A 451448-nucleotide genomic window follows, 5' to 3' on the forward strand; every position below is an offset into this window, starting at 1 on the left:
CCCGCTCGTGGCCCATGGCGACGACGCCCAGGCACGCCGCCTGCGCGACATCGGCGCCATGGCCCGCTTCGTGCCGGACGAGGCATCGCGCCGGCTGCGCGCGATGGAGTGGGAAATGGCCACCGCCCCCGCGGCGCTGCGGACGGAATTCCTGTACCACTACAGCACCGCCGAGCGCGGCATCGGTGACCTGACGCATGCGCTGACCCTGGCCGACCAGCTCGTCACGTATGGCCGGCGCAACCATGACAACGTCGCCCTGGCGAAAGGCCTGATCGGGCGCGCCAACACGCTTTATTTGCGGGAAGAACTGGCCGCGTCGCATGCGACGGCGTTCGAGGCGGAACGGGTCGCGCTGGCGACGGACGACGTCCCGACGAAGGTGCTGGCGACGATCGCCGCCGGGCAATCGTTCCAGGAGGAGGGCAATTATCCGGAGGCGCTGGCGAAACTGCATGCCGCCGTCGACATGGCACGTCACGTCAAGGATGACGCCGCCCCGCTGGCCAGTGCGCTGCACACGCTGGTGCAGCTGTACCTGAACACGGGCGATTTCGACAAGGGGTGGGAGGCGCAGCGGGAAGCGCTGGCCGTGGCCAGGCAGATGGCCTCTCCGGGCCATATCGCGACGGCGCTGGGCGACGAGTTCGCGCTGGCCGTCGAGCAGAAAGCGTTCGCGCGGGCCCGGCGCGCCCTGTTCGAGGAACTCGCCCTCGAACGCAGCATGGGCGCCCGCCAGATGGTGGCGACCACGCTAGTCAACCTGTCGGATTGCTACCTGAAGGAGGGCCGGTTCCACGAGGCCCAGACGTATGCCGCGCAGGCGCTGGAGGCCGCCCTCGACGCCAGGAGCAACAACGACGTCGCCACGGCCCGCGTCAACCTGGGCCAGGCGCTGCTCGGGCAAGGCCACCTGGCCGAGGGCAAGCGGCACTTCGAAGCCGGCCTCGCGACCTATGAAAAGCAGGGCGACAAGCCCGAACTGCTGGCGGTGCTGCGCGAGTATGGCTACGCGCTGGAGCATGCCGGCGACTACAAGGGCGCCGTCGACGCGTACAACCGCGAGCGCAAGCTGTCGAGCGAGATCTTCGACGAGCAGCGCCAGAAGGCGTTGATGGAGCTGCAGCAGAAGTACGAGGCCGAGAACAAGCAGCGCCGGATCGACGCGCTGCGCCAGGAGAACCGGGCCACGAAGGCGGAGCTGGACAACCGCCGGCTGCATCAACGCATCTGGTGGATGCTCGCCATCGTCTTCGGGCTGGCGTCGGTGGTCGTCGGCCTGCTGTACCGGAAAGTGCGCCGCGCCAACGCCGAGCTGGAAGAGAAGAACCAGCAATTGAAACGGCAGGGCGCGCTCGATCCGCTCACGCTGCTGTACAACCGCCGCCACTTCCAGGAATTCATGGCCCGGACCGGCAACGAGCGCCGCACGGGCGGCGACGGGACCGTTGGGGGCTTGTTCCTGCTGGACGTCGACCGGTTCAAGGACATCAACGACACGCTGGGCCATGCGGCCGGCGACGCCGTGCTGAAGACCGTTGCGCACAACCTGCGCCTGGCACTCCGCGAGACCGACATGATCGTGCGCTGGGGCGGCGAGGAATTCCTCGTGTTCGTGCCGTCGGTCGCGCGCGACGGCCTGGACGAGGTGGCGCTGCGCATCCTGCACGGCATCTCGTCGCATGTCGCCGAGCATCGGGGTACGGTCGTGCCTGTGAGCGTCTCCGTCGGGTTCGCGCCGTTTCCAGTGGCGCTCGGTGGGACGGCGCTGACCTGGGAACAGGTCGTCAATCTCGCGGACATGGCCTTGTACCAGGCCAAGGCGCGCGGCCGCAACTGCGCGTGCGGCGTGCTCGGCTTTCCCGACGGCGCCCCGGCGACGCTGGAGCCGATCGAGCGCGACCTGGAAGAGGCCTGGCGCCAGGGATGGGTCGACCTGTCGGTGGTGCCGGGCGACGTCGAGTACACGATGCCGGTGCGGTCGCGCGCGTGACGCTTGTCCTCCTGTTCAGCCACCCGGCAGGTCGCGCTCGAGTTCGGCGACTTGCGCCAGCCAGCGCGCGACGACATCCAGCTCGTCCGGCGTGAACCCGGCTGTCAGGCGCGCGTTCAGGTCCCGCAGCATGGCGTGGGCCTGGCGGCTCGCGTCCTGCCCCTGCGCGGTCAGGCGCACGCGCGTGACGCGCCGGTCTGCGTCGTCATCCACGCGCTCGATCAGGTCGGCCGCCTGCATCCGCTTGGACAGGTTCGTGACGGCGGCCGGCGCCACCTGCAGTCCCTTCGCGATGTCGCCGACCGTGGCGGGCTCCCCGCGCGACGCGAGCAGGAACAGCAGGCCCGCCTGCGCCGAACTGATGCCGTCCCAGGCTTGCGGGCGCGTCTCGATCCAGCGCTGCAGCACTTTCTGCGCGCGGTTCAGCAAGAAGACGAAACGGGGCGGTTTTTTCGCTGCCGTCATCGCGCCGTTTCCTTAACGGGGCAGTGCGCCAGCAGCCAGTCGGCCACCTGCGGCCAGAGCGTGGGCGCGCACTGGCGGCGGAAAAAGCCCATGTGTCCGATGGCGGGCAGGCGGGCGTCGCGCGGGGCGACCTGGCGCCGCTCCATGCGCGCATTGACGAGCGGTTGCACGAGGATGGAGATGGCGCGCGGATTGGCCCACGGATCGTCGTCGAAGCCGAGCACGAGCAGCGGCACCCGCACACGCGCCATGCGCCGGCGCGCATCCATCGTTGCGTCGTCGAGGAAATAGCCGGGCAGGGTCGTCCAGCGGCTCCATTGCAGCATCACCGTGCGCGGCAGGTCTTCGCCGAGGCCGATCCGGCGGCCCGGCATGTAGCCGAGCACCCGGCACAGGACGGGCGCGAGCAGCCGCATCACGCACCACACCCGGGCCCGCTCGACGGCGCCGCGGATCGTGCGCGTGACGCCCGCATGCGACGCGACGAGCACGCCAGCCGTCAGCATCCCGGTGGCGGACGACAGCGCGATCGCATGCCCGCCGACGCTGTGCCCGACGGCCAGCAGCGGCAGTCCCGGAAAGCGCGCGGCCGCCCAGCGCGTGACGGCCGCGTTGTCGTCCTCCATCCACTCGGCCATCGTCACGGTGCACTGCCGCAGGTCGCGCGGGCGCGAGCGGCCCGTGCCGCGGTAGTCGTACGTCAGCACATGCAGGCCCAGGCCGTGCAGGTAGTGCGCGAACGCCTCGTAGTAGCGCTGCGTGACGGCGGTGGCTGGGTGCAGCAGCACGACGGCGCGGGGATCGGGCGCCTGCCACAGCGTCGCGGCGATCGTGTCCGAGCCGGAGAGGGGAATGGTGACGGATTCCATGGGGGGGGCGGGTATTTAGTTAACGTGTTAACTAATTTAGCGGCCGGCACGGGCATCGTCAATGCCGGAATTAGAGGCCCTCGTCCACAGGCTTGCCCAGGCGCTGTTGCCAAGAACCGGGGTCAGAGCCCGGTTTTAATCAATTTCCTCGAGGCTCAACAGGTTTGCTTTATGGATCTTGCCAAAAAAAGGGCTCTGACCCCGGTTTTCCAAAACAAAACCCGGCACGTGGCCGGGTCTTGTGGTTGAGGCGCTGCCGCGCGTCAGTGGAAGTGCTCGTTCCCCGCCGGGGTGTCTTCCGGCATTTCGGCATGGACGAGCTCGCCGCTCGGGTCGGCGAACAGCGGTGCGCCGCAGTCGTCGCAGTACTCCGCGACATAGCGTTCGCCGATGCGCTTGACGTGGGTGATGCCGACCTCGTTCAGGTGCTTGACGATCTCGTCCAGCGGCGCGAGAGGACGGTCGCCGCCGCCGGCCGGGCCTTCCATCGGCGTGCCGTCCTCGTCTTCCTGGCCGTACAGCGGCCAGACGATGCCGTAGACGACGTCCGGCGACTGGCGCAACGTGAAGCCGACGCGGTATTCGTCGACCTGGCTGTCGTTGACTTCGTCGCCGAAGCCGGCCACGACCGCGCGCAGGTCGTTCGGTTCGACACCCAGCGTATTGGTCAGGTAGTGGACCGCGGCGCGGATCGATACCGGCCGGATCAGTTTATCGGCCTCGCGGCACGCGACGTAATACGCTTCCGGCAGCAGCAGATCGACGCCGCAGCCCGGCAGCAGGCGCGCGATGTTCGGGCCGGCCTGGGCGCGCCATTGCTCGAGGCAGTTCTCGCGCTCCGCTTCGAAATTGATGTGGTGCTGCGGTTCCTGCCAGCGGAACAGCGGGGCGCCCACCGGGGCCACGACGGCCACGAGCAGGTAGCGCGTGTCGGCCAGGAATTGCGACGTGTCCGGGCCGGGCGCGGCCGGCTTCACCGTCGAGCCCTTGTGGGCGGCGGCGGCGAGCTTGTGCGTCAGGCCATAGGTCTCGGCATGGGTGCGCGGCAACTGGTCGATCGAGTACAAGGTCGGCGCGATGGCCAGCTTCGTGTTGTCGGCCAGCAGATGGGCGGAGAAGTGCGCCGTCAGCGTGTTCAGGATGTCGCCGGGGATCGTGCCGGACGCGATCGAGAAACGGGTCCAGGCCAGGATCGGCGCAGCCACGAGCAGCACCTGCCACGTGGTCTCGGTACCGTCCTTGGCCTGCTCGGTCATCGTCGAGGACTCGCTGACCGCCTCGACGCCATCCATCAGGACGTCGTAGACCGCGAGGTCGCCCTTGAACAGGACGTTGAGGGCGGCGTCGATGCTGTCCTGGTGGTTCGTCTTGAGCAGCTTCTGCAGCTGCGTGTCGAGGTTGCGTTCCCAGGTCCGTTCTTCAACGCGGCTGGCGGCCTGCACGATGGCGTTGCTGATGCTGATGAGACGCTGGCTTTCTGCCGAAAGTTTGGGTGAGTCTTTGGAAGGGCGACGCATACGCTTGAGGAGTCTCTTCAGTAAGGTGATTCGTATTCTTGGTTGACATCTCGGGTCATGATAAACCCTTATCCCCGACATTGTAGTTGATTCGCCCACCCCCCAGTAACACGACGGCAAGATTGCCGGCGTCGCATTCCTGCCTCACCCCCGTATTTATCGGCCTTTGTGCTTGCTAAAAGTACTAATCAGAATCATAATGCGAATCGTTCTCATTCATGATCCTGCTTACGACGGCGCAACGAGATGCCCGGCAGGTCACAGCCCCCACACCATGACCACCAAGAAAAACAACACCTTCATCACCAGCCGCAAGCATGCCCGCACGTTGCCGGCCCCGGCACTGGCCATGCTCGCGTCGCTGGCGCTGCCCGCCGTTGCCCATGCCGGTCCGGACGTCACCCCGGATCCCACGATCCCGAGCGTCCAGGTGATGGGTGCCAACCAGCAGCAGCCCACCTCGGCCAACACCAAATTCACCGCACCGCTGCTCGACACGCCGAAATCCGTCACGATCGTGCCGGCCGAGGTCATCGCGCAGACGGGCGCCACGTCGCTGACGGATGCGCTGCGCACCGTGCCCGGCATTACCATCGGCGCGGCCGAAGGCGGCAACCCGGTCGGCGACAACATGTTTATTCGCGGCTACAACGCCCAGACGGACACGTACATCGACGGCATCCGCGACGCCGGTTCGCAGTCGCGCGAGATCTTCGCCGTGGAGCAGGTCGAAGTCGTGAAGGGCCCGAACTCGGCGCTGGGCGGCCGCTCGTCGGCCGGCGGCGGCGTCAACCTGATCACGAAGACGGCGCAGTCGTATGACTTCAACCATGCCAGCATCGGCCTCGGCACGGACAAATACCGCCGCATCACGGGCGACTTCAACCGCAACATCGGCAGCAACAGCGCGTTCCGCCTGAACGTGATGGCGCACGAGAACGACGTGCCGGGCCGCGACGTCGTCGGCGGCAAGCGCTGGGGCGTGGCGCCGACCGTGACGTTCGGCCTGACCGGTCCGACGCGCGCCATCGTCAGCGTCTACCACCTGACCTCGCACGAGATCCCGGACACGGGCATCCCGTTCAACAACCCGGTCACGACCGGCACCAACGTGTCGAAGAACGGCAACGGTACCCCGTTCAACGTCGACCGCTCGACGTTCTACGGCCTCGCCAACCGCGACTTCCGCGACACGAAGAGCGACATCGCGACGATCGACCTGCGCCACGAACTGGCCAATGGCATCACGCTGCGCAACGTCACGCGCTACGGCAAGTCGAACAACGACTACGTGTGGACCCAGCCGGACGACTCGAAGGGCAACACGGTCCTGTACGGCACCGTCTGGCGCCGCGCCAACACCCGCGCGACGGAGACCCGCACGGCGTCGAACGTGTCGAGCATCTCGGGCAAGTTCGACACGGCCGCCATCAAGCATGCGTACAACGCGGGCATCGAGTTCGACCGCGAGACGACCGACCGCGCCGCCTACGTCTTCACGCCGGGCACGAACAACCCGCTGACGAACACGTTCACCTGCCCGACATCGGGCGCCGCGACGCTGTACAACTGCACGACGCTCGTCGATCCGAATCCGTACGATCCATGGGTCTATACCCGCGCCTTGTCGGGCGCGCTGACGCACGTGAACACGAAGACGAAGGCTGCGTACGCGTTCGACACGATCGAATTCAACCCGCAATGGCAAGTGAACCTGGGTGCGCGCTACGACGACTTCCAGACGACGCTGAACACGCTGGCGACGTCGTCGACGGCAGCCGTGACGGCGCACGTCGACAGCACGTTCTGGAGCTGGCAGACGGGCCTCGTCTACAAGCCGGCGTCGAACGGCAGCATCTACCTGGCCTACGCGACGTCGGCGACCCCGCCGGGCAACGACGGCGGCGACGGCCTGGACGCGCTCACGGTGGCCGTGCAGAACCTGCAGCCGCAGCGCAGCAAGAACTTCGAGCTGGGCACCAAGTGGGACGTGATGCCGGGCGGGCGCCTGTCGCTGACGGCGGCCGTCTTCAAGAGCACGATGAACAATGCCCGCGTGACGGCGCCGGACGGCACGACGCAGAACGTCGGCCGCAAGGAAATCAGGGGCGTCGAGCTGGGCTTCTCGGGCAAGCTGTCGTCGCAGTGGAGCGTGTTCGGCGGCTATACGTACCTGGACGCGGAAATCGCGGACAACGGCTACCTGAACATCGGCACGACCGCGAAACCCGTGTACGTCGTCTCGCCGTACAACGGCAACCGCTTCCCGACGACGCCCAAGCACTCGGCCTCGCTGTGGACGACGTATGCCGCCACGAAGGAGCTGACGTTCGGCATGGGCCTGAACTCGATGGCCATGGTGTACGCGAACGTCAACAACAACAAGTGGGTGCCGGGCTATACCCGCTTCGACGCGATGGCCAGCTACGCGCTGAACAAGGACGTCAGCCTGCAGTTGAATGTGCAGAACCTGACCGACAAGCTGTACTTCGACAAGGTCTCGTCGCCGCACTATGCCGGCGTGGGCCCGGGCCGCTCGGCCACCCTGTCGGCCAACGTCAAGTTCTGATTGGGAGGCGCAGTCCATGCTGCTCCATATTCCGGGCGTGCTGACCGCGGACCAGGTGAAGGCCATACGCGCGCGCCTGGATGCGACGGACTGGATCGACGGCCGCGCGAGCGTCGGGAGCCAGGGCGCGCAGGTCAAGCGCAACCGCCAGCTGGCGGAAGGCTCGCCGCTCGCGCTGGAACTGGGCCAGGTCGTGAGCGCCGCGCTGATGGCGAACCCGCTGTTCTTTTCGAGCGTGCTCCCGCTGCGCATCCTGCCGCCGTTCTTCAACAGCTACGCGGGCGGGGAGCACTACGGCCTGCACATCGACGGCGCCATCCGCGCGCAGCGGGGCGGATCACCCGTGCGCTCGGACGTCTCGTGCACCGTGTTCCTGAGCGATCCGGACGAGTACGACGGCGGCGAGCTGACGGTCGTCGACACGTACGGCACGCACGAAGTGAAGCTGCCGGCGGGCGATGCGATCGTCTATCCGTCGACGAGCGTGCACGAGGTGAAGCCGGTGACGCGCGGCGAGCGCGTGGCGTCGTTCCTGTGGGTGCAGAGCATGGTGCGCGACGACTGGAAGCGGGCGATGCTGCTGGAGCTGGATACCAATATCCAGGCCTTGCGCGCGAAGCATGGCGATGGGGCGGAGATGGTGGCGCTCACGGGGCATTATCACAACCTGCTCCGGATGTGGGCGGAAACCTAAGAGGGCAGGGCAGGGGTCAGAGCCCGGTGTTTCTTTTGGGGCTCTGACCCCGGTGTTTATCGGCGCCGCGTCTGGACACCGGGGTCAGAGCACAACCAGCAACACCGTGCTCTGACCCCTCTGCTGGCGATTACGCTGCCAGCAACTGCCGCAGCACGAACGGCAGAATGCCGCCATGCTTGTAGTAATCCACTTCGATCGGCGTATCGATGCGCAGCAGGACCGAGGTTTCCCTGGTCGAGCCGTCGGCGCGGTGGATCACGAGGGTCGCCTGCATCTGCGGACGGATCTCGCCTTCCAGGCCCTTCAGGTCATAGGTCTCGTTGCCGGTGATGCCCAGGGTGTCGACGCTGTCGTCGCCCAGGAACTGCAGCGGCAGCACGCCCATGCCGACCAGGTTCGAACGGTGGATGCGCTCGAACGAACGGGCGATCACGGCTTTGACGCCCAGCAGTTGGGTGCCCTTGGCGGCCCAGTCGCGCGAGGAGCCGGTGCCGTACTCTTCGCCCGCGAAGATCATCGTCGGGGTGCCTTCCGCGATGTACTTCATGGCCGCGTCGTAGATCGACAGCTGTTCGCCGCTCGGCTGGTGGATCGTGATGCCGCCTTCGACCGCCGAACCGTCGGCCTTCGGCGGGATCATCCTGTTCTTGATGCGGACGTTCGCGAACGTACCGCGCATCATGATCTCGTGGTTGCCGCGGCGCGAGCCGTACGAGTTGAAGTCGGCCTTGATGACGCCGTGGTCCTTCAGCCATTTACCGGCCGGACCGTCTTCCTTGATCGAACCGGCCGGGGAGATGTGGTCGGTGGTGATCGAGTCGCCGAACACGCCCAGCGCGCGCGCATTGGCGATGTCGGCGGCGGCCGCCTTCGGGGTCATCTCGAAGTCGCCGAAGAACGGCGGCTCGGCGATGTAGGTCGACTCCGGCCAGTCGTAGACCTGGCCCGATACCGACGACACGGCTTCCCACAGCGCGCCCGGGTTGCCCTTGACGTCGGCGTAGTTGGCCTTGAAGACGTCCGAGTTCATCGCGAGCTTCATCAGGTCGTGGATCTCCTGCGAGGTCGGCCAGATGTCGCCCAGGTAGACGTCGACGCCGTCCGCGCCCTTGCCGACCGGTTCCGTCATCAGGTCGCGCGTGACGTTGCCGGCGATCGCGTAGGCGACGACCAGCGGCGGCGAGGCCAGGAAGTTGGAGCGGATGTTCGGGTGGATGCGCGCTTCGAAGTTGCGGTTGCCCGACAGGACGGCGGCGGCGATGATGTCGTTCGACGTGATCGCGGCGTTCAGTTCCGGGGTCAGGTCGCCGGCGTTGCCGATGCAGGTGGTGCAGCCGTAGGCGGTCAAGCCGAAGCCCAGCTGCGTCAGGTAAGGCAGCAGGCCGGCCGCTTCCAGGTAGTTGGTGACGACGCGCGAGCCCGGCGCCAGCGACGACTTGATGTGCGGTGCGACGGTCAGGCCTTTTTCGACGGCCTTCTTGGCCAGCAGGCCCGCGGCCAGCATCACGCTCGGGTTCGACGTGTTGGTGCACGACGTGATCGCGGCGATCAGCACGTCGCCGTTCTTCACGCGCACGCCGTTGGTCGTTTCGTACACCTTCGACAGGTCTTCCGGCGACTTGTTGAAGCCGTTTTCGCTCGTCGGCTTGGAGAACAGCTCGGCGAAGTTGTGCTTCACGTTGCCCAGTTCGATGCGGTCCTGCGGGCGCTTCGGGCCGGCCAGCGACGGGGTGACGGTCGACAGGTCAAGGTGCAGCACGCGGGTGTAGTCGATCTCGCCTTCCTTCGGGATGCCGAACAGTTGCTGGGCCTTGAAGTAGTTCTCGAAGGCGGCCAGTTCTTCTTCCGTGCGGCCGGTGCCGCGGAAGTAGTCGACGGTCTTCTCGTCGACCGGGAAGAAGCCCATCGTCGCGCCGTATTCCGGTGCCATGTTGCCGATGGTGGCGCGGTCGGTGGTCGACAGCGAGGCGGTGCCTTCGCCGAAGAATTCCACGAACTTGCCGACGACTTTTTCCTTGCGCAGCATCTCGGTGATGGTCAGCACCAGGTCGGTCGCGGTGCAGCCTTCGCGCAGCACGCCGGTCAGGTTGACGCCGATGACGTCCGGGGTCAGGAAGTAGACCGGCTGGCCCAGCATGCCGGCTTCCGCCTCGATGCCGCCCACGCCCCAGCCCACGACGCCGACGCCGTTGATCATGGTGGTGTGCGAGTCCGTGCCGACCAGGGTGTCCGGGTAGTACATCGAACCGTTCTTCATCACGCCGCGCGCGAGGTATTCCAGGTTGACCTGGTGGACGATGCCGAAGCCCGGGGGCACGACGCCGAACGTGTCGAACGCCTGCATGCCCCACTTCATGAACTGGTAGCGCTCGTTATTGCGCTGGAACTCGATCTTCATGTTCAGGTCGAGCGCGTCCGGAGTGCGGAAGTGGTCGATCGTGACCGAGTGGTCGACGACCAGGTCCACCGGGACGAGCGGCTCGATCTTCTTCGGATCGGCGCCGGTCTTGGCGGCCACGTTGCGCATCGCGGCCAGGTCGGCCAGCAGCGGCACGCCGGTGAAGTCCTGCAGGACGACGCGGGCGACGACGAACGGGATCTCTTCGGTGCGGGCGGCGGTCGGGGCCCAGTTCGCCAGCTGGCGGACGTGTTCTTCGGTCACCTTCTTGCCGTCGCAGTTGCGCAGCACGGATTCGAGGACGATACGGATCGACACCGGCAGGCGCGACAGGTTCACGCCCAGCGACTCGGCCAGGGCCGGCAGCGAGTGGAACTGGCCGGTCTGTCCGCCCGCGAGCGGGAATTCCTTCAGCGTATTCAACGTGTTCTGAGACATTCAATTCTCCTTTGTGAGGATTTTGTTGTTGCTTCGTCAAACTGTTTCATGCCGTCGCCCCCGCGGAGGCGGGGGCAAGTACTGGCGCCACCGGAACGCTACATTGGGTCCCTGCCTGCGCAGGGACGACGTGCGGGCGTTCCGGCCCGCACATCAGCTTTTCGGTTCGGCCGGCGCCGAGGCCACCACAGGCGGGTTGGCCTGCTCGGCGTCCTTGCATTCGTTGGCCAGCTGGCGGCTCTGCTTCGAATCGAGCAGGATGCCCTTCGACGGGATGCCGATCCAGACCAGGCCGAGTTTCGCGTTCTCGTAGCGCTGCGCGCCCGTGGTCGTGCCCACCTTGTCCATGCGGCGCAGGTGGTTCTTCCAGCGCAGCGCGATGTGGCTGTCGTCCATCAGGTTGCGGTAGATGGTGACCTTGTTGTTCAACTCGCAAGAATACTCGGCCATCGTCGTGTCGGTGACGTCCGGTTCGGGCTCGTTGTCGACGACCTCTTGCTTAGTGTCCTCTTTTTTCGCCTTTTTATGCTTGGAGGATTTTGCCTTTTGTTTCAGGACTTTGGTCGCTTTGGGATGGGTTTCGGCGGCAGTCGCCGTTGCGCAAAGACCGGCGGCCGCGAGCGCAAAGGCACAGGCGGCTGCGATTTGATTCAGAGTGATGGCCATCAGATGGATTCCGGTTGATTGACGAGTGCCGCCGCGGCATCCGGCAGCGCAAGGCCGGCCAGCTTCGCGCGCTGCAACACCGTCCAATAATATCGGTAGCTGGCGCGGTCGTGCAAGCGGCCACCGTGGGCAATCGGACCCCAGTCCTTCGCCATGGCCGCGGTCAGGATGCTCGTCGCGTCGTTCACCTCCGCGAGGCGCGGCGTGAATGCCTTGACGATCGGCTTGATCTGGTCGGGGTGGATGCTCCACATGCGCGTAAAGCCGAATTCGGCGGCGGCGCGCTGGGCGTCGTTGGCGACGACGGCGCTGTCCTTGATCTCGGTCGTCACATTATGCGAAGGGACTTTGTCATGCGCATGACATGCCGCAACCATCTCCAGCTTCGCCCGGACGACGAGCGGATGGGTAAATTGACCCGGCGTACGCATCGCGGCGGCCGGTACCGCACCGTAGTGGGCCGAGACGAAATCCATGATGCCGAACGACAGGCTTTCGACCTGGGGCAGGGCGGCGATGGCGTACACGTCGTGCAGGGCGCCGTGCGTTTCGATCAATACGTGCAGCGGGAGAAAGTGACGGCCGGCCTTCGCGGCGGCCTGGTTGACCAGCTCTTGCGCGCGCACGACGTCTTCGAGGCTGTTCGGCTTGGGCAGGACGACGTAGGCGAGCTTGTGCGCGGCGGCGCCGACGATGATCTCGACGTCCTGCGCGAAGTGGGGGCTCCCGACGTCGTGCAGGCGGGCGCCGATGCGGTTGTAGCGGTTGTCGTCGCTGTTGATGAGCGCCGCGACCAGTTCCGCGTGCGCGCGCTCGTTGCCGGCGCTGGCGCCGTCTTCACAGTCGAAGGTGATGTCGAAAATGGGACCAAGCTCTTGTTGCAGGGCCATCGATTTGCGCATCAGCTTCTCGCTGCCGGCATAGTGGTCGCAGGCAGGGAGCAGCAGCGGCTGGCGTTGGCCCTGGAATAAAACCTCGGAAGGATGCATGGTGGTTCCGAAAAAAACGGCGGCGCGCCGATGCGCGCCGCCGTTGTGGAATTACTGGCCCAGCAGGTGAGCGACGCCTGCGCGCTCTTCGTTCAGTTCGTTCAGGGTCAGGTTGATGCGCTCTTGCGAGAACGCGTCGATGTCCAGGCCTTGCACGATCTTGTACTCGCCGTTCTCGGTGGTCACCGGGAAGCCGAAGACGATGCCTTCCGGAATGCCGTACGAACCGTCCGACGGCACGCCCATCGTGGTCCACTTGCCGTTGGTGCCCAGCACCCAGTCACGCACGTGGTCGATGGCGGCGTTGGCGGCCGAAGCAGCCGACGAGGCGCCGCGGGCGTCGATGATGGCGGCGCCGCGCTTGCCGACGGTCGGCAGGAACGTGTTGGCGTTCCATTCCTGGTCGTTGATCAGGTCCTTGACCGACTTGCCGTTGACCGTTGCGAAACGGTAGTCGGCGTACATGGTCGGCGAGTGGTTGCCCCAGACGACCATCTGCTCGATGTCGCCGACGGCAGTGCCGGTCTTGGCGGCGACTTGCGACAGGGCGCGGTTGTGGTCCAGGCGCAGCATGGCGGTGAAGTTCTTGGCCGGCAGGTTCGGGGCCGATTTCATCGCGATGTGGGCGTTGGTGTTGGCCGGGTTGCCGACCACCAGGACTTTCACGTCGCGCGACGCGACGGCGTCCAGTGCCTTGCCCTGCACCGTGAAGATCTGGGCGTTGGCTTCCAGCAGGTCTTTACGCTCCATGCCCGGGCCGCGCGGACGGGCGCCGACCAGCAGGGCGACGTCCGCGTCCTTGAATGCGGTCATCGGGTCGCTGTGGGCGGTCATGCCGGCCAGCAGCGGGAATGCGCAGTCTTCCAGTTCCATCATGACGCCTTTCAGCGCCTTCTGTGCTTTTTCGTTGTCGATCTCGAGCAGCTGCAGAATGACCGGCTGGTCCTTGCCCAGCATGTCGCCGTTGGCGATGCGGAACAGCAGGGAATAGCCGATCTGGCCGGCCGCGCCGGTAACGGCAACGCGCTTAGGGGTTTTAGCCATGATGAATCTCCAAAGTGGGAAAGAAAAACGGGGCGACGCAGAGGATACGCCAGTTTGGGAAAACTGCAATCATACCAAAAGCACTACCCACGAGCCGGGCGTGCGACGGTTGCCGACAGGCGGGGCGCCCACGCTCGATCGATCGCGAGTGTATGCCCGTACGATTCCATCTGTCAATTCATATCATATGTCTTATATAAGACACATAATCTGAGGGTTTCTCCACTGGACGGACAATGGGATTTATGAAAAAATCGATGTCTATGAACCCAGCCCCGTCCAATCCGAACAGCAATGGCGCCACGACTACGAGCGCCGGCAGCGCTGTCGGCGGCGCGGCGCCTTCCCCCACATTCTCTCCACTTTACCAGCAGATCAAGGCGCTCATCACGCAGAGCCTGCAGTCCGGCGAATGGAAACCGGGCGAGCTGATCCCCAGCGAAGTCGAGCTGGCCGGCCGCTACAAGGTCAGCCAGGGCACCGTGCGCAAGGCCATCGACGAGCTTGCCGCCGAGCACCTCGTCGTGCGCCGCCAGGGTAAAGGTACGTTCGTCGCGACCCACAACGAGGCGCGCGCCCACTTCCGTTTCCTCAAGCTGATGCCCGACGAGGGCGTCCCCCAGCATTTCGATCACGAATACCTCGAGGTGAAGCGCATCCGTGCGCCGGCCGAGGTGGCGCGCCTGCTCGACCTGAAATCGGGCGACGCGGTCGTCTATATCAAACGGCTGATGAGCGACGGCGGCGCGCCGACGATCCTGGAAGAACTCTGGCTGCCGGGGCAGTTGTTCAAGGGACTGACGGCCGAGCGTCTCGCGGAATACAAGGGCCCGATGTATGGACTGTTCGAATCGGAATTCGGCACGCGCATGATCCGCGCGTCGGAAAAGATCCGGGCGGTAGCGGCCGATGCACCGACGGCGCAGGCGTTGAAAGTACCGGAAGGAACGCCGCTGCTGTGCGCGGACCGGGTGTCGTTCACCTATGGAGACAAGGCGGTCGAGTTGCGGCGCGGGCTGTATCTGACCTCCAAGCATCATTACCAAAACGAATTGTCGTGAATTGTTTTTGCGGCGGATCTATGCTGCTGCATGAATCGCTTGCAGCGATTACAATGCCTTGATTTTGGGCAAGCGTCGAAGAGCAACCCGGCGTAGTCCGGAGTCAATATAAATAAACGCTTTAAGGGAGGTGTTCCAATGTCCGAAGCCGTGAAGAACGCGCAAAAAAGAGGGCAGCCGATCCGTAATGTGAACATTACGGATATCACGATGAACTACAAGCAGCCGCCGTCGGCCATCGTGTCGATCCTGCACCGTATCAGCGGCTTCGTGCTGTTCCTCTTCCTGCCGTTCCTGCTCTACCTGTTCGAGCAGAGCATCCGTTCCGAGATCTCGTTCGCGCACTTCGCCGGGATCGTCAGCCATCCGTTCACGAAGATCGTCATCCTGGGCCTGTCCTGGGGCTACCTGCACCACTTCTGCGCCGGCATCCGCCACCTGTTCATGGACAACCACATGGCCCTGGACAAGGACGCGGCGCAGCGCACCGCGCGTTACGTGCTCGTCGTCGCCCTGGCGCTGACCCTGCTGGTCGCTCTCAAACTGTTCGGAGTGTTTTGATCATGGCTACCCCCAAGAATATCGGACAGCGCCGCCTCGTCGTCGGCGCGCACTACGGCATGCGCGACTGGCTCGCCCAGCGCGTCACCGCCATCGTGATGGTCATCTTCACCGTCATCCTGCTGGTCTCGTTCCTGACCGGCCAAAACTTCACCTACGAAGGCTGGGCCGGCCTGTTCGCCCGCCAGTGGTTCAAGCTTTTCACGATGGTCACGTTCTTCGGCCTGTTCTACCACGTGTGGGTGGGCATCCGTGACATCTGGATGGACTACGTCAAACCGGTCGGCATCCGCCTGACCCTGCAGATCGCCACGGTGCTCTGGCTGCTCGCCTGCGCCGCCTGGACTGTGCAAATTCTCTGGAGCGTGTAATCGTGGCAGCAATCAACACCAACATCCCCGTCCGCCATTTCGACGTCGTCATCGTCGGCGCCGGCGGCTCCGGCCTGCGCGCGGCGCTGCAACTGTCCGAAGCGGGCCTGAACGTGGCCGTGCTGTCGAAAGTGTTCCCGACCCGCTCGCACACGGTCGCGGCGCAGGGCGGCATCGGCGCATCCCTCGGCAACATGAGCGAGGACGACTGGTACTGGCACATGTTCGACACCGTCAAGGGGTCGGACTACCTGGGTGACCAGGACGCCATCGAATTCATGTGCCGCGAAGCCCCGAAGGTCGTGTACGAGCTGGAACACTTCGGCATGCCGTTCGACCGCAACCCGGACGGCACGATCTATCAGCGTCCGTTCGGCGGCCACACCGCCAACTTCGGCGAGAAGCCGGTGCAGCGCGCCTGCGCCGCGGCCGACCGTACCGGCCACGCGCTGCTGCACACGCTGTATCAACGTAACGTCCGCTCGCGCACGCACTTCTTCGTCGAATGGCAGGCGCTGGACCTGGTCCGCAATGCCGACGGCGACGTCCTCGGCGTCGTCGCGCTGGAGATGGAAACGGGCGACGTCATGATGCTGCAGGCGAAAACGACCGTGTTCGCCACGGGCGGCGCGGGCCGTATCTTCGCCGCGTCGACCAACGCCTTCATCAACACCGGCGACGGCCTCGGCATGGCGGCACGTGCCGGCATCCCGCTGCAGGACATGGAGTTCTGGCAGTTCCACCCGACCGGCGTGGCCGGCGCGGGCGTGCTGATCACGGAAGGCGTGCGCGGCGAGGGCGGTATCCTCATCAACAGCAACGGCGAACGCTTCATGGAGCGCTACGCGCCGACCCTGAAAGACCTGGCGCCGCGCGACTTCGTCTCGCGCTCGATGGACCAGGAAATCAAGGAAGGCCGCGGCGTGGGCCCGAACAAGGACCACGTGCTGCTGGACCTGCGCCACATCGGCGCGGACACGATCCGCAAGCGCCTGCCGTCGATTCTCGAGATCGGCCACAAGTTCGCCAACGTCGACGCGACCAAGGAACCGATCCCCGTCGTCCCGACCATCCACTACCAGATGGGCGGCATCCCGACCAACATCCACGGCCAGGTCGTCACGCCTGACGGTACCGGTTCGCAAAAGGTCGTCAACGGCCTGTACGCGATCGGCGAATGCTCGTGCGTGTCGGTGCACGGCGCGAACCGCCTGGGCACGAACTCGCTGCTGGACCTGGTGGTCTTCGGCCGCGCGGCCGGCAACCACATCGTCGCGCAGAACCTGAAGGAGCAGGGCAACCGCGCGCTGCCGAAGGATTTTGCCGACTACGCGCTGGGCCGCCTGAACCGCCTGGAAAATTCCACCGGCGGCGAGAAGGTGCAGGACGTGGCCAACGCGATCCGCGCGACGATGCAGAAGCACTGCGGCGTGTTCCGCACGCAGGCGCTGATGGACGAAGGCGTCAAGGAAATCATGGCCCTGGACGAGCGCCGCAAGCACGTCTCGTTCAAGGACAAGTCGAAGGTGTTCAACACGGCGCGCATCGAAGCGATCGAGCTGGACAACCTGATCGAAGTGGCCAAGGCGACCGTCGTGTCGGCTGCGGCGCGCAAGGAATCGCGCGGCGCCCACGCCCACAGCGACTACGAGCAGCGCGACGACGTGAACTGGATGAAGCACACCCTGTTCTACTCGGAAGGCAACCGTCTCGACTACAAGCCGGTGGTGACCAAGCCGCTCACCGTCGACACGTTCAAACCGAAGCCCCGCACGTTCTAACTAGGTACGAAATAATGGCACGCACAGTCCACCTGAAGATTTACCGCTACGATCCGGACAAGGATTCGAAGCCCTATATGCAAGACGTCACCGTCGAGCTGAAAGACACCGACAAGATGCTGCTGGACGCGCTGCAGCGCATCAAGGCCGACGTCGACGACTCGCTCGCGCTGCGCCGCTCGTGCCGCGAAGGCGTGTGCGGTTCGGACGCGATGAACATCAACGGCAAGAACGGCCTGGCCTGCACGACGAACCTGAACGAGCTGACGCAGCCGATCGTGCTGCGTCCGCTGCCGGGCCTGCCGGTCATCCGCGACCTGATCGTGGACATGACCAACTTCTTCAAGCAGTACCACTCGATCAAGCCGTATTTGATCAACGACTCGATCCCGCCTGAAAAGGAGCGTCTGCAGTCGCCGGAAGAGCGTGAAGAACTCGACGGCGTGTACGAGTGCATCCTGTGCGCGTGCTGCTCGACGTCGTGCCCGTCGTTCTGGTGGAACCCGGACAAGTTCGTCGGTCCGGCCGGCCTGCTGCAGGCGTACCGCTTCATCGCCGACTCGCGCGACGAGGCAACGAACGAGCGCCTGGACAACCTGGAAGACCCGTACCGCCTGTTCCGCTGCCACTCGATCATGAATTGCACGGACGTGTGCCCGAAGGGTTTGAACCCGAACAAGGCCATCGGCAAGATCAAGGAATTGCTGGTACGCCGCGCGATCTAAACCCGGCTCATCGAACCGAAACAGTAAAACTACCGTACTGCCGGCCTCCGGCAGCCGGAGTATAGTGTTGACCCAACAACGGACTCTAGTGTGAATACGCATCAATCCGACCCCGCCAACCGTGCCCGCCTGCGCTGGCGCGCCCGCCGCGGCCTGCTCGAGAACGACCTGATCCTCACGCGCTTCCTGGATGCGCATGAAGAAACCATGACGGACGAGGAAGTCGATGCGCTGACCCGTCTGCTGGACCTGGCGGATAACCCGCTGATGGACCTGCTGCTGGGCCGCGCCGAGCCCGAAGGCGAGGTCGACCTCCCGCACGTCCGCGCCCTGGTGGCGCGGCTGCGGCAAGCCTGAGCGAAACCGGAAGATTTCGTTTTATTTTGTCTTGTAGACTCACCTCCCAAAGAAGGAAGTGCCATGAACATCTCTGATACCAAAGCCACCCTGTCGTTCTCGGACGGCAGCCCATCGGTAGACATGCCGATCTACAAAGGCACGATCGGCCCGGACGTCATCGACATCCGCAAGCTGTACGGCCAGACCGGCAAGTTCACCTATGACCCTGGCTTCATGTCGACCGCCGCCTGCCAGTCGGCCATCACCTACATCGATGGCGACAAGGGCGAGCTGCTGTACCGCGGCTACCCGATCGAGCAACTGGCCGTCAACTGCGACTTCCTGGAGACCTGCTACCTGCTGCTGAACGGCGAACTGCCGAACGCCAAGCAGAAGGAAGAATTCGTCGCCACCGTGACCAAGCACACGATGGTCCACGAGCAGATGCAATTCTTCTTCCGCGGCTTCCGCCGCGACGCGCACCCGATGTCGGTGCTGGTCGGTACCGTCGGCGCCCTGGCGTCGTTCTACCACGACTCGCTGGACATCAACGATGCCAAGCAGCGCGAGATCTCGGCCATCCGCCTGATCGCCAAGCTGCCGACCCTCGTCGCCATGGCATACAAGTACTCGATCGGCCAGCCGTTCGTGTACCCGCGCAACGACCTGTCGTACAGCGCGAACTTCATGCGCATGATGTTCGGTAACCCGTGCGAAGAGTACAAGGTCAACGACGTCCTCGTCCGCGCCCTGGACCGCATCCTGATCCTGCACGCCGACCACGAGCAGAACGCATCGACCTCGACCGTCCGCCTGGCCGGTTCGTCGGGCGCCAACCCGTTCGCCTGTATCGCAGCCGGTATCGCCTGCCTGTGGGGCCCGGCACACGGCGGCGCGAACGAAGCCGCACTGAACATGCTGAAGGAAATCGGCTCGGTCGAGAACATCCCGGCCTTCATCGAGAAGGTCAAGGACAAGAACTCGGGCGTGAAGCTGATGGGCTTCGGTCACCGCGTGTACAAGAACTTCGACCCGCGCGCCAAGCTGATGCGCGAAACCTGCCACGAAGTGCTGAACGAACTGGGCCTGCAGGACGACCCGCTGTTCAAGCTGGCGATGGAACTGGAAAAGATCGCCCTGAACGACGACTACTTCGTGTCGCGCAAGCTGTACCCGAACGTCGACTTCTACTCGGGCATCGTGCAGTCGGCCCTGGGCATCCCGGTCTCGCTGTTCACCGGTATCTTCGCGATGGCCCGTACCATCGGCTGGATCGCCCAGTGGAACGAGATGATCGCCGATCCGGAACAGAAGATCGGCCGTCCGCGCCAGCTGTTCGTCGGTTCGACGGTCCGCGACGTGCCGACCATCGACAAGCGTTAATCGACGTATCCCGTCGTCGGAAAGCGAGTCTGCGGGCTCGCTTTTTTTACGCCTTCGTATAAAATATACGGTGTATAAATAAGGAGACTTCATGACGACCGGACACGTATTCATCGCCACGAGCCTGGACGGCTACATCGCGCGCCCCGACGGCGACATCGGCTGGCTGCTCGCCCGCGACGACCCGAACGAAGACCACGGCTACGATGCGTTCATCGCCGACAAGGACGCGATCGTGATGGGCCGCGGCAGCTACGAGAAGGTGGCGACGTTCGACACCTGGCCGTACGACCGGCCGGTGCTCGTGCTGTCGCGCCAACTGGCCGGTACGCCCGTTCCCGACCGCCTGCGCGGCAAGGTGCGTTTCGCGGACCTGTCACCGCCCGATGCCATGCGCGCCCTGGAGCAGGAGGGCGTCCGCCGGGTCTACGTGGACGGCGGCCAGGTCGTGCAGGCATTCCTGCGCGCCGGGCTGATCGAGGACATGGTCATCACGACCGTGCCCGTCCTGATCGGGGCGGGCCGGCCGCTGTTCGGGGCACTCCCGGCCGACCGCGACCTGGCCCTCGTCGCCAGCCGCAGCTTCCCGTCGGGCCTCGTGCAATCCACGTACCGCGTGCTGCCATGACGCGCCCGCGCGGCCGGCCCGCGCGCGGGCAGGGCGTCACGCGCGACGCCATCCTGGATGCCGCGCTGGACCTGCTGGACGAGGATGGCGACGCCGGCCTGACGATGCGCGCGCTGGCGGCGCGGCTGGGCGTGACGCCGATGAGCCTGTATCACCACGTGACCGACCGTGCCGGGCTGTTGCGGGCGTTGTCGGACCGGTTGTATGGCGACGTGCTGGAGGGTGTCGACGCGGCCGCCGGTCCCATCGACGGGATCCGGACGCTGCTGACGCGCTATCACGACGCCGTCGTCGCGCACCCGCAGCTGACGCTCGCGATCTTTGCCGAGCCGGCGGCCTTCGCCGGCGCGAGCCGTGAGATCACGGACCGCCTGACTGCGCTGCTCGCGGCCGTCACGCCGGCGCACCTGTTGTGGCGCGATATCCTCGTCGACCACGCGCACGGCAGCGGCCTTGCGCTCATCGCCGCGCGCGCCGACGCGGCGCGCGTGGACGCGTTGCGGGAGGCGTACCGTCAGGCGCTGGACTGCCTGCAGGCGTCATTCAGTCGACGTTGACCAGGGACCCGACCGCATCGATGAAGCGCTGCCGGACCGGCGCGGGGCTGAACTGCTGGACGAAGCGCCACGCGCCCAGGGCGTACTCACCATAGCCGCCGGCGCCTGCCGGCCGCCACGCGGGGGAGCGGACCTGCGCGATATCCGCGGCAAGCGCACGGGCAAGGGCATCGACATCGCCGGTCGGCACCAGGTTGGCAAGGCCACCCGTCACGGCCGGCGTGTTCGAATTGTCGTACGTGATGACCTTGCAGCCGGCGGCCAGCGCTTCCACGATCGGGACGCAGAAGCCTTCGTGGCGGGTCGGCAGCACGAACACGTCGGCATCGCGCAGGATCCGTTCCTTGTCGTCTTCCGGTGCGTCCCCGTGCAGGCGCACGACGATGCGGTCGCCGGCATCGCGGGGCAGGTTGGTGGCCGCCGCCCGCATCATGTCGAGCAGTGCAGGGTCCGAAAACGCGACGTTGGCGACGACGTCCAGCGCCAGGCGGACGTCGGGCCCCGTTTGCGCGAGTACCTGGCGGAGCGCCGCCAGCAGATCCTGCGGGCCTTTCGACCCGACCAGCCGTCCGACGAAGGCGAGACGGACGATGCCGTCGCCGGCACTGGGCTTGTCCGGCACCGGCGCCGGCGGACTGGCGACGGCGAGCGGCAGCACGGTGGCGGGGGTCTCGATGCGCGCCGCGCGCAGCACGTCGAGGTTGATCGCGCTGTCGCACAACACGTGGTCCGCGAACGCGATGTTGGCCATTTGCCGGAACGAGCGGTCGATCGTCTCGTGCTGCGCCGAAGCCACCAGGTGTTTCGGCGTGATGTTGTGGAAGGCCACCACGCGCCGCGCGCCGCGTGGCACGACGGGCAGCAGGTCGAACAGCGTGTAGTAGATGCCGAAATGGAAAAGGACCAGGTCGCTTTGCTGGAAGTGCGCGTCGAACGCCACGTCGGACAGCGCGCCCACCGCGTGACACGCCACCCCGGGCTGGTCGCAGGCGTGGGCATACAGGCGCACATCGTGCCCCGCGGCGCGCAGCCAGCGGTACTGGTCGGCGATGGCGTTCGAAATCGCGTCGTGGCGGACGCAGACGCCGTGGATCAACGACACCTTCATGCCGCTTGCGGGGCGAAGCGCCCACGAGCCAGATCGTACAGCGGCATGCTGGACTGCGCCATGCGCGCCGCGGTGAAATGCTGGACGAACCGCGCGCGGCCGGCCGCGCCCAGCGCCGCGCGCCGCGGCGCGGAAGCGGCGAGATCCAGGATCGCGCCGGCCAGCGCGCCGCAGTCGCCGGGCGGCACGAGGATACCGTTGAGGCCGTCGACGACCACTTCCGGCATGCCGCCGGCGCGGCAGCCGATCACCGGTTTGCCTTCCCGCATGGCTTCGAGGAATACCAGCCCGAACGACTCGAAGCGGCTCGGCGCCACGAACACGTCGCAGTCGCGGTAGGCGGCCCGCAGCGTCGCGTCGTCGACGCGGCCTTCGAACACGACCCGGTCCGCCCAGCGCCGCAGATGTCCTTGCGCGCGCCAGGCGTCCAGGTAGCTGGTGCGCTCTCCGGGCCGGGGAATCGTGTTGTCGCCCAGGATGCGGAAACGGATCGACGGATGCGCGGCCAGCACCTGCGGAATCGCGGCGAGCAGCACGTCGATGCCCTTGCGCGCTTCATGCCTGCCGACGAACAGCACGTCGATGCGTCCGCCCCGGGTCGGGGGCGGCGGCGCGGCGGCCACATCCGGCATCCCGAGCGGGACCGTCATCACGGCGGCGGGATCGAACCGGAATCCGTACGCCTGTTCGATGTCGCGGCGGATGGCCTGGCTGATCGCACGCACCGCATGCGAGCCGCGCATCAGCTCCTGTTCCAGCGCCAGCATCGGCGTGCCGAAATCCGTCATCCAGCGCGCGTCATTGCGCAGGCCGGGATGTTCCTGCAGCCAGAAATGCAGGGTGGTTTGCAGACTCGTGACCAGTGGCCAGCCGCCATCGAGCAGCAGTGCGGCACCCTCCGTGTCCCAGATGGGCGCCTCGACCACGTCGATGGGACGCAGGCTGGCGATGCGGCGCGTCTCCGCCAGCGCCGTCGCGCACCAGTCCCAGACGGCTCGCGGAATCGCGCGCGCGACCGCGGCCGGCGTGCGTGCGCAGCGCTGCACGGCCATGCGATGCATCCAGACCCCGTTCTCCAGGCTCACCTCGTTGGCGCCTTCCGTGATGACGTGCACCTGGTGCCCCGCCTGCGCCAGTGCTTCGGCCAGGTCGCGGTAGAAGACGGCAATGCCGCCGCGGTGCCCGGGAGGATAGTCGCGCGACACCAACACCACCGTGCGCGCGCCGGGATGCGCGCGCGTCGCGAACGGCAGGAAGTCGCCCGGCAGTGGCGAACACGTGTTCGGATCGATGCCCGGGCGGCACCTTTCCAGGCCGCGGCGCAGGCCTGTTTCCCCGGCGCGGACCGCCGCCCCATCGAAGTCGTCGAGCGCCGCCGGCGGCAGGCGGCCGGTGGCGACCAGGTGGACGACGTCGGCGCGCCGCGCGGCGACCCGTTCCCCATGCAGGCGCTCGATGTGCGCGAGCGGGACATAGGCGAGGCCGTGCCTGATCGAAAAATACAGCGAATTCTTCAGGATCGGATACGACGCAACGGTGAGCTGCGCCGCGTCGCGTACCGCGTTCGGCGCGGCATCGTGGTGCACATACGCGTCGGGAAGCTGCCGGATCAGGAAGCCCGCATCGATCAGGCGGCAGCAGACGTCGGTCTCGTCGAGATAGTATTCGATCTCCTCGTCGAAGCCGCCCACCTCCAGCAGCGCGGTGCGCCGGAACGATGCGTTGGTCCCCTGCAGGTAGGGAAAGCGGAACGAGCCCGGAAAGCACAGCGACGGGCTCGCGCCCGAGGCGCGCCAGTCGGTCTCGGCCAGCCGTGTCGCGGTCGCATACCGGTACTGGAACGTGTAGCCGCTGCGGTCGCATACGATGCCGCCGGCCCCGCCGACCTGCGGATCGGCATAGGCGGCCGCCAGGTGGGTCAGCCATTCCGGCTCGGGAATCGCGTCATCGTCGATGAACGCCACCACGTCGCCGCGCGCCATGCGGATACCGATGTTGCGCGACATCGACAGGTTGGCGACGGGGCAGGTCCCGGTGCGGATCCGCGATCCCCATTCAGCAAGCACTTGCGCGGTGTCGTCGGTGCATGGCCCCTGGACGACGATGACTTCGAACTGTCCGGCGTAGCGAAGATGCGGCAGGCTCGCCAGCACGCGCCGCAGCAGGGACGCGCGGTTCAGCGTATTGATGACGATGGAAAAGGACGTCATTGCCCGAGCTGCCGCTCCAGGCGTTCCAGCCGCGTCCGCAACTCGGCCAGTTCACGCGTGAGCCCGCGCAGCGTCACCGGAAGCGACTGGGCGAGGTTTTCGGGATCCTGCAGCACGGCCAGGGTGCGGGCGTTCAGGTCGGACATCGTGTGCAGCAGTGCCGGCAGCTGTTCCGTCGCGAAGCGGTGCTGCCGATCATGGTGTTCCGGCAGTCGGATCAACGCCACCAGTATGCGGACGAGGCGGCCCACGACGGGCCAGCCCGCCAGGGTGTGTACGATGCGTCGCAGTGATGCTGCCATGAAGAGCGATCATAGAAAATTGTCAACTGCGCAATATTAACGTAATCAGCTGTCCATCATGCAGCACTGGATCACGATTCCGGGCTGCGTCAGCGCGAATGAAAAAGGCCGCCGGATCGCCCCGGCGGCCTTGGCATGTCCACGTTATCGATGAATGATCAGACGGCGTAATACGCCTCGACCGTACCTTTCAGCTTGATCAGCATCGGGCGGCCCTTGCGGTCCAGGGTCTTGCCGGCGGCGACCTTGATCCAGCCTTCGCTCAGGCAGTATTCCTCGACGTCCGTGCGTTCCTTGCCGTTGAAACGGATGCCGACCGGGTGCTTGAAGACTTCCGCGTCATGGTGCGGGCTCTTCGGGTCGATGGACAGGCGGTCGGGCAGGGGGGGGAGTTGGGTAGTATCGTTCATGGCGGGAATTATCCACGATTCCGCGCGCACGCGCGAGCACCGCGTGCTCCGTCCCGGTGGACGCAATTGCACCATTTCGCTATGCTCGGCCGAAGGGCATCCGATCCTGGCCACATGAGGACATCAAGACCATGGAATCGCTCATCCTCGCCTGCTGCCTGTTCGTGGCCGGCCTCGCGCATGCAGCCGGCGTCGACCCGGCCCTCGCGCAGCAGGTCAATGCGTTCGTCGACGGCTGGCACGACGACGCCGCGCACGCGCGCATGCGCTACTTCGACAAGATGGCGCCGGACGGCGTTTACATCGGCACGGACCGCACCGAACTGTGGCAGCGCGACGCGTTCCGCGAGTGGGGCCGCAAATACTTCGAGGGCAAGCAGGCCGCGTGGGTCTTTCATCCCACGCGGCGCAATGTCTACGCGACGGCGGATGGATCGATGATCTGGTTCGACGAATTGCTCGACACGGAACACATGGGCCATTGCATGGCCAGCGGCGTCATCCGCAGGACGCCGGCCGGGTTCGAGATCGTGCATTACCAGCTGTCGCTGGCGGTGCCGAACGAGGCGGCCAAGAAGGTGATCGAGGTCGTGAAGGCCGTCGAAGCCAGGTAGTCCGACCCCTGCTGATTGTGGATATCCCGTAGAGATACGCTTCCGGCATTGATTTAGTTCGACGATATTACTATTATCATTCAATCCAAATAAACATTTTTGCAATACGTCGTAGCGTGGAGCAAGTAATCGGGAGCGTAGTGAAAGGAATTGTCTTTAATTTGTTGGAAGAGGCCGTCAGCAGCACATACGGCGACGCCGCGTGGGATCGGCTGCTCGATGCGGCAGGACTGGAAGGCGCCTATACATCGCTCGGCAGTTACGACGACGCCGAGATTGCGGCCCTGGTGCGTACGGCAGCGGACGCCCTGGACATACCGGAAGATACCGTGTTGCGCTGGTTTGGACGCAGGGCGATGCCGCTGCTGGCGCGGCGTTACCCGGCGATCTTCGACAGCCATGCGAACGTGCGCAGCTTCCTGCTGAGCCTGAACAACATCATTCATCCCGAGGTCTGCAAGCTCTATCCCGGCGCGCGGACGCCCGTCTTCGCTTTCGATACGAGCGTCGCCGGCGTGCTGAAGATCGGCTACGACTCCCCCCGCCGCTTGTGTGCGCTTGCCGATGGGTTCATGCACGGCGCCGCCACGCTTTTCGGCGAGCGGATCGAGCTCGAACAGCACGAATGCATGCACCGCGGCGATCGCCGCTGCGAGTTCCACGTGCGCTTCGAGCCGGCATGAACGGGCTCGACAAGACGGAAGCCGCAGCGGAGATCGCCCGCCTCCAGCGGCGCGTGCGGCGCGAAGCGGCCGCGCGCCATGAAGCCGAGGCGATCGCCGAGCGGGGCCTGCGTGATTTGTACCAGCGGCAGCAAGAAATTGCCCTGCTGGAGAGTATCGCGGTGGCCGCCAACGAGGCGGACGACGTCCATGCCGCGATGGGGCGCGCGCTCGAGGCAATGTGCCGTTATGTGAGTTCGCCCCTCGGCACCCTGTGGCTGGTGTCGGGACCGCGAGGGCAGGAGCGGCTCAACGCCACCGGCATCTGGTATGACGAGGCTGCGCGCAACGGGGCCAGTCCGGTCCAGGAACTGCGTACGCGCACCGACGCCGACATGTTCGCGCCCGGCGTCGGGCTGCCAGGGCGGGTCGCGCTGAGCGGCAGGCCGGAATGGGTGGCCACCGATGGCACGGGCACGGTCGAGCTGCCGCGCCTGCCACTGATCGTCGGCGCGGGGTTTGCTTCGCTCGTCGCGTTTCCGGTGATGATCGCCAGCGAAGTGGTCGCGGTGGTCAAGTTTTTCAGCCGCAAGCGCGAGGCGCCGGACGAATCGCTGCTGCGCCTGATGGCCCAGGTCGGCACGCAGCTCGGCCGCGTGTTCGAGCGCTGCCGCGCGCGGGACAAGCTCATGCACAATGCGCTGCACGATCCCCTGACGCAGCTGGGCAACCGCAGGCTGTTCCTGGAACGTCTCGAGCACCTGCTGCAGCGCACGCGGCGCAAGCCGGGCGACCATTTCGCCGTGCTGTTCGTGGACCTGGACCGCTTCAAGTCGATCAACGACGGCCTGGGACACCAGTGCGGCGACCAGTTGATCATCGCTGCGGCCCGGCGACTGTCGGCCTGCCTGCGCCAGAACGACATGGTGGCGCGCGATGTCGCGTTCGCGCACGAACACCTGGTCGCGCGTCTCGGCGGCGATGAATTCGTGATTCTGCTCGACCAGGTCGGCAGCGCCGAACATGCGATCCTGGTCGCGGAGCGCATCATGAGCGTGCTGGCCGAACCCTTCGACGTGGCCGATCAGCGCGTGTTCGTGACCGCCAGCGTGGGCATCACCCTGAGCGCGACCGGCTACGCCCACGTCGAGGACATCGTGCGCGATGCCGACATCGCGATGTACCACGCCAAACGCACGGGGCGCGCGCGCTGGATGATGTTCGACCAGGCCATGCAGCGGGCTGCCGTGAGCCGCCTGCGGATGGAAGCCGATCTGCGCTACGCGATGGACCGCCGGGAGTTCTTCCTGGAGTACCAGCCGATCGTTGCCCCGCTCGACGGCCGGGTGCGCGGTTTCGAAGCCCTGCTGCGGTGGCGCCATCCGGTACATGGCCTCGTGCCGCCGGCCCGGTTCATCCCGATCCTCGAAGAAACCGGCCTGATCGAGCCGATCGGCGCATGGGTGCTGGGGGAGGCGTGCCGCCAGCTGCGCGACTGGCAGCAGGCCTTCGACATGCACCTGACGATGAGCGTGAACGTGTCGGCGGTCCAGTTCACGGACGAGGGCCTCGTCGGCGTGGTGACGCATGTGCTGGCCGAGACGGGCATCGCGCCCGCCACGCTCAAGCTCGAGCTGACCGAAACCGCCGTGATGGCGGACGCCGAAAGGGCACTGGCCGCGTTCGCGCAATTGAAGGCGCTGGGCGTGCGGGTCAGCCTGGACGATTTCGGCACCGGCTACTCGTCGCTCAGCTACCTGCGCCGCCTGCCGATCGACACGCTGAAGATCGACCGCTCGTTCGTCAGCAAGCTCGATTGCCACGACGACAAGCGCCAGATCGTCGAGGTGGTCCTGACGCTGGCCCGCGCGCTCGGCATGGACGTGGTGGCGGAAGGCGTGGAGACCGAAGCCGAGCTGGCGCTGTTGCGCGAGATGGGCAGCGACCTCGTGCAGGGCTATTATTACTACCGCCCCCTTGCTACGGAGCCCGCCACGCGGGTACTGGCCGGGCAGTTCGGATCAGAATAACTCGAGGTTGTGCGGCGCCGACGGCGGCGGCGATTTCTTCACGGGCGTCTTCGGCGCAGCCCATGCCTTCATCTCTTCCGCCGGATAAGGCCGCAGGAAGCTGCGTGCCAGCTCCGGATCGCGGCAGTGCAGCCACGCGTCGACGTCGCTCGGCGGCAGCACGACGAGCGCGCGCTTTTCGTCGTCTGGCTTGTGGAAGCGCCGCATCAGCGGATGATCGTCCGCGTTGATCGTGATCTGCGTGAACGACGCCGCGATCGTCCCGTCGGCCTCCGACCACTCGCGCCACAGGCCCGCCACGAAGAACACGCCGTCGTCCCGCATGCCGATGCCGAAGCGTTCGGCGCGGCCGCTCTCGTAGTTGGGCTCATAAAAACAGGTCATCGGCACGGCGCACAACTGGGTACGGCGCCAGGCCGGGGCGAACGAGCGCTTTTCGCCCAGCGATTCGGCGCGCGCGTTCATCGTGTCGAACGGTTTGACACCGGCCGGGATGTGGCGGCGCGGGACCATGCCGTAGCTCGCGAGCTGCAGCACGCGTTCGCCGTCCGGCCCCGCGCGCACGATCGGGGCCGTGTAATCCTTCCACGTTTCGCTGGGCCAGTCCCAGTCGCGGTACAGGTCGACGAGGGTGCCGAGCACCATGTCGAGTTGTTCGGGCAGCGGAGGGCGGTAGTTGACGCACATGGCGCTAGTTTGACATAAAAACGCCCTTTAAAAGCGGTAGCGCGCGCTGACCAGCACCGTGCGCGGCTCGCCCGGCATGTTGTAGTCGTTGGCGCCGCTGTGCGCGGACACGAAATAAGTCCGGTTGAGCAGATTGCGCACCGTGACCGTGACGTCGACCTTGCCGCTGTCGTAGCCGGCGCCGAGCTGCAGGACGCCATAGCCCGGCAGTGTCGTCAGGTCGTCCGGCGACGCATAGCGGCTCGATTCCGCGCGGCCGCCGGCGGCGACCCAGAAGTGGCCGTCGAGGCGGTGCTTGATCCACGCGTTGAACGTGTGGCGCGGCGTGAGCGCGGCCGTGTTGCCTTCGAACGGCTTGCCGGCCGACGTCAGTTCCGTCGAGTCCTCGATGGTGCCGCGCATGTTCGCATAGCCGGCGATCGCATCCCAGCCCGGCGCGATCTCGCCCATGAAGCTCAGTTCCAGGCCGCGCGTGCGCTGGCGGCCGACGGGCAGCGAGAAGTTCGTGTTGGCCGGATCGGCGACCTGGATGTTCGATTGGGTCATGTCGAACAGCGCCGCGGTCAGGCTCGAACGGGCACTGAGGTCGAGCTTCACGCCCGCTTCCTTGTTGACGGTCTGCGTGGGCTTCAGGGTGTCGCTGTTGGCGCGGAACGTGAACGAGTCCGCGATCGGCTGGAACGAGCGGTTCCACGAGGCGTAGACGGCCACGCGGCTCGCGGGCTGGTACACGGCGCCCAGGCGCGGCGACCAGGTATCGTCCGTGCGCTGCAGGTCGATGTTCTTCGCCGTGCGGTCGTCGCGGTCCTGCTTCAGGCGGTCGTAGCGCACGCCGGCCAGGACTTTCCATTCCGGCGTCAGCGCCACGAGGTCCTGCAGGTACAGGCCAGCGATGTCGACGCGGTTTTGGTTATCCGCGCCGGGTGCGACGCTATCCGGCAGCACCGGCAGGTCGACGAGCACGGGGTGGAACAGGTTGTACGTCGCCACGTTGTTGCGCGAGCGGAGCACCTCGCTCTTGTTCTGGCGGCCGAGTTCCACGCCGTACAGCAGCTTGTGGTTCGTCGCGCCCCAGTCGACGGTCTGGGAGAGTTCGTTCTGCAGGTAGCGGCCGTCCTCGTCGCGCAGGCGGTGGCTCTGGCCGATGGAGACGGTCGGGTTGGCGCCGTCCTTGATGGTACCGATCGACGTGTAGTTCCGGTCGAGCGCGTAGTCGTACGCGCGCAGCACCGTGTGCAGCTTCAGGTCGGGCGTGAACGCGTGGTCGAGCGTCGCGGTGGCGCTTTTCACGTCGCTTTGCACGAATGCGCGCGCGGTGGCGTTCGCGGCGCCGAAATAGGTCTCGACCGGCACGTCGACGGGGCGGCCGTGGTAGCTGGGCACGCCCTGGTCGGCCAGGCGCTTGTCGTGCAGGTAGTCGGCTTGCAGGGTCAGCGTCGTGGCGGGCGACAGCCTGAACGTGGCCGACGGCGCGAGGGCCTGGCGGCGCAGGAAGTAGCGGTCGCGGAAGCCGGTCGAGTCTTCGACCGCACCCGTCATCCGGAACAGGGCGTCCTTGTCGTCGTTGGCCGCGCCGACGTCGAACTCGCCGCGGCGCTGTCCGTGCGAACCGAGCGTGACGCCCGCTTCGAGGAGCGGATCCGCGAGCGGCTTCTTCGTCACGCGGTTGACGAGGCCACCCGCCGAGCCGCGGCCATACAGCACGGAAGCCGGCCCCTTGAGCACTTCGACGCGTTCGATGTTGGAGAGGTCGCGGAAGTACAGCGCGTCGTCGCGCACGCCGTCCACGAACTGGTCGCTGATGGCGGAAAAGCCGCGGATCGTCACCTGGTCGCGCTGGCCGTCGCCGACGGAGAACGACAGGCCCGGCACGTTTTGCAGCGCGTCCTGCAGCGACAGCGCGTTCTGGTCGTGCAGCACGACGGCCGGCACCACGTTGACGGTCTGCGGAATGTCGCGCAGCGGCACGTTGATCTTGGTGGCGGTGTTGGTCTCGGTGACTTCGTACGAGCCGGTGTCGATCTTCCGGTCGCGGATGACGACTTCCGGCATCGCGGGTTCTTCGGCACGGACCGGCGTCCACACGCTGCAGGCGAGGGCGACGAGGCAGGGGAGGGGGCGCAGTACTTGTTTCATGATGTTCCTGTTGTTGTTTGAAGGTGTTGGAAATTGGACGAGCGAGTCCGGATCGCGCGCATGCCGATGGCGGCAACGGCGTACAGCAAGGCGACGGTCCAGAACATGGCGGACAGCGGCACCCACGCGAGCGCGAGGCCGCCCGCGCCGGCGCCGACGAGCGCGCCGGCCTTGGCGGCGCCGTTGCCGGCGCCGAGTACGCGGCCCTGTTGGTCGTCCGCCGCTTCGCGCGAGAGCAGGCCGTAAAAGACGGGCAGCAGCGCGGCGAGGCACACGCCCCAAAGCACGCGCGCCAGCACGAACACGGCGATGTTCGTCGCGAGGGCCTGCACCGCGATGATGGCGACGCAGGTCCAGAGAATCCATTCGACCTGCGCGAGCACGCGTGCATGCGCCAGGTGCGCGAAGCGCCGGGCCCAGAACGGCGCGGCCACGCACAGGCCGAGCGCCGTGCCGGCATAGCACAGGCCCGTCACGCGGTTCGATACGTGCAGGACTTCGTCGGCATACAGGCCGAAGAACGTCTGCGGCATCATCTTCCCGGCCTGCACCAGCACGATGCCGAGCAGCAGGCCATGCAGCCCGGCCGGCAGCGCCGCCTTCCGCTCACGCACGCCGGAGGACCGCGTGGCCGGCGGCGCGACGGCCGGCAGGACAAACGAGGCCAGCGCCGCGCACAGCAGGCACGCCGCACCGGCCCACACGTTCACGCTGGTAAAACCCTGGGCATCGAACAGCCAGCCACCGATCACCGGACCTGTCACGGAGCCGATGGCCGTCGCGGCCTGCAGCTGCGCCATCAGTGCGCCGCGCGCCGCGCGCGTCACGAGCCGCGCGCCATAGGCCTGAGCCGCCGCGATGTAGCCGGCGAGGGCGCCCTGCAGCAGGCGCACGGACAGGATGACGGCCACGCTGTCCGTCGCCGCGATCCACCACTGCGTGGCCGCCAGCGCGAGCAGCGCGCGCAGCAGCATCGGCTTGTGGCCGACCCTGTCGCCGAGGCGGCCCCACCACGGCGTCGTGCACATCGCCATGGCCATCGGGCCCGCGTAGGCGATGGCGCTGACCCACGCCAGCGCGTGCGGCGACAGCTCGCCCACGCGGCGCAGGTGCAGGGGCCAGAACGGGCCGCTCATCTCCATGGCGCCCATCGCCACGAGCTGCAGCGCGAACAGCCAGCGCGTGGTGGTCATGCGAGCGGATTGGGCATGGTGCCGTGCACGTCGTCCTGCGTATCGGACAGGCGCATGCGCAGGAACGCTTTCGCGGGCCACTCATGCTCCAGCAGCGCCGCGCGTTCGGCGTGCCAGCGGGCCGCGTCGACGCGGCCGCGCAAGGCCGTGAACACGGCGTCGATCTCGCGCCGCAGGACGTCCCAGAACGGATGCTCGGGATGGCCGTACGCGCGCGCCAGCAGCAGCGCCAGTTCGGACAGGTGGCACAACAGCACGGCGTGCAGCAGCTTGTCGCGCACGGGTCCGTCGTCCTCGTACACGGTGGCGCCGGCGCGGTAGGCGTCGATCGCGAGGCCCGCGCCGCGCAGGGTGGGGCCGTGGATGCGCAGGTCGCCGAAGTCGCGCGCGAGCAGCTGCACGGGCGCGTAGTCCGCGTCGAGCATGATGAAGCTGTTCTGCTGGTGCGCTTCGAACGCGATGCCGTACACCAGATACGCGGACAGCAGAGCCGTCAGCACGGTGCGCGCGTGGCGCTCGAAGTACGCGACGGCGCCCGCGGCATGGTCGCCGTATGCGAGCGCGACGGCCTCCGTGACGAGCGGCCGGCCGCTGAACGGCGATTCCGCGAACAGGGCACCGACGGGGACCGGGAAGCGCGCGCCGTCCGCCTTCGCCATCGGATTGGCGCGGTACAGGATCGCCAGGTGGCGCGCGCGGTCATCGATGCCGTCCGGGTCGAGGTAGTAGAGGCCGACATCCTCGCGCACGATGTCGAGCGTGCCGCCGAAGCGCGCTTCGGCGTCGAGGATCGTCGCGAGCAGGCGCGTGATGCGCGGTCCCATCACGGCGGACTTCGGCGACACGGTCCGCTGCACGCTCGTCAGGCGCAGCGACACCGGCAGCTTCAGGTGCGGCAAGGTCGGCGAACCGGCCGGGACGACGGTGCGGAACGACATGGTCGGGGTCGCGTCGAGCGCCACGTCGTCCGGCAGGAGCAGGTCGCCGCGCGCGATCTCGGCCGCGAATTTTTCCGGGATCACCCTGCCGGCCTGGAAGGGATGCAGCGGCAGCGGGAGCCAGTCGGAAGGCGACTTGCCCAGCGCCGCCAGGGCGACTTTCCAGCGCAGCAGCGGCTGCGGGAAGTGCCGGCCGAACCACGCGAGGTAGTCGCCGTCGCCGGTCGAGAAGGTGACGTGCGCCTTGTCCGCGCGGATCGCGGCCAGCGGCACGGCCAGCGTCGGCTGGAATTCCGGCGACAGGGCCGTGACCTCGTCCGCGGACAATCCCAGCTTGGTCTTGAACGTGGGATGCCACGGATGGCCCAGCGTGCCCCATTGCTCCAGCAGCAGGGCGGGATTCGCATGGCCGGACTTGCGCAGCGCGGCGATGAAATGGGTGTCGGCCTTACCCAGTTCGGCGCGCAGCGCCCGCGCCCAGCCGCGGCGGTAGCCGAGGCACAGCACGTCGTTGGCGAGGCTGTTGTCGAGTTCGTGGATGAGCCGTTGGAGGTCCGCGCCCTGGCCCGGCAGGGAGGGCGCCACGCAGGCCAGCAGCGCCGCCGCGTGCACGACGGGTTGCGGCCGTTCCCCGGTCGCGTAGTACGACACGCCCCCGGCCAGCCGGCAATCGCCGATGCGGCCGAGGCTCAGGCCCTCGAAACGCAGCATGCCCTGTTGCGCCCACAGCGGCAGCCACGATACCGCGCCCTCCGTGATCAGCTGGTCCCGGTTCAGGAGGCGTTCGCGGAACAGGGCCTGCAATGTTCTCTGCAGGCTGCGCCGGCGGGCGTCGGACGAGGCCAGCTCGGCGGCAACGGCGTCCAGGGCGTGATCGACGGGGTTGAGCAGTTTCGGTATCGCGTTCATCGGCTTGCCTTCTCAATAACGACGGGAACGCAGCATAACGTAAACGCGAATCATTCTCAATACGATTCTCAATATTGCCCGATATGGATCAAGGCAGGGGCGTATGTTATGGTTGCGCCGATGAACACCCGATCCAACGGCGGCTACGTCGGCCGCTTCGCTCCATCGCCCACGGGCCCGCTGCACGCGGGGTCGCTGGTCGCCGCGTTGGCCAGTTATCTGGATGCGCGCGCCCACCACGGCACCTGGCTGATCCGCATCGAAGACATCGACGAGGGCCGCAGCGTGCCCGGCGCCGCCGGGGAGATCCTCGACCTGCTGCACCGGCTGGGCATGGAGTCCGACCGCGAGGTCGTGTGGCAGAGCCGCCGCAAGCACTTGTACGAGGCCGCGTACGACCGCCTCGCCGGCCACGTCTACCCGTGCGGCTGCAACCGCCGCGAGATCGCCGATTCGCGCCTGGGCGTCGCGCCCGACGGCGCCGCCATCTACCCGGGCACGTGCCGCCACGGCCTCGCGCCGGGCCGCAGTCCGCGCAGCCTGCGCCTGCGCGTGTCGGAGGCGGGCGAGGACGTGATCACATTCCAGGACCGCGTGGCCGGCGTCGTCACGCAGCGGCTGGCCAGCGAGTCGGGCGACTTCGTCTTGAAGCGCGCGGATGGCTACTGGGCTTACCAGCTGGCCGTCGTCGTGGACGATGCGGAGCAGGGCGTGACGGACGTCGTGCGCGGCGCCGACCTGCTCGATTCCACGCCGCGCCAGATCTTCCTGCAGCGGCTGTTGGACGTGCCGACGCCGCGCTACCTGCACGTGCCGGTGGTGCGCAATGCGAATGGCGAAAAACTGTCGAAGCAGACGGGGGCGCTGGCCGTGCGGCCGGGGGACGAAGAAGCTGCAGTGGCCGCGTTGCGGCAATCGGCGGGGTTTCTCGGGCTGGAAGTGGGCGAGCCAGGGTCGCTGGAAGCATTCTGGCGGGTCGCGGTGCCCGCGTGGGCGGCGTTGCATGTAAGTTGATGCCTCCCCGCATCAACCATCCATCTCACACCATCGGCCGTCTCCGGCTCATCCACATCAACCCGGCGAGACCCACGGCCAGCATCGACCACTCGGCCGTCTCCGGCACGGGCGGTGCGGCCACCAGCCAGCCGCGGAGTTCCCCGTTCGGATAGAGACTCGTGTGGATGTTGACGTAGGCCTCGTTGGCGTTGATGGCGTCGATGAGGGCCGTTTCGGCACTCGACGCCGTGCCGCCGTGCGTGCTCACGAAGGCGGGATCGTAGGACATCGCGTCATCCAGCGGGATGGCCTTGCTGTAGGTGCCCGCGGTGACACCCATCGGGAAGTCCTGGAACGGCACCGCCACGGGTGCCACGCCCGTGAAGGCCGTGCCGGTGCAGCAATGGATATGGGCATCCGTGGTGGTGCCGTCCAGGTCGCGGAACGGCATGTCGACGAACATTTCCTTCCCGCCCAGGTCGATCGTCACGAGGCTGGTGCCGGGCGAGGGGTTGGGCGGGATTTCCAGCGCCCCGGTGGCGACGGCCCGGTAGCTCGGGTCGGCCGGCGCGGCGCCGGCGGGCACGGCGACGGCGGTGGATGCCGCTGCCAGTGCGAGTACGGACAGAACACGTTTCATGGAGTACCTCCTGTTAAACAAAAGTCCTGCGCGCACCCCGTCCTGGGGTGCTGACTAAAAACTTAGCACTGAAGACATGGGCGGCCTCACACCATACGGTTGAGATAGTGCCCGCGGGCGACTGAGATTAGGAAAGCTTGGCATAATCGGCAACTGATCCTAATTGACATCATTCATGCGCTATCTTTACAGCATCTTTACGCTTCTCACTATTTCCTCCATCGCCCACGCCCAGGACGCGTCCCTGCTGGCCGGTGCGATGCGCGCCGACACGGATGCCGGCAATTCCTCGTTCGCGGTCAACGTCGGCTATACGCAGCACCTGCACAAGTACTTCTCGGTGAGCGCCGATTACCTGAACGAAGGCCATCCGAAGCTCCACCACCGCGACGGTCTCGGCGCCCAGCTGTGGGCGCATACGGCCGTCCCGCAACGGGGCTGGTCGTTCGGCGCCGGCTTCGGTCCCTACTATTACTTCGACACGACGACGGGCAACGGCTCCCTGGGCGACTACCGCAATGAGCACGGCTGGGGCCAGCTGATGAGCGTGAACGCGGTCTACCACCTGCATTCGCGCGCCTACGTCGAGGCACGCCTGTCGCATACGCACGGCATCGCGTCGCACGACAGCTCGATGCTGATGGTCGGCATGGGCTACGAACTGGGCAGCGTGCCGCGCCCGATCCGGCTGGAAAACGCCGACCGCGGCGACAACCTCGTCATGCTGCTCACGGGGCGCTCGATCGTGAACAGCTTCAAGTCGGAGACGTCGACGTCGACGGGCCTGGAGTATCGGCGCACGTTCACGCCGAATGTCGAGGGCAGCGTCATCCTGATGAATGAAGGGAAGGTGGACGCGGCCGAGCGCAAGGGCGTCTCGGCCCAGGTGTGGCTGCTGCGCCCGTTCACCGAGCGCACCGTGCTGGAGATGGGCTTCGGCGCCTACGCCATGCGCGACCAGCTCGACCGCACCGATCCCCACGCGGCGCGCGAGAACCACGTGGCGCCGATCGCGTCGATCGGCATGCGCTACCGCATCGACGACCACTGGCGCGGCCAGCTCACGTGGAGCCGCGTCATCACGAATTACGAGCGCGATTCCGACGTGTTCCTGCTCGGCGCCGGCTACGCGTTTTGATGGTCAGGTGCGCACCGGATCCGTGGCCAGCGGCCGCTTCATGATCGTGATGCTGCCGTCGGCCTCGAGGAAGGCGCACTGCATCTCGTGCTGCGCGCAATCGGCCTGGCGCAGGGCCTGCCGGACGTCCGACTCGCCCACGCGATTGCGGCGCAGGACCTTGTCGAAGAACACGCCATCGCGGCCGATGAGCAGCGAGTCGCCGTCCAGCAGGGATTCCATGCGATGGCTGTTGGCTGCGAGCATCCCGATACCCGCGTTCAGCACGATCAGCGTGGCCGCGATGATCAGGCCGCCGCTGACGGAATCGTCGCCGCCCGACAAGCCGTTCGACACAGCGGTTGACTGTTCGCTGGGGAACGTTGTGCGCCCTACAGCTTGCCGATCTGCCGGTCGATGGCCTTGCGCGCCCGTTCGCTGCGTTCGCTGTAGCGGTCGGTCAGGTAGTCCGTGCGGCCGCGCAGCAGCAGCGTGAATTTGTAGAGTTCCTCCATCACGTCGACGAGGCGGTCGTAGTAGGCGGACGGGCGCATGCGGCCGGCGTCGTCGAATTCCTTGTACGCCATCGGCACCGACGACTGGTTCGGGATCGTGAACATGCGCATCCAGCGTCCCAGCAGGCGCAGCGTGTTGACCACGTTGAACGATTGCGAACCGCCGCAGACCTGCATCACGGCGAGCGTGCGTCCCTGGCTGGGCCGCACCGCGCCCTGTTCGAGCGGAATCCAGTCGATCTGGTTCTTCATGACGGCCGTGACGGCGCCGTGGCGTTCCGGGCTGCACCACACCTGGCCCTCGGACCACAGGCACAGCTCGCGCAGTTCCACGACCTTCGGATGCGTCTCCGGCACGCTGCCGACCATCGGCAACGCCATCGGATCGAAGATCTTCACGTCGGCGCCGAAGTGTTCGAGGATGCGTGCCGCTTCGTACGTGAGGAAGCGGCTGAACGAGCGCTCGCGCAGCGAGCCGTACAGCATCAGGATGCGCGGCGGATGATTGAGACTGCCGACGGGTTCCAGCTTGGCTTGTGTGGGCAGGTCGAGGCGTTCGAAATCGATGTTGGGCAGGTTGTCCATGATGGGTCGTGTCAGGAAAGCCGCAGCGCCAGCGCGGCCAGCGTCACGAGCAGGATCGGCAGGGTCAGCACGATGCCGGTGCGGAAGTACTGGCCCCAGGAAATACGGATGCCCTTGTCCGCCAGCACGTGCAGCCACAACAGCGTGGCCAGGCTGCCGATGGGCGTGATCTTCGGACCGAGGTCGCAGCCGATCACGTTGGCATACACCATCGCCTCGCGCACGGCGCCGGTGGCGGGAACGGCGTCGATCGCCAGTGCGCCGACCAGCACGGTGGGCATGTTGTTCATGACGGAAGACAGCAGGGCGGTCGCGAATCCGGTGCCGAGCGCGGCGCCCCAGGTGCCGTGCGCCGCGCTGCGCGCCAGCAGCGCCGTCAGGCCGTCCGTGAGGCCGGCGTTGCGCAAGCCGTAGACCACCAGGTACATCCCCAGCGAGAACACGACGACCTGCCATGGGGCACCCCGCAGCACGGCGCGCACGGAAATGACATGGCCGCGCGCCGCGACGGCCAGCAGCACGAGGGCGCCCGCCGCGGCGACCGCGCTGATGGGCACGCCCGCGCGCTCCAGCCAGAAGAAGCCTGCCAGCAGCAGCGCCAGCACATACCAGCCGGCGATGAAGGTCGCGCGGTCGCGGATGGCCTCATGCGGGCGCTTGAGCTGGGCGAGGTCGTAGCGGGCGGGCAGGTCGCGGCCGAAGTACGCGACGAGCGCGGCGAGCGTCGCCAGCACCGCGACGATATCGACCGGCACCATGACGGCCGCGTAGCGCGCGAAGCCGATGCCGAAATAATCCGCGGACACGATGTTGACGAGGTTCGACACGACCAGCGGCAGGCTGGACGTGTCGGCGATGAAGCCGGCCGCCATCACGCACGCGAGCGTGGCGCGCGGCGGGAAGCGCAGCGCGGCCAGCATCGCGATCACGATCGGCGTGAGGATCAGCGCCGCGCCATCGTTCGCGAACAGCGCCGCGACGGCCGCGCCGAGCAGCACCAGCAGCACGAACAGCCGCCGGCCGTACCCGCCGCCCCAGCGCGCCACGTGCAGCGCGGCCCATTCGAAGAATCCGGCGCGGTCGAGCAGCAGGCTGATGACGATGATGGCCACGAACGCGCCGGTGGCGTTCCAGACGATGTGCCAGACGACCGGGATGTCGTCCACGCGGACCACGCCCGCGAGCAGCGCGACGGCGGCGCCGGCGGCGGCGCTCCAGCCGATGCCGAGACCGCGCGGCTGCCAGATGACGAGGACCAGCGTGGCGAGAAAGATGAGCAGCGCCGGCAGCATCACGGTGCGAGGACGCCGATGCGATCAAGTTCCGCCTTGAATGCCGCGCGGTCACCGGCCAGCCGGTCGAGCGGCAGCGCCAGGAAGGCCTCGATGCGGGCACGCAGGATCGCGTAGGCCTCCTCGAACGCGGCGCCGATCTCGTCCTCCGTGCCGGTCACGTGGCTCGGATCCTCCACGCCCCAGTGCGTGCGCAGCACTTGTCCGAGGTAAGCCGGACACGTTTCGCCGGCCGCGCTGTCGCACACGGTGACGACGATGTCCGGCGTGACGGGGAGAATGTCCCACGACTTGCTGTAATAGCCGTCGGTCGGAATGCCCTTGGCGGCCAGCAGGGCGAGTGCCCGTGCGTTCAGCCGTCCCGTCGGGTGGCTGCCGGCGCTGACGGCGTGCCAGCCGGCGGGTGCCAGGTGGTTGAAGACGGCTTCGCTGATGAGCGAGCGGCAAGAGTTGCCGGTGCAGAGGAAGAGTACGTTCATGGTCATGGTCATGGGAGTCAGCAGCAGAAGGTGTCGCGCGAGCAGGGCGTGCCGCCGCAGCAGTTTTCGGTCAGGAAGCCGACAAGGGCGTTCATCGCGTCGAAGCGGGCGGCATAGATGACGAAGCGGCCCTCCTGGCGCGGGACGACGAGGCCGGCGTGGGTCAGCTCCTTCAGGTGGAACGACAGCGACGAGGGCGGGACGCCCAGCGCTTCCGCGATCCTGCTGGCCGCAAGTCCGTTCGGCCCCGCCTGCACGAGGAGCCGGAAGGTCGCCAGCCGCGATTCCTGCGCGAGGGCGGCGAGGGCTGCCACCGCTTCCTTGTTGTCCATGGTCGCTCCGATTTTCAATTCGATATTTCGATTATAGTCGAAATGACTTGACATGGTCGAGTGCGGGAATCTATTCTGTATTCGTCGAATAACGAATAAAGGAGAGAACGACAATGGACACGAACGAACGACAACAAACGGTCGCGGTGCTGGGCGCCGGTCCGGTGGGCCTCGCGGCCGCGGCCCACCTGGTCGCGCGCGGCCTGGCGCCGCTGGTGTTCGAAGCGGGCGCGGCGCCGGGCGCGAACCTCGCGACCTATCGGCATGTGCGCCTGTTCTCGCCATGGCGGTACGACGTGGACAAGGCCGCGCGCCAGCTGCTGGAGCGCCACGGGTGGACGGCGCCGGCTCCCGACGCCCTGCCGACCGCCGGCGAACTGCTCGACGACTATCTGGCGCCGCTGGCCGCCACGCCCGAGATCGCGCCGCACCTGTTGTTCGGCCACCGCGTCACCGCGCTCACGCGCGTCGGCTTCGACAAGGTGAAAACGAAGGGCCGCGAGCGTGCTCCGTTCGTCATCCGCGCCGACACGGCCGCCGGCCCGCGCGCGTACCTGGCCGACGCGGTGATCGATGCGACCGGCACGTGGTGGCATCCGAACCCGCTGGGGGCGGACGGCATTCCCGCGCTTGGCGAAGCGGCGCTGGCCGCTCGCATCGATTATGGCATTCCCGATGTGCTGGGGGCCGCTCGCGCCCGGTTCGCGGGGAAGCGGATCCTCGTCGTGGGCGCCGGACACTCCGCGGCCGGCACGCTGCTCGCGCTGGCCCGGCTGGCGCAGGACGACCCGGCAACGCGCATCGTCTGGGCAACGCGCGGCAGCCGGCTCGACCGGGTATTCGGCGGCGGCGCCGCGGACGGCTTGCCGGCGCGCGGCGAGCTGGGGCTGCGCCTCAAGGCCCTGCGCGACGCGGGCGGCCTGGTATTGCGCCAGGACTTCCGCATCCAGGCCCTGGACGAAATCGATGGGCGGCTGCGGGTGACGGGGGCCCCGGTGGACGGCACGGTGCCGGTGATCGACGGCATCGACCGGATCGTCTGCGCGGCAGGTGCCCGGCCCGACCTGGGCCTGGGCCGGGAACTGCGCGTACGCCACGATCCCTGGCTCGAGAGCACGGATGCGCTGGCGCCGCTGATCGATCCCAACGAACACAGTTGCGGCACCGTCCGGCCGCACGGACACCGCGAGCTGGCGCACCCGGAGCCCGGCTATTACGTCGTCGGCGCCAAGAGTTACGGCCGCGCGCCGAACTTCCTGCTGGCGACCGGATATGAGCAGGTGCGTTCCGTCGTCGCCGCGCTGGCGGGCGACCTGGCGGCCGCCGACGACGTCCAGCTCGACCTGCCGGAAACGGGCGTCTGCAACACGCGGCTGGCCTTCGACGACGCCGCGCCAGGGCCGGCGGACGGGTGCTGCGGCGTGGCCCCGGCGGCGGCCGCCGCCTGCTGCGTGCCGGCGCCGGCCGCGGGCGGTGCGTGCGGTTGCCGTCATCCCGCCCCGACGGGCTGCTGCGCCTGACCGGAGTCCGCATGCGCCGCCCATCGACGACCGTCGGCATCCTCGCCGTGACCCAGATCGTGTCCTGGGGTTCGCTGTATTACGCCTTCACCATCCTGGCGCCCGGCATCCGGCGCGACCTCGGCCTCGCGCCGGAGGTGGTGTTCGGCGCGTTCTCGTGGGCGCTGCTCGTCGCCGGGCTGGCCGCCACGCCGGTCGGCATCCTGCTGGACCGTTACGGCGGCCGCGCCATCATGGCGGGCGGCTCGTTCCTGTGTTTCCTGGGGCTGGCCTGGCTCGGCCGCTGCACGGGCGCGGTGTCGTACTACGCCGCCTGGACGCTGGTCGGCCTGGCGATGGCGCTGACGCTGTACGAAGCCGCGTTCGCGACGATCCAGCGGCAACTCGATAGCGGGGCAAGGCAGGCCATGTCGACGCTGACGCTGTTCGGCGGCTTCGCCAGCACGCTGTTCTGGCCGTTGACGGCGTGGCTGCAGGCGTCGCATGGATGGCGCGACACGTACCTGTCGTACGGGATCGTGCAACTCGTCGTGTGCATGCCGCTGCACCTGGGCCTTGGCGCCAGCGCGCCCGCAGTGACACGCGTCGGTCCGGCACGCGGACACACGCTGGCGGAAGCCGTGCGGCATCCCGCGTTCTGGACGCTGGCGCTGGCATTCGCGGCGAATACCTGTGTCTTCTCGGCGCTGGCGGTCCACCTGATTACGCTGTTCGAACGTCTTGGCCAGGCGAGGGAGACTGCGGTGCTGCTGGCCGCGCTGATCGGTCCGATGCAGGTGGCCGGACGCGTGGGCGAGATGGCGTTCGCGCGGCACACGGCACCGCAAACGGTCGGCAAGGTGACGTTCGCGCTGCTGCCGGCGGGCCTGGCCGTCATCGCGCTGGGCGGTGCGCAGGCCTGGGCGGTGGCCGCGTTCTGCGTGCTGTATGGGTTGAGCAACGGCGTCCTCACGATCCTGCGCGGATCGTTGCCGCGGGCGCTGTTCGGCCGCGACCACTACGGCGCCATCGCGGGCGCCATGGCCGGGCCGGCATTGCTGTCGAAGGCGGCGGGACCGTTGATCGCGGCCGCGCTGCTGGGCCGCGCCGACGGTCCCGCCCTGCTGCTGGCCGCGCTGCTGGCCATGTCGCTCGCGTCCCTCGCGTTCTACCTGCGCGCAGTCGCGCCGGACAAAACTTTTGACAAGCATCCCGCCTGACGTCTATCCTGCGTTCGCCCAACCACGAACGCACCATGTCCAAGTCCTGCTGCCCCCCGGCGACCGCTCGCGCCCGTACGACGGAATTCGATGCCGACGACCTCGCGCGCATGTGCAAGGCGCTGTCGCATCCCGCGCGCGTCCAGCTGCTGCGGCACCTGATCGATCACGGCGAGTGCTATTTCGGGAACCTGGCCGACGTGTTGCCGCTGGCGCCGTCGACGATCTCGCAGCATGTCACGATCCTGAAGGAGGCCGGCCTGATCGAAGGCTCGGCGGACGTGCAACGGGTCTGCTATTGCGTCAACCGGGACCGGCTGCAGCAGCTCAAGCAGGCGATCGGGGCACTTTAACCCTGTCCGTCCCTGGCCAGGTTCAGTTCCCAATAACCCACGTCGACCCAGCGGCCGAACTTCATGCCGACTTCCGAGAAGTGGGCCACCTTGCGGAAGCCCAGCGCTTCGTGCAGGCCGACGCTGCCGGCGTTCGGCTGGGCGATGCCGCCGATCACCAGGCGCAGTTCGCGCTTGCGCAACTCGTCCAGCAGCGCGCCGTACAGGACCCGCCCCAGCCCCCGGCCGGTGCAATCCTTGTCCAGGTAGACGGTGCTCTCGACCGAATGGCGATAGGCCGGCCGCACGCGCCACTTCGTCGCGTACGCATACCCGGCGAGCGTGCCGTCGACTTCCAGCACGAGCCACGGCAGGCCGGCGGCGCCGACGTCGGCGATGCGCTGGGCCATCTCCGGTTCGCTCACCGCGTCTTCCTCGAAACTGACCGTCGTCGTCGTGACATAGTGGTTGTAGATGGCGCAGATGCGGGCGGCGTCGGCGGGCGTGGCGGGGCGGATGCGGGTGGCCGTCATGCTTGCGGCTCCTGCCCGGCAAGGTCCGGACGACGCGCCTCCCACGCCGCCAGCGCTTCCTTGTAATTGGCAAGCAGCATCTGGTAGACGTCGAAGATGCAGTTCGGGCAGCCGGAGCCGCAGCAATCTTCCAGCGCGGGTTCGATGGGCGGCAGCGGCCGCGGGTCGGGCAGGGGTGTGACGGGATCGGACATGCGGGGCAGCATACCGCAAACGCGCCCCGCGCGTCGAGTAGGCCTATCCGTTCAGCTCATAGCTGCGCAGCACGAACACCGTCTTGCCGTTGCGCTTCGTGCAGACGCCTTTCATCACTTCGCCCCCGCCCAGGTCCCATGTGAGGGCGCTGCCGGCCGGTTTGCCGGCGCAGGCCGCGTGCGCCTCGGCCGGGACCGGCGGCAACTTCGGTGGCGGCGGCGGTGCGGGAACGGCCGGGACGCCGGGCACGGCCGGGATGGGCGGCAGCGCGGGTGGGACGCCGGCTTCGCCCACGTCCGGGACGGGCGGTGCGGGCGGGGCCGGTGGCGCGGGAGGCGCTGGCGGGGCAGGGGGCACGGGCGGGGCCTTGCACTTGCCGGTGGCCGTCTTGCAGTGGATGCTCACGTGGACGTGCTCGTCCGTGGTCTGCGCCAGCGCCGGCAGCATGACGGCGCCCAGCAGGATGCCGAGGGTGGTGGCTTTCATAGTCTTCTCCTTGTCGTGGCCCGCACGACGCGGCGGGCCATGTCGGTATCGTGCATGCCGATTGTGGAGAAAAAATGAAGATCGCCTGTCAAAGATCGAAGCGGTAGCCGAGCCCGTAGATCGAACGGATGGCGTCCACGCCCGGCAGCGCGGCGTCGAGCTTGCGCCTGAGGTTCTTGACGTGGGTGTCGATGGCGCGGTCCGTCACGTCGAGGCTCGCGTTGCCCTCGCGCGCGAGGTCGAGCAGCTGGGCGCGCGAAAAGACCTGGCCGGGGCGGCGCGCCAGCGCGGCCAGGATGCCGTATTCGGTCGGCGTCAGGTCGAGCGGCTTGCCGTGGACGGCGATGCGGCGGGCGAGCGTGTCGACGGCGACGACCGGCGCGGGACGCCCCGCGCGGCGCAGGATCGCCTTGATGCGGGCGACGAGTTCGCGCGGGCTGAACGGCTTGCACAGGTAATCATCGGCGCCCGCGTCGAGGCCCAGCAGGCGGTCGATTTCTTCCACGCGCGCCGTCACCATCACGACGGGCAGGTCGGCCAGCAGCGGGTTCGCATCGGCCCGCAGCGCACGGCACAGGGACAGCCCGTCGAGCCCCGGCAGCATCAGGTCCAGCACGACCAGCGCCGGCGGATCGCGCCGCAACGCCTCCAGCGCGGCCGCGCCGTCCTCGAACACCTCGGCCGCGTAGCCGGCCGCGCGCGCATAGTCGGCCACCAGCGCGGCCAGTTCCGGCTCGTCTTCGACGATGACGATGCGCCCGCTCATGCCGGGTCGCCCGCGCGCGGCAGCGCGATCGTGGCGCGCAGGCCGCCGGACGGCGCGTGCGCGAAGGCGAGCGTGCCGCCCTGGGCTTCCACGAGGCGCCGGCACAGCGCGAGCCCGAGGCCGGCGCCGCCGTGGGCGCGGCTGCGCGACGCGTCCACCCGATAGAAACGGTCGCCGAGGTGCGCCAGCGCGTCGTCCGGGACGCCGGGCGCGCTGTCGTCCAGGTGCAGCCGGATGCCGCGGCCGTCCGCATGCGCATGCAGGTGGACGCGGCCGCCGGCCGCCGTGTAGCGCAGGCTGTTCTCGAACAGGTTGGCGAGCACCTGGCGCATGCGGTCGGGGTCCGCCATCACTTGCGCGGCGGCCGGGCCGGGGCCGAGATCGAGCGCGAGGCCGGCTTGCGCGAAGCGCTCCTCGAAGCCGCGCGCCTCGGCGCACGCGAGCGTCCACAGGTCGAGCGCGACCGGCTTGCACTCGAGCGCGCCGACGTCGGCGCGCGCCAGCGCGTACAGCTCGTCGATCAGTTTATTCAGCGCGAGCACCTGGCGCAGCATCGCGTCGAGGGTGTCCGGCGTGGCGCTGCGCACGCCGTCCTGCAGCGCTTCCAGCTGGGCGCGCAGCACGGCCAGCGGCGTGCGCAGTTCGTGCGACGTGTCCGCGACCCATTGGCGGCGCGCCTGCTCCGCGCCGGCCAGCCGGGCCGCGAGGGCGTTGAAGTGGCGCGCGAGGTCGCCCAGTTCGTCGCTGCGCCGCGCGGGGAGGCGCAGGTCGAAATGGCCCTCGGACAGTGTCCGGCTGCCCGCCGCCAGTTGCCGGATCGGGCTGCGGAAGTGGCGCGCCAGCAGCATGGCGGCGACGGCGCTGAGGGCCACCGCGAGCGCGACGATCTGCCACAGGCTGCTGGTCAGTTGCTGCAGGAAGGCATAGCCCAGCGCGTCGCCGGGACGGGCGTCGCGGACCACGGCCAGGTAGCCGACCGTGCGGCCATTCACCTCCACCGCGCGCCGGACCGTGGCGGCGTCGGGGCCCGGACGGCGGCCGGCGAGCCACGCGCCCCGCGCGTCGAGCAGCGAGACGCGGCGCGCCAGCGGCAGCGGCAGCGGGCCCCGGTTTGGAACCTCGGGCAGGCCGGGCACGACGGGGACGTCATGCACGCGCGGGCCGGGCAGCGGCGGCAGCGGCGGGGCCGGCGGTGCGGGCGGCGCGGGCGGCGCAGGGGGCACGGGCGCGACCGGCGTGACGGAAGGTAATCCATCCTCGCGCAGCCGCTGCAGGCGCGCGAGCTCCTGCGCGATCCAGTCCTGGCGGTCGGTGGCGGGAATGAAACCCCAGCCGTTGCCGGCGCGGTAACGGCGCGCGAGCGTGGTTGACAGCTCTTCCAGGCGGTCCAGTTCGATGCCGGCGGCGTAGTCGCCGAAGCTGGCCACCACGTTCTGGCGCAGCAGGAATACGGCGCAGGCGGCCACGGCGAGGATCGCCAGCAGGACCGAGGCAAACAAGCGATGACCGATCGAGAACTTCAAGGCGGAATGGGAAGGAATTGGCGAAGAGACATTTTAGGATAATTAAGTGTGGTAAATACGACGTGATAGCGCGCGTCTACCCGATTTGGCTGGACAGCCTATTGATTTTTCGCGAATGATGACATGTGTCCAGAATGCAGCTATATTTTCCTCTAATAAAAAATCGGCCGGTGAACCAATAGAGCCGACTACCCGGGAGACAAGTTATGTTGAATTGGTTGAAAACGACGCTCATACCGTCCGCGTCGGCGTTCGCGCCAACCGGACGGTCCGGCATGACGGCCCGCGTGCGCAGCCTCGTGCTGAATGCGCGCGACGGCAGCATCCGCACGGCGATCAACGCGGCGCGCCTGCGCAAGGAGGTCGACCAGTCGCTCGACAAGGCGCGCCAGCAGTACACCGCGTCGCGCGAGCTGGCGGCGTCGGCGCGCGAGGTGACGGCCCTGTCGGCCAGCGTGAAGGCCGGTACGGACGACATCGCGGGGACGGCGGGCCGTAACCTGGCCGTGGCGCGCGCGTCGATGGACGAGTTGTCGCACCTGGAAGCGCGCATGCGCGCGATCGAGGAAAAAGTGGATGGTTTCGCGCGCACCGTCGGGCAGCTGGACCACCATGCCCGCTCGATCAGCGAGTTCGGCGGCATCATCCAGCGCATCGCCAACCAGACCAACCTCCTGGCCATCAACGCCGCGATCGAAGCGGCGCGCGCGGGCGAAGCCGGCCGCGGTTTCGCCGTCGTCGCGGCCGAGGTGCGGCGCCTGTCGCAGCTGGTCAACGAAGAGACGACCAAGATCGCGGGCGTCAACAGCGAGATGCGCACGCTCGTCGAGTCGACCACCGGCGCCACCCAGGAGATCCTGGAAGGCGTGAACGTGTCGGCCCGCGAGGTCGGCCTGGCCGCCGGCCACTTCAAGACCTTCGTCGCCGATTTCGAGCGCATGACGGGCACCGTCAACGAGATGGCCGTCGCGATGCAGTCGCTGGACAGCATCAGCCAGTCGATCGGCCGCCAGGTCACGGACATGGCGACGAATGCGTCGGAGACGGGTAAATCGATGGCCGACGCGTCGCGCCGCGTCGACGAAGTGCGCGCGACGACCGAGGAAATGCAGGGCGTGCTGGCCGAGTTCCGCACGGGCGGCACGACGTTCGACGGCCTCGTGGAAGCGACGACGCAGCTGCGCGACGCCGTCGGCCGCTGCCTCGCGGGCCACCTGGCGCGCGGCGTGGACATCTTCGACCAGACCTACCGGCCGATCGAAGGTTCGGATCCGCCGCGCTTCACGACGGGCTACGACCGCGCCGTCGAGCGCGACCTGCAGGCGCTGTACGACCGCGTCCTGTCCGACCTGCCGGGGTGCACGTATGCGCTGGCGGTCGACAACAAGGGTTATGCGCCCACGCACAACGGCAAGTTCTCGCAGACCCCGACGGGCCGGCGCGACCACGATCTCGTCTACTGCCGCAATAAACGCATCTTCGACGACCCGGTGGGCGCGAAGCTGGCCGCGAACCGCAAGCCGTTCCTGTTCCAGACCTATCTGCGCGATACGGGGGAGGTGATCAACGACCTGTCCATGCCGCTCGAGATCGGCGGCCGGCATTGGGGGGCGGTGCGGGTCGGGTTCGATTCGTCGAAACTCTAAACACGTCGTTCCCGCGCAGGCGGGAACCCAATTTGCACGCGCTATCGCTGCACATGCAGAACTTGGATCCCCGCCTGCGCGGGGATGACGTTTGGGGTGTGGGGTGCGGCGCGGGTCGGGTTCGATTCGTCGAAACTCTGGAATCCCGTCGTTCCCGCGCAGGCGGGAACCCATAATGAAGCACCGAAGTCACTCAGCATGGATTCCCGCGTGCGCGGGAATGACGGGTGGTCAGAACTTGTAGTTGTACGCCAGGCCAAGCAACTGCATGCGGGTCTTCCACGTGCCGCGGGTCGTCTCGCCGTTGCCGGTGCAGCCCGTCATCACCGGATTGCAGTTGTTCGTGTAGTTGCCGCTCGCGTCGTTGAAGTGCAGCCAGCTGTACGCCAGGTCCAGCGACGAGGCCGGGGTCAGCTTCCAGTTCGCGCCGAACGACAGTTGCAGGCGGTCGGCGTCCGGCAGCGCCGCGTGGCGGAGCAGGTCGCCGCGGACCGGGGCGTCGTCGTGCGCGATGCCGCCACGCAGGGTCACGGCGTCGTTCAGCGCATAGTTCGCGCCCAGCGCCACGCGCACGGTGTTCTTCCACTGCTGGCGGATCACGAGGTCGCCTTCGTTGGTGCCGACGAACTGGATGTCGATGTCCTGCATGCGCGAGTTGCGCGTCCACGTCACGTCGGCCATGCCGGCCCATTTCGCATCGAACTGGTGGAAGGCGTTCAGCGACAGCGTCTCCGGCGTGCTGACGTCCACGCGCGCCGCGGAATTCGCGTGGTGCGAGGCGCCCTGCAGCACCTTGTTGACGACGGCGTCGCTCGTCACCGTCGAGAAGTCCCACAGCGCGCCGCCTTTCAGTTCATGCTTGATCGACGAGCGGTAGGCGATGCCGAAACGGGTATCCGGCGTCGGCGCGTACAGATAGCCCACGTTGAAGCCATAGCCCCAGTCCTTGCCGTCCACGCCCGCGTGCGCGTCGCCGGCCGTCGGAAGCAGCGCCGGGTTGCCGCCCAGCGCAGCGATCTGGCGCACCAGCGCGGCGCTGCTGCCGGCGGCCTGCGCGGCGGCGATCGAGCCCGGCACGTCCACGCCCTGGCGCAGGCTCGCCTTCATGTGTTCGATGTCCATGCCGAAGCCGAAGCTGTGCTGCTCGGAGAGCTTGAACGCCACCGACGGGTTGATGTTGATCGATTCCAGCTTGATGTTGGTGAGCGAGTAGCGGCCCGACCAGTTGTCGTCGTAATCCAGCTTGGTGCCGTACGGGACGAACACGCCGACACCGGCCGTCCACTGGTTGTCGATCCTCTGGCTGTAGTACAGCGTCGGGGCGGCCACGACGCTCGGCGCGTAGTCGTCCTGCGCCTTCACGCCGCCCGTGGACGTCCTGGTGAAGCGGGTCGAGCCGGCATCCTGGAACGTCGAGTGCGGGACGACGGCGGTGATGCCGCCGACGATCTGGCGCCCTTCCAGGCGCGACATGCCGGCCGGGTTGGCGAAGATGGTGGATGCGTCGGCGGCTTCGGCGCCGTTGGCTTCCGCCGTGCCCTGGGCGGACACGCTCTGGGAGCCGAAGCGGTAGCCGGAAGCGGTCGCGTCGAGCGACGCGCCCAGGGCCAGGGCGACGAGCAGGGTCAGGTGTTTCTGGTTCATCGGTCTCACTCCAAGTATCGATTCTGAGCCCGCCCCCGGGCCGGAAAGGCCGGGGTCGGCGGGAGCCGAAGCATACACTATTTCGTACGACCGTTCTATTTTTGCTCGCTTCGGTTGCGTAACGGACACAGGTCAGGACCGCAGCAGGCGCAGGTCGACGATGCGGTAGCTGGCCTGTTCGCGCCCCTCGCCCGTCATGATGAACGCGCCGGCACCGAGACGGTACAACTGCCCGCCACCGGCCGGGATCATCACGTGCACGCGCGCGGCCACGCACGCGACGCGGCGCTCGCCCGCGCGCACGACCAGCACCTGGCCTTCTTCCGCCGGCACGTGGTTCGGCCGGCGCAGGTCGACGACGGGAATGGCCCGATCTCCCCAGCGCATCGTCGCGCCGGGCGTGTCGACCAGCGGCAGCACCCGCTCCAGCGCGTCGAGCGGCGTGGCGGCGAGGCCGTCCGCGTCGAACACGACGTAGGCGGTGTCGTTCCGCTTGCCGGCGCTCGGCTGCGCCGGGGCCGCGGCGTGCGCGGACCGCGACAGCCCCGCCTCGGGACGGCGCGCGAACAGCGCCGCCACGTCGACCAGCCGGACCTCGGCGCCATCGTCGTCGTAGACCGTCGCGGCCGGAGCGAAATCCGCCAGGCGCAGGGTCGCGCGCACGGGTACGCCGAGCGCGAGGCCGTCGTGTTCGAGCACGGCGAGCAGGCCCGCGCCGACGTCTCCGAGAACGGGATCGACCGCGGCCGGCGGCACGATCGCCAGGTGCCGGCCGCGCCACGTGCACCACGCGCCGTCGCCGATCGCGGCGCGTGACGGCATCGCGATCACTTCGGCGAGCGCTCCGGCCGGCACGCCCAGGCGCAGCGTGCCCGCATCGAGCACGGCATACGTGCGCCTGTCATGCGCGGCCGGCAGCGGCGGCGCGTCCGTCATCGTTACCGCGCCGCCGTGCCACGCGCAGGCCAGCGCGGCGAGCCTGCCGACGTCCAGGACGCTGAGGACGCGTCCCGTTTCCGGCGAGCGCGCGACGCTGTGGAACACCTCGTCCGCATCGTCGTCGTGATGCAGGCGCGTGATGCCGTCCGGCGCTACGTCCACCAGGCCGCCGACGGCCGATACGCGCAGGCCCAGCATGCGGTCGCCGTCGCGCAGGACCAGGATGCGTGTGTGCGGTCCGTCCCGCCGTTCGCCGGTGCCGACCCAGCGCGCGAGGTCGACGACGGGCACCAGCACGCCGCCGTGGTCCACGACGCCGGCCAGCGCGCCCGTGCGGCGGGGCGGTACTGCCAATGCATCCGGCTGCGGCAGCGCCTGCACGACGGCGTCCGCCGCGATGCCGACATCCACGGCGTCGATGCGCACTTCTGCGAGGCGCATGTCAGTGCTCCGTCGCGACGCGTTCCAGCTCGGCCAGCAGCGCGGACGCGTCGCGCGTCGCGTTGGCCTGCGCGCTCGTCGAGGCATGGATGCGGGCGATCGATTCGCTCGTCGCCGCGACCGAGCGCACGATGCGGCCGAACGCGTCTTCCACGTCGCCGGCGAGGCGCGTGCCTTCGCCCACGCGGGTGGCCGTCCCGTTGATCAGCTTCGCGATCTCGCGCGCCGCCAGCGCGGATTTCTCGGCCAGCTTGCGCACCTCGTTGGCGACGACGGAAAAGCCGGTGCCGTGCTCGCCCGCGCGCGCCGCCTCGATCGCCGCGTTGAACGCGAGGAGGTGCGTCTGGCTGGCGATGTCGCTGATCGTGTCGATGATCTCGTGCACGTCGTCGGAGGATTTCTGGATCGCGAGGATCGCATCCTTCGAGCGCGCCAGCAGGGTGCTGCCTTCGGCGGCCTGGTCGCGCGTCTGCACCGCCAGGCCGGCCGACTGCTGCGAACCCTGGGCGATGGAGGCGATCGATTGCGACAGCTCGGCCAGCACCGCGGACATCGCCTTGATCTTGGCGCCGAGCTGCTCTTCGCGGTGCACCTGTTCCGTCACGTCCATCGCGAACTTGATGACTTTATAGGGCTTGCCGTCGGCGTCGAGGATCGGGTTGTACGTGGCCTGGATCCAGATGTCGGCGCCGTGCTTGCCGCGGCGGCGGAAGCGGCCGGACTGGAACTGGCCGCGCGCCAGGTCGGACCAGAAGTTGCGGTATCCGGCGCTCTGGATGAGCGCCTCGTCGCAGAACATGCTGTGATGGCGGCCGACCACTTCGTCCGCGAGATAGCCCATCGTGCGCAGGAAGTTGTCGTTCGCGGCCAGCACGTTGCCGTGCAGGTCGAACTCGATCACGGCCTGCGAGCGGCCGATGGCGTCCAGCTTGCCGCGGCTCTCGGCGGCGAGCGCCTTGCGCGCCGTGATGTCGGTGGCGAACTTGACGATCTTGACCGGCTTGCCGTCGGCGTCGAAGACCGGGTTGTACGCGGCGAGGATCCACACGGTCCGGCCGTCCTTCGTCACGCGGCGGTACTCGCCGCTGTCGGCCTGGCCGCGCCCGAGCCGTTCCCAGAACGCGAGGTACCCGGCCGAGCGCGCGTGCTCCGGCAGGCAGAACATGCGGTGGTGGCGCCCGCGCACCTCGTCGAGCGTATAACCCGTCACGGCGAGGAAGTTGTCGTTCGCGTGCAGCACATTGCCCTGCAAATCGAATTCGATGACGGCCTGGGTGCGGTCGATCGCGGCCATCTTGCCCTCGAAGTCGATGTTGCGCAGCTTGGCCGCCGTGATGTCGGTGGCGAACTTGACGACCTTCGCGGGTTTGCCGTCCGCATCGAGGACCGGATTGTACGTGGCGTGGATCCACACCGGGCTGCCGTCGCGGGTCACGCGCTTGAACTCGCCCGCGTGGTATTCGCCCGCGGCCAAGTGCTTCCAGAAGTCGCGGTAAGCCTGCGAGCGCACGTACTCCGGTTCGCAGAACATCGCATGCGGCTGCCCGACGACTTCGTGCAGCTCGTAGCCGAGCGCGTCGAGGAAGTTCTGGTTGGCGTGCAGGATGCGGCCGTCGAGACCGAATTCGATCACGGCCTGGGCGCGGTTGATGGCATCCAGCGCGGCGTGGGCAAGGTCATCCCGGGAGGTGACCGGGGCAGGGGCGATCATATGCATGGCTTCTCGTGGTGGCGTCATGATGTTCATAATATTTCCATGTGGAAATCCATTTGGTGATTTAATCATTTTTCACATGAGAATGCGAGAGAATTTTGACGAATTCGATTATTTGTTGCGCCGTACTTACCGCACAAGGCGAGGTTTCCATTGACGGGTTGCCATATGGTCATTAGCATCGGGATGCATTCCATACCCACAACAAGGAGACACCATGCCACGCCCGACCCTGCCATCCCTGCTCGTGTTAGCGCTAACTACCATCGCCTCCGCCGCGCACGCCGCCAGCGGTCCCGTCGTGACGACGGACACCGGCAAGGTCCAGGGCGCCGTCGACAAGGGCGTGGCCAGCTGGAAGGGCATCCCGTTTGCGGCGCCGCCGGTCGGCGACCTGCGCTGGCGCGCGCCGCAGCCGGCGGCTGCGTGGTCCGGCGTGCGCGCGGCGACGGAATACGGCCATGACTGCATGCAGCTCCCATTCCCCAGCGACGCCGCGCCGCTCGGCACGCCGCCGGCCGAGGATTGCCTGTACGTGAACGTGTGGCGTCCCGCGAAGGCGAAAGCGTCCGCGAAGCTGCCGGTGATCGTGTGGATCTATGGCGGGGGCTTCGTCAACGGCGGGTCGTCGCCGCCGACGTATTCCGGTGCCGCGCTGGCGAAGCAGGGCGTCGTGCTGGTCAGCTTCAACTATCGCCTCGGCCGTTTCGGCTTCTTCGCCCATCCCCAGTTGACGCAGCATGCAAAGGACGAACCGCTCGGGAATTACGGGTACATGGACCAGCTGGCCGCGTTGCAGTGGGTCAAGCGCAACGTGGCGGCGTTCGGCGGCGATGCATCCAACGTGACGATCATCGGCGAATCGGCCGGCGGCATGTCCGTCAACGCGTTGCTGACATCACCGCAGACGCAGGGCCTGTTCGCGAAGGCGGTCGTGCTGTCCGGCGGCGACGGCAAGTCGGCCGATCCGGGGCTGGCTGCCGTCGAGCAGATCGGCGTGAATTTCGCGACGGCCAAGGGCATCGCGGCGGACGATCCGCAGGCGCTGGATAAACTGCGCGCGCTGCCGGCCGAGCAAATCGTCGACGGCATGAACCTGGCCAACCGTGCGCCGCAGAATCCGGCCACGTATGCGGGGCCGTTCGCGGACGGCAAGGTGGCCGTCGAGTCGGGCGCCGCGTTCGCGTCCGGCCGCTTTGCGAAAGTCCCCGTGATGATCGGCGCGACGAGTGCCGACATCGGCGGCAAGACTGGCTTCATGGTCGCGGGCGCGCGCAGCCTCGCGGGCCGCCTCGCCGCGCAGGGTGTGCCCGTGTACGCATACCGCTTCTCGTACGTGGCCGACAGCATCGGCAAGACGGGCGCGCAGCACGCGAGCGACATCCCGTATTTCTTCGACACGGTCGACGTCAAGTACGGCGACGCCGTCACGAAGAAGGACGTGGCGATGGGCCGCGCGATGAGCGCCTACCTCGTGAACTTCGCGAAGAAGGGCGACCCGAACGGCCGCAAGCTGCCCGCGTGGCCGCGCTATGCGGGCGACAAGGACGTGATCATGGATTTTGGCGCGGACGGCAAGCCGGTCGCGCTGCGCGATCCGTGGGGATCCGAGATCGACGCGACGACCGTGGCGGCAGGCGGTCAATAAACGTCGCGGCGGTAGCGGCCTTCGTTTGTCAGCCCGTCGAGCGCTTGCGCGCCGAGGATGCCTTGCAGCGCCTCGTGCACGCCGCCGGCCATGCCTTGCAGGCTGCCGCAGACATAGATCGCGGCGCCGCGCTCGACCCACTCGCGCAGCCGGTCGGCGCGGTCGCGCAGCACGTCCTGCACGTAGCGGCGCTCGGCCTGGTCGCGCGAGAACGCGAGGTCCAGGTACGCCAGGTCGCCGTCCTCGCGCCATGCCTGCAGTTCGGCGCGCAGCAGGAAATCGTGGATCTGGTTGCGCTCGCCGAACAGCAGCCAGTTATCGGTCCGGCCCGCGGCGATGCGCGCCTTGAGCAGGCCGCGCAGGCCGGCCAGGCCGCTGCCGTTGCCGATGGCGATCAGGGGCCGTCCCATGTTCGCGCCGAGACGGAAGCGCTCGTGCGCGCGCAGGCGCAGGCGCACGACGTCTGCCTGCCCACATAACCAGCCGGACGCCGCACCGGCACTTCCATCGTCGCGCCGCTGCAGGCGCACGAGCAGTTCGAGCCGGCCCTCCATCGGCAGCGATGCGATCGAGTATTCGCGCGGGTGCTCGGGATCCGCCGGCGGGCTGACCTGGGCGAGGTCGCCCGCTTCCCACGCCGGCAGCGCGCCGCCGACGGGTTCGAGCGCGACGCGGTACAACGGTGCGCCCGCGCTGCCGGGATTTTCCAGCGTGCGCGCGACGATGCGCCAGTTGCCGTACGCGGGCGCGTCCCAGTCCGGGGCGTCGTCCGTGCCGGCCAGGCGGCCCACGTGGTGCTGCCATTCCGCCAGCGCTTTGGCATCGCCGCGGTCGACGTCGATGCGGTCGAACAGGCGCGTCGCGCCCTGTTGCGCGAGCCAGGCGTCCAGCGCGCGGCCGAAGCCGCAGTAATTCGCGTAATTCCTGTCGCCCAGCGCGAGCACGGCGTAGTGCAGGTGGGACAGGTCGAGACCGGCCGCCATCAACCGGCCCGCGAACGGCGCGGCCGTGTCGGGCGCGTCGCCTTCGCCGTACGTGCTGGCGATGAACAGCACGCGCGTGGCGGAGGCGAGGCGGTCGCGGTCGAGCGCGGAGATGCAGACGGCGCGCGCGGCCAGGCCGCCCGTCGCCAGCAGTTCCGCGCTGCGTCTCGCGAGCATTTCCGCGCTGCCGGTCTGGCTGGCGTGGACGACGAGCCAGTCCGCGCCCTTGACGTCCATGGCGGCACTGTTGCGGTGGGTGCGCCACATGCGGTACGACAGCCCGAGCCAGCCCAGGGACAGGGCCAGCGCGCCGGCGAGGCGCAGCGGTTCCGCCGTCATTGCAGCAGCGCCTTCCAGGCCGGGGTCACGATTTCGTCCAGCGTGCCAGCGCGCCGCACGAGGACCCGAGCCGCCAGCGCGCGCGCCTCGGCGAACGCGACGCCGTCGTCCGGACCGAGTACGGCGAGGACGGTCGACAGCGCGTCGGCTTCCATGCACGTGGGCGCCAGCACGGTCACGGAAGCGACGTCGTTGGCGACGGGCCGGCCCGTGCGCGGGTCCAGCGTGTGCGACACGCGGCGCGCGCCGTGTTCGAAATACTGGCGGTAGTCGCCGGACGTCGCGATGGACAAGCCGTGCAGCGCGACGACGGCCTGCGGCGTGGCGCTATCGGGAACGCCTTCGATCTCCACCCACCACGGATGCCCGTCCGGCTTCACGCCCGCGCCGCGCAATTCGCCGCCCACCTCGACGAGGTAGTGGTGGAGCCCCCGCCGCTCGAGGCATTGCGCGAGGCGGTCGACGGCATGACCCTTCGCGATGGAGGACAGGTCGAGCCGGAGACCGCCCGGCTGCAGCAGCCGGCGCCCGTCGCGGTCGAACGACAGGCGCGCCGCGGCGCGTTGATCCAGCGTTTGCCCGATGGCGGCGTCGACCGGCGCATAGAACCCCGTGTGATCGTAGCGCCGCGCGGCGCCGAAGCCCCACAGGTCGACGAGGGCGCCCGCAGCCGGATCGTATGCGCCGCCGCTGGCCATGTGCGCCCACAGCGCGTAGTCGATCACGTCGAAGAATTGCGCGGGCAGGTCGACCCACGTGCCGGCCGGCGCGCGGTTGTAGCGCGACAGCAGCGAGTCGGGCTCCCAATGGCTCATCTGGGCGACGATCGCATCCAGTTCGGCCTGCAGCGCCGGGCGCGGATCGTCGATGCGGCCGGCGGCGACGCTGACCGTCCACGTCGTCCCCATGCTCGCGCCTTCGAACGTGTGGATCCGGCTGCCCGGCGGCGGCACGGCCGGGGCGAGGTCGAGCGGAATGAGGACGGCGCGTTCGGTCAAGGTCACTCCGGCAGGATCTCGAAGGTGGCCGAGTAGCTGTAGCGCTTCGCCGGGCCGTCCAGGCCGCGCGGCGCGTTGGCCGGATACGCGGCGCTCAGCCAGTACATGTTCGGCGCGGGCAGGGTAAAACTGGCGTCGCCGTTCGCGTCCGTCGTCAGGCGCACTTCGTTCAGCGTGCCGCGGTATTTCACGCCGCCCGGGATCAGGCTGAACGGGAAATTCGCGAGCGGCTTGCCGTCCAGCTGGAAGCGGAACTTCGCTGTTTCGCCGGCGCGCAGTTCGGTCGGATTCGTCAGCGCGACCAGTTCCAGGCCCGAACCCGTCGGCTTCAGCGCGGCCGCCGTCGGCTTGTTCAGCGTGACGAACGTGTCCTGGCGCTGCACCATCGTCATGCTGCGCACGTCCGTGGCGCCGGCCGGGATTTCATCCTTGACGGTCTGCTCGGTGGCGCGGAAGCGCTTCGTCTCGCCGTTCAGTTTATAGGCGCCCATCACGTTCACGGCGGCCAGGGTGACGCGGTAGGTGCCGTCCTTCGGCAACCGGATGTCGACGGTGGAGCGGTGCTTGCCGAGCGTCGCGGCCGGCGCCGGGGCCGTGTTGCCGTCCGGGTCGGTGACCGTGAGGCCGTCCAGCTTCTGCGGCATGAAGTCCGTCTCGAACAGGCCTTCCGAGATGGCGGCGTCGATGGTCGCCCACGCTTCGCCGCGGTCGGATTCGATGAGGCTCGTGTTCGGGATCATCCACGGACGGTGCGCCTGCGCGACGCAGGCGATGCCGGCCAGGGCGAGGGCGATGGCGATCTGCTTGATGTGCATGCTGGACTCCTTACTTGATGCTGAGCGACACGGCGCCCAGTTCTTCCTTGCCGGCGAAGGCGGCGGCCACGTTCGATTTCGGCTCCCAGTGGAACGGCACGCGCACGAGTTCGCGGCCGCCCGCTTCGCGCGCCGCTTCGACGACGAGCTTGTAGTCGCCGGCAGGCAGCTTGTCCAGGCCGGCGCGGGCGGCCGGGATGGTCAATGTCTGCACGCCCGCCGTGCGCGTCGCGCCGCTCACGCCGTCCATCGGCAGCGTGACGTCGCGGCCGGCCTTGCGCCACCACGTGCGCAGGTCCTTGACCCACTTGGTGCCCGCGTTGTCGCGCTTCTTGACGTCGTACAGCACCGCCAGCGTGTTGGCGACGCTCTGGTCCGCGCGCTCGATCCAGATCGCGACGTAGGGCTTGTGGTACTCCGCCACGTTCAGCTGCGGCAGTTCGAACTTGACGGTGAGGTCGGCGGCCATCGCCCAGCTCGAGGCGAGCGGCAGGGTCAGGGCGAGCGAGTGGGACAGTTTCATGTCGGCTTTCGATGGATGGATTAATGAACGAACAGCAGGGCCAGCACGATCGGCAGCACGATGCCGAGGCCGATCACGGGCCATGTCGACGGCCGGTTGGCCGCGTGGTATTTCAGGATCAGGAAACCGGTGACGCAGAACACGACGCAGGCGATGGCGAAGATGTCGATGAACCAGCCCCACACGGGACCGGCGTTGCGGCCCTTGTGCATGTCGTTCAGCCACGAGATCCAGCCGCGGTCGGTCGATTCGTATTCGGCATTGCCGTCCGCGCCGATGCGCAGCCACGCGTCGCCGCCGGGGCGGGGCAGGGCGACGTAGGCGTCTTCCTCGCTCCATTCGGCGCGCACGCCGCGCACCTGCACGGGGAACGTCTGCTCGGCCCAGTCCGCCAGGGGGGCGGGCAGGGGGACGTTGGCGTCGGCATGGCCGGCGGCGAATTCCTCGATCTGCGTGCGCAGCGCCGGGGGCAGGGTGGCCTTCTGGCGCGTGACGGCCGGCTTCGCTTCGATCTGGGACGCGTGGTTCAGGGTAAAACCCGTGATGGCGAACAGCAGCATGGCCATCAGGCACAGGGCGGAACTGATCCAGTGCCATTGATGCAACTGGCGCAGGAATGTGGCACGCCGCGCGGCGGGCAGCGCGGTGGAGGTGGGGGATGTGGAGCCGGTCGGGAGCATGCGCAAATGATAACGATTATCATTTAGATGGTCAACCGCTGGTTCATGATTTAGTTGACAAGGTGAAAAAAAGTAATATCGGAATGAATAAAATGTCGTTGCAGGGTCAGCGGCGGCCGAATCCTTGCGTTACAATGTCGTGCGCCAATGGGCAGGTCGGTTGCATTGATTTGCCTTTAGAGTCCTTCCCCCACAACTTGATATGAAGTAAGTGCGATCCGCTAACCGGTCAGGCCGTGTCGCGGAAGGTTAGATTAACCCGCCCTAAAATCGCGAAACGCGAAGAAAGGTGAGCAAGAATGATGCAACAATATAACGCCAACTCGTACCTGTTCGGCGGTAATGCGCCGTACGTGGAAGAGTTGTACGAAGCGTACCTGAACAATCCGGGCTCCGTGCCGGACAACTGGCGCGCCTATTTCGACGCGATGCAGCACATGCCCGCCGTCGACGGTACCGCCAAGCCGGACGTGGATCACTCGTCCGTGATCGCTTCGTTCGCCGAACGCGCCAAGCAGGGCCCGATCCGCACCGTGACCGCATCGCCGGACGCTGAACTCGGCCGCAAGCGCGTCGCCGTGACCCAGTTGATCGCCGCTTACCGCTACCTCGGCTCGCGCTGGGCCAACCTGGACCCGCTGCAGCGCCAGGAACGTCCGCCGATCCCGGAACTGGATCCGGCCTTCTACGGCTTCACCGAAGCCGACCTGGACACCAAGTTCAACATCAGCAACACCTATTTCGGCCAGGAAGACGCATCGCTGCGCGACCTGCTGAACATGTTGCGCGACACCTACTGCCGTTCCATCGGCGCAGAATTCATGTACGTCAGCGATCCGACCGAGAAGCGCTGGCTGCAGGAGAAGCTCGAGTCGATCCGTTCGACCCCGACCTTCACCGCTGAAAAGAAAAAACACATCCTCGAGCGCCTGACCGCGGCCGAAGGCCTGGAGCGCTACCTCCACACCAAGTACGTCGGCGCCAAGCGCTTCTCGCTGGAAGGCGGCGAATCGTTCATCGCCTCGATGGACGAAGTGATCCGCCGCGCCGGCGAGCACGGCGTGCAGGAAATCGTCATCGGCATGGCCCACCGCGGCCGCCTGAACGTGCTGGTCAACACGCTGGGCAAGGCCCCGTCCGACCTGTTCGAGGAATTCGAAGGCAAGCACGCCGACGACCTGCCGGCCGGCGACGTCAAATACCACCAGGGCTTCTCGAGCGACATCTCGACCCCGGGCGGCCCGGTCCACCTGTCGCTGGCGTTCAACCCGTCGCACCTGGAAATCGTCAACCCGGTCGTGGAAGGTTCCGTCAAGGCACGCATGGAGCGCCGCGGCGACCGCCTCGGCAAGGAAGTCCTGCCGATCCTCGTGCACGGCGACGCCGCGTTCGCGGGCCAGGGCGTCGTGATGGAAACGCTGAACCTGGCGCAGACCCGCGGCTACGGCACGGGCGGCACGGTCCACATCGTCATCAACAACCAGATCGGCTTCACCACGTCCGACCCGCGCGACGCGCGCTCGACACTGTACTGCACCGACGTCGTCAAGATGATCGAGGCGCCGGTGCTGCACGTGAACGCGGACGATCCGGAAGCCGTCGTGCTGGCCTCGCAGCTGGCGATGGACTACCGCACCGAGTTCCATAAAGACATCGTCGTCGACGTGATCTGCTACCGCAAGCTGGGCCACAACGAGCAGGACACGCCGGCTCTCACCCAGCCGCTGATGTACAAGAAGATCGCCAAGCACCCGGGCACCCGCAAGCTGTACGCGGACAAGCTGGCCGCGCAGGGCACCATCGCCGCCGACGGCGGCGACCAGCTCGTGGCCGCGTACCGCAACGCGATGGACGCCGGCAAGCACACCGTCGACCCGGTCCTGACCGACTTCAAGAACAAGTACGCCGTCGACTGGGCGCCGTTCCTGAACAAGAAGTGGACGGACGCCGCCGACACCGCCGTGCCGCTGACCGAGCTGAAACGCCTGGCCCAGCGCATCACGACCGTGCCGGAAAACTTCAAGCTGCACTCGCTCGTCGAGAAAGTGCTGGCCGACCGCTCCAAGATGGGCCAGGGCGAGCTGAACCTCGACTGGGGCATGGGCGAACACCTGGCCTACGCGTCGCTGCTGGCCTCGGGTTACGCCGTCCGCCTGTCGGGTCAGGACGCCGGCCGCGGCACCTTCGTGCACCGTCACGCCGTGCTGCACGACCAGAACCGCGAGCGCTGGGACCAGGGCATCTACCTGCCGCTGGCGAACGTGTCGGACAACCAGGCCAACTTCACCGTCATCGACTCCGTGCTGTCGGAAGAAGCGGTGCTGGGCTTCGAATACGGCTATTCGACCGCCGAGCCGAACACGCTGACGATCTGGGAAGGCCAGTTCGGCGACTTCGTGAACGGTGCGCAGGTCGTAATCGACCAGTTCATCGCGTCGGGCGAAGTGAAGTGGGGCCGCGCGTCGGGTCTCGTCATGATGCTGCCGCACGGCTACGAAGGCCAGGGTCCGGAGCACTCGTCGGCCCGTATCGAGCGCTTCCTGCAACTGTCCGCCGACCACAACATGCAAGTCGTGCAGCCGACCACGGCCGCGCAGATCTTCCACCTGCTGCGCCGCCAGATGGTGCGCCAGTTCCGCAAGCCGCTCGTCATCTTCACGCCGAAGTCGCTGCTGCGTAACAAGGACGCCGGCTCGCCGCTGACCGACCTGGCCAAGGGCGGCTTCCAGACCGTCATCGGCGAACTGGACGACAAGATCGACGCCAACAAGGTCAAGCGCGTGATCGTCTGCTCGGGCAAGGTGTACTACGACCTGGTCAATGCACGCAAGACCCGCGGCACGACGGACACGGCCATCCTCCGCGTCGAGCAGCTGTACCCGTTCCCGCACAAGGCGTTCCAGGCTGAACTGAAGAAGTTCCCGAACGCTACCGAAGTGGTGTGGACGCAGGACGAGCCGCAGAACCAGGGCCCGTGGTTCCAGATCCAGCACAACGTGTTCGAAAGCATGGAAGCAGGCCAGCGCCTGGCATACGCCGGCCGTCCGGCTTCCGCGTCGCCGGCTGTCGGCTACACCGACAAGCACGTGGCGCAGCAGAAGGAACTGCTGGACACCGCGTTCTCGAAGTTGAAGGGTTTTGTCCTGACCAAATAAGCAGCGATCATTGACCCCGCGCCCGTGGCGCGGGGTTTTTTGCACAGAATACAAAAACGGAGTTTTCTAAATGGCACAAATCGAAGTCAAGGTCCCCCAATTGTCGGAATCGGTCGCCGAAGCGACCCTGCTGTCGTGGCACAAGAAAGTCGGCGAAGCCGTTTCGCGCGACGAGAACCTGATCGACATCGAGACCGACAAGGTGGTCCTGGAACTGCCGGCACCGGCTGCCGGCGTGATCGTGCAAATCATCAAGAACGACGGCGGTACCGTCGTCTCGGGTGAAGTCATCGCCATCATCGACACCGAAGCCTCGGCCGGCGTGAGCCCGCTGCAGGTGACCACTGCGCCGGCTGCCGCTGCCGAAGCCGCTGCCGCACCGGCTGCCGCCGCTGCCGCCACCGGCTCGAAAGGCGACGTCGCCATGCCGGCCGCCGCCAAGATCCTGGCCGATAACAACCTGACCGCCGCCGACGCCACCGGCACCGGCCGTGACGGCCGCGTGACCAAGGGCGATGCCCTGGCCGCCGTCGCCAACAAGCCTGCCGTCGCCGCACCGGCACCGCTGCAGCAGCAAGCACCGAAGGCAGCCCTGCCGCAAGTCGCAACCCCGGTCGCGAACCTGGGCGACCGTCCGGAAGAGCGCGTGCCGATGAGCCGCCTGCGCGCCCGTATCGCCGAGCGCCTGCTGCAGTCGCAGTCGACCAACGCCATCCTGACGACGTTCAACGAAGTCAACATGGCACCGGTCATGGAAATGCGCGCCAAGTACAAGGACAAGTTCGAGAAAGAGCACGGCGTCAAGCTGGGCTTCATGTCCTTCTTCGTCAAGGCCGCCGTCGCCGCGCTGAAGAAGTACCCGATCCTGAACGCGTCGGTCGACGGTAACGACATCATCTACCACGGCTACTTCGACATCGGTATCGCCGTCGGTTCGCCGCGCGGCCTGGTCGTCCCGATCCTGCGCAACGCCGACCAGATGTCGATCGCCGAGATCGAGAAGAAGATCGGCGAATTCGGCCAGAAAGCCAAGGACGGCAAGCTGACGCTGGAAGACCTGACCGGCGGTACGTTCTCGATCTCGAACGGCGGCACCTTCGGTTCGATGCTGTCGACCCCGATCATCAACCCGCCGCAGTCGGCGATCCTGGGCGTGCACGCGACCAAGGACCGCGCCGTCGTCGAGAATGGCCAGATCGTCATCCGCCCGATGAACTACCTGGCGATGTCGTACGACCACCGCATCATCGACGGCCGCGAAGCCGTCCTGGGCCTGGTCGCGATGAAGGACGCGCTGGAAGATCCGGCCCGCCTGCTGCTCGACCTGTAATTCACGAACGGGGGCGCGCCCGCCTGGTGCGCCCGTGCGTGTGTCTGATGGAAGGGAATGATCATGATCTCCGATGAAATCAAGCGTTTGCACGAACTGCACCAGGCCGGCGCATTGACCGACGCCGAATTCGAACAGGCGAAGGCGAAGGTATTGTCCGGCGCCTCGTCGACCGTGAACCTGAACAAGAGCGCGAATGCCGACGGTTCGTTCGCGTCCGAGCTGAACACCTTGCGCCGCTCGCGCACCGACCGCTGGCTGGGCGGTGTCTGCGGCGGCCTGGCGCAAGTGTCGGGCGTGGATGCGTGGGTATGGCGGCTCGTGTTCGCGCTGTTCACCATCACGTTCGGGTTCGGGATCGTGATTTACCTGTTGTTGTGGATTTTCGTCCCAGAAGAATAACGTGACATGGGCGGTGCGCCGTCCATGCCGCGACATCAAGGAATCGATTAATGAGCACTGAAAAACAATTCGACGTCGTCGTGATCGGCGGCGGTCCTGGCGGCTACGTGGCCGCGATCCGCGCAGCGCAGCTGGGCTTCAAGACCGCCTGCATCGACGAATGGCAGAACGCCAAGGGCGGCCCGGCACTGGGCGGCACCTGCACCAACGTCGGCTGCATCCCGTCGAAGGCACTGCTGCAATCGTCGGAACACTTCGAGCACGCCGGCCACGCGTTCGCCGAGCACGGCATCGACGTCGCCGGTCTCTCGCTGAACCTGGGCCAGATGCTCAAGCGCAAAGAGGGCGTCGTCAAGGCCAATAACGACGGCATCGTCTACCTGTTCAAGAAGAACAAGGTCACCTTCTTCCACGGCCGCGGCACGTTCGCCGGCAAGGCAGGCGAAGGCTACACCATCAACGTGTCGGGCCCGACCACCGATTCGATCACCGCGAAGAACGTGATCATCGCGACCGGCTCGAACGCCCGCGAACTGCCGGGCGCAGCGTTCGACGAGAAAGTCATCCTGTCGAACACCGGCGCGCTGACCGTCGACGCCGTCCCGGCCAGGCTGGGCGTCATCGGCGCCGGCGTGATCGGCCTGGAGATGGGTTCCGTGTGGCGCCGCCTGGGTGCCAAGGTCACCGTGCTGGAAGGCCTGCCGACGTTCCTGGGCGCGGTCGACGAGCAGATCGCCAAGGAAGCGCACAAGCTGTTCACCAAGCAGGGCCTGGACATCCAGCTGGGCGTGAAGATCAACAGCGTGACCAAGGGCGACAACAGCGTCACCGTGGACTACGCCGATGCAGCGGGCGCCGCGAAGAGCGAAACGTTCGACCGCCTGATCATCTCGATCGGCCGCGTGCCGAACACCAACGGCCTCGGCATCGAGACCGTCGGCGTGCAGCTGGACGAGCGCGGCTTCGTGGCCGTCGACGACGAATGTCGCACCAACGTCCCGGGCATCTGGGCCGTGGGCGACGTCGTGCGCGGCCCGATGCTGGCGCACAAGGCGGAAGAAGAGGGTGTTGCCGTTGCCGAGCGCATCGCCGGCCAGCACGGTCACGTCAACTTCAACACGATCCCGTGGGTCATCTACACCTCGCCGGAAATCGCGTGGGTCGGCAAGACCGAGCAGCAGCTCAAGAAGGAAGGCGTCGCGTACAAGGCCGGCACGTTCCCGTTCATGGCCAACGGCCGTGCACGCGCGCTGGGCGACACGTCGGGCATGGTGAAATTCCTGGCCGACGCGACGACCGACGAAATCCTGGGCGTCCACATCGTGGGCCCGGTCGCGTCGGAGCTGATCTCGGAAGCCGTCGTCGCGATGGAATTCCGCGCGTCGTCGGAAGACATCGCCCGCATCTGCCACGCCCACCCGTCGCTGTCCGAAGCGACCAAGGAAGCCGCGCTCGCCGTCGACAAGCGTTCGCTGAACTTCTAATACTTGTATGACCGGGCTCCGGCCCGATTGGGGGTGGACGGCATCGCTGTCCACCCCCATCTTTATGCGGCTCTTTTCATGAACGTCCAAGAGTACTACCAGCACGCGCTGACCGAGCGCGGATTCAAGTCCGATCCCGCGCAGCAGCGCGCCGTCGACCGCCTGCAGGAGGCGTACGACGACTGGGTCGCGTACAAGTCGCAGCGCTCGTCCGCGTTCAAGCGCCTGATCAACCGTCCCGACGTCCCGCAGGGCGTCTACATGTGGGGCGGCGTCGGCCGCGGCAAGTCCTTCCTCATGGACAGCTTCTACTCGGTGGTGCCGGTCGTGCGCAAGACGCGCCTGCACTTCCACGAATTCATGCGCGCCGTGCACCGCCAGCTCGACGAGCTGAAAGGCGTGGAAGACCCGCTGATCGAGGTCGCCAGGCGCATCTCGAAGAAATACCGCCTGATCTGCTTCGACGAATTCCACGTGAACGACGTGGCCGACGCGATGATCATGTACAACCTGCTGTCCGCGCTGTTCGCCAACGGCGTGTCGTTCGTGATGACGTCGAACTACGATCCGGACAAGCTGTACCCGGACGGCCTGCACCGCGACCGCATGCTGCCCACGATCGCGCTGATCAAGGACAAGCTGGACGTCATGAACGTCGACGCCGGCATCGATTACCGCCACCGCGCGCTGGAACAGGTGCAGGCCTATTACACGCCGCTGGGCGCGGCCTCCGACCACGCCTTACGCGAGACGTATGCGAAAGTCGCCGACACGGCCGACGAGGATCCGCGCGTGCACATCGAACAGCGCGAGCTGCGTGCGCTGCGGCGTGCCGGCGGCGTGATCTGGTTCGATTTCGCCACCTTGTGCGGCGGCCCGCGTTCGCAGAACGACTACCTGGAACTCTCCAGCCAGTTCCACACCGTGATCCTGTCGGGCGTGCCGCGCATGTCGGCCGCGATGTCGTCGGAGGCGCGCCGCTTCACGTGGCTGATCGACGTGTTCTACGATCACAAGGTCAAGCTGATCATGTCGGCCGAGGTCGAGCCGGAGCTGCTGTACACCGAGGGTGCGATGTCGAACGAGTTCCATCGCACGGTGTCGCGTATCATTGAGATGCAGTCGCGTGAATACATGCTCGCCGAGCGGCGCGGCGTGGCCGACTCGCTGGCCTGAACGATCAAAGGAACCGAATGAAAGCAGACTTCGTCACAGACACCCGTATCCGCATGCGCACGCTCGCCGTGGCGCTGTCCGCCGCGCTGCTGGCCGCGTGCGCCAGCCAGGACGTGGTGCCGCGCGAGGTGCCGCCGCCGCCCGTGACGTCCGTCGCGCAGGCCGACCAGCAACTGGCCGCCGTCGCGCGCGAGCGGGCCGCGATCGAGGCCCGCTTCGCGGAACGGGAACGCGTCTGCTACGACAAGTTTTTCGTGAATAATTGCCTCGACGAGGCGAAGGAACGCCGCCGCAGCGCACTCGCCGCCCAGCGCGCGATCGAGGTGCAGGCCGAACACTTCAAGCGCCAGGCGGTCGTCGAGGAGCGCGACCGCAACCTGGCCGAAGCGGAACGCCGCTTCAAGGAGCAGGAGGCGCGCATGGCGGCCGAACCGCCGAAGCCCGCAGCGGAGCCGACGCCGGCGCCGGCGCCGGCGCCGCGCAAGGCGGTCGCGCCCGAGCGCATGGCCGAGCGCGACGCCCGCCTGCGCGCGCAGAAGCAGCAGGAAGCGGCGAACGCCGGCAAGCGCGCGCAGAACGTGCGCGACTACGAGGAACGCAAAGCGCAGTCGGAAGAACGGCAGCGCAAGGTTGCGCAGCGCAAGGCGGAGAAGGCGGCGAAGGCCGCGCAAGAGGCCGAGGACGGCAAGAAGTAGGGTGGACGGCCCTCCGCCCACGCGTGACGTTCGCGTTACGTTGCCTTACGGCCGATCGAGCACAGGCTTGACCAGCTTCACGATGGCCATGCTGCAGTTCCCGCCCTTGCCCTGCGAGCGCTCGCCGGCCTTGTTGATCAGCATCTCCGACGCCTGACGGGGGCTCGACTTCGCGGTCACGGCACCCAGTTCGGCATCCGTGAAGAAATGCCACAGGCCGTCCGAGCACAGCAGGAAAACATCGTTCGCCGCGAGATCGAGGCGCTGGCCGAACGTGATGAACGGCTCCTTGCGGCTATTGCCCATCACATTCAGCAACAGCTTGGACTTGCGGTGGTTCTTCGCGGCGTCCGGCGGCAGGCGGTCGCTCGACACGAGGTGCTCGACATAGGCCGCGTCGCTCGTGCGCGCCAGGCACTTGCCGTCGTGAAAGTAATACAGGCGCGAATCGCCCACGTGGGCCCAGACGGCCTCGCCATGCGGCGTGAGGACCAGGCCGACGAAGCTGGCGTGCGCATGGGCCTGTGTCGCGACGACATTCATGTTGATGACCAGATGGGTTTCCTGCACGATGTCGCGCAACAATTGCTGCAGGCGCTCGACAGACGGGCGGTCGCCCGGCTTGAATTCGTCGAACACCTGTTTGGCGGTGTGCAGGACCTGTTCCGCGCCGGCCGCGCCGGCAATGCCGTCGGACAGCACGGCCAGGACGTAACCGGGCGCGCGGGCGCCCGTCATGAGCGCGACCCGGTCGTTCTGCTGGGGGCGGTTACCGATATGCTGCGCGGTTCCCGCTTCTAACTTGTATGAGGTCATAAACGTGGCTTTCCGATACCGCCATGCCGGACTTTGTTGGCGGCAACGGCGGTGTAGTTTAAACTATGCACCGGTTTGCACTGGAGTTGCAAGCCGTAACAATGAATAGCGCCGCCCCGAGCCAGCGGGCATGCGTCTTCCCACCCCTTTACGCTTAACTGTTCGGAAATGCCTAACATGATCGACGTCCAGGAGATCCACCGCCGTATCATTGAACTCGACGTGGAACATCGCGACCTCGACGCTGTCATCGACATGCTGACCCGCGACGGTCACGCCGACCAGTTGCAGTTGCGACGTCTGAAGAAACGCAAGCTGCAGTTGAAGGACCACATCACACTGCTGAAAATGCAGTTGGTGCCGGACGTTCCGGCATAAGCCCACGTTTTTTAAGCAGTCTCATTTTGACCGATCGCCTCCCCTTGTCCGAGTCCGACCTCGACGCCGACCTCGACGCCGCGCCCGCGCCTTCCGAACCTGCCGGCAAGTACGACGCCGAAGTCGACCGCATCTTCGGCGCCGGTGGCCCGCTCGCGCCCGCGGTCGGCACGTTCAAGCCGCGCCAGTCGCAGACCGAGATGGCGAAGGCGATCGCGCACGCGATCAGCGAGCAGGGCACGCTGATCGCCGAGGCCGGCACGGGCACGGGCAAGACGTTCGCCTACCTCGTTCCCGCGCTGCTGTGGGGCGGCAAGACGATCATCTCGACCGGCACCAAGAACCTGCAGGACCAGCTGTTTTCGCGCGACATCCCGACCGTGCGCGCGGCATTGCGCGCCCCCGTCTCGGTGGCGCTGCTGAAGGGCCGTTCGAACTACCTTTGCCACTACCATCTGGAACGCACGCTGTCGAACGGCCGCCTGACGTCGCGCGACGATGTCGGCCATCTGCGCGAGATCTCGCGTTTCATCAAGATGAGCCAGTCGGGCGACAAGGCCGAGTTGACGAAGGTCCCGGAAACGGCGTCCGTGTGGAACCTCGTGACGTCCACGCGCGAAAACTGCGTGGGCCAGGAGTGCCAGTACTACCAGGACTGTTTCGTGATGAAGGCGCGCCGCGAAGCGCAGCAGGCCGACGTCGTCGTCGTCAACCACCACCTGTTCTTCGCCGACGTGGCGCTGAAGGAAGGCGGCATGGCCGAACTGCTGCCGTCCGCCAACACGATCATCTTCGACGAGGCGCACCAGTTGCCGGAAGTGGCCACGCTGTTCTTCGGCACGACCGTGTCGACGGGCCAGGTGCTGGAACTGTGCCGCGACGTGCTGGCCGAAGGCCTCGCGCACGCGCGCGGCGGCGTGGACTGGGCGAAGGTCGTGACCGTCGTCGAGAAGGCCGCGCGCGACCTGCGCCTGACGTTCCCGGAAGGCGGCACGCGCTTGTCCCTGCCGCAGATCCCGCCCAGCTCGGAATTCTTCCCGGCGCTGGAAAAGCTGAAGGAAGAACTGGAAGGCCTGATCGACGTGCTGGAAGCACAGGCCGAGCGCGCCGAGACGATCGAGCAGTGCCGCGTGCGCGCCGTCGAGCTGCTGGAACAGTACAAGGCGTGGAAATCCGAGCCGAAGAAGGGGAAGGAAGTCGACGGGGCGCACCATGCGGGCGACGATGCCGTGCTGTGGGTCGAGGCGTTTTCCTCGTCGCTGCAATTGCACAAGACGCCGCTGTCGATCGCGCCGATCTTCGCCGGCCAGCGCGCCGGCACGCCGCGCAGCTGGATCTTCACGTCCGCCACGCTCGCGGTGAAGAACGATTTCAAGCATTTCACTGCCCAGCTCGGCATGACGGGCGAACCCGCGCAGAGCTGGCCGAGCCCGTTCAACTACCAGGAGCAGGGCATCCTGTACGTGCCGACCGGCCTGCCGGAACCGAACACGTTCGGCTACACGGACGCGGTCGTCGACATGGCGCTGCCCGTGATCGAAGCGGCGGGCGGCCGCTGCTTCTTCCTGTGCACGACGATCCGCGCCGTCAACCGCGTGGCCGAGCGCCTGCGCGAGGAATTCGCCGCGCGCGGCCTCGACTTCCCCCTGTTCGTGCAGGGCGAACGGGGCCGCACGGAATTGCTGGACTCGTTCCGCAACGCGGGCAATGCCGTGCTGGTCGGCAGCCAGAGTTTCTGGGAAGGCGTCGACGTGCGCGGCGAGGCGCTGTCGCTCGTCATCATCGACAAGCTACCGTTTGCGCCGCCCGACGACCCCGTGCTGGCCGCGCGCATCGAAGTGATGGAAAAGAAGGGCATGAACGGTTTCGTTCACCACACCTTGCCGGAAGCTATCATCAACCTGAAGCAGGGCGCCGGGCGCCTGATCCGCGACGTCGAGGATCGGGGCGTGCTGATGCTGTGCGATCCGCGGGTGATCAGCAAGCCGTATGGGCGGCGGATCTGGCAGAGTTTGCCGCCGTTTCGGCGCACGCGGGTGCAGGCGGAGGTGATCGAGTTTTTTGCGACTTCGAATTCGCCGCGGGGTACGGATTCGGGGTCAGAGCCCTAAAAAAGCAAATTCGGGCTCTGACCCCTGGCTTACGAATCTGCCGCGGAGTCGGAGATTCGGGGTCAGAGCCCTAAAAAAGCAAATTCGGGCTCTGACCCCCGGCTTCGTTTCGCTTTACCCCTCTGCTTCGTTTTACGCTACCTTTGGGCTCGCCTCGCGGTACGCCGCGCAGCGGCTCCGCTTTCGCTTGTGTTCCCACAACATGCAGGATGGGTGACTTGTTTAGAGTCACACAGGCCCGGCCGGTGGCAGACTTCAAGGGGGAGCAATGGCGATACGTTATGGCTGCTTTTTCAGCTATGCCCATGGGCGGCACGAGCTGATGCAGCGCTTCAAGGCCACGCTGGCCGATGCACTGCGCTGTTACCTCGAACCGTATTTCGACAACGAAGACGAACTGTTCATCGACACCGAGCAACTCGGCGGCGGTGACGACCTCGACCGCAAGATCGCCCGCGCGCTGTGCGAAAGCGCGTGCATGGTGCTGATCTACACGCCCAAATACGAAGCCCATCCCTACACCCGGCGCGAGTACGCCGCGATGCGCCTGATCGAAGCCGAGCGCAGCTCGTGGTACACGCTGCCCAGCCAGCTGATCATTCCCGTGATCATGACGCAGCACCCCGTCAGCCTGCCGCCGCAGATCAGCGAATCCACGTTCTACGTCGACTTCTCGCGCTTCACGATGGCCACGGCCGACCTGAAGTCGAACCCCGATTTCCTGCCGGACATCGACAAGATGGTCCGGCGCATCGTCACGCATTACCAATACCAGAAAAAAACCATGCCGCCGGCGCATGACTGCAACCAATTCGTGCTTCCCGCTGTCCCACCCGCATGGCGTGAGTTACCGGATCCAACCTTCCCAAAAAAATGAGGAGCCTTATGGAAACCAACCGCATCACCGCAGTACCGGCCGGTCAGGCCGGCGAGGTGACGACGTTCTACTCCTACGACAGCGCACCCGTGCGCAGCCTTGCGCTGGCCCATGCCGCCTGGCTGCTTGCCGGGCGCGCGCATGCGAAGACACCGGTGCTGATGATCGACTGGGACCTGGAAGCCCCCGGCCTGCATCACTATTTTTCCCGCGCGGACGATGGGCAGCACGCCAGCGGCCTGCTCGAACTGTTCGAGAGTTGCCGCGAGCAACTGCACGGCAATACGTCGAACGACGACGCCGAGGCGCTGGCCGCGCGCGTGCTCGACACGCTGGACTGGGACGACTACATCGTCCGCGTCGACGACAGCCGTCCGCTGTACCTGATGCGCGCCGGCCGCTTCGACGACAGCTATGGCGAGCGCGTCGACCGGCTCGACTGGGACGCGCTGTTCTGCGCGTGCCCCGCGCTGTTCCGCACGTTCGCGGCGCAGGTGGCACGGCGCTTCGCCCACGTGCTGATCGATTGCCGCAGCGGCCGCTCGGCGGCGGCCAGCGTCTGCACCGCGCTGTTGCCGGACAAGATAGTCGGCGTGTTTACGCCCGACGCGCGCAGCCTGGACGGCCTGCAGGGCGTCGTCGCGCGCGCGCTCGATTACCGCTGCAGCCACGAGGACGAACAGCGGCCGCTGCTCGTCTATCCGCTGCCCTGTCCGGTCGACGGCACCGGCGAAGGGCGGTTGCGCTGGCGCTTCGGCGACGCGCCACGGAGTCCATCCGGCTACCAGGCCCGGCTGGAACGGATGCTGGCCGAGTGCTATGGCCTGTCCAGCGTCGCGCTCGACAGCTACCTCGACGAGGTACAGCTGCCCCAGGCGGCCGTCAGCGGCATGGCGCCGGCCGGCGGCCGGGCCCAGGCGGGCGAGCACGACCGGCTGGGGCCGCAGCGCGCCGTCGAAGCGCTGCTCGAATGGCTCGAGCCCGGTCATTTCCCGTGGCGCCCGTTGCCCGAGGTGCGGCTCGTGCAGGCCGTCGAATCGCTGCGCGAACGGGCCGCCGATCCGCAGGCCCCGAGCCTCGTACGCGAACTGGCCCGGCTGGCCCAATTGTATTTAGGGCAACAAGGCGAACTGGAGGCCGCACGCCGCATCGAGCAGCACGTGATCGCGCTGGAGCAGGGCCTGCACGCCATGGAGGAGGGCAAGCGCGGCCACGGCGCGCCGCGCCGCGCCGGCGAACCATCGCCGGATGCGCTGGACGACAAGCTGTCGCGCCTGCAGGAACTGATCGACAGCCGCAGTCCCCGCGAGGCGCGGGCACTGGCGGACAGCCTGCGCTCGACGATCCTGCGGCCGAGTGTGGCGCATCCGCTACGACGGCGCGGCGCCGCGATGATCAAGCAGGTCTACCTGCAGGAAGGCGACAAGGACGCGCTGCTGGCCTTCACCCTGGACGAGGTCTCGTCCCTCGAAGGCGCCCTGATCCAGGCGGCGGAAGGGCGTCCGCTGGTGGCGGGCTGACGTCGCGGCGGGGCGTGCGGCGGCGCGTCCGGGGGGGCAATAAATGTGACGTCCGATTGGTCGATCTAGCCGTTGCTTCAGGTAAAATCGCAGGATGCGTATCCTTATCAGTAACGACGACGGCTATCTCGCCCCCGGCATCAACGCCCTGGCCGATGCGCTCGCGACAGTCGCCGACATCGTGGTGGTCGCGCCCGACAGCAATCGCTCGGGCGCGTCGAACTCGTTGTCGCTGGACCGTCCGCTGTCGGTGTCGAAGGCTGCCAATGGGTTTTATTTCGTCAACGGCACCCCCACCGACTGCGTGCACATCGCGTTGACGGGGATGCTCGACGTCCGCCCGGACCTGGTCGTCTCCGGCATCAACAACGGCCAGAACATGGGCGACGACACGCTGTACTCCGGCACGGTGGCGGCGGCGACGGAAGCCTATCTGTTTGGGATCCCGGCCATCGCCTTTTCCCAGGTGCATGGCGGCTGGGCGGAGGTGGAAGCGGCCGCGCGGGTGGCGCGCGACATCGTGCTGCGCCGTTTCGAGATGCTGGACACGCCGTTTTTGCTGAACGTAAATATCCCGAACCTGCCGTACGAACAGGTGGGACCGCTCGTGCCGACCCGCCTGGGCCGGCGTCACCAGGCCGAGCCCGTCATCCGCGGCCAGGATCCGCGCGGGCGCGAGATCTTCTGGATCGGCGCGCCGGGCGCCTGCCGCGACGCGGGCGAAGGCACGGATTTCCACGCGACGAGCCAGGGCTGCGTGTCGGTGACGCCCCTGCAGGTCGACCTCACGCACCGCGACCAGCTGGACCTGCTGCGGCGAGGGCTTGGATGAGCGAAAAGCGCAGCCAGTTTCCCCTGCCGCTCTCGTCCGTGACGGGCGGCGGCACCCGAAAGCCCGCTGCGCCGGCGCCGGTCGCCACGCCGCAGACGGCGACCCAGAACGCGCGCAACAGCCAGGCGCAGCCGCCCGGCGGTCACCGTGGCGCGCCGGCCGGCGTGGCGGGCACGACCAAACCTTCGCAGCCGCAACAGACCGTCGTCCGGTCCGACCTGGCGGCAACGGAAGCGCCGCGCCGTGCGATGGCGGCCCGGGCCGCGCGCCAGGGCGTCAAGGACCCGCAGGTGCTGGCCGCGCTGGAAATCGTGCCGCGTCATATGTTCGTCGAGCCGGGCATGCTGGCCCAGGCGTATGTCGACATCTCGCTGCCGATCGGCCACAACCAGACGATTTCGCAGCCGTACATCGTCGCGCGCATGATCGAGTTGCTCAAGGACAGTAAGAAGCCGCTGCACCGCGTGCTCGAGATCGGCACGGGGTGCGGCTACCAGGCCGCCGTGCTGTCGTGCGTGGCGCAGGAGGTGTATTCCATCGAGCGCATCAAGCCGTTACATGAGCTGGCGAAGGCCAATCTGCGCCCGTTGCGTATCGCCAATCTGCGCTTGCAGTACGGAGATGGTATGCTAGGGCTCCCGCAGGTGGCCCCGTTCGACGGCATCATCCTGGCGGCGGCCGGTCTCGAGGTGCCGCGTGCATTGCTCGAGCAGATGGCCATTGGCGCCCGCCTGGTGGCGCCCGTCGGTGCTCAGGTCCAGCACCTGCAGCGCATTACCCGTACCGGCAAGGCGGAATGGACCAGCGAAACGCTGGAAGCCTGCCATTTTGTCCCGCTGCGGCCAGGCATCGCTTGAATGCCAGTTGTTGTAAAAGAATTATAGAGAGAATGAAACTTACGCCCCGCTTAGCCCTGTTGACCCTTAGTCTCGGCATCCTGTCCGCCTGCAGCACCGAGACCCGCGTAGCCCCCGTGATCGACCGTCCGGCTCCGACCGCATCCAGCTTCCGTCCCCGCCCGCAACCGGCCCCGGTGCCGGCCGCCGAGGAGTCGAAGCCCGACGCGCGCGGGACCTATACCGTGCGGCGCGGCGACACCTTGCTGAAGATCGCCCTCGACCACGGCCAGAATTACCGCGACCTCGTCGCCTGGAACAACCTGGCCGATCCGGACGACATCAAGGTCGGCCAGGTGCTGAAAGTGGCGCCGTCCGAGCGTAACGGCAACGGCGTCGTGACGTCGCCGATCGCGATGCCGGGTGCCGAGAAGGCGCCGGCCGTGCCGAAGAAGACGGAGCCGAACGGCGCCAAGAAGCCGTACAGCGAATCGAACCTGGCCGCGAAAGAAGACAATCCGAAGGCGGAAAAAGTGATCTCGGCGGGCGTGACCGCGGGCACCACCGTCACCGCGAACGACGACGAAAAACTGAGCTGGATGTGGCCGTCCGACGGCAAGATCATCGCCACCTTCGACGAAGGCAAGAACAAGGGCATCGACATCGCCGGCAAGATGGGCCAGCAGGTGATGGCCGCGGGTTCCGGGAAGGTGATGTACGCCGGCAGCGGCATCCGCGGATATGGTAATCTCGTGATTGTTAAGCACAGCAACAGCCTGTTGTCGGCATATGCGCACAACCGCACCATCCTGGTGAAGGAAGGTCAGAACGTGACCAAGGGCCAGGCGATCGCGGAGATGGGCGATTCCGATGCCGACACCGTCAAACTGCATTTCGAGATACGCCAGCAGGGCAAGCCGGTCGACCCGGCCAAGTTCCTGCCCAGTCGCTAGAGAGAGCCGATGACCTTGCCCGCCGACCCGCTGGACAACGACACGCCGGAAGAGAATCCGGATGAACCGCTGGACGACGGCGGGTTCGGGGCGGACGGCGTCGACCGTGCCGAGATGCTGCCGGAAGGCGCGGCGACGGCCGTCGTCGACACCGTCGACGAGCTCAAGAGCGTCCTGCAGGCCGAGCTCTCGACGGACACCACCCAGCATTACCTGAACCGCATCGGCGCCAAGCCGCTGCTCACGGCCGAACAGGAAGTGCACTACGCGACCCTGGCCAAGGCGGGCGACTTCAATGCGCGCCAGAAGATGATCGAGCATAACCTGCGACTCGTCGTCTCCATCGCCAAGCACTACATCAACCGCGGCGTCGTGCTGCTCGACCTCATCGAGGAAGGCAACATCGGCCTGATGCGCGCGATCGACAAGTTCGAGCCGGAGCGCGGCTTCCGCTTTTCCACCTACGCGACCTGGTGGATCCGCCAGAGCATCGAGCGCGCGATCATGAACCAGGCCCGCACCGTGCGCCTGCCCGTGCACATGGTGCGCGAGTTGAACCAGGTGCTGCGCGCGAAATACCACCTGGAGGCCCAGCACCACGACGGCAAGGAAGCGAGCGCGGAAGACATCGCCAGCCTCGTCGGCCGGCCCGTGGAAGAAGTGCAGGACATCCTCGCGCTGTCCGAACACGCGACATCGCTCGACGCCCCGCTCGACAACGATCCGCAGAGCAGCCTGATGGACATGCTGCCGGACGAGGGCGACGTCAGCCCGGACACCCACGCGGAGCAGCACGAAATGACGGTGCTCGTGCGCGACTGGCTGCAGAAGCTGCCCGACAAGCAGCGCCTTGTCGTGATGCGCCGCTTCGGTCTCGACAACGACGACCCGGCCACGCTCGAAACGCTGGCCGAGGAGATGGGCGTGACGCGCGAACGGGTGCGCCAGATCCAGCAGGAGGCCCTCGTCAAACTGAAACGGGCGATGGCCGCCCGTGGCGTCGTCCGCGATTCCTTGCTATGATGCCCGGCTGGCCGGAATGGCCACGAAATCGTCATTCCCGCGCAGGCGGGAATCCATACTGAGCAACCGCAGCCGACACGCAGGCGTTCCGGCTCCGCGATCGTCACCATGGGTCCCCGCTTTCGCGAGGACGACGTCGTTTGGTTGTGCGGTATTCCGACCGCCGTCTTCCCCGATTCTGCTTTCTTCTATCCCATGCAAGAAACCTTCATCAACATCAAATCCCTCGACATGGACGCGCGCGGCGTCGGCCACCTGGAGAACGAGGACGGCACGCAAGGCAAAGTGATCTTCGTCGAAGGCGCGCTGCCGGGCGAGCGCGTCAGCTTCGAGACCCTGCGCAAGAAGAAGAACTGGGAATCGGGCCGCATGGTCACGCTGCAGAAGGCGTCGTCGATGCGCGTCGAACCGAAATGCCCGCACTTCTGGCACTGCGGTGGCTGCTCGATGCAGCACCTGGAGCCGTCGGCGCAGGTCGCGATGAAGCAGCGCGTCCTGGAAGACAACCTGTGGCACATCGGGAAGACGAAGGCCGAGAACATCATGCGCCCGATGTACGGCCCCACGTGGGACTACCGCTACCGCGCGCGCCTGTCGGTGCGCTACGTGGCCAAGAAGGGCACGGTGCTGGTCGGCTTCCACGAGCGCCACTCGTCGTACGTGGCCGACATGACGAGCTGCGAGATCCTGCCGGACCACCTGTCCGCCATGCTCGTGCCGCTGCGCGAACTGGTGGGTGCGCTGTCGATCTACCAGCAGATGCCGCAGATCGAGATCGCCGTCGGCGAAGAGACGACCGTGCTCGTGCTGCGCATCATGGCGCCGTTGAGCCCCGCGGACGAGACGCTGGTGAAAGCGTTTGCCGACCAGTGGCACATCCAGTGGTGGCTGCAGCCGAAAGGCCCGGACACCGCCGCGCCGTACTACCCCCTGGGCAAGGAACTGTACTACACGCTGCCGGAATTCGGCATCAGGATGCCGTTCAAGCCGACCGACTTCACGCAGGTGAACCACCAGATCAACCGCCTGCTGGTGCACAAGGCGTTGACCCTGCTCGAGGTGCAGCCGGGCGACCGCGTGGCCGACCTGTTCTGCGGCCTCGGCAACTTCACCTTGCCGCTGGCGACGCAGGCGCGCGAAGTCGTCGGCATCGAGGGCAGCACGGCGCTGACGACACGCGCGCTGGAAAACGCCAAGGCCAACGGCCTGGCCGACAAGACGACGTTCTACACGCGCAACCTGTTCGAGGTGACGAAGGACGACCTGATCGCGCTCGGTAAATTCGACCGCATGCTGGTCGACCCGCCGCGCGACGGCGCCGGCGCGCTGGCGATCGCGCTGGCCGAACTGCGCCTGACGCAGCCGGACCTGCTGCCGCAGCGGATCGTGTACGTGTCGTGCAGCCCGTCGACCCTGGCGCGCGATGCCGGCATCCTGACGCACCGCGCCGGTTACGTGCTCAAGAAGGCGGGTGTGGCGAACATGTTCCCGCACACGTCGCACGTGGAATCGATCGGCGTGTTCGAGCGCCTCGAGAACTTCCAGCCGCGCGAATTCGCGGCGCCGGACGTCGCCGACAACGCGTCAGCGGGCGGCGACGCGGTCCAGTAACGCGAACAGGCCGGCCGGATCGACCGGCTTGACGAAATAACTGTCGAAGCCGGCATACGCCGCGCTGGCCTGGTCCGATTGCTGGCCATACCCGGTGATGGCGACGAGCGTCGCCTCAATGCAGCCGGGCACCTTGCGCAGCCGGCGCGCCAGTTCGTAGCCGTTCATGCCGGGCAGGCCGATGTCGAGCAGGAACGCGTCGTAATGCGCCTGCGCGGCACGTTCCAGTGCCTCGCCCGGGTGGTGCATCACCGTCACGTGGTGGCCGCCCGATTCCAGCAACAGGCCCAGGGTCATCGCCGCGTCGACGTTATCGTCCACCAGCATCAGCGACAGTCCGCGCGCCGCGCCCGGTGCCGCGGGACCGGCCGCGGCCGTGCCGCCGGCGGGTGCGGCGGCGTTGTGCAGCCGCGGCAGGCGGACCGTGAATTCGCAGCCGAGGTTGCGGCCTTCGCTGGCCGCCGTCACCATCCCACCGTGCAGTTCCACGAGACTCTTCACCAGCGCGAGGCCGAGCCCGAGGCCGCCCTGCGAGCGGTCCGGCGTGCGCTCCGCCTGGGAAAATAAATCGAATACGGTCGGCAGCAGTTCGGCGGAGATGCCGATGCCGTTGTCCGACACGGTCACGAGCACCTGCTCGGGCGTGATGCCCATCCAGATCGACAGCCGGCCGCCTTCGTGCGTGTACTTCGCCGCGTTGTTCAGGAGGTTCGCGATCACCTGCACGAGGCGCTTCGGATCGCCTTCGACGATGGCCGGTTCCGTCGACAAATGCAGTGCCAGCTGGTGGCGGCGCGCCTCGATCAGCGGCCGCACCTGCTCCACCGCGTCGCCGATCACGCGGCGCAGGTCGACCTCCTCGCGCGTCAGCACGACGAGCCCGCGCGTGACGCGCGAAACGTCGAGCAGGTCGTCGATCAGGCCCGTCATGTGTGCCACCTGGCGCGCGATGATGGCGCTCGTGCGCTCCACGCGGACATTGTCCGGCGGGCCCAGGTTCAGCAGTTGCGCGGCGGCCGAGATCGGCGCCAGCGGGTTACGCAGCTCGTGCGCCAGCATCGCGAGGAATTCGTCCTTGCGGCGGTCGGCGAGGCGCAGCGCGTCTTCCGCGCGCACGCGCTCGACGGCGCTCCACGCGCGCTCGGCGACGTCCTCGATCAGGCGCACGATGTCGGCGCTCCACACGCGCGGCAGGTTGTCGTTGATGAAGAGGCAGCTCGTCAGCGCGCCATTGCGGTTCAGCGGCACGACGACGGCGGAGCGGATCTGCAGCGCCGCGTAGTTCGGCCACACGTCGGGGCCGCTCGTGCGCGGGTCGCGCTGCAGGTCGCTCGACACCCACGTGCCCAGGCTCAGCGTGCTGAAATTCGCCACGCCGAACAGCGCGGCGGGGAAGGTGCCGTTCAGCTCGGCGACGATGCCGTCCGTGTAGTTCGAGTGGAAGGTCACCAGCTGCTTGTCGGCGTCGTAGTCGCCGTACAGCACGCGGCTGGCCTGCAGGAAGCGGCCCAGCATGGCGCCCGTCTGGACGAAGATCTGCGACGGGTCGTTCAGGCGGCGCAGCAGGTCCGACACTTCGAGCCGGAATTCGTTCATGTCGAGCAGCGTCGTCTGGCGCGCGACGGCGTCGCGCAAGGCCTGTTCGGCGCGCACGCGGTCCAGCGCTTCCCAGCTGCGCTCGGCGATGTCGGCGGCGAGGCGCTGCGCTTCCTCGTCCCAGTCGCGCGTCTGGGTGGAATAGCCGACGAGGGCCGCCACGAGCTGGCCGCGCCTGACCTTGGGCACGACGAGGATCGCGCGCGCGCCCGCGGCCGCGTAGCGCTCGCCGCGCGCGGGCAGGCGCGGGTCGGCCGTCGCGTCGCGCACGGCCAGCGGCGAACCCGTGCGCAGCAGGGCCAGCGCCTGCGGGCCGAAATCGTCGAGGCGGGCGCGCCGGCCGATGAGAGGCGTGCCCGTGTCGCGGGCCCAGTCGTGCATCACTTCGAAGCTGCCGTCTTCCTCGTCCGTTTCGACATAGCAGGCGCGCTCGAGTTCCAGATGCTTGCCGAGCAAGGTGCACGACCCTTCGATGATGTCGGACGGGTGGTGCAGGCGGCGCAGGCTGTCGACCACCTGCAGCTGCACGGCGTGGCGCCGCTCCAGTTGCACGCGCTGGGTCGTCTCGCTCGTCACGCACAGCATGCCGCGCACGGTGCCGGCATCGTCGCGCACCGGAGAATAGGCCAGCGTGAACCAGGCGTTGTACGGCTTGCCGTTGCGGTCGATCGGGCTCGGCACGTCCTCGCCGTACGTGGCGTGGCCCGCGAGGGCGCGTTCGACCAGCGGCTTCAGGCCGGGCCAGCGGTCGGGCCAGACCTGCGCCAGTGGGCGGCCGAGCGAAGCGGGATGGGTGCCGTCGAGGAGAGGGATGAAGGCGGCGTTGTACAGCAGCGCCAGGTGCGGGCCCCAGGCGAGGTACATGGGGAATTCGGATTCGAGGATCAGGCTGACCGCATTGCGCAATGCGGGGCTCCAGCGGTCCGGCGGGCCGAGTGGGGACGCCGACCAGTCATGGACGTGGTAACCGGCGCGGACGGCGCCGGTGCTGCCGAGGAGATGAAAGTCGCGCGTCGCTGCTTCCATGCCGATCGCTTCCGAGTCCGAAAGCGGTCATTTTATGCGCAAATGCATAAGCTGGAACGGCCATGAAAAAAAATACATTTTCCGCGCGAGAAACTCCGTTGATACCTGGAGAACAAAATGTCTCCGAAGGACCATTTGCGGCGGCAAACGTACAGCTGATGCCTAGGGGATGGGGCTTGATGGCAAGACTATAACGGACGTCCCGCCCGCGTGGCGCACGGGACGTCAATACGTCATCGCGTTACGGCGGGCTCCCCGTGCCCCCGATGGTCGTCAGAACTTCGCGCGCACGCCGAACGTGATGTTCCGCCCCGGCAGCGGCGCAATATCCTTCAGCAGCGACGTGGCCAGGCGGATGTCTTCGTTGAGCAGGTTCTTTGCCGTCACGAAATACGTCAGATCGACGTGTTCGAGCTTCTGCGTGTACGAGACATTGGCATTGACCTGGTTGTACGACGGCGTCGTGGACGTCTCGAACGCCGCGAGGCGGTCCTGGCCGCGGGCGTGCGTCCAGTCGAGGCCGGCGCGCCAGTGCGGCTGGCGGTAGCCGATCGCGGCGCCCACGCGGTCGGCCGGCTGCAGCGGCAGGTTGCCGGCGTCGTCGAGGTAGCCGCGCGACGTGTCCGCGAACACGCGGCCGTTCCAGCCCATGCCGATCTGGTTCCACGTCATCTCCGCTTCCGCCCCCTGGACGTGCGCCTTCGCCTGCTGGAACAGGCGCTGGCGGAAATCGCCGCCCGGGTTGCCGTCCTCGTCGAACGACGCGTCCATGACGCGGCCGTAGATGAAGTTGTTGACGTTGTTGCGGTACGCGTTCACGCGCCAGCGCAGCAGGCCGCTCGTCTTTTGCAGCGACAGCTCGATGTTGCGCGAGCTTTCCTTTTGCAGGTTCGGATCGCCCACGTCGAACGTGAGCGTGGCGTCGTGCGGGCCGCCCGAATACAGTTCCTCCGTCGCGGGCGCACGCTGCGCGTACGACACCGTCGCGCCGGCCGAATAACCCTTCGTGAACGGCCACAGCGCGCCGATCGAGCCGGAGCCCAGGTCGAAGGTGCGCTCACGGTTGGACACCGGTTTGCGGTCGACGTTTTCATAGCGCAGGCCCGCGTTCCAACGCAGCGGACCTTGGCGCCATTCCTCGACGAGGAAAACGGCCTGCGTCGTCGAATGCGTGACGGGCACGGTGTCCGGCCCGCCTTCCGCGCTCAGCGCCGAGAAGTGCGTGTTTTCCGTCTGCATGCCGAACGTGCCGTGCAGGCCCAGGGCCGTGATCGGCTTGTGCGTCAGCTCGACGCGCGATTCGAACGATTTATTGGAGAACAGCGTGGCCGGCACGCCGTCGTCCAGTTCGGCGTGGTGGTAGTCCGTGTAGCCGGCCTTGACGCGCGCGCTCTCGAAGCCGGCGAGCGGGTTCTTGACGACGCTGTCGAAGTCGTAGCGGTTCTGGCGCTGGTCGATGTGCGATCCCTCGTTGGTCGGGATGCCATAGAAATTCGTCAGGTGCGAAGCCGACAGGCCCGCATAGCCCCAGTCGTCGATGTACGAACCGCCGATGCCGATGTTGCGCTCCTTCGTGTCGGAATTCGGCAGCCGGTTCATGCGCGACGTGGGGTCGTTCACCACGCGCAGGTCGGGGATCTGGAAGTCGTCCGTGTTGCGCATGTTGCCGTCGAGGTGCAGGCCGATCTTGCCGACGGATCCGTCCAGGGTGCCGGACATGTCCTTGCCGTTGTCGACGGTGCTGAGGCGCGTCTCGACCTGGCCCGTCAACTTCGGTTCCAGCGCCGTCGGGATGCGTTCGTTGACGACGTTGACGAGGCCGCCGATGGCGCCCGAGCCGTACAGCAGGGCGGCGGGGCCGCGCAGGATCTCGATCTGGCGCGCGACGGCACCTTCGGACGCGACGGCGTGGTCGTTCGACAGGCCGGACACGTCCGACGTCGCCATCCCGTTTTCCAGCATTTTCACGCGCGAACCTTCCATGCCGCGGATGATGGGGCGCGACGCGCCAGCGCCGAACGCGGACGCGGACACGCCCAGTTCGTTCTGCAGCGTCTCGCCCAGCGAGCTGCCGACCTTGTCGCGCAACTCGTCGCCTGCGAGCACTTTGGCCGGCGTGAGGATCTGGTCGCCTTCGCCGTTGCGCAGCGGGCTGGCGGTGACGACGACTTGCTGGATCTTGCCGTCGTTGATGGTTTCTTGATCGTCTGCGCGGACGGCCGGGTGGAAGGCGAGCAGGAGCGCGCTGGCGAGCAGCGTACGTTCGATTTTCATGGTTTTCTACAATCTCAAGCGAATGGATAACGGCCCATACCGCCGGGACGCGCCGGGCGGTACGGAAAAAGCGGGAGCGTTATCGGGCTTGAGGCGGCGCGCGCGACTGGAACGGGCAGGCCGTGAGCAGGCAGATGCCTGGCGTGGCCGGCACGGCGGGCGCGGCATAGGCCAGCTCGGCCGGGACGAATTGCCGCAGCGTGGATGGCAGCGCGAACGCGATCTGGGCGCTGGCCGCGCACTGGCCGCACAGGTCATGCAGGCCGGGCTTGGGCAGCTTGCCGGTGCCGTCGTCGTCCGCGTCGGCGCTGACCTGCTGGACGAGCGTGTTGCCGGCCTCGGTCCAGTGGGTATAGCCGTGCGCGAGCGACAACTGCTGCGAAACGAGCAGCAGCAGCGACAGCAATACGTGGACCAGGCTACGGGACATGGGGGACGGGGTCGAAAGCGAACGGATATTGTACGCAGGGGCGTTCGGTTCTGACAATCATACTTTCAGTAAGGTCCTTAAGCTCAATTAAATTCGGGGTCAGAGCACATTTCGGAACAAATTCGGGGTCAGAGTACTTTTCGGCGCACAATCTTCGAGGCAAGTTTCCGCTGCGTGCTGCAGTTGGATGCGGCGGCCGCATGGCGGTGGTACGGCTCGGCGTTACGTTTTCGTTGTGAGCCAGGACATTGATCAGAAATGTGCTCTGACCCCGAATTTTTAGAAAAATGTGCTCTGACCCCGAATTGGGGCAATAAAAAACCGGCCCGCAGGCCGGCTCTTCGATGCGAGCGGATGGATCAGTCGCGGTTGCCGAAGCCGATGCCCAGCAGTTGCAGCAGGCTCGTGAACACGTTGTAGATGTCCAGGTAGATGGCCAGCGTCGCGCTGATGTAGTTGGTCTCGCCGCCGTTCACGATCCGGTTCACGTCGAACAGGATGAAGGCCGAGAAGATCACCATCGCGAGCACCGACACGACCAGCATCAGCGCCGGCAGGTGCAGGAAGATGTTGGCCAGGCCGGCCAGGATCACGACGATGGCGCCGGCGAACAGCCAGCTGCCCATGCCCGAGAAGTCGCGCTTGGACACGGTCGCGATCGTCGCCATCGTGGCGAACACGGCCGCAGTGCCGGCGAACGCGGTCATGATCAGCGTGCCGCCGTTGGAAAAGCCGAGCGTGAAGCGCAGCAGCGGCGTCAGCCACAAGCCCATGAAGAACGTGAAGGCGAGCAGGATCGGTACGCCGGCCGCCGAGTTCTTGGTCTTCTCGATCGCGAAAATGAAGCCGAACGCGATCGCGAGGAACAGGATCACGCCCATGCCGCTGGCAAAGATCGGCAGGGCCATTTGCAGGCCGATATAGGCGCCGAACACCGTCGGGATCATGGACAGTGCCAGCAACCAGTAAGTGTTGCGCAGCACGCGGTGACGCGTGGCCTGGATGGCCGAGACGTCGTAGGTTTTCTGCAGGCTGGGAATCATAATGCCTCCGTTGGAAGAAATCGCTTTGCTCCCCATATGGGGACGGGACCCGGCGTCAACAGGGGGGGGTGTGCTGGAAACGCAAGTTTTAAGTCTTGCCTAAGGTCCAGCGCGCACCCTGCCATGGACGAGGTCGAACCGATGTCACTGTATCATCCGCGGTCGCCCCGACGCAATATCGGTGGCAGCCAGGATGTATGGTAAAATAGAAGGTTGATTGAGTTCCCAAATCTCGATTTAAACCTTTCTTTTTATTGGAGTTTTTAAATGGCAATCGAACGCACCCTGTCGATCATCAAACCTGACGCAGTCGCTAAAAACGTGATCGGCCAAATCTACAGCCGTTTCGAAGGCGCAGGCCTGAAGATCGTCGCTGCCCGTATGGCCCAGCTGTCGCGCGCCGAAGCCGAAGGTTTCTACGCTGTCCACAAAGAGCGTCCGTTCTTCAAGGATCTGGTCGACTTCATGGTCTCGGGCCCGGTCATGATCCAGGTGCTGGAAGGCGAGAACGCGATTGCCAAGAACCGCGAACTGATGGGCGCAACCGATCCGAAGAAGGCCGACAAGGGCACCATCCGCGCCGACTTCGCCGACTCGATCGACGCCAACGCCGTGCACGGTTCGGACGCTGCCGAGACCGCCGCTGTCGAGATCGCTTACTACTTCCCGGCCCTGAACGTCTACTCGCGTTAATCTTCGTAGCAAATTTTTTGTGTTGATCAGCCTCGTGCTGATTTAACATCGCAATATCCCGCTCGCCCATGCTCGAAGAGCCCGGCGGGCGGGACTTATTTTGAAGGCACAGGATTCAATCATGGCAACTCTCACCAACTTGCTGGACTTCGATCCCGCGCAGCTCGTCGCTTACTGCGCCGAGTTGGGGGAGAAGCCGTTCCGCGCGAAACAGCTGCAGCGCTGGATCCACCAGTTCGGCGTCGCCGATTTCGACGACATGACCGACCTGGCGAAGTCGCTGCGCGAAAAGCTCAAGACGCGCGCCGAAGTGCGTGCGCCGGCGATCATCAGCGACCACACGTCGAGCGACGGCACCCGCAAGTGGCTCGTCGACGTGGGCAACGGCAACGCCGTCGAAACCGTGTTCATTCCGGAAGAGACGCGCGGCACGCTGTGCATCTCCACGCAGGCCGGCTGCGCCGTCAACTGCCGCTTCTGCTCGACGGGCAAGCAGGGCTTCAACCGCAACCTCTCCGTGTCCGAGATCATCGGCCAGCTGTGGATGGCCGAGTTCGAGCTGCGCCGCACGAAGGGCATCGAGCCGGGGCCGAAAGGCGAGCGCCAGATCACGAACGTCGTCATGATGGGCATGGGCGAGCCGCTGTTGAACTTCGACCCGACCGTCACCGCATTGAAATTGATGCTGGACGATAATGCGTACGGCCTGTCGCGCCGCCGCGTGACCGTGTCGACGTCGGGCGTCGTGCCGAACATGGACAAGCTGTCGCAGGAATGCCCGGTGGCGCTGGCCGTGTCGCTGCACGGTTCGAACGACCCGCTGCGCGACATGCTCGTGCCGCTGAACAAGAAATACCCGCTGCGCGAGTTGATGGCCGCGTGCAAGCGCTACCTGGAATTTGCCCCGCGCGACTTCATCACGTTCGAATACTGCATGCTGGACGGGGTGAACGACACGGACGAGCATGCGCGCGAACTGGTCGCCCTCGTCAACGACCCGGTCGTCGGCGTGTCGTGCAAGTTCAACCTGATTCCGTTCAATCCGTTCCCCGAATCCGGCCTCGTGCGCTCGAAGAACCCGCGCATCAAGGCGTTCGCGCAGGTGCTGATGGATGCCGGCCTCGTCACGACGATCCGCAAGACGCGCGGCGACGACATCGACGCCGCCTGCGGCCAGCTGGCGGGCGAGGTCAAGGACCGTACCCGCGTGAACGAGCGCATGAGCAAGATGACGGAATACCAGCAGAAATTCGGCCCGAACTTCGGCAAGATCGTGGAGATCTCGTCCTGATGGCGCGGCTGTCCGGACGCGTCGCCTGCGCACTCGCTGTGCCGTTGCTGTTGTCGGCATGCGCCGGCAATGGCGGCATCGCGGGCGAACCGCATGAGCTCAAGACGCTGTCCGACCAGACGGCCGCGGAAAAACGCGCCCAGATCCGCCTGCAACTGGCGGTGGGCTATTACCAGGAGCGCAAGTACGAGATCGCGCTGGACGAGGTGAAGCAGGCCATTGCCGCGGACCCGGACGATGCGGATGCGTACGGCGTGCGCGCCCTGATCTACACGGCGATGAACGAAAACCGTCTCGCCGACGAGAACTACCGGCACGCGCTGCGCCTGGCGCCGCGCAATCCGGACCTGTCGAACAATTACGGGCTGTTCCTGTGCGATGCCGGCGGCAAGCCGGCGGAGGCCATGGGCTATTTTGACGCGGCGCTGAAGAATCCAAATTACGCGACGCCGGTCAAAGCCATGGTGAACGCAGGTAACTGCAGCCTGAAGATGAAGAACGTCGACGCGGCCGAGCGCTATCTGCTCGACGCCCTGCGTTACGATCCCGACCTGCCGGCGACGAGCGCCGGCCTGGCCCGGGTGTATTTCGAGCGGCGCGATGTCACCCGCGCCGGGTTTTTCATTAACCGCCTGACGGAGACAGCGAAGCTCGACACGCTGTCGGCCGACGTGCTGTGGCTGGCCATCCGGGTCAAGCACATGCTCGGCGACCGGGCCACGGAAGCTTCGCTGGCGGCGCAGTTGCGCAAGCGCTTCCCCGGTTCGCCCGAGTACGCGGCCTTCGAGCGCGGTGCATTTAGTGAGTGAGACAACGACAATGAGTTCCGAGCGTGCAGATCAGCCGGCGACGCCCGACAACCAACCGCCTGTGCACGGTGTCCCCGGCCAGGTCCTGGCCAGGCAGCGCGAGGCGATGGGGTGGTCGGTCGAGCAGGTGGCCGACCAGTTGAAACTGGCGGTGCGCCAGGTCATCGCCCTGGAGGCGGGCGATTACGCGTCCCTGCCGAGTCCGGCCGTGACCCGTGGGTTCGTGCGGGCCTACGCCAAGCTGGTGAAGGTCGATCCGGCGCCGCTGGTGGCCCAGATCGCCATGGAGACCGAGCCCGCGCCCGATACGAGCGCCGTCACGGCGAACCGCCGTCCGACGCCGACGTCGTTCTCCCAATCGAAATTCCCGAGCCATGGCAAGCGTTCGTCGCTGCCGCTGGGGATGATCGCGGGCGCCGTCGTGGTCGTCGTGGCTGCCGCTGCCGCGGCGTGGCACTTCGGCTTCGTGCCGGGCAGCCAGCACGCCGAAACGGGTACCACCGTGGTCACGCCGGTCACGCCGGCCTCGACCGGTGCCTCGACCGAGGCCGCCAACGGCAGCTCCGTCGAGGTCCTGCAGAATCCGGCCGTGCCGCTGATTTCCGTGCCGGGTTCGAGCGCGAGCGCATCGGCGCCGGCAACGACTGCCGCACCGGGTGCCGTCGTCAATGTGCCGGGTACGGCCGCGACCGGCGCGCCGCCGACGACTGTTCCCACGGCACCGGCCGCGGCGCCGGGCGCCACGTCGCCTGCAACACCGACGCCGGCCGCGGCGGCGGCGACCGCGCCGGCTGCGCCGACGCCAGCCGCCGCCGGCGCCAACGCCCTCGTGCTGAACGTGCGCGAGGATTCGTGGATCGAAGTCCGTCCGGCCAAGGGCGGCGCGCCGCTGTTCTCGCGCCTCGTCAAGGGTGGCAGCACGGAGACGGTCAGCGTCGACCAGCCGGTGCGCGTCACGGTCGGCAATCCGGGCGGCGTCACGGCCACGCTGCGCGGCGCGGCAGTCGCCCTGCCGCAAGTGCCGGGCAAGACGATCTCCCGCGTGAATTTGCAGTAAGAACGGAAGCAACGAGATGACTCTTTCGAACAACGCCAACGACCCGATCGGTTCCGGCCCGCTGGCGCGCCGCGCCAGCCGCGGCGTGGTCGTACGGCATGGCGCGCGCAAGGTGATCGTCGGTGGCGATGCCCCGGTCGTCGTGCAGTCGATGACGAACACGGACACGGCCGACGTGATCGGCACCGCCATCCAGGTCAAGGAACTGGCGCGTGCCGGTTCCGAGATCGTGCGCATTACCGTGAACACGCCGGAAGCGGCGGCCGCCGTGCCGGCGATCCGCGAACAGCTCGACAGGATGGACGTCGACGTCCCCCTCGTCGGCGACTTCCACTACAATGGCCACCTGCTGCTGCGCGATTATCCCGAGTGCGCGCAGGCGCTGTCGAAATACCGCATCAATCCGGGCAACGTGGGGCAAGGCGCCAAGCGCGACACCCAGTTCGCCCAGATGATCGAAACCGCGATCCGCTACGACAAGCCGGTGCGCATCGGCGTCAACTGGGGCAGCCTCGACCAGGCGCTGCTCGCCCGCATCATGGACGAGAACGCCGCCCGCGCGCAGCCGTGGAGCGCGCAGTCCGTCATGTACGAAGCGCTGATCACGTCGGCGATCGAGAACGCGCAGCGCGCCGAAGAAATTGGTATGCGGCGCGACCAGATCGTCCTGTCGTGCAAGGTGTCGGGCGTGCAGGACCTGATCGCCGTCTACCGCGAACTCGCGAAGCGCTGCGACTATGCACTGCACCTGGGCCTGACGGAAGCGGGCATGGGCAGCAAGGGCATCGTCGCGTCGACGGCTGCGCTGTCCGTGCTGCTGCAGGAAGGGATCGGCGACACGATCCGCATCTCGCTGACGCCGGAACCGGGCGGCGACCGCACGAAGGAAGTGGTTGTCGGCCAGGAAATCCTGCAGACGATGGGCCTCCGCAAGTTCACGCCGATGGTGATCGCGTGCCCGGGCTGCGGCCGCACGACGTCGACCGTGTTCCAGGAACTGGCCGACAACATCCAGACCTTCCTGCGCGAGCAGATGCCGGAATGGAAGAAGACCTACCCGGGCGTCGAAGCGATGAACGTGGCCGTGATGGGCTGCATCGTGAACGGGCCGGGCGAGTCGAAGCACGCGAACATCGGCATCTCGCTGCCGGGCACGGGCGAATCGCCGGCGGCCCCGGTCTTTGTGGATGGGCAAAAGGTCGCTACACTGCGGGGCGAGCGGATCGTGGATGAGTTCAAGACGATCGTGCTCGAGTACGTACAAAAGAAATACGGCTAATAACGTCGTTCCCGCGAAAGCGGGAACCCATACTGAGCATCTTTAGTCACCTCAGCATGGATCCCCGCTTTCGCGGGGACGACGGAAACGGAAAATAGAAATGTCCGAGAAAAAAGAGAAAATCGTCGCCATCAAAGGCATGAACGACATCCTGCCGGCCGACGCGCCGCTGTGGGAACTGTTCGAAAACACCGCGGAATCCGTGCTGAAGAGCTACGGCTACCAGAAGATCGTCACCCCGATCGTCGAAGAGACGGGCCTGTTCGCGCGCGCCATCGGCGCCGTCACCGACATCGTCGAGAAGGAGATGTATTCCTTCACCGATTCGATGAACGGCGACCAGCTGACCCTGCGTCCCGAAGGCACGGCCGGCGTCGTGCGCGCCGTCGTCGAGCACAACCTGGCCTACGACGGTCCGAAGCGCCTGTGGTACAAGGGCCCGATGTTCCGCCACGAGCGTCCGCAGCGCGGCCGCTACCGCCAGTTCTTCCAGTTCGGCGCGGAAGCCATCGGCTTCTCCGGCCCGGACATCGACGCGGAACTGATCATGCTGTGCCGCCGCCTGTGGGACGACCTAGGCCTCGACAACATCCGCCTCGAACTGAACTCGATCGGCAACGCGGAAGAGCGCCAGCGCCACCGCGCCGACCTGATCGCCTACTTCGAAGCGAACATCGACGTCCTCGACGCCGAAGCCAAGCGCCGCCTGCACGCGAACCCGCTGCGCATCCTGGACACGAAGAACCCGGCGATGCAGGACCTCGTCAACAACGCGCCGAAGCTGCTGGACTACCTGGGCGGCGAATCGCTCGCGCACTTCGAGGGACTCAAGCAGATCCTGGATGCCAACAATGTCCAGTACACGGTCAACCCGCGTCTCGTGCGCGGCCTCGATTACTACAACCGCACCGTGTTCGAGTGGGTCACGGACATGCTGGGCGCGCAGGGCACCGTCTGCGCGGGCGGCCGCTACGATCCGCTGATCGAGACCTTCGGCGGCAAGCCGACGCCGGGCATCGGCTTCGCGATGGGCATCGAGCGCCTGATCGAGCTGATGAAGGCGCAGGGCGAACCCGCCGAGCCGGCCCAGTGTGACGTCTACCTCGTGCACCAGGGTGAAGACGCGCAGATGAAGGCGTTCATCCTCGGCGAGCGCATCCGCGACGCGGGCCTGGACGTCGTCCTGCACTGCGCGACCCCGGCCGGCGCGGGCAGCTTCAAGAGCCAGATGAAGAAGGCCGACGGTTCGGGCGCCGCGTTCGCCGTGATCATCGGCGAGGACGAGGTCAACAACGGCGTCGTCGCCGTGAAATCGCTGCGTGACAGCGAAGGCGGCCAGCAGCAGACGAGCGTGCCGTTCGACGAAGCCGTCGACTTCATCGTCGACCAGATCGTCGGTGGCCACGATCACGACCACGATCACGACCACGTGCACTACCATCCATAATTACGAACCCGCGCCGACACGCGGGAACTTCCCGAACCCGCGCAGACACGCGGGAACTTCCCAACACGATAACGAAGAAGACGAACGTCCATGGCATACGATCTCGAAGAACAAGAACAGATAGCCAATTTCAAGGCCTTCTGGGACCGCTTTGGCAACCTGATTACCTGGGTGCTGATCATCGCGCTGGGTGGCTACGCCGCCTGGAACTTCTGGGGCTCGCATCAGCGCTCGCAGGCTGCGGAAGCGTCCGGCCTGTATGACGGCCTGACCGAAGCGATCCAGGCGAAGGATGCGGCCAAGGTCCAGCGCATCACGGGCGACATCGAGAACAAGTTCGGCTCGACCGCCTATGCCCCGATGGCCGCGCTGGCCGCCGCCAAGGCCGCGTTCGACGCGAACGACCTGAAAACCGCGAAGGCCCAGCTGCAATGGGCGGTCGATCATGGCGACGACGAGTACAAGGCCATCGCGAAGCTGCGCCTGTCCGGCGTGCTGCTGGACGAGAAAGCGTTCGACCAGGCGCTGGCGCTGCTGAACGGCGAGTTCCCGGCGCAGTTCGCGGCCGAGGTGCAGGACCGCAAGGGCGACGTCCTCGTCGCGCAGAACAAGCTGGCGGAAGCCCGCGCGGCGTACCAGGCGGCGCTCGACAAGATGGAGAAGAACCATCCGGGTCGCCAGGTCGTGCAGGTCAAGCTGGACGCCATTGGCGGTTCGGCACCGGCGCAGAAAGCGGCAGCGTAAAATAACAATTCCGTCATTCCCGCGCAGGCGGGAATCCATACTGAGTTTCAGAATTCGATACGTCGCACATGTCGCGACTTCGGTAAATCAGCATGGGTTCCCGCTTCCGCGGGAACGACGTATTCAAGAACAAGGTAAATAAGACATGCGTATTACCCGGAAGCTCGTTGGTGTCGGTATGTTCGCCCTGATGGCGGGCTGCTCCTCGCTCAATCCGTTCGCGTCCAAACCGAAGGGCAACCAGCCCACGCCGCTGGTCGACCTGAAAGGTTCGATGGCCGTGCGCACGGCGTGGAAGCTGGAAGTCGGCAAGTCGCAGAGCTATATGTTCTCGCCCGCCATCGCCGACAACACCATCATCGCGGCCGGGGGCGACGGCACCATCGTGCGCGCGGAAGCGGCCACCGGCCGCCAGATCTGGCGCACGAAGGCCGGCATGGACCTGACGGCGGGCGTCGGCACGGACGGCAGCGTCATCGTGCTGGGCGGCGCCAAGGGCATGCTGCTGGCGTTCGACATGGACGGCAAGAAGCTGTGGGATGCCCAGCTGTCTTCCGAGATCCTCTCGTCGCCGGTCGTGGGCCAGGGCATCGTCGTCGCGCGCAGCATCGACAACCGCATCGTCGGCTACGACGCGAAGACGGGCCAGAAGAAGTGGACCGTGCAGCGCAACGCACCGGCGCTCACGCTGCGCCTCGCGCCGGGCATGGTTATCCACGACAAGGACGTGCTGGTTGCACAGCCGGGCGGCAAGCTGATGTCGCTGATCCTCGCCACCGGCGCGCCGCGCTGGGAGATCGAGGTCGGCGTCGCCCGCGGCGCGACGGAACTGGAGCGCGTCACCGACATGGGCGGCACGCCGGTCGTCATCGACAACGACGTGTGCGCCGTGTCGTACCAGGGCCGCGTCGGCTGCTTCGACCTGGCCACGGGCAGCCCGCGCTGGACCCGCGACCTGTCGTCGGAAGTCGGCGTCGCCGCGGACCAGCGCTTCGTCTTCGTCCCGGACGACAAGGGCGCCCTCTACGCGTACAACCGCGACAGCGGCACGAGCGCGTGGAAGAACGACAAGCTGGCCTACCGCCGCCTGTCCACGCCGGTGTCGTACGGCCGTGCCGTCGCCGTCGGCGACTACCAGGGTTACGTGCACTTCCTGTCGCGCGAGGACGGCTCGTTCCTGTCCCGCGCCGCCACGGACGGCAGCGCCATCGAATCCACGCCGCTGGTCGTCGGTTCGAACCTGATTTTTCAAACACAAAATGGAACCGTGACCGCCATCGCGGTCGAATAAGATTCAATGAAGCCGGTAATCGCACTCGTAGGTCGTCCCAACGTCGGAAAGTCGACCTTATTCAATCGCATGACCCGCTCGCGCGACGCGCTGGTGGCGGACTTGCCCGGCCTGACGCGCGACCGCCACTACGGCGAAGGGCGCATGGGCGAACGTCCGTTCCTGGTCATCGATACCGGCGGTTTCGAGCCGGTCGCCAAGGAAGGCATCATGCACGAGATGGCGCTGCAGACGCGCCAGGCCGTCGCCGAGGCGGATATCGTCATGTTCATCGTGGACGGCCGCCAGGGTCTCACGCCGCACGACAAGACCATCACGGACTTCCTGCGCAAGTCGGGCCGCAAGGTCATGCTCGTCGTGAACAAGAGCGAGGGCATGAAGTACACGTCCGTCACCGCCGACTTCTATGAGCTGGGCATGGGCGATCCGTACGTGATCTCCGCCGCCCACGGCGACGGCGTGCTGGACCTCGTCAACGAGGCCATCGACGTCGCCGTCCAGCAGCGTCCGGAGGAAGCCGAGGAGTTCGATCCGGCCGACTACGGCGTCAAGATCGCGCTGGTCGGCCGTCCGAACGTCGGCAAGTCCACGCTGATCAACACCCTTGTCGGCGAGCAGCGCGTGATCGCGTTCGACATGCCGGGCACCACGCGCGACTCGATCGAAGTCCCGTTCGAAAAGGGCGGCAAGCACTACACGCTGATCGACACGGCCGGCATCCGCCGCCGCGGCAAGGTGTTCGAGGCCATCGAGAAGTTCTCGGTCGTGAAGACGCTGCAGTCGATCTCGGAAGCGAACGTCGTCGTGCTGATGCTGGACGCGCAGCAGGACATCTCCGAGCAGGACGCGCACATCGCCGGCTTCATCCTGGAGACGGGCCGCGCGCTCGTCGTCGCCGTCAACAAGTGGGACGGCCTGACGTCCGACGTGCGCGACCAGGTCAAGAACGACATCGACCGCAAGCTGAACTTCCTCGACTTCGCGGAGACGAAATTCATCTCGGCGCTGAAGGGCACCGGCATCAACCACCTGATGAAGGCGATCGACACGGCGTACGCCGCGGCGACCGCGAAGCTGTCCACGCCGCGCCTGACGCGCGCGCTGCAGGAAGCGATCGAGAAGCAGGAGCCGAAGCGCAAGGGCAGCACCCGTCCGAAGATGCGTTACGCGCACCAGGGCGGCCAGAACCCGCCGATCATCGTCATCCACGGCAATGCGCTGGATGGCGTCACGGAACCGTACAAGCGTTACCTGGAAAAGCATTTCCGCGATACGTTCGATCTCATTGGCACGCCGCTGCGCATCGAGCTCAAGAGCGGCAAGAATCCGTTCGCCAAGGAATAACCATAATGCGTGAAAACCATTTGTGTTAAATGTTTTTCACGCGTGCGAGGCACTTTTTAAGCCAGCTTTAACCATAGCAGTACGACAAAAAAGAGCAAAACAGGTTACAGTTAGCTTGGGCGAACATTCACAGCTTGAGAATGTTGGCGCAGCCACTTGAAATCCGGCATCCCGCCACAATTTTTATACGACAACAACATCACGGAGCTGTCATGAGCAACAAAGGGCAACTGTTACAAGACCCATTCCTCAACGCCTTGCGCAAAGAGCACGTCCCCGTCTCGATCTACCTGGTCAACGGGATCAAGCTCCAGGGCCACATCGAGTCCTTCGACCAGTACGTCGTCCTCCTGCGTAACACCGTCACCCAGATGGTGTACAAGCATGCGATCTCTACCGTCGTTCCGGCCCGTGCGGTCAATCTCAACCTCGAACAAGACGCCGAGTGAGGTCGATGGCTGACGTTTCCGGCAACATCATGCGCGCCGCCCTGGTCGGTATCGATTTCAACGCTGGCGATTTCAAAGCCAGCCTGGAAGAACTGGCCCTGCTGGCGCGCTCGGCTGGGGCCGAACCGATCAGCACGATCACAGCAAAGCGCAACAGTCCCGATCCTGCGTATTTCGTCGGCAGCGGCAAGGCCGACGAAATCGCGCAGGCCGTTCTCGCCGACAAGGTCGAGATCGTCATTTTCAACCACGCCCTGTCGCCCGCCCAGCAGCGTAACCTGGAGCGGCGGCTCAATGTGCGCGTGGTCGACCGTACCAGCCTGATCCTCGACATCTTCGCGCAGCGCGCGCAGAGCCACGAGGGCAAGCTGCAGGTCGAACTGGCCCAGCTGCAGCACCTGGCCACGCGCCTGATCCGCGGCTGGACCCACCTGGAACGCCAGAAGGGCGGTATCGGCCTGCGCGGTCCCGGTGAAACCCAGCTCGAGACCGACCGCCGCCTCATCGGCGAGCGCGTCAAGATGCTGCGCACCCGTCTCACCAAGCTGCGCAAGCAGCACGAGACCCAGCGCCGTTCGCGCGGGCGCAACCAGACTTTCTCGGTGTCGCTCGTCGGCTATACCAACGCCGGCAAGTCGACCCTGTTCAACACCCTGACGAAGGCCGGGGTGTACGTCGCGAACCAGCTGTTCGCAACGCTCGACACGACGTCGCGCCGCCTGTACCTCGGTCCGGATACCGGCAACGTGGTCGTGTCCGATACGGTCGGTTTCGTGCGCGAACTGCCGCACCAGCTGGTCGCCGCTTTCCGCGCCACGCTGGAAGAAACCATCCACGCCGACCTGCTGCTGCACGTCGTCGACGGTGCTTCTCCCGTGCGGATGGAGCAGATCGAGCAGGTCAACGAGGTCCTGCGCGAGATCGGCGCCGACCATATCCCGCAAATCCTGGTCTGGAACAAGATCGATGCGGCCGGCCTCGAGCCGGAGATCGAGCGTGATGAATATGGTAAGATCAGCCGCGTTTTCATCAGCGCCAGGAGCGGCGCCGGCCTCGATCTGCTGCGCGACGCGATCGTCGAGGCGGCCGGCAGCCCGGCCGTTGTGCCGGTTGTCGACGAGCACCCCGACCTCATGCCCGCGACTCCCCATCCCGGACCACACTAGTCTATGCTTGTTTCTCTGATCAAACGGATCGGCGTGCGGCTCGCGCCGACCGGTCGTCACGCCGGCGCGCGCAAGGCCGGCGTGCCTCTTTTTTCCCTCAATGATCCGCGCTGGGGCCACAACCCCAAGTCGAACGAGGGCCGCCGTCCGAACAATAACAACAAGAACGACAACGACGGTCCGCCCGACCTCGACCAGCTGTGGCGCGATTTCAACCAGCGCCTCAACAAGCTGTTCGGCGGCAAGCGCGGCGGCGACGGCGGTCCGTTCCGTCCGGACGCGCGGGGCGTCGGCCTCACGGCCACCGTCGTCGGCGCCATCGCCCTCCTGATCTGGCTTGCCAGCGGCGCGTTCATCGTGCAGGAAGGGCAGGTCGGCATCGTCACGACGTTCGGCCGGCTGTCGCACGTCACGGGCGCCGGCTTCAACTGGCGCTGGCCCGCGCCGTTCCAGTCGCACGAGACCGTCAACACGGCGCAAGTGCAGACGACCGAGATCGGCTACCGCGCCAATGTGCGCAACAAGCAGCCGAGCGAAGCGCTGATGCTGACGGGCGACGAGAACATCGTCGACGTCCAGTTCTCCGTGCAGTACAAGATCAAGGACCCGGTCGCGTGGGTGTTCAACAACCGCGACCAGGTCGAGACCATCCGTGACTCGGCCGAGACCGTCGTGCGCGAACTCGTCGGCCAGAACAAGATGGACACCGTCCTGTACACGGGCCGCGACAAGCTGGCGGCGGAAGCGCGCGAAGCGATCCAGCGCCTGGCCGACCGCTACAAGATGGGCGCGGAGATCGTCGGCGTGACGATGCAGTCCGTGCAGCCGCCCGACCAGGTCGCCGCCGCGTTCGAGGACGCCGGCAAGGCGCAGGAAGAGCGTGTCCGTGCCCGCAGCGAAGCGCAGGCGTTTGCCGACGAGGTCATCCCGCAGGCGAAGGGCAAGGCCGCCCGCTTGCTGCAGGATGCCGAGGCGTACCGCGCCAGCGTGGTGAGCGTCGCGACCGGCAACGCCGCGCGCTTCGACAAGATCGTGGCCGAGTATGCGAAAGCCCCGGCCGTCACGCGCGACCGCATGTATATCGAGACGATGCAGCAAATCCTTTCCAGCACCAGCAAGGTCATGATCGACGCCAAGAGCGGCAACAACACGATCTACCTGCCGCTCGACCGCCTGCTGGCCCAGTCGACGGCCAACGAGGCGGCGCGCGGCGCCAATTCCGGTCCGATGATGGCACCGCAGCAGAACCCGGCGCAGCCGCAGGCGCAGCAGCCGGCGCAGCAGCCGGCGCCGGCCCAGGCGCAACCGCAGCCGCAGCCGCAGACGGAAGTCTCGGCCGGCGAATCGAACCGCACGCGCGACCTGCGCAGCCGCGACACCGGCCGCGAACGGGAGAGCCGCTGATGAGCCGCCTGTTAGCCAGCCTGATCGGCGCCGCCATCGCGGTGGCGCTCGTGTCGTCGTCCGTGTTCGTCGTCGACCAGCACCGTTACGCCGTCGTGTACGCGCTCGGCGAACTGCGCGAGGTCATCCAGGAACCGGGCCTGAACATCAAGGCGCCGCCGCCGTTCCAGAACGTCGTCTTCCTCGATAAACGCCTGCAGACGCTCGACACGCCCGACGGCGAGCGCTTCCTGACGGCGGAAAAGAAGGACCTGCTCGTCGATGCGTTCGTGAAATGGCGCATCGTGAATCCGCGCCAGTACGTGATCGCCATCGGCAGCAACGCCGACCGCGGCGGCGAGCGCCTGAACCAGCTCGTGCGCAATGCGCTCACGGCCGAGATCGGCAAACGCAACCTGGCCGACGTGCTGACGGGCGGCAAGCGCACGGACGTGGCGAATGCCGTGCGCGCCGACCTGGCCCCGGAAGCGAAAGACCTCGGCGTGGAAGTCGTCGACGTGCACCTGAAGCGTATCGACTTCATCGACCAGGTCAACAATGCCGTGTACGAACGCATGAAGGCCGACCGCGTGCGCGTGGCGAACGAACTGCGCGCGACGGGCGTGGCCGAGGCGGAGACGATCCGTGCCGACGCCGAGCGCCAGCGCAGCGTGATCCTCGCCGACGCCCAGCGCGACGCCGAGACGATCAAGGGAGAAGGCGATGCGCAGGCGTCGCAGATCTATGCCCAGTCGTTCGGCAAGAATCCGGAGTTCTACCGGTTCTACCGCTCGATGGAAGCGTACAAGGCCACGTTCAAGGGCCGCAACGACGTGATCGTGATCGACTCGAACTCCGAGTTCTTCAAGTATTTCAAGGGTCCGGGCGCGGGTAAGTGAGCGCGCAACAAGCGCGAACGTGCGGCGTCCATCGTGGAGTATCGGCAACGTTGGCATTCGTTTCATCGCCAACCGCCCCGCGTTTTCGGTTAAAATCGTCGATTCGGCGGAATGAACGCGTGCAAAGCCGCGTTCATGCTGCCCGAATGTTGTCCGACTTTTAATAACCCGACCCGCTTTGCCCATGCCCACCTGGCTCCTGCCCGAGAATATCGCCGACGTCCTGCCGTCCGAAGCGCGCAAGATCGAAGAGCTGCGCCGTCTGATGCTCGACACCTTCCGTACCTACGGCTACGAACTCGTGATGCCGCCGCTGCTAGAATACGTCGATTCGCTGCTGGCCGGCGCCGGACAGGATACCGATCTCCGCACCTTCAAGCTCGTCGATTCGATGAGCGGCCGCCTGCTCGGCCTGCGCGCCGACATGACGACGCAGGTCGCCCGCATCGACGCGCACCTGTTGAACCGCGACACCGTCACCCGCCTGTGCTATGCCGGCAGCGTGCTGCACACGCAGCCGTCCGGCCTGCACGCGACCCGCGAGCCGCTGCAGATCGGCGCGGAGATCTATGGCCACGCCGGCCTCGAAGCGGACGCGGAGATCCAGGAACTGGCGCTGGCGTCGCTCGCGCTGGCCGGCTTCGAACAGCCGCGCCTGGACCTGTCGCACGTCGGCGTGCTGCGCGCGATCCTCGCCGAGGATGCCGCCGCCAAGCGCGACGAGCAGCTGCTGTACTCGCTGCTGCGCTCGAAGGACGTCCCGGGCCTGCAAGAGGCAACGGTAAGCTACAACGAACAAACCCGCGCCGCGCTGCTGGCGCTGCCGAACCTGTACGGCGACATCGACGTGCTGGCGCGCGCAAAAGACGTGCTGCCGGCGCTGCCGGGGATCGCCCGCGCGCTGGCGGAACTCGCCGCGCTGGCCGGTTCCGCGCTGGGCCGCGCCCAGATCGCGATCGACCTCGCCGACCTGCGCGGCTACCAGTACGAAAGCGGCGCCATGTTCGCGCTGTACGTGCCGGGCCTGCCGAACGCGGTGGCCAGGGGCGGACGCTACGACCACGTGGGCGAAGCCTTCGGCCGCGCGCGTCCGGCCACGGGCTTCTCGCTCGACCTGCGCGAACTGGCCCGGCTGCTGCCGACGGCCGAGCGCAAGCACTCCATTCGTGCCCCCTGGGGCAACGCGCCCGAGCTGCGCGAAAAAATCGCTGAACTGCGCAAAGCGGGCGAAGTGGTGATCCAGTCCATGCCGGGTCACGACAATGTACAGGACGAGTTCGAGTGCGACCGTGTGCTCGTCCTCGAACAAGGAAATTGGATTCTCAAAAACTTAGGTTAATGATGTCAAATACTGCTAAGAACGTCGTTGTCATCGGCACCCAGTGGGGCGATGAAGGCAAGGGTAAGATCGTCGACTGGCTGACCGACCATGCCGCCGGCGTGGTGCGTTTCCAGGGCGGCCACAACGCCGGCCACACGCTGGTGATCAAGGGCCAGAAGACCGCGCTGCAACTGATCCCGTCGGGCATCATGCGCGAAGGCGTGGCCTGCTACATCGGCAACGGCGTCGTCGTCTCCGTACCGGACGTGATGCGCGAGATCGACAAGCTGGAAGCGGCCGGCGTGGAAGTCGCGTCGCGCCTGAAGATCTCGGAAGCCTGCCCGGTCATCCTGCCTTACCACGTCGCCATCGACGTCGCCCGCGAAGCGAAGCGCGGCGTCAACAAGATCGGCACGACGGGCAAGGGCATCGGCCCGGCCTACGAAGACAAGGTCGCGCGCCGCGCGATCCGCATCGCCGACCTGCTGAACGAAACCCGTTTTGCCGAGAAGCTGCGCGAGAACCTGGAATACCATAACTTCGTGCTGACCGGCTTCCTGGGCGGCCAGGCGCTGGACTTCCAGAAGGTGTACGACGATGCGATGGCCCTCGTGCCGCGCCTGCGTCCGATGGTCGGCGACGTGTCGTCCGCGCTGTATGCGACGCACAACGCCGGCGGCCACCTGCTGTTCGAAGGCGCGCAAGGCTCGCTGCTGGACGTCGACCACGGCACGTACCCGTTCGTCACCTCGTCGAACTGCGTGGCCGGCAACGCCGCCGCCGGTTCGGGCGTCGGTCCGGGCATGCTGCACTACATCATGGGCATCACCAAGGCCTACACGACCCGCGTGGGTTCGGGCCCGTTCCCGTCGGAACTGCCGACGGACGCCGGCGTGGGCGAACACCTGTCGCGCATCGGCCACGAGTTCGGCACCGTGACGGGCCGCGCCCGCCGCTGCGGCTGGTTCGACGCCGCGCTGCTGCGCCGCTCCGTGCAGATCAACGGCGTGTCGGGCATGTGCCTGACCAAGCTGGACGTGCTGGACGGCCTGGACACGCTGAAGCTGTGCACCGGCTACAAGATCGACGGCCGCGACGTCGACATCTTCCCGGTCGGCGCGGAAGAAGCCGCGGCCTGCGTGCCGGTGTACGAAGAGATGCCGGGCTGGACGGGCACCACCGTCGGCGCCAAGTCGATGGACGAACTGCCGGCCAATGCGCGTGCGTACATCAAGCGCATCGAAGAACTGGTCGGCGTCCCGGTGGACATGGTGTCGACCGGTCCGGATCGCGAAGAAACCATCGTGCTGCGCCACCCGTTCGCAGCCTGATATCGAAACATCGTCCCCGCCGCGCCACCCGTGGGGTGGGGACATCAGTCACAAGCAGAAGTTAGCCATAAGCAAAAACTAGGATAATCCAAATGACGACGCCTTCCTCGACCGACAAGGACCTGTGGGTCTCCTGGGATGAATACAACCGCCTGATCGAGCGCCTGGCGCTCAAGGTGTACGAATCGAACTGGAAGTTCGACATGGTGCTGTGCCTCGCGCGCGGCGGCGTGCGCCCGGGCGACGCGATCTCGCGCATTTTCGACGTGCCGCTGGCGATCCTGTCGACCAGTTCGTACCGCGAAGAAGCGGGCACGAAGCAGGGCGACCTGGACATCGCCAAGTACATGACGATGACCAAGGGCCCGCTGGCCGGCCGCATCCTGCTGGTCGACGACCTGGCCGATTCGGGCGTCACCCTGATGCGCGTGCGCGAGCACCTGCAGGAGAACTACCAGGACGTCACGGAAGTGCGTTCGGCCGTCATCTGGGTCAAGGGCACGTCGTCGATCAAGCCGGATTACCACCTGGTCGACCTGCCGCACAATCCGTGGATCCACCAGCCGTTCGAAGACTACGATGGCCTGCGTCCGCACCAGCTGTCGTCGTGGCTGAAGAAGTTCGAACAGAACTGATTCGGGCAGATGCGAAACGAGAAGGGCGACACCGCGGTGCCGCCCTTTTTCATTTGATCGGTTAAGATCACACCTGCCATAACAATAACAACGTCCCATGACCCAGAGCTTCTTCCAGACCTTCATCCTGCTGCTGCTGGTCACCGACCCCTTCGGCAACGTCCCCCTGTTCGTGACGGCGCTGAAGGACGTGGCCCCGGCCCGCCGCCCGCGCATCGTCGTGCGCGAATGCGCCATCGCCTTTCTCCTGCTGCTGCTGTTCATGTTCTTCGGCCGCCACTTCCTCGCGGCGCTGCAGCTGACCGACATCTCGCTGCGCATCGGCGGCAGCGTCATCCTGCTGATCATCGCGATCCGCATGATCTTCCCGCATCCGGACGGCGTGCTCGGCCGCAGCGAAGGCGGCGAGCCGTTCATCGTGCCGCTCGCGATTCCCGCGCTGGCCGGGCCGTCCGCGCTGGCCACCGTGCTGCTGTTCACGTCGCAGTCGGTGGAGGAGGTGATGGTACACGTGGCCGCGCTGGCGGCCGTCGCCATCATCTGGCTCGCCGTCTTCCTCGGCGCCGAGCGCCTGCAGAAGGTGCTGGGCACCCAGGTCATGACGGCGTTCGAGCGCCTGATGGGCCTGATCCTGACCGCGATGTCGATCGAGATGCTGCTGGGCGGCGTGCGCGCCTTCGTCAAGACTTTATAACCTCAAGGATTCAACATGACCCCGATGATCCGCGCCGGTTTCCTCGGCCTCGCACTCGCGCTGTCCCTCGCCGCCTGCAAGCGCCGGGAAGAGGCGCCGGCCGCCCCGGTGAAGGCCGACACCTCCGCCATCGGCTTCCAGAAGATCGACACGACCGCCGGCACGGGCGCCGAAGCCAGGGCCGGCTCCCACGTCACCGTCAACTACACGGGCTGGCTGTACCTGCCGGACGCGCCCGACCACCACGGCGAGAAATTCGACAGCTCCATCGGCCGCAAGCCGTTCACGTTCCGCCTCGGCAGCGGCATGGTGATCCCGGGCTGGGACCAGGGCGTCGACGGCATGAAGGTGGGCGGCAAGCGCACGCTCGTCATTCCCGCCGCGCTGGGCTATGGCGCGGAAGGCGCGGGCCCGATCCCGCCGAACGCCAACCTGATCTTCGACGTCGAACTGCTCGACGTGCAATAAGCCGCAGCGCATGCACGCCTGGATGCACCACCCGCGGGGCGAGCTGGCCGAGGCCCTGCACGGCATCGGCTTCTATTCGACCGTGGACGAGCCGTGGCCGCCGGCGCAGCCGCAGCTGAACCGGTTTCCGGCGATGGTGTACTGCAGCCTGAACTTTTTCACGGAGGGCGCCGCCGCGCTGCCCGGCGGCGACGGCGAATTGCGCGCCATGTCCGACCTGATCGTGTCCGGGCCGCGCACGCGGCCGATTGCGTCGCTCACGCTCGCGCCGCTGCGCACGGTCGGCATCGTGCTGTATCCGGATGCCTTCGCGTTGCTGACGGGGCTCTCCCCGGCGGCGCTCCAGGACCGCAACGACCCCGCCGACGGCCTGCTCGACGACACCTGGGCGGACTGGCCGCAGGCACTGCGCGCGTGCGCCGACGACGCCGCGCAGGCGGCGTGGATCGAAGCGCGGCTGGGCGAGCGCTGGCACGCCGTGCGCGGACGCTGGGATGCGGAGCTCGGCGCCAGCCTGCGCAGCATCGCCGCCAGTGCGCCCGAGCTGGGCGTCGGCGCGCGCCAGACGCAGCGGCAATACCGGGCCCGCGTCGGCCTGAGCCCCGCGCAGGCGCGCCGCCTGCAGCGCATGAACGCGGCCGTGTATGCGTTGCGCGACCCGCATGCGCCGGCGCGCTCGCTCGCGGACCTGGCCGCGGAACTGGGCTATGCCGACCAGGCCCACATGGCGCGCGAACTGCGCGAGCTGGCCTTCTTGCCGCCGTCGCGGCTGGAAGCGCATATCGAGACCGATCCCGAATACTGGCCCTATCGGCTGTGATGTCGGGTTTATACAAGCCGGGCTGACGTCCGCCGGCGACAATCGTGCCTTTCCGAACGAGGCACGACCATGAAGATCACCTTTCTCACCTACGGCACCGAAGGCGATACCCGGCCGCTGCTGGCGCTGGCGCGCGAAGTCGTCGACCGCGGCCACGCGACGCACCTGCTGGCCGACGTCGCGGGCGCCCCGCGCGCGCAGACCCTCGGCATTCCGTTCACCGCACTGGCCGGCGACATGCGCGGCGCGTTCCAGCCGGGCGGCGCATTCGGCGCGCTGCTGAAGGATGGCGCCAGCATGTCCCGCCTGATGCGCGCCTGCGCGACGCTCGCGCGCGACAACACGCTGCCGTGGATGGAAGCGGCGTGTACGGCCGCGCGCGGCAGCGACCTGATCGTGTATTCGGGACTTGCCGGCTTCGTCGGCCTCGCGGTGGCGGAGGGGCTCGGCATCCCGTGCATCGGCGCCGCGATGTGGCCGATGACGCCCACGGGCGAATTCGCGCCGCCGTTCCTGAACATGCACCGCCTGCCGGGCTGGGCCAATATGCTGGCCCACCGCGCGTTCGAACGGATGGCGTGGTCGATGTTCGGCCCGGAACTGAACCGTGCCCGCGCGCGGGTGTTCGGCGCCCCGCCGCGCCAGCAACCCTGGCGCGACATGCCGCTGCTCGTCGGCTGCTCCCCCACGTTGCTGGCGCGCCCGGCCGACTGGCCGCCGAACGTCGCGGTCACGGGCGTCTGGCAGTTGCCGGCGGGGGAGGGCTTTACACCGCCGCGCGCGTTACTGGACTTCCTGGCGGCCGGGCCTGCGCCCGTCTACATCGGCTTCGGCAGCATGGCGGGCATCGCCCAGGGCACGCTGGTCGATGCGATCGCGGCAGTGGCCAGCGGGCGGCGCGTGCTGTTCCATCCGGGCTGGAGCGGCATCGATTCATCCCGCCTGCCGCCCGACGTGTTCGTGCTGGACGACACGCCGCACGACTGGCTGTTCCCGCGCACGGCGCTCGTCGTGCATCACGGCGGCGCGGGCACGAGCCACGCCGCGGCGCGTGCGGGCGTGCCGTCCGTCGTCGTGCCGTTCGCCGGCGACCAGTTCTTCTGGGCGCGGCGCATGGCGCTGCGCGGGATCGCCGCGGCCTGTCCGGCGGCCGGGCTCGACAGCGCGCGCCTCGTGCAGGCCGTGGCCGCGGCATCGCAGCCGGCCATGCGGGAGGAAGCGCGGCGCGTGGGGCAGGCGATGCGGGAAGAGGACGGCGTGCGGACGGCCGTCGATCTGCTACTGGGGGCGCACATTTGTACAAATGCTAAATAAAATTGCACTTTGGAAATCCGAATGGCTATAATTTCCAGATCAATTATAAATACCGAGAGAGTCCATGAGCCATTCCCGTGCAGTCGTTTTCATCGATCCCGCCATCGCCGGCTGGGAAGACATCGCCGCCTCCGCTGGCCACGCACGGGTCGTCGTGCTGGATGACGAACAGGATGGCCTGCTCCAGATCGCCGCCGCGCTGGCGGCCGAGCGCGACCTGGCCGCCATCCACATCGTCTCGCACGGCAGCGCCGGCCGGATCGTGCTGGGCAGCACGGTCGTGACCGCCGGCGTGCTCGCGCATCATGCCGGCGCGCTCGCGACGATCGGCCGCAGCCTGGCCGCGGCGGGCGACATCCTGCTGTACGGCTGCGAAGTCGGCCAGGGCGCGGCCGGCGCAGCCTTCCTGGAGCAGCTGTCCGACTACACGGGCAGCGACGTGGCGGCGTCGACCGGCCTGACCGGTGCGGCCGCGCTGGGCGGCGACTGGCATCTGGAAGCGCACGTGGGCACGATCACGGCCCGGCCGCTGGCGGCGCCGGCCTTTGCCGGCACGCTGGCGCTCGTCGGCGGCACCGTCAATAACGACCGCCTGGTCGGCACCGCGGGCGCGGATTCGATGACGGGCGGCGCCGGCGACGACGTCCTCGTCGGCAGCGCCGGCAACGACACGATGGATGGCGGCGCCAACGGCGCGTACGGCGACACCGTCGACTATTCGGCCGGCCCGGCCGGCGTGTCGGTCAACCTGGCAGCGGGCACCGCCAGGGACAATTGGGGCAACACGGACACGCTGGTCGGCATCGAGCACATCACCGGCTCCGCATTCGCCGATACACTGGTCGGCTCGGCCGGCCAGAACTGGTTCCGCCCGGGCAAGGGCAACGACACCGTCAACGGCGGCGGCGGCGACGACGTCGTCATGTACGAGGGCATCACCACCAGCGTCACCATCAACCTGCGGACCGGCGTCGCCACCGGCGCGGACGTCGGCAGCGACACGCTGACCGGCATCCGCAACATCCACACGGGCGCGGGCGCGGACATCATCCAGTTGTCGGACCAGGGCGGCTACGTGTTCGCGCGCGGCGGCAACGACAGGATCACGGGCGGCAACGCCAGCGACACCTTCTTTGGCGGCAGCGGCAACGACACGATCGACGGCGGCGCCGGCCGCGACACGGCCAACTACATGGACGACACCTTCGACGGCACCGTGAACGTGGCGGTCACGGGGCTGGGCGTCAAGGTCAACCTCGCCACCGGCATCGCGACGGACAACTGGGGCCACACGGATACGCTCCTGAACATCGAAGACGTGTCCGGCTCGCGCTTCGGCGACGCCATCACGGGCAATGCGGTCGACAACAACCTGCGCGGCGAGGATGGCAACGACACGATCTCCGGCGATGCCGGCAACGACTGGCTCGACGGCGGCAACGGTGCCGACAGCATGGTGGGCGGCCTCGGCTTCGACCAGCTGACGGGCGGCGCCGGCAACGACACGCTCGACGGCGGCGCCGACCGCGACCGCGTCAACTACAACAACGAGTATCCCGGCACCGGGCTCACCGGCAAGGGCGTGGCGGTGAACCTGGTCACGGGCGTGGCGACCGACAACTGGGGCAACACGGACAAGCTCGTCAGCATCGAGGACGTGTCCGGTTCGCGCTATGCCGACACGCTGACCGGCAACGCGGCCGACAACAGCCTGAACGGCGACGACGGCAACGACACGATCTCCGGCGACGCCGGCAGCGACTGGCTCGACGGCGGCAACGGTGTCGACAGCCTGCTGGGCGGCCTCGGCATGGACCAGCTGTCGGGCGGCGCCGGCAACGACACGATCGACGGCGGCGCCGACCGCGACCGCGTCACCTATTTCAACGACTACGGCACCATCGCGCCGACGGGCAAGGGCGTCATCGTCAACCTGGCGACCGGTAGCGCGACCGACAACTGGGGCAACGTCGACAAGCTCGTCGGCATCGAGGACGTGTCCGGCTCGCGCTACGGCGACGTCCTGACCGGCAACGCGGCTGACAACAGCCTGAACGGCGACGACGGCAACGACACGATCACCGGCGATGCCGGCAACGACTGGCTCGACGGCGGCAACGGTGCCGACAGCCTGCTGGGCGGCCTCGGCATGGACCAACTGTCGGGCGGCGCCGGCAACGACACGATCGACGGCGGCGCCGACCGCGACCGCGTCACCTATTTCAACGACTACGGCACCATCGCGCCGACGGGCAAGGGCGTCATCGTCAACCTGGCGACCGGTAGCGCGACCGACAACTGGGGCAACACGGACAAGCTCGTCGGCATCGAGGACGTGTCCGGCTCGCGCTACGGCGACGTCCTGACCGGCAACGCGGCCGACAACAGCCTGAACGGCGACGACGGCAACGACACGATCTCCGGCGATGCCGGCAACGACTGGCTCGACGGCGGCAACGGTGCCGACAGCATGGCGGGCGGCGCCGGGTTCGACCAGCTGACGGGCGGCGCCGGCAACGACACGCTCGACGGCGGCGCCGACCACGACCGCGTCAACTACAACTACGAGTACCCCGTTACCGGACTTACCGGCAAGGGCGTGACGGTCAATCTCGCAACGGGTGTCGCCATCGACAACTGGGGTAATACGGACAAGCTCGTCGGCATCGAAGAGGTGACCGGCTCCCGCTTCGCCGACGTCATCACGGGCGACGCGCAGGATAACTACCTGTGGGGCGAAGAAGGCAACGACAGCATCGCGGGTGCCGGCGGTTCGGACATGCTGACCGGGAACAGCGGCAACGACACGCTGGACGGCGGCGACGGCCGCGACCGCGCCAATTACTCGGACGACTACCGCGGCCCGGCACCCACCGGCAAGGGCGTGGCGGTGAACCTGGTCACGGGCGTGGCGACCGACAACTGGGGCAACACGGACAAGCTCGTCAGCATCGAGGACGTGTCCGGTTCGCGCTATGCCGACACGCTGACCGGCAACGCGGCCGACAACAGCCTGAACGGCGACGACGGCAACGACACGATCTCCGGCGACGCCGGCAACGACTGGCTCGACGCGGGCGCGGGCAGCGACAGCCTGCTGGGCGGCCTGGGCATGGACCAGCTGTCGGGCGGCGCCGGCAACGATACGATCGACGGCGGCGCCGACCGCGACCGCGTCACCTATTTCAACGACTTCGGCGCCATCGCGCCGACGGGCAAGGGCGTCATCGTCAACCTGGCGACCGGTAGCGCGACCGACAACTGGGGCAACACGGACAAGCTCGTCAGCATCGAGGACGTGTCCGGCTCGCGCTACGGCGACGTCCTGACCGGCGACGCCAACGACAACAGTTTCTACGGCGACGACGGCAACGATACGCTCACCGGCGGCGCGGGCAACGACTGGCTCGACGCCGGCGCCGGCAACGACAGCCTGCTGGGCGGCATCGGTACGGACCAACTGTCCGGCGGCGCGGGCAACGACACGATCGACGGCGGCGATGGCCGCGACAACGTCATCTACGACAACGACTACGGCAGCATCGCGCCGACCGGGAAGGGCGTCGTCGTCAACCTGGCGACCGGTGTCGCGACCGACAACTGGGGCAACACAGACAAGCTCGTCGGCATCGAAGCCGTCGCCGGTTCGCGCTATGGCGACTTCATCACGGGCAGCGCGGGCGACAACGACCTGTTCGGCCAGGACGGCAACGACACGCTGGCGGGCGGCGACGGCAACGACTGGCTCGACGGCGGCAACGGCAGCGACGTCCTGCAGGGCGGCAGCGGCGTCGACGCGTTCGCGGGCGGGACCGGCAACGACACGATCGACGGCGGCGACGGCCGCGACCTCGTCTCGTACACCAACGACTACGGCGCACTCCCGATCACCGGCGCGGGCGTGAAAGTCAACCTGGCCACCAGCGTCGCGACCGACAACTGGGGCAACACCGATACGCTCGTCAGCATCGAGGATGTGTCGGGTTCGCGCTTCGCCGACAAGCTGACCGGCAATGGCGCCGACAATGCCCTGATGGGCGGCGCCGGCGACGACGTGCTCGCGGGCGGCGGCGGTGCCGACCGGCTCAACGGCGATGCCGGCGACGACACCCTGGACGGCGGGAGCGGCAGCGACACGCTGGGCGGCGGCGACGGCAGCGACACGTACTACGTCGACAATGCCGGCGACATCGTGATCGAGACCAACGCATCCGCGGCGGGCGGGATCGACGAGGTCGTGGCGTCGGCCAGCCATGTGCTGGGCCTCAACGTCGAGAACCTGATCCTGCTGGGCGGGACCATCAACGGCACCGGCAATGCGCTGGCCAACCTGATCATCGCCGGTTCCGGCGTAAACGCGATCGACGGCGGCGCGGGCATCGACACGCTGTCGTTCGAAACGGCCACCACGTCCGGCACTGCCGGTGTCACGCTGGCATTGGGCGCGGCCGGCGTGAAGACGACTGCGGCGGGGATCTCCGGCGCGGACACCGTGGTCAACATCGAAAACCTGATCGGGTCGGACTACAACGACACCCTGTCCGGCAACGCCGGCGTCAACGTCATCCATGGCGGCGAGGGCAGCGACGTCCTCAACGGCATGGGCGGCAACGACGTGCTGTTCGGCGGCGCGGGCAGCGACGCGTTCGTCTTCACGACGGCGCTGAGCGCCACGGCCAATGTCGTCCGGATCGAGGACTTCTCGAAAGGGGAGGACAAGCTCCGGCTGGAAAACGCGATCTTCACGAAGCTGGCGGCCACGGGGACGCTCGGTGCCAACAATTTCAGGGTGATCGGTTCGGCGGCCCTCGATGCGGACGACTACATCCAGTACGACAAGGCCAGCGGCGCCCTGTACTACGACGCGGACGGTTCGGGTGCGGGCGCGGCCGTCAAGTTCGCCATCGTCGGCGTCAACCTGGCGCTGGCCAGCACGGACTTCATGGTGATCTGAGGCAGAGCGGGCCGGTTCCCGCGGACTTCCTGGGTATATACTGGACCATCGTTGCCCGATGACCAGTCCAGGAACCGTGGGTCCCCAATGAACCAGTCGCTCTCCCGCCCGACGAGGATCAGCTATTACCTGATCATCCTGTTGCTGCTGGCGACGCCGGCGCTGCTGGTCTGGCAGCACTACGGGATGGTCAGGACCATCGAGATCTCGCCCGGCCAGCCGCACGGCGCCCGGGTCGCGGACGACCGGCCCGAATTGGGCGGCAACTCGGTGGGCATCCTGGAGCGCACCCCCGATGCGATCGTCATGCGGTGCGCGCTGGGCACGGCCGCGACTTACGGCTTCTGCAAGCTGCAGTTCCTGCTGGGCCGGCCCGGCAAGGGGATCGATCTGTCCGGGTTCGACTCGATCGATTTCGACCTGCGCTACATGGGGCGGTCGCCGCGTATCATCAAGCTGCACCTGATGAATTTCGAGCCGGAGTTCTCCACCCTCGGCGACTGGAATTCGCAGCGCTTCAACGAAGCGGAAATCGACTTGTCGCGGCAGGCGACCCCGTTCACGATTCCGATGAACGTCCTGCGCACCGCCGACTGGTGGCGCAGCACGCACAAGATCCCGCTGTCCAAGAGCTATCCCCGGCTCGACCGCGTGACGGCCGTGGAATTGTCGACGGGCGCCGTCCCGCAGGGGCAGACCATCACGCTCGAGGTGCGCTCGCTCCGCTTCCACGGCAAGTGGATCTCGAAGACGGCGCTGCTCATGGGCCTGGTGTTCGCCTGGATCGCCTGCGGCATCCTCGGCCTGTCGCTGGGCCTGCTGCATTTCCGGGACAGCCTGTCCGCCACCAAGTCGCGGCTGGAACACCTGGCCGCCGTCGACCGCGAACGCAAGGCGGCCGAGGCGGCGCGCGAGGCGGCGCTGGCCGAGGCCGTCGGCCTCGCGCGCCAGCGCAGCAATTTTCTCGCGCAGATGAGCCATGAATTGCGCACCCCGCTCAACGCCATCATCGGCTATGCGCAATTGCTCAAGCGCGACAGGCACCTGTTGAACGACCGGCAGGCCACCGGCCTCGCCACCATCCACGAAAGCGGCCAGCACCTGCTCACCCTCATCAACGACATCCTGGACCTGGCGCGGGTCGAGGCTGGCAGGATGGTGCTGTATCCGGCCGCGGCCCACCTCGGCACATTCCTGCAGGTGGTCGTCGACATCATGCGCGTGAAGGCCGAGGAGAAGGGCCTGGCGTTCGAGTACGCGCTCGCGCCCGACGTGCCGGCCGCCGTGACGATCGACGAGACCCGCCTGCGCCAGGTGCTCCTCAACCTGCTCGGCAACGCGGTGAAATTCACCGATCGCGGGACGGTCTCGCTGCGGGTGGCGCGCGTGCCGGCGGCAAGCGGGGACGACGCCTGCGTACGGCTGCGCTTCGAGGTGGCCGACACCGGCATCGGCATGAGCGCGCAACAGCTCGGCCGCCTGTTTCGCCCGTTCGAACAGGTGGCCGACGTGCCGCGGCGCGCCGGCGGCACGGGCCTGGGCCTGGCCATCAGCCAGCAACTGGTGCGCCTGATGGGCGGCACCATCGGCGTCGCCAGCGAACCGGACAAGGGCAGCACGTTCTGGTTCGAACTCGCCGCGCCGGTCGCCACCGGCAGCCCGGCCAGTGCGCGGTCGCAGCGCACGATCATCGGCTATGAAGGCGAGCGCAAGCGCTTGCTGATCGTCGACGACGTCCCGCAGAACCGCGCGATGCTCGTCGACCTGCTGCAGGCCGTGGGCTTCGTCGTGGCCGCGGCCGAGAACGGCCTCGAATGCCTCGCCCTGCTCGACAGCTTCAAACCCGACCTGATCGTGATGGACGTCATGATGCCTGTCATCGACGGCAACGAGACGACGCGGCGGATCCGCCAGATGCCGGCGTGGAGCCGGGTGCCCGTCATCGCCGTGACGGCCGGCGCGAGCCCCGAGGACGAAGCGCGGTGCCGGGAAGCGGGCGCCGACGCCTTCGTGCCCAAGCCGGTCGAGCACGACGTCCTGCTGCGCGCCATCGGCACACAGCTGGGCCTGGCGTGGATCACCGGCCCGGCTGCGCCGGACGCGCCGCCGGAGGAGGAAGAGGCCGCGCTCGTCGTCCCGCCCACCGAAGAGATCGAGGTGCTGTGGCAGCTGGTGCGGATCGGGAACATGCGCAAGATCCGCGAACAGGCCGGCTACCTGCGGACGCTCGACCCGTCCTATGCGCCGTTTGCCGACCACCTCGATGCGCTCGCGCGGGGCTATCACTCGAAGGACCTGGCCGCGTTCGTGGCCCGCTACCGGACCGAGGACGTCGTGCGGCCGGCGGTTTGACGACAAACAAATACAATGTGTCGGAAAAATTTACATCAGTGCAATTATTCCGAAACAAAAATCCGGCAAAAATGAAACAAGCGTTTGATTAATTAAAGAAATAACTCTTGGTTACAGTTAATGGCATACCCCTTGCTTGACTGCGGATGAGCCTGCTGGTGCCCGGCGGGATCTTCAACAATCGACAGGGAGTCCGCTTTGAGAACGCTTTCCGCCATTGCTGTAGCCATCGGCGTGCTGACCACGTCGCTGGCGTACGGCGCCACGACCTCCACCCAGTTCCACCTCGACCGCGACGCGCGCATCGTCGACCTGGGCCTCGCGCCCCAGTCGGAAGTGCGCCAGATCACGCTGTCGCTGGCGGTGAAAAACGCCGCCGCGATGGACGCGCACGCGGCGTCCATCGTCGACCCGTCCAGCCCGAACTACCGCAAATTCCTGACGCCGGCGCAGGTCGGCAGCCTGTACGGCCAGGACGCCACGTCCATCGCCCAGGTGGTGAACTTCCTGCAGTCCCAGGGCCTGACGGTCACGAAAGTCTATGCGAACAACCTGCTGATTTCCGCGAAGGGCACGAATGCGCAACTGGCCGCCGTGTTCGGCAGTCCGATCCATGCCTACCAGTCGCTGGGCCGCAAGTACGAAGCGCCGGCGGGCGCGACCGCGGTGCCCGCCAATTTGTCCGGCATCGTCAAGGCCGTGCACGGCCTGAACGGCCGTCCGCTCTTCCACAGCAATATCGTGCGCCAGCCGGCCTCGGGCGTGGCGACCGGCGAGTCGAAGCTCGTGCCGAGCCGCATCCCGACCGCGAACGCCGCGGCCGCATCCTTGCCGGGCGAGTACACGGTACGGGACCTGGCCGCCAAATACAACGTGACGCCGCTGTATTCGGCCGGCGTGACGGGCGCCGGCAAGACCATCGGCATCGCCACCCTGGCCGGCTATCGCCAGTCCGATGCGTACGGCTACTGGAATGCGCTGGGGCTGAACGTGGCGCCGAACCGCATCACCGACGTGCTGGTCGACGGCGGCCCGCTGCCGGATGACGGTCCGGGCAGCGACGGCGCCGGCGAGTCCACGCTCGACATCGAGCAATCGGGCGGCGTGGCACCGGGCGCGAACATCCGCGTCTACCTGGCGCCGAACCAGGGTAATGGTTTCCTGGACATGTTCGCCACGGCCGTCGACGAGAACATCGTCGACACGCTGTCCGTGAGCTGGGGCGCCGCCGAAGTCTTCAACGGCCCCGAGGACCTGGCCGTCTTCCACGCCGTGTTCGTCCAGGCCGCGCTGCAGGGCATTCCCGTGATCGCCGCCTCGGGCGACGCCGGCGCCTTCGACATCAACAGCGTGCTGCCGTATCCCGCCTGCACGACCCTGCTGACGACCGATCACCCGGCGTCCGACACGGCCGTCCTCGCGGCGGGCGGCACGACCCTGCCGCACACGCAGGTGCACAAGTACGGCAACATCACGATCCCGACCGAGCGCGCGTGGGCGTGGGACTACCTGCGCAACTACATCACGCAGTACTACGGCCAGACCACGTATTACACGGATTACTTTCCGGTGGGCGGCGGTGGCGGCGTGAGCGTGGACTTCGGCCGGCCGTCGTACCAGAACAACCTGGCCGGCGTCGCGTCGACCTCGGCGGCGCAAAGCCTGTACTGCAAGGCGTCCGTGCTGGGCGATCCGGGCACGGGCTACGAATGGCTGATCGACCTGCCGCCCGCCGTCCCGGGCCGCAACCTGCCGGACGTGTCGCTCAACGCCGACCCGTACAGCGGCTACCTCGTGTACTTCGAAGGGAAGTGGGGTTCGGGCAGCGGCGGCACGAGCTTCGTCGCGCCGCAACTGAACGGCATCTTCACCCTGATCGCGGCCGGCAAGAACGACCGCCTGGGCCTGCTGCATCCGCAACTGTACGGCGCCTTCAAGACCTATGGCTACGGCGCGAAATCGCCGTTCCGCGCGATCACGGCCGGCACGAATCTCTACTACAAGAGCACGAACACGTTCAATCCGGCGACGGGCCTCGGCTCGCTCGACGTGACGAACCTCGCGCGCGCATTCGGCGTGAATCTGTGAACCCTTCAGGAATAACCAAATGAAATCGATCAAGCACATGCTGTTCGGCCTCGTCCTCGCGACCTGCGCCGTCTTCAACGCCTCCGCCACGCCGACGTACAGCGACATGTTCTTCGTCGTGCCCGAGTTCGGCCCGACCACGACCCAGACCTGGGAGTTCGGCATCTCGGCACCCGGCGCCCTGGCCGGCGAGACGTTCGAGTTCGACTTCCTGTTCAACACGCCGCCCGAACCCGCATGGTTCTCGTTCGTCGTGTTCCCGGACCTTGCCGGCTCGATCGCCTTCACCGACCTCGGCTTCTTCGCTGGCGACCTCTTCACGCCGATCGACGCGCTGAGCCTGAGCCTGGCGAGCGAGCTGGCGCAAGGTGCGGGCTGGATCACGAGCGGCACGTATGACCTGCGCCTGGCCGGCACGTTCCTCGTCGACGGCGCCGGCTTCACGGGGCGTGCGGAGTCCGACATTCCGGAACCCGTGAGCCTGGCGCTGGTGGGGCTCGGCCTGGCCGGGATGGTGGGGGTGCGGCGGCGCAAGGCGGTCGAGGAAGCGGCTTGATGTGAAGGCCCTCACTCGACACCGCTGCCCGACCCTTCGACGAGCACCGGCGCCCGATAACCCGGCGGCTTGTCGCCGACCCGGGACCCGCCGTACATCATCCCTTGCATCGCGTTCGTGAAGAAATAGTAGGGGAAGGGCGTCACGGGCTTGCTGGCCTCGTCAAGCCGCCTGGCCAGATCGAAGGGGAGTTCGAAGTCGAGCGCCCCGAGGTTCGTGTCGAGCTGCTCCGGCCGCGACGCGCCCACGATCACGCTGGCCACCCCCGGACGGTTCGCCACCCAGTTCAGGGCGACTTGCGCCGGCGGCCGGCCGATTTCATTGGCCACTTGCTCCAGCGTGTCGAGGATCTGGAAGTTGCGTTCCGTGAGGTGCTGGAAGGCCGGGTTCCCATTGCCTTGCATGGCGGCGAGGCGTCCATCGGCGAGCGCATCGCGGCGGTAGCGTCCGGCCAGCAGGCCGCTCGCCAGCGGGCTCCATACGGTGATGCCCATGCCGAGCTCGGTGGCCAGGCGCGTGTATTCGTGTTCGATGTTGCGCTCGACGAGCGAATACTGCAGTTGCAGTGCCGAGACCGGTTCATGGCCGCGCCATTCCGCCAGCGTCTGGGCGCGCGCCGCATACCAGGCGGGCACGTCCGACAGGCCGATGTGGCGAATCTTGCCGGCACGGACGAGATCGTCGAGCGTGCGCATCACTTCTTCCACCGGCGTCAGCTGGTCCCAGGCGTGTACGTAAAACACGTCGAGGTAATCCGTCTGCAGGCGCTTGAGCGAGCCTTCGACCGCGCGCAGCAGGTTCTTGCGGCCGTTGCCGCCGCCATTCGGATTCGCGGCCGCCAGGTTGAACGTGTATTTGCTCGCCAGCACGAGTTCGTCACGCGAACCGCTGGCCTTGATGAATTCGCCCAGCCACGTTTCGCTCGTGCCGTTCGTGTACACGTCGGCCGTGTCGATGAAATTGCCGCCGCGGTCGCGATAGAGATTGAAGACCGTCTCGGCCGCCGACTTGTCGGCGCCCCAGCCCCATTCCGTTCCAAACGTCATCGCGCCCAGCGACAAACGGCTGACGCGCAGGCCCGTACGGCCAAGAGTGTAGTAGACCGGCTGATTCATTTCGTTCTCCTCGTTGGTGGATGAACAGAAGAATAGCGGGCTCGATAAGGGAGAAAAACTGGGATAATCTTCAGTCCTTATTAAGTGCTGCTTCATAATGAAACTAACGCAACTGGATGGCCTGGTGGCGTTCGCCACCGTGGCAAAGCAGGGCAATTTCACGGCCGCGGCCGCGCTGCTGGAAGTGACCCCGTCGGCCGTCAGCCAGACGGTGCGGCAACTCGAGGAACGGCTGGGCGTGCGGTTATTGAACCGGACGACGCGCAGCGTGAGCCTGACGGAAGCGGGCGAGCAATTTCTCGCGCGCGTGGGCCCGGCCGTCGCCGAGCTCACGCAGGCTGCCGCCGAGCTGGACGACTACCGCCGCGGCGCCAGCGGCACCTTGCGACTGAACATGTCGCACATCGTCTACGTCGCCTGGCTGCGCCCGCTGCTGCCGGGCTTCCTCGCGCGTCACCCCGGTATCAAGGTCGAGCTCGACCTGGACGACGGCTTCGTCGACATCGTGGCCGGCGGATTCGACGCGGGCGTGCGCCTGGGCGAGTCGGTCCAGGTCGACATGGTGACCGTGCCGCTGACGCGGCAGGAGAAGATCTGCATGGTCGCCTCGCCGGACTATGTGGCACGGCGCGGCCTGCCGGCCTCCATCGAGGAATTGCAGCAGCACGACTGCATCCGGTTCCGCTTCCGCAAGAGCAATGCGATCTACCGGTGGGAGGTGATGCGCGACGAGCAAATGATCGAGGTGGAAGTGAACGGGCCGTTGATCGTGACGAGCAGCATCTCGATGGCCAGCTCGGCACTCGACGGCATCGGCATCGCCTACGTGTTCGTCCGGCAAGTGGAAGCCGACATCGCGGCGGGCCGGCTCGTACCCGTGCTGCCGGCGTGCTGGCCGACGTTCACGGGGTTTCATTTGTATTACCCGACACGAAAACAAATGCCCGCGAAGTTGCGAGCATTTATCGACTACTGCGCGGACCAATTGCTCTAGTTTATTTGCCCAGCTCATTCCATGGAGCGGCGGCCCGACGGCTTGCGTGGTGTCAAAAGCCTAATTCGGTCCGCATAGGAGTATCTCATTTCGTATCATTCCGGGTCATGTAACATTTAGTTGTTACTGCGTAATGCAACGCCTGTTTCAGTGCCGTTTGGTAATTCAAGCGAACACGTCCATGTTAAATAGCGTCAGAGTGTTTTTCCAGGGCGAATTCAACCGCAATGTTGCCACCCTGGTGACGGGAACGGGGCTCGCGCAGCTTATTCCACTTGCGGTCACACCGATCCTGGCGCACCTTTATCCGCCGGAGCAATTCGGCGTGCTCGCACTCTTTGTCTCGGTCGTATCAAGCTTGTCCGCGCTGGCCACGGGCCGTTATGAATTCGCGATCATGCTGCCGCGTAAGGATGTCGACGCCACCAATATTGCGGCATTGTCGATCACGATCAGCCTGATTGTCGGCGCCAGCCTGTTTGTAGTCGCCTGCCTATTGCACAAGCCGATATCGACAGCCTTGGAAAACGAATCGATGTCGGTGTGGCTGTATATCGTTCCCTTGGCAGTTTTTCTGAATGGTATTTACTCGACTCTAAAATACTGGAGCAATCGCCACAAACTGTATTTTTTGATTGCGCATCGGCAAGTGCTTCATAGCGGCGGGACGTCGGCCGTGCAGCTCGGCCTCGGGCTGCTCCACGCCGGCGCCGGCGGACTGGTGATCGGAAGCGTGTCCGGCCAGGCCCTGGCGGCGGGCATGATGGCGAGCATGGTGCGGCGCCATTCTCCACGGTTCTGGCGCGGCATTAACAAACGCAAGATGCTGGCGCTGGCGAAGCGTTACCGAAGCTGTCCGCAATACCTTGTCCCGGCCCATACGCTGGGTGCGGTATCGGTCCAGCTGCCCACGATATTCATCAATGCCGCGTTCGGTCTGGCGGCGTCCGGATATTTCATGCTGGCCGAGCGGGCGGTCGGGATGCCGCTGTCACTGGTATCGGGCTCGATCGGGGATGTTTTCAGGCAGGAAATCAGCGAGGCTTTTCTGGCAGGGCAACGTTGCAGAGAAATATTCATTTCGACACTCAAAAAACTTTTGACGGTTGCGACACCTCCTTTTGTACTCCTGTTGTTTTTTGCCCCTTCTTTGTTTGCGCTGGTATTCGGTGAAAAGTGGCGTGTTGCGGGCGAATATGCCCGGCTAATGTGCCCGATGTTTTACCTGCGTTTCATCAGTAACCCTTTGAGCCTGGTTGCGATAATCGCGCAGAAGAATCGATTCGAATTTGTGTGGCAGGTAGGTATGTTGCTATGCCTGATGGTCGTGGCGGCAACACATTATGTCATTCACCTGGACGCGAAAATATACATCGTTGGCTTCGTGATTATCTACAGCGTATTTGATCTCGCGAACCTTTTTGCTTCATATAAATTTGCCTGCGATGGCGACTGGCGGGAGTCCGGCAGCCGAATGCCCTGATCGGCTCCGCAGTTTCAATCGTTGTTTGATGACGGAGGCAAGGCAATGGATGCAGTCATTCAAGAGTTGAACGGGACAGAAGGCGAGAATACGCAACACCGGTCCGCTGCGCTGCTGAACAAAGCCGAGTATCGAAACCTGTGCGCAGCCGAGCCGTCGATCCCGATTTTTTCGCATGCCTGGTGGCTCGACGCGGTGGCGGGGCCGGACGGCTGGGACGTCGCGCTCGCGAAGGTGAATGGGCGGATCGTCGGTGCCATGCCGTTCTGCATGACCCGGCGCTATGGCATGAAGGTGATCCAGCAACCGCCTTTGACACCGGTACTCGGGCCGTGGATACGGGGCGACCAGGGCAGCCCCATTACCCGACTGAGCAACCAGCAAAAAATCATGCAGTCGCTGATCGAGCAGTTGCCCTGGTTCGACCATTTCAGCCAGGCCTGGAACAAGGATTTGTCGAACTGGCTGCCGTTTTACTGGAACGGCTTCAGCCAGTCGACTGAATACACCTACGTCGTTCCCGGGCTGGACGACCTCGATGGCGTCTGGAGCAGGTTCGACCCCACCCGCCGCAAACATTGCAGGACAGCCGTCGAGCGGCACAATTTGCGGGTGCGCGACGACCTGCCGCTCGACGCGTTCCTGGCCCTGCACCGGATGACGATCGAAAGCCGCGGCGTCGCGCAGGCGTTCACCGACGATTGCCTGCGCCGCCTGGACGCCGCGTGCGTCGAACACAAGCGCCGCAAGCTCCACATCGTTGTCGACGAGGCTGGCCGGCATTGCTCCGCGACCTATACGGTCTGGGACGACAATTGTGCGTACGCGTTGTTAAAGGGTTCCGACCCCGACATGCACCACACCCAGGCGCCCAGTGTCTGCCAATGGGAAGCCATCAAGTTCAGCGCCACGGTTGCCCCGAAATACGATTTTCTCGGGAATATGAACCCGTCGATCGAACCCTATGTCCGCAGCTTCGGGACGGAGCAGACGCCGGTATTCACCATCACCAAAACCCCCTCGCGCCTGCTGCGCCTGCGCCGCGGCCTGATCGCGGCGCTCGCCGGCGGACGCCAGGAACGCCTCATTCACCGAAAGCCAGCCCGATGACGACCATCCCGCCCAAGGCGCCTGCACAGGCCACGAGCGACATTGCCTCGCCGAAGGACACGTACCGCCGGTTCTGCGCCCAGGAATCTTCGCTGCCCCTGTTTTCGCGCGACTGGTGGCTGGACGCGGCAGTGGGTCGGAACGGCTGGGATGTCGCGCTCGTCAAGAAAGGCAGCGAAGTACTCGCGGCGATGCCGTATGCGATCCGCAGCCGCTACGGCATGAACATCGTCACGCAGCCCGCGCTGACGCCCATGCTCGGCCCCTGGCTGCGGCCGACCGGGGGCAGGCAGGCGGCGCAGCTGAGCAACGACAAGGAAGTCATGCAGGCGCTGATCGATCAGCTGCCCCGTTTCGATCACTTCGCGCAGACCTGGCATCCCGGCGTCCGGAACTGGCAGCCTTTCTTCTGGAACGGCTTCCGGCAAACCACGTACTACACCTTCGTTTTGCCCGAGTTGACGGACATGGACAAATTGTGGGCCGGGTTCGAAGGCAAGACCCGCCGCGCCATCACCAAGGCCCAGAAGCAACACCAACTGCAGGTCCGCAGCGATGTCCCGCTCGACCTGCTTCTCGACCTGAACCGCAAGACGTTTGCGCGCCAGGGCCTGCTTCCACCGTATCCCGACGACTTCGTCCGGCGCATCGACGCCGCCTGCCGGGAGCGCGGTTGCAGCAGGGTGTTCTGCGCGATCGATCCCGACGGCGCCCCGCATGCGGCCTGCTACATCGTCTGGGACGAGCACAGCGCCTACGGCCTGATCTCGGGCACCGACCCCGCCTACCGCGAAAGCCAGGCCAACAGTCTTTGCGTATGGGAGTCGCTCCTCCACGCCGCCGGCGTGACGCGCGCATACAACTTCTCCGGCTCGATGATCGAGCCTTTCGAAGGCTACCTGCGCGGCTTCGGCGGCAACCATGTCCCGTATTTTCACATCAGCAAAACCCCGTCGCGGCTGCTGACCCTGCGCCAAGGCCTGTTGTCACTCACGGGGAAACACTGATGCTGCGTATCTCACTGCCGGAAAGCCAGCGTCCTGAGCGCAGCTGGATCTGCGACGTCCTGCTCGGAGAATTCCTGGGGCTCGATGTCGAACTCGCGTTCGACCACGGGGACACGGTACGCATCAGCGCGGCCGGCAGGACGCTAAGTCTGCCGGACGTCTTCTTTGCCGGGGCGGCGAGCCCGGAGGCAACGCCGCAGCGCTGGATCGTCGCCCGCAGCGGTCTCGATGCGCGCCTGTGCGAGGCCAGCGTTCCGGTGCTGTTCGGCGCTCCCGGGTTCACGATCGACGCCGGCGGCAATGCCGCGCTGGCGCTCGATGTCTTCGGATCGGCATTCTTCATGCTCGCGCGCTACGAGGAATCGGTGAGTCCCGCGCGCGACGGGCATGCGCGTTTCCCCGCCAGCCAGTCGCTCGCCGTGCGCCAGGGCTTCCTCGACCGCCCGATCGTGGACGAGTACGTCGAGATCCTGTGGGCGGCCATCCACCGGCTGTGGCCTACGCTCGTCAGGAAGCGACGCGTCGCGCGCAAGCTGATCAGCTGCGACGTCGACCTGCCGTTCGATCCGGCGTGCGCATCGATCGGGCGTCTCGGCAAGCGGCTGGTTGGGCGCGCGGTACGGGAGCGGTCGCTGAGTGCGTTATGCGCAACCGCCGGCAACTACTGGGCCGTCAGGCGCGGGAACCAGGCACGGGACCCTTACTGGCAGGCGTTGTCGTGGATGATGGATGTGAACGAGAAGGCCGGCAACCAGGTCACGTTCAACTTCATTCCCGAGCGGACCGACGGCGCCATGGACCATGCGCCGGGCATCGACGATGGGCGCATGCGCGCGCTGCTGCGCGCCGTGCACGCGCGCGGCCACCTGGTCGGCATTCACCCCGGCTATCGCACCTACCGGCATCCGGACACGTTTGCGCGCTCGGCCGCGGCCCTGCGGCGCGCCATCGACGAGGAAGGCATCCGCCAGGACGAACTGGGCGGGCGCCAGCACTACCTGCGCTGGGACGTGCGGACCACGCCGCAGTTGTGGGCAGCGAACGGGCTGACTTACGACAGCACCCTGTCTTACCCGACGGTCGCCGGGTTTCGCACGGGAACCTGTCGCGAATACACGATGTACGACCTGGTCGGGCGCCGGCCGCTCACTGTGAAGCAACGGCCGCTGGTCGTCATGGAAAACGCGGTGATCGACGACCCCAACATGGGACTGGGCCATGGCGACCACGCACTGGCCGCGATGCGGCGCTACAAACAGAGGTGCGCCCGTGTCGATGGCGACTTCACGCTGCTCTGGCATAACTCGTCGTTCGCTGGCGAAGACGACCGGGCGATGTATTGCGACCTCATCCAATAGGCGAGCCGAGCATGTCCGCCACCTGTGCTCCTTCGGCCAGCATCGCCAGCACGCCCGGCAAGGCGGGGCCGGCGCGGCTCGCGTTCCTGCTGCTGTTCCCTGGCTTTTTTTTCTACCAGACGCTGATCGGCATGGGGGTGATGGGGGCCTTCGTGGGCGGGTATTTTTCGGTCGTCTCCATCGGGCTGTTTCCGCCGCTCGCCTATATGTATTACCTGGCAATCAGGGCGTCCGGCTACCGTATCGCGCCGACGGATCTGCAGTTCGGCTTTTTCCTGTTCTATTTTTTGGTGGTCGTGGCGATCAACGCGGCCTTTGGCGCCAATCCCACGATCGTGAAGACGCACCTGTTGTCGATTCTCTATTTCATCAACATCTACCTGATCTTCAAACACAGCGACTTTTCAGAGCGCAAGACGATCGCGACGACGCTGGCCGCGCTCCTGCTGATGTCGGCGACCGTATTCTTCTTGTCGCGGGACGGCAGTTTCCAGCCCGGGCAGTTCGGCGATCCGGCGAGTCCGGACAGTGTGGCGACCTACCAGGAGCTCGCCCGCTCCTACGTCCTCACCTTCGTGACGGTCATCTGTTTCACTCGCGTGCTGGCGGCCCGGCTGGTCCTGTATGCCATCGCTGCCGCGGCCCTGTTCCTGAACGGTGCGCGCAGCGAGCTGGTGGCGGCGCTGACCCTGTTTCCGATCATCGAACTGTATCGCGCGAAGCACTGGCTACCCTTTCTGTACCTGGTGCTGCTCGTGTCCGGCCTGGCCAGCATCGATCCCAGGTTCCTGGCGACGCATTTTCCTGAAAGCCGGGTGTGGGAATTATTCAACCTCTCCCAGTCGTCGTCAGCGAGCGCCAGGCACGAGCTCACCGAACACGCGCTGCGCACGATCGCGGATAACCCGGTACTGGGCGCATACGCCAGTTATCCGCCTGGCGGGTATTCGCACAACATCCTGTCGGCCTGGGTCGATCTCGGCTTGTTCGGCTTTGTCTACATGCTGTTCATGCTGGGACGCACCGCGGTCGGGCTGTGTTCCCGCGGTTGGCTGGCACGGCCCAGGTCAGGCCAGTTCCTGCTGGCATGGTCACTGATCTGCATCTCGTTGCTCCTGCTGGTGACCGCCAAGACGTTCGACGACATGTTCACCGGCGCCGCGATGGGTGCTTACGCGAACTATCGAAACACCAGGCGGCCGCCGGGAAGCCGCCGATAACGTAGAAGGGGAGAGACCTTGATCAACATTCACCTGTATCCGTCGCCGTTCCTGAACGAGAGCCGGATCCTGCGCGAGGCCTGTACGCTGTCCCGGTTGGCGCTGTTCGACCGCATCGACCTGGTCGGCGTGGGACGGGAGGGCCTGCCGGCGCTCGAGGATCTACAGGACAATATCCGGATCGTGCGCGTCGGACAGCGCAGCGGCGACCGCCTGCTTGGCAAGCTGAGGCGCACCGGTGACTGGACCCGCGCGGTCTACCTGCGCTATCGCGACGATAAACTCGGGTGCATCAACTGCCACAGTATCGCCACGCTGCCGCTCGGCGTCCTGCTGAAGCGCGCCACCGGCGCCAGGCTGGTGTATGACGCCCACGAACTGGAGACGGAGACCAATGGCCTTGGCGGTCTGCGCAAGTGCCTTACCCGGTGGGCCGAACGCGCCCTGATCCGGCACGCCGATCATTGCATCTTCGTCGGGCAAGCGATCGAACAATGGTATGTGCGCAAGTACGCTTTGCGCAACGTTACGGTGCTTTACAACTGCCCGCCGCGCCGCAGCGTGAACCCGGCCGATTATTTCCGCAAGGCGTATTCGATCGACGCCGGCACGCCGATCTTTCTCTACCAGGGCTTCATCGGCGAGGGCCGCGGGATCCGCAACCTGGTCGAAGCGTTTGCCGGCCTGGCCGGACGCGCGGCGCTGGTCGTGATGGGGTACGGCCCGCTGGCGGACTGGATTGCCGGAGAGGCGGCGCGCCATGGGGACATCCATTACCACCCGGCGGTTGCGCCGGAGCGCCTGCTCGATTACACCGCGGCGGCCGATTTCGGGCTGTCGGTCATCGAGGCCACGTCGCTCAGCTACGAGTACTGCATGCCGAACAAGCTGTTCGAGTACGTGATGGCGCGCAAGCCGGTGCTGGTCTCGCCGACCCGCGAGCAGAGCGAGTTCGTGCGCAGGCACGGGATCGGCGAAGTGACGAGCGACGCCTCGGCGGCGGCGATCCGCGACGGCGTGCTGCGCCTGCTCACGCGCGACCAGCGCGACCTGCAGGATGCGCTGGTGCGAACCGCGGACGAATATTGCTGGGAAGGGCAAGAGGCGAAGCTCGAGATCGTCTATCTGCATGCGCTGGGCATGCGTTCGCGCAGGTACGGCCAGGGCCACCAGGGCGAGGTGCGGCATGATCTCTGTCATTGACTACGGCGTCTGCAATCTCGGGTCGATGCTCAACATGCTGCGCAAGGTTGGCGCCGAGGCGGAGCTGGTGTCGACCGCCGCGGCGCTCGAGCGGGCCGGGAAGCTCGTCCTGCCCGGCGTGGGAGCCTTCGACAATGGCATCGGCGCCCTGCGGGAGCGCGGGCTGGCCGATGCACTGCGCAAGCGGGTACTCCAGGACAAAGTCCCCCTGCTGGGCGTGTGCCTCGGCATGCAAATGCTGGGCCGGCGCAGCGAAGAGGGCGGCATGGAGGGCCTGGACCTGATCGATGCCGAAGCGCGCCGCTTCCGGTTTGCGCCGGACAGCAGGAACAAGGTCCCGCACATGGGCTGGAACCTGTTGGCGCCGCGCCGCGACGGCCCGCTGCTGTGCGAGCTGGCGACCCGCTCACGATTTTACTTCTGCCACTCGTACCACCTGGTCTGCGCCGATCCCGGCGACGTGCTGGCCACCGCCGACTACGGCGGCGAGTTCGTCGCGGTGCTCCAGCACGACAATGTGTACGGAGTGCAATTTCATCCTGAGAAGAGCCATCGCTTCGGCATGGCGCTGCTGCACAACTTCGCGGAGCTGTGATGTTGCACCCACGTGTGATTCCCTGCCTGCTGATGCGTAACGGCGGCCTCGTCAAGACGGTCAAATTCAAGAACGCCCGCTACGTCGGCGACCCGATCAATGCCGTGCGGATCTTCAACGAGAAGGAAGTCGACGAGGTGGTGTTCCTCGACATCGGCAGCGCCGGCGCGCGCACCGCGCCCGACTTCGATTTGCTGGCCGACATAGCCAGCGAGGCCTTCATGCCGTTTTCGTACGGCGGCGGCATTACCAGCATCGGGCAGGTGAAACGGCTGTACGCGCTCGGCGTCGAGAAAGTCGTGCTCAACACCGCGGCGGCCGACCAGCCGCGCCTGGTGTCGGAAGCTGCCGCGCTGGCAGGCAGCTCCGGGGTCGTGGTGTCGATGGACGTACGCCGCAGCTGGCTGGGCGCTTATACGGTCTGCGTGGCCGGCGGCACGCGCAACCTGAAGCGCGAACCGGCCGCATATGCGCGCGCCATGGAACAGCTCGGCGCCGGCGAAATCCTCCTCAACGCGATCGACCGCGACGGCATGCGGGAAGGCTACGATCTCGAGCTGGTACGGCAGGTGAGCGAGGCGGTGTCGATCCCGGTGGTGGTCGCCGGCGGCGCGGGAGAGGTGCGGCACTTCCGCGAAGCCACCGAAGCCGGTGCGTCCGCACTGGCGGCCGGCAGCATGTTCGTTTTTCACGGCAAGCACAACGCCGTGTTGATTACGTATCCCGAGTACGAAGAACTGGACAAGGTATTCAAATGACGTCGATTACGGAACACTACAACTATTCGGCCGTGCCGGACCAGGCCTACCGGGTTTGCACCCGCTGCATCATGAACACGGCGGCGGACCGCAGTATCAGCTTCGATGAAATGGGCCTGTGCAGTCACTGTCAGCGCTACGACCGGCTGGTGAGCGCGCGCCGGCTGCAGGGCGAGCAGGGGCGCGAAGCGTTGCAGGCGCTGGTCGAGCGCATCAAGGCAGCCGGCCGCGGACGCGAGTACGACTGTATCGTTGGCGTCAGCGGCGGCGTGGACAGTACCTACGTGGCCTGGCTGGTCAAGCAGCACGGGCTGCGCCCGCTGGCGGTACACTTCGACAATGGCTGGAATTCCGAACTGGCGACCAGGAACATCGAGCTGGTGCTGCGCAATCTCGGCATCGACCTGCATACCCATGTCGTCGACTGGGAAGAGTTCCGCGACCTGCAGCTCGCCTTCCTCAAGGCGTCGACGCCGGATGGGGAGATCCCGACCGACCATGCGATCGGCGCCTTGCTGTGGAAACAGGCGGCATCGCGGGGCATCAAGTACATCATATCGGGGATGAATTTCGCCACCGAATCGATCAGCGTGCCGGAATGGTCGTACGGGCATTCCGACTGGCGCTTCATCAAGGACATCCATCGCCGCTTCGGCAGCGTAAAGCTGAAGACCTACCCGCGCTTCAGTCTGTTCTACCTGTTTTACGCCAACATCCTGCGCGGCACGCGCATCGTGTCCATCCTCAACTACGTCGATTACGACAAGGACGAGGCCATGGCTTTGCTGAGCAGCCAGCTTGGCTGGAAGGGCTACGGGGGCAAGCACCACGAATCGATCTACACGCGCTTCTACCAGGGCTATATCCTGCCGCGCAAATTCGGCGTCGACAAACGGTATGGCCACCTGTCGGACCTGATCAATGCCGGACAGATCAGCCGGGCGCAGGCGCTCGCGGAAATGCAGCGGCCGCCCTACCCGGAAGAGCTGCAGCAGCAAGACCTGGCCTATGTGGCGAAGAAGCTGCGCCTATCGACAGAGCAGTTTGCGGAAATCATGGGTGCGCCGGTCAAGTCATTCAGGGACTATCGCAACCTGTACGGCGTGGTGCAGTTCCTGCGTAATGCGGTCAACGCGCTGCGCAAGCGCCACCTTTACCCGCGTTAGGCAGGGACGGCGCTTGCCACGATGCTTGCAATCGGCGCCCCGACTAGGCGTCGTTGTCGTCGGTTGAGGTTTCCAGCCGAACTTCGCCGAGGCCGATGACTTGGCCTGTCGGACCCTGTTCACCGTCGACCCGTACAAACGAGACGGAGAGCAGGCCGATCCTGGACGCCGCTCCGGCAAATACGGCGCGTCTGATCCGGTAACGCAACCGGACAGGATTCCCGTGGTGCGCGGCGCCGCTGATTTCGAAGGCGCCGAGGGTACCGATGGCAATGGACTGCGATTTGCTGGAAGCGTCCGGCGAGAGGTTCAGGATGACCCGATAGTAGTAGCCGCCCAGTTTTCCAGCGTCGGTGATCACGACGTTATCGAGAACAACCTGGACGGAACGATAGCGTTGCGGGCTGGCGCGCAGGGAGGTGGCGGCCCCGGTCCCGATTTGCGCCAAGGCCCGCATGTGTTCCGAGTCTACCGGCAACTGCACACTGATCGACCTGTCATCAAGGCTGACATCGAGCGCGCCGCCGATCGCGAACGTCTGATCGCTCGTCTGCCGTGACGGCGATATCCTGAATGAACCGAGCGGCGGCTGCGTTCCCACCGTTTCGTTCGGCGTCGCCTGCACGAGATCGGGGGACGAGAGCGCGGATCGGGCCGACGGTAGCCTGGTCGGGAAGCTCTCGTTCTGGTAGCGGTATCCCAAAGTCGTCCGGGTGCCGTAGGTGGACGACCGCGGCATCGTCAACGAACTCGTGTAGATATGCGACCCGGACCAGTAAGCGCTGCCGAGGGCCGGCATCTTCCGTCCGTTGCCGGCACTCACCCAGGCCACCCAGAGGCGGTCGACATTGGCATGGTGCAGCCAGAAAATCGGGTCCGTCGGCGACAGCATATCGGACATCACGCCGCCAATGATGTTGTGGACCAGGTTGTGAGGTGCCGATTCGAAACTGGGCTCGAATGCGTTGGCGCTATTCGTCGGAAAGTTAATGAGGCTTGAAGAAAACGGCGCCATGCTCAGGGCTTGCCGTACATTATTGTTGACACGGGAAACGTAGAGTGGATTGCCCCCGTTCGGATTCGTGAATTCGGCTGGCAATGTTGGGTTCGTATAGTAATCCCAATACGGGAGAACAAGTTGAGAGTCGCCCGAAACTGCGCGTATCTGGCGCTCGAAATAATAGATGTAGCCACGGTGCCATGCGAAGAAGTACGGAATGGAATGCGGGCAGCGGTTCAGGTGAATGTTCGTCCAGAAAGACCAGCTCTTGGGATCGGTGGCCGTCGTGTTGCTTTTCATAAGCTTCACCGCTCGCAGGAATGCATCATAATGCGGCGTCGTCTTGAACGCCTGCCATTCCGGGCGAATCATTAATGTCGTCTGGCCAAATGCTTTTGGGAGCATTGCCGATGCGCCGAGCAACATCACGGATCGCTGCATAAAATTTCTTCTGCCCATCAGATCATGCCTCATCATGAGCTCCTTGAAATACCTACATATCTCGAATTGCCTCGCCCTTTGCAAAATTATTGGCAATATATTTCCGCCAATTGCATATCATTTCTACTGAAATGCAATCTTTACGTTATTCTCACTATTTGCGGATTTTTTGATTGGCTTCATGTGTTCCAGAAGCGTGATATGACTTGATGAATTGCGTGCCTGTGCACTTCGAATTCCGATTACACTGACGTTTTTTCGCAATTCACGAAAGCCATATGAAAACACCCTACGAGCCTGGGCTTCGTAGGGTGTGACAATAGAGCGGTCCCGACAGGTTTATTTGGCGTTCGTCTCGTAGGCGCCCATGTCGATGTAATAGCCACGGGCCTTGCCGTCGAAGTCGGTATGGGGCGCGTAAGAGGTCTGGCCCCTGTTGATGGCCGGCGAGGTGGTCTTCAGGCGATAGTTGCCGCCACCGTTGGAGAGGTAGCTGACGAACTGCGGATCGGTGCCGATGATGCCGGTCCTGGTGGCGCTGCTCGGGCTGGCCAGGTCGAAGTTCGTGCGGTTCGCATACACCAGGTTGTTGGCGACGCTGTTGCCGACGTCTTCGGACGCGATCGGACCCTGGATGCCGCCGCCGTTCGCATAGATGATGTTGTTGTGGATCTGGATGCCGCGGGTCGGGCAGCCGTTGTTGTACGCTTCCTTGCAGCCGCCGAAATACACGCCATAGCCGAGGTTGGCGAACAGGGTGTTATTCATGACCAGGATGTTGTGGTCGTCATGGCCCATGTTGATGCCCTGGCTCGTCCCGTTGACCACGTTGTTGATGATCTTGCCCGACGACGAGTGGTAGATGCCCTGGATCCAGCCGCAGCCACCGCCGACATTGTTCACCCTGTTGCCGATGATGTCATAGTTGCTGTAGGCCTTACCGCGGCCCTGGTCGGCGACGATGCCGCCGCCCCCGCGGTTGTCGCAGCCGGAGGCCATCGCAACGTCGTGGATCCAGCTGTTCTTGACCGACGAATTGCCGCCATTCAGATAGATGCCGACACGCGCGGTGGTGCTGCCGGCGCCATTGAACTGGAAGCCGTCGATATCCGTATAGCCGCCCCGGGCGGTCCACATCGTATAGGCGCTGCCGGCCGGACGCAGGATCGCGCCGTACTTCGTGTCCGAAACGAAGCGGATGCGCGCGGACGAAGTGCCGTTCACGGTCGAGGTGATGGTCTCCGTGTAGGTGCCGGGCGCCACGTGGACCGTATAGCCGGGTCGTGCCAGGTTGGCGGCGCGCTGGATGGTGCGCAGCGGGGCGCTGCTCGACGTGCCGGTGTTCGTGTCCCTGCCTGCGGTCGACACATAGAGGTCGGCGGCCGAGGCGACGGTACAAGTCATCATTGCGACTGCAAAACCAGTCAGCAGGGGGGCGGTCAAAGCGTTGTTTGCGAACGAAAAAGTTTTCAAGGGAAAGCCACTCATCAATAAACGAAGGAGTAACTTTGACGAGGGGAAACTGCCAAAGTTCAACGTTTCGCGAAATAAATTTCCCTGAGTAATAGTTTTTCTACAGAAGTTTCTCGTGCGATATATGTGTGGTCTGATCAAAAACTTGGATGGCCCTGACGCCGTGTTCGACAACAGCGGCGTCCTTTTGAACCGGCGAGCATGGCGCTGATTGACAATCGATAAAGGCCGTGCTGGCGAAGGTCGGGAAAATAGGTGAGGTTCCCAGCTTCGGATCATTTTTCGGAATGTACATGGCTCACCACACTGAATCGACTCGCATTCAATTGCAAGGCAGAATCGCCACTTGGCTGAGACGGCCGCTCGCCCATAAGCTGCGTTCGCTTTCGAACAAGGCAGCGGGTGGAGTAAACTGGATGGAGGACCAGCTGTTCGAAAAATGGCATGGCCTCGACTGCAGCGGTTTTATCGATGGGCACGAACTCGAAACCAGTTATTCGTCGGCGCGCGCGCACTCACGGGCCTACCAGGCCGTTACCTGCGTGGCGATTCGGGCATTGCTCAATGAGGCAATGAAGACCGGCATCGTATTCGACCAGTTCATCGATCTCGGCTCGGGCAAGGGAAAGGCGTGCTTTTATGCTGCCGCCAACTACCGGTTTCGACGGCTCGTCGGCGTCGAGTTTTCGGAGCCGCTGGTGCAGGCAGCGGACCGTAACGTCAAGAAATTTGGTGCCGACAATATCTGCTTCGTCAACGCTGACGCAGCCAGTTTCTCACTTCCGGCCGGAAATAATCTGGTCTACCTGTTCAACCCATTTGGCGAGGCGATTCTGCTCGAATTCCTGAAAAACAATATGGACAAGTTCAGGCGGAGCCAGTCGATCATCGCCTACGCCAACGACAAGCACCGGTTGTGCCTCGCAAAAGCCGGTTTTGTCACGCTCTTCAGGAACCAGGATTCCCAGAGCTCGCTGCACCAATACCTGTAAAGCAAAAGCGGCCTCGACGTTGTCGGCCCCCGGCGCGCCGAACGCCTGCTGCTTGAGAACGTGCAACTGGTCGCGTACCTGCGCCGCCTTTTCGTACCCGAGGTTCTTCGCGTGGCCGACCATGAGTTTTTCGAGGCGCCTGGTCTCTTTCGATGCAGCACGGCCACGAGCGACACCTCCGGCAAGTCGAGACCCTCGCGCAGCAGGTTGATCCCGATGACGACGTCGAACGTGCCGAGGCGCAGGTCGCGCAGGATTTCCACCCGCTCCACCGTGTCGATGTCGCTGTGCAGGTAGCGCACCTTGAGCAGCAAACGGTTGAGTGGCCCCGCTTTGCTATAAATATGCATTTAATTTGCATATTTAAAACGATCGGGCTACACTTCACCTGTATAGATATTTCCTAGCGGCATTAATCCGGTTCTGGTTTCAGGAGTTCCATGATGAATATCGACAAGTTCAAGCACCAGCATGTAGCTATCCTCGATGGCATCGCGCGTTTGCGCGAGGCCGTGCAGGCCGGCATCGCGGGCAACGCCGACGACATTGCCACGGGCATCGTCAAGATCAGCGGCGTGATCAAACTGCATCTCGCTATCGAGGACACGGTGCTGTATCCCGCCGTCGCCGAGAGCGCCGACCGCAAGCTCGCACGGCTGGGCGAGTCCTACCAGCGCGAGATGAACGGCATCGCCGGCGAGTATTTCGCGTTCGCGTCGCGCTGGAACCTGCCGGCACGGTTGAAGGCCGATCCCGAAGGTTTCCGCGCCGACGCGAACCGCGTTCTGCGCGTCCTGTTCGATCGCATGCGGCGCGAGGACACCGAGTTCTATCCGGCGATCGACGCGGCCGCAGGGGCCATCTGAGCCACAGTGATTGCGGCGGTCCCAGGCATGAAAAAACGGCTCCGCAGAGCCGTTTCGCTGGATACCGGGCGCAAGCCCTTACTTGCCGAGGATAGACACGACGTTGTCCGCCCCCGGCGCCCCGAATGCCTGCTGCTTGAGCACGTGCAACTGGTCGCGTACCTGCGCCGCCTTTTCGAACTCGAGGTTCTTCGCGTGGTCGACCATGAGTTTTTCGAGGCGCTTGATCTCTTTCGAAATCTGCTTCTCGCTCATGCCCTCGACCTTGGCCGCTTCTTCCGACAAGCCGTTGTCGTTCAGCATCGCCTTCTGCGCGGCCGCGCTGTAGACGCCGTCGATCATTTCCTTGATCTTCTTCTGCACGCCCTTCGGGGTGATGCCGTTCGCTTCGTTGAACGCGATCTGCTTGGCACGGCGGCGTTCCGTCTCGTCGATCGCGCGCTTCATCGAATCCGTGATCTGGTCCGCGTACAGGATCGCCACGCCGTTCAGGTTACGCGCCGCGCGGCCGATGGTCTGGATCAGCGAGCGTTCCGAACGCAGGAAACCTTCCTTGTCGGCGTCCAGCACGGCCACGAGCGACACCTCCGGCAAGTCGAGACCCTCGCGCAGCAGGTTGATGCCGACGACGACGTCGAACGTGCCCAGGCGCAGGTCGCGCAGGATTTCCACCCGCTCCACCGTGTCGATGTCGCTGTGCAGGTAGCGCACCTTGATGCCGTGGTCGGACAGGTATTCCGTCAGCTGCTCGGCCATGCGCTTGGTCAGCGTGGTGACGAGCACGCGCTCGTCCTTCTTGATGCGGTCCGTGATCTCGCCCATCAGGTCGTCCACCTGCGAACGCGCGGGTTTCACGATGACCTGCGGGTCGACGAGGCCCGTCGGGCGCACGACCTGCTCGACGACGTTGTCGGCTTTTTGCTTTTCGTAGTCGGCCGGCGTCGCGGAGACGAAGATACACTGGCGCATCTTGTTCTCGAATTCCGAGAATTTCAAAGGCCGGTTGTCGAGCGCGGAGGGCAGGCGGAATCCGTAGTCGACGAGGTTCACCTTGCGCGACCGGTCGCCGTTGTACATGGCGTTCAGCTGGCCGATCATCACGTGCGACTCGTCCATGAACATGAGCGCGTCTTTCGGCAGATAGTCGATCAGCGTCGGCGGCGGTTCGCCCGGCATCGAGCCGGACAGGTGGCGCGAGTAGTTCTCGATGCCTTTGGTAAAACCGACTTCGGCCAGCATCTCGAGGTCGAAGCGCGTGCGCTGTTCGAGGCGTTGTTCTTCCAGCAGCTTGCCCTGCTGGCGGAATTCCTCGAGGCGGTCGCGCAGCTCGGCCTTGATGGAATCGACGGCCTTCAGCACGGTGGCGCGGCCGGTGACGTAGTGCGAGCCCGGGTACACCGTGAAGCGCGGGATCTTCTGGCGCACTTTACCCGTCAGCGGATCGAACAGTTGCAGCGATTCGATTTCGTCGTCGAACATCTCGACGCGGATCGCGAGCTCGGCGTGTTCGGCCGGGAAGATGTCGATGGTGTCGCCGCGCACGCGGAACGTGCCGCGCGCGAAGTCCATTTCGTTGCGCGTGTACTGCATCTGGATCAGGCGCGCGATGACGTCGCGCTGCGCGACCTTGTCGCCCGTGCGCAACGTGAGAATCATCTTGTGATACTCGTTCGGATTACCGATACCGTAGATGGCCGAGACGGTCGCCACGATGACGACGTCGCGCCGCTCCATCAGCGACTTCGTGCACGACAAACGCATCTGTTCGATGTGCTCGTTGATCGACGAGTCCTTTTCGATGAACAGGTCGCGCTGCGGCACGTACGCTTCCGGCTGGTAATAGTCGTAATACGAGACAAAATACTCGACGGCATTCTGCGGGAAGAACTCGCGGAACTCCGCGTACAGCTGGGCCGCGAGGGTCTTGTTCGGGGCGAACACGATCGCCGGACGGCCGGCTCTAGCGATCACGTTGGCCATCGTATAAGTCTTGCCGGAACCGGTCACGCCGAGCAGCGTCTGGTACATCAGGCCGTCCTCGATGCCTTCCACCAGGCCATCGATCGCCGTGGGCTGGTCGCCCGCGGGCGGGAAGGGCTGGTGCAGCTTGAACGGGGAATCCGGGAACGTGATGACGGTAGGTGCTGGTGAATTTGCAACCGATAAATCTGCCATTGGATCAGACCTTTGCTAGAATGAGAATCCGCCTGCGACCGAGCAACTCTCGAGGTCGCTGTCTATACAACCGCTGCGAAACCCAGCCGACAAACCAAGTTTATCACGATGAATTCCCCAGCTACTGCCAGCATCTTCAGCGCCATCGCCATGGCTCCCCGCGATCCGATCCTCGGCATCACCGAGGCCTTCAATGCAGACACCAACCCCGCCAAGATCAATCTGGGCGTGGGCGTCTACTACGATGACAACGGGAAAGTGCCGCTGCTGGAATGCGTGCAGAAAGCGGAAGCGAAGTTGATGGAACAACCGACGCCGCGTACCTACCTGCCGATCGAAGGCCTGGGTGCGTACGACAAGGCTGTGCAAGAACTCGTATTTGGTGCCGACAGCGCCGTAATTCAAGAGAAACGTGCAGTCACGGTGCAAGCCCTGGGCGGCACCGGCGCACTGAAGATCGGCGCCGACTTCCTGAAGCGCTTCTCGCCGGATTCGCAAGTCTACATCAGCGACCCGAGCTGGGAAAACCACCGCGCCCTGTTCGAAAGCGCCGGCTTCACCGTCAACAACTACGCCTACTACGACGCAGCCACGCACGGCGTCAACTTCGAAGGCATGCTGGCTGCGCTGAAAGCGATGCCGGAAGGCGCCATCGTCGTCCTGCACGCCTGCTGCCACAACCCGACCGGCGCCGAGCTGAACGCCGACCAGTGGGGCCAGGTGATCGAGGTCGTGCGTGCCAACAACCTGATCCCGTTCCTCGACATGGCCTACCAGGGCTTCGGCGACGGCATCGCGGAAGACGGCGCTGTCGTCCGCCGCTTCACCGCTACCCCCGGCCCGCTGCTCGTGTCGAACTCGTTCTCGAAGTCGTTCTCGCTGTACGGCGAGCGCGTGGGCGCGCTGTCCGTCGTCGCATCGACCGCGGAAGAGGCTGCCCGCCTGCTGTCGCAGCTGAAGCGCATCGTCCGCACCAACTACTCGAACCCGCCGACGCACGGCGGCAAGGTCGTCGCGACCGTCCTGTCCACGCCGGAACTGCGCCAGCTTTGGGAAGACGAGCTGGCCGGCATGCGCGTCCGCATCAAGCAGATGCGCGACGAGCTGGTCAAGAAGCTGGCCGAAAAGGCACCGGGCTCGGACTTCCAGTTCGTGCGCAAGCAGGTCGGCATGTTCTCGTACTCGGGCCTGACGAAGGAGCAGGTCGAGAAGCTGCGCGCCGAATCGATCTATGCCGTGGACACCGGCCGCATCTGCGTGGCCGCGCTGAACTCGAAGAACATCGATCGCGTCGTTGACGCCATCGCAAAAGTTCTCTAAAATCGCGGCCTTCCGTTAAGCAATTATTGTTAGCGGATCAGGGGCATTGAAGAGCCGTCGCGAGCGGCAGCAGTTCCGGTCGAGAAGCGCAGCCGTACTTACGGTACGGCGAGCATCGCAGACCGGAAATGCAACGCGCAGCAGGCTATTCAAGCCCCCACTACTCCCTGATAGCTCAGTCGGTAGAGCGACGGACTGTTAATCCGCAGGTCCCTGGTTCGAGTCCAGGTCGGGGAGCCAGATTTTCGCACGGTTGGCCTGCCAACTTTGCAAGCCGTTGGTGAGCGGCTATAATACGAACACCTATTCCCTGATAGCTCAGTCGGTAGAGCGACGGACTGTTAATCCGCAGGTCCCTGGTTCGAGTCCAGGTCGGGGAGCCAGAATTTCGGAAGGGGCATCGAGCGATCGATGCCCCTTTTCCGTTATCGGCCCGATACCGGCTTCACTTTCGACGCCGCCTCCAGCGCCCGTGCACGCGCCGTCTCGACATCCTCCGCCGTCGCCAGCGCCACGCCCATGCGGCGGCGCGCGAAGGACGCCGGCTTGCCGAACAGGCGGATGTCGCTGCCCGGCACGCGCAGCGCGTCGGCCACGCCTTCGAACGCGATGCCCGCTTCCTCCAGCTGGCCGTAGATCACGGCGGACGCACCCGGCGCGCGCAGCGCCGTGTTCACGGGCAGGCCGAGGATCGCCTTGGCGTGCAGCTCGAATTCGCTCTGAACCTGCGTCGCCATCGTCACCATGCCGGTGTCGTGCGGGCGCGGGCTCACTTCCGAGAACCACACCATGTCGCCCTTGACGAACAGCTCGACGCCGAACACGCCCTGGCCGCCCAGGTTCGCCGTGACCTTCCCGGCGACCTCCTGCGCGCGCTGCAGCGCGAGCGGAGCCATCGGCTGCGGCTGCCACGATTCGACGTAGTCGCCATGCACCTGCTTGTGGCCGATCGGCTCGCAGAAGCGCGTTTCGACGTTGCCATCCGCACCGATCGCGCGCACGGTCAGCAAGGTGATCTCGTAATCGAAGTCGATGAAGCCTTCGACGATCACGCGGCCCGCATCCACACGCCCGCCGGACGCGGCGTAGTTCCAGGCGCCCTCGACGTCGGCGGCGCTGTCCAGCTTCGACTGGCCCTTGCCCGACGACGACATCACGGGTTTCACGACGTTCGGAAAGCCGATCTCGGCGCAGGCGGCCTCGAGCTCGTCGAGGCTGGACGCGAAGCGGTACGGCGACGTGGCCAGGCCCAGTTCCTCGGCGGCGAGGCGGCGGATGCCTTCGCGGTTCATCGTCAGCTGCGCGGCGCGCGCGGTCGGGATGCAGATGATCGTCCCGGCCGCTTCCAGCTCGGCCAGCTTCGCGGTCGCGATCGCCTCGATCTCCGGCACGACGAGGTCGGGCTGCTCCCGCTCGATCAGCGCGGCGAGGGCGGCGCCGTCCGTCATGTCGATGACGTGCGCGCGGTGCGCGACCTGGTGGCCGGGCGCGTTCGGGTAGCGGTCGACGGCGATCACTTCGATGCCGAGACGTTGCAGCGCGATGATGACTTCCTTGCCGAGCTCGCCGGAGCCGAGCAGCATGACTTTGGTTGCGGAAGGGGAGAGGGGAGTGCCGAGGGTGGTCATTGGTCAGTGGGGGGCAGGTCGGGAAGAGGGCGACTATAGCAAACAGTATCGCCGGGCGCACGCCGCGGGCGTGATTTGGCAATTCCTGGATTCCTGCTATAATATTGCCTCAATTCCCTGATAGCTCAGTCGGTAGAGCGACGGACTGTTAATCCGCAGGTCCCTGGTTCGAGTCCAGGTCGGGGAGCCAGAATTCGAAAGGCCGCGCACTCATTTTATTGAAGCGCGGCCTTTTTCATTTCCGCCGCACGATGACGAATCAATCCCCGCTCGCCGCGCGCGACGCCGCCCGTATCGACCGCTACGCCGCCACCGCCGACACGGACGGCTGGCTGCACCCCGTCCACCAGGCCCTGATCCACCACCGCGGCTGGCTGCGCATGCTGGCGCCGCGCGCGGTCGGCGGGGAAGAGCGGCCGCTGCCGGACGTCGTGCGGCTGGAAGAAGCGATCGCGCGCGTCGACGGCAGCGTCGGCTGGACCGTCACGCTGTGCGCCGGCGCCGGCTGGTTCGCGGGGTTCCTGCCGCCGCACCTGGCCCGCGCGATCCTGGCCACGCCCCGCGCCTGCCTGGCGGGCAGCGGCGCCCCGACGGGCCACGCGGACCGCGAGGGTGACGGCTGGCGCGTCGAGGGAGAATGGGACTACGCGAGCGGCGCGCCGATGGCCACGCATTTCACGTTCAACGCCTTCCTGCGCGCGGACGGCCGGCCGCTGCTCGCTGCGGATGGCCAGCCGCGCATCCAGGCGTTCGTGGTGCCGAAGGAGATCGTCGAGATCGTGCCCCGCTGGCGCAGCATCGGCCTGCGCGCGACGGCGTCGCACGCCTACCGCATCCGCGGCGCGTGGGTCCATGCCGACCACGGCTTCGTGATCGACCCGGCCGCTGCGCGCGAGCAGGGGCCACTGTACCGTTTTCCATTTCTCCCGTTCGCCTTCGTCACGCTGGCCGCGAACGTGGCCGGGATGGCGTCCCACTTCGTCGACCTGGCCCATGCCTGCATCGCGCGCCGGCGCAACCGGTTCGGCGCCCGGAACGAGCTGTTGATCGACGTGCCCGCCGTGCGCGCCGTGCTGGATGATGCCCGCGGCAGGCTGGATGACGTGCGTGCGCGCTTCTACGCCTTGCTCGACGCGACGTGGTCCGACGTCGTCGCCGGCGCCGACGTCGCGGACGAACAGGCCGCGCAAATGCAGGCACTGGCACAGGAGTGGGTCGCCGCGTCGCGCCACGCCGTCGACACGCTGTACCCGTACTGCGGCCTCGTGGCGGCCAGCGCGGACAGCGCCATCAACCGCGTCTGGCGCGACTTCCATACGGCATCGCAACACGCGCTATTGCTGCCGCAGAGCTGAGCCGCTATAATGCGGCCTCCTTTCCCTGATAGCTCAGTCGGTAGAGCGACGGACTGTTAATCCGCAGGTCCCTGGTTCGAGTCCAGGTCGGGGAGCCAGAATTCAAAATGGGCGTCGAGAAATCGATGCCCATTTTCGTTTTTGCCCGCCCCAGCAGGAAACAAAAAAACGAGCGAAAATAACGACTTACGTTATCCCGAGATCGTTTCCCAATGTCTACTGCAGCTTCGCCAACATTCCCCCGCGGCGCCGACGTCAACCCGAAACCGCTCGGCGTCGCGTTGTTGCTCATCGTCCTCGGCGCGTGGTATCTCGCGCAGACCGTCGGTGCGAAGCACGCCGCCTTGTTCGTCGTCGGCGCGCTGCTCGGCCTCGCGCTGTACCACGCCGCTTTCGGCTTCACGTCCGCGTGGCGCGTCTTCATCGCGGACGGCCGCGGCGCCGGCCTGCGCGCGCAGATGATCATGCTCGCCGTCGGCGTCGCGCTGTTCTTTCCGGCACTGTCCGCCGGCACCCTGTTTGGCAATCCCGTCAATGGGCTCGTGTCGCCCGCGGGCACGTCCGTGATCGTCGGCGCGTTCATGTTCGGCATCGGCATGCAGCTGGGCGGCGGTTGCGCGTCCGGCACGCTCTACACGGTCGGCGGCGGCAGCACGCGCATGATCGTGACCCTGCTTGCGTTCATCGCCGGTTCCGTCATCGCGACGGCGCACATGCCGTTCTGGACGTCGCTGCCGCAACTGAAACCGGTCTCGCTCGTGAAGACGCTGGGCCTGGCGCCCGCGCTGCTGCTCAACTGGGCCGTGTTCGCGCTGATCGCGTACGTCACCGTCGTCGTCGAGAAGCGCCGGCACGGCCGCCTCGTCGACCCGACCGTGCGGCCCGCGCACGCGTCGCCGTGGCTGCACGGGCCGTGGCCGCTGGTGGCCGGCGCCGTCGCGCTCGTCGTGCTGAATTTCGCGACGCTCGCGCTGTCCGGCCGGCCGTGGGGCGTGACGTCCGCGTTCGCGCTGTGGGGCGCCAAGGCCGCGCAGGCGATCGGCGTCGACACGGCGAGCTGGACGTACTGGTCGACGAAGGCGAACGCCGCGGCGCTGGCCGCGCCCGTGTCGCACGACGTGACGTCCGTGATGGACATCGGCATCGTGCTGGGCGCGATGCTGGCGGCGGCGCTGGCGGGCCGCTATGCACCCGTATGGCGCGTGCCGCTGCGCTCGCTCCTCGCGGCCGTCGTCGGCGGACTGATGCTCGGCTATGGCGCGCGCCTCGCGTACGGCTGCAACATCGGCGCCTACTTCAGCGGCATCGTGTCGGGCAGCCTGCACGGCTGGCTGTGGCTCGTGGCCGCCTTCGTCGGCAACGTGTTCGGTACGCGGCTGCGTCCGCTGTTCGGGCTCGAGGTCGAGCGGGTGAAACCGAGCGGCTGCTGAGGCCGGTCCGCTGCACGCTTCGCCGGACAGGCCTACAATCGATCCTTTGCCGTCAGGATCGAGCATGCAAGCAGCAGTCAATACAACACCTCTCGAACAGGACGGATTACCAGCGGGCCCGCGCACCTGGGCCATCCTTGCCCTCGCGCTCGGCGTGGGCATGTCATCCCTCGATACCGCCATCGCCAACACCGCGCTGCCCGCGATGGCGCAGCAATTGCACGCCACGCCGGCCGACTCCGTGTGGATCGTGAATGCCTACCAGCTGGCCATGGTCGCCACCTTGCTGCCGATCGCGGCGCTGGGCGAAACCATCGGCTACCGCCGCGTCTACGTGGCCGGCATGGCCCTGTTCACGGTGGCCTCGCTCGCGTGCGCGCTCGCGTGGTCGCTGCCCGTGCTGATCGCCGCGCGCCTGTTCCAGGGCCTCGGGGCCAGCGCCATCATGGGCGTCAACACGGCGCTGCTGCGCGCCACGTATCCGGCAAAACTGCTGGGACGCGGCTTCGGCACCAATGCCCTCGTCGTCGCGGTCGGCTTCGCGCTCGGGCCGAGCCTCGCGTCGATCATCCTTGCCGCATCGTCGTGGCAATGGCTATTTGGTATTAACGTCGTGCCCGGCATCGTCGCGTTCTTCATGGCGCGCAAGGTGCTGCCGGAAACGCGCCGCGCGACCCACCGCGTGGACCGGCTCGCCGGCGTCTACAACGTCGTCGCGTTTTCGATGGCCGTGCTGGCGCTGGGCGATGCCGCGCACCGTGTGGACATGAAGACGTTGCTGCCGGAGGCATTGATCGCCCTGGTGTTCTTCGTCCTGCTGCTGCGCCGCGAGCGTGGCCACCCGGCGCCGCTGTTGCCGGTGGACCTGTTCCGCCGTCCCTTGTTCGCGCTGTCGACCATCACCGCCATCTGCACGTTCGCCGCGCAGGCGCTCGCATTCGTCGCGCTGCCGTTCTTTTTCGAGACGACGCTCGGCCGTTCGCCCGTCGAGACGGGCTTCCTGATGACGCCGTGGCCCGTGATGGTCGGCGTGATGGCGCCCGTCGCCGGACGATTGAGCGACCGGTATTCGCCGGGGCTGCTGGGCGGCATCGGCCTGTTGATCCTCGCGGCCGGCCTGGTCACGATGATGAGCCTGCCGGCAGCGCCGTCCGCCTTCGACATCGGCTGGCGCATGGCCCTCTGCGGCATCGGCTTCGGCTTTTTCCAGGCGCCGAACGTGAAGGCGATCATGAGCAGCGCGCCGGGCTCGCGCGCCGGCAGCGCCAGCGGCATGGTCGCCACCGCGCGCCTGACGGGCCAGGCGACGGGCGCCGCGCTCGTCGCGTTCTGCCTTACCATCTCTCACGTACGCGGACCATGGTTCGCGCTCGGCATCGCCGCCGCGTTCTCGTTCGCGGCCAGCGTGGCCAGTTTCTCGCGCCTGGTCGTCGCGGCACCGGCCGTGTGAGCTTCACCATTCAAGAAAGAAAACAGATGACACGACGTTTCAAGATCGCCGCCATCGCGGGCGACGGCATCGGCAAGGAAGTCCTGCCGGAAGGCCTGAAGGTATTGGCGGCCGCGGCCGAGCGCTTCGGCCTGCAGCTCGAGTTCACGCATTTTCCGTGGGCCAGCTGCGACTGGTACATCCAGCACGGCGAGATGATGCCGCCGGACTGGAAAGCGCAATTGTCCGGCATGGACGCCATCTATTTCGGCGCCGTCGGCTGGCCCGCGCTGGTGCCCGACCATATCTCGCTGTGGGGCTCGCTGCTCAAGTTCCGCCGCGAATTCGACCAGTACATCAACCTGCGCCCGGTACGCCTGTTCGAAGGCGTGCCGTGCCCGCTGGCCGGCCGCAAGCCGGGCGACATCGACTTTTTCGTCGTGCGCGAAAACACGGAAGGCGAGTACACGAACCTGGGCGGCGTGATGTTCCCGGACACCGAGCGCGAGATGGTGATCCAGGAATCCGTGTTCACGCGTTACGGCACCGACCGCGTGCTGCAGTATGCGTTCGAGCTCGCGAACGCGCGCCAGCGCAAGCATGTGACGGTGGCGACCAAGTCGAACGGCATCGCCATCAGCATGCCGTGGTGGGACGGCCGCGCGGACGCCATCCACGCCGAGTACCCGGACGTCACCGTCGACAAGCAGCACATCGACATCCTGACGGCCCGCTTCGTGTTGCAGCCCGACCGGTTCGACGTCGTCGTGGCGTCGAATCTGTTCGGGGACATCCTGTCCGACCTCGGCCCCGCGTGCACGGGCACGATCGGCCTGGCGCCGTCCGGCAACCTGAACCCGGACCGCACGTTCCCGTCGCTGTTCGAACCCGTGCACGGCTCCGCGCCGGACATCGCCGGCAAGGGCATCGCCAACCCCATCGCGATGATCTGGTCGGGCGCGATGATGCTGTCGTTCCTCGCCGCCGGCCCCGATCCGGATCCGCGCTGCGGCGAGGCGCACGATGCGATCGTGGCCGCGATCGAGGACGTGCTGCGCGCAGGACCGCGCACGGGCGACCTGGGCGGCACGGCGACGACGGTCGAGGTGGGCGACGCCATCGCGGCGCGCGTGCGCGGCTGATCATGCTTTAAACGGGCACGGCCGCCCCGATATACGAAACATGGCGCGCCGTTCCCGCATTCCCGACTTCGATTTTCCTGCCCACCCCGCTGCGGCGGACAGCCCGTGTCCGCTGTGCGGCCGGCCGCTCGGTACGGTCAACATCGACCGGCATCACCTGATCCCGAAGTCGCTGAAGGGCAGGGAGCAGTTCCCCATCCACAAGATTTGTCATCGCAAGATCCATGCGACGTTTTCCGAGCGCGAATTGCTGCGTACCTATCACACTTGGGATGTGCTCAAGGAGGACGGCGATATCCGGGCGTTCATCGAGTGGGTGATGAAGAAGCCGCCGGAGTTTTATGCGCGGACGTTCACGTCGAATACCAAGAAGAGCCGCTGAGCAAAGTCTTCCGTTATCAGGATGACATCGATTATGTCGCACGATTGAATCGGAACTCTCCCCTGTCGTGCTTGGTGTTAAAATCGGACATTACTTTTTTGCAATTCTGGTTCCTTTTTTAATGCCGCTACTTCCGCAGTTGCAATGAACCAAGAAGACTCCAACGCCTGCTCGGTTCTCCTGATCGACGACGAACCCTTTGCCGAGGACATCATCTCCCACGGCATGAAGGGATGCGCCTCGTATGCGCTGCGCTATGCCCGCGACCCCGGCATGGCGGTCGAATTGGCCAAGGAAATCGGCGCGACGGTCGTGCTCGTCGACCTGCGCATGCCTGAGATCGACGGCTTCGAAGTCACGCGCCGCCTGCGCGCGGACAAGGACACCGAGCACATTCCCGTCATCCTGCTGTCGTCCGAAGAAGATCCCGAGATCAAGGCGAAAGCGTTCGCGCTCGGCGCCAACGACTACCTCGTCAAGTGGCCCGATCCGCGCGAACTCGTCGCGCGCGTGCGCTACCACAGCGATGCGTGCATCGCGCGGCGCCAGCGCGATGCGGCGTTCGTGTCGCTGCGTCTCAGCCAGGAGCAGCTGGCCGCTAGCCAGTCGGCGCTGTACCAGGCGCAGAAGATGGAGGCGATCGGCCAGCTGACGGGCGGCGTCGCGCACGATTTCAACAATGTGCTGCAGATCATCGGCGGCAATTTGCAGCTGCTGAAGCTGGTGGGCAACCTGAACGATGCCGGCAAGGCGCGCGTCGACATGGCGCTGGCCGGCGTGGAGCGCGGGGCCAGGCTGTCGTCGCACCTGCTCGCCTTTGCCCGCCGCCAGCCGCTGCAGGCCGTCGTGATCAATCCTGGCCATTTGCTGCGCGAGATGGACGACATGATGCGCCGCGTGCTCGGTCCACGCGCGCGCGTCGTGACCGACATTTCGGCAAGCCTGGGCAGCACGCTCGTCGATCCGAACCAGCTCAACAACGTGCTGCTGAACCTTGCGATCAATGCGCGCGATGCGATGGCGGGCGGCGGCACGCTGACGATCCGCGCGGCCAATGCCGGGCCCGACGGCGTGTTGCCGACCGAAGTGCCGCGCGGCCATTATGTGCTGATCGAAGTGGCGGACACGGGCAAGGGCATGGCACCCGAAGTGCTGGAGCGCGCGTTCGAGCCGTTCTTCACGACCAAGCCGACGGGACAGGGAACGGGCCTGGGCCTGTCGATGGCGTACGGGTTCGTCAAGCAGTCCGGCGGCGAGATCGTGCTGAGGAGCGAGCCGGGCAAGGGCACCAGCGTACGCATCTACCTGCCGCGCAGCGAGGCCGAGCCGCAGCACGCGGAACAGGCGCCGACGGCGCCGCTTTTGGGTGGCATCGAGACGATCCTCGTCGTCGAGGACGAGGAAGACGTGCGCAGCACGACCTGCGGCATCCTGTCCGCGCTCGGCTACAAGGTGCTGGAGGCGCCGGATGCGGCGAAGGCCGTGGAGATCGTCGAGCGCGGCCAGCATATCGACCTCGTGTTCACGGACGTGATCATGCCGGGCCCGGTGAGCAGCCTGCAACTGGGCGAGGTGGTGCGTGCGCGCCTGCCGCAGGCGCAGATTCTATACACGTCGGGCTATGCGGAGGGCGTGCTGGCGCACGAAGGGAAGCTGGAGGCGTCCGTCAACCTGTTGCAGAAGCCTTACCACCCGGACGCGCTCAGCGCGCGCATCCGGCATTTGCTACGCCGTAGGGCGGGCACCCCTGTGCCCACGCGTAACGATGCGTGACGCGAACATTCGCGTTGGCACGGATCGTTACTTGTTGGGCTTGATGTAGCGCTGCGACCCCGGCGGCGGTTCGTTCAGCACGGCCCAGAAAATGCCCAGGTCCGCGATCGCGCGCACGAATTCCGTGAAATCCACCGGCTTGACGACGTAGGCATTCACGCCCAGCTCGTAGCTGCGCACGAGGTCCTGCTCTTCCTTCGACGACGTCAGCATCACCACCGGCAGGGGCTTGAGCCCGTCCGTGCTGCGGACTTCGCGCAGGACTTCCAATCCATCCACTTTCGGCAACTTCAGGTCGAGCAGGACGACGGCTGGATTGCCGGCCGCGCGCGACGCGTATTCGCCGCGGCGGTGCAGGTAGTCCAGCGCTTCGGCGCCGTCGCGCACGATGATGACCTGGTTGGCGAGCTGGCTCTTGGACAGCGCGATCAGCGTGAGTTCGAGATCGTTCGGGTTGTCTTCGACCAGCAGGATGGGTTTGAGCATGGATGTCTTCGTAAACTTTCAATGAGATGAGTCTGGCTTGGGCAGCGCGAACGAGAACGTCGCGCCTTCGCCCTGCACGGAGTCGGCCCAGACGCGGCCGTTGTGGCGCTCGACGATGCGGCGCACGTTCGCCAGGCCGATGCCCGTCCCCTGGAAATCTTCCATCCGGTGCAGGCGCTGGAATACGCCGAACAGCTTGTGCACGTATTCCATGTTGAAGCCGGCGCCGTTGTCCGCCACGTGGAAGACCGTCTCGTGCGGATGGTCTTCGGCGGAGATGCGGATCACGGCCGGATCGCGCTGGCCCGTGAACTTGACGGCATTGGCCAGCAGGTTGAACAGGGCCAGGTGCAGGAACGTCGGGTCGGCCCAGGCTTCCGGCAGCGTGCCGATGTTCCACTCGATGTTGCGGCCGCGCGTTTCCAGCGCCAGCTTGTCGCGGCAGGAGGCGACGAGGTCGTGCATGTCGACCGTCGTCGGGCGCAGCGAGGCGCGGCCCATCTGCGAGAAGGACAGCAGGTCGTCGACGAGCTTGCCGGCCAGGCGCGCGGCTTCCTTGATGTTCTTGAGGAAGCGCTGGCGCTGCTGGGCGTCCTCGTCGCCGGCCGATTCGAGCAGCAGGTCGGCAAAGCCGACGATGTGGCGCAGCGGCGCGCGCAGGTCGTGCGACACGGAGTACGAGAACGCTTCCAGTTCCTTGTTCGCGCGGCCCAGTTCCTCGGCCAATTCGGCCATCTGCTCCGCGCGTTCGAGCGCGATGCCGAGGAGGGCGGTGCGGAATTCCAGCGCCATCTCGATCTCGCCCTGGTGCCACGGCTGGCTCGTGCCGAGGATCGTCTCGCGCCACGCTTCGAAGCTCGTGCGCGGCGACAGCTGCGTGGGCGTGGCGCCGGACCCGGCGCCCGGCGTGGGCACTTTCCCGTGCGGATTGCCCGCCCACTCGATCGTGTGCACCCACTCGGGACGGAACCACAGCAGGTAGTGCTTGTGGATGCGCGAGATCGGCATCGCGAGCAGGCCGCTGGCGTTGCGCGCGATGCGCGCCGCCGGCGGATACTGCGCGGACAGTTTATCGCTGTGGAACACGTCGCCGTGGTCGTGCAGCGTGAGCCAGTCGACGAGGGCGCGGATGTCGTCTTCCTCCGGCGTGTCGCCGTACGTGAGGACGCGGTCGTCGACCATGATCGCCGCGCCCGACGCGCGCGCGAAGCGCAGCAGGTCCGGGAACACATTGGCCAGGTTCTCGACGAAGTCGCTGCCCTGCGTGAGGCCGGCCAGCATCGACACCATCGTGCGCCGCACGTCGAGGCGGAACTGCAGGTCGGCCGCGTCCTCGCGCGATTCGATGCACAGCGCGAGGATCTGGCCCAGCTGCTCGCACGCCGTGCGCTTTTCGAAGGTGACCGGGGTCGGTTCTTCGTTATGGCACGAGACCAGGCCCCACAGCTTGCCCTTGACCATCAGCGACACGGACATCGACGCCAGCGTGTTCATGTTGCGCATGTATTGCAGGTGCACGGGCGACACGCTGCGCAGCGCCGCGAACGACAAATCGTTCGGCCGGCCCGTGACGGGGTTCAGCGCCGGCACGAGCGGGGCGGGCACGTAGGTCGCGTCCTGGATCAGGCGGATGCGCGACAGCCTGTACAGCTCGCGCGCCTGCGCCGGGATGTCGGACGCGGGAAAGTGCTGCCCCATGTACGAGTGACAGCGTTCGTCGCGCGCTTCCGCCATCACGTGGCCGTGGCCGTCCGCGTCGAACCGGTAGACGAGCACACGCCCGAAACCCGTCACGGAGCGGATGTGCTGGCACGCCAGGCTCGCCAGCGCTTCGATGCCGGTCGCGTCGTTCACCTTCAGCAGGAAGTCGCCGATCAGCGGGTACAAGTGGCGGAAATCCGCCGCTTCCGCGCGGTCGACGGCTTCGAATTCGGCGATGGTCACGCCATCCCATTTGTGGGCCAGCACGTCGAAGTGGTGGCCGTTGGCCGTCGTGATCGTGCCGACGTAGTACGGACGCGGACCCAGGTCGGCCGCCAGCTCGGGCGCGATACGCTGCGCCGCCGCGGCGCCGATCACGTCCGCCAGCGGCTGCCCGACGGCGTCCCCCGCCGCGACGCCGGTCCAGTCGCCCAGGTTGGCGCTGGCCTGCAGCACGGCCAGGTCGGGCGCGAGCGTCAGCAGGAAACCGTGCGGCTGGATGCTGCCGGGCGTGCGGATCGGTTCCTTGTCGCAGGTCGACAGGTCGAGGACGGGTACGGTGGCGGCCTGGGTCATGGGTGGTCAACGGCGTCGGAAACGTCGGGTTGCAAGTGCAGCATTTTACATTGAAAAGCTGGGCGTCCGTCCGGCGTTCATACAACGATACCTCATCGATTCGCGCGAATCCGGCGAATTGCGCGGGTGTGTTGATGGCCTTGTCGCCGTAGAAATGGGAAATTCGACGACAGCCGTCATTACCTGGGAGGTAATCGCCGCGCCGCACGCCGCCGGGCACACTGGCTCCAACGTCAACCACCGAAGGAGACCATCATGACCCTGCAGCGACACACCCGCGCCTACACCGCCGCCCCGAACACCATCATCGCGGGCGACGTCAACCTGTACTACCGCGACTGGGGCCGCGGCCGGCCCGTGCTGTTCGTGGCCGGCTGGTCGATGTGCTCCGATTCCTGGGGCTACCAGATGATGGTGTTGTGCCGCCAGGGCCTGCGCTGCATCGCCTTCGACCGGCGCGGCCACGGCCGCTCGTCCGACCCGGGCGGCGGCTACGACCTCGACACGCTCGCCGACGACATCGCGGCCGTCATCGAAGCCCTCGACCTGCGCGACGTCGTGCTGGTCGGGCATTCGATGGGCTGCAACGAGATCGTCCGCTACCTCACGCGCCACGGCAGCGCGCGGGTGACGCAGGTCGCGCTGCTCGGGCCGATGACGCCGGGCATCACACTGTCCGCATCGAATCCGCACGGGGTCGACCCCGCGCTGCTGCAACAGTTCCGCAGCACGCAGCTGCTGCACGACTTCCCGCGCTGGATCGAGGAGAACGTCGAGCCGTTCGTGCCCGGCGCCGGCCCGCGCATGCGCGACTGGCTCGCGCAGATGGCCCTGCAATGCTCGCTCCAGGCGCTGCACGATTGCCACCTCTGCGTGGAGGCGTCAAGCATGGAGGCGGAGCTGGAAGCCGTCGACGTGCCCGTGCTCCTGATCGCCGGTGCACTCGACGTCTCCGCGCCGCTGGAGCTGACCGCGCGCCGCACCGCCGCCCTCGTGCCGGACTGCCGCCTCGTCGTCCACGAAGACGCCGCGCACGGCATGTTCCTCACGCACGTGGAGCAGGTCAATGGCGAGTTGCTTGAGTTCATCCGTGCGGAGGTCTAAATTGACGCTTTTACATCAACAGGGGATCACGATGCAGGATGGACACGCGGACGCGCGCGGCGACGGCTACTTCAGCGACTTCGGCTCGGCGCTGCGCTACTGGCGCACGCGGCGCGGCTACAGCCAGCTGCGTCTTGCCGTGGATGGCGGCGTCTCGCAGCGGCACCTGAGTTTCCTGGAGAGCGGACGGGCGCAGCCGAGCCGCGACCTGGTCCTGAAACTCGGCATCGTGCTCGACGTGCCATTGCGCCAGAGAAACGCGATGCTGCTCGCCGCCGGTTTCGCGCCCGCCTACCAGGAGCGCAACCTGTCCGATCCGGAACTGTTGTCCGTGATGCAGGCGCTCGACTTCATGCTGCGCCAGCAGGCGCCGTTTCCGGCCCTCGTCGTGGACCGGCTGTGGAATCTCGTGATGTTCAACGAGCCCGCCGCCGGCTTCATGAAGTGGCTGCTGGGCCTGCCGCCGGACGCGGCCATCCCGCGCGACGGCTCCATCAACGTGCTGCGCCTGATGCTCGACCCGAACGGGCTGCGGCCGCGCCTCGTCAACTGGGAGGCCGTGTGCGCGGACAGCCTGTTGTGGATCCAGCGGGAAGCGATGGCGGACGGGCCGGGCAGCGAGGCGACGGCGCTGCTGGCCGAACTGTCCGCGTTGCCCGGGATGGCGGGACTGTCCGACGGCCACGTGCCGAACCTCGACCGGCGCGCGCTGCCGTTCCTGCCGCTGACGATCGCCCACGAGGGTGTGGAACTGAACCTGTTCACGACGATCACGACGCTCGGCACGCCGCACGACGTCACTGTGCACGAGTTGCGGCTGGAATCGTTTTTTCCGGCCGACGGTACGACGGCGGCATGGTTCCGCGAAAATTTTGCGGTGTAATAACACTCATCAATTCCGGTGATTTTTGGTGAAGATGCATCGTCAATGCAAGTTTTCTTGCCCAATAAAATCCTAAAATTGACAATGTGAAATTCGTTAATCGCAACGCGCGCAAGGCTTTTTCCTGCGGTGTATGATGACCCGGTTTTGACCCTATTCCGAGCGCATTCAGCCGTAGTAAATGAACGACCTGACCCCCACGCAATCCTGGCCCGACGAGCGGCGCTACCAGTACCTGATCTCCGGGATCAGCGACTACGCCATCTACATGCTCGATCCGAACGGTTACGTCAGCAGCTGGAATGCCGGCGCCAACCGGTTCAAGGGCTATGTTGCGCAAGAGATCCTGGGCGAGCACTTCTCGCGCTTCTACACGCCGGAGGACCGCGAAGCGGGGAAGCCCGCGCGGGCGCTGGCGATCGCGCTCGCGGAGGGCAAGTACGAGGCCGAGGGCTGGCGCGTGCGCAAGGACGGCTCGCGGTTCTGGGCGCACGTGGTGATCGATCCGATCTACAACGAGGAAGGCGTCCTGCTCGGCTTCGCGAAGGTGACGCGCGACGTCACCGAGCGCAAGCGCGCCGAGGATGCGCTGCGGGAAAGCGAGCAGCGCTTCCGCCTGCTCGTGAACGGTGTCACTGACTATGCGCTGTTCATGCTGTCGCCGGAAGGCACCGTCACCAACTGGAACCCGGGCGCCGAGCGCATCAAGGGTTATCGCCAGGAAGAGATCGTCGGCAGCCATTTCTCGCGCTTCTATACGCCGGAGGACCAGGCCGCGGGCATCCCGAAGCGCGCGCTGGACACGGCCGCCGCGGCGGGCCGCTACGAGTCCGAGGGCTGGCGCGTGCGCAAGGACGGCTCGCGGTTCTGGGCCCATGCCGTGCTCGACGCCGTCCGCGACGACGACGGCGAACTGCTCGGCTTCGCCAAGATCACGCGCGACCTGACGGAAAAGAAGAAGGCCGACGAGGCGCTGGAAAAGGCCAGCATCGCGTTGTACCAGGCGCAGAAGATGGAATCCATCGGCCAGCTCACGGGCGGCGTCGCGCACGATTTCAACAACCTGTTGTCGGTGCTGTCCAGCGGCATCGAGGTGCTGAACCTGCAGCGGGGCGAGGGCGATGCGCGCACGCTGGAATCGATGCGGCGCGCGATCGACCGCGGCGCGCGCCTGACGCAGCAACTGCTCGCGTTCGCGCGCCAGCAGCCGCTGCAGGCGGAAACGCGCAACCTCAATGCCGTCATTCGCGGCTTCGAGACCGTGCTGCGCCGCGCCGGCAATCCGTCCATCGATTTCGTGATCGACCTCGATCGCAAGGCCCACAATGCGCTGATCGACAGCGCCCGCTTCGAGTCGGCGCTGCTGAATCTCGTCGTCAACGCGCGCGACGCGATGCCGGAGGGCGGCCGCCTCGTCATCGCGACGGGCAATATCGTGGCGGACGGCCAGCATCCGGCCGGCCTCGCGCCGGGCGAATACGTGCGTGTGACCGTCAGCGACACGGGCACCGGCATGCCGCCGGACGTCGTGGCGCGCGCCTTCGAACCCTTCTTCACGACGAAGGAAGTGGGTAAGGGCACGGGCCTGGGCCTGTCGCAGGTCTACGGCTTCATCAAGCAGTCGGGCGGCGAGGTTGCCATCGACAGCATGCCGGGCGAAGGCACGACGATCGCGATCTACCTGCCGGCCGTCGTCAATCCCGCCGAGGAGGCACAGGCCGAGCACACGGAGCGCGTCCTCATCGTCGAGGACGAGCCGGACCTGATGGACGTGGCCGCGTCGCTGTTCACGAGCATGGGCTACGAGGTCGTCACGGCCGCCAGCGGGCAGGAAGCGATCGACGTGATGGAACAGCGCGACATCGACATCCTGTTCACCGACGTCGTGATGCCAAACGGCATGAACGGCATCGAGCTGGCCAGCTACACGCGCGAGCATTATCCGGCCACCAAGATCATGCTCGCGTCCGGCTATCCGCTGCCGGCCCTCAAGCAGCGGCATGGCGTCGACCTCAACGAGTTCGCGTTCGTCAACAAGCCGTATCGGCTGTCGGACCTGGCGCGGACCTTGCGGTCTGCGATGTGATTACAAGCCGAAGATGATGTCGCTGATCCGCTCGTAGATCGGGTCGGCCGACGGCCCGTTATTCGGCCAGTTCAAGATATCGAAATGGTCGTAGCCGCGGTAATTGCCGAGGAAATTCCACGTCCCCTTGACGGCCTTGCCGTCGTAGTCGCGCACCGGATGGCCGCTCGGCGCGCGCATGCTCACCGTGTTGACCACGCCATCGTTCGGAAACCATGCGCTGTCGATGCGCACGCGGCCCGGCGCGTTCTGTGTGTACGAGCCCATGCCCGGCTGGGCCAGCGAGCCGACGATCCATTCGCCGGCGAACAGCTTGAAGTACGGGATCATGTCCGCGCGCGGATACTGGAACTGGACGTTCTGTACGGGCGCGAGCACGCGGTCCGTGCCGTTGCAGCACCAGGCGCCGGCTTCCGTCGCCAGCGTCCCCACCGAAAAATAATAGACCGACGGCGACGTCAGCGCCCAGCGGTTGAATTCGCGCGCGCCGTCCGGCGCCAGTTCCCAGTGGGCCAGTTCGTTGTCGAGGATGTCGCGCAATGGACTGCGCAGGTTCGGCAGCACGTCCACTACGGCATCGCGCAACGTGGTGCCGTCGTGCGGCGCGGAGATCGTCACGACGCTCCTGATCCAGCCGACCTTGCCGCCTTTATAAAGTTCGCCGCCGCCCTCGTCGCCGTCGGGCGAGCCGTGTTCCAGCAACTGGACCAGGGCGCGGATCGTCGTGCCGCCCTGGCTGTGGCCGATCATGTGGACCGGGTGCGCGGCATCCCATTGCGGGTAGAACGCGAGCGGGTAGTTTTCCGGATTGTTGGCGGGGTCCGCGGCCCAGCATTTGCCGGCCGGCTTCTGTGCCTGGCCGGGATAGCCGTAGCGCGCCACGTGGTGGGCGCCATAGTCGACGCAGCCACCCTTGATCTGGGCATACAGCTCGGCGGCGCGGTCCCAGTTCGACGCGATCGCGCCCACCTGGGCCGTGAAGACGGTGTGCGGGCCGTGGTAGACGGTCAGGTGCGCGGCGATGTTGCCGTAGCCGCCCCAGTACAGGAAGCTGCCGAGCGGATGCGATTCCGGCCCGAAGCCGAGGACGCCGTGCACGAGCACGACGGGATCGTTGTTGGTGGCGCGCGCGGGCGTGCCCAGCAAGGCGGCAAGCGCCAGCAGCGCGCAGGCGCAGGACTTCGTCAGTCGCAACATGTGACTCTCCATTGGACGTGGCGAGCCCATTGTCGGTTTGATATGCGGCACAGAGTTTGCGCTGCCTCGACCGGGACGACGAAACGGCTGCTGCAATGCAACAAAATGGCGTCGGTGTGGCTTGTGCGCACTATACCGCCGCACATTGTGCAACGCGAGGTTAGTTCGCCGCCGTCATGCCCGCCGCATTGCCCACCGCGCCATCGCCCGGCGTGGCCGGGGCCGGCGCATTGGATGCCGTGACGGCAGCCTTCTCGGCCAGGTCCGGGTTCCACACGACGTGCTCGTCCACCGAATACAGGCGGCACGGCTTGTCGCTCTTGGCCGAGCAGGTGGCCAGGGCGCGGGCTTCCGGATCCTCGCCTTCCTCGGCCCAGCACCAGGCGCCGCTGGGCGACACGGCAAACGCGCGCGGCGTCATCTTGGTCAGGTATTCGCGGTAGGCGCGCTTGCCGTTCTCGGACAGGAACGGCACGGCCTCGATGTCCTCGATACCGGCGAAGTTCGTCGCCTGCGGCTGCGGCGGTTCCGGCACCTTGTACACGACCCTGGTCGGCATGCCGATCTGCTGCAGGAAGTGCATCGTGTCGGCCAGCCATACCTTTTGGCCGTCGCGGCTGGCCAGCATTCCATGCGAATCTCGCTTGAACGGGGCGTACTCGACGAGCTGGGCGCGGCCGCCGGCCTGTTCGAACGCGTCGTGCATGCGCGCCACGAGTTCCGGCGAGAACAGCGAATCGTTCTGGCCGTACATCCACAGGCTCGGCAGCTTGTTCTGCGACCCGTACTCGGCGAAGGCCGACACGAGGGCCGAGCGCCAGCCGCAGCCGTTGCTGTCGTCGCGCAGGCCGCCCGCGAAGTTGATCAGGCCGCGCACGCCCGGCAGGTCCTCGGTGCCGAGCGCCATCGTCGCGAGGCCGCCGTACGACTGGCCGGCGACAACGATATGGTCCGCGTCGACCCACTTCTGCGCACGCGCGTATTCGAGGGTGTCCTTGATGTCCTCGGCCTGGGTGTAGCCGTTGGCCGTCATGTCGCAGCCATGGTCGCGGTAATAGCCCGTCGAGTTGGCGAAGCCCTGGCGCATCGGCACCATCACGGCATAGCCGCGTTCCACGAAGGCGTGGGCCATGTGGTAGAAGCGGTCGCGCGGCTGCAGGTTCGGGTGACCCGGATCCTTGCCGTGGTTGACGATGATGAGCGGGAAGGGCCCTGGGCCGTTCGGCTGGAACACGGTCGTTTCCAGGCGGGCCTGATGGTCCTGGCCGGCCGGGATCAGGACGATGTGCTCGTTGATCCGATAGTCGAGCTGAAGCTCTTGTTCGATGGCGAGACCCGGCAGCAGGGCCAGGGCGGCAATGAAGGCGGACGTCAGTTTGCGAACGGAAGGGCGGACTTTAAGCATGGAAGACTCTGGAGCGACACCGGGTTTGCACTTTTCCCCGAGAACTGATTGCCTCGCGGAATGAATTGATTCTAAGCACGGTGATTTCTCAGAGCAATGTCCAATTAACCAAATCTCGAACTAAATCTTCACGTGTGGCCACATTTGCCATAACAGGCAGATAATCTGGATGGCCAACGATTGGGATACCCATGTTTAACTGACATGAATACCGACGACCCCGACGACCCCGACGACCGTTTTCTGCAAGCGCTGCAAGGCAGCGCGCGCGCCTGGCGCCTCGCGCTCGAACGCCACCTGAAGGCGAACGGGCTGACGATGGCCGGCTGGAACGCGCTGACGGCCGTGGCGGACAGCCCCGAACCGCCGTCGCAGCGGGAACTGGCGCGCCGGCTCGGCGTGGACGGCGCCACGCTCGTGACGACCCTCGACCGCCTCGTCGCGGGCGGCCTCGTGCGGCGCGATTCGGAGCCGGACGACCGCCGCGTCAAGCGCATCGCGCTCACGCCGCAGGGCGAGGCGGTGGCGCGCCGCGTCCACGCGGAAGCGGATACGCTGCGGCGCCTGACGGTCGCGCGGCTGGATGCCGGCGCCATGGCGGCGGCGGCGGCCGTGCTGGAAGACCTGCAGCGGCTGCTGGAGAACCCATGAGCGACGCCGACTACGCGCCGCGCCAGTGGCATCCCGACGAGCGTCCCACGCTGCCGGGCGGACCATCGTTTCCGAGGCACTCGACGCCGCGCCGCATCGCCTATTTCCTGGTCGGCACGCTCGTGACCATCACGGGCGGCCTCGGCAACGCGCTCGTCACCGTCAACCTCGTCAACCTGCAGGGCACGCTGGGCGTCTTCGCGGCCGAAGTCAACTGGCTGCCGACGGCCTACGTCATGACCAATGTGTCGATGAATCTGTTGCTGGTGAAATTCCGCCAGCAATTCGGCCTGCGCGCGTTCACCGAGTTCTTCCTCGTGCTGTATGCCCTGATCACGTTCGCGCACCTGTTCGTCAACGACCTGGGCTCCGCGATCGCCGTGCGCGCGGCCCACGGCATGGCGGGCGCGGCCCTGTCGACGCTGGGCCTGTACTACAGCCTGCAGGCTTTCAAAAAGGAGTGGCGGCCGCGCGGCATCGTGATCTCGACCGGCATCGCGCAGCTGGCCCAGCCGATCGCCTACATCTTTTCCAGGAGCCTGCTGCAGATCGCGGAATGGCGCGGGTTGTATCTGTTCGAGCTCGGGCTCACGCTGGTCACCCTGGCCGCCGTGTTGTGGCTGAAGCTGCCGCCGGGCGACCGCTTCAGGGCGTTCCGGCCGGCGGATTTCCTCACGTTCTCGCTGTTCGCGCCCGGCATGGCGCTGCTGTGCGCGGCGCTCACGTTCGGCCGCGTGCTGTGGTGGACGGAGAATGCATGGGTGGGCATCGCGCTGGCCGTGTCCATCGTGCTGCTGCTGGCCGCGATCTGCGTCGAGCACAACCGCGACAACCCCCTGCTGAATATCCGCTGGCTGACCAACGGGATGATCCTGCGCCTGTCCATCGCGCTGATGCTCGTGCGCGTCGTGCTGTCGGAGCAGAGCGTGGGCGCCGTCGGCTTCCTGCGCCTCGTGGGCCTGAACAACGACGAGATGCAGACGCTGTTCATCGTCATCCTGCTCGCGACCATCCTCGGCATCGTCGTTTCGGTGCTGGTCACCCGGCCGCCGCACCTGATGGCGCCGCAGGTGGTGGCGCTGTTGATCATGGCGCTGGGCGCATGGATCGATTCGAACGCGACCAACGCCACGCGCCCCGCCCAGATGTACGTGAGCCAGGGTCTGCTGGCGTTCGGCGGCGTGATGTTCCTCGGGCCATTGCTGCTTACGCTGCTCGGGTCCGTGATCGCCAATCCCGCGAACCTGATCAGCTTTTCCGTGCTGTTCGGCCTGACGCAGAACCTGGGCGGACTGATCGGCTCGTCGCTGCTGGGCACGTTCCAGGTGATGCGCGAAAAATACCACTCGTCCGTGCTGGCCGAGCAGCTGAGTTCGCTCGATCCGCTCGTCGCCGCGCGCATCCAGCAGTACGGGGCGGCGTACGCGCGCCAGCTGGCGGACCCGTCCGCGCGCACGCGCCAGGGCATCTCCGTGCTGACGCAGACGGCCGCGCGGGAAGCCAACATCCTCGCCTACAACGACGTGTTCCTCTTGATTTCCATCATCGCCACTCTGTTGGCCGCGTGGATCTTCGGCCGTTCGCTGTGGCTGAAATACGTAGCGCCGCCACCGCCGGCGCCGGTGCCGGTGCCTGCGCCGCCCGAGCCGACCGATTCGCCGATCGCCGTCCCATCCGGCGACCGCCGCACGGCGCCGCGTCCGCCCCAGCCGACGCCGGCCGTCCCAACCTGAATCGAGCCCCGACCATGCCGGAAACGACGACAACCCAACAAACATCGAACCGCCACGTCATCGTGAGCGGCCTGCTGTTCGCCTTCATCGCGCTGATCGGCGTCCTGATCGTGCTGTATGCCTGGAACCTGCCGCCGTTCCACAGCGCGCTGCAGACGACGGAGAACGCGCTGGTGCGGGGGCAGGTGACGATCATCAGTCCGCAACTGTCCGGCTACATCGTCGAAGTGGACGTGCAGGATTACCAGGTGGTCCACCAGGGCCAGCTGCTGATGCGCATCGACGACCGCATCTACCAGCAGAGACTGGACCAGGCCAAGGCCCAGCTGGCGACCACGCGCGCCGCGCTGGCGAACTTCGCGCAAAGCCGCGGCACGGCCAGCGCCACCATCCAGCAGAACCAGGCCGCCGTCGCCAACGCGGCTGCCCAGGCGCAGCGCGCGAATGCCGACCTGAAACGCGTGGAAGAACTGGCGGCCGACGGCTCGCTGTCCGCGCGCGAACGCGACGCCGCCCGCGCCACCCGCGCGCAGACCGTCGCCGCGGCCGAGCAGGCACGCGCGGCACTGGAGATCTCGCGCCAGAACCTGCGCACCGTGGAGGTCAACCGCGCGTCGCTGGACGCGGCGGTCGCGAACGCGGAGGCGGCCGTGCGGCTGGCCGAGATCGACCTGTCCAATACCCGCATCGTCGCGCCGCGCGACGGCCAGCTGGGGCAGGTCAGCGTGCGCCTCGGCGCGTTCGTCAACGCGGGCGCCCAGCTGACGGCGCTCGTGCCGCAGACGATGTGGGTCGTGGCCAACATGAAGGAGACGCAGATGGCCGACGTCCGGCTGGGCCAGCCCGTTACGTTCACCGTCGACGCGCTGAATCACGCGAAGCTGCGCGGCCACGTCGAGCAGATCTCCCCGGCCACGGGGTCCGAGTTTTCCGTGATCGTGCCGGACAATGCGACGGGTAACTTCGTCAAGATCGCCCAGCGGATTCCGGTCCGCATCAGCATCGACCCGAACCAGGAACTGGCCACACGGCTGCGGCCCGGGATGTCGGTGGTGGCCAGCATCGACACGAAGGCCGGTAGGGTGGGCGCCCCCGCGCCCACGCGTACGCCCGGGTCCACGGGGAACGCTCGATGAAGCGGGGGCTCATGCTCGCCATCTGCGCCGCGCTGCTGGCCGGCTGCCGCATCCCCGTGCCGCCGCCGCCGCAGGCGACCTTGAACGTGCCGCCCGCGTGGCGGGGCCAGGTCGGGCCGGGCGCGCCCGTCGAACGGGACTGGTGGCATGCGTTCGCCGATCCCGCGCTGGACCGCCTCGTCGCGCAGGCGCTGGAACGCAACAACGACGTGCGCACGGCGCAGGCGCGGCTGCAGGAATACCGGGCGCGCGTCCAGGTGGCGCGCGCGGCCGAGCAGCCTACGTTGTCGGTCGGCTTCACGCCCACCCGGGCGCGCGTGATCGGGCCGTTCGGCACGCCGATCGATACGACGTCGCTGCAGGGCGCGTTCCAGGCCGCCTATGAGCTCGATCCGTTCGGCCGCACGGCCAGCCTGACGGAAGCGTCGCGGCTGGACTACGCCGCGCAACAGGCGGCGGCGGACGCGACGGCGCTGTCGGTGGCGGCGAACACGGCGTCCGGTTATTTGAACCTGCGCGGCCTCGACGCCCAGCTGGACCTCGCCCGCGCCACCCTGGCATCGCGCCAGCGCTCGCTGGACCTGGCGCGGCGCCAGTTCGAGGTCGGCTACAGCTCGCGCCTGGAATTGTCGCAGGCCGAGGCCGAGTACCGCGCGACGGCCGCCGTCGTGCCGCAGCTGGAGCGGGCGATCGCGCAGCAGGAAAACGCCCTCGACGTCCTCGCCGGCGCCAATCCCGGCCCCGTCGGACGCGGCACCGAACTGACGCGCCTCAACGCGCCCGCGATCCAGCCGGCGCTGCCGTCCGAACTGCTGCGCCGGCGGCCCGACATCGCGTCGGCCGAACGCGCGCTGGCCGCGGCCGACGCGAGCCTCGCGGCCGCGCGCGACCAGATGCTGCCTACTCTACGCCTGACGGCGTCGCTGGGTGCGTACGCGAACGATTTGCCGACGTTGCTGTCATCCCCGACAAGGTTGTGGAGCGTGGGCGGCAGCGTGCTGGCACCGCTGTTCGACGCGGGGCGGCTGCGCGCCCAGGCCGAGATCAGCGCCTCGCTGCGCGACCGCGCCGTGTTCGCGTACGAAGCGGCCGTGCGCAATGCGTTCGCCGACACGGAGAACGCGCTGACATCCGTGCAGCGCCTGCGCGAGCAGCTGGACGAGGCGGAGGCGCGCCGGGTGGCCACAAGCGAGGTGCTGAGGATCGCCCACAACCGCTACCGCAACGGCTATTCGTCGTACCTGGAAGAGCTGGACGCCCAGCGCAACGCCTTCGCCGCGGAGAACGCCGCGTTGCAGCTGCGCGCCGCCTGGCTGCAGGCCCACGTCGACCTGTACCGCGCGCTGGGCGGCGGCTGGCATCAATAACGACCATGGAGGAGCGCACATGATCAAGATCGGAATCATCGTCGGGAGCACCCGGCCGGGCCGCAAGGCGCTGGACGTGGCGCGCTGGGTGCTGGACATCGCGGGCATGCGCGCGGACGCCGTGTTCGAGTTGGTCGACATCCAGGATTTCAACCTGCCGCTGCTGGACGAGCCGGTGCCGCCATCGCTGGGGCAGTATTCTCAGCCGCACACCAGGGCCTGGGCCGCCGCCATCGCCGGCTTTGACGGCTACGTGTTCGTCACGCCCGAGTACAACCACGGCACGTCCGGCGCGCTGAAGAACGCCATCGATTTCCTGTACAAGGAGTGGAACAACAAGGCCGCGGGCTTCGTCGGCTACGGCAGCGCGGGCGGCGCGCGCGCCATCGAGAGCCTGCGCCTCGTGATGGGCGAGCTGATGGTGGCCGACGTGCGCGCGCAGGTGATGCTGTCGCTGCGCACCGACTTCGAGAATGGCACGACCTTCAATCCGGCCGGGCACCACGAGCAGTCCGTGGATGCCATGCTGGACCAGGTGGTGGCGTGGAGCCGGGCGCTCAGGACCGTGCGACCGGATGCGCCCGTCACCTCGGACGATGCGCCGCATACCGGCCAGCGCATGGGCAGCCAGTGACGGCCTGGCGGCGGCGTTACAATCGGCGTCCATGACCGCTTCATCCTCTTCCACAAGGCGCGCAACCTGCGCCGCCTGCCTGCGCGCGCAGAGCGCCTGCATCTGCCACTGGGTGCGGCCGCTGTCCAGCCGTGTCGACTTGCTGATCCTGCAACATCCGCTCGAGGTGCGCAACGCCAAGAACAGTGCGCGGCTGCTGCATCTCTGCTTGCCCGGCAGCCGCCTCGAAGTGGGCGAGACGTTCGCTGATCTGCAGGCGCTGCTGCACGCGGATGGGCGGGTGCCCGTGCTGCTGTATCCCGAAACGCCCGGCTTCGTGCCGCCCGTGCTCGCACCGGCGCCGCCGGAACGGCTGCGGCTCGTCGTGCTGGACGCCACCTGGCGCAAGAGCCGCAAGATGCTCCACGTTAATCCTGAGCTGCAACGCCTGCCCCGGTTGGCGCTGCATGACGTGCCCGCGTCGGCTTATCGGATCCGCAAGGCGCATGCGCCGCACCAGTTGTCGACACTGGAAGCGGCCGCGCTGGCACTTGGCCAAATGGAAAGCGACGCCGACGCGTACCGGCCTCTACTGCAGGCGTTTGACGGTTTTGTGCAACAACAAGCTGTTCTTTTTTGGTGCTTGAACCCATCCTGACATCGGCGTACTATACTGTATAAACATACAGTACTTAAGGAGCGCCGTGTGAATCGGGTCAACAAAGCAAACGCAAGTCGGGCGGTCAGCCAGGTGGTGTTGCCGTTCCCGCAAAAGTCCGCCGAGGTCGTGCCCATCCACGGGCCAATCAAAGGTCGTGGCGCCGTCACCAATCTTCAAGGCCGCTACGAAGTGAACGGCCGCGAGCGGTTCGACGACGGCTGGACCGTGCCTGGCGTAAAGGACGAGGCACCGGCGCCCCTCAAGACGACTGTCACTGACGAGATCGCCAAATCGATCCTCAGCCGCAACACGTCGCCGGATATCCCGTTCAGCGTGTCGCTGAACCCGTACCGGGGCTGCGAGCACGGCTGCATCTACTGCTTCGCGCGGCCGACGCACGCCTACCTGGGCCTGTCGCCGGGTCTCGATTTCGAGAGCCGTTTGTACGCCAAGGTGAACGCGGCCGACCTGCTGCGGCGCGAGCTGGCACGGCCGGGCTATGTCCCGGAAAACATTGCCATCGGCGTCAACACCGACGCGTACCAGCCTTGCGAACGCGAGCGCCGCCTCACGCGCGAGGTGCTGGAAGTGCTGGGCGAATGCAACCACCCGTATGGCCTGATCACGAAGTCGTCGCTGATCGAACGCGACATCGACCTGATCGCGCCGATGGCCGAGAAGGGCCTGGCCTGCGCCGCGATCACCCTGACGACGCTGGACGGCGAAATCTCGCGCACGCTCGAGCCCCGTGCGGCCGCGCCCGCCCGCCGCCTGCGCGCGATCCGGACGCTGACGGAAGCCGGCATCCCCGTCAGCGTGAGCGTCGCGCCGATCATCCCGTTCATCACGGAACCGGAAATCGAGCGCATCCTGGAAGCCGCGAAGGACGCCGGCGCCGTCGGCGCGCACTACACGGTGCTGCGCATGCCGTGGGAAGTGAACCCGCTGTTCCAGCAATGGCTGCACGCCCACTTCCCCGACCGCGCCCAGCGCGTGATGAACCGCATCCGCGACATGCGCGGCGGCAAGGACTACGACAGTGACTTCAGCAAACGCATGACGGGCGAAGGCATCTGGGCCGACCTGATTCGCCAGCGCTTCACGAAGGCCATCAAGCGTCTGGGCCTGGATGGCTATATGGGGCGCTTCCACAAGCTGGACGGCTCGCAGTTCAAGCGGCCGCTCGTGGTGCCGAAGACGATCGTCAAGCCGACCAGCGCGGCGGCGGCGCAGATGGATCTGTTTTAAACGTTCGCCGTCGTGTCCGACGGCGTCAGCGACAGCACGTGCGCTGCGACGGCGCGACCGTGCAGGTTGAGTCGGTTGCGCGCGAGACATTCATGCACGGCCCCGGCCTTGCGGGCAACGCCGAGGCTGGGCAGGTTGCCGTCCGCGACGACGATTTCGACCCGCGACTGGCCCAGGTGCTCGAACGCATGACGCGACAGCGCCCGGATGGCCGCCAGTGCCGCGCCCTCGCCCTGGGCCGAGGTACGCACCCAGTAGCCGAGGTTGCAGAAGCCGTGCAGGCGATTGAACTGGTTGAGGCCGGCCGCGCCGACGTAGTGCCGGCCGTCCGGCAGGAAAATGCCGAACTCGTGCGCGCTGCCATCGGCACGCGCGGCATCGCAGAACGCGATCCAGGCCAGCGCATCGGCATCGTCGTAGGCGGCATGGGCCCAGGGCATCCACGGTCCGAGGCTCGCCATCGATTCGCGGACGGCGGCTGCCATCGCCGGCGCATCGTCCGCGACGAGGGGGCGCAGCAGGAAACCGTCGGCGTGGATGGGCTGTATCATGTGAGCATGATAACCGGTCAGTTGTAGGGATGCAGGCTCTCGGCTACGATTGCGTTCTTGATATCGGCGGATCGGCAGGCGGAATATGGTGGAGCAAGGCGGCACGGTGCAGCGCATCGTCTTCGTGGGCGCGGAATCGACGGGCAAGTCGACGTTGTCCGAGCACCTGGCACGTGCCTACAACACGGTCGCGGTGCCCGAGATCGGCTGACACTGCTGCGCTGCGCCCACGAATGCCGCGCGCGCTATGCCTACGTTCGTCTGCGCGGACGACATCCCGTACGAGGAACAGGACGTGCGCGAGAACGAGGCGTGGCGCGGACGCATCCAGCGACTCGTGCTCAAGGATCTCGACGCCCGCCGCATCCCGTACACGGTTGTGCAGGGCAGCGTGGAAGAACGGGCGCGCCAGGTGCGCCGCGTGCTCGACCAAGCCGATTAAACGATCGTGCCCGGTAACTCGATGCCGTGCAGGCGCCGGAACAGCTTCAGCGCGAAGCCGTCCGTCATCCCGGAAATATAGTCGGTCGCCCCGAGCAGGCGCGCGTACAGCGTCGTGCCGCGGCTGAATTGCTGCGGGATGATTTGCGCGATCTTGCGGTCGGCCGCCGACCGGTCCGCTTCCGGCTTGACGAGCGCCGGCACGATCTTGCCCAGCAGCCCGCCGAGGATCTCGAAACCGGCCGCTTCGATCTGCAGCACGGACGGCGTCGCATAGATCCGCTCGCGCGACAGCGTGGCAATCGCCTTCAGCCCGGGAGCGAAGCGCGATGCACCGGCGAGGTCCTGCTCGAAACGGCCGTCCATGATCGCGTCGTAATGCTCGCGGAAGACCTCCAGCGCGGCGCCGATGAGATGGCCGATGGCTCGGGCGCGCAGGTATTCCACGCGGCCCGTGTCGTCGGCCAGTTGCCGGTAGGACGGGCTCGCGGCCGCGCCGCCCGGGAAGGCGAGGGGCCACAGCAATTGGCGCGCCTCGTCGAAGGACACGCGGCCCAGGCGGTGACCATCCTCCAGGTCGACGATGCCGTAGCAGATGTCGTCCGCGGCTTCCATCACGAAGGCGAGCGGATGGCGTGTCCAGGCGCCCGGGCCCTTGCGCACGAGGCCGACCCGGGTGGCGACCCGTTCGGCCGTTGCCGCGTCGTCCGCGAAGTAGCCGAATTTCTTTTCGCTGATCGTGTCCCTGGCCGACGGCAGGTCGGAGGCGCGCGGGTATTTCATGAACGCGGCGAGCACGGCATAGGTGAGCTGGAAGCCGCCATGGTCGACGGCATTCTGCAGACGCGTGACGAGGCGGAAGCCCTGGGCGTTGCCCTCGAAGCGCAGGAAATCCTGGCGTTCGCGCTCGTTGAGGTCGGTCAGCCAGCGTTCTTTGTGCTCGGCGAACCATGACTGGATCGCAGCTTCGCCCGAGTGGCCGAACGGCGGGTTGCCGATGTCGTGGGCGAGGCAGGCGGCCGCCACGATGCTGCCGAAGTCCTGCGGCGCCATCGACAACGCCGGTTCGCGCTCCTTGATGAATTCGCCGCACAGCATGCCCAGCGAACGGCCCACCGACGACACTTCGATGCTGTGCGTGAGGCGCGTGCGCACGTAATCGCTGTCCGATAGCGGGAACACCTGCGTCTTGTCCTGCAGGCGCCGGAACGCGCTCGAATACACGAGCCGGTCCCAGTCGCGCATATATTCGGTACGGCTGCCGCCGTCGCCCCGGTCATCCTCGCGGCCCAGGCGCATCGTCGACACCAGGCGGTCCCATTCCATCGGCATCTTGTCTCCAGAAATTGTTCGATGGTGCAGTGTAGCGCCGTCGCGCACAAAATGGTTGACATCATCAACTTCGTTATATATCTTACGATGTATCTTACGATATAGGGAAGCGATTATGCCGCACCATCATCCACATCATCACCACCATCATCACGACCACGAGCACGCGGGGTTCGCACCGCACCACCGGCATGGTCCCGGCGGTCCCGGCGGTCACCATGGCCGGGGCCGCGGTCCGGGCGGCTTCGGCTTTTCCGACGACGGCGGGCTGCCGCGCGGCCGCAAGCTGTCGTCGGACGATCTGCAATTGCTGCTCCTCGCCCTCATCGCCGAACAACCGAGCCATGGCTACGAGCTCATCCGGGCATTGGAAGCCCGCTCGGGCGGCTTCTACGTGCCGAGCCCCGGCATGATGTATCCGGCGCTCGCCGCGATGGAAGACCTGGGCTGGGTGACCATCGAGCTCGAAGGCACGCGCAAGCGCTACGCCCTGTCGGACGACGGCCGCGCCCATCTGGACGCGAACCGCGAACACGTCGACATGCTGCTCGCCCGGCTGCAGGAGGCCGCGCGCAAGATGGAATTGATGCGCAGCGCGCTCGCCGAAGGGGACGAGGGGCCGGGCGGACGCGGTGCGTTCAGTGCCGAGTTGCACGACGCGCGCCACGCACTCAAGCGGGCACTGGCCTCGCGGGCGGGCGCATCCGCCGAGGAGCAGCAGCGCATCGCCGCCATCCTGATGCGCGCGGCGGCCGAGATCGAGCAGGGCGGCGCAGCCGGCTGAAGCTCAGCCCGCGAGTGCACCGGGCAGCCGCCGGGGCGTGCCGCGACGCATTCGCAGCCCCGGACGCTCGACCGCCACGTACAGCAGCGCCGCCATGGCCAGCGACGCCCCGTTGTACAGGACGAACGCGGCGAACGGTGCGTTCGCCGCCAGATCGCCCACCACGCCGTCTAGCCACGCGTACACCTGGCGATGCGTCAGGTACAGGCTGAACGCGAGCAGGGCGACCATGCGGACGCCCGGCAGCGCCCGGCATCCGAGCGGCGTACGAGGACTCAGCGCACCGAGCAGTAGGCAGGCACAGCCGAGGGCGACGAGCGGATAGAGAAAAACGGCACCGCCACGGGCAAGCACATCGACCCGCGTGGCTGCAACAAGCAGCGCCAGGCCCGCGCCGAGCAGCACCCATCCGTGCGCCAGCACGCGCGTCCACCAGGCTGGACGGAACGCGCGCAAGGCAGCCAGCAGGACGCCGGCCAGCAACCCGTCGATCCGCGTCCACGTCGGGCTGTAGATCCTGCCGACATAGCCCGCGACCGCGCGCGCTGCGTCTGCGCCCGGCGCGAGATGCGGCGCGATCGCATGCCGCCATTCCCAGTCGCGCAACAGCATGCCGGCACCGAATAGCAGGGCGGCGCCGGCGCCTGTCGCGAGCACGCCCGGCATCCGTCCGCGGCGCGCCAGCAGCCATCCGGCCAGTGGAAACAGCAGGTAGAAATGCTCCTCGACGCACAGCGACCAGGCGTGTGAATACGCCCGCTGCGTGAGGTGGTCGGGAAGGACGTTCATGGTGAAGGTGAGGAATTGCCAGACGGGCGGCATCGCCTCGGCCTCGCGCCATGCCGGCAGCGCGAGATACAGTGCCAGCACCGCGAGGTAGGCCGGCAGGATGCGCCACGCCCGGCTGACGACGAAGCCCGCCCAGTCCGGCGTGCGGCCGGCCGCCAGGTCGCGCAGTACGGGCCACCCGATCAGGTAGCCGCTGAGCACGAAGAACAGGTCGACACCCATCCAGCCATGCTGCCCGGGGCCTGTGACGTCGATGCCGTGGCTGGACAGGTGGTACAGCATGACGACGCCGATGGCGATGGCGCGCAGCAGGTCGAGGCCGGGCGCGCGGGGCGACGGCGAGCGCGACGTCGGAATGGGTGATGGATGCATGGCGCGCAAGTCTACCTGAGCGCAAGGCGTCAAGACTCGGCAATCATCACGGCGTCGTCGGCGAGTGCGTTGGCGGTCGCGACCAGCCTGTCGTATGCTGGCGCCGATTCCATTTCTCCTGTTCACATCATGTCTCGCGATACGATCGTCGACACCAGCAAACTACTGAGCTACGTGCTGCGCCATCGCCCGGACAGCATCGGCCTTCAGCTCGATGCCAACGGCTGGGCCGATGTAGACGCGCTGCTGCAGCGTCTGGCCGAACATGGCAGGCCGGTCGCGCGCGAACTGCTCGATCGCGTCGTCGCGAACAACGACAAGCAGCGTTTCGCGTTCGATGCCACCCGTACCCGCATCCGCGCCAGCCAGGGGCACTCGATCCAGGTCGACCTGGCCCTGCAGCCGGCGCAGCCGCCGGACGTGCTGTACCACGGCACGGCGAGCCGCTTCCTGAAGTCGATCCTCGCGTCGGGCCTGCGTGCCGGCAACCGCCAGCACGTGCACCTGTCGGGCGACGTCGGCACCGCCCGCCGCGTCGGTGCACGCTACGGCTTTCCCGTCATCCTGCGCGTCGACACGGCCCGCATGCGCGTGGATGGCGCCGTGTTCTACCGCTCGGACAACGGCGTCTGGCTGACTGGTCCCGTGGCGCCGCGCTACCTGCGCGTGCTGGACGGGAACGGCCGCGGCGGCGATTGACGAGCGGCTCAGCGCTCGTTGGTCGCCGCAGCCAGCAGTTCGGCCGTGTCGTCCGCCCCCATCCTGCGCGCCGCGTCGAGGATCGCATTGCCGTCCGCGTCCAGGCGGAACGGGTCGGCGCCGCGCGCCAGCAGCAGGCGGACGATATCCCCGCGGTTGAACATCGCGGCGAACATCAGCGCCGTCTTGCCGTTCGGGCCCGCGTGGTCGACCGCCGCGCCGTGGTCCAGCAGCAGGGTCGCGATCGCCAGGTCCCCCTTGAAGGCGGCGCCGGCCAGCGGGGTCTGGCCGGCGTCGTTCATGATTTCCGGATCGGCGCCGTGCTCCAGCAGTACCCGCGCCGCGTCCGCATGGCCGTGGTAGCAGGCCAGCATCAAGAGACTGTCGCCGCGTTCGTTGCGCAGGTTGGGCGGCAGGCCCTGGCCCAGCAGCGTCGCCAGTTCGGCGGCCTCACCGGTGCGCGCGAAGTGGAAGACCTTGCGCACGAAGGCCAGCGTGTCTTCGTCGAGTTCGCTGGCCGATGGCGGATGAGGCGGTGGTTGCATCATGGTCTCCTGTGCTTGAAAGCTCGACAGGATTAGAACATAAAGCTGCCGGGCGCACCGCGGCGCCGGGTTCGCGCGATATCAAATCCGGCGTTGGAACTCTTCCAGGTGCCGTTCGATCTCAAACACATGCGGGTCGGGCTTGCCGAGTGCGCGCAGGGCCTTGGCCAGTTCCAGCAGGTATTCGCTGTTCGGTCCGCTCGGGCCGCGCGCGGTGGCGATCTGTAGCGCAATGTCGCGCTCACTCGCCGGACCGAGGTACGCGGCGTTCTCGTGCGTGGCGATGTAGACGAGGCCTTCGGTGGCGCTCCCATCCTCGAAGCGGATGTCGGTCGCCAGGCGCAGGTAGCCGTTCTTTTCGCGGTAGTCGAGGTGTGCGAATTCCTCGGGCGTGACGAGGTAGGCCATGCCGTGGCACGTCGCGTCCGGGTCCGGCACCAGGGTCACGACCCGGCCCGGCGCAGTCTCGGTGCCGCGGTGGTCGTGCGAGCCTTGCCAGAAGCGCCGCGTCCATCCCGTGATGCTGGCGGGGCGCCGCTCGATGTAGGGGAAGTCGGCCTTGAAGATGAGGGAGCCGTAGCCGAACAGCCAGACACTGGCGTGGTTGTCGAACCTGTCCATGCGCTGATTGATCGCGATGGTGTTATGGGACATCGATGAAAGGAGGTTGCGTGGAGGAAGCTGCATTCTAGCGCGGCCGTTCGGCGGCGTCAGGCGCGTGGCCGCAATGCGCCCGCGGGATTGTCGGCCGCGCCGACCCAGTCGAACAGGAACGCGATGAAGGCGGCCGCGGCCGGCGACAGCGACCGCTGTTCGCGTGTGTAGACAAAGAAGCGGCGCGTCAGCACGGGCGCGTCGAGCGGCAGCATGCGCAGGCCGTGCAGGCGCACGAGCGGGGCGGCGTAAGGCATGCAGACGGTGACGCCCAGGCCGGATGCCACCATGGCCAGCGCGGTGGTCATGTACGTGACTTCGTGGGCCGGCCGCAGCGTCAGGTCGCGCAGCGTATCCGCGCCGCCGGCCTTGGCGTCGGCGGCGCCGGTGGTCATGTTCGCCAGCAGCCGCTCCGTGAACTGGCCGCGCAAGGTGATCAGCGGATGCGCGGCCAGGTCGCTCCAGCCGAGCCGGCGGCGCTTCGCCAGCGCATGATCGGGCGGCAGCACCGCTTCGAACGGCATCTCCATCAGCTCGCGTGCTTCCAGTTGCGGGGCGCCGTCGCGTTCCGGGCCGATGCCGAAGTCCGTCTCGCCGGACAGCACGCGCGTCGTGACGGCCTCGACCGGCGAATCGGACAGGCTGATGCGGATGTCCGGGTAGCGCGTGCGCCACGCGGCGATCACCTGCGGGAGCAGGGTGCAGGCCATCAATTGAGGCACGGCCACGCGCACGATGCCCTTCCTGAGCTGCGCCTGGTCCGCAATGTTCGCAAGCGCACGGTCGAGATCGTCGATCATCTGGCTGAATAGGGGGTACAGCTCGTTCCCCGTTTCGGTCAAGGCGATACGCCGTGTGCTGCGGTCGACGACGCGGACGCCGAGCGTCTGTTCCAGCTCTTTGATCAAACCGGACAAGGCCGACTGTGTTACGTGCATGTACTGCGCGGCAAGCGTAAAGTTACCGGTCTTTGCCAGGGCAACGAGGGCGCGCATCTGGCGCAGGGTAGGATTCATCAGAAAATCCGATAAATAGAGCGGAAAATATTGTTTGTATGATAGTCCGTTTTAATTTTTAATGGCGGAAACACTTAATCGTTGAAGGAAACGCCATGAAACTCGCTACCCTGAAGTCGGGCGGGCGCGACGGCACGCTCGTCGTCGTCAGCCGGGACCTGGTCACCTGCCAGGCGGTGCCCAGGATCGCCCGCACCCTGCAGCAGGCGCTGGACGACTGGGACCACGTCGCGCCGAAGCTGCGCCAGGTCTATGAGCAACTGAATGCCGGCACGGCCGCCGGGGCGGAATCCTTCATCGAGGAAGAGTGCGCGTCGCCGCTGCCGCGCGCCTACCAGTGGGCCGACGGCTCCGCCTACATCAACCACGTGGAACTCGTGCGCAAGGCGCGCGGCGCGCAGGTGCCGCCGTCGTTCTATACGGATCCGCTGATGTACCAGGGCGGCTCGGATTCCTTCGTCGGCCCGTGCGACCCGATCGCCGTGCTGTCCGAGGAGTGGGGCGTCGACCTGGAAGCGGAAGTGGCGGTCGTGACGGGCGATGTGCCGATGGGCGCTACCGTGGAGCAGGCAGCCCGGGCCATCCGCCTCGTCATGCTGGTCAACGACGTCTCCCTGCGCAACCTGATTCCGAAGGAGCTGGAAAAGGGCTTCGGCTTCTTCCAGTCCAAGCCGGCCAGCGCGTTCTCCCCGGTGGCCGTGACACCGGACGAACTCGGCGATGCCTGGCGCGACAGCAAGCTGCACCTCCCGCTGCTGGTGACGTTGAACGATCAGCCGTTCGGCCGTCCCAACGCGGGCGACGACATGACGTTCAGCTTCGCGCAACTGGTCGCGCACGCCGCGAAGACGCGCGAACTGGCAGCCGGTTCCATCATCGGCTCGGGCACGGTGTCGAACAAGCAGGGCAGCCTGCATGGATCGAGCATCGCCAACGGCGGCGTGGGGTATTGCTGCCTGGCGGAGCTGCGTATGTACGAGACGATCGAACAGGGCGCGCCGGCCACGCCTTTCCTGCGCTTCGGCGATACTGTCCGTATCGAGATGCTCGATGCCGACGGCGCCAGCGTGTTCGGCGCCATCGACCAGGAGGTAGCACACTATCACGGGAGGAAGGAATGAAGCTCTATACCTATTTCCGCAGTTCGGCCGCATACCGGGTGCGTATCGCGCTCAACCTGAAGGGGCTGAAGTACGACGCGGTTCCGGTGCACCTTTTGCGTGGCGGCGGCGAGCAGCTGCAAGAGAACTACGTCAAGATGAATCCCAGCGGTCTCGTCCCCACCTTCCAGGACGACTACATCACGCTGACGCAGTCGATGGCCATCCTCGAATACCTCGAGGACGAATACCCGCAGGTGCCGCTGCTGCCGAAGGATGCTTCCGGCCGCGCGCGCGTGCGCGAGCTCGCGCAGATTATTGCCTGCGACATCCATCCTGTGAACAATCTCCGCGTGCTCCGCTACCTCGTCGAGGACCTCGGCCTGTCGGAAGAGATCAAGACGCAGTGGTACCGCCACTGGCTCGTGGGCGGCCTCGACGTGCTGGAGAAGCACCTGGCGCGCGACCCGAGCGCGGGCCCGCTGTGTCACGGCTACCTGCCGACGATTGCCGACTGCTTCCTCGTGCCGCAGGTGTTCAATGCGCAGCGCCACGGCATCGACGTTGCCGTCTATCCGAACATCGCGCGCATCAACGCGGCGTGCATCGAACTGCCCGCCTTCGTGGCGGCGCATCCGTCCAACCAGCCGGACGCCGAGTAAAGCGAACCGGCTGATCGAAGACGCGGCGCTGCTCAATGCCGCGTCTGCGAGCCGCGCGTCGAGCGGTCCGGCTCGGCCGGCGTGGAAATCTCTTCCAGCGTGTGGTCGATGCCGGCCGAATGCTTGGCCGCCATGTCGCCAAGGGAAACGATGCCGATCACTTCCTGCGACTGCTCGTCGACGACGGGCACGCGGCGGATCTGCACGTCGCCCATCTGGCCCAGCACCTCGTCCACTGTCTGGTTCGGCGCGCAGGTGCGCACGTCGGTGCTCATCACGTCGCCCACGCGTGTCCGATCCGGGGCCTGGCCGGCCGCCGTCGAGCGGACCGTGATGTCGCGGTCGGTGATCATGCCGACGAGCTTTTGGCCATCGAGCACGGGGATCGACCCCACGTTCAATTCATCCATCATCTGCGCGGCGCGCTGCACGGTTTCCTGTGGCGAAATGCTTTGCACGTCGCGGGTCATCACATCCTGAATGGTCTGCATTTGAACTCCTCCTGATGTTCACACGGCGATGCATGATGCACGCTTTCGCGAAGATCGGACGCTACGTTGACTCGCGGAACAGTCCGTGAATACAGGCCTTGTGCGAAGCCGGCTCGGCTACAATCTGCGGCTCTTTGACTCGCAATGACACCATGCCTATTCCCGCGCCCATCCTCGAAGCCTTGCAGCGCGCCGACGCCTCCTGGCGCCCCCATCTGATCACCGGTCTCGACGCGATGATGCGCGCGACGCCGGATTACCTGCCGGACCTCGCCAACGATCAATACCTGCCGACCGGCGGCCGCCTCTTCGCGGCGTTCGCACTGCCGTTGCCCAACGTGCGCTACGTGCTCGTGGGGGAGGGGCCGTATCCGCGCGAGGAGAGCGCGACCGGCGTGTGCTTCATGGATGGTGCGGTCGGACCATTGTGGTCGGAGACGGGCCTGTCGAAGCCCGTCAACCGCGCGACGTCGCTGCGCAACTTCATGAAGATGCTGCTCGTGGCCGAGGGCCGCCTGAGCGAGGACGACACGGGCGGCGCGGCATTGGCCCCGGTCGCGAAGGCGGCGCAAACGGATGGCTCGATCCAGACCCTGGCCGAGCTGCAGGACAACCTGCTCGGCCACGGGTTCCTGTTATTGAATGCGGCCCTCGTGTTCCGCAAGCACGTGCCGCCGGTCCAGGAAGCGCGTGCGTGGGTACCGTTCCAGCGCGCCGTGTTCGCCGCACTGGCGGAACGGGCCGACAAGCCGACGCTGGTCCTGTGGGGCAAGATCGCGGAGCAATTGAACAAGGTGCCGGAGACGGCCGGCCTCCCGCAGATCCACGCCGAGCACCCGTACAACCTGTCGTTCATCCGCCACGAAGGCATGCAGACACTGTTCGGCCCGATGCATTTGCTGCACCGCCGTTAAATTCGGGGTCAGAGCACATTTTTGCGCAATTGATCCAATGCCATTCGACTGGATGAGGGCAGGAGGGGCGGCCACGATTTCGAAGCAGCTACCATGTCGTCGGCTGACCGAAGCGCCAATGCCCGGCGCGAATCTTGGCGGAAAGACATTGCCAAAAAAAGGGCTCTGACCCCGAATTGTCGATGCGTTTGCTGCACCGCGGCTAAAAAAGAGGGGGCCAAGCAAAGGCTGGCGAAATACGCTATACTTGACTAAATCGATCAACTAATCAGGTTTTTCTCAACGTCCCGCAGGACAGATGAAAACGTGACGGGTTGAAGAGAAGCAAGATTTTAACACTGTCTGGAAAACAACCGGGGTTCTGATGCGTCTGACCACCAAAGGCCGTTTTGCTGTTACCGCGATGATCGACCTCGCCCTGCGCCAGGGCAATGGTCCGGTCACGCTGTCGGGCATCAGCCAGCGCCAGGCTATTTCGCTGTCGTACCTGGAGCAATTGTTCGGCAAGCTGCGCCGCCACGAGATCGTCGAGTCGGTGCGCGGCCCGGGCGGCGGCTACAGCCTCGCGCGCAGCGCCGACAAGGTCACTGTCGCCGACATCATCATCGCCGTCGACGAGCCGATCGATGCGACCCAGTGCGGCGGCAAGGAAAACTGTCATGGCGCCGATGCCGCCAGCGGCACGCGCTGCATGACCCACGAACTGTGGGCCACGCTGAATGCGAAGATGGTCGATTTCCTTGACTCGGTGACCTTGCAGGATCTCGTCGACCAGCAGAAGCAGAAAGAACAGAACGTCGTGGTGATGCACCGCCACGCGCCGTCGGACAATACTGAAGCTAAGCATATTGGAGTGAACTGATGAACGCGCCCTTGGACAAAAAAATCGAGCAGAGCTTCGTGACTGCGCCGCATTTCCCGATCTACATGGATTACTCGGCCACGACGCCGATCGATCCGCGCGTGGCGGACAAGATGATTCCGTACCTGCGCGAGCAGTTCGGCAACCCGGCGTCGCGCAGCCACGCTTACGGCTGGAGCGCCGAGGCGGCCGTCGAGGAGGCGCGCGCGCAAGTCGCGGCGCTCGTCGGCGCCGATCCGCGCGAGATCATCTGGACCTCGGGCGCGACCGAATCGAACAACCTCGCGATCAAGGGCGCGGCGCAGTTCTACAAGTCGAAGGGCAAGCACATCATCACGGTCAAGACCGAGCACAAGGCCGTGCTGGATACCGTGCGCGAACTGGAACGCCAGGGCTTCGAGGCGACTTACCTGGAACCGCAGGACAATGGCCTGATCACGCTGGAGCAGCTGGAAGCGGCGATGCGTCCGGACACGATCCTCGTCTCCGTCATGCTCGTGAATAACGAGATCGGCGTGGTCCAGCCGATCAGGGAAATCGGCGAGCTGTGCCGCAAGAAGGGCATCATCTTCCACAGCGACGCGGCGCAGGCCACCGGCAAGGTCGAGATCAACCTGGAAGAGCTGAAGGTCGACCTGATGAGTTTCAGCGCGCACAAGACCTACGGTCCGAAGGGCATCGGCGCGCTGTACGTGCGCCGCAAGCCGCGCGTGCGCCTGGAAGCGCAGATGCACGGCGGCGGCCACGAGCGCGGCCTGCGTTCGGGCACGCTGGCACCGCACCAGATCGTCGGCATGGGCGAGGCCTTCCGCATCGCCAAGGAAGAGATGGATACCGAGCTCGCGCGCATCAAGGCGCTGCGCGACCGCCTGGCCAAGGGCCTGCTGGAGATCGAAGAGGTCTACATCAACGGCGACATGGAACACCGCGTCCCGCACAACCTGAACGTCTCCTTCAACTTCGTCGAAGGCGAATCGCTGATCATGGCCGTCAAGGACATCGCCGTGTCGTCGGGTTCGGCCTGCACCTCGGCGTCGCTGGAACCGTCGTACGTGCTGCGCGCCCTGGGCCGCAGCGATGAACTGGCGCACAGCTCGATCCGCTTCACGATCGGCCGCTTCACGACCGAGGAAGACATCGACTTCGCCATCAAGCTGCTGAAGGAAAAAGTCGGCAAGCTGCGCGAACTGTCGCCGCTGTGGGAAATGCACAAGGATGGCATTGACCTGAACTCGATCCAGTGGGCAGCCCACTAATTCAACGAACAGAACACCAAGGAGCACTACCATGGCATATTCCGACAAGGTCCTGGACCACTACGAAAACCCGCGCAACGTCGGCTCGTTCGACAAGAATTCCGACGACGTCGGCACCGGCATGGTCGGCGCACCGGCCTGCGGCGACGTGATGAAGCTGCAGATCAAGGTGAACGAAGCCGGCGTGATCGAAGACGCGAAATTCAAGACGTACGGCTGCGGCTCGGCGATCGCATCGAGCTCGCTCGTGACCGAGTGGGTGAAAGGCAAGTCGCTGGACGAGGCACTGTCCATCAAGAACACGCAGATCGCCGAGGAACTGGCGCTGCCGCCGGTGAAGATCCACTGCTCGATCCTGGCCGAAGACGCCATCAAGGCGGCTGTCGCCGACTACAAGACCAAGCACGCGACCGAAAAAGCGTAACGTCGTAACCCCAAGCTGGAGAGTGAAATGGCTGTGACCCTGACCGAAAAAGCCGCAAAGCACATCAACCGTTACCTCGAACGCCGGGGCAAGGGCGTGGGCCTGCGTTTCGGCGTGCGCACGACCGGCTGCTCCGGCCTGGCCTACAAGCTGGAATACGTCGACGAAGCCAGCCCCGAAGACGCCGTCTTCGAATCGCACGGCGTGAAGGTCTTCGTCGATCCGAAGAGCCTGGCGTATATCGACGGCACCGAGCTCGATTTCGCCCGCGAAGGCCTGAACGAAGGCTTCCGCTTCAACAACCCGAACGTCAAGGACAATTGCGGTTGCGGCGAAAGCTTCCGCGTCTGACCGGGAGCGCCGGAACGTGCAAAACCATTTCGAGCTGTTCCAGCTGCCGGCCAGGTTCGACGTCGACATGGACGCGCTGGACGCGGCTTACCGCGAGGTCCAGGGCCGCGTCCATCCGGACCGTTTCGTGAACGCGAGCGACGCGGAAAAACGCGTCGCGATGCAATGGGCGACGCGCGCCAACGAGGCCTATCAAACGCTGAAGAGTCCCATGTTGCGCGCGCGCTACCTGTGCGAGCTGAATGGCGTCGACCTGCAGACCGAGTCGAACACCGCGATGCCGATGGACTTCCTGATGGAGCAGATGGAGCTGCGCGAAGCGCTGTCCGACGCGCGCGACGCGAAGGATGCCGGCGCGCTCGACGAGCTCGATGCGCGCATCCGCGGCGAGCGCAAGCAGCGCCTGGCGCAGGTCGGCAAGCTGCTCGACGCCGGGGACTACCCGCAGGCGGCGCAGGGCGTGCGGGCGCTGATGTTCCTCGACAAGTTCGGCGACGAATTGCATTACGCGTTCGAGGCATTAGAGTCGTAGCGCGGCACGCCGTGCCCACGCGCGTAGGGTGCCCACCCAACGCGCCGCGAACGTATCCAATAATAAAACCAGGTAACACGACCATGGCACTACTGCAGATCTCCGAACCCGGCATGTCGACCGCGCCGCACCAGCACCGGCTGGCGGTGGGCATCGACCTGGGCACCACCAATTCCCTCGTCGCGACCGTGCGTCATTCGATCCCGGAAGTGCTGACCGACGAGGACGGCCGCTCGCTGCTGCCGTCGATCGTGCGCTACCTCCCGAACGGCCACGCCAACATCGGCTACAAGGCCATGGCGGCCCGCACCACCGATCCGAAGAACACCATCGTCTCCGTCAAGCGCTTCATGGGCCGCGGCCTGAAGGATATCGCCCACGTCGAGAACCTGCCCTACGATTTCGTCGATGGTGGCCGCGAAGGCGGTCACGGGATGGTCCAGGTGAAAACCGTCGCGGGCGTGAAGTCGCCGGTGGAGGTCTCCGCGCAGATCCTGGCCACGTTGCGCCAGACCGCGGAAGATGCGCTGGGCGATGAACTCGTCGGCGCCGTCATCACCGTCCCCGCGTACTTCGACGACGCGCAGCGCCAGGCGACGAAGGATGCGGCCCAGCTGGCCGGCCTGAACGTGCTGCGCCTGCTGTCCGAGCCGACGGCCGCCGCCATCGCGTATGGCCTCGACCACGGCAAGGAAGGCGTGTTCGCCGTGTACGACCTGGGCGGCGGCACGTTCGACATCTCGATCCTCAAGCTGTCGAAAGGCGTGTTCGAAGTGCTGTCCACGGGCGGCGATTCCGCGCTCGGCGGCGACGACTTCGACCAGCGCCTGTTCTGCTACATCACCCAGCAGGCCGGCCTCGCGCCGCTGTCGGAAGTCGACACCGCCACGCTGATGGTCAAGGCGCGCCAGGCCAAGGAACTGCTGTCGACGAACGAAGAGACCACCGTCGAGGCGATCCTGAAATCGGGCGAGGTCGTGCAGGTGACGATCACCGCGAAGACCTTCGCCGAGATCACGCAGCCGCTCGTCGCGAAGACGATGAACGCCGTGCGCAAGGCGATGCGCGATGCGAACGTGTCCGTGGAAGACGTCGATGGCGTCGTGCTCGTCGGCGGCGCCACGCGCATGCCGCACATCCGCCGCGCCGTCGGCGACTTCTTTAAAACGATCCCGCACGCGAACATCGACCCGGACAAGGTCGTCGCGCTGGGCGCCGCCATCCAGGCGAACCTCCTCGCGGGCAACCGCGCGGCCGGCGACGACTGGCTGCTGCTGGACGTGATCCCGCTGTCGCTGGGCATCGAGACGATGGGCGGCCTGGTCGAGAAGATCATCCCGCGCAACTCCACGATCCCGTGCGCCCGTGCGCAGGAATTCACGACGTTCAAGGATGGCCAGACGGCCCTGGCCGTGCACGTGGTGCAGGGCGAGCGCGAGCTCGTGTCCGACTGCCGTTCGCTGGCGCGCTTCGAACTGCGCGGCATCCCGCCGATGGCGGCCGGCGCGGCGCGCATCCGCGTCACGTACCAGGTCGATGCGGACGGGTTGCTGTCCGTGGCGGCGCGCGAGATGCGCTCCGGCGTGGAAGCGTCGATCACCGTGAAGCCGTCGTACGGCCTCGGCGACGACGAGGTCGCGCGCATGCTGCAGGATTCGTACAACTCGGCGCAAGTGGACATGGTCGCGCGCGCGCTGCGCGAGGAACAGGTCGAGGCCGAGCGCATCCTGCTGGCCACGCAATCCGCGCTCGACACCGACGTCGAACTGCTGAACGCCGAAGAGCAGGACACGATCGCGCAACTGATGCAGGGCGTGCGCGACGCGGCGGCGCGCTCGAACGATACGTCCATCGACGCGGACTCGCGTCAGAACGTACTGCACGACGCGGTGCAGGCGCTGGCGCGCGGCACCGAGGAATTCGCCGCGCGGCGCATGGACAAGAGCGTGCGCAAGGTGTTGGCAGGAAAAGCGCTCGATCAGGTTTAAACTCGAACGGTAAAACAACGTCGTTCCCGCGGAGGCGGGAACCCAAGCTGAGCATCAGGAATCGCAACGTGTGCGGTATCGCGGGTGCACCGACTTCGGAAACTCAACTTGGATCCCCGCCTGCGCGGGGATGACGGTTTTAGGGGTGCGGACCGAGATCGGCACCCCAGAACAAACAAACACAAGAGGTCAAGAAGTGCCACAAATCGTCATCCTCCCCCATCCCGTCTTCTGCCCCGAAGGCGCCGTGCTCGAAGGCCAGAGCGGCAAGTCGATCTGCGACACGCTGCTCGAGCACGACATCGAGATCGAACACGCCTGCGACCGCGTGTGCGCATGCACCACGTGCCACGTGATCGTGCGCGAAGGCTTCGATTCGCTGAACGAGCAGGAGGAAAAGGAAGAGGACATGCTCGACAAGGCCTGGGGCCTCGAGCCGAACTCGCGCCTGTCCTGCCAGGCCATCATCGCCGACGAAGACCTCGTCGTCGAGATCCCGAAGTACACGATCAACCACGCAGCCGAGAACCACTGATCACGACGGGGGACACATGAAGTGGACCGATGTCACGGCCATCGCCGAGGCCTTGTACGAACAGCACCCGGACGTCGATCCGGCCACCGTGCGCTTCGTCGACCTGCATAACTGGGTCGTCGCGCTGGACGGCTTCGACGACGACCGCACGCGCGGCGGCGAGCGCGTATTGGAAGCCATACAGGCAGCCTGGATAGATGAAGCCCGCTAAAAAAGAAGCCCCCACGATTTACCAACAAGCCCCGGAAATCAAGCCGGGGCAGTCGATCGAACTGCTGAAGGAACTGCATATCCTCACGCGCGACGGCAAGCTGAACCAGGACAGCCGCCGCAAACTGAAGCAGGTCTACCACCTCGTCCAGTTCATCGAGCCCTTGCTGAAGGATGTCGGGGAAAGTGCGACCGTGGTCGACCACGGCGCCGGCAAGTCCTACCTCGGCTTCATCCTGTACGACCTGTTCTTCAAGGGCAGGGAGAACGGCGGCCATATCTACGGCATCGAGACGCGCGAGGAACTCGTGCAGAAGTCGACCGAGCTGGCGGCGCGCCTGGGCTTCCCGGGCATGTCGTTCCTGAACCTGTCCGTCGCGGAGTCCACCGGGTCCGACAAGCTGCCGGCCACGATCGACGTGGTGACGGCGCTCCACGCCTGCAACACGGCGACGGACGACGCCATCGATTTCGCACTGAAGAAGCACGCGAAGCACATCGTGCTGGTGCCGTGCTGCCAGGCCGAAGTCGCATCCGTGCTGCGCAAGAATAAAGGCAAGGACCTGGGCCGCAGCGCGCTGACGGAAATCTGGCGCCACCCGATCCACACGCGCGAATTCGGCAGCCAGATCACGAACGTGCTGCGCTGCCTGCAGCTGGAGGCGCACGGCTACCAGGTCACCGTCACGGAACTGGTGGGCTGGGAACACTCGATGAAGAACGAGCTGATCGTCGCCACCTATAAAAACCTGCCGCGCCGCCGGCCGGCCGAGCGCCTGCAGCAGGTGCTGGCCGAAGTCGGCCTCGAGGAACTCTCTTCGCGTTTCTATACCGGACCAACGACAAGCGAGTCAACGACAAGCGAGCCAACGACATGAGCGACCACCACGACCGCTGGATCGACCTGCGCAGCGACACCGTCACCCAACCGTCCGCCGCGATGCGCGCCGCGATGGCCGATGCGGCCGTCGGCGACGACGTCTACGCCGACGACCCCACCGTCAACCGCCTGCAGGACTTCGCGGCCGAACTGTTCGGTTTCGAAGCCGGCCTGTTCGCGCCGAGCGGCACGCAAACGAACCTCATCGCGCTGATGACGCATTGCGGCCGCGGCGACGAATACCTCGTCGGCCAGGAAGCCCACACGTACAAGTACGAAGGCGGCGGCGCCGCGGTGCTGGGTTCGATCCAGCCGCAGCCGATCGCCAACCAGCCGGACGGTTCGATCGCAATCTCCGACATCGCCGCGTACATCAAGCCGGACGACATGCACTTCGCGCGCACCCGCGTGCTGGCGCTGGAAAACACGATCGGAGGCCGCGTGCTGCCGCGCGACTACGTGAAGGCGGCGACGGATCTCGCGCATGCGAAGGGCCTGGTCACGCACCTGGACGGCGCCCGCGTCTGCAACGCCGCAGTCAAGCAGGGCATCTCGCTGCGGGAGGCGGCGGCCGGTTTCGACACCGTGTCCGTGTGCCTGTCGAAGGGTCTCGGCGCGCCGGTCGGCTCCGTGCTGCTCGGACCCAGGGCGTTCATCGAGCAGGGCAAGCGCTGGCGCAAGATGCTGGGCGGCGGCATGCGCCAGGCCGGCGTCATCGCGGCCGCGGCGCATTACGCGCTGGAGCACAATGTCGAGCGCCTCGCCGAGGACCATCAACATGCGGCCGACCTGTCCGCCGGCCTCGCGCGCATCGAGCAGCTCACGGTGACGGCGCCGCAGACGAACATTTTCTACGTCGAGATCCCACAAGCCGCGTGCGCGCAGCTGGCAGAGGCGTTGAGCCGCCAGGGCATCCGCGCCTCGATCGGCCCGCATACGCGCCTCGTGACGCACCTGGACGTGACGGCCGTGGATGTGAAGACGACCATCGCCGCGTTCGAAGCGTTCTTCCGCGACTGGAAAGCACAATGAGTGACGAAGGAATCCGCCTCGCCAAGCGCGTGGCCGAAACGGTGCCGTGCTCGCGCGGCGAAGCCGAACGTTATATCGCAGGCGGCTGGGTGACGGTCGACGGGGACGTCGTCGAAGATCCCGCGACGCGCGTTACCTCGGCGCAGACGGTGGCGCTGCTGCCGGGCGCCGAACCCGTCGAACCGGCGCCGGTGACGATCCTGCTGCACAAGCCGGCCGGCGTCGATGCGGCCGGGGCTCTCGCGCTGATCGCGCCCGAGACGCTGGCCGCAATGCCCAACGCACCGGGTTTGCGTTATCTGCGCCGGCATCTGTCGCGGCTGACGATCGTCACGCCGCTGGAACCGGAAGCGAGCGGCCTGCTCGTGTTGAGCCAGGATTGGCGCGTGACGCGCAAGCTGGTCGAGGACGGCGCGCGCGTCGAACAGGAGTATGTGGCCGAAGTGACGGGCGCCATCGCCGACGATGGTCTCGCCCGGCTGAACGCGAGCATGCGCGTGCAGGGCCGGGCGACCGTGCCGCTGAAGGCGAGCTGGCAAAGCGAGGCGCGGCTGCGCCTGGCCGGCAAGGACGTTCGGCCCGGGCAGGTCGAAGCGATGTGCGCCGAGGTCGGCTTGACCGTCAAGTCGCTGCGCCGGCTGCGCATCGGGCGCGTGGCGCTGGGCCAGCTGCCGGTTGGGCGCTGGCGGTATCTGCACGAGGCCGAACGGTTCTGACTTGCCGGAAAGGCAACCCCTCCTGTACACTGCGTCGCGCGCGCCTGGCGCTACAGAGAGGATCAATGGATGAAGTTCGGTAAGCTGCTTCTGCCCGTGCTGTCGCTATGGACGGGCGTCGTCCTGGCCGCGGGCGTCGATCCGCTGACGGTCGACATCGACGCGCGCGACGCGCTGCGTTTCGCGAGTCTCATGCAGGATGGCGCCGTGCCGACGGCCGATGCGTTGCAGCGCGGTTATCTGGATGGGGCTGGGCCCGGCGTCAAGGTCTTCACGCCGGCGCCGCGGATCATCGACGCGCAGCGCCTGGCAAAGACGGTCGCCGCGCATCCCGACAGCTACCGCTACGCGATCCGCGAATGCCTGCCGCAGCTGCCGGCCCTGCGCAGCGACCTGCGCGCGATCTATCTCGCGTTTGCGGGCCTGGTGCCGGAACGCCCGCTGCCCGCCATCGACGTCGTCTTCGGCGCCCGCACGTCGGGCGGCACGGCCAGCGGCGACAGGCAGGTGCTCGGCCTCGAAGTAATCTGTGCGCCCGGGACGACGCCCGAGCAGTTCCGCACCGCGATGCGCGGCTTCTTTGCGCACGAAACGGTCCACACCTGGCAGGACGGCGACACACCGGCGAAACTGGCCGATTTCCTTCTGGGCCAGGCCTTGACGGAGGGCGTCGCCGACTATCTCGCGACGCTCGTCACGGGCGCGATTCCCCATCAGGACCGCGACGCCTGGGCACGTCCGCAGGAAGCCTGGCTGTGGCAGGAATTCCAGCGCGACCGCGAAGCGATCCGGGGCGGTGGCGATGTCAACAGGCTGGTCGCGAGTCCCCACTTCCGCCGCTGGTTCGCGAACTGCGGTTCCGCGCCCGAGGGCTGGCCGTGCGAAGCCGGCTACTGGGTCGGCATGCGCATCGCCGAAGCATACGTGGCGCGCGCGTCCGACAAGCGCGCCGCGATCCGTGAACTCATCGAATTGCGCGATCCCGGCGCGATCCTCAAGGCCAGCGGCTACGGCAGGTAAGCCGTTCAGGCGACGAATCCGCCATCGATCGTCAACGACGCCCCGTTGACATACCCCGCCTCGTTCCCGACGAGGTAAGCCACCAGCCCCGCGATCTCGGCATCCTGCCCCATCCTCCCCACCGGGATCTGCGCGCGCAGGTAGGCGCGCACGGATTCGTCCGTGACGATCTCCGTCTCCGTCGGCCCCGGCTGCACATTGTTCACGGTGATGCCGCGCGGACCGAGGTCGCGCGCGAGCCCGCGCGTGAGGCCGGCCACGGCCGCCTTGCTCATCGCGTACAACGCCACGCCCGGGCTGCCCGCGCGGTCCGCCACCATGCTGCCGATGTTGACGATGCGGCCGCCATCCCGCATATGCGGCGCGGCCGCCTGCGTGGCGACGAACAGGGCGCGCACGTTGACGGCGGCGATGCGGTCGTAGTCTTCCAGCGTGGTCTCGGCGAGGTCCTTGTGGATGAGGATGCCCGCGCTGTTGACGAGGATGTCGATGCGGCCGAACTGTGCCGCGACGCCCGCGATGGCCTGCCGCAGCGCCTGTGCGTCGGCGCTGTCCGCGCGCAGGGGCAGGGCGTGGCCGCCGGCGGCGTCGATGCTTGCTGCCAGTTCCAATGCGCGGTCGTGCGCGCTGACGTAGGTGAACGCGACGGTGGCGCCGTTGGCCGCGAGGCGGCGGACGATGGCGGCGCCGATGCCGCGCGAGCCGCCCGTGACGAATGCGATCTTGCCGGTGAGGGAGGTCATGGCGATCCTTTCTTGACTGATTGGTCCAAAATGGAGAATCGATTATACTTCCATTCTGGACTGACTAGTCAAGATTAAAAAACATGGCGAGAACGAAGGTATTCGATCCGGCCGCAGCGCTCGATGCGGCGGTGCGGGTGTTCTGGGAGCAGGGGTACGAGGCGACGTCCACGGACGACCTGGTGCGCGCGATGGGCATCGGCCGCCAGAGCATGTACGACACGTTCGGCGACAAGAAGCAGCTCTATCTGGCCGCGCTCACGCATTACACGGACACGGGTGGCGCGGCGCTGAAGCACCGTCTTGCGGCGGGGCGGTCGCCGTTGGGCGCATTGGAAGCGTTCCTGCGCGAGATCGCCGGCGCGGATGCGGCCCTGCGCGCGCGCGGCTGCCTCAGCGTCAATGCCATCGCCGAATTCGGGCAGGCCGACGCCGACGTGCAGGCGCTCGTCGAGCGCTCGCAGCGGGTGACGGAAGACATCTTCGCGGAGGTGCTGACGCGCGCGCGCCAGGCGGGCGAACTGGCGGCCGGGCTCGATCCGGCGGCGGCCGCGCACTTCATCCACACGGCCGTCCGCGGCATGCGCATCAGCGCGAAGGCAGGCGCCGACGCCGCGCAGCTCGGTGCGACGGTCGATTTCGTCATCGCCGCACTGAAAGCGCGCGCGGCGCCCGTCGCGGAAGTCTGAGCGTCAGCTGTCCGTCCTGCCCGCCGCGTCGATCAGGTTGTCGCGCAATTGCACGATGGCCTTCTGCAGCTGCGGGAATTCTTCCGGACCGAGGCCGGACGCGGCGACCGTCTGCTTGCCGAATCCAAGTCCCTTCTCGCGCAGCGCGCGGCCCGCGTCCGTGAGCGAGATGCGGACGTTGCGCTCGTCTTCCTTGTCGCGCTCGCGGCGCACATAGCCCATCGCTTCCAGCCGCTTGAGCATCGGCGTTACCGTGCTCGGTTCGAGGAACAGCTTTTCGCTCAAGGCCTTGACCGTCTGCCGGTCCTGTTCCCATAGCGCGATGATCGCCAGGTATTGCGGATAGGTGAGGCCCAGCGCGTCCAGCACGGGCTTGTACACGCGCGAGTAAGCCAGATTGGTCGAGTAGATGGCAAAGCACATGAAGTCCGCCATGCGGGCAGCTTGGGCGCGGGCGTCTTTATCGTCAGGCATGATTATCTAGAAAATTATCGCGATAACGATTATCGTACTTGAAATCCGCCAATCGTGCAGGTCACGGCAGGGTCAGCCGCGCCTCCAGCCCGCCCTCCGGCCGGTTGTGCAAGGTGAGCGTCCCGCCGAGACTCCCCGCGAGCTGGCGCGCGATCGCCAGGCCGAGCCCGGTGCCGCCCGTGTCGCGGTTGCGCGATGCCTCCAGCCGGAAGAACGGCTCGAACACGGCTTCCAGCTGCCCGGCGGGGATGCCGGGACCGTTGTCCAGCACGCGGATGAGGACTGCGCCCTGGCTGTCGCGCCCGACGACGATGTCGGCCCCGCCGCCGTAGCGCAACGCGTTGTCGACGAGGTTGCCGATGATCCGCCGCAGCGCTTTCGGACGCGTGTGCACCGGTGCACCGATGCGGCCTTCGAGGTTCACGGCGCTGCCCGCGTCGCGGTAATCCAGCACGAGGCTGTCGAGCTGGGCGTCGAGGTCGATGGCGCGCGCCGGCTCGCGTTCGCCGTGCATCGCGCGCGCGTAGCCGATGCCGTCCTTGACGAGGCCTTGCAGCTCTTCCAGGTCGGCACGCAGGCGCGGCTGCTGGGCTTCGTCGTCCATCATGTCCACGCGCAGGCGCATGCGCGTGATCGGCGTCTGCAGGTCGTGCGAGATGGCGGCCAGGATGCGCACGCGCTCGTCGACGTACGCGGCGATGCGCTTTTGCATGGCGTTGAACGCGCGCGCCGAGCGCAACACTTCCGACGGGCCGCGTTCCGGCAGCTCGACGGGGCGCAGGTCCGGCCCGAGCGCATCGGCCGCCTCGGCCAGCACGCGCAGCGGACGCACGGCCTGGCGCACCGCGAACCAGCAGCACGCGGCGAGGATCGCCAGCTGCGCCGCGAGCATGTACGGCAGCCATGGCGACAGCGGCACGCCGCGCATCGGCAGCACGTCGATGGTCAGCGGCGCACCGTCCGACAGGCGCAGGTGCACCTGCATGCGGCCCTCGTTCCCGAGGCCGTTCACGGACAGCGGATAGCTGCGGCCGATGCCCTGTTCGATCGAGTGCGCGATCTGCGCCGACAGCTTCTCGTCCGGCATCGCGCCCACCGTTTCGCCCGGCCCGAGGATGAAGCGGTAGCTGCGCCGCGCGAGGCGCGGCAGCCAGGCCGGGCGCTCGGCCGCCGGCAGCAGGTCGAGCAGGGCGACGGAGCTCGCGACTTCGCGTTCCACATACCCCATCATCAGGTTCGTCGTCGCCTGGTCGCGTTCCGTGAACGTGAGCGCGACGGACAGGCCCTGCGCGACTGCGAGGCCAGCGAACAGGATCAATGCGAGGCGTGCGTACAGGCTCCGTGGCCAAGGGATGGCCGACCGCGGTTTCATGTCCGGCCTTCCAGGATCGTCACCTCGGCCGAGAACACATAGCCCTCGTTGCGCAGGGTCTTGATGTAGCGGGGTTCGCGCGCGCCGTCGCCCAGGCGCTGGCGCAGGCGGCTCACGAGCAGGTCGATCGAGCGGTCGAAGAATTCCGCGTCGTTGCCGTGCGTGAGGCCCATCAGCTGGTCGCGCGACAGCACGCGCTGCGGGTGGTCGAGGAATACGCGCAGCAGGCGGTATTCCGCACCGCTCATCGCGACTTCGACGCCGTCCGCATCGAGCAAATGGCGGCCGACCGTGTCGAGGCGCCAGTCGCCGAACGCGATCAGTTTCGCGGCCTCCGTCACCTGCAGGTTCGGCGGCAGCATGCGCGTGCGGCGCAGCACGGCGCGGATGCGGGCCAGCAGTTCGCGCACGGCGAACGGCTTCGGCACGTAGTCGTCGGCACCGAGTTCCAGGCCGACGACGCGGTCCGTCTCGTCGTCGCGCGCCGTCAGCATCACGATCGGGACCGCGCGGTGCTTCCCCGCGCGCAGTTCGCGGCACAAGGTGAGGCCGTCCTCGCCGGGCATCATGATGTCGAGCAGGATCAGGTCGGGCGTCGCCTGCATCAGCGCGTTTCTCATCTCGCGGCCGTTGGCGGCCAGGGTGACGCGCAGCCCCTGCTTTTCCAGATAGGCGCCGACCAGTTCGCGGATGCCGCGGTCGTCGTCGACGACCAGGACGTGATCGGACTCGTTCATGGGTTCTCCTTCGTTGGTTGCAGGGCTACTGTAGCGCGACGTCGCGGCGTCATTATGTCCGAATGTGTCGGGGGCCGGACAGGACACATGGCCTGACAAAAATGGGAGGTTGCGGACACATCGCGTACACACCGCGGGCGTCCAATGGCGTCTCACACAACAAGGAGGCTCCCATGACCAACCCGATCGAATCCCCGCTTGCCCTGCTGGCCGGCCTGGCCACGGTGGCGTCGCCGTGCGTGCTGCCCGTGCTGCCGTTTCTGCTCGGCGCGACCGTGGAACAGTCGAGCCGCCGCCGTCCGCTCTTGATCGTGGCCGGCTTCGTACTGTCGTTTTCCGCGTTCGCGCTGGCGCTGGGCGCCGTGTCGAGCGCGGCGCAGCTGGCGCAGGAGACGCTGCGGAATATCGCGATCGTGCTGCTGGGTGTATCGGGCCTGCTGCGCATCTGGTCGCGGCCGTGGGACCTGCTCGTCGACGCCGTCCGCCCGCTGTGGGCGAAGCTGCGCGGCACCGGCGCCGTCCCGAAGCAGAGCGGCGCGTTCGTGCTGGGCCTGTCATTGGGCGCCGTGTGGACGCCGTGCGCCGGTCCCGTCCTCGCCTCGATCCTCGCCCTCGTCGTGCAGGCGCACGATCCCGGCAAGGCCGTGCGGCTCGTCGGCCTGTATGCGCTCGGTGCCGCGCTGCCGATGCTGGCGCTGATCCACGGCGGCCAGGCCATCGTCCAGCGGGTGCGCGGCGTGGCCCGCCATGCGGTGGCCCTGCAGCGCGCGTTCGGCGTGCTCGTGCTGGCCAGCGCGGCCGCGATCTGGTTCCAGGTCGACACACAGATCGCCGCCCACGTCCCGTCCATCTTCCCAACCCTGTAAGGAGTTCACCATGAAAATCCGTTCGCTCGTCCTCGCTGCCGCTTTCATCGCTGGCGGCGCACATGCAGCACCCGCACCGGAATTCGCCGGCATCGACAACTGGATCAACAGCGCGCCTTTGAGCATGCAGCAGCTGCGCGGCAAGGTGATGCTCGTGGATTTCTGGACCTACGACTGCATCAACTGCCAGCACGTGCTGCCGTACGTGAAAGGCTGGCACCAGAAGTACAAGGACCAGGGACTGGTCGTCGTCGGCGTGCACACGCCGGAATACGGTTTCGAGCGCAACCTGAACAACCTCAAGACGGCCGTGCAGCGCAACGGGATTACGTTCCCGGTCGCGCAGGACAACCGGTATGCCACCTGGAGCGCGTACAACAACCAGTTCTGGCCGGCGTTCTACCTCGTCGACAAGAAGGGCGAAGTGGTTTACACGCACTTCGGCGAAGGCGATTATGCGCAGACCGAGGCGACGATCCGCAAGCTGCTGGCGCAGCAGTGATTACGCCGCTTCGACGGGGGCGGCGGTCTTCACCTGCTTCGGCAGCTGCACCAGGCGGGTGCCGGCCAGGCGGTCGTGCAGGAACTGGCGGTCGCGGTCGAGGAAGGCCGTGAGACCCCACGCCAGCACGCCGACGGCGACGGCCGCGCCGATCTGGGCCTTGTCCTTCAGGCCCAGTGCCGTGCAGGCGAGGAGGGCGGGCAGGAACCAGCCCCAGGCCAGCAGGTAGCGCACGATGGCGATGCGCAACGGCAGGCGCGCGCCGCCGGTGGTGACGACCTGCATGCGCCACGTCTTCATCGCGAGGGTGTGGCCGCTGTTGGTCCAGCCCCAGGTGAAATACGCGCCGGTGACGACGAACAGCCAGACCTTCATCGCGTACTGGAACACGGGCGCGTGATTGTTGCGCGTGACGATGAGGAACAGCGCCACCGCCAGCATCTCCACCGCCAGCAACAGGAAGGTCTCGTAGACCATCGCGGTCAGGCGGCGCTTTATGGTCGGAGTCATGCTGGGGGTGTCGTGCATGGCGATCCTGTCTAGGCGTTGTTCGGCGTGATGCCCCAGTTGGCCGGGACCTGCTTTTCCGGCTCCGGTGCGGGCTGGGGATTGGCGGGCGGCTGCACCGGTGCGGGCTGCACGGGCGCCGGGGGCGGCGGCGGCGTCACGCACGGCGGGGCGGCCGAGACGGTGTTCTTGATCATGCCGGCCGGGCACGACGTCGCGCCCTGGCCCAGCGGTGCGACGACCTTGCCGTTGGCCTGGGACGGCACGACGCGGGGCGTCTTGCGGGCCGTGGCCGAGGCGGCCAGTTTCTTTTTCTGTTCTTCCGGCAGTTGCAGGTAGCTTTCCCACGTGGCGTTCTTTTGCTCGGGGGCGATCTTGCGGGTGCGCGTATAGGTTTCGCGCGCCAGCTCGCGCTGCTCGGGCGTCAGCTTGGCCCATGCGCGCATGCGTTCGTGCACGCGCTGCTGCTCTTCCGGTTTCAGCGTGGCGAAGCGGTTCGCGAGCTGCAGCCACTTCTGCTTGCGCACGCTATCCATCTGGTCCCATTCGGCCTGCAGCGGCTGTAGGGCCACCTGCTGGGCCGGCGTCAGGCTGCGCCACAGGGACTTGTCGCCGCCTTTGTGGCTGCCGGTGGCCGGTTTGGCGGGCTGGGCAGGCGCAGCGTCGGCCGCCGCGTCACGCGTGGCCGGGCCCGATGCCGGAAGGAAGCCGCCTTGCTGATGGAGGGTCAGTGCGGCCGCGCCAACGAGCACGACGGCGGCGGCGGCGCCGGCAATCTTGAGCTTGTTAGCCGTCATCCTTTACTGGGCTCGCTGCGGCTGTTGCTGTGCTTGCTGCTGTTGCGCCAGGTAAGCGTTGAAGCCGTGGTCGGTGTAGGCGGTCAGGGGCAGGTCGTCGGACAGCACGGCCGCATCCAGCTCGGCCAGCTCGGCCGCACGCTGCTCGCGTTCGTACTGGTACACGCCGACCATGCCGGCCGCCATCAGCAGCAGCGGCGCGACGACGGCGGCACGTGCCACCCACTGCATCGAGAACAGCGCGCCCAGGTCGAACGACGCACGCTGCTGCTTCGCACGGGCTGGCGCATCGGCAGCATGTGCTTTTTTTCGCGCGAGCGCGGCCGCGCGGGCGGCGGCGAGGCGGTCGGTCGTCGAGGCCGGCAGGTTGTCGAGGTTCTCGTTCAGGGCGTGGCGGATCTTGTACGCCAGGTTGATGTCGTCGGTGTTCATAATTTAATTCCCTTGGCCTCCAGGGCTTTTTGCAGGGAATGCGTAGCGCGAGAACAATGTGTTTTTACACTGCCCTCGGAGCATCCCATCGCTTGGGCCGTCTCGGCCACATCCATGTCCTGCCAGTAACGCATGAGGAACGCTTCCCGTTGACGCGCCGGGAGTTTTTGTATCTCTTCCTCGATCAGGCGCAGGGTTTCCGCACGTTCGACCTGATCCGCGCTCGACTCCGCGGCGGACGTTCCTTCTTCGGCCTCATAAGATGCCAGTATATCAAAATCCTCGTCGTCGTCGTCCCGGCGGCCGAGGCCTCCGAAGAGGCTGACCCAGGTATTCCTGACCTTTTCGCGGCGGAAGTAATCGAGGATGGTGTTCTGCAGGATGCGCTGGAAAAGCATCGGCAATTCGGCCAGGGGCTTGTCGCCGTATTTCTCCGCGAGCTTGATCATGGCGTCCTGAACGATGTCGAGCGCTGCCTCGTCCTTGCGGACCGCGTACGCCGCCTGCTTGAAGGCGCGCCGCTCGACACTCTCGAGGAAGTCGTTGAGTTCTTTATCAGTGGCCATGCGATAAGTGGTGGGCGCCACAGGTACGTTGCCTGTGGCTTTTCGGAAAACTGTCGAATGCTAGCAAAAATTATGGATGACCGCACCCGAAACCGGCAGGCTGGCGTGTACGTAGTTTCCCGGGGTGCCTGCAAGCAAAGTTGCCATTCTGCTTTTAAAATGGCTGAATCGACATCGTGACGGAGACAATCAGATGATGCGCATCCTCGGCAAGGCAAGCTCGATCAACGTCCGCAAGGTCTTGTGGACCGCCAGCGAACTCGGCATCGCGTTCGAGCGCGAAGACTGGGGCAGCGGCTTCCGCTCCACGCAGGAACCGGAATTCCTCGCGCTGAATCCGAACGCGATGGTGCCGGTGCTGGTCGATGGCGACGTCGTGCTGTGGGAGTCGAACACGATCTGCCGCTACCTGGCCACGCGCCATGGCGATGGCCGCCTGCTGCCGGCCGAGGCGCTGGCCCGCGCGAAGGTGGAGCAGTGGATGGACTGGCAGGCGACGGAATTGAACAATGCGTGGCGCTACGCGTTCATGGGCCTGGTGCGGGGCAGCCCCGCGCACCAGGATCCGGTGCAGATCGCCGCCGGCATCGCCGGCTGGAACCGCCAGATGGGCCTGCTCGAGCGGCACCTGGAAACGGCGGGCGACTACGTGGCGGGCGGGGCGTTCTCGCTGGCCGACGTCGTGCTGGGCCTGTCCACGCACCGCTGGCGCAAGACGCCGATGGACGAGCGTCCCGACTATCCCGCCATCGCCGCGTGGATGGCTCGGCTGGAAGCACGTCCCATGGCCCGCGCGTGGCTGCCGGACAATATTGTGTGAAAGCGCGCTTGAAAAAATCATTATTTATCTTGACCAGAATGGTGCAACGCAGTAAGGTATGGAACGCTTTGCACCCCCGAAGCTTATTGTCAAGCCAGCTTGTCACACAAAGTCAACCTCGGCATGACGCGCTTTCACAATGTAGGCAGTTTGCTCCAACCCGTGCCACAAGCGCGAGAGATTCGCATTCCGCTACAGTAACTCAAGCTGAACGAGTTGCGTCCAGCGCCGGTTCGTAAGGATCCTACGGCATCCTGAAAGATCGACGTGACCGCAGAGAGAAGGGAAGCATGAGCACTGTTGCGTGACACGTATCTCGTCAGGGACGAGCATCCGATCAATCTCCCTATGGGTTTTGAAAGGAACGTATCATGAGTAACGACGCAGCAGCTCCCATCACGGGCGCTGAGATCGTAGTCCGTTGCCTGGCGGAAGAGGGCGTGAAACACGTCTTCGGTTACCCCGGCGGTGCGGTTCTCTACATCTACGACGCCATCTTCAAGCAGGACAAATTCCAGCACATCCTGGTACGCCACGAGCAGGCAGCCGTGCACGCGGCCGACGCGTATTCGCGCAGCTCGAACGAAGTGGGCGTATGCCTGGTCACGTCCGGTCCGGGCGTCACCAATGCCGTCACCGGCCTCTCCACCGCATACATGGATTCGATTCCGATGGTCGTGATTTCCGGCCAGGTTCCGACCAATGCGATCGGCCAGGACGCATTCCAGGAATGCGACACCGTGGGCATCACGCGCCCGGTGGTGAAACACAATTTCCTCGTCAAGGACGTCAAAGACCTTGCCGATACCATCAAGAAAGCCTTCTATATCGCACGCACCGGCCGTCCGGGCCCGGTCCTCGTCGATATCCCGAAGGACGTGAGCATGCAGAAGGCGACGTACTCGTACCCGAAAGAGGTCGAGATGCGTTCCTACCGCCCCGTCGACAAGGGCCACGCCGGCCAGATCCGCAAGGCGGTGCAGCTGCTGCTGGCGGCCGAGCGTCCGATGATCTACACGGGCGGCGGCGTCATTCTCGCCAATGCGTCGAACGAACTGAACAAGCTGGTCGACAAGCTCGGCTTCCCGGTCACGAACACGCTGATGGGCCTGGGCGCCTACCGCGCCACCGACAGGAAATTCGTCGGCATGCCGGGCATGCACGGCACCTACGAAGCGAACATGGCGATGCAGCACTGCGACGTCCTGATCGCCATCGGCGCCCGCTTCGACGACCGCGTGATCGGCAACCCGAAGCACTTCGCGTCGAACCCGCGCAAGATCATCCACATCGACATCGACCCGTCGTCGATCTCGAAGCGCGTGAAAGTGGACATCCCGATCGTCGGCAACGTCAAGGACGTGCTGGTCGAACTGCTGTCGCAGCTGGATGCCGCCGAGCAGCGTCCGAACCCGGCCGTGCAGAAGTGGTGGCAGCAGATCGAGGACTGGCGCGGCCGCGAGTGCCTGCGCTATGCGACCTCGGATGAGCTGATCAAGCCGCAGTCCGTCGTCGAGAAAGTGTGGGAAGTCACCGGCGGCGACGCGTTCATCACGTCGGACGTGGGCCAGCACCAGATGTGGGCCGCGCAATACTACCCGTTCGACAAGCCGCGCCGCTGGATCAATTCCGGTGGCCTGGGCACGATGGGCGTGGGCCTGCCGTACGCGATGGGCGTGCAGATGGCGAATCCGGGTGCGACCGTGGCCTGCATCACGGGCGAGGGTTCGATCCAGATGAACATCCAGGAACTCGCGACCTGCAAGCAGTATCACCTGACGCCGAAGATCATCCTCCTGAACAACCGCTTCCTGGGCATGGTGCGCCAGTGGCAGGAACTCGACTACGGCTCGCGTTATTCCGAGTCGTACATGGATTCCCTGCCGGACTTCGAGAAGCTGGCCGAGGCCTATGGCCACGTCGGCATGCGCATCGAGAAGCCGGGCGACGTCGACGGCGCGCTGCGCGAAGCGTTCGCCATGAAGGACCGCCTGGTGTTCATGAACTTCATTACCGACCGCAGCGAAAACGTCTGGCCGATGGTCAAGACGGGTAAGGGCCTGTCGGAAATGCTGCTCGGATCGGAGGACCTGTAATGCGACACATCATCTCCGTCCTGCTGGAAAACGAAGCCGGCGCGCTGTCGCGCGTGGTGGGCCTGTTCTCGGCACGCGGCTACAACATCGAGACGCTGACCGTGGCGCCGACCGAAGACGCTACCCTGTCGCGCATGACCATCGTGACGACGGGTTCGGACGACATCATCGAGCAGATTACCAAGCACCTGAACCGCCTCATCGAGGTGGTGAAGGTGGTCGACCTGACCGAAGGCCAGCACATCGAGCGCGAGCTCATGCTGATCAAGGTGAGGGCAGTCGGCAAGGAACGCGAAGAAATGAAGCGCACCGCCGACATCTTCCGCGGCCGCATCATCGACGTGACGGAAAAAACGTACACGATCGAACTGACGGGCGCGAAGACGAAGCTGGATGCCTTCATCGACGCCATCGACCGCGCCTCGATCCTCGAAACCGTCCGCACGGGCGGTTCCGGCATCGGCCGCGGCGAGCGCATCCTCAAGGTTTGACGCTGGCGATATATTCGGTGGACCTCGTGTCCACCAAACAAAATAACGAAACACGAAAAGCACAGGATTAAAAAATGAAAGTTTTCTACGACAAAGACTGCGACCTCTCCCTCATCAAAGGCAAGAATGTCGCCATCATCGGCTACGGCTCGCAAGGCCACGCACACGCCCAGAACCTGACGGAATCGGGCGTCAACGTCACCGTCGGCCTGCGCCGCGGCGGCGCATCGTGGGGCAAGGTCGAACAGGCCGGCATCAAGGTCGCTGAAGTCAACGAGGCAGTGAAAGCCGCCGACGTCGTCATGATCCTGCTGCCGGACGAAAACATCGCCGACGTGTACAAGAACAACGTCGAGCCGAACATCAAGCAGGGCGCCGTGCTGGCGTTCGCGCACGGCTTCAACGTGCACTACGGCCAGGTCGTGCCGCGCGCCGACCTCGACGTGATCATGGTCGCACCGAAGGCCCCGGGCCACACCGTGCGCGGTACCTATCGCCAGGGTGGCGGCGTGCCGCACCTGGTCGCCGTCTACCAGGACAAGTCCGGCGCAGCCCGCGACATCGCCCTGTCGTACGCAATGGCCAACGGTGGCGGCAAGGCCGGCATCATCGAAACCAACTTCCGTGAAGAAACCGAAACCGACCTGTTCGGCGAGCAGGCCGTGCTGTGCGGCGGTGCCGTCGAGCTGATCAAGGCCGGCTTCGAGACGCTGGTGGAAGCCGGCTACGCGCCGGAAATGGCTTACTTCGAGTGCCTGCACGAGCTGAAGCTGATCGTCGACCTGATCTACGAAGGCGGCATCGCCAACATGAACTACTCGATCTCGAACAACGCGGAATACGGCGAATACGTCACCGGCCCGCGCGTCGTGACCGAAGACACCAAGAACGCGATGCGCGCTGTCCTGAAGGACATCCAGACCGGCGAATACGCCAAGTCGTTCATCCTGGAAAACAAGGCCGGCGCCCCGACCCTGATCTCGCGTCGCCGCCTGAACGCCGAGCACCAGATCGAGCAGGTCGGCGCACAGCTGCGCGCGATGATGCCGTGGATCGCCAAGAACAAGCTGGTCGACCAGTCGAAGAACTGATCGGCATTCCCGGCTGAATGAAAATCGCCTCGCTTGCCGGGGCGATTTTTTTTGTGTCCTTCGTTTGCAATCATTTGCAACTTTCCATTACATAAACTCGACTTTCGCGTCAAACCGGTTATCGTTCTCGTGCCGCGGCAATACGCCGTGAAGAATCAAGGAGAACAACAATGTCCATCAAAAAACTCGTCCTGTTGACCGCGCTGAGCGCCGCACTGTCCGCGCAAGCCCAGACCGCGCCCGCCACGAGCGGCACCCTGGTCATCGTGCCCGCGTTCGGCGAAGTGAAGCATGCCAACGACGAGGCGACCGTCACCTTCGCCGTCGAGGAGCAGGACAAGGACCGCGCGGCGGCCACCGCCCGCGTCAACCAGAAGATGAAGCAGGGCACGGACATCGTGCGCCGCGAGGATCCTCAGGCGGAACTCAAAACGGTCGGCTATTACACCTATCCCGTCTACCCGGAAGTGCCGGACGGCCCGCGTCCGCTGGCGAACCCCGCCGCGCGCCGCGTCCCGATCGGCTGGCGCGTGGGCCAGTACCTGGAAGTGAAGACGCGCAACCTGCAGGCGCTGCCGAAGACGGCCGCGGCCGCGCAGAAAGTCGTCAACCTGAACGGCATCGACTACCACCTGAGCCCGGAGCTGCAGAAACGCCTGGACGACGAGCGCATCGCCGCCACGTACCGCAACCTCAATGAGCGCATCGCCTCGATCGCGCGCGCGATGGGCCGCAACGTGAATGATGCCGTCATCGACACGGTCGATTTCGAAGGCAGCGGCAATTACGCGGGCGGCCAGGCCGAGGCCGCGGCACCGCAGATGATGCGCATGTCGGCCAAGCGCGCGGACATGGCCGAGATGCCCGAGCCGAGCTTCGAGCCGGGCGAGACGACCTTGCAGATGCGCCTGGTCGGCAAGGTGAAATTCCGCTGACGGTAGCCGTTCGCTAACAGAGGTGCGCGGACACTATAATGGCGGGGTCCGCGCCTCCTCGGTGCATTGTTGAGAAAAAGAAACCTATGCCGACACTACCCCGACGCCGCAAACCCGGCGCCATCAAGGCGCCCCGCTTCGCCCGCTTCAGCCGCGTCCGCAAGACGGATGCCGCCGCATCCCGCCCGCGCCGGGGCATCTACCTGCTGCCGAACGCCTTCACGACGGCCGCGCTGTTCGGCGGCTTCTACGCGATCGTGATGGCGATGAACCAGCGCTTCGACCACGCCTGCTGGGCCGTGTTCATCGCGATGGTGCTGGACAGCCTGGACGGCCGCGTCGCCCGCCTGACGAACACGCAATCGGAGTTCGGCGCGCAGTACGACAGCCTGTCGGACATGGTGTCGTTCGGCGCCGCGCCGGCCCTGGTCATCTACGAATGGTCGCTGCGCGGCCTGGGCAAGCTGGGCTGGATCGCCGCGTTCGTGTACTGCGCCGGCGCCGCATTGCGCCTGGCCCGCTTCAACACGAACATCGAGGTCGTCGACAAGCGCTTTTTCCAGGGCTTGCCGAGCCCGGCCGCGGCTGCGTTGGTCGTCGGCTTCGTGATGATGATGACGGACCCGGACATCAACGTCAGCGCGCGCAAGGTCGACTGGATCTCGTGGGGCATCGCGCTGTTCGCGGGCCTGACGATGGTGACCAATGTCCCGTTCTACAGCTTCAAGGACGTCAATTTCCGCAAGTCGGTGCCGTTCATCGTCGTGTTCCTGATCGCGCTCGCGCTGGCGCTGCTGGCGATCGACCCGCCGAAGGTGTTGTGGCCGCTGTTCGTCGTGTATGGCCTGTCGGGTTATGCCGTGTACCTGTACCGGCTCGCGAAAGGCAAGCCCGTCAGCATCATCCAGACGGATGAAGAGACGCTCGATCCGAGCGAGCGCCGCTGAAAAAAACGCCCCTCGCGGGGCGTTGTCATTTCTACGGCCGGTCAGCCGGCTTTCGCCGCCGACTTGCCCTGCTGGCCCACGTGCGCGTCCGCCTGCACGCTGCCGCGGAACGTGTCGTCATGCGCGCCGTTGCCTGCGCTCTGCAGATTGCCGCGGTGGACGCTGCCGTTCTGGAACGGGTCGCGGAAATTCTTCAGCGTGTCCTGCTGCGTGCGCAGGCTGCTTTGCGTTTCTTCGGAGGCGACGCGCGCCACCTCGTCGGCCAGCGTGCGTGCGGTGCGCGACGTCTCCTGCACGTGCTGCTCGGCCACGCGGGCCAGGTCGACCTGGGAATCGGCGACGACGCGCGACAGGTGCTGCTGGTAAGCGCGCAGCTTGTCCGCGGCCGGCTGGGCGCGCGACGCGGCGGCCGAGATGATGTCGGTCGGGTGGTTCGTCGTCAGCAGCTGCTGGCCGGCGATGTTGCTTTCTTCGAGCAGGGTCTGGCTCAACTGGATGTTGGCGTCGATGAGATGCTGGATCGAACGCGACATCGATTTCGACATGTCGTTGAGGAACGCAACCTGTGCGTCCAGGTGCGAGCGAACGGCGGGCGTGACGGACTGGGAAAACAGGAACATGGGTGACCTCGTGAAAGTGGATCCGCTTCGGAAAGTGCGCTTCGGGAGCGCGACGTCAGGCTCGCCGATTTCGATGACATTCCGATGACAGGTCCAATCGTGCGCGTGGCGCACGAGCCACTTCAATCGCGCGCCGTGCGCCATTCCTGCGAGCTGGGCGTCGATTCGTGCTCCGGGCAATTGGTCTGCCTCCACTTGCCGTGCTTCTCGATCATGTCGATGCTCGTCGTCGGCGCGCGCTCCGTCATGCAATAGGTGCCGCCGCCCGCGATCACGCGCTCGCGGCGTGCGCCGTCGCCCGTGTTGTTGACGAGTTCCGCCACCTTCGGCGCCTGGTACCACGCATTCGGCGCCATGTCGGCCGCGGCCTGGATGCCCCTGCGCAGGCGGATCTGCGGGCTGTCCGGCGGGGCGACGATATACGGATTGTTTTCCTTGCGCAGCGCGCGGTCGATGGCGCCGACGTCGCGCCGGGCGCGTTCCAGCATGGCGGCGCCGGCGGACGGCGCCGGCGCTGCCGCGGGCGTGCTCGCGGCGGCGGGCGTGTCGGCCGGCGGCGGCGCGGCGGCGGGTGCGGCCGGCACGGTCACGCGGGGCAGGGTGATCGCACCTGCGCGCGGCGCCACCTGCGGGCGCGCGGGCGCCTGTTCCTCTTGTTCGCGCCGCGGCTGGGGCGCGGCGGGCGCCGGCAGCCGTATCCACTGGATCGTCGAGCGCGGCGGTTCGGGCGTGACGGCGGGCGGATGGCGCGTCATCTGCCAGCCCAGGACCAGGACGGCATGCACGACGAGGGTGACCGCGATGCCGACGTGGCGGCGGTCGCGCGGCGGGAGCAGGGCGGGTGCGGTGGCGATCATGTCGGCCCAGTATAGCCAGCGCCGATCGCCACATCCTCACACATTGTTGCGCTGCCGGCGCGGATCAGCGGCGGCGGAAACGGTCGTCGTACAGCGGGTCGGGCCCGTTGAGCATCTGGCGCACGACGCCCTGCGCATCGAAGTGCACGTTCATCATCGAGTTCCACACTCCCGCTTCCTTGTAGCGGTACGACCAGACTTCGTAGTCGTGCGCGTACACCCGCGACACCTCGGCGGGACGGCCGAAATTGCGCAGGATGTCGTCCTTGGTCCACCGGTCGACTTTGACCTTGCCGAAGTTCTCGCTCGTGAGGACCTGGTCGTACGAGACGAGGCGGCCGTCCGGGCCGATGCGCGCCATGTACTGGAACTGGCCCATCGGCTGGCCACGGTATTCGAGTACCTGGCCGCCGGCGGGATCCGGATAGACGGCGTTCGGCTGCCCGAGCTGCGCGGTGACGGCGGTCAGCGGCGCCCCGATCGGCGGCGGCTGGCGCAATATCGTCGTGCAGCCTGACAGGACCAGCGCCAGGGCGGTCGCGCACAGGGTCGAACGGAGCGGGGTCATCATCGCGATCTCCTGGGTTACAGGCCCTTCGAACGGTCGTCGAGCAGCGGATCCGGTGTGTCGTCCGTGCGCCGTACTTCGCCGCGGACGTTGAAATAGATGTTCCTGTACGAGTTCCAGATGCCGTCCTGCTTGTAGCGGTACGACCAGACTTCGTCACCCGTCGCGCGGTCGCGCGAGACTTCGGCGGGGCGGCCGAAGGTGCGCAGGACGTCGTCCTTCGTCCAGCGCGCCGGCTGCACCTTGGCGAAGTTCTCGCTGGTGAGCGCCTGCTCGTACGCCACGAGGCGGCCGTCGGCGCCGATGTGTGCCATGTGGTTGTACTGGCCCATCGGCTGGCCGCGGTATTCCAGCACCTGGCCGCCGGCGGGATCGGGGTAGACGGCGTCCGGCTTGCCCAGCTTCGCGGTCACGTCGGCCAGCGGCGTGCCGGCCGGCGGCGTGCGGTTGAAGGTCGAGCAGGCGGACAGGGACAGGGCGATGCCCAGGACGGCGGCGGTGCGGATGAGAGTGATTTTCATGTATTTACGGTTCAGCGGGCATGCCATTGTGGCATCGCCAACCTCCCGATTTTAACGGAAGCGGCGGAAAAACTGGCCTCGCCCGCGCTTTTCCCATATACTTCCCGGTCTTGGCCTCCGGGCCAGGTTTTTTATCAATTCACGGTGCGCTGGGTTCCGACTCTTGCACCGCATGTGAAAGGCAACATCATGACCGTAGAAAACATCAACAAGGCCGCGATCATCGCGGACAACGCACGCGGCGACAAAGACACCGGTTCGCCGGAAGTCCAGGTTGCACTGCTGACCGCCCGCATCAACGAACTGAACGGCCACTTCAAGGAACACCAGAAGGATCACCACTCCCGTCGTGGCCTGATCATGATGGTCAACCGTCGTAAGAGTCTGCTGGCTTACCTGAAGGCCAAGGATCTGAACCGTTACCGCGACCTGATCGCCAAACTCGGCCTGCGTAAGTAATCAGCAGTTCCCGAGCATTGCGCCAGACGGCCCAAGCTTCGAAATGCCTGCGTCAGTTTCACTGTCGCGGGCATTTTTCGTTTTGGCCGTCGTTGAGTTTTTCTTTGAAGTAAGTCGGGGTCAGAGCACAACCGTGAACACCGTGCTCCGACCCCGGAGGAAAAAATGTAGTTGAGGTGAACGACAGCGCCTGAAAATCTGTCGGCAAATAGAAAGGGATTACCCATGTTTAACAAAGTTACGAAAACCTTCCAGTACGGCGACCATACCGTCACCCTCGAGACCGGCGAAATCGCCCGTCAAGCCAGTGGCGCCGTCCTCGTGTCGGTCGAAGACACCGTCGTCCTTGCGACCGTCGTGGCCAAGAAGGATGCCAAGCCAGGCCAGGATTTCTTCCCGCTGACCGTCGACTACATCGAGAAGAGCTACGCCGCGGGCAAGATCCCCGGCGGCTTCTTCAAGCGTGAAGGCCGTCCGTCGGAGAAGGAAACGCTGACGTCGCGCCTGATCGACCGTCCGATCCGTCCGCTGTTCCCGGAAGGCTATCTGAACGAAGTCCAGGTAATCATCCACGTCCTGTCCGTCAATCCGGAAATCGATCCGGACATCCCGTCGATGATCGGTGCCTCGGCCGCCCTGTGCGTGGCCGGCATCCCGTTCAACGGCCCGATCGGCGCCGCCCGCGTCGGTTACGCGAACGGCCAGTACATCCTGAACCCGACCACCACCCAGCTCAAGACCTCGCAGATGGACCTGGTCGTCGCCGGTACCGAGCACGCCGTGCTGATGGTCGAATCCGAAGCGCAGCAACTGTCGGAAGAAATCATGCTGGGCGCGGTCGTCTACGGCCACGAGCAGATGAAGGCCGTCATCGACGCGATCCACGCGCTGGTCGAAGAAGGCGGCAAGCCGGAAGTCGAATGGGCGCCGGCACCGAAGAACGAAGAGCTGATCGCCCGCGTCACCGCGATTGCTGAAGGCAAGATCCGCGAAGCCTACCAGGTCCGCGACAAGCAGGCCCGTACGCAGAAGCTGAAGGAAACGACCGCGCTGGTGCTGGCCGAGCTGGGCGAAGGCGTCGACAGCGTCGAAGTCGGCAACATCCTGTTCGACATGGAAGCCAAGGTCGTGCGTTCGCAGATCCTGGAAGGCGAGCCGCGCATCGACGGCCGCGACACCCGCACCGTGCGTCCGATCTCGATCCGCACGAGCGTCCTGCCGCGCACCCACGGTTCCGCGCTGTTCACCCGCGGCGAAACCCAGGCCCTCGTGATCGCCACGCTGGGCACCGGCCGCGACAGCCAGAAGATCGACGCGCTGATGGGCGAGTACACCGACGACTTCATGATGCACTACAACATGCCCCCGTTCGCCACCGGTGAAACCGGCCGCGTGGGCACGCCGAAGCGCCGCGAAATCGGCCACGGCCGCCTGGCCAAGCGCGCGCTGGTCGCCGCGCTGCCGTCGCCGGAAGAGTTCAGCTACTCGGTCCGCCTGGTGTCGGAAATCACCGAGTCGAACGGTTCCTCGTCGATGGCCTCCGTCTGCGGCGGCTGCCTGGCACTGATGGACGCGGGCGTCCCGATGAAGGCCCACGTGGCCGGCATCGCGATGGGCCTGATCAAGGAAGGCGGCAAGTTTGCCGTCCTGACCGACATCCTGGGCGATGAAGACCACCTGGGCGACATGGACTTCAAGGTCGCCGGCACCACCGCGGGCATCACCGCGCTGCAGATGGACATCAAGATCCAGGGCATCACCAAGGAAATCATGCAGGTGGCACTGGCGCAAGCCAAGGAAGCGCGCCAGCACATCCTGGTCGAGATGCAGAAGGCCGTGCCGTCCGTGAAGACGGAACTGTCCGACTTCGCCCCGCGCCTGATCACCATCAAGATCAATCCGGAGAAGATCCGTGACGTGATCGGCAAGGGCGGCGCCGTCATCCGCGCGCTGACCGAAGAAACCGGCACGCAGATCGACATCACCGACGAAGGCATCGTGACCATCGCGTCGGTCGACGCCGCCGCCGGCCAGGAAGCCAAGCGCCGTATCGAAGAGCTGACCGCATCGGTCGAAGTGGGCAAGACCTACGACGGTACCGTGCTGAAGCTGCTGGACTTCGGCGCCATCGTCCAGGTCATGCCGGGCAAGGACGGCCTGCTGCACATCTCGCAGATCGCCAACGAGCGTGTGAACGCCGTCGCCGACTACCTGAAGGAAGGCCAGCAAGTGCGCGTGAAGGTCCTCGAGACCGACGAGCGCGGCCGCCTGAAGCTGTCGATGAAGGCAGCGGCTGCGGATGACGCGGCGGCAGCGGCGCAGTAAGCCGCTGCCGGCTGTTCAGCCAAGTAAAACCGCCAGTGCGTGAGCCTGGCGGTTTTTTTTATGCGAATCGCAAGCATGGTTAATAGTGCCAAATTCGGTACTGGATTTAGGTATGCCGTGTTACGATGCCGTCATCGACTGTGGAGGCCTCATGAACGTTGTGCAAAATATTCAACCCATCAGCTTCCTGAAAACGAACACGAGCGATGTCGTCAAGCAGGTGCAGGAGACGCGCGAGCCGGTGCTGATCACCGTGAACGGCAAGGTACAGGCCGTTATCCAGGATCCCTTGAGCTACCAGACAATGCAGGACCAGCTGACGATGCTCCGCATTCTTGCGCATGGCCAGAAGCAAATCGAACAGGGCAAAGTGACCGATCATGATGATCTGTTCGCGCAGTTCGAGGCGGAAGACAGGGAAAGCTGAACGACCTCATGCAAATTATCTGGACCGATGCCGCGCGCGACGATCTTCTCGAGATCCGCGAATACCTGAAGCGTTCCCAGTCTCCGGCATTCGTCAAAAAGGTAACGGAACAGATCCGCGATGAGGTCGGGTCACTCAAGGAGTGGCCTTCCAGGGGCCTCCTTGTGCAGGAACTGGAGGAGCTTCAACTGGATCAGTATCGCGAGCTTCTCGCGGGGCAGCATCGCATCATCTTCGAGCGCGCGAGTGAAGCGTTGTACGTTCACATCGTCTGCCATGCGAGGCGCGATCTCGAGGCGCTGCTGCGGCGCCGGCTGTTGGCGGGGTAGGTGGTTCGTCTGCCGGTAAAAAAAACGCCAGTGCGTGAACCTGGCGTTTTTTTTCGTCCGGTGCGGGCATTTTGCGCATCAGGCCGCCAGCTTGGCTTTCTGCGCAGCGGTCAGGCGCTTGCCGACGATGACGATCGTGATGGCCGGGCCGGTCGGCGCGGTCGGGGCGGCGGCGCGGGCTGCCACTTGCAGCGGCGCGACGGGGGCGGCGAAGGTGTTCGAGACGCTCACGGCCACGACCAGGGCTGCGAGGAAGATGGCTTCCATGTTTTTAGCGATGTTCATTCTCTGTTCTCCGTTTCGTTTGACTGTAAGCACATTATCGGAACCGATGAGATATAAATCCAATTTCAAGTTCAAATACTCGGCATTACTTCTGGGAATGTCTTGTCGGGCGAACACAGGTTAGATATCACGATAGCGAATAATTTGATCGAAGTTCATGAATAAACACATGGCCACGGAACCGTCGGCCCGCGCCCGTGCACATATGCCCAGTGCCGACCAGGCAAGCAACGACTGGACATCATGGACAAACTCTTCTTCATCCAACACTTTTTCTCCAAGAACCCGCCGGGGAAACCCGACCGGCATCCGGCCTTCGCGTCGTTGAGCGACGGGCAGCTGGTGGCGACATCGCGCGGTCCGGCCGCGCGTCGCCATGAGGACGATGTCGATTGGGGCCGCATGCGGGGCCTGCCCAGAAAAGGCGGAGAGACGCCATAACCACACATCCGAGGGGCGCAAACTTGCAAGATGACGCCGGCACTGCCCGGATCACCGCGCTGCTGCGCGAACTGGTCGCGCTGACCGGCCAGGACGAGGGCGGCGTGCCGGTCCTCGAGCTCCGGTTCGGCGACATCCTGACCCGTACCGCCCTGCATGCGCGGGACAAGAGTCACCTCGTGGTCACGGCAATGTTGCCGCCGTGCGGTGACGGGGGATACCCGCCGCCGCATGTGGGGGACCTGGAAATCCTCCGGGACGCGGACGACGGCCGCTACATCGGCTTGCGCATGGTGCCCGTCGGCGCGCTGCCGGACGAATGCAGCGTGATGGATGCGATCCTCGCGACGTCCGACATGGCATCGGCCTGGATGGCGGCGTGGCGCCGGCGCGCCTAGTCGGCGGGGGCGGCCAGGCGGTTCGCGAAGAGGACGCGCGCCTCCAGTCCGGTGACCGCGCCCGCCATACCGCAGTTGCACAGGGTGAGTTCCGCGTGCATCGAGTCGGCGATTTCGGCGCAGATCGCGAGGCCCAGGCCGCCGCCTTTCGAACTGTGGGCGGCGGCGAACGGTTCGAACACGCGCATCTCCTGCTGGTCGGGGATGCCGGGACCGGAATCCCAGACGCACAGCAGGGCACCGTCGTCGAGAGGCGCCACACGAATGCCGAGGCGGGACTCGGCCGGCGTGTGGCGGATCGCGTTGTGCAACAGGTTCGACACCATTTCGGCGGCCATCCAGTGACGGCCCTCGACCCAGACGTTGCCGGCGTCCAGCTCGAAATCGAGGTTCTTGTCCGAGATTAGCGGCGACAGGTCGATCGCCACGTCGCGCGCCACGTCCGCCAGGTTGCACCGCTCGCGCGTGGACTTGCCCCGCAATTGCTCGATCCGGGCGAGCGACAGCAGCTGGTTCGCCAGCTTGGTCGCGCGCTCGACCGTCGAACGCATTTCGCGCAGCGCGAGTTCCGGCTCGATGTCGCCGCTCAGCCCCGATTGCAGCTGCGTCTGCAGCACGGCCAGCGGCGTGCGCAGCTGGTGCGACGCGTTCGCCACGAAGTGCTGCTGCAGGTCGACGATCCGGTGCAGCCGGCCCATCAACTGGTTCAGGGCCGCCACCACCGGCCGCAGTTCGCGCGGCGCGGACGCGCAGTGGAGTGCCGACAGGTCGTCCTCATGGCGCGCATCGAGTTGCGTGCGCAGGCTGTCGAGCGGGCGCAAGGCCAGCGTGACGACGGCCATCGTCACGCCGGCCACGACCGCAAGCAACAGCGTCTGCCCAAGCACCGCACTCCACAGAATGTCGCGCGCCACCTCGCGGCGATACGACAGCGGTTCGGCGATCTGGATGATCAGATCGTCTTCCGGGTGCTGCAGTTTCGATGGTTGCGCCAGCGCGGCCACGCGCACCGGGGCGCTGCCATAGGTGCTCTCGTACACCTTCAGCAGGGTGGGCGCTTTCGGCCACCGCGCGCCGCCGGGGCGGAACGTCGGCAAGTCCTGATCGCCGGCGATATACCTGCCGTTCCGGTCGCTGATCTTGTAAATCATCCGGGTGGAAAACCCGGCTTCGTAGACTTCCAGGGAGGCGAAGGCCACGTTGGTGAGCAGGTGACCATCCTCCACCGCGATATTGTTGCCGATCGAATACGCGGTGGTCACCAGCATGCGGTCGTAGGCGGTGTTGGCCGAATCGAGCGCATGCAAGTACAAATGAATGGCGTTGAGGACGATGAACAGGGCGATCGGCGCCAGGATGCCGGCCAGCAGATAGCGGCGCAGCGAACGGTCGCGCAGCGCGAACTTCATGCGGGCCGCGCGGTTTCGGGTCGCAGGAGGTAGCCGACGCCGCGCAACGTCATGATCTCGGTCTGGGTCGCCATCAGCTTCTTGCGCAGGCGGTGGATGACCACCTCGATGGCCTCGACCTGGACGTTGGCGTCGTCGGGAAAGACCACCTGCAGCAGGCGTTCGCGATTGACGGCGTGGCCCGGGCGGGCGATCAACGCCTTCAGCAGGGCCTGCTCGCGGGGCGTGAATTCGAGCGGGGCCTCGCCGTTGTAGAACGCGCCCGAACTGCGTTCGAAGCGCAGCCTCCCGCATTTCTGCATCGACTCTTCCCCATTTCCCTTGCGCCGCAGCTGAGCGTGGATCCGCGCCTCCAGCTCTTCCAGGTCGAACGGCTTGGCGAGGTAGTCGTCGGCGCCGGCGTTCAGGCCCGCGACCCGGTCGCCCACGGCGCCCCGCGCGGTCAGCACGATGATCGGGACGCCGATCGACAGGGCGCGGGTGCGCTGGAGGATGTGCAGGCCGTCCAGGTTGGGAATGTTCAGGTCGAGGATGACCAGGTCGTTCGTTTCTTCGCGGATCTGGCGGAAGGCATGCGTGCCATCGGCGCAGGTGGTGACCTGGAAACCGCGTTTGTCGAGTGCGCGGGCCAGCGCTTTCGACATGTCGGCGTCGTCTTCCACAAGCAGGATTTTCATAGATCGTCGGGTCGTTGAGTAGTCGGAATACCGCGAACACTGCTGTTACATCCCGGAATTTACTTGTGCACGAGAAAAAATGGAAGGCGAATGAACTTTCCGGACGGAAAAAGGTACTTACTGAAAGCCAATTGAAAGGAGGCTGAAAGCCAGCCGCAAGATTGGCGCCGTTTTGCGGCACTGCAATATCGCAATTTAAAAATTGCTTCAATACACTGCGTCCAAGTCGAGCGTCACGCCGTCCCCCCCCGGCGGGCACATCGATGCAGGGCCGGCCGTGCGAAGGTCCGCACAGCCGGCTTCCATAACGAGGGATGGGCGCTTACCCGAGCGCCTTACAGGAGATGAAATGAAAAAAAATATGATCAGTGGTATCGCCCTGGCGGCGTCGATGGTGTGCATGTCGGCGGCGTACGCCGAGCCGATCATGGCGGCGGGTCCGGTGCATTTTGCGGTCTCCGGCGTGGGCGATGCCCAGTTCGAGTACGTCGACGCGGTCGACGCCGCGGTGCCGGCCCAGGACAAGCGCGGCCGCTTCCGGGTCAGCAACGTCAGTTCCGAGCTGGCCTTCCGCGCCTCGGTGGACCTGGGCAACGGCATGACCGGCCTGGCCAACTTCACCACCGGTATTGCCGCCGACAACGGCAACGCCAACACCACCGGCGGCATGTTCGGCAGCGCGAAGGACGTGTATGTCGGCATCGCGTTCGCCGACGTCGGTACCGTGAAGCTGGGCCGGATGACGGCGGCGGCACGCTGGAACAGCGGCACCGCCGACTTCTCGCCGATGGGCGCGGGCCTGCAGGACGACCAGGGCATGCTGTCCGGCGCCAGCGGCCAGTCGGCCGTCGGTCCGCAGTTCAACGTCCGCTTCGACAACACGCTCGCGTTCGAATCGGCCAGTTTCGGCGGCCTGTCGGCGCGCGTCTATTACAGCGCCAACGAAGGCAAGAGCGCCGTGGGCACGACCAACAGCCCGCACCTGAACGACGGCAGCTTCAGCCTCGGCCTGCAGTACGTCCACGGCCCGCTCGAGCTGCGCGTGTCGGGCGAACAGCGCAACGACAAGGGCACGCTGAACGGCACCAACGACCACAACACGCGCGACCGCGACTTCCGCTTCGGCATGCGCTACACCCTGCCGGACGGCACCATCCTCGGCCTGGGCCACGACCGCATGCGCCTGTCGGACGCCAACGCCACCGGCACGGCGAAAAGCCTGCTGACCAAGCACGGCACCGTCATCTCCGCCAGGCACGCCTTCGGCAAGCACGTCGTGTACGGCGGCTATGGCGTGGGCAGCGACGTCCACTGCGAGTACGGCAACGGCGCCGCCTGCAACGGCAACGATACGGGCGCCCGCAACGCCGTCATCGCCTACCAGTACGTGTTCAACAAACAGATGATGTTCGAAACCTTCGCCGCCATCGTCAAGAACGAGGCGCGCGGCCGTTATGACTTCGATTCCGGCGGCGTCGGCCCTGCCACCGGCGCGCAGTCGCGCGCCATCGGCGCCGGCCTGCGCTACGCCTTCTAAGCCATTCCCGGCAGTACTTAAAACGGAGACAACATGAAACGATTTATCGTGGGCGCCCTCGGGGCTCCCCTGCTGGCGCTCGCCGCCGGCCCGGCCAGCGCCGCTGGCGGCACCCTGAATCTGATCTGCGGCGTGCAGGTCGAATGGTGCAACCTGGTGCAGACCACGTTCTCGCGCGAGACCGGCATCAAGGTCAACATGGTGCAAAAGGGCGCCGGCGAAGCGCTGGCGCAGATCGCCGCCGAAAGCGCCAATCCGAAAACCGACGTGTGGTTCGGCGGCACGGGCGATCCGCACCTGCAGGCGGCCGAGAAGGACCTGACCCTGGCCTACCAGTCCCCCAACATCAACCTGTTGCGCGACTGGGCGGTGGAGCAGGCCAAGCAGGCCAAGTACAAGACGGTCGGCCTGTATTCCGGTCCGCTCGGGTTCGCCTACAACACCGAGTTGATGGCGAAGAAAAAGCTGCCGGTCCCGATGTGCTGGATGGACCTGATCCAGCCGCAGTACAAGGGCGAGATCCAGATGGCCAATCCGAATTCCTCGGGGACCGCCTACATGGCGATCGCCACCCTCGTCCAGCTCACGGGCGAAGACAAGGCATTCGAGTACCTGAAGAAGCTGCACAAGAACATCAGCCAGTACCCGCGCTCCGGCACCGGGCCGCTGAAGAACGTGTCGCATGGCGAGAACACGATCTCGATCAGTTTCGTGCACGACGTGCCGGGCGAAGTCATCCAGGGTTTCCCGGTGAAGAGCGTGACGCCGTGCGAAGGGACCGGCTACGAAATCGGATCGATGTCGATCGTCAAGGGCGCGCGCAATCTCGCCAACGCCAAGCGGTTCTACGACTGGGCGCTGACCGCGAAGGCGCAGGAACTCGGTGCGGCGGCCAAGCAGTTCCAGCTCCCCTCGAACAAGGCCGCGAAAGTCGATCCGCGGGTGCCGGACGTCTCGCACATCAAGTTGATCAACTACGACTTCGCGAAGTACGGCAAGGCGACCGAACGCAAGCGTCTGCTCGAGCGCTGGGAAAAGGAAGTCAACGGCGATTGACGCCGGTGCCACCGAGGGAGCGGTGCCCCACCGGCACCGCTCCGATTGCAATATTTGGCCCCGGCCTGGGGATCGGAAAACAATCATGAAACAAAAAACCTGGTTTGGCGGTGTCCCGGGATGCTGGGCCATGCTCGCCATCGCGGCGTCGGGACTACTGCCCTGGTACGGTGTGCCTGACGATTTCAAGTGGCTGCGCGACTTCGGCGCGATCTTCAGCGACGTCGGCGCGGCCAACGCCTGGCTGCAGGCCGCTGCGTTCCAGCGTCCGTGGCTGTTCCTGCCCCTGGTCGCGCCCGTCGTCGCGCTGGGCGGCCTGCTCCTCCGTGCGCGGCGCGCACAGGCGTTCGTCCTGCTGGGCAGCGCCGGGGTGGGGTTGGCCGGCATGCTCGGCGCGGGCTACGCGATCGGCGTGCAAGGCTGGGTGTGGCCGTCGCTGCAGGCGGGCGCGCTCGAGCTCGCGGTCGGCCAGTTCGGATTCGGCTGGGGCGCGGCGATCGTGCTGGTGTCCCTGCTGGTGCTGCTGGGGGTGGGACTCGCCCGCCTCGGCTATTTCCAGGGTAACGAATTCGTCGCCGGCGCCGTCGTCCTGTGCGCCGCCGCCTTGATCCTGTTCATCGCCGAGCCGGTGCTCAAATCGCTGAGCGGCGCCCTGTTCGACGAAGCCGGGCAGCTCAGCGCGACCGAGGCCTGGGCGCGCCTGTCCAGTTCGCGCGTGTGGAGCCTGCGCTGCGTCAGCGGGGCGCAAAGCTGCGGCGTGGCGTGGAATACGCTGGGCCTGGCATTGGCCACCGCCACCGGCACCACGGTCCTGGGCACCTTGCTGGCGCTGCTGACCGAGCGCGCGCTGGTACGCGCCAGGCCGCTGGTGCGCGTGATGTCGATCCTGCCCATCGTGACGCCGCCGTTCGTGGTGGGCCTGGGCCTGATCCTGCTGTTCGGACGCGCCGGACTCGTCAACGAGGCGCTGGAACAATTGTTTGGGCTGGAGCCCTCGCGCTGGTTCTACAGCGCCAAAGGGGTGTGGCTGGCCCAGATGATCGCGTTCACGCCGATCTCGTACCTGATGATGCGCGGCGTCACGCAAGCCATCGCGCCCACGCTCGAGGAGGCGGCGCAAACCCTGCGCGCCAAGCCGATGTACGCGTTCATCTCGATCACGCTGCCGCTGCTCGGGCCCGGCCTGGCCAACGCCTTCCTGGTCGGCTTCATCGAGTCGATGAGCGACTTCGGCAATCCGATCGTCGTGGGCGGGCAGTTCTCCGTGCTCTCGACCGAGATCTTCTTCGCCATCGTCGGCGCGCAGATCGATCCGGGGCGCGCCGCGTCGTTGGCGCTGATCCTCAGCGCGTTCGCGCTCGCCGTCTTCGTCCTCCAGCGCAAGGCGCTCGGCAAGGGCAGCTATACCAGCATGTCGGGCAAGGGCGACAACGGCATTCCGCCCGCGCTGCCCACGCCGGTCCGCCGCGTCGCCATGGGTGTGGCCGTGCCATGGCTCGCCTTCACCGCCATCATCTACCTGTTCGCGTTCGCCGGCGGTTTCGTCAAGCTGTGGGGACGCGACTTCAGCCTGACGTTCCAGCACTTCCACACCGCGTTCGGCATCGACTGGAACGGCGGCTTCGCGCTGACCGGCGCCGCGTGGCAATCGCTGCTGACGACGTTGCGCCTCGCCGGCGCGGCCGCGCCGGTGACGGCCCTGTTCGGCCTGCTCGTCGCCTACCTGCTGGCCCGCGTCAAGTTCCGCGGCCAGAACGCGTTCGAGTTCGGCGCCTTGCTGGCCTTCGCGGTCCCCGGCACCGTGCTGGGCGTGGCGTACGTCACGGCATTCAACGTGCCGCCGTTCGAACTGACCGGCACCGGCCTGATCATCATGGTGTGCTTCGTGTTCCGTAACCTGCCGGTCAGCATCCGCGCCGGCACGGCCGCGTTCAAGCAGATCGACAAGAGCCTCGACGAGGCGTCGAGCATGCTGGGCGCGTCGACGCCGACCACCCTGCGCCGCGTCATTCTTCCGCTGCTGCGCCCGGCGCTGGTCACGTCGCTCGTGTATTCCTTCGTGCGCGCCATGACGACCGTGTCGTCCGTGATCTTCCTGGTGAGCGCCGAGAACGAGCTGGCCACCACCTTCATCATCGGCCGGGTCGGCAACGGCGAGTACGGCGTGGCGCTGGCCTATTGCACGGTGCTGACGCTCTTGATGCTCGCCGCCACCGGGCTCATCCAATGGATGGTGGGGGAGCGCTCGCTGGGACGCCGCAAGCGCCAGCAGGAACAGCAGGAAGACACGGCGCAGGCAGCGCCGGTGATCTCATAACGAACAAAAACGAGGAGCCATCATGAAGCCCGGAATCGAATTCAAGAACATCACCAAGGCCTACACCAAGAACGGCGCCCTGGCGGTCAAAGGCATCAACTTCACGGTGCCGAAGGGCACCCTGACGACCCTGCTCGGCCCCTCGGGCTGCGGCAAGACCACGACCCTGCGCATGATCGCCGGCCTGGAAAGCCCGACCGGCGGCCAGATCCTGATCGACGGCGTCGACGTGACCACCCTGTCGGCGGCGGAGCGCAACGTCAGCCTGGTCTTCCAGAGCTACGCGCTGTTCCCGCACATGAATATTTTCAATAACGTCGCGTACGGCCTGACGGTGGCCGGCGTGGACCGCGAGCGCACGAAGGAACGCGTCAACGCCGCGCTCGACACGGTGGGGTTGAAAGGTTTCGGCACGCGCTGGCCGGGCGAGTTGTCCGGCGGTCAGCAGCAGCGCGTGGCGTTGGCGCGCGCTCTCGTGCTGGAGCCGGCCGTGCTGCTGTTCGACGAACCGCTGTCGAACCTGGACGCGCGGCTGCGGCGCCAGATGCGCGACGAAATCCGCGCGTTGCAGCAGCGCCTGCAACTGACCGTGGCCTACGTCACGCACGACCAGAGCGAAGCGCTGGCGGTGTCGGACCAGATCATCGTCATGCGCGACGGGCTGATCGCGCAGGCGGGCTCGCCATCGGACCTGTACGAACGCCCCAACAGCGAGTTCGTGGCCGGCTTCATGGGCGAGGCCCTGCTGTTGCCGGCCAATGTGACCCATGGCGGCGAGGTGCAGCTGGGGCCGCTCTCCTGGCGCGCGCCGGATGCCGTTCCCACTGGACGGGCGCTCGTGGCGGTGCGGCCCGAGGCGTGGATCGTCGGCGATCTCGGCCAGTACGGGCTGGCGGCCAGGGTGCGCAAGGCCACCTATCTCGGCGGCTTCTACGAGTACACGCTGGATACCGAAATCGGCGAGCTGTTCGTCGTCTGCCCCCACGTCGACCGGTCGCGCAACGTGGCCGACCCGGTCAGCCTGGGCATACACCAACGCGGCGTGTCGGTGCTGCGCGCGTGACGGCCTGTTGACATTCACCGCCACCGGGAGAGCTCTCATGCGCGCAATCGTCAATCTTCATATCGGCGCGAGGCTCGCGCTGGGTTTCGGCCTCGTCCTGTTGTGTGCAAGTGCCTTGCTCGGCATCGGGCTCGGCAACATGGGCGTATTGCAGAGCGATACCGAGCACATCGTCGGCAGCCGCCTGGTCAGCCTGAACGGCGCGCTGCGGATGCGGCATGCCGGCGCGGAGATCGCGCTGGCCATGCGCCGGATCGCCGCGCCCACGGATGGGAAAGAGGGCACCGACGCGGCCGCCGCGCTGGTGCGCCTGCTGGGCGACTACGACGAGGCCGAGCGGGCCTTGCAGCATGGCGCGGTCGACGCGGACGCCCTGGCCGAGGTGCGCCGGCGCAAGCAGGCGTTGATGCCGTCGCTGCGGAATATCCAGTCCACCGCCGCGTCGGGCAATCTGTTCGATGCGGCCGTGATGCTGAAAACCGATTTCGCGCCCAGGTACGCGGGCTGGATCGACGCGCTCGACACCCTGGCCAATGCCGAGCAGGACGCCATGGCGCGCACCCGCGACCACTCGCGCACGCGCTACCGCACGGCGCAAGTCCACATGCTCGGCGCCGGCCTGGCGATGCTGCTCCTCGGCGCGCTGTGCGCGGTGTACATCACGCGGTCGATCACCACGCCGCTGCGGCGCGCGGCGCGCATCGCCGACACCATCGCCGGCGGCGATCTCCACGTGGCGATCGACACCGGCGGCAAGGACGAGGCGGGCCAGCTGATGCGCGCCCTGAAGCTCATGCAGCAGAACCTGTTCGCGGCGATCGCGCAGATCACCGCCGGCAGCGAGCACGTGCTCGTGGCGTCGCGCCAGATCGCCGAGGGCAACCTGGATTTGTCGACGCGCACCGAACAGCAGGCGGGCACGCTCCGCCAGACCACCGCCGCCATGGCGCGCCTGGAGGACACGGTCGGCGGCAACGCCGAGAATGCGCGGCAGGCACAGGAACTGAGCACGGCCGCGTACGCCTGCGCGCAGCGCGGCAGCGAGGTGGCCGCGCGCGTGTCGGACACGATGGGGTCGATCAAGGCAAGTTCGGACAGGATCGTCGACATCACCACGGTCATCAATTCAATCGCGTTCCAGACCAATATCCTCGCCCTCAACGCGGCCGTCGAGGCGGCCCGCGCCGGTGAGGCCGGCCGCGGTTTCGCCGTGGTGGCGGCGGAGATCCGGGAACTGGCGCAGCGTTCGGCCGGGGCGGCGCGGCAGATCGATACGCTGATTCGCGACTCGGTGACCCAGGTCGACGCCGGCCATGCGCTGGTCGGCGAGTCCGCCGCGACCATGGACCAGATCGTCAAGGCCGTGCGCCGCGTTGCCGAGCTGGTCAGTCAGATTTCCGCGGCCAGCGCCGAGCAGGGTGCGAGCATCGGCGGGATCAGCGTCGCGATCGGCCTGATGAACGGGATGACGGAGCAGAATGCCGCGCTCGTCGGCGAAGCTGCCGCGGCCGCGGAAAGTTTGCGTGAACAATCGGCCCGGCTGGCCGAGGCGGTGGCCCGCTTCCATATTGCCGGAACAAGCGCGACGCAGGCGGCACCGCAGCGCCAGATTACGTCGCGGCGATTGAATCTCAATACAGCCGATTGTCCTGTCGCGGAATAAAAATCCGTATTCGGCGACTGACATGCATATTTGCCAGTCGACAAAAAAAGATATCAACATTATCTCGCGAACGATGTCGGATTTATATCCCCTGATATTCAAAAGTATATACAAGGATAAAATATGGGGCGGGCGAAAGTTATTCAGCCATCTCGCCAGGGACTGCCCGCCCGGGTCGCGTTGCGGCGAGTCGTGGGAAGTGTGCGGACTGCCGTCGGACGATTCGCTGGTGAAAAATGGCGCGCTGGCCGGTACTTCGCTTTCGGCTTTACTGATGGATTATCGGGAATGCCTTGTCGGGAAAACCCCGTATGCGCGCTTTGGTAATCGTTTTCCCTTGCTCGTCAAATTCATCGACGCCGCCGACGATTTATCGATCCAGGTGCATCCCGGCGATGTGCTGGCCGGTATGAAACACGATTCGCCGGGAAAAACGGAAATGTGGTACGTGATCCAGGCCGATCCCGGCGCGACGCTGATTGCCGGGTTCAATCGGCCAGTCAGTGCCGCCCTGTGCCGCGAAAGATTCGAATGCGGCCGGGTCGACGACATCCTGAACCGTCACGCCGTCGCGGCGGGCGACGTGTTTTTCCTGCCCGCCGGCAGGGTCCACGCCATAGGGAAGGGCGTCCTGATCGCCGAGATCCAGCAGGCGTCCGACGTGACCTACCGGATCCATGACTACGACCGCGTCGACGCGAATGGACGCCGGCGCGCGCTGGACACGGACAACGCCATCGCCGCACTGGATGTCGGTGCCGATCAGGATTGCAGGCTCGCGTATCAGGAAATCCTGAATGCGCCTGCCCGCCTCGTGCACTGCGAGCATTTCACGGCCGATATATTGGCGTGTTCCGAAACGGTCGTGCGGAATTACGCGTTCGACTCGTTCGTTATCCATGTCTGCGTACATGGAGCCTATACGATCGATTATGGCCGGGGGCGGCTGGACGTGCGTATCGGCGATTGCGTCCTGATTCCCGCGGCAATTGAATCCGTCAATCTGGAAACAGAATCGGGATTCAAGTTACTGGAGTGTTTTATCGTTTAAGTTTTTTCGCGGTTTCCCTCTTTTTGGGTCGTATTCGGCCCTGTCTGTCCTTATCGCTTTTACCGGCGAGGCGCATTTATTTACTAAACAAGGTTCATGCTGTGGCGATAATGCGTCATTCCTTAAAAAGCATTGAGCTTTATCAAAAAATCTTGAGTTTATTTTTGTGCCCGAGGTAGACTACGCAACGAATTAATTGTTTCCTTGCCGAAATTTTCTCGCTTCCAGCATGACTGAATCCGGTTCGTGTTGGAGCGGATTTCGGCGAATTGCCGCGCCGATGTCGAGCGAGCGAAAAGCGCATCGAATACCGTGAGAAACCATAGCCGGAAGCATTTTGAGCCGGCATTGGGCGGCTAAAAAGTGGTAGGAGTTACAATGATGTTGTGCGCTAACATTTTCTGTCCCGGCCTTGGGACGAGCTCGAGATTCTGGCGGCGCGGGACGCTGGCGCTGATGACGGCGACCACGGTGGCGACGTCGCTCTGGGCACCTGCCGCGCACGCCGCAGTCCCGGCGGGCTGGAAGGACCACGGCTTCGCACTCGATACCGCCGGCATGCCACTGCACCAGGTGCTGGAGCGGTTCGCCACCGAGTACGGCGTGGAGGTCGTGTTCGACGTGCCGGATCGCGCCGTGAAACAAGAAACCCTGCGCGCGAGTGGCGGCGCCGACCTGCTGGACCGGTTGGCGCAGGCCTGCCGCTTCCGCTGGTTCGTCTACGGCGACACGCTGCATATCGTTCCCCGCGAAGACAATGTGTCGATGCGCCTCGAGCTTGGCGCGAACGCCGTGCGGGATGCCAGGGGCGTGCTGGCCGGCGTGGGTTTGTACGAGAGCCGCTTCGGCTGGGTGGAACTGCCGAAGGAAGGCGCCGTCGTCATCAGCGGGCCGCGCGAGTACGTCCGCCTGGCGCGCGAGGTCCTGGTGCCCGCCCGGCCAGGCGACGCCATGAACGACATGCAGCCGATGGTGTTCCGCCTGAAGTACGCCGGCGCGACCGACCGCGTGATCACCGCCCGCGGCAGGACGGAAACCATCCCCGGCATGAAGACGATCCTGTCGAACCTGCTGGTCGGGCAGCCGGCCTCCGCCTCCGTGCAGGCCGCCGACGCCGGCCATCCGCGCATCGACGCCGACCCCTCGCTTAACGCCGTCATCATCCACGACGCGGCCGGCAAGCGCGCCATGTACCAGGCACTCATCGAGCAGCTCGACGTGTTGCCGCGCCAGGTCGAAATCGACGCGCTGATCGTCGACGTCGACCGGGACAAGCTGCCCGGCCTGGTCGCCGGCGCGGCGCCCGCGGCGCCCGGGGCGACGCTGCTGGTCAACGATGCCGCCGGCCTGGTCGCCAGGCTGAAAGCGCTGGAAGCCAGCGGCGATGCGCGCATCGTGGCCACGCCGGGCGCGCTGACGCTGAACAACGTGGCCGCCGTGCTGGACCTGCGCCAGTCGCGCTACATCCCGCTGGTCGGCGAGCGCGTCGCCGACGTGGCCGAAGTGAGCGCCGGGACGCTGCTGCGGGTCGTGCCGCGCCTCGTCGACGATGGCGGCACCCGCGTGCGGCTGGACGTCGACATCGAGGACGGCAACCTGGGCAGCGGCACCGACGCGCAAGTCACCCGTTCGACCCTCAGTGCGCTGGCCATCGTCGACGTGCAGCAGATGCTGATGATCGGCGGCTACGGGACGGAGGCGATGTCCGGCGACCGCGCATCCCCGTCATTGCTGGGCAACCTGTTCGGCCACAAGGACACGCCGGGAACCCGGCGCGAGCGCCTGTACCTGATCACGCCGCGCCTGGCCGGCGGCACGCCGGCGCAGGCCGCAGCCGAACCGGCTGCGGCGCCGCAGCCGCAGCCGCTTGCTTCCGCGCCCGTGCCCGCACCTGTGCCGCCCGCCCCGGCGGCGGTGCCGGCGCCCGCGCCGGCCGCGGCCGCAGTCGCGCCGGTCGCCGCCGCGGTCGTGCCGGTGCGCGCGGCGCCCGTCGCGCCCCCGCCACCGCCCGAGCCGACCTGGGCCGTGTTGCAAAGCGATAAAACCCTGAACGGGACACTGCAACGGTGGGCGGCCGGCGCCGGCTGGCAACTGATGTGGGAACTGCCCGTCGATTACGCCGTCGCGGTGCGCACCGAACTGCACGGTTCCTTTGCCGACGCCGTCGGCATGGTGGTGAAGAGCATGGAGGGAGCGGACGTGCCGATGAAGGCGATTTTCTACGACGGCAACAAGGTGCTGCGGATCGTTGCGAAAGGAACCGAACCATGATGACCAGGCGCTTGCATGCGGTGTTGCCCCTGCTGCTGCTGTCGGCGTGCGGCGGCATGTCGGCCCGGCTGGACAAGACCATCGACGACACCGGCGGCCAGGTGGCCACCCTCGTCAGGGACACCGGCCATACCGCGAACGGTGTCGTGGCCAGGGCGCCGTCGTCGGTCAGCCACGAATCCGGCATCTGGCTCGGCAAGGACGTCGTCAAGCTGGGGCAGCCCGCGTTGCCGAAGATCTTTTTCGAGAACGCGGTGTTCGACAAGACGGTCGCGTCGCTGGCCGAGCTGGCGGAACGGATCAGCGTGCGCACCGGCCTGCCGGTGAAGGTGACGCCCGACGCGCTGGACGTCGCCGCGGGCATGCGTAGTACGCCAGCCGGCGCCGCCGTGCCGCTGCCGCCGGGCGGCGTGGGCGATGCCCGTACCTATGCCGGCCCGCCGTCCGCGCGCGGTGGCGGAGTCCGCATCTACTACACGAACGGCAACCTGCGCGGCCTGCTCGACACGGCGGCGGCGCGCTTCGGCGTGTCGTGGAAATATGTTGACGGCACGATCCAGTTTTTCCATACGGAGTCGCGCACCTTCCAGATCAACACGCTGCCCGGCGATTCGACGTTCAACGCCAGCGTCACCAGCGGCGCCACGTCGAGCCCGGGCACCGGCGCCGGCACCGGCGGCGCCGCGGGGCGGGCGGCGGTGCGGGCACGACGAATGGCGTGACCGCCAACAACAGCCAGAACACGGCGGTGGCGTCCAAGCTGTCGGTCTACGGCAGCATCGAAAGCGTCATCAAGGCCATGTTGTCGAGCTACGGCAAGGTGGTCATCTCGCCGGCGACCGGGTCGATCACGGTGGTCGACACGCCCGACACGCTCGACCGGGTGGCCGCATACATCGAAAACGAGAACCGGACGCTCGAGCGCCAGGTGGTCATCAACGTCACCGTCCTGTCGGTCAGCCTGAACGACAGCGAAGACTACGGCATCAACTGGAACCTGGTGTACACGACCCTGCGCCAGAAATACGGGCTCACCAGCGCGCCGTTCGCGCTGGACGGGACCCGGTTCTCCGCCGGTGTGCTGGGCGATTCGCGCTTCGCGGGCAGCACGGCGATCATCGACGCCCTGTCGAAGCAGGGCAAGGTGCGGCGCCAGACCACCGCGTCGGTGATCACGCTGAACAACCAGGTGGTGCCGCTGCAGGTGGCCAAGCAGACGTCCTACCTGCAGCAATCGCAGACGACGGTGGTGCCCCAGGTCGGCACCACCACGACGCTGATTCCGGGCACCGTCACGTCGGGTTTCAACATGAGCATCCTGCCGCACGTGCTGGCCAACGGCACGGTGCTGCTGCAGTTCTCGACCGACATCTCCGCGCTGAACACGATCCGCGAAGTGCAGAGCGGCGGCAGCAAGATCGAGACGCCGGAAATCGATACCCGCAATTTCCTGCAGCGCGTGGCGATGAAATCGAACGAGACGCTGATCATCAGCGGGTTCGAGCAGACCGACGACAACCTCGACCGCCAGGGCGTGGGCAGCGCACGCAACGTCGCGCTCGGCGGCGGCATCAAGGCGGCCAGCGCCAAGGAATCCATCGTGATCCTGATCACCCCCACGACGGTCGGCCCCTGACGCGAAGCGATCCGGCATCATGGCCATCCACATCATCCAGATCGAAAAGCACCGGTTCGTGTGCGGCCTGTTCTGGCAGTCGCTGTCGCGGCCGCGCGAACTGGCCAGGGAGGCGCGCGAACTGGGCGCGAAGATCGACTCCGACCTGTACGTGCTGCGCACCGACCAGTCGACCGCGCAGGCGGGCTTCGGCCAGAGCGCGGACGGGGCGCGCCGCGGCATGTTCTCGCTGGGCGCGATCATCTCGAAGACGCTGGCGCTCGAAGGCGCCTACTTCGACGGCGAGAAGCAGCGGGTCCACAACTGGCTCGCCGCGCTCAGGCTGCCGGACGGCATGTGGGCCTATTTCGCGGCGCGCGACGCGAACTTCCTGCCGAACGGCGATTTCGCCGGCACCCGCGAGGAAGTCATGGAGCGCCTGCACAGCGACTATGGCCTGGGCGGCTGGAACGTCGTCCTCGGCGATGCCGAACTGGCCGACTACGGCTTCCACAACTTCGAGGCGCGCACCGTCGAGAGCTTCATCCCGCACCGCAAGGACGGCCGGATCCGCGCGCACCGCTGGTGGGGCCTGCAGCCCGTGCACACCCGCGGCAATCGCTGGCCGGCACTGGCGGCGGCCGTCCTCGCCCTGGCGCTCGCCGGGGGCTGGGTCCATGTCCAGCGCCTGCGGGCCGAGCAGCGGGCCGCGCAGGCGGCCGAAGAAGCGCGCATCGCCGAGCGCCAGGCCGTGCTGCGGCGGGCGGCGCCGTCCGTACAGCCGCCGCCGTGGGGCGGTAAGCCGACGCCGACGAGCCTGGCCAGGGCCTGCGTCGATGGACTGGGCCATCTTGCCGCCGGCGGCTGGCTGCTCGACGAGTACGTCTGCACCGCCGACACGGCCAGCTACGCATGGTCGCGCCACGGTTCCACGCTGGACCTGCTGCGTGCCGAGGTGCCGGATGCCGTGTTCGACCTGGGCGGCGAGAAGGCCACCCTGGCCGTGCCGCTCCGGCTCGAACGGCGCCCGCCCGAGGCGCTGCTCGAACGCCGCGCATTGATGGAACCGATCATCTCCGAACTGCAACACATGGGCATCGCATTCAGGATCGCCAGCGTGCCTCCGGCCGCGGCGACGCAGCAGGCGCAGACGCAGACCCGGCCGCCCGCGCCGCAGTGGCAGGCGTATTCGTTCAGCTGCGACAGCCAGGGGCTGTTGCCCACGGCCCTGGCCGAACTGCTGGACCGGCCCGGCGTGCGTATCGACCGGATCGTCAACCGGGCCGGTCACTGGTCAATCGAAGGAGTCATGTATGTCAAATAAATCCCTCTGGTGCGCGCTGCTCGTGTCCCTGCTCGGCTGCGCCCACGCGTACGCCGATCCCACCGCCGAAAAGCTGAGCCGGATCGAAGGCGAGACGCTGCTGCTGAAGGCGCGCGAACGCCAGCTCGACGTGCAGGGCAGCATCCTCATGAAGCAGAACCAGATCGCCACGATCCAGGCGGCCACCACAGCGCTCACGCATGCGCCCGGCGCCGGCGATCCGCAGGTACGCGGCGTCGAGGGCGTGGGGCGCGCGGTGTTCGCGACTCTGCAACTGGGCGACGGCACCGTCATCGAGGTGCAGCCCGGCGACATGTTGCCGAAAGGGATGCGGGTGGTGTCGATCGCGCCGGGCAACGTCATCGTCAGCAAGGGCAAACAGCGGGTCCGCCTGGCGCAGGCGGCGCCGCCCCAGCTGCAATTCGGATCCGCCTTGCCGCTGCCGCCCGCGGTCCCGGGCCCGCCGCCGGGCCTGCCCGCAGGGAGCGCGCGATGAACCTGCTCGCGTTGGACCGGGCGGAAGCGCGCGCCACCGGACGGAGCGAACAGCAGGGCGGCGTCGGCGACATCGGCACAGCCGCCGTGCTGAGCGGCGCGGGCACGTTCGAGGCGAGCGCCGAGGAGCGCAAGCTGCTGTGCCTGCTGAGCGACGGCCGCCTGCTCGTCGCCGAGGGACAGAGCCTGAACCGCCACGTGCTGTCGTACATCGCGCGGCTGGAAAAGATGCGCCGGCCATTCCAGGTGACGTTCTCCCGGATCGAGGTCATCGCCCGCGCCTACCAGGGCGGCGGGAGTGCGCAGCCGCAGCACGAACACTCGCTCATGCAGGTGACGGCCAAGGACCTGCTCAACCGGGCCTGCCAGGCGCGCGCGTCCGACATCCATATCCGCGTCCGCAAGGATTGCACGGAGACGTGGTTCCGCATCCATAACGACCTGGTGCCGAAGGGCGTGCAGACGCGCGAATACGGCGAGCGCCTGCTGGCGACGCTGTACGGGGCGATGACGTCGGTGTCCGACAATTCGTACAAGCCGATGGAGCGCCAGGACGCCGCGATTTCCGACCGCGACAAGCTGCCGCCCGGGCTGTACGGCGTGCGCATCGCCACCGCGCCCACCAGCGAAGGCGCCGTCATGGTGCTGCGCCTGCTGTACAACGACGCCGGCGACAACGTCGACCTGCGCCCGCTCGGCTTCAGCGAGACGCACGCCGGCATGCTCCAGCAGATCAAGGAGCAGCCGATCGGGATGAACATCATCAGCGGTCCCACCGGATCGGGGAAATCGACCACGCTGCAGCGCATCCTGTCCGGCGAAATCATCGAGGCGGGCGGCAAACTGCACGTGCTGACCGTCGAAGACCCCGTGGAATACCCGATCGAGGGCGCGGTGCAGACGGCCGTGACCAATGCCAGCACGGAAGCGGACCGCGCGCGCCAGTTCTCGGCCGCGATCTCGAACGCGATGCGGCTCGATCCCGACGTCATCATGATCGGCGAAATCCGCGATGCGGCGTCGGCGCAGAACGCGCTGCGCGCGGCGATGACGGGCCACCAGGTGTGGACGACGGTGCATGCCAACAGCGCGCTGGCGATCGTCGACCGGCTGCTCGATCTCGGCCTGCCGATGAGCCTGGTGGCGGACCACACGATCATCACGAGCCTGATCAGCCAGCGCCTCGTCAAGGTGCTGTGCCCGCATTGCAGCCGGCCGCTGGTGGACGCGCCGGAGGCGCTGCCGCCGGCGCTGTACGCCCGCGTCCGGCAAGCGGTGGGCGGCGCGCTGCCGCGCGTGCGCGTGACCGGCGACGGTTGCGAGCATTGCGCCATGCAGGGCACGGTGGGGCGGTCGGTGCTGGCGGAAGTCATCGTGCCGGACGCCCAGTTCTTCAAACTCATCCGGGCCGGCGACAAATGCGCGGCGGTCGCGTACTGGCTCGAGCACCTGGACGGCCGCACGATGCTGGGCCACGCGATCGACAAGGTCGCGGCCGGCCAGATCGATCCGCGCATGGCGGAAAAAGTGGTCGGCCACCTCGCGGCGCCGGGATCCCGGCTGGAGGTGGTCCATGCGGTTTGACGTCACGCGCGCCTGGGCGAAGACCCAGTTCTCGGCGGCGGCGCGCGTGCGCCTGTACCGCAAGATCGCCAAGATGCTCACCAACGGCCTGCCTTTGCTGCGGATCCTGGAAGTCCTGCGCGAACGGGCGTCGGACAATGGCCGCAAGCCGCAGGAGCCGCTGGCGATCGTGCTCGACGATTGCCGCCGGCAGGTGCAGAACGGCCGGATGCTGTCGGAAAGCCTGGAAGGCTGGGCGCCGCGGCCGGAACGCATGATCCTGCTGGCCGGCGAACAGTCCGGCAACGTGGAGGCCGCGCTGCTGGCCGTCGTCGACGTCGTGCAGGCGCAGCAGCGCATCAAGGCGGTCATCGTCGGCGGGCTCGTCTACCCATGCGCGATCCTGGCGCTGATCCTCGTCTACGTCTACCTGTTCGGCACGAAGGTCATTCCCGAGTTCACCCGCATCACCGACCCGACGAACTGGCATGGCGCCGCCAGGTCGCTGTACGTCATGTCCGAGGTGGTCCAGCACTGGATGCTCGCCATCGTCGGCGCGCTGGCGCTCGTCGCGGGCGGCGTCGCCGCGGCGCTGCCGCGCTGGCGCGGCAACCTGCGCGTGTTCGCCGACCGCTTCGCGCCGTTCTCGATCTACCGGCTGGTCGTGGGCAGCGGCTTCCTGCTGGCGTTCTCGGCCTTGCAGACGGCCGGCGTCACGGTCGAGAAGTCGCTCAGCCGCCTGTCCGACATGGCCGACCCGTGGCTGCGCGAACGCCTCGACGGCGCGCTGCTGGGGGTGCGTTCCGGCCTCAACTGCGGTGAAGCCATGCGCAACGCCGGTTACGGTTTCCCGTCGGCCGAAGTGATCGACGACCTGTGCGTGTACGCCGAGTTCCGCGGATTCGGCGAGGCGCTCAAGGTGCTGGCCGACGAATGGCGGGAAGAGGGGATCGAGCAGATTTCCAATCAGATGAAGATCCTGAACGGCGTCGCCATCCTCGTGATGGCCGCCGTGATCGGCTGGTTGGTGACGGGTTTCTTCGGCATCCAGCACGAGATCGCAACGATGACACGCGCAGTACATTGATTACACCATAAGGAGATACGACATGTTTGCCACCATGCCCCAACGCCGCGCCCGCCTCGCCCGCCTGCACCGCCAGCGCGGCGCCTCGCTGCTGGAAGCCATCGCCTACCTGGGCGTCGCCGCCATCGTGGTGCTCGCCGCGGTATCGCTGCTGCAGAATGCCTTCGGCAGCGCGCGGGCTAATCAGACCACGGAAGAGCTCACGGGCTTGCGCACCACCCTGCGCAAGATGTATTCGGGCCAGCCCTACAAAGACGCCGAGATGCTGAAAAACATGATTACCGCGAAAGCCATCCCGGGCACGCTGTCGGTCTCCAGCGACGGTGCGGCGATCAACAACACGTGGGGCGGCACCGTGACCCCCACGTCCGCGGACGACGCTACGTTCACCATCACCTACACCAACGTACCGCCGGACGTGTGCATGACCGTCGTCAGCGGAGCGACCGGCTGGACAAAGATTGCCGATGGCGCCGGAAACAATCCAATCACCGTGTTTCCCGCCGCAGCGGCCAGCGCCGCGAAGCTGTGCGGCGCGGCGGCGAATACGGTCGCATTCACGGCGAACTGAGTCTGAGTAAATGTGGGCCGTCCTGATCATGGTCGTCATGGTCGCGCTCGGTGGCTGGTACGGCTGGCCGGCCGAACAGCGGCGCGAGGCCGTGGTCCGGCAACAGGCCGACGACGATGCCGGGACCATGGCGGTCTACCGGGAAGCGGTGATGGCGTACTTCAAGGCGAACAACGTCACCGACACCAGCGTGAGCCTGGCCGGCCTGAAGGGGGCCGGCGTGCTGCCGGCGTGGTCGAAACTGGCGACCAGCCCGACGGTGGCGTGGACGAATTACCGCGACGGCGCGGGGCAGATCTACATTTTCCCCGCCGCGGCGGGCGCGCGGCCGATCGTCGCGGAACTGTTGGCGCTGTCGCGCAACTCACTCAACGTCGGCGTCTACCGGGCGGCGGACCATACGCTGTTTTCGCCCGTGGACGGGACGCGCATCGCGCTGCCGACGCTGGGCGACGCCGTCATCCCGGACGGCGCGCCGGTGTGGCTGGCGCAGGCACCCTGCGATTGAGGAAACAACGATGAACACGATGCGGCGGCAGCGCGGCATGACCCTGATCGAAGTGTTGGCGGCGCTCGCCATCGCGTCGGCGCTGCTGGTCGGCCTGGCCAGCATGATCGGCGATTCGATCGAAGAAGTGAAGGAACAGCAGGCCGCCCTGCAGCAGGCGCAGGTCGTGGCGGCCGCGTCCAGGTATGTCGCGGCGAATTACAGCGACCTCGTCGCCAGCACGGGCGGGGGCGCCGTGACGGCCGTCACCGTGGCGCAGCTGACCGCGGCCGGCTTCATGCCTGCCGGCTTTGCCGCGACCAACCCTTACCAGCAAGCGGCATGCGTGCTCGTGCGCCAGGGCACGCCGGGCCGGCTCGACGCGCTGGTGGCCGGCTACGGCGGCACCGCGATACCGGACCGCGCCATCGCGGCGGTGGCCATGATGGCGGGGCAGGGCGGCGGCTACATCAGCGCCGCGCAGCCCGCCACGGCGCGCGGATCGTCCTGGGCACTCGCCACCGCCGCCTACCAGGGTGTGGCCTGCGGCGGCGCGACGGTCCTGAACGGCAGCGCCGGCCACGATGGCGGCCACCTCGTGTCGGGCCTGTTCTACGACGGGCCGGGCCAGTTGTCGACCGATTTCCTCTACCGCGACGTGGTTCCCGGACGTCCGCAGCTGAACCGGATGAACACGCCGCTGGGATTCGCCGGGACCGCCCTGGTGACGCTGGGCACGGCATGCGGCGGCGCGGCGGCCATTGGGATCGACAGCGCGAGCCGGACGGTGGCGACGTGCGGGGCCGACGGCCTGTGGCAGGCGGTGTCGACGTGGAAGGCGCCGGTGGCCAATTTCGCCGACCTGCCCGCGACGGGCAACACGACCGGCGACGTGCGGATGGTCACCGCGTTGAACCGCGGCTTCACCTATTCCGGCAGCGCGTGGGTGGCACTGGCCGTCGACGAGAAGGACGATCTGCACGTGCCCGGCACGGTGTACGGTGACACGGCCGTCGTCAGTGGCGGTACCGTGACGGCGGAACAGACGGTGACGTCGAACCACGGCGGGATCAAGGGCGACTGGGTCGTCGGCAGGAACTGGATGGAGGGCCCCACGGTGTATCTCAATCAAGCCATCGTGGCGGGCACGCCCTGCAATATCCCGAATCCGGACGGCAGCATCACGTACAACATCGGCTCGGTCAAGAAAGATGCGAACGGCGTCCTGCTCTCGTGCCAGCCGCCGGATAACGTCTTCAAATACCTGAACGGAACGCTGACCCCATGAGCGGCATATCCACACCGCGCCGCGCGGCGGCAACCCTCGCGTGCGTGCTCGCGTGCGGCCACGCACAGGCATGCTGGGAGGACGCCGGCGCGCGCTACGGCGTCAACCCCTACCTGCTGTATGCCATCGCCAAGACGGAATCGGGCTTGAATCCCACTGCGATCGGCCCGAAGAACAAGAACGGTTCCTACGATATCGGGCTCATGCAGATCAACAGCAGCTGGCTGCCGACCCTGCGCCGGTACGGCATCGGCGAGGCCGAGTTGATGGATGCCTGCACGAACATCGAGGTCGGGGCGTGGATCCTGTCGGGGAAGATGCAGAAGCTGGGCAATTCATGGACCGCCGTCGGCGCCTACAACGCCGGCAAGCCCGAGCTGCGCATCGCTTACGCGAAAAAAGTCTATCGCAACCTGCCGCGCGCGGCCCTCGAGGCCCAGCGCTGACCGGTTTGCGCCGCATACATCATTGTTGAGACGTTCGCGCGGCCGCGCGCATGACCTTGGAAGTTGATATGAAAACGATTTCGTCGACGATAACACCGATCAGCGACCGCCCGGCAGCCGGGACCGCGTCCACCGCCAAGCCCGAGACCAGCCGCGCGCCGAAGCGCACGTTCGGGTTTTCCTTGCCGGTGCTGGGCCGGCGCCCGAAGACGCAGCCGCCCGCGGCGAACGTACAGGCGCCGCTGCAGCGGCTGGAACAGTTCAGCGCCCGGCACGCGCAGACGCAGGCGCCTGTGCCGGAGCGGGGCACGCTGGCGGACCTGCTGCAAGCGGACAAGTCGCCGACGCTGGCGGAACTGATGCGGGCGGATGACGACGCCCACGCCGCGTCCGCGTCCACGCCCGTGCCCGCGGCGCCGGCCGCGCGCCCGAAGACATTCGGCAAACTGGCGTCGGGGCCGAAGATCGACTGCATGGCGGACACGCTGACGTCGATCGACCGCCTGGACGAGCAGCAAGTGTCGCAGATCACGGAAGCGCTCGGCATGGGCCCCGCGGCCGCGCCCGGCCGCGAGCGGGACGCCCAGCTGAAAGCCGCGGGCCGCCTGCTGCGCGCGCCGCTGGATCTCCATCCGCCCGCGCCGGACAGCGCGGCGATCGGCCGGACGCAATTCGGCCGGGGCATGCCGCCCGACGTGCTCGCCTCGCTGTCCCGGGCGGCCAGGGCGGCCAATTGCTTCGTCACCGAGCGCCAGGTCGCCGGTCCCGACGGGAAGACGGTGAACATGCTGCAGGTGCATTTCGCGAACCGGGGCGACCAGGAAGGCGAGCCGCTCGCGTCCCAGCCGGACTCGGTCAACTACCATGCCGTGCAACGGCTGGCGGCGCGCTTTGCCGAAGCGCTGTCCCCGATCGTCCGGACCGACGACAGGGAGTACCGGATCGAGCACGTGGCGTGCTTCCGCACGCAGGGCGGCAGCGCCGACGTGTTCGCGGATCAACTCGCCCGGCAGATGCCGATGACGTACCAGCCCGCACGTATCGAACTGACTTCGGATCACTACCTGGACGCTTCCATACGCACGTCGCGCCTGTTCAGCCTGCTGCCTGCGGGCGAGCGGGAACAGCTGGTGCGTGCGGCCCACGTCGCGCACATGGTGTGGGACGAGCAGGTCGGCATGGACGAGCACGGCAACCAGCGGCTCGAGGTGCGCGTGATGTTCGGCGGCACACAGAACATGCGCGACGTCAAGCAGGCCTTCAGCAGCATCGGCCAGTCGGTGGGCAAGGTGTTCAAGGCGAACCACGAGGCGGCCGTGCTGGTGGCGAAGGCGGTCGACGACGCCTATGCCAAGGGGCGGAACGTGAAGTTCGAGTACATCGCGGGCGGATCGATGGGCGGCGCGAGCGCGCAGCTGTTCGCCGCCGCGGTCGAGAGCCGCGTGAAACTGTACGACCCGGCGCCGCTGATCCTGTTCGACCCGCAACTGCCGAACGAGGCCCAGGCCAGGCATGCCATCAAGGACGGCAAGCTCGGCTACGACTATGCCAAACCGCGCGGCATCGCCATCACGCTCGACTATGCGGAGCGTTCGCGCAAGAGCCTGATGGGACGCATGAAAGGGCTGGGCTTCAAGTCGCCCGGCCTGGTGCGCCTGAAGCTGGGCCTGAGCGCGTACGACCGCACCAAGTACCTGCCCGACGGCGGGACGGAACTGCGCCCGCCGCGCACGTCCGGGCCGCCGGGCATGGGCTACCATGCGGATCCGGGCCTGTACAAGAGGGCGCTCAACCGGTTCACCGGGATGGTGGGGTTGCGGCGCTGAACCTGCGCTCAGCCGACGTCGGCCTGCTTGCCCAGCACGAGGAGCAGCAGCGCCATCCGGACCAGGATACTGTTCGCCGCCTGGCGGAAATAAGCGGCGTTCGGCAGGCTGTCGACGTCCGTGTGCAGTTCGTCGATCCGGGGCAGGGGATGCAGGATTACCGTGTCCTTGCGGCAGCGCGATTCCACTTTGGCGCGGGTCAGCACGTAGCTGCCGCGCACGGTCGCCCTCACTTTCGCGTCGGCGATCCGTTCGTCCTGGATGCGCGTCAGGTAGACCACGTCGGCCTCCTCCAGCGCGGCGTCCAGGTTGCTCGTCCGGATCGCCTGGCATCCCATGTCGCGCACGCCGCGGAGGATCGCGCCGGGAATCTGGAGTTCGGGCGGCGCGACGAACAGGAACCGCACGCCCGCATGGAGACACAGCAGGTTGACGAGGGAAGGCACGCAGCGCCCGAACTTCAGGTCGCCCACCACGGCGATCGTCATGCCGTCGACGCCGCGCCCGGGCCGTTCCTCGAGGATCGTGAACAAATCCTGCAGCGCCTGCGTGGGATGCTCGCCATTGCCGTCGCCGGCATTGATGACCGGCACGCTCGACACGGCGGCCGCTTCGGCGGCGGCGCCGCGCTGGTGATGCCGCATCACGATCACGTCGCAATAGGATTGGATCATGGTGATCGTGTCGGCCAGCGACTCGCCCTTGGCCAGCGACGAGTTGACGGTCCCGGTCGTGCTGTTGACCTGGCCGCCGAGGCGCATGAACGCGCTGGCGAAACTCATCCGCGTGCGCGTGCTGGGCTCGAAGAACAGGTTGCCGAGGATGTAGCCGTCGAGGACGTTGCTCCTGGCCTGGCGCGCGGCGATGGGCTTCATCCGGCGCGCCAGGTCGAACAGGGTGTCCAGCCCCGCAAGGTCGAACTGGTTCACTGAAACGATACTGCGGTTCTCGAATTCCAAGGCATACTCCGTTGTCCGCCGGGCCGGTCAACCGCGCATTCTGGAGGAAAACATCGGCGGCATGTGCGGACCGACAGCGGATTGACGGCCAAGTGACAGGAAAATGCAAGACTTCCCGTCCGCCGGACGGCTGGTCAGCCAAGGACAGCCGCGCTATACTCAAGCAAGTCCTACATTACCCAGGTGCATCATGTCCGACGACTTTTCGATATCCCGTGAATTACTGGAGGAGCTGATCTCCCTCGTCAATTCCGGCCAGAGCTTCTCGGATATTCACATCGAGCAGGACATGCCCGTGATGATCAAGTCGCCGCGCGGATGGCGCCAGGTCGGCACGGAACCGGTCACGCTCGAGGACATGCTGCCCGTACTGAACGCCATCGACGAGGATTGGGAAGACAAGATCGTCGAGAGCGCGATCGACCGGCCGTTCATCCTCACCGACTACCGGCTGCGTTGCAACGTGTTCCGCTCGTCGTCCGGTTCGAAGACGACCATTTCGATCCGCCGCCTGCCGCTGCGCCCCATCGCGCTGGACCAGACCGGCCTGCCGCACTATGTCAAGACGGTGCTCGAGGCGACCCGCGGGATCATCCTGATCACGGGGCCGACCGGCTCGGGCAAGACGACGACGATCGCCTCGATGCTCGACCAGATCAATGCGACGCGCAGCGCCCACATCATCACGATCGAGGAGCCGATCGAATACCAGCTGCGGCGCAAGCAGTCGATCATCTCGCAAAAGGAAGTCCCGGCCGACACGGCCACGTTCTCGTCCGGCCTGCGCGAAGCGCTGCGCCAGAAGCCGGACGTGCTGATGGTGGGCGAGATCCGCGATTTCGACACGGCCGACACCGTGCTGCACGCCGGCGAATCCGGCCACCTCGTGCTCGCGACGATGCACACCAACAGCGCGGTCAGCGCGATCTCCAAGCTGCTGGGTTTCTTCCCTGCCGAACAGCGCGAGCAGCGCGCGGCCGGGCTGTCGAATTCCCTGGTCGCGGTGATTTTCCAGACCCTGCTGCCGAACGAGCAGGGCGACGACGTCGTGCTCGCCTACGAAATGGTGTTCAACAATAACCAGCAGGTGGCACAGTACATCGCCGACCCCGGCAAGCTGCACCTGATCGCCGACTTCATGCGCCGCAAGGAGGACAGCATGTCGCGCAGCCTGAACGACGTCCTGGTCCAGCTGATCGCGAAAAAGGCGATCAACGTGAAGGATGCCATGCGCGCCACCTACAACCGTCTCGAGCTGCACGAGATGGCCAACGCCAAGCGCTGACGCGCGCGCCCGGCTTCGCTCCCGGCGGCGCGGCTTCGCCCGCCCCGCCCGCCGGCCCCTCATGTGCCGTCATCCTGTCGAGGGGCACTCCCTCAACCAACCGTACAGGTACCGACATGAGCACATGCGTGCATTCCCATTATTCCCCACAGGCGTTTCCCGATTTCCCCAAGGCCCCGGCGGGGCCGTCGCCGCAGCAGCAGACGGACGAGTGGATCAAGCGGCTCGAACACTTGTCCGTCAAGCTGAAGCAGAAGGTCAGGGACGACGACCACGAGCATGGGCACAAGCGCAAGGCCAGTCTGCCGGCCGCGCCCTATCATGATGCCGACGGCGAACCGGAAACCAGGCGCAAGAAGTCATCCAAATCGGCGTCCAAATCGGCGTCCAAACCAACATCCAAACCGCCGGCGGACACCAGCGTGCCTGCCGGCGCCAGACCGGAACGCGGCCAGCCGATGCCGAAGCCGACCGGCATCGTCGACGTCGACAAGCCGATCATCGTGAAGGCCGGCGAGACCTTCGACGGCGGCGGCAAGTACTACCGGCCGACGAAGGCGATCGGCGACGGTTCCCAGAGCGAGCACCAGCAGCCGGTGTTCATCCTCGAGCCGGGGGCGACGCTGAAGAACGTCCAGTACTCGGGCGGCGACGGCATCCACCTGATCGGCGACGCCCACCTCGACCACGTCGTCAACCGCGACATCGGCGAGGATGCCATCACGATCGACGGCGAGAAGAACCGCATCCATGACGCGAAGCTGTCCGGCATGTCGGTCGACGACATCCCGAAAGGGCCGGCGAAAGTCGTCATCACGAACAGCTCGTTCTACAACGGTTCCGACAAGGTGGTGCAGGACAATGGCGACGCCGAGGTGCTGATGAAGAACGTCTACGTGAACGGCGCCGGCAAGCTGTTCCGCACGAACGGCGGCCAGCCGATCACGAGCAGGTTGACGGTGCAGGATTCGACGTTCGAGAACGTCAAGGAATCGCTGTTCCGCACCGATTCGAAGACGTCGAGCGCCAGTTTCTCGAATGTCGACGATGGGGGGATGAAGGTGGTGGCATTGACGCCGGATGCCGCGCAGGTCAGCGGGACCCGCAAGGTGTCGTACAAGCCGTATGCGGGATGAGGCGGAAGCGGGCGGCGCGCAAGCGTCGCCCGCGCGGGGCGGGACTAGAACTTGTCGGGATCGTCTTCGTTCATTTCGGCGCGGCGCCGCTTGGCGCCTTGCAGGATCTTCTGCAGCATCATGATGCCGAGCGTGCCGATGGCCTGGTCCAGCGCGTCCTGGTCGGCCTTGTCCTTGTCTTTGTCCTTGCTCTTGTCCTTCGTCTTGTCGGTCTTCTCCGGCTTCTCTGGCGGCGAAGGCGGTTTGCTGCCGGTCCTGCTCGTGGATGTCATGTCGTCCTCCTGAACATGTTGGTGGTGAGTGATGGGGAAAGGTCCTGGCTCAGGCGCGCAGCCAGACATAATCGCCGCGTGCGAGGTTCTCGAACATGTCGTCGCGCGCCTTGAAAATGTTGTCGCGCCAGTAGCGCCCGTGTTCGACGTAGTGGTCGATCAAGCCGAGTAGCCACTTGCCGTCGACCTCGTCGTTGAGTGCCACGCGGGCAATCAGGACGATGGCGCCGGTCTCGACTTCCAGGCCGAGCTGCGCCTGGTCCTGAGCGTAGACGGCGAGGTTCGCTTCGAGCAGCAGGCGGAACACCCGCAGCGTCCGGCCCGCGGTGACGACGCCGTACTGGAACGTCACGTACACCGCATCGCCGTCTTCCTCGAAGTGGTCGATCGCCACGTCGAAGCTGTCGATGTCGAGCACGCCGCGCGCGAGCACCTCGTCGGCGCCGGGCACGTCGCGCAGTGCGCAGATTTCGCGGATCAGTTCATCGCGTCGTTCGAGGCTCATCGTTCGTTTTCCGTCGCACAGGTGAAAAAAAAGCCGGCCGGGAGCGGGTTGCGGCTCCCGGCCGGCGCGCCATGCGCGGCCCGATGGCGCGCCGTGGACGTTACTGGACGATGTCCTTCGCCGCCTTCAGGCCCATCGTGCTGATTTTGGCGTGCAGGGTGGCCAGGTTGATCGCGTTTTCGGCTGCTGCGGCGGCTTCGATCGCTGCGATTTGGGCGCCGGTGTTCAGAACTACGGGTGCGTCTGCCATGATGTTTCTCCTGAAAGTAAGTGGATCACTGCTGGATATGCGTGCGGCAGTACCGCACACGCTGGTTTGCCGGCTGTGCGCTTGGCACATGGCTGGCGGAACTACTGGATCGCCAGGCGGCACAACTGTGCCGCGGCGCGGAATCCATCGGCCACCGCGCGCCCGGCCTGGGCTTCGGTGCTTGCCGTGTCGGTCGAGCGCGCGGCGCACGCATCGGCCAGGTCGTCGAGGGCCTGCGCCGCGGCGCGGACCTCGTGGTGGCGGCGGGCCTGGCTGCCTGCCTGGGGCAGGTCGTCGAGCACGTCGATCAATCCTTCGGTCATGACTTCGTACATTGCGGTCTCCTTATTGCAAGGTGGTGTTGCCGGAAGCGTCGGCCAGGAAATTCTTGGTGCCGTCGCTCGATTCGATGTAGCGCACGCTGTCGGCATTCAGGGCCGAATCGACCTTGCCCGCGACCGCCAGTTCGTCGATGCGCTCGACCTTGACCCCGACCGTGAGCGGCAGCGGCGCCATGTCGTTGCGGAAGCGCTCGACCACGTCGCGCACCGCGCCGGGCTGGCGCGCCGTGCCGGTGACCTCGAAGCGCCCGGCACCGGCGTAGCGCACCTTGACGTTCGGCTCGTGTAACGATTCGGCCAGTTCGCGGGCGATGTCGTCGGCCGGCTTGACCTGCCAGCGCAGGCGGCTGCCGGCGACGCCGCGCAGGCTGGCGTGCGCCCTGCGGGCCGCCGCGCCGTTCGCCACGATGCCGCTGACGACGAAGCCGTGAGCCTGCTCGCGCAGCTCGATGCCGGGTTCCTGCAGGCGGTCGAGCGCGCCCCGCACGTCGCGCAGGCTGGCCTGCGCGAGCGGATGAGTGGCTGCCTGCGACGCGGTGCCCACGGTCAGCGCCAGGGCGCCCGCGCCGAGGGACCCGACCAGCATCGCCACCAGTCCGGTGCGCATCCACGAGGCGCGCGGGGCCGGCGGAACGGTCACCGGTTCGTCCGCGGCGGCATCGGCGGCGGCCGGCGCGGCGAGCATCGTCTCGAGCAGCTGCACGTCCGACGGCCACAGTGCATCGTCCGGGCCGGCGCACAGCACCACGTCGCCGAAGCGGCGCGGGGTGAAATCGTCGAGCGTGGACGGGGCATCGGCCGCGCCAGCGGCGGCGATCGTGACCCGGTCTTGTGCGTCGGTTGCCAGTTGCATGGTGCCCTCGTTCCAGTCTTGAATCAGGATGTCGGCCGTTGCTTCCGCGCCGATCGACATCGTCGTTGGATTCAACTTTATCCGGGCGCCGGCGTGGAAGCCGGTCAGGATGCGAAGTTCTTTGGTCATGAGCGAATCTCCTTGTTCAATGTGATGCGGTTGCGGCGGCGCTTACCAGCCGCGGCCGCGGCGGATCAGGGCGGCGAGCGCGGATACGCCGAGTGCGCGGCCTTCGCTCGTCCGGCGGCGGCCCAGGTTCAGCAGGACGATCGGCAGCAGCAGGTTGACCGACTCCTCGGCGTCCGTCAGCGGGCGTTTCGGGCCGGCCGGCCTGGCCGCGACCACCAGGCGGTCACGCACGTCGGCCAGCGTGGTGGGGCGCGCGCGCTCGGCCTCCGGGAGCGCGAGGAATTCGCGCACGATGGCCAGGATCGGGTACGTGGGGCTGGCGGCCGGGGCCGCGCCCGGCGCGGCGGTGCGCTGGGCCGCGGCGGACAGTGCCAGCAGCGCGCGTTCGGCGCGGGCCTGCGCATCCTTGCTCGCCGCCGCGGCGCGCCATTGCATGAGCAGGCGCGTGGCGTCGCGCGCCGGGCGCGCCACCGCGCGTATCGTCCAGCGGGGAGCGCTGTGCGCCGCGTCGTCGGCGGCGGCCTGCTGCCGTGCGAAGCCGCCGGCGCCGCCGGGGTCGCGCCCCTGCGACGACGACTGCTGGTCGCGCGCGCCGCGTTCGCCGGTCTTCGCCACCTGCTGGTCGTCGCGCACCAGGTGCTGCTCGAGCATCATCAGCAGGTCTTCGCTTTCGGCGCTCAGGTCGGTGCCGTGCGGATTGTCGGCGTCGCGCTTCTTGCGTCCGGCGGCGCGACGGGCGACCGTCTGGCCGAGCCGGGGGCGGCGCGGTTGCGGCAACAGCGGCTGCAGTCCCTGCGGCGCGGGCTGGTCGGTCTGGGTGGCCGGCCGGGGCGTGTCCGGCGCGGCGGCGGGGAGGGGCGGCAGCCAGCCGCCGCCGATGCGCTGGATGCTCATACGAACATGACCTCCCACAGGCTGCGCGCGAAGCTCAGCACCGCCATGCCGCCCCATGGCGCGCTGACCATGATGGCGACGGTGACGATCACCAGTTTCACGCTTTGCGAAATGCTGGAATCCTGCAGCGACGTGATCGCCTGCAGGAAGGCGACGACGAGGCCCGTGAGTGCGGCCACGGCGACGGCCGGCAGGGACACCATCAGGCACAGCTTCAGCGCCTGGGCGGTCAGGTGGGTGAGGTTATCGTATTCCATGACGTCACTTGTAGGTGGAGATCAGGCCGTGGACCAGCATCGACCAGCCATCGAGCGAGACGAACAGCAGCAGCTTGAACGGAATCGCCACGTTCGTCGGACTGACCTGCGACAGGCCGAGCGCCATCAGCACGTTCGCGACGACGAGGTCGATCACGATGAACGACAGGTACAGCAGGAAACCGATCTTGAAGGCGGCCGTGAGTTCGCTCAGGATGAACGCCGGCGCCAGCACGATCAGGTCGTCTTCCTTGAGTTCGGCCGCGCGCCCGGGCGGCCAGATCTGGCGCGCCGAGCGCAGGAAGAAGGCCTTCTCGCGCTCCGTCGCATGGGCCTTCAGGAAGGCCCGGAAGGGCTCGCGCCCGGCGTCGAGCAGCGGCATGACCTGGGCCCCGGCCGCCGTTTCGCCCGGCAGGTGCGCGCGGTGCATGGCGTCCATGCCGACCGGCGCCATCACGAAGCACGTCACGATCAGGGCGACGCCGTTCAGGACCGAGTTGGGCGGCACGCCCTGCAGCCCGAGCGCGTTGCGCAGGAGGCCCAGCACCACCACGATCTTGGTGTAGGACGTGACCACCATCGCCACGAACGGCAGGACCGCCAGCGCGAGCGCGGCGACCAGCAGCGAACCGACGTCAGGCGCGGCGTTCATCGGCGTTCGCGATTCGGCGGATGTGCAGGCCGAGCTGGTCGCCGATGGCGACGAGCTCCCCGAAGGCCAGGGTCTGGCCGTGCGCCACGAGCCGGATGTCGGCGTCGGCCAGCGCGACCGGCAACGTGAGGATATAGCCCGGCTGCAGGGCGGCGATCTGCCCGATCGGCAGGTTCACCGTCACCACTTCGATGTGGACCGGCAGTTCGACGTCGCTGACGTCGAGCGGGGAGGAGGCGGCATCCGGCGCGGCGCGCAGGGACAGGTCGGGATCGTGGTTCATGGCGTAGGGACTGCTCTCCAGGATGACGTTGCGGGAATCGATGCGCGCGTGCGCATGGACGGCGTGACCGTTGGCGGCGCCCCACAGCAGGGTCGCCTGGCCGAGCGTCGCGTGCGGCGCGAAGCCCGGGGCCGCTGGCCACCCGAGCAGCACGTCGCCCGGACGCAGCGTGCGCAGCAGCGCGGGCGTGGCGTGGCGGGTGCGCAGGCGCAGCCGGGTCGGCAGGGCCAGCGCCGCCAGCGCCGGGGTCAGGACGCCGCGGCCGCGCGGGCCGATGCGCTCCACCAGCGCGGCGGCCCGCGCGGCGGACACGCCGGCCACGGTGGCGCCCGTAGTGACCCCGGTGGCGGCCCCGGTGGCGGCGCCGTCGTGGTCGTATTCGAGGTGCAGCACGCCGGTGCGCGAGGCGGACGGCGCGGCGAGGCGCACGTCCCGTACCGCCGGCCGCGTGGCGCCATGGCGCGCCAGCGCCGCCAGCGGGCCGGCCAGGTACAGGCTGGCCACGGCGGCGCGGCACGCCGCCTCCGGTTCGAGGGCGATCGCCTCGAAGGCGGCGCCGGCGTCGACGTGGACGTGCAGCTCGCCCTGGTCGCAAGCGACGGTCAACTGCGCGGTCTTGCCGGCACGCGGCGGTCGCTCGGGCACGGCCCGCACGGTGCCATGCAGCGCGCCGCGGGCGTCGTACAGGGCGCGTGCCAGGCTGGCCAGCGCCGGCGTGTAGCGGCGCAGGCTGTCCGCCAGCGGGGTCGTTGCCGTTGTGGTTTGCATGGGCTTCCTCAGATCACTTCCAGGTGGACGGTGACATGGACCGCGATATGCGCGCCGAGGCGCGCTTCCAGACGGCTGCGCAATGCGGCGCCGTTGTCACAGATTAGCTGGCGGGCCCCGGTGTCGCGGGTGTCGAAGCGAAGCGATAGCGTGCCGTCCGAAAGCACCAGGTGCAGGCGGGTGCCAGGCAGGATGGCCGGATCGAGTTCGACCACGACCTCCCAGCGCCCGCCGGCGTGTTCGAGCGCGGGGCCGGTGCAAAAACGGGCGATGCGTTCGGCCAGCCGATCGGCCACCAGGTCGGCCTGCGCGGCGCGGGCGCAGTGGGCGACGAGCCGGGCGCCGAGGGCCCGGATCGAGTCGTCCGGGCCGGCGCCGGGCAGCCGCGGGCGCGGCGGCGGAGGCAGGGCGCCGCCATGGTTCGGCGCATTGCCGTCGCCGCCGTCCCGTTCCTGGCCGGCCTCGCCGTCGTCGTCGTGCGCGCCGTCGTCGTCGGCGGGCCGGTCACGCTCCAGCGCCTGGCGCGCCTGGTCGAGCAGCTGGCCGAAGCGCGCTTCGGCCGCCGCTGGTTGCGCCACCACGATGCGCAGTTCGCGCGGCGAGCGGATGCGGGTCATCGGGGCCTCCCGTTACAGGCCGAGCTGGCCGACCGGGCGCAGGTCGATGTCGCCCAGTTCCTGGAACGAATACACCTGCAGCCACGCCAGTCGCTGCGCGATCATGCGCCGGAAATAGCGCCGGATGTCCATCGACGTGACGACCGCGAGATTCGGCGGCGGATTGGCGCCGACCAGGCGTTCCAGCGAAGCCAGCAACTGGTCGATCTGCTGCGGTTCCAGGGTCAGGTAATTGCCCGCCGGGGTCTGCTTGATCGCCTGGCGGATGGTCTGTTCGACTTCGACGTCGAGCACGATCGCCGGCAGCTGGCCGCCGCCGGCGGCGCGGTGGGCGATGAAGCGGCCCAGGTCGCCGCGCACGTATTCGGTGAGCAGCAACAGGTCTTTTTCCTTGGCGCCCCAGTTCACGAGGCTCTCGAGGATGGCGCGCTGGTTGCGGATCGGCACGTGTTCCTCGAGCAGGCGCTTGAGGACCTCGGCGATGCGCAGCACCGGCATGACTTTCTGCACTTCGGCCACGAGGCCCGGATACTCGGTGCCGACCCGGTCGAGGATCCACTGGGTTTCCTGGACGCCGATGAACAGGTGCGCATGCTCCCGCACCGCCACGCCCACGGCGTCGGCCAGCGCGCGCTCGGCGCGCTCCGGCCTGGCTGGCAACTCGAGCGCGGGCTGCGGCACGTCGTGCAGCATGATCTCGACCGCCATGCCGGCGAGGGAATCGGTCGTCCACACGGCGGCGCGCGGGAACGGCAGCCCCAGCTCGTCGACGAGGACGGCGCGGACGGCCGCGAATGCACGGTTCAGCTCGGCGGCATCGAGGCGGTCGGCGAGCGCCGGCGACAGGCGCACGGACAGCGGCGCGGAAAACGCCGGCGCCTGCGCGGCGATGGTCGGGGCCTGGCCCTTGGCGCCGTCGGCGCGCAGCGCGGTCAGTTCCGGGCCGGCGGCCGGCTGTTGGTCGAGCACCTGCTTGCCCATGATGCGCGCGCCGGCGAACAGCGCTGCCGCGAGCAGCAGGAACATCGGCCACGGAAAGCCCGGCACCAGGGCGAAGCCGACCAGCATGGCCGCCGCGCTGTAGAGCGCACGGGAATTCGTGCTCAGCTGCTTGACGATCTCGGTGCCGAGCGAGCGCGGCTTGCTGTGCTCGTCGGACACCCGGGTGATGAGCACGCCGGCCGCGACGGAAATCAAGAGCGAAGGAATCTGCGAGACCATCGCGTCGCCCACCGACAGCACGGCGAAGCGGTCGGCCGCCTCCGCCGCCGACATGCTGTGGTAGGTCACGCCGATGACGATGCCGGCCAGGATGTTGACCATGGTGATCACCAGCCCGGCGATGGCGTCGCCCTTGACGAACTTCATGGCGCCGTCCATGCCGCCGTGCAGCTGGCTCTCGATCGACAGCATGGTGCGGCGGCGCTGCGCCTCCTCGGCGGTCAGGTTGCCGGCGCGCACGTCGGCGTCGATACTCATCTGCTTGCCGGGCATCGCGTCCAGCGTGAAGCGGGCGCCGACCTCGGCCACGCGCTCCGACCCCTTGGCGATGACGATGAACTGGACGATGGCGATGATCAGGAACACCACCAGGCCGACGACCAGGTTGCCGCCGACGACCAACTCGCCGAAGCTTTCGATGATGTGGCCGGCCTCGGCATGCAGCAGGATCGACTTGGTCGAGGCGATGTTCAGCGACAGCCTGAACAGCGTGGTGAACAGCAGCAGCGACGGGAACGAGTACAGCGAGGTCGCGTTGGGGATGTACAGCGTGACCATCAGCAGCAGCACGCTGATCGTGATATTGAGCGCCAGCAGGCCGTCGATCACGACGGTCGGCAGCGGCAGGATCATCAGGGCGATCACCGCGACGATGAGTACGGCGATCGAGACTTCCCCTCCCAGGTCGTTCAGGCGGAATGATTTCATGGGCTACCTCTCTGTCACGGTGTTGGGGCTCGGGGCCCGCATGTCCTCGACCCACGCCAGCACGGCGGCGACCGAATCGAACAGCGGTTCCGGAATGGCGTCGTTGACGGCCACGAGGAACAGCGCGCGCGCCAGCGGCGGGTTGCCGACGATCGGCACGCCGAAGCGCATGGCCTGTTCGCGGATCACCCTGGCGTCGCCGTCGACGCCCTTGGCGATCACGCGCGGCAGGCCCGTCTCGCCGGGGTCGTAGCGCAGCGCCACCGCGTAGTGGGTCGGGTTGACCACCACCACGTTGGCGTTGGCCACCGACTCGTTCGGCGGGGCGGAGGCGTTTTCACGCCCGATCTTGCGGCGCTCGTTCTTGATGTGCGGGTCGCCTTCGGAATCCTTGTTCTCGCGCTTGACCTCGTCCTTGCTCATCTTGTGGTCGCGGATGAACAGCCAGTGCTGGATGCCGTAGTCGGCCACGCCGATGATCGCGTACAGCACGCCGGCCACGCCGAACACCTTGCACAGCACGCCCCAGGCGACGTCGGCCAGGCCGCCGACCGGCTGGTAGACCACCCCGAGCACCAGCGGCACCAGCAGCATGCCGGTGCGGACCAGCACGGCGCCGATCAGCAGGGCCTTGAGCACCGCCTTGAGCAGGTCGATCAGCGAGCGCACCGAAAAGATGCGCTTCAGGCCCGAGGCCGGGTTGATCGCGTCGAACTTGAGTTCCAGCGGCTTGAACGAGGTCTGCAGGCCGACCTGTGCCACCAGCGCGCCGACCGCGGCGAGCGCCGCGACGGCCACGACCGGCAGCACGAGGGCCAGACCGTGGGTGGCCGCGGCGACGAGCGCGTCGGCCACCCGCAGGTCGTTTTGCGCGCGCTTGACGTCGAGTCCGTCGAGCAGCAGCAGGCGCAATTGCTCGGCCATGCGTCCGCCCGCGAGCGAGAAGCCCAGCCAGGCGCACAGCAGGATCGCGGCGAACGGCAGGTCGGTACTCTTGCTCGTCTCGCCGTCGCGGCGCGCGTCGCGCAGCTTCTTGTCGCTGGGTTGTTCGGTTTTTTCGTCGGACATGCGCTTCCCCCTTCCGATCGGCATTGTCGGCGCCGCGGCGCGGCTGGCCGGCGGCCCGCGCGAAGCGGCGGCCCCGAACGCGAAGTCCGGGGTGGGCGAACGGGGCCCTTCGTTTGGCGCGCGGGGATTTCGGCTCCGGGCCGCGCGAAGGGACGGGCGGCCGGTAAGGTGTGCGTCATGCCGCCTGGTCCAGCGCGGCCCACCCAACAGGAGCGAACCATGTCCGTGTCCCAATGCAGTAACCGCCTGATTGCGGCGTTGATCGAAGTCTTGATGTTCGGCGCCAAGCATGGCCATCTCGAGCAATCCGAACGGGTTCTCACCGCCTTGCACGTCCTGCGCCCGAATTTCGTCGAGCTGCACGCCTATGACGCCTGGATGCTGATCCGCCGCCACGACTTCGCCGGCGCGCTGCGCTACCTGCGCGACCTCGAACAGCGCCCCCTGCGCGGCGCGTTCGGCCCCTACGTCAACGCGCTGCTGGCCGTGGCGCTGTACGGGCTGCAGGATCCGTCGTGGCGCTCGTACGCCAACGACGTCATCAACCGCAACGAAGACCAGGACTCCGTCGACATCGTGAATGCGCTGCTGGGCAAGGCCAGCACGCGCCGCGCCGCCGCCGGCCCGGAGGCGCAGGTCGACCTGGCCGAATTGCAGAAAATGATGCAGCAGCGCCACCTGCGCGCCTGAGGAGCCCGTCATGACGATCCCCATCCAGCCCCTGCCGCCGATCTCCACCCTGGCGCCGCCGTCCGCGCCGCAGGCGCTTGCCCCGGCCGGCCCGCGCGCGCAGCCCGCCAGCGAGCTGGTCGACCTGTTCCGCAGCAAGCTGGACGCCGCGCGCCTGGCGCCGCCGGAGGCGTCGCGCGCGCACGGGCCGTCGGCGATGACCGAGGCCGTCACGCGCCAGGACCATGCCTTCGCCGAATTCGGCGGGCGGATCGACCGGTTTGCCGCCGAGGCGCCCTACATGTCGCAGCAGGAACTCGTTGGCGCCACCACGAAGATCCAGTTCGAGGCGGCGCAGATGGCGTGCAAGATGTACGGCGGCCAGATGGTGGCCCAGGGCGTCAAGACGTCGGTGCAGACTTTGATGAAGAACCAGTGATATGGCAAACCATGTGAACCTGCTGAAGGCGTGCGCGCTGGCGTCCGTGACGGCCCTGCTGCTGAGCGGTTGCAGCAAGCAGCTGTTCGCGCACCTGCCCGAGCGCGACGCCAACGAGATGCTGGCGGTGCTGCTCGAGGCCCAGGTCGATGCCTCGAAGCAGTCCGACGACGGCGGCAAGACCTGGAACGTCGACATCGACGGCGACCAGTTCGCCCGCGCGATGGACGTGCTGCGCGCGCACGGGCTGCCGCACCAGCGCTTCCAGAACCTGGGCGACATGTTCAAGAAGGACGGCCTGATCTCCACGCCCACCGAGGAGCGCGTGCGCTTCATCTACGGTGTCTCGCAACAGCTGTCGGAGGTCCTGTCGCGCATCGACGGCGTGGCCTACGCGAACGTGCAGATCGTCCTGCCGAACAACGATCCGCTGGCGGCCACGGTCAAGCCGTCGTCGGCGGCGGTCTTCATCCAGTATTTGCCCGGCACGGACGTGGCCACGCTCACGCCCAACCTGAAGAACCTGGTGGTGCACGCGGTCGAGGGGCTCACCTACGACAACGTCAGCGTCACGATGGTGCAGGGCGTGGCGGCGCCGGAAGCCTTGCGCGAGTCGAACCAGGGTTCGGCCGCCTGGCGCTGGGGCGGCGCCGCGCTCGGCGTGCTCGCGCTGGCCGTCGCGCTGGCATTGCTGGCGCGCCGCTTCGGCATCTCGCTGAAGGGGGCGGTCCAGCGCGTGCTGCGGCGTTCCGGGGCCCGCGCCGCATGAACGCCGCGCCGCCGCCGGAACGCCTGGCCGACTGGCTGGCCGCCTACGAGCGGCGGGTGGCGGCGCTGGCCGCCGCGCTGGGCGAACGCGCCTGCCGCCGCCTGGGCGTGCCCGTGCCGCCCGGGGCGGGGCGCACCTGGTATGGCATGCGCGCCGCCTGGCTCGGCACCCCCGCGCCCATGAGCAGTTTCGTTTCGCACGCGAATCGCCTGGCACTGCTCGACGAGGAGGCGTTGCGGCGCGTGCTGGGCGCCCTGCGGCTGTATCCCGCGCGCGGCGCGCTGCGGCGGATCGTCTCCGGCACGCAGCGGCGCGCGCTGGCGGGCGCGGTCGGGGAACAGGCTTTCGACGTGCTGGTGCGGCTCGGCCTGCAGGCGCCCGGGGCAGACGCGGCGCCGCCCGACGGCGACGATGCGCTGGTCGACGGCGGCCACGCGATGCTCGTGGCCGACGGGGCGTTGACGCTGGACGTAGCGGCGCGCCTGGTCTCGTTGACGCTGCAGAGTGAAGTGGACGGCCGCCCGGCCGAAGCCGCCCAAACCGGCGCGAGCACGCCTTTCCTGGCGGACGCCGCGCAGATTTTTCCGGAGTTCACATGGTTATTTGGTTGAGATCGCCGCGTGGCGGCATCGGCGTCGGCCAGGATGTCCTGCGGGCCGGCGACGTGGCTGGCCTGGTCGCCCTCGACGGTACCGCCGAGCAGTGCCGCGCGCAGGCGGAAAGCCTGATCGCCGCCGCCGAGGAGGAAGCCGAGGCGCTGCGGCAGGCCGCGCGCGACGAGGCGGCGCGGATGATCGAGGCGGCGCGCGCCGAGTACGACACGGCGGAGCAGCGCGGCTACGAGGCCGGCGCGGCGCGCGCGCTGGAAGACGCGCAGGAGACGATGCTGCGCGGCGCCGAGGAAGGGCATGACGCGCTGCTGGCGCTGCGCGAGCGCATCGCCGACGTCGTGCTGCGCACGGTTGCGCGCACCTTGGGCGACGCCGACCGCGACGCGCTGTTCGCCCGCATCGGCGCCGACCTGTCGCGCCATCTCGACGACGCCTCGTACCTCGCGGTGCGCGTGGCGCCGCAGGACGTCGACGCCGCGACCCGGGCATTCCGCGCCGTGTGCGAGGAACACCGCTGGCAGCTCAATCCCATGGTGACCGCCGATCCCGACGCGGAAGCGGGCAGCTGCGTGTGCGAGTGGGACCACGGGATCGTGGCCGGCGGCCTGCCGCTGCTGCTGGACGCGCTCGAACGCGCCATCGGTGCGCTCAAGGGCGGCGCCGGCGAGAGCGGGGAAGACGGCGCCGCGGAAGAGGACGAGGAAGAGTACGAGGAAGAGGAAGAGGAAGAGGAGGAGTACGAGGACGAGGAAGAGGACGAGGAAGAGGAAGAGGGCGGGGAAGAGCGCGAGGAAGACGCGGCGCACGCGGCGTACGACGACGGCGCCGACTGGGGGGCGCCATGAACGACGCCATCGCCTTCCTCGATGCGCTGGGCGGGGCGCTCGACGCCGCCGAAACGGTGGTCCGGCACGGCAAGGTGGTCGAAGCCGTCGGGACGCTGCTGAAGGTCGGCGGCATCGACGTCATGCTGGGCGAACTGTGCGAGCTGCGCGACGCGCGCGGCACGCTGCTGCAGCGCGCCGAGGTGGTCGGTTTCACCCGCCAGTTCGCGCTGCTCGCGCCGTTCGGCGATGTGACCGGCCTGTCGCGCTCGACCCGCGTGGTCGGCCTCGGCCGCCCGCTCTCGGTGCCGGCCGGCGAAGCGCTGCTGGGGCGCGTGCTCGACGGGCTCGGTCAGCCGATCGACGGCACACCGCTGCCGCCGGACGCGATCCTGCGCCCTGTGATGGCCGCCGCCCCGGATCCGCTGACCCGGCGCATGGTCGACACGCCGCTGGACACGGGCGTGCGTGTCATCGACGGCCTGCTGACGGTCGGCGAAGGCCAGCGCTTCGGCATCTTCGCGCCGGCCGGCGTCGGCAAGAGCACCTTGCTCGGCATGCTGGCGCGCGGCGCCGCCTGCGACGTCAACGTGATCGTGCTGATCGGCGAACGCGGCCGCGAGGTGCGCGAATTCATCGAACTGATCCTCGGCGAGGACGGCATGGCCCGCAGCGTCGTCGTGTGCGCCACGTCCGACCGCTCCGCCATCGAGCGGGCCAAGGCGGCCCACGTCGGCACGGCCATCGCCGAGTACTTCCGCGACTGCGGCCTGCGCGTGCTGCTGATGATGGATTCGCTGACCCGCTTCGCCCGCGCGCAACGCGAAATCGGCCTGGCGGCCGGCGAGCCGCCCACGCGGCGCGGCTTTCCGCCGTCGGTCTTCGCCGAGCTGCCGCGCCTGCTCGAGCGGGCCGGCATGGGGCCGGAGGGATCGATCACCGCCTTTTATACGGTGCTGGCCGAGGACGAGGAGGGCAACGACCCCGTCAGCGAGGAAGTGCGCGGTATCCTGGACGGGCACATGGTGTTGTCGCGCAAGGTCGCGGCGCGCAACCGCTACCCGGCCATCGACGTGCTGCACAGCCTGAGCCGCGTGATGACCCTCGTCGCCACGCCGGAGCACTGCGCCGGCGCCGGGCACGTGCGCAAGCTGCTGGCGAAGTACGACGACGTCGAGCTGCTGCTGCAAATGGGGGAATACCAGCAGGGCACGGACCCGCTGACCGACGAGGCGATCGCACAGCACGACCCGCTCGACGAGTTCCTCAACCAGCGCACCGACGACTTCGCGGACGGCGCCGACACGCACGAATACATCGCCGGGTTCGCACCGCAATGAGCACGGCGGCCATCGGCAAGTGGCGTGCGATCGTCGCCGCCAAGACGCGGCGCCGCGAGCGCATCGAGGAAGAGTTGACGCGCGACCGGCGTGCGCTGGCCGAGCGCGAAGCCGCCTGCGACGCGGCAAGGCGCGAGGTGGACGAGGCCAAGGGGCGCTGCGGCGCCCACGCCGACGGCATGGCCGCGCGCTTTCGCGGCGCCGCCGCGGTGGCGGTGGCCGACTACGTGCGCCACGAAAACTGGCGCGTGGCGCTCAAGGACGTGCTCGACGCGGCCCGCAAGGAGGAGCAGAAGGCAGCCGGCGCCGTGGAACGCCACCAGGAGCGGGTGCGCGCGGCCGAAGCCCGGCTGGCACGCGCCGACGCGGCGCTCGACCGGTGCCGCGCCCGCCTGGACGAAGTACGCCGCGCCGCGGCCCATGCCGCCGAACTGGCGGCCGACGAGGAAGCGGTGGACAACCTGCTGGCCCGACGTTTTGCGAGGGAACGATGACCTACGATACCCATGCCTGGATCCGGGCCCTGATGGACTGGTACGACGCCTACCACTCGCTGATCGTGCTGGTGCTGCTCACGGGCATCCGCATCATGGTGGCCTTCGTCGTGCTGCCGGCCACCGGCGACACCGCGCTGCCGGGCACCGTGCGCAACGGCGTCGTCTACGTGCTCACGTTCTTCGTCGCCGCCGGACAGTCGCCGCAGGCGTTCGAAACGGCCGGCAGCGCGCAGCTCGTCGTCCTCGCCTGCAAGGAAGCCTTCCTCGGCCTGGCGTTCGGCTTCGCGGCCGCGCCGGTGTTCTGGATCGCGCAGAGCGTCGGCACCCTGATCGACGACCTGGCCGGCTTCAACAACATCCAGATGACCGATCCGCTGCGCGGCGACCAGAGCACGCCCGTGTCGAACCTGCTGCTGCAGCTGGTGACGACGCTGTTCTACGTCGGCGGCGGCATGAGCTTCCTGCTGGGCGCGCTGTTCCAGTCCTATAAATGGTGGCCGCCGCAGGTGATGCTGCCCACGCTGGCCGGCACGGCGGAAGCATTCCTGATCGGCCGCACCGACACCGTGTGGACCGCACTGGCCAAGCTCGGCACGCCGGTGATGCTGGTGCTGGTGCTGGTCGACGTCGGCCTCGGCATCATGGCCCGTTCGGCCGACAAGCTCGAGCCGAACGCGCTCAGCCAGCCGCTGCGCGGCATGATCGGCATGATCATGCTGATCGCGCTGGTGGCGGTGTTCGCGTCGCAGGTGGTGGGCGACGTGCTGCTGGGCGACCTCGGCAACCAGCTGGCGAAGGGCATGCTCGGCGGACCGGCGCAGTAGGGTGTGCACCCGTGTGTCCACGCGTGACGTATGCGCCGCGTTGGCGTTCGCGTTGGCGTTCGCGTGGGCTCGGGGAGCCCACCCAGCCGAGATTTGAGGTTTGTTGATATTTGCGCTGCGGTTTGTTGAGATTTGTCGAGGTGGATCGCGCTTACCATGATCTTGTCGCCGGGATAACCCGGCAGCAAACAGATCAATCGGGAGGTGCACCATGTTTTCGACCATCTATTTCGCCCTGTGTTCCGGACTCGCACACCGCGCCGCCTTGCCCGGCTATGCCGGCGCCATGCTCGACGGTGCGGCCGAGCGCGCGTATTGCACCGTTGACGAGGTGCTCGACAGCACGGCGCGCAAGCTGGGCGAAACGGACGTCGCGCGCCTGGTGGCCGCCGGCGACGCGTCGCTGCTGCTCGGTTACGACGAAGACGCCGAGGACCTGTACCGGCGCGCGCAGAAATTCACCGTCAACGACAACGACCGCCTGCGCATCATGTCGTGCCGGAACACCGGCTGGCAGCTGATGATGCGCGACCGCTACGCCACGACGGCGAAATGCTTCGCCCGCATCGTGCAGGACGGCGCCGCCACGGCGGCCGAGCGGATCGAGGCCCTGATCGGCGTCGCGCTCGTGCAGCACCAGCTGGGCCTGCAGCGCGACGCCGACAACGCCCTGTTGCAGGCGGCCACGCTGGCCGACGGCCACGCCGAGCCGGGCTGGCGCATCGTGATCGGCCTGCTGGCGCGCGAGTTCGACGTCCAGCTGGGCATCCGCACCTCCACCACCTTGAACGATCACGCATTCTGGAGCTCGGCGCAGCTGGTCCAGACCCTCGCCGGCAACGGGCGCGCCGACGTCACGCGCAAGCTCACGGCCACCACGGCCATCCTGGCGCCGCTGCCGGCCCTGATCACGCAGCGCAACGACTACCTCGAGCGCCTGGCCGCGCTGGCCGGCGGCGACCGCCTCGCGTCCGCGCCGCTGATCGCCCTCGCGCACCAGGGGCACAATTTCCGTAGCGGCATGCAGGGCCTGCTGACCAAGATCGACATCGCGCTGGCGGCGTTCGCCGGCGGCCTCGACGACGTGGCCGACGCCGTGATGGGCAAGCTCAACCGCACCGAAACCGAGCTGGGCACGCGCCGCTGCAATTTCGACTATCTGTACTGCATGGCCCGGATCGCCGCGCGCCAGGGCAACCCGGTCCAGGCGCTGAAGCTCTACGCCAACTACACGGCCGAGGCGCTGCGCTGCCTGCGCAGCGAGGCGCCCGAGTCCGGCACGGTCCATCCGCAGGCGGGCCGCGCGCTGGCCGTCGACGACCTGTCGGCGCGCCTGCCGGCGAAATACCGGCGCGCCTACCGCCACATCGTCGAAAACCTCGAGCGCGCCGACCTGAGCACGCGCGAAGTCGCGGCCCAGATCGGCGTGACGGAACGGGCGCTGCAGATGACCTTCAAGAGCTCGATCGGCATGACGCCCGGCGGCCTGATCCGCAAGCTGCGCCTGGAGGGCATCCGCGAGGAATTGCTCAGCGACGCACGGGTCAACGCCTCGATCGTCGACACCGCCAGCCGCTGGGGCGTGAAGAGCCGCTCCGTGCTGGCCAAGGGATACCGGCGCCAGTTCCACGAGTCGCCGTCCGAGACCATCTACGGTTGAGGGGCGCCGTGATGAGCCCATCGACTCTCGCACGCCGGCGCCGGCCCTCGCGGCTCGCCACGTTCCTGGCGGCCGCGGCCGCCGTCGCGGCCATGACCGCGTCCGCGCCCGCCCACGCCGAGCGCATCCCCTGGCAGAGCAACCGTTTCGAATACGTCGCCGACCGCAAGGACCTCAAGGACGTGCTGCGCGACTTCGGCGCCAGCCAGCACGTGATGACCTGGATCTCGCCGCAGGTCGAGGGAAACGTCACCGGCCGCTTCAACAGCTCACCGCAGCAATTCCTCGACAAGATGGTCGCCTCGTTCGGCGTGCTCTGGTACTACAACGGGGCCGTGCTGCGCATCTACGGCGCCAACGAGGCGCGCACCGCCACGCTGGGCCTGCAGCATGCGGGCACGGGCGACTTGCGCCAGGCCCTGGCCCGGTTGCAGATCGAGGATCCGCGCTTCCCGGTGCGCTACGACGACGTATCGCGCACGGCCGTCGTATCGGGGCCGCCGCAGCTGGTCGACCTGGTCAGCGACGTCGCGCGCCTGATCGACCGTGTCCAGGTCAAGGGCGATACCGTGGTCGTGCGGCGGTTCCCGCTGCGCTACGCATCGGCCACCGACAAGACCATCACGATCAACGGGCGCAGCGTCGGCGTGCGCGGGGTCGCGGGCCTGCTGCGCGGACTGTACGGGCAGCAGGCCGCGGGCACCGGCGCCGAACCGGCACCGGTGCGGCGCGACACCTACCGGATACCGAGCCTGCGCGAAGCCCAGGACGACGGGGTGGGGCGCGTGCCGAACAACCGGGTGCCGCCGCTGCCCGCGCTGTCCGGGCTCGGCGCCATGACGCCGCCCGCGCCGCCCGCCGCGCCGGCCGGCGCACCTTCCGGCATGTCTGCCGGGCTGCCTCCCGGACTGCCGGCGCCGGCGCGCGCGCAGGACGAGGAGCGCGCGCCGGCGCAGGCGGCCGGACCGTCGATCGAAGCGGACCCGCGCGGCAACGCCATCCTCGTGCGCGACCGTGCCGAGAACATGCCCGCCTACGCCAGCCTGATCGAGTCGCTCGACATGCGCCCCGGCGTGCTCGAGATCGATGCGACCATCATCGAAGTCACCGACAACGCGCTGAACGAACTGGGCATCGACTGGCGCCTGCACACGGGCCACCTCGACCTCCAGACCGGCAGCGGCCAGGCGCAGCAGGCGGGCAATCCGGACTCGCTCAATCCGGGCGGTTTCGGCGTCTTTCCGGTATCCGGCGCCTTGCCCGCCACGCCCCAGGGCGCCGTGCTGACGACCGTGATCGGCAACGCCGGCAAGTACCTGCTCAACCGCATCAGCGCGCTGCAGCAGAAGGACCAGGCGCGCGTGACCGCCAGCCCACGGGTCGAGACGCTCGACAACGTGGAAGCGCTGATGGACAGCAAGAAGACGTTCTACGTGCAGGTGGCCGGTTACCAGTCCGCCGACCTGTACAGCGTGTCCGCCGGCGTGTCGCTGCGCGTGCTGCCGTCGATTATCACGGCACCCGGCGGTGCCCAGCAGATCCGCATGGACGTGCACATCGAGGACGGCAAGCTCACGACCCAGCAGGTGGGGCAGTTGCCGGTGGTGAGCAACAGCACCATCGATACGCAGGCCCTGATCAACGAAGGCGAGAGCCTGCTGATCGCGGGCTACTCCGTCACGCAGGACGACAACACCGAAACGGCGGTGCCGGGCCTCTCGAAGCTGCCCGTGATCGGGGACCTGTTCCGCTATCGCAAGCACGAAGGGCAGCACTACCAGCGCATGTTCCTGTTGACGCCGCGGGTGCTGTCGCCGGCCGTCGGCGGGATCGGCGCGGCGGAAAGCGCGCGCCAGGCCGCCGTGCCCGCCCCCGCCAGGAAGCCGCGCCTGGCTTGCCGCATGAAGCACGCGGCCGCGCCCGTGGCCGTTCCCTGAGACGCGCCGCAAGCGGCCGGGCCGTTCAGTCCCGACTGAACGGCATGACTCCCGAATCGCAATTCTCCGTGTACCTGGCTGCATGAGTGCAGCGGCAGCATGCTGCCGTTTCACGCGTCCATTGCCGGGCTTACGTGTTCCGGCACGATACTGTTGAATCCTCCACCTGCCCGTAACGCCGTTTTTAAAGGCCGTGTTCGCGCGAGTCATGTGAACGTCAGACCGTCGCCGTGGTCATGCGAATCGTCGAGATCACTCATCGGGAGCGGCGATGCGCAGCCTGTCGGTCGACGAATTGTTTGCCTCGCTGGCCGCGGTGGAATCGTCGGCCAGCGCGCTTGCCCGTCTGAGGGAATGGAGCGCCAGCATTGCGCATCCGGCCGCGTGCAACGCCCCGACAGGGACACCGCTCATCAAAGAAAAAGCGGGTAACGACGCATGGTCGTTACCCGCTTCGCCGTGACGCCGCTTGCGCACGGATCGCAGGCTTCTACACCCGCTTGACGTTGCGCGTAAACGCATCGTTCTTGGTCGGCAGGACGAAGATTTTAGGCGACTTGTCGCTGCCCTTGTCGTCGTCCTTCCCGTCCTTTTCTTCTTTCTTGTCTTTCTTGTCCTTCTTGTCCGCTTTCTTGTCGTCTTTCTGCCCGGTCTTCCCGGTCTTGTGCTCGCCCTTCGACGGCTTGGACGGCTCCGACACGTGACTGGTCGTGGACGTGTGGCCGCCTTTCTTGCCGCGTCCGCCCGGGACGAGCGACGCCGCCGTCAGCACTGCGGCGCCGCCGAAGACCGCGTCGCTGACGGTGCCGTTCGCCAGCGCGGTCGCGCCCGCGTTCGTGCCCGTCTCCACCGCCGATTTGACCACCTTGCCGACACTGCCATGCATCAGGCCGGCAATCGCGCCGTTGATCTGGTCGTTGCCGATGTGCAGGGCCGACAGGGCCGAGGCCGCGATCGTGGTGCCCATGCCTTCCGGGGTCAGGTCGGCCGCCAGGTTGAGCGCATCCTCGCCGACATGGCCGAGTTCGCCCATCATCCCCTTCAGGTCGCCATGGGCCAGGTCCTTGACGGCGCTGAGCGAATGTTCGACGATGCCCTCGGCCGAATTGACCAGGTCCTTCAGGCCCGCGTCGGTGCCCTTGTTGACCGCATCCTTGACGGTTTCCAATCCTTTTTCGACATCCGCGACGAGGTGGTCGAAGCCCTTGCCGAGGTGGAGGTCGCCGAGCGTCTTGAGGGCCATGTCGGCGGTGCCGGTGGCCGCGTCCGCCGCCGTCTTTTCCAGGTCCGAGCCGAGCTTGGCCAGGTCCTGCAGCGCCAGCTTCATGTTGCCCTGCATGAGCGCCTCGGTCAGGTCGAGCGCATCCTTCAACACGTTGAGGACGTCGTGCGCCAGTTTCTTCGCGAGGTGCTCGACGCCGTGGGCGACCGCGCCAGCGGCCTTCTCGATATCGTGGCCGAGATGTTGAAACGCGTGTTTCATTTTTGTAAATATACTGCTCATGCTGTGCTCCTCGATGCGCCGGTGCGCGTTGGGTTGCGGGAGAGTGAAAAGGTTTGGCCGCGCAGAATCGCAAACGCGATCCTCCTGGTACGTAGCGTAAGAGAATGGCGGTCCCCGGCCGGGGCGGGATGCGAAGAGGTGCGGTTGGCGCCGAAGTCAGGCCGGCGCTTCGCCGGGACGGGCCGCGCTTCGCTGGCGGTCGCGCGGGCGCGGCGGCGGATCCCTAAGATGGCGGCCATTCGCATTCAAGGAATCCGCATGACACGCATACACGGCGCCGCCGCGTATCCCACGCCACCGGCACTCGACTCGACGGCCGATGTGGCCGCTACCTCCCGCGCGGCCGGCGTTTCCCGCAGCAGGGGGAACACGACGCTGTTGGCACCGGGTGCGCCCGACGTCCTCGCGGCCAAGTCCTCTGGCGGCGCCGGCAGCCGGGCCAGGGTCGCGTCGGCCCGCCTGTTCGCCGGACCCGCCGCGCCGGACGAGGTGCCGGACGACGTGCCGGACGTGGAGCTTGACCCGGGCGTCGCACTGTTCGTCGCCATTTCCCGGCTGTGCCGCCCCGGCGACGACCGGCTCGATCCGATGTTCACGTACCGGTTGCGCGGCGAGCCGGCGAGCGCGCAGGCGCGGTTGTTCAAGCTCGCCGCGCACCCGCGCATGGCCGCCGGCACCGGCGACGCCGGGTTGACCTGGAGGGCGCAGGCGCTGCGCGACGTGATCGCCACCGCCGGCGTCATGTGCATGCCGGTGGTGCTGTACTGCGACGTCGACGCGGCCACCGGCGCGGGTCCGATCGAGGCGCTGTTCGCCATGCCCGCGGCGCGCGCCACGACCATCCTGTGGGCGCATTGCGGCGGCGTCGGGCGCTGCGTCGAGCAGCCCGTCGACCACGCCGCCTGTCTGCGTTCGATCCTGGCCGATCCGTGCATGGGGCACGTCCACGTCGACCTGGCGTGGTCGCGCATCGCGCGCCAGATCATGCTGCGCACCGGTGCGGACGGCCGGGAGATGCCGGACCACGCGTCGATGCGGGCATGGGCGCGGTTGATCGACGATCACCCGGACCGCTTCCTGTTCGGCTCCGAGGCGCTCGACGCGCGCGAACGGGCGGCGCTGTGGCATGCGATCGATGCGCTGTACCAGCCATTGCTGGATACGTTGGCGCCCGCCGCGCGCCGCGCCATCACGACCGGCAACTACGAGCGCCTGGTGCTGGATGCGCGGCCGCGCATGCGGGCGTTCGCGCGGCACGTGCTCACGCCGGCGTTCGTCGGGCAGGACCTGCGCGCCTGGGAGCACGCCCGCGGCGGCGACGGCAGGCGCTTCGATCCCGACGCCTTGCGCGCCGTGCGCGATGCGGCGTTTGCCGGCGCGGCCGTGGATGCGGACGGCACGCCCCCGGCCTGACCGCCGGCTCAGACGTCGCCGTTGCGGCGGCGGCGCGGCAGGAACCAGTTGGGCAGCCCGGTCAGCAGGTTGGTCATCCGGCCCGCAAAGTACGAGTGACGGTTCGCGCGCGCGAACGGGTCGGCGTAGACCGGATTCGGATTGTGGTTGAGGTAGTAGAGCGGCGGCTGGGGCGCATGCGCCTGCGACGTGTGGCTGAGGACGAACTGCGGCGCCGGCGCAGGTTCGGCCGCCGGCGCCGGCGCAGACTGCGTCATGTGACTGAGGACGTACAGCGGCTGCGGCGGCGCGGCCGTTGCAGGTTCGGCCGCCGGCGCGGGCTGCCTCGTGTGACTGAGGATGTACGCCGGCGCGGGCGGCGTCTGTTCGCGCCGCATGCGTTCCGAGAACGCCGCGAATTTCGTGCCCAGGTCGAGGCGCGCGTGGTCGCGGTTCAGCGTCTCCGTCGCATAAGGGCGCGGCGCGCGCGCCTGCAGTTCCGGTGCCACGGGTCCGCCGCGTGCGGGACGCGGGGCGGGGGCGGGCACTGGGGGCCGGTGCCGGGGACGACGGGCCCGGGTCGTTCACCGGTCGGAAATAATTTGTGATGCGAGCTTGTGGCATGGGAACCTCGGTCGATTGGTCGGCACGTCCAGCATAGGACGCCGTGCGTGCCGGGCGCGGCGGGGATGCGATCCGGCCGCCCCGCCAGCGAAGTTTCGCATTCCCGGCGCCGCGCTTCGCATCGGCGCCGCGGTCCGCCGGCCGCCGGGATTATCGTTGCGCCACCGCCGACACCGCTCGGCCCACCCGACAAGCGAGAGACCCCATGACCGCATCGACCGACCCCCGCGTGCAATCCATCATCGAGACGATCGACACCTGCCTGGCGCAGGCCGAACGCCTGCCCGGCACGGCGGCGCACGATGCGGTCTTCGACACCGTGCCGGCGCTCAAGGCGCGCATCAATGCCACGCTGGCCGGCGACGCGCAGGCCGAGGCGCAGGCACTGGGCCACCTGGCCGCCATGTTCGAGCATTTCAAGCAGCGCCGCCCGGTCGCGCGCCTGCCGTATTCCCCGCTGCTCGACGGGCGCTACCCGTTCCGCGACGCGACGCACAGGCCGGTCCACATCGTCGCCGTGTCGGACGGGCCGGACCGGTTCGGCGCGTGCGAGGATCCGCGCCGCGAGGCAGTGCTGCCGTTCGTCGATCCCGATGCCGGCGAGGCGGCGCTGGCCGCCGCCTACCGCGACCGGCTGGTCTGCCGCGCGATCACCGCCGCCGACCTCGCCGATCCGCGCGAGCGCGTGCTGGTCGGGCAGCTCGGGGTCTTCGCCGCGCGCGACCTGCGCGGCGGCGAATGCCTGGGGGTGTACGGCGGCCAGTTGCTGACGCCGGCCATGTACTTCGCCTGCGCCGACGATGCGTTCATCCTGTCCGCCGTGTCGGGCGAACACTTCGCCTTCATCGACGGCGAGAACATCCTGGCGATGGCCAATACCCGGCTCGCCTACGACGCCGCCGGCCTGCCGGTGGCCCAGGCCGGAGCGGGGTACAACGTGACGGTGGCGCGCTTCCACGTCATCGCCGAGGGCGGCCGGCGCTTTTCGATCGGCGCGTTCTTCGCCGCCGGCGACGTCGCGGCGGGCACCGAACTGCGCTGGAACTACGGCCACTCGGCCGAGGTCATCGCCGCCGTGTATCGCCCCATGTACGTCGCCGGCTAGCGATGCCCCACGAGTTCAGTCTTGTCCGCGACCTGCTGGACGAATTGGTGACCCTGGTGAATTCCGACCAGACGTTTTCGGATATTCACCTGGAACAGGACATGCCCGTGATGATCAAGACGCCGCGCGGCTGGCGCCAGGCCGGCGCCGAACCGGTCACGCTGGAGGACATGGCGCCCGTGCTCGGCGCGATCGACGAGGCGTGGCGGGACAGGATCGCCGACGGCGCCGTCGACCGGCCGTTCGCGCTGACCGATTACCGGCTGCGCTGCAACGTCTACCGGTCCGCGGGCGGCGCCAGGGTCACGGTGTCGATGCGGCGCCTGCCGTTGCACCCCATCCCGCTGGCGCAGACCGGGTTGCCGCCCCACACCCGGTTGATGGTCGAGGCGACCCGCGGCGTCATCATGATCACCGGTCCAACCGGTTCGGGCAAGTCGACGACGGTGGCCTCGATGCTCGACCATATCAATGCCACGCGCAGCGCCCACATCGTCACCATCGAGGAACCGATCGAGTACCGGCTGCAGCGCAAGCAGTCGATCATCTCGCAAAAGGAAGTGCCGACCGACACCGCGACCTTTTCTTCCGGCCTGCGCGAAGCGTTGCGCCAGAAGCCGGACGTGCTCATGGTCGGGGAAATCCGCGATGCCGACACCGCCGAGACGGTCCTGCATGCGGGCGAATCGGGGCACCTCGTGCTGGCGACGATGCACACCAACAGCGCGGTCGGCGCGCTTTCCCGGCTGCTGGCGTTTTTCCCGGCCGAGCAGCGCGACCAGCGCGCGGCCGCGCTGGCGCGCTCGCTCGTCGGCGTGATCTTCCAGAGCCTGGTGCCGAGCGAGCAGGGCGACGCCGTGGTGCTGGCCCACGAAATCCTCTTCAATCACAACCAGCAGCTGGCGCGCTTCATCGCCGACCCGGGCAAGGTGCACCAGCTCGAGGATGTCCTGCGGCGCAGGGAAGACAGCATGTCGCGCAGCCTGAACGACGTGCTGGTCCAGCTGGTGGGGCAAAAGGCCGTCGCGGCGCGCGATGCCATGCGCGCCGCGTACAACCGGCTCGAGCTGCACGACATGCTGGGCAGCGTGCGCTAGCCTTGTGCGCGGCCGGCCCCCGCGCGCGCCAGCGCGACGCGGTTGCGGCCCGCGTGCTTGGCCTCGTACAGGGCCTCGTCGGCCAGGCGGAACAGGTCGGCGGGATCGGCGCCGCCGCCGGCGACGTCCAGGTCCGCCACGCCGGCGGAAAAGGTGGCGTGGAACACCGTCTCGTCGGCCTTGAGGCGCACGGTGGCGAACAGTGCGCGGATGTCGTCGAGTACGTGGCCCGCCGCCGCCGCGCTCGTCCCCGGCATGATCACGGCGAATTCCTCGCCGCCGTAACGGCCGATCAGGTCGCCGTGGCGCAGGCGCTGCTGCAGGATGTGGGCGATGGCGCGGATGACCTGGTCGCCGACCTGGTGGCCGTAGGTGTCGTTGATCTTCTTGAAGAAATCCAGGTCGACCATCGCGAGCGCCAGCGGACTGCCGTCGCGCCTGCTGCGCGCCATTTCGCGCAGCAGTTGTTCCTTGATCGAGACGTGGTTGTACAGCCCGGTCATGCCGTCGCGCATGATCAGGCTGCGCAGCGCGCGTGAGCGCTCGACGCGCATCATGACCGCGAGCGCGAGGTCCGCGCGCGTGTCCGGCGGCGCCAGCAAGTCGTCCACGCCGGCCGCCACGGCGCGCCGGCGCGCCGCGGGATCGCGGTCGTCCGACAGCACGAGTACGGGCAGGTCGAGGAAGGCCGGGTCCTGGCGGATCAGCATGGCCAGGTCGACCCCGTTGCAGGCCGGCGTGTCGACGTCGATCACGATGGCGTCCGGGTGGTGCCGGCTGAGGGTGGCGATCAGCTCGAGCGGCTTGTGCAGCCGCAGGGCTTCCATCCCGGCCTGCGCCAGGGCCCCTTCGATCCCGTCGAGGCGGGCGGCATCGCTGGCGACCACCAGCACCCGGCAGGGCGGCTGCTCCAGGCGCTGGGCCAGCGTCTCGATGCGCGCCTTGATATCGTCGACGTCGAACGGCCTGGCCAGGAATCCGTCCACGCCGGCGCGGGCGGCCGCGAGGCGCGCGTCGAACTTGTCCAGGGGGGCCAGCCACAGGATCGGCACCGGCGCCGCGCACTGCGCGCGGATGGCCCCGGCGCGGGCCGGGTCGCCGAAGCGGCTGCCGCGGCTGGCCGGATCCACGACGATGCAGCACAAGCCTCCCAGCGTGGCGAGCTGTTCGAGCTGTGTCGCGACCGTCACGTCGTAGCCCGACGCGCGCAGTTGCAGAGCGGTGTCGCGGGCGAGGAGGGCGTTGTCGCCGAGCAGGCAGATGCGCCTGGCCGGCTTCGGTGCTTCCAAAAACTGCATCGTGTCGATCCTCATGTCGATGGCGTTCTTACCTGGCGCCGAACATCCGGCGCAGACGGCCCGGGCCCGACTTCTTCGCGGGAGCCGTCAGCGCCGCCACCCGCGCATCCTGCTGGGCCTTGATCTTTTCCAGATGCGCCTTGACCTGGGCCGGCGTCTCCTTCGCGCGCGGCTCGGGGGCAAGCCGTTTCCCGTGCACGTCCACGCCCGCGCCGGCGTAGGCGGCATCGCGTGCGGCGCGCAAGGCATTCGGATCGATATGGGGCCCGGCATTGACGCGGGTGTCGCCCGACGCGCGCAGGCGCTGCTCGACGAATTCCGGCGTGAGCACGTGCTGCTCGAACGCGCGCACCTTCGGGCGCGCATCGACCAGCAGGCGCTCGTAGTTGCCGGTCTTGACGGCGATCCGCGCTTCCGGCGTCAACTTGTCCAGCAGGGGCTTGTAGAGAACCCCGGTCTCTTCCCAGGTCGCCTTTTCCTGCGGATTGAGCGCGTCCGAGCCGAACAGGAAGCGGTCGGGATGATCGTTGATCAGCTGCGCCCAGGCCTGGATCGATTCATGATCCGGCACTTCCTTGCCTTCGGCGTCGGTCTTCAGCACGATCTGGCGCGCCACGCGCGACCAAGAAATGTCGATGTTGATGTGCTTCATTTCCGGGTTCGACAGGATCGAGCGCAGGTTGTTGGCGTGGTCGACCGGCTTCTGGACGAAGCGTCCGACGCCGCCGCAGTGCGCCCAGATAATGGTCGTGTCGCGCGTTTCGGGCGAGGCGAACAGCTGTTTCAGGTTGTCCAGGTGCTCGGGCTGGCCAAAGCCGTTGGCGCGCTGGTTGGCGGTCGAGTCGACGTCGCAGTGCAGCACCACCGGCATGCCGACCACGCCGGCGGTGGCCACCAGATTCTTGAACGATTGCACGTTGTCGGTCAGGTTGGCCTGGCGCGCGCCTTCGTACTGGCTCTGCACCAGTTCCTTGTGAATCGTCACCTCGCCCACGCCGGTGAACATGCCCGGGTGCGTGGCCAGCTTGAACAGCAGCGCCTGGGGGCTCAACGGCGAACCCAGGTGCAGGCCGGTGACCATCGGATCGAGGCGGTCGCGCTCGGCCTGGCTCAGTTTGGAAATATTCATGAACAGCGCGGTGTCCGCATCGACCTGCTGGTTCAGCATCAGGTGGGCGCTGCCCTTGATGGTCTGCTCGACCTCGGCCGTCAATTCATGCGGCTTGATGTTGGCAAACTGCGCCGGCACGTAGTACGACTCGGCCGGGATGTGGTTGTGATCGCCGTGATCGCCGCACGGCATGACGTCGGTCGGAATCGGCGACATCACCGAGCGGTGGATACCGACCTGGTCCATCATCTTGAGCATGTCGCGCGGCGTCATGCCCTGCTGGGTGTAGTTGGTGGGGTGGAAGTGCGAGTCCGACATCCAGTGGCCGGTCGTCAGCTTGCCGGCCAGCGCGGCGGGCAGGCGGGTTGGCACGTCGCCCTGCTTCATCTTCTCGAGCGTGGTGGTCATGGCGCCGACCAGTTCGCCGGTCTTGCGCGGGGAGCCGGCGTGCGCGCCTTCGGCCTGCTGCGGCAGGTCGGCCACCGTCACCGATGCGCTCAGGTCGTCGAAAATGCGGGTCGTCGCGACCCTGATCCGGTTGCCCGCACTGGCGGAGGATTTCGGCGCCGACGTGGCCGGGCCGCCCAGCGAACCCAGCGGCGAGCCGCTCTTGCTGCGCGACGCGCGCGGCGTTTGCGAGGTGGACGCGTGGTTCCCTGCCGGGTCCGATGTCGGTAGCGTCGAATGCGAGTGTGCTTCGTTAATGCGTGTCATATGGGTTCCTTGAATAAATGCCGCACAACGGCTGTGAGGCGCGGGGACAGCTTAATAAGGCGCTATCGCGCGCACGGCGCCGCCAGCGAAGCGGCGCCCCCCGCAGCGAAGCGCCGGCTGGGTTCGCGTGGCGCTTCGCTGGCGGACACGGCAGTTCGCCGCGAGCCTGCCGCCGGTGCGCGGCGCCAACCCATACTTGGCCAACCTCGGCAAGCCTGTCCGGGGCACGCGCTACCCACTTTCGTAGAGACGCTCATGCCATCCCCGACCCGACTTTCCGGCGCCAGCTCATCCGACATCCATGAGATCGCCGACCCGAACGCGACGCCGGCGCAGCCCGCGCGGCAGGAGCCGACCCGGCCCTCGCGCACCCGCCAGAACGACGGCTGGATCGCGGCCATCAAGCGCACGCTTGCCCCGCGCCCGATGACCACGTCGAGCTCCCTGCTCGGCAGTGTCACCAAGGCGCGCCCCATGACCGCGCGCGCCAAGCTCGGCCTCGCGCCCGAGGAGGCGCACAAGCCGGACCCGCGGGCCACCACCCAGGCGGCCGCCCTGCGGCACGGGCGCAACGTCGCCCAGACCGTCGGCGGCGCGTCCCGGACCGGCCCGGCCCGGGTCGCGCCGGACGCGCCCATCGTCGAACCGGGCGGCACCGAGGCGCTGGCCGCGCGCCTGTTCAATCGCGCCGGCCTGGGCGCCAGCCATGTGCTGCCGGCCCAGATCGCGGCCGACCTGCGCCTCTACCTGGCCGCGCCGGCGGATGCCGGTGCCGACGTGGCGGCCGAAGCGGCCGGGCGCCAGGAACTGGTGCTGCGGCGCCTGTCCCGTGCCTTCGGCAACGACGCGGCCGCCGCGCGCGGCGCGCTGGACGGCCTCGGTCGCCGCCGCCAACCCGCTGGCCGTCGAGCATGGCGCGTTCGAGCTGGCGCGCCGGCTGTCCGCCACGGCGCTCGGCCATTCGACGCTGAACGCCCTGTGTTCGCTGGACCGCCCGCCCCCCGACGACGGCGCGCTCAACACGGCCATGCGCAACGACGCCCAGCGCCTGGCCTTCACGGCCGCCAACGCCCTGATCGATGCCTTGCCCGAGGGCGCGCCGCGTCCGGCCAGCCTGGCCGAGGTCCGCGAGCTCGCCGTCGCGGCGTTGGCATCGCACGACCGGCCGCACGGCACGCCGTCGCAGGCGCCGCCGGCGCCGATGAAGGGCAACGTCAGCCTGGCGGCCAAGGCCTTCCTGGCCGCGCAGCAGCTGGCGGCGAGCCCGCAAGCCGAGCCCGAACGCCATCTCAAGAACGCCTATTTCTCGTGGCGCTGCGGCTTCACCGAAGAGGGCCCGGGCACTCCGCTGGCGCGGGCCCAGGCGCGCATGTTCAAGCTGTCGCGCTATGCCCGGCGCGCCAGCAATCCCGGCATGCTGGCGGCCCTGCGGCGCACGTTCGGCTTCAACAAGTCGCCCATGTCGGCGCTCTCGATGGGCACCGGCGGGGCCAGCCTGCGCCAGCCGGACGAGGACTTCCTCAAGGCCGACGTCATCCAGGACCTGGGCGAGGTGCTGAGGGAACGGGCGCAGGCGCGCGGCACGGCCCCGCTGGACGGACGCATCAGCGCCGCGCTCAAGGGCGCCGCGCTCGAGCAGTGGCACACGCGCATCGCGCAGAAGGGCTGGCGCGACAAGACCACCGTCACGCCCGCCATGCGCAAGCGCATCGCCGCGCGCGCCGCCGAGCTGGCCGGCGTCAGCGTGAGCGAGGTCAAATTCAGTCCCACCTATCGGGAGCTCAAGGGCACCCGTTCCGTGCTGCGTCCGCGCGGCGGCGCGCAGCTCGACGTGGCCACCCTGCGCCAGTGGATCGGGCAGTGCGAGCCGGGCGACACGGAAGAGGCCGCCTTGCGCGCCGGTGCCGATCGACTCGCCACGCTGGAGCACGATGGGGAAGTGCCGCTCGACACCTCCACGCCGCACACCGTGCTCCAGAACTTCAGGCGTGTGATCACCGAGCCGCGCATGACGTACGACGTGCGGCTGACCAACGGCGGCCAGTACGGCATCAACTTCAATGTGCAGGAAGCGCTGAACCTCCCGGGGATCAAGCACCTCCCGGTCCTTCCCTTCGTGCTGGCCGGTCCGGACGCCAGGCTGATGCGCGGCCGCATGGCGATGATCAACGGCGGCTCGTCGGCCAACCACGGGCAGCTGTTCATCGGCAGCGACCGGCGGCTCTCCGGCCATCTGGGCGCTTCCGCCACCGCCGGCGTCAACCTGCTGGGCAAGCGCCTGAGCGTCAGCGGCACGCTGCAGGCGCTGCCGTTCATGGTCGACACGTCCAGCCCGAAAGGGGTGATGGTGCGCTGCCGCTTCCAGCCGATCGGCCCGGCGCCGGCCGGCCATCCCGATCCGTGGCGCGCCAAGCTGCTGTCCGTGGTCGATGCCGCCACCGCGAGCGGCCCGAGCGGTGGGTTGCCGACCGACGTCAACGCCATGTGGGACGCGCTGTCGCATACCTTCTACAAGGACCCCGACGTGTCGCTCAACTGGCTCGACTCGAGCGGCACCTCGGTATCGAGTTCGGTCGGCGCGTCGGCGGGCGCGCGCTACCAGCACAACGACTACAAGGTGGGGCCGAATGCCCAGGTCAGCGCCAGCAAGACGTGGTCGACCCGCCTGCGCAGACAGGAAACACCGGGACCGTTGCGCGCCGAATATGCCGCCAGCTCGAGCTCGCGCCAGGTCGGCGTCGGTGCCACGCTGGTCGCCGGCGCCCCGCCGCTGGGCGACTTTTCCGGGGAGACCGGGCACGTCAAGTCGGTCGTGCTGCCGAGCGCGTCGATCATCGGCTTCAGCACCACCATCCTGCATTCGGAAATCGGCTCGGTATGGCGCATCGCCGAGGAGGACGGGCACATCGACCCGGCGCTGAGCTACCGCGACACGACCTTCACCAGCATGAAGGAGATGAAGCGCTACGTCGACAGCCGCCGGGCCGCCTGGGACCAGGTCTATCCCAACCAGCCGCCCGATGCGCCCGATCCGGCCGAGCCGATCGACAATTACCTGGCCCGCGTGGAGCACGACGCGACGGCGGGCAACCAGCTGTTTGCCGAGCGGGTGTGGCTGCGTCCGGATGCGGCGCGCCAGATCAACGTGCTGCGCGAACTGCGCGACGCGGTCGTGGCGCCGCACGCGCAGCCGGACCCGGACCAGGCGGCGCAGATCGCCGCGCGCAACGCGCAGATCAGCGCCCTGCTCGAATCGGACCAGAGCTGGGACAAACGCTTCTTCTATTCGCTGGAAATCACCGGCCAGTCGCGCGCGGTTGGACCGAACTTCATGGTGGCCGGCCAGCAAGTGTCGGAGGTCTCGCATCCGCACCAGTTGAGCGTGCTGCGCGCCGAACGTCCGGCGCCGCCGGCCGGGCAGTAAGAACCGATTGCACCACATGGGGAGACCAGGATGACCAGGATTAAATCACCAACCACGGCGAGCCTTGCCGCCCAGCCGGGCGGCCTGCCGTCGGCACAGACGATCGCGCCGCGCAACAAGGTCAAGATCAGCAAGCTGGGCGGCACCATCGGCCTGAGCGTGTTCGGGACGAAGGGCACGGAGAATACGTGGAAGTTCAACGGCGACAAGAAGAAAATCACCGCGAACTGGCGCAAGTACGACCTGCCGCCGGAACAGCTCGGCAAGACCGGCGCGAAGAGCCTGGACACGATGCTGGCGCGCGCCGAGCAGCGCAACCAGACGCGCCTGCCGGACGTGGCGCGCGAGGTCATGGCGCGCACGGAACCCGTCGCCGGCCAGATCGCCGCGCTGGAAGCGCGCCTGGGCGCGGCCAATGGGATCGCCGATACGGCGCCGTCCGATTCGCCCATCCACGCCACCGTCGCCCGGCTCAAGGGCGAACTGGCCGAACTGCGCGGGCAGGCAAAGACGCCGCTGGCCCAGCGCAGCGCCGCGCAGCGCGACATCGCCGCCGACTCCCTCGACAACGTGCGCGCGGCGGCCGACCAGGCGCTGGAAGCGTTCACGGCCGAGCCCGGTGAAGCGACGAAGACGGCCTACGAGACCGCGCGCACCGACCTGATCGGCGCGTCCGTGCAAAAGTTCTTTCACGGCTACCGGACCCTCAACGACCACGTGAGCGACCAGGGCCGCGCCAAGGGCATGGCCCTGATGATGCCCATCCTGGCCCGCCAGCTGGAATTGCCCGCCAAGTACCTGGAAGGCGAGGCGGCGCTGGAGATCGCCCAGGCCAAGCTGGAGAGCCGCAGCCCGCCGGGGGCCGAGCTGGGCGAGGACCGCGCGGCCCTGCGCGACGCGCTGGTGGGCCGCCGCGTGCGCGACCTGACCGCGGGCCGCGCCTACGAGCTTCCCGGCACGAAGCCGCTGCCGGCGGAAGCGCGGCACTGGCAGGCCGAAGCCGGCAAGCTGGAAGACCTCGGTGCCAAGTTCGCGATCGCCGGCCAGCTGCTCGCCGACACCACGCCGGCCCTGAAGGAGCGGGTCGGCACCATGCAGCAGACCTGCATGGACGACCTGGTCGCGCACCTGCCGGCGCTGGCCGGGATGACGCCGGCGCAGCGTACGGAAACGCGGGAGGTGCTCGGCGCGCTCGCCGGCAAGCTGCGCCAGACGGCGGGCGACACGCTGCACAAGGACGCGGAACTGGCGCCGATGCAGCTGATGCACATCGTCGACATGGCGGAAAAGGCGACCGGCGGGGATCCGGCCCGCTGCATCGACGTGTACCGGTCGCTGGCCAACGAGAGCGTGCACCAGGTCATCGGCGCCGCCGTCGCGCACCTGAGCGAAGGCACGCCGGCCACGCAGCAGGAGCAGGATCTCGTGGCGATCTGGCAAATGGGCGCGCACCAGCTGCCCGATGCCGTCAATTCGCTGCTGGCCGCCAACCCGGAGCACCGCGCCGCCAGGGTCGACTGGCGCGACGTGCAGACGTTCTTCCGCTGCACGCAGGAGCACCAGCGCCTGTCGGCCGAACCCAACGGCGACCCGGCGCACAAGGCGCGCATGCTGTCGGCGATGAAGAGCATGCGCACCGAGCTGGCCACCGGCGAGAAGCCGGCCGTGGGCACGCCCGAGCGGCGCGACTGGGCCATGGTCAAGAGTGCCGTGTGGCACCACGACAACCTGCGGCACGTGGTGCAGACGTTCGAAGGCTTCAAGACGCAGATGGCGTTGCCGAGCACCGTGGTCAACCAGGTCCACCAGCAGTTCGACGCCAAGGGGCGCGGCGAGGTGACGCAAGAAGTCCGGACGCAGTTCAAGCAGGTGCTGCACGACTTCAAGGGGATCGCCGAGGCGGCGCTGGCCAGGCCCGACGCGACCCTCGCCCAGCAGGGCAATGCCAAGCTGCTGGTGGCGCTGTGCGACTACATGGAAAAGCACCGCGGGTCGGAAAAGCTCCTGACCGCGGCCAAGCGCAAGCTGACGGGGAAGGAAGGCACGTTCAATGCCGGCAGCGAGATCTGGTCCAATTCCCTGAAGGGCAAGGACAAGAAAGCCATCCTGGAGGCCGCCGGATCGCACATCTCGGTGGCGCGCGCCGATGCGCCGCTGCTGCGCAACCTGCAGCAGGGGCACAGTGCGCTGGAATTGCTGCAGGACGCGGTCAAGGCCGTCCTGCCCGAAGCGGAGCGGGGCGAACCCATGCACCGGCTGGCGTCGCTGGGCAACCTGGTCCGTCTGGCCAAGGGCGAGGCGCTGGCGGGGCCGGAGCAGATCCGCACGTTCCTGCACGACGCGATCGACCGCACGTCGCTGGGCGACCGCACCGACACCATCAACGGGAAGCAGTTCAAGCTGGCCATCCCGCTCATCCTGCCGATACCGTTCGCCAGCCTGAGCGCCACGTTCGGGACGTCGAAGAGCTCCGGCACCATCGTCAACGTGCAGGCCAATAACGACTGCGTGCAGCTGACCCTTGGGCGCATGAAGGAAAAAGCGGTCAGCACCAGTCTGGGCGCGTCGATGGCGCCCGAGATCCTGAGTGCGCACGCGGAAAAAGCGCTCAAGAAGACCAGCCTCGACGTACGCTTCCCCGGCTTGAGCTGGAAGAAGGAGGAGAAGCTGCGTACCGACCCCGCAGTGGTGCTGAAGTTCTCGATCGAGCCGGTCAAGGGCCTGCGCGACCTCGACGAAGCGCGTACGCAGCTCAAGAAGGCCGTCGACATCCTCGTCGACTGGGATCCGCAAAAGCCGGAGTACCAGCAATACGGCTCGGCGTACGAAGCGTTGTGCGACAAGCTCGATTCCCCCTTCACGATCGACGACGAGGTGCGCCAATACACGACCGTCAGCAATGAAACCGCGCTCACGCCGGGCCGCGTGGCGCTCAAGTACAACAAGGAGAAATTCGGCGCCACGCCGAAAAAGACGAACGACCCGGTGCGCACCGGCGCCGGCGCGACCGTGAAGTTCGCGGTCAGCGAGGACAAGATGGCGTCGGTCAACCAGCAAAAGGCGCGCGAATTCTACGATACCGTCAAGAAGACGCTGACCACGGACGTCTTCTTCGGCATCAACACCCGCCATACCACCGCCGAGACGAAGAAGAAGACCGGCATCACCGACGGCAAGAAGCTGCTCTCCGTGCCGGTGCAGGCCGGGGCGACGGGCTCGCTCACGGCGAACGTCGGCGGCAGGGAATACAAGGACAAGAAGCCGGTCGGCACCGACAAGCTGAAGGCGTACAAGTCGGAATACGGCGATTACAGCCGCGACATGAACAAGGCGATGGATGTGCTGCTCGAAGCCTTGCCGTCGGTCAGCAACCGCGTCCAGGAAGTCGTCGACAAGGGGTTTCGCGACCAGCTCATGGCGAAGCTGGCCGGGCCCGCCGCCGCGAAGCTGGCGGAACGCCGGCAGGACGTCGACCAGTTGCAGGCCGAGATCGCGGTGCTGCAGCGCCGCCTGGCCGGCAGCGATCCGCACGCCGAGATCCAGGAGGAGCCGTTGCCGGAAGCCGAGGCGGCGGCCCTGGCCGCCGAGCTGGCGGTCAAGCAGCACCTGCACGCGTCGCTGGTGGAAAAGCTGGCCGGCACCACGGTCGACGGGGTCAGGAAGGAGATGGTCGACAAGGAAGTCGCGAAGATGTGCGGGGAAGTGCTGATGAACTTCGTCCGCGCCCTCATGGAAAACAAGACCGACCGTTTCTCGGTGAAGCTGGAATCGAAGCAGCAGTGGGCGCACCGCGGCATCGAAGCGGCCATCGCCAATGCCGAGGCGGCGGGGCACCACGGGATGGCGGCGGTGATGCGCGCCGTCGATGCCGAGATGTTCGAGGGGGAGCGCGACCAGTCGGTCAAGTACCTGGTCGCGGCCGGGGACATGAACAACAAGGTCACGCAGTTCGACTGGAAGAATCCCCTCGTGTTCCGGCGCCGGGAAACCAAGGGCATGACCGAGGATCCGATCCCCGATACCCGCACCGCGACCTTGCAGCCCACCGCCGACCGCCTGGTCGAGGTGCGCGAAGTCGGCACCCCGTTGACGGACTTCCAGGCGGCCATCGTCAGGGAGAGCCTGGCGGAAGTGCGCGCGCAGGCCAGGGAGCGGGGCGCCAACGCCGGCGGCGCCGCGTGAAATAAGCGGCGCACGGGCGAACCGGATGCGGCGTGGCGCAACTCATCATGAGTCCGTCACCCCGTCACCACGACCAAGGAAACCATCATGCATCCGGTAATTCACTCATCGTACGCCCGCGGCACCCTGGCCGCTTTCGTCATCGGCGCCGTGCTGTGCCTGGCCGCCGGCGGAGCACGCGCCGCGGGTCCCGCGCCGGCCGCCGGCGCGTTCTTTTCGACCACCCCGATCAGGCCGCAGACGTTGGACGACGACGACTGCGACGACGCCGAGGCTGACGCCGTGCCCGCGCGTCCCGCGGCCGTGCCCGTCTGGGAGGTCACGCCGGCCGACAGGACGCTGAAGGCCGCGTTGACGCGCTGGGCCGAGGCGGCGGGCTGGCAGCTGGTGTGGGAGCTGCCGATCGATTACGCGGTGACGGCGCGCACCGGGATCAAGGGCAAGTTCACCGACGCGGTGGAGGCGGTCGCCAGGAGCATGGCGACCGCCGACACGCCCATGAAGGCGATTTTCTACGACGGCAACCGCGTGCTGCGCATCGTCGCCAGGTAACGCGAAAGCTCAACAATTCTCAATGTCTCAGCAATGCTCAAGGATTGGCTTTTTGCGCGAATTCCACTGATATGTTTGATCCATCGCAACGTTACTGGAGATCAAACATGACGATGGAGTCGAATGGCGCCGCCGGCGTACCGCAGGCACTGGACATGGACCAACTGTTCCGCACGCATCACCGTCATCTGCTGCGCTTCGTCCAGCGCTACATGCGCAATCCCGAGGACGCGGAAGATGTCGTCCAGCAGACCTTCATCGAGGCGCTGCGCTGCGCGGACCGTTTTGCCGGGCTCTCCAAGCCGTCGACCTGGCTGTTCGGCATCGCCCTGAACCTGGCGCGGCACCAGGTGCGCCGCAACTGCGCGCAGGCCCACGACGCGCTCGACGAAGCGGCGCTGGAACAGGTGGCCGATGCCCATGGCGACCCGGCCGTGCTGCTGGAGTGGCGCCAGACGGCGGCGATGGTCGACGCGATGCTGAATGCGCTGCCCGCCCGGATCCGCACGACGTTCGAAGCGGTGCTCGACGGGGGCTCGACGTATGAAGAGGCGGCCTGTGAAATGGACATTCCGGTGGGCACCGTCCGCTCGCGCGTGTCGCGCGTCCGGGCCGCCGTGCGCGCCGGATGCGGCCGCTGATTATTCCGGCAGGTCCGGGGCGGATTCGTCCGGGACGGCGGCGGCGTGTTGCGCCGACAGTTCCAGCCGATACCCCTGGCCGTACGCGGTGCGGATGCTGACGCCGCGTTCGGCACCCAGCTGCAGCTTCTTGCGCAATTTGTACACGTGCTGCTCGATCGTGCGACCGGCGACCTCGCTGTCGGAACTCCAGATCGACGTGCCGATGGTCTCGCGCGAGATGTACACGCCGGGCGACGAAAAAAACATCCACGCCAGGCCGAACTCGCGCGACGTCAACATGATCGGCGTGCCGAGGTAGGCGAATTTGCTGCTCTCGCGGTCGAGCGAAAAACCGGCCAGTTCGATGCGGCGGCGCGCGCCGCGCGGATTACTGCGGCGCACCAGCGCATGGGCCCGCGCCAGCAATTCGACCGGTTCGAACGGCCTGACCAGCAGGTCGTCGGCGCCCGCATTGAGCACCAGTGCGGTCATGTGGGCGTCGCGTACGGGCGACATGGCGAGAACCGGCGTATCGTTGCCGGAACGGCAGTTAAGCCAGGACACGATGGCGTCGTCCGGCGTGGGCGCGGCGTCCAGGTCGATGAAGATCAGGTCGAATTTTTGCCGCAGCAGGGCACGAAACAGGACGACTTCGGACGTGAAGTGCGTGCATTCGGCACCGGCTTGCATGAATGCGGCACGGACGACTTTCAGGACGGATGTGTTAGTTATCAAACATGCAATATTCATTCGCATCTTTAACTGAGCCCGATTGTTCGGTAGGGGCGACGCCGCTTGATGCGTGCCGGATGGCGAGGTCGACGTGAATGATGGGTATCATAATTGCAAACGGTTATTTTGTCCTGTTGAATAATCTCTGCCGGAGCCGGACGATAGGGGAAATCCACGTTGTCAATCGTGCCGTGTCATCAAGGAAATGGATGGTATAGTCGGTCATTTGACAGAACTGCCGGGGCCGCAAACTGGTCCAAACGGCACAACCTTTCACTCCAAAAAAGGAATACAGATGACGACCCAGGACTACGCGAACCGCATCAGCCAGCTCATCCAGGATCATCAGGCCGACATCGGCTCGGAGTGGATCGAGCAGCTGGAAGCGCTGACGGTGCGGTCGAGCGTCGTCTCGAAAGACCAGCTGCGCAAGCATTGCCAGCAATTCCTGGCCGCGTTCGCCCAGGCCACGCGCGGCGGCGAACTGCAGAACATGGACCACCGTTCGTGGGACGAAGTGCGCGACATCCTGAGCGAGATCTCGTCGATCCGCGCCAGGAACGGCTCGACCCCGAGCGAGACGGCGACCTTCGTGTTCTCGCTGAAGCAGCCGCTGTTCACGCGCCTGAACCAGGGCTTCGCGGGCGACCCGGCCGCGCTCGCATCGGCCTCGTGGACCATCAGCTCGCTGCTCGACCAGATGGGCCTGTACACCATCGAAGTGTTCCAGCGCGCGCGCGACCAGATCATCGTGCGCCAGCAGCAGGAATTGCTGGAATTGTCGACGCCCGTCGTCAAACTGTGGGAAGGCATCCTCGCGCTGCCGCTGATCGGCACGCTCGATTCGGCGCGCACCCAGGTGGTGATGGAGAACATCCTGCAGAAGATCGTCGATACGGGCGCCTCGATCGCCATCATCGACATCACCGGCGTGCCGACCGTCGACACGCTCGTCGCGCAGCACCTCATGAAAACGATCGCTGCCGCGCGCCTGATGGGCGCCGACTGCATCATCAGCGGCATCCGTCCGCAGATCGCGCAGACCATCGTGCACCTGGGCGTGAATCTGGAAGACGTCGTGACCAAGGCCACGCTGGCGGACGCGTTCCTCGTCGCGCTCGAGCGCACCGGCACGTCCGTCATCAAGCGCACCGCCCACGCCTGAGGACCGCGCATGGAACGCATCCCGATTCTCCGCATGGGCGACCTGTTGCTGGTGACGATCCAGGTCGACATGCACGACCGCCTGGCGATGACCCTGCAGGACGACCTCACCGAACGCATCGTGCGCGACCGCGCCAAGGGCGTCCTGATCGACATCTCCGCCCTCGACCTGGTGGACTCGTTCATCGGCCGCATGATCAGCAACACGGCCGCGATGGCGCGCGTGCTCGATGCGCAGACCGTGGTGGTCGGCATGCAGCCGGCCGTCGCGATCACGCTGGTCGAACTGGGTCTCACGCTGCACGGCGTGAAGACGGCACTCAACGTCGAGAAGGGCATGGCCCTGTTGGGAAAGACTAATTTTTGATGAGCGCTGCTCTCAACAACCCGGTGGTCTTCGAGTCCGAACTGCTCGAGCGGCACCGCCAGGACCGCCTTGACCGCACGGCGCTGCCGCTGCGGTCGGACGAGGACGTCGTCGCGCTGCGCAAGCACGTGCGCGAGCGGGCCGTCGCGATCGCGCTGTCGCTCGTCGACCAGACCAAGCTCGTGACGGCGGCCAGCGAGCTGGCGCGCAACACGATCAAGTATGGCGGCGGCGGCATGGTCTACCTCGATGCGCTGACGGACGGATTCCGCAAGGGCGTCGGCCTGATCTTCATCGATAACGGACCGGGCATCCCCGACCTCGAGATGGCGCTGCGCGACGGCTACACGACGGGCGGCGGCCTGGGGCTCGGCCTCGGCGGTTCGAAACGCCTCGTCGACGAATTCGGCATCGATTCCCGCGCGGGAGAGGGCACTGCGGTGTCGGTCGTCAAATGGAAACGCTGATCAGTTCGCTGTCGCCGCAGCTCAACTTCGCCATCACCCACGCCAGCGACGTCTCGGCCGCGCGCCGCGCCGGGCAGAAGCTGGCGGATACGCTCGGCTTCGACGACGTCAAGGCCGGCCGCCTCGCGATCATCATCACGGAAGCGGCCACCAACATCCTCAAGCACGCGGGCGAAGGGACGATCAGCATCATGCGTACGCAGTCCGGCGTCGCGATGCCGGGCGTGGACGTCGTCGCCGTCGACAACGGGCCCGGCATCGCCGACATCGACTTCGCGCTGCGCGACGGCGTCTCGACGGCCGGCACGGCGGGCACGGGCCTCGGTGCGCTGCGCCGCCAGGCCGATGAATTCGACGCGTGGACCCAGCACGGCCGCGGCAGCGCCTTCTTCATGCGCATCTGGCAGGGCGCCGCGCCACCCGAACCATGTGGCATCGAAGTGGGCGCGCTGTGCATGCCGCTCGCCGGCGAGGACGAGAGCGGCGACGGCTGGGGCGTCACCTGCGATCTCGATGGCGCGACCCTGCTGGGCGTGGATGGACTCGGTCACGGGCCGGAAGCGGCAAAGGCCGCCGCCGGCGCCATCCAGGCGCTGCAAAAGCGTCCGGCCGCTCTGCCTTCCGAAGTGCTGCACACGGCGCACGAACTGCTGCGCATCACGCGCGGTGCCGCGATGTCCGTGGCAAGGATCGACTACAGCGGCGGCGACATCCGTTGCGCCGGCATCGGCAACGTGGCCGCCGTCGTGTTCGACGGCGCGGCGCGCCGCGCGCTCGTGTCGCACAACGGCATCGTGGGGCACAACATGCGCAAGGTGCAGGAATTCACCGCGCCGTTCCCGCCCGGCGCGCTGTGCGTGCTGGCCTCGGACGGCATCCAGACCCAGTGGGACCTCGGCGCCTATCCGGGCCTCCACGTGCACGCGCCCGCGCTCGTGGCGGCCGTGCTGATGCGCGACTTCATCCGCCGCCGCGACGACGCGATGGTGCTGGTCGCGCGCCGGAGAACGTCATGAACGTGCAGCGCATCCTGGCCGTGGGCCTCGACGCCGAGCAGGACGTCGTGCTCGTGCGCCAGCGCGCGCGCCAGGTCTCGCACCTGCTCGGGTTTTCGCAGCAGGACCAGGTACGCATCGCCACCGCCGTCTCGGAAGTGGCGCGCGGCGCCTGCCAGGCCGGATTTGGCGGCCGCGCCGCGTTCCTGATCCGCGAGGCGGGCCGGCGCCAGTCGCTCGAGGTGACGATCAGCGGCGGCAAGGGCGCGCAAGGCAGCTTGCCGGACGATGCCGTCGTCACCGCGCACCGCCTGATGGACGAGTGCGACGTCGCGCGGGACGAGCAGGGCGCCGGCGTGATCACGATGCGCAAGGCGCTGCCGCCGCAGCTGTGGATCGACAATGCGCGCCTGGCCGAGGTCGCGGCGCAGCTGGCCAAGGACAGCCCCGTCGCGAACACGTACAACGAACTGGAGCTGCAGAACCGCGAACTGGTCGCCACGCTGGCGGAACTGCGCGAGCGCCAGGAAGACCTGCTGTCGCTGACGCGCGAACTGGAAGACACGAACCGCGGCATCGTCGCGCTGTACGCCGAGATCGAGGACAAGGCCGAGCGTTTGCGCCGCGCCGACGAGATGAAGTCGCGCTTCCTGTCGAACACGAGCCACGAACTGCGTACGCCGCTGTCGTCGATCCGCGCGCTGGCCAAGCTGCTGCTGGACCGCATGGACGGCGACCTGACGCCGGAACAGGAGCGCCAGGTGCGCTTCATCGAGGCCGCCGCGGCCGACCTGTCGGAACTCGTCAACGACCTGCTCGACCTGGCCAAGATCGAGGCGGGCCGCGTCGAGGTGGTGGTGGCGCCCATCGTCGTGGACAACCTGTTCCGCGCGCTCAAGGGCATGCTCCGTCCGCTCGTCGACGAGGCGCGGGTCGACCTGATCTTCGAACCGTGCGACTATGTCGAGGCATTCGATTCGGACGAGGGCAAGATCTCGCAGGTCCTGCGCAATTTCATTTCGAACGCCCTGAAATTCACCGAGCAGGGCGCGGTGCGCGTGTCGGCCTTCCATGACCGGGGGGCCGACACGATCACGTTCGCGGTAGCCGATACCGGGATCGGCATCAGCCCGGACAACCTGCAACTGATCTTCGAAGAGTTCAGCCAGATCGAACACCCGCTGCAGCGGCAGAGCAAGGGCACGGGGCTCGGCCTGCCCCTGTGCCGCAAGCTGGCGGATCTACTCGGCGGCCGCGTGGACGTGGTCAGCCAGCCCGGCGTCGGCTCCACCTTCAGCCTCGTGCTGCCGCGCTTCTTCCCGGCCCAAACTGTGCAGCGCAACGCTGGAACCTGAGGAACGCAACATGACTACCCCGACCTTGATCCTCAACGTCGACGACAACGACGGCGCCCGCTACGCCAAGACGCGCATCCTGCAGAGCGCCGGCTTCGACGTCGTCGAGGCGAGCAACGGCACCGATGCGCTCAATGTCGTAAAGCGCGGCGGCGTCGCGCTCGTGCTGCTCGACGTGAAGCTCCCGGACATCAACGGCATCGAGGTGTGCCGCCGCATCAAGGCCGACCCGGACAGCGCGATGGTCCTCGTGCTGCAGACGTCGGCCGCGCTGACGGGCCGCGCCGACAAGATCCGCGGCCTGGAGGGTGGCGCCGACAACTATCTCGCCGCGCCGATCGAGGCCGACGAACTGGTCGCCAACGTCAACGCGCTGCTGCGCATGCGCCAGACCCAGAGCGCGTTGCGCGACAGCGAGGAACGCTTCCGCCAGCTCACCGACAACATCGAGGACGTGTTCTGGATGTTCTCCGTGCCGGCGCGCGCGCTCGAATACGTGAGCCCCGCGTACGCGACGATCTGGGGCCGCCCCATCGACACGCTGGAGCGCGAGCCGGACAGCTGGCTCGCGGCCGTGCATCCGGACGACCGCGCCTACGTCGCGTCGCTGTGGGATGCGCTGCAGGCCGCACCGCACTACGAAGCCGAATTTCGCGTGATGATGCCGGACGGCTCGCCGCGCTGGGTGCGCGACCGCCTGTTCCCCGTGCGCGACCGGCGCGACGAGGTGTATCGCGTGGCGCGCGTGACGAGCGACATCACGCGCCGCAAGGAGATGGAAGCGCTGCTGCGCGCGGCCGACGCCAACAAGAACGAATTCCTCGCGACGCTCGCGCACGAGCTGCGCAATCCGCTGTCGCCGATCCGCAATGCGGCGGCGCTGCTGGGCGCGTCCGGCAACGGCGCCAACGAGCACCAGGCGCGCGCGCGCGACGTCATCACGCGCCAGGTCGACCATCTCGCCCACCTCGTCGACGACCTGCTCGACGTGGCGCGCATCTCGGAGGGCAAGATCGTCCTGCGCCAGGAAGAGGTCGAGCTGAAAGGCGTGATCGCCCAGGCGGTCGAAACGGCCGGTCCCCTGATCGCGGCGCGCGAGCACAAGCTGGACGTCGTCCAGCCGGACCGCCAGATCTGGCTGCGGGGCGACCCGGTGCGCCTCGCGCAATCGATGGGCAACCTGCTGCACAATGCGGCCAAGTTCACGCCCAAGGGCGGCAGGATCAGGGTCGAGGTGACGCTCGCCGACGCCGTCGTGCGCATCGCCGTGCGGGACAACGGCATCGGCATCGCCGAGGACAACCTGTCGCGCATCTTCGGCATGTTCGCGCAGGCGGCCGTCCCGCCGGACCGCGCACCGGAAGGCCTCGGCATTGGCCTGTCGCTCGTCTCGCGCCTGCTCGAGATGCACGGCGGCCGGCTGTCCGCCACGAGCCCCGGCATCGGCCTCGGCTCCACGTTCACCGTCGAGCTGCCGGTGCTGCGCACGGCGGAGCAGGGCGCGCAGGCGGCCGAGGCACCGTCCAGCGCACCGGCGCCGGCGTCGGGCGGCCGCAAGATCCTGCTCGTCGACGACAACGTCGACGCGATGGAGATGATGGCCTTCCTGCTGGCCGAGATGGGCTACGAGGCGCACACGACGGCGGATGCCGGCAACCTCGTGCAGATGGCGCTGGAGCTGCGGCCGGACGTGATCGTGCTCGACATCGGCCTGCCGGGCGTGGACGGCTACGAACTGGCGCGCATGCTCAAGCGGCATCCGCAGCTGGCCTCGACCCGCCTCGTCGCGCATACCGGCTACGGTTCGCCGGAAGACCGGCGCAAGGCGCAGGAGGCGGGGTTCGATGCGCACCTCGTCAAGCCTGCCGAGCTGGAAGACCTCGAAAAAGCGTTGCAAGGCTGATTTGCGTTCCGCGTGGGCACAGGGTGCCCACCCTACGGATGCGCGGCAGTTCAACGTGCGTCAGCGGTAGGGTGGGCAACCCGAGCCCACGCGTTCAACGTGCGTCAGCGCACGTACATCCGCACGTCATCGGCCTAATCTGGCGCCATCCACTTACCGATGGAGGCCATCATGCCGAAGGGAGCGAGCCCGAAACGCGAGCGCGAATACAAGAAGCTCGAGACGGAATTCAAGAAGGAACACCGTTATCCCGGCCGCGAGGAAGAGGTCGCGTCGCGCATCGTGAACAAGCAGCGCGCGGAGCACGGCGAGACCAAGCAGTCGTCGAGCGGCGGTTCCAAACAGTCCGCGAAAAAATAAAGCCTCCCGGGGGAGGCTTTTAGCGTAGAGCGGGAACGGTCACTTGTCGCTGACCGTAAAGTCCCCGAACGCCTTCAACTGCTCGCCGACGGCCTTCGAATCGCCCACCACGACGATGGACTGGTTCTCCGGCGCGAAGTACTTCTTCGCCACGTCGCGCACCTGTTCCGGCGTGACCTTTTCGATCAGCGGCACGTACTGGCCCAGGAACTCGGCCGGCAAGCCCACGAGCCAGTTGCTGGACAGGGTGTTCGCCACGGCGCGCTGCATCTGGTTGCTCAGCAGGTAGCCGCCCGCCACATAGCGCTTGTGCATCTTCATCTCGTCCGCCGGGACGAGGTCGGCGCCGATGCGCTTGTACTCGTTGAAGTACTCGGTCAACGCGGCGCCCGTGACTTCGTTGCGCACGTCCGCGCCGCCGACGATGCCGCCGCCTTCGCGCAGCAGGCGCGCGCCGGCCGAGGCGCCGTAGGTGTAACCCTTCTCCTCGCGCAGGTTGATGTTCACGCGGCTCGAAAAGCCGCCGCCCAGGATCGTGCTGGCCAGGCGCAGCGGAATCTGGTCGGAAGCCGTCGCGGCGATGCCCGGGCTACCGAGGCGCAGTGTCGACTGCACGCTGCCGCCCCGTTCCAGCAGCAGGCGTACGGGTTTTGCCGTGGCCGGGGCCTTCGGCACCTCGGCTGACGCCGGGCCGCTTGCCTTCCAGTCGCCGAACGCCTTCTGCGCGAGTTTCAAGGCATCCGCTTCCTTGATGCGGCCCGTGATCACGAGCAGCGCGCGCTCCGGACGGAAGCGCTTCGCGTGCTCGGCGCGCAGCAGGTCCTGCGTGGTCGATTCGATCGCTTCGGCCGTCGGCGTCATGTGGCCGTACGGGTGGTCGCCGTAGATCGCGCGGCTGATCGCGCGTTCGGCGCGGAAGCGCGGCTGCGTCTCCGAGACGCGCAGGCTTTGCAGCGCGTTGGCCTTGGCCAGCGCCACTTCATTCTCGGGGAAGGATGGCGTGCGCGCGACTTCGGCCAGCAGCTGCATCATCGGCCCGGCCTGCGACGCGAGCGCGCTGGCCTGGACCGCGATGCCGTCCGCGCCGGCGCCGGCGGCCACGGAGCCGCCCATGCCCTGGGCCGCTTCCGCGATCGCGCGCGAGTCGCGTTTCGCCGTGCCTTCATTCAGCAGGCCGGCCAGCAGTTCGGCGAAGCCCGGGTGTTTCGCATCGTCGGCGGCGAAGCCCGCGTCGCGCACGGCCAGCACCATGTCCACGCGCGGGATGCCGGTGCGCGGCACGATCCACACCTGCAGGCCATTCGACAAGGTCTTCTTGCCGATGTGCGGCACGGGCAGCGGTTTGTCTTTTGCGTAGGCCGGCATCGCGGCCGGCATCGTTTCTTTCGGCACGTCCGCGGCCTGGGCCGAGTGGGCGAACAAGGCACCCACGATCATCGTCAGCATCAGTTGTTTCATCGGGGCGCTCCTCATTTCTTGACTGCCGGTTTGCGGTCGATGACGGTGCGGTTCGCCTTCGTCAAATACGTGGCGGCCACGCGCTGCAGGTCGGCGGACGTCACGCCCTCGATCCAGCCGGGCACCTTGTTGACGACGTTGGCGTCGCCCCACAGCGTCTGCAGCTTGGCGAGCGTGTCGGCGCGCGACAGGATGTTTTCCAGGTCGTTGTTCCAGTCCGCGAGCATGCGGGTCTTCACGCGCTTCAGCGTGGCGGCGTCGACGCCGTCCTTGACCACTTTCGCGATCTGCGCGTCCATCGCGGCCAGCATCGCGTCGGCGCTGCTGTTCGGCTTGTACAGGCCGAACACGGTGAACAGGGTGGGGCCGCCGTATTCGAACGGACCGGTGAGGCCGAAGCCGCCCTGGACGTTCAGCGCGATCTCGCGGCCCTTGACGAGATTCAGGTAGAACAGCGACGCGTCGCCGCCCGCCAGCAGTTCGGACAGCACGGCCATCGGCGCCTGGTCCGCGCTGCCCTGCGGCGGCACTTTCCAGCCGACGGCGACGGCCGGCACCTGCGCCAGCGCGTCGCTTTGCTCGATGCGTTTTTCCTGTGTGTTCAGGCCTTCCGTGAAGTCGGAGCCTTTCGGCACGGGGCGGGCCGCGATGCCGCCGAAGTACTTCTGCGCGAGCGCGAAGGCCTGCGCGGGCGTGACGTCGCCGGCGATCGCCAGCACGGCGTTGTTCGGGCCGTAGTAGTCGCGGTGGAAGGCGCGCACGTCGTCGAGGTTCGCGCCTTCGAGGTCTTCGAAGCTGCCGTAGCCGTCGTGGTTGTTCTCCCATTTCTGGAACGCGAGCTGGCTGATGTCGAGCCAGAAGAAGCCGCCGTACGGCTTGTTCTTGACGTTCACGCGGATCTCTTCCTTGACCACGTCCTGCTGGTTCTTCAGGGTGGCCGGGTTGAAGTCGAGGGTCTTCATGCGGTCCGCCTCGAGCCACAGGATCGGCTCGAGCGACGACACGGGCGCCGTCTCGATGTAGTTCGTGAAGTCGGGACGCGTGGAGCCGTTGTTGTTGCCGCCGCCGCCCGTGATGGCGCGGTCGAACACGCCCTTCGGCGCATTCGGCGTGCCCTGGAACATCAGGTGCTCGAACAGGTGGGCGAAGCCGGTGCGGTTGCGCGGCTCCAGGCGCATGCCGACGTGGTACACGACGGACACGCCGACGGTCGGCGAACTATGGTCTTCGGAGACGACGACCGTCAGGCCGTTGTCGAGCTTCTTGACGTTGACCGGCAGGGTCCACTGGTCGCTGGTCGCGGCAGCCGCGGTCAGCGAGAGCGACACGCCGGCCAGCAGGGCGGGCAGGTAGCGCAGGCGCATTGATCACCTTTTATGAAGTTATGGGGCAGGGCATCGAATTTATCTTAACGCAACAAATGCAGGGCCGGCATGAAATGTTGATACATACATCGATGACAAACGGTGACAAACGGTGACATTTGAAGGCGGCCCGGCGCGCGATAATGACCGGCTCGCCCATGCATGCCAGCCCGCCCCCGGTGTCGCTCAGGTGGTCATTTTTGCAGTTCGTCGCAATTCGCTGGGCCGGGCGGGGCCGTCCGTTTATCCTGTTTTCCATAAACACCAACCCTTACAAAACAAAAACAGGAATTCGGAGAATCGGATGAACAGGATTTTCTCGCTCGCCCCCGTCGGTGCCGCCCTGTGTGTCGCGCAGTTGTTCGTCCTTGGGCTCGCGCATGCCGCCCCGGACCTCGCGACCGAAACGCGGCCCGTCGATGCCCGCGTCGTACGGGTCAAGGTCGACGGCGCCGTCGACCTGAAGATCCGCCAGGGTGCCACGCCGGCCCTGACGCTCAAGGGCGAATCGCGCTACCTGGAGCGCACGATGACGTCGCAGAACGGCGATACGCTGAACATCGATACGGACATCCGCGGCCACGTACGCACCGGCTCGCTCCATGCGGAACTGGTGTTGCCGGCCCTACGGGCGGTGACGTCCGAAAGCCTCGGGACGACGGATATTTCCGGCTTTTCCGGCGACGAGCTGGAACTGACCCTGGACGGCGCCGGCTCGATGAAGATCGCGGGCAGCTACCGCCTCGTGCGGGCCAGCCTGGGCGGCATCGGCAGCATGGAGATGCAGGGCCTGAACGGGGAGGGCGTCGAACTGAACCTGCAGGGTGCGGGCTACATCTCGCTGGCAGGACGCGCGAAATGGCTGAAGGCCGACCTGGGCGGTCTGGGCAACCTCGACGCGCAGCAGTGTAACGCGGACTCCGTCGACATCGACCTGTCCGGCCTCGGCAACGCGCGCGTGACGGCGCGCCAGAACGCGAACCTGAATTTGTCCGGCATGGGTTCCGTCACGGTGTACGGGAAGCCCCAGAACCGCAAGGTCGCGGTCGACGGGCTGGGGAAAGTGAGCTGGAAGTAAAAGAAGATTTATCTCGAAACAAAAGAACAAAGAGGCGAGGCCTCACGAATCCGAACGAGACGATGAGAAAACTGACCGTTGCGATCCTGTTCGCGCTGGGCCTGCACGGTAGTGCGATGGCGGGCCTCGCGGAGGGCGCCAATGCCTACAATGCCCGCAACTATGCGCTGGCCCTGAAGGAAATCACGCCGCTTGCCAAGGCTGGCAACGCGGACGCGGAGCATTTGCTGGGCCTGATGTACTACATGGGCCGCGGCGTGCCGCGCGACTACAAGCAGGCGTTCGCCTGGCACTACAAGGCGGCCGTGCAGGGCAAGGCCGACGCGCAATACGTGATCGGCGCCATGTACTACACGGGCAATGCCGTGCCCCAGGACCAGAAACTGGCCGTGCAGTGGTTCCGCAAGGCCGCCGAGCAGGGCCATCCGGATGCCCAGCACGCGCTCGCCCTGATGTACCGCTACCACGTGGCGGGCATGCCGCAGGACCTCGTCATCGCCTACATGCTGTGCAACCTGGCGGCCGCCAACGGCCACCGCAATGCCATCGAGCAGCGCGCTTCGCTCGTCAAGCAAATGAGCCAGGAACAGATCGACGAAGCGCAATCGATGTCGCGCAACTGGAAACCGGGCACGCCGCTGCCGACGCAATCGCACACGGGCAACGGCGGTTCCTGAACTTTCTGTTGCCCTCAAATGTAAGGACGATGCCGACCCGGGTATGAGGCATCGTCCTACGCGCGCATGGCCAAACCTTGGTGTTCCGCTCGCCTTCTCGGGGCTACGATGAGGACCTCTGAAGCAGTTTTCATGAGCTTTACGACAACTCAACCATTGGAGGCAATCATGGCAAACCAAGGCAACAATCAAGGCGGCAACAAGGGCAACAACCAGAGCGGCGACACCAGCAACCGCGGTTTCGCATCGATGGACCCGCAGAAGCAGCGTGAAATCGCCTCGGAAGGCGGCAAGGCTGCGCACGCCTCGGGCAACGCCCACGAGTTCACGTCGGAAGAGGCACGCCGTGCCGGCTCGATGAGCCACAAGAACGACGGCGGCAGCCAGCAGAACCAGGGCGGTGGCGGCAGCCAGCAAAGCGGCAACAGCACCCGCGGCGGCACGCCGGAGCAGCACGCCAAGGCCGGCTCGCAGAGCCACAAGAACGACAAGAAGTGATGTGACCCGGACGCGGCGGGCAGGCCGCGTGCACTGGCGTCGCCGGTGAGCTCGCATGCTGCCCGGCCGTTCTGTATCGCACCCATGACGTTCCCGACACCGCCAGCCCTTCGAGGCTGGCGGTGTCGTTTCGTACGTCCGGCCGGCTACTACACGATCTGTGAGCTATGCAGTAAATTTACTACATTTTGTCATTAAATGAGCATTTTCTTGCTCATTGTTAGCGATAGCAGCCATTTTCTGGCGCGGCATGCTTGGGTGATCAGGGCCAATGGGGTAACATTGCTCATCATTTAACTAGGGTATGCCATGCGTGCTATCGAAATTGTCCAACCCGGTGGGCCCGAGGTGCTTCAGCCTTGCGAGCGCCCCATGCCCGAGCTGAAGCCGGGCGAAATCCTCATCCGCGTCCACGCGGCCGGCGTCAACCGGCCTGACGTGTTCCAGCGGCTGGGCCAGTATCCCGTCCCGCCCGGCGCGTCCGACCTGCCGGGCCTCGAAGTGGCCGGCGAGATCGTCGACGGCGACCTCGGCGACAGCGGATTCAGGAAAGGCGACCTCGTCTGCGCCCTCGTGCAGGGCGGCGGCTATGCCGAGTACTGCGCGGCGCCGCTCGCGCAATGCCTGCCGGTGCCGCAAGGCTTGACGGCGCTCGAGGCGGCCGCGCTGCCGGAAACCTTCTTCACCGTGTGGAGCAACGTGTTCCAGCGCGGCGCGCTGGGCGAAGGCGAGACGCTGCTCGTGCAGGGCGGCAGCTCCGGTATCGGTACCACGGCGATCCAGCTGGCGAAGGCGCTGGGCCGCCGCGTGTTCGCGACGGCCGGCAGCGCCGACAAATGCCGCGCGTGCGAAGACCTGGGCGCCGAGCGGGCGATCAACTACAAGACCGAGGACTTCGCGCCCATCGTCAAGGAACTGACGGGCGGGAAGGGCGTCGACGTCGTGCTCGACATGGTCGGCGGCGACTATGTGGCGCGCGAGGTGTCATGCCTCGCGGACGACGGCCGCATCGTCATCATCGCCCTGCTGGGCGGGGCGAAGGCGAACGTCGACCTGGGCCAGGTGCTGCGCCGCCGCCTGACGATCACGGGTTCCACCTTGCGTCCGCGCCCGGTGGCGTTCAAGGCACAGATCGCGCGCGAGTTGCGCGAGCGCGTGTGGCCGCTGCTGGCAGCTGGCCGAATAAAACCCGTCATCTACAAGACGTTCCCGCTCGAAGAAGCCGCCGCCGCGCACACGCTGATGGAAAGCAGCGCGCACGTGGGCAAGATCATGCTGCGTGTCGCCGGGCACTGAACAAGACAATGAAAAATACAATGAATAAGCGACTGAACAACCGTGCCAGGCCCGGTTTGACCGGTTTTTCAACGCCCGTTACAATAACGGGTTATTTGACCGTGAGGTTGTAATGCGTGCCAAGCTCATCGTAGGCAACTGGAAGATGAATGGCAGCCGCGCGGCCAATGAAGCTTTGCTGAAGGGGATCGTCGCCGGCCTCGACAATGCGCGCCGCGGTTCGTCCGCCTTGTGCGCGGTTTGCGTGCCCACGCCGTATCTGCAGCAGTGCGAAGACGTGCTGACCGGTACGCCGGTCGCCTGGGGTGCGCAGGACGTGTCGATGCACGCGTCCGGCGCGTACACTGGCGAAGTGTGCGCGAAGATGCTGACCGAGTTCGGTTGCCGCTACGTGATCGTCGGCCATTCCGAGCGCCGCGCCTACCACCGCGAAGACAGCGCGCTGGTGGCAAAAAAGGCGCAGGCGGTACTGGCCGAAGGGATGACCCCGATCGTGTGCGTCGGCGAAACGCTGGAGCAGCGCGAGGCGGGCGAGACGGCGCAGGTAGTCGCCGCCCAGCTCGACGCGGTGCTGGAAGCGCTCGACGCGGCATCGGTGGCGAAGATCGTCGTGGCCTATGAGCCCGTGTGGGCCATCGGCACTGGCAGGAACGCGACGCCGGCGATGGCGCAGGAAGTGCATGCGCAATTGCGCGCGCAACTGAAGGCGCGCAACGCGGAAGCGGCGGAAGTCGTACCGATTCTGTATGGCGGCAGCATGAAGCCGGAGAATGCGAAGGAACTGCTGGCCCAGCCGGATATCGATGGCGGGCTGATCGGAGGCGCGGCCTTGAGGGCGGAAGATTTTCTTGCCATCATACACGCCGCCTGAATGATGCTTGGGTTGGTATTCCAGTCCGGGCGATGAAACACCGTCATTCCCGCGCAGGCGGGAATCCATGCTGAGCCAATGTGGTCGGCTCAGTATGGGGCCCCGCTTTCGCGGGGACGACGTAGAGCAAAGTTTTTTGCAAACGTAGTCAACCTTGGAATGGAATAAACAATGAACGTGTTGTTCAATCTGATCGTCGTCGTACAGGTCATCTCCGCACTGGCCATCATCGGTCTCGTGCTCGTCCAGCACGGCAAGGGCGCGGACATGGGCGCCGCCTTCGGTTCCGGCGCGTCCGGCAGCCTGTTCGGCGCCAGCGGTTCGTCGAACTTCCTGTCGAAATCGACGGCCGTCGCCGCCGCGATCTTCTTCGCGTCGACGCTGGGTCTCGCGTACTTCGGCACCAACCGTCCGCACGCGAGTGTCGGCGGCGGCGTGATGGAACGCGTGACGGTCCCGGCCGCCAAGGTTCCCGCCGGCGCAGGCGATGCCGTCCCGACGACCGCACCGGCTCCGGCACCTGCTGCGCCTGCACCGTCGGCCACGCAGGACGTGCCGGCGCCTGCGCCGGCAGCCGCACCGGCTGCTCCGGCACCCGCGCCTGCCAAGTAATTTTGCGGCGCGGCCACTTCCTGCAAGCGCGAGCAGGGTGGTGTAACATTCTGCGGGCTTCGGTCCGCCAGCGCCGGCGACCGGACTCTCGACTCGGTCCGCCGTAAACACAAGTTTTATAAAGTTGAGAAAAAGAGTATTTTTTCTTGGTTTAGCGCAATTTGAGCATTGAAAAATGCTGCTAAGTCAGAGTAGAATACTGGTCTCCAGCCGACGTGGTGAAATTGGTAGACACGCTATCTTGAGGGGGTAGTGGCGCAAGCTGTGCGAGTTCGAGTCTCGCCGTCGGCACCAAGATACAAGAAGCCAGCTAGGGCGCATGAGCTTCCGCTCGTTAGCACTAGCTGGCTTTTTTACGAGGATCTGTCGGAGGCTTTGAAGAACCGTCCCCTGCGGCGGCGCTTCTGGCCCGAGAAGCCCGGTCGTACGAACGTGCGGCGAGCCTCGAAGGTCGGGATCGGCAACGCGGAACAGGTGATTGAGAGTCTCCAGTCGTACGATCCTGGTGTAGGCCAATAGCCAGGATTGCGCGATGCGGTACTGCAGCCCCTGCAGTGTTTTTTCAACCGATCGTTCAACTAAGGCTTCATCGTGAACCTCGAGAACTACTTCCCCGTCTTACTCTTCATCGTGATCGGCACCGTCGTCGGCGTCGCATCGCAGGTGCTGGGCCGTGTCGTCGGTCCGCATCGCCCCGACCCCGCCAAGCTCTCTCCGTATGAATGCGGCTTCGAAGCCTTCGAAGACGCGCGCATGAAGTTCGACGTCCGGTACTACCTGGTCGCGATCCTGTTTATTTTGTTTGATCTGGAAACGGCATTCTTCTTCCCTTGGGGCGTTTCGATGCGCGACCTGGGCCTGCCTGGATTCCTGACGATGATGGTGTTCATCGTCGAATTCATCGTCGGCTTCTGGTACATCTGGAAGAAAGGTGCCCTTGATTGGGAATAAGCCATGGCTATTGAAGGCGTTTTAAACGAAGGTTTTGTCACTACCACAGCCGACAAACTGATCAACTGGGCGCGTACCGGGTCGATGTGGCCCATGACGTTCGGCCTGGCATGCTGTGCGGTCGAGATGATGCACGCGGGTGCCGCGCGCTATGACCTCGACCGTTTCGGCGTTGTGTTCCGCCCGTCGCCGCGCCAGTCCGACGTGATGATCGTGGCCGGTACCCTGTGCAACAAGATGGCACCTGCGCTGCGCAAGGTGTACGACCAGATGGCCGAGCCGCGCTGGGTCATCTCGATGGGTTCGTGCGCCAACGGCGGCGGCTACTACCACTACTCGTACTCCGTCGTGCGCGGCTGCGACCGCATCGTGCCGGTCGACGTCTACGTCCCGGGCTGCCCGCCGACCGCCGAGGCCCTGTTGTACGGCATCATCCAGCTCCAGAATAAGATCCAGCGCACCAATACCATCGCGCGATAATCCAAGCCGGTTTCAACCATGACGACAAAAATCGAAGCCCTCGAACTCGCCCTGAAGAATGCTCTGGGCGAGGGCGCTGCCATTACCGTGGCGCTGGGCGAAGTAACGGTAGTGGTGAAGGCCAGTGACTACCTGGCCTCCATGCAAAAGCTGCGCGACGATCCCGCGCTGCGTTTCCAGGAACTCGTCGACCTGTGCGGCGTCGACTACTCGTCCTACGGCGAAGGCACGTGGGACGGTTTGCGTTTCGCCGTCGTGTCGCACCTGCTGTCGATCGAGCACAACTGGCGTGTGCGCGTCCGCGTGTTCTGCCCGGACGACGACATGCCGCTGGTCGACTCCGTCACGAGCGTCTGGCGCAACGCCAACTGGTTCGAGCGTGAAGCGTTCGACCTGTTCGGCATCCTGTTCGAGGGCCACGGTGACCTGCGCCGCATCCTCACCGACTACGGCTTCATCGGCCACCCGTTCCGCAAGGACTTCCCGATCTCGGGCTATGTCGAGATGCGTTACGACCCCGAGCAGAAACGCGTGATCTACCAACCCGTGACGATCGAGCCGCGCGAAAACATTCCGCGCGTGATCCGCGAAGAAACCTACGGGATGAAATAATGGCTGAGCTTAAGAATTACACCCTGAACTTTGGTCCGCAGCACCCGGCAGCGCACGGCGTGCTGCGTCTCGTGCTGGAACTGGACGGCGAGGTCATCCAGCGTGCCGACCCCCACATCGGCCTGCTGCACCGCGGCACCGAGAAGCTGGCCGAGACCCGCACCTACCTGCAGTCCGTGCCGTACATGGACCGCCTCGACTACGTCTCGATGATGTGCAACGAGCACGGCTACGTGCTGGCCATCGAGAAGCTGCTGGGCATCGAAGTGCCGATCCGTGCGCAGTACATCCGCACGATGTTCGACGAGATCACCCGTATCCTGAACCACCTGATGTGGCTGGGCGCGCACGCGCTCGACATCGGTGCGATGGGCCCGTTCCTGTACGCGTTCCGCGACCGCGAAGACCTGTTCGACGTGTACGAAGCCGTGTCGGGCGCGCGCATGCACGCGGCCTACTACCGCCCGGGCGGCGTGTACCGCGACCTGCCGGACGTGATGCCGCGCCACCGCGAATCGCCGCTGCGCAGCAAGAAGGCCATCGACGAACTGAACGAGACCCGCCAGGGCTCCGTACTGGACTTCATCGACTCGTTCACGAAGCGCTTCGACGGCTATGTCGACGAATACGAGACCCTGCTGACCGACAACCGTATCTGGAAACAGCGTACCGTCGGCATCGGCGTCGTGACGCCGGAAGACGCGATGGGCATGGGCTTCTCGGGCCCGATGCTGCGCGGCTCGGGCATCGCCTGGGACCTGCGCAAGGTGCAGCCATACGCCGCGTACGACAAGGTCGAATTCGACGTCCCGGTCGGCACCAACGGCGACTCGTACGACCGTTACCTCGTGCGCATCGAGGAACTGCGCCAGTCGAACCGCATCATCAAGCAATGCATCGCCTGGCTGCGCGCCAACCCGGGCCCGGTCATGACGAACAACCACAAGGTCGCCCCGCCATCGCGCGTGGACATGAAGACCAACATGGAATCGCTGATCCACCACTTCAAGCTGTTCACCGAAGGCTTCCACGTCCCGCCGGGCGAAGCCTACGCGGCCATCGAACATCCGAAGGGCGAGTTCGGCATTTATATCGTCTCGGACGGCGCCAACAAGCCGTACCGCCTGAAGATCCGCACCCCGGACTATGTCCACCTGCAATCGCTCGATGAAATGGCGCGCGGTCACATGATCGCCGACGCCGTCACCATCATCGGTACGCAGGACATCGTGTTCGGCTCGATCGACCGATAAGAAGGGTAGAAAAGATTATGTTATCTGAGCAGTGCTTGAAAAAAATCGACCGCGAGTTGGCCAAGTATCCGGCCGACCAGCGCCAGTCGGCCGTGATGGCCGCGCTGGCCCACGCGCAGGTCGAAAAGGGCTGGCTGTCGCCGGAAACGATGCAGGAAGTGGCCGACTACATCGGCATGCCCGCCATCGCCGTCCAGGAAGTGGCCACCTTCTACAACATGTACAACATCAAGCCGGTCGGCAAGCACAAGATCACCGTGTGCACCAACCTGCCGTGCGCGTTGTCGGGCGGCGAGCGTGCCGCCCAGCGCATCAAGGATGCCCTGGGCATCAATTTCCGCGACACGACCGAAGACGGCCAGTTCACCCTGCTGGAAGGCGAGTGCATGGGCGCCTGCGGCGATGCGCCGGTCATGCTGGTGAATAACCACCGCATGTGCTCGTTCATGTCGGACGAGAAGATCGACGCCCTGCTGGAGGAACTGAACAAATGACCAGCCTGCACGACCGCCACATCAATCCGCTGATCCTGAAGGATCTGAACGGCGACAACTGGCACCTGGAAGACTACGTCAAGCGCGGCGGCTATTCCGCGCTGCGCCGCATCCTGGAAGAGAAGATCACGCCCGAGGCGATCATCGCCGACCTGAAGACGTCCGGCCTGCGCGGCCGCGGCGGCGCGGGCTTCCCGACCGGCCTGAAGTGGAGCTTCATGCCGCGCCAGTTCCCGGGCCAGAAATACCTCGTCTGCAACACCGACGAAGGCGAACCGGGCACGTTCAAGGACCGCGACATCATCCGCTACAACCCGCACGCGCTGATCGAAGGCATGGCCATCGGTGCGTACGCGATGGGCATCACCGTGGGCTACAACTACATCCACGGCGAGATCTTCCAGGAATACCTGCGCTTCGAAGAGGCGCTGGAAGAGGCGCGCGCCGCCGGCTTCCTGGGCGACAAGATCATGGGTTCGGAGTTCTCGTTCCAGCTGCACGCGCACCACGGCTACGGCGCCTACATCTGCGGCGAAGAAACCGCGCTGCTGGAATCGCTGGAAGGCAAGAAGGGCCAGCCGCGCTTCAAGCCGCCGTTCCCGGCCTCGTTCGGCCTGTACGGCAAGCCGACCACGATCAACAACACGGAAACGTTCGCAGCCGTCCCGTTCATCCTGAACATGGGCGCCGCCGAGTACATGGGGCTGGGCAAGCCGAACAACGGCGGCACGAAGATCTTCTCGATCTCCGGCGACGTCGAGCGTCCGGGCAACTACGAAGTCCCGCTGGGCACGCCGTTCGCCAAGCTGATGGAGCTGGCCGGCGGCATGCGTGGTGGCAAGAAGATCAAGGCCGTCATTCCGGGCGGTTCGTCGGCACCGGTCGTGCGCGGCGACGTCATGATGCAGACCGACCTGGACTACGACTCGATCGCCAAGGCCGGTTCGATGCTGGGTTCGGGTGCGGTGATCGTCATGGACGAGACCCGCTGCATGGTCAAGTCGCTGCTGCGCCTGTCCTACTTCTACTACGAGGAATCGTGCGGCCAGTGCACGCCGTGCCGTGAAGGTACGGGCTGGATGTACCGCATGGTCCACCGCATCGAACATGGCCAGGGTCGTCCGGAAGACATGGACATGCTGAACTCGATCGCCGACAACATCCAGGGCCGCACCATTTGCGCACTGGGCGATGCCGCCGCGATGCCGGTTCGCGCCATGATCAAGAACTTCCGCGAAGAATTTGAATATCACGTCGAGCACAAGCACTGCCTGGTGCCGACTTACCTCTAAACCAGGTCAGGTAACGATCAAATGGTTGAAATCGAATTAGACGGCAAGAAAGTCGAAGTCCCACCGGGTTCGATGGTGATGGACGCCGCAAACAAACTGGGAAGCTACATCCCGCACTTCTGCTACCACAAGAAGCTGTCCATCGCGGCGAACTGCCGCATGTGCCTCGTGGAAGTGGAAAAAGCGCCGAAGCCGCTGCCTGCCTGCGCCACCCCGGTGTCCCCGGGCATGATCGTGCGCACGCACAGCGACAAGGCCGTGCAGGCGCAGAAATCCGTCATGGAATTCCTGCTGATTAACCACCCGCTGGATTGCCCGATCTGCGACCAGGGCGGCGAATGCCAGCTGCAGGATCTCGCGGTCGGCTACGGCAAGGGCGAATCGCGCTACCAGGAAGAAAAACGCGTCGTGGCGCCGAAGGAAGCCGGCCCGCTGATCTCGATGGAAGAGATGAGCCGCTGCATCCAGTGCACCCGCTGCGTGCGCTTCGGCCAGGAAGTGGCCGGCGTGATGGAGTTCGGCATGCTGGGCCGCGGCGAGCACTCGGAAATCACGACGTTCGTGGGCAAGTCGGTCGACTCGGAAGTGTCGGGCAACATGATCGACCTGTGCCCGGTCGGCGCGCTGACCAGCAAGCCGTTCCGTTATTCCGCACGTCCGTGGGAACTGCAGCGCCGCCGTTCGGTGTCGCCGCACGATTCGCTGGGCTCGAACCTGATCGTCCAGGTCAAGGGCGGTAAAGTGATGCGCGTGCTGCCGCTGGAAAACGAGAACATCAACGAGTGCTGGATCTCCGACAAGGACCGCTTCTCGTACGAAGCCCTCGACAACGCGTCGCGCCTCACGCAGCCGATGATCAAGCAGGACGGCAAGTGGATCGAGACCGACTGGCAGACGGCGCTGGAATACGTCGCCCACGGCCTGCGCAACATCCGCCACGAGCACGGCGCCGATAGCATCGCCGCCATCGGCACCGCGCACTCGACGGTCGAAGAGCTGTTCCTGCTGCAGAAAGCCATGCGTGGCTTCGGCATCGAGAACGTCGACTTCCGCCTGCGCCAGACCGACTTCGCGCTGGACGGTAAAGTCGTCCCGCACCTGGGCATGCCGATCGCCGAACTGTCGACGCTGTCGCGCGTGCTGGTCGTCGGCTCGTTCCTGCGCAAAGACCACCCGCTGGCCGCGACGCGCCTGCGCGCCGCCGTCAAGTCGGGCGCCAAGCTGGCTATCGTCCACGGCTCGGCCGACGACAACCTGATCCCGACCGCGAACCGCATCGTCGCCGCACCGAGCGACTGGCTGGCCGCGCTGACGGAAATCGCCGTCGCCGTCGCTGCAGCAAAAGGCATCGCCGCGCCGGCGGGTTTCGAGGGCGTGACCGCCGGCGACGCCGCCAAGGCTGTCGCTGCGACGCTGGTCGTCGAGAACGCTGCCGACCTGCCGGGCGCTGTCCTGCTGGGCAATGCCGCGATGTACCACCCGCAGGCATCGAAGCTGCACGCCGTTGCCGAGTGGATCGCCGCCGAGACGGGCGCCAAGTTCGGTTACTTCGTCGACGCCGCCAACACGGTCGGCGGTTACCTGGTCAACGCCACGTCGAAGAACGCCGCGAACCTGTTCGCGCAGCCGAAGAAAGCCTACGTGCTGCTGAACGCGGAACCGGAACTGGATGCCGCCAACCCGGCGCAAGCCCTCAAGGCGCTGAAGGGCGCCGAGATGGTCGTCGCGATGTCCGCGTTCAAGCACGGCACCGAGTACGCCGACGTGCTGCTGCCGATCTCGCCGTTCAGCGAGACCGCCGGTACGTTCGTCAACTGCGAAGGCCGCGCACAGAGCTTCAACGGCACCGTCAAGCCGCTGGGCGAAACCCGTCCGGCCTGGAAAGTGCTGCGCGTGCTGGGCAACCTGCTGGGCCTGCAAGGCTTCGATTACGAGAACTCGGAATCGATCCGCGACGAAGCGCTCGGTAAGGGCAACACGGACCTGTCCGCGAAGCTGAACAACGTCGCCAGGATCGCCCCGACGGGCGCCTTCTTCGGCAATGGCGAGCAGCTCGAGCGCCTGGCCGACGTGCCGATCCACTTCGCCGACGCCGTCGCGCGCCGTTCCGAACCGCTGCTGCGCACGGCCGACGGCCAGGCGCCGCTGGCCACCATCTCGGCGGCACTGGCTGAAAAGCTGGGCGTGAACGCCGGCGACCAGGTCACGGTATCGCAAGGGCAGGGCAGTGTCGTGCTGACGGCCAATATCGACGCGCGCCTGCCGGCGAACGTCGTGCGTGTCGCGGCCGCCCACGAATCGACTTCGGTACTGGGCGACATGTTCGGTCCGATCAACGTAGCTAAAGCATAAAAGCAGGGGAGCCCAAGCAAAATGTCGGTACCTGACATGATCAACAACCTGAACAGCAGCGGCGCGAGCCTGCTCGGCACGACGGCGTGGCCGCTCGTGTGGACGCTGCTGAAAATCGTCGTCGTCCTGCTGCCGCTGATGGGCCTCGTGGCCTATCTCGTGCTGTGGGAGCGCAAGCTGATCGGCTGGATCCACATCCGTATCGGCCCGAACCGCGTCGGCCCCGCCGGCCTGCTGCAGCCGATCTCGGACGCCCTGAAGCTGCTGCTGAAGGAAATCGTGATCCCGGCGAAAGCCACGACGAGCCTGTTCGTCATCGGCCCGCTGATGACCATCATGCCGGCGCTGGCCGCATGGTCGGTCATCCCGTTCGGCCCGCAAGCGGCCCTCGCCAACGTGAATGCCGGCCTGCTGCTGCTGCTGGCCATCACGTCGATGGAGGTGTACGGCATCATCATCGCCGGCTGGTCCGCGAACTCGAAGTACTCGTTCATGGGCGCGATGCGCGCATCGGCGCAGATGATCTCGTACGAAATCCCGATGGGCTTCGTGATGGTCGTCGTGCTGATGGTGTCGGGCTCGCTGAACTTCTCGGACATCGTCGCCAGCCAGGAGCGCGGCATGTTCGCCGCCCACGGCGCGAACTTCCTGTCGTGGAACTGGCTGCCGTTGCTGCCGCTGTTCATCATCTACATCACGTCCGGCCTGGCCGAGTGCAACCGCCACCCGTTCGACGTGGTGGAAGGCGAATCGGAAATCGTGGCCGGCCACATGGTCGAATACTCGGGCATGTCGTACGCGATGTTCATGCTGGCCGAATACGCCAACATGATCCTCGTCGGCACGCTGGCATCGATCATGTTCCTGGGCGGCTGGTCCGCACCGTTCTCGTTCCTGGAATTCGGCGCCATCGGCGGTTTCTTCTGGCTGTTCGCGAAGATGTTCCTGATCGTCTCGCTGTTCATCTGGGTCCGCGGCACGTTCCCGCGCTACCGCTATGACCAGATCATGCGTCTCGGCTGGAAAGTGTTCATTCCGCTGACCCTGATCTGGCTGGTGCTGGTGGCTGGCTGGATGCAGACGCCGTGGAACATCTGGAAGTAAGGAAGCACACAAAATGACACGAGTTAAAGAGATCCTCGGCAGCCTGATGCTGTCCGAGCTGATTAAAGGTCTGGCCCTGACCGGCAAGTACGCGTTCTCGCGCAAGATCACGGTTCAGTACCCGGAAGAAAAGACCCCCATCTCGCCGCGCTTCCGCGGCCTGCATGCGCTGCGCCGCTACCCCAACGGGGAAGAGCGCTGCATCGCGTGCAAGCTGTGCGAAGCCGTGTGCCCGGCGATGGCCATCACGATCGAATCGGCGCAGCGCGAAGACGGCACCCGCCGCACGACGCGCTACGACATCGACCTGACCAAGTGCATCTTCTGCGGTTTCTGCGAAGAGTCCTGCCCGGTCGATTCGATCGTCGAGACGCAAGTGCTGGAATACCACGGCGAAAAACGCGGCGACCTGTACTACACCAAGGAAATGCTGCTGGCCGTGGGCGATCGCTACGAGAACGACATCGCCGCCGCACGCGAAGCCGATGCCAAGTATCGATAAATAACAAGAGGGCTCCTGCGTAAGTCATGGATTTCACAACTGTTCTGTTCTACGTGTTCTCGGCCGTGATGGTGCTGGCCGGGTTGCGCGTCATTACCGCCAAGAACCCGGTCCACGCCGCGCTGTTCCTGGTGCTCGCGTTCTTCAACGCTGCCGGTATCTGGATGCTGCTCAAGGCCGAGTTCCTGGCCATCGTGCTGGTACTGGTCTACGTCGGCGCCGTCATGGTGCTGTTCCTGTTCGTCGTGATGATGCTCGACATTAACATCGACCGCATGCGCGAAGGCTTCTGGGGCTACCTCCCGGTGGCGTCGGGCGTCGGCGCGCTGATCGTGCTGGAAATGGCCGCCGTGCTGTGGCGCGGCTTCCTGGGCCAGGGCGATGCGCCGGCCGAGTCGGCCGTGGGCCACATCGGCGGCACGCATGAACTGGGCCGCCTGATCTACACCCAGTACATCTACGGTTTCGAGATCGCCGGCCTGATCCTGCTGGTCGCCATCATCGCCGCCGTGGCGCTGACCCTGCGCAAGCGCAAGGACACCAAAGCCATCGACCCGGGCCTCGCCGTCCGCGTCAAGCGTAACGACCGTCTGAAGATCGTCAAGATGCAGACGGTGAACCAGAAAGCGATCGACGACGCGGCTGTTGCCGCCGCTGCGGCCGCTGCTGCTGCCAACAAGGAGGCGCAATGACCCTGTCGCTCGCTCACTACCTGATCCTGGGCGCGATCCTGTTCGCGATCTCCGTGATCGGCATTTTCCTGAACCGGAAGAACATCATCATCCTGCTGATGGCCATCGAACTGATGCTGCTGGCGGTGAACCTGAACTTTGTGGCGTTCTCGCATTATCTGGGCGACGCGGCAGGGCAGATCTTCGTGTTCTTCATCCTGACTGTCGCGGCCGCCGAATCGGCGATCGGCCTGGCGATCCTGGTGGTCCTGTTCCGTAACCTGGACACGATCAACGTGGAAGACCTCGACAGCCTGAAGGGCTAAGCGGTTTGTCTGTCAACCTCCTGATAAATACACAAAAGGTTCAACATGGCGGGGCAAATTATTAACCCTAATCTCTTGCTGGCGGTGCCACTGGCGCCGCTCGCGGGCTCGGCGATCGCCGGCCTGCTCGGCACCAAGTTCTTCGGCAACGTGGTCGGCCGCGTGGTGTCGCACTCCGCGACCATCCTGGGCGTGTTCATCGCCATGGTCATCTCGATCATGACGCTGAACCAGGTCATCGACGGCGCCACATTCAACGGCGACCTCTACACCTGGATGACGATCGGCACCATGAAGATGTCGGTCGGCTTCAAGATCGACGCGCTGTCCGCGATGATGATGTGCGTCGTCACGTCCGTGTCGCTGATGGTCCACATCTACACGATCGGCTACATGGCGGAAGACGACGGCTACAACCGCTTCTTCTCGTACATCTCGCTGTTCACGTTCTCGATGCTGATGCTGGTCATGTCCAACAACTTCCTGCAGCTGTTCTTCGGCTGGGAAGCGGTGGGCCTGGTCTCGTACCTGCTGATCGGCTTCTGGTACACGCGTCCGACCGCGATCTTCGCGAACATGAAGGCGTTCCTCGTGAACCGCGTCGGCGACTTCGGCTTCATCCTCGGCATCGGCCTGCTGCTGGCCGCCACCGGCACGATGAACTACGACGAGACGTTCCTCAAGGCGAACGCGCTGTCGGCCATGTTCGTGCCGGGCACGACCTGGCCGCTGCTGACGGCTGCCTGCATCTGCCTGTTCATCGGCGCGATGGGCAAGTCGGCGCAGTTCCCGCTGCACGTCTGGCTGCCGGACTCGATGGAAGGCCCGACCCCGATCTCGGCACTGATCCACGCCGCGACGATGGTTACCGCCGGCATCTTCATGGTGACCCGCATGTCGCCGCTGTTCGAGCTGTCGGATACGGCACTGTCGTTCATCGTCGTCATCGGCTCGATCACCGCGCTGTTCATGGGCTTCCTGGGCATCATCCAGAACGACATCAAGCGCGTCGTCGCGTACTCCACGCTGTCGCAGCTGGGCTACATGACGGTCGCGCTGGGCGTGTCGGCCTATAACGTCGCCGTGTTCCACCTGATGACCCACGCGTTCTTCAAGGCGCTGCTGTTCCTTGGTGCCGGTTCCGTCATCATCGGCATGCACCACGACCAGGACATGCGCAACATGGGCGGCCTGCGCAAGTACATGCCGATCACCTGGATCACGTCGCTGCTGGGTTCGCTGGCACTGATCGGTACGCCGTTCTTCGCCGGTTTCTATTCGAAGGATTCGATCATCGAAGCGGTGCATGCGTCGCACCTGTGGGGTTCGGGCTTCGCGTACTTCGCCGTCATCGCCGGCGTGTTCGTGACCGCGTTCTACTCGTTCCGCATGTATTTCCTGGTCTTCCACGGCGAGGAGCGTTTCGGCAAGGCGCATGACCACGGCCACGCCCACCACGACGACCACGCACATAACGGCGAAGGCAAGGACCCGACCGCACTGCACGAGGCCACTGCCCATCATGAAGAGGACGAGGACGACCACGGCCACCACGGCCTGGCTCCGGGCCAGAAGCCGCACGAGTCGCCGCTGGTCGTGACGCTGCCGCTGATCCTGCTGGCGATCCCGTCCGTCATCATCGGCTTCTTCGCGATCGGCCCGATGCTGTTCGGCGACTTCTTCAAGAACGTCATCTATATCAACGCCGAGCGTCACCCGGCGATGGAAGAACTGGCGCACGAGTTCCACGGCGCCGCCGCGATGGGCGTGCATGCGTTCACGTCGCTGCCGTTCATGCTGGCCCTGGCCGGCGTCGTCGCCGCTTACTACTGCTACATGATCAATCCGCGCGTGCCGGCGGCCTTCTACAAGGCGCTGCGTCCGATCCACACGCTGCTGGACAACAAGTACTACATGGACAAGTTCAACGAAGTCGTGTTCGCCGGCGGCGCACGCCTGCTGGGCAAGGGCCTGTGGCAGGTGGGCGACCGCGCGCTGATCGACGGGCTCGTCGTCAACGGTTCCGCGAAGCTCGTGGGCTGGTTCTCGACCATCGTCCGTACGTTCCAGACTGGTTACATCTACCACTATGCGTTCGTGATGATCCTGGGCGTGCTGGGTACGCTGCTGTACTTCTTCCCGTTCTGGCACGCTTAAAAGAGAGAAAAACAAGATGCAGTCTATTTCGACCTTTCCTCCTTACCTGAGCCTGTCCGTCTGGCTGCCGATCCTGTGCGGCGTCATCGTGCTGGCCGTCGGTCGCGACAGCCGCGCGGGCTTTACCCGCCTGCTGGCGCTGGCCGGTTCGATCATCAGCTTTTTGCCGACGATCCCGCTGTTCACGCAATTCAGCAACACGGCCCACGGCCCGCAGTTCGTGGAAAAAGCCGCCTGGATCTCGCGCTTCAACATCCAGTACTACCTGGGTATCGACGGCCTGAGCCTCTGGTTCGTGCCGCTGACCGCCTTCATCACGATCATCGTGGTGATCTCGGCCTGGGAAGTGATCCAGGAACGCGTGGCCCAGTACATGGGTTCGTTCCTGCTGCTGTCGGGCCTGATGATCGGCGTGTTCGTCGCGCTGGACGGCCTGCTGTTCTACTTCTTCTTCGAAGCCACGCTGATCCCGATGTTCATCATCATCGGTGTGTTCGGCGGCCCGAACCGCGTGTATGCGTCGTTCAAGTTCTTCCTGTACACGTTCATGGGCTCGCTGCTGACGCTGATCGCGATCATCTACCTGTACAACAAATCGAACGGCAGCTTCGACATCCTGGCATGGCACAACCTGCCGCTGACGATGAAGGAACAAGTCCTGATCTTCGTCGCGTTCCTGATGGCGTTCGCCGTCAAGGTGCCGATGTGGCCGGTGCACACCTGGCTGCCGGACGCCCACGTGGAAGCGCCGACCGGCGGTTCCGTCGTGCTGGCCGCGATCATGCTGAAGCTGGGCGGCTACGGTTTCCTCCGTTTCTCGCTGCCGATCGCGCCTGACGCGTCGCACTACCTGGCCCCGCTGATCATCGTGCTGTCCCTGATCGCCGTGATCTACATCGGCCTGGTCGCGATGGTGCAGGTCGACATGAAGAAACTGGTCGCGTACTCGTCGATCGCCCACATGGGCTTCGTCACGCTCGGCTTCTTCATCTTCAACGAGATCGGCGTGCAGGGCGGTATCGTGCAGATGATCTCGCACGGCTTCGTGTCGGGCGCCATGTTCCTGTGCATCGGCGTGCTGTACGACCGCCTGCACTCGCGCCAGATCGCCGACTACGGCGGCGTCGTCAACGTGATGCCGAAGTTCGCCGCGTTCTCCGTGCTGTTCGCGATGGCCAACTGCGGCCTGCCGGCGACGTCGGGCTTCGTGGGCGAGTTCATGGTCATCCTGGGCGCCGTCAAGTTCAACTTCTGGACCGGCCTGCTGGCCGCCACCGCCCTGATCCTGGGCGCGGCGTACTCGCTGTGGATGGTCAAGCGCGTCGTGTTCGGCAAGATCGGCAACAAGCACGTGGCCGAACTGACCGACCTGAACGGCCGCGAGTTCTTCATGCTGGGCGTGCTCGCAATCCTGACCATCTACATGGGCCTGTATCCGGCGCCGTTCACCGACGCGCTGCAAGTGTCGGTCGCGGACCTGCTGCAGCACGTGTCGGTCAGCAAGCTGCCCCAGGCAGTGGCTGCTGTCGCCGCGCACTGAGATAGAGGCACAACAACGATATGAATCCGATGATTAACACCCAAGCCGTGCTGGCCGCCAACAACCTGGGGCCGGTCTCTGCAGAAATCTTCCTGGTCATCGCGTCCTGCGCCATCCTTCTGATCGACATGTTTCAGAAGGAAGGCAAGCGCACGCCGACCTACGCACTGTCGCTGCTCACCCTGGTGGGCTGCGCGGTGATCACCTACGCCGACTTCAAGGCCGGCACGACGACCTACACGTTCTACAACATGTTCGTGTCGGACCCGATGGCGAACCTGCTCAAGCTGTTCACCTACCTGGCCGTGGGCGTGACCCTCGTCTACTCGCGCCAGTACACCGCCGACCGCGGCATGATGTCGGGCAACATGGGTGGCGAGTTCTACGTGCTCGCGCTGTTTACGCTGCTGGGCCAGATGATCATGATCTCTGGTAACAACATGCTGCCGATCTACCTGGGCCTGGAACTGATGTCGCTGTCGCTGTACGCGCTGGTGGCGATGCGCCGCGACCATGCGATCTCGACCGAAGCCTCGATGAAGTACTTCATCCTGGGTTCGCTGGCCTCGGGCTTCATGCTCTACGGTATCTCGATGATCTACGGCGCCACCGGTTCGCTGGACATCACGACGATCGCCAAGCTGGTGTCGAGCAACGCCGCCAACCACACGATCCTCGTGTTCGGCCTCGTGTTCGTCGTGGCCGGCATGGCCTTCAAGCTGGGCGCCGTCCCGTTCCACATGTGGGTCCCGGACGTCTACCAGGGCTCGCCGACCGCCGTCACGCTGCTGCTGGGCGCCGCACCCAAGCTGGCATCGTTCGCGATGATGATCCGCATCCTGGTCGAAGGCCTGCTGCCGCTGGCGATCGACTGGCAGCAGATGCTGCTGGCGCTGGCCGTGCTGTCGCTGCTGGTCGGTAACCTGACCGCGATCGCGCAGACCAACCTGAAGCGCATGCTGGCCTACTCGACCATCGCGCAGCTGGGCTTCGTCCTGCTGGGCATGATGGCCGGCGTCGTCGGCACCCGCGATGCCACGAACGCCGCGAACATCGCCAACGCCTACAGCGCCTCGATGTACTACACGATCACCTACGTGCTGACCACGCTGGGCACCTTCGGCATCATCATGATGCTGGCGCGCTCGGGCCACGAGGCGGAAGAACTGGCCGACTTCAAGGGCCTGGCCAAGCGCAGCCCGTGGTACGCGCTCGTCATGACCGCCCTGATGTTCTCGCTGGCCGGCGTGCCGCCGATGATGGGCTTCATGGCCAAGTGGGCCGTGCTGGACGTCGTCGTCGGTTCGGGCCAGCTGTGGCTCGCGATCATCGCCGTGGCCGCGTCGCTGGTGGGTGCGTTCTACTACCTGCGCGTCGTGAAAGTCATGTGGTTCGACGAGGTGGCCGATGCGTCGCCGATCTCGACCCCGCTGGACATGCGCGTCGTGCTGTCGCTGAACGGCATCCTCGTCGTGATCCTGGGCATCCTGCCGGGCCCGCTGCTGGCGGCCTGCCTGTCGGCGATGTCCCTCACGCTGAAGTCGTAAGGCCACGGTGGACGCCTCCCTGGCCAGCTGGTTGGTGATCGCGGTCGCACTCGCGTTCGCCAACCTGCCGTTCCTCAACGAGAGCGTGCTCGGCTTCATTCCCGTGAAGCCGGCACTCAACAAGGCGCACGCGAAATACTTCGTCGTGCGCCTGCTCGAGCTGGTTGTTCTATACTTCGTCGTCGGCGCGCTGGCCCACGCCCTCGAATCCCGCATCGGTACCGCGTTCCCCCAGACCTGGGAGTTCTATGCGATCACCGCCTGCCTGTTCGTCGTGCTGGCCTTCCCAGGTTTCGTTTTAAGATATCTGCGCAAGCGCCGCGGCTGAGCACCAGCGTCCATGGCGCCGGTGCAAGAGTAACGATGTACCGGAGCCTTCCATGGACGACCACCTCAAAGAAATCAAAGTCGATGGCGCGATCGCCTACGACGGCAACTTCCTCAAAGTCTCGCGCGACCGCGTGAAACTCCCCGACGGCAAGATCACGCAACGCGAATACATCCGCCATCCCGGCGCCGTCGTGATCCTCGCGCTGTTCGACGACGGCCGCGTGCTGCTCGAACGCCAGTTCCGCTATCCGAACGACCAGGTCTTCATCGAATTCCCGGCCGGGAAGATCGACCCGGGCGAAGAGTCGCTCGCGTGCGCCAAGCGCGAGCTGGAAGAAGAGACGGGCTACACGGCCACCGACTGGCATTTCGTCTGCACGATCCACAACGCGATCGCGTATTCGGACGAGCACCTCGACCTGTTCCTCGCGCGCGGCCTGACGGCGGGCGACGCGAAGCTGGACGACGGTGAATTCCTCGAAACCTTCACGGCGACCATTCCCGAGATGCTGGAGATGGTGCAACGGGGCGACATCACGGACGTGAAAACCGTGATCGGCACGTTCTGGCTGGAGAAGATCGCCGCCGGCACCTGGACGCCGGCTTAGTTTGAAGCCTGTGCGCCCGGCCGCGCTCGGCTTGCTGCTGCTCGCCTGGGGCGGCTTCGCCTCCGCGCGCACGCCGTTCGAGGCGAGCTGCGAAGCCGCGGCCCGGGATGCCGGCGCGACGTTCTCCACGCGCGAGAGCGGCTGGCGCGTCGACAACACGGTGTCCTACCGCGACCTGACGCGCATGAAACGGCCCGGCGTACGCAACGGCTACGTCCTGGGCCTCACGCGCACGGAGTCGCGCGTCGCGATCCAGGTCGACGGCACCCTGCTCACGGCGCCGGACGGCGCGGCCGAATGCGTGATGCCGCGTATCGCGGTGACCTTGTACTACCAGCCCATCGTCGTGTACGTCAGCCGTGAATTCGAACCGGACTCGTGTACGTATGACGAGATACTTGCGCACGAAATGCGCCATCTCAAGTCTTACCTGGACTATCTGCCGAAAGTGGAAGAGCGGGTGCGCGCACGCCTCGGCGGCCGTTTTGCCGGCAAACCGTTGTACGCGCGGGCCGGCGAGTCGCGGACGCTGCTCCAGCGCGAAATCGACCGCAACTGGATGCCGTACATTAAGGCCGAGATGGGACGTGTCGAACGATTGCAGGCCGCGATCGACAGTCCCGCGGAGTACGCGCGTCTGAGCAAAGTTTGCCAAGGTGAGGTACAGTCTCTTATTGGATCGACAAGACGTTCCCGATCGTAGATTGAACAACATGACTCAAGCACCACGTTACTTCGCCCTCATTCCCGCCGCCGGCGTCGGCGCCCGGATGGGGGCCACGAGCCCCAAGCAGTACCTGAAAATCGGCGGCAAGCCCATGCTCAGGCACACGCTCGACGCATTCCTGTCCAGCGAGCTCATCGCACACACGTTCGTCGTCGTGAGCCCGGACGACCCCTGTATCGACGCCGTCGCGCCCAACCACGGCGTGACGGTCCTGCGCTGCGGCGGCGCCAGCCGCATGGAATCCGTACGCAACGGCCTGGCCGTGCTCGCCAACACCCTGTCGCCCGCCGACTGGGTGCTCGTGCACGACGCCGCGCGTCCCGGCCTGACTGCCGAACTGATCGAAAAACTGATTACGGGCACGGGCGACCACCCGGCCGGCGGCCTGCTGGCGCTGCCGGTCGTCGACACGGTCAAGCGCTGCATCGACGGCGAAGCGGCCGGCACCGTGCCCCGCAACGGCTTGTGGCTCGCGCAGACCCCGCAGATGTTCCGCTACGAATTGCTGCGCGAAGCGCTGGCGGCGGCTAAAGATCCGGATTCGATTACCGATGATGCTAGTGCGGTTGAAGCCCTCGGTTTGAGCCCCAAGTTGGTGGAAGGGCATCCCCGCAATCTCAAAGTGACATTGCCGGACGATATCCGGATCGCCGAGATGTACCTGGCAGTGTCCCAACCTGAATTCGTATAGCGTGTAAAGAACATCATGGCTCTCGCATCGTACAACCCGACCCCGCCGTTCCGCATCGGTACCGGCTATGACTGCCACGCCCTCGTCGAAGGGCGCAAACTGATTGTCGGCGGCGTCACCATCCCGCACCGGCTGGGCCTGCTCGGCCACTCGGACGCCGACGTGCTGCTGCATGCCATCATCGACGCCATGCTGGGCGCCGCCGGCCTCGGCGACATCGGCAAGCATTTCCCGGACACCGACCCGATGTTCGCCGGCGCCGACTCGCGCGTGCTGCTGCGCGAAGCGGCCAACCGCGTGCTGGGCACCGGCTACACCATCGGCAACGTGGACGCGACCATCATCGCGCAGCAGCCGAAGATGGCGCCGCACATCCCGCAGATGGTGTCGCGCATCGCCGAGGACATCGGCGCGTCGCCGCAGCAGGTGAACATCAAGGCCAAGACCAATGAAAAACTCGGTTTCCTCGGCCGCGAAGAAGGCATGGCGGCGCAGGCTACCGTGCTGCTGATCCGCGCCACCACGTGACGTCGGGTGGGCACGGGTGCCCACCCAACGCGTTTTTTGTTTCCGTTGTAACATCGTTGGTCTGACGATAACAACGGGGACGACATGACCACCACCACGCCACGTGCGGCCTGGACGCTGATCCTGGCCGCCAGCGCCATCCTGATGATCACGATGGCCGCGCGTCTCACGACGGGCCTGTTCCTGTCGCCGCTGAACACGGCGACGGGCCTCGGCATCGCGTCGATCAGCTTTGCCATGGCCGTCGGCCAGTTCATGTGGGGCGCGTCGCAACCCGTCTTCGGCGCCGTCGCCGACAAATACGGCTCCATGCCCGTCATCGTGCTGGGCGCGGTGCTGCTGGCCGGCGGCCTTGCCGCCACGCCGTTCGTGTCCACGCAATGGGGCCTGCTCGTCACCCTCGGCATCCTGTCCGCGAGCGGGGCGGGCGCGGGCAGCTTCTCGATCCTCATCGGCGCCACCGCGCAGCGCCTGCCGGCCGAGCGGCGCGCGTTCGCGTCCGGTTTCATCAACGCGGGCGGCTCGTTCGGCCAGTTCGTGTTCGCGCCGCTCGTCCAGTTCCTCATCGCGACCACCGGGTGGATCACGGCGATGCTGGCGCTGGCCGCGACGAGCCTCCTCACCATCCCGCTCGCGTGGCCGCTGCGCGGCAAGCCGCCGGCGCAATCCGTCGTCGGCCATGGCGATCTCACTCTCGGCCGGCAGGTGCGCGATGCCATGCGCGACCGCAGTTATCTCTGCCTGCACGCCGGCTTTTTCACGTGCGGCTTCCACATCGCCTTCCTCGTCACCCATCTGCCGGGCGAGGTCGCGCTGTGCGGCCTGCCGGCGGGCGTCTCGGCGACGGCGCTTGGCCTCATCGGCCTCTTCAACATCGCGGGCTCGCTGGCGGCGGGCGCGCTGGCCCAGCGCTACCGCATGAAATGGCTGCTCGCGTTCACGTACGGCAGCCGCGCCGTGATCATCGCGGCTTACCTGCTGGCGCCGAAATCCGCGTGGACGTTCTACCTGTTCGCCGCCGCCCTCGGCTTCACATGGCTCGCGACGGTGCCGCCCACGGCGGGCCTCGTCGGCAAGCTGTTCGGCATGCGCTACCTCGCCACCCTGTTCGGCCTGACGCTGCTGTCGCACCAGATCGGCGGCTTCTTCGGCGCCTGGCTGGGCGGCCTCGCATTCGTGCACTTCGGCGACTACTCGTGGATGTGGTACGCGGACATCGCGCTGGCGCTGGCCGCCGCCCTCGTCAACCTGCCGATCCGCGAGGCGAAGCCGGCACCCGCGGCCGTGGCGGCATAACGCATGGCACGCGATCCCTGGGCCTACCGCGACGTGGCGGTCGAATCCGTGCCGGACCCGCGCACTGGCCGGCTGCGCATCAAGCCGATGGCGGGGCAGGCCTACGCGACGTCGATGCGCGTGCAGTGCGCAAGGACGCTGTCGGACCCCGGGCGCTATCCGGCGGGCACCCGGTTCCTCATCCGTGCCAAGCTGACCGACCGCGCGGGCGGGCCGCCGTTCCTGTATGCGTGGCATGGCGATCCGGTGCGCGTGCTGACGGCGCGCGAGGTGCGCTCGTTCCTGGATGAATACCGGCGCCGGCGTATCTGATCCGCACGGTCCGCCGAAAGTCGTTACACTCTGGGCATCATCCGACCCATCAAGACCGAAAGGACCGTCATGGCAACAAGGAAGATCGCAGTGCTCGTCGGCAGCCTGCGCCAGGAATCGTTTACGCGCAAGCTGGCCAAGAGCCTGATGCTGGCCGCACCGCCCACGCTTGAGCTGGAGATCGTCGACATTTCCGGGCTGCCGCTGTACAACCAGGATGACGAGACCGACACGCCGCCCGCCACCTGGACCGAGTTCCGCGGCCGCATCCGCGACGCCGACGGCGTCCTGTTCTGCACGCCGGAATACAACCGGTCGCTGCCCGCGGTCCTGAAGAACGCCATCGACGTCGGCTCGCGCCCGTACGGCCAGGCCGCGTGGACGGGCAAGCCGTGCGCGGTCGTGTCCAACTCGCCGGGCGCGCTGGGCGGCTTCGGCGCCAACCACGCCGTGCGCCAGTGCCTCGTCTTCCTCAATATGCCGTGCATGCAGTCGCCGGAAGCGTACCTCGGCGGCGTCGGGAGCAAGTTCGACGGCGACACGCTGACGGACGAGGGCCTGAAAACCTTCCTGCAGCAGTTCATGGAGTGTTTTGCGACGTGGGTGGAGCGCCATGCCGACTGATGCCGTAAAAAGTCCGATCGCGATCCGCGAAATCGATCACATCGTGCTGCGCGTGGTGGATCTCGCGCGCATGCTGGCCTTCTATGGCGACGTGCTGGGCTGCCGCGAAGTGCGGCGCCAGGACGAGATCGGCCTCGTGCAGCTGCGCGCCGGCAGTTCGATGGTCGACCTGATCCCGATCTCCGGCAAGCTGGGCGCGGCGGGCGGCGCGGCGCCCGGCAAGGAGGGGCGCAACGTCGATCACTTCTGCTTCCGTGTCGAGCCATTCGACGAAGACGCGATCCGCGCCCACCTGGCCGCGCACGGCATCGAGGCGGGGCCGGCCGCGTCGCGCTTCGGCGCCGAGGGAGAGGGCCCGTCCATCTACCTGTCGGACCCTGAGGGCAACATGATCGAGCTGAAGGGACCGCCCACCGCGCCATGAGGCAGGATGATGAAGCACCGCCGTATGTGCCGCAGGCGCCGGTCGCCTACGGCAAGCCGCCGCCCGGGTGGCGGCGGCACATGTACGACGTCATCTTCGAGGCCGACACCCCGGCCGGGCGGCGCTTCGACATCGCCCTCGTGTGCGCCATCCTCCTCAGCATCCTCGTCGTCGTGCTGGACAGCGTGCCGCGGCTGCATCGCGATCACGCCGACCTGCTGAACGCGTTCGAATGGGGCTTCACCGCGCTGTTCACGGTGGAATACGTGGCGCGCCTCGTGTGCGTGCAGCGGCCGTGGCGCTATGCCGGCGGCTTCTACGGCGTGATCGACCTGCTGGCCGTCCTGCCGTCGTATTTTTCGTTGCTGATGCCGGGCACGGAGCTGCTCCTCGACATCCGCATCCTGCGCCTGCTGCGCGTGTTCCGCATCTTCAAGCTAACCCTGTACATCGAGGAATACACGCGCCTGGGCGAAGCGCTCGCCGCCAGCCGGCGCAAGATCCTCGTGTTCCTGTCCGTCGTGCTGATGGCGATCCTGATCCTCGGCACCGTCATGTACGTCGTCGAGGGACCGAAGAACGGCTACACGAGCATCCCCGTCGCGATGTACTGGGCGACCGTCACCATGACGACCGTCGGGTATGGCGACATCACGCCGCACACCAACCTGGGCAAGGCGATCGCCTCGTTCATGATGCTGATGGGGTGGGGCATCCTCGCCGTGCCGACCGGAATCGTGACGGCCGAGATGACGCTGCGCCGCGGCGACCGGCGGACGGGGCCGTTGCGCGCGGCCCTGCATTGTCCAGCGTGCGGCAGCGGCGGCCACGACGCCACCGCCCGGTTCTGCAAGGATTGCGGGACGGCGCTGCCGGCGCACCACGCTGGCGCAAAATGAGGGTTGCTCTAATGTTAGAATCGGATAGAATCGTCATTACAGTGCAAGTCCCCGCGAATCGATGGACCAGTTGACGGAACCGATATGACGACTTCTGTCGCGCCCCAGGATGTGGGCACCCCGACTGTCCTGATTGTCGACGATACGCCGGCCAACGTGGGCATCCTCGTCGAGTATCTCGAGGGGCGCCAGGTCCGGGTGGCGGTCGCGCAAGAAGGCGAGGAGGGCCTGGCCCGCGCGGAATTCGTGCAGCCGGACCTGATCCTGCTCGACGTGATGATGCCCGGCATGGACGGTTTCGAGACGTGCCGGCGCCTCAAGGCGTCCCCGCGTACGCGCGACATCCCCGTGATCTTCATGACGGCGCTGTCCGAGACCCACGACAAGGTCGCCGGCTTCGCGGCGGGCGGCGTCGACTACGTCACCAAACCATTCCAGATCGATGAAGTGTGGGCGCGCGTCACGACCCACCTGGCACTGCGCAGCGCGCAGAAGCGCCTGGCCGAACAGAACGCGCAGCTGCGGCGCGCCGAAGCCGAGCTGCTGGCCGCCAATGATCTCCTCGAACAGCGCGTGGCCGAGCGCACCGCGGAGCTGGTCCGGACCAACGCCAGGTTGGAACAGAAGATCGCCGACTACAACCAGGCGGAGCGGCGCATCGACTACATGGCGCACCACGATGCCCTGACGGGGCTGCCCAACCGCCTGCTGCTGGAAGACCGGGTCAACCAGGCGATCGCCCAGGCGCGGCGCCATCAGGACGAGATGGTCGCGCAGCTGCACATCGACCTGGACCACTTCAAGACCATCAACGATTCCCTCGGCGAGCGGATCGGCGACCGCCTGCTGCAGGCCGTCGCCTCCCGCCTGCAGCAATGCACGCGCGAGGGCGACAGCCTCGGCTGCCTGGGCGGGAATGCGTTCGGCATCTGCCTCGCGGCCCTGCGGTGCAGCAACGATGCCGCGCTCGTGGCGGGCAAGATCCTCGAGACCCTGAGCCGCCCATTCCACGTCGAAGACCACGAACTGCACGTCAGCGCCAGCATCGGGCTGGGCCTGTTTCCGTCCGACGGCAGCGACGCGTCCGCGCTGCTGCGCGCGGCCAATGCCGCCATGTACCAGGCCAAGCAGAAGGGCCGCAACACGTACCAGTTCTTCACGCCGGCCCTGCACGAAGCGGCGAAGCGGCGCATGGCGGCGACCAGCCAGCTGCGCCAGGCGCTCGCCCACGACGAGTTTTCCGTGTACTACCAGCCGCAGGTCGACATGGAGAGCGGCCGGATCTTCTCGGCCGAAGCGCTGCTGCGCTGGACGCCGCCCGGCAAGGCGGCCCGCTCCTGCGCGGAATTCATCGCCATCGCCGAAGAAACCGGCATCATCGTGCCGATCGGCGAATGGGTGCTGCGCCAGGCCTGCGCACAACTGAGGCGCTGGCGCGACGGCGGCTATCCGGACATGCGGATCGCCGTCAACCTCTCGGCGCGCCAGTTCACCCAGGCCAACCTGACGGAGTTCGTGGCCCAGGTGCTGCGCGACACGGGCGTCCCCGCCGACGCGCTCGAACTCGAGCTGACGGAAAGCCTGACGATGCAGCCCAGCGACGACAACCTCGACGTGATGCGCCGCCTGAGCGCCATGGGCGTGCAACTGTCCATCGACGACTTCGGCACCGGCTATTCCAGCCTCGCTTACCTGCAGAACTTCCCCATCCACGCGCTCAAGATCGACCGCTCGTTCGTCATCGGGATCAACGAGCAGGCGCACGACGCCGCGATCGTCACGGCGATCATCGCGATGGCCCACAGCCTGCACCTGAACCTGATCGCGGAAGGCGTCGACAGCCCCGAGCACGTCTCCTTCCTGACGGCGCACGGCTGCCTGGCCGCGCAGGGCTATTACTACAGCCAGCCGGTGCCGGCGGACGTGATGACGCGGTTGCTCGACCAGAAAAACCTGACGCCGAACGGGGGCGCCAGGATGGGTGCGATTGCGCGCTAGTCTGTCTCATGAGTACAGGAACTTGGACCGATGCAAAGATCGGACCGACATTCGCTACTTCAGGCCGACAAGCCCGGCACGATTAGCCCAGATCAAAGGTAATCAGCCTCGCGCCCTTAGTCTGTGAGCTTCGCGCCGCGGCGCCTGCTGCGGCTCGTTCAACCCAAAACTTTGCGAGGCACAACCATGTATCCATTTCCACAAACGATCGCCCCGGCGGTGCGCACCCACATCGACGCCCAGACCGCGTTCCTGAATGACATGTCGAAATCGCTGTTCAGCTCATTCCAGCAAATGTGCGACCTGAACATCCAGCTCATGCAGACGATGCTGGAAGAAACGACCCTGGCCAGCAAGCACGTGCTGAGCGCCGACCGCCAGTCCGAGCTGCTGAGCGCCGCCACGGCGCGGACGCAGCCCACGACGGAAAAGTTGCGCGCCTACCAGCAGCACATCGCGCGCCTGGCGGCCGACTCCCAGGTCGAGCTGGCCCGCGTGACGGAGCAGCACGTGCAGAACACCACCCGTACCGCGCGCGCCCTGGCGGACGAGGTGGCGCGCGACGCCACCGAGCAGACGGAGCGTGGCCTGCGCGCCCAGCAGGAAACCGTGCGCCAGTTCAGCGATCCATTCATCCGGCCGGGCAACGGTGCCGCCCAGCCGCACGCATCGGGCAGCACGGGCCAGACGCAGCAAATGCCGCCGAGCCAGCAGCAGGGCAGCAAGGACCAGCGGGCCGCCGCGCACTGACCCGGCGCAGTTCCCGGACCTTACGCGCTGCGCCCGGCCACCGGGTGCGGCGCGACGATGTCCTGTGCAGCCTGGGCCGCGGTCCGGATGCGCGGCCCGAGCCCGAACAGCGGACGCAGCAACGGCACCCGGCGCACGATCTCGAAGCCGGCGAAGCTGAGCACCGTCACGAGCACGACGAGCAGCACGGCTTCCAAGCCCGGCGCAAGGTGCAGCGGTTTCGACGCATGGGCCAGGACGACGATCAGCGTCTGGTGCAGGATGTAGACGGGGAACACGGCCTCGGTCAGGTAACGCCGGGCGGGGCCGTCGCGGTCCAGGTGGCGCCGGGCAAAGCCGCAGGCCGCCAGGATCGCGCTCCACGCCAGCAGCGCGTAATTGGCGCGCACCGGCTTCGCGAGCAGTTCCCAGCGCGTGCCGTCGATGCCGCCGGCGTTGTCCAGCGCGATCCACAGCATGAGGAGGGCCCAGCCGGCGAGGGCCAGCGCGAGACACGTCCAGCGCAGCGCCGCGACACGGGACCAGAAGTCGGGAACGCGCGCCATCAGGGCGCCAAGCAGGAAGACCGGCAGATACGTCGCATGGTTGGTCCAGTCGTCCACGAGCGCGTGGGTGACGGGAAAACGATTCAGCATCAGGACGCGCACCAGCGCCAGCACGGCCGCCGGCAGCACGATGATCTTCCAGCCCTCGAGCACGCGGCCGAGCAGGGCGGCGAGACGGTCGAAGCGCGGACCCAGGGCCAGCACGACGAGCCCGAGGACGGCCGTATAGGCCCACAGGTAGGCGACGAACCACAGGTGGTTCCAGGTCGGCAGGATCAGGCAGCCGTCCTGGCAGAAGCCGTGATAGCCGCGCACGTACAGCCGCATGAAGTCGGCGTAGCTGCCCGCATAGCCGAGCTTCTCGACGACTTCGAGATACGACTGCGGCGGCACGATGACGAGCATGCCGAACAGCAGGGGGATCAACAGGCGCCAGCTGCGCTTGCGCAGGAAGGCGAGGGGCCGCAGCTTCGCCAGCATGACGCTGGACGCGACGCCGGACACGAGGAACAGCAGCGCCAGCCGCCACGGCGACGACAGCATCATGAAAGGCTCGAGCGTGGTGCCGGCGTGCGGGCTCTTCACGTGCCAGCCCCACGTCACGTAATACATGCCCACGTGATACAGGATCAGCAGGAAGAAGGCGATGATGCGTACCCAGTCGAGGAAGTGATGGCGCGGAAGATGGCGAGTGTTCATGGCGGATCGTCGTCGGTTGGTCGATGAAATTAACGACGTCAGACTAGATCGGCGCAGGTCGCGATGCGAGCGGATTGTGGCGAGGCGGGAGCCGGGTGGGGCGGGCCGGACGGATGCCAAAAAAAAGCCCGCTTGCGGCGGGCTTGAATCTATTTTCTTGGAGGAAGATAGAGGAGACGGTTCGGAGTATGCGGGGGCATAAGAAATAAATCCAATTTGATTTTCAGATATCGATCATACAAATTTGGAATAATATGGCTGAGATAATTGGTGATGTTTGAGCGCATACATACGTTCTAGAATGGAATGCTGTATTGCAAGCATTTAATTCCTGTTCCCGCTCATGAAAACCACTCTCCTCGGCCGCGCCCTGTCCATCCTGTTCCTGGCGATGCCGCTGGCGCAAGCCGGCAACATCAACGATCTCGTCGACCAGAACTGGATCGAAATCGACAGCCCGAATTTCCGGGTCGTCACCGACCAGCCGGAAGACGTTGCGCGCCACATGATCGTCGACCTGGAAAACTTGCGATACATCTCGAACCGCGTACGCGGTGCGCAATCGCTGGACGGGCCGCCGCTGACGATCGTCGCGATGGGCCGGAGCAGCTTCGCGACGCTGGGGCTGCCCCGGAACATGGCCGGGGTGTTCCAGTTGTCGCGCCTTGGTTACGCGGCCGTCGCAAGGATCGAGGATTACGTCACGTCGGCGGCGGCAAGCGACGTGTCGCGCGCGATCATCCTGCATGAATACCACCATTTCCTCCTGCACTATTCGCCCGAAACGACGGCGTATCCGCGCTGGTACGACGAAGGGATGTCGGAGTACTGGTCGTCGCTGGTCATCCAGGACGGCATGGCATGGTTCGGCCATCCGGTGGAAGGCAGCCATCGCGAGGACTGGCTGGCCGACCGGACGGGCCGGATCAATCTCGATACCAAATGGCTGTTCAACACGAACAAACTCTCTTACGACGACAGTACGCGGGCCGGCAAGATCGACATGGCCCGCTTTTATGCCTGCGCGAAGTACGCGATCCACTACTTCAATTCGAGTCCCGAATTGCGCAGGCAACTCGCGCACTACCTGCGCCTGCATAACATGGGGCTGTCCGAAGACCAGGCCGTACGCATCGCTTTCAAGAAGTCGTACGAGGAACTCGATGTCGACATGCGGCGCTACGTGGAGCGCCGCATGATGGCCCGCGGATTCTCGACCGGCAAGGATGGGCTCGACCTGCCGCAAGTCCAGGTGAAGGTCACGAAGCTCGACCGTCCCGCGACCTACGCCGTCCTGGCCGACGTGGTGCCCCGCTTCGCGAAGCGCGACGCCGACATGATGCGGGAACTGGTCGAGACGAATCTCAAGCTCCACCCGGACGATCCGAAGGCGACCATCCTTGCCGTCAATCGCCGCGTCGTCGACGACGGCATGGCGCGCCTGGATGCGTTGCTGAAACGCTACCCGAACGATGCAAACCTGCTCGCCGCGCGCGCCGAAGGCCTGGACATGGCGGCGGCCGCGATGCACGATACCTGCGTGCCCGGCTGGGAAGCGCCGCTGAAAGAGGCGCGCGACCTGGCCCGGCGCGCCATCACGGCGGACCCGTCCAATCCGCTGGCCTACTTTACCCTGGGCCATGTGTACAAGCTTGCACCCGACATCGGACCGGTACAGGAAGGTATCGCCGGCCTGGACACCCTCGTCATCTACGAACCGACGCCCGGCAGTCTGCGCGCGCTGGCGCACCTCTACCTGCGCAACAAGCAGTTGCCGGAAGCGGTCAAGAGCATCCGCAGCGCCGTCGCGTTCGATGCGGCGGGCAAGAATCCGCTCGACGCGTTGTTGATGGAAAACCTGGAACTCGTCGCCGACATGGCGTCCAGTGCGACGCCGGACGGCAAGGGATTGCGCTACGCGAGCGGCGCCGTCTACGAAGGCCCTGTGACCAGCGGCAAACCGGACGGGAAGGGCAAGTGGCTGCGTCCGGATGGCAGTTATTACGAAGGCGACTTCGTGCAGGGCCAGCCGTCGGGACACGGCAAGCTGGCGAGCGAGCGGGGCGTCGCGTACGAGGGAGCGTTTGCGGCGGGCATGGCCCGTGGCACCGGGCGCATCAGTTTCCCGGCCGGCGGCAAGATGGTCTCGTACGAAGGCGGCGTCGAGGATGCCGTACCATCCGGTCCCGGGGTCCTCGTGACGAAGGAAGGGCGGCTGGAAGCCACGTTCGTGAAGGGCGAGGCGCACGGCGACGGCGTGTTCGTGCCTGCCCACGCCGCGCCCCTGCGCGGCACATGGCACTACGGCGCGTACCAGTGGCCGGTGGCCGACAAGCTCGTGTTCGTCGGCGGCATCGATGGCGAAGGGCGGCGCCAGGGCCTGGGCTGGTGCCGGGCGGACGCCTCGCCGCGGATCGACCTGTGCCGCTACAAGGAGGATCGCAAGATTGCGTTGGACACGGAAGGCGATTGACGCGCTACAATCAATTTCTCCGACCATCGAACGAAAGGCTTTCCATGCAAGCGCGCACCGTCCTCGCCCTCCCTGGCCTCCTGCTGGCCCTGTCGTATGCGGCAAGTAGCCACGCCGCGTCCGCCTGCGGCACGGCACCGTCCGGCGAACTGCGCGCGGAGCGCGTCGCGAGCGTCAAGCCGTCGCGCACCGAGGCCAGCCTGTACGAAGGCCCCGTGTGGATCAAGGACGCGCTGTATTTTTCCGATTTCAGCCTCGGACCAGGCTTCCCGTCGCGCATCCGCAAGCTGGCGGCGGACGGCACGGTGACGACGGTGGTGGAGGACAGCGGCAGCAACGGCCTCGCCGTCGATGCCCACGGCGACCTCGTCGCGGCCACGCACAAGTACAAGGCGCTGTCCCGCTATGCCATCGCGGACGGCAAGCGCACGACACTGGCCGGGGAATATAACGGCCAGGTGTTCGACTCGCCGAACGACATCGCCATCGCGAAAGATGGCACGATCTATTTCACGGACCCGGATTTCCAGAAGGCGGCGGCGCCCGGCGGGCAGCCCGTCACGGGCGTCTATCGCGTGGGCACGGACGGCAAGATCACGCTCGTGGACGGCAGCCGGCCGAATCCGAACGGCGTCGCGCTGTCGCCGGCCGGCGACGTGCTGTACGTGAACGCGGGCGACGGCTTCCTGCGCGCCCACCCGATCGTGAACGGCGCGCCGGGGCAGGGGAAAGACATCGTCAAAGGGCTCGACATCCCGGACGGCATGGCCGTCGATTGCCACGGCAATATCTACGTGACCGAGCACCCGGCCAGGCGGGTGCGCGTGTTCTCGCCGCAGGGGAAACAGCTGGCGACGATCCGCACGGATGCCAACGTGACGAATGCCGCGTTCGGCGGCGCCGACGGCAAGACCCTGTTCCTGACGGGCGCCGGCGCCGTGTGGCAAATCCGGCTGGACGTCGCCGGATCGCCGTACTGACAGACGCGGTGCGCGTGCAGTCGCACGCGCACGTGATGGCTTCAGGCCTTCAGCACGATGCGCTTCTGCTCGCGCGCCGACTGGTAGATCGCCTCGATGATGCGCAGGTCGCGCAAGCCTTCCTCGCCTCCGACGATCGGCTCGCGGTTCTGCAGCACGCATTGCGCCATGTGGTCCAGCTGGCCAGCCCATTGCGTGGCGCCGGGACCCGGCGGCGGCGTGACTTCCTTGTCGCGGCCATTGCCGCCGACCCACATCCGGTTGCCCTGGTAGCCGGTCGCCGGTTCCATCTCGATGCGGCCTTTATCTCCCACCAGCAGGATGTGGTTCTGGTTGGCGCTGTACATCGACTGGCATGAGCCGATCACGCCGGACGGGAACTCCAGCTGGAAGCCGATCATGTCCTCGACCTCGCGGAAGCGCGGGTCCTTGCGGTCCGTCGTTTCCTGGGCATAGACGGCGGTCGGTTCCTCGCCCGTCATGTAGCGCGCCGCGTTGAGGGCGTAGATGCCGATGTCCATCATCGAGCCGCCGCCCGCCAGCGCCTTTTTCAGGCGCCATGCATTCGGATCGCGGAAGTTGAAGCCGTGTTCCGAGCGGAAATAGCGCAGCTTGCCGATCTCGCCGGCGCGCGCGATGCGGCGCGCTTCCAGGTTGTACGGTTCGAAGTGGCAGCGGTAGCCGATCATCAGCTTCTTGCCCGCCTGGCGGCACGCGGCGATCATCGCTTCGCATTCGGCCGACGACACGGCCATCGGCTTTTCGCACAGCACGTGCTTGCCGGCCTTGGCAGCGCGGATCGTGTACTCGGCATGCATCGAGACGGGCAGGCAGACGTAGACGATGTCGATGTCCGGGTTGTTGCGGATCTCGTCGTAGTTCTGGTAGTTGTAGAGGTTCTTTTCCGGGACGCCGTATTCCTGCGCCACGCGCTTCGCCTTGGCGGCATCGCCGCTGACCAGCGCGACGAGCTTGCTGTTCTTGCAGTTCTTGAATTGCGGGATGATGATGCCCAGGCCATAGGAGCCCAGCCCGACGATCGCATAGCCGAGCTTGCGATCGGGCGGGGCCGCCCATGCCATGTCACCCACCGCGCCCGCCGCCAGCGCGCCGCCGGCGGCAAGGACCAGACCTCGCCGATTCCTGTCGATCATCACGTCTCCTTTGTTATGAATGTTAGCGCTCACAGTCGCGTTCTTATTTTAATACGAATGCACGGGCTCGCCCACAATTGGCGCTAATCAATAATCAACTCGCCCCGACGCGCACACTGGCAGATGGTGCCCGGACCGGCCGGGCCATCTTCCAGCGAGGTGAATCATGGTCAAACTCCAGGGCAGCGTGCCCGCAACCAGTGCCGACATGCGGTCCCTCGGGCCGGCGCCGGACGACGAACGCATCGACGTCACCGTCTTCGTGCGCCGCCGCGCGCCGCTCGCACCCCATTCGCTCGACGCGAAACCGGGGCAGCGGCGCTATCTCACGCGCGCCGAATTCGCCGCGCAGCATGGCGCCAGCGATGCCGACCTCGACGCCGTCGCCGCGTTCGCGCAGCGCGCCGGGCTCGTCGTCGTCGAACGCCGGCCGGCCGCGCGCAGCATCGTCCTGTCCGGCACGGCGGGCCAGGTGACCGCCGCGTTCGGCACGGCAATCGAGCGGGTCGAGCACGCGGCCGGGATCTCGCGCCGCCGCACCGCGCCCGTGCACGTGCCGCCCGAGCTGGACGGCATCGTCGAAGGCGTGTTCGGCATCGACGACGTCCCCATCGCACGGCCCCATTTCAAGTTCTCCAAAGAATCCGAGCAGGCCGCGATGCTGGCCTCGATGTCACCGGGCGCCGCGCCGTCCGACGCGCAGGCTGCATCCGGCTTCACGGGCATCGACATGGCGAAGGTGTACGACTTTCCGACCGGCCTGGACGGCAGCGGCCAGTGCATCGCCATCATCGAACTGGGCGGCGGCTACCGCAGCGCCGACCTGAAAGCCTATTTCAAGAGCCTCGGCCTGGCGGCACCGCATGTGACGGCCGTGTCCGTCGACGGCGGCAAGAACAGCCCGTCGCTGCCGTGGAGCGCCGATGCCGAGGTCATGCTGGACATCGAGGTCGCGGGCGCCGTCGCGCCGAAGGCCAACATCGCCGTGTATTTCGCGCCGAACAGCGAGCAGGGCTTCGTCGATGCGATCGCGGCCGCCGTCCACGACGACGTGCGCAAGCCGTCCGTGATCTCGATCAGCTGGGGCGCGCCGGAATCGGAATGGACGGACCAGGGCCTGGCCGCGATGGACCAGGCGTTCGAGGCCGCGGCCGCGCTGGGCGTGACGGTGTGCTGCGCGGCGGGCGACGCCGGCGCGCACGACCAGAACCCGCAGAACGGCACGCCGGACGGCCTCGCGCATGCGGACTTCCCCGCGTCGAGCCCGTACGTGCTGGGCTGCGGCGGCACGCGCCTGACGGTCAGCGGCCACACCATCACCAGCGAGACCGTGTGGAATGACGACCCTTCCACCAGCGCGACAGGCGGCGGCGTCAGCGACAAGTTCGCGCTGCCGTCCTGGCAGGCGGATGCGCGCGTGCCGGCGTCGATCAACCCGGGCGGACGCGTCGGACGCGGCGTGCCGGACGTGGCCGGCAATGCGTCCCCGGCGACGGGCTACCGGGTGCGGGTCGACTTCCTGACGACCACGATCGGCGGCACGAGCGCCGTGTCGCCGCTGTATGCGGGGCTCGTCGCGCTGCTGAACCAGAAGCTGCCGCAGCACGTGGGATGGCTCAATCCGCTGCTGTACGGCCCGCTGGCGGGCAGCGGCGCGCTGCGCGACATCACGAGCGGCGACAACGGCGGTTATGCGGCCGGGGCGGGCTGGGATGCGTGCACGGGCTGGGGCGTGCCCGTCGGTTCGACACTGCTGGCCGCGCTGGAGGCCTGATTCAAGCCGGATTCAACCGCGCCATCACGTCGGCGCGGTACTGGCGGCTGCACGGCACCCGCGCGCCGCCGCGCAGCAGCAATTCGCCGTCGCCCTTGTCCAGGGTGACCACCTGTTCGATCCAGCCCACTTGCACGGCGGCGCGCCGGTGACAGCGAATAAAGCCGGCACCGAGCCGGTCGACGAGGCCGGCCAGCGTCTGGCGCAACAGCGGGCTGCCCACGGCCGTGTGCAGCACGACGTAGTTGTCGGCCGTCTCGATCCACTGGATGTCCGCGACGCGCACGACACGCGTGACGCCGCGTTCACTCACAAGCAATTGCTCCAGCGGCGCGGGCGGCAGCGCGGCCGGCTGGCCGTCGACGCCGGCCGCCTGCTTCCGGCGCAAGCGCGCCAGCGCGCGTGCGAGGCGGTCGCCGTCGTAGGGCTTCAGCAGGTAATCGATGGCGTCGCAGTCGAACGCCTGGCACGCGTAGCGTTCGTACGCCGTCACGAACACGACGAGCGGCGCCGGTTCCGGCAGGGATGCCGCCAGTTCGATGCCGGACAGCTCGGGCATTTCGATGTCGAGCAGCAGCGCGTCCGGGCGAAAACTTGCAATCCGCTCCAGCGCATCGATGCCGTCGGCCGCTTCCTCGACGGCCGTGATGCCGTCCTGCTGCGCGAGCAGGTGGCGCAGTTTTACGCGCGCGGGGCGCTCGTCGTCGACGATCAGCAGACGCATACGAACCTCAGCAAGGCAACCTCATCTCGGCACGCACGCCCCCCTGCGGCCGCGCCGTGATGTCGAGCCGGCCCGCATCGCCATATAAAGCCTGGATGCGCGCGCGCAGGTTGGACAGGCCGATGCCGCCGGGGCGTTCCGTCGCGGCCAGCTTGCCGGCATCGTCCTCGACGCCCAGCACGAGCTCGTCGCCCTCGCGGCAGACGGAGACGGCGATGTGCGTCTGCCCGCGGCGCCGCTCGACCGTGTGCTTGAACACGTTTTCCAGCAGCGGCTGCAGGCTCATCACGGGCACTTCGCGGTCGAGCAGCGCGTCGTCGACCTGCCACGCGATGGCGACGCGGTCGGCGAAGCGCTCGGCCATCACGTCCGCGTACCCGCGCGCGAGGCGCAGCTCGGTCGCGAGCGGCGCCGCGTGGCGGTCGCCCAGGGCCAGCGTTTCGCGCAGCACGTCGGCCAGTTGGGTGAGCGTCGCGTCGGCGCGGGCCGGGTCCGTCCAGATCAGTGCGGACACGGTGTTCAATGCGTTGAACAGGAAATGCGGCTGCATCTGCTGGCCCAGCCGCTGCAATTGCGCCTGGCGCAGCAGGGTGTTCGAGCGTTCCGCGCGCAGCCGCGCGTCGAGCAGCGCGCGGTAGGATTGCACGCCGAAGCGGATCGCCATGAACAGGCCGAAGAAGATCGTGATCTTCATCGATTCGTACAGGAACAGCTGCGGCACCGGATCGTGCCGGTAGGTTTCGCCGACGAGCGCATACACGCCATGGCGCAGGCCGAACGCGAGGGGGACGAAGGCGATCCAGTACATCGACAGCCAGCGCGCCTGCCGCGCGAACCAGCGCCAGGGCGTGCCGAGCAGGTGATCGTCCGCGTGCGACCAGCGCAGCTGCACGAGGGCGAGCAGGGTCACGACGAGCGCGGACGACCCTTCCCACAGAAGCGGTTTCCAGATCGCGTGGCTGTGTTCGTTGCGCATGAAGTCCTGCACGGCGACGAGCATCATCAGGATCCAGAACAGGATCCACGCGGATACGAAGACGACGTTGCGGCGCAGGAAGGTCATGCGGCGATGATCGGCCATCCTCGGGTGATTGTCAAAAGGCACGGAGGTAGGCACGGGTGCGTCGCGGCCGCCGCGCTTCTGCTAACGTCGAGCCGATCAAACCAACTCCAGGAGAAGGCCATGGAACGTTTCCTGTTCGTGTACCACGGCAAACCGGGCGCCGATGCGGATACGCGCCACGATTTGTCGCGCTGCGCCGCGTGGTTCGACGGCATGGGCTCGCGCGTCCTCGACCGCGGCAGCCTCACGCACAGCGCCGTCGACGTGCCGCGCCGCCTGCTCGGGCCGAAGGAATCCGCCAGTTCGCTGTGCGGCTATTCGGTCGTCGAGGCGGCGGATTTCAACGACGCCGTCGAGATCGGCGAGCGCTGTCCGATCTTCGACGAGGGCGGCTCGGTCGAGATCGCGCGGCTGACGATCCCGCTGTCGTAACGTTTGCCCCGTCGTTCCCGCGCAGGCGGGAACCCAAGCTCTGCGTGCATCATGACCACGCGTGCTAGTGGGCCCCGCCTCCGCGGGGGCGACGTTCGAGTGTTGCCGGAATTCAGTCTCTGCGCAATACCACATGCGTAGCCGCCTCGGTCGCCACGTGCTCGGCGACCTTGAACCCGAGCGCGGGCAGGTCGATGCCGGCGAGCAGCGCTTCGCCGGCCCCCAGCAGCACGGGCGAGATGGCCAGGTGCATCTCGTCCACGAGACCCGCCTGCAGGTATTGCCGGATGGTCGATACGCCGCCGCCCAGGCGCACGTCCTTGCCGCCCGCGGCCTCTTTTGCGCGGGCGAGGGCGGCCTCGATGCCGTCCGTGACGAAGTAAAAGGTCGTGCCGCCCTTCATCTCGAGCGGGGGGCGGGCGTGGTGCGTGAGCACGAACACGGGCACATGGTAGGGCGGCTCGTCGCCCCACCAGCCCTTCCACTCGTCGTCCGGCCACGGACCGCGCACGGGGCCGAACATGTTGCGGCCCAGGATCCACGCGCCGACATTCTCGAAGCCGCGCGCGGCGAACGTCTCGTCCGGACCATCGGTTCCCCTGGATTCATCGCCCAGCATGCGCTGGAACGTGCGGGTGACGCGGAACCATTGGTGCAGCGTCTCGCCGCGTTCGCCCAGCGGATTCTGCAGGCTCTGGTTCGGGCCGGCCCCGTAGCCGTCGAGGGATATGGCAAAGCATCGGACAGTCAGTCTGGACATCGTCGTTCTCCTGTTGGACGGGACGCGGGCTGCGTCCCTCGTTCATACGACGAACGGGGCCGCCCAATTGCGACAACGCGGCGCCGTCAATCGTTGATCTCGTCATCGCCCGGCTTGCGCCCGCGGCTGCGGTCGAGCGGGGCCTTCATCGCTTCCACGTCGCGCATGAACTCGTCCACGCCATGGTCGGGGCTCACGCGGATGGCCGGCGGCATCAGCACGGACATGTACAACTCGTCCGATACACGGCCCGTGCGCTGCACATTGCTAGCCAGAATCAGCCCGGAGCATAGCACGGCCAAGCCGGCGCAGACCCAGCGGTAACGGGTGCGATTGCGGGGACGGATCGTGCACAAGTGAAAATAAATCATCCCGGCCAGCAGCACCGTCGCGACGTGCGAGGCGTAATGCGTGAACCCTTCGGCGGAAAAGGCGTAGCCGAGCGTGCTGCCCAGCAGCGCATAGCCGGCGAGGGCCGCGGCGCCGCAGCCGAACACGAACACGTGCCGGCCCAAGCGCGCGTGGCGCGCGAACAGCCGGTTGGCGCACGCCCAGATGCCGCCCCACAGCAGCGCGGCCGCGAGCCCGCTCGCGAGCGCCTCCGCATAGCGCGCCAGCTGGAAATATTCCGTGTCGCTGAGCCAGCGCGCCAGCAGGGCCACGCTGCCCGCGAGCGCCAGGCCCGCGGCGGCGGGCAGTACGCCTTCCCAGCCGTGGAATGTGCGGTCGAGGCGTTCCGGCACGACGGGGAAGTCGGCCGCGCGCACGCGCAGCGCCGTGTGGCCGATGCGGACGACCGTGTCGCCGGTCAGCTCGGCGTCCTGCCGCCGCTTGCCCTGGATGACGATGCCGTTGCGGGTACCCAGGTCGTGCAGCAGCAGCCGGCCGGATGCATCCTGCTCGACGATGGCGTGGGCGGCGGCCGCGTAGTCGTCGTCGAGGATCACGTCGTTGTCGTAGCCGCGCCCGATGCGGATCGGCAGGCCGTCGACGCGCTGGCGGTGCAGCACGTCGCCGTTCCTGGCCAGCAGCTCGACGAACCACGGGCCAGTCATCTGCGGCTCCGTCCAAGGGCCGACAGGAAGGCGCGGGTCGCGCGCATGCCGTTCTCGTACGAGACGCCCGCCAGGTCGAGCCGGCTCTGCAGGCTGGCGTGCGGATCGTCCGTGCTGGCGGCCAGCAACGTGAAGTTGTACAGCCCGGCGAACTTGCGGTAGGCGCGCACGCACGTCACCGCGCGCACGGGCAGGGTCGCCGTGTGCACGAACATCTCGGCGCAGGCGGGCCGCGTGAGGCGCGTGTCGCGGCCGGTGCCGATGCTGTCGACGCGAAAGCGGCTGCTTGCCAGCGCGGCGAACTGCAGCGGGTGCAGGGAACTCGAACGGAGCACCTGGTGCGTCATCGACACGTGGCCCGTCTGCTGCGTGTCCGACACGTAGATCGCCGCTTCCATCGCGCAGCTGACGGAGTCGGCCGTGTACTCGGCTTCGGCGCGGAAGTTCGAGCGGCCCCAGCAGCGCAACTGCTGCGATTCGCGCACGGGCACCTGGTACGGCCCCATCGTGCGCATCGACAACGGCTCGGCCAGCAGGCGGTCGATCAGCGCGCGCTGGTGCGCCAGCAGCTGCTGCCCGATCAGCGGATTGAAATTCTTTGGAGGGTGGGATTGCGTGGCGGCCTGCCGCAGCAGCTCCTGCGCGTATTTGACGGGCACGAGGAAGCTGACCAGTTCGCCGTCGAGCCGCTTCGAGACGTTGATGCCCGCCACGACGCCGGCCGCCGTCACGCTGGGCCCGCCGCTCATCCCGGAGTTGATGGGTCCCGTGAAAATCAGCTGCTCGTAGAAGCTGCGTGTGACGATGCCGTTGTACGAGCCTTCCGAGATGGCGAAGCCGAGGTCGAGCGGATTGCCGAGCGAGTACAGGTACTGGCCCTGCACGAGTTTCACGGGTTTTTCTCCGACCTGGAAAAAGCCCGTGCCATTGCGGTTCACGCGCACGACGGCCAGGTCGTGCAGCACGTCCACCGCGAGCAGTTCGATGGGACCGCTCTTGCCGTCCGTGTCGACGTATTCGCCGACGTAGACGTCCGGGTCGAGCGCCATCTGCGACACGACGTGGTAATTGGTCAGTACGAGGTTGCCCGTGCCGACGAGGAAGCCGGAACCGACGCTGGACTGGCTGCGGCCGTTCCTGAGCAGCATGCGGATCTGCAGCAGGTCGGCGCTGGCGGCGGAATAGAGGGTTTGCGCGGCGCTGGAGGGCGTGGGCAGCGCGGCCGTTTCGTCGGTCTCGCCGGGGCCGGGCGCGGGCGGCGTCGTCGCGGGCGGCGTCGCGGGCGGGATCACGAGCGGCGGCTGGGGCGCCGGTTTCACGCGCTGGCCGGCCTTGCCCGCGGCGCCGGCAAGCGAAGCGGCGGCGCCGAAGACGAGGACAGCAAGGGCGGCGGAAGGGAGGCGCATGCCTCCATCTTGCCAGAACCGCCCGCGGCGGGGGTTACGACTCGCTGTCGAGCACCGCTTCGGAGACCGAGGTCATCATGTGCCCAAGCTTGGCCTGCTTGGTGTTCAGGTAATTCTCGTTGTAGACGTTGCGGTTGACGAGCAGCGGCACGCGCTCGGCGACCTTGATGCCCAGCTTGCCGAGGGCGTCGATCTTGCGCGGGTTGTTCGTCATCAGGCGCACGGCCTCGATGCCGAACTGCTCCAGCATCGGCAGCACGAGTTCATAGTTGCGCGCGTCGGCGTGGAAGCCCAGCTGCAGGTTCGCCTCGACCGTGTCGGCACCGGCTTCCTGCAGGCGGTAGGCGCGGATCTTGTTCACGAGGCCGATGCCGCGGCCTTCCTGGCGCAGGTACAGCAAAATGCCGCGGCCTTCGTCGGCGATGCGGCGCAGCGCGGATTCCAGCTGGGCGCCACAGTCGCAGCGCTGCGAGAACATCACGTCGCCCGTCAGGCATTCGGAGTGGATGCGCGCCAGCGGGGCGTCGCCCGTGGACAGGTCGCCCAGCGTCATCGCCAGATGCTCCTTGCCCGTCGAATGCTCGACGAACGCATGCAGGGTGAACTGCGCCCACGGCGTCGGCAGGGAGCACGACGTGACGTAGTCGACGAGGTTGGACGGCGCGGTGGCATTGTCTTGCATGGCTTTTCCTGGGCGATGGCGTAAATAATGGTTACGTAACAGGCGAGTTTACCGGAAATCGGACATGGCCGTGTAGTTCGCCCCTTCGCGGCCCCTCCGCTTCTCCATCCGATCTGGGTGCTGCTGGTCGGAAATACAACAATGCGTCGCGGGTGTTCACGTGGTGCAACACAATTCCCGCACGGAATCTTGGCTGTGCTAGGCTCCAGTTCGCCATGCCAAATCCCCTGAAATCCGTCCGCCGCCTGCTCCCGCGCGCCCTCGGCGCCTGGCTCGCCCTCGCTTTCGTGCTGCTGTCCGTCGTCCTCACGCTGGTGCTGACGTCCATCATCGAACGCAAGTCGGCGGAACAGGTGCAATCGAGCATCGGCCACGGCCTGGCCGAGCTGGCGATGCAGACGTCCGACAAGCTGGAACGCGGCATGTTCGAACGCTACCGCGAGGTGGGCCTGCTGGCCCGGCGCCGCGTGCTGGCCGAAGAGCAGCCGCAGGAGCGCCGCCGCGCCACGCTGGACGGCATCCGGCACAGCCTCGGTTACTACAGCTGGATCGGCCTGGCCGGCCTGGATGGCAAGGTGCAGGTGTCGGCCCAGGGCCTGCTGGAAGGCGCGGACGTGTCCAAGCGCCCGTGGTTCCGCAATGCCCTGCGCGGCATCCACGCGGGCGACGTGCACGAGGCGGTACTCCTGGCGCGCTACCTGCCCAGGCAGGACGAGCCCTGGCGCTTCGTCGACGTCGCCTTTCCCTACGTCGACGACGAGGGCGTGACGCGCGGCGTGCTGGGCGCGCACCTGTCGTGGCAATGGGCGCGCGACGTCGAGCGTTCCGTGATGGCCGGGATCACGGCGCGGCGCCAGGTCGAAGCCCTGATCGTGGATGCGGACGGCAACGTGCTGCTCGGACCGGCCGACGTGACGGGCCGGCGCCTGACCCTGCCGAGCCTGAAGGCGGCCCGTGCGCAGCGGCGCGGCGGCTACGTCGTCGAGACGTGGCCGGACGGCCGCTCGTACCTCGTCGGCTACCAGCTGGGGCACGGCTACGGCGAGTATCCCGGCCTGGGCTGGACCGTGCTCGTGCGCCAGAACGTCGACGACGCGTTCGCCCCCGTGCGCCGCCTGCGCGAATACGGCCTGGCCGCCGGCGTGGTGCTGGCGGGCGCGTTTTCGCTGGCCGGCATGTGGCTGGCGCGCCGCATCACGCGGCCGCTGGGCGACCTGGCCGATGCCGCGCAGCGCATCCGCGCGGGCGAGACGACCCCCATCGACATCCAGCGGGGCGGCTATACGGAGGTGCGCGCGCTGGCCACCACGCTGAACGCCCTGGTGGCGAACCTCGTGCGGCGCCGGCGCGCGCTGGAAGACTTGAACGCGACGCTGGAAGCGCGCGTCGACGAGCGCACGCGCGAGCTGGAACAGGCGCTGGCCAGCGTGCGCGCCAACGAGCAGCGCATCGCCACCATCATCGAGACGGCGCAGGATGCCTTCGTCGGCATCGACATGCGCGGCCGCATCTGCGACTGGAATTCGGCGGCCGAGAAGATGCTCGGCTGGTCGCGCGACGAGGCGCTGGGCCGCGTCGTCCCGGAACTCGTGATGCCGGAACGGTTCCGCGCCCATTCGCGCGAGCTGCTGCGCCACTTCCTCGAGACGGGCCAGCTGGATACGCTGGGCCAGCGCGTCGAACGCATCCTGCTGGCGCGCGATGGCCGCGAGATCCCGGTCGAGATGACCGTCGGCCTGGCCGGCACGGGCGACGGCATCTTCTTTTCCGCGTTCATGCACGACATCTCGGCGCGCAAGGAAATCGAACGGATGAAGGACGAATTCGTGTCGACCGTGTCGCACGAACTGCGCACGCCGCTGACGGCGATGTCGGCGTCGCTGGCGCTGCTGGCCGACGGCATGGCGGGCGAGCTCCCGCCCGATGCGAAAGGCCTCGTCGACGTCGCCAATGCGAGCTCGGGACGCCTCGTGCGCCTGGTCGGCGACGTGCTGGACATCCAGAAGATGGACGCCGGCAGCATGGCGTTCGAGAAGGAAGTGCAGCCGGTGCTGCCGCTGGCGGAGCATGCCGTTGCCGCGATGCAGAGCTTCGCCACGCAGTCCGGCATCGAGCTCTCGTGCGTGGCGGCGCCCGGCGCGGAAAGCGCGCGCGTGGACGTCGACCGCGACCGCCTGGCCCAGGTGCTCACGAACCTGCTGTCGAACGCGATCAAGTTTTCCGAGCCCGGATCGACCGTGCGCACGCAGGTCGAAGCGGGCGCGGAGCACGTGCGCCTCGCCGTGGCCGACGAAGGCGCCGGCATTCCGGAAGCGTTCCGCGAGCGCGTGTTCCAGCGCTTCGCCCAGGCCGACGGCGCCGATTCGCGCCGGCAGGGCGGCACGGGCCTCGGCCTGTCGATCTGCAAGACGATCGTCGAAGCCATGGGCGGGACCATCCGGTTCGACAGCGTGGAAGGTATCGGCACCACGTTCTACGTCGAGCTGCCGCTCGCGGCCTGAGCCTGCGCGCGGCCGTAGCGCCGCTCGAATTCGTCCATGGCCACTGGGCGGCCCAGCAGGTAGCCCTGCATCACGTCGCAGCCGTGCGCGGCCAGGAACGCGTGCTGCGCATCCAGTTCGACGCCTTCGGCGATCGTCGCCAGGTGCAGTTTTCTCGCCAGCGCGATGATCGCTTCGACGATCGACGACGCGTTCGGGTCGTGGTCGACGTCCTGCACGAACGAGCGGTCGATCTTCAGCGCCGCCAGCGGAAAGCGGGCCAGGTAGGCCAGCGACGAATAGCCAGTGCCGAAATCGTCCAGGGCGAAGTGCACGCCGAGCCCGCGCAGCTGCAGCATGCGGTCGACCAGGTCGTCCGGGTTGCGCGCGAACACGCTCTCCGTCAGTTCCAGCGTGAGGCGGTCGGCCCGCGCGCCCGTCGCGGCCAGCAGCGTGGCGACGGCGTGCGGGAAATCCGGGTCGCGCAACTGGTGCACGCTGACGTTCACCGCGAGCTTCAACGTGGCGAGATGCGGCGCCCGGGCCCAGCGCGCGAGCGCGTGGCAGCCCTGTTCCAGCACGTCCATCCCGAGCGCGGAGATCAGGCCGCCCGATTCGGCCGCGCCGATGAATTCGCCGGGACCCACCAGTTCATCCGTGCCCCGTTTCCAGCGCACGAGCGCCTCCGCGCCGACGAGGCTGCCGTCGTGGCCGAACTGCGGCTGGAAGTACAGCACGAACTGGCGCCGCGCGAGGCCCGTGCGCAGCGCGGCCGACAGCGCGGCCTGGCGGTCGACGGCCGCCTGCATGCCGGGGTCGAAGAAGCGCAGCGTGTTGCGGCCTTCGTCCTTGGCACGGTACATCGCGAGGTCGGCCTGGCGCAGCAGCGCGTCGATGTCGGTGGGGTGGCCGTCGAACAGGGTGGCGCCGATGCTCGGGCTGCTGGCACACTGGCGCCCGGCCAGCTCGAACGGCTCGCCCAGCACCTCCAGCACCTTGCGGCCCACGGCCTGGACTTCCGCCGTCGCCTCGGCCGGCGTGGCGCCCAGGTTTTCCAGCACGATCACGAATTCGTCGCCGCCCAGGCGTGCCAGGTGGTCGCCTTCGCGCAGCGCGCGGCGCAGGCGGCGCGCCACTTCGCGCAGCAGCAGGTCGCCCACGTCGTGGCCCATCGTGTCGTTCAGGAGCTTGAAGTTGTCGAGGTCGAGGAACAGCAGGGCACCGTGGCGGCCCGCGCGGCTGTTGCGCGCGAGGATCTGGCTCAGTTCCTCGAGCAGGAAGCGCCGGTTCGGCAGGCCCGTCAACTGGTCGAAATACGCCAGTTCGTGGATACGGCGCTCGGCCTGCTTGCGCTCCGTGAGGTCCGTGTTGGTGCCGGACAGCCGCAGCGCCTTGCCCGCGCCGTCGCGCAGGATGTAGCCGCGGCTCAGCACGGGGACGTAGTGGCCGTCGCGGTGGCGCAGGCGGAATTCCATGCTGTAGGCCTGGCGCGGGCCGGGCAGCAGTTCGTCGAGGAAGGCGACCACGCTGATGCGGTCCTCGGGATGCGTGAGGCGCACCCACGCCTCCGGATCGGCCGCCTGCTCGCCGGGCACGTAGCCGAGCATCTCCCACCAGCGCGGCGAGTAATACAGTTCGCCGGTGACGAGGTCCCAGTCCCACGGCGCATCGGTCGACCCCTGCAGCGCGAGGCGCATGCGCTCCTCGGACTTGTGGAGCGATTGTTCCGCGTCCTTGAGGGCCGTGCAGTCCGTGAAGCAGACGACGACGCGGTGGATGGCGCCACGCTCGTCGCGCTCCGGATACGCGTTGCAGATCGCCCAGCGCACGTCGCCGTGGGCCGGCCGGGACACGCCGACGACGAGGTCCGACACCTTGGCGCCCGTGCGCAGCACCGCGTTCACGGGATATTCGGAGGGCGGCATCTGCGAGCCGTCCGCGCGCACGAAATGCCAGGCGTCGCCGCCGCCTGGCGCTTCCCGCGCTTCGTACTCGGTGCGCCCGAGCAGCGCCAGCGCCTGGCGGTTGGCCGCCACCACGCGGCCCGCGCCATCGTGCATCACGACGCCGGCCGGCAGGTGGGCGAGCAGGTCGTCGAAGCGGCGCTGGGCGTCGTCCGGGACGCCGTCGGCGCGACGGGCGCTAGGCGGGTTCGCTGGCATGTGGACTTTTGGTTACGATTTCCGCGCATGCTAGCAGTTCCGGAACACCCGTGGCGCGCGCCCGGACCGTTTTTGTCGCGTCAGCCCGACGGCAGCGCGTGGTAGCGGAAATCACGCAGGCGCACGGTCCCTTTGCCCGCCGCGTACACACCCACTTTCAGGCTCAGGAAGCCGCCGAACACGTTGTGGTGGATGCCCGACACCTCCATGCGCGTGCCGTGCAGGATCCACGTCCTGCCGCCGTCGAACGAGTAGCGGAAGGTCACCACGTTCGCATCGTTCGTCAGGCGCACGCGCACGCTGGACACGGCTTGCGGCCGCCGCGCCCACGGCTGCTCCTCGGCGTACTGGTACGTCTTGATGGTGTCAGGGGTGAAGCCGATGCCGACGAACGCCTTCGGGTTGTAGTACAGGAGCAGGCCGCCTTCGGCCGGGCCGACCAGGTCGAGCGTGATCTCGGCCTCGTACGACCGGTCGCCGACGCCGCACGTGAGCGGCGTGCTGTCGGCCGGCATCGACCCCTTGCCCCGGATTTCCAGGCCGCCGTTCGCGAAGCGCACGCGCGTCATCTCGTCCGGCGCCGGGTCGTGGAACGACCACTGGACGCCGAAGCGGTCCTTCGAAAAATCGTCGGACAGCGCGAAGCCGTTCGGCCCCGCCTTGCCGCCGCGCGGCTTGTTGATTGGCTTCGAGAGGTCGCCGCCTTTCGCGCGGAACCAGCCGTCGGCCGTCCATTCCATCGGTTCGAGCAGCGTCTGGCGGCCCAGGGTGCGGTAGCCGTTCTCGTAGCCGTGGTAGATCATCCACCAGTCGCCGCCCGGTCCCTCGACGAGCGACGCGTGCCCGCGCGACCACCACGGTTCATTGGTACCGGTCGTGCGCACGAGCGGATTGTGCGGGCAGTGCTCCCACGGCCCGTCGATCGACTTCGAGCGGGCCGCGATCACCATGTGGCCCGTCACCGGACCGGCCGTGCCGCCCACCGCCGTGATCAGGTAGAAGTATTCGCCATGGCGCAGCAGCTTCGGGCCTTCCGGCGCGAAGTTCTCGGTGATCCAGTCTGCCGGATAGACCCACGGTTGATACGCCGGTTCGACGGCGCCGTCGGTCGCGAGGCCGTCGTCCGTGAGGCGGATGCGGCGGATGCCGTTGACGAACAGGTAGCGCTTGCCGTCCTCGCCCACGACGTGGCCCGGGTCGATGCAGCCCGAGATTTTCAGGTCGACCGGGTCGCTCCACGGCCCCTCGATGCGGTCGGCCCAGATGGCGTAGATCGACCACGCATTGCCGTCGGGCGCGGCCGGGATGTAGATGAAGTAGCGGCCGTCGTGCTTGCACAGGTCGAGCGCCCAGATCGTGCCCAGCGGCTTTTTCAGAGCCGGGCCGACGGGCGCCCAGTTCACGAGGTCCGTCGAATGCCAGATCACGATGCCCGGGTACGAGAAGAAGGACGAGAAGGTCATGTAATAGTCCTTGCCGTCCTTGAGGATCGTCGGATCCGGGTGGTCGCCCGCGATGATGGGGTTGACGTAGGTGCCGTCGCCGCGGTCGGCCTTGCGCTGGCCTTCGATGCCGCGGCCCCAGCCGGGGAAGGGCGACGCGCAGGCGGTCTTCGAAGCCGCCTGGGCAGGCAGGGCGATGGGGAGCGATGCGGCGCCGGCGCCGGCCAGCAGGGTCTTGAAGGCGTTGCGGCGGGATGGGTTGGTCAACTTTATCTCCGTTGAATGTTTATGTTGATTGCCAACAAGATTATATGAAAACGATTTCATAAACAAGCAACGGAGGCGTCTGGAACGGGGCGGCCGCGGCCGCCCCCTGCGGACCGTCAGGTCTTAGTTGGCGTACTGGATACCGCGGGCACCGCCGGCGATATACAGCCTGCCGTAGGTGTTCCAGTCGCCCGCGATCGCGCCGATGCCGCCGAACTGATGGTTATCGTCGTTAAAGCGGGTCCAGGTGCTGCCGGCATTGTCGGACTGCCACACCCCCCACTGGCCATTGATCACCCCGACCACGTACACCGCCGCCGAGTACGGCGCACCGACGGCGGCCTTGCCGAGCGTTACAAAGCTGGCGCCCTGCACATCCGGGTACGACCAGGTATCGTGGGTGCCCCAGATCGATGCGAAGTTGTTGATCTTGGTCCAGGTAGCGCCGGAATCGGTCGAGTGGTACACGGTATTGCCGTCCGCCAGCCAGATGTCGCCCTCGGCGTTCGGGTTCACCGTCATGGTGGTCACGCCGAAGGGATTGGCGCGCAGGTTCGCGTTCACCGAGCCCTGGCTCAGCGTGAAGGTGTGGCCGCCGTCGGTCGAGACGTAGACCTTGCCTGGCGTTCCCCACCATGCGCCGCCCGAATCGTAGGCGTAGACCTTGTTCGGGTTCTTGCGGTCCGCCGCCAGTTTGTAGCTGCGCGGGAAGCCGCTGACCGGCGCCAGTGCGGGCAGGTTGGTCGCGGTCCAGTGCGCGCCGTTATCGGTGGTGTAGGAAGGCACCGAATCGGCCGGCGCGAACACCGCCTTGTTGCGTGCGGTGACGGCGATGTTCGACGCATTGGACGTATTCGTTGCCGCGCCGGCCGGCAAGCTGGCGAACTTTGTCCACGTGCTGCCGCCGTCACCGGACGAGAAGCCGAATCCGCCGCTGTGGTCGGCGCCGGCGACGGCAATGTACTGGGAATCGGACCAGGCCATGTCAGCTGAGTTGCCGTTGCTCCAACCCGTCGCCGGGCCCCTGGTCGCCTTCGTCGCGAGGTCGGTCTGGACCCAGGTGCCGACGTCGCCCGCGCTGTTGATCAGCTTGTACGACGCGCCGGCCGGCGGCGTGACGATCGCCATGGTGACGGTTTCCTCGAGGTTGTTCACCTTCATGGTCCAGGATGGCGTCGCCGCGGAGGCGTTGGTGGTTTCCCAGATGCCGCCGCCGAACACGTACATGATGCGGTCGCGGTTGTTCGGATCGATCTCGACGTCGTCGAGCCAGCCCCAGTACTCGTTGCCCGCTGGCGTATGCGGCTTCTGCGACACGATTTCGCGCCAGGTGGCGCCATTGTCGTCGGACAGCTTCATCATGTGCTGGCCGGCCCAATCGCCCCAGGTGCCGCTCACGCTCAGCGCGATGCGGGTGTTCGCGCCGGTGCCGTGGACCGAGACGCCGCCGTAACCGCCCCAGGTGTTGGCGGTGGTGTTGAGCAGGGTCCACGTGCCGCCATGACTGTTGCCGCCGAACTTGTACAGGTAGCTCGTACCGCCGGCACCCGGGCCGGCGTCCTTGTTGAACACGACGTAGTAATAGCCGTCGGCGGAGCGCACCATGTGCGGGATGTGGTACCCGGCCACGGCAGACGGCACCGCGACCGGCGTCCAGCTACCGCCGCCGTCGCCGGTGACGTACAAGGTCGACGTCAGGCCCGCCGCGTTGGCGTAGTCCGGTGCGACCGCGGCGTACGCGATCCAGGTCCCCGTGGTGCCGCCCGTCGTCGGCGCTTCGAACACGAGATGCTCGACGCCGATCGCGCTGGAGGTCAAATGGGTGCTCGACAGCCCCGTCCTCTGGGTCCAGTTCTGCCCGCCGTCCCAGCTTTCGTACAGGCCGTCCTGGCGCGAGGCGTAGAACATCCACTGCGAATTGTTCGGGTCGACCTTCAGGCGCTCTCCGATGGCGCGGCCGGCATCGTTCCCTTTCACCACGAAAGGCACGGGGACCGAGGTCCAGTTGGTGCCGCGGTCGTTCGAGATGTACAGCCGGCCTTTGCCGCTGCAGCCAGCCACCATGTAGAGCTTCTGGTCATTGTTGGTATCGACGGCCATGCTTTCGATACAGTGGTCGCCCTGGCCGGCGCCGAAACCCACGCCGTCGGTGATCGGCGTCCACGACGACGCGGCCTGGTTCCAGCGATAGGCGCCGCCGACGTCGGTGCGGGCGTACAGCACGTTCGGGGAAGTCGGGTGATAGATCAGGCCGGTGACATAGCCGCCGCCGCCGAACTTCACGCTGTTCCAGGTGGATGCCTGGGCCGCCCGGACGTTGCTGTCCTGGCGCGCGGCCGTTAGTGTAGCCGTGCCCGGTTCGCTGCCCGATCCGCCGCAGGCCGCGACGAGCGCCGCGATGGCGATCGGCAGGATGGCGCTTCTGGTGCTGAATGCTTGCATACGTGTTTCCTCCAGAAATAGATGTGTTTGATATGTAATCTCCATCATCTGCCTGGCGGGTGTCGTCGGCCGTATCGCACCGATCCGCCGCGTCGCCTTCTTCGTGCGTCCGGACATTCTGCGAGCGGCATCAGGTGTCGTTCAATTGCGAAGATCGTCAACGCGGCGAGGAAATCGCGGAGTATCGGCGGCGAAGCGGTCGGTGAGCGATGCCAGCAGGGCGTCGGGGCGGCAAACGCTCCGGCGGCAGGTCCGCCGGCGCGTGGGCGGGATCATGCGGGGGTCTTCAGGAAGCGGCGCAGGCGTGCCAGCAATTCCTGCGGCTGGAACGGCTTGATGATGAAGTCGTTGGCGCCGGCGTCGAGGGCGCGCACGGTGTCGCGCTCCGTGTTCTTGGCGGTCAGCATGAGGACGGGGACGGCTTCCCAGCCGGCCTGCGCGCGGATCACGCCCACGATCTCGAACCCGTCCACGTACGGCAACATCACGTCCAGCAGCACGAGGTCGGGCGCGCGCTGCGACACGACGTGCCGGACGGCGGCGCGGCCGTCGGCCACGTGGATGACGCGATAACCCTGGCGCTCGAGCATGAAGCCGAGGACGTGGGCGATGTGGACATCATCCTCGACGACGAGGACGCTGGGTTGTGCGCTCATGTTGTTGGAGTCGAAAGTTGCCGTAGGGCTTCAGTATACCGGGGGCATTTAACATTCGACGCGCGATTGTGGCATGCAGGCGATCTATTCGCACCTTGATTCAGACCCCCGGGTGCGCCTGGTGACACTGGTGGTGCCCTCGATGAGAGCGGGCACGACTCGTTCAAGCGGCCTCGTGTCGCACGACTTCGATCCACTCCTTGTGCTTGTCATCGATGGACTCGCCCTTGATCCTGTCGATTTGCGAATACACGTCGTTCGCCAATTCTTGCTCCCTGATGGTTACAGGAGCAGCAATTGTCGAGCTTACGCGCACCGCAAATTTTATCGACGGTCAAAACCGGCAAGATCCACCGCCAGTATCCGAGGAGGTTCCGCCATCGTATCAAGCCGGCAGGTCGAACAGCAGGAGTTCCGCCGCCTCGGCCTTGTCGAACACGACCCGTTCCTCGCCACCGATCTTGAGCGCATCCCCATCCTTCAGCGGCACGCCGTTGACGGTGACGTCGCCGCGGATCACGTGGACGTAGGCCAGGCGCTCGCTGTCGAGCGCATGTTCGACCTTGTCGCCTTCGTCCAGGATCGCGGCATAGATCGACGCGTCCTGGTGGATCAGCACGGTGTCCTGGCGGCCGTCGCGCGAGGCGACCAGGCGCAGCTTGCCCTTCTTGCTGTCGGTCGAAAAATGCTTTTCCTCGTAGCTGGGCGGGATGCCTTTCGTGTCCGGCTCGATCCAGATCTGCAGGAAGTGCACGGGGTCCGTCTTCGACCAGTTGAACTCGCTATGGCGCACGCCGCTGCCCGCGCTCATGCGCTGCACGTCGCCGTAGTGCAGCACGGAGCCCGTGCCCATGCTGTCCTTGTGTTCCAGCGCGCCGTCCAGCACGTACGAGATGATCTCCATGTCGCGGTGGCCGTGCGTGCCGAAGCCGGCGCCCGGGGCGACGCGGTCTTCGTTGATCACCAGCAGCGGGCCGAAGCCGCTGTGGCGCGGGTCGTAATAATCGGCGAACGAAAAGCTGTGTTTGGACATCAGCCAGCCGTGCTGGGCGGCGCCCCGTTCTTCGCTCCTGCGGACTTCCATCATGATCTGCTCCTTGTGTGTTCGTGTGTCGATGGAAGCCAGTATAGGGACAGCCTGCGCCGTTGAAAAACGAGTTATTTTCCGTCTTTGCATCGAAAAATTCGATGATGGTGCCGGCCCATGCGGTACACTCCGCCCGCCCCGTGTAAAGGAATGCCATGACCCGCCCGAGCCCCGAAGTCGCCGACCTTGCCGAAGACCTGCGCAGCGCCGTGAGCGCCTTCGTGCGGTCCGTCCGCTACGACACGGACACGCCCCGTTCGGCCGGTTCGGACACGCTGGAACTGCTCGACCGTGGCGGCCCGGCGAACATTGCCGCGCTGGCCCAGGTCCGCAACGTCAAGCACCAGAGCATGCGCCTCGTGACGGCGCAGTTGGAAGAAGACGGTCTCATCGAGCGCACGCCGGACCCGCAGGACGGCCGCAGCGTGTTGTTCGCCGTCACGGCGCAGGGACGCGAGCGGCTGCGCGCCCTGCGCGCCGCGCGTGCCGCCCACATCGCGGACATCATCGCAGAGCGGCTGACACCCGGCGAATGCGCCGAGCTGCGCGCGGCCGTCCGCCTGATCGGGCGCCTGGCCGATCCGGCACGCTGAGCTTTTCCTCGATCAGCCCTGGCGCAGGCCGGCCAGCACGGCCGGCAGCGTGTTCACGCCCCAGTGCTCGGCATAGCGGCCGTCCTCGACCCGGACGATGTCGATGACGTCGATCGCCACGTCGCGGCCCGTCGCGGCGACACCGAGCAAGGTGCCCGTGTGGCGGCCGCGGATGGTCTTGCGCGACGTGACTTTCGCGCCTTCCGCCACCTGGTCATGGATCTCGACCCGCAGGTCCGACAGCGCCGGGCGCAGCACGCGGTCGAACGTTTGCCACATGCTCTCCGGGCCGTCCGCCGCGCCGGGCGGCGCCGTGCGGTTGACGAACGACGGCAGCATCAACGCCTCGAAGGCCGCGCGGTCGCCGCGCTCGATGACATCCAGGTTGAAACGGCGTACGACATCCTTCGGGTCTGCATGCGGCATGGGGATTCCTCGGTCACTGTCCGACGGTGGACGCGTCCGATAATATACAGGCTAGACTGTATAGTCAACGCTTCAACGGATCGAGCAGGCCGCGCAGGTTGTTATGGTCGATTTCGTACATGAGGGCGAGCAGCTCGCCCAGCTCGCCCTTGGGAAAGCCTTCGCGGGCGAACCAGCCCAGGTAGTGGCCGGGGAGTTCGGCGATCCTGCGGCCCTTGTACTTGCCGTAGGGCATTTCGCGGGTGAGGAGGAGAGTGAGGTGTTCGGGCTTCATGGTGGCGCCACTTTAACAAACATGGCGTAGCATGCGGTCAGGAGGACTATCGATGGCAACCGACTTCAACCTCGAACGCTTCGTGGAAGCCCAGAACGGCGTCTACGACGCGGCGCTGGCCGAGCTGCGCGCCGGCCACAAGCGCACTCACTGGATGTGGTTCATCTTTCCGCAGATCGCGGGGCTGGGCCACAGCGCGATGGCGCAGCGCTATGCGCTCCGTTCCGCCGACGAAGCCGCGGCCTACCTCGCGCATCCCGTGCTGGGCCCGCGCCTGCGCGCCTGCGCGACGGCCGTCGCCGGCCACGACGACCGCGGCGTCGACGAGATCTTCGTCCACCCGGACAACCTGAAATTCCATTCCTCGATGACCCTGTTTGCCGACGTCGCGCCCCACGAAGCGATCTTCCAGACCTGCCTGGACCAGTTCTTCGACGGCCGTCCCGACCCGGCCACGCTGGAGCGGCTGGGCTGACCGCGCGGACACCGGACGCGTCCGCGGCGGCGCCGTCGGCGTTGTTGCGTATAATCCGTGGTCAGCTTGTCTACCAACCACACAACAACACACATGGCTTCATCTCCAGACAATATCAGCATGGCGGTGTTCTGCGACTTCGAAAACGTCGCACTCGGCGTGCGCGATGCGAATTACGAGAAGTTCGACATCAAGCCCGTCCTCGAACGCCTGCTGCTCAAGGGCAGCATCGTGGTCAAGAAATCCTATTGCGACTGGGATCGCTACAAGGGCTTCAAGGCGACGATGCATGAAGCGAACTTCGAACTGATCGAAATCCCCCACGTGCGCCAGTCGGGCAAGAATTCCGCCGACATCCGCATGGTCGTGGACGCGCTCGACCTGTGCTACACGAAATCGCACGTGAACACGTTCGTGATCGTGTCGGGCGACTCGGACTTCTCGCCGCTCGTCTCCAAGCTGCGCGAAAACGCGAAACGGGTGATCGGCGTCGGCGTCAAGCAGTCGACGTCGGACCTGCTGGTCGCCAACTGCGACGAATTCATCTTCTACGACGACCTCGTGCGCGAACAGCGCCGCGCCGCCGCCAAGCGCGACGAGCGCAAGGCCCAGCCGCAGCAGGGCCGCCGTCCGTCGGACGAGAACAACCGTAAGCGCGAAGACATGGAAGCGCGCAAGCTGCAGGCGCTCGAGATGGTCGTCGAGACCTTCGACGCGCTCGTCTCGGAACGCGGCGACACCGGCAAGATCTGGGCCTCGCTGCTGAAGGACACGCTGAAGCGCCGCCGTCCGGACTTCTCCGAGACCTATTACGGCTTCCGCACGTTCGGCAACCTGCTGGAAGAGGCGCAGACGCGCGGCCTGTTCGAATTCGGCCGCGACGAAAAATCCGGCACCTATGTCTTCCGCGGCGCCAACGCCCAGGTCGACCTGCAGCCGGTCGACGCCGCGCCGGTGGAGCCGGCCGTCGAGCAGCCGCAGGTGATGGACGAGCCGGCGGTCCAGGAAACCGGCGACGAACTGGCCGCCGAAACCCTGGGCGAGCAGCCGACGGAAATCCCGGCCGCCGCCCGCGAACCGCGCCGCCGGGGGGGCCGCGGACGCAAGGGCCGCGAAGGGCAGGCCCCCGCGCCCGCGCTGGAAGCGGTGCAGGACGCCGTACCGGTGTCCGAGGAAGCCGCGATCGCCACCTGGCCCGCGCCGACGCCGGACCTGGCCGAGGCGCCGGAGCCTGTCGTTGCGGCCGAGGAGCCCGTCGCGGTCGCCGAAGAAGCGCCCGCGCCGGCGAAGGAACGCCGCCGCACGACGCGCACGCCGCGCAAGCGCAAGGAAGAGGCCGCCGGCACGGCCGTGACTGCGGAGGCGGTGGCTCGGGAAGACAGCGCAGCGGCGCCGGATGCGCAGGCTGCGGACGTGGAAGCCGCGCCCGCCGAGCCGGTTGCGGCGGAAGGCGAGGACGACGATGCGGCGGCGAAACAAGCCCGCAAGAAGTCGAGCCGCCCGGCGCACAAGGCACCGTCGCGCAAGCCGGCTACACGTGCGCCGCGCCGGCCGGCCAAGCCGAAGACGCCGCCGGAGAACAGCTGATACACCGTCATTCCCGCGCACGTGGGAATCCATGCTGAATTTCCGGATTCGAGCGTCGGACAGGCCTGCAAGGCATCCGGCGTAGCGATCTCCTGTCGCTCGGCATGGGTTCCCGCTGTCGCGGGAACGACGATTAGCTGCGCGCGCGTCCCGTCCGGGCCTGTGTAATAATGACAATAACGCCCCCGCGTCCACTGTCATGCAAAGGCCCACCATGCGCGCGCTCACCGGTCTCTTCGCCTGCCTCCTCGCCACCGCCGCGCTGCCGTCCCAGGCAGCCGCACCCTCCGCGGCGCATCCCTTGCTGGGAATCTGGATCCTCGCGATCCCGCAGCTCGGCTGTTCCGAGACGTACCACTTCCGCGGCGACGGCACCACGCTCGTGAAAAGCGCGGACGAAGTGTCGGAAAGCGAGTTCACGGTCGCCGAAAAACCCAGCGCCAAGGGGTTTTATAAACTCGACGACAAGATCGTGAAGGACAACGGCAAGCAGGACTGCTCCGGCGAGATCATGAAGCCGGGCACGCGCGCCACCAACTACATCCGCTTCCACCCATCCGGCGCGCGCTTCGTGATGTGCCGCGACGAGACGATGGAGGCATGCATCGGGCCGTTCGAGCGGATGCCGGGGCAGGGAATCTGACCCGGAATTCCGGTCTCCGATTCAGTAGGTGAGTGTCACCAGCGACACCGCCTGCCGCGGCAACTGCATCCTGACCGTGGCGGCGCCATCCTGCGTCGCCACCGTCGCCGCCTCCATTTGCGCCAGTTCGCTCGCCTTCTGCAACTCGGCCACCTGCGCCGCCGTCGGATGCGCGGGCGACCCCATGCGCTTCCACGCGGCGTACGAATTGCTGTGCTCCTGGTCGATGCGGTAATGCCGCAACTGCACCTGTCTGGCGGGAATGCCGGCGATGTGAAGCTCGACCGGCGAGCCGGCGTCGATGATGTCGTCGTCGTGGTAGTTCCAGACCAGGACGGACACGCTGTGCGCGTCCTTCGCCGCCAGCGCATCGATGTCGGTGCGCGCGCCGCGCACGCCGGCGGCCTGGATGCGGGCCGCGTCGTAGGCGCGGTCGCCCGTCACCGCCACGCGCTCGCCGCGCATCTTGCCGAGCATGCGGAACACGTTCAGCACCGGCTTGTTGACGCCATTGGTCGCCAGGTCGCGGAAGCCCGCGAACCACGGCTGGTCTTCGAACTCGAACGACCAGTTCACCGCGCCGATCAGGTTCACGCCGCGCCGCGCGGCCAGGTCGTACTCGCGCGCGATCGACGCCGCCGTGTAGCTGGCGTACAGCGTGCCGTTGCGGTAGGCGTTTTCCGGATTGGTCTGCATGCCGCAGGCGGCACAGCCTTCCGGGTCGGATTCGCCGACGATGACGGGGATGTTTTTAAGTTCCGGGTATTTTTCGACGAGCGCGAAGCCTTCGTCGAGGTGACGGAAATGCGTGCCCATGCCCATGCGGACGATGCCGTCGACGACCTTCGGCGCGCCCTTGGCGTGGAACGCGACGAAGTCCAGCGGCGTGCCGGTCTTGCCGGTCGCGTAATTGGTCTCGTGCAGGCAGTGCTGCAGGAAGTCGTCCATGAAGCGGCCCGCGCCGGCCGTGTGCGGCCCGCCGATGCGCGCCGCCGGCAGCGCGCGCTTCACCGCGGCGGCCGCGTAGTCGTACATCTTGAAGTACTCGCGCTTCGAGTCCGCCGCGACCAGGTAAGAGAGATCCGGCTCGTTCCATACTTCCCAGTACCAGCTCTCGACTTCCTTCTGCCCATAGCGCGCCACGCTGTGCTTGACCCATTGGTAGATCAGCTCGGACCACCTGGCGTAGTCATTCGGCGGCGTGGCCCAGCCGGTGAAGAGCGCCGGGTAGGGCGGGCCCGGCTTCCAGTGGTGGCGGTACGGTTGCGGGCGCTGCGACAGCGCTTCCGGCATGAAGCCGATCTGCGCCAGCGGCTTCATGCCGCGTTCGATGTACGTGTCGAAGATGCCGTCGATGATGGTCCAGTCGTAGACCGGCTTGCCGTCCTTGTCTTCGCTGTACATATTCGTCGAGCCCCACTTGAGCGCATAGCTGCCGTCGCCCGACGTCATGAGGTTGTGCGTGCGGACGTGGACCGGGACCGGGCTCAGGGCGGCGATGTCGCTCAGCAGTTTTTTGCCGTTGGGCGCCGTCGTGTAATTCGGTTCGTCGTAGCCGAACCAGGCCCAGATCGGCGTCAAGGGGCCCTTGACCTGCGTGGCGTCGATGGCCAGCCTGACCGTCTGTGGCGTGGAAGGTTCGGCGGCGTGCAGCGGCGCGCAGGCCGCAAGGAGGAGGGCAACGAGATGTCTCTTCATGTCGACGATCACCAGAGATGGTGCACGTGGGGTGCGATCCGCTCGCGGTACAGCGCGCGCAGCTGTTCCATCGCCGCAGGCGGAATGGCGTCCAGCGCGCTGGCCTGGCTGTTCGCGATCGCCTGCGCGGCATTCCTGGCGCCCGGGATCACCGTGCTGACGCTTTGCTCCATCAGGATCCAGCGCAGCGCGAATTGCGCCATCGTCGCGCCGCCCGGCACCAGTCCGCGGATCCGTTCGACGGCCTCGAGCGCGAGGTCGTACGGGACGCCGGCAAACGTCTCGCCCTTGTCGAACGATTCCCCCTCGCGGTTGAACGCGCGGTGATCGTCCGCGGCGAACGTCGTGCTGGCGCTCATCTTCCCGGTCAGCAGGCCCGACGCGAGCGGGACGCGCACGATCACGCCGACGTCGCGTCGCGCCGCTTCCGCGAAGAACAGCGTGGCTGGACGCTGGCGGAAGATGTTGTAGACGATCTGCACGGTGGCGACATTCGGGTATTCGATGGACTTCAGGCCCTCTTCGACCTTCTCGACGGAGACGCCGTAGTGGCGGATCTTGCCGGCCGCGACCAGGTCGTCCATGGCGCCGAAGACGTCCGGCCGATAAAAGACCGGCGTCGGCGGGCAATGCAGCTGCACGAGGTCCAGGCAGTCGACGCGCAGGTTGCGCAGCGACCGCTCGACGAATGCCGTCAGGTTGGCCTTCGTATAGCCTTCCGCCACGTGGGGCGACAGGCGGCGCCCGGCCTTGGTGGCCACGAACGGCCGCTCGCCGCCGCGTTCCGCGAGCACGTCCGCGATGAGCCGTTCGGAACGGCCGTCGCCATACACGTCGGCGGTATCGATGAACGTGACGCCATTGTCGAGGGCCGCATGCAGCGCGCCCTTGGCGTCCTCCACGCTGACATCGCCCCAGGAGCCGCCGATCGCCCAGGCGCCGAAGCCGATGTCCGAGACGGCCGCACCGGTACGGCCCAGTTTTCTTTGTTGCATCTTTTTTCCTTCTTAAACCATCAGTTGTCCGCCATTGACTTCGATGACCTGGCCAGTGAGATAGCCGGACAGTTCTTTCGAAGCGAGAAACAGGTATGCGCCCACGCACTCTTCCGAAGTGCCGGCGCGCCCCATCGGGATCGTGCCGACCTGGGCCGACAGCAGGTCGGCGGGCGTGTAGCGGTCATGGAAGGCCGTCTGGATCACCCCGGGCGCGACGGCGTTGACGCGGATACCGTCGGCCACGAACTCCTTCGCATGCCCGCGCGTGAGATCGCCGTGGACGACCACGGCACGGTCCGGTGCGCCGGCGGCGACGCGCTCGGCGCCGGCGCGGTTGGTGCCGTAGTGGATCGCCACACGGGCGCCCTGCCCGAGGAACCCGAGCGCAACCGCTGCGCCGATGCCGGCCGAGGCCCCCGTGACGAGGATGCGCTTGCCGGCAAGGTCCGGGATGTTGAGTTCGCTGCGAGATGACATGGGCATGGGGACGGTCGCGAGTTGTCGAGCCATCTTTATACCGCCCAGCCTTGCCGCAGTGCTATCATTCAAAGATGAGCCGCATTCATCGCGGCGATGATTCTCTCTCAACCATGTCCCTGATCGATCGCGTCGATTTCGCCGACCTGCGCCTGTTTCTCGCCATCGTGCGCACGCGCAGCTTCAAGGCGGCCGCGATCCAGCTGGGCCTGTCGCCATCGGCGGCCAGCCACGCCATGCGCCGGCTGGAAGCGCGCCTCGCCGTGAAGCTGCTGAACCGTTCCGCGCGTTCCGTCACCCCGACCGATATCGGCCTCGAACTTGCAAAGCGCCTGGAGGACGGCTTCGACGCGATCGGTGCGGCGCTCGGGCTCATCGACTCGGCCACGCCCGCGCATGGCGAACTGCGGATCAACGTGTTCGCGGACGCGGCCCATCTGTTGATCGAACCGGCGATCGTGGCGTTCGCCCGTGTCTATCCCGACGTACGGCTGACCGTCGTCGTGGAAGACCGGCCCATCGATATCGTCGAGGAAGGCTACGATGCCGGTGTCCGCTATGGGGATTACGTTCCGGAAGACATGGTCGCCGTACCCCTGAGCGGCCCCCAGCGCTGGGTGGTGGCGGCGGCCCCGGCGTATCTGGCCACATACGGCGAGCCGGCGCATCCCGACGACCTGGCGCGGCACCGGTGCCTGCAACTGCTGCTCGGTGACAATTCGGCCTACAAGTGGGAATTCGACATCGACGGCGAACGGCGCCGGATCCGTGTGCCGGGACCGGTCACGATCAACGATACGGCCACGACGATCGCCGTGGCGAAATCCGGCGCGGGCCTGGCCTATCTTCTCGAATCCAGGATCGCGGGCGAACTGGCCGAGGGCAGCCTGCGTATCGTGCTGGATGCGTTCGCCGCGCGCGGCGAGCCTTTCCACATGTACTACAGCAGCCGGCGCCACAGTCATCCGGCGCTGCGCGCCCTGATCAACATCATCCGTGCCCGGCAGTCCCTGCCGCCCGTCGGCTGAAAGCCTGCTGCCGCGCCTTGGGTGTATATTGCCGGGCGATCAGACAACTTTTTGGATCCCCGATGTCCCCGGCTTTACTTTTCTGCATCCTCATCGCGTATTTCGCCCTGCTGCTCGGCGTCGCCTGGGCCACGGGGCGGGGTGCCAACAACGACAGCTTTTTCATCGGTAACAAGAGCAGCAACTGGATGCTCGTCGCGTTCGGCATGGTCGGCACCACGCTGTCCGGCGCCACCTTCATCAGCGTGCCGGGCGCCGTCGGGGCCGACGGCTTCGGCTATGCGCAAATCCTCATCGGCTACGTGATCGGCTACATCGCCGTCGTCTACCTGCTGCTGCCCCTGTACTACCGCCTCCGCTTGACCTCGATCTACCACTACCTCGACGTGCGCCTCGGCCGGCGCGCCTACCAGAGCGGCGCCGGGTTCTTCATCCTGTCGCGCCTGTTCGGCGCCACGGCGCGGCTGTACCTCGTCGTCGCGGTCCTGCAGACCATCATCCTCGACAGCCTCGGCATCCCGTTCTGGCTCACGACCTTCGTCATCCTCGGCATGATCCTGCTGTACACGGTCCAGGGCGGCGTGAAGACCATCGTCTGGACCGATACGCTGCAGACCACGTGCATGCTGGCTGGCCTGTTCGCCTGCGTCGCGTTCATGCTGGGCCAGCTCGACCTGACGATCCCCGAGGCGCTGCGGCAGATGCAGGACAGGGGCCTCGCGCGCGTGTTCACGCACGACCCGGACAGCCCCGGCTACTGGCTCAAGCAGATCGTGGCCGGCGTCTTCATCGTGCTGACGATGACGGGCATGGACCAGGAAATGATGCAGAAGACGATCTCCGTGAAGACCTTGCGGGATTCGCAGAAGAACCTGCTGAGCCTGACCGCCGTGCTGGTCGTCGTGCTGTGCGCCTTCCTGTTCCTCGGCGGCCTGCTGTACCTGTACGCGCCCATCGCCGGCGTCACCGCGACGGGCGACCGGATCTTCCCGGCGGTCGTCATGGGCCACCTGCCCGCCGCGGTGCAGATCATCTTCCTGATCGCGCTGATCTCGGCGCTGTTCCCCAGTGCCGACGGCGCCATCACGGCGCTGACGTCCACGTTCTGCATCGACATCCTCGGCATCAAGCGCCGCACCGACCTGACGGAACACCAGCGCATGCGCCTGCGCCGCCACGTGCACCTCGCGTTCGCCGCGCTGTTCCTGGCCATGGTGCTCGTGTTCAAATGGGTGGACAATCCCAGCATGATCGTCGTCATCCTGAAACTGGCCAGCTATACATACGGACCCTTGCTCGGTCTGTTCGCCTTCGGCATGATGACGACGCGGACGCTGCACGACCGCCTCGTGCCCGTGGTGACCATCGGCGCGCCGATCCTGTGCGCGCTGCTGGAGTATTACCAGCATGCGCTGCTGGGCAGTTACCGCCTCGGCCTCGAACTGCTGATCGTGAACGGCGCCATCGTGTTCGCCGGGCTGTTCGCGATCTCGCGCCGCGCCGAGCCGTCCGCACTGACCGAACCGAATCTCAACTAGCCGGAGCACTAATGTCATTCAAGCCTTTCTCCTCCCTGGGTCGCGGCGTCAAGGCGCTGTGGCGCGGCCTCGACGCCACCCGCCGCTTCGTGCTGAACCTCATCTTCCTGGTCATCCTGATCGCCTTCGTCTGGGCTATGTTCGGCGGCGGCCTCAAGCCGCTGGCGCCCAAGACGGCGCTCGTGCTCGACCTGAAGGGCGAACTGGTCGAGGCGCGCGCCGGCAGCGTGCGCGATTCCGTCGTCGCCGGCCTGTCGGGCAACGGCCGCCGCCTCGTGCGCCTGCCGGACGTGCTGAAGGCGCTGGACGGCGCCGCGAAGGACAGCAACGTGAACGAGGTGCTGGTGCTGCTGGACGAGCTGGATGGCGGCGGCCTCGCGTCCGTGCGCGAGATCGGCGCCGGCATCGAGCGCGTGAAGGCGGCCGGCAAGCGCGTGGTCGTCTGGGGCGGCAACTTCGACCAGAAGCGCTACCTGATCGCCGCGCATGCCAGCGAGATCTACCTGCATCCGATGGGCATGGTGCTGATCGAAGGTTTCGGCCGCCACCGCAATTACTACCGCGACGCGCTGGACAAGGTCGGCGTCACCGTCAACCTGATGAAGGTCGGCACGTATAAAAGCTTCGCGGAGCCGTTCATCGGCAACGGCCCGTCGCCGGCCGCGCAGGAGGCGGACGCGTTCCTGTACAACGGCCTGTGGACCGCGTACACGGACGAAGTCGAGAAGGCGCGCAAGCTGCCGGCGGGGTCGATCGCGAAAGGCATCGACGAGCTGCCGCAGCGCCTGCAGGCGGCCAACGGCAACGCGGCCAGGGTGGCGCTGGACTGGAAGCTGATCGACGGCGTCAAGACCCGCGACGAAGTGCGCGACATGTTCATCAAGCGCGGTGCGTACGACGACCGCATCAAGAGCTTCCGCCAGGTGAGCTTCGGCGACTACGTGGCGCGCCATCCGGAGAAGCCCTTCGGCGACGCGGTCGCCGTCGTCGTCGCGGCCGGCGACATCACGGAAGGCACGGGCGGCCCCGGCATGGTCGGCGGCATCTCGACGGCGAACCTGATCCGCAGCGTGCGCGAGGATTCGTCGGTGAAGGCCGTCGTCCTGCGCGTCAATTCGCCGGGCGGCAGCGCCTACGGTTCGGAACTGATCCGGCGCGAGCTGGAACTGACGCGCGCGGCCGGCAAGCCGGTCGTCGTGTCGATGGGCGACGTGGCCGCGTCGGGCGGCTACTGGATCTCGATGGCGGCCGATGAAGTCATCGCCGACCCGTCCACCGTCACCGGTTCGATCGGCGTGTTCGCCATCCTGCCGACCGCGGACAAGGTCGTCGACAAACTGGGCATCCACACGGCCGGCGTGACGACCACGTGGCTCGCGGACGCCTACAACCCGCTGCGCCCCCTCGATCCGCGCTTCGGCCAGCTGATCCAGTCCGCCATCAACCACGTGTACGACGAGTTCACGACCAAGGCCGCCCTTGCGCGCAAGACGACGCCGGCCAAGATCGACGAAGTGGGCCAGGGCCGCGTGTGGACGGGCACGCAGGCCAAGGAACGCGGCCTCGTCGACCGCCTGGGCAGCTACGGCGACGCGCTGCGCTCGGCCGCCAAGCGCGCGAAGCTGGGCGACGATTTCCGCGTCACCTATGCCGAGCAGCCGACCACGCTGGCCGAGCGCGTGCTGGAACGCATGGGCCTGTCGGACGCGCAGATCCTGAACGTGCAAGTGAAGCTGGGCCTGCTGCCGGTCGACCTCGGCGCGGCCGCGCTGGGCGGCAACGCGACGGCCGGCATCGCCAGGGACCTCGGCTGGCTGTCGGCCGTCGCCGACCGCAAGCAACCGTTCGCGGCTGTCACGCATTGCCTGTGCGGGGTGCCCTGAACCTTTCCGGAGCGTTAATCTTTGTAACAGCGTGTAGTCAGGCAACCATACGTTGCAACACGGGCGTGGGAATCCTCCCGCGCCCGTTTTGTTTGGATCTCCCCGCATGTAGGCTGCTTCTGTGTAAAGCCGTGTAAAGATGCAACTTCCTGTGCCCGGAGAGAGGATACGCTCACCGTACGTTACGAAACATAAGGCAATGCCAGGCCGTGCTACATTTCAAAGGAACATTTATTGTGCTTTTGAACACTCGGCCACCAGGGATCAGAATGGATTCGACCGTCACACCCGACAAGAATAAAACCCCGACCCAACCCAAGCGCTCGCGCCGCACCCGCATCATCGGGACCCTCATCGCCGTCGTCGCGATGGGCGGCCTGGGCTGGCTGGCCTGGCACCTCGTGCACCAGCAGCCGCAGGGCGCGCCCGGCGGCGCGGGCAGGCAGGGCGCGGGCGGACCCGGGGCGGGCCGCGGTGGTCCGGGCGGCGGGCGCGGCATGCCGGCCACGACGGTCGGTGTCGGCAAGGCCGAGCGCGCCGACATCCCGATCGTGCTGGACGCCCTCGGCACCGTGACCCCGGCCGCCGTCGCGACCGTGCGGCCGCAGGTCGGCGGCGTGCTGCAGAAGATCCTGTTCACGGAAGGCCAGCTCGTCAAGCAGGGCCAGGTGCTGGCGACCATCGACCCGCGCCCGTCCCAGATGGCGCTGCTGCAGGCGACGGGCCAGCGCCAGCGCGACGAGGCCCAGCTCGAATCGGCCAAGGTCCTGCTGTCCCGCTACCAGACCCTGCTCCAGCAGGACTCGATCGCGCGCCAGGACGTCGACACGCAGGCGGCCCTCGTGAAACAGCTGCAGGGCGCCGTGACGACCGACAAGGCGGCCGAAGGCATCGCCCAGATCAACCTCGGCTACACGCAGGTGCGCGCCCCGATCGCCGGCCGCGTGGGCCTGCGCACGGTGGACATCGGCAACCTGGTGGCCAGCAGCGACGCGAACGGCATCGCCGTCATCACCCAGCAATCGCCGATCGACGTCGAATTCGCCGTGCCGCAGGACCACCTGCCCGCGATCCAGGAGCGCATCAACGCGAACGCCACGCTGCCCGCGACGGCGCTGGATCGCACCCGCACGCGCGAGCTGGCGCAGGGCCGCTTCATGGCGCTGGACAACCAGGTCGACACCTCGACCGGCACCGTCAAGGCCAAGGCCCGCTTCGGCAACGAAGCGTCGAAACTGTTCCCCAACCAGTTCGTGAACGTGCGCCTGCAGGTGAACGTCATCAAGAACGCGATCACGGTGCCGGTGACGGCATTGCGCCACGGCGCCAACGGCGACTACGTCTACGTGCTGAATCCGCAGACCCGCACCGTCGCGCTGACGAACGTGAAGCGGGGCGAGGAAGACGCCGAGCGCGTCGAGATCACGAGCGGTTTGAAAGGCGGCGAGACCGTCATCACGGAAGGCGCCGACCGCCTGAAGGATGGCGCGAAGGTGACGCTGCCGGGCGAGCATCCGGCGCGCGGTGCCGGTGCCGCCGGCGCGAAGCAGGGCCAGGGCGGCCAGCACCGCCGCCGCCAGCAGGAAGGGGCGGCGCAATGATGCAGTTTGCCGGAACCCGTGACTTATGCACGTCGTTCCCGCGCAGGCGGGAACCCAATCTCTGCATGCGTCCCGTCGGCTCGACGAAATTGGGCCCCGGCCTGCGCCGGGGCGACGGTCTCGCGTGCAACGGAGCGGTTCGATGAGCCCATCCGCCCCCTTCATCCGCCGCCCCGTCGCCACGTCGCTGCTGATGCTGGCGATCGTGCTGGCTGGCCTCGTCGGCTATAAATTCCTGCCGTTGTCCGCGCTGCCGCAGGTCGACTTCCCGACCATCCAGGTGCAGACGCTGTACCCGGGCGCGAGTCCGGAAGTGATGGCGCGCACCGTGACGGCGCCGCTGGAACGCCAGTTCGGCCAGATGTCGGGCCTGGCGCGCATGAGTTCCAACAGCGCGGCCGGCGTCTCCGTGATCACCTTGCAGTTCACCCTGGGCCAGACGCTCGACGTGGCCGAGCAGGAAGTCCAGGCCGCGATCAATGCCGGCGGCTCGCTGCTGCCGACCGACCTGCCGGCGCCGCCCGTCTACGCGAAGGTCAACCCGGCCGACGCGCCCGTGCTGACGCTCGCCATCACGTCCGATTCGATGCCGCTGACGGAGGTGCAGAACCTCGTCAACACGCGCCTCGCGCTGAAGATCAGCCAGGTGACGGGCGTGGGCCTCGTCACCCTGCAGGGCGGCCAGCGTCCGGCCGTGCGCATCCAGGCCAACACGGAGGCGCTCGCCGCCAACGGCCTCGGCCTCGACACGCTGCGCACCGCGATCACGAACGCGAACGCCAACAGCGCCAAGGGCAGTTTCGACGGCCCGCTGCGCGCCTACACCATCAACGCCAACGACCAGCTGGTGACGGTGCCCGACTACACGAACCTGATCGTCGCGTACAGGAACGGCGCGCCGGTGCGCCTGGGCGACGTGGCGAAGGTCGTCGACAGCGCGGAGAACGTCAAGCTCGGTGCGTGGGCGAACATGAAGCCCGCGATCATCCTGAACGTGCAGCGCCAGCCGGGCGCCAACGTGATCGCCACCGTGGATGCCATCAAGCAGCGCCTGCCCGAGCTGCAGGCCAGCCTGCCGCAGAGCATCCACATGGACGTGCTGTCGGACCGCACGAACGGCATCCGCGCCTCCGTCGAACACGTGCAGATCGAGCTCGTGCTGGCCGTCGTCCTCGTCGTGCTCGTGATCTTCGCGTTCCTGCACAGCATCCGCGCCACCGTGATCGCGAGCCTCGCCGTGCCCATCTCGCTGGTCGGCACGTTCGGCATCATGTACCTGCTCGGGTACAGCCTGAACAACCTGTCGCTGATGGCGCTGACGATCGCAACGGGCTTCGTCGTCGACGACGCCATCGTCATGATCGAGAACATCTCGCGCTACATCGAGGAAGGCGAGAGGCCGATGGACGCCGCGCTGAAGGGCGCCACGCAGATCGGCTTCACCATCATTTCGCTGACCGTGTCGCTGATCGCCGTGCTGATCCCGCTGCTGTTCATGGGCGACGTCGTGGGCCGGCTGTTCCGCGAATTCGCCGTGTCGCTCGCGATCACGATCCTGATCTCGGCCGTCGTATCGCTGACGCTCGTGCCGATGATGTCGGCCCGCTGGCTCAAGCAGCACGACAAGTCGCACGAAACCCCATTCGCCCGCAAGTTCCAGTCGTTCTTCGACTGGACCGTCGGCCACTACGACCGCGGCCTGAACTGGGTCCTCGCACGCCAGGGCCTGACCCTGCTCGTCGCGCTGGGAACGCTCGTGCTGACGGCGATCCTGTGGACGTTCATCCCGAAAAGCCTGTTCCCCACGCAGGACACGGGCCAGCTGCAGGCGCGCGTGGAAGCGCGCCAGGCAATCTCGTACAGTTCGATGGCCGGGATGCAGCAGGCCGCCGCGCGCGAGATCCTGGCCGACCCGGACGTCGAATCGCTCGCGTCGACCGTGGGCGTGGATGCCGCCAACAACACGATGCTCCACACGGGCACCATGCTGATCAACCTGAAGGCGAAGCACGGCGACCAGCAGGACATCATGGAGCGCCTGCGCCGCCGCGTGGCACAGAACGTCGCCGGCGTCACGCTGTACCTGCAGCCGACCCAGGACCTCACCATCGACGCCGAGACGGGACCGACGCAATACCGCCTGTCGATCGAAGGCGCGGACACGAAGACGGTGACGGAGTGGGCCCACAGGATGGTGGCGGCGATGGCGCGCCGCAAGGAGCTGGCGAACGTCGTCACGGATGCGGGCGCCACCGGCGCAGCCGCCTACGTCAACATCGATCGCGACAGCGCGTCGCGCCTGTCCGTGACGGCGTCGAATGTCGACGACGCGTTGTACAGCGCGTTCGGCCAGCGCATCGTGTCGACCATCTTCACGGAGACGAACCAGTACCGCGTGATCCTGGAGGCGCAGCAGGACGACAAGATGTCGCTCGACGCGCTGTCGGACCTGCAGCTGCGCACGGGCTCCGGCGCGCCGACGCCGCTGTCCGCGATCGCCTCCATCACGGAACAGGCCGCGCCGCTGCAGATCACGCACGTGGCGCAATACCCGGCGACGACGATCGGCTTCGACACCGCGTCCGGCATCAAGCTGGGCACCGCCGTCGCCGCGATCAAGGAAGTCGCGCAGGAGATCGGCCTGCCGGGCTCCGTGACCATGACGTTCCTCGGCGCGTCCGGCGCGTACCAGGCGTCGCTGTCGAACCAGCTGTGGCTGATCCTCGCGGCCGTCGTCTGCGTGTACATCGTGCTGGGGGTGCTGTACGAGAGCTACATCCACCCGCTGACCATCCTGTCGACCCTGCCGTCGGCCGGCGTCGGCGCGCTGCTGGCGCTGGGGATCACCGGGCAGGGCCTCGGCGTCATCGGCATCATCGGCATCATCCTGCTCATCGGTATCGTGAAGAAGAACGCGATCATGATGATCGACTTCGCCATCGAGGCCGAGCGCGACGAGGGCAAGGACCCGCGGACGGCGATCCACCAGGCCGCGATGCTGCGCTTCCGTCCGATCATCATGACGACGCTGGCCGCGCTGTTCGCCGCCATCCCGCTGATGTTCGGCTGGGGCGAGGGCGCCGAGCTGCGCCGGCCGCTGGGCCTCGCGATCTTCGGCGGCCTGATCGTCAGCCAGCTGCTCACGCTGTTTACGACGCCCGTCATCTATCTCGCGTTCGACCGCCTCGCGCGGCGCTGGAGCGGCGCGGAGCCCGCTAAACCCGGCGGCGCGGTGAAACCCGGCGGAGCGGGCGCATGAGTCTCTCGCAGCCGTTCATCAAGCGGCCCATCGCGACGGTGCTGCTGACCATCGGCATCGCGCTGGCGGGCATCGGCGCGTTCTTCGTGCTGCCCGTGTCGCCGCTGCCGCAGGTCGACTTCCCGGCGATCTCCGTGTCGGCCAACCTGCCGGGCGGCAGTCCGGACACGATGGCGACGTCGGTCGCCACGCCGCTGGAACGGCGGCTGGGCGTGATCGCGGGCGTCAACGAGATGACGTCCAGCAGCGGCAACGGCTCCACCCGCATCAACCTGCAGTTCGACCTCACGCGCCAGATCGACTCCGCCGCGCGCGAAGTGCAGGCCGCGATCAACGCGGCGCGCGCCGACCTGCCGGCCACCCTGCGCAGCAATCCGACGTACCGCAAGGCCAATCCGTCCGACGCGCCCGTGATCATCCTGGCGCTGACGTCGAAGACGCGTTCGCCCGGCCAGATCTACGACGACGTGTCGAACGTCGTGCAGCAAAAGCTCGCGCAGGTGAAGGGCGTGGGCGACGTGGAGATCGGCGGCGGCTCGCTGCCGGCCGTGCGCGTCGACCTGAACCCGTACCAGTTGAACCAGTACGGCCTGTCGACCGAGGACGTGCGCGCCGCCATCCAGGCGACGAACGCCAACCGGCCGAAGGGCGCGCTGGAAGGGCAGGGCATGCGCCTGCAGATCTATTCGCAGGCGAACACGCCGACCAATGGCCGCACGGCGGCCGACTACAAGGGCCTCGTCGTCGCATGGCGCAACGGTTCCGCCATCCGGCTGCAGGACGTCGCCACGGTGTGGGACGGCGTCGAGAACATCAACACGCTGGGCCTGTTCAACGGCGAACCCGCCGTGATCGTGCTGGTGACGAGCCAGCCGGGCGCCAACGTCATCGAGACCGTGGACGGCGTGCGCGCGCTGCTGCCGCAGCTGCAGGCCCAGTTGCCGCAGGACGTGCGCATGCAGGTCGCGTCGGACCGCACCCATTCCATCCGCGCGTCGCTGCACGAGATCGAGATGACCCTCATGATCTCGATCCTGCTCGTCGTGCTCGTGGTCTCCGTGTTCCTGCGCAGCGTCCGCGCGACCGTCGTGCCGGCCGTGGCGACCGTCGTCTCGCTGCTGGGCACCTTCGGCGTGATGTACCTGCTGGGCTTCTCCCTGAACAACCTGTCGCTGATGGCGCTCACGGTGGCGACGGGATTCGTCGTCGACGACGCCATCGTCGTGCTGGAAAACACGAGCCGCCACGTGGAGCAGGGCATGGACCGCATGAAGGCGGCGCTGCTGGGCGCGCAGGAAGTGGGTTTTACCGTGCTGTCCATCAGCCTGTCGCTCGTGGCCGTGTTCATCCCGCTGCTGTTCATGGGCGGCCAGGTGGGCCGGCTGTTCCGCGAATTCGCCGTCACGCTGTCGGCCGCCGTGATGATCTCGCTCGTCATCTCGCTGACGACGACGCCGATGCTGTGCGCGATGCTGCTGAAACCGGGCCAGAAGCTGCACGACCACGCGGGCCGCAAGCAGGGCCGCCTCGCGCGCTGGGCCGAGCGGGCCTTCGACGGCGTGCTGAAGTCGTACGAGCACGCGCTCGACTGGGCGCTCGACATGAAGGCGCTCGTGATGCTGATCCTCGTGTTCGTCGTCGGCCTGAACGTGTACCTGTTCTCGGCCGCACCCAAAGGCTTCTTCCCGCAGCAGGACACGGGCCAGGTCAACGGCGGCCTGCGCGCGGACCAGAGCATCTCGTTCCAGGCCATGCAGGGCAAGCTGCGCCAGCTCGTGAACATCATCAAGAGCGATCCCGCCGTGGACACCGTCGTCGGCTTCACGGGCGGCTCGCGCGCGGGCGGCGGCTTCATGTTCCTGAACCTGAAGCCGGCCGACGAACGCGCCAAGGGCGAGAGCGGCCAGGCCGTGATCGCGCGCCTGCGTCCGAAGCTCGCGCAGGTGACGGGCGTACAGCTGTTCCTGAACCCCGTGCAGGACCTGCGCATGGGCGGGCGCCAGTCCAACTCCACGTACCAGTACACCCTGAAGAGCGACAACCGCGCCGACCTGAAAACGTGGGCGACGAAGCTGGCGGACGCGATGAAGGGGCAGAAGGCGCTGACCGACGTCGACACCGACCAGGCGGACAACGGCGTCGAGACCTATGTCGACATCGACAAGCAGACGGCCGCGCGCCTCGGCATCAGCGCGAAGGACATCGATAACGCCCTGTACAACGCGTTCGGCCAGCGCCAGGTCGCCAACATCTACGACGAATTGAACCAGTACCACGTGATCATGGGCGTGGCGCAGCAGTACGCGCGCTCGCCGGCCGCGCTGGACGACGTGTACGTGCCGGCCAAGAACGCGCCCACGACCGCCGCCGGCACACCCGCTGCGCCCGCGAACCTGACGGCCGCGCGCGATCCGTCCGGCGGCTCGGCCCTGTCGTCGAGTGCCACGACGATGGTGCCGCTGTCCGCCATCGCCCACTTCGCGGAGCGCTCGACGCCGAGCTCCGTCAACCACCAGGACGGCGAGCTGGCGACGACGATCTCGTTCAACCTCGCGCAGGGCTTTTCGCTGTCGGAAGCGCAGCAGGCGGTCAAGCAGGCGGAGGCTGACATCGGCATGCCGACCAACGTGCGCGGCAGTTTCCAGGGCCAGGCCAAGCAGGCGCAGGAATCGAACCAGCAGCAGCCGCTGCTGATCCTCGCCGCCATCGTCGTCATCTACATCGTCCTCGGCATCCTGTACGAAAGCCTCGTGCATCCGGTCACGGTGCTGTCGACGTTGCCGTCGGCCGGCGTGGGCGCCGTGCTGGCGCTGCTGCTGTTCCACATGGAGTTTTCCATCATCGCGCTGATCGGCGTGTTCCTCCTGATCGGCATCGTGAAGAAGAACGCGATCCTGATCATCGACTTCGCGCTGGAAGCGGAGCGCGCGCGCGGCCTGTCGGCCACTGAGGCCGTGCGCGAGGCGTGCCTGCTGCGCTTCCGTCCGATCCTGATGACGACCCTGGCGGCGGCGCTGGGCGCGCTGCCGCTGGCGATCGGCTTCGGCGAGGGCTCCGAGCTGCGCCAGCCGCTGGGTATCGCCATCATCGGCGGCCTGGTCGCGAGCCAGCTCCTGACGCTGCTGACCACGCCCGTCGTCTACGTCTACCTCGACAAGCTCCGCCGCCGCAACGCGGACGAGCACCACCTGGTCCGCCATCCGCTGGAGGACCAGCCCACGATTTCCCAGCCATGAACCGAACCATGCGATCTACCACCTTTCGTCCGCTGATCTCCGCCTTGCTCGCCGCCGCCGTGCTGTCCGGCTGCGCGCTCGCGCCCACGTACGAGCGGCCGGCGACGCCGCAACCGGCCGCGTTCAAGGAACTTCATGGATGGGCGCCGGCCGCTCCCGCGGATGCGCTCGACCGGGGGCCGTGGTGGACACTATTCAACGACCCCGTGCTCGATGGCCTCGTGCGCCAGGTCGAGGTCAGCAACCAGAACGTGGCGGCGGCCGTGGCCGCGTACAGCCAGGCGCGCGCGCTCGTCGCGCAGCAGCGCGCGTCGCTGTTCCCGACCGTGACGCTGACCGGCGGCGCGAACCGGAACGGCAGCGGCGGGGGCAGCGGGTCGAACGACAACAACAACAACAACGGCCGCACCTCGAACAGCTTCCGCCTGAACATCGGATCGAGCTGGGAACCGGACGTGTGGGGGCGCCTGCGCGCGGGCGTCTCGGCGGCGCAGGCCAATGCCCAGGCCAGCGCGGCCGACCTGGCGTCCGCACGCCTGTCCGCGCAGGGCGAACTGGCGGCCGACTATTTTTCGCTGCGCTCCGTCGACGCCCAGCGCGCGCTGCTGGCCACCACCATCGAAGGCTACCAGCGCGTGCTGAAGATCACGCAGAACCGCTTCGACGTGGGCATCGTGCCGCACTCGGACGTCTACCAGGCCCGGACCCAGCTCGCCAGCGCGCAGAGCGACGACCTCACGCTGGCCCGCCAGCGCGCGCAGCTGGAGCACGCGATCGCGGTCCTCGTCGGCAAGGCGCCGGCCGATTTCGCGCTGGCGCCGGCGCCGTGGAGCGTAACCGTGCCGGACGTGCCGGTCGGCGTGCCGTCCACCTTGCTGGAGCGCCGCCCCGACATCGCCGCGTCCGAACGCGCCGTGGCCGCGGCCAACGCGCAGATCGGCATCGTGCGCGCCGCCTACTTCCCGCAGATCGGCCTGACGGCATCGTACGGCCCGTCCGCCAGCGCCATCGGCGACCTGTTCAAGGCATCGAGCATGGCGTGGGCACTGGGCCTGTCGGCCACCGAGACGATCTTCAACGGCGGCGCCAACCGCGCGGCGGTGCAGGGCGCCGACGCGGCGCGCGAGCAGGCCGTCGCGCGCTACCGCCAGACGGTGCTGGACGCCTTCGCCGACGTCGAGGACCAGTTGAACGCCACGCGCGTGCTGGCGCAGCAGCAGGACCTGCAGCGCCAGGCATCGGAAGCGGCGGACAAGGTCGAGGAGCAGGTGCTGAACCGCTACAAGGCCGGCCAGGTGAGTTATTCGGAAGTGGTGCAGGCCCAGGTGACGGCGCTGAACGCGCGCCGCGCGCTCGTGCAGACGCAGGGCAACCGGCAGACGACGGCCGTGGCGCTGATCCAGTCGCTGGGCGGCGGCTGGCACGCGGACCAGCTCACCGCGCAGGAGTAACACCATGCCTGCATGGAGCGCGCTGTACCTGGCGGGCGACGTGGCGCTGTCGGCCTGGATGCTGCGCCACGACTTCCGCCGCCGCGGCCGCGCGGCCGTCGTCGCGACGGCCGAACTGCTGGGCAGCGCGAGCCTCGCGCTGCCGGCGCTCGCTTATCTGGATGAGGACTTCGCCGCACTGTTGAACGAGTCGGCGCTGTGGATGCTGTTCGCGCTCGGGATGGCGGCGCTGGCAAGCTTCAGCTGGCGCGACATCCGCGCGAGCCTGCATGATCCGCGCACGGCCTGGCTGCCGCCGCGCCGGCGCTGGCTCATCACGGCGCTGGGCCCCGGCATGATGCTCGCCGCCGCGCTCCCCGAAGTGTGGTGGGGCGGCCTGGCGCTGGCCAAATAAAACCGGGGTCAGAGCCCGGATTTTGGCAACAACCTAAAAGACATTTCCAATAATCGGGCTCTGACCCTGGTGTTAACGTTGTTCGCGGCCCCACTTCTGGGCGAGGACCGCGCAGACCATCAGCTGGATCTGGTGGAACAGCATTACGGGCAGGATGACCATGCCCAGCGCGCTCGGTGCGAACAGCACCTTGGCCATCGGCACGCCGCTGGCCAGACTCTTTTTGGAGCCGCAGAACACGATGGTGATCTCGTCCTCGCGGCTGAAGCCGAGGCGCCGGCTCGTCCACGTGGCGAGGCCCAGCGCGATCGCCAGCATCACGCAGCTGATGACGACGAGCGCAACGAGCGATTCCCCCGACAGCTTGTGCCACAGGCCTTCGTTGACGGATTCGGAAAACGCCGTGTAGACCACCAGCAGGATCGAGCCCTGGTCGACGATCTTCAGCATCGGCTTGTGGCTGTCCACCCATTTGCCGATCCACGGACGCAGGAATTGCCCGGCCAGGAAAGGCAGCAGCAGCTGTTCGACGATGGTGATCACCGCGTCCAGCGACGAGCCGCCCGCCGCGCCCTGCACGATCAGCGTCGACACGAGCAGCGGCGTGACGAAGATGCCGACGAAGTTCGACGCCGACGCGCTGCACACGGCCGCCGCCACGTTCCCGCGCGCCATCGACGTGAACGCGATCGACGACTGCACGGTGGAGGGCAGGGTGCACAGGAACAGGATGCCCACGTACAGCTCGGGCGTGACGACGCTGCCCGCCAGCGGCTTCATGGCGAGACCCAGCAGCGGGAACATGACGAAGGTCGACGCAAGCACCAGCAGGTGCAGGCGCCAGTGCGTCATGCCGGCGACGATCGCTTCGCGCGACAGCTTTGCGCCGTGCAGGAAGAACAACAAGCCGATGGCGACGGTGGTGACCTTGCCGAGGACGACGGCCGTCTCGCCCGCGCACGGCAGCACGCTCGCGAGGGCGACGGTGCACAGCAGCAGGATGGTGAAGGTGTCGATCGACAGGCGGCGGAGGAGGGCGGAAACGGGGGCGAGAAGGCTGGACATGATGATGGTCGGCGAGAAGCTCCGGACAGCGCCGGACCCGCCATTCTATCTGCATCTGCTGGCCTCCGCTCAAGCGCGTGATTCTTTGCGTGGCAAGCATTCCACCCCGTTGACCCGCCGCGCGCAGCCCGTCAATACTGATGTGCAAACCCGGGTGCGTACATATTTGACAATCGGGACTGACGTCCCGACAAACCGACAAACAGGAGACAGACGATGCACATGTTCATGCGCAGGACCGCCTTCGCCTCAACGTTATGCCTGCTGGCCGCAGGCTGCAGCGACAACAACACTGCAAGCGCCGGCGCCACCAAGTCGCTGGCGACCGTCGCCACGGTATCCGCGTTCGGCCTCACGCAGGATGCCAGTTTCTACACGATCGACACGGGCGCGGGCCTCGTCTTCAAGGTGCGGCGCCTGGACAACGGCGTCAGCACGCAGTCGGCCGGCGACATCGCGTCGCTGGTCTACAACGGCGTCGAGTACCAGGACCAGGGCCGCGGCACGCAGGTCAATTCCGGCTTCGACTACCTGTACAAGGGCATCTCCGCGGTGGACGTGAACGCGCAGACGATCGGCAGCGACGTCGTCAAGGTGACCGTGCAGGCGGGCGGCCTCACGCACTACTACATCGCGCGCCGCGGCGAGGCGAAGATCTATATGGGGACGTATTTCACGAGCGAGCCCGACACGCTGAATCTCGCGCGCTTCATCGTGCGCGTGCCGATCGCGCGGCTGCCCAACGGCCCGGCGCCGTCCGACCTGCGCGGCACCAGCGGGGCGATCGAAGCGAGCGACGTCTTCGGCATGCCGAACGGCGAGACGCGCTCCAAGCACTACTCGAACATGCGCCTGAAGGACTGGCAATTCATCGGCGCGACGGGGACCAACGTCGGCCTGTGGATCGTCCGCGACAACAATGAGGGCAATTCGGGCGGCCCGTTCTACCGCAGCCTGCTGAACCAGGCCACGGCCACGAACCAGGAGATCACCTACATCATCAACTACGGCGAGGGCCAGACGGAGCCGCTGCGCACGAAAGTCCTCAACACGTACACGATGGTGTTCAACGACGGCGCCGCACCGGCACCGGTGGACACGTCCTGGCTCGGCACCCTCGGCCTCACGGGCTGGGTGGGGCCGGAAGCACGCGGTGGGGTGAGCGGGGCGGCCATCACGGGCCGCGATCCGCGCTTCGCCTACACGGTCGGCTTCGCGAATGCGACGGCCCAGTACTGGACGGCGGCCGATGCCACGGACGGCCATTTCGCCAGCACCGGCATGATCCCCGGGACCTATACGATGAAGGTCTACAAGAACGAGCTGGCGGTCGACACGCGCACGGTGACGGTCGGCGCGGGCGCCACGACGGACGCGGGCACCGTCGCCGTGACGGGCGATCCGGGCGGCGCGGCCGCGCTCTGGCGCATCGGCGAGTGGGACGGCACGCCGGCGGAATTCATCAACGGCGGCAAGGTCACGACCATGCACCCGTCCGACGTGCGCATGGCGCCGTGGACGCCGGGCGATTACGTGGTCGGCACGTCGACACCGGCCACGGGCTTCCCCGCGTACCAGTGGAAGGACGTGAACGGCACGCTGACCGTGCGCTTCAACCTGCGCGCGAGCCAGATCGTGCCGCTGCGGCTGCGCGTCGGCATCACGGACGCCTTCGCGGGCGGACGGCCCAAGACGCAGGTCAACGGCTGGGTCTCGGCGAATCCGCCGGCGTCCACGCAGCCGTCGTCGCGCACGCTGACGGTCGGCACCTACCGCGGCAACAACACGATGTATACGTTCGACATCCCGGCCACCGAACTGGTCGTGGGCCAGAACGTGCTGACGCTGACGGCGATCAGCGGCTCCAGCGGCATCCGCTTCCTGAGCCCCGGCTACAGCTACGACGCGCTCGACCTGATTCCCACGCCATGATGGAGACGACCATGCATGTCAAGAACCGCCTGCTGTGTGCAGCCGCTCTAACCCTGGTCGCGCAATGGGCCGGCGCCGCCGTGCTGCAGACCCTCGGTGCCGGCACGGCCGTCGGCACCGTCACCAACGCGGCGCACTTCGACCTGAACACGGCGCTCGCCAACGACTGGGTCGAGGACGGCCTGCTGTTCCACGCAAGCGGCTACGGCGCCAACAACGGCTGCGGCTACGCCGGTGTGGACTGCTATGACGCCGTCTCGGAACTGAGCCCCGCGTTCTCCGGCAACTACTTCGCCACGTCCGGCACGAACGCGTACATCAGCGTGCGGCGCGCGGACGGCGCGGATTTCTACCGGATCGAGTTCGCGGCCGGCAGCGGCTACCAGTCCCTGAACGGCTACTGGGCCACGTATGCGGATGGCCAGCGCACCGGCAGCGGCAACTTCAGTTCTCCGCGCGGCGCGATCCTGGGACTCGTCGACGGGAACGGCTTCGACGAGGTGCGCTACTTCGCCTTCTCGACCGCGAACCGGCAGGCGGGCTACAGCGCGCCCGCGCTGGACGAGGTGCGCGTCGGCCTGCCGGAACCCGCGTCGCCGGCGTTGTGCGCGGCCGCGCTGGCGGGGATGGCGGCGGTGCTGCGACGACGCAAACGTAAATACGCCTGATCGACGAAATTGCGGGATGTGGCGTCCGCACGACGCCGTTATGGGGTCTGTACATACTCTTTCAGAACGAATCCTGACAATTTTGTTTCCGAAACAAGACGGCCTGGCGATATACTCGTGGTTGCTTTTTTTCGCGAGGTTTGTCTTGTTCAAATCCGTCGTCCTTCCCGTCGCCCTGCTGGGGGCGAGCGCCGGGGCGCTCGCCGACGAGGGCCAGTGGCAGCCGCACCAGCTGCCGCAGCTGAAATCCGAGCTGAAACGCATCGGCATCACGATCCCGGCCGAGCGTCTCGCCGACCTGTCGAAACACCCGATGAGCGCCATCGTGGCGACGCCGGGCTGTTCGGCGTCGTTCGTGTCGCCGGACGGTCTCGTCGTCACGAACCACCACTGCGGCTACGGCGCGATCCAGCGCAATTCGACCCCGGAACACAATTACATCGCCAACGGCTTCCTCGCGAAGACGCGCGCGGAGGAACTGCCGGGCGGGCCGAACACGGTCGTCTACGTGACGGAGAAGGTCGAGAACGTGACGGACCGCGTCCTGAAGGGCCTCGGTGCCGGCGTGTCGGGCAAGGAGCGCCACGAGCAGGTCGCGGCGCGCATCAAGGCGCTGATCGCGGAGTGCGAGAGCGACAAGGCCTACCGCTGCGCGGTCCCCGCGTTCAACCGCGGCGGCGAGTACTACCGCATCAAGCAGCTGCTGATCCGCGACGTGCGCCTCGTCTACGCGCCCGCGAACAGCGTGGGCGACTTCGGCGGCGACATCGACAACTACGAATTCCCGCGCCACGTCGGCGACTTTTCCTTCCTGCGCGCGTACGTCGGCAAGGATGGCCGCCCGGCCGATCCGTCGCCGGACAACGTGCCCTATAAATCGAAGAGCTTCCTCGTCGTCTCGGCCGAAGGGTTGAAGGCGGGCGACCCGATCCTGCTGGCCGGCTACCCGGGCCGCACGAGCCGCTACAAGCTGCCGGCCGAGATCCGCTTCGCGCGCGACGTCGACTATCCGGCCAAGGTGGCATCGATCACGGCCGACCTCTCGGTGATCGCGGCCGCCACGATGGGCAACCCGGACTACACGGTGCGCTACGCGAGCGTGGCGAAGAGCCTGAACAACGTGCTGAAAAAGACGCGCGGCCTGCTGGACGGCTTCGCGCGCAAGGACATCGCTGCCATCAAGGACGCGCAGGACGCTCAATTCCGCACGTGGTACAAGCAGCACGGCACTGGACCGAAGAACCTGCTGGCCGACCTCGACGCCGCCATCGCCGCCGACATGGCGACGACACAGCACGAGACCGCATGGGCGGAAGCCACGCACAGCGACCTGCTGAAGAGCGCGCGCACCCTGTACCGCCTGGCGCTGGAACACCAGAGGCCGGACGCGCAGCGCGAAGCGGGCTTCCAGGAGCGCGACGTCTCGTTCATCAAGGCGCGCCTGGCCCGCCTCGAGCAATCGTTCGTGCCCAGCGTCGACCAGGCCCGCTGGCAGGCCGCGCTGGTCCGCTACGGCAAGATCGACACGAAGGTGCGGCCGCACGGGCTGGACGGGCTGCTGCCCGCGCAGAACGCGCTGGCGCCGCTGTACAAGGGCACGGAGCTGGGCGACACGGCGAAGCGCCTGGCGTGGATCGGCAAGGACGCGGACGCGTTCCGCAAATCGAGCGACCCGTTCATCCAGCTGGCCGTGCACCTGCACGACGCCGGCGTCGCGCTGGAAGAGCGCCGCAAGGAAGTCGACGGCAACCTGGAACGCGTCGTCCCGCTGTACATGGACGCCGTCGTGGCCTGGAAGAAGTCGCAGGGCAAGCCGGTCTACCCGGACGCGAACGGCACCTTGCGCGTGACCTACGGCACCGTGGCGCCGTACAGCCCGCGCGACGGCATCGTCAAGGGTCCGTTCACCACCGTCGAAGGCATCCTCGAAAAGCAGACGGGCAAGGCGCCGTTCGACGCGCCGAATTCGCTGCTGCAGGCAATCCGCGACAAGCGCTACGGCCAGTTCCGGGATCCGGCGCTGGGCACGGTGCCGGTGAACTTCCTGTCGAGCGCCGACACGACGGGCGGCAATTCCGGCTCCGCCGTGATGAACAAGCGCGGGGAACTGGTCGGCCTGAACTTCGATTCGACCTACGAGTCGATCACGAAGGACTGGTACTTCGATCCGGTGATCACGCGTGCGATCCACGTCGACATCCGCTACATGCTGTGGGTGATGAAGGAGGTCGACCATGCGGACAACCTGCTGAAGGAAATGACGATCAAGTACCCGAAGGGGTAATGCGTCACGGCGCCGGGAACCAGATGTCGAACCGCGTCTCTCCCGGCGCCCCCGGCGCCAGCGAATACGTGCACCCGTGCCGCTGCAGCACCTCGCGCACGAACATCAACCCGATCCCCTGGCCGCCTTTGCGCGTCGTGAAGAACGGCGTGAACAGCGGCCGCGCCGGTCCGGTGGCCAGCAGGTCGCCGGAATCGACGACCGAGAGCCTGACTCTCCGGCCTTCGTCCGCCAGCTCCAGCCTGATCGCGCCGCTCGATTGACTGGCCGCCTCGATCGCTTCCATCGCATTCTTGACGATGTTCATGAGGGCCTGCTCGATCAGCTGCGCATCCAGCGCGAGCGGCGCGACGGCATCGCAGCGGTGCCAGCCCAGCGCGATGCCGCGGCTGCTGCATTGTTCGCGGTTCAGCCACAGGATGTCGTCGACGACCGCTTTCAGATCCGTCGGGCGCGGTTCCGGCGGCGGCATCTTGACGACCTTCGTGAAGCGGTCGATGAATTCGCCGAGGCTCGCATTGCGCCGTTTGACGGCGACGATGGCCGTCGCGAAGTCGCCCGCGTCCCGTTCGTGCAGCTGGCCGCGGTAGTACAGCAGCGAGTCGAGCACGGAGCCCGTCGCGGCCACCGTGTTGTTGACTTCATGCGCCAGCACGCGGATCAGGCGTGCGTAGGTCGCGCGCTCCGAGTCTTCCAGCTCCGCCGTCAGTTCCTCGACCATGATGAAGTGGCGCGCGAAGCCGCGGTCGTAGAACTGGCCGCGTTGCGCGCGGTAGCGGCGGCCGTCCGGGTCCGTCAGCAGGCGCGATTCGCCCAGCGGCAGGGCATCCAGCTGCGCGGCGAGCTGGCGGCTCCGCGCGCGCCCGCGCGCGTCGAGGCGTTGCGCGAATCCGGCGGCGCCGTCGGCCCAGGCGGACAAGCGCTTGCCCTCGGGCCGGTCCAGGCCGAGCAGTTCGCCCGCGCTCGCGTTCACGAGGCTGATCGCGCCGTCGAAGTCGAACACGAGGACCGCGACCGGCGTCGCTTCCAGCAGGCGGTCGAGGAAGCCCTGCTGCTCGCCGATCGCAAGCCGTTCGCGGTGCAGCGCGGCGAGCATCGTGTTGAACGTGTCCACGAGGTCGTCCAGCTCGCGCGACACGGGGGCGGCCAGGCGGTTGGCGTAGTGCTGGTCCTGCAGCAACTCATGGAAGCGGCGCGTGTAGCCGAGCGGTTCCAGCGCCTGGCGCACGAGCCGCCAGCCCAGTGCCAGGCTCGCGAGCAGCAGGCCTTCCGCGCCGACGAACAGCAACGGCCGCGCCGGCAGCAGCAGGGTGGCGCAGCCGAACAGCGGCACGTGCAGCGCCACGATGTAGACGCCGAGACGGGGCCGCAGCCGCATCATGCGGCGCCGTCCGCGCCGGCGAGGCCGTGGCGCTCCAGCCTGCGGTACAGCGCCGTGCGCGACAGGCCCAGGGCCTTCGCCACGCGCGAGATGTTGCCCGCGTGCTGGCGCAGCGCCTGTTCGATCATCAGGCGTTCGACCTGGTCCAGCGTCATGCCGTCGACGCCGAGCCGGCCGCCGGACACGCCTTCGTCGACGGCGCTCGTCGCCAGGAAGTCCGCCTGCGTGAGCACGTCCTTGCCGGCCAGGAGGAGGGTGCGTTCCAGCGTCTGCTTCAGCTGGCGGATGTTGCCGGGCCACGGCTGCGCCGCGAGCCAGTCCAGCGCCTGCGGGGCGAGGGCGACGGCTTGCAGGCCGTAGCTGTCGGCGACATGCTCCACGATATGGCGCGCCAGCAGCGGGATGTCGCTGCGCCGTTCGCGCAGCGGCGGCAGGCGGATCGTGATCAGGTTCAGGCGATAGAACAAATCTTCGCGGAAGTCGCCGGCGGCGACGAGCTCCGCCAGTTCGCGGTTGGTGGCCGAGATCACGCGCACGTCGGCCTGCTCCGCGCGGCTCGCGCCGACGGGCTGGTAGCGCTGGTCCTGCAGCACGCGCAGCAGCTTGACCTGGTCGCCGCGGTTCAGTTCTCCGATCTCGTCGAGGAACAGCGTGCCGCCGTCGGCGCTGGCGATATGGCCCTTGCGATTGTCGCGCGCATCCGTGAACGCGCCGCGCACGTGGCCGAACATCTCGCTTTCGAACAGCGACGTCGTGATCGCGCCCATGTTGATCTTGACGATGGGCGCATCCCGGCGCGGGCTGTTGCGGTGGATGGCGTCGGCGATGAGTTCCTTGCCGGTGCCGCTCTCGCCGAGGATCAGCACGGGCGCGCGCGTGGCCGCGACCTGCGCGATCGTCTCCAGCACTTTCAGCAGCTTCGGGTGCGCGCCGACGATGCCCGTGAAATCGTACTTCGCATCGAGCGCGGCGCGCGTGCGGCTGCTTGCTGCCGGCGGCGTGCCGAGATCCAGCGTCGCTTCGATCAGGTCGACCAGTTGGGCGTTGTCCCAGGGCTTGGTGAAAAAGTTCGCGGCGCCCGCCTTCACGCCGCGCACGGCCAGCGCGATCGAGCCCCACGCCGTCATCAGGAGCACCGGCAGGGACGGATGCGCCGCCTTGATGCGCGCGAGCAGGTCGAGGCCTTCCTCGCCGCTCGTCTGCAGCGAGAAATTCATGTCCTGCAAAACGAGATCGAATGGCGTTGCGTCGAGTTGCGCCAGCGCCTCGCGCGGCCCGTCCGCGCATGCCGCGTCGAAGCCGGCCTGCTTGAGGAGCAGGGCCAGCGAGACCTGGACGGCGTGGTCGTCGTCGACGACCAGTACGCGCCGCCTGCGTTGTGGTTCCATGTCAGCCTTTTATTCGTAGTGCAGTGCCGCGGCCGGATCGAGGCGGCTCGCGCGCCAGCCGGGGTAGAGCGAGCACGCCAAGGATAGCAGATAGATAACGGCCATCGACAGCCCCACGGCGCCCGCGAACACGGACCAGTTCAAGGTGTCGCCCAGCGCGCCGGTGAGCGGCAGCTGCACGAGCAGCACGAGGCCCACGCCCATCGCCAGGGACCCGAGCAGCAGCTGTTCGAGGACGATCTGGCGGTAGATGTCGGCGGCGCGCGCGCCGATCGCGCGGCGCAGGCCGATCTCGGGAATCCGGCGCGTCGTGTTCTGCCACAGCACGCCGAACAGGCCGAAGGCGACCATGACGAGCATGAACGACGCGATCACGCCCGCCACGGCCAGCGGAATGAGCTGCTCCTTCAGCAGCGAGGCGCGCAGCGATTGCAGCGGCGCGATCTGGTAGCCCCAGTCGTTGTGGACCGCCTTGAGCCGCTGGTTCAGCTTCGCCTCGAAGCCGCGCGGCGTGCCGGGCGCGACGCGCAGCAGGATCGTGCGCACGCGCGATTCCGTCGTGTGCGGGGTGAACCGCATGAGGACGAAGTTCGTCGGCACCATCAGCGGGCCCTGGTTGCGGAACGTGTCCACGATGCCGATGATGCGGAAGGTGCGCGTGACGCCGTAGTCGGTGCTCGTGTAGCGCTGGCCCAGCGCCGGCCGGCCCGGGAACATCTCGGCCGCCACGCGCCGGTTCACGACCGCGGGCCGCGCGTCCTGGCCGTCGTCGGCGGCGCTGAACCAGCGGCCGGCCACGAGCCGCATGCCGAGCACCTCCGGCAGGTCGTCGCCCGCTTCGATGGTATTGGTCTGCACGGCGGCGCCGGTCTGCGGCGACGCGAACGTCGTGGTCCACGTCGAGCGGGTGTACGGCGCATAGCTGGCAAAGCTCACGGCGCGCACTTCCGGCAGTTCGAGCAGGCTGCGGCGCAGCGTGTCGTAGACGTCCGGCGCGATGGACTTGGGCGGTGCTTCGCCCATTTGCATCTGCACGGACCACGTGTCGGTACCGTCGAAACCGACCGGCTGGCGGTACAGCTGCCAGTAGCGCAGCCCGAACGCGGCGATGCCGAACACGATGACGAAGGCGAGCAGGATCTCGAGGCTCAGCATGAGGTTCCTGGATTTGCGCTTCCAGGTCAGTCGCAACAGGTGGCGCAGCATCACGCGGCTCCTTTCAGGGCATGGACGGGATCGAGGCGCGACATCTTCCACGCGGGGATCGCGCCGGACAGCAGGCCGAACACGAAGGCGAGCAGCATGCCGCAGCCGAACACGGTCGGGTTGAGGTGGACTTCCAGGTACGGGATCAGCTGCGACGCTTCGAGCCACCACAGCACGCCCTGGGCGCAGGCCAGGCCGAGCAGGCCGCCGGCGAGGCACAGCAGCACGTTCTCGACGACGAGCTGGCCCGCGAGCTGCAGGCTGGTGGCGCCGAACGCCTTGCGCACGCCGATCTCCGCGCTGCGCTCCATGATGCGGCCCATGTTCAGGTTGACGAGATTCAGCGCGGGCAGCAGCATGAACACGAGCATGCCGCCCGCGATCATCAGGAGCAGCCGCCTGCCGCCGGAATCGACGTAGCTTTCCCGGCCCTGCAGCGCGCGGGCGACGACGTCGAGCTTGGTGTCGGCCCAGAACGTGGTCTTGCCGAAGATCTGGGTACCCACCGGCTGGATGGTCCTGGCGACGCGTTCGACGTCGGCGCGGATGCGCGGCAGGTCGGCCGGCGAGCGCGCCAGCAGCAGTGCGGCGAACATGCCCGTGTATTCGTCGCGGTAGTTCGACGACGGGAATGTGGCGAGCGGCGCCCAGATGTCCGCGTAGGCGTTGATGTGGATGACGTCCGCGACGACGCCGATGACTTCGAACGCCTGGCCGTCCACGCTGATGCGCTGGCCGACCGCGGCGGCCCCGGGGAACAGCTGGCGCGCCGTCGTCGCGTTGACGACGGCCACCATGCGGCCCAGGCGGTCGTCGTCCTCGTCCGGCAGGCGGCCGGCCAGCAGCTTGAATTGCATGATCTTCCAGTAATTCGCGTCGACGCGGCGCATGTCGAGCCGGCTCACGCGGTCGCCCTGGTAGACCGAGACCTCGCTCGTCGTCGTGATGGCCGAGACGCGCTCCACGCTCTGCAACGGCATGAGGTAGCGCGAGATGGTCTTGTAGCCCAGCAGGCCGGTGCGCAGGCCGGTGGGCAGGCCCTTGTCGTTGACGCTCTCGCTGCGCATGCCGTACACCTGCAGCAGGCGGTCGCTCCGGCCTTCCACGCCGGTTGGCCAGAACGCCGTGTCGAGCAGGGCGCTGATCACCATCAGCACGACGAGCGTGAGCACGATGCACGCGAGGTTGATGGCCGTGAACAGCTTGCGGCGCATGAAGACCTTGTAGGCGGTCAGCAGGTAGTTACGCAGCATGGAGATGCTCCGGCTGGACGAGCTGGCCGTCGAACACGCGCACGATGCGGCCGACCTGCGACGCCTCGCGCTCGTCGTGCGTGACCATCACGATGGTCGTGCCTTCCGCGTTCAGTTTCAGCAGGATGTCCATGATCTCGGCGCCCATCCGGCTGTCCAGGTTCCCCGTCGGCTCGTCCGCCAGCAGCACGTGCGGCTGGCCGACGATGGCGCGCGCGATCGCCACGCGCTGCTGCTGGCCGCCGGACAGCTGGTTCGGGTAGTGGTCCATGCGCGCGGACAGGCCCACGCGGGCGAGCGCCTCGCGCGCGAGCCGGCGCCGCTCACCGCCGGACACGCTGCGGTAGAGCAGGGGCAGCTCGACGTTGTCGATCACGCGCAGGTCCTGGATCAGGTGGAAGCTTTGAAAAATGAAGCCGAACGTCTGGTTGCGCAGCTTCGCGAGCTGGCGGTCGGCGTAGCGCTTGATCGGGATACCGTCCACGTCGATCGCGCCCTGGCTGGGCCGGTCGAGCAGGCCGATGAGGTTCAGCAGGGTGCTCTTGCCGCAGCCGCTGGGGCCCATCAGCGCGACGAATTCGCCCCGCTCGACGACGAGGTCGATGTCTTTCAGGGCCAGCGTTTCCACCTTGTCGGTGCGGTAGGTCTTGCTGACCTGGTTCAGTCTGATCATGGTGTCCTCTCGTTTGGATTCAGTTCGTGATGCGGATGCTGTCGCGGTGCTTGAAGTCGGCCGTGTCGGAGACGACGACGCGGTCGCCCGCGTGCGCGCCGCCCACGACCTCGACGACCTTGCCGTCGCCGGCGCCCAGGTCGAGGATCGTCCTGCGCGCCACGCCGTCCCGCACGACGAATGCCGGCTGCGGGCCGCGGCCGTTGAAGGCGGGGCCGCTGTCGACCACGAGCACATTCGCGCGGCGTTCCGTGACGACCGCGACGTCCACGCGCATCTTGTTGCGCAGGTGCGGATTGCGCGGTTGCGCGAGGTCGACCAGCAGCTTGATGGTGCCGTTCTGGATTTCGGGCAGGATCGTGTGGACGGTGCCGGCCATGACCTCGCCGTTCTGCTCCACGCGCACGGCCTGTCCCGGCGCGAGCTGGCGCGCGTGGAAGTCGGACAGCGTGGCCTCGACGCGGTAGTTGTTCAATTCGGAGACGCGCGCGACGAGCTGGCCCGCCGCCACGCTCGCGCCTTCTTCTTCCAGCAGCCACGTGAGCATGCCGCCGAACGGGGCGCGCACGCGGGTGCGGTCCAATAACCGTTCCTGCTGTGCGATCTGCTTTTGCAGGATTGCCTTCTGCAGGTCGGCCGCCGCGATATTGGTGGCCGTCGTGCGGTGCGTGGCGTCGAGCAGCGCGCGCTGCTGGCGCAGCTGGATCTCCGTGCGCTTCACGTTCAGTTGCGCCGTCAGCAGGTTTTCGCCGGATACGAGGCCGCTCGAGCGCAGCTTCTCGTTGCGTTCCAGCGTGGCGCGCGCGGCCTGCAGGTCGATCTCCAGCAGCTCGAGGCTGCTCACGATCTGCGTGCGCTTCTGTTCCAGTTCCTGCTTGAGTGTCGCGATGCGGTTGTCCTGCTGCGCCAGCTGTTCCTTCAGCGCTTCCAGCGCGAGGCGGATATCGCGGTCGTCCAGTTCCAGCAGCAGGTCGCCCGCGCGGACCTGCTGCCCGGGCTTGGCGAGGACCTTCGCGACGCGGCTCGCGCCCGGACTCGCCACCACTTCCTCGTGCACGGGAATGACGACGCCGGCCGCGCCGACCGTGTTGTCCACGTTCCCGCGCCGCACCTCCGCGACGACGACGTCGGCCGCGGACACGCTCGGACGCAGCGCGCGGTTCAGGCCCCACGCGGCGGCGCACAGGGCCCCGAGCACGACGAGCGTGGAGGCGAGCCGCATGCGGGTGCGGCGGCGGAGGATGTCGAGCGGGATGGCCTGGTCCATGATCAAAGCGGGCATTGTGATGCTGCCTGTATTGCAAGCCCCGTGCCAGCCGGGTTTCGCTCTGGGGACGGACTGCCGCATTGCCCGCTGGCGGGCAGCGGTGTCCGGAAACGGACACTCGCCGTCGGGTTGCATAAACCCGCGCCACCTTCCATAATCGCCGACTCTCCTGTCATTGTCCGCCCATGAACGATACCCTGGTCCTGCTGGGCTTTTCCACCACGCCGCTCGAACTGCTCGGCTTCGTGCTGTCCGTCGCGACGGTCGTCCTGACCATCCTGCGCAATCACTGGGGCTGGTTCTTCGCCATCGTGTCGTCCGCCACGTACGGCGTCGTGTTCTTCGACGCCCGCCTGTACGGCGACGCCGGCCTGCAGGGCGTGTTCATCGCGGCTTCGATCTGGGGCTGGTGGCAGTGGCTGCGCGGCGCCGAGGGCAAGCCGCTGCCCGTGACGCGCCTGTCACACACGGGCCGGCTCGCGTCGCTGCTCGGCTGGGCCGCCGGCTTCTTCGCGCTATCGGCGTTCCTGAAGGCGTGCACGGACACGGACGTGCCCCACATGGACGGCTTCCTCACCGCGGGCAGCCTGCTGGGCCAACTGCTCACGGCGAAGAAGAAGATCGAGAACTGGCACACGTGGATCGTCGTCGACATCCTGTACGTGGGCCTGTACATCTATAAAGGCCTGCACCTGACGGCGATCCTGTACGCCGTGTTCGTCGTGCTGGCCGTGCTGGGCCTGCGCGCGTGGACCCATGCCGCGCAGGACGCGGACATGCCGGTGGCCGAGGGCGCGCGATGACGGTGGCGACCGTGGCACGTGTGGCGCTGCTGGGCGCGGAATCGACGGGCAAGTCGACCTTGGCGCAGGCGCTGGCGGCGCGCTACGGCACGCTGTGGGTGCCGGAATACCTGCGCGAATTCGTCGAGGTGAATGCGCGCGTGCCGCGCGAGGACGACCAGCCCGGCATCGCGCGCACGCAGCGCGTCCGCGAGGAGCTGCTCGCGCGCGACCCGCGCGTGCGCGACTTCCTGTTCGTCGACACGACGCCGCTGATGACGGCCGTGTACAGCCGCATCTACTGGGGCCGCGTGCCGCCGGACCTGCTTGCCTGGGAAGCGGAACACGACTACGCGTTCACGCTCGTCGCGGCGCCCGATCTGCCGTGGGTGCCGGATGGGTTGCAGCGCGAGTCGGAGGAGGTGAGGCAGCGCGTGCATGCGCAGCTCGTGGACGTGCTGGATGCGCGGGGGATTCCGTTTGCGCTGCTGACGGGGGAACTGGAAGCGCGGGTGCGGCAGGTGGAGGACCTGATCGGTCCACCCGCCCGCCGTGTTTAGGCGACTTCAGAAGTCGAACTGCGCCGACGCCCGGAACGTCCTTGGCGCGCCCGGCAGCAGATAGCCGCCCAGCGCCGGCGTCACGTCACGCCAGTAGAACTTGTCGAACAGGTTCTCCGCGCGGGCACGCAAGGTGACGTTCGTCGTGCCCCATTTCAGGCCGTACGACGCGCCCACGCCGAACACGTGGTAGTCCGGCACGAACACGGTGTTCTCGACGTCGAACGCCTTCTTGCCCGAGTACTGCCACGTGCCGTCCAGCTTCAGGCCCGGGATCGCCGCGACGGCGTACTGCACCCATGCCGTCGACTTGAACGCGGGGACGTCGGTCACGCGCTTGCCGTCGATGCCCGCCTGGCCCGTGCCTTCCTGGCGCGTGTTCAGCGCCATCAGCGACACGCTCCAGTCCAGCGCCGGCGTCGCTTGGCCCTGCGCGGTCAGCTCGATGCCGCGGTGCGTTTCGCGGCCGTTGCGGACGAACGTGTTGTTCGCGTTCGTGTATTCCAGGCCCTGGCGGATCTGGAACAGCGCGGCCGACAGGTTCAGGCCATTGTCCAGCGCGGCCTTGGCGCCGATCTCGACCTGGTGCGAACGCTGCGGCGCCAGCACCGAATTCTCGTTCGTCGTCTGCATCGGCGCGATGCCGCCGTGCTGCAGCCCGTGGCTGACCGCGGCGTACACGTTCCAGTCGCGCGCGGGGCTGAAGACGAGGCCCACGTTCGGCAGCAGGAACGAGTCGTCGGCGTGCACGTAGCCGGTGGCGTCGTCGACGAATTCGCTGCGCTTGATCTGGACGTGGCGCAGGCCCGCGTGCAGGGTCAGCCGGTTCGTCAGGCTCACGATGTCCTGCGCGAACACGGCGCGTTCCTCGTCGCTGCGGCGCTCGAACACGGGGCCCGTTACGCGGTCGGCAGCGACGTGCGGCGTCACGAGCGGGTTCCAGATATTGCTGTACCCGACGTAGTCGTAGACGTAGTCGCCGAAGCTGTCGTGGCGCTCCGAATACGACGCGCCCAGGGTGAGCGCGTGGCGCAGCGCGCCGGTCGCGAACTTGCCCTGCACCTGCGCCTGCACGCCCCACGGCGACTTGCGCTCGCCCGTGCTCTGGTAATCGTAGACGTCGTAGTCGCCGTTGCCGCAGTAGCCCGGATAATAGCCCGCGCCCTCGTTGCTGCAGCCGTAGGGGAACGCGGTGAAGTCGTCGCGCTTGAACCAGTGCTTGTTGCCGGACACGGTGGCGGTCCAGTCCTGCGCCAGCTTGTATTCGAAGCGCAGGCCCACGTTGCTGTCCTTCGTCGTGACGGGGCGCGTCCACGGCTGGTCGTTCAGGAGCATCCTGGCCGACACGCCGGTCGGCAGCGTCGTACCCTGGATCAGCTGGAAGCCGGGCGCCGTGATCTGGGCCTTGCGCTGGTAATCCATGTCCAGCTGCAGCAGCGCATCCGGCGTGATCTGCCAGTCGAAGGCGGCCGCCACGAACTGGCGGTCGCCGTTCGCGCCGCGCACGTACGGGTGCAGGTCGGCGGCGGCCGCGTTGATGCGGTAGCCGAAACGGCGGTCCTCGAAGCGGCCGCCGAGATCGACGGTGCCGTACAGGGTGCCGCGCTCGGACACTTCCACGGTCGCGGAGCGCAGCGGCGCATTCGTCGGGCGCTTGGTCACGTAGTTGACGATGCCGCCCGGCGTGGCGATGCCGGCCGTGAGGCCCGCGAGGCCTTTCAGGATTTCGAAGCGTTCCTTGTTCTCCAGCGGGATCTGCGTATCGCCCGGGATCGCGAAGCCGTCCTTGCGATAGCTGTAGTTGTTGTCGAGGGCGAAGCCGCGGATGGAGAACTGCTCGGCATAGCCGACGGCGTTGTAGGCGTCGGCGACGGATGCGTCGAAGCGCACCGCCTCGGTCGTTGAGCGGATCGACAGGTCCTGCATCTGCGTGCGGCCCATGGAGATGATGGAGGCCGGGGTGTCGAACAGCGACGCTTCGCCGAAGCCGCCGACGCTGGCGCGGTCGACGGCGATGAAGCGGTTGCCCGTCACGACGACTTCGGCGACGGGGTGGGTGGTGTCTTGTGCATGGGCGTTCGCGATGAAGGCTTGCGCGATGGCGTACGCGACTGCGGTGTACTTCAAATGACGGTTCATGGTTTGCTCGTTTTCGCGCGCCGGCGATGGGCGCGCTGCTTTTTCTTAAAAGCCGGAGCCAACGGGGGGAAGGGCAAACAAGGATGGGAACTGCGTTGCGCTTTCCTTCGCTGGCATTATCCAGATCAGGTACGAAGGGTATCTCTCACCCGGGAAGCGAACTCCCAGGACCCCTAGCGAAGGCGCGAGTGTAGCACAACGCGCCTTGTCGTGATGCTTCAGACAATAGACATGTTGTAAAGCGGATGGTTCCGCGATCAGGCGGCGCCGTCCAGCACCTCGCGCGCCACGTCCAGCGTGACCTCGCCGGTCTCGCCCATGCGCGTCATGCCGTGCGCTTCCAGTGCGGCGATCACGGCCGGGATCGCATCGCGGCCCAGGCCATAGTCGGACAGCTTTGTCCCCACGCCCATGGCACGGAAGAAGTCTTCCGTGCGGGCGATGGCCGCCTCGATGCGCGCGTCCTCGTCGCCGCTGTGGAGGTCCCACACGCGGGCCGCATATTGCAGCAGTTTCTCCCGCTTGGCCGCGCGGCGCACGCGCAGCATCGACGGCAGTACGATCGCCAGCGTCTGCGCGTGGTCGAGGCCGTACAGCGCGGTCAGCTCGTGGCCGATCGTGTGCGTGGACCAGTCCTGCGGCACGCCGGTGCCGATCAGGCCGTTCAAGGCCAGCGTGGCCGTCCACATCAGGTTGGCGCGCACGTCGTAGTCGGCAGGCAGCGCCAGTGCTTGCGGACCGTCTTCGACGAGCGTCAGCAGCAAGCCTTCCGCAAAGCGGTCCTGCACCTTGGCCTGGGCCGGGACCGTCATGTATTGCTCCATCACGTGCACGAACGCGTCGACGACGCCGTTGCCCACCTGGCGCGCGGGCAGCGTGTAGGTACGGGTCGGGTCGAGGACGGCAAACCGCGGGTACACGGTGCGCGCGACGAACGCGAATTTTTCCTGCGTGCGCTTGCGCGTGATGACGGCGGCCGCGTTCATCTCGGACCCCGTCGCCGGCAGGGTCAGCACGACGCCGATGGGCAGCGCCGCGTGCACGTTCTTCGCGTGCTGTTCGAGGATGGTCCACGGGTCGGCGTCGAGCATGGCGCCCGCCGCGACGAACTTGGTGCCGTCGATGACGGAGCCGCCGCCCACGGCCAGCAGGAAGTCCACGCGTTCGCGGCGGACGAGCGCGATCGCTTCGGATAACGTTTCGACCGTGGGATTCGGCTCGATGCCGCCGAACTCGAACACGGTGCGGCCGGCCAGTGCGGCCATCACGGCGTCAAACGTGCCGTTGGCGCGGATGCTGCCGCCGCCGTACAGCACGAGGACGCGCGCCTCGGACGGGACCAGTTTGCCGATGCGCTCGATCTGGCCGTCGCCGAACAGGATGCGGGTGGGATTATGAAAGTCGAAGTTGTGCAAGGTGATCCTCTGGTTTTGCTCAGAGGATCATTATCGCGCAGGTGTCCTGCCGGCGTGGGCCACGCCGGCAGGCTTTCAGGCCGGTTCGGGCACCGCGGCCGGATGCGCCACGTGCGCGCGCGCATGCAGCAGATGGCGCTGGATGACGGCGCGCGACGCGTCGCCGATCAGCCGCCAGTGCTCGCGCCGCAGCGCCGCGCGCTTGCGGTGCTTGGACGGCATCTCGGACAACGGCTTCACGTAGAACGGCAGCGGGATCAGGTAGCCGTCGCGGCCCGGCATTTCCTCGCCGCCGAGGATCTTCCAGAAGCCGTCATACGCGTTGGCGAAATGTTTTTCCGGATCGGGATCGTAGGCGATGTGCGCTTCGCTGCGGATCGCGACGACCTTGTCCATGCCGAGGGCCAGCGCGATGCCCTGCATGGCCGCGAAGCAGAAGAAGCTGGGCGAGTTGTTCGGGAAGACGCGTTCGAACGCTTCGAACGCGGCGCCGGAATCGATCCAGCGGCCCTGGTTGCGCGCGATGAACGGGACGACGGGCATGTCGACGCCCACCATGTCGCCTTCGAGCCAGCTGAAGGACAGGCGGTGCAGGCATTTGCCGTCCGCGATGAGGGCGAGGGTGAGGTCGCCTTCGGCATTGCTGCGCGAGGCCATCTCGAGCTGGATCATGAACGTGCTGCCCTCGGCCTCCTGCTGCCACAGGGGCAGGCAGCGCTGGCCGTAGACGGCGTCCAGGTAGCCGTCATTGAACGTCGTTTCCTCGAAGCGGTAATGGCTCAGCACGGCCTGCACGCGCTGGCGCGGGCTCAAGCCCTTGATGAGGTAGTCGCGGTGGCTGAGGTGGTGGAACAGGTCGTCGCCGGCGTCTTGCGCGACGTGGTTGCGGTAGACGCCGAGCTGGCATAGCGCGCGGTGGTCGCGGTAATAGGCCAGCACGCGCAGGCTGCGCGCGATGCACAGCACCCACGACGACAGGCTGTACTGGCGGCGCCGGGCCATCCAGTGTTTGGTCAGGTGAGCGAAAATCATGATGCGCTCCGGGCAATCGTTATCGGTGGATTCGTCTTCGTACTTTGCTGAACGGCAGTGAATCGTTCAGAAGATCAAGATCGTAACCACCAACACCCCATCCCTCTATTATGATTTTCCGTTTTCATGTCTCTCATTTTTGTTGATTTTTTGTCAGGCAAGCGCCAGACGCAAGACTAGCACGATTGCCGCGCCGAACATCAAAATCCTGCTCGATAATTGAGTCAGACCGAACAAGTTGAGGAGCATGGCATGGTGTATGAACTTTTTTATTGGCCGAGCATCCAGGGCCGCGGCGAATTCGTGCGCCTGGCGCTGGAAGAGGCGGGGGTGCGATACGTGGACGTGGCGCGCGCGCCGGGCGGCATGGCGCGCATGATCGCGGCGATGGACGGCGCCGACCACCCGTCGTTCGCGCCGCCGTTCCTCAAGGCGGGCGATGTGACGGTGGGCCAGACCGCCAACATCCTGATGTTCCTGGGCGAGCACCATGGGCTGGCGCCACGGGATGCGCAAGGTAAATATTGGGTGAACCAGATCCAGCTGACCATCGCGGACCTGGTCGCCGAGACGCACGACACGCACCACCCGATCGCGACGTCGCTGTATTTCGAGGACCAGCGCCCGGAAGCCAAGCGCCGGTCGGCCGATTTCATCGACACGCGCATCCCGAAGTTCTTCGACTGGTTCGAGAACATCCTGGCCCGGCCCGAACCGAAGGACTACCTGCTGGGCGACACGGTCACGTACGCGGACCTGTCGCTGTTCCAGCTCGTCGCGGGCCTGCGCTACGCCTTCCCGAAGGCGCTGGGCCGCATCGACGCGGGCTATCCGCTGCTGACGGCGCTGCACGACCGGGTGGCCGCGCGGCCGCGCATCGCGGCCTACCTGAAGTCCGGGCGGCGGATTCCTTTCAACGAGGAAGGGATCTTCCGCCACTACAAAGAGCTGGACAGGTAGTCTAGTCCCACTGCGGCGCGAAGTCGGGGCTGACGAGGCGTTCGTCCCGGTCCAGCGCGTCGATGTCGGCGATATCCTGCCGCGACAGGATCAGGTCGCGCGCCCGCAGGTTGCCCTCCAGGTTCGCGCGCTGCGTCGACGACGGGATCACGGCATATCCTTTCGCCATCGCCCACGCCAGCGCCACCTGGGCCGGCGTCGCGCCGTGCACCTGCGCGATGCGGGCGATGGTGGCATCGTCCATCACCTTGCCGTAGGCGAGCGGCATGTAGGCGGTGAGGTGGATGCCGGCATCGACCATGAACGCGTCCACTGCGCGGTTCTGCAGGAACGGGTGCAGCTCGACCTGGTTCGTCGCGATGTTGTCCGCACCGACGGCCGCAATGGCTTCGCGCAGCAGCGCAATCGGGAAGTTCGATACGCCGATGGCACGCGTCAGGCCGGACTCGCGCGCGGCCAGCAGCGCTTCCATGGATTCCGCGACGGACACCGCGGCGCCCGGCGACGGCCAGTGGATCAGGGTGAGGTCGACGTACTCCGTGCGCAGTTTCACGAGGCTTTCTTCGAGGCTGGCGCGCAGGCGGTTCGCGGCCAGGTTCTCCGTCCAGATCTTGGTGGTGACGAAGACGCCGCCGCGCGCCACGCCGGATTCTGCCAGCGCCTGGCCGACTTCGGCCTCGTTGCCGTAGATCTGCGCCGTGTCGATGTGGCGGTAACCCAGTGCCAGGCCGGTGGCGACGGAATCGATGGCTTGCCGCTCCTTCAGGCGGAACGTGCCGAGGCCCAGTTGCGGGATATTGGTATGCATGGTTTTTCCTTTCAATTCAATGCATGGCGACGGCGCGTTCGCCGCGGACGGCGTGCCGCGGCGCCGGATCGCGCCGGTCCAGCCAGCCGGCCAGCGTGGTGAGGGCGAGCGCGCCGATGACGATCAGGGCGCCGATCCAGGGCGTGTGCATCAGGCCGAGGTGTTCGACGATCAGGCCGCCGCCCCAGGCGCCGATGGCGATGCCGACGTTGAACGCGGCGATGTTCAGGCCCGATGCGACGTCGACGGCACCCGGCGCATCGCGTTCGGCGCGCTGCACGACATAGACCTGCAGGCCCGGCACGTTGCCGAAGGCGACGGCGCCCCAGGCCAGCACGGTGACGAGGACGGCGATCTTGTTCGCGGCCGTGAAGTCCAGCACGAACAGCACGCCGGCCAGCAGCGCGAACACGATCTGCAGGGCGCGCACGGGGCCCTTGCGGTCCGCCAGCTTGCCGCCCCAGATGTTGCCGAAGGCGACCGACACGCCGTACACGAGCATCACGAGGCCGACGCTGTTCGACGAAAAGCCGGCGACCTGTTCGAGGATCGGCGCGAGGTACGTGAAGGCGATGAACGAGCCGCCGTAGCCCAGCGTGGTCATCGCATACACGAGCAGCAGGCGCGGTTTCTTCAGCACGGACAGTTGCGTGAGAAGGCTAGCCGGCTTGCTGCCGGCGATGCCGCGCGGGACGAGCAGGGCGATGCCGGCGAACGCGATCACGCCCAGCAGCGCGACGGCCAGGAAGGTCATCTGCCAGCCGAAGTGCTGGCCGATGAACGTCCCGAGCGGGACACCGGTCACGAGGGCCACGGTCAGGCCGCTGAACATCAGCGCGATGGCGCTGGCCGCTTTTTCTTTCGGCACGAGGCTCGTCGCGATCGTCGAACCGATCGAGAAGAAGACGCCGTGCGCGAGGCCCGTCAGTACGCGGGCGGCCATTAGCGCGGCATAGCCGGGGGCCATCCACGCGGTCAGGTTGCCGGCCGTGAACAGCAGCATGAGGCCGAGCAGCAGCGTCTTGCGGGGCACCTTGCCGGTGAGGGCGGTCAGCACCGGCGCGCCGATGGCGACGCCCAGCGCGTACAGGCTCACGAGCAGGCCGGCGGACGGCACGGACACATTCAGGCTGGTTGCGATGGTGGGGATCAGGCCGACGATCACGAATTCCGTCGTGCCGATGGCGAAGGCGCTCAGTGTCAGCGCCCATAAAGCGAGTGGCATGGTGTTCTCCTTGTTGATGCCTCGATGGGATGAGGGCATTCTGGCCGTCCCGTCCACAAAGAAAAACCCGTGGCCGTACAATAGACTTTTGACCTGGGAGCAAAAATGCTGGACGTGGGCGCGTTGATCGCATTCGTCGCCGTGATCGACACGGGTTCGTTTTCGAATGCCGCCGAGCGGCTGGGGCAGACGCCGTCCGGCGTGTCGCGTACCATCTCGCGTCTGGAGCAGCAGCTCGGCATGACCCTCATCCACCGCACGACGCGCCGCCTCGATCTCACCGAGGAAGGCAACTGGCTGCTGGCCCGCGCGCGCCGCATCCTCGCCGACCTGGAAGAGACGGAGTCGCAGGCCGCCCTCGCGCGCGCGCAGCCCGCGGGCCTCGTGCGCGTGAACGCCGCGACGCCGACCCTGGATCACCTGATCGCCCCGCAGCTGGCGGACTTCCTCGATGCGTACCCGCAGGTGCAGGTGGAACTCACGAGCGGCGAGACCGTCGTCGACCTGATCGAGGAGAAGGCCGACGTCGCGATCCGCATCGGCCAGTTGACCGACTCGACGCTCAATGCCCGCCGCCTGGGCCGCAGCCGCATCCGCGTGCTCGCCGCCCCCGGCTATCTCGAACGCCACGGCACGCCGCGGCAAGTGGAAGACTTGATGAAGCACCGCCTCGTCGGCTTCGTCGCGCCCGCGTCGCTGAATACGTGGCCGCTGCGCGCCGGCACGGAAGAGGGCTGGCGCATCGCGCCGCACGTGACGGCCACCAGCGGCGAGACGGTCCGCCACCTCGCGCTGCAGGGCGCGGGCATCGTCAGCCTGTCCGACTTCCTCACGCGCGCCGACGTCGCCGCGGGCCGCCTCGTGCCTGTGCTGGAAGAGGCGGCGCTGCCGTGGACCCAGCCCGTGTGGGCCGTGTTCTACAAGCAGGGCGCGCTGGCGCCGCGCGTGAAGGCGCTCGTCGACTTCCTCGCCGACCGGCTGGCCGGCGTGCTCGAACCTTGACCATCCATCCCGACAAGGAGACCGCATGACCATCACGACTTCGCACATCCTTCGCATCGCCGCATTCTCGGACGGCGACGCCGGCGGCAATCCGGCCGGCGTCTGGATCGGGGAATCCCTGCCGCCGGCCGACGAGATGCAGCGCCTGGCCCACGCCGTCGGCTATTCGGAGACGGCATTCGCCGAACCGCAAGGAAAGGGCTGGCGCGTGCGCTACTTCTCGCCGGCGTCCGAAGTGCCGTTCTGCGGCCACGCGACGATCGCGCTCGGCGCCGCGCTGGCCCGGCGCGACGGCGACGGCGTGTATGCGCTGGCGCTGAACGATGGCGACATTACGGTCGAAGGGCGACGCGAAGGCGGTCGCGTGGCCGCCGCGCTGCAATCGCCGCCGACGTGGAGCCGCCCGGCCGCGCCGGAACTCGTCGCGGACGCATTGATGCTGTTCGGTTACCGCGACGCAGACCTCGACCCGCGCATCCCGCCCGGCCTTGCCCACGCGGGCGCGAACCACCTCGTGCTGGCGCTGGCCAGCCGCGACCTGCTGGCCGCCATGCGCTACGACCTGGAGGCGGGCCGCGCGCTGATGGAGAAGCACGGCCTGACGACGATCGTGCTGGCCTGGGTGGAGTCCCCGCGGCGTTTTCATACCCGCAATCCATTCGCGATCGGCGGCGTCTACGAGGACCCGGCCACGGGCGCGGGCACGGCCGCACTGGCCGGCTACCTGCGCGACCTCGGCTGGCCGCACGGCGGCGCGATCGACGTCGTGCAGGGCGAAGACATGGGGATGCGGTCGTTATTGCATGCCGAAATCGGTCCGGAACCGGGTGGTTCGATCCGCGTTAGCGGGACGGCAAGAATGTTGGTGAAAGACTAATGAAATTGATCATGATTTATTGAAAATTGAAATAGGGGCAAAAGACACGCTTTTTCGACAATTTGTTAACCCCTGCAACGTTGATAAAGTTCAAAACATCCGTTTCTGAACATCAACACAGGAGTCAACATGGAAATGCGCCACCCCGGCGTTCTTCGCCCCGCCGTTTCAGGCCCCGCCGCCGGCGTGGGCAAGCCGACCGAACGCCTGCCCTTCACCATCCGCCGCGTGGACAACGAGGCCGACTTGTGGAAAGCCGTCCGCGTGCGTCACGCGGCGTATGCTCGCCACGTCCCGGACTTCGCGCGGCAGCTCGTCAAGCCCGAATCTGCCGACTACGGCGACGACGCAATCGTTTTCCTCGCCGAATCCAAGCTGGACGGCGCCCCGCTGGGCACGGCCCGCATGCAGACGAACCTGTACGAGCCGCTGCATGTCGAAGAGTCCGTCGAGCTCCCCGACTGGCTGCGTGGCCAGCCGCTGGCCGAGATGAGCCGCCTGGGCGTGGACAACGGCCGCATCGGCCGCATGGTCAAGACCGCGCTGCTGAAGGCCGGCGTCATGTATTGCCAGCAGAACGGCATCCACTGGGCCCTGGCGACGGGCCGCGCGCCGATCGACCGCCAGTACGAACAGCTGACTTTCGTCGACGTGTTCCCGGAACTGGGCTTTGTCCCGCTGCGCCACGTGGGCAATATTCCGCACCGGATCATGGCGTTCGACATCACGACGATCGAGGAGCGCTGGACGGCCGCGCAGCACCCGCTGCTGAACTTCTTCTGCCACACGCACCACCCGGACATCGATGTCCGGGGCCATGCCGGTGTGCGGCCGCCGTTACCCAATGCGGGCAGGATGGGTGTTGTAATGCAGGCATCGGAATGGCATGAACTTGTTGCCTGATCCATTAATTGCATGACGGCACTACTGTAAAGCTGTATCCTTGCGAAACGATAACGGCCGCCCGCGCCCACGGGCCGCGATACGAGCTTCGCAGATACTCATGCAATTCACATCATCCGGTCGCTGGAAACTGCCGGGCATGGCGCAGTCCGCGCTGGACCTGACGTTCAAGGCGTTCGCCTATTATCTGATTCCGATCGTGATCGGTGTCGTTTCCATCGTCGCCCTCGTGTGCTGGGACAGCCAGTACGTGTCGGGCAGCAGCGATGCGCGCGACATCCGCGTCCTGAAGGAAACGGCTCCGCTGAGCCCGCCCGCGGCCAACGCCCGCCTGCATGCCGCCGTTCCGGTGTCGTACTTCGACACCCACCTGTCCGAAGCGCCCGTGTGGTTCCGCTTCAGCACGCGTCCGCGCGCGCCCGGCAGCATCGTCGGCGACGTCATCGAATTCCCGTCGCGCCACGCGGTCGATATTTCCTGCTGGGACGCCGCCACCCTGCAACTGCTCGGCATGGCCACGCGCGAGCAGGGCACGCCCTATCTGCATTCGTCCAAGGCGGGCTTCGCCCTGCAACTCACCGATCTGCCGCGCGAGATCCTGTGCCGCGGCACCTTCGCCGGCCCCGCGCGCGTGAACGTCGTGCAATGGCCGGAGACCCAGTTCGACCTGTCCGTCGAGGGGTACCACCGCAAGTCGGGCCTGCTCGACGGCGGCATGATCGTGCTGTCGCTGTTCGTCCTGATCACGGCGCTCATCAACCGCCAGCCTCTGTACGTATTGTTTTCCGGCTGGCTGCTGCTGAACCTGCGCATCGCCGGACTGTCGGCCGGCTGGGACATCCAGTGGCTGGGCATGACCGTGCCGCCGCAATGGATGCTGCTGGGCCGCTCGCTGACGATCGCGTTGTACGGCGTGTCCACGCTCACGCTGTACCAGGCCCTGTTCCGCGAAGAGCTCGTCAAGACGCGCTGGGCGATCCCGCTGCGCATCACGCAATGGGCGTGCATCCCGCTGCTCATCGGTGCCGTCACCATGCCGTACGGGACGTTCCTGCCGATGCTGTGGGTTATCATGGCCTTCGGCTTCACGCTGATGACGCTGGGCCTCATCACGATCATCATCCGTTCGCGCAACCGCGTGGCGGGCTGGTTCGCGGCCTCGTTCGCGCTGACCTATGTCGCCTCGCTGGCCGAGGTCGTGTCGGCGGCGCTCGGCATGCACCAGGTGCTGAACGTGATCAACAGCGTGACGGCGGCGCTCGCGTCGAGCCTGCTGGCCGCGCTGGCCGTCGCCGAGCAGATGCGCATGGAAACGCAGAAGCGCCGCGAAGCGCAGGAAAAGCTGGAACATGCCTACGAGGCGATGCCCGTCGGCCTGTTCACGCTGGATATGTACGGCAATATCGTGAGCGCCAACCCGGCCATGCGCAAGATGCTGGGTATCACCGAGATTGTCCCTGGCCGCACGTCGTGGAAGCAATTCTTCGCCGACAGCCTGTGGTCGGAATTGCTGGAGCAAGTGCACCTGCGCAGCGACGCCGAGATGCAGATCGCCAGCCGCGACGGCGCCCAGCGCTTCATGGTCAGCGCCACGCTCGCGCGCGGCCGCGTGGAGGCGGTGCTGCAGGACGTCACCGAGCAATACCAGGCCACCGAGCAACTGCGCTTCATGGCCAACAACGACCCGCTGACGAAAGTCTTCAACCGGCGCGGCATCGAAAAGATGTTCGAGGGCGCGGCCCAGCTGCTCAACGCGGGCAAGCCGCTGGCGCTGGCCTACATCGATCTCGACCGTTTTAAACTGATCAACGACCTGTTCGGCCACGCGGCCGGCGACGAAGTCCTGAAGCAGGTGTGCGAACGCATGGAACTGACCCTGGCCGGCGGCCAGAAGATCGGCCGCGTGGGCGGTGACGAATTCGTCATCGTCATGCCGGATACCGCGATCCCGCTGGCGTCGCTGATCTGCCGCGGCATCGTCGACCGCATCGGCGGCACGCCGTACCGCGTGGGCGACAAGGCGTTCCACGTGCGCGGCTCCGTCGGCCTGATCGAGGTGTCGCCGGGCATGCCGATGAAGGATGCCGTCTCCACCGCGGACCGCGCCTGCCGCGAGGCGAAGGGCGGGCACCACGAAGGCCTCGTCGTGTACGAACGCGGTTCGAACGCGTTCCAGGAGCGCACCAACGAATTGAACCTCGTCGCGCGCCTGTCCGGTCCGGACGCGACCGAGGGCATGTTCCTCGAGATGCAGCCGATCATGTCGCTCTCCGCGCCGTACGAATCGCTGAACTTCGAGGTGCTGCTGCGCATGCGCGAGGCGGATGGCCGCGTGGCCCCGGCCGGCCCGCTGATCGCTGCCGCCGAGAAGAGCGGGCGCGCGGGCGTGATCGACCGCTGGGTGCTGTCGACGACGCTGTCGTGGATCGAGGACAACCTGGAATCGCTGACCAATACGCGCTTCGTGTGCATGAACCTGTCCGGCGCGTCGCTCAACGACGAGCGCTTCGTGCAGGACACGCTGGAAGTCCTGGCCCGCTACACGCACGTGGCGAGCCGCCTGTGCATGGAGATCACGGAAAGCGTGGCGCTGCACGACCTGGACAACACGCGCCGCTTCATCGACCAGGTGCGCAACTTCGGCGTGAAGGTGGCGCTCGACGATTTCGGCGCGGGCTACACGTCGTTCTCGTACCTGAAGGAGCTGCCGGCGGACGTGCTCAAGATCGACGGCAACTTCATCGTCAACATCAACGCGCACCCGGCCAACGTGGCCATCGTGGAAGCGATCGTCAGCCTGGCCGGCAACCTGGGCATGCGCACGATCGCGGAGTGGGCCGAGGACGCGGCCACGATCCGCACGCTGGCGGAAATCGGCGTCGACTACGTGCAGGGCTATGCGGTGGCGCGTTCGCAGCTGCCGGAAAAGCTGCTCGCGGCAAGTTCATCGGCGAGTTTCATCCAGGGCGAGGACGTACTGCAGCTCGTGCGCACGCTGGGCAGCTCGGCCAACGAGTCGGACCTGCGCGGGTTTGCCCCGTACGACGAGCACCTGTTTTAATTCAAACCGGCCAGGCGCGGGCGCGCATCCTGCAGCATGAGCATGCGCCGCGCTTCCTTCAGCGTGGCGATGTCGCGCGCCAGCTTCACGGGCGCCGCGAGATTCGGCCGTTTCCACGTCACGCGCGGCAGCTCGCCCGCGGGCAGCACGTGGCGCTGCGGCGGCAGAGGGCCGGTGTCGCGCGACACGGGCGTCGAGACGGAACCGGACGCGCAGGGCTGGTCGGTCAGCGTGACGTGGCCATTGCTGTCCACACATTTAACGATCTCGCCGGCCCATGCCGGTACCGCCAGTACCGCGGCGGCGATCATGCTCAGCAGTCTAACTGGGCGTTTCATGGTGTTCTCCTGTGTCAGGTTCCCATCGTGCCCGGCGCGGCCGCCTGCCTCTGTTCGGTGCTTCACCCAGTGCGCATGTCGGCCTCCAGCGCCGTCGTGGCGCGCGTTTCTTCGCGATGTGCCCGCGTGCACAGGACAACTCCCGCGACCAGCAGCACCAGCGCGGCCGCTTCGAGCGGCGTCGGCCAGCGGCCTTCCCACAGGTAGCCGTACAGCGACGCGAAGATGGTCTCGAACACGATCATCTGCCCCGTGAGCGTGAGCGGCAGCGCGCGGCTGGCCACGTTCCACAGTCCATTGCCGAGCACGGAACAGAACAGCGCCATCGCGCCGATGAGACCGGCGAAGCGCAGCCAGTCCGCGTTCGTGTGGACGAGCGTGTCGCCATAAAACGCGGGCACCGCCAGCACGATCGCCTCGAGGCCCGTGACGACGCCCGTCAACAGGCTCCAGTCCTGCGCCGACACGTGGGCCAGTCGCGCGAGCCAGCGGCTGTTGCTGACGGCATACGTCGTCCACGACACGAGCGCGCCACCGGCGCACAGCAAGCCCGTCAGGGAGCCCCAGCCGGAGGTGGCAAGCGATTGCGAGCTGATGCAGACGAGCCCCGCCGTGCTGCAGGCCAGCGAGGGCAGCAGGTCGCGCAGTGTCGGAGAATGGCGCTCGCGGCTGCCGACGAGCGTGACGGCGAGCGGCAGCAGGCCGATCACGAAGGCCGTCATCGCGACGCCGCCCGTCTGCACGGCCTTGGCCAGCAACACGTAGTAAAGGATATTGCCGATGAAACTGAGCCACGCGAGCGCCCGCCATTCGCGCCACCCGAGCGCGGCCTTCAGCCGGCGCCACGACGGCGCGACGAGCACGGCGGCGACGAGCCCGTAGGCGAGATAGCGCCCGGCGGACAGCTGCAGCGGCGGAAAATCGGCGGCCAGCTTGGGGGCCAGGAAGACGAGTCCCCAGAACGCGCCGGCGACGATGCCGGCCGCGATGCCGAGGAGGGTTTTGTGCGTGCTCACGGGATGCTCCAGATGCGGAAAGCATCCATTGTCGGGGGAGGGCGGCAGGGTGTCTTGGCTGGAACTACTGGCGAATTGACCGCGTCTCTCGATGCCTGTTTTGCGCGCTAGAGCACTGCCCGATTCTGCGAAATCGACCGGTTGAATTCGAGCCAGCTATTGCCGAGCTCCGTGATCTGGTAGTCGTTGCCGATACGCTGCAAAAACAAATTCGATTCCAGCCAGATCCGGATTTCCTCGCTCATCATGGGCGCTTCGAGGCCGCATTGAATGCTGTTGAGCGCACGCACGCAGGCATAATGCTTCAGCGCCTGCCGCCCTTTCACGGTGATCACGGGCTTGCCGTCGTCATCCAGCTGAATCAGGCCAAACCGTCGCAATTCAACGGGACACTCGGCAATCGTCATCCTGTGCATGCCGGTGTCCGCTTCAAAGCGAAGACGGTGCAGGATCGCCATCGCTGCCGAGTCGAGCGTGACCGGTTCGTCGTCGTCGGTCGACGCTGGATGCGGGGCCGCGGACGCAGACGGCGCTTCATCGGTACGACGTCGCTCCGCGCGGCGCTCCTCGGGAATGGCCAGCACGCGCTCGACCAGCGCCTCGTCGAGGCCATTTCGCAAGAGTAGATTTTTCGCGGCGGCGTTGCCGAAACTGCGCCGCATGGCGAACATGGTGCGCAGGATTTTTGCGGTGACGCCATCGGTACGTCGATCTCCCGAGCGTCGATCAGGGTGAATCACGAGAGCCATGGCCGCCAAAAGATGTGTCGATGATTAATAATAACAAAAAATCATCGAAATTGGAGGCTCAGTCTGTCATGTCTTACGTTTGAAGCCGTTCCGATAAGTCAGCGCCACTAGCGAAACGGCGATAACCCAGAGTGCCCATGCGTCTAGCATGTAGGGCAACAGGGCCACTGGATTCCCAGCAGGCGCCAGGACGCCTCCGGACACCAGGGCCGCGCCGGCGCCCAGGACCAACACTGCGCTGGATACGAAGAAGTGCCGCAGGCAGAAGCTGATCCTGGACCAAGGGAAAAAGATCAGTCCAGCTATGCAGAACATGAAAAGGGTGCAGGAACCGGATTTTATGGACAGCCCCCAAAGCCCCCCGATCACTGCCAATGCCAGGCACGGCAATATATCTCCGGCGCTATAGCCACGTGATGCAGCCTGGGTGCCGGGAGTGATACTGCCGAATCCAGGCCACCATGTCCTGCACCTGCGTAGTGCGAGGGAAGAAATAATGCAGCCGATGAATATGACCGCGAGATGCAAGCGTATTCCCCCGCCGCGCTGCAAAAGCAGGATTTCAAGCACGCTCCAACCAAGGATCGAGCAGAAAAATACACTGAACGTCAGGTTTGCCGTTGCCGAGTCGATTGTTCTGCGAACCATGATGATGGCTTTCCAAAGTCAATGGGCGACGGGTTCGACGTTTGTGAATCACAGGAAATGTCTAGTCTGCTCGTCCGAGAAATTTGCCTCAAGCAAGCGCCTGCCTAAAGTTGATGTGGCTCAGTCGTTGCCAGACCATTTGAGGCCTCAGAACGTCCTGGTTGTTCAATGCCCCGCTGGCTCGCTGCCTGGGCGCAGACAGTGTTGTACGTTCTCCGCATCCCAATCGAGATTGCTGGGAATCAATGCCACAGTGTTGCTCAACCTTAAAATTTACCGTGACTCTATTTAATTGATCTGTCGCAAAAATCGCCAGATGAAGGAGGAACGAGATGAAAGAAAAGATGCCCATGCTCGATCGGAATTCCCCTTTCCTGACAGGCTGGTCATTCTCTTGTTCCGGTCACGGCATAAATCGGGAAACTGGCGCAATCGCCATCATGACCGCCGTACTTCTGCCCGTAATTTTTGGCTTTTTTATGCTTGCTCTTGATTTCTCGCGGATTTACAACCGTAAAGTGGAAATGCAGACCTTGGCTGACGCAGTTGCGATCGCCGCAGCAAAAAAACTGGATGGAACAAGCACTGGAATCAGCGCGGCGCTGGCTGCTGCGCAGGGCGTCGTGGAAGACCCGGCGAATGGTCCCAGGTACGACTATCTGAACAATATTACTTGGGAAAATGCCGCGATAAAATTCGGGGCTTCACCTGACGACAACACGGGCTGGAAATCCGATGGAGAGGCGGCAGCTGCTCCAGCCGGGCTGGTCTTCGTAAAAGTGGACACCGAGCTGCTGAGCGGACATTACGGAAAAGTCGACATGTTCTTCGCTCCCATACTGTCCTCATCTTTCGGTTCCGTCGAAATCGGCCACGTTACCATTGCAGGCAAGGCGCGCCTCCAGGTTACGCCGCTGGCCATTTGCGCCATGTCTCCCACGGCGAGGGCAAGGCGCCAGAACGCGAACGGGACCCAATACGACGAACTGGCCGAGTACGGTTTTCGCCGCGGTGTCGGCTATAACCTCATGAACCTCAATCCGAACGGGCCGACAGCAATGAGTTTCCAGGTCGACCCGGTTTCATTGGCAGGCGGCGCTACAACCAATTTCAATCAATCGATTTACGAGCCGTATATCTGCACGGGAACGATGGCCGTCGCGAAAGTGACGGGTGCGACGGTCGCCGTCCAGAGCCCATTTCCGATTGGTACGTACTACAGTCATCTCAACTCCCGATTCGACCCTTATTCAGGGACCTGCGACGTCAACACCTCGCCGCCGGACAGCAATGTCAAGCAATACGCGTTTGCTGGCGTGAGCTGGATGTCCACGAAGGCTACAGTCCAGGTTGCAAAAACGGATACCTCGACTAGCGCAAAGCTGCAGACGGTTGCCGAGATCGGGCCGACGAATTACCCGACTGCGGTGGATTACGGAGCGCTCTGGTCTTTTGCCCGCGCGGTTCCCTGGTCGTCCGTTGCAGATCCTGCCGCACCGGAACCCGCCGGGGGCTATACGTCCTTCAATGCAACTTCACTCATCTGGAGCAAGTTGTACGGCTCGGCTTCGTCGGTTGGGACCTATCCGGGCTCGACACCTTATCTCACGACCAGTGGCAGCTCATATTTTCAGACTCCACCAACAGTGGCGCGCCGGCCCGGCGCCAAGAATAGACGGGTCCTGAACCTACCCCTGCTTTCGTGTCCGGTCACCGGCTCTACCGCGACGGTGCTTGGGATCGGGAAATTCTTGATGACCATACCGGCCGATTCCGGCTCCATCTACGCGGAGTTCGGCGGCCTTGTGACTGACGATCAGCTGGGCGGGCCAGTGGAGATCTATCAATGAGCGCACCGATTCGAAAACCGTCCTTGCGCAAGAGAGGCAGCGTTGCCGTCGAGTGCGCAATCGTACTTCCCATTCTCCTGCTCCTGATAAGTGGCGTGTTGTTCTTTGCCCGGGTTTTCTGGTGCTACACCGTCGCGCAAAAGGCCGCGCATGACGGCGCCAGGTTCCTGGCGGCGACAACTTTGCGGGAAATCGCGCCATCGTCAGCCGGCCCCGTGGTACCGGTTGCCGTGGTGGCACAGAAAATCGCAATGGATGAGCTCGCAGAACTGAACCCTGGCGGGGGCATCAGCGCTACGGCCCTGTGTTACGTAGGTAGTCCGACCCCGTACTGGGACCTTTGCTACGGCTACGACGTCCCGAAGAAGGTGTCGGTACGCGTCACCGTTTCCGTTTCCGACCCGTTCTTCGATCCATTTACAGAACTATTTACCGATGGAGGGCCAATCATTCTCAGGGCGGTCATGGCAACGGACTATGTAGGGGGCTGAGGTGAGGAGATTATCAATTCGGCCCCCGCGGTGGGCTGCACAAAGCGGTGTGGCGGCAGTTGAATTTGCGCTTGTCGCGCTTCTGTTTTTCACGGTGGTATTCGGCACCATAGAGTTCGCCCGGATCATGTATATGTACAACACACTCGCCGAGGTCACCCGGAGGGCAGCGAGGGCCGCCGCCAATATCGACTGGCGCGAAACCACCGAATTGGATCTTGCAAAGCAGCACGCGATTTTTCGAGATTCCCCGGGAGAACTTCCATTCGGTGCCCCCATCACTGACCAGCACATTCGCATCGACTACTTGTACCTCACACAGGGCGCGACGACGACTTACGAACCCATCTCGGCCGGATCCATGCCCGGCAGCCCCGGCCAGAACCGTCACAACTGCCTGACAAATCCTTACGGCAGCGCAACAAGCCCATCCAATACCTGTATTCGCATCGTTCGTGCCCGGATATGCAAACCCGATACCGATTGCGAAGCGGTCGACTACCAAATTCTGATCCCACTCCTGAACCTGGGCGTAAAACTCCCGACGTCCACTACGCTCGTCAGTGCCGAGACGCTGGGCTATCATGCTGGCGATCCGGTTTCACCTTAGCGTCCGCTTCGGGCGAAAGGTCAGTCTTCGGCCAGCAGCTTTCATTTCTTGCGATGAAACCGCTGTGCCCCGATGGGCTTCCCGGCGGCATACTCGATCAATTCGATATGCTGGGTATCGTAGATCAACGGATAATTGATCCGCACCGCCGAGCCACCGCTGCCGCACGTACCGCCATCCAGCTGGAGCAGATAGGTCGGTATGCTGCCCTTGGCCCCCGCGATGAACTTCGTGCCGCGCGCGTTCACGTACACCGTTCCCGGCTTTTCCTGTTGTACCGCGAATCGGCGCATGCACTTGGTCACCGACTTGTCCCGCCCATGCCAGGCGATGGTGTCGCCCTTCACGGTAAGCGTCGTGTAGGGCGATCCCGCCTGATCGTCCGCGAGCCAGCGTCCGGCAAACGGCACGGGTTCCGCCAGCACGGACGAACTGCAGCCAAGGCCGGCCACGACCGCAACGAGCCGTGCGCAAGACATCACACGCTCAGCCATGCCGATTCGCCCGCCGATACGCCCCAGGCGTCATCCCCGTCACGTCCCTGAGCGCCCGCGTCAGCGCGCTCTGGTCCGAAAAGCCTGCCGCCAGCGCGATGTCGGCGATGGAGCGCGACGTGTCCCCCAGCCACGCCTGTGCGCGTGCCAGGCGGACGTCGCGCAGCCACGCGTGCGGGCTCGTATCCAGTTCCGTGCGGAACAGGGCGTGCAGGCGGCTGACGGACAGGCCCGCACGGCGCGCCATCGAATCCGTCGTCCAGGCGAGGCCGGGCTCCGCTTCGACGCTGGCCATGAGCGCGGCGAGGCGCGAGGTGGGGCGGGGGGCGTCCAGCGCGATGGTGTCGAGCAGCAGCGGGACCCAGCCGCGCAGCAGTCCGCGATCGAAGGCCTGCGTACGCATCACGCCCATGAATTCGACCAGCTTGCGCGCGCCCGGGCCGAGGCTCATGAACGGGCGGTCGAGCATGCGGTCCCAGGCCGGGTGCGACATGGCGGCCGGTTCGACGTCGAGGATCAGCGACCGGTTGGTCCCGATGCCGCACTGGGCATGCCAGGCGTTCGGCGCGACGCAGGCGGCGCGCAGCGGGTCGAGCCGTCCCCGGCGGCCTTCGATGTCGAGCAGCACGGCGCCGCTCACGGGCAGTACCAGCTGGGCGAACACGTGGCGGTCGGTGACGATGTCGGCGCCGTAGGTGCGCAGGTGGAGGTCGGTATCCATGGCGGGCAGTCTAGCAGTGATTGTGCGACAGGGCCTACAAGTCGACGGGAAAAAATTTATGCGCCTGCCCTCTTGCAGGCGCGGCCGCCGTCCCAATTTGCCATCCTGATTCAGCGCCTTCGGGCGCGTGTCTCCTCTGTCTCCTCCAAGTGCAAACTTGGATTTACCGCCTGGCGCAGCAATGCGCGGGCGGTTTCTTTTTTGTGGTGCGCCCGGCCAGCCTGTCCGGGCGCGGTGCTGCGGCTGCGTCAGTCCCGGCGCGGATTGTTGGGATGATCGTCGAACCGGTTCGGCACGCCGTCGCCGTCACGGTCGCCGCGGCGCCAGCCGCCGCGTTCCATCACCCAGCGGCCGTCGCGCTCGACCCAGGTCGGGGCGCGGTAGGCGTAGCCATGGCGCTCGCGCAGCCATTTGCCGTTCGTCCAGACGTAGCGGCCGTGACGCCATTCCCAATGGCCCGGCGCCCACACGTAGCCGTGGCGCGCGGCCGGGATGCGTTCGTCGCGCGGTGGGGGCGGGGCAGTGCGGATGACGACATCGGCGGCGGCCGGCAGCGCGACGCTGCCGAAGGAACCTGCAACCAAAGCGGCAATGAGCAGTTTTTTCATCTTGGCCTCCTCATAAGTAGGTGTAGGCCGACTGTACTGCCGCGTTGCGGGCGCGACCGTGCGGCGTTTCGCTTAACGCCGCAACTGATGATGCCGGAAGGGAATGCTCAGGTGGCCAGCGGCAACGCGAACTGCAGCACAAGGCCGCCGCCGTCGCGGTTGCGCACGGTGAGCTCGGCGTTGTGGCGGGTGATCACGCGTTCGACGATGGCGAGGCCCAGGCCCGCGCCGTTGGCCTGGCCGCGGGCGCTGTCCAGGCGGGTGAACGGCCGCAGCAGCTGCTCGATCTGGTCGTCCGGGACGCCGGTGCCGTGGTCGTTGATCTCGACGACCGCGCGGCGGCCGTGGCCCGTCATCCTGACGTGCAGGGCCATGTCGATCTCGGTGACGTCCGTGCCCGGCGTCTTGCCGTAGCGACGCGCGTTCTCGATCACGTTGTTGATCACGCGGCGCAGGTCGGTCGAGTTGCCCATCACGTGGATGTCCGCGTCGATGTCGGTCGTCGTGCGCACGTCCGGCAGGCGGGCGGCCGCGTGCGCGCAATCTTCCAGCAGTTCCGAGAGGTTCACCGGCACGAACGTCGCGCTTTCGGTGGGGCGCGCGAAGTCGAGGAATTGGCCGATGATGGCGTCCATCTGGGCGATGTCCGACTGCATGCCGGTGCGGGCTTCGTCCGACAGCGGCGCCATCTCCACTTCCAGCTGCATGCGCGCAAGCGGCGTGCGCAGGTCGTGCGAGATGCCGGCCAGGATGATGGCGCGGTCCTTCTCGAGCTGCTGCAGGTCGTCGACCATCTGGTTGAAGCTGCGGTTCGCCTCGATGATCTCGCGCGATCCTTTTTCCGGCAGCGGGGTGGGGCGCTTGCCCTGGGCGATCGAGCGCGCGGCCGCCGTCAGGCGCGCCAGCGGCAGGTTGACGAGGCTCGAGATCAGTGCCGCGCCCAGCAGCGACAGCACGCCGACCACCGTGGCCCAGCCGAGCCACTGCACGCGCGTGAGGCCGGGCAGCTTGTCGCGCTCGAGCATGAGCCAGTACTTGTCGCCGTCGATGTCGAAGCTGACCCAGAAGCCGGGGATCTCGTTGACCATGCGCGAGAAGCGCGTGTCCGGCCCCAGCTTGTCGCGGACGAGGGCGGCCACTTCCGGCATCAGCGAATTCGGCGGCGGCGGTTCGACCGTATCCGTCGGCTTCACGTCGTAGATGCGGATGCCCTCGTTCGACACCAGCTCGAACAGCAGCTCGCGCCGCAGGTCGGGCGCGGAGTGCGTCAGCGCGGCCTTCGTGATGGTGACGACGGAGACGAGCAGCTCGGCCGTCTGCTCGACCTGCGGGCCGCGCTGGAAGACATTGAGCATGCCGATCCACGAGGCCATCGACAGGCCCGTCAGCATGGACAGCAGGAAGAAGGTGCGCCAGAACAGGCCACTCTTCATCCTGCCGAAAATCCGCGGCATGGCCTGTTCCTTCGACGTTGATGCGAACACTAGCGCGGCTGGCCTTCAGGAATGAATACGTAGCCCAGGCCCCATACGGTCTGGATGTACAGCGGGCTCGACGGGTCCGGCTCGATCAGCTTGCGCAGGCGCGAGATCTGCACGTCGAGCGAGCGGTCGAACACTTCGTACTCGCGGCCGCGCGCCAGTTCCATCAGCTTTTCGCGCGACAGCGGCTGGCGCGCATGGCGCGCGAACACTTTCAGCACCGAGAACTCGCCCGTGGTCAGCGGCACGGTCTCGCCGTTTTTCTTGAGCGTGCGCGTGCCGAGGTCCAGCACGAAGTCGCCGAATTCGAAGGTCTGCGGCGTCTCGCTCGGCGCGCCGGGGATTTCGTCCGGGCCCTTGCGGCGCAGGACCGCGTTGATGCGCGCCACCAGCTCGCGCGGGTTGAAGGGCTTCGGCAGGTAGTCGTCGGCGCCCATCTCGAGGCCGACGATGCGGTCGACGTCCTCGCCTTTCGCGGTCAGCATGATGATCGGGGTCTGGTCGCCGGCACCGCGCAGGCGGCGGCAGATCGACAGGCCGTCTTCGCCGGGCAGCATCAGGTCCAGCACGAGCAGGTCGTAGCGCTCGCGCAGCCACAGCTTGTTCATCGCGGGCGCGCTTTCGGCCGTCACGACCTGGAAGCCCTGTTCGGTCAGGTAGCGGCGCAGCAGGTCGCGCAGGCGCACGTCGTCGTCGACGACCATGATCCGGGCGGAGTGGCCGCCATTCGCGCCGGCCGTGCCGGCATTCGAGCTCGTTGCATTCATCGTTCTGTCGGATTTGTCAGATTAATGTCGCTATGGTAACGTCTTATGGCTCGACGCCAAGGGGGTATCGTTGAGCCATTACATTGTGTTACAAACTTTACCCAATTCGCCTTATGCCCGAAGACGATTCCTCATACACTGGCCTCATCGAATCGCAGCTTACACTACAGCTCAAAACCACAGCTTACTCCTGACACGGCAACGCGAATGAGGAACACCATGAACAGTGCGTTCACACATCACCACGCAGCGAAAAAGGCCGGCCGCCTGGCCCGCCGCGCTGTGCTGGCGTGCGCCCTGGTGCTGGGAGCCGGCGGCGCGTTTGCCCAGCAACACGGCGACCGGCGGGACGACCGCGGCGACCGGGGTGACTTGCAATCGCAATCGCAGCCGCAGTTCTCGCGTTTCCGCCTGCCTCCGCAGGACCGCGACCAGCGCGACGACATGCGCGCCTACGAGGAACAGCGCCGCGCCCAGCAGCAGGAGCAGCGCGAGCAGCAGCATGAGCGCCGCGGCAGCCGCATGACGCCGGACGAACGGCGCGACCTGCGCCGCCAGATCAATGAAGCGGGCATGGACCTGTACCCGCAGCGTCGCTGAAATTTCTTTGCATCAACTTAGTTGCTTGATGTTTATTTTCAGGTGACAACATGATACGCTAGCCGGATTCTGCCGCGGCCCAGCCCATGCCGCGGCATCAACCGCACGGAGCGTATCGTGACCACAGACCTTTCCGTAACGGCGACCCGCATCGCCGCGACCGGTCCCGAGCATTGCATCGCCAAACGCGACGACGGCGTGTATGCCGATCCCTCCGTGCTCGGCACCACGCTGGTGGCCGCCATCGACAACGTCTACCGCGCGGGGAACTACTTCACCGGGATCGATTATCCCGTGCTGATGAAGGCGCTCTTCGGCCACGGTCCCGAGCTGCCGCAAGGGCCGGACGGCACGACGCTCGTGCGCTTCGCGGCCGACATCCAGACCTTCGATCCGGCGCGCCGTGCGCTGTACCGCGCCGTCAAGATCGGACGCGGCTACGCGGAATATTACTTCGAGCCCGTCTGGCTGCCCGACCCGGCCGACCCCGACGCCGTCGGCTTCCAGACCCGCCTCGATCTCGACGAATTCATCGCCGACGTGTGGATCAAGGGCATCCGCTTCGGCCTCGACCTGCCGGCCATCCGCGCGGCGCTGGAATCCACCAGGGCCGACCGCGTCACGGTCGCGCGCCAGCTTGATCCGGTGCCGGGCGAGGATGCGCACATCGTCGAAGTGTCGGATGACCTCCACCGCAGCGACGCGCCGCTCGAACTGGGCAACGGCCGCCTCGACCTGAACAGCTTCCAGAACCGCTTCCCGCAGATCCAGGCCGGCGTACGCCTATTGAAGAAAGTCCCGGCGACGGCGGGCGCGATGGGCTTCGAGATGTCCGGCGCACCGCTGCCGCCCGAGCCGGGGCGCGACGTCGACCTGCCGGCATATGCGGGCACCGGCACGAAGGTGGAGCGCACGCCGGAAGGCGAGTTCCTCGTGTCCAGCGCGGCCGGGTTCCTGATGGTCGATGCGAAGACGAGTCGCATCTCGGTCGAGGACAAGGTCGTCAGCCGCGACGGCGTCAGTGCCAAGACGACGGGTAACCTGAGCCTGACCGGCGACTACGAGGAGTTCGGCGAAGTCCAGGAAAAGCGCGTGATCGAGGCCGACAGCATCACCGTGCACGGCGACGTGTTCGGCAGCCTCGTGTCGCGCGGCGGCACGGTCGATGTGCGCGCGAACCTCGTGGGTGGCAGCGCCCGCAATACGCGCGGCGACATCCACGTGCGCGGCGTCGCGTCGGCGTCGGTGCTGTGCGCGGAAGACGGCCGGATCGTCGTCGAGCGCGCGGAAAACTGCGTCATCGCGGGCACGCGCGTCGAGGTCAACCATGCCGTCAACTGCGAGATCGTCGGCGACGAAGTCGTCGTGAACATGGCCGAGGGCTGCGCGCTCGCGGGCCGGCGCGTGACGGTGGAATGCACGGTGCCGCGCAAGCAGAGCGAGATGCTCGTGGCCGTGCTGCGCGAGGAAGGCCAGCAGATCGGCGAAGTCATCGCGGCGGTGACGCAGCGCGTCGCGCAGTTCGCCACCCTGGCCGCGCAGCTGAAGGCCGCGCAGGATGCGATGACGGGCAAGCCGGACGTGCGCCGCTACCTGATGCTGGCCACGCGCGTGCGCAAGGGCGAGATCGGCCTGACGCCCGAGCAGGCGCGCCAGTTCCAGAAGATGGCGCAGGACGTGGGCCCGGCGCTGAAGGCGATCGGCGACGTCTCCGCGAAGATCAAGGCCACGGAAGCGGAGCAGCAGGCGGGCACGCACATGCTCGCGAACCTCGAGGCGCAGCGCGGCGACGCGGCCAGCGTCTCCAGCGTGGCGATCGCCTCGGTGCAGGGCGAGACGCAGGTGCGCATCCTCGCCTACAGCCCCGCGGGCGGCCAGCCCTGGCGGTGGACGCCGCGCGAGATCCGCACCCGGCTGCGCGGGCCGCAGGCGGGAGAACTCTTGTTCATGGGCGGCGCGGGCAGCGTCGCGTGGTCCAGCGATACCGTCGCCGCGTCGTAAAGTTTATACTTGGGGGTGGCCACCAGGCCATACCCATAACGACTCCAATCCGACAGAGGGGAAACCTTGAACACCATGCGTCCCATCCTCCAGCGCCGCCCGATCGGCGCGCTGGTCGCCGCCATGTGCGCCGGCGCGCTATTCGCAGCGCCGGTCCATGCCGCAACGAAGGCAGCCAGCAGCAAGGGCAAGCCGACCGTGGCCGAAGCAGAGCGCTTCGTCGCCGAATCCGAAAAGAAGCTCGACCAGCTGGGCCTCGACGCCGGCCGCGCCGAGTGGGTGGCCGAGAACTTCATCACGCTCGACACCGAGACGCTGACCGCGCAGGCCAACGAACAATACCTGACCGTGAGCGGCGACATCGCCCTCAAGGCGCGCCGCTACAACGGCCTGAAGGTCTCGGAAGCGAGCGCCCGCAAGCTGATGCTGATGCAGCAGTCGCTGATGCTGGAGAACGCCGACGACCGCGGCGCGTACGCGCGCCTGGCCGCCAGCATGACGGGCGCGTACGGCAAGGCGAAATACTGTCCGGAGGCCGCTGCTGGCGCGGCAAAGCCGGACTGCATGCCGCTGGGCGAACTGGAAAAAGTGCTGGCCACGAGCCACGACCCCGCGCGCCTGAAGGAAGTCTGGCTCGGCTGGCACGCCCAGTCGCCCGCGTACAAGCAGGATTATGCGAAGTACGTCGAGCTGTCGAACAAGGGCGCCCGCGCGATGGGTTATGCCGACACGGGCGCGCTGTGGCGCTCGCGTTACGACATGGCGCCGGATGCCTTCTCGGCCGAGATGGAGCGCCTGTGGCAGCAGGTGAAACCCCTGTACGACTCGCTGCACACGTACACGCGCTACAAGCTGCGCCAGGCCTACGGTCCGGACGTCGTGCCGGCCGACGGCCCGATCCCGGCCCACCTGCTGGGCAATATGTGGGCGCAGAGCTGGGACAACCTGTACCCGATCCTGAAGCCGGCCGGCCTCGAAAAGGGTGAAGACCTGACGGCGCTGCTGGAAGAGCGCAAGACGAGCGCCGTCGAGATGACGCGCTATGCCGAAGGCTTCTACACGTCGCTGGGCATGCGCAAGCTGCCGGCCACGTTCTGGGAACGTTCGCTGCTGACGAAGCCGCGCGACCGCGACGTCGTGTGCCACGCGTCCGCCTGGGACCTGGACGGCAAGGACGACGTGCGCGTCAAGATGTGCATCACGCCGACCGCCGAGGACTTCCGCGTCATCCACCACGAGTTGGGCCACCTGTACTACGACCTCGCGTACAGCAACCAGTCGCCCATGTTCAAGAACGGCGCCAACGACGGCTTCCACGAAGCCATCGGCGACACCGTCGCGCTGTCGATCACGCCGGCCTACCTGAAGAAGGTCGGCCTGATGAAGACGGACCCGGATCCGAAGCAGGAGATCGGTCCGCTGCTGTACACCGCGCTGCAGAAGATCGCGTTCATGCCGTTCGCGTACAAGGTCGACAAGTGGCGCTGGCAGGTCTACGGCGGGCAGGTCAAGCCGGCCGACTACGACAAGGCCTGGTGGGCGCTGACGCAGCAGTACCAGGGCGTATCCCGTCCGGCACCGATCGCGGACGGCGGCTTCGACGCCGGCGCGAAGTTCCACGTCGCGAGCGACACGCCGTATGCCCGCTACTTCCTCGCCCATGTGCTGCAGTTCCAGTTCCACCGCGCGCTGTGCAAGGAAGCGGGCGACACGGGACCGCTGTACCGCTGCTCGATCTACGGCAACCAGAAGGCCGGCGCCAGGTTCCAGCAGATGCTGGAGATGGGTACGAGCAAGCCGTGGCCGGAAGCACTGAAGGCCGTGACGGGGTCGGACAAGATGGATGCGACCGCGATGCTGGAATACTTCGCGCCGCTCAAGACCTGGCTGGATGAGCAGAACAAGCAGCTGGCCGTCGAAGACGCGAAGTTGAAACGCTGATATACGTTCCGCGTGGGCTCCCGGAGCCCACGCGGACGTCAATCGACCGCGGTTGCTTTCAGCACCGCATGGCACTCCGCCGCTTCGGGCGGGAGCCCCGCGAACAGGGCTTCATCCGCCTCGTCGACAAGTCCCTGCGCGACGAGCATCCGCACCTTCCCGAGATAATCCGCCAGCTTGAGCAAACGCCCCAGCGGCGACATGATCACGCCGCGCCGCAAGTCGCCCTGTTCCAGCAGCGCGGTACTGACCGTCTCCGGAAAATTCCACTCGCGCGCGATGCTTGCGCACAGGCGGCGCGTGGCGCGGGCCAGCTGGGCGAGAAACACGTCGGAGCCGAGGCGCTCGCCGTCCTTCGCCTCCTGGTCCATGATGCGCAGGCTGACGATCAGCCCCACGTTCTGCAGCAGCCCGGCGAGGAAGGCGTCGAACGGTTCGACGCCGGCGCCGGCCATCTGGCGCGCGGCGATCGCGCAGCGCTCCGAGTGCGCCCACAGGTGCGGCGCCAGGCGGCGTGTATAGAATCCCGAACGCACGTCGATGATGGGCCGGAACGCGACCGTCGTGATCAGCTGGCGCAAGCCCTCCTGGCCGATCAGGATCACTGCCTGTTCGACGCTCGTGATCGACTGGCCCGTTCCCCGGTAGCAGCTGTTGGCGAGACGGACGACGGCCGCCACCAGCACGGGATCGGTTGCGATGGTGCGCGACAGCGCGCTCCCGGAAAACGTCTCGCTGCGCAGGCTTTGCAGCAGTTGCGGGACCAGTCCCGGCATGCGCCGGACGAGCGCGGCGCCGGACTGCTGCGACGCGACGATCGTGGCCAGCGCCTCCAGCACGCGCGTCTCGGCGTCGGAGAGTTCCAGTCCACCGTCGGCGCGGTCGAACAGCCAGGCGTGCCAGGCGCCGTTGATCCGTTCCAGCTGCTCGAAGGAGACGGGTGCCGTGCCCGGTTGCGGCGCGGGTGACGCGGGCGCGGGAGCAGGGGCGGGGACAGGCTCGACGGCCGGCTGCGGCTGCGGCTGCGGTTGCGCCACGGACGGGCTGGAAAACAGGCTTTGCAGCCACCGGAACATCGTCATCCCCTTTAGGTCAATTCCGAACATTGTACGGACGTAAGCGCCGAGCGCAAGGTAGGAAATGTCTCATTGATTGTTGACTGCACTCAACAATTTCCAATCGTCATCGCCTTAGCATGGCGATCTTGAGGAAAGGATCCGCCATGCACATGACTACGACGACCACCACCCAATTCCTGAGTTTTACCCTCGGCGGCCTCGAGTACGGGCTCGACGTCGCCAAGGTGCAGGAACTCCGGGTACTCAAGGCACTCGAGCGCTTTACATCGGACGGCGAGATCGTCGGCGGCGTGGCCGTCTCGCGCGGCGTGATCATGCCGCTCGTCGACATGCGCGCCGCCTGCGGCACATCGCCGGACGCGCCCGATCCGATGACGGACGTGATCATCCTCAGGCTGTCGACCTGCACGATGGGGATGGTGGTGGATGGCGTGACGGGCGTCGTGTCGCTGGCGCCCGAGCAGGTGTCGCCGGTGCCCGGTGCGGACCAGGCGCAGGTCGATTACCTGATCGGGCTGGGGCAGATGGGGGCGCGGCGGTTGATTCTGGTCGATATCGACCGGCTGATGTCGGTGCGCCGTCCGCAGAAGGACGGCGCGCGCCAGGTCGCCTAGGCTACCAAGCTTTCCAGCTGCTCCTGCAACTCCAGCCACTCGTTCTCGAGATTGCCCAGGTCGCGCGTCAGGAACGCCTGGTCGGCCACGAGATTCTTCAGCTCTTCCTTCTTGTCCGCCTCGTAGATGCCCGGCTCCAGCAGCCGGGCGTCGACCTCGGCCTTTTTCGCGTTCAGCTTGGCCATCTGCTCTTCCAGCCGCTTGATGCGGTTTTCGATGGGCTTCTTCAGCGCGGCCAGGCGCTGGCGTTCTTCCGCTTCCAGGCGCTTCTGTTCCTTGCGGTCGACGGCGGGCGCCGGTGCGGCCGGCGTCGATGACGGCAGCGGCGCGCTCGTGCCGGCATCGCCCTTCAGCTTGGTCTGGAACAGCCAGTCCTTGTAGTCGTCCAGGTCGCCGTCGAACGGCTGCAGGCGGCCGTCGGCCACGATGATGAACTGGTCGGTCGTCGCGCGCAGCAGGTGGCGGTCGTGCGAGACGACGACCAGGGTGCCTTCGAACTGCGCCAGCGCCAACGTGAGCGCCTCGCGCGTCTCCAGGTCCAGGTGGTTGGTCGGCTCGTCCAGCAGCAGCAGGTTCGGACGCTGCCACACGATCAGCGCCAGCGCCAGGCGCGCCTTTTCGCCGCCGGAGAACGGCTTGATGGAACTCGTCACCATATCGCCCGGGAAGTTGAAGCCGCCGAGGAAGTTGCGCAGTTCCTGTTCGCGCGTGGTCGGCGCGATCTTCTGCAAATGCCACAGGGGCGACTCGTCGTGGCGCAGCATCTCGACCTGGTGCTGGGCGAAGTAGCCGATCACGAGGCCCTTGCCGAGGGTCGCCGTGCCGGCCAGCGGCGCGAGGTCGCCCGCCACGGTCTTGATCAGCGTCGATTTACCGGCGCCGTTCACGCCGAGGAGGCCGATGCGCTGGCCCGTCTGCAGCGAGAAGTTCACCTTGTGGACGATGGTCTTGCCGCCGACCTTGTCGCCATGCGCGTCGAGCAGCGGGTAGCCGGCGTCGACGTCTTCCATCACGAGCAGCGGATTCGGCGCCGAGACCGGGTCGCGGAATTCGAACGAGAACTCGGCCGCCGCGCGCAGCGGCGCCAGCTCTTCCATCTTCGCCAGCGCCTTCATGCGGCTCTGCGCCTGGCGGGCCTTGGTCGCCTTGGCCTTGAAGCGGTCGACGAACGATTGCAGGTGGGCGCGCGTGCGCTGCTGCTTTTCGTACGCGGCGGCCGCCAGCACCAGGTGCGCGGCGCGCTGGCGCTCGAACGCGGAGTAGTTGCCCGAGTAGCGTGTCAAGCTGCGCTCGTGGATGTGCACGACCACGTTCACGATCTCGTCGAGGAAATCGCGGTCGTGCGAGATGATGATCAGGGTGCCCGTGTAGCGCTTGAGCCAGTCCTCGAGCCAGATGATGGCATCGAGGTCCAGGTGGTTGGTCGGCTCGTCCAGCAGCAGCAGGTCGGACGGACACATCAGCGCCTGCGCCAGGTTCAGGCGCATGCGCCAGCCGCCGGAGAAGCTGGCGACGGGCTGGCGCATCTGGTCCAGCGAGAAGCCCAGGCCCAGCAGCAGCTGCTCGGCACGGGACTGCACCGTGTACGCGTCGGCGTCGGCCAGCCCCGAGTGGACGTGGCCGATGGCGATGCCGTTCTCCGTCGTGTGGGGCAGGGCTTCCAGGCGGTCCAGCTCGGCCTGCAGGGTGCGCAGGTGGGCGTCGCCGTCGATGGCGTACTCGATGGCGGGACGGTCCAGCGCCGGGGTCTCCTGCGCGACATAGGCCATGCGCCAGCGCGCGGGGAAGTCGATTGCGCCCTGGTCCGGGTGCAGCTCGTTGCGCAGCATCGCGAACAGGCTGGATTTGCCGGCGCCGTTCGCGCCGATCAGGCCGATCTTGTCGCCGGGATTGAGGGTGAGGTCGGCGTCTTCCAGCAGCGGTTTCGTGCCGCGCATCAGGCTGACGTTGGAGAATCGGATCATGGGGGGGGAACTGAGTTATCTTGACCAACGTCGCCCCTGCGAAGGCAGGGGCCCAAGTTCGTGGCAGATCACGCAAGCTTGGGTTCCCGCCTGCGCGGGAACGACGGTTTTAGGGCTGTCTTGGGAATTACTTCGCCAGCTGCTCCGCCGTCAGCAGGAACACGGCATCATCGCCCTGGCTCGTGGTCAGCCACGTGAGGCCCAGGTGTCCGAACGCCGCTTCCGCATACTCGCGCTCGTTGCCGATCTCGACGATCAGCACACCCTCGGGCGTCAGGCGCTCGGCCGCGCCGTCGACGATCTTGCGCACGAGGTCCATGCCGTCTTCGCCGCCGGCCAATGCGATCTGCGGCTCGCGCAGGTATTCCGGCGGCAGCTTGCCCATCGAATCGCTGTTCACGTACGGCGGGTTGGTCACGATCAGGTCGTATTTCTTGAACGGCACGTGCTGGTACAGGTCGGACTCGATCGGGTTCACGCGGCCTTCCAGCTTGTAGTCGCGGATGTTGCGCTCGGCCACGGCCAGCGCGTCCTTCGAGATGTCGACGGCATCGACGACGGCGTTCTGGAACGCGTCCGCCAGCATGATCGCCAGGCAGCCGGAGCCGGTGCACAGTTCGAGCACGTTCTCGACGCCGTCCGGATCCGCCACCCACGGGCTGAAGAAATTCGGGATCAGCTCGGCGATGAACGAGCGCGGCACGAGCACGCGTTCGTCGACGTAGAAGTTGTAGCTGCCCAGCCACGCCTCATTGGTGATGTAGGCGGCCGGCACGCGCTCGTTGACGCGGCGCTCGATGACGGCCATGACCTGCAGGATTTCTTCCGGCAGCAGGCGGGCGTCGAGGAAGGGCTCGAGCTTGTCCAGCGGCAGTTTCAGGGTGTGCAGGATCAGGTAGGCGGCCTCGTCGAACGCTTCGGCGCTGCCGTGGCCGAAGAACAGCTTGGCGCCGTTGAAACGGGTCACGGCGTAGCGCAGCAGGTCGCGGGGCGTGCAGAAATGGGTCGTGGTCATGGCCAGGTCTCGTCGTTATGCCGCGGACGGCGGGATGGTGAGCAATCGCTCCAGCGTGCGCCGGTAGATGTTCTTGAGCGGATCGATGTAACGCACTTCGATGTGTTCGTCGATCTTGTGGATGCTGTCGTTGGGTGGCCCGAATTCTATCACCTGGGGGCAGATGCGGGCGATGAAGCGGCCGTCCGACGTCCCGCCCGTGGTCGAGAGTTCCGTCGTCACGCCCAGTTCCTGCTTGATCGAGCCGCAGATCGCGTCCGACAAGGTGCCCTTCGGCGTGAGGAACGGCTGGCCGGACAGCGTCCATTTCAGGTCGTAGTCGAGGCCGTGGCGGTCGAGGATCGCGTGCACGCGCGCCTGCAGGCTCTCGGCCGTGCTGGCCGTGGAAAAGCGGAAATTGAAGTCGACCTTCAGCTCGCCCGGGATCACGTTCGTGGCGCCGGTGCCGGCCGCGATATTGGACACCTGCCAGCTCGTCGGCGGGAAGTATTCGTTGCCCTCATCCCATTTCTCGGCAGCGAGCTCGGCCAGCGCCGGCGCCGCCTGGTGGATCGGGTTGCGCGCCAGGTGCGGGTAGGCGATGTGGCCTTGCACGCCCTTGACGACGAGGCAGCCGGACAGCGAACCGCGGCGGCCGTTCTTGATCATGTCGCCCAGCACGTGACTGGACGTGGGCTCGCCCACGAGGCAGTAATCGATCGTCTCGCCCCGTTCTTCCAGCAGGTCGCAGACGATGACGGTGCCATCACGCGCCGGGCCTTCCTCGTCGGACGTGAGCAGGAACGCGATCGAGCCGATATGGTCCGGGTGCGCGGCCACGAATTCCTCGACGGCGACGACCATGGCGGCGATCGACGTCTTCATGTCCGACGCGCCGCGGCCGTACAGCTTGCCGTCGCGCCGCGTCGGCACGAACGGCTGCGACGCCCACTGGCTGGCGGGACCGGTCGGCACGACGTCCGTGTGGCCGGCGAACACGAACACGGGCGACGCGTCGCCGCGGCGCGCCCACAGGTTCGTCACGCCGTTCGACTCGATCGTCTCGCAGCGGAAGCCGAGCGGCGCCAGCAGGGCCTGCAGCTTCTGCTGGCAGCCCTTGTCCTGCGGCGTGACGGAGTCGAGCGCGATCAGCTCCTCCGTCAGGAGTTGGGTGCGCGACGGCTTCATGCCGGCCAGTCTCCGAACAGGTCTTCGTACTGGGCGGCCGAAAAGCCGACGGACACGCGGCCGCCGCCTTCGAGAACCGGACGCTTGATGACGGACGGATTTTCCAGCATCAGGTCGAGGGCGCTGGCCTTGTCGACGACCTGCGCGCGGCGCTCGTCGCTCAGCTTGCGCCACGTGGTGCCCTTGCGGTTGACGAGCGTTTCCCAATCGATCTGCTCGAGCCAGCGCGCGACGGTGGCGCGGTCCAGGCCCTGTTTCTTGAAGTCGTGGAAATCGAATTCCTGGCCGTTGTCGGCGAGCCAGGTGCGGGCTTTCTTGACGGTGTCGCAGTTGGGAATACCGTAGAGGGTCTTCTTCATGGCGGGTGGGTATTGCTGTTCGGGAAGGCGCGAAGGATAGCACAGGCAAGCTATCCCACCGACAGTTTACCAATGGCGAAGGGAGGGCGGCGTTATGTACGCTGATTAGACAAGGATTTAACATTTCCGTAAATTAACAACGTGAATCCAACCCTGGAGATCCCATGCGCATCCTTGTCGCTTCCGCCTGTTTCCTGACGTTGCTGGCCGGCTGCGGAGGCCGTCGTGTGGAACGGGACCATGGCCTGCGGCGCCCGCAACGACAGCGGCCCGAACGCGGGCGTGAGCGGAATGACGGTAATGTCGAGGCCGGCTTACTTCTGCGGCTTGAAGGCGTGGCTGTTGTCGAATCCAAACTGCTGTTCGTCATACATCCGCTTCATCTTCCGCACCAGATGCGTTTGCAGGACGGGCGGCAGCTTGAAATAGGACGCGCTGGCGGTGGTCGACCGTTGCAGGTCGAGGTTGCCCGTGATGGCACGGATGGCGACTTTGGCGTCACGGTGAAAAGCGATCATCTTCAGCCGGCCTTCATAGGGGTCGCTCAGCATCTTGCCGTTGTCGCTGGCGTAGAAGCGGTAGACCAGGATCGGATCGACCAGGCCATCGCCGTCGATGTCGTTCAACTCGGTCAGCTTGGTCCACCATTGCACACCGGCCGTCCCGGCCGGTGCGCTGTCGCTGACCGTGCCCATGGCCGCCAGGGTTGGCCCTGCATTTATCTTGAACAAGTGCGCGCCGATCTTGCTCGACAAGGTGTCGTCACCGTAGCGACGGTCGCCGCTTGCGGTCAGGTACACCACGTAGTCGCCGCTCTTGTCGCGATAGCAGAAGTGGGCGAACACCGGCAAGGTCACCTTGGCGGCCTCGAGGGTATCGCGCTGCAGCAGGAAGTCATCGCCGACGCAGCCCGAACCAGGCGCGGCATGCACATTCGAGGACGATAATACGAGCAGGCCACACAGCAGTGCGGTCGATAGGGGACGACCAGTCAAGTCAATTATCCAGCGTAAATTCCGTGAACGACGGCCCATCCGGCTCGGCCGGTTTGGGCGTTTCCTCTTCTTTCGCCTTGCTGTCCGGCCCGTTATTGATCAGCCAGAGCAGATTGGTGGCCGAGTCGGCATTGGCCAGCGCCTCGTCCTGCGTGATGAGGTCGGCCTGCACGAGTTCCAGCAACGCCTTCTCGAACGATTGCGACCCCGGCGACAGGCTCTTGTCCATCGCTTCCTTGATCTGGCCGATCTCGCCTTTTTCGATCAGGTCCGCGACGTAGCGCGTGTTGACCATGATCTCCACGGCCGCCTGGCGCCGCCCGCCGGCCTTCGCGCGCACGAGGCGCTGCGACACGATCGCCTTCACGGCGGACGACAGGTCCTGCAGCAGCGCGGGGCGGTTCTCGATCGGGTAGAAACTGATGATGCGGTTCAGCGCGTTGTAGCTGTTGTTCGCGTGCAGCGTGGCCAGCACGAGGTGGCCGGACTGGGCGTAGGCGAGGGCGGCGGCCATCGTGTCCTTGTCGCGGATCTCGCCGATCAGGATGCAGTCCGGTGCCTGGCGCATCGAATTGCGCAGGGCGACGTCGAAGCTTTTCGCGTCGCTGCCGATCTCGCGCTGGTTGACGATCGATTTCTTGTTCTTGAACAGGTATTCGATCGGGTCTTCCAGCGTAAGGATGTGGCCGTGGCGCTGCTCGTTGCGGAGGTCGAGCATGGAGGCGATCGTCGTCGACTTGCCGGAGCCCGTGGCGCCGACGATCAGCAGCAGGCCGCGCTTTTCCATGATCAGTTCCGACAGCACGGACGGCAGGCCCAGCTCGGCGAGCGGTGGAATCGTGGCGGGAACGAAACGGAACACGGCGGAGATGCTGCCGCGCTGGCGGAAGGCCGACAGGCGGAAGCGGCCCAGGTTCGGGACCGAGATGCCCATGTTGAGCTCGTTGTCGCGGTCCAGCTCGTCCATCTGCTCGGGGGAGGCGATTTCCGACAGCAGCACGCGGATATTGTCCGGCTCGAGTTTGTTCTGGTTGATCGGGATGAGGTTCCCGTTGATCTTGATGTGGACTGGGGAATTGACCGCGAAGAACATGTCGGACGCGTTCTTTTCCTTCATCAACTGGAACAGGCGTTCCATCATCATGGCCTCTCTCCCTTGCTTTGCGGTAATACCCCCCAACGTCGTTCCCGCGAAGGCGGGAACCCATGCTGAGGCACCGACGCCGCATCTTTGCACTGTCGATGTGCGTTCGGCTGTACGATTTCTGATGCCCAGTATGGATTCCCGCTTCCGCGGGAATGACGGATCAAACGCCGCGCAGCAGCTCGTTGATGCCCGTCTTGGCACGGGTCTTCGCATCCACCTGCTTGACGATCACCGCGCAATACAGGCTGTACTTGCCATCGCTAGAGGGCAGGCTGCCCGACACGACGACGGAACCGGCCGGGATGCGGCCGTACGACACTTCACCGGTCTCGCGGTTGTAGATCTTGGTCGACTGGCCGATGTACACGCCCATCGAGATCACCGAGTTCTCTTCGACGATCACGCCTTCCACGATTTCCGAACGGGCGCCGATGAAGCAGTTGTCTTCGATGATGGTCGGGTTGGCCTGCATCGGTTCCAGCACGCCGCCGATGCCCACGCCGCCCGACAGGTGGACGTTCTTGCCGATCTGGGCGCACGAGCCGACGGTGGCCCACGTGTCGACCATCGCGCCTTCGTCGACGTAGGCGCCGATGTTCACGTACGACGGCATCAAGACGACGTTCTTGCCGATGAACGAGCCGCGGCGTGCGACGGCCGGCGGGACGACGCGGAAGCCGCCCTTGGCGAAGTCTTCGGCGCTGTAGTTGGCGAACTTGGTCGGCACCTTGTCGTAGAACTGCAGGCTGCCGCCGAGGCCCGCCGCCGAGCCCATTGGGGTGTTGTTCTCGAGGCGGAACGACAGCAGGACGGCCTTCTTGATCCACTGGTTCACGACCCAGCTGCCGCTGTCCTTCTGGGCGACGCGCAGGCTGCCGTCGTCAAGGCCGGCCAGCACGTGGGCGACGGCGTCGCGCACTTCGGTGCTGGCACTCGTCGGGCTGATGTCTGCGCGCTGTTCCCACGCGGTGTCGATGATGGTCTGGAGTTGTTGGGTCATGATAATGGTCTATACAGGTGGTGTTTCAGGAGGCCTTGAGATCGTTGCAGAACTGGACGATGCGGTTCGCCGCTTCCAGTCCTTCGTCCACTTCGGCGACGAGCGCCATGCGGATGCGGTTGCGGCCCGGATTGCTGCCGTGCGCGTCGCGCGCCAGGTAACTGCCGGGCAAAACCGTCACATTATATTCGGCGTACAGGCCGCGTGCGAACTCCGTGTCCGACAGGCCCGTGCGGCGCACGTCGGCCCACAGGTAGAAGCCCGCGTCCGGCAGCTCCACGTCCATCACCTGCTTCAGGAGCGGGGTGATGAGGTTGAACTTTTCCTTGTACAGCGTGCGGTTCTCCTGCACGTGGGCCTCGTCGTTCCACGCGGCGATCGACGCGGCCTGCACCGGCGGCGACATCGCGCCGCCGCAGTAGGTACGGTACAGCAGGAATTTCTTCATCAGTTCCGGATCGCCGGCGACGAAGCCCGAGCGCATGCCCGGCACGTTCGAGCGCTTCGAGAGGCTCGAGAACACGATCAGGTTCGCGTACGGACGCGTGCCGCCACTCCGGCCCAACTGGTGCGCCGCTTCCAGCGCGCCCAGCGGCGGCGTGGCGCCGAAATAGATCTCGGAATAGCACTCGTCGGCCGCGATCACGAAGCCATGGCGGTCGGCCAGCGCGAACAGCTCGCGCCAGTCGTCCAGCGACAGCACGGCGCCCGTCGGATTGCCCGGGGAGCACAGGTACAGCAGCTGCACGCGGGACCATACCTCGTCCGGCACGCTGGAGTAATCGCAGGCGAAGTTGCGGGCCGGTTGGGAATTCACGAAATAGGGCTCGGCGCCCGCCAGGTAGGCCGCGCCTTCGTAGATCTGGTAGAACGGATTCGGGCTGACGACGAGCGCGCCCGGCTTGCGCGGATCGATCACGGTCTGCGCGATCGCGAACAGCGCCTCGCGCGAGCCGTTCACCGGCAGCACCATCGTGGCCGCATCCAGCGCCGGAATCCCGTAGCGGCGCTCCAGCCATGCGGCGATCGCGGCGCGCAGCGGCTCGTTGCCGTGCGTCGTCGGATACGTGGCGAGGCCGGCCATCGCGTGCGTCAGCGCTTTCTGGATGAACGCGGGCGTCGGGTGCTTGGGCTCGCCGATGCCGAGGCTGATGGCGTTGTAGTCGGGATTCGGCGTGACGCCGGCGAACAGCTGGCGCAGCTTTTCGAACGGGTACGGGTGCAGGCGGTCGAGATGTGGATTCACGGCGATGTGTTTTCCTGGCGATATTCGAGGTGAGAAGGGCAATTATAGCCACGTGCACCCGGGTGCGTTAGTATTGACGTAAGGAATCCCAATCGGACCCATTCAATCATGCAGCGCTCCGTCGACTATGTCCGCACCCTGACCGCCCAGGCGCGCAGCGCCCGGGCCAACCGCCACCTCGGCTATGCACTGGCCGGCGTGGCCGGGGCCGTGAACGCCGGCGGCTTCCTCGCCGTGCAACAGTACACGTCGCACATGACGGGCATCGTGTCGTCGGCCGCCGACAATCTCGCGCTGGGCGCCTTCGACCTCGTGCTCGACGCGCTCGGCGCCATCGTCTCGTTCCTGCTGGGCGCGGCCACCACGGCGATCCTCGTCAACTACGGCCGGCGCCGTGCGCTGGCCAGCGAATACGCGTTGCCGCTGCTGTGCGAAGCCATGCTGCTGCTCGCCTTCGGCGTGCTGGGCGCCCAGTTGTCCAGCGTGCGGGGCCTGTTCGTGCCGGCCACGGTGATGCTGCTGTGCTTTACGATGGGCCTGCAGAACGCGCTCGTGACGAAAATCTCGCATGCGGAGATCCGCACGACGCACATGACGGGCATCGTCACCGACATCGGCATCGAACTCGGCAAGATGATGTACTGGAACGTGGACGATGGCCTGACCAGCCCGCCGCACCCGCGCGTGGCCGCGAACCGCGGGCGCCTCGTCCTGCTGTGCGGCCTGCTGGGGGCCTTCTTCTGCGGCGGCGTCGCGGGCGCGCTCGGCTTCAAGATCTTCGGCTACGTGGTGACGGTGCCGCTGGCGCTGCTGCTGTGTGGGCTGGCCATCGTGCCGGCGGTGGATGATTTGCGCGCGCGGGGCCGCAGGCGCTGATGTCGTCCCCGAACTAGGCGTCGCCCTTGGCGGGGACCCAATTTTGCACGCGTAATCGCGGTGCACGCAGAACTTGGATTCCCGCCTGCGCGGGAATGACGGTTTGAAGGTCGCGGGTCGAACTCACATGCCGCAGTGCGGCAGCGAAGCCGACGCCGCCTTGCCGTCATAGACGACCTTGACGATGGCGCCGCCCTTGGAACCGCAACGCACCGCGAACGCCTGGCGGGCCGGCATGCCGTCGTAGCGGCCCTGGCGCGGCGCGATGTCGAGGCGTCTGGCTCCGTCGTTCCACGTCATCCGCACGACCGCATACGCGCCTTTCTCGTAGGCGTAACCGTCGCCGCCGTCGTCATACAGTTCATAGGCGCCATCCTTGCCCGGATAGACGACGAGATCCACCGGCGCATCCGACTTCTCGTCCGCGAACTGCTTCACGGGACCCAGCGGCAGGATGCTGCCGGCGCGGACGTAGAGGGGAATGGTCGCGATGTCGGCCTTCGCCGTCACGACCCGGCCGCCCGCCAGCTGCGCGCCGCTCCAGAAGTCGTACCACGCGTCGTTGCCGGGCAGGTAGACGTCGCGCGCCTGTGCCTTCGCCTGCACGACGGGCGCCACGAGCAGGGCCTTGCCGAACATGTACTGGTCCGGGATGTGCAGCGCGTGCTCGTCCTCGCGGAAGTCGAAGGCGAGGGCGCGCATCATCGTGCCGTCGTTGTGCGTGACGTCCCACGACGCCGAATAGATGTACGGGAGCAGGCGGTAGCGCAGGTCGATGTAGTCGCGCATGATCTTCTGCGTGGCGTCGTCGAACTGCCAGATCTCCTTGCCGTCGCCGGTGCCGTGCACGCGGAACATCGGGTTGAACACGCCGAACTGGAACCAGCGCGTGAACAGTTCCGCGTACGCCGGATCTTTCGGCGAACCGCCGAAGAAGCCGCCGATGTCGGCCGACCAGTACGGGATACCGCTCAACATGAAATTCAAGCCGGCCGGGATCTGGCGGCGGAACACGTCCCAGTTGCCCATCGTGTCGCCCGACCACGTGATGGCCGCGTTGCGCTGCTGGCCCGCGTAGGCGGAGCGGGTCAGGATGAACGCGCGCTTGCCGGGCTGGTCGCGCTTCATCCCGTCATGCACGGCGGTCGTGTGCAGCAGGGGATAGGCGTTGTAGACGACGCTGCCCGGACCGGCGCCGGTCTGCAGCTCGCGCATCTGGCCCCACCAGCCGCCCAGTTCCGCTTCCGACGCGTCCAGCCACCAGCCGTCGAAGCCGAGCGTGCCGAGGCCGCGCATGACCTGGCGCCAGTACAGGTCGCGGGCGCGCGGGTTGTACGCGTCGTACCAGCGGCCCTTGCCGGCCGGGTAGACGTTCGGATAGGTGGGCGGGTACAGGCCGCCCATCGCGTCCAGCGCCTTCGTGTTGGCGGTGTCCGGGTCGAGGCGGGCCCACACGGAAATGATCGTGTGGACGTTCTGGTCATGCAGTTTTTTCACCATCGCGGCCGGATCGGGGAAGCGCGCCTTGTCGAATTCGTGGCTGCCCCACTGGCCCGGCAGCCAGTACTGCCAGTCCTGGATGACCGCGTCGAGCGGCACCTTCATCTCACGGTATTTCGCCGCGACCGACAGCAGCTCGTCCTGCGTCTTGTAGTGTTCCTTCGATTGCCACAGGCCCCACGTCCAGCGCGGCATCATGGGCGCCGTGCCCGTCAGGCGGCGGTAGCCCTTGATCACGTCGTCCAGTTCCGGGCCGTACATGAAGTGATAATCGACGCCGCCGCCCGCTTCCGAACGGATCAGGATCGGCGGTCCGGACGGGATGTCGACCTCGACGTCCGTGACGGCCGCGTTGTTCCACAGGATGCCGTAGCCCTTGGGCGAGACGAGCATCGGCACGGCCACGTCGCGGTTCGCCTGCTGCAGATGCACGATGTTGCCGCCGTAGTCGAGCAGGCCGTTCTGGTGCTGGCCAAGGCCGTACAGGACCGTGCCATGGTCGTCGTTATAAAAGCGCTGCACGACGCCGCGCGACAGGTCGCGCCCGCCTTCCTTGACGATCTCCTTGCCGTCCGGCGTCTGGAACGAGACGTTGCCGTCCTGGCGTCCCACGCGCACCTTCAGGCCGGCGGTGGACAGCGTCCACGCGTCGGCGGATTCACCGATGTCGAACGCGATCTTCTGCGGCTGCGCGATGACGGCCGGGTTGTAATTGCCCGTGTAGCCCGCGGGGCCGAAGCGGACGTGGACGACGCGCGGCGCCACCGGCTCGATCATCAGCACGCCCTGGTCCGTGCGCACCTCCATGCCCGTGCCCACGCGCTGCATGGTCGGCGGCGCGGCATGTGCCGCCAGTGCGCACGCGGACAGGCCTCCAATGAATAATGATTTCCACATTTGTATTGACTCTCCGTGTGTAGTCCAGCCCAGCGGCCGGGTCAACCCGCCGTTATAGCAAAACCGCAGCGGGCATCCGTTATGAAAACGCCCACGTTCAGATCTATTTTTTACCGGCCGTCCGTTCCCGCCACGCGCCGGGATTCATGCCCGACCATTCGCGGAACGCATGCGTGAACGCGCTTTGTTCCTGGAAGCCGAGCAGGAAAGCGATGTCGACGAGCGACAGCCCGTCCTGGCGCAAATAATCCATCGCGAGCGCGTAACGGGCAGCATCGAGCACCTGCTGGAACGTCGCGCCGGCGTCGGCCAGCTTGCGCTGCAAGGTGCGCGGGGACAGGTCCAGCGCCGCGGCGATGCCGGCCAGCCGCACGGGTTCGCGGGCGAGCGCGTCGACGATGGCCGCATGGACCTGCGCGACGATCCCGCTGGCCGTTTGTTCCCGTTCGCGCAGCAGGCGTTCGGCGTGCTGCTGCAGCAGCGGGTACATGGTGATGTCCGCGGCGGGCAGCGGCAGCGCGAGGAGGGAGGCGTCGAAGTCGGCGGTGTGCGCGGACGCGCCGAAGTCCGGCATCGTGCCCAGCACGCGCGCGTACTCGGCCGGGTCGGCATCGGGCGGGCGCGCATGCGCGAACGCGAGGGCGCGCGGCGCGAGCGGACGTCCCGCGAGCCACGACCCGAATGTGCGGATGCCCGCGAACACGCTTTCCGCCAGGTGCCGGCTCGCATGCGGATAGCGGCTCGTCCACGTGTAGCGGGCGAGCGCGCCGCGCGGCTCCAGGCGCGAGCGTCCGAGGTCGTGTGCCAGCTGTTCGTAGCGTTGCGTCTGATCCAGCGCCTGGCCGATGTCGCGGCAGGCCAGCAGCACGAGGCCGTACACGCTGTACGTGCCGGGCCGCACGCGCTCGCCCACGTGCAGGCCGAAATGCGGATCGCCCGCGAGGCGGCTGCCCGCGTCCAGCAGGGCGATGTAGTCGGCGGCCGGCAGCGGGTCCGATGCGATGGCGGCGAGACCGGCGCTTGATGCCAGCGCGGCCGCGTCGATACCGCGCGCGGCGGCCGTCTCCAGCAGCGGCTGCAGGTAGGCCGCGGTGACCCGGGGCGGCGTGGCTGGCATGTTCGAACAAGCGCTTGGCATGAATCCGCAATACTGTCGTGATGACGCAAGGCAGTATAGCCGCAGGATGAACACCGTGTACGGAGAAAAGAACCAATGCGACGCTGGAACGGCTGGGGAGACGATACGATCGAGGTGGCGCTGGGCGAGCCCGCGCTGGATTTCCTGCGCGGGCAGGTCGGCGCCAGCGCGGCCCCGCGCGACGCCGGGTTCGACGCGCTGTGCGCTGCCCTGCAGGCGGGCCGGCTGCCGGCGCATCCTTTGGTCGATGCGACGCCGCAGACCCGCCTGACGCATGCGGCGGGCCAGAGCCTGCGGGACTGGCTGCGCCTGCGCTACGGCCGCATCGGCACGGCGCCGGATGGCGTCGCGTTCCCGGAAAGCGGCGCCGACGTGCGCACCCTGCTGCGCTGGGCCGCGGACCACGACGCGGCCGTCGTCCCGTACGGCGGCGGCACGAGCGTCGCCGGACACCTGGATGCAGTCGGCGCGCGGCCGACCTTGTGCGTCGACATGGCGCGCATGCGGGCTCTCGTATCCATCGACGCGGATGCGCAGCTGGCCGTGTTCGAAGCCGGCGTGGCCGGCCCGGACCTGGAAGCGCAGCTGCGCGCGCACGGCTACACGCTCGGCCACTTCCCGCAATCGTTCGATTATTCGACGCTGGGCGGCTGGGTCGTGACGCGTTCGTCCGGCCAGCAATCGCTGCGCTACGGCCGCATCGAGCAGCTGTTCGCCGGCGGCCGCGTGGAGACGCCCGCCGGCCCGCTCGCCATCCCCACCTTTCCGGCGTCCGCCGCAGGCCCCGACCTGCGCGAACTGGTGCTGGGGTCGGAAGGACGGCTCGGCATCCTGACGGAAGCGGCGGTGCGCATCAGCCGCCTGCCCGAATACGAAGCGTTCCACGCGGTGTTCTTCCCCGACTGGACGGCGGCCGAGCGGGCCGTGCGCACCATCGTGCAGGCGCGACTGGGCCTGTCGATGCTGCGCCTGTCGAACGCGGTGGAGACGGCGACGATGCTCACCCTGGCCGGCCACGGCCGCCAGGTGGCGCTGCTGGAGACGTGGCTGAAGCTGCGCGGCGCGGGCCCTGATAAATGCATGCTGCTCGTGGGCGCGAGCGGAGAGAAGGCGCAGGCACGTGCCGCGCTGAAGGCGGCGCTGGCGCTCGCGCGGCGCGATGGCGGCGTGCACGTCGGCCGGGGACTCGGCGAGCGGTGGAAGCGCAACCGCTTCCGCAACGTCTACCTGCGCAACAGCGCGTGGACGCACGGCTTTGCGATCGACACGGTGGAGACGGCGCTCGACTGGCCGCGCGTCACGCCCGGCATGCGTGCCATCGAACGGGCCGCGCACGATGCCCTCGCGCGCGACGGCGAACGGGTGCACGCGTACACGCACCTGTCGCACCTGTATCCGCAGGGCGCGAGCGTCTACTCGACGTTCATCTGGCGCCTGGCGGGCGACTACGACGCGGACCTCGCGCGCTGGCGCCTGCTGAAGACGGCGCTGTCCGAAGCGATCGTCGCGAGCGGCGGCACGATCAGCCACCAGCACGGCGTGGGCCGCGACCACGCGCCGTGGCTCGCGCACGAAAAGGGAGAACTGGGCATGGCCGCGCTGCGCACCCTGTTCCGCGCATTCGATCCGGACGGCCGCATGAATCCGGGCAAGCTGGTGACGCCGTGAACGGCGCCTTCGCCGCGCTGTGGCAGCGGGGCGGTCGCGCGGGCCTGGCGGACGTGCTGGCGCGCGACTGGGACGTGCTCGTGATCGGCGGCGGCATCAGCGGCGCCGGCGTGCTGCTGGAGGCCGCACGGCGGGGGCTGAAGGCGCTGCTGGTCGAGCGCCACGATTTCGCGTGGGGCACGTCGAGCCGCTCGTCGAAGCTCGTGCACGGCGGCCTGCGCTACCTGAAGGACGGCCACGTGCGGCTGACGGCGGAATCCGTGCGCGAGCGCGAGATGCTGCTCGCCTGCGCGCCAGGCCTCGTCGAACCGCAGGGCTTCGCGTTCGCGCAGTACGAGGGCGCGCGCGGCCGGCGCAGCTTCCTGGCCGGCCTCGCGATCTATGACGTGATGGCGGGCCGGCGCGAACGGCACTGGCTCGATGCCGACGATTTCCTGATGGCGGCGCCGAATGTAAAGCGGGACGGTCTTGCGGGCGGCATCGTCTACACGGACGCGCGCACGGACGATGCCCGCCTCGTGCTGCGGGTCTTGCGCGAGGCGCTCGATCATGGCGCGGCGGCCGTCAATTATCTCGGTGCGAGCGAGTTGCTGCGCTCCCCGGGTGGCCGCGTGTGCGGGGCGCTGCTCGCCGGCGACGGTACTGACTACGCGGTGCGTGCCCGGGTCGTGGTCGATGCGACGGGCGCGTGGTCCGGCCCTCTGCACGGCGCCGGCCCGCGCCTGCGTCCGCTGCGCGGCAGCCATCTCGTGCTGCCCGCATGGCGGCTGCCGCTGGCGCGCGCGGTGAGCCTGATGCATCCGCACGACGGCCGGCCCGTGTTCGCGTTTCCGTGGGAAGGCGCAACGCTGGTCGGCACGACGGACCTGGACCACACGGACGGCATGGATCGCGCGGCCCGCATCACGCGCGCGGAAGTGGCTTACCTGATGGCGGCGCTGCAGGCGCAGTTCCCGCATCTGCAACTAACCGACCGGGACATCGTGGCCACTTACGCGGGCGTGCGCCCCGTCGTCGCGGGCAAGGAGGGCGGGGCGCCGTCGCAGGAAGGGCGCGAGCATGTCGCGTGGAGTTCGGCCGGCCTCGTGGCGATTGCCGGCGGCAAGCTCACGACGTTCCGCGCCATTGCGCTCGATGCGCTGCGGCTGGTAAAACAGCAGCTGCCCGGCTGGAACGATCCGCTCGATGCCCGCGCCGTGTTCGCGCCCGTGTCCCAGGTCGGCGCCGGTGTGCCGCGGCGCCTCCTCGGCCGTCATGGCGCTTGCGCGGCGGCGCTGCTGGACGCCGCGCGGCCCGGCGAACTGGAACGGATCCCCGGGACGGAGACCGCGTGGGCCGAACTGCGCTGGGCCGCGCGCGCCGAAGCCGTCCGCCGGCTGGACGACCTGCTGCTGCGCCGCACGCGCCTCGGCCTGCTGCTGCGCGACGGCGGCACGGCGCACATGGACCGCATCCGCGCCATCTGCCAGCCGGAGCTCGGCTGGGACGATGCCCGCTGGGCGCAGGAAGACGCCGCGTACCGCGCGCACTGGACCTTTCACCACGGTTTGCGACATGAAGACTAGAAAGAACTGCGACGCGACGACGATCCTCGCCATCGACAACGGCACCCAGAGCGTGCGCGCGCTGCTGTTCGACCTCGCCGGGAACATCGTCGCGAAATCGCAGGTGATGCTGGACCCGTATTTCTCCACGCAGCCCGGCTGGGCCGAGCACGACCCCGAGGATTACTGGCAGGCGTTGTGCCGCGCATGCCAGGGCCTGTGGACGCAGCCCGGCGTCCGGCGCGACGCCATCGCCGGCGTGGCCGTGACGACGCAGCGCGGCACCGTGGTGAATCTCGACCGCAACGGCCGGCCGCTGCGGCCCGCGATCACATGGCTCGACCAGCGCCACACCGACACCGTTCCGCCGCTCTCGTGGTGGTGGCGCACGGCGTTCAAGCTGGCGCGCGTGGACGGCACCATCGATTATTTTCGAGGCGAGGCGGAGATCAACTGGATCCGCGCGCACGAGCCCGACGTATGGGCCGCGACGGACAAGTTCCTGCTGCTGTCCGGCTACCTGAACTGGCGGCTGTGCGGACGCTTCGCGGATTCGTCCGGCTCGCAGGTCGCATACGTCCCGTTCGATTACAAGCGCCGCCGCTGGGCCGGTCCGCGCGACTGGAAGTGGCAGGCGCTGGCCGTCGAGCCGCGCATGCTGCCGGAACTCGTCGAGCCGGGCGACCGCCTGGGCGAGATCGGCCGGGATGCGTCCGACGCGACCGGCATCCCGGCCGGCACGCCGGTGCTGGCCGCGGCGGCCGATAAAGCCTGCGAAGTGATCGGTGCCGGCTGCCGCGAACCGCACGTCGGATGCCTCAGCTACGGCACGACGGCGACCATCAACACGACGGGCACGCGCTACGTCGAGGTGACGCCCTTCTTGCCGCCGTATCCGGCCGCGATCCCGGGCGCGTACAGCAGCGAGGTGCAGGTGTTCCGCGGGTACTGGATGGTCAACTGGTTCAAGGAGCAGTTCGGCCACCGCGAACAGCAGCGCGCGCTGGCGGAAGACGTGGCGCCGGAACAGCTGTTCGACCAGCTGGCGCGTTCCGTCCCGCCCGGATCGATGGGGCTGATGCTGCAGCCGTACTGGACGCCCGGCATCCGCGTGCCGGGCCGCGAAGCGAAGGGCGCGATCGTCGGCTTCGGCGACGTGCACACGCGGGCGCACGTGTACCGCGCGATCCTGGAAGGCCTCGCGTACGCGCTGCGCGAGGGGAAGGAACGCATCGAAAAGCGCAGCGGCGTGGCGATCACGGAACTGCGCGTGTCCGGCGGCGGATCGCAGAGCGATTGCGCGATGCAGCTGACGGCCGACATCTTCGGCCTGCCGACGTCGCGCCCGCACGTGTACGAGACGTCCGGGCTGGGCGCCGCCATCGACGCGGCCGTGGGGCTGGGCCTGCACCGCGATTTCGCCACGGCGATCGGCGCGATGACGCGCGTGGGGCGGGTGTTCGAGCCGGTGCCGGCGCATCGCGACGTGTACGAGCGGCTGTACCGGCAGGTCTATTTGAAGATGTATCGGCAGTTGCAGCCGTTGTATCGGGAGATTGCGGAGATTACCGGGTATCCGCAGCGTTGACGGGCGTCAGCCCTAGCTCATACACTGGGCCTTCCGAGTTACCCTGTGGAGTGGCTGTGAACGACGATCCGACCGATTCCCCGGAGAATACCGACTTCATCACTTCTGTTCCCTACCTTCACACGGAACGGCTCCTCCTGCGCGCATACCGGCGCGAGGACTTCGACGCATTCGCGGCGCACCTGGCCGACCCGGTCAGCGCGGCCCACCTGGTCCCGGCCGACCGCCATGCCGCCTGGCGCATCTTTTGTTCGCAAGCGGGCCTGTGGCTCATCCACGGTGCCGGGTGGTGGGCTGTCGAGGAAAAGGCGACGGGTCGGCTCGTCGGGAGCGTCGGCGCGTTCTTTCGCGAGGATTCCGCCGTGATGGAGCTTGGCTGGAATACCTATCGCGAATGTTGGGGCCGCGGATTCGCGAACGAAGCGGCGGCGGCCGCCATGCACCATGCGCTCGAGGTCCGGCGCGAACCGAAAGTCCGCGCCGTCATCGCCGCAGCCAATGAATCGTCGCTGCGCGTCGCCCAACGCCTTGGCCTGACTTACGAAGCGGACACCGAGATATACGGCAAAGCGGTCGGCATTTATGCGCGGGCGCGGGGAGGCCCGGTCGTTTAGGCCTGCAGGACTGCATGGGACTGCCCACGGGCGTTCAGGGCGCGTTCAGAACACCGCCGCGTCGTGCACGACATCCCACGCCGCCCCGACAATGGTCGACTCCACCCGGTTGCGCCCCCCGGCCTTGGCCGCATACATCGCGCGGTCCGCGCACACGAACAGGTTGTCGACCGCATCGAGCTGCGTCGGCACGATCGTCGCCACGCCCACGGACACCGTGAGCCAGGTCGACGTCGTCGAACCCGGATTCGGGATTTCCAGCGCCGCTACGGCCGCGCGGATCATCTCCGCCAGGAGCGCCGCGTTTTCCGCGGGCGTCTCGGCGAATAGCAGCACGAATTCCTCGCCGCCGTAGCGGGCCGCCAGGTCGGTCGGGCGCGCGGCGTGGTCCTGCAGCGTCTGCGCGACCTTCTGCAGGCAGACGTCGCCTGCCGCGTGGCCCAGCGTGTCGTTGTACAGCTTGAAGTGGTCGACGTCCAGCACGACCAGCGACAGCGGCTGGGCGTTGCGGATGGCGCGGTGCCATTCCTTGTCCAGGAAGGCGTCGAAGTGGCGGCGGTTGGCGATCTTGGTCAGCGGGTCCAGCATCGCGGCGCGCTGCAGCGCGTCCTCGGATTGCTTGTGGTGCGTGATGTCGTGCAGCAGGACGACGAACAGGCCGTCCGCCGCATGCATCGGCGTCATCGTCAGGTCCATCGCGCGCAGGTTGCCATCGCGGTGGCGGATCTTCACTTCGCGCGTGCCGTAGACCATCGCATCGAGGCCTTCGCAGCAGCCGGGTTCCTTGCAGTCCAGCAGATCCTTCAGCGACTGGCCGACCAGCTCTTCCGGCGCATAGCCCAGGTAGCGGTCGCACGCCGGGTTCGCGTACTGCACGCGGCCGCAGCCCTCGACGATCAGCAGGCCCTGGTCCATGCTGTTGACGATCATGCGCAGGCGGTCGGTCTGTTCCGACTGGGTGTCGCTGCCGCTGCGCAGGCGCAGCTGGGCGCGCACGCGGGCGCACACTTCTTCCAGGCGCAGGGGCTTCGGGATGTAGTCGGCGGCGCCCGTGTCGAAACCGGCGACGATGTCTTCCGTCTCGCCGCGCGCGCTCATGAAGATCACTGGGATGCGCGTCGTGGCCGGATGCGCCTTCAGGCGGCGGCACGTCTCCAGGCCGTCGATGCCGGGCATGACGACGTCCAGCAGGATCAGGTCCGGCTTGACGCGTTGGGCGATGTCCAGCGCGCGGTCGCCGGAAGTGGCGACGAACGTCTGGTACCCTTGACGCAGCATCATCGAACGCAGCGTGCCGAGGTTGTCGGGCGCGTCGTCGACGATGAGGATGGCGGGCTTGCGCGGGTCGGCAAGCGGCACGGGCACTGGGTTGGTCATACGGTGCTTTGCGAGGACTGCACGTTTATATTGCGTCCAAAATCATACACCTCGCAGCACTGACGTGGGGTAACAACTTCTTTTACAAGTGGAAAAATCTGTAACTTTTGCGCAACTGACAATTGTCTGATCTGTTCAACAATTGTCGATACCCGGCGGTATTGCTGCCGCCGGGCTGGAACGAAGGCTTACATCTGGTCCTTGATCAGCTTGCCGAGGGTCGCGATGCCTTCGCGGATGCGCTCCGGCGGCACCGTCACGAACGACAGGCGCAACGTGTTCGTTTCCGGCTTGTTGGCGTAGAACGGGGCGCCCGGGACGAACGCGACGCGGGCGGCGATCGCCTGGTCCAGCAGTTTCATCGCGTCGATGTGCTTCGGCAGCGTGACCCAGATGAACATGCCGCCTTCCGGGCGGGTCCACGTCACGCCTTCCGGGAACTGCTCGGCCATCGCGTCCAGCATCACCTGGCACTGGTTGGCGTACAGGTTGCGGATGGTCGGGATGTGTTCGTTCAGGAAGCCGTCCTTGACGACTTCGTGCACGACCATCTGCGTCAGCGTGGCGGTGTGCAGGTCGGCGGCCTGCTTGGCCAGCTCGAGGCGGCGCACGAGCGGCAGCGGGGCGACGACGTAGCCCAGGCGGATACCCGGCGTCAGCACTTTCGAGAACGAGCCCATGTAGATGACGCCGTCCGGGTTCATCGACAGCATGCGCGGCATCGGCTCGCCCTTGTACGACAGCGCGCCGTACGGATCGTCCTCGATCAGCGGCAGGCCGAGGCGGGCGCAGGTTTCCACCAGTTCGCGGCGGCGCTCGATCGACAGCGAGCGGCCGGTCGGGTTCTGGAAGTTCGGCAGCGAGTACAGCAGGCGTGCACCCTTGGCCAGCGGCTCGATCGACGACGGCACCAGGCCGTGGTCGTCCGTGTCGACCGACTGGAATTCCGGACGGTAGACCGAGAACGCTTGCAGCGCGCCGAGGTAGCTGGGGGTTTCCACCAGCACGCGCGAGCCTTCGTCGATCAGGACCTTGCCGAGCAGGTCGAGGGCCTGCTGCGAGCCGGACACCATCAGGATCTGTTCCGGCACGATTCTTGAGCCTTCCGTGGACAGGTAGTCAGCCACCCATTCGCGCAGCGGCGCGTAGCCGTCCGTCGGTCCGTACTGCAGCGCTTGTTTGCCGTTTTCGCTGAGCACCTTGTCGTAGGCTGCCTTCATGCGTTCGACGGGGAAGGTGGCGGGCGAGGGCAGGCCGCCGGCGAAGGAGATGATCTCCGGACGCTGGGTGATCTTCAGGATCTCGCGGATCGCCGAGCTTTGCAGCTGCTGGGCACGCTCCGAGAACTGCCACTGGATGGGATTGGGGTTTTCGATTTTCATACTGGTCTCACAGGAAGGGCCACGATGGTGCGTCGGCCATTATAAAGCACGCCGGGTAGGCTGCTCTCTCAATAGAGGAGCACGCCTGATAAGCATGCTCCGGTTAAATTTCTGTAGCAGGCCGATAGTTTATTCCACTTCGGCGATCAGTTCGATCTCGACCGAGGCACCGAGGGGCAGCGACGCCACGCCGAAGGCCGAGCGCGCGTGCTTGCCCGCGTCGCCGAACACTTCGCCCAGCAGTTCCGAGCAGCCGTTCGTGACGAGGTGCTGTTCCGTGTAGTCCGGCGTCGACGCGACCAGGCTCATCACCTTGACGATGCGCTTGACGCGGTTCAGGTCGCCGCCGACGGCCGCCTGCAGCGTGCCGATCAGGTCGACCGCCACGGCGCGCGCCGCCGCCTTGCCCTGTTCCGTCGTGTTGTCCTTGCCCAGCAGGCCGGTGTGCACCGTGCCGTCCGCATTCTTGGAAATGTGGCCGGACAGGAAGACCAGGTTGCCGGTCTGTGCATACATGACATAGGCAGCCGCCGGCGTCGCCGGTGCCGAGAGGGTGATGTTCAGTGCGTTGAGTTTGTCGTAGACGGACATGGATTCCCCAGGGTTGTGTGAAAAGAAAGCCGATATTGTACGTCGTGCCGGACAGCGTGGGCGTGCCTGGATGCATAGTCATTATCGCCTCACCTGCATGCGCCGGCCCAGTGCCACGGTCGCGATCACGGCCAGCGCGAAGCCGACGTTGGCCAGTGTGAGCGTTTCGCCGAGCAGGACGGCGGCCCCGGCCAGCGACAGGAACGGCTGCAGCAGCTGCACCTGTCCCACGCGGGCCACGCCGCCCAGCGCCAGGCCGCGGTACCAGAAAAAGAAGCCGATGAACATCGAGAAGACGGTGACGTAGCCGAACGCGAGCCAGCTGGCCGGGCCGACATCGCCCAGGCGGCCGATCTGCTCGCCCTCCAGCGCCAGCAGCAGGACGGCGGCCGGAACGGCGGCCAGTACGAGCGCCCAGCAGATCGTTTCCTGCCCGCCCAGCGTGCGCGCCAGGCGGCCGCCTTCCGCATACCCGGCCGCGGCGGAGACGATGGCGCCGAACATCAGTACATCGGCCGCCTGCAGCGCGCCGCCGCCCTGGCTCAGCGCGAACGCGACGACCAGCCCGGAACCCAGGAGCGCGACGAGCCAGAACCGGTTCCATGGCCGCTCGTAGCCCCGAAGGGCCGCGTACAGCGCGGTCGCCAGCGGCAGCATCCCCGCCAGCACGGCACCGTGCGACGCCGGCACGCTGCGCATCGCGATCGAGCTGAGCAGCGGAAACCCGAGCACGCAGCCGAGCCCCACGATGACCAGGGGCCGCAGCGCCGCGCGTCCCGGCCACGCGACGCGGCGCATGCGCAGCCAGCCGGCCGCCAGCACGGCGGCGCCCAGCGCGCGCGCCAGCGTGAGGAACAGCGGGTCGAGCGCGCGCACCGCGAGCCGCGTGAACGGCAGGGTGAGGCTGAAGATGGCGACGCCGATCAGGCCGAGCAGCATGCCGCGCGCTTCGTCGGACGTCGTGCCGACGGTCGGCGTCGGTGTGAGGGTGGTGGGACGCATCAGTTCTCCGGTTGTCGTTGCAGCAAACTTTGGTCAGGGTTATGCTAGTCCGGACGAGCAGTACAGTCCCTATACACTTACCGATATCCTTTTCGCACTGTAATGGTGAAATGACCGATACAACGATCCCGACATTGCTGTCACGCGATTCCGGCGAACCGCTGGCCGACCAGATCGTCCGGATGATCAGCGCCCGGATCGACGACAAGCAGCTGCGCGTCGGTAGCCGCATGCCCTCGATCCGCCGCTTCGCCGCGGCGCATGGCGTCTCGCCGTTCACGGTCGTGGCCAGCTACGACCGCCTCGTCGCGCAGGGCTACCTGGAATCGCGCCGCGGCGCCGGCTTCTTCGTGCGCGAGCGCGCGCCGCTGAATACGGCGCTGCGCCGCGACGACCCGGACATTGCGGGCGCGCTGGAAAAGCGCGCGCTGGACGTCGTCTGGCTGGTCCGCCACATGTTCCGCCAGATGCCGGGCCAGCCGACGAGCGCGGCCGGCGTCCTGCCGACCGCGTGGCTGGACGGGCAGGGCGTCGCCAACGCGCTGCGCGCCGTCAGCCGCCAGAACAGCAGCGCGCTGCTGAACTACGCCAGCCCGCAGGGGTACGCGCCGCTGCGCGAACAGCTGCAGCGCAAGCTGGCGGAACTGGAAATCGCGGCCGCGCCCGAACAGTTCGTGACGACGCTGGGCGTGACGCAAGGCCTGGACCTCGTCGCGCGCGAGTTCTGCCGCCCCGGCGACACCGTGTTCGTCGACGACCCGGCCTGGTTCCTGATGTTCGGCTCGTTCGCCGCGATGGGACTGAAAGTGGTCGGCATCCGGCGCCAGGCGGACGGCCCGGACCTGGCCGAGTTCGAGGCGCTGGCGGCGCTGCACAAGCCGCGCCTGTACATCATCAACTCGGTGCTGCACAACCCGAGCTCCACGTCGCTGTCGGCCGCGAAGGCCTTCCAGATCCTGCGCATCGCCGAGCGCCACGACATCACGATGGTGGAAGACGACATCTATTGCGACCTGCACCCGGGCGGTTCGCAGCCCGCCACGCGGCTGGCGGCGCTGGACCAGCTGCAGCGTGTGATCTACCTGGGCGGCTTTTCGAAATCGCTGGCGCCGAACCTGCGTGTGGGCTTCATCGCGGCCTCGAGCGACATCGCGCAGCGCCTGGCCGACCGCAAGATGCTGGCGACGCTCTCCACGAGCGACCTGGGCGAGCGGGTCGTTTATAAAATCCTGTCCGAGGGCGTGTACCGCAAGCACCTGGACCGCATCCGTACCCGCCTGGACGCCATCCGCCCGCCGGTGCTGCGCCGCATCGAGTCGCTCGGCATGACCCTGGAGCCGGCGCCGACGGCCGGCATGTTCGCGTGGGCAGACTGCGGCCGCGACACGAACGTGCTGGCCGCCCGCGCGATGGACGAGGGCCTGCTGCTGGCGCCCGGCAGCCTGTTCTCGCCGACCCAGCTGCCGTCCACGAAGCTGCGCCTGAACGTGGCGGCCATGGAGGACGACACCGCGTGGCGCTTCCTCGAGCGCTCATTGGCCTGATGGTCAGGGGAGCTTGATCGACACGACGCCGGCCAGCAGCACCAGCGCGCCGGCGAACCGCACGCCGGAGACGGCGCTCTTCGGCAGCCCGAACAGGCCGAACCGGTCGGTCAGGATCGCCACGACCTGTTGCCCGGCGATCGTGAATCCGACCGTCGCGGCCGCGCCGATCACGGGCAGCGCGAGGAAGACGGTCGTGACATAGCACACGCCCACCGGTCCGCCCAGCCACGCCCACCACGGTATGGCGCACAGCCCGCCGAGCTTCGGACGTTCGTTGCGATTCAATGCCATCGCGAGGGCGAGCACGATCGCCATGCCCGCCGTCGCGACGGCGAAACTCGCGAGCGACACGACCAGCGGCGCACCGACGGTCCGCGCGACGGCCGCGTTGAGCGCACCCTGCACGGGCAGCACGCCGCCGCACAGCGCGGCCGCCGCGACCCACGCCGGCTTGATCCGGCGGGGCGGGGCCCCTGCCGCGGGACGCTGGCCACGCACGATCAACAGGATGCCGGCGGCGACGCAAGCGGCGCCCAGCCACGTGAACGGTCCGGGCGCCCGTTGCGCGACGCCCAGCAGCCCGGCACCGTCCAGCAGCAGCGAGGTGAACGCTTGCCCCGCGATGAACAGCCCGATCGTGGTGACGGCGCCGATGCGCGGGATGAACACGATCCCCGCAACGACAAACAGGGCGCTGGCGAGGCCGCCCAGCAGCTGCCACCAGTGGGCTTGCCCCAGCCGGCCCAGCGCGGGCAGGGCGCCGCCGGCGGTGACGGCCAGGAACAGCAAGACGGTGGCGACGAACAGTTGCACAGTCGCGGCGGCGAACAGGCTCGCGACGGCCTTGCCCAGGCGCGCATTGGCGGCAGCCTGCAACGGCAGGCCGCAGCCTGCCAGGAAGGCGATAACGATATAAATCGTATTCATGTCAGGCTTTCCGCATCTTGCTCGCGGCCCGCGCGACCCGGATAGTCGCGCGGGGCGATGCCCGGCTCGTCGCAGGTGACGTGGTGGACCCGGTAATCGAGGCCGGGTTGTTCCAGCGCGATGATGAGTTTCCTGCCGTTCGGGGTAGCGGCGACATAAGCGGTATTCATGCTTCTCTCCTGTGATTGACAGGGAGAGCGTAGCTTGTGCAAAAATGGATGAACATTCTATTTGTTCAGACATTGCTTGTCTGTTTTTGCGCATCCATGGACTGGGACGACTATCAATACTTTCTGGCGGTGGCGGGCAGCGGGTCCGTCTCGGCCGCCGCGCGCCGGCTCGGCCAGAGCCACTCGACGGTGCTGCGCCGGCTGGACAAGCTGGAGACGGCGCTCGACGTCCGCCTGTTCGAGCGCTTCCAGACCGGCTACGTGCTGACGGCGAGCGGCGAGGAATTGCAGGTGCTGCTGACCCCGATCGGCGAGGGCATGCAGGACATCGAGCGGAAGCTGGCCGGCCAGGATGCGGCACTGCAGGGCACGATACGCGTCACGACGACCGATACCCTGATGGCCGTGCTGCTGCCGGCGCTGGCGGATTTTCGCGTGCGCTACCCCGGCATCCAGTTGCAGATCACGGTCAACAACAGCTTCCTGAATTTGTCGAAGCGCGATGCGGACGTCGCCATCCGGCCGTCGAACACGCCGCCGGACAACCTCGTCGGCCGCAAGGCCGGCACCCTGCGCACGGCGCCGTACGCGTCGGCGGCCTATCTGGCGCAGCGGCCGCGGGGAGACCACGAGTGGATCGCGCCCGACGACAGCCTCGCGCACCTGCGCCAGGCCCGCTGGCTGCGCGAGCACGTGCCGGCGGAGAAAATCGCCGCCAGCGTGGATTCGCTGCTGGGCATGGCGGCTGCCGTCGAGGCCGGCCTCGGCGCCGGCATGCTGTTATGCCTGCTTGCGGATGCGCGGCCGGGGCTCGTCCGGCTGGCCGATCCCGATCCGGCGCTGGACACGGACGTGTGGATCCTCACGCATCCCGACCTGAGGCGCGTGCAGCGGATCCGGCAGTTCACGGCGTTCGTCTTCGACGGGCTCGCGGCGGTGCTCGGCCCGGCTTGACAGGCATATTCTCTTGTCCTACGCTGCGCGGTCCGCCACGGACAGACAAAGGAACAGCATGCGCGCAGCAACGATTTTTAGAGCCGGGATGGCCGTCCTGCTGACAGCTGCACTGACGCCGGCGCAGGCCGGCCGGCTGGACGACATCGCCGCGCGCGGCGTGCTGCGCGTGGGCAGTACGGGCGACTACAAGCCCTTCAGCTACCAGCAGACCGGCGGCGGGTTCATCGGCATGGACGTGGAGCTGGCAGGCGAACTGGCGCGCTCGCTCGGCGTGCGGCTGGAACTGGTGCCGACCACCTGGCCGACGTTGATGGCCGACCTGGGGGCGGACAAGTTCGATCTCGCGCTGAGCGGCGTCTCGGTGACGGCCGAGCGCCAACGGCAGGCGCTGTTTTCGGTGCCGTATCTGCACGACGGCAAGACGCCGATCACACGCTGCGAGAACGTCGCCCGGTACCAGGCGCTGGCGCAGATCGACCGGCCGGAGGTGCGGCTGATCGTCAATCCGGGCGGCACCAACGAACGCTTCGCGCGCGCCCGCGCGCCGCACGCCCGGCTGATCGTGTACCCGGACAACGTGACCATCTTCGGCCAGATCGTCAGCGGTGCGGCCGACCTGATGATGACCGACGCCATCGAAACCCGTTTGCAGCAGCGCCTGCATCCGCAGCTGTGCGCGGTGCATCCGGAGGCGCCGTTCGACATGGCGGAGAAGGCCATCCTGCTGCCGCGTGATGCGGCGCTGAAGACGTACGTCGACCGCTGGCTGCAGCGACGTCTCGACGACGGCGACGTGCCGCGGCGCCTGGACCGCTGGCTGGCGTTCCCCTGGGGGCTGGAGCCGCTGCGCCAGGCCATCGACCAGCGCCTGCTGCTGGCGCAGGATGTGGCGCGGGCCAAGTGGAATGCGAAGGCGGCCATCGAAGACCTGCCGCGCGAGGAACAAGTCATCGCCGCGGCCGTGCGCCAGGGCGGCGTGCTGGGCCTGCCGGAAGCATGGATCCGCACCGTGTTCCGGGCGCAGATCGAAGCCTCCAAGACGGTGCAGCGCGCGCTGTACGAGCGCTGGCAAGCGGAGGGCGCCGGCCGCTTCGACGACGCGCCCGACCTCGGCAAGACCATCCGTCCCGAGCTGGACCGCCTCACGACCCAGCTGCTGCGCGCCATGGCCGACAACCAGGCCCTGTTGCACGACAGCGGCCGCAAGGCCGACGTCGCCGTCGCCATGCATGCGCTGCAGGCACGCGCCGTCAATCCGGCCGCGGCCGGGCAGGCACTGGCGCCGTTCCTGTCTGCTACGCCATCGGCTGGCGAATGACCGTCTTCCACCGGGCCGGATCGGCACGGCGGATGTCGCTCAGGTAGATTTCGTGGTGCTTGCCGGCGAGGCGGCCGCGCGCCTCGATGAAATCGTGCACCCGCTGGATCGTCGGCCCCTCTTCGGTGAACGGGCCGACATGCAGGATCTGGGCGCACGGGCCTTCCGTGAAACGTTCGATCCGCAGCGCGTCGACGGTGTCCAGTCCCTTTTTGCGCTTCACCTCCGCCATCGCGTCGCGCAACAGCGACTCGTCGACGAAGGCCGGCTGGTGGATCATCATCGTCCACTGCCACTTCGTCCGGTCGTTGGCGACGAACGACGCCATGTCGTCCGACCACCACAGGCCTTCCAGCGGCATCACCGCGTAGTCGATGGCCGCCGGTCCCTTCTTGACCATGAACTTGGCCGTATAGGACACGGAGAACAGCGCTTCCACGGCCCGCGCATAGTGCGGCGAGGTGTTCGGATCGCCCGTGCCGTCGATCATCAGGTAGCGGATTGCGGGGACGTCCACGTGCACAACGTCGCGCGCGGACGGCTGGTACAAATGCTTGAGGTCTTTCTTGAGGTCGATTTTGTTCACGGGTCTATCTCTCCAGTAGCGCACTCGACCGTGCACGCTCCAGCAGCAGCGCCTGCTCGCGCTCGTTCTGCGTGAGGCCGGCGGCCCGTTCGAACTCCGCCTTCGCTTCCGCATGCCGGCCCAGTTTCGCCAGCAGGTCGCCGCGCACGCTCGGCAGCAGATGGTAGTTGCGCAGCGCCGGCACGTCCAGCAGCGCGTCGGCGAGGGCCAGGCCCGCGTCGGGACCATAGGCCATGCCCAGTGCCACGGCGCGGTTCAGTTCCACGACGGGCGACGGCGTCAGTTGCGACAGCGCATCGTACAGCGCGGCGATGCGGGCCCAATCCGTCGCGTCGGGTGTGAGCGCGCGCGCGTGGCAGGCGGCGATGGCGGCCTGCAGCGCGTACGGGCCGAGGGCGCCGAGGCGGCCCGCGCGGTCGAGCGCGGCCAGCCCGCGGCCGATCAGCAGGCGGTCCCAGCGCGAACGGTCCTGGTCCATCAAAAGGATCGGCGCGCCGTCCGGACCCGTGCGGGCGCGCTCGCGCGAGGACTGGATTTCCATCAGCGCGACGAGGCCGTGGACTTCGCCCTCGTCGGGCATCAGTTCCGCCAGCACGCGGCCGAGGCGCAGCGCTTCGCGGCACAGTGTCGGCCGCAGCCATTCGTTGCCCGCGCTCGCGGAATAGCCTTCGTTATAAATCAGATAGATCACCTGCAGCACGGACGCGAGGCGCGGCTTGAGTTCGTCGTCGCGCGGCACCTCGAACGGCACGCGCGCTTCCGCCAGCGTGCGCTTGGCACGCACGATGCGCTGGGCGACCGTCGCTTCCGGCACGAGGAAGGCGCGGGCGATTTCTCCGGTGGCGAGACCGCCCAGCAGTTTCAACGCCAGCGCCGCGCGCGCCTCGGCCGACAGCACGGGGTGGCAGCAGACGAAGATCAGGCGCAGCACGTCGTCGTCGATCTCGCCCGCGGTCTCCTGCGTCAGCGCGGCCAGCTCGGCCGGGTCGCGGAAACTGCCGCCGTCCGCGAGCAGGTTGTCCATCTCCCAGCTCAGCTCGCCTTCCTTGCTGGCGTGCATGGCATGGTGGCGCAGGTGGTCGAGGGCGCGCCGCTTGGCCACCTGCATCAGCCACGCGCCGGGACGGTCCGGCACGCCGTCCGCCGGCCAGCGCTCCAGCGCTTCCAGCAGCGCATCCTGGGCGAGTTCCTCGGCCCGGCCGAGGTCGCGCAGCATGCGGGTCAGCGCGCCGACGATGCGCGCCGACTCCATGCGCCAGACGGCCTCGACGATCTTGCCCGTGTCGGCGCCGCGCGTCATGTCACGGACGGTCCCAGGCCGGTTGCGGCGCCAGCTCGGCGCGCAGGGCGGCGTCGAGCTGCTCGGCGCGCACGCTGGCATCCTCGCGCAGCCGCGCCGTGGCCGCATCGACCGGCGCGTGCTTGCCCAGCGGCGCGATCAGCGCCACCGGCCGGACCTCGACCTCGACTTCCGGCCCGGTCGGATAGGGCAGGGTGCGCGCCCAGTCCAGCGCGGCATCGATGGAGGACGCGCGGATCATCCAGAAGCCGGCGATCAATTCCTTGGCTTCCGCGAACGGGCCGTCGATGATGCTGGCGCCGCCGTTCGCCACGCGCACGCGGGCGCCGCGCGCGGTGGACTTCAGGCCGTCGCCGGCCAGCAGCGTGCCGGCCGCCGCGTGGATGGCGTTGAAGGCGTTCAGCCGGTCCAGCTTTTCCTGCAGCGGGATGGCGTCGCGCTCGGTGCCGGCGTCGGACCGCAGCAGGATCGCGTAGCACGTGTCGTCGCCGGCGGCGCCGGGCGGGATGCCCGCGCAGCCGCCGGGGCAACCCGTCTCGCGCAATTCCACCGTGACGTCGTCGTTGGCGGAGACCACGCCATTGGCCTGCAGCCATGCCAGCGCCGCGGCGCGCGACGGCGCCTCGAACACGGCAAAACCGGCCGGCAGGCGCTCGCCGGGCGGGAAGGGCCCGGACGTCACGGCTTCGCCGCCGGGCCAGAGCTTCAGGCGCCGCGCGTCGGCGTCCGGCGCGAAGGCCAGCGCGAGCGCTGGGGCGCGCGGGCCGTCGGCGGTCGCCGTCTGGCCGCCCGGCAGGCGGCGCAGCAGGTCGTCCAGCACGGCCTGCGGATCGGCGGCCGCGGCGCGCGTGCCGTTGTCGGTACGGATGAGCATGAACTGCATGGTGGTCTCCTTAGCGTGCCGCCATTTGTTCGCGCAGGCGGTCTTCCTGTGCGCGGACGTCGGCCGGGAGGTCCGTGCCGAAGTCGTCGGGGCCGAAGATCTGGCGGATTTCGATCTCGCTCTCGACACCTTCGTGCGGATTCGGGCAGCGCTTGAACCACTCGATGGCTTCTTCCTTCGAACCCACCTCGATCAGCCAGAAACCGGCCACGAGTTCCTTCGTTTCCGTGAACGGGCCGTCGATCACGGTGCGCTGGTCGCCATTGAAGCGAATACGGGCGCCCTTGGAACTGGGGTGGAGGCCTTCGCCGGCCAGCATGACGCCGGCCTTGACGAGTTCCTCGTTGAAGTTGCCCATGTCCGTGAACAGTTTTTCGCTCGGCATGATGCCGGCTTCCGAGGCCGCGCTGGCCTTCACGATCACCATGAATTTCATTGCTGTGCTCCTGCGCAGCCCTGGCCCATCGATTGCAGCATTTCTTCCCGGATCTGTTCGGGCGTCATGTCGCGCTTGTGGGTGGCGATCGACCAGCGGTGGCCGAACGGGTCCTCGAGCTGGCCGTAGCGGTCGCCCCAGAACATGTCGGCGACCTGCATGATGGGCTTGCCGCCCGCTTCGATGGCGCGGGCGTAGGCGGCGTCGACGTCTTCCACGTACAGGTGGATGTAGACGGGCGTGTTCTTCAGCGCCAGCGGGCCGACGCAGCCGTAGTCGGGGAAGTCGTCGGCCAGCATGAAGATCGAGTCGCCGATGCGCATCTGGGCGTGCATGATCTTGCCGTCCGGGCCGGGCATGCGGCTCATTTCGACGGCGCCGAAGGCCTGCGCGTAGAACGCCAGCGCCTCGGCCGCGCCGCTGCAGACGAGGTGCGGGGTGATCGTGTGGAAACCTTCGGGGATGGGACGCACTTGCTGGGTCATGATGTATCTCCTTCGTGAGTGGTTGTGGGTGCTGCCATCCGTACGACGATCGGGCTTCCACGGTTTCGACATGCCCGCACAAAAAAATTTCGGCCGACCGCAACGTTATGCCGACTCGGTCAAAAAGTCGAGAATCTTAGTGTATGTATAAGAAATACGATTCGGAAAAAATAGCTCTTGAAATCCCTGTTGGTATCCCAATATCGAACCGGTCTGTCCAACCCTGTTAGCAACGAGGATATAAAAGATGGCTGTCGCCGAAAAAGAAACCCTTGGGTTCCAAGCAGAAGTCAAACAGCTGCTGCAACTGATGATCCACTCCTTGTATTCGAACAAGGAAATTTTCCTCCGAGAACTGATTTCCAATGCGTCCGACGCGGCCGACAAGCTGCGCTTCGAGGCCATCAATAACGACAGCCTGTACGGCAACGACCATGAACTGAAGATCAAGGTCCTGTTCGACAAGGATGCGAAGACCGTCACCATTTCCGACAACGGCATCGGCATGAGCCGCGACGAGGTGATTTCGCACCTGGGCACGATCGCCAAGTCGGGCACCAAGGAATTCTTCAGCAGGCTGTCGGGCGACCAGCAGGCCGACGCCGCGCTGATCGGCCAGTTCGGCGTGGGGTTCTACTCGGCCTTCATCGTGGCCGACCGCGTCACCGTCGAGACCCGCCGTGCGGGCGCCGACGCGGCGGACGGCGTCCGTTGGGAATCGACGGGCGAGGGCGACTACACCGTCGAGCAGGTCGGGAAGACCGGCCGCGGCACCGACATCATCCTGCACCTGCGCGACGGCGAGGAGGAGCTGCTGTCGTCGTGGAAGCTGAAGTCCATCATCCGCAAGTACTCCGACCACATCTCGCTCCCGATCATGATGCCGAAGGAGGAGTGGGACGAGGAGAAGAAGGAAACCGTCGTCAAGGACGAATTCGAGACCGTCAACCAGGCGTCCGCGCTGTGGGCCCGCTCGAAGTCGGACATCACCAAAGAGCAGTACGAAGAGTTTTATAAACACGTCTCGCACGACTTCCAGCCGCCGCTCGCGTACACGCACAACCGCGTCGAAGGCCGCAGCGAATACACGCAGCTGCTGTACGTGCCGGGCCACGCCCCGTTCGACCTGTGGGACCGCAACAAGCGCGGCGGCATCAAGCTGTACGTGAAGCGCGTCTTCATCATGGACGATGCCGAGCAGCTGATGCCGGTCTACCTGCGCTTCGTGAAGGGCGTGATCGATTCGAACGACCTGCCGCTGAACGTCTCGCGCGAGATCCTGCAGGAATCGCGCGACGTGCGCGTGATCCGCGAAGGCTCGACCAAGCGCGTGCTGGGCATGCTGGAAGAGATGGCCAACAGCGACGAGCAGGAAGGCAAGGACAAGTACGCGACGTTCTGGAAGGAATTCGGCCAGGTGCTGAAGGAAGGCATCGGCGAGGATGCCACCAACAAGGACCGAATCGCCAAGCTGCTGCGCTTCGCGTCCACGCACACGGATTCCGCGGACCAGACCGTGTCGTTCGCCGACTACATCGGCCGCATGAAGGAAGGCCAGGACAAGATCTATTACGTCACGGCTGACAATTACAACGCCGCGAAGAACAGCCCGCACCTGGAGATCTTCCGCAAGAAGGGCGTCGAGGTGCTGCTGCTGACCGACCGCGTGGACGAGTGGATGCTGTCGTTCCTGAACGACTTCGACGGCAAGGAACTGGTGTCCGTCGCGAAGGGCGGCCTGGACCTGGGCAAGCTCGAGGACGAGGCCGAGAAGAAGGAGCACGAAGAGACCGAGACGCAGTACAAGGATCTCGTCGAGAAGATGAAGAGTGCGCTGGCCGACAAGGCCAAGGACGTGCGCGTCACGTTCCGCCTGACGGATTCGCCGGCCTGCCTCGTGGCGGACGAACACGAACTGTCCGCGAACCTCGTGCGCATGCTGAAGGCGGCCGGACAGAACGCGCCGGAGAGCAAGCCGATCCTCGAGATCAACCCGAACCACCCGCTCGTCACGCGCCTGAAGTACGAGGACGCCGCGAGCCCGCGTTTCGGCGACTGGGCGCACATCCTGTTCGACCAGGCGATGCTGGCCGAAGGCGGCAGCCTGACGGATCCGGCGGCGTTCGTGAAGCGCTTGAACGAGATGCTGCTGGCGACTGCGGCGAAATAAGCAACGCAATCATGGAAGCCGGGCACTGCCCGGCTTTTTTTTGGTTCTTCACGGATTAGCGGGAAGTAACCGGTAAACAAAGAAAGCGGTAAAGAAGAGTTAGACTTGTTGTGCGACCAACAAAACCTGACTCAACTTACCGCTTTCATGACGAATCATAATCTCGAGCTCCCGTTCTGGGAAGGCTTCATCGCATCAAAATTGGAACGGCGTGCCGACGCCATATGGATCGATCTGCGGCGCTGTCCATCGGCTCCGATGGTTTGTAGTGGGTGTGGCCATCACTGCTATCGCGTGCACGAAGCAGGAGTAAGGCATATTCGAGAGCTGCCGATGTTCGGGCAACCGGTGTGGTTGCGAGTACCGATCAGGCGCCTTCGGTGCGGACAATGCGGCACACGAACCGAGCGCGTGAGCTGGCTTGATCGCCACGCTCGAGTAACCCGCTCGCTGGCCGATTTCGTGAGTCGATGGTGCGAAAAACTGCCTGTCGCTCACGTCTGCAAGCTCGCTGGTCTGCATTGGGAAACGGTGCGTACGATCGAGCGCGCCCGGCTGGAACGCCAACTGGCCGCACTGCCCGAGCCACAGCCAAAGCGGCTTGTGATGGATGAATTCGCCCTTTTCAAGGGCCATCGTTACGCAACCGTTGTGCTGGATGCCGATACCCGACGCGTCCTTTGGGTTGGAGAAGGTCGCAGCCGTGAGGCGATCCGGCCGTTTTTCGACTGGCTTGGCGTGCGGCGTTGTACCAATATCGAAGCCGTCGCGATGGACATGAACACGGCATTCGACCTGGAAGTACGGCAGCACTGTCCGAACGCCCGTGTCGTCTACGATCTGTTTCACGTCATCGCCAAGTACGGCCGTGAAGTAATCGACCGCGTACGTGTCGACGAGGCCAATCGTCTGCGCGACAACCGCCCTCAACGCAAGGTCGTGAAGCGAGCTCGCTGGCTCCTGCTGCGCAATCCGGAGAACGTGCCACCCGACCAGCGAACCACGCTCAACGAACTGCTCACGGCGAACCAGACTTTGATGACCGTCTACGTCATGAAGGCCAGTTTGAAAGAGCTATGGCAGCATGGCAGTGCCAGGTCGTGGCTTGCCTCCTGGCGTAACTGGCTCGCCATGGCACGAGACAGCGGTATCGAGGCGCTGCGTAAGTTCGCCGCCAAACTCCGACCATACTGGCGCGGCATCGTGTCCAGATTACGCTGGCCGATGCACACCGGCCAACTCGAGGGTATCAACAACCGCATCAAAGTAATGAAGCGGATGGCCTACGGCTACCGGGATAGCGCCTTCTTCTTCCTGAAGATCAAAGCCGCGTTTCCCGGAAATCCGTGAAGAACCTTTTTTTTCGACCTGGATTCAGGTCCGCAGGCCCATTCCGCGCGCACCCAGCGCGAGTGCGGCGTCGAACACGCGCCGCAACCCGCGCTGCAGCGCTTCCGTGAGCGGATTCAGCGCCAGCGCCACGACAGCGATCGCGGTGCCGATCGCGAGCATCTCGTGCGCCGCCCCGCGCTCGATCGGCAGCAGCGATTGCCACAGGCCGATCACAATCCCGTGCGACAGGTACAGCGTGAACGTATGCCCGGCCACGAAGCGGATCGGACGCGCCAGCCGCAGCAGGGCGTCGAACCGCGCCTGGCGCGCGCAGGCGAAATTCAGCAGCACGAGCAGCATGACGGCGTAGTCGGCCAGCACGCGGTCGGCGCTGCCCATGCGGATGCCGGCGAAGGGCCACAGGCCGTTGGCGACGTCGCGCAGATACGGTTCCGGGTCGAACCAGCCCCACAGGAATATGAGGACGACGGAGAGCGCCCAGCCGGCGCGGGCGAGGGTGGCGCCGAACGCGAGGCGGCCCTGCAGGCGGTACAGCGCGACGCCGGACAGCCACACGGGCAGCAACAGCCACAGGCGTGGGCCGACCACCGCCAGCACGGCACCGGCGGCGAGCCAGCGGCGCCGCCCCTGCGTGAAATGGAAGACGCCGAACAGCACGTAATACCAGGCTTCGTAATCGAGCGACCAGTACGGGATCAGCCACGGCGGCCGCTCGACGAGGCTCCATACGTCGCCCAGGAAGGCGAGATGGAACGGCACGTACAGCCAGGGGCGGCGCAGTTCGTACGAATCCCCGATGGGCACGTGCAGCACGTCCTGCACGACCGTCGCCAGGATGAAGGCCAGGGCCAGCACGGGCAGCACGACGGAATACAGGCGCGCCGCGCGGGCCACGACGTAGCTGTGCGCCGTCAGGTTCTTGTGTTCGGCGCTGTACGCGATCACGAAGCCGGACAGCACGAAGAACGCGATGACCGCCTCGCGCCCGAAGTCGGGAATGCGGGCGATCTGGGCGTCGTCGAAGATGCGGAAATAGCCGAAGTGCGCCACCACGACGGCCAGCGCGGCGCAGGCGCGCGCGAGGTCGAGGTAGAGGGAGAAGCGCGCGTCGAGCGCGCTGGCCCGCGCCGGGGTCATCGTGCCGTCCGGCGTTACGGGTTCAGGTCGCGGCAGAATTCGTCGAGCATCGCTTCGCCCTCCGGCCATGGACCGTAGCCGCTGCCGCCGTTGACGTGGCCCGCCGGCCCGATCTCGACCAGCTTGCTGCCCCACGCGCTGGCGAACCTGCGCGCGCGGTCCGGGGCCACGTATTCGTCGTTGCTGCTGGCGACGACGATCGACGGGAACGGCAGCTTCGCCAGCGGGATCGGCTTGAACCCGTTGGCATCGATCGGGTAGGACGCCGCTTCGACGTCGCTCGGCGCGACGAGGAAGGCGCCGGCGATCTTGAGCTTCGATCCGGACTGCGCCCACTGCGCCACCAGCATGCACGCGAGGCTGTGCGCGACGAGGATCGGCCGGCCCTCGCACTCGGCGATGGCGGCATCCAGTTCGGCCACCCATTCGTCCCGGTCGGGGTTGTTCCAGTCGCGATGCGGCACCCGTGTCCAGGCGGGATATTTACGTTCCCAATGCGTCTGCCAGTGTTGCGGGCCCGAGTTCCACAGGCCGGCCAGGGTCAGGATGTCGCACTTCATGTTCGCTCCAGTGTGGTCTTGCCGGCCATTGTACGATGGCGCGCCGCTACAGCGCCGTGCGCAGCGCGAACAGCTCGGGGAACAGCACGACGTCCAGCATCTTGCGCAGATAGCTCACGCCCGCCGTGCCGCCCGTGCCCGTCTTGAAGCCGATGATGCGTTCCACCGTCGACACGTGGCGGAAGCGCCAGAAGCGGAAGGCCGTCTCCAGGTCGACCAGCTTTTCTGCCAGTTCGTACAGGGCCCAGTGGTGCTCCGGGTCGCGGTAGACCTCGAGCCACGCGGCCATCACACTGTCGTCGTGGACGGTCGGCTGCGTCGGATCGGCGTCGAGCCGGCTTGGTGCGACTGCGAGGCCGGTACGGGCCAGCAGCCGCACGGCTTCGTCGTAGATCGACGGCGCGTGCAGTTCGCGTTCGAGCAGCGCGTGGTGCTCGGGCGACGTCTTGTGCACGGCCAGCATGGCGGCGTTCTTGTTCCCGAGGATGAATTCCAGCTCGCGGTACTGGAACGACTGGAAGCCCGAGGACGACGCCAGGTAGGGGCGGATCGCGCTGTATTCCGGCGGCGTCATCGTGGCCAGCACGTCCCACGCGTGCACCAGCTGGTCCATGATGCGCGCCACCCGCGCCAGCATTTTAAAAGCCGGCGGCAGGTCGTCGGCGCGGATGTGGGCGCGCACGGCCTGCAGCTCGTGCAGCATCAGCTTGATCCACAGCTCGCTCGTCTGGTGCTGGACGATGAACAGCATCTCGTTGTGGTTCGGCGACAGCGGGTGCTGGGCCGACAGGATCTGGTCCAGGCCCAGGTAGTCGCCGTAGCTCATGCTGCGGCTGAAATCCATCTGCGCGCCGTGCCATTGCGCGTCTTTCTTGTCCTTGTCCACGATCGCTCCTCAGGTCACGGCGCTGCGTTCGGCGCGGGTGTCGTAGTCCTCGCGGCCGAGGATGTCGCGCAGGATCTCGACGGCATCCCAGACGTCGGCGAAGCTGGTGTACAGCGGCGTGAAGCCGAAGCGCATGATTTCCGGCTCGCGGTAGTCGCCGATGACGCCGCGCGCGATCAGCGTCCGCATCACCGCGTAGCCGTGCGGATGCGTGAAGCTCACCTGGCTCCCGCGCGCGGCGTGTTCGCGTGGCGTGACGAGCCCCAGCGGGTGCGCGGCGCAGCGGCTTTCCACCAGCGCGATGAACAGGTCGGTCAGCGCCAGCGATTTCGCGCGCAGCGCGGCCATGTCGGTCGCCTCGAAGATCTCGAGGCCGCATTCGACGAGCGCCAGCGACACGACCGGCTGCGTGCCGCACAGCGCGCGCCCGATGCCCTCGGCGGCCTCGAACCCGTGCGACATCGCGAACGGCGCCGCGTGGCTCCACCAGCCCGTGAGCGGATGCCGGAACGCGGCCTGGTGGCGCCTGGGCACCCAGATGAAGGCCGGGGAACCCGGACCGCCGTTCAGGTATTTATAGGTGCAGCCCACCGCGAAGTCGGCATCGGCCCCGTTCAGGTCCACCGGCACGGCGCCGGCCGAATGGGCGAGGTCCCACAGCACGAGGGCGCCGCGGGCGTGCGCGTGATGGGTCAGCGCGGCCATGTCGTGCATGCGCCCCGTGCGGTAGTTCACGTGTGTGAGCATCAACACGGCGCAATCGGCGTCGACGGCCGCTTCCAGTTCCTCGGGCGAATCGACGAGGTGGATGCGGTAGCCGCGGTCGAGCCACCGCGCGAGACCGTCCGCCATATAGATATCGGTGGGAAAGTTGCTGCGTTCCGTGACGAGAACCTTGCGGGAAGGATGACGGTCGGCCTGGATCGCCAGCGCGGCGGCCAGCGCCTTGAACAGGTTCAGCGACGTCGTGTCGGTGACGACCACTTCGCCGGCGTCGGCGCCGATCAGCGGGGCGAGGCGGTCGCCCAGCCGGCCGGGCAGGGCGAACCAGCCGGCCGTGTTCCAGCTGCGGATCAGTCCCTGGCCCCATTCCTGGCCGACGACGTCGCGCGCGCGGTCGAGCGCGGCGCGCGGGCGGGCGCCCAGCGAATTGCCGTCCAGGTAGATGACGCCCTCGGGCAGGTCGAAACGGTCGCGCAGCGGTGCCACCGGGTCGGCGGCGTCGAGCGCGAGGCAGGCCGCGCGCGTGGTGACGGCGGCGATGTCATGGAGAGGTGGGTTCATGCGGGAAGTGTAGCCACTTTTGCATCAATCGGGCGCAGGAAAAAATTTTCAGGATTTTTTGGTCCGGACTCTAAAGTTCTCCGGAACCCGTCCGATAACCCATCCAGATACCCGGGAAAGGGTCTCGAAAAAATTTTGGCGAAAACCCTAAAGTTTCTCTAAAGGCTGCCGATAACCCTCTCAGATGACGAGGATTGGATCAAAAAAAGTTTGTCGAAACCCTAAAGTTCGGCAAAAACGGTCCGATAACGAGTCAGTAGGGTTGCTTTAGGGACAAAAAATTTTTTTTGAGGAACCCTAAAGTTCCCGAAACTGTTGACGTAAACCAACACAGCAATACGTTGTTGGCGACGTCGAAGGGCAGGAAAGCGCCCTGGTTGCACATCATTCTTCCGGCCCCTTTTCATAGGGGAGCCACCACGATTCGGCAGGGTTTGTCAGACAAACTCCTACGGATCGATCTCGTCTTTGCCGGACGAAAAATACAGACACTCTCCTATTCTCCAAAAGTTTCCTCACAGTCAGAATCTATCTCACTGGCAACACACAACGCCTCACAGATAGATCAAACGGAGATGGAAATGACTGCGAACGACATGATGGCTGAAATTCGTGATGCGAACCTGAGCTACCTGATGCTGGCACAGCAGATGATCCGCGCAGACAAGGTCACCGCAATCTTCCGTCTCGGCATCTCGGCCGACATCGCCGACCTGATCGAAGGCATGAGCAACGCGCAGATCCTGAAACTCGCCGGCGGCAACATGATGCTGGCCCGCTTCCGCTTCGACGACGCCGCGATCCTCGGCATGCTGACGAGCCACAGCAAGGACCGCGCCCTGGCCCAGTCGCACGCCGCCATCCTGATGGCCGGCCAGCCCGCTGAAGAAATCGCCTAACACCGAACACCGCACACCCCCGGCAGAAAACGGAGCCGGGGGTCAGAGCGCGAAGTTGCTTTTTTGCGCTCTGACCCCGAATTTCAGCCCGCAGCCCGCAATCAGAATCGAAGTCACGGAGAACAGCATGACCAAGAAAAGCGTCGTCTCGGAAGCCCAGGAAATCCAGCTCGCCATCGAACTGATCCAGCTCGGTGCACGCCTCCAGCTGCTGGAAAGCGAAGTCTCCCTGTCGCGCGAGCGCTTGATCAAGCTGTACAAGGAACTGAAGGGCGTGTCGCCGCCGAAGGGCATGCTGCCGTTCTCGACCGACTGGTTCCTGACGTGGCAACCGAACATCCACGCTTCGCTGTACATCAACATCTATAAATTCCTGGTCGAGTATGCCGGTGCAACGGGTATCGAGGCCGTGATGAAAGCCTATAAGCTGTACCTGGAACAAATGCCGCCGGCCGCGGGCGAAGAGCCGCTGCTGTCGCTGACCCGCGCCTGGACCCTCGTGCGCTTCTTCCAGGGCAATATGCTCCAGCTGGCACCGTGCTCCAAGTGCCAGGGCAAGTACGTCGTCAACGCCCTCGACCTGAACAACGATTACCAATGCGGCCTGTGCCACATGCCTTCGCGCGCCGGCAAGACCCGCAAGGCCAAGGACGCCGCCGCACTCGCCGCTGCCTGAGCGGTTTTCCCTCCAGGTCGATGACCCAGCCTGCCTCGCGCCGCGCGTTCGCGGCGCCGTCCGTCCGCGCACTGCTGGCCCAGGCCGGCGCTTTCCCTCTCACCCTGATCGCCGTCTGGCTGCTCGCCCGTGCGGGCGTCCACATGTCGTGGGAGGGCGTCGCCCTCGTCCAGGGCGCCCTGGCCGCACTGCTGGCCTGGGGCCTGCGGCTTGCCATCTGGTGGCGGGCCATCGAACTCGTGTTCCCGACCGGCGTGCTGCTGGCGCGCGGCTTCGAGCTGCCGCCGGGCGTGTTCCTCGTATTGTTCGTGCTGTTCCTTCTAATATATTGGTCGACGTTCCGCACGCAGGTGCCGTACTACCCGTCCGGGCGTGCTGCCCGGGATGCCGTCGCCGGTGTGTTGCCCACGGACCGTCCGCTCGCGATCGCGGATGTGGGCAGCGGCCTCGGTGGTCTCGTGCTCGACCTGGCGCGGCGCCGGCCGGATTCGCAGGTGGACGGTATCGAACTGGCGCCGCTGCCGTGGTTCGTCAGCCGCCTGCGCGGCAAACTGTCGGGCAGTCGCGCGCGCTTCCTGCGCGCCGACTACGAAACGGTGAATTTCGGTCACTACGACGTCGTGTTCGCCTATCTGTCGCCGGCCGCGATGGCCGGGTTGTGGCGCAAGGCGGAGAGCGAAATGCGGCCCGGTAGCATCCTGTTAAGTTACGAATTCGATATTCCCGGAAGAATGCCCGACCGTCGCATTGTGACGACTAACAGTAAGAAAATTCTCTTTCTTTGGCAATTTTGACGGTGGTCCGGGCACTTTTACTTGCCCGTGGGCCATTCTCAAGCTAATCTAGTTCCCTACGTAAATATTTCTCTTTGGATTCATCAACTTGGATCCAATCCGGGCGACCCCCGGAATCACGCATCGGGAGTCCCGTGTTTGTCATTGTTGGTTACGTAATCGTCTGCGCATGCGTCTTCGGCGGCTTTGCCATGGCCGGCGGTCACCTGGCAGCATTGTTCCAGCCGCTCGAACTGCTGATGATCGGCGGCGCGGCTACCGGTGCGTTCTTCGTCGGTAACACGCCCAAGGCGGTGAAGGCGACGCTGGGCGCGCTGCCCACGCTGTTCAAGGGCTCGAAGTACACGCGCGAGATGTACATGGAGCTGATGTCCCTGCTGTTCGACGTGCTGTCGAAGGTACGCAAGGAAGGCCTGATGTCGATCGAAGGCGACATCGAGGGCCCCGAGCAGAGCCCCGTGTTCTCGAAGTACCCGCTGGTGCTGGCGGACCACCACATTATCGAATTCATCACCGATTACCTGCGACTGATGGTTTCGGGCAACATGGACGCGTTCCAGATCGAGAACCTGATGGACAACGAGATCGAGACCCACCATCATGAAGGTGCGGTCCCGGCGCAATGTATCGCGAAGCTGGGCGACGGCCTGCCGGCGTTCGGTATCGTGGCGGCCGTGATGGGCGTCGTGCACACGATGGAATCCGTGGGCCTGCCGCCGGCCGAGCTGGGCATGCTGATCGCGCACGCGCTGGTCGGTACGTTCCTCGGCATCCTGCTGGCCTATGGCTTCGTGGGACCGCTGTCCGGCCTGCTCGAGCAGAAGCTGGAAGAATCGAGCAAGATGTTCCAGACCGTGAAGGTGACGCTGCTGGCGAGCCTGAACGGTTACGCGCCGGCACTGGCCGTCGAATTCGGCCGCAAGGTGCTGTACTCGACCGAGCGCCCGACGTTCGCGGAACTCGAGGACCACATCAAGAAGGCCAAGAGCAAGTAATGGTGCGAGCTGACCACATCGGCGCGGGAGTGCGGCATGGCTGACGAAGGCCAGAAGCCGATCATCGTCAAGCGCGTCAAGAAGGGCGGCCATGGTCACCATGGCGGCGCCTGGAAGATCGCGTACGCCGACTTCGTGACGGCGATGATGGCGTTCTTCCTGCTCATGTGGCTGCTCGGCTCGACGACCAAGGGCGACATGGAAGGCATCGCCAATTACTTCAAGACGCCGCTGAAAGTCGCCATGCAGGGCGGCTCCGGCTCCGGTAACAGCAACTCGATCCTGCAGGGCGGCGGCAAGGACCTGACGCGCCGCAACGGCCAGGTCAAGAACGGCGACATCGAGCCCAACAAGAAATCGATGGACCTGAAGTCCGCGCGCGAAGCCCTCGAGAAGCAGGAGGCGGCGCGCCTGGAAGAGCTCAAGCAACGCATCCAGCAGACGATCGACGCCAATCCGCTGCTGCGCAAGTACAAGAACCAGCTGCTGCTCGACGTGACGAGCGAAGGCCTGCGCATCCAGATCGTGGACGAAAAGAACCGCCCCATGTTCGCCTCGGCGAGCGCGCAGTTGCAACCGTACACCCGCGACATCCTCGATGTGCTGGGTCTCGTGCTGAACGACGTGCCGAACCGCATCGGCCTGTCGGGGCACACGGATTCCACGCCGTATTCCACCGCCGAAGGGTATACGAACTGGGAATTGTCGGCCGACCGCGCCAACGCTTCGCGACGCGAGCTGGTGCATGGCGGCCTGTCCGACGCCAAGATCCTGCGCGTGGTGGGTCTCGGCTCGGCCGTCCACCTCGACCGCGCGGATCCGTTCAACCCGATCAACCGCCGCATCAGCATTCTCGTGATGAACAAGCGTACCGAGAACGCCGTGCTGCACGACGGCACGCCGCTGGATGTGCCGGGCGAGAGCGCCGACGCGGCGGTCAAGGCTGTTGCGGAAGCGACGGGTGCCGGGGTGGCGGCACCCGTCGAAAAGGGTGCCGGGGTGGCGGCACCCGTCGAAAAGGGTGCCGGGGTGGCGGCACCCGTCGAAAAGGGTGCCGGGGTGGCGGCACCCGTCGGGCAGGGCGGTCTGGCACAGCCGGCGGCAGCGCCGGCCGGAAAGAAATAACGGGCGGGAGTTCTGGAGGATTTTATGACGACAAGAAAAAAGATTCTCGGGTCACACGTCAAGCGCCTCCTGTCGGGTGTCTCCGACCATGGCCGGCGCCACCTGTCCGAAGTCGAGACCGACCTCGTGCAGACGACGCTGTTGCTGGAGGAAGCCATCGAGAAGCTGACGAGCAGCTTCATGGCGATCCACCACGTGGTCGACTCGCGCCAGGAGGCGATCAACCGCCTGCTGGCGGGCCAGGCGCCGACGGCCGAGGACAGTGCGTGCCTGACGGGCATGTCGGGCGAGATCGCCGGCCACGTGAACGCGGCCGTGACGAGCATGCAGTTCCAGGACATGACGAGCCAGCTGCTGGACCGCACGCTGCGCCGCGTGACCGGCCTGCGCGAGTTCCTGACGACGCTGTCCGAGCATGGCGACGAGATCCTGCCGGAGAGCGACGGCGACGAGATCGTCGAGCGCCTGGGTAAGGTCAGCATGGCGCTGGCGATCCAGTCGCTGGAGCTGCGGAGTATGCTGCGCAAGTCGGTGGAGCAGCGGCATCTCGAAAGCGGCGACGTGGAATTATTTTAATCCATGGGGTCAGAGCCCGAATTTCTCGGGTGGGCTCTGACCCTGTCTGACTAGAACGAGCAGCCGGAATAACGGCAACAGAAAAAACAGCAGGAGCATAAAGATGGCAAAAACTATTCTCGCAGTCGACGATTCCAGTTCCCTGCGCCAGATGGTGGCTTTCAGCCTGAAGGCCGCGGGCTACCAGGTGGTGGAAGCCGTCGACGGACAGGATGGCCTGGAAAAGGCGAAGCTTCAGACCGTCGACCTGGTCCTGACCGACCAGAACATGCCGAAGATGGACGGGCTCACCCTCATCAAGTCGCTGCGCGGCCTGCCGGGCTACCAGAAGACGCCGATCCTCATGCTCACGACCGAGTCGTCCGAAGACATGAAGACGAAAGGCCGCGCGGCCGGCGCCAACGGCTGGCTGGTCAAGCCGTTCGACCCGCAGCGCCTGATCGAGGTGGTCAAGAAAGTCATCGGCTGATCGTTTCACGCCGATCGCACCAGACGGATAATGACATGACCATCGACATCAGCCAGTTTTACAAGGTCTTTTTCGACGAGGCGGAAGAGCTGCTCGCCGAAAAGGAGCGTCTGCTGCTGGCCGTCGATATCGATTCGCCGGACCCGGAAGACCTGAACGCGATCTTCCGCACCGCCCATTCGATCAAGGGCGGGGCATCGACCTTCGGCCTGACCGACATGAGCGAAGTGACGCACGTGCTCGAGTCCCTGCTGGACCGCATCCGCAAGGGCGAGATGGCGCTCACCAGCCAGCACGTGGACGCCTTCCTGGCCGCCAAGGACATCCTCAAGATGCAGCTCGACGGCCACCGCAATGGCGCGGACGTCGACCAGGAAGCGGTCGCCAACGTGCGCATGATGCTGCACGACCTGTCCGAAGGCGTGATCGTGCCGACGCACCAGCCGACCGTGCCGTCGTTCCTGCACGCGGAACAGAAGCAGCAGGTCGCCGAGGGCGCCCACCGCTACAAGATCGAGCTGCCCGACCTCGCCAAGCGCGACGTCGACGCGCTCGTGGACGAACTCGGCCTGCTGGGCCGCGTGTCCGTCGTGCCGCTCGCAGCGGGACGCACGGCGCTGATCATCATGACGCACGAGAGCCTGGACGACATCATCGCCATCTGCTCCTTCGTGCTCGACCCGAACGACCTCAGGATCTTCGAGGCGCCCGCGCTCACCCCCGAGCAGCGCGCCAGCGAAGCGGCGGAACGCGCCCGCATCGAGGACGAGCAGGGCTACGGTTTCTTCGACCCGGCCGATCCGGTGGACGCCACCACGAACGAGCGTTCCGAGGACGAACTCGGCTACGGTTTCTTCCAGCCGATCGAGCAGATCCGCCGCGAAGCGGGCATCGTGGCCGAGGCGCCGCCGCCCGCGCCGGTGCGCCCTGAGCCGGTACGCCCGGAACCGCTCGAAGTGACGGAGGCGGCGGCCGAAAAGAAAGCCGCCAAGAAGACCGCCGAGGGCAGCCACGCACAGGGCTCCGAATCGTCGTCGATCCGCGTGTCGATCGAAAAGGTCGACCAGCTGATCAACCTCGTCGGCGAACTGGTGATCACGCAGGCGATGATCGAGCAGCGCAGCGACGGCCTCGACCCGATGGTGCACCAGCGCCTGCTGGCGTCCGTGTCGCAGTTGACGCGCAATACGCGCGACCTGCAGGAAGCCGTCATGTCGATCCGCATGATGCCGATGGACTTCGTGTTCTCGCGCTTCCCGCGCATGGTGCGCGACCTCGCCGGCAAGCTGGGCAAGAAAGTCGATTTCATCACCAACGGCGCCGCGACGGAACTGGACAAGGGCCTGATCGAACGCATCGTGGACCCGCTCACGCACCTGGTGCGCAACTCGATCGACCACGGCATCGAGCTGCCCGCCGCGCGCGTGGCCGCCGGCAAGTCGGAGTCTGGACGCCTGTTCCTGTCCGCGGCTCACCAGGGCGGCAACATCGTGATCGAAGTCGCCGACGACGGCGGCGGCCTGAATCGCGAACGCATCCTGGCCAAGGCCAGGCAGAACGGCCTGCCGGTGTCGGACAACATGAGCGACGCCGACGTCTGGCAACTGATCTTCGCGCCGGGCTTCTCGACGGCGGAAATCGTCACCGACGTGTCGGGCCGCGGCGTCGGCATGGACGTCGTCAAGCGCAACATCCAGGCGCTGGGCGGTACCATCGACATCCGCTCGGCGCGCGGCTTCGGCACGACGATCCTGATCTCGCTGCCGCTGACGCTCGCGATCCTGGACGGCATGTCGATCCGCAGCGGCGACGAGATCTACATCCTGCCGCTGGGCTTCGTCGTGGAGTCCCTGCAGCCGGCGCGCGCCGACGTCAAGGAGATCCACGGCCAGGGCCGCGTGGTGAAGGTGCGCGGCGAATACCTGCCGCTGATCCCGCTGTACCAGATGTTCAACATCGAGCCGCGCATCACCGACCCGTGCGAAGGCATCCTCGTGATCCTCGAGGCGGAAGGGCGCAAGGCCGCGCTGTTCGTCGACGAACTGGTCGGCCAGCAGCAGGTCGTCGTGAAGAACCTGGAAGCGAACTACCGCAAGGTCGCCGGGATCTCCGGCGCCACCATCCTCGGCGATGGCGGCGTGGCGCTGATCCTGGACGTGGGCGCGCTGCTGCGCTCGTCGCGCCAGTTGTCCGACGAATCCGTCATCTCCTGATTTAACCCTTACTTTTGCTCCGATAAGGAACCGACATGTCCACTCAATCGACGAACAAGCCGAACGATGCCCACGACGGCAACGGCAGCGAATACCTGGCCTTCACCCTCGGCTCCGAGGAATACGGCATCGACATCCTGAAGGTGCAGGAGATCCGCGGCTACGAAGCCGTGACCCGCATCGCCAACGCCCCCGAATTCATCAAGGGCGTGATCAACCTGCGCGGCATCATCATCCCGGTGGTCGACATGCGCATCAAGTTCAACCTGGGCACGCCGACCTACGACCAGTTCACCGTCGTGATCATCCTGAACATCGGCGGCCGCATCATGGGCATGGTCGTGGACAGCGTGTCGGACGTGACCACGCTCACGCCGGACCAGATCAAGCCGGCGCCGGAGATGGGCTCCGCCTTCAATTCCGACTACCTGACCGGGCTCGGTACCGTCGACGAGCGCATGCTCATCCTGATCGACATCGACAAGCTGATGTCGTCCAGCGAGATGGGCCTGATGGACCGGTTGGCGGCATAAGACACACTGCGCGGCGCAAGGAACACACCCGGACCGCACGCGGTCCGCAGAACGACAGCAATCCATAGGTTATAACGTGCCGCCCACCAATACGAACAAACAGGAGACGGGCAAGGAATTCAACTTCACGCGCGCCGACTTCGAGCGCGTGCGGGGCCTGATCTACCAGCGCGCCGGCATCTCCCTGGCCGACAGCAAGCAGGAAATGGTCTACAGCCGTCTCGCGCGCCGCCTGCGCGCCAACGGCATCGCCTCGTTCGCGTCCTACCTCGACGCGCTGGAAGCGGGCCGCATGCCGGCCGAGTGGGAATCGTTCACGAACGCGCTGACGACGAACCTGACGTCGTTCTTCCGCGAGGCGCACCATTTCCCGCTGCTGGCCGAACACGCGCTCAAGGCGCGCGCGAAACACGGCGCACCGCTCACGATCTGGTGCTCGGCCAGTTCCACGGGCGAGGAGCCGTATTCGATCGCGATGACCGTGTGCGAGGCGTTCGATACCTTGAGCCCACCCGTCCAGATCATCGCCACCGACATCGACACGAACGTGCTGGCCACGGCCAGCGCCGGCGTGTATCCGGCCGAGCGCGTCGACAAGATGGAACAGGCGCGCCTGCGCCGCTTTTTCCTGAAAGGCAAGGGCGCCCAGGAAGGCCTCGTGCGCGTGCGCCCGGAACTGCGCCAGCTGATCACGTTCCGGCAATTGAACCTGCTGGCCGACGGCTGGGACGTCAAGGGCCCGTTCGACGCGATCTTCTGCCGCAACGTGATGATCTACTTCGACAAGGCCACGCAGCGCAGGATCCTGTCGCGCTTCGTGCCCCTGATGAAGCCGGACGCGCTCCTGTTCGCCGGCCACTCCGAGAACTTCCTGTACGTGTCCGACTCGCTGCGCCTGCGCGGCAAGACGGTCTACGAATTGAACCAAGGCTGACGCCCATGGAAACGAACAGCCATTTCGCCACCAACGTCTATTACGACCGGACCTTCGACTGCGACGCAGCCAAGATCCTGCCCGGCGAGTACTACTACACGGGCAAGGACATGCTGATCGTGACGGTGCTCGGCTCGTGCGTGTCGGCGTGCATCCGCGACCGCGTAAAGGGCCTGGGCGGCATGAACCACTTCATGCTGCCGGACGGCGGCGACCCGGGCAACCCCGTCTCGGCCTCGATGCGCTACGGCACGTATGCGATGGAAGTGCTGATCAATGACCTGCTCAAGGCCGGCGCCCGGCGCGAGCACCTGGAAGCGAAGGTGTTCGGCGGCGGCGCCGTGCTGCGCGGCTTTTCCGCGATGAACGTGGGCGAGCGCAATGCCGCATTCGTCATTCAGTTTCTCAAGACGGAACGGATTCCCGTGCTGGCCGAGGACCTGAACGACATCTACCCGCGCAAGGTGTATTTCTTCCCGCGCACGGGCAAGGTGCTCGTCAAGAAACTGATGCAGACCCATAACGACACGCTGGCGAAGCGCGAGCTCGATTACGCCAGCCGCCTCAAGGTCACGCCCGTCTCCGGCGCCGTCGACCTGTTCTGAAGAGAAAGGCAAAACCAATGACAAAGATCAAAGTGGTGATCGTGGACGATTCCGCGCTGATCCGCAGCGTGATGACCGAGATCGTCAATTCGCAGCCCGACATGGAAGTGGTCGGCGTCGCGCCCGATCCGCTCGTCGCCCGCGACCTGATCAAGCGCACGAACCCGGACGTGCTCACCCTGGACGTCGAGATGCCGAAGATGGACGGCCTCGACTTCCTCGAAAAACTCATGCGCCTGCGCCCGATGCCCGTGCTGATGGTGTCGTCGCTGACGGAGCGCGGCTCCGAGATCACGATGCGCGCGCTGGAACTGGGCGCCGTCGATTTCGTGACGAAACCCAAGATCTCGATCCAGAGCGGCATGCGCGAATACACGGAACTGATCGCGGACAAGATCCGCGGCGCGTCGCGTGCCCGCATCAAGCCGCGCACCCTGCATGCGGCCACGGCCGGCGCCACGACCCCGCTGCCGCAACTGCGCAGCCCGCTGACGTCGTCGGAAAAGCTGATCATCATCGGCGCCTCGACGGGCGGCACGGAGGCGATCCGCGAATTCCTCATGCAGATGCCGTCGGACTGCCCCGGCATCCTGATCGCCCAGCACATGCCGGAAGGCTTTACCACGTCGTTCGCGCGCCGCCTCGATTCGCTGTGCAAGATCAGCGTCGTCGAGTCCGCCGGCAACGAGCGTGTACTGCCGGGCCACGCCTACATCGCGCCGGGCCACTCCCACTTGCTGTTGACTCGATCTGGCGCCAACTACATGACGAAGATCGAGCAGTCCGAGCCCGTGAACCGCCACCGTCCGTCCGTGGACGTCCTGTTCCGCTCGGCGGCGCAGGCGGCCGGCAAGAATGCCGTCGGCGTGATCCTGACGGGCATGGGAAAAGACGGCGCACAGGGTATGCTGGAGATGAAGAACGCGGGCGCCTACAATTTCGCCCAGGATGAAGCGTCGTGCGTCGTGTTCGGCATGCCGCGCGAAGCGATCGCCATCGGCGCCGCCCACGAGGTGGCCGCCCTGAGCGCATTGCCGGGCCTCGTGCTTGGCCATCTGGCAACGCATGGAGGCCGGGCGTTGCGCGTTTGATCCGCGTACGGTGCATTCACTGCGGTTTTATCGCCGTAGAGCAACAAAACTGCTATGCTTTAGCCTGTATTCGCAGTGCCGAACCTACCAACCTATACTAGGGGCTTCGTAGTCCTCGAAGCCCATCATCAGAGTTAAGAAACAACGGAGTATTTCATGGCTGATCCTAAGATGCGTTTCCTGGTTGTTGACGATTTTTCGACGATGCGACGCATCGTCAAAAATCTGCTGAAAGAACTGGGTTACGGCAATGTCGACGAGGCGGAAGACGGTGTCCAGGCACTGGCCAAGCTGCGCAGCGAACAGTTCGATTTCGTCGTGTCCGACTGGAACATGCCGAACATGGACGGCCTGACGATGCTGCAGAACATTCGTGCCGATCCCGCGCTGGCCAAGCTGCCGGTGCTGATGGTGACCGCCGAAGCCAAGAAGGAAAACATCATCGCGGCGGCGCAAGCCGGCGCCAACGGCTACGTCGTGAAGCCGTTCACCGCGGCCACGCTGGACGAAAAGCTGAACAAGATTTTCGAAAAGATGGAAAAGGCCGCGTAAATGAGCCAGCACATCGCCGACTCGACTTCGCCCGACGAGGTTCTGAGCCGGATCGGGTACATGACCCGCGCATTGCACGAAAGCCTGCGCGGGCTGGGCCTGGACAAGCTGATCGAAAAGGCGGCCAGCGACATCCCCGATGCGCGCGACCGCCTCGATTACGTGGTCCGGCTGTCCGAGCAATCGGCCAAGCGCGTGCTCGACGCGACCGATGCCGCCAATCCGCTGCAGGACGGCATCGACGACCGTGCCGCCGAACTCGGCCGTTCGTGGCAGGCGCTGCTGGCTGCCCCGGGCGCCGACGGCGACTGGCGTGCGCTGGCCGAGCGCACCGTCGCCAGCCTGGCCGAATCGCGCGAAGCGGCCAGCGCCACGAAGGCGCATTTGATGGACATCATGATGGCCCAGGACTTCCAGGACCTGACCGGCCAGGTGATCTCGCGTATCACGGGCATCGCCCAGAACCTGGAAAAGCAGCTGGTGCAGGTGCTCGTCGATTTCGCCCCGAGCGAGATCAAGCGCGAGCTCGACAATGGCTTGCTGAACGGTCCGCAGATCAACCCGGAAGGCAGTAGCGACGTCGTGGCCGACCAGGGCCAGGTCGACGACTTGCTGGACAGCCTGGGCTTCTGATCCCGACGCGGCGGCATCAAGCCGCCGTTTTTTGTTCCACCCGGCGATCGTTACAAGACATGCACCAGACTCACTTCATCGTCCGTGAACCCCTGCTCGACCCGAAGCAACGCGTGATCGGGTACGAGCTCTGCTGGCAACAGCGCGCTGGCCAGCCACTCGGCGACGCCGACCTCGAACGCCTCGTCGCCTTCGTCGCCGACCACGTGGTCGACGAGGAGCAGGGCTGGCTCCTGCGCGACAAGATCCTGTTCCTCGACGCCGTGCCCGCGATGCTGTCGCTGGATGCGCTGCACGCGCTGCCCCCGGAACGCACCGTGCTCTCGCTGCCTGTACGCGATCTCGCGAACCCCGATACCCGTGCGGCCGTGCAGGCGCTGCGCGCGGGCGGCGTCGGCATCTCGATCCGCGGCGCCGACCTGGCCCTGCTGGGCAAGAACCTGTCTCCCTTCGCGTCCTATGCCGAAGTGCGCTTCACCGGCGCCGACGTGGCCGCCCAGGCGCGCGCGTACGCCGCCGCGAAGCAGTCGGCGCTGCGCCTCGTCGGCCGGCCCGTGTCGACGTGGCAGGATTTCGACGCCTGCGCCGCGCTGGGGCTGGATGCCTTCGTCGGCAAGCTGCACCTGACGCCGCGCCCGGGCAACCCCGTCAAGGGCATGAACCCGGCCCAGACCATCATCCTGCAGCTGATGCAGATGGTGCAGAACAACGAGGACGTGCCCAAGATCGAGGCCGTGCTCAAGCGCGATCCGGCACTGATCTATAAACTCCTGCGCTTCATCAATTCGGCCGGTTTCGGCTCGGGCCGCGACATCCAGTCGCTGCGCCAGGCGATCGCGATGCTCGGCTACGCGCCGCTGTACCGCTGGCTCGTCCTGCTGCTGGCGACAGCCAGCACGAGCGGCTATTCGCCCGTGCTGATGGAAACGGCGGTCGTGCGCGCGCGCCTGTGCGAACTGCTGGGCCAGACGTATCTGCCGCGCGGCGAGGGCGAGCACCTGTTCGTGGCGGGCATGTTCTCGCTGCTGGACCGCCTGCTGGGGCTGCCGATGAAGGAGGTGCTGGACACGATCCAGCTGCCGGAGCAGGTCGTGCAGGCGTTGCTGGGGCGCGATGGCGTCTACGGACCCTATCTCGCGCTGGCGGAGGCGTGCGAGCTGAATTCGGACCTCGTGGCGTCGCTGGCGGCGTCGCTGGAGATCGGCCCGGTCGACGTCAACAAGGCGCATCTCTCTGCGCTGGCTTGGGCGCAGAACGTCGCCGCATGAAAAACGGCCCATCACGGGCCGTTTTGCTTATCTGCGTTTCTGGATCTTGACGACAGCCCGTTCGAGCGTCTGCCGCATCTGCATCGTGATATTCGAAATGCGGCAACCCACCTGCACCTGCTGACCCAGCAGGAAGGTGCGGAACGGCCGCAGCAGGCGGATTTCGAGGTCGGCCGAGACGGCCAGCGACGTGCCCAGTTCCAGCTGCACGCCTTCCAGCTTCTTGCCGACGTACAGTTCGAGCGCCTGTTCCGGCGTCGCGCGCAGCCCGACGCCCCCGCGTGAGAAATCGTACAGCGGCATCTCGAACACCTTGCCCAGCAGCGTGAAGCGGGCGCCGTAATTCATGCCTAGCGGCGATTCCAGGCGGGGCTCGGCGCGCCGGTTCAGCACAAGACAGACCGCCGGCAGCGGCAGTTGCACGAGGTCCGGGCGTCCCTCCACGATGGCCCAGCCGGCGTCGAGCTCGAACTGGATCTTCGCATTGCTCCCGAGCGCCGCGACGAACACGGCCTCGCCTTCCGCCAGGACGTCGTTGCCGGCGAGCTCCAGGGTGAACACCTCGTGCTCGGGATCGACGCTGTCGATGCGCGCCATGACGAAGTCCCGGCCGCGTGGATACACGGTCACGGGTTCGCCGGTCAGGGCGAGCGTGGTCAACGCGTCGCCGATGTCGAACGGGTCGCGCATGTCATGGGCGCCGGAATCCGGGCGGATCCGGTCCACGGCGTCCGCCGGTTTGGGCGGGCCCTTGCGCATTTGAAGCATCGAGAGGTCGGTCAAGACGCTACTCCTTCTTTTTACGTGGTTTGGGTAAAAAGCCAAGCCACGAGTCTAACAAGAAGAGTTGCCAATTCCTACAACATATTTGCAACAAAGGAACTTCTAGAGTCAGATCTCGAGATTATCGATCAGACGCGTCGCACCAAGTTTGGCGGCCGTCAGGACGACGAGCGGTGCGCCCGCTTCATATTCCTCGCGGCCTGGCGCCTGCAAGTTCATGCGCTTGCGGATCGACACGTAGTCGGGCTGCCAGCCGCGCGCGGCCAGGCGCTCCATCGCGTCGCGCTCCAGCGCGGCCAGGTCGGCGTGGCCGGCGCGGGTCTGTTCCGCTACGTACTGCAGCGTCTGGTACAGGAACGGCGCTTCCGCGCGTTCCGCCGTGCTCAGGTAGCCGTTGCGCGACGACAGCGCCAGGCCATCTTCCGCGCGGAACGTCTCGGCGCCGATGATTTCCGTCGGGAGCGCGAACTGGCGCGCCATGTTACGGACGATCATCAACTGCTGGTAATCCTTCTTGCCGAACACGGCCACGCGCGGCTGCACGCAGGAGAACAGCTTCGTCACGACCGTGCACACACCGTTGAAGAAGCCGGGACGGAACTCGCCTTCCAGGATATTACCCAGGTCGTCGGGCGGCTGCACGCGGTATTCCTGCGGCTCCGGATACAGGTCCTTTTCGGTCGGCGCGAACAGCACGTACACGCCTTCCTTCTCCAGCTTGGCGACGTCCGCTTCGAACGTGCGCGGGTATTTGTCGAAGTCCTCGTTCGGGCCGAACTGCAGGCGGTTGACGAAGATCGAGGCGACGACCGGGTCGCCGTGGCGGCGCGCCAGTCGCATCAACGACAGATGGCCTTCGTGCAGGTTGCCCATCGTCGGCACGAAGGCGGTGCGCAGTTGTCCGCGCAGCTGGTCGCGCAGTTCGTCAATGGTGGAGATGATTTTCATGGTATCGGATTCGTAATGGCGTCACGCGGGAGAATAGGCGAGCCGCACATAGATGGGGGCGAAAGGTTCGGCCTGGGTTATTTCGATTAAGGTTTCTTTCGCCAGTTCGAGCATGGCGACGAAATGCACGACGACGACCGGCACGCTGGCCTGGCCGCCGAACAGTTCCGAGAACTCGACGAAGCGGGCCGACTGCAAGGTGCGCAGGATGGCCGACATGTGCTCGCGCACGAACAATTCCTCGCGGCCGATGCGGTGGTGCTGGGTCAGCTTGGCGCGGCGCAGCACGTCCATCCAGGCGCGCTGCAGATCGTGCGGGTCGACCTGCGGCCAGACCGGCCCCAGCGCCTGCTCGATGTGCAGCTGCGGGCGCACGAAGTCGCGGCCTTCCTGGGGCAGGGCGCCCAGCTGCTGGGCCGCGACCTTGATCTGCTCGTAGTCCAGCAGGCGCCGCACCAGCTCCGCGCGCGGGTCTTCCGCTTCCTCGACGAGCGTGTCGACGCGCTTGGGCAGCAGCATGCGCGACTTGATCTCGATGAGCATCGCGGCCATCAGCAGGTATTCCGCCGCCAGCTCCAGGTTGCTTTTGCGGATCTGCTCGACGTATTCCAGGTACTGCAACGTGACCTGGGCCATCGGGATGTCGAGGATATTGAAATTCTGTTTGCGGATCAGGTACAGCAGCAGGTCGAGCGGACCTTCGAACGCATCAAGAAAGATCTCGAGCGCATCGGGCGGGATGTACAGGTCGGTGGGCAGGTGTAGCAGCGGCTCGCCGTACAGGCGTGCGATGGCGCTGTCGACGTGGGCGTCGACACTCGCGGTATCGGCAGGGGAGGCCGTGGTGCCGTCGCCCGTGTCGGGATCGGCGCGCCCCCCGGGCGTCGCCTGCTCGGGCACCATCGTCGTCGACCTGGGAATGATCGAGAAGCGTCAGACTTTCGTCTGGTACGGATACGCCTGCTGGCGGAGACGCGACTCGTCGATGCGGCGCTGCTCGTCCAGCGACAGCGGGGCTTTGTCCCACAGCAGCGAGCGGCCGGCCTGCTGGCGCTCTTCCATGCCCGGGGTCTTTTCCTTCAGTTCCTTGATGAACTTCGTGTGCTCGGATTCGTACTGGATGTGTTTCATGGCTTTTCTAGGCAGGTCGTACAAACGGCGGCCTCGCTTATCGAGAGCCGCCGCATCATAAAAACAAGGAATGATACTGCGAGTCAGCGCTTATTGGTGCAGCGCATTCAGTTGACGGGCAATGATGTCGTGGTTGAGCCACAGCACCGGTGCGATCTTCTCGGCCGCGCCGTGGAACATCAGCGGGCCGGTGCCTTCCAGCACGAGGGCCGACAGGTGGTCCGTGATCAGCGCCTTCTTGTCCGTGTGCAGCGACGTGATTTCGTCGGACGTGCCGATCATCAGGTCGGCCAGTTCCGGCGTGTTGTCCATCGGCCAGGCCTCGAAGTTGCGGAACGAGGTGCTGGTGGCGGTCTGCAGATACGCTTCCAGCTTGTCGAGGATCGATTGCAGCGAGACGCCTTCGCCCAGCAGTTTCTGGCAGATGTCCCATTGCTCCTGTGCCCATGCACCGCCGCCTTCTTTTTTCAGGGCCAGCAAGAGCGGGAAGAGCGACAGTTCCACGCCGACGAAGATGTCGGACGAGTTCGTGCGGATTTCCGGGCAGTTGAACACGGTGGCGGTGACGCCCTGGGCCCAGGCGGCCTCGGCGATCGACTCCAGGCGCATCTTGGCATACCCCTGCGTGTAGTTCGTGTAGGTCTGCCACACGTATTCGCCGCCGATCAGGATCTCGGTGCCGTGGTAGCCGTACGCCGTGTAGCGCACCTGGCCGCCCTTGGCTTCCACGCGCGCGCGGATGGCGGCGGACGCATCGATCAGGTATTTCAGCGTGTTCGCCGACACTTCGTCGAAGTTCATCAGGATCAGCTTGCCGAGG

The 451448-nt window shown here is 66.6% G+C and carries 419 protein-coding genes, 5 tRNA genes, 3 pseudogenes and 1 riboswitch (2 of these 428 cut by a window edge); of the genes and pseudogenes, 265 read left to right on the top strand and 162 right to left on the bottom strand.

Annotated elements, in window-relative coordinates; translation table 11 throughout:
* A protein-coding gene (locus ACEN9G_RS20880; RefSeq protein ID WP_413340601.1) for a tetratricopeptide repeat-containing diguanylate cyclase crosses the window boundary here: on the top strand, window positions 1-1993 show its 3' portion. It extends 65 nt beyond the left edge of the window; only the last 1993 of its 2058 coding nucleotides appear in the window; its start codon lies off the left edge, out of view; it ends in the stop codon at window positions 1991-1993.
* A gap of 15 nt (window positions 1994-2008) precedes the next feature.
* Here the strand turns inward: ACEN9G_RS20880 and ACEN9G_RS20885 are convergent, their stop codons facing one another.
* From ACEN9G_RS20885 to ACEN9G_RS20895, 3 genes are all read right to left on the bottom strand, one after another.
* Window positions 2009-2458 (bottom strand): MarR family winged helix-turn-helix transcriptional regulator, encoded by a 450-nt coding sequence (locus ACEN9G_RS20885; RefSeq protein WP_413340600.1) that lies wholly within the window; start codon window positions 2456-2458, stop codon window positions 2009-2011.
* Entirely contained in the window at window positions 2455-3327 is an 873-nt protein-coding gene (locus ACEN9G_RS20890; protein ID WP_483126906.1) for an alpha/beta hydrolase family protein, read from the bottom strand. Before ACEN9G_RS20890 ends, ACEN9G_RS20885 begins: the two co-directional genes overlap by 4 nt.
* A gap of 263 nt (window positions 3328-3590) precedes the next feature.
* Window positions 3591-4844, bottom strand: a complete 1254-nt coding sequence (locus ACEN9G_RS20895) for a DUF2863 family protein (protein ID WP_413341435.1) — start codon at window positions 4842-4844, stop codon at window positions 3591-3593.
* A gap of 274 nt (window positions 4845-5118) precedes the next feature.
* Between ACEN9G_RS20895 and ACEN9G_RS20900 the strand changes: the two genes are divergently transcribed.
* Both ACEN9G_RS20900 and ACEN9G_RS20905 read left to right on the top strand, forming a co-directional pair.
* Complete coding sequence (locus tag ACEN9G_RS20900) at window positions 5119-7413, top strand: TonB-dependent receptor (protein WP_413341437.1); 2295 nt, start codon at window positions 5119-5121, stop codon at window positions 7411-7413.
* 16 nt (window positions 7414-7429) lie between these two features.
* Entirely contained in the window at window positions 7430-8107 is a 678-nt protein-coding gene (locus ACEN9G_RS20905) for a Fe2+-dependent dioxygenase (protein ID WP_413341439.1), read from the top strand.
* Between the two features lie 130 nt (window positions 8108-8237).
* On the opposite strand, the gene acnA is transcribed toward ACEN9G_RS20905, so the two are convergent.
* The 4 genes from acnA to ACEN9G_RS20925 all read right to left on the bottom strand — a co-directional run bounded on the left by acnA (window position 8238) and on the right by ACEN9G_RS20925 (window position 13645).
* Complete coding sequence (acnA, locus tag ACEN9G_RS20910; protein ID WP_413341441.1) at window positions 8238-10946, bottom strand: aconitate hydratase AcnA; 2709 nt, start codon at window positions 10944-10946, stop codon at window positions 8238-8240.
* 153 nt (window positions 10947-11099) lie between these two features.
* Window positions 11100-11396 (bottom strand): hypothetical protein, encoded by a 297-nt coding sequence (locus ACEN9G_RS20915; protein WP_413341442.1) that lies wholly within the window; start codon window positions 11394-11396, stop codon window positions 11100-11102.
* A 215-nt stretch (window positions 11397-11611) separates the two neighbouring features.
* The gene (locus ACEN9G_RS20920) at window positions 11612-12601 is read right to left on the bottom strand and encodes an HpcH/HpaI aldolase/citrate lyase family protein (RefSeq protein WP_413341443.1); all 990 of its coding nucleotides are present in this window, start codon (window positions 12599-12601) and stop codon (window positions 11612-11614) included.
* 51 nt (window positions 12602-12652) lie between these two features.
* A complete protein-coding gene (locus ACEN9G_RS20925; protein ID WP_413342138.1) occupies window positions 12653-13645 on the bottom strand; it encodes a malate dehydrogenase in 993 nt (330 codons plus the stop codon).
* A gap of 263 nt (window positions 13646-13908) precedes the next feature.
* On the opposite strand from ACEN9G_RS20925, the gene ACEN9G_RS20930 reads away from it, so the two are divergent.
* The 9 genes from ACEN9G_RS20930 to ACEN9G_RS20970 all read left to right on the top strand — a co-directional run bounded on the left by ACEN9G_RS20930 (window position 13909) and on the right by ACEN9G_RS20970 (window position 21051).
* A complete protein-coding gene (locus tag ACEN9G_RS20930; protein ID WP_413342150.1) occupies window positions 13909-14706 on the top strand; it encodes a GntR family transcriptional regulator in 798 nt (265 codons plus the stop codon).
* 138 nt (window positions 14707-14844) lie between these two features.
* A complete protein-coding gene (gene sdhC / locus ACEN9G_RS20935) occupies window positions 14845-15267 on the top strand; it encodes a succinate dehydrogenase, cytochrome b556 subunit (RefSeq protein ID WP_413342140.1) in 423 nt (140 codons plus the stop codon).
* 2 nt (window positions 15268-15269) lie between these two features.
* Window positions 15270-15638, top strand: a complete 369-nt coding sequence (gene sdhD, locus ACEN9G_RS20940) for a succinate dehydrogenase, hydrophobic membrane anchor protein (protein WP_036240800.1) — start codon at window positions 15270-15272, stop codon at window positions 15636-15638.
* A gap of 2 nt (window positions 15639-15640) precedes the next feature.
* Complete coding sequence (gene sdhA, locus ACEN9G_RS20945; protein WP_413342142.1) at window positions 15641-17419, top strand: succinate dehydrogenase flavoprotein subunit; 1779 nt, start codon at window positions 15641-15643, stop codon at window positions 17417-17419.
* Window positions 17420-17433: 14 nt separating this feature from the next.
* Window positions 17434-18144 (top strand): succinate dehydrogenase iron-sulfur subunit, encoded by a 711-nt coding sequence (locus ACEN9G_RS20950; RefSeq protein WP_413342144.1) that lies wholly within the window; start codon window positions 17434-17436, stop codon window positions 18142-18144.
* A gap of 90 nt (window positions 18145-18234) precedes the next feature.
* Window positions 18235-18501 (top strand): FAD assembly factor SdhE, encoded by a 267-nt coding sequence (locus ACEN9G_RS20955; protein ID WP_036240314.1) that lies wholly within the window; start codon window positions 18235-18237, stop codon window positions 18499-18501.
* A gap of 63 nt (window positions 18502-18564) precedes the next feature.
* Window positions 18565-19866, top strand: a complete 1302-nt coding sequence (gene gltA, locus ACEN9G_RS20960) for a citrate synthase (protein ID WP_413342146.1) — start codon at window positions 18565-18567, stop codon at window positions 19864-19866.
* A 91-nt stretch (window positions 19867-19957) separates the two neighbouring features.
* Window positions 19958-20494 (top strand): dihydrofolate reductase family protein, encoded by a 537-nt coding sequence (locus tag ACEN9G_RS20965; RefSeq protein ID WP_413342148.1) that lies wholly within the window; start codon window positions 19958-19960, stop codon window positions 20492-20494.
* Window positions 20491-21051, top strand: a complete 561-nt coding sequence (locus tag ACEN9G_RS20970) for a TetR/AcrR family transcriptional regulator (RefSeq protein WP_483126907.1) — start codon at window positions 20491-20493, stop codon at window positions 21049-21051. The genes ACEN9G_RS20965 and ACEN9G_RS20970 overlap by 4 nt, the downstream gene beginning before the upstream one ends.
* Here ACEN9G_RS20970 and ACEN9G_RS20975 read toward each other — a convergent pair.
* The 4 genes from ACEN9G_RS20975 to ACEN9G_RS20990 form a co-directional block, all read right to left on the bottom strand.
* Window positions 21038-22159, bottom strand: coding sequence for a glycosyltransferase family 4 protein (locus ACEN9G_RS20975; protein ID WP_413345887.1), 1122 nt, complete (start codon window positions 22157-22159; stop codon window positions 21038-21040). The two genes, ACEN9G_RS20970 and ACEN9G_RS20975, sit on opposite strands and share 14 nt — an antisense overlap.
* Window positions 22156-24369, bottom strand: a complete 2214-nt coding sequence (locus ACEN9G_RS20980) for a glycosyltransferase (protein ID WP_483126908.1) — start codon at window positions 24367-24369, stop codon at window positions 22156-22158. Before ACEN9G_RS20980 ends, ACEN9G_RS20975 begins: the two co-directional genes overlap by 4 nt.
* The gene (locus tag ACEN9G_RS20985; RefSeq protein ID WP_413341785.1) at window positions 24366-24671 is read right to left on the bottom strand and encodes a hypothetical protein; all 306 of its coding nucleotides are present in this window, start codon (window positions 24669-24671) and stop codon (window positions 24366-24368) included. Before ACEN9G_RS20985 ends, ACEN9G_RS20980 begins: the two co-directional genes overlap by 4 nt.
* 158 nt (window positions 24672-24829) lie before the next feature.
* Window positions 24830-25081, bottom strand: coding sequence for a DUF3297 family protein (locus ACEN9G_RS20990; RefSeq protein WP_413341783.1), 252 nt, complete (start codon window positions 25079-25081; stop codon window positions 24830-24832).
* 131 nt (window positions 25082-25212) lie between these two features.
* On the opposite strand from ACEN9G_RS20990, the gene ACEN9G_RS20995 reads away from it, so the two are divergent.
* From ACEN9G_RS20995 to ACEN9G_RS21005, 3 genes are all read left to right on the top strand, one after another.
* Complete coding sequence (locus ACEN9G_RS20995) at window positions 25213-25695, top strand: nuclear transport factor 2 family protein (protein WP_413341781.1); 483 nt, start codon at window positions 25213-25215, stop codon at window positions 25693-25695.
* Between the two features lie 140 nt (window positions 25696-25835).
* Window positions 25836-26378 carry a heme NO-binding domain-containing protein gene (locus ACEN9G_RS21000; protein WP_413341779.1) on the top strand — a complete coding sequence of 181 codons (543 nt, stop codon included), beginning with the start codon at window positions 25836-25838 and terminating at the stop codon, window positions 26376-26378.
* Window positions 26375-28387, top strand: a complete 2013-nt coding sequence (locus tag ACEN9G_RS21005) for a putative bifunctional diguanylate cyclase/phosphodiesterase (protein WP_413341778.1) — start codon at window positions 26375-26377, stop codon at window positions 28385-28387. The genes ACEN9G_RS21000 and ACEN9G_RS21005 overlap by 4 nt, the downstream gene beginning before the upstream one ends.
* Here ACEN9G_RS21005 and ACEN9G_RS21010 read toward each other — a convergent pair.
* Genes ACEN9G_RS21010 through ACEN9G_RS21025 form a run of 4 tightly spaced genes read right to left on the bottom strand, consistent with a single transcriptional unit; the run spans window position 28379 to window position 34250 of the window.
* Complete coding sequence (locus ACEN9G_RS21010; RefSeq protein WP_413341777.1) at window positions 28379-29074, bottom strand: SOS response-associated peptidase; 696 nt, start codon at window positions 29072-29074, stop codon at window positions 28379-28381. The genes ACEN9G_RS21005 and ACEN9G_RS21010 overlap by 9 nt on opposite strands.
* 27 nt (window positions 29075-29101) lie before the next feature.
* A complete protein-coding gene (locus ACEN9G_RS21015; RefSeq protein WP_413341776.1) occupies window positions 29102-31210 on the bottom strand; it encodes a TonB-dependent receptor in 2109 nt (702 codons plus the stop codon).
* Window positions 31207-32403 carry an MFS transporter gene (locus tag ACEN9G_RS21020; protein WP_483126909.1) on the bottom strand — a complete coding sequence of 399 codons (1197 nt, stop codon included), beginning with the start codon at window positions 32401-32403 and terminating at the stop codon, window positions 31207-31209. Before ACEN9G_RS21020 ends, ACEN9G_RS21015 begins: the two co-directional genes overlap by 4 nt.
* On the bottom strand, window positions 32400-34250 hold the full coding sequence (locus ACEN9G_RS21025) for an IucA/IucC family protein (protein WP_413344228.1): 1851 nt from the start codon (window positions 34248-34250) through the stop codon (window positions 32400-32402). Before ACEN9G_RS21025 ends, ACEN9G_RS21020 begins: the two co-directional genes overlap by 4 nt.
* Before the next feature lie 120 nt (window positions 34251-34370).
* Between ACEN9G_RS21025 and gluQRS the strand changes: the two genes are divergently transcribed.
* Complete coding sequence (gluQRS, locus tag ACEN9G_RS21030) at window positions 34371-35264, top strand: tRNA glutamyl-Q(34) synthetase GluQRS (RefSeq protein WP_413344230.1); 894 nt, start codon at window positions 34371-34373, stop codon at window positions 35262-35264.
* A 25-nt stretch (window positions 35265-35289) separates the two neighbouring features.
* Here the strand turns inward: gluQRS and ACEN9G_RS21035 are convergent, their stop codons facing one another.
* Window positions 35290-35886, bottom strand: a complete 597-nt coding sequence (locus ACEN9G_RS21035; protein ID WP_483126910.1) for a CHRD domain-containing protein — start codon at window positions 35884-35886, stop codon at window positions 35290-35292.
* 175 nt (window positions 35887-36061) lie between these two features.
* Between ACEN9G_RS21035 and ACEN9G_RS21040 the strand changes: the two genes are divergently transcribed.
* Window positions 36062-37024: a hypothetical protein gene (locus ACEN9G_RS21040; protein WP_413343913.1), complete on the top strand. Its 963-nt coding sequence runs from the start codon at window positions 36062-36064 to the stop codon at window positions 37022-37024.
* A gap of 3 nt (window positions 37025-37027) precedes the next feature.
* Here the strand turns inward: ACEN9G_RS21040 and ACEN9G_RS21045 are convergent, their stop codons facing one another.
* Genes ACEN9G_RS21045 through ACEN9G_RS21065 form a run of 5 tightly spaced genes read right to left on the bottom strand, consistent with a single transcriptional unit; the run spans window position 37028 to window position 40206 of the window.
* Entirely contained in the window at window positions 37028-37360 is a 333-nt protein-coding gene (locus ACEN9G_RS21045; RefSeq protein ID WP_413343911.1) for a DUF421 domain-containing protein, read from the bottom strand.
* Window positions 37361-37395: 35 nt separating this feature from the next.
* A complete protein-coding gene (gene arsH, locus ACEN9G_RS21050) occupies window positions 37396-38103 on the bottom strand; it encodes an arsenical resistance protein ArsH (protein WP_413343909.1) in 708 nt (235 codons plus the stop codon).
* 11 nt (window positions 38104-38114) lie between these two features.
* Window positions 38115-39395, bottom strand: a complete 1281-nt coding sequence (locus ACEN9G_RS21055) for an arsenic transporter (RefSeq protein WP_483126911.1) — start codon at window positions 39393-39395, stop codon at window positions 38115-38117.
* Entirely contained in the window at window positions 39395-39874 is a 480-nt protein-coding gene (locus ACEN9G_RS21060; protein WP_413343907.1) for an arsenate reductase ArsC, read from the bottom strand. The genes ACEN9G_RS21055 and ACEN9G_RS21060 overlap by 1 nt, the downstream gene beginning before the upstream one ends.
* A gap of 17 nt (window positions 39875-39891) precedes the next feature.
* Complete coding sequence (locus ACEN9G_RS21065) at window positions 39892-40206, bottom strand: ArsR/SmtB family transcription factor (protein WP_413343905.1); 315 nt, start codon at window positions 40204-40206, stop codon at window positions 39892-39894.
* Window positions 40207-40319: 113 nt separating this feature from the next.
* Between ACEN9G_RS21065 and ACEN9G_RS21070 the strand changes: the two genes are divergently transcribed.
* The 3 genes from ACEN9G_RS21070 to ACEN9G_RS21080 are packed head-to-tail and all read left to right on the top strand — an operon-like array spanning window position 40320 to window position 43278.
* The gene (locus tag ACEN9G_RS21070) at window positions 40320-41726 is read left to right on the top strand and encodes an FAD-dependent oxidoreductase (protein WP_483126912.1); all 1407 of its coding nucleotides are present in this window, start codon (window positions 40320-40322) and stop codon (window positions 41724-41726) included.
* 11 nt (window positions 41727-41737) lie between these two features.
* Window positions 41738-42925: an MFS transporter gene (locus ACEN9G_RS21075; protein WP_483126913.1), complete on the top strand. Its 1188-nt coding sequence runs from the start codon at window positions 41738-41740 to the stop codon at window positions 42923-42925.
* A gap of 35 nt (window positions 42926-42960) precedes the next feature.
* Window positions 42961-43278 (top strand): ArsR/SmtB family transcription factor, encoded by a 318-nt coding sequence (locus ACEN9G_RS21080; RefSeq protein ID WP_413345404.1) that lies wholly within the window; start codon window positions 42961-42963, stop codon window positions 43276-43278.
* Here ACEN9G_RS21080 and ACEN9G_RS21085 read toward each other — a convergent pair.
* From ACEN9G_RS21085 to ACEN9G_RS21105, 5 genes are all read right to left on the bottom strand, one after another.
* Entirely contained in the window at window positions 43275-43790 is a 516-nt protein-coding gene (locus ACEN9G_RS21085) for an arsinothricin resistance N-acetyltransferase ArsN1 family B (protein ID WP_413345406.1), read from the bottom strand. The two genes, ACEN9G_RS21080 and ACEN9G_RS21085, sit on opposite strands and share 4 nt — an antisense overlap.
* Window positions 43787-43984: an oxidoreductase-like domain-containing protein gene (locus tag ACEN9G_RS21090; RefSeq protein WP_413345408.1), complete on the bottom strand. Its 198-nt coding sequence runs from the start codon at window positions 43982-43984 to the stop codon at window positions 43787-43789. Before ACEN9G_RS21090 ends, ACEN9G_RS21085 begins: the two co-directional genes overlap by 4 nt.
* A gap of 43 nt (window positions 43985-44027) precedes the next feature.
* The gene (locus ACEN9G_RS21095) at window positions 44028-44471 is read right to left on the bottom strand and encodes a hypothetical protein (RefSeq protein ID WP_483126914.1); all 444 of its coding nucleotides are present in this window, start codon (window positions 44469-44471) and stop codon (window positions 44028-44030) included.
* Between the two features lie 88 nt (window positions 44472-44559).
* Window positions 44560-45237 carry a response regulator gene (locus ACEN9G_RS21100; RefSeq protein WP_483126915.1) on the bottom strand — a complete coding sequence of 226 codons (678 nt, stop codon included), beginning with the start codon at window positions 45235-45237 and terminating at the stop codon, window positions 44560-44562.
* A complete protein-coding gene (locus ACEN9G_RS21105) occupies window positions 45234-46736 on the bottom strand; it encodes an ATP-binding protein (protein ID WP_483126916.1) in 1503 nt (500 codons plus the stop codon). Before ACEN9G_RS21105 ends, ACEN9G_RS21100 begins: the two co-directional genes overlap by 4 nt.
* Window positions 46737-46978: 242 nt before the next feature.
* On the opposite strand from ACEN9G_RS21105, the gene ACEN9G_RS21110 reads away from it, so the two are divergent.
* Window positions 46979-48406 carry a methyl-accepting chemotaxis protein gene (locus tag ACEN9G_RS21110; protein ID WP_483126917.1) on the top strand — a complete coding sequence of 476 codons (1428 nt, stop codon included), beginning with the start codon at window positions 46979-46981 and terminating at the stop codon, window positions 48404-48406.
* 231 nt (window positions 48407-48637) lie between these two features.
* Here the strand turns inward: ACEN9G_RS21110 and ACEN9G_RS21115 are convergent, their stop codons facing one another.
* From ACEN9G_RS21115 to ACEN9G_RS21125, 3 genes are all read right to left on the bottom strand, one after another.
* Window positions 48638-50050, bottom strand: a complete 1413-nt coding sequence (locus ACEN9G_RS21115; RefSeq protein WP_483126918.1) for an OmpP1/FadL family transporter — start codon at window positions 50048-50050, stop codon at window positions 48638-48640.
* Window positions 50051-50182: 132 nt separating this feature from the next.
* Window positions 50183-51430 (bottom strand): chemotaxis protein CheW, encoded by a 1248-nt coding sequence (locus ACEN9G_RS21120; RefSeq protein WP_483126919.1) that lies wholly within the window; start codon window positions 51428-51430, stop codon window positions 50183-50185.
* Between the two features lies 1 nt (window position 51431).
* Complete coding sequence (locus tag ACEN9G_RS21125) at window positions 51432-53147, bottom strand: methyl-accepting chemotaxis protein (protein ID WP_483126920.1); 1716 nt, start codon at window positions 53145-53147, stop codon at window positions 51432-51434.
* Window positions 53148-53361: 214 nt separating this feature from the next.
* Here ACEN9G_RS21125 and ACEN9G_RS21130 point away from each other — a divergent pair, with 214 nt between their 5' ends.
* Window positions 53362-54792, top strand: coding sequence for a carboxylesterase/lipase family protein (locus ACEN9G_RS21130; protein ID WP_483126921.1), 1431 nt, complete (start codon window positions 53362-53364; stop codon window positions 54790-54792).
* Here the strand turns inward: ACEN9G_RS21130 and ACEN9G_RS21135 are convergent.
* Genes ACEN9G_RS21135 through ACEN9G_RS21155 form a run of 5 tightly spaced genes read right to left on the bottom strand, consistent with a single transcriptional unit; the run spans window position 54786 to window position 59130 of the window.
* A complete protein-coding gene (locus ACEN9G_RS21135) occupies window positions 54786-56114 on the bottom strand; it encodes a sulfite reductase subunit alpha (RefSeq protein ID WP_483126922.1) in 1329 nt (442 codons plus the stop codon). The two genes, ACEN9G_RS21130 and ACEN9G_RS21135, sit on opposite strands and share 7 nt — an antisense overlap.
* On the bottom strand, window positions 56111-57112 hold the full coding sequence (locus tag ACEN9G_RS21140; protein WP_413342572.1) for an FAD:protein FMN transferase: 1002 nt from the start codon (window positions 57110-57112) through the stop codon (window positions 56111-56113). Before ACEN9G_RS21140 ends, ACEN9G_RS21135 begins: the two co-directional genes overlap by 4 nt.
* A 2-nt stretch (window positions 57113-57114) precedes the next feature.
* Window positions 57115-57927: a DUF4198 domain-containing protein gene (locus ACEN9G_RS21145; RefSeq protein ID WP_413342570.1), complete on the bottom strand. Its 813-nt coding sequence runs from the start codon at window positions 57925-57927 to the stop codon at window positions 57115-57117.
* A gap of 10 nt (window positions 57928-57937) precedes the next feature.
* Complete coding sequence (locus ACEN9G_RS21150; protein WP_413342568.1) at window positions 57938-58450, bottom strand: DUF2271 domain-containing protein; 513 nt, start codon at window positions 58448-58450, stop codon at window positions 57938-57940.
* Window positions 58451-58470: 20 nt separating this feature from the next.
* Window positions 58471-59130 (bottom strand): PepSY-associated TM helix domain-containing protein, encoded by a 660-nt coding sequence (locus ACEN9G_RS21155; RefSeq protein ID WP_413342566.1) that lies wholly within the window; start codon window positions 59128-59130, stop codon window positions 58471-58473.
* Window positions 59131-59429: 299 nt separating this feature from the next.
* Between ACEN9G_RS21155 and ACEN9G_RS21160 the strand changes: the two genes are divergently transcribed.
* The 6 genes from ACEN9G_RS21160 to ACEN9G_RS21185 all read left to right on the top strand — a co-directional run bounded on the left by ACEN9G_RS21160 (window position 59430) and on the right by ACEN9G_RS21185 (window position 67372).
* Window positions 59430-62285: a 2-oxoglutarate dehydrogenase E1 component gene (locus ACEN9G_RS21160; protein WP_413342564.1), complete on the top strand. Its 2856-nt coding sequence runs from the start codon at window positions 59430-59432 to the stop codon at window positions 62283-62285.
* A 70-nt stretch (window positions 62286-62355) separates the two neighbouring features.
* Complete coding sequence (gene odhB, locus ACEN9G_RS21165; protein WP_413384057.1) at window positions 62356-63615, top strand: 2-oxoglutarate dehydrogenase complex dihydrolipoyllysine-residue succinyltransferase; 1260 nt, start codon at window positions 62356-62358, stop codon at window positions 63613-63615.
* A gap of 60 nt (window positions 63616-63675) precedes the next feature.
* Window positions 63676-64017, top strand: a complete 342-nt coding sequence (locus ACEN9G_RS21170; protein ID WP_413344285.1) for a PspC domain-containing protein — start codon at window positions 63676-63678, stop codon at window positions 64015-64017.
* Window positions 64018-64067: 50 nt separating this feature from the next.
* Window positions 64068-65501, top strand: coding sequence for a dihydrolipoyl dehydrogenase (lpdA, locus tag ACEN9G_RS21175; RefSeq protein ID WP_413344283.1), 1434 nt, complete (start codon window positions 64068-64070; stop codon window positions 65499-65501).
* Between the two features lie 78 nt (window positions 65502-65579).
* Window positions 65580-66677, top strand: a complete 1098-nt coding sequence (zapE, locus tag ACEN9G_RS21180) for a cell division protein ZapE (RefSeq protein ID WP_413344281.1) — start codon at window positions 65580-65582, stop codon at window positions 66675-66677.
* Window positions 66678-66694: 17 nt separating this feature from the next.
* A complete protein-coding gene (locus ACEN9G_RS21185) occupies window positions 66695-67372 on the top strand; it encodes a hypothetical protein (protein ID WP_483126923.1) in 678 nt (225 codons plus the stop codon).
* A 45-nt stretch (window positions 67373-67417) separates the two neighbouring features.
* On the opposite strand, the gene ACEN9G_RS21190 is transcribed toward ACEN9G_RS21185, so the two are convergent.
* Complete coding sequence (locus ACEN9G_RS21190; protein ID WP_413343600.1) at window positions 67418-68188, bottom strand: PP2C family protein-serine/threonine phosphatase; 771 nt, start codon at window positions 68186-68188, stop codon at window positions 67418-67420.
* A 177-nt stretch (window positions 68189-68365) separates the two neighbouring features.
* Between ACEN9G_RS21190 and ACEN9G_RS21195 the strand changes: the two genes are divergently transcribed.
* From ACEN9G_RS21195 to rlmD, 9 genes are all read left to right on the top strand, one after another.
* On the top strand, window positions 68366-68566 hold the full coding sequence (locus tag ACEN9G_RS21195; protein WP_056132203.1) for a YdcH family protein: 201 nt from the start codon (window positions 68366-68368) through the stop codon (window positions 68564-68566).
* Between the two features lie 26 nt (window positions 68567-68592).
* Complete coding sequence (gene yoaA, locus ACEN9G_RS21200; RefSeq protein WP_483126924.1) at window positions 68593-70677, top strand: DNA repair helicase YoaA; 2085 nt, start codon at window positions 68593-68595, stop codon at window positions 70675-70677.
* Between the two features lie 268 nt (window positions 70678-70945).
* Window positions 70946-71554: a toll/interleukin-1 receptor domain-containing protein gene (locus tag ACEN9G_RS21205; RefSeq protein ID WP_413343604.1), complete on the top strand. Its 609-nt coding sequence runs from the start codon at window positions 70946-70948 to the stop codon at window positions 71552-71554.
* A gap of 8 nt (window positions 71555-71562) precedes the next feature.
* Entirely contained in the window at window positions 71563-73074 is a 1512-nt protein-coding gene (locus tag ACEN9G_RS21210) for a hypothetical protein (RefSeq protein ID WP_483126925.1), read from the top strand.
* Between the two features lie 94 nt (window positions 73075-73168).
* Window positions 73169-73906 (top strand): 5'/3'-nucleotidase SurE, encoded by a 738-nt coding sequence (gene surE, locus ACEN9G_RS21215; RefSeq protein WP_413346005.1) that lies wholly within the window; start codon window positions 73169-73171, stop codon window positions 73904-73906.
* Entirely contained in the window at window positions 73903-74763 is an 861-nt protein-coding gene (locus ACEN9G_RS21220) for a protein-L-isoaspartate(D-aspartate) O-methyltransferase (RefSeq protein ID WP_413384078.1), read from the top strand. The genes surE and ACEN9G_RS21220 overlap by 4 nt, the downstream gene beginning before the upstream one ends.
* A gap of 32 nt (window positions 74764-74795) precedes the next feature.
* Window positions 74796-75695, top strand: coding sequence for a peptidoglycan DD-metalloendopeptidase family protein (locus tag ACEN9G_RS21225; protein WP_413343287.1), 900 nt, complete (start codon window positions 74796-74798; stop codon window positions 75693-75695).
* 9 nt (window positions 75696-75704) lie between these two features.
* Window positions 75705-76718 (top strand): RNA polymerase sigma factor RpoS, encoded by a 1014-nt coding sequence (rpoS, locus tag ACEN9G_RS21230; protein WP_413343285.1) that lies wholly within the window; start codon window positions 75705-75707, stop codon window positions 76716-76718.
* A 195-nt stretch (window positions 76719-76913) separates the two neighbouring features.
* Complete coding sequence (rlmD, locus tag ACEN9G_RS21235; RefSeq protein WP_495605447.1) at window positions 76914-78329, top strand: 23S rRNA (uracil(1939)-C(5))-methyltransferase RlmD; 1416 nt, start codon at window positions 76914-76916, stop codon at window positions 78327-78329.
* Here rlmD and ACEN9G_RS21240 read toward each other — a convergent pair.
* From ACEN9G_RS21240 to ACEN9G_RS21255, 4 genes are all read right to left on the bottom strand, one after another.
* Window positions 78303-80951, bottom strand: coding sequence for a hybrid sensor histidine kinase/response regulator (locus tag ACEN9G_RS21240; RefSeq protein WP_483126926.1), 2649 nt, complete (start codon window positions 80949-80951; stop codon window positions 78303-78305). The two genes, rlmD and ACEN9G_RS21240, sit on opposite strands and share 27 nt — an antisense overlap.
* 273 nt (window positions 80952-81224) lie before the next feature.
* On the bottom strand, window positions 81225-83225 hold the full coding sequence (locus ACEN9G_RS21245; protein WP_483126927.1) for a TonB-dependent receptor: 2001 nt from the start codon (window positions 83223-83225) through the stop codon (window positions 81225-81227).
* A 79-nt stretch (window positions 83226-83304) separates the two neighbouring features.
* Window positions 83305-83655 (bottom strand): DUF2946 family protein, encoded by a 351-nt coding sequence (locus ACEN9G_RS21250; RefSeq protein WP_413342919.1) that lies wholly within the window; start codon window positions 83653-83655, stop codon window positions 83305-83307.
* Window positions 83656-84014: 359 nt separating this feature from the next.
* The gene (locus ACEN9G_RS21255) at window positions 84015-84698 is read right to left on the bottom strand and encodes a Bax inhibitor-1/YccA family protein (RefSeq protein WP_413342920.1); all 684 of its coding nucleotides are present in this window, start codon (window positions 84696-84698) and stop codon (window positions 84015-84017) included.
* Window positions 84699-84965: 267 nt separating this feature from the next.
* Here ACEN9G_RS21255 and ndk point away from each other — a divergent pair, with 267 nt between their 5' ends.
* The 24 genes from ndk (at window position 84966) to ACEN9G_RS21375 (ending at window position 115083) form a co-directional block, all read left to right on the top strand.
* Window positions 84966-85391: a nucleoside-diphosphate kinase gene (ndk, locus tag ACEN9G_RS21260; RefSeq protein WP_036240108.1), complete on the top strand. Its 426-nt coding sequence runs from the start codon at window positions 84966-84968 to the stop codon at window positions 85389-85391.
* A gap of 118 nt (window positions 85392-85509) precedes the next feature.
* A complete protein-coding gene (gene rlmN / locus ACEN9G_RS21265; RefSeq protein WP_413342927.1) occupies window positions 85510-86682 on the top strand; it encodes a dual-specificity RNA methyltransferase RlmN in 1173 nt (390 codons plus the stop codon).
* Window positions 86682-87491, top strand: coding sequence for a type IV pilus biogenesis/stability protein PilW (gene pilW, locus ACEN9G_RS21270; protein WP_413342923.1), 810 nt, complete (start codon window positions 86682-86684; stop codon window positions 87489-87491). The genes rlmN and pilW overlap by 1 nt, the downstream gene beginning before the upstream one ends.
* 10 nt (window positions 87492-87501) lie before the next feature.
* Window positions 87502-88548: a RodZ domain-containing protein gene (locus ACEN9G_RS21275; RefSeq protein WP_483126928.1), complete on the top strand. Its 1047-nt coding sequence runs from the start codon at window positions 87502-87504 to the stop codon at window positions 88546-88548.
* Between the two features lie 16 nt (window positions 88549-88564).
* Window positions 88565-89827, top strand: coding sequence for a flavodoxin-dependent (E)-4-hydroxy-3-methylbut-2-enyl-diphosphate synthase (gene ispG, locus ACEN9G_RS21280; RefSeq protein WP_413341563.1), 1263 nt, complete (start codon window positions 88565-88567; stop codon window positions 89825-89827).
* A 100-nt stretch (window positions 89828-89927) separates the two neighbouring features.
* On the top strand, window positions 89928-91274 hold the full coding sequence (gene hisS / locus ACEN9G_RS21285; RefSeq protein ID WP_413341565.1) for a histidine--tRNA ligase: 1347 nt from the start codon (window positions 89928-89930) through the stop codon (window positions 91272-91274).
* A gap of 90 nt (window positions 91275-91364) precedes the next feature.
* Window positions 91365-92018 (top strand): YfgM family protein, encoded by a 654-nt coding sequence (locus ACEN9G_RS21290; RefSeq protein WP_413341567.1) that lies wholly within the window; start codon window positions 91365-91367, stop codon window positions 92016-92018.
* A 145-nt stretch (window positions 92019-92163) separates the two neighbouring features.
* The gene (gene bamB, locus ACEN9G_RS21295; protein ID WP_413341569.1) at window positions 92164-93309 is read left to right on the top strand and encodes an outer membrane protein assembly factor BamB; all 1146 of its coding nucleotides are present in this window, start codon (window positions 92164-92166) and stop codon (window positions 93307-93309) included.
* Between the two features lie 6 nt (window positions 93310-93315).
* Entirely contained in the window at window positions 93316-94653 is a 1338-nt protein-coding gene (gene der, locus ACEN9G_RS21300) for a ribosome biogenesis GTPase Der (RefSeq protein ID WP_413341570.1), read from the top strand.
* 212 nt (window positions 94654-94865) lie between these two features.
* Complete coding sequence (hfq, locus tag ACEN9G_RS21305) at window positions 94866-95102, top strand: RNA chaperone Hfq (RefSeq protein WP_036168820.1); 237 nt, start codon at window positions 94866-94868, stop codon at window positions 95100-95102.
* Between the two features lie 29 nt (window positions 95103-95131).
* Window positions 95132-96268: a GTPase HflX gene (hflX, locus tag ACEN9G_RS21310; RefSeq protein ID WP_413341573.1), complete on the top strand. Its 1137-nt coding sequence runs from the start codon at window positions 95132-95134 to the stop codon at window positions 96266-96268.
* 3 nt (window positions 96269-96271) lie between these two features.
* A complete protein-coding gene (gene hflK / locus ACEN9G_RS21315; protein ID WP_495605448.1) occupies window positions 96272-97672 on the top strand; it encodes an FtsH protease activity modulator HflK in 1401 nt (466 codons plus the stop codon).
* Window positions 97672-98550, top strand: coding sequence for a protease modulator HflC (gene hflC, locus ACEN9G_RS21320; RefSeq protein WP_056132272.1), 879 nt, complete (start codon window positions 97672-97674; stop codon window positions 98548-98550). The genes hflK and hflC overlap by 1 nt, the downstream gene beginning before the upstream one ends.
* A gap of 184 nt (window positions 98551-98734) precedes the next feature.
* The gene (locus ACEN9G_RS21325) at window positions 98735-99889 is read left to right on the top strand and encodes an ATP phosphoribosyltransferase regulatory subunit (protein ID WP_413342885.1); all 1155 of its coding nucleotides are present in this window, start codon (window positions 98735-98737) and stop codon (window positions 99887-99889) included.
* On the top strand, window positions 99889-101202 hold the full coding sequence (locus tag ACEN9G_RS21330) for an adenylosuccinate synthase (protein ID WP_371768021.1): 1314 nt from the start codon (window positions 99889-99891) through the stop codon (window positions 101200-101202). The genes ACEN9G_RS21325 and ACEN9G_RS21330 overlap by 1 nt, the downstream gene beginning before the upstream one ends.
* Window positions 101203-101294: 92 nt before the next feature.
* A complete protein-coding gene (locus tag ACEN9G_RS21335) occupies window positions 101295-101837 on the top strand; it encodes a phosphoribosyltransferase (RefSeq protein WP_413342888.1) in 543 nt (180 codons plus the stop codon).
* A gap of 97 nt (window positions 101838-101934) precedes the next feature.
* On the top strand, window positions 101935-102531 hold the full coding sequence (locus tag ACEN9G_RS21340; RefSeq protein ID WP_371766855.1) for a MarC family protein: 597 nt from the start codon (window positions 101935-101937) through the stop codon (window positions 102529-102531).
* Between the two features lie 15 nt (window positions 102532-102546).
* Complete coding sequence (locus ACEN9G_RS21345) at window positions 102547-102999, top strand: FKBP-type peptidyl-prolyl cis-trans isomerase (protein ID WP_413342890.1); 453 nt, start codon at window positions 102547-102549, stop codon at window positions 102997-102999.
* Window positions 103000-103009: 10 nt separating this feature from the next.
* Window positions 103010-103819: an AraC family transcriptional regulator gene (locus tag ACEN9G_RS21350; protein ID WP_483126931.1), complete on the top strand. Its 810-nt coding sequence runs from the start codon at window positions 103010-103012 to the stop codon at window positions 103817-103819.
* 69 nt (window positions 103820-103888) lie between these two features.
* Window positions 103889-105133, top strand: coding sequence for a glycosyltransferase (locus ACEN9G_RS21355; RefSeq protein ID WP_483126932.1), 1245 nt, complete (start codon window positions 103889-103891; stop codon window positions 105131-105133).
* Window positions 105134-105197: 64 nt separating this feature from the next.
* Window positions 105198-110087 carry a DUF4347 domain-containing protein gene (locus ACEN9G_RS21360; protein ID WP_483126933.1) on the top strand — a complete coding sequence of 1630 codons (4890 nt, stop codon included), beginning with the start codon at window positions 105198-105200 and terminating at the stop codon, window positions 110085-110087.
* 87 nt (window positions 110088-110174) lie between these two features.
* Complete coding sequence (locus tag ACEN9G_RS21365) at window positions 110175-112439, top strand: ATP-binding protein (protein WP_483126934.1); 2265 nt, start codon at window positions 110175-110177, stop codon at window positions 112437-112439.
* Between the two features lie 198 nt (window positions 112440-112637).
* Window positions 112638-114527, top strand: coding sequence for a S53 family peptidase (locus ACEN9G_RS21370; RefSeq protein WP_413337728.1), 1890 nt, complete (start codon window positions 112638-112640; stop codon window positions 114525-114527).
* A gap of 19 nt (window positions 114528-114546) precedes the next feature.
* Window positions 114547-115083, top strand: coding sequence for a PEP-CTERM sorting domain-containing protein (locus ACEN9G_RS21375; protein ID WP_413337727.1), 537 nt, complete (start codon window positions 114547-114549; stop codon window positions 115081-115083).
* An 11-nt stretch (window positions 115084-115094) separates the two neighbouring features.
* On the opposite strand, the gene ACEN9G_RS21380 is transcribed toward ACEN9G_RS21375, so the two are convergent.
* The gene (locus ACEN9G_RS21380; protein WP_413337726.1) at window positions 115095-116198 is read right to left on the bottom strand and encodes an aldo/keto reductase; all 1104 of its coding nucleotides are present in this window, start codon (window positions 116196-116198) and stop codon (window positions 115095-115097) included.
* A gap of 97 nt (window positions 116199-116295) precedes the next feature.
* Here ACEN9G_RS21380 and ACEN9G_RS21385 point away from each other — a divergent pair, with 97 nt between their 5' ends.
* From ACEN9G_RS21385 to ACEN9G_RS21430, 10 genes are all read left to right on the top strand, one after another.
* Window positions 116296-117192 (top strand): LysR family transcriptional regulator, encoded by an 897-nt coding sequence (locus ACEN9G_RS21385; RefSeq protein WP_413337725.1) that lies wholly within the window; start codon window positions 116296-116298, stop codon window positions 117190-117192.
* A 133-nt stretch (window positions 117193-117325) separates the two neighbouring features.
* Window positions 117326-118675: a lipopolysaccharide biosynthesis protein gene (locus ACEN9G_RS21390; protein WP_495605449.1), complete on the top strand. Its 1350-nt coding sequence runs from the start codon at window positions 117326-117328 to the stop codon at window positions 118673-118675.
* A 45-nt stretch (window positions 118676-118720) separates the two neighbouring features.
* Window positions 118721-119785, top strand: coding sequence for a GNAT family N-acetyltransferase (locus ACEN9G_RS21395; RefSeq protein WP_413337723.1), 1065 nt, complete (start codon window positions 118721-118723; stop codon window positions 119783-119785).
* Window positions 119782-120792, top strand: a complete 1011-nt coding sequence (locus ACEN9G_RS21400) for a GNAT family N-acetyltransferase (RefSeq protein WP_413337722.1) — start codon at window positions 119782-119784, stop codon at window positions 120790-120792. The genes ACEN9G_RS21395 and ACEN9G_RS21400 overlap by 4 nt, the downstream gene beginning before the upstream one ends.
* Window positions 120792-122150: a polysaccharide deacetylase family protein gene (locus ACEN9G_RS21405; protein WP_413337721.1), complete on the top strand. Its 1359-nt coding sequence runs from the start codon at window positions 120792-120794 to the stop codon at window positions 122148-122150. The genes ACEN9G_RS21400 and ACEN9G_RS21405 overlap by 1 nt, the downstream gene beginning before the upstream one ends.
* Window positions 122151-122161: 11 nt before the next feature.
* Window positions 122162-123370: an O-antigen ligase family protein gene (locus ACEN9G_RS21410; protein WP_413337720.1), complete on the top strand. Its 1209-nt coding sequence runs from the start codon at window positions 122162-122164 to the stop codon at window positions 123368-123370.
* Between the two features lie 18 nt (window positions 123371-123388).
* Entirely contained in the window at window positions 123389-124573 is a 1185-nt protein-coding gene (locus tag ACEN9G_RS21415) for a glycosyltransferase (RefSeq protein WP_413337719.1), read from the top strand.
* A complete protein-coding gene (gene hisH / locus ACEN9G_RS21420; protein ID WP_413337718.1) occupies window positions 124557-125168 on the top strand; it encodes an imidazole glycerol phosphate synthase subunit HisH in 612 nt (203 codons plus the stop codon). Before ACEN9G_RS21415 ends, hisH begins: the two co-directional genes overlap by 17 nt.
* Entirely contained in the window at window positions 125168-125926 is a 759-nt protein-coding gene (locus ACEN9G_RS21425) for an AglZ/HisF2 family acetamidino modification protein (RefSeq protein ID WP_413337717.1), read from the top strand. The genes hisH and ACEN9G_RS21425 overlap by 1 nt, the downstream gene beginning before the upstream one ends.
* A complete protein-coding gene (locus ACEN9G_RS21430; RefSeq protein WP_413337716.1) occupies window positions 125923-127092 on the top strand; it encodes an N-acetyl sugar amidotransferase in 1170 nt (389 codons plus the stop codon). The genes ACEN9G_RS21425 and ACEN9G_RS21430 overlap by 4 nt, the downstream gene beginning before the upstream one ends.
* Before the next feature lie 43 nt (window positions 127093-127135).
* Here ACEN9G_RS21430 and ACEN9G_RS21435 read toward each other — a convergent pair whose 3' ends face one another.
* Together ACEN9G_RS21435 and ACEN9G_RS21440 are read right to left on the bottom strand one after the other, a co-directional pair.
* Complete coding sequence (locus tag ACEN9G_RS21435) at window positions 127136-128533, bottom strand: tyrosinase family protein (RefSeq protein ID WP_483126935.1); 1398 nt, start codon at window positions 128531-128533, stop codon at window positions 127136-127138.
* A gap of 339 nt (window positions 128534-128872) precedes the next feature.
* Window positions 128873-129940 (bottom strand): choice-of-anchor Q domain-containing protein, encoded by a 1068-nt coding sequence (locus tag ACEN9G_RS21440; RefSeq protein ID WP_413337714.1) that lies wholly within the window; start codon window positions 129938-129940, stop codon window positions 128873-128875.
* 482 nt (window positions 129941-130422) lie between these two features.
* On the opposite strand from ACEN9G_RS21440, the gene ACEN9G_RS21445 reads away from it, so the two are divergent.
* Window positions 130423-130998: a methyltransferase domain-containing protein gene (locus ACEN9G_RS21445; protein WP_483126936.1), complete on the top strand. Its 576-nt coding sequence runs from the start codon at window positions 130423-130425 to the stop codon at window positions 130996-130998.
* 15 nt (window positions 130999-131013) lie between these two features.
* Here ACEN9G_RS21445 and ACEN9G_RS21450 read toward each other — a convergent pair.
* A pseudogene (locus ACEN9G_RS21450) lies at window positions 131014-131306 on the bottom strand (helicase-related protein); the annotation flags it as partial.
* Between the two features lie 132 nt (window positions 131307-131438).
* On the opposite strand from ACEN9G_RS21450, the gene ACEN9G_RS21455 reads away from it, so the two are divergent.
* Window positions 131439-131864 carry a hemerythrin domain-containing protein gene (locus ACEN9G_RS21455; RefSeq protein ID WP_483126937.1) on the top strand — a complete coding sequence of 142 codons (426 nt, stop codon included), beginning with the start codon at window positions 131439-131441 and terminating at the stop codon, window positions 131862-131864.
* A gap of 78 nt (window positions 131865-131942) precedes the next feature.
* On the opposite strand, the gene uvrB is transcribed toward ACEN9G_RS21455, so the two are convergent.
* Window positions 131943-134039, bottom strand: coding sequence for an excinuclease ABC subunit UvrB (gene uvrB / locus ACEN9G_RS21460; RefSeq protein WP_413337711.1), 2097 nt, complete (start codon window positions 134037-134039; stop codon window positions 131943-131945).
* Window positions 134040-134147: 108 nt separating this feature from the next.
* Between uvrB and ACEN9G_RS21465 the strand changes: the two genes are divergently transcribed.
* The 3 genes from ACEN9G_RS21465 (at window position 134148) to ACEN9G_RS21475 (ending at window position 135742) form a co-directional block, all read left to right on the top strand.
* Window positions 134148-135359, top strand: coding sequence for an amino acid aminotransferase (locus ACEN9G_RS21465; RefSeq protein ID WP_413337710.1), 1212 nt, complete (start codon window positions 134148-134150; stop codon window positions 135357-135359).
* 164 nt (window positions 135360-135523) lie between these two features.
* A tRNA-Asn gene (locus ACEN9G_RS21470) sits at window positions 135524-135599 on the top strand.
* 67 nt (window positions 135600-135666) lie between these two features.
* Window positions 135667-135742 (top strand) — tRNA-Asn (locus tag ACEN9G_RS21475).
* 42 nt (window positions 135743-135784) lie between these two features.
* Here the strand turns inward: ACEN9G_RS21475 and purT are convergent.
* Window positions 135785-136942 carry a formate-dependent phosphoribosylglycinamide formyltransferase gene (gene purT / locus ACEN9G_RS21480; RefSeq protein ID WP_495605450.1) on the bottom strand — a complete coding sequence of 386 codons (1158 nt, stop codon included), beginning with the start codon at window positions 136940-136942 and terminating at the stop codon, window positions 135785-135787.
* Window positions 136943-137101: 159 nt separating this feature from the next.
* Here purT and ACEN9G_RS21485 point away from each other — a divergent pair.
* The 8 genes from ACEN9G_RS21485 (at window position 137102) to ACEN9G_RS21520 (ending at window position 144498) form a co-directional block, all read left to right on the top strand.
* Window positions 137102-137177: transfer RNA gene (locus tag ACEN9G_RS21485), tRNA-Asn, on the top strand.
* A 61-nt stretch (window positions 137178-137238) separates the two neighbouring features.
* Window positions 137239-138342, top strand: coding sequence for an acyl-CoA dehydrogenase family protein (locus ACEN9G_RS21490; RefSeq protein ID WP_483126938.1), 1104 nt, complete (start codon window positions 137239-137241; stop codon window positions 138340-138342).
* A gap of 22 nt (window positions 138343-138364) precedes the next feature.
* Window positions 138365-138440: transfer RNA gene (locus ACEN9G_RS21495), tRNA-Asn, on the top strand.
* 114 nt (window positions 138441-138554) lie between these two features.
* Window positions 138555-139772: a YeeE/YedE family protein gene (locus ACEN9G_RS21500; protein ID WP_483126939.1), complete on the top strand. Its 1218-nt coding sequence runs from the start codon at window positions 138555-138557 to the stop codon at window positions 139770-139772.
* A 64-nt stretch (window positions 139773-139836) separates the two neighbouring features.
* A complete protein-coding gene (locus ACEN9G_RS21505) occupies window positions 139837-141222 on the top strand; it encodes an MFS transporter (protein ID WP_483126940.1) in 1386 nt (461 codons plus the stop codon).
* A 26-nt stretch (window positions 141223-141248) separates the two neighbouring features.
* Window positions 141249-142343, top strand: a complete 1095-nt coding sequence (locus ACEN9G_RS21510; RefSeq protein ID WP_413343219.1) for a tartrate dehydrogenase — start codon at window positions 141249-141251, stop codon at window positions 142341-142343.
* Between the two features lie 40 nt (window positions 142344-142383).
* Window positions 142384-142725 carry an HNH endonuclease gene (locus tag ACEN9G_RS21515; protein ID WP_413343217.1) on the top strand — a complete coding sequence of 114 codons (342 nt, stop codon included), beginning with the start codon at window positions 142384-142386 and terminating at the stop codon, window positions 142723-142725.
* Between the two features lie 144 nt (window positions 142726-142869).
* The gene (locus ACEN9G_RS21520) at window positions 142870-144498 is read left to right on the top strand and encodes a response regulator (RefSeq protein WP_413343215.1); all 1629 of its coding nucleotides are present in this window, start codon (window positions 142870-142872) and stop codon (window positions 144496-144498) included.
* A gap of 27 nt (window positions 144499-144525) precedes the next feature.
* On the opposite strand, the gene ACEN9G_RS21525 is transcribed toward ACEN9G_RS21520, so the two are convergent.
* Window positions 144526-144984 (bottom strand): response regulator, encoded by a 459-nt coding sequence (locus ACEN9G_RS21525; RefSeq protein ID WP_413343213.1) that lies wholly within the window; start codon window positions 144982-144984, stop codon window positions 144526-144528.
* 18 nt (window positions 144985-145002) lie between these two features.
* Window positions 145003-147261, bottom strand: coding sequence for an ATP-binding protein (locus tag ACEN9G_RS21530; protein ID WP_483126941.1), 2259 nt, complete (start codon window positions 147259-147261; stop codon window positions 145003-145005).
* Window positions 147262-147516: 255 nt separating this feature from the next.
* Between ACEN9G_RS21530 and ACEN9G_RS21535 the strand changes: the two genes are divergently transcribed.
* From ACEN9G_RS21535 to ACEN9G_RS21545, 3 genes are all read left to right on the top strand, one after another.
* The gene (locus ACEN9G_RS21535; RefSeq protein ID WP_413342545.1) at window positions 147517-148365 is read left to right on the top strand and encodes an alpha/beta fold hydrolase; all 849 of its coding nucleotides are present in this window, start codon (window positions 147517-147519) and stop codon (window positions 148363-148365) included.
* Between the two features lie 31 nt (window positions 148366-148396).
* Entirely contained in the window at window positions 148397-149248 is an 852-nt protein-coding gene (locus ACEN9G_RS21540; protein ID WP_413342544.1) for a helix-turn-helix domain-containing protein, read from the top strand.
* A gap of 181 nt (window positions 149249-149429) precedes the next feature.
* Window positions 149430-151334 (top strand): hybrid sensor histidine kinase/response regulator, encoded by a 1905-nt coding sequence (locus ACEN9G_RS21545; RefSeq protein ID WP_413342543.1) that lies wholly within the window; start codon window positions 149430-149432, stop codon window positions 151332-151334.
* Here the strand turns inward: ACEN9G_RS21545 and ACEN9G_RS21550 are convergent, their stop codons facing one another.
* Window positions 151335-152531 (bottom strand): esterase/lipase family protein, encoded by a 1197-nt coding sequence (locus ACEN9G_RS21550; RefSeq protein WP_413342542.1) that lies wholly within the window; start codon window positions 152529-152531, stop codon window positions 151335-151337.
* Between the two features lie 160 nt (window positions 152532-152691).
* Window positions 152692-153936, bottom strand: a complete 1245-nt coding sequence (locus ACEN9G_RS21555; RefSeq protein WP_413342541.1) for a dienelactone hydrolase family protein — start codon at window positions 153934-153936, stop codon at window positions 152692-152694.
* A 204-nt stretch (window positions 153937-154140) separates the two neighbouring features.
* Between ACEN9G_RS21555 and ACEN9G_RS21560 the strand changes: the two genes are divergently transcribed.
* The 7 genes from ACEN9G_RS21560 (at window position 154141) to ACEN9G_RS21590 (ending at window position 161345) form a co-directional block, all read left to right on the top strand.
* Window positions 154141-154587 (top strand): MarR family winged helix-turn-helix transcriptional regulator, encoded by a 447-nt coding sequence (locus ACEN9G_RS21560; protein WP_483126942.1) that lies wholly within the window; start codon window positions 154141-154143, stop codon window positions 154585-154587.
* Complete coding sequence (locus tag ACEN9G_RS21565) at window positions 154584-156320, top strand: MFS transporter (protein WP_483126943.1); 1737 nt, start codon at window positions 154584-154586, stop codon at window positions 156318-156320. Before ACEN9G_RS21560 ends, ACEN9G_RS21565 begins: the two co-directional genes overlap by 4 nt.
* Before the next feature lie 14 nt (window positions 156321-156334).
* A complete protein-coding gene (locus ACEN9G_RS21570; RefSeq protein WP_483126944.1) occupies window positions 156335-157456 on the top strand; it encodes an HlyD family secretion protein in 1122 nt (373 codons plus the stop codon).
* Window positions 157453-158823 (top strand): efflux transporter outer membrane subunit, encoded by a 1371-nt coding sequence (locus ACEN9G_RS21575; protein WP_483126945.1) that lies wholly within the window; start codon window positions 157453-157455, stop codon window positions 158821-158823. The genes ACEN9G_RS21570 and ACEN9G_RS21575 overlap by 4 nt, the downstream gene beginning before the upstream one ends.
* A gap of 19 nt (window positions 158824-158842) precedes the next feature.
* On the top strand, window positions 158843-159457 hold the full coding sequence (locus ACEN9G_RS21580) for an NADPH-dependent FMN reductase (protein ID WP_413337683.1): 615 nt from the start codon (window positions 158843-158845) through the stop codon (window positions 159455-159457).
* Between the two features lie 31 nt (window positions 159458-159488).
* Window positions 159489-160094: a tRNA-uridine aminocarboxypropyltransferase gene (locus tag ACEN9G_RS21585; protein WP_413337684.1), complete on the top strand. Its 606-nt coding sequence runs from the start codon at window positions 159489-159491 to the stop codon at window positions 160092-160094.
* 99 nt (window positions 160095-160193) lie between these two features.
* Window positions 160194-161345, top strand: a complete 1152-nt coding sequence (locus ACEN9G_RS21590; RefSeq protein ID WP_413337709.1) for a PA0069 family radical SAM protein — start codon at window positions 160194-160196, stop codon at window positions 161343-161345.
* Here the strand turns inward: ACEN9G_RS21590 and ACEN9G_RS21595 are convergent.
* On the bottom strand, window positions 161342-161896 hold the full coding sequence (locus tag ACEN9G_RS21595) for a GNAT family N-acetyltransferase (RefSeq protein WP_413337685.1): 555 nt from the start codon (window positions 161894-161896) through the stop codon (window positions 161342-161344). The two genes, ACEN9G_RS21590 and ACEN9G_RS21595, sit on opposite strands and share 4 nt — an antisense overlap.
* 85 nt (window positions 161897-161981) lie before the next feature.
* Here ACEN9G_RS21595 and ACEN9G_RS21600 point away from each other — a divergent pair, with 85 nt between their 5' ends.
* Both ACEN9G_RS21600 and ACEN9G_RS21605 read left to right on the top strand, forming a co-directional pair.
* Window positions 161982-162107 carry an AAA family ATPase gene (locus ACEN9G_RS21600; RefSeq protein WP_413337686.1) on the top strand — a complete coding sequence of 42 codons (126 nt, stop codon included), beginning with the start codon at window positions 161982-161984 and terminating at the stop codon, window positions 162105-162107.
* 36 nt (window positions 162108-162143) lie between these two features.
* Window positions 162144-162338 (top strand): hypothetical protein, encoded by a 195-nt coding sequence (locus tag ACEN9G_RS21605; RefSeq protein ID WP_413337687.1) that lies wholly within the window; start codon window positions 162144-162146, stop codon window positions 162336-162338.
* Here ACEN9G_RS21605 and ACEN9G_RS21610 read toward each other — a convergent pair.
* Window positions 162335-163669 (bottom strand): deoxyguanosinetriphosphate triphosphohydrolase, encoded by a 1335-nt coding sequence (locus ACEN9G_RS21610; protein WP_413337688.1) that lies wholly within the window; start codon window positions 163667-163669, stop codon window positions 162335-162337. The genes ACEN9G_RS21605 and ACEN9G_RS21610 overlap by 4 nt on opposite strands.
* Window positions 163670-163784: 115 nt before the next feature.
* Here ACEN9G_RS21610 and ACEN9G_RS21615 point away from each other — a divergent pair, with 115 nt between their 5' ends.
* A complete protein-coding gene (locus ACEN9G_RS21615) occupies window positions 163785-164453 on the top strand; it encodes a PadR family transcriptional regulator (RefSeq protein ID WP_413337689.1) in 669 nt (222 codons plus the stop codon).
* Between the two features lie 3 nt (window positions 164454-164456).
* Here ACEN9G_RS21615 and ACEN9G_RS21620 read toward each other — a convergent pair whose 3' ends face one another.
* A complete protein-coding gene (locus ACEN9G_RS21620; RefSeq protein WP_413337690.1) occupies window positions 164457-165614 on the bottom strand; it encodes an acyltransferase family protein in 1158 nt (385 codons plus the stop codon).
* Between the two features lie 129 nt (window positions 165615-165743).
* Between ACEN9G_RS21620 and ACEN9G_RS21625 the strand changes: the two genes are divergently transcribed.
* On the top strand, window positions 165744-166313 hold the full coding sequence (locus ACEN9G_RS21625) for an RNA 2'-phosphotransferase (RefSeq protein WP_413337692.1): 570 nt from the start codon (window positions 165744-165746) through the stop codon (window positions 166311-166313).
* Window positions 166314-166321: 8 nt separating this feature from the next.
* Here the strand turns inward: ACEN9G_RS21625 and ACEN9G_RS21630 are convergent, their stop codons facing one another.
* The 3 genes from ACEN9G_RS21630 to ACEN9G_RS21640 form a co-directional block, all read right to left on the bottom strand.
* Window positions 166322-166861 (bottom strand): ankyrin repeat domain-containing protein, encoded by a 540-nt coding sequence (locus tag ACEN9G_RS21630; RefSeq protein ID WP_413337693.1) that lies wholly within the window; start codon window positions 166859-166861, stop codon window positions 166322-166324.
* A 78-nt stretch (window positions 166862-166939) separates the two neighbouring features.
* Entirely contained in the window at window positions 166940-167512 is a 573-nt protein-coding gene (locus tag ACEN9G_RS21635; RefSeq protein WP_413337694.1) for a gamma-glutamylcyclotransferase, read from the bottom strand.
* Window positions 167513-167568: 56 nt separating this feature from the next.
* The gene (locus ACEN9G_RS21640; RefSeq protein ID WP_413337695.1) at window positions 167569-168528 is read right to left on the bottom strand and encodes a LysR family transcriptional regulator; all 960 of its coding nucleotides are present in this window, start codon (window positions 168526-168528) and stop codon (window positions 167569-167571) included.
* Window positions 168529-168623: 95 nt separating this feature from the next.
* On the opposite strand from ACEN9G_RS21640, the gene ACEN9G_RS21645 reads away from it, so the two are divergent.
* A complete protein-coding gene (locus ACEN9G_RS21645; protein WP_413337696.1) occupies window positions 168624-169649 on the top strand; it encodes a fumarylacetoacetate hydrolase family protein in 1026 nt (341 codons plus the stop codon).
* Window positions 169646-170290: a maleylacetoacetate isomerase gene (gene maiA / locus ACEN9G_RS21650; protein ID WP_413337697.1), complete on the top strand. Its 645-nt coding sequence runs from the start codon at window positions 169646-169648 to the stop codon at window positions 170288-170290. The genes ACEN9G_RS21645 and maiA overlap by 4 nt, the downstream gene beginning before the upstream one ends.
* 32 nt (window positions 170291-170322) lie before the next feature.
* On the opposite strand, the gene ACEN9G_RS21655 is transcribed toward maiA, so the two are convergent.
* Window positions 170323-170781: a CBS domain-containing protein gene (locus ACEN9G_RS21655; protein ID WP_413337698.1), complete on the bottom strand. Its 459-nt coding sequence runs from the start codon at window positions 170779-170781 to the stop codon at window positions 170323-170325.
* A gap of 152 nt (window positions 170782-170933) precedes the next feature.
* On the opposite strand from ACEN9G_RS21655, the gene ACEN9G_RS21660 reads away from it, so the two are divergent.
* From ACEN9G_RS21660 to ACEN9G_RS21720, 13 genes are all read left to right on the top strand, one after another.
* A complete protein-coding gene (locus tag ACEN9G_RS21660; protein WP_413337699.1) occupies window positions 170934-171695 on the top strand; it encodes a uracil-DNA glycosylase family protein in 762 nt (253 codons plus the stop codon).
* Between the two features lie 364 nt (window positions 171696-172059).
* Window positions 172060-172557: a Fe-S cluster assembly transcriptional regulator IscR gene (gene iscR / locus ACEN9G_RS21665; protein ID WP_056136955.1), complete on the top strand. Its 498-nt coding sequence runs from the start codon at window positions 172060-172062 to the stop codon at window positions 172555-172557.
* Complete coding sequence (locus ACEN9G_RS21670; RefSeq protein WP_413337700.1) at window positions 172557-173813, top strand: IscS subfamily cysteine desulfurase; 1257 nt, start codon at window positions 172557-172559, stop codon at window positions 173811-173813. The genes iscR and ACEN9G_RS21670 overlap by 1 nt, the downstream gene beginning before the upstream one ends.
* 31 nt (window positions 173814-173844) lie before the next feature.
* The gene (gene iscU / locus ACEN9G_RS21675; RefSeq protein WP_025511909.1) at window positions 173845-174237 is read left to right on the top strand and encodes a Fe-S cluster assembly scaffold IscU; all 393 of its coding nucleotides are present in this window, start codon (window positions 173845-173847) and stop codon (window positions 174235-174237) included.
* 27 nt (window positions 174238-174264) lie between these two features.
* Window positions 174265-174588 (top strand): iron-sulfur cluster assembly protein IscA, encoded by a 324-nt coding sequence (gene iscA / locus ACEN9G_RS21680; protein ID WP_025511908.1) that lies wholly within the window; start codon window positions 174265-174267, stop codon window positions 174586-174588.
* A 16-nt stretch (window positions 174589-174604) separates the two neighbouring features.
* The gene (gene hscB / locus ACEN9G_RS21685) at window positions 174605-175120 is read left to right on the top strand and encodes a Fe-S protein assembly co-chaperone HscB (RefSeq protein ID WP_036230761.1); all 516 of its coding nucleotides are present in this window, start codon (window positions 174605-174607) and stop codon (window positions 175118-175120) included.
* 83 nt (window positions 175121-175203) lie between these two features.
* Complete coding sequence (gene hscA / locus ACEN9G_RS21690; protein WP_413337701.1) at window positions 175204-177108, top strand: Fe-S protein assembly chaperone HscA; 1905 nt, start codon at window positions 175204-175206, stop codon at window positions 177106-177108.
* Between the two features lie 196 nt (window positions 177109-177304).
* Window positions 177305-177643 carry an ISC system 2Fe-2S type ferredoxin gene (fdx, locus tag ACEN9G_RS21695; RefSeq protein ID WP_413337702.1) on the top strand — a complete coding sequence of 113 codons (339 nt, stop codon included), beginning with the start codon at window positions 177305-177307 and terminating at the stop codon, window positions 177641-177643.
* Window positions 177644-177659: 16 nt separating this feature from the next.
* Window positions 177660-177854, top strand: coding sequence for a Fe-S cluster assembly protein IscX (gene iscX, locus ACEN9G_RS21700; RefSeq protein WP_036230754.1), 195 nt, complete (start codon window positions 177660-177662; stop codon window positions 177852-177854).
* Window positions 177841-178731: a class I SAM-dependent methyltransferase gene (locus ACEN9G_RS21705; protein ID WP_413337703.1), complete on the top strand. Its 891-nt coding sequence runs from the start codon at window positions 177841-177843 to the stop codon at window positions 178729-178731. The genes iscX and ACEN9G_RS21705 overlap by 14 nt, the downstream gene beginning before the upstream one ends.
* Entirely contained in the window at window positions 178728-179765 is a 1038-nt protein-coding gene (gene ltaE / locus ACEN9G_RS21710) for a low-specificity L-threonine aldolase (protein ID WP_413337704.1), read from the top strand. The genes ACEN9G_RS21705 and ltaE overlap by 4 nt, the downstream gene beginning before the upstream one ends.
* The gene (locus tag ACEN9G_RS21715; protein ID WP_413337705.1) at window positions 179762-180481 is read left to right on the top strand and encodes an RNA pseudouridine synthase; all 720 of its coding nucleotides are present in this window, start codon (window positions 179762-179764) and stop codon (window positions 180479-180481) included. Before ltaE ends, ACEN9G_RS21715 begins: the two co-directional genes overlap by 4 nt.
* A 69-nt stretch (window positions 180482-180550) precedes the next feature.
* Window positions 180551-181501, top strand: a complete 951-nt coding sequence (locus ACEN9G_RS21720; protein ID WP_413337706.1) for a DUF2268 domain-containing putative Zn-dependent protease — start codon at window positions 180551-180553, stop codon at window positions 181499-181501.
* Between the two features lie 5 nt (window positions 181502-181506).
* Here ACEN9G_RS21720 and ACEN9G_RS21725 read toward each other — a convergent pair whose 3' ends face one another.
* Entirely contained in the window at window positions 181507-182244 is a 738-nt protein-coding gene (locus tag ACEN9G_RS21725) for a 3-oxoacyl-ACP reductase family protein (protein ID WP_413337707.1), read from the bottom strand.
* Window positions 182245-182327: 83 nt separating this feature from the next.
* Here ACEN9G_RS21725 and ACEN9G_RS21730 point away from each other — a divergent pair, with 83 nt between their 5' ends.
* On the top strand, window positions 182328-182933 hold the full coding sequence (locus ACEN9G_RS21730; RefSeq protein WP_483126946.1) for a TetR/AcrR family transcriptional regulator: 606 nt from the start codon (window positions 182328-182330) through the stop codon (window positions 182931-182933).
* A 3-nt stretch (window positions 182934-182936) separates the two neighbouring features.
* Here ACEN9G_RS21730 and ACEN9G_RS21735 read toward each other — a convergent pair whose 3' ends face one another.
* The 3 genes from ACEN9G_RS21735 to ACEN9G_RS21745 form a co-directional block, all read right to left on the bottom strand.
* Window positions 182937-183407: a MarR family winged helix-turn-helix transcriptional regulator gene (locus ACEN9G_RS21735; RefSeq protein WP_413346100.1), complete on the bottom strand. Its 471-nt coding sequence runs from the start codon at window positions 183405-183407 to the stop codon at window positions 182937-182939.
* A gap of 61 nt (window positions 183408-183468) precedes the next feature.
* Window positions 183469-184779: an ATP-binding protein gene (locus ACEN9G_RS21740; RefSeq protein WP_483126947.1), complete on the bottom strand. Its 1311-nt coding sequence runs from the start codon at window positions 184777-184779 to the stop codon at window positions 183469-183471.
* Window positions 184776-185516 (bottom strand): response regulator, encoded by a 741-nt coding sequence (locus ACEN9G_RS21745; RefSeq protein WP_413344763.1) that lies wholly within the window; start codon window positions 185514-185516, stop codon window positions 184776-184778. Before ACEN9G_RS21745 ends, ACEN9G_RS21740 begins: the two co-directional genes overlap by 4 nt.
* A gap of 173 nt (window positions 185517-185689) precedes the next feature.
* Between ACEN9G_RS21745 and ACEN9G_RS21750 the strand changes: the two genes are divergently transcribed.
* Both ACEN9G_RS21750 and ACEN9G_RS21755 read left to right on the top strand, forming a co-directional pair.
* A complete protein-coding gene (locus ACEN9G_RS21750; protein ID WP_413344765.1) occupies window positions 185690-186382 on the top strand; it encodes a cytochrome c biogenesis CcdA family protein in 693 nt (230 codons plus the stop codon).
* Window positions 186383-186392: 10 nt separating this feature from the next.
* A complete protein-coding gene (locus tag ACEN9G_RS21755; RefSeq protein WP_413344766.1) occupies window positions 186393-186884 on the top strand; it encodes a thioredoxin family protein in 492 nt (163 codons plus the stop codon).
* Here ACEN9G_RS21755 and ACEN9G_RS21760 read toward each other — a convergent pair whose 3' ends face one another.
* Genes ACEN9G_RS21760 through ACEN9G_RS21775 form a run of 4 tightly spaced genes read right to left on the bottom strand, consistent with a single transcriptional unit; the run spans window position 186885 to window position 189186 of the window.
* A complete protein-coding gene (locus ACEN9G_RS21760) occupies window positions 186885-187394 on the bottom strand; it encodes an RDD family protein (RefSeq protein ID WP_413344767.1) in 510 nt (169 codons plus the stop codon).
* Between the two features lie 29 nt (window positions 187395-187423).
* Complete coding sequence (locus ACEN9G_RS21765; protein WP_483126948.1) at window positions 187424-188188, bottom strand: DUF3106 domain-containing protein; 765 nt, start codon at window positions 188186-188188, stop codon at window positions 187424-187426.
* A gap of 3 nt (window positions 188189-188191) precedes the next feature.
* A complete protein-coding gene (locus ACEN9G_RS21770) occupies window positions 188192-188620 on the bottom strand; it encodes a DUF3619 family protein (protein ID WP_413341708.1) in 429 nt (142 codons plus the stop codon).
* A complete protein-coding gene (locus ACEN9G_RS21775) occupies window positions 188617-189186 on the bottom strand; it encodes an RNA polymerase sigma factor (RefSeq protein WP_371762935.1) in 570 nt (189 codons plus the stop codon). Before ACEN9G_RS21775 ends, ACEN9G_RS21770 begins: the two co-directional genes overlap by 4 nt.
* A gap of 193 nt (window positions 189187-189379) precedes the next feature.
* Between ACEN9G_RS21775 and ACEN9G_RS21780 the strand changes: the two genes are divergently transcribed.
* From ACEN9G_RS21780 to pssA, 6 genes are all read left to right on the top strand, one after another.
* Window positions 189380-190006: a glutathione S-transferase family protein gene (locus ACEN9G_RS21780; RefSeq protein ID WP_413341705.1), complete on the top strand. Its 627-nt coding sequence runs from the start codon at window positions 189380-189382 to the stop codon at window positions 190004-190006.
* Window positions 190007-190377: 371 nt separating this feature from the next.
* The gene (locus ACEN9G_RS21785; RefSeq protein WP_056136995.1) at window positions 190378-192102 is read left to right on the top strand and encodes an acetolactate synthase 3 catalytic subunit; all 1725 of its coding nucleotides are present in this window, start codon (window positions 190378-190380) and stop codon (window positions 192100-192102) included.
* On the top strand, window positions 192102-192593 hold the full coding sequence (gene ilvN / locus ACEN9G_RS21790; protein WP_056136997.1) for an acetolactate synthase small subunit: 492 nt from the start codon (window positions 192102-192104) through the stop codon (window positions 192591-192593). Before ACEN9G_RS21785 ends, ilvN begins: the two co-directional genes overlap by 1 nt.
* Before the next feature lie 74 nt (window positions 192594-192667).
* Window positions 192668-193684, top strand: coding sequence for a ketol-acid reductoisomerase (gene ilvC / locus ACEN9G_RS21795; protein ID WP_036230707.1), 1017 nt, complete (start codon window positions 192668-192670; stop codon window positions 193682-193684).
* A gap of 170 nt (window positions 193685-193854) precedes the next feature.
* Window positions 193855-194619, top strand: coding sequence for an SIMPL domain-containing protein (locus ACEN9G_RS21800; RefSeq protein ID WP_413341702.1), 765 nt, complete (start codon window positions 193855-193857; stop codon window positions 194617-194619).
* 86 nt (window positions 194620-194705) lie between these two features.
* Window positions 194706-195566 carry a CDP-diacylglycerol--serine O-phosphatidyltransferase gene (gene pssA / locus ACEN9G_RS21805; protein ID WP_371757968.1) on the top strand — a complete coding sequence of 287 codons (861 nt, stop codon included), beginning with the start codon at window positions 194706-194708 and terminating at the stop codon, window positions 195564-195566.
* A gap of 41 nt (window positions 195567-195607) precedes the next feature.
* Here the strand turns inward: pssA and ACEN9G_RS21810 are convergent, their stop codons facing one another.
* From ACEN9G_RS21810 to ACEN9G_RS21825, 4 genes are all read right to left on the bottom strand, one after another.
* Complete coding sequence (locus ACEN9G_RS21810) at window positions 195608-196186, bottom strand: phasin family protein (protein ID WP_413341700.1); 579 nt, start codon at window positions 196184-196186, stop codon at window positions 195608-195610.
* Window positions 196187-196308: 122 nt separating this feature from the next.
* A complete protein-coding gene (locus ACEN9G_RS21815) occupies window positions 196309-197043 on the bottom strand; it encodes a hypothetical protein (RefSeq protein WP_483126949.1) in 735 nt (244 codons plus the stop codon).
* A gap of 64 nt (window positions 197044-197107) precedes the next feature.
* The gene (locus tag ACEN9G_RS21820; protein WP_413338712.1) at window positions 197108-197614 is read right to left on the bottom strand and encodes a hypothetical protein; all 507 of its coding nucleotides are present in this window, start codon (window positions 197612-197614) and stop codon (window positions 197108-197110) included.
* A gap of 14 nt (window positions 197615-197628) precedes the next feature.
* The gene (locus ACEN9G_RS21825) at window positions 197629-198132 is read right to left on the bottom strand and encodes a hypothetical protein (protein ID WP_413338714.1); all 504 of its coding nucleotides are present in this window, start codon (window positions 198130-198132) and stop codon (window positions 197629-197631) included.
* Window positions 198133-198321: 189 nt separating this feature from the next.
* Between ACEN9G_RS21825 and rpsO the strand changes: the two genes are divergently transcribed.
* The 4 genes from rpsO to ACEN9G_RS21845 all read left to right on the top strand — a co-directional run bounded on the left by rpsO (window position 198322) and on the right by ACEN9G_RS21845 (window position 201672).
* A complete protein-coding gene (gene rpsO, locus ACEN9G_RS21830) occupies window positions 198322-198591 on the top strand; it encodes a 30S ribosomal protein S15 (RefSeq protein WP_056137414.1) in 270 nt (89 codons plus the stop codon).
* 225 nt (window positions 198592-198816) lie between these two features.
* Window positions 198817-200916, top strand: a complete 2100-nt coding sequence (gene pnp / locus ACEN9G_RS21835) for a polyribonucleotide nucleotidyltransferase (RefSeq protein WP_413338717.1) — start codon at window positions 198817-198819, stop codon at window positions 200914-200916.
* 151 nt (window positions 200917-201067) lie between these two features.
* Window positions 201068-201343, top strand: coding sequence for a type II toxin-antitoxin system Phd/YefM family antitoxin (locus ACEN9G_RS21840; RefSeq protein ID WP_413338719.1), 276 nt, complete (start codon window positions 201068-201070; stop codon window positions 201341-201343).
* Window positions 201344-201351: 8 nt separating this feature from the next.
* The gene (locus ACEN9G_RS21845) at window positions 201352-201672 is read left to right on the top strand and encodes a type II toxin-antitoxin system RelE/ParE family toxin (RefSeq protein WP_413338721.1); all 321 of its coding nucleotides are present in this window, start codon (window positions 201352-201354) and stop codon (window positions 201670-201672) included.
* A 78-nt stretch (window positions 201673-201750) separates the two neighbouring features.
* On the opposite strand, the gene ACEN9G_RS21850 is transcribed toward ACEN9G_RS21845, so the two are convergent.
* Window positions 201751-201957 (bottom strand): hypothetical protein, encoded by a 207-nt coding sequence (locus tag ACEN9G_RS21850; RefSeq protein WP_413338723.1) that lies wholly within the window; start codon window positions 201955-201957, stop codon window positions 201751-201753.
* 243 nt (window positions 201958-202200) lie between these two features.
* Between ACEN9G_RS21850 and ACEN9G_RS21855 the strand changes: the two genes are divergently transcribed.
* Entirely contained in the window at window positions 202201-202398 is a 198-nt protein-coding gene (locus ACEN9G_RS21855; protein WP_413338725.1) for a hypothetical protein, read from the top strand.
* A 23-nt stretch (window positions 202399-202421) separates the two neighbouring features.
* Entirely contained in the window at window positions 202422-202796 is a 375-nt protein-coding gene (locus ACEN9G_RS21860; RefSeq protein WP_413338727.1) for a hypothetical protein, read from the top strand.
* Here ACEN9G_RS21860 and ACEN9G_RS21865 read toward each other — a convergent pair.
* Together ACEN9G_RS21865 and ACEN9G_RS21870 are read right to left on the bottom strand one after the other, a co-directional pair.
* Complete coding sequence (locus ACEN9G_RS21865; RefSeq protein WP_413338729.1) at window positions 202793-204205, bottom strand: sensor histidine kinase; 1413 nt, start codon at window positions 204203-204205, stop codon at window positions 202793-202795. The two genes, ACEN9G_RS21860 and ACEN9G_RS21865, sit on opposite strands and share 4 nt — an antisense overlap.
* On the bottom strand, window positions 204202-204882 hold the full coding sequence (locus tag ACEN9G_RS21870) for a response regulator (RefSeq protein WP_413338731.1): 681 nt from the start codon (window positions 204880-204882) through the stop codon (window positions 204202-204204). The genes ACEN9G_RS21865 and ACEN9G_RS21870 overlap by 4 nt, the downstream gene beginning before the upstream one ends.
* A 349-nt stretch (window positions 204883-205231) precedes the next feature.
* Here ACEN9G_RS21870 and ACEN9G_RS21875 point away from each other — a divergent pair, with 349 nt between their 5' ends.
* The 17 genes and pseudogenes from ACEN9G_RS21875 (at window position 205232) to ACEN9G_RS21955 (ending at window position 226542) form a co-directional block, all read left to right on the top strand.
* On the top strand, window positions 205232-206419 hold the full coding sequence (locus ACEN9G_RS21875; RefSeq protein ID WP_413338733.1) for a porin: 1188 nt from the start codon (window positions 205232-205234) through the stop codon (window positions 206417-206419).
* A 33-nt stretch (window positions 206420-206452) separates the two neighbouring features.
* Entirely contained in the window at window positions 206453-207475 is a 1023-nt protein-coding gene (locus ACEN9G_RS21880; protein WP_413338735.1) for an ABC transporter substrate-binding protein, read from the top strand.
* Window positions 207476-207560: 85 nt separating this feature from the next.
* Window positions 207561-209792, top strand: coding sequence for an ABC transporter permease (locus ACEN9G_RS21885; RefSeq protein WP_413338737.1), 2232 nt, complete (start codon window positions 207561-207563; stop codon window positions 209790-209792).
* Between the two features lie 22 nt (window positions 209793-209814).
* Window positions 209815-210855 (top strand): ABC transporter ATP-binding protein, encoded by a 1041-nt coding sequence (locus ACEN9G_RS21890; protein ID WP_413338739.1) that lies wholly within the window; start codon window positions 209815-209817, stop codon window positions 210853-210855.
* 37 nt (window positions 210856-210892) lie between these two features.
* Window positions 210893-212518: a methyl-accepting chemotaxis protein gene (locus ACEN9G_RS21895; RefSeq protein WP_413338741.1), complete on the top strand. Its 1626-nt coding sequence runs from the start codon at window positions 210893-210895 to the stop codon at window positions 212516-212518.
* Between the two features lie 22 nt (window positions 212519-212540).
* A complete protein-coding gene (locus ACEN9G_RS21900) occupies window positions 212541-213569 on the top strand; it encodes a type I phosphomannose isomerase catalytic subunit (protein ID WP_413338743.1) in 1029 nt (342 codons plus the stop codon).
* 456 nt (window positions 213570-214025) lie between these two features.
* Window positions 214026-215840, top strand: a complete 1815-nt coding sequence (gene sctC / locus ACEN9G_RS21905) for a type III secretion system outer membrane ring subunit SctC (RefSeq protein WP_483126950.1) — start codon at window positions 214026-214028, stop codon at window positions 215838-215840.
* Window positions 215840-217476 (top strand): annotated as a pseudogene (pilN, locus tag ACEN9G_RS21910) (PilN family type IVB pilus formation outer membrane protein). Before sctC (ACEN9G_RS21905) ends, pilN begins: the two are co-directional and overlap by 1 nt.
* Before the next feature lie 19 nt (window positions 217477-217495).
* Window positions 217496-218779, top strand: coding sequence for a type 4b pilus protein PilO2 (pilO2, locus tag ACEN9G_RS21915; protein ID WP_483126951.1), 1284 nt, complete (start codon window positions 217496-217498; stop codon window positions 218777-218779).
* Entirely contained in the window at window positions 218769-219275 is a 507-nt protein-coding gene (gene pilP, locus ACEN9G_RS21920) for a type IV pilus biogenesis protein PilP (RefSeq protein WP_483126952.1), read from the top strand. The genes pilO2 and pilP overlap by 11 nt, the downstream gene beginning before the upstream one ends.
* Window positions 219272-220858 carry a GspE/PulE family protein gene (locus tag ACEN9G_RS21925; RefSeq protein ID WP_483126953.1) on the top strand — a complete coding sequence of 529 codons (1587 nt, stop codon included), beginning with the start codon at window positions 219272-219274 and terminating at the stop codon, window positions 220856-220858. The genes pilP and ACEN9G_RS21925 overlap by 4 nt, the downstream gene beginning before the upstream one ends.
* The gene (locus ACEN9G_RS21930; protein ID WP_483126954.1) at window positions 220848-221924 is read left to right on the top strand and encodes a type II secretion system F family protein; all 1077 of its coding nucleotides are present in this window, start codon (window positions 220848-220850) and stop codon (window positions 221922-221924) included. The genes ACEN9G_RS21925 and ACEN9G_RS21930 overlap by 11 nt, the downstream gene beginning before the upstream one ends.
* Before the next feature lie 22 nt (window positions 221925-221946).
* Window positions 221947-222495, top strand: coding sequence for a type 4 pilus major pilin (locus ACEN9G_RS21935; protein WP_413344388.1), 549 nt, complete (start codon window positions 221947-221949; stop codon window positions 222493-222495).
* Between the two features lie 10 nt (window positions 222496-222505).
* Window positions 222506-223003 (top strand): type IV pilus biogenesis protein PilM, encoded by a 498-nt coding sequence (pilM, locus tag ACEN9G_RS21940; RefSeq protein ID WP_413344390.1) that lies wholly within the window; start codon window positions 222506-222508, stop codon window positions 223001-223003.
* Window positions 223004-223013: 10 nt separating this feature from the next.
* The gene (gene pilV / locus ACEN9G_RS21945; protein ID WP_413344392.1) at window positions 223014-224270 is read left to right on the top strand and encodes a shufflon system plasmid conjugative transfer pilus tip adhesin PilV; all 1257 of its coding nucleotides are present in this window, start codon (window positions 223014-223016) and stop codon (window positions 224268-224270) included.
* Window positions 224267-224716: a lytic transglycosylase domain-containing protein gene (locus ACEN9G_RS21950; RefSeq protein ID WP_413344393.1), complete on the top strand. Its 450-nt coding sequence runs from the start codon at window positions 224267-224269 to the stop codon at window positions 224714-224716. The genes pilV and ACEN9G_RS21950 overlap by 4 nt, the downstream gene beginning before the upstream one ends.
* A 68-nt stretch (window positions 224717-224784) precedes the next feature.
* On the top strand, window positions 224785-226542 hold the full coding sequence (locus tag ACEN9G_RS21955) for a type III effector protein (protein ID WP_483126955.1): 1758 nt from the start codon (window positions 224785-224787) through the stop codon (window positions 226540-226542).
* An 8-nt stretch (window positions 226543-226550) separates the two neighbouring features.
* Here the strand turns inward: ACEN9G_RS21955 and pyrB are convergent, their stop codons facing one another.
* On the bottom strand, window positions 226551-227501 hold the full coding sequence (pyrB, locus tag ACEN9G_RS21960) for an aspartate carbamoyltransferase (RefSeq protein WP_413344627.1): 951 nt from the start codon (window positions 227499-227501) through the stop codon (window positions 226551-226553).
* A gap of 190 nt (window positions 227502-227691) precedes the next feature.
* Here pyrB and ACEN9G_RS21965 point away from each other — a divergent pair, with 190 nt between their 5' ends.
* On the top strand, window positions 227692-228786 hold the full coding sequence (locus tag ACEN9G_RS21965) for a type IV pilus twitching motility protein PilT (RefSeq protein ID WP_413344629.1): 1095 nt from the start codon (window positions 227692-227694) through the stop codon (window positions 228784-228786).
* A gap of 128 nt (window positions 228787-228914) precedes the next feature.
* A complete protein-coding gene (locus ACEN9G_RS21970; RefSeq protein WP_483126956.1) occupies window positions 228915-229922 on the top strand; it encodes a pectate lyase in 1008 nt (335 codons plus the stop codon).
* 44 nt (window positions 229923-229966) lie between these two features.
* On the opposite strand, the gene ACEN9G_RS21975 is transcribed toward ACEN9G_RS21970, so the two are convergent.
* The 12 genes from ACEN9G_RS21975 to sctU form a co-directional block, all read right to left on the bottom strand.
* Window positions 229967-230194 carry a hypothetical protein gene (locus ACEN9G_RS21975; protein ID WP_413345071.1) on the bottom strand — a complete coding sequence of 76 codons (228 nt, stop codon included), beginning with the start codon at window positions 230192-230194 and terminating at the stop codon, window positions 229967-229969.
* A gap of 49 nt (window positions 230195-230243) precedes the next feature.
* Window positions 230244-230699 (bottom strand): CesT family type III secretion system chaperone, encoded by a 456-nt coding sequence (locus ACEN9G_RS21980; RefSeq protein WP_413345069.1) that lies wholly within the window; start codon window positions 230697-230699, stop codon window positions 230244-230246.
* Window positions 230700-230799: 100 nt separating this feature from the next.
* Window positions 230800-230949 (bottom strand): hypothetical protein, encoded by a 150-nt coding sequence (locus ACEN9G_RS21985; protein ID WP_413345067.1) that lies wholly within the window; start codon window positions 230947-230949, stop codon window positions 230800-230802.
* A gap of 101 nt (window positions 230950-231050) precedes the next feature.
* On the bottom strand, window positions 231051-231284 hold the full coding sequence (locus ACEN9G_RS21990; protein ID WP_413345065.1) for a hypothetical protein: 234 nt from the start codon (window positions 231282-231284) through the stop codon (window positions 231051-231053).
* A gap of 10 nt (window positions 231285-231294) precedes the next feature.
* A complete protein-coding gene (hrpD5, locus tag ACEN9G_RS21995) occupies window positions 231295-232272 on the bottom strand; it encodes an HrpD5 family protein (protein ID WP_483126957.1) in 978 nt (325 codons plus the stop codon).
* A gap of 42 nt (window positions 232273-232314) precedes the next feature.
* Window positions 232315-233166 (bottom strand): hypothetical protein, encoded by an 852-nt coding sequence (locus tag ACEN9G_RS22000; RefSeq protein ID WP_483126958.1) that lies wholly within the window; start codon window positions 233164-233166, stop codon window positions 232315-232317.
* The gene (sctS, locus tag ACEN9G_RS22005; RefSeq protein ID WP_413346110.1) at window positions 233163-233423 is read right to left on the bottom strand and encodes a type III secretion system export apparatus subunit SctS; all 261 of its coding nucleotides are present in this window, start codon (window positions 233421-233423) and stop codon (window positions 233163-233165) included. Before sctS ends, ACEN9G_RS22000 begins: the two co-directional genes overlap by 4 nt.
* Before the next feature lie 4 nt (window positions 233424-233427).
* A complete protein-coding gene (gene sctR / locus ACEN9G_RS22010) occupies window positions 233428-234075 on the bottom strand; it encodes a type III secretion system export apparatus subunit SctR (protein ID WP_413346112.1) in 648 nt (215 codons plus the stop codon).
* Window positions 234059-235126, bottom strand: coding sequence for a type III secretion system cytoplasmic ring protein SctQ (gene sctQ, locus ACEN9G_RS22015; protein WP_495605451.1), 1068 nt, complete (start codon window positions 235124-235126; stop codon window positions 234059-234061). The genes sctR and sctQ overlap by 17 nt, the downstream gene beginning before the upstream one ends.
* 8 nt (window positions 235127-235134) lie before the next feature.
* The gene (sctP, locus tag ACEN9G_RS22020; RefSeq protein WP_483126960.1) at window positions 235135-235743 is read right to left on the bottom strand and encodes a type III secretion system protein SctP; all 609 of its coding nucleotides are present in this window, start codon (window positions 235741-235743) and stop codon (window positions 235135-235137) included.
* A gap of 12 nt (window positions 235744-235755) precedes the next feature.
* The gene (locus ACEN9G_RS22025) at window positions 235756-237672 is read right to left on the bottom strand and encodes an FHIPEP family type III secretion protein (RefSeq protein WP_483126961.1); all 1917 of its coding nucleotides are present in this window, start codon (window positions 237670-237672) and stop codon (window positions 235756-235758) included.
* A 3-nt stretch (window positions 237673-237675) separates the two neighbouring features.
* Window positions 237676-238740 carry a type III secretion system export apparatus subunit SctU gene (gene sctU / locus ACEN9G_RS22030; protein ID WP_440967348.1) on the bottom strand — a complete coding sequence of 355 codons (1065 nt, stop codon included), beginning with the start codon at window positions 238738-238740 and terminating at the stop codon, window positions 237676-237678.
* 219 nt (window positions 238741-238959) lie between these two features.
* Between sctU and ACEN9G_RS22035 the strand changes: the two genes are divergently transcribed.
* The 11 genes from ACEN9G_RS22035 (at window position 238960) to ACEN9G_RS22085 (ending at window position 248773) form a co-directional block, all read left to right on the top strand.
* Window positions 238960-239430, top strand: a complete 471-nt coding sequence (locus ACEN9G_RS22035) for an HrpB1 family type III secretion system apparatus protein (protein WP_413346725.1) — start codon at window positions 238960-238962, stop codon at window positions 239428-239430.
* Window positions 239431-239440: 10 nt separating this feature from the next.
* Window positions 239441-239848 (top strand): hypothetical protein, encoded by a 408-nt coding sequence (locus tag ACEN9G_RS22040; RefSeq protein WP_483126962.1) that lies wholly within the window; start codon window positions 239441-239443, stop codon window positions 239846-239848.
* Between the two features lies 1 nt (window position 239849).
* Window positions 239850-240617: a type III secretion system inner membrane ring lipoprotein SctJ gene (gene sctJ, locus ACEN9G_RS22045; protein WP_483126963.1), complete on the top strand. Its 768-nt coding sequence runs from the start codon at window positions 239850-239852 to the stop codon at window positions 240615-240617.
* Window positions 240614-241228 carry a type III secretion protein HrpB4 gene (locus tag ACEN9G_RS22050; protein ID WP_483126964.1) on the top strand — a complete coding sequence of 205 codons (615 nt, stop codon included), beginning with the start codon at window positions 240614-240616 and terminating at the stop codon, window positions 241226-241228. The genes sctJ and ACEN9G_RS22050 overlap by 4 nt, the downstream gene beginning before the upstream one ends.
* Window positions 241225-242073, top strand: coding sequence for a type III secretion system stator protein SctL (gene sctL / locus ACEN9G_RS22055; RefSeq protein ID WP_483126965.1), 849 nt, complete (start codon window positions 241225-241227; stop codon window positions 242071-242073). Before ACEN9G_RS22050 ends, sctL begins: the two co-directional genes overlap by 4 nt.
* Complete coding sequence (gene sctN, locus ACEN9G_RS22060; protein ID WP_483126966.1) at window positions 242070-243392, top strand: type III secretion system ATPase SctN; 1323 nt, start codon at window positions 242070-242072, stop codon at window positions 243390-243392. Before sctL ends, sctN begins: the two co-directional genes overlap by 4 nt.
* Window positions 243389-243886 (top strand): hypothetical protein, encoded by a 498-nt coding sequence (locus ACEN9G_RS22065; RefSeq protein ID WP_483126967.1) that lies wholly within the window; start codon window positions 243389-243391, stop codon window positions 243884-243886. The genes sctN and ACEN9G_RS22065 overlap by 4 nt, the downstream gene beginning before the upstream one ends.
* Window positions 243883-244713, top strand: coding sequence for a type III secretion system export apparatus subunit SctT (gene sctT / locus ACEN9G_RS22070; RefSeq protein WP_413345981.1), 831 nt, complete (start codon window positions 243883-243885; stop codon window positions 244711-244713). The genes ACEN9G_RS22065 and sctT overlap by 4 nt, the downstream gene beginning before the upstream one ends.
* Before the next feature lie 211 nt (window positions 244714-244924).
* Window positions 244925-246373, top strand: coding sequence for a helix-turn-helix transcriptional regulator (locus ACEN9G_RS22075; protein WP_483126968.1), 1449 nt, complete (start codon window positions 244925-244927; stop codon window positions 246371-246373).
* A gap of 11 nt (window positions 246374-246384) precedes the next feature.
* The gene (gene sctC / locus ACEN9G_RS22080; RefSeq protein WP_483126969.1) at window positions 246385-248310 is read left to right on the top strand and encodes a type III secretion system outer membrane ring subunit SctC; all 1926 of its coding nucleotides are present in this window, start codon (window positions 246385-246387) and stop codon (window positions 248308-248310) included.
* Between the two features lie 271 nt (window positions 248311-248581).
* A complete protein-coding gene (locus tag ACEN9G_RS22085) occupies window positions 248582-248773 on the top strand; it encodes a hypothetical protein (protein ID WP_413345577.1) in 192 nt (63 codons plus the stop codon).
* 27 nt (window positions 248774-248800) lie between these two features.
* Here ACEN9G_RS22085 and ACEN9G_RS22090 read toward each other — a convergent pair whose 3' ends face one another.
* On the bottom strand, window positions 248801-249814 hold the full coding sequence (locus tag ACEN9G_RS22090) for a hypothetical protein (RefSeq protein WP_413345578.1): 1014 nt from the start codon (window positions 249812-249814) through the stop codon (window positions 248801-248803).
* Between the two features lie 258 nt (window positions 249815-250072).
* On the opposite strand from ACEN9G_RS22090, the gene ACEN9G_RS22095 reads away from it, so the two are divergent.
* Window positions 250073-251227, top strand: a complete 1155-nt coding sequence (locus ACEN9G_RS22095) for a hypothetical protein (protein ID WP_483126970.1) — start codon at window positions 250073-250075, stop codon at window positions 251225-251227.
* Window positions 251228-251235: 8 nt separating this feature from the next.
* Here the strand turns inward: ACEN9G_RS22095 and ACEN9G_RS22100 are convergent, their stop codons facing one another.
* On the bottom strand, window positions 251236-251715 hold the full coding sequence (locus ACEN9G_RS22100) for a hypothetical protein (protein ID WP_483126971.1): 480 nt from the start codon (window positions 251713-251715) through the stop codon (window positions 251236-251238).
* A 320-nt stretch (window positions 251716-252035) separates the two neighbouring features.
* Between ACEN9G_RS22100 and ACEN9G_RS22105 the strand changes: the two genes are divergently transcribed.
* Both ACEN9G_RS22105 and ACEN9G_RS22110 read left to right on the top strand, forming a co-directional pair.
* The gene (locus ACEN9G_RS22105) at window positions 252036-252935 is read left to right on the top strand and encodes an SET domain-containing protein (RefSeq protein WP_483126972.1); all 900 of its coding nucleotides are present in this window, start codon (window positions 252036-252038) and stop codon (window positions 252933-252935) included.
* 2 nt (window positions 252936-252937) lie between these two features.
* Window positions 252938-254032 (top strand): type IV pilus twitching motility protein PilT, encoded by a 1095-nt coding sequence (locus ACEN9G_RS22110; protein WP_413345548.1) that lies wholly within the window; start codon window positions 252938-252940, stop codon window positions 254030-254032.
* Here ACEN9G_RS22110 and ACEN9G_RS22115 read toward each other — a convergent pair.
* From ACEN9G_RS22115 to ACEN9G_RS22125, 3 genes are all read right to left on the bottom strand, one after another.
* On the bottom strand, window positions 254029-255330 hold the full coding sequence (locus ACEN9G_RS22115) for a diguanylate cyclase (protein ID WP_483126973.1): 1302 nt from the start codon (window positions 255328-255330) through the stop codon (window positions 254029-254031). The genes ACEN9G_RS22110 and ACEN9G_RS22115 overlap by 4 nt on opposite strands.
* A 28-nt stretch (window positions 255331-255358) precedes the next feature.
* Window positions 255359-257155 (bottom strand): amidohydrolase family protein, encoded by a 1797-nt coding sequence (locus ACEN9G_RS22120; protein WP_413345281.1) that lies wholly within the window; start codon window positions 257153-257155, stop codon window positions 255359-255361.
* Window positions 257156-257443: 288 nt separating this feature from the next.
* Window positions 257444-258049 carry a hypothetical protein gene (locus tag ACEN9G_RS22125; protein WP_495605452.1) on the bottom strand — a complete coding sequence of 202 codons (606 nt, stop codon included), beginning with the start codon at window positions 258047-258049 and terminating at the stop codon, window positions 257444-257446.
* Here ACEN9G_RS22125 and ACEN9G_RS22130 point away from each other — a divergent pair.
* From ACEN9G_RS22130 to ACEN9G_RS22145, 4 genes are all read left to right on the top strand, one after another.
* Complete coding sequence (locus ACEN9G_RS22130) at window positions 257985-260579, top strand: hypothetical protein (protein ID WP_495605453.1); 2595 nt, start codon at window positions 257985-257987, stop codon at window positions 260577-260579. The genes ACEN9G_RS22125 and ACEN9G_RS22130 overlap by 65 nt on opposite strands.
* 30 nt (window positions 260580-260609) lie before the next feature.
* Window positions 260610-264761, top strand: coding sequence for a hypothetical protein (locus ACEN9G_RS22135; protein WP_483126975.1), 4152 nt, complete (start codon window positions 260610-260612; stop codon window positions 264759-264761).
* Between the two features lie 87 nt (window positions 264762-264848).
* The gene (locus ACEN9G_RS22140) at window positions 264849-265313 is read left to right on the top strand and encodes a toxin co-regulated pilus biosynthesis Q family protein (protein WP_483126976.1); all 465 of its coding nucleotides are present in this window, start codon (window positions 264849-264851) and stop codon (window positions 265311-265313) included.
* A gap of 107 nt (window positions 265314-265420) precedes the next feature.
* Window positions 265421-265954 (top strand): RNA polymerase sigma factor, encoded by a 534-nt coding sequence (locus ACEN9G_RS22145; RefSeq protein ID WP_413344480.1) that lies wholly within the window; start codon window positions 265421-265423, stop codon window positions 265952-265954.
* Here the strand turns inward: ACEN9G_RS22145 and ACEN9G_RS22150 are convergent, their stop codons facing one another.
* The gene (locus tag ACEN9G_RS22150) at window positions 265955-266626 is read right to left on the bottom strand and encodes a response regulator transcription factor (protein WP_413344481.1); all 672 of its coding nucleotides are present in this window, start codon (window positions 266624-266626) and stop codon (window positions 265955-265957) included. It abuts the gene before it with no gap.
* A 337-nt stretch (window positions 266627-266963) separates the two neighbouring features.
* On the opposite strand from ACEN9G_RS22150, the gene ACEN9G_RS22155 reads away from it, so the two are divergent.
* From ACEN9G_RS22155 to ACEN9G_RS22185, 7 genes are all read left to right on the top strand, one after another.
* On the top strand, window positions 266964-267833 hold the full coding sequence (locus tag ACEN9G_RS22155) for an STAS domain-containing protein (protein WP_413344483.1): 870 nt from the start codon (window positions 266964-266966) through the stop codon (window positions 267831-267833).
* Window positions 267834-267842: 9 nt separating this feature from the next.
* Entirely contained in the window at window positions 267843-268199 is a 357-nt protein-coding gene (locus ACEN9G_RS22160) for an STAS domain-containing protein (RefSeq protein ID WP_036230674.1), read from the top strand.
* On the top strand, window positions 268199-268666 hold the full coding sequence (locus ACEN9G_RS22165) for an anti-sigma regulatory factor (RefSeq protein ID WP_413344485.1): 468 nt from the start codon (window positions 268199-268201) through the stop codon (window positions 268664-268666). The genes ACEN9G_RS22160 and ACEN9G_RS22165 overlap by 1 nt, the downstream gene beginning before the upstream one ends.
* Window positions 268654-269682, top strand: a complete 1029-nt coding sequence (locus ACEN9G_RS22170) for a SpoIIE family protein phosphatase (protein WP_483126979.1) — start codon at window positions 268654-268656, stop codon at window positions 269680-269682. The genes ACEN9G_RS22165 and ACEN9G_RS22170 overlap by 13 nt, the downstream gene beginning before the upstream one ends.
* Complete coding sequence (locus ACEN9G_RS22175) at window positions 269679-271016, top strand: sensor histidine kinase (protein ID WP_413344571.1); 1338 nt, start codon at window positions 269679-269681, stop codon at window positions 271014-271016. The genes ACEN9G_RS22170 and ACEN9G_RS22175 overlap by 4 nt, the downstream gene beginning before the upstream one ends.
* Before the next feature lie 10 nt (window positions 271017-271026).
* Window positions 271027-272919, top strand: coding sequence for a hybrid sensor histidine kinase/response regulator (locus tag ACEN9G_RS22180; protein ID WP_483126980.1), 1893 nt, complete (start codon window positions 271027-271029; stop codon window positions 272917-272919).
* Window positions 272920-273090: 171 nt separating this feature from the next.
* Window positions 273091-273279 (top strand): hypothetical protein, encoded by a 189-nt coding sequence (locus tag ACEN9G_RS22185; RefSeq protein WP_075796307.1) that lies wholly within the window; start codon window positions 273091-273093, stop codon window positions 273277-273279.
* 39 nt (window positions 273280-273318) lie between these two features.
* On the opposite strand, the gene ACEN9G_RS22190 is transcribed toward ACEN9G_RS22185, so the two are convergent.
* Entirely contained in the window at window positions 273319-274737 is a 1419-nt protein-coding gene (locus ACEN9G_RS22190) for a M16 family metallopeptidase (protein WP_483126981.1), read from the bottom strand.
* Window positions 274738-274748: 11 nt separating this feature from the next.
* A complete protein-coding gene (locus ACEN9G_RS22195) occupies window positions 274749-276101 on the bottom strand; it encodes a M16 family metallopeptidase (protein WP_413337364.1) in 1353 nt (450 codons plus the stop codon).
* 304 nt (window positions 276102-276405) lie between these two features.
* Between ACEN9G_RS22195 and ACEN9G_RS22200 the strand changes: the two genes are divergently transcribed.
* The 33 genes from ACEN9G_RS22200 (at window position 276406) to ACEN9G_RS22360 (ending at window position 305601) form a co-directional block, all read left to right on the top strand.
* Window positions 276406-277179, top strand: coding sequence for a GIN domain-containing protein (locus ACEN9G_RS22200; protein ID WP_056137030.1), 774 nt, complete (start codon window positions 276406-276408; stop codon window positions 277177-277179).
* 62 nt (window positions 277180-277241) lie between these two features.
* Window positions 277242-277856 carry a tetratricopeptide repeat protein gene (locus ACEN9G_RS22205; RefSeq protein WP_413337363.1) on the top strand — a complete coding sequence of 205 codons (615 nt, stop codon included), beginning with the start codon at window positions 277242-277244 and terminating at the stop codon, window positions 277854-277856.
* 168 nt (window positions 277857-278024) lie between these two features.
* Window positions 278025-278354: a KGG domain-containing protein gene (locus ACEN9G_RS22210; RefSeq protein WP_413337362.1), complete on the top strand. Its 330-nt coding sequence runs from the start codon at window positions 278025-278027 to the stop codon at window positions 278352-278354.
* Between the two features lie 309 nt (window positions 278355-278663).
* The gene (locus ACEN9G_RS22215; protein ID WP_413337361.1) at window positions 278664-279650 is read left to right on the top strand and encodes an NAD(P)H-quinone oxidoreductase; all 987 of its coding nucleotides are present in this window, start codon (window positions 278664-278666) and stop codon (window positions 279648-279650) included.
* Window positions 279651-279762: 112 nt separating this feature from the next.
* Window positions 279763-280521: a triose-phosphate isomerase gene (gene tpiA / locus ACEN9G_RS22220; RefSeq protein WP_413337360.1), complete on the top strand. Its 759-nt coding sequence runs from the start codon at window positions 279763-279765 to the stop codon at window positions 280519-280521.
* Window positions 280522-280692: 171 nt separating this feature from the next.
* Window positions 280693-281133, top strand: coding sequence for a preprotein translocase subunit SecG (gene secG / locus ACEN9G_RS22225; protein ID WP_413337359.1), 441 nt, complete (start codon window positions 280693-280695; stop codon window positions 281131-281133).
* Window positions 281134-281342: 209 nt separating this feature from the next.
* Window positions 281343-281427: transfer RNA gene (locus tag ACEN9G_RS22230), tRNA-Leu, on the top strand.
* A gap of 297 nt (window positions 281428-281724) precedes the next feature.
* Complete coding sequence (locus ACEN9G_RS22235; RefSeq protein ID WP_056137041.1) at window positions 281725-282084, top strand: NADH-quinone oxidoreductase subunit A; 360 nt, start codon at window positions 281725-281727, stop codon at window positions 282082-282084.
* 3 nt (window positions 282085-282087) lie between these two features.
* The gene (locus ACEN9G_RS22240) at window positions 282088-282564 is read left to right on the top strand and encodes a NuoB/complex I 20 kDa subunit family protein (protein ID WP_036230641.1); all 477 of its coding nucleotides are present in this window, start codon (window positions 282088-282090) and stop codon (window positions 282562-282564) included.
* 18 nt (window positions 282565-282582) lie between these two features.
* Window positions 282583-283176 (top strand): NADH-quinone oxidoreductase subunit C, encoded by a 594-nt coding sequence (locus ACEN9G_RS22245; RefSeq protein ID WP_259447698.1) that lies wholly within the window; start codon window positions 282583-282585, stop codon window positions 283174-283176.
* On the top strand, window positions 283176-284429 hold the full coding sequence (locus tag ACEN9G_RS22250) for an NADH-quinone oxidoreductase subunit D (RefSeq protein ID WP_413337358.1): 1254 nt from the start codon (window positions 283176-283178) through the stop codon (window positions 284427-284429). Before ACEN9G_RS22245 ends, ACEN9G_RS22250 begins: the two co-directional genes overlap by 1 nt.
* A 17-nt stretch (window positions 284430-284446) precedes the next feature.
* Window positions 284447-284923 (top strand): NADH-quinone oxidoreductase subunit NuoE, encoded by a 477-nt coding sequence (gene nuoE, locus ACEN9G_RS22255; protein WP_036230634.1) that lies wholly within the window; start codon window positions 284447-284449, stop codon window positions 284921-284923.
* Window positions 284920-286215, top strand: coding sequence for an NADH-quinone oxidoreductase subunit NuoF (nuoF, locus tag ACEN9G_RS22260; protein ID WP_259447695.1), 1296 nt, complete (start codon window positions 284920-284922; stop codon window positions 286213-286215). Before nuoE ends, nuoF begins: the two co-directional genes overlap by 4 nt.
* Window positions 286216-286236: 21 nt before the next feature.
* Window positions 286237-288567, top strand: a complete 2331-nt coding sequence (gene nuoG / locus ACEN9G_RS22265) for an NADH-quinone oxidoreductase subunit NuoG (protein WP_413337357.1) — start codon at window positions 286237-286239, stop codon at window positions 288565-288567.
* Window positions 288568-288588: 21 nt separating this feature from the next.
* Window positions 288589-289671 carry an NADH-quinone oxidoreductase subunit NuoH gene (nuoH, locus tag ACEN9G_RS22270; protein ID WP_413337356.1) on the top strand — a complete coding sequence of 361 codons (1083 nt, stop codon included), beginning with the start codon at window positions 288589-288591 and terminating at the stop codon, window positions 289669-289671.
* Window positions 289672-289684: 13 nt separating this feature from the next.
* Entirely contained in the window at window positions 289685-290173 is a 489-nt protein-coding gene (gene nuoI / locus ACEN9G_RS22275) for an NADH-quinone oxidoreductase subunit NuoI (protein ID WP_029757430.1), read from the top strand.
* 26 nt (window positions 290174-290199) lie between these two features.
* Window positions 290200-290865, top strand: a complete 666-nt coding sequence (locus ACEN9G_RS22280) for an NADH-quinone oxidoreductase subunit J (protein WP_413337355.1) — start codon at window positions 290200-290202, stop codon at window positions 290863-290865.
* Window positions 290862-291170 (top strand): NADH-quinone oxidoreductase subunit NuoK, encoded by a 309-nt coding sequence (nuoK, locus tag ACEN9G_RS22285; RefSeq protein ID WP_029757428.1) that lies wholly within the window; start codon window positions 290862-290864, stop codon window positions 291168-291170. Before ACEN9G_RS22280 ends, nuoK begins: the two co-directional genes overlap by 4 nt.
* Before the next feature lie 45 nt (window positions 291171-291215).
* Entirely contained in the window at window positions 291216-293327 is a 2112-nt protein-coding gene (gene nuoL, locus ACEN9G_RS22290; RefSeq protein WP_413337354.1) for an NADH-quinone oxidoreductase subunit L, read from the top strand.
* Between the two features lie 16 nt (window positions 293328-293343).
* Window positions 293344-294867, top strand: a complete 1524-nt coding sequence (locus ACEN9G_RS22295) for an NADH-quinone oxidoreductase subunit M (protein WP_413337353.1) — start codon at window positions 293344-293346, stop codon at window positions 294865-294867.
* Window positions 294868-294887: 20 nt separating this feature from the next.
* The gene (gene nuoN / locus ACEN9G_RS22300) at window positions 294888-296414 is read left to right on the top strand and encodes an NADH-quinone oxidoreductase subunit NuoN (RefSeq protein ID WP_413337352.1); all 1527 of its coding nucleotides are present in this window, start codon (window positions 294888-294890) and stop codon (window positions 296412-296414) included.
* A gap of 7 nt (window positions 296415-296421) precedes the next feature.
* Entirely contained in the window at window positions 296422-296742 is a 321-nt protein-coding gene (locus tag ACEN9G_RS22305; protein WP_413337351.1) for a DUF2818 family protein, read from the top strand.
* 52 nt (window positions 296743-296794) lie between these two features.
* The gene (locus tag ACEN9G_RS22310) at window positions 296795-297352 is read left to right on the top strand and encodes an NUDIX domain-containing protein (RefSeq protein ID WP_413337350.1); all 558 of its coding nucleotides are present in this window, start codon (window positions 296795-296797) and stop codon (window positions 297350-297352) included.
* Between the two features lie 10 nt (window positions 297353-297362).
* Window positions 297363-298055, top strand: coding sequence for a hypothetical protein (locus ACEN9G_RS22315; protein WP_413337365.1), 693 nt, complete (start codon window positions 297363-297365; stop codon window positions 298053-298055).
* A gap of 10 nt (window positions 298056-298065) precedes the next feature.
* Window positions 298066-298770 carry a 2-C-methyl-D-erythritol 4-phosphate cytidylyltransferase gene (gene ispD, locus ACEN9G_RS22320; protein WP_413337349.1) on the top strand — a complete coding sequence of 235 codons (705 nt, stop codon included), beginning with the start codon at window positions 298066-298068 and terminating at the stop codon, window positions 298768-298770.
* Between the two features lie 15 nt (window positions 298771-298785).
* A complete protein-coding gene (gene ispF / locus ACEN9G_RS22325) occupies window positions 298786-299298 on the top strand; it encodes a 2-C-methyl-D-erythritol 2,4-cyclodiphosphate synthase (protein WP_413337348.1) in 513 nt (170 codons plus the stop codon).
* 84 nt (window positions 299299-299382) lie between these two features.
* Complete coding sequence (locus tag ACEN9G_RS22330) at window positions 299383-300594, top strand: MFS transporter (protein ID WP_413337347.1); 1212 nt, start codon at window positions 299383-299385, stop codon at window positions 300592-300594.
* A gap of 3 nt (window positions 300595-300597) precedes the next feature.
* Window positions 300598-300906 (top strand): hypothetical protein, encoded by a 309-nt coding sequence (locus ACEN9G_RS22335; RefSeq protein WP_413337346.1) that lies wholly within the window; start codon window positions 300598-300600, stop codon window positions 300904-300906.
* A gap of 69 nt (window positions 300907-300975) precedes the next feature.
* Entirely contained in the window at window positions 300976-301530 is a 555-nt protein-coding gene (locus ACEN9G_RS22340; RefSeq protein ID WP_413337345.1) for an NADPH-dependent FMN reductase, read from the top strand.
* Window positions 301520-301954, top strand: coding sequence for a VOC family protein (locus ACEN9G_RS22345; protein WP_413337344.1), 435 nt, complete (start codon window positions 301520-301522; stop codon window positions 301952-301954). Before ACEN9G_RS22340 ends, ACEN9G_RS22345 begins: the two co-directional genes overlap by 11 nt.
* Window positions 301951-302853: an ion transporter gene (locus tag ACEN9G_RS22350; RefSeq protein ID WP_413337343.1), complete on the top strand. Its 903-nt coding sequence runs from the start codon at window positions 301951-301953 to the stop codon at window positions 302851-302853. The genes ACEN9G_RS22345 and ACEN9G_RS22350 overlap by 4 nt, the downstream gene beginning before the upstream one ends.
* An 84-nt stretch (window positions 302854-302937) precedes the next feature.
* A complete protein-coding gene (locus ACEN9G_RS22355; protein WP_413337342.1) occupies window positions 302938-304851 on the top strand; it encodes a two-component system response regulator in 1914 nt (637 codons plus the stop codon).
* Between the two features lie 186 nt (window positions 304852-305037).
* Complete coding sequence (locus tag ACEN9G_RS22360; protein ID WP_413337341.1) at window positions 305038-305601, top strand: phasin family protein; 564 nt, start codon at window positions 305038-305040, stop codon at window positions 305599-305601.
* Window positions 305602-305621: 20 nt separating this feature from the next.
* Here the strand turns inward: ACEN9G_RS22360 and ACEN9G_RS22365 are convergent, their stop codons facing one another.
* Window positions 305622-306845: an acyltransferase family protein gene (locus ACEN9G_RS22365; protein ID WP_413337340.1), complete on the bottom strand. Its 1224-nt coding sequence runs from the start codon at window positions 306843-306845 to the stop codon at window positions 305622-305624.
* 343 nt (window positions 306846-307188) lie between these two features.
* On the opposite strand from ACEN9G_RS22365, the gene ACEN9G_RS22370 reads away from it, so the two are divergent.
* Window positions 307189-309318 carry a hypothetical protein gene (locus ACEN9G_RS22370; RefSeq protein ID WP_413337339.1) on the top strand — a complete coding sequence of 710 codons (2130 nt, stop codon included), beginning with the start codon at window positions 307189-307191 and terminating at the stop codon, window positions 309316-309318.
* A gap of 44 nt (window positions 309319-309362) precedes the next feature.
* The gene (locus tag ACEN9G_RS22375) at window positions 309363-310298 is read left to right on the top strand and encodes an SMP-30/gluconolactonase/LRE family protein (protein ID WP_413337338.1); all 936 of its coding nucleotides are present in this window, start codon (window positions 309363-309365) and stop codon (window positions 310296-310298) included.
* Between the two features lie 41 nt (window positions 310299-310339).
* Here ACEN9G_RS22375 and ACEN9G_RS22380 read toward each other — a convergent pair whose 3' ends face one another.
* Window positions 310340-311452 (bottom strand): Gfo/Idh/MocA family protein, encoded by a 1113-nt coding sequence (locus ACEN9G_RS22380; protein WP_413337337.1) that lies wholly within the window; start codon window positions 311450-311452, stop codon window positions 310340-310342.
* A gap of 166 nt (window positions 311453-311618) precedes the next feature.
* On the opposite strand from ACEN9G_RS22380, the gene ACEN9G_RS22385 reads away from it, so the two are divergent.
* Window positions 311619-313226, top strand: a complete 1608-nt coding sequence (locus ACEN9G_RS22385) for a S53 family peptidase (RefSeq protein ID WP_483126982.1) — start codon at window positions 311619-311621, stop codon at window positions 313224-313226.
* 1 nt (window position 313227) lies between these two features.
* Here the strand turns inward: ACEN9G_RS22385 and ACEN9G_RS22390 are convergent, their stop codons facing one another.
* Both ACEN9G_RS22390 and ACEN9G_RS22395 read right to left on the bottom strand, forming a co-directional pair.
* Entirely contained in the window at window positions 313228-313950 is a 723-nt protein-coding gene (locus ACEN9G_RS22390; protein ID WP_483126983.1) for a LytR/AlgR family response regulator transcription factor, read from the bottom strand.
* A 7-nt stretch (window positions 313951-313957) separates the two neighbouring features.
* Window positions 313958-315013, bottom strand: a complete 1056-nt coding sequence (locus ACEN9G_RS22395; RefSeq protein WP_483126984.1) for a sensor histidine kinase — start codon at window positions 315011-315013, stop codon at window positions 313958-313960.
* A gap of 120 nt (window positions 315014-315133) precedes the next feature.
* Here ACEN9G_RS22395 and ACEN9G_RS22400 point away from each other — a divergent pair, with 120 nt between their 5' ends.
* Window positions 315134-315445, top strand: coding sequence for a YciI family protein (locus tag ACEN9G_RS22400; protein WP_413344822.1), 312 nt, complete (start codon window positions 315134-315136; stop codon window positions 315443-315445).
* A 112-nt stretch (window positions 315446-315557) separates the two neighbouring features.
* On the opposite strand, the gene ACEN9G_RS22405 is transcribed toward ACEN9G_RS22400, so the two are convergent.
* The 4 genes from ACEN9G_RS22405 to ribA all read right to left on the bottom strand — a co-directional run bounded on the left by ACEN9G_RS22405 (window position 315558) and on the right by ribA (window position 319348).
* Complete coding sequence (locus ACEN9G_RS22405; protein ID WP_413344820.1) at window positions 315558-316205, bottom strand: dihydrofolate reductase family protein; 648 nt, start codon at window positions 316203-316205, stop codon at window positions 315558-315560.
* 86 nt (window positions 316206-316291) lie between these two features.
* Window positions 316292-317260 (bottom strand): FHA domain-containing protein, encoded by a 969-nt coding sequence (locus ACEN9G_RS22410; protein WP_483126985.1) that lies wholly within the window; start codon window positions 317258-317260, stop codon window positions 316292-316294.
* The gene (locus ACEN9G_RS22415; RefSeq protein WP_483126986.1) at window positions 317257-318666 is read right to left on the bottom strand and encodes a S1 family peptidase; all 1410 of its coding nucleotides are present in this window, start codon (window positions 318664-318666) and stop codon (window positions 317257-317259) included. The genes ACEN9G_RS22410 and ACEN9G_RS22415 overlap by 4 nt, the downstream gene beginning before the upstream one ends.
* Before the next feature lie 34 nt (window positions 318667-318700).
* Window positions 318701-319348 carry a GTP cyclohydrolase II gene (gene ribA / locus ACEN9G_RS22420; protein WP_413345711.1) on the bottom strand — a complete coding sequence of 216 codons (648 nt, stop codon included), beginning with the start codon at window positions 319346-319348 and terminating at the stop codon, window positions 318701-318703.
* 215 nt (window positions 319349-319563) lie between these two features.
* Between ribA and ACEN9G_RS22425 the strand changes: the two genes are divergently transcribed.
* Window positions 319564-321849 (top strand): ATP-binding protein, encoded by a 2286-nt coding sequence (locus ACEN9G_RS22425; protein WP_483126987.1) that lies wholly within the window; start codon window positions 319564-319566, stop codon window positions 321847-321849.
* On the opposite strand, the gene ACEN9G_RS22430 is transcribed toward ACEN9G_RS22425, so the two are convergent.
* The 5 genes from ACEN9G_RS22430 to ACEN9G_RS22450 form a co-directional block, all read right to left on the bottom strand.
* A complete protein-coding gene (locus tag ACEN9G_RS22430) occupies window positions 321822-323990 on the bottom strand; it encodes an EAL domain-containing protein (RefSeq protein ID WP_483126988.1) in 2169 nt (722 codons plus the stop codon). The genes ACEN9G_RS22425 and ACEN9G_RS22430 overlap by 28 nt on opposite strands.
* Window positions 323991-324070: 80 nt before the next feature.
* Window positions 324071-325699, bottom strand: a complete 1629-nt coding sequence (locus tag ACEN9G_RS22435) for a family 43 glycosylhydrolase (RefSeq protein ID WP_413340373.1) — start codon at window positions 325697-325699, stop codon at window positions 324071-324073.
* Window positions 325700-325822: 123 nt separating this feature from the next.
* Entirely contained in the window at window positions 325823-328141 is a 2319-nt protein-coding gene (locus tag ACEN9G_RS22440; protein WP_413340375.1) for a dockerin, read from the bottom strand.
* A gap of 272 nt (window positions 328142-328413) precedes the next feature.
* Entirely contained in the window at window positions 328414-328797 is a 384-nt protein-coding gene (locus ACEN9G_RS22445; protein WP_413340377.1) for a response regulator transcription factor, read from the bottom strand.
* A 385-nt stretch (window positions 328798-329182) separates the two neighbouring features.
* On the bottom strand, window positions 329183-329884 hold the full coding sequence (locus ACEN9G_RS22450) for a pirin family protein (protein ID WP_413340379.1): 702 nt from the start codon (window positions 329882-329884) through the stop codon (window positions 329183-329185).
* 155 nt (window positions 329885-330039) lie between these two features.
* Between ACEN9G_RS22450 and ACEN9G_RS22455 the strand changes: the two genes are divergently transcribed.
* Window positions 330040-330477 (top strand): MarR family winged helix-turn-helix transcriptional regulator, encoded by a 438-nt coding sequence (locus tag ACEN9G_RS22455; RefSeq protein ID WP_413340381.1) that lies wholly within the window; start codon window positions 330040-330042, stop codon window positions 330475-330477.
* 12 nt (window positions 330478-330489) lie between these two features.
* Here the strand turns inward: ACEN9G_RS22455 and ACEN9G_RS22460 are convergent, their stop codons facing one another.
* Both ACEN9G_RS22460 and ACEN9G_RS22465 read right to left on the bottom strand, forming a co-directional pair.
* Window positions 330490-330903, bottom strand: a complete 414-nt coding sequence (locus ACEN9G_RS22460; RefSeq protein WP_413340383.1) for an ester cyclase — start codon at window positions 330901-330903, stop codon at window positions 330490-330492.
* A 64-nt stretch (window positions 330904-330967) separates the two neighbouring features.
* Entirely contained in the window at window positions 330968-331177 is a 210-nt protein-coding gene (locus tag ACEN9G_RS22465; protein ID WP_413340385.1) for a DUF3820 family protein, read from the bottom strand.
* 52 nt (window positions 331178-331229) lie between these two features.
* Here ACEN9G_RS22465 and ACEN9G_RS22470 point away from each other — a divergent pair, with 52 nt between their 5' ends.
* From ACEN9G_RS22470 to ACEN9G_RS22480, 3 genes are all read left to right on the top strand, one after another.
* Window positions 331230-331652: a DUF1810 domain-containing protein gene (locus ACEN9G_RS22470; RefSeq protein WP_413340386.1), complete on the top strand. Its 423-nt coding sequence runs from the start codon at window positions 331230-331232 to the stop codon at window positions 331650-331652.
* 93 nt (window positions 331653-331745) lie between these two features.
* Complete coding sequence (locus tag ACEN9G_RS22475) at window positions 331746-333239, top strand: NYN domain-containing protein (RefSeq protein ID WP_483126989.1); 1494 nt, start codon at window positions 331746-331748, stop codon at window positions 333237-333239.
* 199 nt (window positions 333240-333438) lie between these two features.
* The gene (locus ACEN9G_RS22480; RefSeq protein ID WP_483126990.1) at window positions 333439-333882 is read left to right on the top strand and encodes a hypothetical protein; all 444 of its coding nucleotides are present in this window, start codon (window positions 333439-333441) and stop codon (window positions 333880-333882) included.
* Between the two features lie 21 nt (window positions 333883-333903).
* Here the strand turns inward: ACEN9G_RS22480 and ACEN9G_RS22485 are convergent, their stop codons facing one another.
* The 3 genes from ACEN9G_RS22485 to ACEN9G_RS22495 are packed head-to-tail and all read right to left on the bottom strand — an operon-like array spanning window position 333904 to window position 337055.
* Entirely contained in the window at window positions 333904-335580 is a 1677-nt protein-coding gene (locus ACEN9G_RS22485; protein WP_483126991.1) for a GH39 family glycosyl hydrolase, read from the bottom strand.
* A gap of 8 nt (window positions 335581-335588) precedes the next feature.
* Window positions 335589-336575 carry an aldo/keto reductase gene (locus ACEN9G_RS22490; protein ID WP_413342898.1) on the bottom strand — a complete coding sequence of 329 codons (987 nt, stop codon included), beginning with the start codon at window positions 336573-336575 and terminating at the stop codon, window positions 335589-335591.
* A gap of 12 nt (window positions 336576-336587) precedes the next feature.
* Window positions 336588-337055: an SDR family NAD(P)-dependent oxidoreductase gene (locus ACEN9G_RS22495; RefSeq protein ID WP_413342906.1), complete on the bottom strand. Its 468-nt coding sequence runs from the start codon at window positions 337053-337055 to the stop codon at window positions 336588-336590.
* 113 nt (window positions 337056-337168) lie between these two features.
* On the opposite strand from ACEN9G_RS22495, the gene ACEN9G_RS22500 reads away from it, so the two are divergent.
* From ACEN9G_RS22500 to ACEN9G_RS22535, 8 genes are all read left to right on the top strand, one after another.
* Window positions 337169-338083 carry a LysR family transcriptional regulator gene (locus ACEN9G_RS22500; protein WP_413342900.1) on the top strand — a complete coding sequence of 305 codons (915 nt, stop codon included), beginning with the start codon at window positions 337169-337171 and terminating at the stop codon, window positions 338081-338083.
* Between the two features lie 62 nt (window positions 338084-338145).
* A complete protein-coding gene (locus ACEN9G_RS22505; protein ID WP_413342902.1) occupies window positions 338146-339621 on the top strand; it encodes a sodium:solute symporter in 1476 nt (491 codons plus the stop codon).
* An 11-nt stretch (window positions 339622-339632) separates the two neighbouring features.
* Entirely contained in the window at window positions 339633-341504 is a 1872-nt protein-coding gene (gene sppA / locus ACEN9G_RS22510; RefSeq protein ID WP_413342904.1) for a signal peptide peptidase SppA, read from the top strand.
* 269 nt (window positions 341505-341773) lie between these two features.
* Complete coding sequence (locus ACEN9G_RS22515) at window positions 341774-343105, top strand: efflux RND transporter periplasmic adaptor subunit (RefSeq protein ID WP_483126992.1); 1332 nt, start codon at window positions 341774-341776, stop codon at window positions 343103-343105.
* 142 nt (window positions 343106-343247) lie between these two features.
* Window positions 343248-346364, top strand: coding sequence for an efflux RND transporter permease subunit (locus ACEN9G_RS22520; protein WP_413342203.1), 3117 nt, complete (start codon window positions 343248-343250; stop codon window positions 346362-346364).
* Window positions 346361-349600 (top strand): efflux RND transporter permease subunit, encoded by a 3240-nt coding sequence (locus tag ACEN9G_RS22525; protein ID WP_413342205.1) that lies wholly within the window; start codon window positions 346361-346363, stop codon window positions 349598-349600. Before ACEN9G_RS22520 ends, ACEN9G_RS22525 begins: the two co-directional genes overlap by 4 nt.
* An 8-nt stretch (window positions 349601-349608) precedes the next feature.
* Window positions 349609-351051: an efflux transporter outer membrane subunit gene (locus ACEN9G_RS22530; RefSeq protein WP_483126993.1), complete on the top strand. Its 1443-nt coding sequence runs from the start codon at window positions 349609-349611 to the stop codon at window positions 351049-351051.
* 4 nt (window positions 351052-351055) lie between these two features.
* On the top strand, window positions 351056-351445 hold the full coding sequence (locus tag ACEN9G_RS22535) for a hypothetical protein (RefSeq protein ID WP_483126994.1): 390 nt from the start codon (window positions 351056-351058) through the stop codon (window positions 351443-351445).
* A 72-nt stretch (window positions 351446-351517) separates the two neighbouring features.
* Here the strand turns inward: ACEN9G_RS22535 and ACEN9G_RS22540 are convergent, their stop codons facing one another.
* Window positions 351518-352510, bottom strand: coding sequence for a bile acid:sodium symporter family protein (locus tag ACEN9G_RS22540; RefSeq protein WP_413342604.1), 993 nt, complete (start codon window positions 352508-352510; stop codon window positions 351518-351520).
* A gap of 216 nt (window positions 352511-352726) precedes the next feature.
* Between ACEN9G_RS22540 and ACEN9G_RS22545 the strand changes: the two genes are divergently transcribed.
* The 3 genes from ACEN9G_RS22545 (at window position 352727) to ACEN9G_RS22555 (ending at window position 357394) form a co-directional block, all read left to right on the top strand.
* Window positions 352727-354442 carry a rhamnogalacturonan lyase B N-terminal domain-containing protein gene (locus ACEN9G_RS22545; RefSeq protein WP_413342602.1) on the top strand — a complete coding sequence of 572 codons (1716 nt, stop codon included), beginning with the start codon at window positions 352727-352729 and terminating at the stop codon, window positions 354440-354442.
* A gap of 11 nt (window positions 354443-354453) precedes the next feature.
* Window positions 354454-355110 (top strand): hypothetical protein, encoded by a 657-nt coding sequence (locus ACEN9G_RS22550; protein ID WP_413342600.1) that lies wholly within the window; start codon window positions 354454-354456, stop codon window positions 355108-355110.
* Between the two features lie 145 nt (window positions 355111-355255).
* Window positions 355256-357394, top strand: a complete 2139-nt coding sequence (locus tag ACEN9G_RS22555; protein WP_413342598.1) for a S46 family peptidase — start codon at window positions 355256-355258, stop codon at window positions 357392-357394.
* 4 nt (window positions 357395-357398) lie between these two features.
* On the opposite strand, the gene ACEN9G_RS22560 is transcribed toward ACEN9G_RS22555, so the two are convergent.
* Genes ACEN9G_RS22560 through ACEN9G_RS22585 form a run of 6 tightly spaced genes read right to left on the bottom strand, consistent with a single transcriptional unit; the run spans window position 357399 to window position 364577 of the window.
* A complete protein-coding gene (locus ACEN9G_RS22560) occupies window positions 357399-358775 on the bottom strand; it encodes a sensor histidine kinase (protein WP_483126995.1) in 1377 nt (458 codons plus the stop codon).
* The gene (locus ACEN9G_RS22565; protein WP_413345229.1) at window positions 358772-360163 is read right to left on the bottom strand and encodes a sigma-54-dependent transcriptional regulator; all 1392 of its coding nucleotides are present in this window, start codon (window positions 360161-360163) and stop codon (window positions 358772-358774) included. The genes ACEN9G_RS22560 and ACEN9G_RS22565 overlap by 4 nt, the downstream gene beginning before the upstream one ends.
* 9 nt (window positions 360164-360172) lie before the next feature.
* Entirely contained in the window at window positions 360173-361369 is a 1197-nt protein-coding gene (locus ACEN9G_RS22570) for an ABC transporter permease (RefSeq protein ID WP_483126996.1), read from the bottom strand.
* Window positions 361369-362622 carry an ABC transporter permease gene (locus ACEN9G_RS22575; RefSeq protein ID WP_413343965.1) on the bottom strand — a complete coding sequence of 418 codons (1254 nt, stop codon included), beginning with the start codon at window positions 362620-362622 and terminating at the stop codon, window positions 361369-361371. Before ACEN9G_RS22575 ends, ACEN9G_RS22570 begins: the two co-directional genes overlap by 1 nt.
* A complete protein-coding gene (locus tag ACEN9G_RS22580; RefSeq protein ID WP_056330580.1) occupies window positions 362612-363295 on the bottom strand; it encodes an ABC transporter ATP-binding protein in 684 nt (227 codons plus the stop codon). The genes ACEN9G_RS22575 and ACEN9G_RS22580 overlap by 11 nt, the downstream gene beginning before the upstream one ends.
* 19 nt (window positions 363296-363314) lie before the next feature.
* Window positions 363315-364577: an efflux RND transporter periplasmic adaptor subunit gene (locus tag ACEN9G_RS22585; RefSeq protein ID WP_413343963.1), complete on the bottom strand. Its 1263-nt coding sequence runs from the start codon at window positions 364575-364577 to the stop codon at window positions 363315-363317.
* 170 nt (window positions 364578-364747) lie between these two features.
* Between ACEN9G_RS22585 and pnuC the strand changes: the two genes are divergently transcribed.
* Both pnuC and ACEN9G_RS22595 read left to right on the top strand, forming a co-directional pair.
* Window positions 364748-365365, top strand: coding sequence for a nicotinamide riboside transporter PnuC (gene pnuC / locus ACEN9G_RS22590; protein WP_413343961.1), 618 nt, complete (start codon window positions 364748-364750; stop codon window positions 365363-365365).
* On the top strand, window positions 365362-365904 hold the full coding sequence (locus tag ACEN9G_RS22595; protein ID WP_483126997.1) for an AAA family ATPase: 543 nt from the start codon (window positions 365362-365364) through the stop codon (window positions 365902-365904). Before pnuC ends, ACEN9G_RS22595 begins: the two co-directional genes overlap by 4 nt.
* A gap of 6 nt (window positions 365905-365910) precedes the next feature.
* On the opposite strand, the gene ACEN9G_RS22600 is transcribed toward ACEN9G_RS22595, so the two are convergent.
* The 3 genes from ACEN9G_RS22600 to ACEN9G_RS22610 all read right to left on the bottom strand — a co-directional run bounded on the left by ACEN9G_RS22600 (window position 365911) and on the right by ACEN9G_RS22610 (window position 370490).
* Window positions 365911-368043, bottom strand: a complete 2133-nt coding sequence (locus tag ACEN9G_RS22600) for a TonB-dependent siderophore receptor (RefSeq protein ID WP_413341538.1) — start codon at window positions 368041-368043, stop codon at window positions 365911-365913.
* An 85-nt stretch (window positions 368044-368128) separates the two neighbouring features.
* A riboswitch (TPP riboswitch) is annotated at window positions 368129-368228 on the bottom strand.
* Between the two features lie 72 nt (window positions 368229-368300).
* Window positions 368301-369458: an iron-containing alcohol dehydrogenase gene (locus ACEN9G_RS22605; RefSeq protein WP_413341539.1), complete on the bottom strand. Its 1158-nt coding sequence runs from the start codon at window positions 369456-369458 to the stop codon at window positions 368301-368303.
* A gap of 75 nt (window positions 369459-369533) precedes the next feature.
* Window positions 369534-370490 carry a DUF535 family protein gene (locus tag ACEN9G_RS22610; protein WP_413341541.1) on the bottom strand — a complete coding sequence of 319 codons (957 nt, stop codon included), beginning with the start codon at window positions 370488-370490 and terminating at the stop codon, window positions 369534-369536.
* Window positions 370491-370742: 252 nt separating this feature from the next.
* Between ACEN9G_RS22610 and ACEN9G_RS22615 the strand changes: the two genes are divergently transcribed.
* Window positions 370743-371450, top strand: a complete 708-nt coding sequence (locus ACEN9G_RS22615; RefSeq protein WP_413341543.1) for a glutathione S-transferase — start codon at window positions 370743-370745, stop codon at window positions 371448-371450.
* A gap of 1 nt (window position 371451) precedes the next feature.
* Here the strand turns inward: ACEN9G_RS22615 and dkgB are convergent, their stop codons facing one another.
* The gene (gene dkgB / locus ACEN9G_RS22620; RefSeq protein ID WP_413341545.1) at window positions 371452-372258 is read right to left on the bottom strand and encodes a 2,5-didehydrogluconate reductase DkgB; all 807 of its coding nucleotides are present in this window, start codon (window positions 372256-372258) and stop codon (window positions 371452-371454) included.
* A 16-nt stretch (window positions 372259-372274) separates the two neighbouring features.
* Window positions 372275-373522 (bottom strand): MFS transporter, encoded by a 1248-nt coding sequence (locus tag ACEN9G_RS22625; protein ID WP_495605454.1) that lies wholly within the window; start codon window positions 373520-373522, stop codon window positions 372275-372277.
* Window positions 373523-373588: 66 nt separating this feature from the next.
* Between ACEN9G_RS22625 and ACEN9G_RS22630 the strand changes: the two genes are divergently transcribed.
* The 4 genes from ACEN9G_RS22630 (at window position 373589) to ACEN9G_RS22645 (ending at window position 379326) form a co-directional block, all read left to right on the top strand.
* Window positions 373589-374485 (top strand): LysR family transcriptional regulator, encoded by an 897-nt coding sequence (locus tag ACEN9G_RS22630; protein WP_056137161.1) that lies wholly within the window; start codon window positions 373589-373591, stop codon window positions 374483-374485.
* A 25-nt stretch (window positions 374486-374510) separates the two neighbouring features.
* Window positions 374511-375362: a PhzF family phenazine biosynthesis protein gene (locus ACEN9G_RS22635; RefSeq protein WP_483126998.1), complete on the top strand. Its 852-nt coding sequence runs from the start codon at window positions 374511-374513 to the stop codon at window positions 375360-375362.
* Between the two features lie 129 nt (window positions 375363-375491).
* Window positions 375492-376265 carry a hypothetical protein gene (locus ACEN9G_RS22640; protein WP_413337451.1) on the top strand — a complete coding sequence of 258 codons (774 nt, stop codon included), beginning with the start codon at window positions 375492-375494 and terminating at the stop codon, window positions 376263-376265.
* A gap of 100 nt (window positions 376266-376365) precedes the next feature.
* The gene (locus ACEN9G_RS22645) at window positions 376366-379326 is read left to right on the top strand and encodes a putative bifunctional diguanylate cyclase/phosphodiesterase (RefSeq protein WP_413337450.1); all 2961 of its coding nucleotides are present in this window, start codon (window positions 376366-376368) and stop codon (window positions 379324-379326) included.
* Here the strand turns inward: ACEN9G_RS22645 and ACEN9G_RS22650 are convergent.
* From ACEN9G_RS22650 to ACEN9G_RS22665, 4 genes are all read right to left on the bottom strand, one after another.
* Window positions 379323-379664, bottom strand: a complete 342-nt coding sequence (locus ACEN9G_RS22650) for a DUF4124 domain-containing protein (protein ID WP_413337449.1) — start codon at window positions 379662-379664, stop codon at window positions 379323-379325. The two genes, ACEN9G_RS22645 and ACEN9G_RS22650, sit on opposite strands and share 4 nt — an antisense overlap.
* A 62-nt stretch (window positions 379665-379726) precedes the next feature.
* The gene (locus ACEN9G_RS22655; protein ID WP_413337448.1) at window positions 379727-380680 is read right to left on the bottom strand and encodes a DMT family transporter; all 954 of its coding nucleotides are present in this window, start codon (window positions 380678-380680) and stop codon (window positions 379727-379729) included.
* A 107-nt stretch (window positions 380681-380787) separates the two neighbouring features.
* A complete protein-coding gene (locus tag ACEN9G_RS22660) occupies window positions 380788-381429 on the bottom strand; it encodes a hypothetical protein (RefSeq protein WP_413337447.1) in 642 nt (213 codons plus the stop codon).
* Between the two features lie 66 nt (window positions 381430-381495).
* Window positions 381496-382077: a hypothetical protein gene (locus tag ACEN9G_RS22665; RefSeq protein WP_413337446.1), complete on the bottom strand. Its 582-nt coding sequence runs from the start codon at window positions 382075-382077 to the stop codon at window positions 381496-381498.
* A 332-nt stretch (window positions 382078-382409) separates the two neighbouring features.
* Here ACEN9G_RS22665 and ACEN9G_RS22670 point away from each other — a divergent pair, with 332 nt between their 5' ends.
* Genes ACEN9G_RS22670 through ACEN9G_RS22680 form a run of 3 tightly spaced genes read left to right on the top strand, consistent with a single transcriptional unit; the run spans window position 382410 to window position 385028 of the window.
* Window positions 382410-383927: a TadE/TadG family type IV pilus assembly protein gene (locus ACEN9G_RS22670; RefSeq protein ID WP_413337445.1), complete on the top strand. Its 1518-nt coding sequence runs from the start codon at window positions 382410-382412 to the stop codon at window positions 383925-383927.
* Window positions 383924-384418 carry a TadE/TadG family type IV pilus assembly protein gene (locus ACEN9G_RS22675; protein WP_413337444.1) on the top strand — a complete coding sequence of 165 codons (495 nt, stop codon included), beginning with the start codon at window positions 383924-383926 and terminating at the stop codon, window positions 384416-384418. The genes ACEN9G_RS22670 and ACEN9G_RS22675 overlap by 4 nt, the downstream gene beginning before the upstream one ends.
* A 49-nt stretch (window positions 384419-384467) precedes the next feature.
* Window positions 384468-385028, top strand: coding sequence for a TadE family protein (locus ACEN9G_RS22680; protein ID WP_413337443.1), 561 nt, complete (start codon window positions 384468-384470; stop codon window positions 385026-385028).
* A gap of 41 nt (window positions 385029-385069) precedes the next feature.
* Here ACEN9G_RS22680 and ACEN9G_RS22685 read toward each other — a convergent pair whose 3' ends face one another.
* From ACEN9G_RS22685 to ompR, 5 genes are all read right to left on the bottom strand, one after another.
* On the bottom strand, window positions 385070-385522 hold the full coding sequence (locus ACEN9G_RS22685; RefSeq protein ID WP_413337442.1) for a hypothetical protein: 453 nt from the start codon (window positions 385520-385522) through the stop codon (window positions 385070-385072).
* The gene (locus tag ACEN9G_RS22690) at window positions 385515-386243 is read right to left on the bottom strand and encodes a helix-turn-helix transcriptional regulator (RefSeq protein WP_413337441.1); all 729 of its coding nucleotides are present in this window, start codon (window positions 386241-386243) and stop codon (window positions 385515-385517) included. Before ACEN9G_RS22690 ends, ACEN9G_RS22685 begins: the two co-directional genes overlap by 8 nt.
* A gap of 248 nt (window positions 386244-386491) precedes the next feature.
* Window positions 386492-386851: a YXWGXW repeat-containing protein gene (locus ACEN9G_RS22695; RefSeq protein WP_413337440.1), complete on the bottom strand. Its 360-nt coding sequence runs from the start codon at window positions 386849-386851 to the stop codon at window positions 386492-386494.
* A gap of 107 nt (window positions 386852-386958) precedes the next feature.
* Window positions 386959-388305: an ATP-binding protein gene (locus ACEN9G_RS22700; protein WP_413337439.1), complete on the bottom strand. Its 1347-nt coding sequence runs from the start codon at window positions 388303-388305 to the stop codon at window positions 386959-386961.
* Between the two features lie 29 nt (window positions 388306-388334).
* Complete coding sequence (gene ompR / locus ACEN9G_RS22705; RefSeq protein WP_056137191.1) at window positions 388335-389099, bottom strand: osmolarity response regulator transcription factor OmpR; 765 nt, start codon at window positions 389097-389099, stop codon at window positions 388335-388337.
* Window positions 389100-389318: 219 nt separating this feature from the next.
* Between ompR and ACEN9G_RS22710 the strand changes: the two genes are divergently transcribed.
* The 3 genes from ACEN9G_RS22710 to ACEN9G_RS22720 all read left to right on the top strand — a co-directional run bounded on the left by ACEN9G_RS22710 (window position 389319) and on the right by ACEN9G_RS22720 (window position 393641).
* Complete coding sequence (locus ACEN9G_RS22710) at window positions 389319-389699, top strand: hypothetical protein (RefSeq protein WP_413337438.1); 381 nt, start codon at window positions 389319-389321, stop codon at window positions 389697-389699.
* Window positions 389700-389816: 117 nt separating this feature from the next.
* Window positions 389817-391700, top strand: coding sequence for a flagellar assembly protein A (locus tag ACEN9G_RS22715; protein ID WP_413337437.1), 1884 nt, complete (start codon window positions 389817-389819; stop codon window positions 391698-391700).
* A 75-nt stretch (window positions 391701-391775) separates the two neighbouring features.
* Window positions 391776-393641: a M2 family metallopeptidase gene (locus ACEN9G_RS22720; protein WP_413337436.1), complete on the top strand. Its 1866-nt coding sequence runs from the start codon at window positions 391776-391778 to the stop codon at window positions 393639-393641.
* A 38-nt stretch (window positions 393642-393679) separates the two neighbouring features.
* On the opposite strand, the gene ACEN9G_RS22725 is transcribed toward ACEN9G_RS22720, so the two are convergent.
* Complete coding sequence (locus tag ACEN9G_RS22725) at window positions 393680-394717, bottom strand: HDOD domain-containing protein (RefSeq protein ID WP_413337435.1); 1038 nt, start codon at window positions 394715-394717, stop codon at window positions 393680-393682.
* 152 nt (window positions 394718-394869) lie between these two features.
* Between ACEN9G_RS22725 and ACEN9G_RS22730 the strand changes: the two genes are divergently transcribed.
* Complete coding sequence (locus ACEN9G_RS22730; protein WP_413384565.1) at window positions 394870-395334, top strand: chemotaxis protein CheW; 465 nt, start codon at window positions 394870-394872, stop codon at window positions 395332-395334.
* On the opposite strand, the gene ACEN9G_RS22735 is transcribed toward ACEN9G_RS22730, so the two are convergent.
* The 8 genes from ACEN9G_RS22735 to dapC all read right to left on the bottom strand — a co-directional run bounded on the left by ACEN9G_RS22735 (window position 395331) and on the right by dapC (window position 404227).
* The gene (locus tag ACEN9G_RS22735; protein ID WP_413337433.1) at window positions 395331-397298 is read right to left on the bottom strand and encodes an ATP-binding cassette domain-containing protein; all 1968 of its coding nucleotides are present in this window, start codon (window positions 397296-397298) and stop codon (window positions 395331-395333) included. The two genes, ACEN9G_RS22730 and ACEN9G_RS22735, sit on opposite strands and share 4 nt — an antisense overlap.
* Window positions 397299-397425: 127 nt before the next feature.
* Window positions 397426-398313, bottom strand: a complete 888-nt coding sequence (prmB, locus tag ACEN9G_RS22740) for a 50S ribosomal protein L3 N(5)-glutamine methyltransferase (RefSeq protein ID WP_413337432.1) — start codon at window positions 398311-398313, stop codon at window positions 397426-397428.
* Between the two features lie 15 nt (window positions 398314-398328).
* Window positions 398329-399480, bottom strand: a complete 1152-nt coding sequence (gene dapE, locus ACEN9G_RS22745) for a succinyl-diaminopimelate desuccinylase (RefSeq protein ID WP_413337431.1) — start codon at window positions 399478-399480, stop codon at window positions 398329-398331.
* Window positions 399477-399839: an ArsC family reductase gene (locus ACEN9G_RS22750; RefSeq protein WP_413337430.1), complete on the bottom strand. Its 363-nt coding sequence runs from the start codon at window positions 399837-399839 to the stop codon at window positions 399477-399479. The genes dapE and ACEN9G_RS22750 overlap by 4 nt, the downstream gene beginning before the upstream one ends.
* Window positions 399840-400153: 314 nt before the next feature.
* Window positions 400154-400834 carry a hypothetical protein gene (locus ACEN9G_RS22755; protein ID WP_413337429.1) on the bottom strand — a complete coding sequence of 227 codons (681 nt, stop codon included), beginning with the start codon at window positions 400832-400834 and terminating at the stop codon, window positions 400154-400156.
* Between the two features lies 1 nt (window position 400835).
* Window positions 400836-401978 (bottom strand): PilT/PilU family type 4a pilus ATPase, encoded by a 1143-nt coding sequence (locus ACEN9G_RS22760; protein WP_413337428.1) that lies wholly within the window; start codon window positions 401976-401978, stop codon window positions 400836-400838.
* A gap of 163 nt (window positions 401979-402141) precedes the next feature.
* Complete coding sequence (gene dapD, locus ACEN9G_RS22765; protein ID WP_413337427.1) at window positions 402142-402981, bottom strand: 2,3,4,5-tetrahydropyridine-2,6-dicarboxylate N-succinyltransferase; 840 nt, start codon at window positions 402979-402981, stop codon at window positions 402142-402144.
* 25 nt (window positions 402982-403006) lie between these two features.
* Window positions 403007-404227 (bottom strand): succinyldiaminopimelate transaminase, encoded by a 1221-nt coding sequence (dapC, locus tag ACEN9G_RS22770; protein ID WP_413337426.1) that lies wholly within the window; start codon window positions 404225-404227, stop codon window positions 403007-403009.
* Window positions 404228-404335: 108 nt separating this feature from the next.
* Between dapC and ACEN9G_RS22775 the strand changes: the two genes are divergently transcribed.
* Window positions 404336-405103: a YoaK family protein gene (locus ACEN9G_RS22775; RefSeq protein ID WP_413337425.1), complete on the top strand. Its 768-nt coding sequence runs from the start codon at window positions 404336-404338 to the stop codon at window positions 405101-405103.
* Between the two features lie 123 nt (window positions 405104-405226).
* Here the strand turns inward: ACEN9G_RS22775 and ACEN9G_RS22780 are convergent, their stop codons facing one another.
* Window positions 405227-407500 (bottom strand): glycoside hydrolase family 31 protein, encoded by a 2274-nt coding sequence (locus ACEN9G_RS22780; RefSeq protein WP_413337424.1) that lies wholly within the window; start codon window positions 407498-407500, stop codon window positions 405227-405229.
* Window positions 407501-407603: 103 nt separating this feature from the next.
* Window positions 407604-408617, bottom strand: a complete 1014-nt coding sequence (locus ACEN9G_RS22785) for an AraC family transcriptional regulator (RefSeq protein ID WP_483127000.1) — start codon at window positions 408615-408617, stop codon at window positions 407604-407606.
* Between the two features lie 96 nt (window positions 408618-408713).
* Here ACEN9G_RS22785 and ACEN9G_RS22790 point away from each other — a divergent pair, with 96 nt between their 5' ends.
* The 4 genes from ACEN9G_RS22790 to ACEN9G_RS22805 are packed head-to-tail and all read left to right on the top strand — an operon-like array spanning window position 408714 to window position 414052.
* Entirely contained in the window at window positions 408714-410306 is a 1593-nt protein-coding gene (locus ACEN9G_RS22790; protein WP_483127001.1) for an FAD-binding oxidoreductase, read from the top strand.
* Window positions 410303-411871 carry a glycerol-3-phosphate dehydrogenase/oxidase gene (locus ACEN9G_RS22795; protein ID WP_483127002.1) on the top strand — a complete coding sequence of 523 codons (1569 nt, stop codon included), beginning with the start codon at window positions 410303-410305 and terminating at the stop codon, window positions 411869-411871. Before ACEN9G_RS22790 ends, ACEN9G_RS22795 begins: the two co-directional genes overlap by 4 nt.
* Window positions 411861-413438, top strand: a complete 1578-nt coding sequence (locus ACEN9G_RS22800; RefSeq protein ID WP_413343334.1) for an FGGY-family carbohydrate kinase — start codon at window positions 411861-411863, stop codon at window positions 413436-413438. The genes ACEN9G_RS22795 and ACEN9G_RS22800 overlap by 11 nt, the downstream gene beginning before the upstream one ends.
* Before the next feature lie 56 nt (window positions 413439-413494).
* On the top strand, window positions 413495-414052 hold the full coding sequence (locus ACEN9G_RS22805; RefSeq protein ID WP_413343333.1) for a GNAT family N-acetyltransferase: 558 nt from the start codon (window positions 413495-413497) through the stop codon (window positions 414050-414052).
* A gap of 45 nt (window positions 414053-414097) precedes the next feature.
* Here ACEN9G_RS22805 and ACEN9G_RS22810 read toward each other — a convergent pair whose 3' ends face one another.
* The 4 genes from ACEN9G_RS22810 to ACEN9G_RS22825 all read right to left on the bottom strand — a co-directional run bounded on the left by ACEN9G_RS22810 (window position 414098) and on the right by ACEN9G_RS22825 (window position 418404).
* A complete protein-coding gene (locus ACEN9G_RS22810; protein ID WP_413343331.1) occupies window positions 414098-415429 on the bottom strand; it encodes a diguanylate cyclase in 1332 nt (443 codons plus the stop codon).
* Between the two features lie 188 nt (window positions 415430-415617).
* Window positions 415618-416811: an aminotransferase-like domain-containing protein gene (locus tag ACEN9G_RS22815; protein ID WP_413343329.1), complete on the bottom strand. Its 1194-nt coding sequence runs from the start codon at window positions 416809-416811 to the stop codon at window positions 415618-415620.
* Between the two features lie 129 nt (window positions 416812-416940).
* Window positions 416941-417402: a RidA family protein gene (locus ACEN9G_RS22820; RefSeq protein WP_413343327.1), complete on the bottom strand. Its 462-nt coding sequence runs from the start codon at window positions 417400-417402 to the stop codon at window positions 416941-416943.
* An 81-nt stretch (window positions 417403-417483) separates the two neighbouring features.
* Window positions 417484-418404 (bottom strand): DMT family transporter, encoded by a 921-nt coding sequence (locus ACEN9G_RS22825; RefSeq protein ID WP_483127003.1) that lies wholly within the window; start codon window positions 418402-418404, stop codon window positions 417484-417486.
* A 110-nt stretch (window positions 418405-418514) separates the two neighbouring features.
* Here ACEN9G_RS22825 and ACEN9G_RS22830 point away from each other — a divergent pair, with 110 nt between their 5' ends.
* Window positions 418515-419948, top strand: a complete 1434-nt coding sequence (locus tag ACEN9G_RS22830) for an aminotransferase-like domain-containing protein (protein WP_413384604.1) — start codon at window positions 418515-418517, stop codon at window positions 419946-419948.
* A 3-nt stretch (window positions 419949-419951) separates the two neighbouring features.
* On the opposite strand, the gene ACEN9G_RS22835 is transcribed toward ACEN9G_RS22830, so the two are convergent.
* Together ACEN9G_RS22835 and ACEN9G_RS22840 are read right to left on the bottom strand one after the other, a co-directional pair.
* Window positions 419952-420878: a DMT family transporter gene (locus tag ACEN9G_RS22835; RefSeq protein WP_483127005.1), complete on the bottom strand. Its 927-nt coding sequence runs from the start codon at window positions 420876-420878 to the stop codon at window positions 419952-419954.
* Entirely contained in the window at window positions 420875-421048 is a 174-nt protein-coding gene (locus ACEN9G_RS22840; protein WP_413344325.1) for a thioredoxin domain-containing protein, read from the bottom strand. Before ACEN9G_RS22840 ends, ACEN9G_RS22835 begins: the two co-directional genes overlap by 4 nt.
* A 96-nt stretch (window positions 421049-421144) precedes the next feature.
* On the opposite strand from ACEN9G_RS22840, the gene ACEN9G_RS22845 reads away from it, so the two are divergent.
* From ACEN9G_RS22845 to ACEN9G_RS22855, 3 genes and pseudogenes are all read left to right on the top strand, one after another.
* A complete protein-coding gene (locus ACEN9G_RS22845) occupies window positions 421145-422002 on the top strand; it encodes a LysR family transcriptional regulator (RefSeq protein ID WP_413344323.1) in 858 nt (285 codons plus the stop codon).
* 58 nt (window positions 422003-422060) lie between these two features.
* Window positions 422061-422837, top strand: a pseudogene (locus ACEN9G_RS22850) (transporter substrate-binding domain-containing protein); the annotation flags it as partial.
* A gap of 54 nt (window positions 422838-422891) precedes the next feature.
* Window positions 422892-423323, top strand: a complete 432-nt coding sequence (locus ACEN9G_RS22855) for a chorismate mutase (protein WP_495605567.1) — start codon at window positions 422892-422894, stop codon at window positions 423321-423323.
* Here ACEN9G_RS22855 and ACEN9G_RS22860 read toward each other — a convergent pair.
* Genes ACEN9G_RS22860 through ACEN9G_RS22880 form a run of 5 tightly spaced genes read right to left on the bottom strand, consistent with a single transcriptional unit; the run spans window position 423301 to window position 427013 of the window.
* Window positions 423301-423909, bottom strand: a complete 609-nt coding sequence (locus tag ACEN9G_RS22860) for a GyrI-like domain-containing protein (protein WP_413344321.1) — start codon at window positions 423907-423909, stop codon at window positions 423301-423303. The two genes, ACEN9G_RS22855 and ACEN9G_RS22860, sit on opposite strands and share 23 nt — an antisense overlap.
* A gap of 4 nt (window positions 423910-423913) precedes the next feature.
* Entirely contained in the window at window positions 423914-425209 is a 1296-nt protein-coding gene (locus ACEN9G_RS22865; RefSeq protein WP_440967532.1) for an RNA polymerase sigma factor, read from the bottom strand.
* A 1-nt stretch (window position 425210) separates the two neighbouring features.
* Window positions 425211-426092 (bottom strand): YciI family protein, encoded by an 882-nt coding sequence (locus ACEN9G_RS22870; protein WP_483127006.1) that lies wholly within the window; start codon window positions 426090-426092, stop codon window positions 425211-425213.
* A gap of 10 nt (window positions 426093-426102) precedes the next feature.
* The gene (locus ACEN9G_RS22875; RefSeq protein WP_413344758.1) at window positions 426103-426528 is read right to left on the bottom strand and encodes a YciI family protein; all 426 of its coding nucleotides are present in this window, start codon (window positions 426526-426528) and stop codon (window positions 426103-426105) included.
* Complete coding sequence (locus ACEN9G_RS22880; protein ID WP_413344760.1) at window positions 426525-427013, bottom strand: VOC family protein; 489 nt, start codon at window positions 427011-427013, stop codon at window positions 426525-426527. The genes ACEN9G_RS22875 and ACEN9G_RS22880 overlap by 4 nt, the downstream gene beginning before the upstream one ends.
* A 247-nt stretch (window positions 427014-427260) precedes the next feature.
* On the opposite strand from ACEN9G_RS22880, the gene htpG reads away from it, so the two are divergent.
* A complete protein-coding gene (gene htpG, locus ACEN9G_RS22885; RefSeq protein ID WP_413344761.1) occupies window positions 427261-429183 on the top strand; it encodes a molecular chaperone HtpG in 1923 nt (640 codons plus the stop codon).
* 147 nt (window positions 429184-429330) lie between these two features.
* Window positions 429331-430533 carry an ISL3 family transposase gene (locus ACEN9G_RS22890; RefSeq protein WP_413346200.1) on the top strand — a complete coding sequence of 401 codons (1203 nt, stop codon included), beginning with the start codon at window positions 429331-429333 and terminating at the stop codon, window positions 430531-430533.
* Between the two features lie 24 nt (window positions 430534-430557).
* Here ACEN9G_RS22890 and ACEN9G_RS22895 read toward each other — a convergent pair whose 3' ends face one another.
* From ACEN9G_RS22895 to kynU, 4 genes are read right to left on the bottom strand one after another with little or no spacing between them, the layout of a single operon-like run.
* Window positions 430558-431673, bottom strand: coding sequence for an acyltransferase family protein (locus tag ACEN9G_RS22895; RefSeq protein WP_413344492.1), 1116 nt, complete (start codon window positions 431671-431673; stop codon window positions 430558-430560).
* Between the two features lie 14 nt (window positions 431674-431687).
* Window positions 431688-432233, bottom strand: a complete 546-nt coding sequence (locus ACEN9G_RS22900; protein ID WP_413344490.1) for an RBBP9/YdeN family alpha/beta hydrolase — start codon at window positions 432231-432233, stop codon at window positions 431688-431690.
* A gap of 46 nt (window positions 432234-432279) precedes the next feature.
* Window positions 432280-433077 (bottom strand): tryptophan 2,3-dioxygenase, encoded by a 798-nt coding sequence (gene kynA, locus ACEN9G_RS22905; RefSeq protein WP_413344494.1) that lies wholly within the window; start codon window positions 433075-433077, stop codon window positions 432280-432282.
* Window positions 433078-433128: 51 nt separating this feature from the next.
* Complete coding sequence (kynU, locus tag ACEN9G_RS22910; protein WP_483127008.1) at window positions 433129-434403, bottom strand: kynureninase; 1275 nt, start codon at window positions 434401-434403, stop codon at window positions 433129-433131.
* A gap of 581 nt (window positions 434404-434984) precedes the next feature.
* On the opposite strand from kynU, the gene flhD reads away from it, so the two are divergent.
* The 15 genes from flhD to ACEN9G_RS22985 all read left to right on the top strand — a co-directional run bounded on the left by flhD (window position 434985) and on the right by ACEN9G_RS22985 (window position 447766).
* Window positions 434985-435302, top strand: coding sequence for a flagellar transcriptional regulator FlhD (gene flhD / locus ACEN9G_RS22915; RefSeq protein WP_036230363.1), 318 nt, complete (start codon window positions 434985-434987; stop codon window positions 435300-435302).
* 127 nt (window positions 435303-435429) lie between these two features.
* A complete protein-coding gene (gene flhC / locus ACEN9G_RS22920) occupies window positions 435430-435978 on the top strand; it encodes a flagellar transcriptional regulator FlhC (RefSeq protein WP_259447566.1) in 549 nt (182 codons plus the stop codon).
* A gap of 20 nt (window positions 435979-435998) precedes the next feature.
* Entirely contained in the window at window positions 435999-436772 is a 774-nt protein-coding gene (locus ACEN9G_RS22925; protein WP_413343925.1) for a class I SAM-dependent methyltransferase, read from the top strand.
* A gap of 134 nt (window positions 436773-436906) precedes the next feature.
* Window positions 436907-437767, top strand: a complete 861-nt coding sequence (gene motA / locus ACEN9G_RS22930; RefSeq protein ID WP_413343927.1) for a flagellar motor stator protein MotA — start codon at window positions 436907-436909, stop codon at window positions 437765-437767.
* A 36-nt stretch (window positions 437768-437803) separates the two neighbouring features.
* Window positions 437804-438892, top strand: a complete 1089-nt coding sequence (gene motB, locus ACEN9G_RS22935) for a flagellar motor protein MotB (RefSeq protein WP_483127009.1) — start codon at window positions 437804-437806, stop codon at window positions 438890-438892.
* Window positions 438893-438916: 24 nt separating this feature from the next.
* Window positions 438917-439468 (top strand): chemotaxis protein, encoded by a 552-nt coding sequence (locus ACEN9G_RS22940; RefSeq protein ID WP_413342035.1) that lies wholly within the window; start codon window positions 438917-438919, stop codon window positions 439466-439468.
* A 103-nt stretch (window positions 439469-439571) separates the two neighbouring features.
* A complete protein-coding gene (locus ACEN9G_RS22945; RefSeq protein ID WP_036230353.1) occupies window positions 439572-439937 on the top strand; it encodes a response regulator in 366 nt (121 codons plus the stop codon).
* A gap of 35 nt (window positions 439938-439972) precedes the next feature.
* Window positions 439973-442150: a chemotaxis protein CheA gene (gene cheA / locus ACEN9G_RS22950; protein ID WP_413342037.1), complete on the top strand. Its 2178-nt coding sequence runs from the start codon at window positions 439973-439975 to the stop codon at window positions 442148-442150.
* 35 nt (window positions 442151-442185) lie between these two features.
* Entirely contained in the window at window positions 442186-442683 is a 498-nt protein-coding gene (locus ACEN9G_RS22955; protein ID WP_413342039.1) for a chemotaxis protein CheW, read from the top strand.
* Between the two features lie 76 nt (window positions 442684-442759).
* A complete protein-coding gene (locus tag ACEN9G_RS22960; protein ID WP_413342040.1) occupies window positions 442760-443617 on the top strand; it encodes a CheR family methyltransferase in 858 nt (285 codons plus the stop codon).
* Between the two features lie 5 nt (window positions 443618-443622).
* Window positions 443623-444222: a chemoreceptor glutamine deamidase CheD gene (gene cheD, locus ACEN9G_RS22965; protein ID WP_259447559.1), complete on the top strand. Its 600-nt coding sequence runs from the start codon at window positions 443623-443625 to the stop codon at window positions 444220-444222.
* 17 nt (window positions 444223-444239) lie between these two features.
* The gene (locus tag ACEN9G_RS22970; protein WP_413342043.1) at window positions 444240-445313 is read left to right on the top strand and encodes a protein-glutamate methylesterase/protein-glutamine glutaminase; all 1074 of its coding nucleotides are present in this window, start codon (window positions 444240-444242) and stop codon (window positions 445311-445313) included.
* Window positions 445314-445469: 156 nt separating this feature from the next.
* The gene (cheY, locus tag ACEN9G_RS22975) at window positions 445470-445865 is read left to right on the top strand and encodes a chemotaxis response regulator CheY (RefSeq protein WP_036230336.1); all 396 of its coding nucleotides are present in this window, start codon (window positions 445470-445472) and stop codon (window positions 445863-445865) included.
* Window positions 445866-446498, top strand: a complete 633-nt coding sequence (gene cheZ, locus ACEN9G_RS22980; protein WP_413342046.1) for a protein phosphatase CheZ — start codon at window positions 445866-445868, stop codon at window positions 446496-446498.
* 59 nt (window positions 446499-446557) lie between these two features.
* A complete protein-coding gene (locus ACEN9G_RS22985; RefSeq protein WP_483127010.1) occupies window positions 446558-447766 on the top strand; it encodes an EAL and HDOD domain-containing protein in 1209 nt (402 codons plus the stop codon).
* Window positions 447767-447793: 27 nt separating this feature from the next.
* Here the strand turns inward: ACEN9G_RS22985 and ACEN9G_RS22990 are convergent, their stop codons facing one another.
* From ACEN9G_RS22990 to ACEN9G_RS23010, 5 genes are all read right to left on the bottom strand, one after another.
* Window positions 447794-448549: a flagellar brake protein gene (locus ACEN9G_RS22990; protein ID WP_413339710.1), complete on the bottom strand. Its 756-nt coding sequence runs from the start codon at window positions 448547-448549 to the stop codon at window positions 447794-447796.
* A 108-nt stretch (window positions 448550-448657) separates the two neighbouring features.
* Window positions 448658-449497, bottom strand: coding sequence for a pantoate--beta-alanine ligase (panC, locus tag ACEN9G_RS22995; protein ID WP_413339712.1), 840 nt, complete (start codon window positions 449495-449497; stop codon window positions 448658-448660).
* 21 nt (window positions 449498-449518) lie between these two features.
* Window positions 449519-450400, bottom strand: coding sequence for a segregation and condensation protein A (locus tag ACEN9G_RS23000; RefSeq protein ID WP_413339714.1), 882 nt, complete (start codon window positions 450398-450400; stop codon window positions 449519-449521).
* A gap of 30 nt (window positions 450401-450430) precedes the next feature.
* Window positions 450431-450628: a DUF3460 family protein gene (locus ACEN9G_RS23005; protein WP_056137239.1), complete on the bottom strand. Its 198-nt coding sequence runs from the start codon at window positions 450626-450628 to the stop codon at window positions 450431-450433.
* A 90-nt stretch (window positions 450629-450718) separates the two neighbouring features.
* Window positions 450719-451448 carry the 3' portion of an enoyl ACP reductase FabMG family protein gene (locus ACEN9G_RS23010; RefSeq protein WP_413339716.1) on the bottom strand. 587 nt of this gene lie beyond the right edge of the window, so 730 of the gene's 1317 nt are visible here — the last part of the coding sequence; its start codon lies off the right edge, out of view; the stop codon is at window positions 450719-450721.

This window comes from Massilia sp. Masssp94 (assembly GCF_059491305.1).

Bases quoted from the DNA above. Each gene is read 5' to 3' on its own strand.
- ACEN9G_RS20885 (WP_413340600.1), bottom strand. From the start codon at position 2,458: ATGACGGCAGCGAAAAAACCGCCCCGTTTCGTCTTCTTGCTGAACCGC.
- ACEN9G_RS20890 (WP_483126906.1), bottom strand. From the start codon at position 3,327: ATGGAATCCGTCACCATTCCCCTCTCCGGCTCGGACACGATCGCCGCG.
- ACEN9G_RS20895 (WP_413341435.1), bottom strand. From the start codon at position 4,844: ATGCGTCGCCCTTCCAAAGACTCACCCAAACTTTCGGCAGAAAGCCAG.
- ACEN9G_RS20900 (WP_413341437.1), top strand. From the start codon at position 5,119: ATGACCACCAAGAAAAACAACACCTTCATCACCAGCCGCAAGCATGCC.
- ACEN9G_RS20905 (WP_413341439.1), top strand. From the start codon at position 7,430: ATGCTGCTCCATATTCCGGGCGTGCTGACCGCGGACCAGGTGAAGGCC.
- acnA (WP_413341441.1), bottom strand. From the start codon at position 10,946: ATGTCTCAGAACACGTTGAATACGCTGAAGGAATTCCCGCTCGCGGGC.
- ACEN9G_RS20915 (WP_413341442.1), bottom strand. From the start codon at position 11,396: ATGGCCGAGTATTCTTGCGAGTTGAACAACAAGGTCACCATCTACCGC.
- ACEN9G_RS20920 (WP_413341443.1), bottom strand. From the start codon at position 12,601: ATGCATCCTTCCGAGGTTTTATTCCAGGGCCAACGCCAGCCGCTGCTG.
- ACEN9G_RS20925 (WP_413342138.1), bottom strand. From the start codon at position 13,645: ATGGCTAAAACCCCTAAGCGCGTTGCCGTTACCGGCGCGGCCGGCCAG.
- ACEN9G_RS20930 (WP_413342150.1), top strand. From the start codon at position 13,909: ATGAACCCAGCCCCGTCCAATCCGAACAGCAATGGCGCCACGACTACG.
- sdhC (WP_413342140.1), top strand. From the start codon at position 14,845: ATGTCCGAAGCCGTGAAGAACGCGCAAAAAAGAGGGCAGCCGATCCGT.
- sdhD (WP_036240800.1), top strand. From the start codon at position 15,270: ATGGCTACCCCCAAGAATATCGGACAGCGCCGCCTCGTCGTCGGCGCG.
- ACEN9G_RS20950 (WP_413342144.1), top strand. From the start codon at position 17,434: ATGGCACGCACAGTCCACCTGAAGATTTACCGCTACGATCCGGACAAG.
- gltA (WP_413342146.1), top strand. From the start codon at position 18,565: ATGAACATCTCTGATACCAAAGCCACCCTGTCGTTCTCGGACGGCAGC.
- ACEN9G_RS20965 (WP_413342148.1), top strand. From the start codon at position 19,958: ATGACGACCGGACACGTATTCATCGCCACGAGCCTGGACGGCTACATC.
- ACEN9G_RS20970 (WP_483126907.1), top strand. From the start codon at position 20,491: ATGACGCGCCCGCGCGGCCGGCCCGCGCGCGGGCAGGGCGTCACGCGC.
- ACEN9G_RS20975 (WP_413345887.1), bottom strand. From the start codon at position 22,159: ATGAAGGTGTCGTTGATCCACGGCGTCTGCGTCCGCCACGACGCGATT.
- ACEN9G_RS20980 (WP_483126908.1), bottom strand. From the start codon at position 24,369: ATGACGTCCTTTTCCATCGTCATCAATACGCTGAACCGCGCGTCCCTG.
- ACEN9G_RS20985 (WP_413341785.1), bottom strand. From the start codon at position 24,671: ATGGCAGCATCACTGCGACGCATCGTACACACCCTGGCGGGCTGGCCC.
- ACEN9G_RS20990 (WP_413341783.1), bottom strand. From the start codon at position 25,081: ATGAACGATACTACCCAACTCCCCCCCCTGCCCGACCGCCTGTCCATC.
- ACEN9G_RS20995 (WP_413341781.1), top strand. From the start codon at position 25,213: ATGGAATCGCTCATCCTCGCCTGCTGCCTGTTCGTGGCCGGCCTCGCG.
- ACEN9G_RS21005 (WP_413341778.1), top strand. From the start codon at position 26,375: ATGAACGGGCTCGACAAGACGGAAGCCGCAGCGGAGATCGCCCGCCTC.
- ACEN9G_RS21010 (WP_413341777.1), bottom strand. From the start codon at position 29,074: ATGTGCGTCAACTACCGCCCTCCGCTGCCCGAACAACTCGACATGGTG.
- ACEN9G_RS21015 (WP_413341776.1), bottom strand. From the start codon at position 31,210: ATGAAACAAGTACTGCGCCCCCTCCCCTGCCTCGTCGCCCTCGCCTGC.
- ACEN9G_RS21020 (WP_483126909.1), bottom strand. From the start codon at position 32,403: ATGACCACCACGCGCTGGCTGTTCGCGCTGCAGCTCGTGGCGATGGGC.
- ACEN9G_RS21025 (WP_413344228.1), bottom strand. From the start codon at position 34,250: ATGAACGCGATACCGAAACTGCTCAACCCCGTCGATCACGCCCTGGAC.
- gluQRS (WP_413344230.1), top strand. From the start codon at position 34,371: ATGAACACCCGATCCAACGGCGGCTACGTCGGCCGCTTCGCTCCATCG.
- ACEN9G_RS21035 (WP_483126910.1), bottom strand. From the start codon at position 35,886: ATGAAACGTGTTCTGTCCGTACTCGCACTGGCAGCGGCATCCACCGCC.
- ACEN9G_RS21040 (WP_413343913.1), top strand. From the start codon at position 36,062: ATGCGCTATCTTTACAGCATCTTTACGCTTCTCACTATTTCCTCCATC.
- arsH (WP_413343909.1), bottom strand. From the start codon at position 38,103: ATGGACAACCTGCCCAACATCGATTTCGAACGCCTCGACCTGCCCACA.
- ACEN9G_RS21055 (WP_483126911.1), bottom strand. From the start codon at position 39,395: ATGCTGCCGGCGCTGCTCATCTTTCTCGCCACGCTGGTCCTCGTCATC.
- ACEN9G_RS21060 (WP_413343907.1), bottom strand. From the start codon at position 39,874: ATGAACGTACTCTTCCTCTGCACCGGCAACTCTTGCCGCTCGCTCATC.
- ACEN9G_RS21065 (WP_413343905.1), bottom strand. From the start codon at position 40,206: ATGGACAACAAGGAAGCGGTGGCAGCCCTCGCCGCCCTCGCGCAGGAA.
- ACEN9G_RS21070 (WP_483126912.1), top strand. From the start codon at position 40,320: ATGGACACGAACGAACGACAACAAACGGTCGCGGTGCTGGGCGCCGGT.
- ACEN9G_RS21075 (WP_483126913.1), top strand. From the start codon at position 41,738: ATGCGCCGCCCATCGACGACCGTCGGCATCCTCGCCGTGACCCAGATC.
- ACEN9G_RS21080 (WP_413345404.1), top strand. From the start codon at position 42,961: ATGTCCAAGTCCTGCTGCCCCCCGGCGACCGCTCGCGCCCGTACGACG.
- ACEN9G_RS21085 (WP_413345406.1), bottom strand. From the start codon at position 43,790: ATGACGGCCACCCGCATCCGCCCCGCCACGCCCGCCGACGCCGCCCGC.
- ACEN9G_RS21090 (WP_413345408.1), bottom strand. From the start codon at position 43,984: ATGTCCGATCCCGTCACACCCCTGCCCGACCCGCGGCCGCTGCCGCCC.
- ACEN9G_RS21095 (WP_483126914.1), bottom strand. From the start codon at position 44,471: ATGAAAGCCACCACCCTCGGCATCCTGCTGGGCGCCGTCATGCTGCCG.
- ACEN9G_RS21100 (WP_483126915.1), bottom strand. From the start codon at position 45,237: ATGAGCGGGCGCATCGTCATCGTCGAAGACGAGCCGGAACTGGCCGCG.
- ACEN9G_RS21115 (WP_483126918.1), bottom strand. From the start codon at position 50,050: ATGAACCAGAAACACCTGACCCTGCTCGTCGCCCTGGCCCTGGGCGCG.
- ACEN9G_RS21120 (WP_483126919.1), bottom strand. From the start codon at position 51,430: ATGCGCCTCGCAGAAGTGCGCATCGACGCCGTGGATGTCGGCATCGCG.
- ACEN9G_RS21125 (WP_483126920.1), bottom strand. From the start codon at position 53,147: ATGCATATGATCGCCCCTGCCCCGGTCACCTCCCGGGATGACCTTGCC.
- ACEN9G_RS21130 (WP_483126921.1), top strand. From the start codon at position 53,362: ATGCCACGCCCGACCCTGCCATCCCTGCTCGTGTTAGCGCTAACTACC.
- ACEN9G_RS21135 (WP_483126922.1), bottom strand. From the start codon at position 56,114: ATGACGGCGGAACCGCTGCGCCTCGCCGGCGCGCTGGCCCTGTCCCTG.
- ACEN9G_RS21145 (WP_413342570.1), bottom strand. From the start codon at position 57,927: ATGCACATCAAGCAGATCGCCATCGCCCTCGCCCTGGCCGGCATCGCC.
- ACEN9G_RS21150 (WP_413342568.1), bottom strand. From the start codon at position 58,450: ATGAAACTGTCCCACTCGCTCGCCCTGACCCTGCCGCTCGCCTCGAGC.
- ACEN9G_RS21155 (WP_413342566.1), bottom strand. From the start codon at position 59,130: ATGCTCCCGACCGGCTCCACATCCCCCACCTCCACCGCGCTGCCCGCC.
- ACEN9G_RS21160 (WP_413342564.1), top strand. From the start codon at position 59,430: ATGATGCAACAATATAACGCCAACTCGTACCTGTTCGGCGGTAATGCG.
- odhB (WP_413384057.1), top strand. From the start codon at position 62,356: ATGGCACAAATCGAAGTCAAGGTCCCCCAATTGTCGGAATCGGTCGCC.
- lpdA (WP_413344283.1), top strand. From the start codon at position 64,068: ATGAGCACTGAAAAACAATTCGACGTCGTCGTGATCGGCGGCGGTCCT.
- zapE (WP_413344281.1), top strand. From the start codon at position 65,580: ATGAACGTCCAAGAGTACTACCAGCACGCGCTGACCGAGCGCGGATTC.
- ACEN9G_RS21185 (WP_483126923.1), top strand. From the start codon at position 66,695: ATGAAAGCAGACTTCGTCACAGACACCCGTATCCGCATGCGCACGCTC.
- ACEN9G_RS21190 (WP_413343600.1), bottom strand. From the start codon at position 68,188: ATGACCTCATACAAGTTAGAAGCGGGAACCGCGCAGCATATCGGTAAC.
- ACEN9G_RS21195 (WP_056132203.1), top strand. From the start codon at position 68,366: ATGATCGACGTCCAGGAGATCCACCGCCGTATCATTGAACTCGACGTG.
- ACEN9G_RS21205 (WP_413343604.1), top strand. From the start codon at position 70,946: ATGGCGATACGTTATGGCTGCTTTTTCAGCTATGCCCATGGGCGGCAC.
- ACEN9G_RS21210 (WP_483126925.1), top strand. From the start codon at position 71,563: ATGGAAACCAACCGCATCACCGCAGTACCGGCCGGTCAGGCCGGCGAG.
- surE (WP_413346005.1), top strand. From the start codon at position 73,169: ATGCGTATCCTTATCAGTAACGACGACGGCTATCTCGCCCCCGGCATC.
- ACEN9G_RS21220 (WP_413384078.1), top strand. From the start codon at position 73,903: ATGAGCGAAAAGCGCAGCCAGTTTCCCCTGCCGCTCTCGTCCGTGACG.
- ACEN9G_RS21225 (WP_413343287.1), top strand. From the start codon at position 74,796: ATGAAACTTACGCCCCGCTTAGCCCTGTTGACCCTTAGTCTCGGCATC.
- rpoS (WP_413343285.1), top strand. From the start codon at position 75,705: ATGACCTTGCCCGCCGACCCGCTGGACAACGACACGCCGGAAGAGAAT.
- rlmD (WP_495605447.1), top strand. From the start codon at position 76,914: ATGCAAGAAACCTTCATCAACATCAAATCCCTCGACATGGACGCGCGC.
- ACEN9G_RS21240 (WP_483126926.1), bottom strand. From the start codon at position 80,951: ATGGAAGCAGCGACGCGCGACTTTCATCTCCTCGGCAGCACCGGCGCC.
- ACEN9G_RS21245 (WP_483126927.1), bottom strand. From the start codon at position 83,225: ATGAAAATCGAACGTACGCTGCTCGCCAGCGCGCTCCTGCTCGCCTTC.
- ACEN9G_RS21250 (WP_413342919.1), bottom strand. From the start codon at position 83,655: ATGTCCCGTAGCCTGGTCCACGTATTGCTGTCGCTGCTGCTGCTCGTT.
- ACEN9G_RS21255 (WP_413342920.1), bottom strand. From the start codon at position 84,698: ATGATTCCCAGCCTGCAGAAAACCTACGACGTCTCGGCCATCCAGGCC.
- ndk (WP_036240108.1), top strand. From the start codon at position 84,966: ATGGCAATCGAACGCACCCTGTCGATCATCAAACCTGACGCAGTCGCT.
- pilW (WP_413342923.1), top strand. From the start codon at position 86,682: ATGGCGCGGCTGTCCGGACGCGTCGCCTGCGCACTCGCTGTGCCGTTG.
- ACEN9G_RS21275 (WP_483126928.1), top strand. From the start codon at position 87,502: ATGAGTTCCGAGCGTGCAGATCAGCCGGCGACGCCCGACAACCAACCG.
- ispG (WP_413341563.1), top strand. From the start codon at position 88,565: ATGACTCTTTCGAACAACGCCAACGACCCGATCGGTTCCGGCCCGCTG.
- hisS (WP_413341565.1), top strand. From the start codon at position 89,928: ATGTCCGAGAAAAAAGAGAAAATCGTCGCCATCAAAGGCATGAACGAC.
- ACEN9G_RS21290 (WP_413341567.1), top strand. From the start codon at position 91,365: ATGGCATACGATCTCGAAGAACAAGAACAGATAGCCAATTTCAAGGCC.
- bamB (WP_413341569.1), top strand. From the start codon at position 92,164: ATGCGTATTACCCGGAAGCTCGTTGGTGTCGGTATGTTCGCCCTGATG.
- der (WP_413341570.1), top strand. From the start codon at position 93,316: ATGAAGCCGGTAATCGCACTCGTAGGTCGTCCCAACGTCGGAAAGTCG.
- hfq (WP_036168820.1), top strand. From the start codon at position 94,866: ATGAGCAACAAAGGGCAACTGTTACAAGACCCATTCCTCAACGCCTTG.
- hflX (WP_413341573.1), top strand. From the start codon at position 95,132: ATGCGCGCCGCCCTGGTCGGTATCGATTTCAACGCTGGCGATTTCAAA.
- hflK (WP_495605448.1), top strand. From the start codon at position 96,272: ATGCTTGTTTCTCTGATCAAACGGATCGGCGTGCGGCTCGCGCCGACC.
- hflC (WP_056132272.1), top strand. From the start codon at position 97,672: ATGAGCCGCCTGTTAGCCAGCCTGATCGGCGCCGCCATCGCGGTGGCG.
- ACEN9G_RS21325 (WP_413342885.1), top strand. From the start codon at position 98,735: ATGCCCACCTGGCTCCTGCCCGAGAATATCGCCGACGTCCTGCCGTCC.
- ACEN9G_RS21330 (WP_371768021.1), top strand. From the start codon at position 99,889: ATGATGTCAAATACTGCTAAGAACGTCGTTGTCATCGGCACCCAGTGG.
- ACEN9G_RS21335 (WP_413342888.1), top strand. From the start codon at position 101,295: ATGACGACGCCTTCCTCGACCGACAAGGACCTGTGGGTCTCCTGGGAT.
- ACEN9G_RS21340 (WP_371766855.1), top strand. From the start codon at position 101,935: ATGACCCAGAGCTTCTTCCAGACCTTCATCCTGCTGCTGCTGGTCACC.
- ACEN9G_RS21345 (WP_413342890.1), top strand. From the start codon at position 102,547: ATGACCCCGATGATCCGCGCCGGTTTCCTCGGCCTCGCACTCGCGCTG.
- ACEN9G_RS21350 (WP_483126931.1), top strand. From the start codon at position 103,010: ATGCACGCCTGGATGCACCACCCGCGGGGCGAGCTGGCCGAGGCCCTG.
- ACEN9G_RS21355 (WP_483126932.1), top strand. From the start codon at position 103,889: ATGAAGATCACCTTTCTCACCTACGGCACCGAAGGCGATACCCGGCCG.
- ACEN9G_RS21360 (WP_483126933.1), top strand. From the start codon at position 105,198: ATGAGCCATTCCCGTGCAGTCGTTTTCATCGATCCCGCCATCGCCGGC.
- ACEN9G_RS21365 (WP_483126934.1), top strand. From the start codon at position 110,175: ATGAACCAGTCGCTCTCCCGCCCGACGAGGATCAGCTATTACCTGATC.
- ACEN9G_RS21375 (WP_413337727.1), top strand. From the start codon at position 114,547: ATGAAATCGATCAAGCACATGCTGTTCGGCCTCGTCCTCGCGACCTGC.
- ACEN9G_RS21380 (WP_413337726.1), bottom strand. From the start codon at position 116,198: ATGAATCAGCCGGTCTACTACACTCTTGGCCGTACGGGCCTGCGCGTC.
- ACEN9G_RS21385 (WP_413337725.1), top strand. From the start codon at position 116,296: ATGAAACTAACGCAACTGGATGGCCTGGTGGCGTTCGCCACCGTGGCA.
- ACEN9G_RS21390 (WP_495605449.1), top strand. From the start codon at position 117,326: ATGCAACGCCTGTTTCAGTGCCGTTTGGTAATTCAAGCGAACACGTCC.
- ACEN9G_RS21395 (WP_413337723.1), top strand. From the start codon at position 118,721: ATGGATGCAGTCATTCAAGAGTTGAACGGGACAGAAGGCGAGAATACG.
- ACEN9G_RS21400 (WP_413337722.1), top strand. From the start codon at position 119,782: ATGACGACCATCCCGCCCAAGGCGCCTGCACAGGCCACGAGCGACATT.
- ACEN9G_RS21405 (WP_413337721.1), top strand. From the start codon at position 120,792: ATGCTGCGTATCTCACTGCCGGAAAGCCAGCGTCCTGAGCGCAGCTGG.
- ACEN9G_RS21410 (WP_413337720.1), top strand. From the start codon at position 122,162: ATGTCCGCCACCTGTGCTCCTTCGGCCAGCATCGCCAGCACGCCCGGC.
- hisH (WP_413337718.1), top strand. From the start codon at position 124,557: ATGATCTCTGTCATTGACTACGGCGTCTGCAATCTCGGGTCGATGCTC.
- ACEN9G_RS21425 (WP_413337717.1), top strand. From the start codon at position 125,168: ATGTTGCACCCACGTGTGATTCCCTGCCTGCTGATGCGTAACGGCGGC.
- ACEN9G_RS21430 (WP_413337716.1), top strand. From the start codon at position 125,923: ATGACGTCGATTACGGAACACTACAACTATTCGGCCGTGCCGGACCAG.
- ACEN9G_RS21435 (WP_483126935.1), bottom strand. From the start codon at position 128,533: ATGCAGCGATCCGTGATGTTGCTCGGCGCATCGGCAATGCTCCCAAAA.
- ACEN9G_RS21440 (WP_413337714.1), bottom strand. From the start codon at position 129,940: ATGATGACTTGTACCGTCGCCTCGGCCGCCGACCTCTATGTGTCGACC.
- ACEN9G_RS21445 (WP_483126936.1), top strand. From the start codon at position 130,423: ATGGAGGACCAGCTGTTCGAAAAATGGCATGGCCTCGACTGCAGCGGT.
- ACEN9G_RS21455 (WP_483126937.1), top strand. From the start codon at position 131,439: ATGATGAATATCGACAAGTTCAAGCACCAGCATGTAGCTATCCTCGAT.
- uvrB (WP_413337711.1), bottom strand. From the start codon at position 134,039: ATGGCAGATTTATCGGTTGCAAATTCACCAGCACCTACCGTCATCACG.
- ACEN9G_RS21465 (WP_413337710.1), top strand. From the start codon at position 134,148: ATGAATTCCCCAGCTACTGCCAGCATCTTCAGCGCCATCGCCATGGCT.
- purT (WP_495605450.1), bottom strand. From the start codon at position 136,942: ATGCTGCTCGGCTCCGGCGAGCTCGGCAAGGAAGTCATCATCGCGCTG.
- ACEN9G_RS21490 (WP_483126938.1), top strand. From the start codon at position 137,239: ATGACGAATCAATCCCCGCTCGCCGCGCGCGACGCCGCCCGTATCGAC.
- ACEN9G_RS21500 (WP_483126939.1), top strand. From the start codon at position 138,555: ATGTCTACTGCAGCTTCGCCAACATTCCCCCGCGGCGCCGACGTCAAC.
- ACEN9G_RS21505 (WP_483126940.1), top strand. From the start codon at position 139,837: ATGCAAGCAGCAGTCAATACAACACCTCTCGAACAGGACGGATTACCA.
- ACEN9G_RS21510 (WP_413343219.1), top strand. From the start codon at position 141,249: ATGACACGACGTTTCAAGATCGCCGCCATCGCGGGCGACGGCATCGGC.
- ACEN9G_RS21515 (WP_413343217.1), top strand. From the start codon at position 142,384: ATGGCGCGCCGTTCCCGCATTCCCGACTTCGATTTTCCTGCCCACCCC.
- ACEN9G_RS21520 (WP_413343215.1), top strand. From the start codon at position 142,870: ATGAACCAAGAAGACTCCAACGCCTGCTCGGTTCTCCTGATCGACGAC.
- ACEN9G_RS21525 (WP_413343213.1), bottom strand. From the start codon at position 144,984: ATGCTCAAACCCATCCTGCTGGTCGAAGACAACCCGAACGATCTCGAA.
- ACEN9G_RS21530 (WP_483126941.1), bottom strand. From the start codon at position 147,261: ATGACCCAGGCCGCCACCGTACCCGTCCTCGACCTGTCGACCTGCGAC.
- ACEN9G_RS21535 (WP_413342545.1), top strand. From the start codon at position 147,517: ATGACCCTGCAGCGACACACCCGCGCCTACACCGCCGCCCCGAACACC.
- ACEN9G_RS21540 (WP_413342544.1), top strand. From the start codon at position 148,397: ATGCAGGATGGACACGCGGACGCGCGCGGCGACGGCTACTTCAGCGAC.
- ACEN9G_RS21545 (WP_413342543.1), top strand. From the start codon at position 149,430: ATGAACGACCTGACCCCCACGCAATCCTGGCCCGACGAGCGGCGCTAC.
- ACEN9G_RS21550 (WP_413342542.1), bottom strand. From the start codon at position 152,531: ATGTTGCGACTGACGAAGTCCTGCGCCTGCGCGCTGCTGGCGCTTGCC.
- ACEN9G_RS21555 (WP_413342541.1), bottom strand. From the start codon at position 153,936: ATGCTTAAAGTCCGCCCTTCCGTTCGCAAACTGACGTCCGCCTTCATT.
- ACEN9G_RS21560 (WP_483126942.1), top strand. From the start codon at position 154,141: ATGAATACCGACGACCCCGACGACCCCGACGACCGTTTTCTGCAAGCG.
- ACEN9G_RS21565 (WP_483126943.1), top strand. From the start codon at position 154,584: ATGAGCGACGCCGACTACGCGCCGCGCCAGTGGCATCCCGACGAGCGT.
- ACEN9G_RS21570 (WP_483126944.1), top strand. From the start codon at position 156,335: ATGCCGGAAACGACGACAACCCAACAAACATCGAACCGCCACGTCATC.
- ACEN9G_RS21575 (WP_483126945.1), top strand. From the start codon at position 157,453: ATGAAGCGGGGGCTCATGCTCGCCATCTGCGCCGCGCTGCTGGCCGGC.
- ACEN9G_RS21580 (WP_413337683.1), top strand. From the start codon at position 158,843: ATGATCAAGATCGGAATCATCGTCGGGAGCACCCGGCCGGGCCGCAAG.
- ACEN9G_RS21585 (WP_413337684.1), top strand. From the start codon at position 159,489: ATGACCGCTTCATCCTCTTCCACAAGGCGCGCAACCTGCGCCGCCTGC.
- ACEN9G_RS21595 (WP_413337685.1), bottom strand. From the start codon at position 161,896: ATGATACAGCCCATCCACGCCGACGGTTTCCTGCTGCGCCCCCTCGTC.
- ACEN9G_RS21600 (WP_413337686.1), top strand. From the start codon at position 161,982: ATGGTGGAGCAAGGCGGCACGGTGCAGCGCATCGTCTTCGTGGGCGCG.
- ACEN9G_RS21605 (WP_413337687.1), top strand. From the start codon at position 162,144: ATGCCTACGTTCGTCTGCGCGGACGACATCCCGTACGAGGAACAGGAC.
- ACEN9G_RS21610 (WP_413337688.1), bottom strand. From the start codon at position 163,669: ATGCCGATGGAATGGGACCGCCTGGTGTCGACGATGCGCCTGGGCCGC.
- ACEN9G_RS21615 (WP_413337689.1), top strand. From the start codon at position 163,785: ATGCCGCACCATCATCCACATCATCACCACCATCATCACGACCACGAG.
- ACEN9G_RS21620 (WP_413337690.1), bottom strand. From the start codon at position 165,614: ATGCATCCATCACCCATTCCGACGTCGCGCTCGCCGTCGCCCCGCGCG.
- ACEN9G_RS21625 (WP_413337692.1), top strand. From the start codon at position 165,744: ATGTCTCGCGATACGATCGTCGACACCAGCAAACTACTGAGCTACGTG.
- ACEN9G_RS21630 (WP_413337693.1), bottom strand. From the start codon at position 166,861: ATGATGCAACCACCGCCTCATCCGCCATCGGCCAGCGAACTCGACGAA.
- ACEN9G_RS21635 (WP_413337694.1), bottom strand. From the start codon at position 167,512: ATGTCCCATAACACCATCGCGATCAATCAGCGCATGGACAGGTTCGAC.
- ACEN9G_RS21640 (WP_413337695.1), bottom strand. From the start codon at position 168,528: ATGAATCCTACCCTGCGCCAGATGCGCGCCCTCGTTGCCCTGGCAAAG.
- ACEN9G_RS21645 (WP_413337696.1), top strand. From the start codon at position 168,624: ATGAAACTCGCTACCCTGAAGTCGGGCGGGCGCGACGGCACGCTCGTC.
- maiA (WP_413337697.1), top strand. From the start codon at position 169,646: ATGAAGCTCTATACCTATTTCCGCAGTTCGGCCGCATACCGGGTGCGT.
- ACEN9G_RS21655 (WP_413337698.1), bottom strand. From the start codon at position 170,781: ATGCAGACCATTCAGGATGTGATGACCCGCGACGTGCAAAGCATTTCG.
- ACEN9G_RS21660 (WP_413337699.1), top strand. From the start codon at position 170,934: ATGCCTATTCCCGCGCCCATCCTCGAAGCCTTGCAGCGCGCCGACGCC.
- iscR (WP_056136955.1), top strand. From the start codon at position 172,060: ATGCGTCTGACCACCAAAGGCCGTTTTGCTGTTACCGCGATGATCGAC.
- ACEN9G_RS21670 (WP_413337700.1), top strand. From the start codon at position 172,557: ATGAACGCGCCCTTGGACAAAAAAATCGAGCAGAGCTTCGTGACTGCG.
- iscU (WP_025511909.1), top strand. From the start codon at position 173,845: ATGGCATATTCCGACAAGGTCCTGGACCACTACGAAAACCCGCGCAAC.
- iscA (WP_025511908.1), top strand. From the start codon at position 174,265: ATGGCTGTGACCCTGACCGAAAAAGCCGCAAAGCACATCAACCGTTAC.
- hscA (WP_413337701.1), top strand. From the start codon at position 175,204: ATGGCACTACTGCAGATCTCCGAACCCGGCATGTCGACCGCGCCGCAC.
- iscX (WP_036230754.1), top strand. From the start codon at position 177,660: ATGAAGTGGACCGATGTCACGGCCATCGCCGAGGCCTTGTACGAACAG.
- ACEN9G_RS21705 (WP_413337703.1), top strand. From the start codon at position 177,841: ATGAAGCCCGCTAAAAAAGAAGCCCCCACGATTTACCAACAAGCCCCG.
- ltaE (WP_413337704.1), top strand. From the start codon at position 178,728: ATGAGCGACCACCACGACCGCTGGATCGACCTGCGCAGCGACACCGTC.
- ACEN9G_RS21715 (WP_413337705.1), top strand. From the start codon at position 179,762: ATGAGTGACGAAGGAATCCGCCTCGCCAAGCGCGTGGCCGAAACGGTG.
- ACEN9G_RS21720 (WP_413337706.1), top strand. From the start codon at position 180,551: ATGAAGTTCGGTAAGCTGCTTCTGCCCGTGCTGTCGCTATGGACGGGC.
- ACEN9G_RS21725 (WP_413337707.1), bottom strand. From the start codon at position 182,244: ATGACCTCCCTCACCGGCAAGATCGCATTCGTCACGGGCGGCTCGCGC.
- ACEN9G_RS21730 (WP_483126946.1), top strand. From the start codon at position 182,328: ATGGCGAGAACGAAGGTATTCGATCCGGCCGCAGCGCTCGATGCGGCG.
- ACEN9G_RS21735 (WP_413346100.1), bottom strand. From the start codon at position 183,407: ATGCCTGACGATAAAGACGCCCGCGCCCAAGCTGCCCGCATGGCGGAC.
- ACEN9G_RS21740 (WP_483126947.1), bottom strand. From the start codon at position 184,779: ATGAAACCGCGGTCGGCCATCCCTTGGCCACGGAGCCTGTACGCACGC.
- ACEN9G_RS21745 (WP_413344763.1), bottom strand. From the start codon at position 185,516: ATGAACGAGTCCGATCACGTCCTGGTCGTCGACGACGACCGCGGCATC.
- ACEN9G_RS21750 (WP_413344765.1), top strand. From the start codon at position 185,690: ATGACCAACCCGATCGAATCCCCGCTTGCCCTGCTGGCCGGCCTGGCC.
- ACEN9G_RS21755 (WP_413344766.1), top strand. From the start codon at position 186,393: ATGAAAATCCGTTCGCTCGTCCTCGCTGCCGCTTTCATCGCTGGCGGC.
- ACEN9G_RS21760 (WP_413344767.1), bottom strand. From the start codon at position 187,394: ATGACTCCGACCATAAAGCGCCGCCTGACCGCGATGGTCTACGAGACC.
- ACEN9G_RS21765 (WP_483126948.1), bottom strand. From the start codon at position 188,188: ATGACGGCTAACAAGCTCAAGATTGCCGGCGCCGCCGCCGCCGTCGTG.
- ACEN9G_RS21770 (WP_413341708.1), bottom strand. From the start codon at position 188,620: ATGAACACCGACGACATCAACCTGGCGTACAAGATCCGCCACGCCCTG.
- ACEN9G_RS21775 (WP_371762935.1), bottom strand. From the start codon at position 189,186: ATGGCCACTGATAAAGAACTCAACGACTTCCTCGAGAGTGTCGAGCGG.
- ACEN9G_RS21780 (WP_413341705.1), top strand. From the start codon at position 189,380: ATGATGCGCATCCTCGGCAAGGCAAGCTCGATCAACGTCCGCAAGGTC.
- ACEN9G_RS21785 (WP_056136995.1), top strand. From the start codon at position 190,378: ATGAGTAACGACGCAGCAGCTCCCATCACGGGCGCTGAGATCGTAGTC.
- ilvN (WP_056136997.1), top strand. From the start codon at position 192,102: ATGCGACACATCATCTCCGTCCTGCTGGAAAACGAAGCCGGCGCGCTG.
- ilvC (WP_036230707.1), top strand. From the start codon at position 192,668: ATGAAAGTTTTCTACGACAAAGACTGCGACCTCTCCCTCATCAAAGGC.
- ACEN9G_RS21800 (WP_413341702.1), top strand. From the start codon at position 193,855: ATGTCCATCAAAAAACTCGTCCTGTTGACCGCGCTGAGCGCCGCACTG.
- pssA (WP_371757968.1), top strand. From the start codon at position 194,706: ATGCCGACACTACCCCGACGCCGCAAACCCGGCGCCATCAAGGCGCCC.
- ACEN9G_RS21810 (WP_413341700.1), bottom strand. From the start codon at position 196,186: ATGTTCCTGTTTTCCCAGTCCGTCACGCCCGCCGTTCGCTCGCACCTG.
- ACEN9G_RS21815 (WP_483126949.1), bottom strand. From the start codon at position 197,043: ATGATCGCCACCGCACCCGCCCTGCTCCCGCCGCGCGACCGCCGCCAC.
- ACEN9G_RS21820 (WP_413338712.1), bottom strand. From the start codon at position 197,614: ATGATGACCCCGCTCCGTTCGACCCTGTGCGCGACCGCCCTGGCGCTG.
- ACEN9G_RS21825 (WP_413338714.1), bottom strand. From the start codon at position 198,132: ATGAAAATCACTCTCATCCGCACCGCCGCCGTCCTGGGCATCGCCCTG.
- rpsO (WP_056137414.1), top strand. From the start codon at position 198,322: ATGACCGTAGAAAACATCAACAAGGCCGCGATCATCGCGGACAACGCA.
- pnp (WP_413338717.1), top strand. From the start codon at position 198,817: ATGTTTAACAAAGTTACGAAAACCTTCCAGTACGGCGACCATACCGTC.
- ACEN9G_RS21840 (WP_413338719.1), top strand. From the start codon at position 201,068: ATGAACGTTGTGCAAAATATTCAACCCATCAGCTTCCTGAAAACGAAC.
- ACEN9G_RS21845 (WP_413338721.1), top strand. From the start codon at position 201,352: ATGCAAATTATCTGGACCGATGCCGCGCGCGACGATCTTCTCGAGATC.
- ACEN9G_RS21850 (WP_413338723.1), bottom strand. From the start codon at position 201,957: ATGAACATCGCTAAAAACATGGAAGCCATCTTCCTCGCAGCCCTGGTC.
- ACEN9G_RS21855 (WP_413338725.1), top strand. From the start codon at position 202,201: ATGGACAAACTCTTCTTCATCCAACACTTTTTCTCCAAGAACCCGCCG.
- ACEN9G_RS21865 (WP_413338729.1), bottom strand. From the start codon at position 204,205: ATGAAGTTCGCGCTGCGCGACCGTTCGCTGCGCCGCTATCTGCTGGCC.
- ACEN9G_RS21870 (WP_413338731.1), bottom strand. From the start codon at position 204,882: ATGAAAATCCTGCTTGTGGAAGACGACGCCGACATGTCGAAAGCGCTG.
- ACEN9G_RS21875 (WP_413338733.1), top strand. From the start codon at position 205,232: ATGAAAAAAAATATGATCAGTGGTATCGCCCTGGCGGCGTCGATGGTG.
- ACEN9G_RS21880 (WP_413338735.1), top strand. From the start codon at position 206,453: ATGAAACGATTTATCGTGGGCGCCCTCGGGGCTCCCCTGCTGGCGCTC.
- ACEN9G_RS21885 (WP_413338737.1), top strand. From the start codon at position 207,561: ATGAAACAAAAAACCTGGTTTGGCGGTGTCCCGGGATGCTGGGCCATG.
- ACEN9G_RS21890 (WP_413338739.1), top strand. From the start codon at position 209,815: ATGAAGCCCGGAATCGAATTCAAGAACATCACCAAGGCCTACACCAAG.
- ACEN9G_RS21895 (WP_413338741.1), top strand. From the start codon at position 210,893: ATGCGCGCAATCGTCAATCTTCATATCGGCGCGAGGCTCGCGCTGGGT.
- ACEN9G_RS21900 (WP_413338743.1), top strand. From the start codon at position 212,541: ATGCATATTTGCCAGTCGACAAAAAAAGATATCAACATTATCTCGCGA.
- sctC (WP_483126950.1), top strand. From the start codon at position 214,026: ATGACGGCGACCACGGTGGCGACGTCGCTCTGGGCACCTGCCGCGCAC.
- pilO2 (WP_483126951.1), top strand. From the start codon at position 217,496: ATGGCCATCCACATCATCCAGATCGAAAAGCACCGGTTCGTGTGCGGC.
- pilP (WP_483126952.1), top strand. From the start codon at position 218,769: ATGTCAAATAAATCCCTCTGGTGCGCGCTGCTCGTGTCCCTGCTCGGC.
- ACEN9G_RS21925 (WP_483126953.1), top strand. From the start codon at position 219,272: ATGAACCTGCTCGCGTTGGACCGGGCGGAAGCGCGCGCCACCGGACGG.
- ACEN9G_RS21930 (WP_483126954.1), top strand. From the start codon at position 220,848: ATGCGGTTTGACGTCACGCGCGCCTGGGCGAAGACCCAGTTCTCGGCG.
- ACEN9G_RS21935 (WP_413344388.1), top strand. From the start codon at position 221,947: ATGTTTGCCACCATGCCCCAACGCCGCGCCCGCCTCGCCCGCCTGCAC.
- pilM (WP_413344390.1), top strand. From the start codon at position 222,506: ATGTGGGCCGTCCTGATCATGGTCGTCATGGTCGCGCTCGGTGGCTGG.
- pilV (WP_413344392.1), top strand. From the start codon at position 223,014: ATGAACACGATGCGGCGGCAGCGCGGCATGACCCTGATCGAAGTGTTG.
- ACEN9G_RS21950 (WP_413344393.1), top strand. From the start codon at position 224,267: ATGAGCGGCATATCCACACCGCGCCGCGCGGCGGCAACCCTCGCGTGC.
- ACEN9G_RS21955 (WP_483126955.1), top strand. From the start codon at position 224,785: ATGAAAACGATTTCGTCGACGATAACACCGATCAGCGACCGCCCGGCA.
- ACEN9G_RS21965 (WP_413344629.1), top strand. From the start codon at position 227,692: ATGTCCGACGACTTTTCGATATCCCGTGAATTACTGGAGGAGCTGATC.
- ACEN9G_RS21975 (WP_413345071.1), bottom strand. From the start codon at position 230,194: ATGACATCCACGAGCAGGACCGGCAGCAAACCGCCTTCGCCGCCAGAG.
- ACEN9G_RS21980 (WP_413345069.1), bottom strand. From the start codon at position 230,699: ATGAGCCTCGAACGACGCGATGAACTGATCCGCGAAATCTGCGCACTG.
- ACEN9G_RS21985 (WP_413345067.1), bottom strand. From the start codon at position 230,949: ATGGCAGACGCACCCGTAGTTCTGAACACCGGCGCCCAAATCGCAGCG.
- ACEN9G_RS21990 (WP_413345065.1), bottom strand. From the start codon at position 231,284: ATGTACGAAGTCATGACCGAAGGATTGATCGACGTGCTCGACGACCTG.
- hrpD5 (WP_483126957.1), bottom strand. From the start codon at position 232,272: ATGACCAAAGAACTTCGCATCCTGACCGGCTTCCACGCCGGCGCCCGG.
- ACEN9G_RS22000 (WP_483126958.1), bottom strand. From the start codon at position 233,166: ATGAGCATCCAGCGCATCGGCGGCGGCTGGCTGCCGCCCCTCCCCGCC.
- sctS (WP_413346110.1), bottom strand. From the start codon at position 233,423: ATGGAATACGATAACCTCACCCACCTGACCGCCCAGGCGCTGAAGCTG.
- sctR (WP_413346112.1), bottom strand. From the start codon at position 234,075: ATGAACGCCGCGCCTGACGTCGGTTCGCTGCTGGTCGCCGCGCTCGCG.
- sctQ (WP_495605451.1), bottom strand. From the start codon at position 235,126: ATGCAAACCACAACGGCAACGACCCCGCTGGCGGACAGCCTGCGCCGC.
- sctP (WP_483126960.1), bottom strand. From the start codon at position 235,743: ATGACCCGCATCCGCTCGCCGCGCGAACTGCGCATCGTGGTGGCGCAA.
- ACEN9G_RS22025 (WP_483126961.1), bottom strand. From the start codon at position 237,672: ATGAAATCATTCCGCCTGAACGACCTGGGAGGGGAAGTCTCGATCGCC.
- sctU (WP_440967348.1), bottom strand. From the start codon at position 238,740: ATGTCCGACGAAAAAACCGAACAACCCAGCGACAAGAAGCTGCGCGAC.
- ACEN9G_RS22035 (WP_413346725.1), top strand. From the start codon at position 238,960: ATGTCCGTGTCCCAATGCAGTAACCGCCTGATTGCGGCGTTGATCGAA.
- ACEN9G_RS22040 (WP_483126962.1), top strand. From the start codon at position 239,441: ATGACGATCCCCATCCAGCCCCTGCCGCCGATCTCCACCCTGGCGCCG.
- sctJ (WP_483126963.1), top strand. From the start codon at position 239,850: ATGGCAAACCATGTGAACCTGCTGAAGGCGTGCGCGCTGGCGTCCGTG.
- ACEN9G_RS22050 (WP_483126964.1), top strand. From the start codon at position 240,614: ATGAACGCCGCGCCGCCGCCGGAACGCCTGGCCGACTGGCTGGCCGCC.
- sctN (WP_483126966.1), top strand. From the start codon at position 242,070: ATGAACGACGCCATCGCCTTCCTCGATGCGCTGGGCGGGGCGCTCGAC.
- ACEN9G_RS22065 (WP_483126967.1), top strand. From the start codon at position 243,389: ATGAGCACGGCGGCCATCGGCAAGTGGCGTGCGATCGTCGCCGCCAAG.
- sctT (WP_413345981.1), top strand. From the start codon at position 243,883: ATGACCTACGATACCCATGCCTGGATCCGGGCCCTGATGGACTGGTAC.
- ACEN9G_RS22075 (WP_483126968.1), top strand. From the start codon at position 244,925: ATGTTTTCGACCATCTATTTCGCCCTGTGTTCCGGACTCGCACACCGC.
- sctC (WP_483126969.1), top strand. From the start codon at position 246,385: ATGAGCCCATCGACTCTCGCACGCCGGCGCCGGCCCTCGCGGCTCGCC.
- ACEN9G_RS22085 (WP_413345577.1), top strand. From the start codon at position 248,582: ATGCGCAGCCTGTCGGTCGACGAATTGTTTGCCTCGCTGGCCGCGGTG.
- ACEN9G_RS22090 (WP_413345578.1), bottom strand. From the start codon at position 249,814: ATGAGCAGTATATTTACAAAAATGAAACACGCGTTTCAACATCTCGGC.
- ACEN9G_RS22095 (WP_483126970.1), top strand. From the start codon at position 250,073: ATGACACGCATACACGGCGCCGCCGCGTATCCCACGCCACCGGCACTC.
- ACEN9G_RS22105 (WP_483126972.1), top strand. From the start codon at position 252,036: ATGACCGCATCGACCGACCCCCGCGTGCAATCCATCATCGAGACGATC.
- ACEN9G_RS22110 (WP_413345548.1), top strand. From the start codon at position 252,938: ATGCCCCACGAGTTCAGTCTTGTCCGCGACCTGCTGGACGAATTGGTG.
- ACEN9G_RS22115 (WP_483126973.1), bottom strand. From the start codon at position 255,330: ATGCAGTTTTTGGAAGCACCGAAGCCGGCCAGGCGCATCTGCCTGCTC.
- ACEN9G_RS22120 (WP_413345281.1), bottom strand. From the start codon at position 257,155: ATGACACGCATTAACGAAGCACACTCGCATTCGACGCTACCGACATCG.
- ACEN9G_RS22135 (WP_483126975.1), top strand. From the start codon at position 260,610: ATGACCAGGATTAAATCACCAACCACGGCGAGCCTTGCCGCCCAGCCG.
- ACEN9G_RS22140 (WP_483126976.1), top strand. From the start codon at position 264,849: ATGCATCCGGTAATTCACTCATCGTACGCCCGCGGCACCCTGGCCGCT.
- ACEN9G_RS22145 (WP_413344480.1), top strand. From the start codon at position 265,421: ATGACGATGGAGTCGAATGGCGCCGCCGGCGTACCGCAGGCACTGGAC.
- ACEN9G_RS22150 (WP_413344481.1), bottom strand. From the start codon at position 266,626: ATGCAAGCCGGTGCCGAATGCACGCACTTCACGTCCGAAGTCGTCCTG.
- ACEN9G_RS22155 (WP_413344483.1), top strand. From the start codon at position 266,964: ATGACGACCCAGGACTACGCGAACCGCATCAGCCAGCTCATCCAGGAT.
- ACEN9G_RS22160 (WP_036230674.1), top strand. From the start codon at position 267,843: ATGGAACGCATCCCGATTCTCCGCATGGGCGACCTGTTGCTGGTGACG.
- ACEN9G_RS22165 (WP_413344485.1), top strand. From the start codon at position 268,199: ATGAGCGCTGCTCTCAACAACCCGGTGGTCTTCGAGTCCGAACTGCTC.
- ACEN9G_RS22170 (WP_483126979.1), top strand. From the start codon at position 268,654: ATGGAAACGCTGATCAGTTCGCTGTCGCCGCAGCTCAACTTCGCCATC.
- ACEN9G_RS22175 (WP_413344571.1), top strand. From the start codon at position 269,679: ATGAACGTGCAGCGCATCCTGGCCGTGGGCCTCGACGCCGAGCAGGAC.
- ACEN9G_RS22180 (WP_483126980.1), top strand. From the start codon at position 271,027: ATGACTACCCCGACCTTGATCCTCAACGTCGACGACAACGACGGCGCC.
- ACEN9G_RS22185 (WP_075796307.1), top strand. From the start codon at position 273,091: ATGCCGAAGGGAGCGAGCCCGAAACGCGAGCGCGAATACAAGAAGCTC.
- ACEN9G_RS22190 (WP_483126981.1), bottom strand. From the start codon at position 274,737: ATGAAACAACTGATGCTGACGATGATCGTGGGTGCCTTGTTCGCCCAC.
- ACEN9G_RS22195 (WP_413337364.1), bottom strand. From the start codon at position 276,101: ATGCGCCTGCGCTACCTGCCCGCCCTGCTGGCCGGCGTGTCGCTCTCG.
- ACEN9G_RS22200 (WP_056137030.1), top strand. From the start codon at position 276,406: ATGAACAGGATTTTCTCGCTCGCCCCCGTCGGTGCCGCCCTGTGTGTC.
- ACEN9G_RS22205 (WP_413337363.1), top strand. From the start codon at position 277,242: ATGAGAAAACTGACCGTTGCGATCCTGTTCGCGCTGGGCCTGCACGGT.
- ACEN9G_RS22210 (WP_413337362.1), top strand. From the start codon at position 278,025: ATGGCAAACCAAGGCAACAATCAAGGCGGCAACAAGGGCAACAACCAG.
- ACEN9G_RS22215 (WP_413337361.1), top strand. From the start codon at position 278,664: ATGCGTGCTATCGAAATTGTCCAACCCGGTGGGCCCGAGGTGCTTCAG.
- tpiA (WP_413337360.1), top strand. From the start codon at position 279,763: ATGCGTGCCAAGCTCATCGTAGGCAACTGGAAGATGAATGGCAGCCGC.
- secG (WP_413337359.1), top strand. From the start codon at position 280,693: ATGAACGTGTTGTTCAATCTGATCGTCGTCGTACAGGTCATCTCCGCA.
- ACEN9G_RS22240 (WP_036230641.1), top strand. From the start codon at position 282,088: ATGGCTATTGAAGGCGTTTTAAACGAAGGTTTTGTCACTACCACAGCC.
- ACEN9G_RS22245 (WP_259447698.1), top strand. From the start codon at position 282,583: ATGACGACAAAAATCGAAGCCCTCGAACTCGCCCTGAAGAATGCTCTG.
- ACEN9G_RS22250 (WP_413337358.1), top strand. From the start codon at position 283,176: ATGGCTGAGCTTAAGAATTACACCCTGAACTTTGGTCCGCAGCACCCG.
- nuoE (WP_036230634.1), top strand. From the start codon at position 284,447: ATGTTATCTGAGCAGTGCTTGAAAAAAATCGACCGCGAGTTGGCCAAG.
- nuoF (WP_259447695.1), top strand. From the start codon at position 284,920: ATGACCAGCCTGCACGACCGCCACATCAATCCGCTGATCCTGAAGGAT.
- nuoG (WP_413337357.1), top strand. From the start codon at position 286,237: ATGGTTGAAATCGAATTAGACGGCAAGAAAGTCGAAGTCCCACCGGGT.
- nuoH (WP_413337356.1), top strand. From the start codon at position 288,589: ATGTCGGTACCTGACATGATCAACAACCTGAACAGCAGCGGCGCGAGC.
- nuoI (WP_029757430.1), top strand. From the start codon at position 289,685: ATGACACGAGTTAAAGAGATCCTCGGCAGCCTGATGCTGTCCGAGCTG.
- ACEN9G_RS22280 (WP_413337355.1), top strand. From the start codon at position 290,200: ATGGATTTCACAACTGTTCTGTTCTACGTGTTCTCGGCCGTGATGGTG.
- nuoK (WP_029757428.1), top strand. From the start codon at position 290,862: ATGACCCTGTCGCTCGCTCACTACCTGATCCTGGGCGCGATCCTGTTC.
- nuoL (WP_413337354.1), top strand. From the start codon at position 291,216: ATGGCGGGGCAAATTATTAACCCTAATCTCTTGCTGGCGGTGCCACTG.
- ACEN9G_RS22295 (WP_413337353.1), top strand. From the start codon at position 293,344: ATGCAGTCTATTTCGACCTTTCCTCCTTACCTGAGCCTGTCCGTCTGG.
- nuoN (WP_413337352.1), top strand. From the start codon at position 294,888: ATGAATCCGATGATTAACACCCAAGCCGTGCTGGCCGCCAACAACCTG.
- ACEN9G_RS22310 (WP_413337350.1), top strand. From the start codon at position 296,795: ATGGACGACCACCTCAAAGAAATCAAAGTCGATGGCGCGATCGCCTAC.
- ispD (WP_413337349.1), top strand. From the start codon at position 298,066: ATGACTCAAGCACCACGTTACTTCGCCCTCATTCCCGCCGCCGGCGTC.
- ispF (WP_413337348.1), top strand. From the start codon at position 298,786: ATGGCTCTCGCATCGTACAACCCGACCCCGCCGTTCCGCATCGGTACC.
- ACEN9G_RS22330 (WP_413337347.1), top strand. From the start codon at position 299,383: ATGACCACCACCACGCCACGTGCGGCCTGGACGCTGATCCTGGCCGCC.
- ACEN9G_RS22335 (WP_413337346.1), top strand. From the start codon at position 300,598: ATGGCACGCGATCCCTGGGCCTACCGCGACGTGGCGGTCGAATCCGTG.
- ACEN9G_RS22340 (WP_413337345.1), top strand. From the start codon at position 300,976: ATGGCAACAAGGAAGATCGCAGTGCTCGTCGGCAGCCTGCGCCAGGAA.
- ACEN9G_RS22345 (WP_413337344.1), top strand. From the start codon at position 301,520: ATGCCGACTGATGCCGTAAAAAGTCCGATCGCGATCCGCGAAATCGAT.
- ACEN9G_RS22350 (WP_413337343.1), top strand. From the start codon at position 301,951: ATGAGGCAGGATGATGAAGCACCGCCGTATGTGCCGCAGGCGCCGGTC.
- ACEN9G_RS22355 (WP_413337342.1), top strand. From the start codon at position 302,938: ATGACGACTTCTGTCGCGCCCCAGGATGTGGGCACCCCGACTGTCCTG.
- ACEN9G_RS22360 (WP_413337341.1), top strand. From the start codon at position 305,038: ATGTATCCATTTCCACAAACGATCGCCCCGGCGGTGCGCACCCACATC.
- ACEN9G_RS22365 (WP_413337340.1), bottom strand. From the start codon at position 306,845: ATGAACACTCGCCATCTTCCGCGCCATCACTTCCTCGACTGGGTACGC.
- ACEN9G_RS22370 (WP_413337339.1), top strand. From the start codon at position 307,189: ATGAAAACCACTCTCCTCGGCCGCGCCCTGTCCATCCTGTTCCTGGCG.
- ACEN9G_RS22375 (WP_413337338.1), top strand. From the start codon at position 309,363: ATGCAAGCGCGCACCGTCCTCGCCCTCCCTGGCCTCCTGCTGGCCCTG.
- ACEN9G_RS22380 (WP_413337337.1), bottom strand. From the start codon at position 311,452: ATGATCGACAGGAATCGGCGAGGTCTGGTCCTTGCCGCCGGCGGCGCG.
- ACEN9G_RS22385 (WP_483126982.1), top strand. From the start codon at position 311,619: ATGGTCAAACTCCAGGGCAGCGTGCCCGCAACCAGTGCCGACATGCGG.
- ACEN9G_RS22390 (WP_483126983.1), bottom strand. From the start codon at position 313,950: ATGCGTCTGCTGATCGTCGACGACGAGCGCCCCGCGCGCGTAAAACTG.
- ACEN9G_RS22395 (WP_483126984.1), bottom strand. From the start codon at position 315,013: ATGACCTTCCTGCGCCGCAACGTCGTCTTCGTATCCGCGTGGATCCTG.
- ACEN9G_RS22400 (WP_413344822.1), top strand. From the start codon at position 315,134: ATGGAACGTTTCCTGTTCGTGTACCACGGCAAACCGGGCGCCGATGCG.
- ACEN9G_RS22405 (WP_413344820.1), bottom strand. From the start codon at position 316,205: ATGTCCAGACTGACTGTCCGATGCTTTGCCATATCCCTCGACGGCTAC.
- ACEN9G_RS22410 (WP_483126985.1), bottom strand. From the start codon at position 317,260: ATGACTGGCCCGTGGTTCGTCGAGCTGCTGGCCAGGAACGGCGACGTG.
- ACEN9G_RS22415 (WP_483126986.1), bottom strand. From the start codon at position 318,666: ATGCGCCTCCCTTCCGCCGCCCTTGCTGTCCTCGTCTTCGGCGCCGCC.
- ribA (WP_413345711.1), bottom strand. From the start codon at position 319,348: ATGCAAGACAATGCCACCGCGCCGTCCAACCTCGTCGACTACGTCACG.
- ACEN9G_RS22425 (WP_483126987.1), top strand. From the start codon at position 319,564: ATGCCAAATCCCCTGAAATCCGTCCGCCGCCTGCTCCCGCGCGCCCTC.
- ACEN9G_RS22430 (WP_483126988.1), bottom strand. From the start codon at position 323,990: ATGCCAGCGAACCCGCCTAGCGCCCGTCGCGCCGACGGCGTCCCGGAC.
- ACEN9G_RS22440 (WP_413340375.1), bottom strand. From the start codon at position 328,141: ATGCAAGCATTCAGCACCAGAAGCGCCATCCTGCCGATCGCCATCGCG.
- ACEN9G_RS22445 (WP_413340377.1), bottom strand. From the start codon at position 328,797: ATGAGCGCACAACCCAGCGTCCTCGTCGTCGAGGATGATGTCCACATC.
- ACEN9G_RS22450 (WP_413340379.1), bottom strand. From the start codon at position 329,884: ATGATGGAAGTCCGCAGGAGCGAAGAACGGGGCGCCGCCCAGCACGGC.
- ACEN9G_RS22455 (WP_413340381.1), top strand. From the start codon at position 330,040: ATGACCCGCCCGAGCCCCGAAGTCGCCGACCTTGCCGAAGACCTGCGC.
- ACEN9G_RS22460 (WP_413340383.1), bottom strand. From the start codon at position 330,903: ATGCCGCATGCAGACCCGAAGGATGTCGTACGCCGTTTCAACCTGGAT.
- ACEN9G_RS22465 (WP_413340385.1), bottom strand. From the start codon at position 331,177: ATGAAGCCCGAACACCTCACTCTCCTCCTCACCCGCGAAATGCCCTAC.
- ACEN9G_RS22470 (WP_413340386.1), top strand. From the start codon at position 331,230: ATGGCAACCGACTTCAACCTCGAACGCTTCGTGGAAGCCCAGAACGGC.
- ACEN9G_RS22475 (WP_483126989.1), top strand. From the start codon at position 331,746: ATGGCTTCATCTCCAGACAATATCAGCATGGCGGTGTTCTGCGACTTC.
- ACEN9G_RS22480 (WP_483126990.1), top strand. From the start codon at position 333,439: ATGCAAAGGCCCACCATGCGCGCGCTCACCGGTCTCTTCGCCTGCCTC.
- ACEN9G_RS22485 (WP_483126991.1), bottom strand. From the start codon at position 335,580: ATGAAGAGACATCTCGTTGCCCTCCTCCTTGCGGCCTGCGCGCCGCTG.
- ACEN9G_RS22490 (WP_413342898.1), bottom strand. From the start codon at position 336,575: ATGCAACAAAGAAAACTGGGCCGTACCGGTGCGGCCGTCTCGGACATC.
- ACEN9G_RS22495 (WP_413342906.1), bottom strand. From the start codon at position 337,055: ATGTCATCTCGCAGCGAACTCAACATCCCGGACCTTGCCGGCAAGCGC.
- ACEN9G_RS22500 (WP_413342900.1), top strand. From the start codon at position 337,169: ATGTCCCTGATCGATCGCGTCGATTTCGCCGACCTGCGCCTGTTTCTC.
- ACEN9G_RS22505 (WP_413342902.1), top strand. From the start codon at position 338,146: ATGTCCCCGGCTTTACTTTTCTGCATCCTCATCGCGTATTTCGCCCTG.
- sppA (WP_413342904.1), top strand. From the start codon at position 339,633: ATGTCATTCAAGCCTTTCTCCTCCCTGGGTCGCGGCGTCAAGGCGCTG.
- ACEN9G_RS22515 (WP_483126992.1), top strand. From the start codon at position 341,774: ATGGATTCGACCGTCACACCCGACAAGAATAAAACCCCGACCCAACCC.
- ACEN9G_RS22520 (WP_413342203.1), top strand. From the start codon at position 343,248: ATGAGCCCATCCGCCCCCTTCATCCGCCGCCCCGTCGCCACGTCGCTG.
- ACEN9G_RS22525 (WP_413342205.1), top strand. From the start codon at position 346,361: ATGAGTCTCTCGCAGCCGTTCATCAAGCGGCCCATCGCGACGGTGCTG.
- ACEN9G_RS22530 (WP_483126993.1), top strand. From the start codon at position 349,609: ATGCGATCTACCACCTTTCGTCCGCTGATCTCCGCCTTGCTCGCCGCC.
- ACEN9G_RS22535 (WP_483126994.1), top strand. From the start codon at position 351,056: ATGCCTGCATGGAGCGCGCTGTACCTGGCGGGCGACGTGGCGCTGTCG.
- ACEN9G_RS22540 (WP_413342604.1), bottom strand. From the start codon at position 352,510: ATGTCCAGCCTTCTCGCCCCCGTTTCCGCCCTCCTCCGCCGCCTGTCG.
- ACEN9G_RS22545 (WP_413342602.1), top strand. From the start codon at position 352,727: ATGCACATGTTCATGCGCAGGACCGCCTTCGCCTCAACGTTATGCCTG.
- ACEN9G_RS22550 (WP_413342600.1), top strand. From the start codon at position 354,454: ATGCATGTCAAGAACCGCCTGCTGTGTGCAGCCGCTCTAACCCTGGTC.
- ACEN9G_RS22560 (WP_483126995.1), bottom strand. From the start codon at position 358,775: ATGATGCGGCTGCGGCCCCGTCTCGGCGTCTACATCGTGGCGCTGCAC.
- ACEN9G_RS22565 (WP_413345229.1), bottom strand. From the start codon at position 360,163: ATGGAACCACAACGCAGGCGGCGCGTACTGGTCGTCGACGACGACCAC.
- ACEN9G_RS22570 (WP_483126996.1), bottom strand. From the start codon at position 361,369: ATGCTGCGCCACCTGTTGCGACTGACCTGGAAGCGCAAATCCAGGAAC.
- ACEN9G_RS22575 (WP_413343965.1), bottom strand. From the start codon at position 362,622: ATGCTGCGTAACTACCTGCTGACCGCCTACAAGGTCTTCATGCGCCGC.
- ACEN9G_RS22580 (WP_056330580.1), bottom strand. From the start codon at position 363,295: ATGATCAGACTGAACCAGGTCAGCAAGACCTACCGCACCGACAAGGTG.
- ACEN9G_RS22585 (WP_413343963.1), bottom strand. From the start codon at position 364,577: ATGCCCGCTTTGATCATGGACCAGGCCATCCCGCTCGACATCCTCCGC.
- pnuC (WP_413343961.1), top strand. From the start codon at position 364,748: ATGAACGATACCCTGGTCCTGCTGGGCTTTTCCACCACGCCGCTCGAA.
- ACEN9G_RS22595 (WP_483126997.1), top strand. From the start codon at position 365,362: ATGACGGTGGCGACCGTGGCACGTGTGGCGCTGCTGGGCGCGGAATCG.
- ACEN9G_RS22600 (WP_413341538.1), bottom strand. From the start codon at position 368,043: ATGAACCGTCATTTGAAGTACACCGCAGTCGCGTACGCCATCGCGCAA.
- ACEN9G_RS22610 (WP_413341541.1), bottom strand. From the start codon at position 370,490: ATGATTTTCGCTCACCTGACCAAACACTGGATGGCCCGGCGCCGCCAG.
- ACEN9G_RS22615 (WP_413341543.1), top strand. From the start codon at position 370,743: ATGGTGTATGAACTTTTTTATTGGCCGAGCATCCAGGGCCGCGGCGAA.
- dkgB (WP_413341545.1), bottom strand. From the start codon at position 372,258: ATGCATACCAATATCCCGCAACTGGGCCTCGGCACGTTCCGCCTGAAG.
- ACEN9G_RS22625 (WP_495605454.1), bottom strand. From the start codon at position 373,522: ATGCCCTCATCCCATCGAGGCATCAACAAGGAGAACACCATGCCACTC.
- ACEN9G_RS22630 (WP_056137161.1), top strand. From the start codon at position 373,589: ATGCTGGACGTGGGCGCGTTGATCGCATTCGTCGCCGTGATCGACACG.
- ACEN9G_RS22635 (WP_483126998.1), top strand. From the start codon at position 374,511: ATGACCATCACGACTTCGCACATCCTTCGCATCGCCGCATTCTCGGAC.
- ACEN9G_RS22640 (WP_413337451.1), top strand. From the start codon at position 375,492: ATGGAAATGCGCCACCCCGGCGTTCTTCGCCCCGCCGTTTCAGGCCCC.
- ACEN9G_RS22645 (WP_413337450.1), top strand. From the start codon at position 376,366: ATGCAATTCACATCATCCGGTCGCTGGAAACTGCCGGGCATGGCGCAG.
- ACEN9G_RS22650 (WP_413337449.1), bottom strand. From the start codon at position 379,664: ATGAAACGCCCAGTTAGACTGCTGAGCATGATCGCCGCCGCGGTACTG.
- ACEN9G_RS22660 (WP_413337447.1), bottom strand. From the start codon at position 381,429: ATGGCTCTCGTGATTCACCCTGATCGACGCTCGGGAGATCGACGTACC.
- ACEN9G_RS22665 (WP_413337446.1), bottom strand. From the start codon at position 382,077: ATGGTTCGCAGAACAATCGACTCGGCAACGGCAAACCTGACGTTCAGT.
- ACEN9G_RS22670 (WP_413337445.1), top strand. From the start codon at position 382,410: ATGAAAGAAAAGATGCCCATGCTCGATCGGAATTCCCCTTTCCTGACA.
- ACEN9G_RS22675 (WP_413337444.1), top strand. From the start codon at position 383,924: ATGAGCGCACCGATTCGAAAACCGTCCTTGCGCAAGAGAGGCAGCGTT.
- ACEN9G_RS22685 (WP_413337442.1), bottom strand. From the start codon at position 385,522: ATGGCTGAGCGTGTGATGTCTTGCGCACGGCTCGTTGCGGTCGTGGCC.
- ACEN9G_RS22690 (WP_413337441.1), bottom strand. From the start codon at position 386,243: ATGGATACCGACCTCCACCTGCGCACCTACGGCGCCGACATCGTCACC.
- ACEN9G_RS22695 (WP_413337440.1), bottom strand. From the start codon at position 386,851: ATGAAAAAACTGCTCATTGCCGCTTTGGTTGCAGGTTCCTTCGGCAGC.
- ACEN9G_RS22700 (WP_413337439.1), bottom strand. From the start codon at position 388,305: ATGCCGCGGATTTTCGGCAGGATGAAGAGTGGCCTGTTCTGGCGCACC.
- ompR (WP_056137191.1), bottom strand. From the start codon at position 389,099: ATGAATGCAACGAGCTCGAATGCCGGCACGGCCGGCGCGAATGGCGGC.
- ACEN9G_RS22710 (WP_413337438.1), top strand. From the start codon at position 389,319: ATGAACAGTGCGTTCACACATCACCACGCAGCGAAAAAGGCCGGCCGC.
- ACEN9G_RS22720 (WP_413337436.1), top strand. From the start codon at position 391,776: ATGCGTCCCATCCTCCAGCGCCGCCCGATCGGCGCGCTGGTCGCCGCC.
- ACEN9G_RS22725 (WP_413337435.1), bottom strand. From the start codon at position 394,717: ATGTTCCGGTGGCTGCAAAGCCTGTTTTCCAGCCCGTCCGTGGCGCAA.
- ACEN9G_RS22730 (WP_413384565.1), top strand. From the start codon at position 394,870: ATGACTACGACGACCACCACCCAATTCCTGAGTTTTACCCTCGGCGGC.
- ACEN9G_RS22735 (WP_413337433.1), bottom strand. From the start codon at position 397,298: ATGATCCGATTCTCCAACGTCAGCCTGATGCGCGGCACGAAACCGCTG.
- prmB (WP_413337432.1), bottom strand. From the start codon at position 398,313: ATGACCACGACCCATTTCTGCACGCCCCGCGACCTGCTGCGCTACGCC.
- dapE (WP_413337431.1), bottom strand. From the start codon at position 399,480: ATGAAGCCGTCGCGCACCCAACTCCTGACGGAGGAGCTGATCGCGCTC.
- ACEN9G_RS22750 (WP_413337430.1), bottom strand. From the start codon at position 399,839: ATGAAGAAGACCCTCTACGGTATTCCCAACTGCGACACCGTCAAGAAA.
- ACEN9G_RS22760 (WP_413337428.1), bottom strand. From the start codon at position 401,978: ATGATGATGGAACGCCTGTTCCAGTTGATGAAGGAAAAGAACGCGTCC.
- dapD (WP_413337427.1), bottom strand. From the start codon at position 402,981: ATGACCCAACAACTCCAGACCATCATCGACACCGCGTGGGAACAGCGC.
- ACEN9G_RS22775 (WP_413337425.1), top strand. From the start codon at position 404,336: ATGCAGCGCTCCGTCGACTATGTCCGCACCCTGACCGCCCAGGCGCGC.
- ACEN9G_RS22780 (WP_413337424.1), bottom strand. From the start codon at position 407,500: ATGTGGAAATCATTATTCATTGGAGGCCTGTCCGCGTGCGCACTGGCG.
- ACEN9G_RS22785 (WP_483127000.1), bottom strand. From the start codon at position 408,617: ATGCCAGCCACGCCGCCCCGGGTCACCGCGGCCTACCTGCAGCCGCTG.
- ACEN9G_RS22790 (WP_483127001.1), top strand. From the start codon at position 408,714: ATGCGACGCTGGAACGGCTGGGGAGACGATACGATCGAGGTGGCGCTG.
- ACEN9G_RS22800 (WP_413343334.1), top strand. From the start codon at position 411,861: ATGAAGACTAGAAAGAACTGCGACGCGACGACGATCCTCGCCATCGAC.
- ACEN9G_RS22810 (WP_413343331.1), bottom strand. From the start codon at position 415,429: ATGACCAACCCAGTGCCCGTGCCGCTTGCCGACCCGCGCAAGCCCGCC.
- ACEN9G_RS22815 (WP_413343329.1), bottom strand. From the start codon at position 416,811: ATGAAAATCGAAAACCCCAATCCCATCCAGTGGCAGTTCTCGGAGCGT.
- ACEN9G_RS22820 (WP_413343327.1), bottom strand. From the start codon at position 417,402: ATGTCCGTCTACGACAAACTCAACGCACTGAACATCACCCTCTCGGCA.
- ACEN9G_RS22825 (WP_483127003.1), bottom strand. From the start codon at position 418,404: ATGCGTCCCACCACCCTCACACCGACGCCGACCGTCGGCACGACGTCC.
- ACEN9G_RS22830 (WP_413384604.1), top strand. From the start codon at position 418,515: ATGACCGATACAACGATCCCGACATTGCTGTCACGCGATTCCGGCGAA.
- ACEN9G_RS22835 (WP_483127005.1), bottom strand. From the start codon at position 420,878: ATGAATACGATTTATATCGTTATCGCCTTCCTGGCAGGCTGCGGCCTG.
- ACEN9G_RS22840 (WP_413344325.1), bottom strand. From the start codon at position 421,048: ATGAATACCGCTTATGTCGCCGCTACCCCGAACGGCAGGAAACTCATC.
- ACEN9G_RS22845 (WP_413344323.1), top strand. From the start codon at position 421,145: ATGGACTGGGACGACTATCAATACTTTCTGGCGGTGGCGGGCAGCGGG.
- ACEN9G_RS22865 (WP_440967532.1), bottom strand. From the start codon at position 425,209: ATGACGCGCGGCGCCGACACGGGCAAGATCGTCGAGGCCGTCTGGCGC.
- ACEN9G_RS22870 (WP_483127006.1), bottom strand. From the start codon at position 426,092: ATGCAGTTCATGCTCATCCGTACCGACAACGGCACGCGCGCCGCGGCC.
- ACEN9G_RS22875 (WP_413344758.1), bottom strand. From the start codon at position 426,528: ATGAAATTCATGGTGATCGTGAAGGCCAGCGCGGCCTCGGAAGCCGGC.
- ACEN9G_RS22880 (WP_413344760.1), bottom strand. From the start codon at position 427,013: ATGACCCAGCAAGTGCGTCCCATCCCCGAAGGTTTCCACACGATCACC.
- htpG (WP_413344761.1), top strand. From the start codon at position 427,261: ATGGCTGTCGCCGAAAAAGAAACCCTTGGGTTCCAAGCAGAAGTCAAA.
- ACEN9G_RS22890 (WP_413346200.1), top strand. From the start codon at position 429,331: ATGACGAATCATAATCTCGAGCTCCCGTTCTGGGAAGGCTTCATCGCA.
- ACEN9G_RS22895 (WP_413344492.1), bottom strand. From the start codon at position 431,673: ATGACCCCGGCGCGGGCCAGCGCGCTCGACGCGCGCTTCTCCCTCTAC.
- ACEN9G_RS22900 (WP_413344490.1), bottom strand. From the start codon at position 432,233: ATGAAGTGCGACATCCTGACCCTGGCCGGCCTGTGGAACTCGGGCCCG.
- kynA (WP_413344494.1), bottom strand. From the start codon at position 433,077: ATGGATTTCAGCCGCAGCATGAGCTACGGCGACTACCTGGGCCTGGAC.
- kynU (WP_483127008.1), bottom strand. From the start codon at position 434,403: ATGAACCCACCTCTCCATGACATCGCCGCCGTCACCACGCGCGCGGCC.
- flhD (WP_036230363.1), top strand. From the start codon at position 434,985: ATGACTGCGAACGACATGATGGCTGAAATTCGTGATGCGAACCTGAGC.
- flhC (WP_259447566.1), top strand. From the start codon at position 435,430: ATGACCAAGAAAAGCGTCGTCTCGGAAGCCCAGGAAATCCAGCTCGCC.
- ACEN9G_RS22925 (WP_413343925.1), top strand. From the start codon at position 435,999: ATGACCCAGCCTGCCTCGCGCCGCGCGTTCGCGGCGCCGTCCGTCCGC.
- motB (WP_483127009.1), top strand. From the start codon at position 437,804: ATGGCTGACGAAGGCCAGAAGCCGATCATCGTCAAGCGCGTCAAGAAG.
- ACEN9G_RS22940 (WP_413342035.1), top strand. From the start codon at position 438,917: ATGACGACAAGAAAAAAGATTCTCGGGTCACACGTCAAGCGCCTCCTG.
- ACEN9G_RS22945 (WP_036230353.1), top strand. From the start codon at position 439,572: ATGGCAAAAACTATTCTCGCAGTCGACGATTCCAGTTCCCTGCGCCAG.
- cheA (WP_413342037.1), top strand. From the start codon at position 439,973: ATGACCATCGACATCAGCCAGTTTTACAAGGTCTTTTTCGACGAGGCG.
- ACEN9G_RS22955 (WP_413342039.1), top strand. From the start codon at position 442,186: ATGTCCACTCAATCGACGAACAAGCCGAACGATGCCCACGACGGCAAC.
- cheD (WP_259447559.1), top strand. From the start codon at position 443,623: ATGGAAACGAACAGCCATTTCGCCACCAACGTCTATTACGACCGGACC.
- ACEN9G_RS22970 (WP_413342043.1), top strand. From the start codon at position 444,240: ATGACAAAGATCAAAGTGGTGATCGTGGACGATTCCGCGCTGATCCGC.
- cheY (WP_036230336.1), top strand. From the start codon at position 445,470: ATGGCTGATCCTAAGATGCGTTTCCTGGTTGTTGACGATTTTTCGACG.
- cheZ (WP_413342046.1), top strand. From the start codon at position 445,866: ATGAGCCAGCACATCGCCGACTCGACTTCGCCCGACGAGGTTCTGAGC.
- ACEN9G_RS22985 (WP_483127010.1), top strand. From the start codon at position 446,558: ATGCACCAGACTCACTTCATCGTCCGTGAACCCCTGCTCGACCCGAAG.
- panC (WP_413339712.1), bottom strand. From the start codon at position 449,497: ATGAAAATCATCTCCACCATTGACGAACTGCGCGACCAGCTGCGCGGA.
- ACEN9G_RS23000 (WP_413339714.1), bottom strand. From the start codon at position 450,400: ATGGTGCCCGAGCAGGCGACGCCCGGGGGGCGCGCCGATCCCGACACG.
- ACEN9G_RS23005 (WP_056137239.1), bottom strand. From the start codon at position 450,628: ATGAAACACATCCAGTACGAATCCGAGCACACGAAGTTCATCAAGGAA.